The sequence below is a fragment of the Streptomyces sp. NBC_00075 genome (genome assembly GCF_045041225.1).
Taxonomy (GTDB): domain Bacteria; phylum Actinomycetota; class Actinomycetes; order Streptomycetales; family Streptomycetaceae; genus Streptomyces; species Streptomyces adonidis.
Map to the genome: position 1 here is coordinate 7,804,835 of NZ_CP108243.1, position 461,373 is coordinate 8,266,207.

Consider the following 461,373-nt stretch of genomic DNA (forward strand, 5'->3'; position numbering starts at 1 on the left):
CGGCGGAGGCAGCCGGCCGCCGAGCGGCATGCCGCCCAGCGGGCCGCCGCCGAGTGGTTCCCCCAACTGACAACCCTTGTCAACAAGATTCAGCTGTCGCGTTCCTCACAAGGAACATCATCGGATCGGAGTATTAGCTTTCAAATAATTTCGGTAATGATTGGGCCATGAGTGACCGGAAAGCAATTCCCCCCGCCGGTTCCAGACAACCCCTGCAAAGTGCCAAGTTCCAACTGCCCCCACTTTCCGACCTCGTGAGCCTGGTCCGGGCCCCGGCCGCGCTCAGCGTCCCCGGTGACATCCTGGCGGGCGCGACCGCGGCGGGTCGTCCCCTCGGCCCCCGGACGGTCGGCGCGATGGCCTCCTCCGTCTGTCTCTACTGGGCCGGCATGGCCCTCAACGACTACGCCGACGCCGCCGTCGACGCGGTCGAACGGCCCGCCCGTCCGGTGCCCTCCGGCCGGGTGCCGCGCCGCACCGCGCTGGCCGTCGCCACCGGTCTGACCGGCGCCGGCCTCGGCCTCGCGGCGGTGTCGGGCGGCCGGCGCGGACTCGCCGTCGCGCTCCCGCTGACGGCGCTGATATGGGCGTACGACCTGAAACTGAAGTCGACTCCGGCCGGCCCGGCGGCGATGGCGGGCGCCCGTGCGCTCGATGTGCTGGCGGGTGCGGTGGCGGGCGGCGGCAGCCCTCCGTCGTACGGCTCCCGTGGTGGCGGCACGGGCGGCGCGCTCGCTCGCGGCGCCCTTCCCGCCCTGCTCACCGGGGTGCACACGTACACGATCACCGCCCTCAGCCGCCATGAGATCTCCGGTGCGCCGGCCCGGCTGCCCGCCACGACCCTGGCCGTGTCCTCGGCCACGGCACTGTCGACGGTGCTGCCCTCCGTACTCCCGGCGCTGCTGCCGCCCCGGCGCCCGCTGCCCCGCGAGACGCTCGCCCGAACAGCCGTCGCCTCCGCGGGAGTTCTCGCCTACCTGGGGACGTACGGCAAGGCTCAGGCGCAGGCCGTACGCGATCCGGGCGCGAGTTCCGTACGGCGTGCCGTGGGGGCGGGCATCCTCGCCATGGTCCCCCTCCAGGCAGCGCTCACGGCGCGCGCCGGAGCGCCCGTCGCCGCCGCACTCCTGGGTGCCGTGCACCCGGTGGCGCAGCGCCTGGCGAGACGGGTGTCCCCGACATGAGATCCGACATGGGGCCCGGCATGGGGCCCGGCAAGAGACCCGACATGGGAAATGTGACGAAGGGCGGGTCATGGGCCTGAGATTCGGCTACGGCACCAACGGATTCACCCACCACCGTCTCTCCGACGTCCTCGGCATCCTCGCCGACCTGGGCTACGACGGCGTCGCCCTCACCCTCGACCACAACCACCTCGACCCGTACGCCGACGACCTGGACCGCCAAGTCACCCGCGTGCGGGGGCAGTTGGCGCGACTCGGGCTGACGGTCACCGTCGAGACCGGGGCGCCCTACTTCCTCGACCCCTGGGGCAAGCACCAGCCGACCCTGATGTCCGGCGAACCGGACCGCCGGGTCGACCTGGTGCGACGTGCCGTCCGTGTCGCCGCCGAACTGGGCTCGCCCACCGTCCAGTTGTGCAGCGGACCGGCCCCGGACGACATCCCGGAGACGGAGGCATGGCGGCGGCTGGCCGCGGGCGTCGGGGCCGCGCTGGAGACGGCGGAGGCGTACGGGGTCGCGCTGGCCTTCGAACCAGAGCCGCACATGTTCGTCGACACCGTCGCGAAGTGTCTCAGGCTGCGTGAACTGACCGGCGGACACGAGCTGTTGGGCGTCACGCTGGACATCGGACACGCCCACTGCGTGGAGGAGCCGTCGCTGCTCGACTGCGTCGACCTGGCCGCGCCGCACCTGCTGAACGTGCAGATCGAGGACATGGTCCGCGGTGTCCACCGGCACCTGGAGTTCGGCGCGGGCGAGATCGACTTCCCGTCGGTACTGGCGGCGCTGACCGACCTCGGGCACCGCGGTCTGGTGTCCGTCGAGATCCAGGGCGGTGCTCTGGACGCCCCCGACATCGCCCGTAACTCCCTGGAGTTCCTGCGCCGGGCCGAATCCCGGACCCTGCTCGCCTCCTGAGCGCCTGCCCTTTCGCAATTCATTCACGAGTATTTTGCTAACTCTTTTGCTCTGACATTCCCTTGACCCCCCTTTCTTTCTCTTCTCCCACTCCCATTCTGGAACGCCGTCATGCCCCTTTCCGGCCCAGCCCCCCATTCCTCCCTTCCCCTCACCCCCGAAGCCCGCGCCTGGCTCGACACCGCGCTGGCGGATATCGCCGCCGCTCCCACCGCCATCCGCACCCTCTTCCCCGCCGTCCGCCGCCGCTGCGGACGCGCCCCGCTGCCGGACGGCCGGACCGTCGACGAAGCCGTCCGCGCCCTCCTCCTGTCCGCGCTGCCCCTGCGCGACCAGGCCCTCACCGATGAGGTGGGAGCGCTCCACCGCTACGGCGACCCCGCCGAACAACGCGCCGTCCTGCGGGCGTTGCCCCAACTCGACCAGGACGGCACCGGCCGGTTCCTGGACCTCGTACGGCAGACCCTGCGCGGCAACGACAACACGCTGATCGAGGCCGCCCTCGGCCCCTACGCCGCCGCCCACCTCCCGGCGGACGAATACCGCCAGGCCGTCCTGAAGTGCGTCTTCTGTGAGATCCCGCTCGCCCGCGTGGCCGGACTCGACGACCGCGCCGACGCCGAACTCGCCCGCATGCTCGGCGACTTCGCCCGCGAACGGACGGCGGCCGGACGTCCCGTACCCGAGGACGTCACCCCCCTCGTACGCCCCTTCACCACCAGCGGAACCACCGCCAACGGAACAACGACCAGCGCGACCACCACCCACGGAACCGAGTGACCATGCGCATCTTCGACCCCCACATCCACATGACCTCCCGCACCACCGACGACTACGAGGCCATGTACGCGGCCGGAGTCCGGGCCGTCGTCGAGCCCGCCTTCTGGCTCGGCCAGCCCCGCACCTCGCCCGACACCTTCTACGACTACTTCGACTCGCTGCTCGGCTGGGAGCCGTACCGGGCCGCCCAGTTCGGCATCCAGCACTTCTGCACGATCGCCCTCAACCCGAAGGAGGCGAACGACCCGCGCTGCCTCCCCGTCCTCGACGAGCTGCCCCGCTACCTCGCCAAGGACCGGGTCGTCGCCGTCGGCGAGATCGGCTACGACTCGATGACCAAGGAGGAGGACGAGGTCCTCGCCCGCCAGCTCCAACTCGCCGTCGAACACGGCCTGCCCGCCCTCGTCCACACCCCGCACCGCGACAAGGCGGCCGGGACGCGCCGGACCCTGGACGTCGTACGGGAGTCGGGCATCGCCCCCGAACTCGTCGTCCTGGACCACCTGAACGAGCTGACGGTCGGCATGGTCCTCGACAGCGGCTGCTGGGCCGGCTTCTCCGTCTACCCGAAGACGAAGATGAGCGAGGACCGGATGGTCCGCATACTCCGGGAGCACGGCCTCGACCGTGTCATGGTCAACTCGGCGGCGGACTGGGGCAGTTCGGACCCCCTGAAGACGCGCAAGACCGGTATAGCGATGCTCGCCGACGGCTTCTCCGCCGATGACGTCGACCGCGTCCTGTGGCGCAACCCCGTCGCCTTCTACGGCCAGAGCGGACGCCTCGACCTGGACGAGCCGAAGCCCGACGACACCTCGTCGTTCGAGGGCAACTCCATCCGGCGCGGGGGAGAGTGAACCGCCCGTGCGCTTCCGCCACCCCGACGGCACCCCCGTCCACCTCGCGTACTGCAGCAACGTCCACCAGGCCGAGGACCTCGCGGGAGTCGTCGCCCAGCTCGCCGCCTACGCGGAACCCGTACGGGAGCGGCTCGGCGTGGGCCGACTCGGCATCGGCCTCTGGCTGGCCCGCACGGCTGTCACCGAACTGGCAGCCGACGAGGGGGCGTTGAGGACGCTCCGAGCCGAACTGGCGGCGCGCGGACTGGAGACGGTCACCCTCAACGCCTTCCCCTACGAGGGGTTCCACCGCGAGGTCGTCAAGAAGGACGTCTACCTCCCCGACTGGGCCGACCCGGCCCGCCTCGCCTACACCCTCGACTGCGCCCGCGTCCTCGCCGCCCTCCTCCCCGACGACGCCCGACGCGGCAGCGTCTCCACCCTCCCGCTGGCCTGGCGCACCCCGTGGGAGGACGAGCGCGCGGACGGGGCTCGCCGAGCACTGGACCAACTCGCGACAGGACTCAGGGAGTTGGAGTCGGAGACCGGCCGCCGTATCCGGGTCGGCTTCGAACCGGAGCCGGGGTGCGTCGTGGAGACCACCACCCAGGCGGTACGGGAGTTCGCCGACGTCGACCGTGACTATCTCGGCGTCTGCCTGGACGCCTGCCATCTCGCCGTCCAGTTCGAGGAGCCCGGGGAGGCTCTCGGGCGGCTTACCGACGCCGGACTGCCGGTCGTCAAGCTCCAGGCGTCCTGTGCGGTCGAGGCCCCCGACCCGACCGACCCGCAGGCCGTCGCCGCCCTGCGTGAACTGGCCGAACGACGGTTCCTGCACCAGACCCGAACGGTCGCCGAGGGCAAGGTGGTCGGCGTCGACGACCTGCCGGACGCCCTGGACGACGACGGCCTTCCGGCGACCGGCTCCGCCACCCCCTGGCGCACCCACTTCCACGCCCCGCTGCACGCCGAGCCCGCGCCACCTCTCCGGACGACCACCGGCGCGCTCACCGGCGTCCTCGCCGGCCTCCTGGGCGGCCCGACGGCGACCTGCGACCACATCGAGGTCGAGACCTACACCTGGACCGTCCTGCCCGACCCGCACACCGACCTCGCCGCCGGCATCGCCGCCGAACTCGCCTGGGCCCGCGACCGGTTGACCGGCCTGGGCCTCAAAGAGGACCACTCATGACATCCACGAAACCTGTGACACCCGTGCCCGAGACCCCGAACACGAACCGACTCGTCGTCCTGGACATCGTCGGCCTCACGCCCGCCCTCCTCCGCCACATGCCCGCCGTGGCGTCCATCGCCGACCGAGGCTTCAAGGCCCCCCTCGGCACGACACTCCCCGCGGTCACCTGCACCGCCCAGTCCACCTTCCTCACCGGTGAACTCCCGTCCACCCACGGCGCGGTGGCCAACGGCTGGTACTTCCGCGACGTCGGTGACGTCCTGCTCTGGCGGCAGCACAACGCCCTCGTCGGCGGCGAGAAGATCTGGGACGCGGCCCGAAAGCAGGTGCCCGGCTACAAGGTCGCCAACATCTGCTGGTGGTACGCCATGGGCGCCGACGTCGACTGGACGGTGACCCCGCGCCCGGTCTACTACTCCGACGGCCGCAAGGAACCCGACTGCTACACCTGGCCGCCCTCCCTGCACGACGAACTCACCGAACGCCTGGGCCCGTTCCCCCTGTTCACCTACTGGGGCCCCAACGCCGGCATGCCCTCCACCCAGTGGATCCTGGGCGCCGCCCGCCAGGTCTTCGACGAGCACGACCCCGACCTGACCCTGGTCTACATCCCGCAGATGGACTACGAACCCCAGCGATCCGGCCCCCAGTCCGAGGCGTCGATCCGCGCGGCCCGCCAACTCGACGACGCCCTGCGCCCGTTGATCGACCACTTCCTCGCCGCCGGTGCCACGGTGGTGGCGCTCAGCGAGTACGGCATCACCCCGGTCTCCCGCCCCGTGGACATCAACAGGGCCCTGCGCAGTGCCGGGTTGCTGGAGGTGTACACCCAGGACGGCATGGAGTACCTCGACCCCTGGACCTCCCGCGCCTTCGCCGTCGCCGACCACCAGGTGGCGCACGTGTACGTACGGAACCCGGACGACGTACGCGAAGTCGCCAAACTCCTGGGTGAACTCGAAGGCGTGGACCAGGTGTTGGGCCCGGTCGGAAAGGTGACCCACGGCCTGGACCACGAACGCTCCGGAGAGCTGGTCGCGGTGGCGGACGCCGACGCCTGGTTCACGTACTACTACTGGCTGGACGACGACCGCGCTCCCGACTTCGCCCGCCAGGTCGAGATCCACCGCAAGCCCGGCTACGACCCCGCCGAACTCCTGTGGGACAACACGGTCCCCAACGTGAAACTCCGCGCGGCAGGCCAACTGGCCCGCAAAAAACTGGGCTTCCGCTATCGCCTGCAAACGGTCCCCCTGGACCCGGCAGGCGTCCGAGGCAGCCACGGCCGCCTCCCGACCGACCCCGACCACGGCCCCGTACTGGTGTGCTCCACACCGGACCACACCACCGAAACGATCGCGGCGACGGACGTCAAGGCCCTGCTACTGAAGCTGGCGGGCCTGTCGCCGACGCCAGCCACCGCCGAGGCCGCTGCGACTGCTGCGCATCCCCCAGCCACTGCTTCCGGCACGCCCACCGGCGAGGCCGCGCGCACCGCCCAGGCCCCGGGGCCCGCCGATGCCGCAGCCCCCGCTCCCGGCACAGCCACCGGCCAGACCGCGTCCACCGCCGATGCCACGCCCACCGGCAAAGCCGCAGCGCCCGGCAAAGCCGCAGCGACGGATCAAGCCGCAGCCCCCGACCACGCCGCAACCCCCAATCCCGCCGCAACCCCCCACCCCGCCGGAGACACCGACCATGTCTGAGACGACGCTTCCCACCCTGCCCATGCGGCGCACCTCCCTGCTCGACCCGCCCGCCGAATACGCCGTGTTGCGCGAGCAGAGCCTGATCAGCCGTATCGCTCTCTGGGGCGGCAACACGCCCTGGCTGGTGACCCGGCACGAGGATGCTCGTGCCGTTCTGGCCGATGCCCGCTTCAGTTCGTCGAACCGGCGGGAAGGGTTCCCCGGGCTTCAGCCGACCCCGCCGCCTCCCACCCCCGGTCAGCTCTTCGCCATGGACCCGCCCGATCACACGCGGCTGCGTCGCATGCTGATCCCCGACTTCACCTTCCGTCGTGCCGAGGAACTGCGCCCGTCCATCCAGCAGTTGACCGACCGGCTCATCGACGACCTGGTGGCCAAGGGGCCCGACGTCGATCTGGTGGAGCAGTTCACTCTCCCTCTGCCGCTGCTCGTCATCTGCGAACTGCTCGGAGTGCCGTACGCGGACCGGGAGTTCATCCATCGGCACGCCGCCGCGTTCGCCACCGTGACCGACGGGCCCGAGGCGATGCGGGCGGGCTGGGGCGCGCTCTTCGGGTACCTCATGGAACTGCTCGCCGCCAAGACCGCCGACCCCGGCGACGACCTGATCAGTCGGCTCGCGACCGAGCGTGTGGCCACTGGCGAGGCAACTGCCGCCGAGGCGGCCGGACTTGCCGTGATGCTGCTCATCGCGGGTCATGAGACGACGGCGAGCATGCTGTCCCTCGGGGTGGTGACCCTGCTGTCCCACCCTGCCCAACTGGCTGCGCTGCGTGCCGATCCGGAGCTGGTGCCGGGTGCGGTCGAGGAACTCCTGCGCTATCTCACGGTCGTTCACATCGGGATCCGGCGTATCGCCACGGAGGACGTCGAGATCGGCGGCGTCACGGTACGCGCCGGGGAGGGCGTCGTCATCGCGCTCCAGGCCGCCAACCGGGACCCCGACGCCTTCGCCGACCCGGACACCTTCGACATCACCCGGGACACCCAGCACCACCTGACATTCAGCCACGGCCTGCACAACTGCCTCGGCCAGTCCCTCGCCCGCGCCGAACTCCAGATCGCCCTGCCCACCCTCTTCCGCCGCCTCCCGGACCTGCGCCTGACGGCCCCGGCCGAGATGAACGCCCACGAGGGGCGCGCGGTCCACGGCGTACGCACGCTGCCGGTCACCTGGTAGCAGCAGTAACCCGGGTGACGTCAGCCTCGTACGGCAACCTCCAGCCGTACCGCGCACGCCTTGAACTCCGGCATCCGGGAGACCGGGTCGAGGGCCGGATTGGTCAGCGTGTTGGCCCGGCCCTCGCCCGGCCAGTGGAAGGGCATGAAGACGGTGTCGGGGCGGATCGCGGTCGTGATCCGCGCCGGCGCCACCGCCCGCCCGCGCCGCGACACGACGGTGATGGCGTCCCCCTCCGCGGCTCCGAGCCGCGCGGCCAGCCGGGGGTGCAGCTCCACGAACGGCCCGGGCGCGGCGGCGTTCAACTCGTCGACACGCCGCGTCTGGGCCCCGGACTGGTACTGCGCCACGACCCGCCCGGTGGTCAGCAGCACCGGATACTCGGCGTCCGGCTCCTCGGCGATCGGCCGGTACGTGACGGGCACGAACCGGGCCCGCCCGTCCTCGGTCGCGAACCGGTCGAGGAAGAGCCGGGGCGAGCCGGGATGCACCGAGGCCGAAGGCCGGTCGTCGGCGTCCCCCGCGTCCGGGGCGGGTGCGGGGCACGGCCAGAAGACACCGTTCTCCTCGGCGAGCCGCCGGTACGTGATCCCCGAGTAGTCGGCGATCCCGCCCGCGCTGGCCCGGCGCAACTCCTCGAAGACCTCCTCGGGTTCGACCGGGAACCCCTTCTCCACCCCCGCCCGGGCGGCAAGCTGATGCAGGACGTACAGATCGCTCCGCACACCCTCCGGGGGAGTGACGGCCTGCCGGCGCAGCAGCACCCGCCCCTCCAGATTGGTGGTCGTACCGGTCTCCTCGGCCCACTGCGTGACGGGCAGAACGACATCGGCGAGGGCAGCGGTATCCGACAGCACGACATCCGCGACGGCGAGGAAGTCCAGTGATTCCAGGCGCTGTTGGATGTGCCCGGCCCGGGGCGCGGACACCACCGGGTTGGACCCCATCAGCAACAGCGAGCGGATGCTGCTACCGAGCGAGTCGAGGAGTTCGTACGCGCTCAACCCGGGCCCCGGCAACGAGTCCGGGTCGACGCCCCACACGCCGGCCACATGGCGCCGCGCGTCGGGGTCGGTCAGCTTGCGGTAGCCGGGCAGCTGGTCGGCCTTCTGCCCGTGTTCACGCCCGCCCTGCCCGTTGCCCTGCCCGGTCAGACACCCGTATCCGGAGTACGGTCGCCCCGAACGCCCGGTGGCCAGGCACAGGTTGATCCACGCCCCGACGGTGTCCGTCCCCTTGGACTGCTGCTCGGGCCCACGCGCCGTGAGCACCATCGCGGTGGCCGGCTCGCAGAACATCCGTACAGCGTCCCGGAGTTGGGGCACGGGCACCCCGGTGATCCGCTCCACGTACTCGGGCCAGTGGGCCATCGCGGCGGCCCGGGTCTCCTCCCACCCGCTGGTCCGTTCCTCGATGAACGCCTCGTCGGTGCGCCCTTGCGAGACGACGAGATGCAACAGCCCCAGGGCGAGGGCGAGATCGGTGCCGGGGCGCGGTGCGAGATGCAGATCGGCCTGCTCGGCGGTACGGGTCCGACGCGGATCGATGACGATCAACGTCCCCCCGTTCTCCTTGAGTTCGGTGAAGTAGCGGAGGGCGGGCGGCATGGTCTCGGCGAGATTCGACCCGACGAGGATGACGCACCCGGTCTTGGGGATGTCCTCCATGGGGAAGGGCAGCCCCCGGTCGAGCCCAAATGCCTTGTTCCCGGCCGCGGCAGCGGACGACATACAGAAACGCCCGTTGTAGTCGATCTGGGAGGTCCCGAGAACGACCCGGGCGAACTTCCCAAGGGCGTAGGCCTTTTCATTCGTCAGCCCACCCCCGCCGAAGACACCGCACGCGTCCGGGCCATGCTCCGTACGCGTGCGGGTCAGTCCCTCGGCGACGCGGTCCAGCGCGTCTTCCCAGGTCGTGGGTACGAGGACGCCGTCCCGCCGGACGAGCGGCTCGGTCAGCCGCAGCGACGGTGACAGCAGGGCTGGGGCGGTGCGTCCCTTCCCGCACAGTGCGCCACGATTGACGGGGAAGTCGACGCGCTCGGAGACCGTGACGCCCCCGCCTGCTGCCGGCGTGAGGTTCATACCGCACTGCAGGGCGCAGTACGGGCAGTGCGTGGGCGTCACGGAGGTCTCCATACCGCCAGCGTGCGACGCCCGTGTTACACCCCGGAACGCCCCCCGTTACACGCCAGGCACGGGGACCTCCCGGGGCGAGGGCACGGCCGGTGAGGTTTCTTCGCCCCCGCCGCCCCTACCCGTCCCATCCCTGGGGGCTGCCGCCCCCAGACCCCCGCTGTCGGCCTGAACGGCCTCGTCCTCAAACGCCGGACGGGCTGAAATGGCTGGGCTCGCGCTGAAAGATCCAGCCCCGGCCGGCACCATCCAGCCCGTCCGGCGTTTGAGGACAAGGGGGTTCGGGGGCAGTGCCCCCGAGGATGGGACGGGTAGGGGCGGCGGGGGCGAAACAACCCCCACGTTCACCCACCACCCCCCAACGCCCGCTCCACCCCCACCTCCACCGGCCCCAGAAACCGCGGATCAGGCTCGAACACCGCATCCACCGCAGCCTTGCCCGCCGCGAAAATCTCCCGCACCCCGCCGTAGTACCACGTCACATCATGCCGAGCCTCGACCCCGACCCCGTACGACTCCACCCCCGCCGCCTCGCACAACGCCACCGCCCGACGAATGTGAAACCCCTGACTGATCAACACGGCCCGGTCCACCCCGAAGATCTTCTTCGCGCGGACACACGAGTCCCACGTGTCGAACCCGGCATAGTCACTCACGATCCGCCCGTCAGGCACCCCGTGCCGCGTCAGATACCCCCGCATCGCATCCGGCTCGTCATAGTCCTCCCGACTGTTGTCCCCGGTGACGAGCACCACCTTCACCCGCCCCGCCCGATACAGCTCCGCCGCCGCGTCCAACCGGTGCGCGAGATACGGAGACGGCTCCCCGTCCCACAACCCGGCCCCGAAGACGACGGCGACATCGGTACGCGGCGCGTCCGAGACATCACGCAGCCGGTCACCCGTGGCGACGAACATCCACGTGGCCGGCAGCAACGCCACCACGCACCCGAGCATCACGGCCTGCACAAGCCTCCGCTGCCCGGTACGGGTGCGCGGCAGACGGGGTCTGCGGAGTCTCACGGGCGGTCCCTCCAGGTCGGCCTACGACAGTCAGGGACGTGACACGAGGCCCCCCGGTTCACCGCAACGCACGTGACCGGCCTCACTCGCCCGACCGAATACGCAGGTCAAGCCACCTCACAGTGACCCCCAGCCCCACCGTGAACCTGTGGAAAACCACCGATATCTTCGCGCAACGGGGTGGCAACCTCCCCCCGCGACCATCGGTCCATGACGCCGTCGAACCCACCACCCGACGAGTCCACCGCCGCCCCCAGCCCCACAACCGCCCGAAGCCCCAGCCCCGACGCCCACCCGCTCCCGGGGACCCACCTCGACAGTACGGCGCACCTCATGAACCGGATCAGCAGTCAGCTCGCCGGCCAGCTCAGCCTCGTGTCCCTCGACGGCAGGCGGCGCCCCGAGCCGCCCGCGCTCGTCGTCGTGGCCCACGGCAGCCGTGACCCGCGCGCCCTGAGCACCGTACGCACGCTCCTCGACCAGGTCCGCGCCCTGCGCCCCGGCCTGCCGGTCCACCTCGGTCACATCGAGCTGAACGAGCCCCTGCTCCCCGACACGCTCGCCGCCCTCGGCGACCGCGAGGCGATCCTCGTCCCGCTCCTCCTCAGCCGCGGCTACCACGTCAAGCGCGACATCCCCGAGATGGCCGCCGAATCGAGGGTGCACGCGCGCGTGGCCCCCGCCCTGGGCCCGCACCCCCTTCTGGTGGACGCCCTGTACGCCCGCCTGGTCGAGGCGGGCTGGCCCACGCGGACGGACCACGAGACGCGGCGCCAGAGCGCGGTCGTCCTGGCGGCGGCGGGTTCCCGGGATCCCGAGTCCAAGGTCGACACGGGCCGCACGGCCCAGCTCCTCGCCGACCGCCTGGGCGTCCCGGTGGTCCCCGCCTACGCGACGACAGCGGCCCCGACGGTCCCGGACGCCATCAAGGCCCTGGAGGCGAGCGGCCGTACAAGGGTGGCCATCGCCTCCTATTTCACGGCCCCCGGCCGCTTCGCGACAGAGTGCGCGGAAACGGCCCCATGGATCGCCGCGGCCCCCTTGGGCACACACCCCGCGATGGCAAACCTCCTCCTCCACCGCTACGACCAGGCATTGTCAACCCCGCTAAAGGGCGACTCCCCAAGGGGCGCGGGGAACGGCGCGACCAGCCCCCACCGACCCGCACTCGCCGTATAACAGCACCAGGCAGACGAAACGGCGCACCCGGCAGACGAAACGGCGCACCCCCCAGACAGGAACGCGCACCCCGTTTGTCAGTGCCTGCCCGTACTGTCGAGACATGTCGTACGACCTGTCGTCAACCGAACGCTGGGCCCCGGAACCGGACAAGCGCCCCGGCCGAACCGCCTTCCAACGCGACCGCGCCCGAATCCTCCACTCAGCCGCCCTGCGCCGCCTCGCAGGCAAGACCCAGGTCGTCACCCCGGGCACCCGCAGCCACAGCTGGGACGCCAGCCCCCGCACCCGCCTCACCCACTCCCTGGAATGCGCCCAGGTAGGCCGCGAGCTGGGCGCGGCCCTGGGCTGCGACCCAGACCTCGTCGAAGCCGCCTGCCTCGCCCACGACCTGGGTCACCCCCCGTTCGGCCACAACGGGGAACAGGCGCTGAACGAGTTCGCGGAGGACTGCGGCGGCTTCGAGGGCAACGCCCAGTCCCTGAGACTCCTCACCCGCATCGAGCCCAAGCGGTTCACCCCGGAAGGCTCGGTCGGCCTCAACCTCACCCGGGCCGTCCTGGACGCCGCCACCAAGTACCCCTGGCCACGCGGCGCCCACCCCACCGACCCCGGGTCCCCCAAGTTCGGCGTCTACGAGGACGACCGCCCCGTCTTCGACTGGCTCCGCAAGGACGCCCCCGGCACCCGCACCACCTTCGAGGCCCAGGTCATGGACTGGGCCGACGACGTGGCGTACTCGGTGCACGACGTCGAGGACGGCCTGCACGCCGGCCACCTCGACCCGGCCGCCCTGCACGCGGAGCCCGAACGCCGTGCGGTCTTCGAGGTCGCCCTCGGCCGTTACGTGCCCAAGGAAACCGACCCGGCGGAACTGGCGGAAGCCCTCGACCGGCTCCAGAACGAACCGTGGTGGCCGCACGGCTACGACGGCTCGGCCGTCGCCCAGGCCCGTCTGAAGGACGCCACCAGCCAGCTCATCGGCCGCTTCTGCCTCGCCGCCGAGGGCGCCACGCGCGCGGCGTACGGCAGCGGCCCGCTCACCCGGTACACCGCCGAACTCGTCGTACCGCGCGAGACCAGGCTGGAGTGCGCGGTCCTCAAGGCGGTCGCCGACCGGTACGTCATGCAGCGTGCCGAGCAGGAGGTGCTCCGCGCGGACCAGCGGATCGTCGTCGCGGAGCTGGCCGAGGCACTCACCGCCCGCGCCCCGGACGGCCTGGAACCCCAGTTCCGCGCGCTCTTCGACGAGGCCCCCGACGACCGCGCCCGCAAACGCGTGCTCGTCGACCAGATCGCCTCGCTCACGGACGCCGCCGCCCGCTCGCTCAACGAACGCCTGACCGCCTGACACGGCATGCGGGAGAGCGCTCCTCTCCCGCATGCCGTACCGACTACCCGACTACCGAATCACTCCACTACTCCGCCACGACCTCGTCGTGGCCGGGGTGCAGCCCACCGCCGCTGCCGTCGCCGCCCGTGGTGGGCGTGGACACGACCGGCGTGCTCAGCGAGCTGAGGTCATGGGCGTAGGTGCCCACCGCGTTGGCGATGACCCCGATGTTGATGCCGAACGCCTTCATGCTGATGTTGTCCAGGTCGTCGCACGCCGCGTGGTAGCACGCGTCGTACGCCACGCCGGCCGTCCCGCCGAACAGTGCGGCCTGGGCCTCGGTCTTGATGCCCTCGGCGCCGGTGAAGGTGCCGCCCGAGGGGATACCGACCGCGATGAACGGCCCGTAGTCGGAGCGGCCGGAGAAGTCGGTGCCCTGGTGCGGTGTGCGCCTGGAGTCGAGGAACGCGTTGATGTCGCGCTCCAGCTGGGCCGACCCCTCCGGTCCTGGACCCGCGCCCTCGGCGTCCGAGTCGTCGCCGTCGTACACGAACTGGGCGTAGTTCGGCGAGGCGATCATGTCGAAGTTCAGATAGAGCTTGATCTGCGCCCGCTGCTCCTCGGTGAGCCGCGAGACGTACGACTCGGAGCCGACCAGGCCCAGTTCCTCGGCCGACCAGAAGGCGAACTTCACCTTGTTGGGCGGCTGCTTGCCGTACCGCGTGTTCTCGGCGAGTTCCTCGGCGACCTCCAGGATGCCGGCCGAGCCGGAGCCGTTGTCGTTGATGCCGGGGCCCTCGGTGACCGAGTCGAGGTGGGCGCCCAGGAACACCGTGTTGTCCGCGTCGCCGCCGCGGGTCTCCGCGACGACGTTGTTCGTCGTACGGGTCTCGATCAGCTGGCGGACCTCGAAGCCGACCGTGACCTCGCCCGCCGCGACATCGGTGGCGAGTGCCTCGCCCTCGGCCTGGCTGAGGCCGGCGGTCGGGATCCGGCCGCTCGCCGCGTCGCCGAGGGTGCCGGAGAGGACGCCCGCCGTGTTGTTGTAGATGATCGCGCCGACGGCCCCCGCCTCGGAGGCGACGATCTGCTTCTGTGCGAAGGTGCAGCCACCGCGTTTGATCAGCGCGATCTTGCCGGTGAAGGCACCGGCCGCGTAGTCCCCGGCCTCACAGCCGGGAGTGGCGTCCACCGTGGCGGCGGCGAGCGCGGCCGTGATGCCGCCCACCGGCGTCGACTTCGTGTACGTCATCGCCGTGATGCCGAGATCGCGCGGCGCCGGCGAGATCACGGCGGCCTTCTCGGCGAGAGTCTCGATGTAGTCGAAGTCGAAGCTGTCGTACGAGACCTTGTAGCCGGCCTTCTTCAGCACCCGGTAGACGTACTGGGCGGACTTGTCGTGGCCCGGTGTACCGGCCGCGCGGTTGCCGCCGTTGGCGTCGGAGATGGCCTGGAGGGCCTTGAGGTGTTTGTACGCGTCCTTCGCGGACGACTCCTTGACCAGGGTCTTCGCGAGCTTCCTGGCGTCGGCGGCCGGATCGCCGTGGCCGCCGTGGGCGCCGGCCGTTCCGGCGGAGGCGATCAGCAGCGGTGTCGCGAGTGCGGTGGCGGCGATGACCGCCACGGCTCTGCGCGAGTGGGACGATGCCTTGCGTAATACGTTCACAGAGGTCCTTCCCCAGTGGATGTGCGAACGAGGTGGGAGGGACGCTAGCGAGCTACGCGGGTCACGAGAAGGGGTTTTCTGCAACTCGTGTTCGGTTTCGCTGGTTTGGCTCAGTTGTCCCGTGTGCGCGGGACCTCCCGCCCGGCACGCGTGACATGCCCGAATGTGACCCTCCGTGGGTCTGATCGGCCCACTCCCTCTTCCCCCATCACGCTCCGTGCGGGAGGCTCCCATGTGGCGGCATCTTTACGAGGAGGCATCAAGTGGTCGACGCGGATCAGACATTCGTCATCATCGGAGGCGGACTGGCCGGCGCCAAAGCGGCCGAGACGCTCCGGACGGAGGGCTTCACCGGCCGCGTGATACTGATCTGCGACGAACGTGACCACCCGTACGAGCGGCCCCCGCTCTCCAAGGGCTACCTCCTCGGCAAGGAGGAGCGCGACAGCGTCTTCGTCCACGAACCCGCCTGGTACGCGCGCAACGACATCGAACTCCACCTCGGCCAGACCGTCGACGCCATCGACCGTACGGCGAAGACGGTCCGCTTCGGCGACGACGGCACCCTTGTCCACTACGACAAACTGCTCATCGCCACCGGCGCCGAGCCGCGCCGCCTCGACATCCCGGGCACCGGTCTGGCAGGCGTCCACCACCTGCGCCGCCTCGCGCACGCCGAGCGCCTCAAGGGCGTCCTGGCGGCCCTGGGCCGCGACAACGGCCACATCGTGATCGCCGGCGCCGGCTGGATCGGCCTGGAGGTCGCGGCGGCGGCGCGCGAGTACGGCGCCGAGGTGACCGTCGTGGAACCGGAATCGACGCCGCTGCACTCGGTGCTCGGCCCCGAGCTGGGCAACCTCTTCGCCGAGCTGCACCGCGAGCACGGCGTCCGCTTCCACTTCGGCGCCCGGCTCACGGAGATCGTCGGCCAGGACGGCATGGTCCTCGCGGCCCGTACGGACGACGGCGAGGAGCACCCGGCCCACGACGTCCTGGCGGCCATCGGCGCCGCCCCGCGCACGGCACTGGCGGAGGCGGCGGGCCTGACCCTCGCCGAGCGCGCCCACGGCGGCGGCATCGCGGTCGACGAACGCCTGCGCACCTCCGACCCCGACATCTACGCGGCCGGTGACGTGGCCGCCTTCCACCACGCCCTCTTCGACACCAGGCTGCGCGTCGAACACTGGGCCAACGCCCTCAACGGCGGCCCGGCGGCGGCCCGCGCGATGCTGGGCCGCGAGTCGACGTACGACCGCGTGCCGTATTTCTTCTCCGACCAGTACGACATGGGCATGGAGTACTCGGGCTGGGCGCCCCCGGGCTCGTACGACCAGGTGGTGATCCGGGGAGACGCGGGCAAGCGTGAGTTCATCGCCTTCTGGGTGAAGGAGGGCAGGGTGCTGGCCGGGATGAACGTGAACGTGTGGGACGTCACAGAGACCGTCCAGCAGCTCATCCGCTCCCGGTCCCAGGTGGACACGGAGGCCCTCGCGGACCCGCACGTACCGCTGGACAGCCTCGTCCCGTAGCGACGCCGGGGCACGGGACTGTCGGTGGACCCCCGTAGAATCACTGCGTGGCCGGAAGGATCAACGACGAGGACGTGAAGGCGGTTCGGGACGCGGTCCCGATCGACGCCGTGGTGTCCGAGTACCTCCAGCTGCGCAACGCGGGCGGCGGCAACCTCAAGGGCCTGTGCCCCTTCCACGACGAGAAGTCACCGTCCTTCCAGGTCAGCCCGAGCAAGGGACTCTTCCACTGCTTCGGCTGCCAGGAAGGCGGCGACACCATCACGTTCGTGATGAAGGTCGACCACCTCTCCTTCTCCGAGTCGGTCGAGCGACTGGCCGCCCAGGCCGGCATCACCCTGCGCTACGAGGAGGGCGGCTACAACCCGGCCAACCAGCGCGGCGAACGCATCCGGCTGGTGGAGGCCCACAAGATCGCGGCCCAGTGGTACATGGAACAGCTGGCCACGACCTCCGAGGCGGACGCGGGCCGCAAGTTCCTCGCGGAACGCGGCTTCGACCAGTCGGCCGCCGAACACTTCTCCGTCGGCTACAGCCCCCAGGGCTGGGACCACCTCACCCGCTACCTCCGCGGCAAGGGCTTCTCCGACAAGGAACTCGTCCTCTCCGGCCTCTCCCAGGAAGGCCGCCGGGGCCCCATCGACCGCTTCCGGGGCCGTCTGATGTGGCCGATCCGCGACATCGGCGGCGAGGTCGTCGGCTTCGGCGCACGGAAGCTGTACGAGGCGGACACGGGCCCCAAGTACCTGAACACCCCCGACACGGCGATCTACCGCAAGTCCCAGGTCCTGTACGGCATCGACCTCGCCAAGAAGGACATCGCGAAGGCCAGCCGCGCGGTCGTCGTCGAGGGCTACACGGACGTCATGGCCTGCCACCTGGCCGGCGTCACGACGGCGATCGCGACCTGCGGCACGGCCTTCGGCACGGAGCACATCAAGATCCTCCGCAGGCTGTTGATGGACAACGGCTCGGCCCGGGTGATCTTCACCTTCGACGGCGACGCGGCCGGCCAGAAGGCGGCCCTGCGCGCCTTCGAGGACGACCAGAAGTTCGCCGCCGAGACCTACATCGCGATCGCACCCGACGGCATGGACCCCTGCGACCTGCGCCTCGCGAAGGGCGACCAGGCCGTCGCCGACCTCGCCGAACCCCGCACCCCGCTCTTCGAGTTCGCCCTGCGCCAGATCGCCGCCCGCTACGACCTGGAAACCCCGGCGGGCCGCGCGTCGGCGCTGGACGAGGCGGCCCCGATCGTGGCCCGCATCAAGAACAGCGGCGCCCAGCACGAGGTCGCGGTCCAGCTCGCGGGCATGCTCGGCATCCTGGACACCCAGTTCGTGGTCAAGAGGGTGGCGCAGCTGGCCCGTTGGGCCAAGGACCGCGGCGGCAAGGGCCCGGCCCCCGCAGGCGGGCAGCACCAGCAGCAGCCGTACGAGCAGACAACGCGCCCGGGCGGCCCCCCGGGCCCGGCCCTGAACCTCCGCAACCCGGTCTACGCCACGGAACGCGAACTCCTCAAACTGGCCCTCCAGCGCCCGGACCTGGTCTCCCCGGCCTTCGACGCCTACGGCATCGACGAGTTCACGGCCGCCCCCTACGCGGCCGTACGCCAGGCGATCATGGAAGCGGGCGGCGCGGAGTACGGCGTCCAGGACCCCCAGGAGTATCTGGTCCGGGTCCGCGAGGTGGCCCCGGACAACACGGTCCGCTCCATGGTGACGGAGCTGGCGGTGGAGGCGATCATGCGCCGGACGGTCGACGACGTGTACGCCGGCGATGTGCTGGTCACCGTCCGCCGCAGAGCGGTGGGACGCCGTATCCACGAGGTCCAGGGCACCCACGCCCGCCTGACCACCCAGGGGGACCCGGCCCAACTGGCCGCCGTGCAGAACGAGTTGTGGGTGCTCCAGCAGTACGACCTGGCACTCCAGAACCAGGGAGCGGCGGCACTCTGACCGCCACCGCGCCTGCCGTCACTCCCGCCCGTCGAACGTCGGCGTCACCGCCCGTATCAACCGGTCCGTGAACTCCCGCTCCCTGTCCGCGAGTTGCGGGTACTCCATGACGAAGTGATGCCACTCGACGTACCCCACCGCCTCCACCACGTCCGCCAGCCGGATCCGCTCGCAGCCCGGACAGGGCCACTCGCCCGAGATCCGGAACACCTCGTCCAGCAGTTCGTGGGGGAGTGGATACCGCTCGGCCAGGAGCACGGCGTCGTACAGGTCCTTGCCCTGCGCGTACATGTCGTTGATCAGCCACATCAGCTTCCAGGCCAGCGACAGCGCGGGCGTCGCCGCCCACACCGGTGCGCCGCCCGGCAGCTCCACCGGCACCGGCGGCTCGGCGAGCCGCTCGTTGAAGACGAAGTCCAGCTGCACATGGCCGCCGGGCAGCCCCGGCGCGGACCAGGGCAGCACCATACGGCGGCCCGGCACCCGGTCGTAGGTCCAGATGTCCTCGACCACCGCGTCGCGCGCGCAGAACCCCACCTCGCCGTCGCCCCGGGCCTCGGCGGCCGCCGCGATCCCGGCGAGCATCCGCCCCGCACGTGGGTCGTCGATCGACAGGGTGGGCGGTACGACGACGAAGTCCAGGTCACCGGGCTCGCGGGCGGCCTCACCGAACCACGCCGCCATCAGTACGCTCCCGCGCAGCACCAGCGACTCGGCCCACTCGGACCCCGCGACCGCGTCGAGCACCAGCTCCAGCGCCCGGCGCCGCGCGACCCGCCAGTCCTCGCCCCGCGCCGGATCGGCGAAGCCCGGGTCGGCCGCCCGGAAGGCGTTGTCGTGCTGCTTCAGCGCCGGTTCGAAGATCAGCCGCTGCACGACGTCCTCACCCGGCACGGTACGCAGCGTCCGGGGCAGCCCCTGAGCCTCCCGGGTCCTGTCGTCCAGGGTGTCCTTGGGCGCGTCGAGGCCTGCCACGACCCGCCTTCGCCAGGTCCACTTGTTCCTCATCCCCGCACCTCCCGCACCCGCGCCGCAGCCACGACCACGCCTCCGCTGCCCTCGACCCATCCGTCGACCCATCCGTCGATCCATCCGTCGTCGACGGACAGGTCACTGTCGTACAGCACGAACTCCCGCTCCACGCCCACCACTTCCAGCCCACGCAGCTCCGTCAGCAGCTGTTCCAGCACCCGCCCCGCGCCGGCGGCGTCCACTCCCCGGCACCGCTGAGTCACGAACCGCTCGGTCCACCGCCCGCCCCGCGCCACCCGGCGGGCGTTCCACGAAAGATGCGCGCCGTACGGGACGACCCGCGCCGCCAGAGCGTCGAGATCCGCGTCCAAGGGCAGCCGCAGCTTCACGTGATGCTCGAAGTACCGCTCATCCGGGCAGGGTTCACTCGGCACCTCGGGAGCCCACGGCGACGACTCGATCTTGACGCGCACCGGATCGAACCCGCCCGCGCGCAGCCGCGCGGCGACTTCACGCGCCCGCGCCGATTCGTCGGCGTACGACGGGGAACCCGACAGGGTGAGCATCGGCTGGGTCGTCATCCGGCCACGGGCAAGGACGATGTGCGTCAACTTGAGCCCCGCCGCGGTCGCCCAGCGGCCCAGCCGTTCCGCCTCGGCAGCGCTTTCGCAGCGGACGGTGACATGCGTTTCGTAGACGTGAGTCGAGTGGAGTGAACCGGACACGCGCCGATCGTGCCAGGTCGGACCCCGAACAAGCACTCGGATTTGCTGCGACGGTAACCGCGTGGTCACGGACCGGACCCAAAAAGTGGTCGCACGCCCCTCGTGGCGGCGATGTGTCGTACTCCACACTGGGTTCCGGTGCCTGAGTCCTCGGAGCGCGGCCGACCCGTCCACAACGGGTCCGACACCCCCGCGGTTCCGCTCAACGCGTACGGGACGGACAGCGGCGAGGCCGCCCACTCCGCCCCCCGAGTACCGCTGCCGTACGCCTCAGCAGCGATCATCCTGGAGGTCGCCCCCGTGCAGACCCAGACCCTCACCCAGACCGACAGCAGTACCGCGGTCACGGAGCCCGACGCCGAGACCGAGATCGCGGACGTCACCGACGTCATCGCGGCCGTACCTCCGCAGAGCCGTGTCGCGCACCACCCCGAGAGCCCGCCCGAACCGGACGGTCCTTCGGCCGACGCGGTGGACGCGGTCGAGACCGCGGAACCGATCGACCAGATCGAGCCGGCCGAGCAGATCGAGGTGATCGAACCGGTCGAGGTGATCGAGCCGGTTCGTGCCCCCGCCCGCGCCGACACCAGCGGTCCCTCCTCCGACCTGTTCCGCCAGTACCTGCGGGAGATCGGCCGTATCCCGCTGCTCACCGCCGCCGAGGAGGTCGAACTCGCCCGCCGGGTCGAGGCCGGTCTGTTCGCCGAGGAGAAACTGCGTCTCGCCTCCGACCTGGACAGTCAGTTGGCCCTCGACCTGGACAAGCTGGTCGTCATGGGCCGGATGGCCAAGCGCCGGCTGATCGAGGCCAACCTGCGCCTGGTGGTGTCGGTGGCGAAACGGTACGTGGGCCGTGGGCTGACGATGCTCGACCTCGTCCAGGAGGGAAACCTGGGCCTGATCCGCGCGGTCGAGAAGTTCGACTACGCACGCGGCTACAAGTTCTCGACGTACGCGACCTGGTGGATCCGCCAGGCCATGTCCCGCGCCCTCGCCGACCAGGCCCGTACGATCCGTGTCCCCGTACACGTGGTCGAACTGATCAACCGGGTCGTCCGGGTGCAGCGCCGGATGCTCCAGGAGCGAGGCTACGAGCCGACGCCGGAGGAGGTGGCCGCCCACCTGGACCTTCTCCCCGAGCGCGTCAGCGAGGTGCTGCGGCTCGCCCAGGAACCGGTGTCGCTGCACGCACCGGTGGGCGAGGAGGACGACGTCGCGCTGGGCGACCTCATCGAGGACGGCGACGCGGCGTCGCCGGTGGAGTCGGCGGCGTTCCTGCTGCTGCGGGAGCACCTGGAGGCGGTGCTGTCGACGCTGGGGGAGCGGGAGCGAAAGGTCGTTCAGCTCCGGTACGGCCTGGCGGACGGGCGTCCGCGCACGCTGGAGGAGATCGGCCGCATCTTCGGCGTCACACGGGAGCGCATCCGCCAGATCGAGTCCAAGACCCTGAACAAACTGAGGGACCACGCCTTCGCGGACCAACTACGCGGCTACTTGGACTGAGCCCCACTTTCCTCGCCCCCGCCGCCCCTACCCGTTCCCATCCCTCGGGGGCTGCCGCCCCCGAACCCCCGCTACGGCCCTGAAGGGGCCTTGTCCTCAAACGCCGGACGGGCTGGATATCCAGCCCGTCCGGCGTTTGAGGACAAAGGGGGGTCTGGGGGCGCAGCCCCCAGGGATGGGACGGGTAGGGGCGGCGGGGGCGAGAAAACCCCTAATCCACCTCAGCCACCGCCTCCGCGAACTGCGCCTTGTACAGCCGCGCATAAGCCCCGTCCGCCCCCAACAACTCCCCGTGCGCCCCCTGCTCCACGATCGCCCCGTTCTCCATCACCAGAATCGTGTCCGCATCCCGAATCGTCGACAGCCGATGCGCGATCACGAACGACGTCCGCCCATGCGCGAGCTTCGCCATCGCCTTCTGGATCAGCACCTCCGTCCGCGTGTCCACCGAACTCGTCGCCTCGTCCAGCACCAGAATCACCGGATCCGACAGGAACGCCCGCGCGATGGTGATCAACTGCTTCTCACCCGCGCTGACCCCCGTCCCCTCGTCGTCGATCACCGTGTCGTACCCGTCCGGCAACGTCCGGATGAACCGATCCGCGTGCGCCGCCCGCGCCGCCTCCTCGATCTCCCCGCGCGTCACCTCACGCTCCCGCGCGGCCCCGTACGCGATGTTCTCCGCGATGGTCCCGCCGAACAGCCAGGTGTCCTGGAGCACCATCCCTATCCCGGCCCGGAGTTCCTCCCGGGACATGGCCGCGATGTCCACCCCGTCGAGGGTGATCCGGCCGCCGGACACCTCGTAGAACCGCATCAGCAGGTTCACCAGGGTCGTCTTGCCGGCCCCCGTGGGCCCGACGATCGCCACCGTGTGCCCCGGCTCCACCGCCAGCGACAGATCCTCGATCAGCGGCTTCTCCGGGTCGTACCGGAACGACACATGCTCCAGCGCGACCAGCCCCCGCAGCTCCTCCGGCCGCACCCCCGGCACCGGATCGGCCTCCTGCTCCTCCGCGTCCAGCACCTCGAAGACCCGCTCGGCCGAGGCCACCCCGGACTGCACCAGGTTCGCCATCGACGCGACCTGCGTCAGCGGCATCGAGAACTGGCGCGAGTACTGGATGAAAGCCTGCACATCACCGATCGACAACGCGCCCGAAGCGACCCGCAACCCACCCACCACGGCCACCAGCACGTAGTTGAGGTTCGACACGAAGAACATCAGCGGCTGCATGACCCCACTGTTGAACTGGGCCTTGAACCCGGCCTCGTACAACGCGTCGTTCTGCTCCGCGAACTGCTGCGCCGACTCGTCCTGGCGTCCGAACACCTTCACCAGGGTGTGCCCGGTGTACATCTCCTCGATGTGGGCGTTCAGCTTGCCGGTGGTCCGCCACTGCTGCACGAAGTGCGGCTGCGACCGCTTGCCGATGCGCGTGGCGACGTAGAACGACAGCGGTACGGTCACCAGCGCGACCAGTGCCAGCAGCCACGACACCCAGAACATCATCGCCAGTACGCCGACGATCGTCAGCAGCGAGTTGATGAGCTGGCCCAGCGACTGCTGGAGCGTCTGCCCGATGTTGTCGATGTCGTTCGTCGCCCGCGACAGCACCTCGCCGCGCTGGCGCTTGTCGAAGTACGACAGCGGCAGCCGCGACAGCTTCTCCTGGAGGTCCGCGCGCATCCGGGACACGGTCCGGTTGACCGCCCGGTTCACCAGCCGGGTGGCCACCAGCATCAGCAGCCCGGAGAAGAGGAACACCACCAGGGCCAGCCCCAGCACCTCACCCACCGCACCGAAGTCGATGCCCTTGCCCGGGGTGAAGTCCGTACCGGAGAGCATGTCGGCCGCGCCGCCCTCGCCGCGTTCCCGCATCCCGGCGAGAACCTCGGCCTTCGTGCTCCCGCTGTCGAACTGCCGTCCGATGATGCCGGCGAAGACCAGGTCGGTCGCCCGCCCCAGGATCTTCGGGCCCACCACCGACAGGCCCACGCTCACGAACACCGCGAGCAGCATCACGTACATCGTGGCCCGTTCGGGCCTGAACTGGGCGAGGAGTCGTTTGCCCGACTCCTTGAAGTCCAGTGAGTGGTGGTCGGGTCCGGTGCCCGCCATCATGCGCCCCATGGGCCCGGCCATCAGGCGGCCTCCGCTTCCGTGAGCTGGGACAGGACGATCTCGCGGTAGGTCTCGTTGCCCGCCATCAGCTCGTGATGGCGGCCGGTGCCGACGACCCGGCCCTCGTCGAGGACGATGATCCGGTCCGCCTCCCTGATCGTGGACACCCGCTGCGCGACGATCACGACGGTCGCCTCGGCGGTCTCGCGCGCGAGCGCCGTCCGCAGGGCCGCGTCCGTGGCGTAGTCGAGCGCGGAGAACGAGTCGTCGAAGAGGTAGATCTCGGGCCGCTGGACCAGGGTCCGGGCGATGGCGAGCCGTTGTCGCTGGCCGCCCGACACGTTCGTACCGCCCTGCGCGATCGGCGCGTCGAGCCGGCCCTCCAGCCGCTCGACGAACCCCTTGCCCTGCGCCACCTCCAGCGCGCGCCACAGTTCCTCGTCCGTGGCGTCCGGATTTCCGTACCGCAGATTGGTCGCCACGGTCCCCGCGAACAGATACGGCTTCTGCGGCACCAGCCCCACCGTCCGCGCCAGCAGTCTCGGCTCCACGGTCGCCACGTCCACGCCGTCGACGAGCACCTCCCCGTCGGTCGCGTCGAACAGCCGGGGGACCAGCCCCAGCAGCGTCGACTTCCCGCTCCCCGTGGACCCGATCACCGCGGTCACCTCACCGGGCCGCGCCACCAGGTCGACGGCCCGCAGCACCGGCTCCTCGGCGCCCGGATAGCGGAACCCGGCGCCCCGGATCTCCAGATGCCCGTGCCGCCGCAGCTCCACCACCGGGTCGACCGGCGGTACGACACTGGACGACGTACCGAGAACCTCCTGGATGCGCTCGGCGCACACCTCCGCGCGCGGCACCATCATGAACATGAAGGTGGCCATCATCACGGACATGACGATCTGCATCAGATAGGCGAGGAACGCGGTCAGCGCGCCGATCTCCATCCCGCCGCTGTCGATGCGATGCGCGCCGAACCACACCACCGCGATCGACGAGATGTTGACGACGGTCATGACGATCGGGAACATCAGCGCGAGCAGCCGCCCGGTGCCCAGCGACACCTCGGTCAGCTCGTGGTTGGCCTTCCGGAACCGGTCCTTCTCGTACTCGTCCCGTACGAAGGCCCGGATCACCCGGTTGCCGGTGATCTGCTCGCGCAGCACCCGGTTGACGGTGTCGAGCCGCACCTGCATCGACCGGAACATCGGCCGCAGCCGCCGCACGATCAGCGTCACACAGATGCCCAGCACCGGTACGACGGCGATCAGCACGCCCGACAGCGGCACATCCAGGCCCAGCGCGAGCACGATGCCGCCCACGCACATGATCGGCGCCGACGCCATCAGCGTGAACGTCATCAGCACGAGCATCTGCACCTGCTGGACGTCATTGGTCGTACGGGTGATCAGCGAGGGCGCGCCGAACTGTCCGACCTCGCGCGCCGAGAACGACTGCACCCGGTCGAAGACGGCCGTGCGTACGTCCCGGCCGAGCGCCGAGGCCGTACGGGCGCCGTAGTACACGGCACCGATGTTGCAGACGACCTGCACCAGCGAGATGCCGATCATCAGGGAGCCGAGGGCCAGGATGCGGTCCGTGTCGCCCTTGACCACACCGTCGTCGATGATGTCCGCGTTGAGCGTGGGCAGATAGAGGGTGGCGCAGGTCTGAAGGAGCTGGAGCAGCACGAGCAGGCCGATGGGTTTCCTGTACGGCTGTAGGTAAGTGCGGAGAAGTCGTATGAGCACGCTGAATCTCTCGGAGTCGGCGGTTTGTCCGTGACGGACGATGGGGAGTGCCCCACGCCCCCATCGTCGAACACTCCACCCGTGTTACTTCAACCGATTAATCCAACGGCAGGACATTTTTTGGCGGGTCAGCTACGAAACGCCCCGGGATGTGTCTGCTCCCGCACGGACACGTACTGCTGCCGCACCGCCTGCCCCACCGCCAGCTCCTCACCGGGCTCCAGCACCTGCGCGGTGGCCCCCTGCCAGGCCGGCGGGGTACGCGGGTCGAGCGTGCCCTGCGTCACCCCGAGCGCCCAGGCGGCCTGCCGCGCGGCACCGATGGCCGCGTAGTCGGCGGGCTGCGGTACGACGACCTGCGCCCCGAACAGCATCGGCGCCGCGGCCTGTACGGCGGGCAACTCGGCGGCGGACCCGAGCAGGAAGACACGCTGTACGTCCACCCCCCGCCCCCGCAGCACGTCCAAGGCGTCCGCGAGCCCGCACAGCATCCCCTCGAAGGCGGCCCGCGCCAGATGCTCGGCCTTCATGGACTCCCGCCGCAGCCCGGCGAGCGTCCCGGCGGTGTGCGGCAGACTCGGCGTCCGCTCACCCTCCAGATAGGGCAGCATGACCAGCCCATGAGCGCCGGGAGTCGACTTCATCGCAAGATCGGACAGACTCTCCAGATCCCCGAGCCCCAACAACTCGGCGGTCCCGCGCAAGGTCCGTACGGCATTGAGCGTCGTGACGACGGGCAGATGCAGCCCGGTCGCGTCGGCCAGCGAGGTGATCATCCCGGTCGAGTCGAAGAGCGCCTCGGGGTGTACGGCCATCACGGACCCGGAGGCCCCGAGCGACACCACGACATCCCCGAGCCCAAGGCCGAGCCCGAAGGCGGCGGCCATGGTCTCCCCGGTCCCGGCGGAGATGAGCAGCCCCTCGGGCGTCCGGCCGGCGGCGTCGGACGGACCGAGCACCTCGGGCAGCATGGCCTGCCGCCCGAGCGCGAGTTCGACGAGATCACCGCGGTAGGTACCCATGGCGGCGGACCAGTACCCGGTGCCGGAAGCCCCGCCCCGATCGGTGGTCCGGCGCACCGGCCGCCCGAGGAGCTGCCACACCAGCCAGTCATGGGCCTGCATCAGCACGGCGGTCCGCTGGGCGGCCTCCGGCTCGTTGCGGGCCAGCCAGCGCAGCTTGGTCACCGGCTGCGCGGCCTGCGGCACACACCCCACGGCCTGCGCCCACGCCTCCCGCCCACCGAGCGCGTCGATCAGATCGGCCGCCGCGACCTGCGCCCGCTTGTCCCCACCGACCATGGCCGGTCGTACGGTGTTGCCCTGCGCGTCGACCGGCACGAGTGCGTTCTGCTGCGCGGACACCCCGATGCACTCGACGCCTTCGAGCAGCCCCCCGCCGGCGGCCTCACCGAGGGAGAGCAGCCAGGCCTGCGGATCGACATCCGACGGCCGCCCGCCGCCCCCACTCTCGGCGCCTTCCATCGGGTGCGGCGCATAGCCCTGCCGCAGCACGGACCCCGTGTCCGCGTCGCAGACGACGATACGAGTGAAATCGGGCGAACTGTCCAACCCGGCGACTATCCCCATGGCGAAAATTCTGCCGTACGCGGAGAGGTGAACGCGCCGGGTCGCCGTTCCGTTAGGGACAAGCTGTGCGTTGTCGGTGTCCAGGGGGCGTGCGGACGCGCCAGATGTGGCGATGCCGACACTCTGGACCCGGGTGGCTCAGGTGTTACTGGTGCCCCAGTCGTCCTCGCCACCTCCCGTGGCGTTGCGCTCACGCAGGGAGCGCACCCGGTCGGCCACGGAGTCGGGCACCCGGTCGCCGACCTTCTCGCTCACGGTGTGGAACGCCTTGCCGGCGAACTCCCGCCCCTGTAGCGCGGCCGACTCGGCGGTGTTGCGGACGGCCGGGTTCTGGGCGAACTGACGGGCGGATTTCTTCAACTGCTCGTAGCGCTCGCGCCCGGCCCGTGTGCCCAGCACGTAACCCAGGGCCAGTCCGGCGACGAACGTGAGCCGGTAGCGCATGACGGCCACCTTTCCTTGACGAGTGTCGAGTGAGGCGAGTGAGACGAGTGGCTGACGACGGGCGAGGGGTGTGCGCCGCGGGGAACCGATTGGCGGAGCACCCCCCTGCTTGCGCTAATGTATGTGTCGCAGCGAGCACACGCCCCCTGGCGAATACCCAGGGAGGTACGTTCGATGCAACGAGGCAATCCTCCGTAGCTCAATTGGCAGAGCAGCCGGCTGTTAACCGGCAGGTTACTGGTTCGAGTCCAGTCGGGGGAGCTTCGGTCTTCCGTAGCTCAATTGGCAGAGCAGCCGGCTGTTAACCGGCAGGTTACTGGTTCGAGTCCAGTCGGGAGAGCACCTGAACGAGGACCCCGTTGGGGTCCTTTTTCATGTCCGGGGGAACCGCGCGAGCCGCGTCAGGGTCCTCATGGTCATGCGAAGTCGACCATCCGAAGCAGGAGATCGTATGAGCGGCTATGCTGCGGCAGACGGCGCGCACAAATGTGCGCGACGCGCCGTAATGGGGCGGTAGCTCAGCCGGTTAGAGCAGCGGACTCATAATCCGTCGGCCGTGGGTTCGAGTCCCACCCGCCCCACCTCGGTGTCACTGGCGCAGGAACGTTTTCACCTGTGGACGGGTGGTCAGCCCCTCGGGAGACGAGGGGCCTTTTTCGTCTTCGGTGATCGTTGGCCGGCTCCATGGGGTGCGGGTCAGGATGCGCGGGGCGTCGGGGCCGATCGGTTCGACGAGCCCCTGTTCAAGGGCGCCGCTCGGCGGCGCTGACCCGGGCGGCGGCGCCCGTCGCGGCGTCGGTCACGCCGGTGAGGGTGCCGATCGTGGGCATGGGGCATCGGGCATGTTCGAGGGTTTGTCCGGTCTGGTGGTGGTTCGAGGCGTTGCCGCTCGGCAGTCGTGCAGGGCGGTTGTGCGCATCGGGAATGCCGCAACTTCCCGACAGCTGACCGCAATTTTGCGACAGGGTTCCCGCGCAGAAACTGCGTATTGTCTGCGCTGGCCACAGCAAGTGCACAGTCCCGGATCCGGACTTCGCGAACTCGCCTTCTCTCCCCTGGAGTTGGAACGTGTCCAGAATCATGGAGTCCGTCAAAGCCATGAAGAGCGCCACCCGGCGCTCTCTGACGGTCGGCGCGGTTACCGCCGGCGTCGCCGTCACCACCGCGTTGGGTGCCTCCCCCGCCTCCGCCGAGACCTGGCACTACGGGAGCATCACCTGGTACAACCCGAGCGCCGGTGTCGGGGCGTGCGGTCAGTGGCACGGTGACAACGAGCTGGTGGCGGCGGTCTCGCCGCAGATGTACGGCAGCTACCCCAACCCCAACAACTCCCCTGTGTGCGGCAAGTACGTGGTCGTCTACGGTCCGACGGGGAAGGCCACGTGGGCACAGATCGTCGACAGGTGCGCGCAGTGCGCGGCGTACGACGTGGACCTCAGCCCCGCCGCGTTCGGTGTGATCGCCGACCTCGGCGTCGGCAGGTTCAGCACCTACTGGGCCGACTACATCTGATCCATTGATCCATTGAGCCGTTCCATCTTGCAGGCCCGGTCGGGTGACACCCCCCCCCGACCGGGCCTGTCCCGTTGTTCACCCGGGTCCGCGCCGAAGCCGCCGGTAGTCCGTGGGCGTACGACCGACGTACCGGCGGAACACGGTGGTGAAGTGGCTGGCCGTACTGAACCCGCACAACAGTCCGATCCTGCCCACCGGTTCGTCACCGGCTTCCAGCAGCCGGCGCGCGGCCTCGATCCGCAGTCCGGTGAGGAACTGATGGGGTGTCTGCCCGGTCGCCGCGGAGAACAGACGCAGGAAGTGGAACCGGCTCATCGCTACCTCCCGGGCCAGGTCGTCCAGGCCGATACGGTCGTGGAGATGGGCCCGCATGTACGCGGTGACCGTGTCCATCTGCCGGGTACCGAGGGCATGGGGCTCGGCGGGTCCGCTGTGCGGCGGTGCGAGGAGGTGTGCCGCGAGATACTCCGCGGCGGAGTCGGCGTAGAGCTGCCCGGCTCCGGCGTCGCGGGCCCGGAGCAGTGCGGCGGCCATGGAGGTGATCAGCGGATCCTGTTCCGCCAGCCGCTCCAGGGACTGGAGATCGGCGGGCGGGCTGTCGGGCACCTCGGCCGTATGGCGTTCGAAGACGTCCGCTGGCAGGAGGACGTGCACCGTTTCCAGGGGGCCCGGTCCGAGCAGCCGGGAGCGCAGCCTGACGCGGCGTCCGGGAGGAACCAGGCAGGCGTCGCCGGGCGCACACGACGCCGAACGCCACCGGCCGTCACCGGTGTCCGCCTCGAACCGGGCGGTACCCCGCAGATGCGCGACGATCCGGAACCGGTCCGAGGGCGGCTGCTCCCACTCGACGACCCCCGGCGTCACGATCCTCCGGGCCACGCTCAGCGCCCGCCACGGGGCCGGGTGCTCCCGCGCCGGGGGCGGCTCCGAAGGTTCGTCGCGGGCAGGTGTCATCGCGCGCATCTCCTGGGAGTGGGAACTCGCGCACGGCGACACCGGCGCACGACGGGGCCACGGGCAACGGCAGAGCCTCGTCGACAGGCGGCACAGGATCACATGGTGTGGAGTTCGATCAATGAGCGGCACGAAGGCATGGGCCCGGCCGGACGCGGAGTTGCCCGTCCGCGCCAGAGAACATGCCCCACAAGTACGCCCCCTCGGCCACAACCCGTTCGCCTCCTCGCGCGACCGGCAGTCGAGGCTCACGCCCTTGAGGTCGACCCAGCCCGAAGTATCCAGAAAGACCGTCAAATAGCGGAAGCCACAACGGAGTTGGGGCCTGTCCCGCAGGGACGGATGTGGTGCGGCTCATAGCAACCGGTGCGGCGCGAGACGCATGTTAAGGATGAGAAGGGAGTGGCAGCTGCTGTCTCCTGTCCCGTAGCCGTGCGAGGTGGCGGGACGTCAGAGCAGCGTTCGCCACGCCGTGCACGACCCGAAGGGATCAGTCCTTGCGTCACAAGAAGCGCGCCATGACTCGTCGCACCGTCCTCGGAGCGGCCGGTCTCGCAGCCGGCGCGGCAGTCGCAGTACCGGTTCTGGCCTCGGCCGCCCCGACCGAGGCTCCGGCCAAGGCCACGACGCGGCAGGAGCGTGTGCCCCGTACCCGGGCGAAGACGTTCTCGGGCGCGGCGGCCAAGTCCGCGGAGCCGGGCTTCCCCGTCGAATACGTCGGGGTCACCTGGACCGGGGCCCAGCGCGGTGCCGCGATCAGACTGCTCGACCAGGACGGCAAGGCGGGCGCGTGGCAGACGCTGAAGCCGGTCTGCGCCGCGGGAGCGGACGGGGACGCCGGGACACCCGCGAAGAACGCGAGCGTGCTGGTGCCGACCGGCGGGGCCGCCGGTTACGAACTCGCGATGCCGGACGGGGCGACCGACGTCCGCTCCACCGCCATCGACACGGTCAACGGTCCGACCTTCAAGGTCTCCGTGGCCACCGAGACCGCGTCGTTCCAGGGCGTCGAGTTCATCACCCGGGCCGGCTGGGGCGCCGACGAATCCCTCCGCTTCAAGGCGGACGGCACCGAGAACTCGCCGCAGACCTACTACCCGGCCCAGACGCTGACGGTGCATCACACCGCGGGCGCCAACGGCGACCTGGACCCGGCCGCCACCATTCGCGCGTACTACTACCTGCACGCGATCACCAACGACTGGGGTGACATCGGCTACCACTTCCTCATCGACGAGGCGGGCCTCGTCTACGAGGGCCGTTACACGGGCACGGACGGCATCCCGGCCCACAACGCCGAGGGGAAGATGGTGACCGCCTTCCACGCCTCCGGCTTCAACTCCGGAAACCTCGGCATCGCCGTACTCGGCAGCTTCGAGAGCCAGGCCCCGACCGCCGCGGCCCGCGCGTCGCTGACCAAGCTGCTCGCGGCGCTGTCCGACTACCACGACCTGGACCCCGAGGCCGCCGTCACCTTCGTGAACCCTGTCAACGGCGTCAAGAAGGACGTCCAGATGATCAGCGGCCACCGCGACTGGCTGGCCACCGAGTGCCCCGGCACCACGTTCTACGGTGACCTTCCCGCCCTGCGCGAGGACGTCGCGGCAGCGCGTTCCGGCAGCTGACACAGGGCCGGCCCAGTCAGCCGCAGCGCGCGAGAGGGGCGTCCGCCGGAGCGGACGCCCTGCGACGGCCGACTCGGAAGGAGCCGACCGGCAGGTCGACGAGCAGACAAGCCCACAGTCGGCACATACGTACATGGACTACGTACTCCTACCGACGTCTCCCCGACACGTATGCCGTTTTCTTGCATTCATGACGACACCGAGCATGAAAGCGCGGAAAGACTCCGTCGTGCCTGTCGTCGGGGCCCTCGCCGTGGCCGTCCTGTTCACCGGGGGGTGTTCGAGCGCCCACGGCACCTCCCTCTCCGGGGATCCGTCGGAGAGCGCGACGGGGGTGTCCGAGTCGCCGAGCCCTTCGCCGACCCCGTCTCTCACCCCGCCGTATCCGACCGGGGCGTCCGGTTGCCACGACAACACGGGGTGGACGACCGAGGAATCCAGGGACTGGGTTCGGCTCGGCGTCGACACGCCCAAGGAGAACTACGGGGGCGACGGGCTGCGGGTCGTCAGCCTGCCGGGGTACAACGGACCGCTCTGCCGGAAGATCACCGTGCAGGTCGAGTTCTGGAAGCTGGTGTACGGAGTCGCGAACGGCGCCGACGGCGAGCGCCTCTCCAACGGGGCGCGGCCCGCCTACTACTTCGACATCCGCCGGGTGAAACGCGTCGAACTCCATGCGGACGCGAGCGTCGAGCGGAAGATCGCCCTGCCCGCGTCCCTCTACGCGACGGACCGCAGTCCCTGCGAGGGCGCCCTCCTCTCGATCACGGTGGGCAAGCCGCTGACGAGCAAGGAACTGCCCGAGGAGGTCGAGGTCGGCGGCGAAGGGTCCGTCTGGCGTGGCGCCACCGTGGACTTCCGGTCCCAGCGGGTCGCCGACTACGAACTGTCCGAGCCCTCGGCACCGCGGGTGTGCAGCCCGGACGGCAAGCCCACCGCCGACCCGGCCGACGTACCCACACCGGGCTCCCAGCCGACGGACCTCTATCCGACGGATCTCTATCCGACAGACCTCTACCCGAGGCCCGACCACAGCTTCGACATCGACGACGTCCTCCGCTCTCCCACGCCCTGAGCCCGTTTCGCGGGTCCGGGCGTGCACCGACCACTTGACCTCTTCACCTCACCTTGGGGGAATCACATGCGTAAGCGCACCGCGGCCACCGTCCTTTCCGGCGCCCTCGTACTCTCGGCGCTCGTTCTTCCGGGCGCCGCCCAGGGAGCGGAGCGCCCCGAGGCCGCGACGGATCTCAGAGCCCTCGCCTCGCAGAGCGTCCAGCCGAAGGACGCGCTGGGCGGCACCACTTTCAAGAACGGAGTCGTCAACAAGGGCAAGGACATCGTTCTCGGCGTGACGGGCAAGAAGGCCGTTCCCGTCACGTTCACCGCCTTCGACGAGGAAGGCCTGGCCCTCACCATGGCGTTCCTGTGGCAGGGCACCGACAGTTCGAGCACGGACACCATCACCGGCGCCCTGGGGACGGACGACAACCCCGTCTGCACGGAGACGACGGTCGAGGGCGGCTACAGCTACAGCTGCAAGACGGTCTTCAACATCGACCCCGCGGTCGACTTCAAGGACGGCAACGGCATCGCGGGGCCCTGGAAGCTCTTCCTGGGCGCCTACGACCTCTACGCGAACGCCAGTGCCGACGACGACGTCGCCAAGGCCAGCATCAAGCGTGCCGCCAAGCTGACCGTCAACGCCACCCCGGAGCCCGTGAAGAAGGGCAAGACCATCACCGTCACCGGCAAGCTGACCCGCGCCGACTGGTCCACGGGCAAGACCACGGGATACGCGACCCAGCCGGTGAAGCTTCAGTTCCGCAAGAAGGGCGGCAGCGCCTGGACCACCCTCAAGACGATCAAGACCAGCCGCACCGGCGCCCTGAGCACCACCACCAAGGCCGGCTCCGACGGCGACTACCGCTTCGTCTTCGCCGGCACCTTCACGACCGGCTCCGCGACGTCGCCCGGCGACTTCGTGGACGTCAGGTAGGCGGCTTCCCGGCCGGGACCGCGGTGGTCGGTTCGCGGAGGCCGACCGATCACCGCCCCCGAGGGCACCTGGACCGGGCTCAGTCCTGCTCCGCGCGGGCGTCCCCGAAACGGCTCCCGGCGCGTCGGCGGGCCATCAGCGTGGCCAGGGCGGTACGTGAGGACACCCCGGTCTTGCGGAAGGCGCGGGAGACATGGGTGTCGACGGTACGCCGGCTGACGTAGAGCCGGTCCGCGATGGCCTGGCTGGTGAGCCCCTGCGCCACCAGCTCGGCTATCTCCAGCTCCCGCGTGGTCAGGGCGGCCAGCCGCCGGGTGAGTTCGGCGCGGTCCGGGGAACCGTACGGAACCTCGGAGCCGCCACCGGGCGGACGGGTGGCGTCGGCGAGGCCGACCAGCATTCCGCTGCCGCCCGCCTCGGCGAGCCGGCGCCCCCTGAGCCAGGCGCGCGCGCCGCCCCGGCCGTGGCCCGCCGCCGCTTCCAGCGGGGCGCCGAGCAGCAGGGAGTGGGCCTCCCAGAAGACCGCGCCGCAGCGGGCGCTCTCCGCCGCGGCCTCCGCGAACAGGTCCGCCGCCGCTGCCGTGTCCCCCTGCGCCAGCGGCAGATGGGCGGCGCTGCGCAGCGCGGACGCCCGCTGCATCGGCAGCCCCAGTTGCTCCGCCTCCTTGCGCGCCCGCTCTGCCCAGTCGCGGGCCTCCTCGGACCTGCCCGTCACCAGTGCGGACGTGACCAGGATCTCCAGGTAGAGCGGGCGCAGCGAGGGCTGGATCCGCTGAAGTTCGGGGCCGCCCGCCCGGAGCATCGCGTCCCGGGCCCGGACCGGATCGCCGGCCATGAGCGCGGCCCAGCCGAAGATGCACCAGGCCGTGGAGGCCCACCAGTCGACCCCGGTGCCGGCCGCGGCCACCGCCTCCTCGGCGACGGCGAGCGGGCGCGGATCGCCCGGCGGGCAGGCGGCGACGAGGGCCGCGGCCTTGCTCGCCAGGACGAACGCCAGCAACTGGTCGCTGCCGATCCCGCGGGCGATGTCCTCGGCCTGGTCGGCGAGTTCCAGCGCCGAGGAGATCCGGCAGGTCTGGACCCGGATGTGGGACAGACACAGCAGGAGATGGGGCACGACATAGAGCTGGCCGCTGCGGCGGGCGATGTCGAGGCCGCGTTCCGCGTGCCGCTCCGCGTCCGGGTAGTGCTCCAGGAAGGCCTCCGCCCAGCCGAGCCGGGCCAGTGGTTCGCACAGCGCGGTGAGGTCGTTGTCGGGCAGGGAGTCGACCAGGGCGGCGGCCTGCCGGGCGAGTCCGTGCGCCGCCGTCATGTTGCCCTCGTACGCCTCTCCCAGCGCGGCGACGGCGAGGACGCCCGCCTCCTTGACCTCGTCCCCCATGGACCGGGCCGCCGCGAGCGCCGCCTCGACCTCGGTGCGCACCCGGGCGTACGAGGTGTCGCTGTCCTGGGGCGCGGCCGAGCCCAGCTCCAGACCGAGCCGGACGACGTCGGCGGGGGCGGGGTCGCGGGCCAGCTCGCGGCGCAACAGCGCGACCGCCTCGGTGCAGCGCCCCAGATGACGCTCCACCAGCGCGCACAGGACGACCGCGCGCACTCTGAGGCGGTCCTGGTTCTCGCCCGTGGCCGGGTCACCGGGTGACCGCCGTGGCATGCGTGGCGTGGCGATCAGCTCCTGGAGCAGGTCGCGGCTCTCGCGCAGGCCGCCGCACGCGGCCAGGGCGCGGGCCCGCCGCAGGACCAACTCGCGCCGCCGGGCGGTGTGTTCGGGAGTGTGCGGAAGGTGGCGGAGTGCCACGTCGAGCCAGTGGGCGCAGCTCGCCGGGGCCGTTCGGGCGGTTCGTGCGGCGGCCTCTTCGAGTACGGCCACCGCTGCCGGGTCCCAGGCGGTCAGCGACTGTTCGACATGGTGGGCCCGCTCGGCGGCGGAGGCGCCCGCGCGGGCCAGTTCCCGCGCGGCGAGCCGGTGCATCTCGACGCGCCTCAGGAGGGGTGTGCTCTCGTGGACGAGGGTCCGTACGACCGGATGCCGCAGGGTCAGCAGGCCCTGCGGGGCGGAGCGCAGCAGATCGCGTCGGGTGAGGGCGTGGACGTCTGCGGTGAACTCGGTGCCGGAGCGGCCGGTCACCCGGCTCACCATCGCCGGGGTGGCGTGCTCGCCCAGTACCGCCACGGCGTCGACGATGCCGCGTTGGGAGGGGGCGAGCGCGGTCAGTTCGTCCAGCAGCAGGGTGCCGAGCCCGGGCGGCGCCGAGGACTCGGGCGTCGTACCCCCGCGGTGGGCCTGAAGGAGGGTCAGGAAGTAGAACGGGTTGCCCTCGCTCGCGGCGTACAGCGCGGCGGTCTCGGCGGGCGGCAGACCGGGGCCGGCCAGTTCGGCGCAGTCGCGTGCGCTCAGCGGTCTCAGGCCGAGTCTGACGACCGTGCCTGTGTCGAGTTCCCGGGTGAGCCTTGCGGCGAGGGACTCGGGACTCTGGCGGTCACGGCGGGTCACGGCCAGGACGACGGGGGCGTGCACGGGATGGCGTACGAGATGGTCCAGCAGCTCCAGTGACGCCGGGTCCGCCCAGTGCAGGTCGTCGAGGGCCAGCAGCAGTCCGGACGGGGCGGCGAGCCGGGCGAGCAGGGCGGCCGTGGACCGGTGCAGTCCGAAACGGTCGACGGTGCCGCTCCGCTGGAGAAGGGGCGCCACCGCCTCTGTCTCCGTCTCCTCGAAGCCGTCCAGGGCGTGCGGGCCGAGGTGGGCGAGCGCGTCGGTGAACACCTGGAACGGCACCTGCCGCTCGTACTCCGTGGCTCTGCCGCGCAGTACCGTCATTCCGCGTCGGCGCGCCCGCGCGCAGACCTCGCCGAGCAGCCGGCTCTTGCCGATGCCGGCCTCACCGGTGATGTCGACGAGCCGGGAACGGCCGCCGTCCCGGAACTCCTCGCCCCGTGGCGTGCCGCGCGCGCCGTCTGCCGCACGGTCGAGCAGCGCGTCGAACCGGGCCAGTTCGACGGAGCGGCCCAGCAAGGGAGACCCGTTCCCGCTGTCCCCAACTACCCCGTCCGCTCCCACAGTTGCCCCCTGTCTTTACATTCCCCTCACATATCATTCTCTCCTGTTGATCGTCGTAACCGCCGCGTCGGTGAGCCGGGCCGGACGGATCTCGGGGGAGTTACTCGGACTCCTCCCGCGGAACAGCGCGGCTGTTGATCGCGTCGGCGATGGCGTAGGCGGTGCGGACGAAGGACTCTGCTTGCTGCGCCGACAGGTTCCGCGCGGAGGTCTCCTCCAGGGCCCGCCACATGGCTGCCAGGGGCTCGCGCATGGCACGGCCCTTGTCGGTGAGGTGGACGACCATGACGCGCCGGTCGTGTTCGGCCGGCTCGCGGACGAGCAGGCCGGCGTCCTGCATGCGACGTAGGGACTTGGAGACGGTGGAGTGGTCCAGGCCGACGCTTTCGAGCAGCTCGGACTGGGTCTGGCCGTCCCGGTCGAGGAGGTGCATCAGCAGCAGTTCCTGTCCGGGATGCAGATCCATCTCGCGGAGCATGGCGGCTGCGCGGGCGCGGTGGGCACGGGCGAGCTGGAAGATCGCGTAGCTCATGGGCCCCTCACCGGCCGTGGTGGGGGTGCGCGGGGTGGGGTCGGGCATGGTTCGGTTCCTCAGACGGTGTGGGTGGGGTAGTCGGTGTAGCCGGCCACTCCGCCGCCGTAGAAGGTCGCCGGGTCGGGGGTGTTCAGCGGCGCGTCAGAGCGTAGCCGCTCGACCAGGTCCGGGTTGGCGAGCGCGAGGGCGCCGACGGAGACGAGGTCGGCCGTGCCGTTGTCGACGTCCTTGGCGCGGGTGGGCAGGTCGGTGCCGGCCCGGTTGAGGATCAGCGTGGTCGGCCACAGCGCGCGCAGGGTGCCCAGCAGCTCCTCGTCGCCCGCGTGCATCACGTGGAGGTAGGCGAGGCCGAGCGGGCTGAGGGCGCGCAGGAGCGCCGGATACAGCTCGGCGGTGTCGGACTCGGCGATGTCGTTGTACGGGTTGCCGGGGGAGATGCGCAGGCCGGTGCGGTCGGCGCCGATCTCGTCGGCCACGGCAGCGGCCACCTCGGCGGCGAAGCGGATGCGGTTGTCGAGGGAGCCGCCGTAGCGGTCGGTGCGCTGGTTGGTGTTGTCCGACAGGAACTGGTGCACCAGGTAGCCGTTGGCACCGTGGATCTCCACGCCGTCGGCGCCTGCCGCGACGGCGGCCGCCGCGGCGCGGCGGAAGTCCTCGACGGTCGCCGCGACCTCCTGTGTCGACAGAGCGCGGGGTGTCGGCATCTCCTGGGGCCCGGACATGGTGAACATCGCGCCCTGCGGCCGGATCGACGAAGGGGCGACCGGCCGGCGGCCGTGCGGGGTGTTGTCGGGGTGGGCGATACGTCCGGTGTGCATCAGCTGGATGACGATCCGGCCGTCGGCCTCGTGCACGGCGTCGGTGACCTTGCGCCACCCGGCGATCTGCTCGTCATTGTGGATGCCGGGGGTGAGGAGGTAGCCCTGACCGTCGGCGGAGGGCTGGGTTCCCTCGGTGATGATGAGCGCGTGCGAGGCCCGCTGGGCGTAGTACTCGGCGTTCAGGTCGGTCGGTACGCCTTCGGGCGTGGAGCGGTCGCGGGTCATGGGGGCCATGACCAGGCGGTGCGGGAGGGAGATGTCACCGACGGTGGTCGGTGTCCACAGGGCGTTCAGCATGAGGGGTCCTTCGGTGCGGTGGTGATCGAAACAGGGGGACGGCGAGCGTGATCAGTCGACGGTGAGGACGAGCTTGCCCCGGACATGCCCGGCGTCGCTGACCTGCTGGGCCGCAGCGGCCTGGGCGAGCGGATAGGCGGTGACGGTGGTGACGACCTTGCCGGTCGCGGCGTCCTGGGCAAGGGCGGCCAGGCCGGCGGCCGAGCGTTCCGGGGAACCGCTGGAGAAGGTGATGCCGAGCTGGTACGCGCTGAGGTCGGCGATGGTGACGATGCGCTCGGTGCCGCCGCGCAGGGTGATGGAGTCCTCCAGAGCGCCCTTTCCGGCCAGGTCGAACACCGCGTCCACACCGTCGGGGGCGAGCGCCCGGACCCGCTCGACCAGGCCCTCGCCGTAGACGGTCGTGGTGGCGCCGAGCGAGGCGAGGTAGTCCTGGTTGGCAGGGCCGGCGGTGCCGATGACACGCGCTCCGCGGGCCGTGGCGAGCTGGACCGCCAGGGTGCCGACCGCTCCGGCCGCGCCGTGCATCAGAACGGTCTCCCCGGCGACGACACCCAGCAGGTTCAGGACCCGCTCGGCCGTCTCGCCCGCCACCGGCAGCGCGACAGCGTGCTGCCAGTCGAGGCCGGCGGGCTTGGGAGCCACGGTGGTGGCCAGCGCGTACTGGGCGTACGAGCCGGTGTCCGACCAGCCCAGCACCTCATCGCCCACCTTCACGTCCCGCACGCCCTCACCCAGGGCGTCCACCACGCCGGCGAGTTCGCCACCGGGGATGGCGGGCAGCGGCGTGGGGAACCTGGCCTCCAGGGCCCCGGAGCGGATCTTGCCGTCCAGAGCGTTCAGCCCGGCCGCCTTGACGCGGACGCGGATCTGTCCGGGGCCGGGCTGCGGGACCTCGACGTCCGCCTCGTGCAGCACTTCGGTGCCTCCGAAGCGGTCGAACAGGATGGCTTTCACGACGACTCCTCCCGTGTCGCCACCCATTTAGGTGGCTGGACACATAATCAACGTAACAGCAAACGTGTGGCTAGCCAAGTATTTGCTGGGTCAAGGGTCACCTCGGCTGGAAGCCGAGCCCGCGTCTCACGCACCGCCTCCGGCGGCTGCTCCTGGGCGGTGGCGGACCTCAATGTTGGCGATGTATCTTAATGACATACATCGTGGATGCTGGAGGTGTTCGATGTCCGTCACGCAGATCGATCTCGATGACGAGGCGCTTGCCGAGGCGATGCGGCTGATGGGCGCCACGACGAAGAAGGAGACGGTCAACGCGGCCCTGCGGGACTACGTGGCCCGGATCAAGCGCCTCGATGCTGCCGAGAAACTGGCCGCGCGCGGTGCACGTGGCGAGTTCGACCAGGCTGCGGCGGCGCATGACGCGGGCAAGCGTGCCCGACGCGAGGCCTTCGAGTGATCACATACCTGCTCGACACCTCAGCCCTGTGGCACCTGTTCCGCACCCCGGGAGCTCTGGCGCCCTGGGAGGGACACATCGCCGCTGGGGTGTTCCACCTCTGCGAGCCGACACGCGCCGAATTTCTCTACTCGGCAACCAGTCCGTCCCACCGGGACGAGCTCGCGGAGGAGTTGGACGCACTCTGCCTGCTCTCTCCCGTTCCGAAGAATGCCTGGCGTTGGGTCGATACCGCCCAGTACAAGCTGACACAGCAGGGTCGGCATCGTGCGGCAGGAGCGATCGACCTGTTGGTGTGTGCGACCGCGGTCCACCACGGGCACACCGTCCTCCACGTGGACAACGACTTCGCGACGGTCGCCGGAGTGCTCAAGGAACTTCAGCAGCGGGACGTACGAGCCTGATCAGGTGAGTCAGTTCTGTCGTGGGCCGTGGATCGCGGTCCTGCGCTGACGGTGCGGCCGTCGGCCGCCGCGCGGGCGGTCGGGAAGAGCTCGTCGCGCGGGGCGTCCTTGAGCAGTTGACCTGCGTCCGTCTCGATGGTCGGCAGGGTCTCGGAGCCGGAGTCGGCCTCCGGGGAGCCACGCTCTCCTTCCCGCTGAACGTGGTCCTCGGTTCTCTTGGCCGCGCGGTGTGGCAACGCGTCCTCGATTTGGGTCCAGCTCTTCATGGCTGGGGCTCAGCACCGGGCCTCGGCCACACGGCCTTTGCGGGCGCGTTCGGCGCGGTACCCGGCGAACCGCTGGAGTGCGGACGGATTGTCGGTCGAGCCGGCAGCCAGGTCGCCTTCGTCGCCGGTGTCGGCTCCGGAACGGGCCTGGCCACTGCCCGTGCCTTCGCTGAATCCGGGACCGCTGTCGCCCTCCACCGACATCGACGCGAGTGCCGTGGACGCGGCTGCGTCCCGCCGGCCTGACCGCGAGCCCGTCGCAGTCGGAGGGGATCCGATCGCATCCCCGACGGCCGCTTGCTCTGCACCGTGACCGTCCGTGCCCCGTACCCCACGTCGGTGTGCCCGCATCCTGGCGACAACCGCTTCTTCGTCACCACGGCCCGGTACGGGGTGAGGAGTACGCCGTCACTTCCGGCGCGGTGCTCAGTGTCCGCGTACCGGTCAAGGGAGCAGTGGCCCGCTCTCGGCGCGCAGGCCGCCCAAAGAGGTGGCCCACCTGGCCGTTCGGCCGTCAGACATGCTCGTCCGGTTCGTCCACGCGGTTGGTCCGGGCGTCGTTGTCGAGGGCGAGTCGGCCGCACCCCGTGTGGCCGACGCCCGGATCCGAACCGCTCAGCCGGCCATCGCCTCGCGGACGAGGGCGGTGTCGACGAACTGTTCGAAGCGGACGATGAGCCCACCACGCACCACGAAATGGTGGGCGACGCGGACGTCGATCCGCTTGCCGGTGGCCTTGTTGGCCGCGGTGTAGCGGGCGAGGACGACGACGTTCTCGCCGTCGACGACGTAGGTGTCGTCGTGAGCGGTCCAACTGTCCCAGTCCTGGCCGAGTTGCTCCATGACGTTGGCGGTGACGCCGTCGGGGGTGCGGTAGGTGCCGGCGAGGGGGAAGCCGGCCATCTCCGTCCACTCGACGTCGGGGGCGAGGGTGGCCCGAAGGGCCTCCAGGTCACCTGCCGCGGAGGCGAGGTACTGGCGGCGTACGACGTCCGCGGGGGCGGTGGAGGTGGCGAACTCGCTCATGTCAGCCCCACTTCATTTCGCCCTTGGCGACCTTCGCGCCGATCTGGGCGGCGATCAGCATGCCGTTGTCCGGGTAGCGCTTGACGAGGGCGTCGGTCAGCGCGGCGCCGTCGGGCGCCTTGCCGAGCTCCTCCTCGAAGGCGAGGAGATAGTCGCGGGTGGCGGTGATGGCGGTCGTGTCGGCCGGGGTGGCGGGCAGGCGGTGGCCGGGGACGACCAGCTCCGGTTGCAGGGCGGCCATTTCGTCGAGCAGGTCGATCCAGGCGGCACGGTCACCGGGGGTGGGGGTGTCGGCGACCCAGACGTGTTCCTGCTGGAAGAGGAGGACGCCGCCGAGGAGGGCGCGGTGCTCGGCCTGCCACAGGTAGTGGCGGTCGGGCAGTGCGGCCGGGCCGCCCTTGAGCTCGAAGCGGTGGCCCTCCAGGGTGAGGTCGCCGGTCAGCGGGGTGAGGTCGACCAGGCGGGTGGGCAGGTTCGGGCCGAGCGCGGCCCAGGCCTTGAGCTTGCCCTCGTAGGAGTGCTGGATGTGCTCGATGACGAGCGGGGTGGCGACGAACGTCGCGTCGGGGAAGGCGTCGGCGAGGATCTCGGCGCCGAAGTAGAAGTCGGGGTCGGTGTGGCTGACGAAGACGGTCGTGAGCTTCTTGCCCGAGTCGAGGATCTCGGCGGCGAGGCGGTGTCCGTCGGCGCGGGTGAAGGCGGCGTCGACCAGGAGGGCCTCGTGCTCGCCGGTGACGAGGGTGGCGGTCTTGTTCTTGCTGCCGGCCGGGAAGTCCAGGTCGAGGATCTTGAAGGAGAGGGTGCTCATCGATGACTCCTTGCGGGGAGGGGGGTGGGGAGCGGGAGGTTCAGTGGGTGGGGAGCGCCGCGAGCCGCTGGTCGATCTCGTCGGCGGTGCCGTGGCCGTGGGCCACGGCAGTGACGGAGTCGCCGTCGACGGCCAGCAGCGTGGGGAAGCCGGTGACGCCCAGCGAGGCGGACCGGTGGAAGTCGGCGCCCGCCGTCACCCGAACCCCGGATCCCTCGAAGGCGGTGACCACGGCGTCGGCATCCAGTCCGGCCTCCTCGGCGACCTTCCGGTAGGTGGCCGCGTCGGACAGGCTCAGGCCGTCGACGTAGAAGGCCCGTTGCAGGGCGATCGCCAGCTCCACCGCGCGGGCCGGTGCGGCCTGACGCAGGGCGGCGACACCGCGCGCGGCGGCCTCCGAGTCCATCACGAAGGAGCCGTCGGCGATCAGCCGCTCGTACGCCTCGCCGAACTCGGCGCCGGTCAGCTCGGCGATCTTGGCGTTCGCGTTCTCGACATGGCCGAACTCGCGGACGGGTACCCGGCGCGACCCGGTGAACAGGCCGCCGGAGACGACCTCGACCGGCAGTTCGGGGTGACGGGAGGCGACCTCGCTCAGTGTTCCGGAGAACCCGTGCGACCAGCCGCAATAGGCGTCGAAGACGTAGACGAGCTTCATCGAGGACCTCGGCAGGGATGCGCGCCCGCCGGTTGCGAGCGATTCACCTGACAGAACAGTAACTGACGCGTCAGATATTTCATCGTTCGTGTGAGGTGGGGCACATGGGCGTGGCTGACAACGTCACTACACCGACGTTGCCGCCGCTCCGCAGGTCAGGGCAGGCGGGGGAGCAGGTCCCGGGCCGTGTGGCTGAGGATACGGAGATCCTCCGAGAACCTCTTCCGGTCCGCTGCGGGCAGGGGGTCCACGAGGTACCGCTTGATGTTCTCCAGATGGACCCGGGACGCGCGTACGACCGTCTCCTCGCCCAATGCGGTCAGCCGGACCAGTCGCGCGCGCCGGTCGCCTGGATCCGCTGCCCGCTCGACCAGTTCGGCCGCCTCCATCCGGTCCACCAGCCGGGTGGCGCCGCCCGTGGTCAGGACCTGCTCCTGGGCGATGGCCCGCATGGAGAGTCCCGGCTCGCCCGCCCGGCCGAGGATCAGCAGCACTTCGAATATCAGGTGGCTGATGCCGCACTCCACCTCCAGCGCCCGGCCGAGGATGTACTCCAGCCGGTTGGCCGCGCCTTGCAGTCGGCCGAACGCCAGGATCAGCTCGTGGTCCGCGGCCTGTTTCGCCGTCGTGATCTCCGTCTGCTCGCCCACGGTCACGTCGCCCCTCTGATCGTCCCGGTACCACCGTACCGATCATGCCTTGGAGGGTCGGTACGACCATGGACATGAGGCGCTACGCCCCGGGGTGCAGGCCGAGCCGGCCGGGTGTCGGGCCGCCCGTCGGGGGAGTGATGTCGGTGTGGACGGACCAGCCCCACCGCCGCGACTTTCCTGGCGCGATGGCACTACCGGTAAGCCATCGCCGGAACCGCCTTCCAGTTCCTCGGCGGGTTCGACCGCGGCTCCCTCATCAGGCCGCGGAGGTTTGTCGAATTCCAACGGAACGCGGAACTGGGGAGTTTTCCAGCTGTCCGACCCTCGCCTGCGCGTTTTCGGAGGGACACCGCTGCGGGCGCTCGATCCGGACTGGAACGTCCTGATGGCCCATCAGTTGTGGCTGTAGCAGGGAGGCTTCAGCGACTGGCCCCACTGCAATGCCGCCCTGGAGACTTCCTCCGCTCCGCCCGGCCAGGTGTGAGGACGGTGTGTCACTCCGCCTCCGATTGCGCAGGGGCAGGGCGAGCGCCACCGTCGAGCCGCCGTTGTCGCCCGACAAAGGAACCGGTGGGCGGACCGGGGATCCGGTCCGCCCACCGGCCGGGAACGAACGGCGGTGTCAGTACGTCAGTTGAGCGTCCACTTCTGGTTGGTCCCGCCGTTGCACGTCCACAGGTCGATCTTGGTCCCGTTGGCGGTGCCGTTGCTTACGGCGTCGAGGCAGAGCCCGGACTTGTTGTTGGTGATGGTGCCGTTGGAGTTGACGGTCCACTTCTGGTTGGTCCCGCCGGTGCAGTCCCAGATGATGACCTTCGTACCGTTGGTGGTCCCGTTGTTGTCGGCGTCGAGGCACTTGTTGCCGTAGACCTCGAGCTCGCCGCGCGACGTGGACGTGAAGGTCTGGTTGTGTCCGCCGACACAGTCCCAGAGGGCGGCCTGGGTGCCGTTGGTGATGGTGTTCTTGGGGAGGTCGAGGCAGCGGCCGGAGCCGGTCCCGATGATCTCGTTGCCGTTTGTGCCCGCGATGCCCTGAAGGAAGACGGCGTCGAGGTTGGGCGACCAGCCACTGCTGTTGGAGAACTTCATGGTGTTGGTGCCCTTGGCCATACCGACCAGCACGGACACGGTGCCGGGAGTGGTCCAGGAGCCGGTCGGCGGGAACGAGACCACCGTGGGCTGCTGGCCGTTGACCTGGAGCGTCGCCGTACGGGCGGTGGTGTCGCCGTTGACGTAGGCGACGGTGGCGAGCTTCACGCCGGACGTCGAGGCGCTGATGCCGTTGAACGTCAGGGTGTTGGCGGAGCCGTTGCCGACATAGCCGACCAGCGAGCCGCCCGAGCAGTTCGCGCAGGTGGCCGTGGCGGCCGTACCGGCAAGGGTGTTGGACGAGGACTCCGCCTCGTAGGTGGTGCCGGAGGCCTCGGTGCCCGAGACGGTGAGCAGCACCGCTTCGCCGGCCGGGACGCTGGTCGCGTAACTCGTCGCGGAACTGCCCACGTTCGTCGCCGTCCATACGTTGCGCACGGAGGCGGAGGCCGTGGTCAGGCCCAGGTCGGCCCAGCGGGCCGTGATATTGGCGGCGGAGGAGGTGCGGTTGAGCAGCAGCACGGCCCGCTTGCCGGTGCCCGACAGGACCTTGCTGTAGACCTGAAGGCCCTTGGTGTCCTCGGCGACCTTGACGCCCTGGAGGCCGCGGGCGTCCTGGTCGATGGCGATGACCTCGGAGTTCTTGAGGATCGACGCCGTGGTGGAGCTCATGGTGGTGAGGTTGTTGCCGGCCAGCAGCGGGGCGCCGGAGATCGCCCACAGGCCCATGTGCGTGCGGTTCTGGGCGGCGGAGAAGCCGTTCATGCCGACCATCAGCATGTCGGGGTCGTTGTAGTACCCGGTGTGCTGGGACGACGGGTGCAGCGCCTTGTCGAAGTTGGCCAGCATGTTGGCCGTGGACGGGCTGTTGCCCCAGAAGATGATGTCGGTGCTGGTGCGCCACATCGGGGCCAGCCCCGCGCCCCAGTTCCAGGAGTTGCCGGTGCCCCACTCGCAGAACGACAGGACCAGCTTGCGGCCGGTGATCGCGGCCGCGGCGTCGTTGGCGGCGCTGATCGCCCTGTACGTGGTCTCCTGGTCGAGGCCTTCGGCGTTGCCGCCGCACCAGTCGATCTTGACGAAGTCGTAGCCCCACTCCTGGAACGTCTGCATGTCCTGCTGGTAGTGGCCCTCACTCCCGGTGTTGGGCGCCGCGGGCCTGGTCGTGGGGTAGTAGTAGCCGCAGCCCTGCTTGCCCGCATCGGTGTAGATGCCCGCCTTCAGGCCCTTGCCGTGGATGTAGTCGGCCATGGCCTTCATGCCGCCGGGGAACAGGCTCTCGTCGGTGACGATCCTGCCGTTGCCGTCACGGGCGCCCTGCCACCAGCCGTCGTCGATGTTGACGTACGTGTAGCCGGCGGCGGCCATGCCGGACGAGACGAGCGCGTCGGCCTGGGCCTTGATGGTGTTGTGGTCGATGCTGCTGGCGAAGCTGTTCCAGGAGGCCCAGCCCATCGGTGCCGGCGGGACCGCGACCTGGTTGGTGGTCACCGCGACCGGCTCGGTCCGGCCGAGGTCCGCCGACGGTGTCCGGCCGCCGCCCATGGCCACAAGCCCGGCGAGAGCCAGGCCGAGGACCAGCGCCTGGGCGGCGATCCGTCTTGTCCAGTGGGTCACGGCAGTTCTTCCTGATGGCATGAAGTCGACTCTTTCTCAAGCGCAGCCGTGTGTGGCGGGTGCCGCCGTCCTCACGCCCGGTCACGGCGTATGTACGCCGGAAATGTTAACGTTCACATTTTTGGGCTCTGGAGGACACGAAGACAGGCGGTCCGGGGGATACCCATACCCGCTCCTGGCGTTGGGAGTTAACACGTCGGTGACGCAGGAGCAGTGTGAACGGTAACATTTGCTCCTCGCAATACTCTGTGTGGAACTTTCTCTTGGTGTCCCGTTGCGATGTACTCCGGGAGCAAGCGCCAGCACCGACGAGGAGCCGCCCCCACCATGCAGGAAGCGACACCCGAACCCCGCTCCGGCGGCGGGCCCGAGGCTCCGAGGACCGTCAGCATCCGGGACGTCGCCAGGGAGGCGGGCGTGTCCCACCAGACCGTCTCCCGGGTCGTCAACGGCCACCCCAAGGTCAAGGCGTCGACCCGTGCCCGGGTCCTGGACGTCATCGCCGAGCTGGGCTACACGCCGAACCGGATGGCCCGGGCACTGGCCGGCGGTGCGGTGCGCTCGGTGACCGTGCTGACCTCCGACACCTCCTTGTACGGTGCCTCGGCGACCCTGAAGGGCATCGAGGAGGCGGCGAGGGCGGCCGACTTCACGGTCCAGATCAGCGTGCTCGACACCGGCTCGGCCCAGAAGCCCGCGGATGTCGCGGCCCGGGTCAGCAGGCCGGGGGAGGCGGTGCTGGTGATCGCCTTCGACGCACCGGGCGTACGGGCATGGCAGGCACTGCCCGCCGGGTTCCCGGCCGCGGCGGTGGTGGAACGGCCCGAGGACGGCCGCCCCGGCGAGCGGCCCCAGCTCTGGCTGGACGACCGGGCGGCCGCCGCTCAGGCCACCCGGTATCTCCTCGGCCTCGGCCACGAGACGGTGCACTACCTGGCGATCCCGTCCTCCACCACCCACGTCGGCCAGCGCACCGAGGGCTGGCGCGACGGTCTGCGGGCGGCCGGCAAGCCCCTCCCGGAACCGCTCGGCGCCGGCTGGAGTCCTCGCTCCGGCTACCTCGTCGCCCGCTCGCTGCTGGCCGACCCGTCGGTCACGGCCGTGCTCTGCGGCAACGACGACCTGGCACTCGGCGTACTCCGTGCGGCCAGGGAGGCGGGCCGTGACGTGCCGGGCGACCTGAGCGTGGTGGGCTTCGACGACGCCCCCCATTCCGCCTACGCACACCCCGCCCTGACCACCGTCCGCCTCGACTTCGAAGGCCTCGGCCGGGGCTGCTTCGGCCTGCTCCACCGGCTCCTCGAACCCGATACCGCCCCGGCCCTGCCGCTGTGGGCCGAGCCGGAGCTGATCGTGCGGGAGAGCAGCGGCCCGGCCCCGACACGGCGGGATCGGCCCTCGGGCTGAACTGCTCGGCTTGCCGGCAGGCGTCGGGGAAAGGGCGCTGAGGGATCGCTCGGGACCGTCTGCCGCGGACCTGGCGAGGTCGACATCGACCGAGAACCCGGATCCCGGACGGTGGTCTCGTCGACCTCGGTGTCACGTCGTCGATGTGTGGGACCAGGCAGGAGCGCTGCCGGCCCGGTCGGCCCCCACGCTCACCTGATGAGATCGGCTCCCACGCTCACCTGAGGAGAGCGGGAAGACCGCTGCTCGGCCCCGGACGAGTCGTCGGTCAGCACCCAGATGACGACCATGACGATGAAGCCGGCCAGGAGAAGTGCCGGCAGACCCAGGATGAGGGCGACCACCCACCATCTGGTCCGTCCTGGGGGGACCTGGATGTCCTCGTGCTCCGCCGGTCGGTCCTGCGTCGTTCCCATGAGGTCCGTCCTTCGTCCGCTGCTGCCGACCGCATTGTGTCAGCTCCCGTCCAACCAGGATCCGCATGTCTTCCCGCACGCCTCTCTCCGTCAACTCCGCTTGCAGCGTGACGTGCGAACTCGATCTCCGCGGGATCAGCAGACCAAGGACCGGCTCAGCGGGCCCGAGCGCAGGTGCTGGCCCCGGGGTTCGGGGTCTGTCAGGCGGCTGGCCTCGACGACGGGGCGGCCGGCCACCACGACGGTCTCCGGCCAGCCGGTGACCTGCGTGCCTTCGTACGGCGTGTAGTCCGTGGCCATGTGCAGGCCGGTGCTGCGGACGGTCCGGGTGGCGGTGGGATCCCAGATCGCCAGGTCCGCGTCCGAGCCGGGTGCGATGACTCCCTTGCGGGGGTAGAGGCCGTTGAGCCGGGCCGGGTTGGCGCACATCAGCTCGACGAAGCGGCCCGCCGGCAGCCCGCCCTTGACCACCAGCTCGCTGAAGATCACCGGCATCCGGGTCTCCACGCCCGGCAAACCGTTGGGCATCGCCCGTACGTCGTGGCTCACCGACTCCTTCTGGGCCGTGTCGTAGCAGCAGTGGTCGCTGCCGATCGTCGCCACCTGGCCCATCAGTACCCGGGAGCGCAGTCCGGCGACCGTGTCCGCGCCGCGCAGCGGCGGGCAGCACACGAAGCGTTCGGGGTGCGGGCCGTCGTACGCCGTGTCGTCCAGGACAAGATGATGGGCGACCGTCTCGGTGAAGGCACGTACCCCTCGGCCGCGGGCGCGCGCCACCAGGTCTACGGCCTCGGGTGTCGACTGGTGCACGAAGTACACGGGGGCCGAGACCGATTCGGCGATGGCGAGGATCTCGGCGACCGAGGCGTTCTCGGCCAACTCCGGCCTCGTACCGGCGTGATGGCACGCGCTGATCGACCCGGCCGCCTCACCGCGTTCCTGCGTGTCCGCGATGATGTGGTCGGCCTCGCAGTGGATGACCACCATGCCGCCCAGGTCCCGCAGCGTCGTCATCACGTTCAGGATCGTCTTCTCGTCGGCCATGGTCTCGCCGCGGTACGTGGTGAACATCTTGACCGTGACGATGCCGTCGGAGGTCAGCGAGCGCAGCTGCTCCGGCACGGTGTCGTCCCACTCGACCACGCACGCGTGCAGCGCGCTGTCGCACAACCCCTGTGCCGCCTTGGCGCGTTGGGTGGCGGCGACGTCGGCGGGGTTCTCGCCGGGGCGCGGGATGGCGAAGTCCACGATCGTGGTCGTACCGCCGAAGACGGCCGCCGTGGTCGCTTGGCGGTAGTCGTCGAGGGAGGTGAAGTCGCCCGAGGTGAAGCCGACATGGCAGTGCGGATCCACCCCGCCGGGCAGGACGAGGCGTCCGGACGCGTCTATCTCGGTGGTGCCGGGCGGCTGCGCGGCGCGGTACGCGCCCGGCTCCACCACCCCCAGCACCTTTCCGCCGCCTACCAGGACGTCCGCGGTGCCCTGCCAGTCGGCGTTGACCACGGTGCCGCCCCGGACGACGAGGTCGATCGGTTCGGAAGGGGACATGGCGAGCCTCCAGTGAGTCGGTAAGGGGGGTTCAGCGCGTGGCGAGGTAGGCGTGCCAGCCACCGTGGGCGGTGATGTCGACGACGCCGGGGGCCGTCAGCGCGGAGGCGCGCATGCGCATCGAGAAGGAACCCGATCCGTCCTCCAGGGTGATGACGCCCAGTTCGAGTTCCTCGGGCTCCTCGGGGAGCAGCTGCTCGCGCAGCACCTCGTAACTCACCTCGTACACCTCGCCGTTGATCGCCGCGCCGCCCTCCGTGACCGGGTGCAGGCCGGGGAACTCGTCGCGTACGGAGAAGAAGCGGTACGAGGCCGCCGTGCGGGCGGGGCCGAGGAGGCGGGCCTCGCTCAGCGCGTGGTTGAGCGTGCCTCCGGACATCGCCTGGCCGTTGACGAACATCCTCAGAGTGGTGGTCATGGTGCGGTGGCCTTTCGGGGTGCGGGAATGGTGGCGTGGTGCAGCAGGCGGCCGGGGCCCAGGTCGTCCACCGGGTCGGCCGGGGGCTCTCCGGAGATCTGGCGGGTCAGCGTGTCGCCCCACACCGGGGCGAGGGTGAACGCGTAGGTGCCGCCCGCGACGAAGAACCCGGGGTGGCCCGGGACCTCGCCGATCACCGGCATCTCGTCCGGGGTCGCGGCCAGTGGCCCGGCCCACATGCGCAGCAGCCGCAGGTCGCCGAGGAACGGCAGGATCCGTCCGGCCTGGGCGAGGTTGCCGGCCATGCTGGGCAGGCTGACGGTGCTGCGGCCCGCCATGTCGAGCTTCGCCGCGGGCCAGCCGCCGCCGATCAGCAGGTTGCCTGCGCTGACCTGCTTGACCGACATGCCCTCGCCGATGTGCTGGACCAGGTGGTGCATCACCGGCGGCACCCGCACGGTCACGTGCATCTGGATCGCGACCGGGGACATCCGTATCCCCACTCCCGCGAGTGCGGAGATCTCGGTGATCCACGGTCCGGCCACGTTGACGACGACGGGTGCGGTCCAACTCCGGTCGCCCGAGAGCACCTTGTAGTCGTCGCCGACCCGCTGTATGCCGGTCACCGGGGTGAAGGCGTGCAGCCGGGCGCCGAGGCGGCGGGCGGCCGTCAGATAGGCGGGGGTGATCAGGAGCGGGTTGGCGTATCCGTCGAGCGGACACCAACTGGCGGCGCGTACACGGTCGGAGAGAAGTGGCAGCTGCTTGCGGGCCTCGTCGCCGGTCAGTACCTCGGTGGGGATGCCCGCCGTCTGCTCCCACTCGTGCTTCTCTCTCAACTCCTCTTCCTGTACGGCGGTTTCGGCGACCATGAAGCCGCCGCCGCGCCGCAACTCCACGTCCGCGCCGAGCCGTTCCTCGATCTGCGCCCAGTGGTCCGACGCCCTGCGTTGCAGCGGCAGCAGACGGGCGCTGTCGACCGGGACCTCCTGGCCGGGGCGACGGGTGTGGATGGCCTGGATGTGGAGGTTGCCCGCGGTGGTGCCGGAGCCTTCGCGGTTGGGGGCGCCGCGTTCCAACACCACGACGCGGTGACCGCGTTCGGCGAGATGAAAGGCGGCACTGGCGCCGAGAACGCCGGCGCCGATGACGATGACGTCCGGCTGTGCGTCGGTCACCGGTCCGCCACCTCCCGCCCTTCGACCGCCTCGACCGTCGTGGACATCGGTAGCGGTCGCAGTGGCATCCGGGCCGCGAAGCACTCCGGTTCCCGGTCCGGCCCGGCGCCCCGCGCGGCCAGCGCCGCGACGATGTGGCCGCATTCGCGTCCCTGGCAGGGGCCCATGCCGGCGCGGGTGGCGGCCTTGGTGCCGTGCAGGTCGTTCCAGCCGGTGGCGACGGCCTCACGTATCTCACCGGCGGTGACGCCCTCGCAGCGGCAGACCTCGGTGGCGTCGGCGATGTCGGCCGTGGCCGGCAGGGGATAAAGGCGGTCGGCCAGCGCCGCGAAACGGTCCAGGGCGCGGGCCCGGCGGCGCAGGCCGGTCACCCGCACGGGCGCGCGCTCGGGTGCCAGGCGGCGCAGGATCGCGTGGGCGGCGAGCTGTCCTCGTACACCTGCCGCGTGCACGCCCGCGATACCGGCGCAGTCCCCGGCGACGTACAGCCCGTCCACCGAGGTCGCGCCGTCCGCGTCCACGACCGGGAGCCGCTCCGTGCCCGTCGGGTCCGGCTCGGTACGGCAGCCGAGGAGCCGGGGGAGTTCGGTGCTGGGGCGGAAGCCGAAGCCCACGCACAGCGCGTCGGTCTCCACCCGGCGGACGTCGCCGTCCGCGCCGGCGATGTCCACGGCGGTGACCTGGGTGTCGCCGTACGCCGCCAGTACCCGGGAGCCCTGCTCGACGCGGACGCCGTGGCGGGCGAGGGTCAGCAGATAACGGGCGGCCTCGGCGAGCCGGGCGGGTTGCCGCAGCGCGCCGCCGATCGCCGAGACCCCGGGCCGGTACGGGTGGTTCAGCTCGATCACCGCCTCGATTCCTGCGCCCACCTCCAGCAGGGCGCAGGCGACCGGGAGCAGGAAGGGGCCGGTCCCGGCGAGCACCACCCGTCGGCCCACGGGGACCCGGTCCATGGTGGCCAGATGCAGGGCGAACCCGGGGGTGACCACACCCGGCAGCGTCCATCCCGGGAAGGGCAGGGAGCGCTCGTACGCGCCGGTGGCGACGAGCGTGGCACGGGCGCGTACCTGCCCCAGGGCGCCGGTGTGCACATCGGAGGTGAACAGGGTGCGGCCGGCGTCCTCGGCGCCCCAGACCAGGGTGCCGGTACGGCAGACGACGCCGGCGGCCCTTACCCGGCTGATCAGTTCGGTGCCGCGAGGGCGGAAGTCGCCGAAGGCGGCGGTGAGTTGCTCGGCCCGGCGCTTGTAGTACTGGCCGCCGAGGGTGTCGGACTCGTCGAGCAGGACCACGCGCGACCCGCCCCGGGCGAGGACCAGCGCCGCGTGCAGTCCGGCGGGGCCGCCGCCGACGACCGCCACGTCCGTCTCCGACTCCTCGATGACGTCAGCCATCGGTCGCCGTCCGGATGTCCATGCCGTCGGTGACGTGCGCGGTGCAACTGCGGGAACCCGGACGGCCGTTGATGGTCACCTCGCACTCCATGCAGACCCCCATCCCGCAGAACGGGCCGCGCAGCCGGCCGTTGACCGGGTTGCGGCGCAGGGGCCAGATGCCTGCCGTGACCAGGGCGGCGGTCACGGACTGGCCCGCCCAGGCCTGGCCGGGTGTGCCGTCGATGGTCACGGTGACCGTCTGCGGCGGGGAGTCGGTGCTCATGACTGTGCTCACAGGGCTCAGGAGGGGTGGGGGGTTCACAGGATGCGGTCCAGGAACTGGCGGGTGCGTTCGTGCTCCGGCGCGGAGAAGAACAGGTCCGGGGACTTGTCCTCCACCACCAGGCCGTCGGCGATGAACACCACCCGGTCGGCCGCCGCGCGGGCGAAGCCCATCTCATGGCTGACGACGATCATGGTCATGCCCTCCTCGCGGAGCCGGACCATGACGTCGAGGACCTCCCCGACCATCTCCGGGTCGAGCGCCGAGGTCGGTTCGTCGAAGAGCAGCAGTTCGGGGCGCATCGCCAGGGCGCGGGCGATGGCCACCCGCTGCTGCTGGCCGCCGGAGAGCTGCGAGGGGTAGGAACCGGTCTTGTCGGCGAGGCCCACCATGGCCAGCAACTCGCTTGCCGCAGCGCGGGCTTCGGCCTTGGAGACGCCGTTCACATGCACCGGACCGGATGCCACGTTGTCCAGTGCGGTCATGTTCGGGAACAGGTTGAACTGCTGGAACACCATGCCGGTACGCCGCCGTTGGACGGCGATCCGGCGCTCCCGCAGGGCGATGTGACGTCCGCCCCGCTCGCCGTAGCCGATGCGTTCGCCGCAGATGCTGACGGTGCCCGAGTCGGGGGTCTCCAGGTGGTTCAGGGTGCGCAGGAAGGTGCTCTTGCCGCCGCCCGACGGGCCAAGGACGAGGACCACCTCGCCCTGCCGGACGGTCAGGTCGATGCCCTTGAGGACCTCGACTCCGCCGTACGACTTGCGGACCTGGCGCGCTTCGACGACCGTCTCGATGTTCATCGGGTCTCCAGTTCGAGGACCGCGCTCTTCGTGCGGCGGCCACCGGTCGGCCTGTTCTCGTGGCCGCGGCCCACCCGGACCTCCAGCCACCGCTGGACCAGCCCCCACAGGGTGGTCATCGCCAGGTAGTACAGGGCCGCCGCGGTGAGGCCCTCCAGGACACGGAAGTTGGTCTGGACGGCGAACTGGGTGCGGCGCAGCAGCTCTTCGACGGAGATCACCGAGACGAGCGTGGTCGTCTTGAGCAGGCCGTTGAAGCTGTTGCCGAGCGGCGGGACCATCACCCGCAGCGCCTGCGGCATGACCACCACCCGGAACACCTTCCAGGGCGGCATGCCCAGCGCGCGGGCCGCCTCGGACTGGCCGCGCGGGACCGAGAGGACCCCGGCGCGGACGATCTCCGAGAGGTACGCCGCCTCGTTGAGGACCAGACCGGTCAGGGCCGCGCTGATCACGCCGAGCCGTAGGCCCACCTGCGGCAACCCGGTGTAGATGATGACCAGTTGGACCAGGAGAGGTGTGCCGCGCATCAGCCAGACGTAGAAGCCCGTGACCGCCCGGACCGGTGCGAGGCGGGACGCTCTGCCGAGCGCCACGAGCACGGCGAGCGGAAGGGCGAGCACCATGCTGACCGTGGTCAGCCAGATCGTCGTCCAGGCTCCCTGAATGAGCTGGGGATTGCTGAGGAAGGAGAAGAAGGCATCCCAGGACCACATGGCTCTCGCCCTTTCCGTCGTGGGTGGGGGCGGTTACTTGGCGCTGATCTCGCCGGTGGTCACCTTGAGGTCGCCGGTGTAGGCCGTGACGCCGTACTTCTTGAACAGCGTGGCCAGGTAGCCGTTGTCGCGCAGGGTGCCCAGCGCTTCCGCGACCGCGTCGGCGGGCTTCTGCTTGCCGAAGCCGAGGGCGAGCGGGGCCGGGTTCATGCCCTTGACCGCCGTCTCGAAGCGGCCGTCCTTCTGGTAGTAGCTGGTGACCGACTCGACGATGGCCACGCCCTCGACCTGGCCCGCGGACAGTGCCTGGTAGGCGTCGGCGGTGGTCGTGAAGGTGCGGACGGTGATCTGCTTCTTGCCCGCCGCCTTCAGTTCCTTGTTGAGCGCGGTGAGGGTGTCGAACTCGTAGCCCGGGGCCTCCACGGCGATGGTCCTGCCGGACAGGCCGTCCTCGGAGGTGATCTTCTTCGGGTTGTCCTTGGCGACGGAGACGGAGACGCCCTGGATCTCGTACGGGACGAGCTTGATCGTCTTGGCGCGCTCGGGTGTGTAGAACATGCCGGTGTCGATCATGTCCCAGCGTCCGGACTGCACACCGGGGATCTGCGCGTCGAAGGGGATGTTGACGAACTTCGGGGTGAGACAGAGGAGTTTGGCTATCTCGTTGCCGAGGTCCACCCGCATGCCGACGATCTTGTTGGAGGCGTCCAGGTACTGCATGGGCGGCAGGGTCGCGTTGGTCGAGATCGTCAGCGTGCCCGCCTTGACCAGGTCCGCCTTGCCCACCTTGGGCGTACAGCCGGTCGGGGCCGCGGCGGCGGACGACGAGGACGAGTCCTCGCTGCCGCAGGCCGCCACGGTCAGAAGCAGGACGGCGGAGGAGGCCGCGATGAGAAGTCTGCGCACGGTCGGTTCACCTTTTTCCGGTGCTGGTGGAACAGGGGTGCAGCCCGGCCTCGTCGAGCGCCGCCGACAGGGCGGTCAGCACGGACGGGTCCTCCAGGGGGAGCAGCGGGGGGCGTACGTGCCCTCCGGGCTGCCCGAGCAGCCGCATGGCGGCTTTGAGCTGCGAGGTGGGTGAGGCGAACCGTGAGCTGTAGTCGTCGTTGACGAGCAGGTTCACAAGCCGTTCGTAGCGTGCGGACCATTCCCGGGCCCGGTCGAGGTCACCGGCCCAGTAGGCCTCGTAGAAGGGGACGGCGAAGGGGGCGCCGAGGCCGCCGCCGTCGATGTTTCCCGCGCCGCCGAACTCGGCCATGACGGCCATGCCCCGGCGGTGGATGAAGCGGCCGAAGACCTGGACCTTCCCGGCCAGGGCCGCGCAGGTGTCCGCGACCTTCAGCTCGTCGCCGGAGCTGTCCTTGACGGCCACCACGGTGTCCAGTTCGGCCAGCCTGGACAGGGTGTCCACGGTGATGTCGACGGCGGTGCCGCGCGGCCAGTTGTAGACCATGAGCGGCAGGTCGACCGCCCCGGCGAGGGTGGCGTAGAAGGCGTGGATCTCGTCCTGGCTCGGGTGGACGTAGGGCGGCGGGGTGGTGAGGATGCCGTCCGCGCCGATCGAGCGGGCGTGTGCGCCGTACCGGGCGGACTCGGCCGCGGTGTACGCGCCGCAGCCGATCACCACCGGCAGCTGTCCGGAGAGTTCGGTGACCGCGATCTCGGCGACCCGGCGGCGCTCCTCGGGGGTCTGGGTGAACCACTCGCCGGTCGTGCCGTTCACCAGGACCCCGTGGACGCCGTTCTCGGCGTACAGCCGCAGCAGTTCGCGCCAGGCGCTCTCGTCGAGCGAGCCGTCGGCGGAGAAGGGGGTGGGGGCGGCGGGCCAGTAGCCGCGCCAGGGGACGGCACCCGGAGGGGGCGAGGTGGTCGAAGGGGTCACTGCGTACTCCGTGGGATCGACTGTGGGATCGATTGCACAGCACGGTTGCAGCGGATCGGGGTGGAGGTCAATGTCGTTCTGGCCGGAAACTGCTCGTGAAACGCATTGTTTACGCCATCGACTTCACGGGATCTGCCATCATGGCGATCACGACTCGGCGGGCGAGTCGGTTCGTATGGGATCGATTTCATGATCGGGGGTGGGTCGATGGCAGTCACCTTGGACCAGGTTGCCGAGGCGGCGGGGGTCTCCAAGAGCACGGCCTCGCGGGTGCTGAGCGGGTCGAGCCGGGTCAGTGCGCAGACGAAGCGCGCGGTGCAGTCCGCGGCGGAACGCCTCGGCTACCGCCCGAACCGGATCGCCAGCGGACTGCGCACGCGACGCAGCAACCTCATAGGGCTGGTGATCACCAACCTGGTCAACGCCTCCTTCCACACCATCACAGGGGTGCTCCAGCAGCGGCTGGACGAGTGCGGCTACCAGGTGCTGCTGTGCGTCACCGACTCCGACCCGGTGCGCGAACGCCGTTACCTGGACATGCTGTTGGACCACCGCGTCGACGGCCTGATCATCGTGGGCACCGGCGACAACACCGCGACCGTCCGGCAGGTGAGCGAGGCCGGAATCCCGGTCGTCAACCTGATGCGTACACCCGACGGCGCTCCCGGTGACTCCGTGATGGCCGGCGACCGGGAAGGCGCCGAACTGGCCGTCCAGCACCTGCTCGACCTCGGACACCGGCGCATCGCCTTTATCGGCGGCCCGGCGAGCGTCGACTCGGGACGCGACCGTTACGCGGGGTTCGCCGCCGCCCTGGGCGCCGCCGGACTCGAACCCGATCCCGTCCTGTGCGCGCGTGGCCCGTACACGGTGCCGTTCGGCGCGGAGGCGGCCTTGCGGGTGATGGGCGCGGACGACCCGCCCACCGCGTTGTACAGCGCCAACCACGAAGCGACGTTCGGGGCGCTCGGCTCCCTGGTGCAGCTCGGAGTCCGGGTGCCGGAGCAGCTCTCGCTCGTGTGCCACGAGGAGGCGCCCTGGTTCCCGTACTGGCACCCGCCGATCACCGTCGTCGACAACGGCGCCCGCGACCTCGGCGAACTGGCCGCGGAGCAGATCCTGCGCCGCATCGACAGCCGCCCCGACAGCAGCTCCGGCAACGGCTCCGCCAATGGCGACCCCGGCTCGGAGGACGTCGGCCGGCTCATCCGCGTCGGTTCCCGGCTGGTGGTACGCAACTCGACCACGGCTCCGCGTCTGCCCGGATGAGGACCGGCTCTTCGGCCGGCCGGCCTGCGAGGAGCCTCTGCGGGTCGGAAGCGCGATCCGCCGGGAGTGAGTTCGAGTCCGTGGGTGCCTCCCGTACAACGTCTTCCCCTCGGCGTGCGTCTGACGGGGCGGCATGGGTTGGTGGGGCCGTTCCTGACGGTCGTCGCGGCGCGGTGCCGGTGCATTGACCGGGAGGACCGATGGGGGTGGGACGCGTGAGACGCACGACTCTGCGTACGGTGTCGAGGGGGAGACGGACGAGGGGTGGGGTCGTCTCGGGGGCGGTGGTCCTGGCCGTGGTGGCCGGGCTGTTGCAGTTCGCGTCTCCGGTGGCCGTCGCGGCCGACGGTGGGGACATGCCGACCGTCACGCTGACCGGTGCGCACCGGGTGGCGCCCCGGCAGGCGGGGCTGGCCGCGGCGGACGACACCGGCTATCTGTCCGTACGGGACGCGCATGTGTCCGCAACCCCGGCGACGTGGGTCGGGCGCGACGGCTCGACCAGGGAATATCCGCGCCACGCGTATGCGTACGCCTACAACGGCGGCCTCGGGCTGGAGAGGGCCGAGGGGACGACGAACGTGTATCTGATCCGGAACTACGCCACCGGCGCGGCGACGCGGTTCTTCGTGCCGGCCGGTTACCGGGCCACGTCTGTCTTCGCCGAGAACCGTCTGCTGGTCGCCCGTCCGGTCGACGGGAAGTGGACGCTCGTCCTGCTGGAGGTACCGGCGGGCGGCGGGCAGCCGGTCGAGCGGCCGGTGACCGGCGTCGCGGACGACTTCCGCGGGTACGTCCTCTCTCAGGGGTTGGACGCGCGCGGGGCCGCGTTCTGGTACAAGCCCGACAGCGGCGACGGCGGGCGCACCGCGCTGCTCGACTTCGACACCGCCACGTTGACGTATGTGCCGAGCGACGAGTTCCTGTACCTGGAATACCCGCACCTGGCCGGCGACAAGGTGCTCTTCTACGCGCTCGACAAGGACGTCCAGACCGCGCACCTGTACGTCGTCGACCGCGATCGTCCGCAGGACCCCGGGCAGCTCGTCGACCTTCCGCGAGCCGCTCTCCTCGAGGCTCGCGTGATCGGCGACTGGGTGCTGTATCCGGAGACCACCAAGGGGCCGATCCGTGCCGTGCCGGTGACCGGCGGCGCGGCACGGACGCTGCTGACCGCCTCGGCCGGCGACTTCGTCGACGGCGACGACGGCAGTTTCTTCATCGAGGGTGGTACGGACGCCCAGCACTGGGCGGTCCAGCAGCTCACCCTGGGCACCGACGGGGTCCCGGTCTTCACGCCGGTGTCGCCGCTGCCCCCGGTCTCGGTGTACGAGGCCGGTGGCGTCGCGGTCGACCAGGGGCGGGTGCTGCTCGGCACCGAGCAGGCGAACGCGCCCGACCCGGACTCCGGCACCGACCTCACCGCCTCCGCGCTCTCCCTTGCGGCCGACGGCACACTGACCGCCGCACCGCCGCAGAATCTGGGCGACCTCGGGTACGACGTGCCCGACCCCGCGTACACCTACCACGTCGACTGCTACGAGGAGTGCCTGCGGCTCGTCGGCACGGGGGAGGGCGACGTCGCCCGCCCGCAGTACAGGGTGTCGGCGTTCCTGGCCGCGTCCGGTTCGTACACGGTGGTCCGTACGACCGGGGGTACGCAGGAGGTGCGGGACGGGAGCAAGGTGCTGGCCACCGGCTCCTGGCCGGCCGTCGCCCTGTGGGGGAACACCCTGTGGACGACCGGGACCGACGCGAACGGCGCGACCTGGTTCAACAGGTTCTCGCTGCCGTCGATGCGGAAACTGGAGAGCATTCCGCTCGCCGCCTGCCTTCCGACCGATCTTCAGGTGGTGGGCCGGTGGGTCTACTGGTCCTGCGGGCCGGACGGCCGCGCGGGCGTCTACGACCAGGAGAGATACGCGGTGCAGGACGTACCGCAGGGCTACGCGCGGCTGGGCGACGGCTATCTGGTCTCCCAGGACGACGAGGCCGACAAGCTGCTGATCACCTATCTGCGGGGCGCGGTTCCGGCCGACCGGGTCGGTACGGAGGAACTCGGGCCGCTGCCGTCCCCGGCGTACGCGCCCGCCGATCTGCGCGGCCGGTACTGGGACGTGGACCGGTTCGGCGGTCCGGTCGCCTACTCGACGGCGTCGGGTGACGTGACGGTGAAGTGGCCGCAGTTGGCCGCCTCCCCGCTCACGGCGACCGACGCGACCGTCCCCACCTCGGTCGATCTGCGCGAGGGCACCCACTTCCAGGGCGTCTGGCATCTGAACAGGCCGGCCGTGGGCTGGAAGCTGACGGTCGCCACCTCCGCCGGGGCTGTCGTACGGACCGTCACCGGCGGTCCGGTGCGCGGGAAGCTGACCGCGACCTGGGACGGGCGCGCCGAGAACGGGGCGCTGGTCCGCACCGGCACGTACAGGGTGACCCTGACGGCCAGTACCCCGAGTGAGACGTCGGCGGACACGGATACGGCCACGGATACGTGGACGACGATCTACGACAAGTCGCTGTCGGTACGGTCGTTGGAGCGCCATGACTTCGGCCGGGACGGCATCGGCGACCTGGTCACCTTCGACAGCGCGGGCCGGCTGGCGATCCAGCCCGGCACCGGGCGCGGCACCGTCGACAGCGCGCACAAGGCCCTGGCCGGCGGCTGGCCCACCTCGTCGGCCTTCGTGCCGTTCGGTGATCTGAGCGGCGACTCGTGCAACGACCTTCTCGTCCGGGACTCGGGAGGGCGGCTGAGCCGGTACGACGGCACCTGCGGCAGGGCGTTCACGCCGAAGACCCCGCCGCGCCGTGTGATCGGCACCGGGTTCGGCGGGTACGACGTGCTGACCTCCCCGGGGGACATCACCGGGGACGGTCGCGCCGATCTGGTCGCCCGTGACAAGGCGGGTGTGCTGTGGCGGTACGCCGCCGACGGCAAGGGCGGTCTGGCCGCGCGGGTCGAACTGGTCGCGGGCCAGGGCGGCTACACGCGGCTCGTCGGCGCCGGTGACCTGAACGGCGACGCCATCGGTGACCTGGTCGGTCTGGACCGTGCGGGCGTGCTGTGGCGCTGGCTCGGCAACGGCAAGGGCGCCTTCGGTGCCCGGGTCCGGATCGCCGGCGGCATCAGCGTCAACGCCCTGGCCGTACCCGGCGATCTGACCGGCGACGGCCGTCCCGATCTCCTCGGCCGGGACGGCAAGGGCGCCCTGTGGCGCTGGAACGGGACGGGGGCCGCCACCTTCGGCACGAAGGCGCGGATCGCCACCGGCTGGAGCGGCTACACCGGCCTGTACTGAGCCTCTCCGTCTCCCTCCACCGGGCCCGGCCGCGACTCTCCCCGCGGCCGGGCCCGGTCATTGTCGTGCGTTGTGCCGGGGTGATGATGAAGAGATGGCAGACCCCCGCGAGCGCACCGACGACCAGGCTCGCGAACAGTCCGAGGAGAAACGCACGTTGAACACCGGCACCCCGGTCCCCGGCAGCTACTACGAGCGCATCGACGAGCACCGCTACAAGCCGACGGTCCACGCGGGCGGGGCCTGGGCCCCGGACGAGCAGCACTTCAGCCCGCTCGGCGGCCTGGTCGTCCACGCCATCGACCGTCATCTGGCCGCGCGTCCGGACACCGGTCTCGTCATGGCCCGGATCAGCTACGACATCCTGGGCCGGCTCGCCCTCGACGAGTGCGAGATCCGGGTGGAGACCGTCCGGCCCGGCCGCACCATCGAGCTGATCGAAGCCGTGGTGCTCATAGCGGGCCGCCCGGTGGTCCGGGCCCGCGCGTGGCTCCTCGCCGTCCTCGACACCTCCGCCGTCGCCGGCGGCCCCGACGACCGGCTCACCCCGCCCGAGGCGCTCACCCCGTGGCCGATGACGGAGCTGTGGCCCGGCGGATACATCGCCTCGCTGGACTTCCGTACGCTCGCACCGCCCCGGCCGGGCCGGACGGCGGCCTGGGTCTCCACCCGCCTCGCCCTGGTCGACGGCGAGCCCAGCAGCCCGCTCGCGTCCTACGTCTCCCTCGTCGACACCGCCAACGGGATCGCCGTACGGCAGCCGCCCACCGCCTGGATGTTCCCCAACGTCGACCTGACCATCCACCTCCACCGCATGCCCGAAGGCCCCTGGACCGGCCTGGACACCACCGTCACCTTCGGCCCGACCGGCCAGGGCCTCACCAGCAGCGTCCTGCACGACATCCATGGCCCGGTCGGCCAGGCGGAGCAGATCCTTACCGTGCGGCCGATCCCCGGGGCCTGAGCGCCGACCCGCTCGTGGACGCCGATGCCGGATCACCTGAATGGGCCTATCGTGGCTATTAGGGGAGTTTGTGCGGGTGTGGGCTGAGGTGGTGCCGCGGTACGGCACCACCGGGCAGGGCCCTGCCGTACCTTTCCCGATCCTTCCGGCCGTCCACCGGCAGCCGCCGGCGGACCGTGGCGCGTCGGCATCCCCAAGGGAGGAACCACGGACATGACAGGTGATCAGCACACGGCTGTGTCGAACCAGCCCGAAGAACTGTCGGCTCTCGCCGCGGAGCAGCCGGTCTTCCGCAGCCCGTCGGAGGGCGTGGCGGGAACGCCCGCCCCGCCGGGTTCGGTCGACGGTCTGGAGGACGTGGAGGGTTACCGGCGCCCGGAGTACGACGCGCTCTCCGCCGAGGTGTGGACGGCGCCGACCGTCGTCCTGCCCGACATCGGTGAGGCGTCGTTCGGCCCCGCGCACCCGGTGGTCGAGACCGTTCACCCACCGGACGACCGGGTCCAGATCACGAACACGGCGATCTATCCGTGGCGGGCGCACGCGTCGCTGCTCATCACCGCCGCGGACAACTCCCGGTGGATCGGCACCGCGTGGTTCATCGGTCCGCACACGCTCGCGACGGCCGGTCACGTGGTGTACATCAAGAACAGCGGTGTGGCCGAACGCGACGGGTGGGTCAAGAGCATCCAGGTCATGCCAGGCCGCAACGGGACGACACTGCCGTACGGCTCCGTCACCAGCACCAACTTCCGCTCGGTGACGGGCTGGACCCGGTCCGGGGACGAGAACTACGACTACGGCGCCATCATCATCCCCACGGAACTGGGCTCCACCACCGGATGGTTCGGCTTCGGGGCCTGGCCCGACGCGGATCTGCTCAAGTCCGTCGCCAACATCTCCGGGTACCCGGGGGACAAACCCCCTGGGACGCAGTGGTACGACGGCCGTGGCATCAGCTCGGTGAACCCGTTGAAGGTGTACTACGACATCGACACGGCCGGCGGACAGAGCGGCAGCGCGGTGTACCGCATCGTCGACGGCGGTCGCTACGGCATCGCGGTGCACGCCTACGGCGGGGCGACCGCCAACTCCGGTACCAGGATCACCAGGCCTGTCTACGACAACCTGTCGAACTGGACCGCATGACCGACGGGCGGCGCGGTGACGAGCCGGTACGACTGATCACCGGAGTGGTGCGGGACGTGACCGGCAACCCCGTTCCGGACGCCAGCGTGTACCTCACCGGCGGACCGGAGCCGTACCCCGACATCGCCGTGCTGTCCGCCGCCGACGGGAGTTTCACGCTCGCCGTCCGTGCCGACGGCGTCTACACCGTCCAGTGCCGGACACCGGACGGCGGCGTCTCGGAGGCGAGCGTGACCGCACGCGGCGATCGACCGGCCCAGGCACTGCTCCGCGTCTGAGGCCGTGGTGTGGACACGAGGAGGAAGAGATGAGCGACAACGCCTTGCGCAAGCAGCCCGACCCCACCGGCGACTTCGCCATCGAGGCATCGCCACAGCGGACCGACACCGACCTGTGGGCGGCGTTCCACGCGGCTCAGGGCGCCGGGTCCCCGACGGGCACCGGCTCCGCGCCCACGACGGACGAGGTCCTTCCCCCGGGCGACGAGCACCTCGATCCGCGGCCGTTGCGGCAGCGGTTCCAGGCGTCGCGGGAGTCCGACGGGGAACGGCAGACGGACCCGACGTCCGCCTTCGGCGGCGCCCCGGCGACGGCCGCCGCCGATGAGACCCAAGGGACCGACGGGATGTCGGACCACCAACTCCCTCCGGGGGACGGGTCCGTCGACCGGACACCGCTCCGCATCAGGTTCCAGGAAGGAGAACGTTGACCATGGAACTTCGCATCCGCAACCGATACCACCTCACCGTCTCCACCGCCATCCTCTTCTTCAGCCCCGACACCTGCGCCGAATACGGCCGTTGGGGAACGCGCGGCTGGTGGAACATCCCGCCCGGTGGAGAGGCGTACGTCCTCGACACGGACAACACCTGGTCGTACATCTACGGAGAAGCCGCCGACGGCACACTCTGGACCGACGTGAACGGCCCGCAGATCTACGTCCGTCAGCAGGCGTTCCGGTCCTGCCTGCTGATCGGCGACACCCAGAGCAGGTTGGTCGGCACGGTCAAGGTCCGGTCCGGCGTCGTCAACCTCAACCCGCCGACCAGAGCCGTCACGGCACTCCCGGCCGCCGTCTCCGGCGGGCTCGAGGTGTCCGCCTCCGGCCCGGCGGGGCTCGCGGGACGACACTGACCGACACTGACCGATCGGCCACACGGACACGCCCTGAACCGGGGGTGTTCGTGTGGCCGATCGGTCACGGACGCACTGGATGTCTCGGACTCACTGGATGGGGGAGTCGGGCGGGGGGAGGCCGATGGCGCGGTCGCGGTCCACGGATTCGACGCCGTCGACCGCCTTCAGGGCCGAGATCCGGTCCTCGGCGATGGTCCCGGACAGTGTGCCGAGGACCGGCTGCTCGCCCGTGACGGTCAACCCGGCCCCTCGCGCGGCCTCGACGACGTCCGAGAACCGGTCGGGGTCGACCGCGAGGATGACCCCGACCGGTTCGGACCGCGTGGACCCGTTCACGGGGCCTGGAGCAGACCCGCGCCGACGTCCTCGACGGGCTGCGCCAGCGGGAACGCGCCGGAGAGGAGGGCGGCCCTGAGGTCGGCCGCGGTGGCACCGGGATTGGCCTCGGCGAGCAGGGCGACGACACCCGCGACATGCGGTGTGGCCATGCTGGTACCCGACATCGACTGGTACCCGCCACCAGGGGCGGCCGAGTGCACATCCCTGCCCGGTGCGGCGATGTTGATCTCGCCGCCCGCGCCGTTGATGGCGCCGCAGGAGAAGAACGACGTCGTGAGTGCCTTGTCCACCGAGGCCACCGCGAGGATGGACGGGCAGTTGGCGGGTCGGCCGACGGGTTCCGTACGCTGGGGCCGCCGGCTTTCGTTGCCCGCGGCGGCGACGATCAGTGTCCCGCGCTCGAGCGCGCGCTGGGCCAGCTTCTCGTACGTCTGGGGGAAGAGTTCACCGGGCCGGACCGGAGCGCCGAGCGACATGGAGATCACCCGTGCGCCGCGGGCGACGGCCCAGGCCATGCCCGCCAGGATCTGGCCGTCGGAGCCGCTGCCCGCGTTGCTGAGCACCTTCCCGGCAAGGATCCGGGCCTCCGTCGCCACCCCGTAGCGGGGTCCCTGCTGGGGTTTGGCGGGGCCGGCGGCGGTGCCGATGCAGTGCGTGCCGTGGCCGTGGCCGTCCTCGACGCTCTCGCCGGGCACGAAGGAGGCCGTCTCCTCGATGCGCCCGACCAGGTCCGGGTGGTCGGTGTCCACACCGGTGTCGAGGACGGCGATCTTCACGTCGCGTCCCGTCAGAGTGGACAGGCTGGCCCGGATGGCCTGGAGGCCCCAGGTCGACTTCTCCTCGTCGGAGGCCGGCCCCTGCGCGGCGGCCATCTCGGCGTTGGTCTGCCTTGTGACCACTTCCTCGTCGCTGCGGTAGGCCGGGTAGAACTCGGTCGGTGCCCTGTGCGGGGCGGTGATCACCGAGGCATAGACCATGCGCTCGGGCTCGGCCGCCAGGATCGAGGGATCGGCCTCGGCGGTGGTCACCAGCGAGAGGCGCTGATCGGCCCGCACCTCGACGACGGCGGCGCCGAGTTCCTCGAACTGCACCGAGACGCCGGGGTTCTCGAGGAGCGCGGCGACGTTGGCGGTCTCGGTTCCCCGGACGCGCTCCACGGGCGCGATGTCGGCGGCGGAACGCAGTGCGTTGAGCCCGCTCTCCTGGTTGCTCGGGTCGAGCAGGACCACATACCGGCCGGTGTACTCCGAGCCCCGGCCTGATGGGGTGCCGTTGTTACGGTCCGGCTGCTCGCCGAAGGCATGCCTGTCCAAAGGTCCGTTCGCCATGGGATTTCCCGCTCTCTGTGTGCTTCCCCGGGTCGGTGGACGCGCGCCGATGCACACGGCAGCGCCAGGCTCCACGGATCGTGGGGCAGGGGTGGTGGGGGGCGCGGTCCGGCCGCTCGTCGACGGGCGGCCCGTCGCCCACGGGGCTCTGTCCGCCGGGCCGTTGTCCCGGCAGCGCCCTCCTGTCCACCGTCGCACCGGGTGCAGGGGCCCGCAACACGGCGCCGATCCAGCCGTTCCGGAGGCGTCGACTGCCCGTTGTGGCACCGCATTTGACAGCGGACCGACCCCGTCCCAGTATCGAAAGGGGTGGTGTTTTGTCGGATTTGATTGATTTCTATGGGATCTCAGCAGTCCTGGTGACAGACGGACACGCACCGAGGAGACGGACATGAACGAACCGTCCGAACGCCCGCAGCAGAACCCCACCGTGCGTTTCGACGCCACGATCCACCCCAGTCCGACGAACCGTGATCTCCTCGGCGTCGCCGACCTCGATCTGGACCGGATACCCGATCCGGAGGGCGACGTCCGGGTGGTCGTCACCGCGGACGAGTGCAGTCGTCTGCTGGAGAGCGGCTACGAGGTCCGTCTGCACGCCGAGGTGCCCGTGCGGCCTCTCGCCGCCGAACTCGTGGAAGACGACGACTCGGTGAGGGCCTGGCTGGAGGAGCGCGTCCAGGGCATCGAGCGGTCCGGAGGTGTGTGATGTATCGAACGGTCTCCCAACTCGACTCGGTGACCTCGCTGCTCGCCACGTGGTTCCCGCAACTGTGCACGAGGACCCGACTGCCCGAGCGCTCCGTCCAGGGCCGCCCGGTGTTCGCCCTGCGGCTGCGGGCCGGCGAGGGCGGAAACCGGCGTGGTGTCCTGTTCGTGGGCGGCACCCACGCGCGCGAACTGATGAACCCGGACGCCCTGGTGGAGTTCGCCGTCGACCTCGTCGTGAGTTATCTGACGGGTACCGACATCGTGTACGGCGGCCGTACCTGGAAGGCCGAGGACGTCAAGCTCGTCCTGGAGAGCCTCGACCTCCACTTCGTTCCCTGCGCCAACCCCGACGGCCGCACCAAGGTGCTGACCGTCGACAACATGTGGCGCAAGAACCTCCGGGACAACCCGGGGACGCCGTGCGACGGGGTCGACCTCAACCGCAACGCGGACATCCTCTGGGGAGTGACGGAGGGCCAGACCTCGTGCAGCCCCTGCACGGACATCTACGTCGGGGCCGACAGGTTCTCCGAGCCGGAGACCCGTAACGTCAAGCACCTGCTGGACACGGAGACCATCCACACGTTCGCGGACGTGCACTCGTTCTCGGAACTCGTCCTGTATCCGTGGGGCCACGCCCACAACCAGACCACCGATCCGGCACAGCGGTTCACGGGCCTGCCCACCGGAACCTGCGCGCCCATCGGCATTCCGGGCTACGAGGAGTACATCAGCCCCCAGGACCTGCTCCGCTTCACCACGGTCGCGCAACGGCTCGTCGACGCGATCGCCGCGGTACGCGGGAGCGCGTACACGCCGCAGACGGGCCGGGCGCTGTACGCCACCACCGGCACCCAGGGCGACTACGTCTACAGCCGCCACATCGCGGATCCCGAGCTGGGCAAGACCTACGGCTTCACCATCGAGACGGGCCCGCGGGTCGGCAGCGTGGAGGACTCCTTCCACCCGCCGGACCCCACCCTCATCAAGCTCGACGCCAAAGCGGGCCTGCTGGCCCTCGCCCAGCAGAGCATCTGCGCCTTCGACCTGATCGGCCTGAAGCTGCTCACCCGCCGGACCGAGGTGGACGCGCTGCGCCGGGTCCGTGACGACGTGCTCGCGAGCACCGAGGCCGGCCGTGAGTGGATCACCCTCGTCGAACGGGTGGAACTGCCCGTCGCCTCCCTGCTGTTCACCGACGAGGGGCTGGCAGGCCGGGCCGCCACGCTGATCGAACACGCGGGCAAGCTGTTCGAGGACGAGAAGTCCGTCGTCGCTGACGAGGACGTCGACCTGGGACGCGCCCTGCTGACCGAACTCGCCGAGCGGGCCGGAGCCGAGGACGCCCGGGTGCGCGCCGATCTGGAAGCTGTCGGCACGGCTCTGGAGCAGGCGAGAGGGGTGCCGTCGGCCGACGTGCTGAAGCAACTGGTGAGCCGGGGGCCGCTGCGGAACTGAGCAGGTCCTTCCAGTCGTTCGAGCGCGCCGAGGAGGACGGCGCGCTCGAGTGATTTCCGAAACCCCGGCAACCTTTTCGGGCGCGGTGGAGACTATGGGCCGGAAGCTGCCTCGACTGGAGCCTCGCATCGAGCACATGATCTTCGGACCAGGTAAGGACCTCTGCCGTGGCGTCCCGTTCTTCGCGTCGTTCTCCGCGCCCTCCCCTCCATCGGCGGCGGGGCGTTCTCGTCTGTGCCTCCGTGGCGGCTGTCGCGCTCGTCATATCCCTGGTCATGGCTCTGCGGCCGGGCGGTGAGGCCGACGACGGGTACGGGGCGGCCTCGTCCGCCGCCGGTGCCCGGGTGATCGTGCCGCCGACCGCGTCGCCGGAGCCGACGCCGTCCCCGACGCCCTCCGCCACCCGGTCCGCGTCCCCGAAGCCCAAGACGAAGGCCACCCCGGCGGCCACGCGGACCGCCGCCGCGGCCCCGAAGCCGTCGGCCGCCGCCACCCGTGCCGCCGCCGCTCCCAAGCCGGCCTCCGGTGCGGCGCCCCTGGCGGGGCGGATCAAGCCCGGCGTCGACCACACGGGCGTCGCCACCTTCTACGGTGCCGGGAACGGCGACGGCCACGCCTGTTCGTACGGGCCGAGTGCCGACGTCATGACCGCCGCGATGAACACCACCGACTACGAGACGTCCATGGCGTGCGGGGCGTACATCCTCGTCCGTGCGGCGAGCGGCGCGTCCGTCACGGTCCGGATCACCAACGAGTGCCCGGGGGACTGCGCACCCGGCCAGGTCGACCTCAGCGCCCAGGCGTTCGCCAAGATCGCCGACCCCGTGGCCGGCCGGATCCCGATCACCTGGAGCCTGCTGAGCCCCGCGAACGCCGACACCCTCTCCGTCCGCTACAAGACGGGGTCCAGCCAGTACTGGTGCGGTGTCCAGGTCATCGGCCACCGCAATCCGCTGGCGCGCCTCGAAGTCCGTACCAGCGGCGGCAGTTGGGTCCGGCTGGCGCGCACCGAGTACAACTACTTCCTCTCCGAGCAGGGCAGCGGATGCGGCGGCGCGATCAGGATCAGTGACATCTACGGGGAGCAGCTGACGCTCGACGGGATCGCGGTACGGCCCGACGTCGTGCAGCCGACCCGGGTCCAGTTCGCCGCCCACTGAGCCGTCGAGGATCGACTCAGCGGCCCAACGCCCGCAGTACGGAATCCAGTTGGCTCAGCGGTTCCGCGCCGACGATCCGGAGTACGACCGTGTCCGCGCCGGCCGTCGAGAGGGCGCCGATGTCCTCGACGGCCTCCGAGGCGCTGCCGGAGACGGTGAACACCTGGTCCTGCGGGCGGCCCAGCCAGTCGCCGTGGCCCTCGGTGTGCGGGTGCAGGGTGCGTGCCACGTCGTCGGGGTCGTCGCCGACGTGACAGAACGCCAGTACCGTCAGGGTGTGTTCGGGGCCCGCGCCGCCCTTCGCGGTCAGTGCCCGGGTGTTCTCCAGGTCGCTCGGTCCGTGGCCCTCGGCGATCAGGGTGCCGTCCGCGACCCGGCCGGACAGCTCCAGCGAGCGGGGTCGGACCACCCCGGCGACCACCGGGGGCGGTTCGGCGGGCGGGTGCACCAACTGGACGCCGTCCAGGCGTACTTCACGGCCCGTCAGTTCCACGCGCTCCCCGTGCAGCAGGGCGCGTACGGAGGTGATCGTCTCCTCCAGCAGGGCCAGCGGCGAACGGGGTGCGACGCCGACCGAGGTCATCCACTCCCGTACCCCGTGACCGATCCCGGCGACGAGCCGGCCCGGGAACACCCGGGCCAGCGTGGCCAGTTCCATGGCGAGGAGTGCCGGGCTGCGCAGCGGAGCGGGGGCGATACCGATGCCCACCCGCAGCCGCTCCGTCGCGCCGAGCGCCACGGCCGCCGCCGACACACCGCCGTTCCAGCCGAGGTCCTCGACCACCCACAGGTCGTCCACACCGAGGGCCTCGGCCTGCCGCGCGAACCCGGGCAGCCCTTCCGGGGCCCAGTCGCGGTCGTACATCACACCGATCCGGAGGTTCGTCGGGTTCGTCATTTCCCGAACCTATGGTCCCGACCGGTGCTGATCAACGAGGTATTCAGCCCTGGACGGGCTTGCCCCGGCCCCAGCCCCAGGCGAGACGGTCGGCGCCGGACTGGTTGGTGGTGGCCAGCCAGGGGCGGTCGGTGGTACCCGTCAGGGTCTGGATCGAGTACATGTCGTCCGTGCGCAGGCCGGGCCAGTAGACGGAGCCCATCCTCAGCTCGCGGAAGGTGTCGGTGACGGCCTGCATGAAGTTGATGAAGTTGTTGTCGGGGGTCTTCTTGTTGTAGTCGAAGCCCGTGGTCATGAAGGCCCCGAACTCGTCCGCGACCGTCCGGTTCGCGCAGTCGCCGATGCGTTCCTTGAGGTCGGCCACCCACTGGTCGTAGGTCGCGTACTCCTTCCAGAAGCCGTAGTGGTGCAGCGAGAGGTAGGTGCCCTTCAGGCGCGGGTCGGCGCAGACGGACGTGACGTGGTCGTTGTAGCCGGCGCCGCTGACGAACACCTGGCTCCGCGCAACGGACTTGTAGGTCGCGAGCCACTTCGCCGCGATGTCCGCCCACTCGGTGTCGGTGTAGCCGTGCGGCTCGTTCATCGGCTCGAAGTAGACGTGCCTGTCGTTCTTGTACGCCTTGACGACCCTGTCCCACATGGGCCAGTAGGTGGCCGTGTCGTCGATGAAGCCGTCCTTCTGGGCGCCGGTGCCCTCCCAGTAGGACACGATCACCTTGAAACCCTTGTCCGACGCCGCGTCTATGACTCCTCGGTACGACTTCCAGTAGGCGCCGTTGACCGTGTACGGGTTGATCGGCAGCCGCACCGTGTTGGCACCCAGGTTCGCGCGGAACGCCGAGATGATCCGGCTCGACTTGGCGTACGTCCGGGCGTAGGTGTCGGAGGTCGACAGACCCGACAGCTGGAGCAGGTCGTCGGCGAAGTTGTCGCGCGGGTCCGCCCAGTTGACGCCCTTGAACTGGGTCGTGTCTCTGGCCAGGCCGTCGGAGGAGGGGGCGGAGGCGGAGGCTGAGGTCGGGTTCGCGGCGACTGCCGTGCCGCTGGTCGCGGCGATGGCGAGTGCTACGAGTGCGGCGCGCAGTCGGGGGGAGGAGGGGCGGATGCCGCCGAGGATGTTGCGCATCAACTAGCCCTTTCGCATGCCGGTCGGGGGACCGAGGGGGGCGATGTTTACGTAAACATCGCGGCGCCGGAATCGTGGCACCCGGCACAGAGATCGTCAAGGTTTCCGGCGTGTAACGCGTGTGCCGGTACCACCCGTTCGGCTCACCGGTTTTCCGGTCGGCTCAGGGGATGTGGATCAATCTCCTTCCGGAACACGGAAAGAGAGGTGCGGGCGAAGTGCAGGACCTGTTCGACTCCGCTCGGGTGTGTGTCTCGTCGCCGTACTACGCGCTCGACGATCTGCGCGTTCTGGCTCCCGGGTACGCCGAGGCTCTCGTTCCCTGCCGACACCGCACCGGGCAGCAGGAGTTGCCGATCTCCGCCGCTGACGCCGGGCGTCGGCTCGCCGTACTGGGGCTGTGCGCGGCGGAGACGGCGCGGGTGTCGGGGGCATCGGGGGCATCGGGGACATCGGGGGAGGAGGAGGCGCCGTACTACCTCGTGCGTTCCCTGTACGCGGAGTACGCACCCCCCTCCGCTTGGCCGGAGTACGCGATGACCCTGGTCGCCGAGGCCGGCGCGGGCTTCCACGGCTACCGCCACGCCTTTGCCGATGCCCGGCTGACCGGCGAGTTCAGCGACGACACCTATGTGTCCGCGCGGGTCGAGTACGACGTACTGCCCGCCGTGCTCTTCGAGCGGATGGTCCCGACCCAGCCGGTTCCGGCCCCGGCCCCGGTTGCGGGGTCCCGTACACCCGGGCCTCCGTCGCCCGCCCTGGCCGGTGTCTCGTACGACAACTGCCGTGTGTCCGCCGGCATGTTGGTCACCCCTGAGCTGTGCGCGGGTCATTTCGACGGCCGGCCGGTGCTTCCGCTGACCGTGGCCGCGGCGGGGCTGACGGCGCTCGTGGACCATGTCGTCGACGGCATGACCGGGGGGTACGCACAGCGCTGGGCGCCACGGGCGATGTCCGTGCGGGCCGACCGGATGGCGGGGGCGGGGGAGTGGGCGGTGCTCGGCGGCATCGGGGAGTTCCGGGAACACGGGATCAGGTTCAGAGGAGAGGTGCGGGTTCGGGGGGAGGTGGTGAGCACGCTTGTGCTGGACGTGGTGGTGAGCGACGGGTGACAGGGCGCGCGGCAGTTGTCGTACGGGACACCGGCCTCACGCCGACAGCCTTCGGGCCGCGTCTCCGTTCCGGTTCCGCCAGGCCGTGCGGTGGGCGTGGGCCGCTGATTCGGCGTGGTGCAGGGCCGGGGCGGGCACCGGCAGGGCGCACAGGGTGTCCAGGGTGGTCAGCATGTGCGCGGCGAAGCGGTGGCCGAGGGGTGTGAGGCGGCCGGAGGACAGGGTGACGGTGGTCGCCTCGTGGGCGGCCAGGCGCCAGCGGGCGAACTGGGCGTGCGCGGTGGCGCGCAGCGCCGGGTCGGGTTCCGTCTCCCGGCGGCGCTCCCAGAAGAGGGCGACGCCCAGATGCGCGTACGCACCGTGGAACAGGCCGGGCAGGGGGCGCGGGTCGGGGCGCCAGGGGGCGTAGAACCGCTCGGGGCCGCCCGGTTCGAACAGGTCGAAGAGGTGGAGCAGTGCCGCCAGTTTGTTGTGCTGCAACTCGTGCGCGAGCGTCACCGCGAGGCCCGTCGCCGAGGTCGGCGGGGACAGGGCCATGCAGCCGAAGGTCTCGGCACTGCTGCCGCTTCTGTTGCCGTGGCCGGGGCGGGTCAGCGGCACCAACAGGTGTGGTCCGGCGGCCAGTTCGGCGTACACCCCGGGATGGTCCGCCCGGAGGAGCCGGCACGCGTCCTGGGCCTGCGCGGCCCAGCGGCGTGCCTCGGCGGCGCCGAGACCCTCCGGGTGGGGTGCCGAGTGGGGGAAGCAGGGTGGGTCGAGGGTGTCGAGGAGGAGCGGGGCGCCGCCGTCGAGGGTGGTGAGGAGGTGGGGGCGGTGCCAACGGGCGGCGGTGCCGGGGGAGGGGCGGTGGGGTGGGCTGTGCAATGAGCCTTCGGTGTACGGGAGTCCGGGCACCGTCACGGTCGCGGTCGGCGTCGTGACGCGGCAGTGGCCTGCCCCGTCGATATGTACCTCGGCGCGGTCGCCGGGGCGTGCGTCGGGGAAGTGGGCCCGGCCCAGGGACGGCAGGGCCAGCCAGGGGCCGGTGAGGGGGAGTTCGGCTCGGGTCGGTAGGCCCGCACGGGCTGCCGCCGACACGGCGAGGGCGGTGAACCAGTGGACGGGTGGGGGGAGTCGACCGTCCGGGTTGCGAAGGTGGGCCAGCAGGCCGAACAGGGCGGGGCCCGCCGAGGGGTGGGTCAGGGCTGCCGTCGCCGCGTCGGGGGTGGTGCGGGTGGCGTCGGTGAACAGGGTCCAGGCGTGTTCGGCTGCCTCGGCGACCTTGCCGCCGGTGTCCCGTGCCGTCACGGTCACGGCGTATGCGCAGGCGAGGCGTCTGCTGTGTTCGGTGCGGGTCAGTAGGCGCAGGGCTTGTGCGCCGCCGGCGCCTGTGGCGATCGCGTCGAGCAGGGCGGTCGGGATCCGGTGCGGGGGTGGGGTCATCGGGGCGCCATTGAGCTCGGGGGGTTCTGTGCGTTGGCGGGTGCGGGCTCGTCGTGGCTTGTCGCGCAGTTCCCCGCGCCCAAATCCGCGCCCAGGCGGTCTCGGACCCGTCCGATCAGTTCCGTCAGGTCCGCGCAGTACACGCTCGGGTTGGCGAAGCCTGTGGCTGGGGCGTAGCGGGTGGCGTAGTGGCCGCCGCCGCAGACCCGGTGGAGGGGGCAGGTTCGGCAGGTGGTGGGCAGGGCGGCCGCGCCCCATTGGCGGGCCGCTATGCCGGGGTGGAGGAGCAGGGTGTCGAAGGAGTGGTGGTGGATGTCGAGGCCGGTGTGGGCGGCGCCGTCGTACGCGGTGCGCAGGGTGTCGTCCTGGGTGAGGGAGCCGTCCGTGTCCACCACGGCGTAGCGGACCGGGGACAGGCCCAGTGCCTCCGTCTGCGGGGTCGCGCCGAGGAGCAGGGCGAGGAGGTTGTCCAGGAGCCGGACCGATGTCTCCTTGGTCGCTGCGCCGTACCAGCGTTCGAAGACCGCCCACAGCCAGTCCGCGTACGGAGTGCGTCGGCCGGTCGGGTCCAGGCCGGGCGGCGGGGTTCGCCAATTGCCCAGCGGGAGAAGGAAGTCGACCGCCGGGGGGTTGTGCGCCAGCAAGGCCTCGTACGTGCGTATCGGGTCGTTGCGCAGGTCGATCGTGCACAACAGGGCGCCGAACAGGGGGCGGTGGCGCTCGCTCGACAGGCGGCGCAGGGCTGCCTCCACCCGGGCGTGGCTGCCCCGGCCGTCGGCGCTCCGGCGGTGGCGGTCGTGGGCCGCGCGGGTGCCGTCCGTGCTCACGCCGATCCGTACGCCCAACTCGCCCAGCAGGTCCAGGCGTTGCTCGGTCAGGCGGAGGCCGTTGGTCTGAAGGGTCAGGTGCAGGCGTACTCCGTCGCCTGCCGTCGTGCGCAGGGTGCGTACCGTCCGGGTCAGTGCCTCGTCGCCCATCAGGAGCGGTTCGCCGCCGTGCAGGATCACGCCCGCCTCGGTCGTCCCGTGCGTGGACAGGTGCTCCGCGATGCGTTCGGCCGTGCGGGTCAGGGTCGCCGGGGTCATCGTGCGTGGCTGGGAGCGCCAACTCTGGTCGTGCGAGCGGTACATGTAGCAGTAGTCGCAGGCCAGGTCGCAGCGGCTGTGCACCTTGAGGACGAAGGAGTGCAGCGGAGACGGCACCCAGCCCGCCGCCCGGCGCGCCGCCACGTCGGCAGCCCTCGGCCAGGGCGGTTCGGCGCGGTGCGGTGGCGGTCGGCTCATCCGCTTCCCCCGGCGCACTCTGTTCGGCGTTCGACCAGTATTTCGGTCAGTATTCGCGCGGGGAAACTTCAGCGTCAACATCATGAATGAGCCAACCAAGGTCGACTGGAAGGAAGTTGAGGGACGCTCATGGTCTCCGGCGCCTGCCGTAGGGGCAGTTGGCGGCGCTACGCTGGAAGACCGTCCCGAGATCCTCCGACACCCCATGGAGTGACCTGCATGGCAGTCGCCGACGGCACCGCCCCCACCGGGGCGGGTACAGGAGCGGGAGCGGGCGAAAGCCCGGAGTCCGAGGTCGAGTCGGTCGTTCTCGACCTCGCCGCCCTGCCGCCCGAGGACATCGAGGCCCTGCCCGACTCGGTGCTCGGCGCCCTGCTGCGCCGGGTGTACGACAGCTGTGCCGAGGGCAACCCCTTCGTCACCGGGCACAGCGAGAGCGTATGAGACGCGGGGCGCGCGTCGTGGCACGCGGGAGGGGGTCGGACGCCGCCAGTCAGGTGTGCGGAGTCCTATACTGGCGCTCCCTGAATACACCCTTTACCCGCTTTGTTCCGATCATCCCCTTTGATTCCCTTGTTCACCGCCGCGCCGAGCGGAGAAGTGATGCCAGACGCCAACACCCCTGACCGGCCGGGGCCGTTCGCGGTCTTCCTCGCCACCTCCGAGAACCTCGGCCTGAGTACGACCCTGCGCAACGTCGCCGACATCCTCGCCGACACCAACCGCAGCGTCCTCCTCGTCGACGGCCGCCACGGTGAACCCGGCGAGAGCGCGCCCCTGCCCGACCCCGAACCCGGCCGGGTGCACACCGCGAGCGCCCCCGGCGGACCCGGGCTCGCCGACCTCGCCGAGGCCCCCGTCGCCGCCGAGTACGACCATCTCCTCGTCGAGGCCCCGGTACCGGACACCTCCGAGACGACGGAACCGGCGCGTTTCGCCGCGTACGCCGACACGCTCGTCGTCTGCTTCGCGATGACCGCCTGGTCCATCGACGGGGCCGCCGCGCTCGCCGAGGACCTGATGACCCGCCGGGGCGACCGGCCCGTCCGGCTGCTCACCCTCGGCCTGAAGAGCGACGTCGGTGTCCACGACCGGCTGCGCGACGCACGCCAGCGGGTGCGCCGGAAGTTCGCGCCGGTCGCCGCCGCGCTCGGCGCGACCGACATCCCGTTCCTGGAGATCCCGTACAACCCGCTCTACCAGGACAGCCGCAGCCTCGCCGTCGACGCCGAGGACGCCGGCACGATCAGCGGACTGCGCCCCTACTACGAGCAGCTCGCCGACTGGCTGCGCGCCCGCCGCACCGCCCGCCTCACCGACGTCACCGTCGTCCACTCGGCCCGGCACGCCCTGTGGGCCGCCTGGCTGCGCGACCGGCTCGCCGTCAAGGGAGTGCGTACCGAACTGCGCCGCGCCGACACGTACGCCGGTGAACGCCCGGACCCCGGTTCGGCGTTGCTCTTCCTGTCGCCCGACGACGCCGACGACACGCTCCTCGAACAGATCGGCGCCCTCTCCCACACCGACGTCCGCATCCTGCTCGTCGACGAGCCGTTCCCGCACACCCAGGCCGCTCACCACGAACGGATCGACCTGCGCGACACCACCGAGGAAGGGGCCCTGCGGGCCCTCTACACCGGCCTCGGCCTCGGCGCGCCCGAACCCGGCGACAGCGGCGGCGGGGCCGGGTTCCCGCGCCTGCCGGAGACCACCAACGTGGGGCCGCGCAACGCCGCCTTCGTGGACCGCCCAGGACTCCTCGGCACGCTCCACGAGGAGCTGCGCGGCGCCGCCCGCGACGGCGCCTGCCTGGTGCTGCACGGCCCCAGCGGCTGGGGCAAGAGCGACACCGTGCACGAACTGTGCCACCGCGTCGGAGCCTCGTACGACGTCGTGTGGTGGGTGCGCGCCTGGGAGCGCACCCGCGTCGAGCGCGGCCTCGGCCGGCTCGCCGGACGCCTCGGCGCGCCCGAGGACCGCGTCGGCACCGACGAGGACGGCATCTCCCGGCTGCTGTCCCGGCTCTCCCGCACCGACGCCGAGGCCGACAGCTGGCTCATCGTGTACGACGGTGTCACCGACCCCGTCGAACTCCACGGCCTGCTGCCTGTGCCGCACGAGCGCGGGCACGTCCTCGTCACCAGCCGGACCGCACCGCCCGTCGGCGACCCCGCCGACGTCCGGCCGCCGCATCTGCGGGCCCTCGCCGTCGCCCCGATGGACGCCGACGAGAGCCGCGCGCTGCTCGCCGAGAAGGTCCCGGAGATCACCGAGCGGCAGGCCCGGCAGATCGGCAGCGTCGTCGACTCCGTACCGCAGGCCCTGCACATCGCCGGCCACTGCCTGGCCGAACGGACCGCCGCGCACCGCCGCGACGACCACATGAACCAGGACGCCGCCGTCCGCGCCGCCGTCGGCGACCTGCTCGCCGAGTACCGCGCCGGCAAGACCGACCTGCTGCGCACCCGCGACGCGGTGAGCCCCGTCGAGGTGATGGTGCGGGTCGCCCGGCGTGTCGTACGGACCACGCCCGGCGCGCTCGCCTGGAGCGCCGAGAGCCCCGAACGCGACGCCGTGGGCTGGCTGCTGGGCGCCGCCTCCCTGCTCACCGGACGCGGCATGGGCCTGGAGCTGCTGCGTTCGCGCCGCATCCTGTCCGAACTGGCCCACGACGACGAATCGGCGACGCCCGCACCCGCCGGCACCGAGATCCTGCTGCCCGACGAGCACATGGTCAGCGTCGCCCTGTGGGCGCTGGCCCAAGTCGGCCTGCTCGACGTCGACTTCGACCGCACCCGCCAGCCCCTCGTCCAGCACCACGGGCTGCGCGACCTGATCCGCGCCGGCATGGACCCCGACGAACGCGCCCACATCGAGTCCGTGTTGCGCAGCGTCCTGTCCGAACACGCCCCGCAGGGCCCCGACCTGCCCGCCGACTGGGCCCGCGAGGTGTTCTCGCTGCGCCTCTGGGAGGACCCCAGGCCCCGGGTGCGCCGCTCGCTGCTGCGCCACCTCAACGCCCTCGGCCAGCGCGCCGAGGCCGCCGACCTCGACCGCCTCCTCGACATCGCCGGACGCGCCCGGGAGCAGTGGGGCGCCGAGGACGGCGACGAACAGTCCCCGGAATACCTGCGGTTGCTCAACTTCGTCGCCCGCGCCCACCGGCTGCGCGGCGACTACGACCTCTCCCGGCAGATCGCCCAGGACGCGCTGCGCGGCCACCGCAGGCTCCTCGGCATCACCCACCCGCGCACCCTGCTCTCCGCCGACTCCTACGCCGCCACCCTGCGCGCCCTCGGCCGCTTCGACGACGCCCTGCTGCAACTGCGGCCCGTCCTGGACGGCCTCACCCTGCTGCTCGGCCCGCAGCACCCGGCGACCATCCAGGCCGAGCACAACCTCGCCCTCACCGAGGCCCTCACCGGCCGGATCGCCCCCGCCCTGGCCGCGATCCAGGACCGCTTCCGCTACCGGCAGGCCGTCGGCGGCACGGACGACCCCGTCGCCTGGAACGCCGCCGAACTCCTCGCCTACCTGTACCGCGCCGCCGGACGCGACGGCGAGGCCCGCGACCTGCTGCGCCAGAAGCTGCGCCGGCACGGCGACACCTGGGACCTCGTCCGGCTCCGTACCGAGGTCGGCCTCGCGATCAGCGAACGGCGGCTCGCCGACGGTTTCCCCGCCCTCAAGGACCCCCTCTACAGCTACGAACTCGCCCACGAACGCGACCTGCGCGCCCTCGGCCTCTACGTCGACCGGTTCGGCCCCGACCGCTTCGACACCGTGCGCTGCCGGTTCAGCTACGCCGCCGACCTGCACGCCCTCGGCAAGGCCGACGAGGCCGAACACCAGGCCCGGCAGTGTGTGGAGACGCTCGGCCGGTGGTTCGGCGCCGGACACCCCTACACCGGCCTCGGCGAGGTACGGCACGGCGTCTATCTACGGGCCACCGGCGACGTACGGCTGGCCGAGGAGGTCGGCCGGGGCGCGCTCAACCTCCTCACCCACAAGCTGGGCCGCGCCCACCCCTGGGTCGCCGTCGCGGAGAACTCCCTGGCCGCCACGTTCGCCTCGGCGGGCCGCACCGAGGAGGCCGTCGAACTCGCGGGCACCGCCCTGGCCCGCCTCGGCGACCTGGGCATCGCCCACCGCCTCGGCGGCCGCCGGGTCCGCGCCCACCTGGACCACCTCACCGGCACCGACCCCACCAGGCCGGTCCCGCCCTCGGGCTACGACATCGACCTGGAACTGCCCGACGTATAACGGTAATTGACTGTAATCAACTGCAATTGCCCGACGACGTATGACTGATGACGTATAGCGAAAGGCGAGCACCCGTGGCAGCCCCCGCACCGCACGCGAGCACCACGCTGAAGGAGTCGCACTGGACTCCCAAGCGCCACGGCCTGATAACCGCGCTGTGCGAGGAGACCGTCGCACGGACGTCCGCGATCCGCTCCCTGGCCCACTACAGCAACGGCATCCTCGACTTCGCCGTCCTGCGCACCGACCGCGCCCCGCTCTCCAGCCTGATCACCGAGACCGGCGACGACGCGCACAACGAGTCGCTGCCCGGCAGCAGACTCCTGCTGTGCGCCCAGGACCTCGGCGCCGTCCTGCGCCCGCTGAAGACGGGCGAGCTGATGCGCACGGTCCTCGCGGGCGGGCGCGCAGGCCTGTGGGGCGGCCGGGCCCGCCCCGACGAGTTCCTGGCCGCGGTGACGGACGTACCCGGCGGCGTGCCCGAGATGGACGAGGCGATGAACCGGCTCACCGCCCGAATCCGCACCGAAGTGCACGGCCTGCCCGACGAGTTGCTCGGCGGCGACGCACAGGCGAAGGCCCACCTCCAGACCGGCGAAGCACCCGTGGGCCCCCAGGTCGACTTCGGGACGGCCGCCGCCCCCGACACCGTGTACGAGCAGCGGCTGCGCGACCTCTGGCGCACCCACGTGAACACCACGGACCTCCAGTACGCCGGCTACTACCGGGACTGGACGCTGGTCTGCGTCGGCGACGTCTTCGACAGCCAGGAACTGGGCCCCCGCTTCATGGACGTCAGCGTCCGCACCCGCCGCACCGCCTACCGCGACCTGTCCCGCAGCCTCCGCGGTCACCTCGTCCGCCTCAAGGACGCCCTCGACCTGATCGCCCCACCCCCAGGCGGCGGCGCCTCGGTCGACCGCCTGGTCCTGGACGTCCAGGAGGGCGCGGTCTACGTCCACTGGACCTCACCCCGAGCCTTCCTCCTGGGCGTGACCCTGGACCAGAGGCAGGTGGCCAACGCGGAGAAAAGGCTGGCGGCCCTGGCTCAGGTCACAGGCGGGGTCGAGGTTCCAACGCCCCGCTGAGCGCGCCCCAAAGGGGCGCGGGGAACTGCGCGACCAGCCCCCACCGGGCCCGCAGACGAAAACACACCCATCACCACCCTAAGAAACACCCGGCGCACTCAAAGTCCCCCAAACCTCCTCCGCAAGCACCTCCACCGTACGAGCCGGAGTAAGCGGATTCGGATGCTCGGCGCCGCCAAGCAAATGCACCGGCAACACCTCCACCGCGTTCTCGTACTCCCGACAGATCCGCCGAAGCTCCCTCAGCTGAACCTCGGTCGGCACACCCGGCGCGGCCCCCCGGGCCCAAGCCGCCACCGCCCCCCGAAACTCCTCCGTCAACGCCCGCACCAACGTCGCACACCCCAGAACCCGCAACTCCGCCGAACCGGCCGCGGCCCGCCGCGTCACCGACTCCAGCATCGCCAGCGCCTCCCGGAACCGCCGCCACACCGTCCCCGGCAACTCCTCCGGCGGCTCCGGCTCAGGAGCCGCCCGCCCACCCGTCACCGCCGGTAGGGCCGGACGCGCCGCGGCCTCCAGCGTCATCGCGGCCAAGTTGCGCCGCATCTCGTCGAGATGCGCCGTCTGCTGCTCCAGATTCCGCCGCATCCGCTCGCCCAGCTCGGCGAGATCCTCCTCCCGCCCCTCCTCCACGAGCCGCCGCTCCAGTTGCAGCAGCGCCTCGTGGACGCTCTGCGGGAACCGGCCCTGCCGGTACACCAGCGGGCGGGAACCGATCGACCGGCCGATCCGGTCCTGCATCGCGTGCGACACCAGTCCGTTGACCACGAGTAGTGCCTCGAACCGGCCCGGGCGCACCGCACTGCGCAACCCGTTCACCTGGGTGACGATCCGTTCGACGTCGTCGGCGAGGAGCAGCGAACGGGCGTAGATCACCGCGATGTAGGCGTTCGGCGCCGGCGACAGCCAGTACAGGACCTCCTCCCGGCCGCCGGCCGAGCGCGCGAGCCTGGCCGGCACCGGATCACGGGAGGCGATCCGCCACTGGCCCAGGTCGAGGGCGTCGTGCACATCGCCCGACACCCGCTGGTACGACACGCGTTCGTGCAGCGCCCGTACCGCCCGCAGGACCGTCGCGCCGGGCACCCGGCTCACCACACCGTCGCGGTCCTCGCTGAGCTGCCAGGCCTCCCGGCACGTCTTGAGCACCTCGCGCGGCACGCCCTCGGTCAACTCGTGGAGCAGCCGCAGCGCTTCGTCGTCGAAGGGCCCGGTGGAGGCCGGTGCTCCCTCGCCCGAGTCGTCGTCCGCCTCCTCGCCCGAGGCCAGATACCGGGCCACCAACTCCCCCGTACGGTCCTGGTCGAGCCCCGTCGGCCACAGCTGCACCACCCGCTCGTGCACGCTCTGGCGCAGTGCCCGCAGCCCGTCGGGCGAGGAGCAGAACACCAGCAGACCGCCGTGGCTCGTATAGATGTTGATGAGGCGTTCGAAGGCGTCGATGAACGCGCGCCGACTGTCGTCCGGCCAGTCCAGGACCTTCTCCAGCGAGTCGAGGAGCAGGACGTACGGCCGTCCGACCCGGCCGTGCAGAAAGCCCTGCACGGTCAGCGCGTCGAAGACCCGGTCGATGCCGGCCGCGTTGTCGGGGCGCCCCTCCGACGGGCCGATCGCCTCCGTGATGCCGCGTTCGCGCAGCGGTTCGGCGGGCTCCGCGCCGTTCAGCCAGTTCCACACCATCCGGTTGAACGGCGGCTCCAGGAGCAGCGCGAGGGCGCTGGAGAACCTGCGGTGCTCGGTGACCTCGCCCAGGGTGCCGCGCAGATCGGCGTGGATCACCTCGGGGTCGTAGCGCAGCGCCGACACCACCTTGTCCGGGTCGAGCACCCGGTCGCGCAGCCCGGTCGCGATCTCCCGGAGGGTGCCCCGGCGCGGGTCGTCGTCCTCGCCGCCGACCCAGCCGGCCGTCACATAGGCGTAGTAGTCCCGCACCAGCTCCTCGAAGGCCCGCTTGCCCTGCTCGGTGTCGCCGGGCCCGCGCAGCCGGTCGCGGTAGAGCCGCCCCATGTCCTGCGCCGGTTCGTCCACGATCCAGGTCGCCGTCTCGGGGTGCCGGGCCCGGATCGTCTGGTAACTCCGGCGCAGGGCATGGCTCTTGCCCAGGCCGAACTCGCCGACCAGGGCGATCGCCCGGCCGCGCCGGCCACCGGCGGCGGGCGGCGCGAAGTAGTCGTCGACGAGCGACTCGACGTCCTCGATGAGCGGGGTGTCGATGTGGGCGTTGCCCGAGTCGGCCGCCCGGACCCGCGCGTCCCCCAGGTCGGACATGGGTCCCAGGCGCACGACAGGGCTCAGCGGGAAGGGGTTGCGGTGCCAGGTGTGTCCACTGGTCGGCGTCACGATGGCACTCCTCGTGTGTCCGGTGTCGGCCTTGGGAGCGGCGAGCGGGTGCGGCGGGTACTGCCGGTACAGCGAGTCTGGCGAGGACATCTGTTCGGTTCCTGTGTACGGATCCTGGTTCCTGGTTCCTGTGTACGGGTGGAACGGGTGCGTCGGGAACCCCCGGCTAGGCGGGTCTGCGGGGCGCGCGGCCCGCAGGAGGTGTGCGGCCCAGGTCCGCGGGGTCGAGGGTGGGCGCGGCGAGGTCGGCGGCGGTCACCCGCACCCGGCCGCCCGCGAGTCTCTGCCGCTCGGCGACCCGGAAACACTCCCGGCGCAGATGCCGTACGTCGGCGAGGCTCCACGGGTCGGGGGCCGGCTCCGCGCCCTGCCCCTGGCTCGGGATCGCGGCCAGCGGCGGCACGGTGTTCTCGGGGTCGGGATGGCCGCCGCGAGCGGTCTCGGTGAACTTCACGGTGTCCTCCGTGGCGAGCGATCCGAGCGAGAGATGGGTGAGTGCCGTGTTCGGCGGCAGGCCCGCGATCACCTCACCCGCCGTTCGCGGATTCTGGTGACTGATCTCGACGAACAGTACGATCCGGCTCTCCGCGTGGCTCAGCCACGTCTTGAGGAAGTTGGTCCGCACCTCGCCCCCGGCGTCCCGCCAGTCGATGTGCGGGACGATGGCGAACAGCAGACCGTTCTGCTGGGCGAGCAGCTTGCTGATGGCGCTGAACGCCTTGGGTACGTCGTCACCGGTGAACGTCGGGTCGAGCGACACCCCGGGGAACTCCCGCTCCAGTGTCTCGACGATCCGGTCGCGGATCGCCGTGTTGATCTCCGGGGTCTGTGCGAAGTCGCCCCGCCGGTCCCAGCTGACCTTGTCCCCGAGGTTCTCGTACCCCCCGGCCATCGCCACCACCGGCCGCACCAGGCCCTCGATGTACGCCTGCGCCCAGTGCACACACCGGTGGATCAGCGTGGTCTTGCCCATGCCCACCGGCCCGGTCACCACGACCAGATGACCTCGGCGCGCCTCCGGGTCGAGCAGTCCGGGCAACTCCTCCTGGAGGCACTCCTCGAACAGTTGCAGCTGCTCCCGGGCGTGGTCGACGTCCACCCACTGGTGGACATGGCTCTCGTCCTTCCAGGGCACCAGCGGATGGTCGGCCTTCGGCCGGACATGCGTCGCGGGCAGCCGGTCCCGGCTCTCCGGCACATACACGCCGAAGGGGTTCGCGTTCTCCGTCTCGTCGAGCGGCCCGATCATTCGGCGCCCTCCGTCGTCCCGGACTGTGCGGAACCGGGCCGTCGGGTGCGCCAACTCCAGTACAGGAAGGCGCGGTTGAGTTCGGGCAGGGCGCGCAGGCAGCTCGCCACGGACGCGTGTTCCTCGTTCGCGATACGAGTGCGGGTCTCGTCGTCGAGCAGGTAGGTGCCGCTGTTCCTCGGCAACGGCTCGGCCAGCGGCAGCCCGTCGGCGATCCGCTCCGCCGCCGCGAGCCGGGCGGCGGGGCCGGGCACCCGGGAGAGCGCGGCGGTCAACGCCTCCCGCGCGGACCGCACCGGCAAGTGGTCCGCCTGGGCGTAGGACACTCCGTACGCGGCGAGGTAGTCCCGTACGGCATCCCGGTACGCGTTCTCCGTCGTCCTCAACTCCAGGCGCAGCGAACGCCGTTCGGCCGAGCCGCGCTCGTAGGACTGGCCGACCAGGGTGAGCAGCGCACCCAGCAGAAGCAGGGGCAGCTGCTTGAGGGCGGTCATGAGCCAGCCGTCCTCGTCCGCCTCCTTGGCCCGCGCGGCGGTCCCCGGCGAGTCCGACTCGGCGGCCATCAGCGCGGCGCAGGCCCGCCCGAAGTCGTCGTCGTGGTCCTTGGCCCACTGCTCCGGCGTGACCTTCGTGTCGGCCTTCAGCAGCCCCAGCCGGACGGCCGCCGTGAGCAGGTCGGTACGGTGGACCGGCGCGAGGCAGTACACCAACTGGGCATCCCGCTCAGGCGAGTTGGCGTCCCCGGCGGACACGGCGAAGGCCGGCCCGGCACCGGCGGCCAGCAGCAGGAGGGTTGCCCCGGTCACCGCGTGCCGTCGGCGGCCCGGGGGAGCGCAGCCCCGGACACTCCGGTTCAGCGGGCGGGTGCCACCGCGTGGCACCCCTCGCACACCTGATCTCCTCGCCTGCCTCATCTGTGTCTCCCCCGTCCGGTACCGGCACTTCGTACGCCATCAGGTCTCGTACGTCTTGCATTCCCCACGGCCGCTGCCTGTCCCACATTTCCGGCAGCCGAACTCCGGCTACGCGACCGACTGTTCGTCCTCGGGATCCTGCTCGTACGGAGAGTGACGCTCACCCTCGGAGGAGAGTTCCCGCCGGGACGGACGGGCCAGCAGTGCCTGTGAGGTGCCGTGCAGCAGGTTGACGGTGATCACGGCCGGGCCGACGATCGCGGCGGTGCCAGGGAAGTCGCGCTCCAGGGTCAGGGCGATCAGTACGGCCGTGATGCCGTTCTGCTGCCCGAGGCCCAGCGCGATCCGGTCGCCGCGCTCCAACCCCCGTACGAACAACGGCATCACGCCGAACGCCACCACCGCCTGCGCCCCGAACGCCGCCACGCCGAGCACGAACCCCGGCCACAGCTCCACCCCGTGCGAGAGCAGCAGCCCGAGCGTCAGGAACGCGGCGAGGAAGGCGCCGCCGACCGCCCGGCCGACCGCCTTGTCGAGCACTCCGGCGCGCAGGACGAGCCCGGCCAGTGCCACCCCGAGCATCAGCTGGTTCACCGCCGCGAGCACCAGCATCGCCCCGACGAGCAGTACGGCGCCGCCGGCCTTCGTGCGCCGGACCGCGGGCACGTCCGGCAGCCGTGACACCGCCCGCCGCCCGGCCCACCACAACAGCACCACGGCGACCAGGAGTACGGCGTTGAAGAGGAGCCCGGTCGCGTAGTCGCCGCCCGCGCCCCGGCTGATCTCGGGGGCGCCCTCGTGCCCCGCGGCCGTATAGGCGTACCCCGCCAGATACAGGGTCAGCAGGACCGTCATCGGGTCGTCGAACGAGGCCCACGCCGTCAGCAGCGACTGGGCGCGCGGCGACATCCGGCCCCTGCCGGTCAGGGCGGCGACCGACAGCGGGTCGATCTGGGCGACGGCGATGCCCAGCACCAGATACTCCGGCTTCCCGAACACCAGCACCATCGTGCCGGCGATCAGACCGGCCTTGAGGACCACTCCCAGGGTGACCGCGGCGACCACACCACGTAGATCGGCGCGCAGCGCCTTGAGGTCGATCGAGTACGTGCTCCCGTACAGGCCGACCGCGAGCAGCAGCGACGCCCCGAACACATAGGCGCCGGAACCCGTCAGCGCCGAGACGTCCACCGCAAGACCGGCCAGTACTCCCAGGACCAGCAGGCCGGCGCCGCCGAGGACGATGCCGGGGACCACCTCGGGGAGGCGTCGTACCGGCAGCTGTCGTAAACGGGTGCGCAGGGATGCCCGCATGGCCTCTTCCCCCCTCCGCTCCGGCCCCGCCCGGCGTCCGGCACGGCCGGATAGGTTCTCCCGGCGGGGCGTTGTGCGACCGCCGCGGGGCAGGTGAATGGTAGGGGCCACGGTGCCGGGGGAGAAGCCGAAGATCGGCCTTCCGCCGCGCCCGTCGACGACCCCTGGCCGGTACGCGACCCGACCGGCCGGCGACGCTGCCGTCCCGCTCTGTCCTCCTCCCCTTCACGATGCCCGGCCGGGCCCACTCGCGAACCCGCCGCCCCCGCCTGGCCGAAAGCCAACCTTCCTTTCCAGCAGGGTATTTGGCGCCCGTACACTCACCCGGTGACAAAGGTGACACGGGACGACGTCGCCAGACTCGCGGGAACTTCCAGCGCGGTTGTCAGTTACGTCGTCAACAATGGCCCACGGCCCGTATCCGCGGAGAAACGCAGACGCGTTCTCGAAGCGGTCAAAGAGCTGGGATACCGGCCCGACCGGGTGGCCCAGGCCATGGCCAGCCGTCGTACGGACCTCCTGGGACTGATCGTTCCGGACGCCCGTCAGCCATTTTTCGGGGAAATCACCCACGCGCTGGAACGCGCCGCCGCCGACCGGGGGAAAATGGTCCTCGTCGGCAACTCCGATTACCAGGAGGAGCTCGAACTCCGTTACCTCCACTCCTTTTTGGGGATGCGGGTGTCGGCGCTGATCCTGGTCAGTCTCGGACTCGGCGACCGGGCCGCCGCCGAGATCGACACCATGGACACCCGGGTCGTGCTGATGCACGAACGGTCCGCGTCCGTACGGAAGTTCGCCGTGGTCACCGATGACATCGAGGGTGCCAGGATCGCCACCCGGCATCTCCTCCAGCACGGTCACACCGCCGTGGCCTGCCTCGGCGGACCCGAGTCGGCTCCCCGGGCCGGCGATCCCGTCGCCGACCACGTCGAGGGCTGGCGCAAGGCGATGGCCGACGCCGGCCGCTCCACCGAGGGGCTCCTCTTCCGCGCCCCCTACAACCGCTACGGCACCTATGAGATCGCGCTGCGCCTGCTCGCCGCCCCCGGCAGGCCGACCGCCGTGTTCTGCTCGACGGACGACCAGGCGATCGGCCTGCTGCGGGCGGCCCGTGAACTGGGCGTGGACGTACCGGGCGAGCTGGCGGTGGCGGGCTTCGACGACGTCAAGGAGGCGGCGATGACCGACCCGCCGCTGACGACGGTCGCCTCCGACCGCCAGGCGATGGCCCGTACGGCGGTGGACATGGCACTCGACGCGAACCTGGACACGGTCACACCCGGCAGCGGGACGGACCGCACCCGACGCTTCCCGTCCCACCTGGTGGTCCGCACATCCTGCGGCTGCCCGGCCGCCTAGCCGCGGCAGCCGGGCCTCGGTTCCGTCAGGCGTTCGGGTCGAACGAGATGCCCGACGGCAGGGCCTTGGTGAGGTGGGCGGCGAAGTTGGCGTCCTTGAGGCCGAAGTTGGCGCTGCCGAAGTCGTACGCGCTCAGCTTGTCGCGCAGACCGGCCGGGTAGCCGTTCCAGCCGACCAGGTCCGGGTACTGCCAGGTGCCGTAGGCGTTCTCCGGCGGCTCGTCGTTCGAACCGGCGATCCGGAAGGTGTGGGTGCTCACCCCGTCCTTGTGGTAGACGATCTTGGGGTGGTTGCCGTCCCAGCGGACCGCGCTGGCGGCCTGGACCACGAAGTCACCGTGCGCGGACGTGGAGACGTACTTGGCCTGACCGTCCTGCACCCACACCACGACGTGCTCCCAGTCGTGCCGGTGGCCGCCGATCGTCGCCTGGTCCTTCTCGAAGTAGAGGGCGTACATGATCGCGCACCAGCCGTTGTTGCACTTCTCGCGCGAGTAGCCGTTGGTGTTGTCGAGGTCCGAGGTGTCGTGGCACTCCCCGCTGACCGAACCGGACGGGTTGAGACCGCCGTTGACGGTTCCGTCGGGGCCGATGGCCGGCGTGGGGTAGCAGCCGTCGGTGTCGTAGTCGTAGGCCGGCTGCCACGTGTTCTCGAGGGTGTCGGCGTTGGCGGGCAGGGCCGACGGCGGGGCGGCGAAGGCGCTGCCGGGAACGGCGACGACGAGCGCGACGGCGCTGCCGAGGACCAGCGAGGCTCTGCGGACGCGCGAGGTGATCTTCACTGCGTGCTCCTGATGACCGTGGGGGTGGCGGGTGACGGGGGTGGAAGGCAACGGTCCGGTTGGCGTGCCCGGAACAAAGTTGCCCCATCGCCCGACGGTCTGATCGTTGACAGGTGTCACTGTGATGAAAACTCAACCAACAGTGCGGTCGGGGGAGTTGGGGCGGGGTGTTCTGCCACCCTCTTCGTACAATTTGGGGCCGTACAGAACGGAGAACCCCGTGCGCGCCCTCGTCATCCGTCACGACCATCTCTCGCTGTCCGGTCCCGTCGGTGACCGGATCGCCCAACTCGGCTACGACATCGACGAGTTGACCGTCGTACCGGCCGAGCGGCACAACGGCCCCGGCGTGGAGTTCGCGTTCCCCGACCCGGCCGGCTACGACCTGGTCGTGCTGCTCGGGGCACCCTGGTCGGTCTACGACCGGGCCTCGGTCGCGCCCTGGATCGACGGCGAACTGGAGCTGCTGCGCACCGCGTACGCCGCCGAGCTGCCCGTGCTCGGCATCTGCTTCGGGGCGCAGGCGCTCGCCACCGCCCTCGGGGGGAGCGTCGAGGCGGCTCCCCGGCACGAGATCGGCTGGACGGCCGTCGAGTCGGACGTACCGGGGCTGATCCCGGCCGGACCGTGGTTCCAGTGGCACTTCGACCGGTTCACGGTCCCGCCGGGCGCGGTGGAGCTGGCCCGCAGCGCGGTCGGTCCCCAGGCCTTCCGGGCCGGGCGGGCGCTCGGGGTGCAGTTCCATCCCGAACTCGCCGAGGAAACGTTGCTTCAGTGGCTGGACTCCGGCGGCCGGCACGAGGCCGTGGCGCACGGCGAGGACCCGGAGCGGCTGCTCACCGAGACCCGCGCCCGGCACGAGGAGTCACGGCAGCGGGCGTACGACCTCGTGGACGCGTTTCTCGCGCAGATCGCCGGGGTGACGGGGGCGCGCGCCGGTGGCCGGGGGCATGCGGCCTGAGGGCTTCCGCTTCCCGGGCCGTTCCCGGCGGCTCTCGGCTGAACGGTTTCCGGCGGAATCGCGTCGTATACGTAGGGGCAGTCGCTGGTAGCCGGGCGGCAGGCGCGTTCACTCGTACAGGGGGATCACCATGGCTTCGGTCCGGTCGTTGTCGTCCGTCGTGCTGGTCGGGGGGCTGATGTGCGCGGCCGTCGGCTGCGGCGGGGACTCCGGGGCCTCGGTGTCCGCACCGGCGCCGTCGTCCCCGTCGTCCTCGTTCTCGTCGTTCGCGGAGTCCTGGGAGGAACCCGCCGCGTACGCCTACACGTTGACGTCGAGCGAGGGGGAGCGCAGCCTCATCGGCATGTTCCGGGTGACGGTCCGGGACGGGAAGGTGACCAAGGCGGTCGGGCTCGACGACAGCGGGCGGGCTGCCGTACAGCGGGCACCCGAGGAAGTGCCCACCATCGGCGGCCTGTTGGACCGGCTGGCCCGGGCCCACAAGGAAGGCGCGGACACGGCGGAGGCGGCGTACGCCCCCGACGGGCACCCCGAACGCATCACCCTGGACCCGCTGAAGGACGCGATCGACGACGAGGAGTCGTACGTGATCAGCGACTACGAGCCGGCCGGCAACAAGAAGGCATCAGGGACTCCGGAGACCGCGGCGACTCAGCCCTGACCGGCGGTGCTCTCGGGGGTGGGGCCCTGGCTGGCGGCGCCGCCCTGACCGGAGCCGCCCTGGCTGCCCTGCACGCTCAGGTCCTCGATCGTGCCGCCCACCTTCTGGCGCAGCGGCTCCAGGAGCTTCGGGGCCGCGCTGATGACCCACTTGGTGCCGACGAGGTACTTGCCGCCGTACATGGCGGCGCTGTCCAGCCAGGTCAGCTTGTACTTCTCCGCGGGGAACGTGGTGATCAGATAGTCGCCCAGGGCGGTGTGGCAGACGCCCTCGCGCAGTTCGTCCGCGTCGGTACGGATCTTCACCGTGCAGCCCGTCAGCTGGGCGATCACCTCGACCTTGGCGGGCGCGACCACGGCGGCGACGGGGGCGGGAGTCATGGACTCCGACGCCTTCTTGTCCGCCTTGTCAGTCTTGTTCGTCTTGCTCGTGTCCGAGGTGCAGGCCGTGGTCAGAGGGAGGACGACGGCCGTCAGAAGCGCGGCGAGTGCGACGGCCCTGCGGGGGAACGGTCGCCGGGTTTGCTGCTGGGACACTGCGCCTCTCCAGATCGGGTGGTACGGCGGACGTACTACTCGACAGGGGATACGGACGGGCGGTGGGCCGCGTTCACAGCCAGCCGTTGCGTTTGAAGCCGCGGTGGACGAAGAAGCAGGCGGTGGCGATGACGCCGAGGACGAGCGGGTAACCGAAGCGCCAGTGCAGCTCGGGCATGTGCTCGAAGTTCATGCCGTAGACGCCACAGACCATCGTCGGTACGGCGATGATCGCGGCCCAGGCGGTGATCTTCCGCATGTCCTCGTTCTGGCCGACGGTGACCTGGGCGAGGTGGGCCTGGAGGATCGAGTCGAGCAGGGCGTCGAAGGCGTGGATCTGCTCGGTGGCGCGGATGAGGTGGTCGGCGACGTCCCGGAAGTAGGCCTGTATCGCGGGCTCGATGGAGGGCATCGGCTCGGTGGCCAGGGTCTGGAGGGGGCGGGCGAGGGGGACCACCGCCCGCTTCAGTTCGAGGAGTTCGCGCTTGAGCTGGTAGATACGGCCGGCGTCGGCGGTGCGCGGGCTCTGCGGGGAGAAGACGTCCGACTCGACCTGGTCGATGTCGTCCTGGACGGCGTCCGTGACCTGTAGGTAGTCGTCCACGACATGGTCGGCGACGGCGTGCAGCACGGCGGCCGGGCCCTGGCCGAGCTGGTCCGGGTCGGCCTCCAGGTCCTCGCGCAGGGGGCCGAGGGAGCCGTGCCGGCCGTGGCGGACGGTGACGACGAAGTCGGGGCCGGCGAAGACCATGATCTCGCCGGTGGTGACGACCTCGCTGGTCGCGGTGAGTTCCTCGTGCTCGACGTAGCAGACCGTCTTGAACACGGCGAACAGGATGTCGCCGTACCGCTCCACCTTGGGGCGCTGATGGGCCTGGACGGCGTCCTCGACGGCGAGCGGGTGCAGGCCGAACAGTTCGGCGACGCGGGCGAACTCCGTCTCGGAGGGTTCGTGCAGGCCGAGCCAGACGAAGCCGCGGTTGTGCTTGCGGACGCGGGCGACGGACTCCTCGACGGTCGGGGCGGTGTCCTGGCGCACACCGTCCCGGTAGATCACACAGTTGACGACGGCCGAGCCGAGCGGCGAACGGGCGGGATGACTGAGATCCACCCGCCGCCGCGCACGCCGAGCCAGGCGGGCCACTTTACGCAGGCTGCCGACCATCGACATGCGGGTGCTCCTTGGTTGGGTCCGGACAGTGTGCCAGGTGCGGGTAAAGGGGTGGTCAGCACCTCGAAGAAGCAGCCTGGCGGAGAAAGGGCGACGCCAGGACCTGGACCACAGGCATGACGAAGCGCTACTAGGGGCGGCGGAACACCGCGCCTATGGCTGTGCCGCGCTGGTGGATTCTGGCCACCTCCTCCTCGTGCCGGGAGGAGCCGTAGTGGGAGTCTTCCGTGCGCGCGTGTTTCAAGGCTGTGGCGCAGGCACGCTCGAAGGTTGCCAGCCGTCGGGCGATGTCGGCCGGGAGGCGTGCCTCCTCGGGAGGCGGGAGAACCTGCGTCCGTTGGTAGAAGACGTCGTCGACGGGGAGCATGCCGGCGCCATAACGGACACTCGCCAGTTCCAGGCAGGCGACGGAGTGGTGCCAGTTGTAGAGCTCCCAGGGCATGGAGGCCAGGGCGGACGCGTCGTTGTTCATCCGCACACGGGCCAGATGGGCGGCGCTCGCCGGATCGCCCTCGGCAGGGTCGAGCAGGAGCGCGTGGACCGCGTAGAGCGTTGCGTACATGGGGAGATCCGCCTGCTGCGAGGGGACCAGTGCGTCGATCTGCCTGCACGCCGAGCGTGCGGACCGAGCGTCGTTGTCGAAGAACGCCAGGTCGGCTCGGTGTTTCGCTCGGCTCCAGTGATCGTCGAACTGGTCTTCCGAGGCGTCGAGTTGTGTCATCCAGCGCTCTGCGTCCTTCCGGCGGGCGAGGTGCAGGCACACTGCGGAAGCCTGGTACGTGATCGCCGACAGGCGGCCCGTAGGGCCTGCATCGGCCCGGTGGACCCATGCCTGCTCCAGGACATCGAGCGCGGCCTGCCAATGGCCCCTGTCGGACAGCAGTTGGGATCTCCGGTACAGCGTGTTGCTCCCTTCGGCGCCCCAGACGGCAACGGCCAGCGAGGACAGGAGCTCAATCTGATCGTCGATGCTGGTCACGTGGACTCCGTAGTCCAGCGCTTGGGTGACGAACAGGTTCTGCAGCCAGTATCGATGCTCTTCGTCGCCGTGGAACCTGGGTTGGTGCATGGCTTCCAGCAGTAGCGTGAGACCTCGGTCGAACTCCGAAGTCAGTCTCCAGCAAGTCGCTCCACGCTGAAGTGCGTAAAGGGCGTCCTCCTGATATCCGTACTCTGCGGCCAGCTGGTGTGCGCGTTCGTAGAGCAGCGCCGCGGTCCACGCCTCGCCGGCATCAGCTGCCGCGTCCGCCTGATCGAACAGATCGTCGAGTTCGCTTTCGATCACGCCGATACTCCCCGGCGGACCTTCGCCACGATGATCGGGGCGAATTCCTGGTTCCCCTGCCCCAGCAACCTGCCCACCTCATCGGCCTCCGCGGTCAGCCAGTCCTGTGCGGTGGCGTACCGGGCGGCCAGCGCTTCGAGGACCATCGGCTCCAGGACCACCGGGGCGATCAGCTGGGCCAGGCGTTGCCGGGAGATGTAGACGGCGTGGTTGCTGCCTTTGAGGAGTTCTTGAATGTCTGTGGACTTCGACATCTTGGCGCGGAGTTTCTCCACCAGCTCGGCATCGTCCATCGTGTACGAGATGTAGAGCAGTTCCCGGAGGTCGGCGGGCAGGGCGGCCCCGTTCGCGGAGGCCTGTTCCTCGCGCAGGAGGATCACCGGGCGGTCGCGGCGGTCGGTGAAGGCGGCGCCCAGCTCGAACATCACATTAGGGTTGCTGTGGGTGATCTCCGCGATGAATCCGTCCGCGCCGTCCATGAGGATCTGGACGTTCTCGAGGAGACGGTGATGCTCCTGCTGGTCACGGGCGACGACCAGCCGGCATCCCCACCGGTGCTCCACGACCTCACGGACCGCACCGATCAGCGGGTCGTAATGGTCCGCGAACGGCGTGATCATGAAGAAGGTCCGGTAGTCGGCGCGGGCGCCGGAGCCGGACCGGCGGCGGCCCTGGGCGGCCCGGAGCCGGTCGTCCAGTACCTTGCACCGCTCCTCCAGGTCCAGTGCTTCGAGGCTGCGCCCCATCAGCTGCTGCAACTGGTCGTGGAACGTGCTCGCGGAATGGGCGGTGATCAGCTGCCCGTTGGCGAGTACCGCGCTGTGATAGAGCGCCAGCATCAGCTGCTGAACCTCGTGGTTCGTGCTGTCCCGATGCTCGGCCAGGCGTTGGACCAGGGGGTTGCCGGCATTGATGGTGAGCCACTGGCCGGTGCCGCGCGTCAGGCGTTTGACCGATTCCGCCATCTCTCGGATACCGGGCGGGGAGTTGGGGTCGAGCAGTACCTCCTCCGCCTTGGCCTGGGCCGTGGTGCGGGCGTCGGTGCGCAGGACCGCCGCGATCTCCGGCGGCTCGAACACGCGGGCTTCCGTACGGATGCTGTGGTTGTGGGGGGTGCGCAGGACCGCGCTCATCCGGTCGGCGAGCGCTTGGACGGCGGTGGCGTCCCCGCCGACCGGCTGCCGGAAGATGGCGTCCCCGGAAGGGGAGTCCTCGCGGTCGATGTGGACCAGGCGGAGGGAGACGCCGGGCAACTTCGTGTAGGCGTCGAGGAGTTCGGGCTCGAAGACGAAACTGGCGTCCACCACGGTGGTGCCGGCCGCATTGGCGATCTTGAAGTACTGGCGGGCGGCGTCCATCCCGGTGACGCACTGGAGTGTCCTGGGCTGGTCCGGCGTGCCCGGCAGTCGCTCCAGGATCTCCGGGAGGGTGCGCAGGGCCACGCCGGTGCCGATGTCGTCCAGGGGGTCGGGGACGGTGTCGTTCCCGGGCTCCTCCGGGAGCCGGTTCGTCTTCCAGAGCAGTAGGTCGGCGAACTTGGTGAAGAACTCGCTGTAGTAGTAGCTGGCCGAGGCGAAGCTCATCCGGTGGAAGCGGGCGATGCCGGCGAACCTCTCCCGCTGGGTGTCGCGGAGGTGCACCAGGTGTTCGATGACCAGATTGCCGAGGGCGTCCCGCAGGGCCGCCCACATGTCGTCGCGCAGGAAGTTGTCGCGGGCGGCGGTCGGAGTGAGATCCGGGCTGTTGATCACTCCGTTGACGAACCTGGCCCACTGCGGCAAGACGTCCTGCTGGTTCTCGCACAGGAACATGCGCCGGTGGAACAGCCGGATGGTGCGCGGCTGGTTCGTGGTGAACACGCGGTCGCGGTTGATGTAGAGGACGCCTTCCGCGCGAACGGGGCCGCGCAGTTGGACGGGGATGGCTTCGAGCACGCGGTCGTTGAGGGTGCGTTCCACGTAGAAGCGCAGGTCGATGTCGAGCTGCTCGTCAGTGAGGCCGCTCTTCTCCCACGGCAGGTGCATGGTGTTCTCGGGCTCCTGGGAGCCGTTGAGATGGATCGGGGTGGTGAGCATGTCCGCGTAGTGCCGGATCAGCGAGCGGACCTCTCCCTCCTGGATCATCCCGCGGTCCTCGGCGCCGGCCAGCGAGACCGTCACCGTGGTGCCCGGGACGGCGACCTCGCACTCCGTCAGACGGTACTCCTTGCTGCCTTCGTTCTCCCAGAGCCAGCCGGTCTCCTCGCCCAGCTTGCGGGTGGTCACCCGGACCTTGGCGGCCACCACGAACGCGGAGAGGAAGCCGATGCCGAACTGGCCGATGAGGGTGTCGTCGTGCTCCCGTTCCTGCTTCGTCAGGCTCTTGCCGATGTTCGACAGGTAATTGACCAGGTCGTCGCGGTTCATACCGATCCCGGTGTCCCGAACGGTGATCTCCAGATCCTGCGGACGGGTGTCCACGTCGATGCGGCCGACCGACCCGTCCACGAGCGCCCGCCTGCGAGTGCCGTCGTGTGCGTTCTGGATGAGCTCGCGAATGAAGACCTTCTTCTCGCTGTAGAGGTTGTTCGCGATCATCTGGATGAGACCTTCGAAATCGAACGACATCTCAGGCATCCGACGCCTCCCCGTTCTCCCCTGCTTCCCCCTGCGTCACACCTGTCACTGCTTACCCAGCGTGAGATCGGGCCGCACTGCTGGTGACGCACTGTGCTTGCTAGGAGGGTAGCGCCAGGCTCTCCGGCGTGACCCCGATCTGCTTTTCTGCGTGCGAAAGCGCCTCGCTCCCGTAGCGTTTGTCGTATGCGCGTGCTGGTCGTCGAGGACGAGGAGCGGTTCGCGGCCGGGCTCAGGGACGGGCTGGAGGCCGAGGGGTTCGCTGTCGACGTCGCGCTCGACGGGGTGGACGCGTTGTGGCTGGCCAGGGAGAACGCGTACGACGCGATCGTCCTCGACATCATGCTGCCGCGGCTCAACGGCTACCGGGTGTGCCGGGAGCTGCGCGGCTCGGGGAACTGGACGCCGATCCTCATGCTCACCGCCAAGGAGGGCGAGTGGGACGAGGTCGAGGGGCTCGACACCGGCGCCGATGACTATCTGACCAAGCCTGTGTCGTACGCCGTACTCCTGGCCCGGCTGCGGGCGCTGCTGCGCCGAGGCGCCCCGCAGCGGCCCGCCGTGCTCGCCGCCGGTGATCTGCGGCTGGACCCGGCGAGCCGTACGGTGACCCGGGCCGGGCGGGACATCGAGGTGACCGCGCGGGAACTGGCGGTGCTGGAGTTCCTGCTGCGGCGGACCGGCGAGGGGGTGTCCAAGCGGACCATTCTCGATCATGTGTGGGGCGACGACTTCGAGGGTGATCCGAACATCGTCGAGGTGTATGTGCGGCGGTTGCGGAACAAGGTCGACCGGCCTTTCGGGAGGCGGTCGCTGCTGACGGTGCGGGGGCACGGGTATCGGCTGGTGCCCGATGACCGGTGAGACAGCGGGGCAGATGGAGCGGCGGAGGCTGCGGGCCGTGCGCGTGCGGGCCACCGTCGTCGCCGTGCTGGCCGTGGGGCTCGCGCTGGTCGTCGGGGGCGTCATGCTGGTCCTCGTGCTGCGGGCCGAGCTCAGCAATGACGTACGGGACGCCGCCCGGACCCGGGCCACCGAGGTCGCCCGGGTGATCGAGGCCGGCAAGGGGGTGCCCGCGCCCACCGTCACCGACCCCGACGAGGAGTTCCTCCAGGTCGTCGACGCCGAGGGTGCCGTGGTCGCGGCGAGTGCCAACGTCGAGGGGCTGCCCGCGCTCGCCCGGATCGAGGGAGGCGCCACGACCGAGGTCGACACCCCGCTCGACGAGGACCCCTTCCTCGTCGTCGCCGTCGGCGCACGCGACGGCGACCGCGAACTCGTCGTGCTGGACGGCCGTACACCCGCCGCCGTCGCCGAGGCCACCGCCGCGGTCACCCGCCTGCTGCTCATCGGGCTGCCGGTGCTGCTCGTCCTCGCCGCCGCCGCGACCTGGGCCGCCGTCGGGCGCGCACTGGTCCGGGTCGCCCGCGCCCAGGCCGCGCGCCGCCGCTTCGTCTCCGACGCCTCGCACGAACTCCGCTCACCCGTGGCCGCCGTACGGCAGCACGCCGAGGTCGCCCTCGCCCACCCGGACCGCGCGGACACCGGGGCGCTGGCCGGGACGGTGCTGGCGGAGGCCGTACGCATGCAGCGTCTCGTCGACGACCTGCTGCTCCTCGCCCGCGCGGACGAGGACGCGGTCGCGCTGCGCCGCCGGGCGGTGGACCTCGACGACCTGGTGTTCGAAGAGGCACACCGGTTGCGGGAGGCAGAAGGTGAGGGACTTCGGGTGGACAGCAGAGGTGTCTCGGCGGTACGCGTCCTCGGTGACGCGGAGGCGCTCGGGCGCGTCGTCCGCAACCTCGGCGAGAACGCGGCCCGGCACGCCCGTACCCGGGTCGCCTTCACGCTCGGCGGCGCGGAGGGGCGGGTCCGACTGTACGTCGACGACGACGGGCCCGGTGTTCCGGAGGCCGACCGCGCCCATGTCTTCGAACGCTTCGTCCGGCTCGACGAGGCCCGCTCACGCGGGGCCGGCGGCACCGGGCTCGGCCTGGCCATCGTCGCGGAGCTGGTCGCGGCGCACGGGGGCACGGTGACGGTGGGGACGGCCCCCGGGCTGGGCGGGGCGCGGTTCACGGTCATGTTGCCGGAGGCGGAGGCGGAGGCGGAGGCGGAGGCGGAGGCGGAGGCGGACTGAGGGGGCCTGAAACCCCGTTCAGGTCCGTTCAGCGTCTGTTCAGGGCCGGTGGCGCACGCTCGGGGTACGGCACGCTTCCGAGGAGGCCGTCATGAAAACCCAGCAACGCAAGATCCTGCTGCCCGCCAGCGCCAGCGCCAGCGCCGTCACCGCCGCCGTCCTGCTGGCCGGCGCGTGCACGGGGACGGCGAACGGGTCGGGCGGTCCGGCAACGAAGTCGAACATCTGTGTGCACGTCGTCGACGAGAACACCGGCCGTACCAGCTCCGAGTGCCTCCCGCTCGCACCCGCCACCGACCGCGTCGACCTCACCGAGCCCCGCTTCACCCACCCCACCTCCGTCACCAACCCGCTTCACCCCACCAGTGAGGTCGACCAGACGATCTACGGTGGCCAGGTCGACGGCAAGCCCTTCCGCACCGAGGTCAGCCGGCTGCCCGGCACGAAGACGATCACCCTCGCCGACGGTACGGCCGTGAAGGCCCTGATCCAGCAGTACGCCGCCTACTCCGACGGCCGTATCCAGGAGGTCGCCCTCGACTGGTTCGCCCAGGCCGACGACGGCTCCGTCTGGTATCTCGGCGAGGACGTCTTCAACTACGAGGACGGAGTCGTCGCCGACACCGACGGCACCTGGATGGCCGGCCGCGAGGGCGCTCCCGCCGCGATGATCATGCCGGCGCGGCCGGAGAAGGGAGACGTGTACCGGCCCGAGAACCTGCCCGAGGTCGTCTTCGAGGAGGTCACCGTCCGGGCCGTGGACCAGACCGTCGACGGGCCGTACGGGAAGGTCGAGGGCGCGATGACCGTGCGCGAGCTGCACATGGACGGCTCGACGGAGGACAAGGTCTTCGCACCGGGGTACGGCGAGTTCTCCACCGGCGGCACGGCCACCGAGGAGGGCGACCTGGAGGCGGTCTCGCTGGCCGTCCCGACCGACGCGAAGTCCGGGCCGGTCCCGGCCGGGCTCACCGCCCTGGAGCGCGCGGTGCGTGCCGCCCACGCCGACCCGGGCGCCGGTACGGCCCGTGCGGCGCGCGCCGCGTGGACGGCGTACCGCGCCTCGGACGACGTACCGGCCCTGCTGGAGCGGCAGATGAGCCGCGACCTCGACACGCTGGCCAAGACACCGGAGGACCGCTCGGCCGCGCTGCGGGTCGCCCAGAACACGACCGACCTGCGGCTGCGCTACGAGCCGCTGCACACCGTCGACGCGGACCGGTTCGCGCTGTGGGAGCGGCAGTTGGGCATCGATGCCGCGGCCGGGGACGCGGGCGCTGTCGCCGGGGACGTCACCGCCCTCGAACTCGCCTGGGAGCGACTGCGGGAGGGGGTGCCGGCGGCGGCGAACACGCTGACGACCGACCTGCGTGCGGCCCGGGACGCGGCGGACTGCGAGGACGTCACAGGGGCGGGCGAACTGGCACCCCGGTTGCTGGCGGACATCGGGAAGATCGGAGACGGGGAGCGTGTGGCCCAGTGAGTCCCGAGGTGGGAGTCCTGAGGTGGGCACGAGGTGACGTATCGTCAAGTTTGTTGATCTTCAAGGTACTTGACCGTTCCGCTCGTTTCGCCCTCTGGGCATCCGGGCAGGGATCGGGCAGCGTGCGGGAGGGGGACTCGGCGGTGGTGTCTGACCATGTGCGGACCGCGGACGGGCGGCGCTTGCGGATCGAGGTCTCGGGGGATCCACGGGGCCACCCCGTGTTCCTTCTGCACGGCATGCCCGGCAGCCGCGTCGGCCCCAGGCCCCGCTCGATGTTCCTCTACCAGCGCGGCGCCCGCCTGATCAGCTACGACCGCCCCGGATACGGCGGCTCCGACCGCCGCCCCGGCCGTCGCGTCGCGGACGTCGTGAGCGACGTACGCGACGTCGCCGACGCCCTCGGCCTGGACCGTTTCGCCGTGGCCGGCCGTTCCGGCGGCGCCCCGCACGCCCTCGCCTGTGCCGCCCTGCTGCCGGACCGGGTCACCCGCGCCGCCGCGCTGGTCGGCCTCGCGCCGAGGGACGCGGAGGGGCTCGACTGGTTCGCGGGCATGGCCCCCTCCAACGTCAAGGAGTTCCGGACCGCCTCCACCGACCCCGAACGGTTCGCCGCCCGGCTGATCCCGCGCTCGGCGGCCATCCGCAGCGACCCGGCGAAGCTCCTCGAAGAACTCCGCAGCGATCTGACCGACGACGACCGCTCGATCGTCTCGGACACCGCGATGCGCTCGATGATGCTGCGCAACTTCCGCGAGGCGGTGCGCACTTCACCGTACGGCTGGATCGACGACGGCCTCGCCCTGACCGGCCCCTGGGGGTTCGACCCGGCGGACATCCGGGTGCCCGTCCTGCTCTGGCACGGCGGGCAGGACGTCTTCTCGCCGCCCGCCCACGCCTCCTGGCTCGCCGCCCGCATCCCCCGGGCCAGGGCGGTCGTCGAGCCGACGGCGGCCCACTTCGCGGCGGTGCGCGCACTGCCCCGGGTGATCGGCTGGCTGCTCGGGGACAGGCTCACCTGACGGCCGTGGCGAGTCCCCAGGGCCTCACACCGACAGCGGCTCCAAGTCCCGGTATATGCGCTGCTTCTCCGTCGCCAGTCGTGTGATGCCGTTCTCCTCGCCCAGCTGGAGCCGCAGTTCCTTCAGGGCCTCCTCGCGCAGTCGGCGTGCCTCCTCCTTGCGGCCCAGTGCCGTGAGGGTGAGGGAGAGGTTGGTGACGATGCCCAGGGTCTCCGGATGGTGCTGGCCGAGGACCGTGCGCAGGACGGTGACCGCCTTCTCCTCCAGCTCGTGCGCCTCCTCCAACCGCCCTTCGCCCGCGAGGACGTTGGCGTAGTTGATACCGCAGAAGAGGGTGTGCGGATGGTGCTCGCCGAGGACCTCCGCCATGCGCGGCAGCACCTTCTGGAACACCTCCTGCGCGAGTTCGCTGTCGCCGCAGCCCCAGTGGAAGATGCCGAGGTTGTTGAGCGCGGCCTGGGTGTACGGGTGGGCCTCGCCCGGCACCTTCATGTACTCGGTCAGTGTCGCCAGGGCCGCCTCACGGGCCTCCTCGCGCTCGTCGGCCGCGAACAGGTCGGCGGCCAGGTTGAGGTCGCAGGCCAGGGAGTCCGGGGTCGGTTTCGAGTACTGGGCGCGGTACTGGGCCCGGGTCGCCATGGTGAGCCGGCGGGCGTCCTCGAACTGGCCGGCCCGGCGCAACGACACCGCCAGCGACTTGGCGCAGCGAAGCGTGCCCGGGAACTCCTTGCCGAGGATGCGCTTGTGCGCGTCGTACGTCTGGGACAGCCGGGCGACGGACTCCGAGTAGCGGCCGACCTCGCGCAGGTCGCGGCCGAGACGTTCGCCGGAGGCCAGTGTGTAGGGGTGGTCGGGGCCCAGGACCTCCATCCGGCGGTCCAGGGTCTCCTGGTCGATGGCCCGGGCGTCGCTGTAGCGGCCGACCATCCGCAGCGCGAGCGCCAGGTTGTTGGCGGCGCTCAGGGTACGGCGGTGCGACTCGTGGAAGATCTGGCTGAACCCGTCGTGCGCCTCCCGGGCGAGATCCACCGCCGACCGGTACTCGCCGAGCGCGGCGAGGTCGCTGGCCAGGTTGGAGGTGGTGACGTACGTGTGCGGATGGGACGTACCGAGGACCTGGCGCTGGCGGGCCAGCAGCTCGGTGTCTATGTCGCGGGCCTCCACGTAACGCCCCTGGGAGCGCAGCACGCTGGCCAGCTGGCAGCGCAGATAGAGGTACTGGACGTCGTTCTCGCCGAGCAACTCCTTCCAGTGGGTGAGGAGTTCCTCGGCGCGGCGCTGGGCGCCGGGGAAGTCGCCGCGCTTCCAGAGGTAGCGGACGCGGTCGATGAGCAGCCGACGGGTGGCGGGGTCGACGCAGTTGCGGGCGTCGGAGGCGGTGAGGTGCGGCCAGATGACGGCGAAGCGCGGCCAGGTCTCCGGGTCGTCGATCGGCTCGTCACCGTCCGGGCGGGCTCCGGCCAGCACCGTGTGGACGACGTGCCGGGCCTCCCGCTGCTCCTCCTCGGTCAGCTGGGCGCGGATCACCGCCTGCACCAGCCGGTGCACCTGGATGCTGTTGCTGACCTGGTCGACCTTGGCGAGCGCGAACCGGCCGATCTCCCGGATGACCCGCCCGAGCAGCAGACTCTCCTGGAGGGAGGCGTCGTACGGCTTCAGGGCGTCGATCATCTCCTTGCTGTAGAGGAGCTGCGAGGAGATCGGCTCGGCGGCGAGGAAGGCGCACAGCTGGAGCAGCCGTACCGACGCGGGGGAGCGTTCCTTGAGCCGGGCGATGGAGATGTTCCAGGTCGCGGCCACCGAGTGGGAGTACTCGGCGGGCTGGTTGAGGGCCAGTACGTCGGTGGTCTGGTCGGCGAGCTGGCGCAGGTAGTCGTCGATCGGGGTGGCCGTCTCGGCGAGCCAGGCCGCCGTCTGCTCGACCGCGAGCGGCAGGTCGCCCACCGCCTGCGCCACCTGGTCGGCCTCGTCGGTGCTCAGCCCCGAGGCCCGCCGGGTGAGGTGTTCGACGCTCTCCTCGCGCAGGAACACCTCGATCGGCATGGACGCCCCCTGCTGCGCCCAGGCCTGGTTGCGGGAGGTGATGAGGACGTGTCCGCCGCCCTGCGGGATGTAGGGGGCGAGGAACGCCGGGTCGTCGGCGTTGTCGAAGACGAGGATCCACCGTTTCGTGGGCATGCCCCTGGCCAGCATCTCCACGGCTTCCTGGCTCGCCTGTGTCATGTCGTCGCGGCTGGGCGCGCCGATGCGGGCGCCGAGTTCGGCGAGGGAGGCGACCACGTCGTCCTCGTGCTCGGCCGAGGTCCACCACACCAGGTCGTAGTCGGCCATGAACCGGTGCACGTACTCGATGGCGACCTGGGTCTTGCCGACCCCGCCGAGCCCGAACAGCGCGAGCGGCTGCGGCACCACGGCGGTCGTGCCGCTGCCGAGCTGGTCGCGGACCAGGTCGAGGATGACGTTGCGGCCGGTGAAGGTGTTGTTGCGCTGGGGCGCGTTCCAGTGCGCCGGCTTCGAGCCGGGGAAGCGCGGGCCCCCGGACCCGGAGCCGACCGGCTGTCCGTGCAGATCGACGGCGCTGAGCAGCGCGAGGATGCTCTGCGCCTCGTCGAGCCGGTGCAGGTCGGCCGGGTTGTGGTCGAGGTACGCGGTGGGCAGCCGGACGTCGTCGACCCTGAGGGGCACCATCGTGCCGTGCGGGGTGTCGGGGTCGGAGTCGCTCAGCGCGCGCCAGACGGCGTCCGCGTACCGGGACTTCTGGAAGGCGTTGGACAGCAGGACGAGGGTGCGGGTCGAGGCGTCCGGGCGGGCGACCGGGCCGGACGAGATGTCGTGCGGCAGCACATTGCAGCCGGAGCGTTTCAGCAGGGCCTCGATCCACTCCGCCCACATCCGGTTCTCCCCGGCGTACGCGATGACGATGTCCGCCGTGGTGGCCAGCGGCCGGCGTCGCAGGAACGCGTCGCGGCAGCGCAGCCGGACGGGCTCGGGGACCGCGGGCAGCGAGGTGACCGTGCCCTCCGAGATGACCGCGGTGAGCCGTTCGAACGCGGACAGCAGCGAGTTGGCGATACCGCTCTCGTCGCCGACGGTGGCGAGGGTCTCCTCGTAGGCGTAGTAGGGCCGGTAGGGGATCTCGACGTTGCCCCAGTACGCGGTCAGCTCCTCGGGGTTCAGTTCACTGCCGTCGAGATTCGTCGGCAGCCCGTCGAACTTGAGCCGGGCCAGTGCCCGCCCCGCGTCGACCTTCTCCTTCTCGCCCTCGTCGATGCGCATCGGTACGGGCAGTACCCGGATCCGGCGCTGGCGGTAGCCGTCCTGGACACTGCGGGCCACGGCGGCGGCGCCGTCCAGCGACTGGTCGCTGAGGGTGAAGCAGTCCACGAGGACGTCCGGCATCTGGATCGTGCAGATGTCCGCGTTGTCCGACAGCCCGGTCCGGCTGTCGATGAGCACATAGTCGTACGACGCCTTCATGTTGTCGCGCAGCGCGTCCAGGAAGGTCCCGCCGCCCAGCCGCTCGTAGAAGTTGTCCCACTCGAACGACGACACGCTCGCCGAGTACGAGCGGTCCTGGCGGCCCGCGGAGAGGAAGTCGAGCGAGCCGCCGTCCACGAAGCGCAGCCCCAGGCGCTCGGGGGTGAGCGACATGGCGTGCTGTTCGACGTCCGCGAAGTCCAGGTGCCAGGGGCCGGAGCGCTGTGTTCCGGTGGTCGCGGCCCAGGCGTAGTCGTTGATCATGTCGATGACACCGGTGGTCGCGGCCAGCGCGTTGGTGTCCAGGAACGGATGGAAGAAGCGGTGCAGGCCGGGCGCCTCCAGGTCCCAGTCGACGGCCAGGACCCGCTTTCCGTTGGCGGCCAGGATCCACGCGGTGTTGGCCAGGGCCATCGTGCGGCCCGTGCCCCCTTTGTACGAGTAGAAGGTGATGATCCGTCCGTCCTGCACGGTCGTCATGCTTCTCCTCCGTTGTCGTCTCCCGCCTCCGGGTACGGCGGGTGGGTGGGGCCCATCAGACGGGGCCGGGGCACGTGCGGGCCGGCGGGCGGGTGAGCCACCGCGTGCTTGAGGTACTGCCGGGTCGTGTGCGCCACGACGGCCGGCAGGACATCGGTGAAGGCCTTGAGGCTGGGTACGCCGTTGACGGCCATCCGGCAGTCGGTGCGGCGGCCCCGGTCGAGGATCAGCGGCAGCGTGCGCTCCAGCTCGGCCGTCAGCTGCCTGCCCTCCTCGCTGTGGCACTGCACGTCCGACCGGTTCCAGGGGACGATCGCGCTGATCCACGGGCGGGCGCCGAGGTCGAACTTCCGCAGCCGCTCCTGCCGGTCCGCGTCGGTGAGCGCCCACCGGTCGACGAGCAGGATGCCGGGCCGTCCGGGCGGCCCCTTCTCGATGTCGTCACCGGCCACGCCCGCGGACATCTCCGCGTCGCCGTCGTCGGCGCCGTCCTGCCCGCCGGGGTCCTCGTCGTCGAAGGAGGAGATCGTGATCCGGTAGTCCAGCGACCGGATCAGCTCCTCGGCGAGGGCGGGCAGCGGCCGGGTGCTCTCGGAGTGGTACGGGTTCCAGTCCTGCGCGTCCTCGCCGTACGGGCGTTTGTCGCGATGCTCGGGGACACCGTCCCGGGTCGGCGCGGCCACCGTCAGATGGATCCGGCGGGGGCCCTCGCCGCGCGGCTTGAACGCGCTGGGTGTGGATTCGTACGGCCGGGGTCTGCTGGGCGGCAGCGGTGAGTCGTGGGCGACCCGCACGATCCGCTGGGCGAGGTCGAGCACGATCTCCTCGTACTCGTCGCGCAGCCGCTTCAGCTTGATCAGCCCGTAGATCCCGTGGGTCGCGTACCGGTCCCCGTAGGTGGCCTGGTCGAAGTGGATGTGCCGTACGGAATCCGGGAGTTGGCCGTAGTCGACATGCGTCCACATCGCCGGGACGATGGCGGGCACGTCCCCGGCGCCGGTGTTCCGGGCGCGCAGGATGCGTTCGTGGAACGCGAACCACTCCCGCCCGCACATCTCACTCGTGAAGTAGCGCGTCGAGAAGAGCGGTACGAATACCCGGCAGGTGGCGAGGTTCTCGCTGAGTTTCTCCGGCCAGCCGTCCCCGGAACGCATCTCTCGGTCCATGAAACCGGCGGCGCCCGCGGGCAGATCGGTGAGCGCCATGATGTGGTCGCACAGATCGGTGAAGAGCACCCGCACCCAGTGGTCGGGATCGCCTCCGCCCGATCCCCACGCCGGTGTGTGCGCGTAACTCAGAAAGAAGTAGGGCCGGTTGTCCGCCCCGTGTTCCCGTGCGGGTATGTTCACGCGCCCCCCTGCCCGTTGACGATGCCCTCACCCCGCCGACGGCGTCATCTGGCCGGACCAACAATGTGCCCGACGACTCGGCCGTACGTGTCGTTGGTTTCGCGTCATTCAATGGCGATATCCGGACATCCGGTCACGCGCGAAGTCGACGGCGGGCCGCATCTCGACCAAAGTCGCTTTCCGCCCGGCCAGTTCCCCGAACTCGACGAGTTCTCCAGGAAGTTCACCCCCCAGCGCGGCGAAACCGCTGTCGTCCAGCGCGGTGTCCTCGTACGAGATCCAGTGGCCCTTCTCCCCGACCACGCACTCGTACGTCCGCCGGGGCCGGGGCGGATCCGTCCGGTACTCGGCGAGATGGAACGCGCTGCACACCTCGAATCCCACCCGCAGCAGAAGGACTTGGGCCCGCGCCGCATACAGCCGGGCGAGCGGCGAACGCTCCCCGAGCAGACAGTGCGGGTCGTGTCCGTCGAGCAGTTCGGCGGCGCGCGGGCCGATACCGGCCATCGAGGTCTGGGGATGCGCGCTGCGCACGGCACCCGGGCTGGTGCGGACACACTCGGCCAGCACTCCCATGGACGCCCGGCAGGGCGTGGTGAGCGGCTCGAACGGCAGCATCGACGCCTCGAACTCCCTCCGCGCGTCCTCGCTCAGCCCGCTGGTCAGGGCCCGATGGGCGCGCGAGGAACGGGAGTTCTCCTGGGTGAACGCGGGCACGACCAGCGTTCCTTCGGGCCCCAGGGTGTCGAGCAGGGCGTCCCGCACCTCGGTGTCCCGCAGCCCGCTGTCCCGCAGCGAGGCGTGCACCATCAGGACTCCGCCCCGGCGGATCCCCAACGTCCGCAGCAGCAGGGCGAGTTCACCGAGGTCAGCCATGCCCGCCCGTCCTCTCCCGCCACTCGGCCCACAGCAGGCCGGCCAGTGCGGCCCCGGTCCCGGTGAGCTGCCGCTGAGGCAGCGCGTCCAGTTCGGTGAGCGCGCGGTGGGCCTCCTTGAGGGCGACGGCCCGCCCGTCCGTGTCGGGCCCGTGCACGGCGCTCGCTTCGGGGACCGACGCCAGCGCCTCGCTCGCCTCGTCCAGCAGACGATCGGCCCGGCTCCCCGGTACCGCCAGATCCGTCGTCTCCCGCAGCGCGGCGAGCCGAGCCCGCCGCCCGAGCCGGGGCAACTGCCGTACGAACTCCTCCGGTTCGGTGTCGACGGCGACCCCGAGAGCACCGGGCGCGTGCCGGCCCAGCTGGACTCCGGCGCCCTTGGCCAGCGGGGTCACGACTGTGGCGACCAGGACACGAGGATCGTCGTGCCGGCCGGGCAGCCGCTCGTCCAGCAGCGCGTGGCACCGCTGGAGCAGCTCACGGAAGCCGTCCCGCTCACCGAGGTCGAGCGGCTCGGCGACGGGGGAGGAGAAGCAGTCACGGAAGGGATCGGCGTCGTCGATCAGCGGCCCGCCGCCGCTCACGGGAGGAAGCGGAAGGACGTGCAGGGCACGCCAACGGGCGCTCCCGCTCCAGGAGTTGCCATCGCCGTCAAGGAGGACCCGCTCCTCGCTCTCGTCCCCTGTGTGCCGTACGAGGATGCCGTCCGCGTCCGTCGTCACCTCGACCCGGCCGGGGCCGGGCAGTTCCAGGGTGCCCAGGGTCGGCAGATGCAGCCGGGCGGCCGGATGCTCCCACGTCAATGTCACCCCGGCCCTCGCCCGGGCGGCCGAGGCCACCACCAGCGGGGCGAGCAGCGCGGGCTCGGCGGGACCGTCCCAGGCGAGGCGCAGCGCGGTACGGGTGTAGGGGTGCGCGAGCACCGCGTCCACCTCGGTTCCCGTGCGGTCGTCGGCGTCCAGGCGCAGGAGTGCCTGCCAGGCGCCGTCCCAGTCGGAGCCGGGTGCCGTGCCGGGGTCCCCGGCCGCGCGGTCGTTCGTCAGCCGCAGCAGGTCACGTGTCAGCTTGCCCTGCGAGAAGGCGAGTTCACCGGCGTCGTGCAGGGCCGGGGCGAGTGCGCGCTCGGTGATCCGCTCCGCGACGCCCTCGACGAAGGCGCGCAGGTCCGCGCAGAACACGGACGGATTGTCGAAACCCCGCTCGCTGCTGTACCGGTGTGCGTAGAGCCCGCCCCCGCAGGACTCGACGACCGGGCACCGCCGGCAGGTCTCGCTGACCCCCTCGATGCCCAACTGCCGTGCCTGTACGCCGGGATGGCGGGCGTACTCCTCGAAGCCGTGCCGGAACACGTCGTACCCCGTGGCCGGAGCCCCGTCGTAGGCGGCCTTGAGGGAGTCGGCCTGTTCGATCGTGCCGTCGGTCTCGACGACCGCGAGATCGGACGGGGCCAGCCCCATGGCCTCGGTGAGACTGGGGCCGCCGCGCAGGGTGCTGAGCACCGAGTCGAAGGTGCGCACCTTCATCGGGCGGCCCTGCTCCTCCCAGCGGTCGAAGATCCTCAGCAGCCATTCGGCATACGGGGTCGGGGAATCCGTGATTCCGGGGGGAGGCGGGCTGTCCCAGGTCGAATGCGGCAGCAGGTAATCGATCCGGGGCGGGGCGAGAGCGGTGAGCGCGTCATGGACCGCGACCGGATCGTTCTTGATGTCGACCGTGCAGAGCAGGCCCATGTAAAGGTGCCGGTATTCCGGTGCGCGCAGCCGTTCGATGCCGGCCAGAACCTTGTCGTAACTGCTGCGTCCCCGCCGGTCGAGACGATGCCGGTCATTTGCCGCACGATCACCGTCGAGAGAAATTCCGACCTTCACATCGAATTCCCGTAGGACCTCCAATTGGGGCCCGTGCAACAGCATTCCATTCGTGTGCATACGGAGGTCGACGGTGGTGACGGGAGACAGGATGCGGGTGAGTTCCGCGCAGATGTCGCGGAGTCGTCCAGGACCCACAAGAAGGGGTTCTCCGCCATGCAGAATGCACGACACGGAATCGAGTCGATGGGTTTTCGCATAGGACGCGAGACGTTGTGCGACGTGCGCGACCGTGTCCTCGGAGATCACCGTCGGCCGCGATTTCCAGCTCTGGTCGGCCAGCTCGTACATATAGCAGTGATCGCAAGCGATGTTGCATCTGCTGTGGATCTTCAGGACCAGTTCCTGGATTTGAGTCACCCGGCATAGCTTAGGGCTCCGCGAGCGGCTAAGGTGCCATCAACTCCACACCGCACCGGGTAAGTTGGGACGCCCGGGTGTGGGGGGCCAGGGCTCCCGGCAGTGGGATTGCCGGGAAGCCCCAGGTCACCGGGACTGCTGCCGCTCAGATTGCGGCATCAAAGGTGATCGGCTTCTTCGAGGTCCATCCGGCGGCGTCCGTCAAACGTCCGGTCGACTTGATGACGGCGGCCTTGTCGGTGGCGACGGACACCAGCGGGGTGTGCCGTCGGGGTGCCGGACGGAGAAGGGTCGAGGTGCCTGCGGCTGCCGATGCCGACGTGATTGCCGTGACCTCGATGTTCATTTCGTTCATGGCTGTCTCATAGCTCCACTTCGTCGAGGGAACAGGTCCCAGCGCCATCCCGTTCCCGTCGTAAGGTTGGGATGATCACTTAGGACCCGTAGACGTTCTTGGACAGCCTGAGACCTGAGCTGACACTTCTCGCGCGGACGCTATCATGCAGTGCAGTCGAACGCATACCGGGGGGTGTGCAGTTCTCGTGCACTTGAGCGAGAATTTCCATAGGTGTTCGCTTCTAGCCGTACGGGGGGACCATGCGGACTGGAACTCCAGGGCCAAGTGTGACTTTGAGTGACGCTGACCTGCCGCCACTCTTCCGGATTAGTGACCATCGCGCGCTGGCCAGGCAAGGAGAATCGTTTCGCGCGGTCCGTACGCAGCTCGTCACCCTTCTGCTGGCCACCACCACGGCCATGCTCGCGGAACGCCTCGACAGCCATGTCCCGGCGGCCATGGCGGCAGTGCTGTACGCGGCGACCATCGCCGTCGGCCTGCACACCGCCCGCCGCCGGGCCCGGGCCCACTGGCGCGCCCACCGGGACGTCGCCGAGCTGCTGAAATCGCTGGCCTGGCAGTACATGGTGCACGGCGGGCCCTTCCACTCCCAGGTGGCCGACCCCGACGGACTGTTCGCCGAGCGGATGGAGGCGCGGCTCGCGGAACTCCGAAAGGTCGGGTGGGCCGACGACTCCCGCTACGGGACCCGCGCCCGGGGAATCGCGCAGATCACCCCGGCCATGCGGGCCGTGCGGGCCAAGCCGTTCGAGGCGCGGCGGGACATCTACCTCCGCGACCGGCTCCTCGAACAGTTCGTCTGGCACCGCAACAAGGCCGCCCAGACCCACCGCTCCTCCGTCCACTGGTCGTCCGTCACCGCCGTACTGACCCTGCTCGCCCTGCTCTCCGCCGGCCTCAGGGCCCTCGGGGTGATCGACGGCTGGGATCTCACCGGCCTGCTCAGTGCCGCCGCCGCGGCCGGTGTGGCGTGGCAGGAGGTACGCAGGCACCGGCCCCTGGCGTACGCGTACGGCCTCATCAAGCAGGACCTCGACATGGTGCGGATCACGATGACCAAGACGGTGACGGAGGCGGGCTGGGCCGAGGCGGTGGCGGACGCCGAGCGGCTGGTGTCCCCGCAGCACACCGACTGGGTGGTCCGGTTCGGGAGCTGAACCGGTATCCGCACCGCCGATGTCCGCACCGCCGGTATCCGTCTCGCCGGGGAGCCGAGCGAGTTAAGTGAACGCTTAATCAGCCGTTGACACCCTCCCCGGCAAGCGGTGAAGTGCCCCCGGACACCACGTCCGCACGACTGACATGGGGAAGTCAGGGGGGATGCGGTATGCAGGTTCCCGCTCCGTTCGAGTACCGGCGCGTCGGCAGTGTCCCGGAGGCCGTCGCTCTGCTGGACAGGCTGGGCGACACCGCCCGGCTGGTGGCCGGCGGGCACAGCCTGCTGCCGATGATGAAGCTCCGGCTGGCCAACTTCGAGTACCTGATCGACATCAACGACCTGCACGGCGAGCTGGGTTACATCCGCGCCGAGCCCGGACTGATCCGCATCGGCGCGATGACCCGGCACCGCGAACTCCTGGAGTCCGACCGACTCGCCGCCGCCTTCCCGGTGTTCCGGGACGCCGAACGCGTCATCGCCGACCCCGTCGTCCGCAACCGCGGTACGCTCGGCGGCTCGCTCTGCCAGGCCGACCCCTCCGAGGACCTGTCCGCCGTGTGCACGACGCTCGACGCGAGTTGTGTGATCCAGGGCGTGGACGGTCAACGGGTCGTGCCCATGGGCGAGTTCCATCAGGGGCCGTACGAGACGGCCGTCGGCGACGCCGAGATGCTGATCGAGGTGCGCCTCCCGGTCCGGCCGAACGGGTCCAGCGCGTACGAGAAGGTCGAACGGCGGGCCGGGGACTGGGCGGTGGTGTCGGCAGGGGCCGCGGTGTGGCTGGACGGCGACGGACTGATCGCCGACGCCCGGGTCGGACTCGCCGCCGTCGGCCCCAACACTGCCGGGATCGAGGGCGTCGGCGACGCCCTGCGCGGCCGGCCGCCCGGCGAGGAACTGTACGCGCGGGCCGGGGACATCGCCGCCGAGGCCTGCTCGCCCGTCACCGACCGGCGGGGCAGCGCCGAGTACAAGCGGCACCTGGCACGGGAGTTGACCGTGCGCGTGCTGCGCAGGGCCGTGGCCAGGATCCACGGAACCGATGGACAGGGGGTGTGACGCGCATGCAGGTCACCATGACCGTCAACGGGGACGAGGTCACCCGGGAGATCGAGGGGCGGCTGCTCCTCGTCCACTTCCTGCGCGACCATCTCGCCCTGACCGGCACCCACTGGGGCTGCGACACCAGCAACTGCGGTACGTGCGTGGTGTGGTTGGACGGCGAGCCCGTCAAGTCCTGCACCGTACTCGCCGCCATGGCGGGCGGGCACGAGGTGCGGACCGTCGAGGGGCTGGCCGGGGCCGGCGGTCAACTCGACGCCGTGCAGAGGGGGTTCATCGAGTGCCACGGGCTCCAGTGCGGGTTCTGCACGCCCGGCATGATGATGACCGCCCGCGCTCTTCTCGACCGCAACCCCGACCCCTCCGAGCCCGAGATCCGCGAGGCGATCTCCGGGCAGATCTGCCGCTGCACCGGGTACGCCACCATCGTCCGGTCCGTGCGGTGGGCCGCGGCGGAGGAGGCCGGGACCCGGACCGAGCAACCATCGGACGAGTTGGCGAGCGGTCCGGGGGGTGTCTCATGACCACCGTCGCCGGGCGCGACTCAGCCCACAGCCAGGACGGCAGGCCTACCGCCTTCGTCGACAACGACCAGAAGCCCTGCGGCCACGGCCGGATGCTCCGCAAGGAGGACGCCCGTTTCGTGCGCGGCAAGGGGCGTTACGTCGACGACCTCCAGCTCCCCGGCATGCTGCATCTCGCCGTCCTGCGCTCGCCGTTCGCGCACGCCCGGATCGTGTCCGTCGACACCACCCTGGCCGAGGCGCACCCGAAGGTCCGGCTCGTCGTCACCGGCGCCGCGCTCGCCGAACAGGGCCTCGCCTGGATGCCGACCCTCTCCGGCGACGTCCAGGCCGTCCTCGCCACCGACAAGGTCCGCTTCCAGGGCCAGGAGGTCGCCTTCGTCGTCGCCGAGGACCGCTACGCGGCCCGGGACGCCCTGGAGCTGATCGACGTCGAGTACGAGGCACTCGACCCGGTGATCGACGTACGCACCGCGCTCTCGCCCCAAGCCCCCGTCATCCGGGACGACTTGGAGGGCAAGGAGGACAACCACTGCTTCGACTGGGAGACCGGGGACGCCGCCGAGACCGAGGCCGCGTTCGCCCGCGCCGATGTCGTCGTCACCGAGGACATCGTGTACCCGCGGGTGCACCCGGCGCCCATGGAGACCTGCGGCGCGGTCGCCGACTACGACGCCGTCGACGGCCGTCTCACCCTCTGGTCCACCACCCAGGCCCCGCACGCCCACCGCACCCTCTACGCGATCGTCGCCGGACTGCCCGAGCACAAGATCCGGGTCATCTCCCCGGACATCGGAGGCGGCTTCGGCAACAAGGTGCCGATCTACCCCGGTTACGTGTGCGCGATCGTCGGCTCGCTGCTCACCGGGAAGCCCGTGAAGTGGATGGAGGACCGGGCGGAGAACCTCATCAGCACCGGCTTCGCCCGCGACTACGTCATGCGCGGCGAGATCGCCGCGACCCGCGACGGCAGGATCCTCGCCATCCGCACCAACGTCCTCGCCGACCACGGCGCGTTCAACGGCACGGCGGCGCCCGTGAAGTACCCGGCCGGCTTCTTCGGCGTCTTCACCGGCAGCTACGACATCGAGGCCGCCTACTGCAAGATGACGGCCGTCTACACCAACAAGGCCCCGGGCGGCGTGGCTTACGCCTGCTCGTTCCGCATCACCGAGGCGGTCTACCTCGTCGAGCGGATCGTCGACTGCCTGGCCCACGAACTCGGCGTCGATCCCGTCGAGTTGAGGATGAAGAACTTCATCCGCCCCGAACAGTTCCCCTACCGCAGCAAGACCGGCTGGGTGTACGACTCCGGGAACTACGCGCCCACCATGGAACTCGCCAAGCAGCTCGCCGGGTACGACGAACTCCGCGCCGAACAGGCCGAGAAGCGGGCCCGCGGTGAGGTCATGGGCATCGGCGTGGCGTTCTTCACGGAGGCGGTCGGCGCCGGGCCCCGCAAGGACATGGACATCCTCGGGCTCGGCATGGCCGACGGCTGCGAGCTGCGCGTGCATCCGACCGGGAAGGCGGTCGTACGGCTGTCGGTGCAGACCCAGGGGCAGGGCCACGAGACGACGTTCGCGCAGATCGTCGCCGAGGAACTGGGCATCCCGCCGCAGGACATCGACGTCGTGCACGGCGACACCGACCAGACGCCCTTCGGGCTCGGCACCTACGGCAGCCGGTCCACGCCCGTCTCCGGCGCCGCCGCCGCGCTGGTCGCCCGCAAGGTCCGGGACAAGGCGCGGCTCATCGCCTCCTCGATGCTGGAGGTGTCGGTCGCCGACCTGGAGTGGGCGAAGGGCTCCTTCCGGGTCGCCGGCGACCCCGAGGCCTCGGTCACCATCCAGGACATCGCGATGCGCGCACACGGCGCCGGCGACCTGCCCGACGGCGTCGAGGGCGGCCTGGAGGCGCAGATCTGCTACAACCCCGAGAACCTCACCTACCCGCACGGCGCCTACATCTGCGTCGTCGACATCGACCCGGGGACGGCCAAGGTGACCGTACGGCGGTTCGTGGCCGTCGACGACTGCGGGACCCGGATCAACCCGATGATCATCGAGGGGCAGGTGCACGGCGGCCTGACCGACGGGGTCGGGATGGCGCTGATGGAGATGATCTCCTTCGACGAGGACGGCAACTGCCTCAGCGGCTCCCTGATGGACTACCTCATCCCCACCTCCCTCGAAGTCCCCGACTGGGAAACGGGGTTCACCGTCACCCCGTCCCCGCACCACCCCATCGGCGCCAAGGGCGTCGGCGAGTCCGCGACCGTCGGCTCACCGCCCGCCATCGTCAACGCGGTCGTCGACGCGCTGAAGCCGTACGGCATCCGGCACGCGGACATGCCGCTCACGCCCTCACGGGTGTGGGAGGCGATGAACGGGCGCCCGACGCCACCGATCTGACCCGATCCAAGCCGATCTGAGGGATCGTCATGAAAACGGTGAGTGCTCGTGCGCGTGAACTGACCGAAGGACGCGTGCCGTTCGTGCACGCCCGTGTGGTGCGCGCCCAGGCGCCCGCCTCCGCCCGCCCCGGCGACGAGGCCATCGTCTACGGCGACGGCACGATCGACGGCTTCGTGGGCGGCGTGTGCGCGGAGGGCTCGGTGCGTACGGCGGCACTCGACGCCCTGCACGGCGGCGGGCCGCTGCTGCTGCGGGTCCTGCCCGAGGGGGAGCCCGAGTTCCCGCCCGCGCCCGGAGCGCAGGTCGTCGTCAACCACTGTCTGTCGGGCGGCGCGTTGGAGATCTTCCTGGAGCCGGTGCTCCCGCCCCCGCTGATCGAGGTCGTGGGCGGCACCCCGATCGCGGAGGCGTTCATCGCCCTCGCCGACGTACTCGGCTACGCCACCGCACGCTCCCTGCCGGAGGGCCCGCCCGCCGAACAGACGGTGGCGGTGGTCGTGGCCGGGCAGGGGAGAGGGGACGCCGAAGCGCTGCGGGCCGCCCTCGACGCCGACGTCCCGCACATCGCGCTGGTCGCCAGCAGGCGCCGGAGCGCGGCTCTGATCGAGGAACTCGGCCTGGAGGAAGGGGAGTCGGCCCGGATCCACACCCCGGCAGGGCTGGACATCGGCGCGCGCACGGCACCCGAGATCGCGCTGTCGATCCTGGCGGAGGTGGTGTCGGCCGTACGGCGGACAGCGCGGCCCGTGACCGTGCGCAGCGACTGACTGGTGGCCCCGATGCCCGAACCGCCCGCCCGGCCCGTGCCGCCGGCCCTGTTCAAGGACGCCGACGACGTACGCCAACGGCTGGACGACGTCGGTTACTTGGTGGACGAGGGCACGGCGACCGCCCTCTTCCTCGCCACCGTCCTCGGCCGGCCGCTGCTGCTGGAGGGCGAGCCGGGCGTGGGCAAGACCAGCGCGGCGAAGGCACTCGCCGAGGCCCTGGACACCCCGCTGATCCGGTTGCAGTGCTACGAGGGACTGACGGCGGGGGAGGCGCTGTACGAGTGGAACTACCAGCGTCAGCTGCTCGCGGTCCGGCTCACGGAGGCACATGGACAGCCGGGGAAGGATGGCCAACAGCCGCTGACGGAAACGGACTTGTTCACCGAGGAGTTCCTGCTCGACCGGCCGCTGCTGCGCGCGGTACGCCACCGAGGTCCACTGCCGCCCGTCCTCCTCATCGACGAGATCGACCGCGCCGACGACGAGTTCGAGGCGCTGCTCTTCGAGTTCCTCGGCGAATCGGCCATCACCGTCCCGGAGTTGGGCACCTTCGCCGCCGTACGGCCGCCCGTCGCGATCCTCACCTCCAACCGCAGCCGCGAACTCCACGACGCGCTGCGCCGCCGCTGCCTGTACCACTGGATCGACTTCCCGGCCCCCGAGCGCGTGGCGGAGATCCTGCGCCGCTCGGTACCGGCGGCGAACGAGCCGCTGATCGCGTCGGCGACGGAGTTCGTCGGGCGGGTGCGCGGCCTTGACCTGGACAAGGCGCCGGGCATGGCGGAGGCCATCGACTGGGTGTCGGCCCTGGCCGCGCTGCGGGTGGCGCGCCTAGCCCGCGGGGACATCGTCGCCACGCTCAGCGCCGTCGCCAAGAGCCCCGACGACCGTGTCGCCGTCACCGAGGCCCTCGAACAGCTCGGCTACCCCGGACAAGCGAGGAAACCATGAAGATCGACAACGAGTTCGAGGTCGGCGTGCCCGTCGAGCGGGCGTGGCAGGCGCTCACGGATCTGGCGGGCCTCGCCCCGTGCATGCCGGGCGCCCAGCTCACGGGCGTGGAGGACGAGGTCTACCGGGGCCGGGTGAAGGTGAAGGTCGGGCCGGTGATCAGCCAGTTCGCGGGCACGGCACGCTTCGTGGAGAAGGACGAGGCGGCACATCACGCGGTGATCAGCGCCGTGGGCAAGGACACGCGCGGGGCGGGCAACGCGTCGGCGACGATCGACGCCCGGCTGCGGGCGGAGGGCGCGGGGACGGTCGTGACGGTGTCCACCGACCTCAACATCAGCGGAAAACTGGCCCAGTTCGGCAGCGGGATGATCAAGGAGATCTCGGAGAAATTGTTCACCCAGTTCATCGAGAACGTGGAGGCGCAGCTGCTGACGCCGGACGCGGAAGAGGCGGAGGCCCCTGCGCCGGCGGCGGAGCCGAAGCCGCCGGCACAGGCAGAGGTGCAGCCACAGCCACAGCCACAGCCGCAGGCTCCGGTCCCGATGGCCGTGTCGCCGCAGCCCGTGCAGGAACCGCTGGACCTGATGCGGCTGGCCGGAGGGTCCGTCAGCAGACGGCTGATCCCGGTGGCCGTAGCCGCAGTCGTCGTGGCCGTGGTGATCTACCTCCTGGTCCGGTGACGCCAACCGGACCTGTCCTGCGGGCAGTTGACCGGGCCGCGTTCGCCGTCGCGCTCGCGACCCGGCTTCGGGAGCGGGGCGTACCCGTGGGCCTCACCGCCACCCAGGACCTCGTACGGGTGCTGGCCGCCGTTCCACCGGCCTCGCGGACGGCGCTGTACTGGACGGCCCGGGTCACCCTCGTCCGCGAGTACGGCCAACTGGCGGCATTCGAGGAGGTGTTCGCCGGTGTCTTCGGTGAGGCGGTGCTTGCCGTGGACCCGCACGCGCGCCGGAACGGACGTACGCCGACGGGCGAGAAGGGCCCCTCGGCGTCGACCAACTCCATTGCGGCTACCGGCGATTCGGTCCTGCCCTGGGTCACCCTCCCGCCTGCCGTCACCGGGGCGGACCAGCAGGACGACGGCCGAACGCTGACCGCCGTACCGGAACGGCTGCCCAGCGAACTGGCCGCTTCCGTGGACACGCCCTTTGAACAACTATCCCCAAAGGACGCGGAGTTGCTCGGACGGTGGTTGGAGAGGGCGTTGGGGGAGTGGCCGAGGCGTCGGTCGCGGCGGTACGCGGTACGGGTCGGCGGGCCGCGTGTGGCGATCCGGGAGACCGTGGCGCGGGCCCGCCGGACGGGCTGGGAGCCGGTGCGGCTGGTGCGGACGGGGCCGGTGGAACGGCCGCGCCGGGTCGTCGTGCTGTGTGACGTCAGCAGGTCGATGCAGCCGCAGGCGGTCGCGTATCTGCATCTGATGCGGGCACTCACGCTGACGACGGACGCCGAGGTGTTCGCGTTCGGGACGACACTGACCCGCCTCACCACGGTCCTCGGACACCGCTCGGCCGAGGCGGCGGTCGACGAGGCCACCGAGCGGGTCGGCGACCGGTTCGGCGGCACCCGGATCGCGCACTGCCTCGCCACCCTGCTCGCCTCGCACCACGGCGGCACCCTGCGCGGAGCCGTCGTCCTCATCTGCTCGGACGGCTGGGACGGGGACCCGCCCGACCGGCTCGCGGCGGCCATGGCCCGGCTGCGACGCCGCGCCCACACGGTGATCTGGCTGAACCCGAGGGCAGCCGCCCCGGGCTTCGAACCCCGTACGACGACGATGTCCACCGCGCTGCCGTACGTCGACCTGCTCCTCCCGGCGGACAGCTTCGGGGCGCTGCTACGGGTGCCGGGCGAGGTGGCGCGCCTCGGGGCCGCGAACTCCCGCTGAGCACACGGCACTCACCCGACTCCGGCTCAGGAAGCACACAGTTCCCACAAAGTTCCGTCGACGCGGCAACCCCTGGATCACCGGTGGCGACAGACGGGCGTCGGAAACGGAACAGCGCGAACTCCCGAACGAGAGTGACGACGTGGGCAAGAGAGCAGTGGGGCGCGGACCGCGCCGCAGGAGAACGAGCCGTCGCAGGGGCGTACTGATCGGTGCGCTGGTCGCGGCCCTGGGCGGTGGCGCGGTCGTGGGCGGGGTGCTGATGACGGCGTCCGCGTCCAGCCCGGGCGCCGGGACGTATCGCCTGGTGAACGCCGCCGACAGCACCTGTCTGACGGTGGCGACGGCGGCCACCACGAGGGGTGCGCAGTTGGGCACCGCCAAGTGCGCAGACTCGGCCGCCGGGCAGACCTGGCAACTGGCCGACGCCGAGGGCGGGTTCACGGTCAAGGGCGTGGTCGGCGCACTGTGCGCCGGGGTCAAGGACGCGTCGGCCTCCGCGGGCAAGGCGGTGCAGCAGCAGACCTGCGACGGCGGCACGTCCCAGGTGTGGAAGCTGACGGCGGTGGGCGACGCGTACCACCTGGTCAACGCCAAGAGCGCCAAGTGCCTCAACATCAAGGGCGGGTTGGCCCAGCAGAACTCCTGCGACAAGGCGAGCAGCAAGAGTTGGACGCTGCTGGCGGCGGGCGGCGGCTCGTCGGCGACGAAGTCACCGTCGGCCTCGGCCTCGGCTTCGGCGACCAAGTCGGCGTCGGCCTCTCCGTCGGCCTCCAAGTCCGCGTCCCCATCGGCATCTGCCTCTACCTCTGCCTCCGCTTCTTCGACCAAGTCCGCGAGCGCCTCCACCACCCCGGCCTCCGGAACGGACTCCGCCGGCGGCACGACTCTGAGCGCATGGCCCACGGTCGCCGGCGTGCAGGCGGTCACCGCGAGCATCGAGGTCTCGGGTACGTACGACGGCGGCCTCAAGCGCTTCTACGGCTCCGGCGCCCTCGGCAGCGCCGACCAGGACGAGAACCAGGGCCCGATCTTCGAACTCGCCGACGGTGCCGTCCTGAAGAACGTGGTCCTGGGTGCCCCGGCCGCCGACGGCGTTCACTGCCTGGGCAGTTGCACGCTCCAGAACGTGTGGTGGGAGGACGTCGGCGAGGACGCGGCCACGTTCAAGAGCAAGTCGGCCTCGGCGACGTACCTCGTCTCCGGCGGCGGCGCGCGGAACGCGGACGACAAGGTCTTCCAGTTCAACGGCGCAGGCACGCTCACCGTCCAGAACTTCCAGGTCGCCGACTTCGGCAAGCTGGTCCGCTCGTGCGGCAACTGCAAGACGCAGTTCGAGCGCCACATCGTGGTGAAGAACGTCCAGGCGACCAGCCCCGGCAAGGTCCTGGTCGGCATCAACGCCAACTACGGCGACACGGCCACGATCTCGGGAGTCACGGTCGTCGGCGACACCAGCAGGAAGATCGTCGTCTGCGAACGCTTCCAGGGCAACTCCACCGGCGCCGAACCCCCGTCCCTCGGCACCGGCCCGGACACCACGCACTGCCGCTACAACACCTCGGACATCACGTACAAGTGATCCACCGGTGATCCGACCCTGCCTGCGCGCCCCGGACGAGGGCGCGCGACGAGGGTGCTCAGCGCACGGGGTCTGAGCACCCCTCGGCCCTCACCGCCAGGCCGCGGCGGTGGGGGCCGATGTCATGGGCGGCTTTGGAAACGCGGGCGCATGAGCGCGCCCTATAGGGGCGCGGGGAACTGCGCGACCAGCCCCCACAGGCCCGCGGCCAACGAACCACCTGTCCAGGGGAGCCTCAACTCCACAGAGTCACGTGAATCGCCGGCCGAAACCGCCCCACCGTGACCCCCGTGCCACGCAGCATCGCCTGGATGGCACGGGGCGTGGTGACGAACCGCCGAAGCTCCGCGGCCGTCGGCGGCTCCTCGCGGTCGGCGAGGGCGAGGACGTTCCAGGAACCGCGGGCCGGGAGGGCCGGCGCGTCGAGCCGGCAGAGCCCACCCCCGGCGATGTCCTTCGCGACAGCGAACGCCACCGCCAGGGCAACCCCCTTCCCACGCTTGGCCTCCTCCACCGCGGCGGCATGGCTCTGGAAGATGCGCTGGTTGTGCTCGGGGACGCCCAGGCAGCGCAGCACGGACGGCACCATGCCGACCCGGCCGACGGCGGACGGCCCCAACAGCCAGGTCTGCTCGCGGAGTTCGCGTACCCCCGCACCACCGGCGGCCCCCGTGGCGAGCGGATGGTCGGGACCCACGACGGCGATCAGCTGATAGTTGAGGAAGGGGGTGCAGTTCATGGCCATCGCCGCAGGCGCGCTCTCGTCGCCGACGACGGTGGTGGCGGGAGGCGGCCCGATGGCCACATCCACGGCCCGGTTCACCAGCAACGCGCCGAACCGCTGCGGACTGTGCACGCTCAGCTCGACGTCCAGATCGTCCGCGCGCCCCGCGAACAGTTCGATGAGGCCGGGCGCGGCATGCTCCGCGAACAGACTCGACGCGGCCACCCGCAACAGCCGTCGGCCGGAACCGGCCTGCCGGACCTCGAGGATCGTACGGTCCTGGAGCCCGAGCAGCTCAGCCGCCCGGCTGGCGAGCCGCAGCCCGCCCGGTGTGAACGCGAGCCCCTGTGCGGTCCGGGTGAAGAGCTTGTCGCCGAGTTCCCGGCGCAGATGGGCGACGTGCGTCGACACGGCGGCCTCGGTGACGGCGAGATCGGCCGCGGCGGCCTTCACTGAGCCGAGCCGGACGGTCGCGGAGAAGGCCCGCAGCTGTGCCGGGGTCAACAGAACCTCCCCCGCTCACCACGGGTGCCCATTCACCGGTGACCTGCACCACAAATTAGCGCACCAGTTCGCCAAGAGCCATGCATAGGACCGGAGGTACCGAGGTGGGAAGCCGTGGCCGCCCCGAGGTGGGAAGCTGTGGCCGCCCCGATGCCGGAAGCCGCGACCGCCCCCGAGGCCGGAAACCGCGACCGCCCCCGAGGCGGGAATCCGCGACCGCCCCGACGTCAGGACCGCAGCACCCCCGGCCGCCACAGCACCGTCACCGCGACCCCCGTGCGCCGCGCGTACGCCACCACGTCCCCGGTGCCGCCGAGCCCCCGCGCGGGCAGCCCGTCCCACACCGCGACCAGCTGGTCGACGTGGTCGACGATCCAGCGGCCCGCCGCGAAGTAGGCCTCCTCGTGCGTCGCCTCGACGGGCAGATTCACGCGCGTACGGCAGGAGTCGAGCAGTCGGCGGTACGAGGCCCGCGTGTCGGCGTCGCCGAGGTGGGCCTCGTAGTCCATACCGGGAATCACGGCCGTGAGCGGGATACCGCGCTCCAGGGCGATGTCGGCGAACAACTGATCGGCCCCGGCGGCGAGGCTGCTCAGCGCCTCCAACTCCTCGTCGCCCTGGAGCAGTCGGCGGATGCCCGTGCGCACGGACGGCAGGACGGCGGCGGGGATCGAGCGATGCCCGGTCACACCGATGCGCGTACGGACACGCGCCACGACACGCGTACCCCTCCCGGTGTGCCTGCCCGTGTCCCTGCCGGGATCCATTCCCGTGTCGATGCACGTGCCGAAGCGAGTGCCGACGAGCGTGCCGTTACGCGTGTCAATGTCCGTCACCGACTGCCCCTCCGCCGTCTACGTTCCGTCACCTCCCCCAGAGTGCCGTCTTCCAGCGGGGCCTGCCAGAGCGCGGTCGTACCCGAGCCTGCGCCCGATGGGCCGTCGCCGCTGTCGCCATCGTCGTAGACCGTGAGCCGCACCCCGTCCCGCCCGTCCGGCAGGACCGCCGTCGCGTCGACCGTGATCGCGACCCGGGTGACACCGGGACGGCGTACGGCGATGGCGAGCGCGCGGCGCAGGGCGGTGAGGAGCAGGGCGGCGACCGGGGCCGGGACGCGGTGCTCGACGGGTCCGGTGAAGTGGACGGAAGGCCGGCGGCCGAGCGCCGCCGTCACACCGGCCGCCTCCCGAAGTACCTTGCCGCGCAAGGTGGTCGGCGCGTCGGCCGGGGGCTGCTGGAGAGCGAAGATGGTCGTACGGACCTCCTGGACGGTGGCCTGGAGTTCGTCGACCGCCCGCCCGAGGATCTCGCGCACCTTGTCGTCGCCCACCGCCCGCCGCTGTGTGGACTCCAGCATCATGCCGGTGGCGAACAGCCGCTGGACGACGAGATCGTGCAGATCGCGGGCGATCCGGTCGCGGTCCTCGTACACGGCGAGCCGGGCGCGCCGGCGCCGGGCGTCGGCGAGGACGAGCGCGAGGGCGGCCTGCGAGGCGAACTGCGTCGCGAGCAGCTTCTCCGTGTCGGTGTACGGCCGTTCCCCGCGCCGACGCGGCAGCGCGAGCGTCCCGATCAGCCGCCCCTCGGCCTGCAACGGCAGCAGCATGCTCGGCCCGAACCGGTGCCGTACCGGGCTCGTCAGCCGTGGGTCGGTCGCCGAGTCGTCGACGAACACGGGTTCCCCGCCGAGCAGTTGGACGAGAACGGGACTGCCGGGCGCGATGACGGTCCCCACGATGTCGCCGTCACCGGAATCGCCGCCGTCGAGCGTGGCGGCGGTGACGACCTCCATACCGCCCTCGTCCGTCGGCTGAAGGATGACACCGGCCGCGGCGTCGGCGAGGAGCCGGGCGCGGTCCGCGACGGTCAGCAGCGCGTCGTCGTCGGCCCCGCCGGTGAGCAGCGCGGTGGTGACGGCGGCGGCCCCCTCGATCCAGCGCTCGCGCTGCCGGGCGGTCTCGTACAGCCGGGCGTTGCCGATCGCGATCCCGGCCTGCGCGGCGAGAACACTCAGCAACTGCCGGTCGGAGTCGGAGAATTGACTGCCATCGAGCTTCTCCGCGAGATACAGCCGCCCGAACTCCCCGCCCTCCACCAGGATCGGTACGTCGACGACGGCGATGCCCGCCCGCTCGGCGCGCCCCAGATCGGCCTTGCGGATCTCCACGAGACCGTCGTGCCCGGGGTCGGCCATCCCGAGCCCCGCGTACCGGGCACCGGTCAACTCGGCGGCGCCGTCCACGATGTGCTGGAGCGTGGTGCGCAGTTCGAGATCGGTACCGATGCCGAGCACGGCTTCGAGACGGGGCGGGAGAGGGGGAGGCAGCGAGGCGTCGCCCGACATGTGACGGGATGGACTGTCGACTCAGGTGGCCAGCGGATCCAGCACCAGCGGCTCGATCTTGCCCTCCAGCATGTACCCGAGGCCCTGCACCGCGCACACGTCCGGCCGTTCCGCGATGTGCACCGGCATGCCCGTGGCTTGCCGCAGCATCTGGTCGAGGCCGGGGAGCAGCGCGCTGCCGCCGACCATCATGATCCCGCGGTCGGCGAGGTCGGCCACCAGGTCCGGCGGGCAGTCCCGCAGCACCTTGCCGATCCCGTCGAGTACGGCGGTCAGCGGCGTCTGGATGGCGTCGCGCACGGCGGCGGTGTCGACCTGGACGGAACGGGCGAGGCCGGTGGCGACGTCCCGTCCGTGGATCTCGGTGGACTCCGGCCCGTGCGGGGTGAGCCCGTTGCCGGAGAGGGCGAGCTGGAGCGGACGTACCGACTGACTGGGCAGCATCAGCTCGTGCTGATGCCGGAGATGCTGCACGATCGCGTGGTCGACGGCCTCGCCGCCGACCGGGATCCGCTCGGCGGTCACGATCGAGCCGAGGGAGAGCACGGCGAGCTGGGTGGCGGCGGCCCCGCACACCATGACCATGGTCGCCTCGGGCTGCTCGACGGGCAGCCCGCATCCCACACCGGCGGCGATGAGCGTGTCGACGAGTTCGACGCGCCGGGCACCGAGCCCGACGAGCGTCTCGATGGTCGCGCGCTGTGCGAGCGGGTCGGCGTCGTGCGGGTAGCAGGCGGCGGCCCGCAGGAAGGGCTTGCGGCGCAGCGTACGCCGTACCTTGTCGCCGATCAGATGCCTCAGCATGCGCTGCGCCATCTCGATGTCGACGACGGTCCCACCGGACACGGGCCGTACGACGCGGATGTAGTCGGGCGTACGTCCCGTCATCTTCTCGGCGAACTCCCCGACCGCGATCAGCGCGCCGGTCCTGGTGTTCACGGCGGCGACGGACGGCTGGTCGACGACGAGCCCGGCCCCCTTGACGTAGACGCGGGTCCGCGCGGCCCCGAGGTCGACGGCGAAATGGCAGCGGCGCATCTGTTCCAGACTGACGGTCATGGCAGATCCTCCCGAGAGCGCAGACCGTACGGGCCCGCCGGTCGGCGGGCCTCCACTGGCATCGTGCGGGTGGCGGGGGAGGGGGCGCCTGTTGTAGAGGGCCGGGTGGGGTGCTGCCGTATGGGTAATTTATCCCTTATGTCGCAATTATGACCAAGGTCCCGAAGGGGCTGCCGAAGGTCCCGAGGAGACCGCCGAAGGTCCTGAGGAGACGACCGCCGAAGGTCCCGAGAACGTCACCGAATGTCCGGGGCAGGGTCCTGCGGGCCCACGATCCCCCGCACCACCCCCAACTCCACCAGGTCCTGCGGCCGGATCCGGAGCTGATCCGCCGTCGCCTCCACCTCCCCCTCCGAACGCTTGAGGATCGCCGCCGCCAGTTCCGGCGCGATGACGGAGAAGTAGCTGTCCGGCGTGGCCCAGGTGTTGCCGGGAGCCGCGAGGGCCAGGGCGCCGCCCGAGCCGCCCTCGCCGATCAGCAGTGTGGTGACCGGCGTACGGGCGGTGGCGACCGCGCCGAACAGGTCCGCGATCGCGGCGCCCGCGCCCTCGCGTTCTGCGGCCGCGTCGTTGGCGGCGCCCGGGGTGTCCACCAGGGTCAGGACCGGGATGCCGAGCCGGTCCGCGAGCCGGATCAGCCGGGCGGCGGTGCGGTAGCCGGCGGGGCGGGTGGCCGTGCCGAGCTGGGCGGCGTACGCGACGGTCCGCCCGTTCACCGCGCACTCGCCGAACCCGCATGCCATACCGGGGTCGGTGCCGCCGCAGCGGTCACCGCTGATCGCGGTGCGCCGGGTGAAGTACGCGTCCAAGTAGGCGTCGGCGCGGGGGCGTTGAGGCGACCGGGCGCGCCGGACGGCGTCCCAGCCGGTGGCGGGGAGGGTATCGGCGGCGAGGGACGGCGGTGGCGGGGCGGCCTCCGTCGACCTGTCACTCGACCCGTCACCCGATCTGTCACCGACGCTCAGCAGCCAGAGCCAGCGGGCCAGTGTCTCCCGGAGCGCCTCCGGACGTACGACCGCGTCGGCCGCGCCCGCCGCCACCTGCGCCTCCGCCGTGTACGCCGCCGGGTCCGCGTCGGCCGGCCGCACCCGGGAACCCGCGAAGCCCACCTGGGCGCCGGGCAGGGCGAGGACGACGTCGGCGCCCGCGCCCAGGGTCGCCCAGCCGCCGCCGGTCGTCGGATCCCGGAGGACCGCGATCTGCGGGAGGCCCGCCTCGCGGGTCAGCGCCGACTGCCGTGCCACGCGCTGGAGTTGGGTCAGGGCGAGCATGCCCTCCTGCATCCGGCTGCCGCCCGTCGCGACGAGCGCCACGACGGGGAGACGGTGGGTGCGCGCGTGTTCGTACGCCAACTCCAGCCGGTCTCCGGTGCGTTCACCGAGCGAGCCGCCGAGGAAGCCGAACTCGAAGACGATGAGCACGGCCGGGGTGCCGCCGATGCGCGCGGTACCGCAGACGGCGGACTCCTCCTCGCCGGTACGGGCGGTGGCGCGGGCGCGCGAGGCGTCGTAGCCCTGCCAGGAGAGGGGGCCGTCCGCCTTGAACTCCACGATGGGATAAGGGAGTTCGGTGAAGGTGGAGCTGTCGCAGACGAGGGTGATGATCTCGCGGGCGGAACGGCGTTCGGGGCGGGCGTAGGGTGCGGGGTCAGTCACCGGGGAGGGCTCGTTTCATGATCTTCCCCATGTCGTTGCGTGGGAGGGCGTCCAGGTAGCGCACGATCCGGGGGCGTTTGTGCGGGGCGAGGCGGGCGGCGACATGGTTCGCCAACTCGTCGGCGTCCGGCGGGGATTGGGGATCGGCGGGGACGATCCAGGCGACGATCCGCTCGCCCAGGTCGGCGTCGGGCTCCCCGGTCACCGCCGCCTCGCGCACACCCGCGTGTTCAAGGAGCGCGTTCTCGATCTCGCCCGCGCCGATCTTGTAACCGCCGCTCTTGATCAGGTCGGTGGCCTTCCGGCCGACGATACGGACGTAGCCGTCGGGATCACGCACCGCCATGTCACCGGTGCGGAACCAGCCGTCGGCGGTGAACGCGGCGGCGGTGGCGTCGGGCCGGTTGAGGTACTCGGTGAACAGGTTCGGCCCGCGCACCTGGATCTCGCCCACGGTCTCGCCGTCGTACGCCGTGATGGGCGCCCCGTCCTCCTCGACGAGCCGCAGCTCGACACCCGGCAGCGGTACGCCGACCGTGCCCGCGCGGGGCTCGCCGTCAGCGCGGACGCTCGTGTTCATGAGCGTCTCGGTCATGCCGTACCGCTCCACGACCCGCCGCCCGGTCGCGGCCGTGATCCGCTCGTGGTCGTGCACGGGCAGCGCCGCCGAACCGGAGACGAGGAGGCGGGCCCGGCCGAGCGCCCCGGCGAGTTCCGGGTCGCCGGGGAGTGCCTCCGCGATCCGGTGGTACATCGTCGGTACGCCGAACAGCATCGTCGCCCCGTCGTTCAGCTCGCGGGTCACACCCTCGGTCCCGAACCGCCCGAGGTGCCGTACCGAGCCGCCGCGCCGCAGCGGGCCCAGGATGCCGAGAATCAGACCGTGCACATGAAAGAGCGGAAGCCCGTGCACCAGCACGTCCTCGGAGGTCCACTGCCAGGCGTCGGCGAGCGCGTCCAGGGTGGTGGCGATGGCCCGGCGCGGGATGACGGCACCCTTGGGCGGGCCGGTGGTGCCGGAGGTGTAGACGATCAGGGCGGGGATTTCGGGGTCGTGAGTCGCCCGGGGCGCCTCGGCGGACGTGTGACGCCCATCGACATCGACGTCGATACGCTCCAACGAGCCGAAGGCGGCCGGGAGTTGGTCGCCGGGTGCGGTGAGTACGAGCGCGGGCGAGCTGTCCTTCAGGATGTGCCCCAACTCGCTCTCGCCCGACTTCGGGTTGAGCGGCACCGCGGGGATCCCGGCCAGCAGCGCGGCGACGACGCCGACGGCCGTCTCCAGTGTCGGCGTCGCCCAGACGGCGACCCGCCCGGCGCCCGCCCCGGCGATCCGGTCGGCGAGGGCTCCGGCCGAGGCGGCGAGTTCGGCGTACGTCAGCGAGCGCTCGCCGAAACGCAGGGCGGGCCGCCCGCTTGGGGTACCGGTCGGGTCGTCGGTCAGCCCGGGAAAGAGAGAGGACACGCGTCGTACTCCTTCGATCGTCGATCGTCACACCAGTCGAACAGGTGCCGTCGCGACTGTCACCCCCAGCCGGGCACCACCAGCACCAGCCACACCACCGCCGGAACCACAGCCACCACGATCCCTCCGTACATCATCAACTGCCGGAAGAAACGCTCGCGGTCGACATCCGCCGCCGAGGCCAGCACCAGCGCCCCGTTCGTCGAGAACGGACTGACGTCCACCACCGTCGCCGACACCGCGAGCGCCGCCACCATCCCGACCGCTCCGATCTCCCCCTGCGCCAGGAACGGCACCGCCAGCGGAATCAGCGCCCCCATGATGCCGACGGAGGACGCGAACGCCGAGATCACCGCGCCGATGTAGCAGAGGAGCACGGCGGCCAGCAGCGGTACGCCGATGTCACCGACACCCTCGCCGGCCCAGGTGATGGTGCCCATCTCGTCCAGCACGCCGACGTAGGTCAGGACACCGCAGATCACCAGCACGGTCGTCCAGGCGATCTGACCGACGGCCTTGCGACTGTCCTCGGGCCAGCAGGCGGCGAGCAGGACGGCGAGGGTGATGGAGGTGAGCCCGGCGTCGAGATCGAAGGCGAGCACGGCGACGACGAGAAGGACGAGGGAGACGAGGGTGGCGATACGGGCGGGGGTTAGCTGGAGGGTCTCTTCCGTACGGACGGACACCCCGCCGCCATCGTCGGCGGCGGGGTGTCCGATAGCGGCGTCCTCACCCCCTCCTTCGCCCCCTCCACGACTCAGCTTCAGCCCCCCGAACAGCACGAACACCACTGCCGCGATCGCGAGGTTGACGAAGAGGGAGGCGAGGAACAGGGCGATCTCGTTGCCGGGGAGCTTTTCCTTCTCGACGATGCCGTTGACGATCGACCCGTAGATACTGATCGGCGAGAAGCCGCCGCCCTGGGCGCCGTGCACCACCATCGCGCCCATCAGCAGGGGGCTGATGCCGTAGCGTGCGGCGAAACTGAGCGCGATCGGCGCCACGATGGCGACGGCCGCCGGACTGACCGCGCCGATCGCGGTGAGCGCCCCCGTCAGCACGAACATCACCCACGGAATGAGCACGACCCGCCCGCGCACCAGCCGGACCGAGGCGTGCACCAGCCAGTCGGTGGTGCCGTTCGCCCGGGCGATCGCGAACAGATAGGTCACCCCGACCAGCACGACGAACAGCGAACCGGGAAACCCGGCGAAGATCGTGTCGGTGTCGAGGTCGGCCACCAGCTCGCCCACCCCGAAGGCGGCGGCGAACGCGAGCGCGCCCATGTTGATGGAACGGGTCGTGGCGATCACGAACACCACGACAAGCACGAGGATCGAAATCAGTTCGGCGGACATACGGGCTCCCGTCCTTGGGTCCCTTGCTGGCCATGACCAACGACCGATGACCAATGACCGATCCGGATGAGTCTCCCAACAACTCCCGTTACCCGAAACACCTGTTGATGACGTGGGTCACATAGGCCGCACCACATCGGCCACTATGCAACTCACGTTGTCCGGACCGCCGTTGGCGTTCGCAGCCTCGATGAGTGCGGCTGTGGTCGCGTCCGGGTCGGGGATCGTGCTCAGGAGGTGCTGGATCGTGTTCTCCGGTACGGCCCTGGTCAGGCCGTCGGAGCAGAGGAGGTAGCGGTCGTTTGCCTGGGCGTCGTGCAGGCGGAGGTCGGGAGAGGGTGACGGGGACTTCGTCAACGCCTTGCGGAGCAGGGTGCGTTGGGGGTGGGTCGCGGCCTCCTCGGGGGTCAGCCGGCCCTCGTCGATCATCGACTGGACGAGTGTGTGGTCGTGGGTGATCAGGAAGAGTTCGCCGTCGCGCAGGAGGTATGCGCGGCTGTCCCCGATGTGTACGAGGGCCAGGCGTGAGCCCGTCCACACCATCGCGGTGAGGGTCGTGCCGATGTCGTCGGTCACCTCGTCCCCCGTTTTCCCATGTTCGGTCCCGGCGACGTCCCGGACCGCCTGGGCGGCGCCCTGGACCGCGTCCTCCAGGAGGTTCAGGACACTGCCAGCGGTCAGCGGCTCGGCGTCCAGGAACTTCAGGGCCTCGACGGCGGCCGTACTGGCCGGTGCGCCCCCGGGACCGAAGCCGTCGGCGACGGCCAGTACGCGTGAACCGGCGTACGCGGTGTCCTGGTTGGCGGCGCGGACCAGACCGATGTCGGTGCGGGCCGCGTAACGGAGTTCGAGCAGGTCGGTGCCTGTCATGGGATGGGTGTCCTTCCTCGGCGGTGTCGAGAGATGGTCGACGAGGAACGTGGCGAGATCCCGCCGGGCCGCGGTCTCCGCCTCGACCCGGGCCCAGAAGGCCCGGATCTCCTGGGCGGCGGCCGGCGGCTCCATGGCCCCGACCTGCCGGATACGGGCCAGGGGCATCCCCAGCCGGCGTAGCCAGGCCACCAGCCGGGCCTGCTCCAGCTGCTCGGCCGCGTAGTAGCGGTATCCGGTGTCGGGGTCGACGCGGGCCGGACGGAGCAGGTCCAGTTCGTCGTACAGCCGCAGTGCCTTCGGCGACAGCCGGCACGCTCTGGCGAACGCCCCGATCGTCAGCATTTCCGGCTGCGTCATGGAGCACCCCCTTTTCTTCCTGGTTTCCCGCTGCGTTCCTCGTTCCGCCACCGATGCTGCGGCTTCCCCGAAGGTGAAGGTCAAGCAGCGGTTAACCTTCACTCGATATCAGTGGTGTACGGCAGTACACGCCTTACAGAGGGAGTCCCCGTGGTTCGCATCGCGATCGTCACCTACGACCCCCGTCCGGGGACCAGCAAGGACCGCGATCTCCCATTTCTCGTACGGGAGTTGACCGCGGCCGGCGCCGACACGGCCGCCGTGTACTGGGACGACCCCGACATCGACTGGGCGTCCTACGATCTCGCGCTGGTCCGGTCCACCTGGGACTACACCTGGCGTGCGGAGGAGTTCGCGGGCTGGCTGGAGCGGTGCGGGAAGCTCACGCGGGTCGCGAATCCGGTCGGCGTCCTGCGCTGGAACATGGACAAGCGGTACCTCGGCGAGCTGGCCGCGGCCGGTGTCCCCACGGTCCCCACCACCTACCTGGCCCCCGGCGACGCCCCCGACCTCCCCGCCGACCGTGAGTACGTCGTCAAGCCCACCTCCGGCGCCGGCGCCCGATACGCGGCCCGCTACACGCCCGAGGACCGGGAGACGGCCGTACGGCATCTCGCGCGGATGCATGCCGAGGGGTTCACGGCGATGGTGCAGCCGTACGTCGGGAGCATCGACGTCACCGGGGAGCGGGCGCTCCAGTTCTTCGGCGGGCGGCTGCTGCACGCCAGTCGCAAGGGGGCTGTGCTCGCGCCTGGCGCGGCGTACGACGACGACAAGGTCGCGCATCCCGACCTTGAGGTCTGGGGCCCGACCCCGGCGGAAGTTGCCTTGGCGGAGCGGGCGTTGGCTGTCGTGCCGGGTAACTCGTCCCTCCTGTACGCCCGGGTGGATCTCGTCCTCGGTGACGATGGTGAACCCCTGGTCATGGAGCTGGAGTTGATCGAGCCGAATCTGTTTCTCGATCTGCATCCGGGGTCTGTCGCGGGGGTTGTGGAGGCTGTTCTGCGGGCTGCTGTCGACTAAGGGGTCGGGGGGAGAGGTGGTGTGTCGGCTGCTGGGTCGTCGTGGCTGGTCGCGCAGTTCCCCGCGCCCCTTTGGGGCGCGCCCCAAAGGGGCGCGGCCCCTCAGCCCTTCACCCCCACCCGCTGCAACAGCCCCCACGTGAACTCCGCCACGCATTCCCTTCGTGCCCCCGTCCCGTCCGGTGCCGTGAACGCCAGGCCCCAGCGGGTCGGGGCCGTTCCCTCCAGGGGGCGGGCCGGGGCGAAGGCGCGGGCGGCCTCGTCGACCGTGCAGGACCAGGGGCGCAGGTCGTCCAGGGTGCGGAGGTCGGGGGTGGGGGCGCCCGGGGCCCGTACCAGCCACTCGTTCCAGGCCGTGCCGTTGGGGGCGACGAGCACCTCGAAGCGCAGGTCGGGCCAGAGGGGGACCGGCCACAGCCAGGCCTCGCACTCCAGGTCGCCGATCTTGCGCGATGTCACCGACTCGGGGGTGCCGAGGACCGAGCGGTAGCGGGAGGCGGCGGCTCGGGAGCGAGGCGAGCGCACCATCGCCTGCCAGCGCTTGTTGGCCTCCCGCATCTCCGCGAGCGAGACGCCCAGCTCATGGCGGGCGTCCTCCACCAGGTCCGGGTTGTGGTCGGCCATGCGGCGCAGCAGCACCAGCTGGAAATCGAGCAGCATACGAACCATCGTCCCCCACGTCGCACGCCCATTGCCCGCCCGAGCCCTTGTGGTTAGCCTGTGCTCTGTTCGTCATGCCGATCGTCTGTTGAAATCTCGAACGCCGTCATTACTGTCGCCACCGAAAAGCAATAAAAAACAGAGGGGGCCGTCATGGGACGCCTCGTACCTGCCGTGACCCGGGCTCTCGACATTCTTGAGCTCTTCCTGGACGGAGACGGGACGCTCTCCGCCCCGGACATCGTGCGCCGGCTCCAGCTGCCGCGCACCACCGTGCACGAACTGGTGACGACGCTCGCCGCCCGTTCGTACATTGTGCAGGTCCCCGGCCAGCCGGGTCGCTACCGCCTGGGCGTCCGCCCGTACCAGCTCGGCAGCCGTTACGCGGAGCAGCTGGACCTGGCGGCGGAGGGCCAGCAGGTGGCCCGTTCCGTCGCCGAGACCTGTGACGAGACGGTGCACGTCGCGATCCTCGAAGGCACGGACGTCATCTACATCGCCAAGGTGGACTCCACCCACGCGGTCCGGATGGTGTCGGCGGCCGGCCGCCGGCTGCCCGCCCACTGCACCTCCGTCGGCAAGATGCTGCTGGCCTCGCTCCCCGACCACGAGCTGAGCGCACGCGTCCCCGACAACGTCCCGCTGGCCGCGATGACGCCGAACAGCATCACCGACCCGGCGGCCCTGCGCGAGGCCCTCGCGGAGATCCGCCGCCGGGGCGTCGCCGTCGAGAACCGTGAGTCGAATCCGGACGTGAGCTGTGTCGCCGCCCCGGTCCACGACCGTACGGGCCGGGTGGTCGCCGCGCTGTCGATCTCCGTCCCGATGATCCGCTGGAGCGACGACCACCGTTCGGAGCTGGAGCAGCTCGCCGCCAAGGGCGCCGCCGAACTCTCCGAGCGCCTCGGTCACCGGAGCGTGGCATGACGACGACGTACGAGCCCGCCCTCGAAGTGGCCGTCCAGGCGCAGGCGACCCTCGGCGAGGGCCCCACCTGGGACGCGGCGAGGTCCCGGCTGATCTGGATCGACATCCTCGGCTCCCGCGTCAACACGTACGACCCGTCGACGGGCCGCCGTACGGTCATGGCGACAGAACAGCACGTGGGCGCGGCCAAGCCTCGCGCGGGCGGCGGGCTGGTCCTGAACCTGCGCGACGGAGTCGCCCTGTACGACACCGAGGGCACCGCACCCGTCCCCGCGACCGACCCTGTGCCGGCCCTCGCCCCACCCCCGGGCAGCTTCCGCTGGCTGCACCACGAGCCGACCCCCGGCCGCCGGGCGAACGACGCGGCGGTGGCGCCCGACGGCTCCCTGTGGGCGGGCACGATGCGCTACGACGAGGCGCCGGGCGGCGGGACGCTGTCCCGGCTGACGGGCGACGGCGAGGTCACGACCGTCCTGGACGATGTGGCGGTGAGCAACGGCACGGGCTGGAGCCCGGACGGCCGGCTGATGTACTACATCGACTCACCGACCCGCCGCGTGGACGTCTTCGACGTGTCGGCCGACGGCCAAAGCGTCACGGGCCGCCGCCAGTTGGCGCTGATCGAGGAGGGCGCGGGCTTCCCCGACGGCCTGACGGTCGACGCGGACGGCTGTGTCTGGGTCGCCCTGTGGGACGGCGGAGCGGTCCGCCGCTACACCCCGTCCGGCACCCTCGACCGCACGATCACCCTCCCCACGGTCCGCCCCACGGCCTGCGCCTTCGGCGGCCCGAACCTCACGGACCTGTACATCACGACGGCCCGGGTGGGCCTGACCGTCCCCCACCCGATGTCGGGCTCGCTCCTGGTCGTACCGGGGGCGGGCAAGGGGCTCGCCCAGCCGGCGTTCGCGGGCTGAGCGGACCCCACGCGGTCACCGGCCGGCAGGCAACGGGGTTCCCGTGGCCTGGCCGGCCGCCCTTCCCGCACCGCGTCCACGCGGGGTTGCCTCGCGGCGCCCCGCACCGGTCACTCCGCCCTGCCTGTCCTCCTGCTGGAGGTCCGGGGGTCGTCCCCCGGGAAACGCAGCGCCGCCTTCAGCTCCTCCGGCAGCAACGGCGGCCCGCTCAGCGGTGGCTTGAGCGGGCCGATCGCCGCCGCCAGTACGACACTTGGCGTCAGGAGCACCTCCGCGCCGCGTTCCAGGGACGTCACGTCCGTGACCCGGCGTGCGATACGGCCGTTGCCGGTGGCCGTGCGCATCAGGCGGCCCACGTACGCCGCCAGCAGCCGGTCCCGGAGGGTCGGGCCCTTCTCCGTGGCGCCGGGGTAGAAGACGTCCTGGCTGGTCGCCAGGTCCCAGGCCGCCGCGACCGGTTCGGCCACCGCCTTCTGGATACGGCCGGCCAGGCCCGGCGCGCCCCAGCCCTGACGCCGGATCACATCCCGTAGCGCCACGGCACTTTGGGCCGCGACCGACATTCCGTGGCCGTAGATCGGGTTGTACGCGGCCAACGCGTCGCCTATCACCGCGAAGTTGTCCGGCCAGGCGGGCATGCGCTCGTAGTAGTGGCGGCGGTTCGACGTCGTACGGGTGACGGAGACCGCCGTCAGGGGTTCCGCGCCCGCGAGCAGGTCGGCGATCACCGGATGCCGGAGTTCCTCTCGGGCGAAGCGGGTGAACTCCGCGCCGTCGGAGGGGGGTTCACCGCCCCGCGTGCCGGACAGGGAGACCAGCCAGCAGCCGTCCTCGATGGGCATGAGGACACCCGCCCGGCCCGGACCGTCCCCCCTCGGGTCCGCCTGGACGTTGACCACAGGGAAGCCCTGCCACGCCGCTTCGGGCGCCCGGTACATCCGGCTCGCGTACACGAGCCCCGAGTCGACGACACGGCGGGCCGGTTCGGGCAGGCCCAGTTCGCGCAGCCAGTGCGGGGCACGCGAGGCGCGGCCGGTGGCGTCCACGACCAGGTCCGCGTGCAGGGTGCGCCGGCTGCCGTCGGCGCCACGCAACCGCACCCCGGTGACGGCCTCGTCGGTGCCCTCCAGGCCCAACACCTCGGCGTGCTCGACGAGTTTGATCCGGTCGTCGTCCAGGACCTGGGCGCGGACCGTCGCGTCCAGCAGATCCCGGCCGCACAGGAACGCGTGATGCGACTCGGCCCACCGCCGGAACCAGCCCTGCGGCGCCAGCGCGACCATGTCCGTCGTGACCGCCAGCCGGTGAGCACCGGCGTCGAGCAGCAACTCGCCCACGCCCGGCACCAGTTCCTCGACCGCCCGGGAACCGCCGGACCACAGCATGTGCACGTGCCGGGCCTGCGGCAGGTTCCTGCGCGGCTCGGGGCCGTCCGGCAGGACGTCACGCTCGACGACGGTCACACGGTCGGCGAACTCGACCAGGGCACGGGCCGCGAGCAGCCCGGCGAGGGATCCGCCGAGCACGACGGCGGATCTGACAGGGGACGGTTGTTCACTCATATACGTGCAGGCTCTCTGCTGGGGCGGTCGCAAGGGCGCGCACCGCCTCGATCTCATCGGGGTGACTCAGGACCTGGGACACGGCTTCGATGCCCTGGAGCAGCTCCGTGAGTAAGTCCGTGGCCCGGTCCGGGACTTGGGGACAATGAGGAGACTGGGGGGATTGCGGAGAGGAGAGACGGGACGCGGCCCGTGCCTCGATCGCCTCCTGGATCGTCACCGCCGCAGCCAGCGCCCCCGCCCGCCCCGCCCCGCACCCCAGGTCCAGCGCGGCCTCGTACGCCCGTCGCCGCAGCTCCTCGTCGAAGTGCCGGGAGAGCTGGAGCAGGGCGTCGCGGATGAACGTCTCCCGGCGGGTCAGCCGCAGCTCCGGTGTGGCCCGCAGGGAGAAGGGGACGCCCTTGCCGGTGGCGGTGCGCAGCAGGTCGTACAGCGGGCCGAGCCGGAGGTGGCCGCGCCGGATCTGCCAGCGGTCGCGCACGTACTGGCCGGCGTGCGGCAGCACGAACCCCGTCGCGATCAGGACGGCGGCGGCACCCCCGGCGGCCGGGGCCAGTTCGGTGGAGAGCGGGTCCAGGTCGTGGCCCGTCCAGCGGGCGACGACGGCCGTGCCCTTCGCCGCGTCGAACACCAGGTTGGCGGCATAGCCGACGGCCAGCGACTTCAGGCCCCGGCGCAGCCACACGTCGAGTCCGGCGGTGTGGATCCAGTTGCGGATCAGCCGGTACGTCAGGACGCAGGACGTGGTGTGCGCGAGCAGGTAGAGCACGATCAGCTCGCGCATGTAGGGCGTACGGGCGTAGTACGTGTCCAGGTCCCGTCGGCGCTCCACGGACGCGTCCGCGAGCCCGAACAGCGCCCACAGCGCGACGATGACGCCCACGTTGCCGACGGTGACCCACCGCATCGCGCGACGCGCCCTGGCCGATCTCCCCGAGTGGCCGGGGATGCCGCCGCGCCACGCGATCATCAGCAGCAGACTCGCGCCGCAGAACGCGACGAGGAAGCTGTAGACCAGAGGCGCCGCGAAGTTGGGCACGCCGGTGACCCGGTTGGTCCAGGCGATGACCGGCGGCGCCGCGAAGACGAAGATGCCGCAGGCCAGCAGCAGCAGCCCGCCGACCGCGCGCCGCAGCGGGTCGCGCCACAGCCTGACGATGCTGGGCAGCTTGAACGCCAGGGCGGCGGTCAGCACCGCGATCGGTGTCCCGAACACGAGGACGGGGTACGGCTCGCCCAGGAAGCCGGAGGGGTTCATCGCCGCGCGTTTCCGCTTCCCCGGCCGCGATACCCCAGGGATGCCTGCACCGCGCTGCTGCCCGAACTCGCCGTACGGCCGCCCTCCAGGCCCTCCACCCACGGCCGGAAGACGGTGGCGAGGCGATGGCCGAACTCCTCGGCGTCGGCCTCCTCGGTCTCGCGGGAGCCGTTGCGGGCGGCGACGGCGAGCGCCCGGTCCTGCCCCCACTGCTCGTCGGCGAGCACACGGGCGGCGGTCGCACCGACGCTGTGGTGATGACAGTGCCCGGCGTGCAGATGCCACAACTCATGGCCCAGGATGACGAGTTGCTGCACGGCCTCGGCGCGCTCCTCGACGATCACCAGGTCGAAGTCATGGAACTCCACCCACAGACCGGTGACTTCGATCTCGTCGGGGAAGCGCTCGAAACGCAGCTCGACGCGCCGCCCGCGCCGCTCGCTCATCTCCTCGCACAGCGCCCGGCACAACTCCCCCACGCCGGAAGGGCCGTTGTCCTGCTCCCGCTTTCGCAGCGCTGCGGTGAGCGCGCCGGTCAGGTCGCGCATCGCGCCCCGGGTCCGGAACCGGTGCGCGGCCCGGGCGGGCAGCAGAGCCGCCAGCACACCCCTCGTCGCCGCCCTCGTCCCCCGCTTCGACGTCATCGCTCCGTCTCCTCGCCGCCACTCAGCAGCCCTTCGAGCATCACCGCGAGCGCCTCCTGCTTGCGCGGGGTCAGCTGCCGGCCGCGCAGGGCCAGCGTGACGACGCCGTGCCGGGTCGCGAACCGGACCAGCGGGCCCTCCTCGTCGCCGCCGAGTTCCTCCAGCAGCCGGTGGAGTTCACGGTTCAGGACGACGGTGGCGGGGTCGGTGAAGAAGCCGGTGCCCTGCTCGACGCCGAAGTACGCGGCGAGCGCGGTGAGGTCCGGCACGTTCGGCATCTTCTTGCCGAGGAGCAGCTGACGGGCCCACTCGGGGCTGATCGACAGCGCGTCCGCGACCTCCTTGCAGACCTCGGCCCGCTTGCGGCCGCTCGCCGCGAGCCGCGTCTCGTGGAGCGTGTGCACCCGGCGCCGGATCCGGCCCTCGATGTCGTCGGCCGACGGCTCCGCGCCCCCGGCCAGCAGCGCCTGGATCTCGCCCTCGGTGAGAGCGGTACGGGCCGACAGCCTTCGTACGTCGATGACCTCGGCGCGATCGAGACGGGCCTCGGCGATGCGCTCTTCAAGACGCGCGAGGGTGTTCGAGAGGTTCTCACTCACGGGCCGACCCTACGTGCCCGGACCCCTCCGCACCAGGGAAATCCAACGATCGTTGGAGTCGGCGGAACGATCGTTGGGAGGAGACGCCATTGACGTGCGGACACTTCGAAAATTACGGTTTTGTTCGAAGTTGCGAGCGGATGCCGATATACCGAACGCCGCACGTCGAACATCCGAGAGGAACCCATGTCCCGCACGGCCCGCTTCACCCTCGACCCCGCTTTCAAGGTCGGCGAGGTCAACCCCCGGCTCTTCGGCTCCTTCGTCGAACACCTCGGCCGCTGCGTCTACACCGGCATCCACGAACCGGACCACCCCGCCGCCGACGAGGCGGGCCTGCGCACCGACGTCCTGGACCTGGTCCGCGAACTGGGCGTCACCGCGATCCGCTACCCCGGCGGCAACTTCGTCTCCGGCTACAAGTGGGAGGACTCGGTCGGCCCGGTCGAGGACCGCCCCCGCCGCCTCGACCTCGCCTGGCGCTCCACCGAGACGAACCGCTTCGGCCTCTCCGAGTACATCGACTTCCTGAAGAAGATCGGCCCCCAGGCCGAGCCGATGATGGCCCTCAACCTCGGCACCCGTGGCGTCGCCGAGGCCATCGAACTCCAGGAGTACGCCAACCACCCCGCCGGCACGGCGCTGGCGGAGCGGCGGATCGCCCACGGCGACAAGGACCCCTTCGGCATCAAGGTCTGGTGCCTGGGCAACGAGATGGACGGCCCCTGGCAGACCGGCCACAAGACGGCGACGGAGTACGGCCGTGTCGCCGCCGAGACGGCCCGCGCGATGCGCCAGATCGACCCGGGCGTCGAACTCGTCGCCTGCGGCTCCTCCAGCCAGTCCATGCCGACGTTCGCCGAGTGGGAGGCGACGGTTCTGGCGGAGACGTACGACGTCGTCGACTACATCTCCCTGCACGCCTACTACCAGCCCGAGGACGGCGACGTCGACTCCTTCCTGGCCTCGGCCGTCGACATGGAGTCCTTCATCGAGAACGTGGTCGCCACCGCCGACCACGTGGGCGCGAAGCTCAAGTCCAAGAAGAAGATCAACCTCTCCTTCGACGAGTGGAACGTCTGGTACATCTCGAAGTGGCACGAGATCGAGAACTCCGGCGTGCGGGACTGGGAGGAGGCCCCGCGCCTCCTGGAGGACAACTACAGCGTCATGGACGCGGTCGTCTTCGGCTCGCTCCTGATCGCCCTGCTCCGGCACGCGGACCGCGTCACCGTCGCCTGTCTCGCCCAGCTCGTCAACGTCATCGCGCCGATCATGACCGAGCCGGGCGGCCCGGCCTGGCGCCAGACGACGTTCTTCCCGTTCGCGCAGGCCAGCAGGTACGGGCGCGGCGAGGTCCTCGACGTACGGGTGGACTCGCCGACGTACGGGACGAAGAAGTACGGCGAGACGGACCTGCTGCACGCCACCGCCGTACGCGCCGCCGACGGCACGGTCACCGTCTTCGCCGTCAACCGCGACCGCACACAGCCGCTGCCGCTCGAAGTCGCCCTGAACGGTCTGGAGTTGACGTCGGTCGTCGAGCACAGCGCGATCGCCGACGCCGACCAGGACGCCCGCAACACCCTGGACGACCCCGAGCGAGTCACCCCGCACCAGGTCACCGCCACCACCCTCCAGGACGGCACACTGACCGCCGTACTGGAGCCGCTGTCCTGGAACGTGATCCGACTGGCCTAGCCCGTACGGCAGTTCATCGGCCGGGGGAGGGGACGACCGTCACCGGAACTCCCCCGGCCGCACTCCCCAGCAGCGTCAGCCGTACGTCCCCCGGCCCCGAGACCGTCGTGCCGTCCGAAATCACCGCCAGGGCAAGGGTGTTGGCGCCCCGGGTGTGCAGGATGCCGTTCGGGAGGGCGAAGGTGTGCTGGGGGCCGACGTCGTTGATGTACTGGCCCATGTTCCAGCCGTTCAGGAAGATCTGGACGCGGTAGGCGCGCGCCGGATCGTCGGTCAGCTCCAGCCCGATCGACGCGTCGACCCCCGGATCGACCGCGAGCCGGAACCCCGTCCGATACCAGCTCACCCCCTGCCGCCGCCCCTCGGCACGCGGCAGGTCGACCACGTCCCAGCCCTCGTCCGCGTACCCCGGCAGATGCCACCCCTCCCGTTCCCCGTACAGCCCACCGGTGTTGAGGGGCCCGCGCACCGGATCGGCAGCGGCCTCGCCCTGCAACCGCCACTTCAGGGCGGGAGAGGCACCGGTGAAGTTCACGGCCGTCAGCCCGCGTGCGACCTTGTGCGTGTCCAGCGCCTTGCCGTCCATGTCGTGCTGCATCCGCCGCACCAGCACGGACAGCACATGCCGACCGCGCGTACGGGCCTTCTCCGGTACGTCGAAGGTCGCCGTGGCCGCCCAACTCCCCTTCCGTACGGTCTTCTTGTCCGGCACGGGCATCCGGTGCGACCCCAGCGGCACACCGTCGAGCCAGGCCATCAGCAGCCCCTGCGTCCCCGTGCTGTAGGAGAGGGACACGGACTCCGCCCCCGTGGCGTCGGTGAATGAACCCCGGTACCAGACGTCCCCGTAGTGGAAGCCGTAGTCGTCGGCGAACAGCACGGGCTGCCCGTCGGGCACAGCGGTCGTACTGAACGTCGAAGTCCGGTCGGCGACCGTCCACTTGGAGTCGTCGAACCCGGGCGCGGACTCGGGGTTCTCCGTACGCCGACGCCAGCCGCCCAGCGCGGGCAGCGCGACCGCCGGGACCCCCGCCAACAACTGCTCGGCCCGCAGACTCCCGGATTCGGTGGCCACCGCCTTCAACGTCCCCTGGTCCCAGACCACTTCACGTATCCCGCGCGGCGCCCACACCTCCAGCTCGGCGGCCTCGACGGTGTCCCCGGTCAACCGCACGACACCGTCCCGCAGTTCGACGGTCCGCAGCAGCGAAGGCCCGTACACCAGAACCGACCCCGACGGGGTCTCGCGCGGCCACAGCCGTACGGAGGTCTCGTCGTCGGCGAGGAGGAGAAGGAGGGGAGCCGAGGTCCCGCCCCCTTCCACCAATACGCGTGTGAGCCCGCCGAGTTGGCTGGTCACCCGCACCACTCCATCCCCGTACGAGAACTCGGCGGCCCCCGCCAGCACAGTCACCGTCGGTTCGCTCACGCACTCCACCGCCGTCACCGTCGTCTCGCCCGAGCGTCCCGTCAGTACGGCGACGTCCTGGCGCCCCGCCGTCAGCCACAGCATCGGCTGGGCGTTGGAGTACGCCAGCTTCCGGCGCCCCAGGGTGATTCCGGCGGCCAGGAGACGGGCGTCCGACGCGGGGACGGTGACCGGCAGCGAGGCCCCGGCGACCGGGAGCGCCGAGGTGACGGACTCCGGGGAGTCGTTGCGCAGGACGTACACGTGGGCGTGGGTGTCCGGGTTGGTGAGGTGGTAGACCTTGATCCGCGAGTCGCCCGCAGACACCTGCCGGGCCCGGTCCAGCTTGGCCAACTCCGGTACGGACCGCACCAGATGACCGAACTGGTGCATCGGCACGACCTTCGAGGTGGCCCCGCGCCCCTCGTCGAAGGCGGCGCCGTAGTCGTACGACGTGTACACCTGCGGGGCGGGCAGCCAGCCCCAGCTCGTGCCGCCGAAGGTCATGTAGACGTTGTGGACGGTGATGCCGTTGGCGAGGTTGGTGAGGTAGAAGCGCCGCTCGTAGGCCGCGTCCCGGGTCCGCGCCGACCCCGCGTATCCCGCGCCGTCGAACTCGGCCCCGCCCCACGGATCGAACCAGCCGCCCCCGAACTCGGGGATGAACCCCGGGGTCCCCGGACTCGCCGTCGCCCCGCCCTTCTTGCCGCCGATCCCGAAGTGCCCCCAGTCCGGCGGGAGTTGGTCCGGGTCCGGATAGCCGTCGAAGCCGTACAGCCAACGTCCGTGCTCACCGCCGGTGTCGAAGGTGCCGGGGGCCCAGTAGCCGTTCCTGCCCAGGTCGTTGTGGAAGAGGGGGACGTCGACGCCGTCGGCGCGGACCTTGGCGTACAGGTGGGACATGTAGTCGATGCCGGCCCGCTGGGTGACGTACGAACCGTACTCGTTCTCGATCTGGTAGAGCAGGACCGTGCCGTCGCCCCGGGTGTAGAGGTGTCGGGCCACGATCTCGTTGACCGCCGTCAGCCATTCGTCGACGTACCCGAGATAGGTGGGGTCGGATGTCCTGGCCCGGCCCTTCGTCGCGGTCAGCCAGCCGGGGAAGCCGCCCGCGTCGACCTCGGCGTTGATGTACGGGCCGGGGCGCAGGATGACGTACATGCCGGTCTCGGCGGCCTGGCGGAGGAACAGGTCGAGGTCGCGGACGCCCGTGAAGTCGTACCGGCCGGGGGCGGGGGAGTGGTAGTTCCAGGCGACGTAGACGCTGACGGCGTTGTAGCCGTGCGCGCGCATCTTCTGGAGCACGTCCAGCCACAGGCTGGGGCTGGGCAGGCGGAAGGGGTGCAGCTCGCCCGACCACAGGACGAGCCGTCTGCCGTCGACGAGGAGGGAGTAGCGGTCGAAGCCGACGGTGTGCCGGTGGCCGTCCGCCGTGGGCGGGGCGGGCGGCGGGCCGGTGGGAGCCGTCTCCCCGGGGCCGCCCGGGGCGCCGGAGCCCATACCCGCGCTGGCGCCGAGGGAGAGGCCGAGGGCGGCGGTGCCGGCGGCGGCGGTGAAGGTTCGTCTGCTCAGCACCAACGGGATCTCCTCGTACACGTGTCCGGTCATTGTCCACACACCGCGACGACCGACAATGACCCCATGAGGATCTCGGCGCGGGCGGACTACGCGGTGCGAGCGGTGCTGGAGCTGGCCGTACGGCAGGACGAGGGTGCGGTGAAGGCGGAGACCGTCGCCGCCGCCCAGGCCATTCCGCACAAGTTCCTGGAGGGCATCCTCGGCGATCTGCGGCGCGGCGGGATCGTCGACTCCCGGCGCGGCGGCAACGGCGGCTACCGGCTGGCGCGGTCCGCCGACGCGATCACCGTCGCGGATGTCGTCCGGGCCGTCGACGGGCCCATCGTGTCGGTGCGCGGCGAACGCCCGACCGGCCTCGCCTACACCGGTCCCGCCGAACCCCTGCTGCCGCTGTGGGTCGCGCTGCGCGCCAACGTCCGCAAGGTGCTGGAGGGGGTGACCTTCGCCGATCTCGCGGCGGGGGAGCTGCCCGAGCCGGTGCGGGGGCTCGCGGCGGAACCGGCGGCCTGGGAGAACCCGTAGGCCTGTAGGTGCCTGTGGGGCGGTAGATTTCCAAACTTTCCAGTCTTTCAGGGCCGTTTAGTGTGCTCCATCGGAGCGCTCGTAAACCACCGTGAAGGATTAAGTTCAGGGTTGGTCGTTGACGCGCACCACTCTCCCGATACCTTGACCTCTGCATGTGCATGTAACAGGTGGGGTCTAGGTGAAGGGTTGTGCGTACGGGGATGAGATCGCTGAGATCGCGTCGAGGGTGGGGCATCGGGGCCGTCGTGGCCGCCGGAGTGTCCGGGGTTCTGATCGTGCAGGGTGTGAGCGGCGGCGGTGCGGACAGCGCGGCCGACGACGGCAAGCCGTCGTCGGGGCCGATCGCGAGCGAGGAGTACGCGGCGGCGCTGAAGGTCGCCGCCGACGGTGACTCGGCCACCCTGGCCAAGCGGGACACCAAGCCGTTCAGCATGCTCGGCGTCACCTGGTCCGACCCGTCGGCCACCATCGCGGGCAAGGTCGAGGTCCGTACGCGCGACGCGGGCACCGACACCTGGTCGTCCTGGCTGGAGCTGGGCACGGACAGCGGCCCCGGCGACGAGGGCGCGACCCGTGCCGGTACCGAGCCCGTATGGGTCGGCGCGTCCGACGGCGTCGAGGTCCGCGTCGACGGCAAGGCGTCCACCGAGCTGCCCGAGGGTCTGCGCGTCGACATGATCGACCCCGGTACCGGCGGTTCGGTCTCGGACCTGGAGCCCGCCGCCTACGTGGCTGCGGAGAGCGCGACGCCCGACGCGACGACCACGCCGGAGGTGACGGAATCCGCCTCGCCGACGGCGTCGGACTCGGCGTCGGCCTCCGCGTCCGCCTCCGCGAGCGAGTCGACCTCCGCGGCGCCGTCCACCTCCGCCTCGGCGTCCGCGTCCCCGAGTGCCTCGGCTTCCGCGTCGGCCTCGGCCACGCCGTCCGCCTCGACGAGCACCGGCACGACCGCCCCGACGTCCACCGCGGCCAAGCCGCCGATCACCTCACGGGCGGGCTGGGGCGCCGACGAGTCGCTGAGCCCCGAGGCGCCGGACTACCTGGCCAACGGGATCAAGGCGGTGGCCGTCCACCACAGCGCCGGGACCAACGACTACACGTGCGCCGAGTCGGCGTCGATCATCCGGGGCATCTACACGTACCACGTGAAGACGAACGGCTGGAAGGACATCGGCTACAACTTCCTGGTCGACAAGTGCGGCACCATCTTCGAGGGCCGCAAGGGCGGGGTCGACAAGGCGGTGCTGGGTGCGCACACCTACGGCTTCAACACCCAGACCACCGGCGTCTCCGTCCTCGGCGACTACAGCAAGGTCGTCCCGCCGACCGCCGTACTGACCTCGGTGGCCCGCGTCGCGGCCTGGAAGCTCGGCCAGTACGGGGTCAACCCGACCGGCACGACCACGCTCACCGCGGGCGCCGCCGGCACCAGTGAGTACAACACCAGGACGTGGGAGACGGGCGACAAGCTCAGCTTCCCGACCATCTTCGGCCACGGCGACAGCTACGCCACCGAGTGCCCGGGGACCAACCTCCACGCCGCGCTGCCCACCATCCGCGCCTACGCGGCGGGCCCGGTCTCCGGTCTCGCGCTCAAGTCGGTGACGGGAGCGGGTACTTCGGGTACGCGGACGTACACCAAGTCGGCCATAACGGTCGGCTGGTCGGCGACCACGCCCGCCGCGCTGATCAGCAAGTACGAGGTGCTGGTCGACGGCAAGGCCGCCGCCACCAAGGCCGGTTCGGTGACCTCGGCGAGCGTGAACCTGGCGCTCGGCACGCACACCGTGTCCGTCCGGGCCACCCACATCTCCGGCAAGACGACGACCACCGCGGCCGCGACCGTCGTCGCCGAGACGACCGCGCCGACCTTCACCACCGCGCCGAACCTCGCCCTGCGCACCGGCACGGTGAGCACGACGGCCGTCCCGGTCACCCTGAAGTGGAAGGCCACGGACACCGCCGCCCTGAAGGAGGTACGCCTGACGGCTCCGGTCGCCAAGACGTACGGCCCGACGGTCACCAGCGCCGCCCTGACCTCCAAGTCCGGCTCGGCCACGACCTGGTCCATGACCGCGTACGACCAGGCGGGCAACACGAAGGCCGCCTCGGTCGCCGGTACGCCGGTGATTCTCCAGGAGACCTCGGCGACCCGTACCGGCACCTGGGCGACGAAGTCGTCGACCAGCTACCTGGGCGGCAAGTCGTACACCAGCTCCACGAAGAACTCCTCGCTGACCTGGACGTTCACCGGCCGCTCGGCCGCCCTCGCGGTGTCACGGGCCTCGACGTCCGGCCAGATCAACGTCTTCGTGGACGGGGTCAAGGCCGCGACGGTCGACCTGAAGTCGTCGACGACGAAGTACCGCGACGCGATCTGGACGAAGAGCTGGAGCGCGAGCGCCAAGCACACGGTCAAGATCGTGGTGGTCGGCACGACCGGCCGCCCGGCGGTCACGACGGACGGTCTGGTGTACCTGAAGTAGACGGGGTGCGCCGACCCCGGTGAGTGAACAACCTGAGTGCCGTCCTCATACGGCGCTCAGGTTGTTCCCATTTCCGGGGCCTAGCCTCGCGCCCCATGCGCACGCTGATACTCCTCGCCCTCGCCGGCCTCGGTGCCCAGCTCGTCGACGGGAGCCTCGGGATGGCCTACGGCGTGACGTCGACGACCCTGCTCCTCGCCATGGGCACCAATCCGGCCGCCGCCTCCGCGACCGTCCACCTCGCCGAGATCGGTACGACGCTGATGTCGGGCGCCTCGCACTGGCGCTTCGGGAACGTGGACTGGAAGGTCGTCGTGCGGATCGGGGTGCCGGGGGCGGTCGGCTCGTTCCTCGGGGCGACGGTCCTGTCGAACCTCTCCACGGAACTCGCCGAGCCGCTGATGTCCGTGATCCTGCTGGGTCTCGGGGTGTACGTCCTGTCCCGGTTCACCTTGCGCGGTCTGCCGAAGGGACAGCTGGGCAAGCCGCTGCGGAAACGGTTCCTGACTCCGCTCGGGCTGGTCGCCGGGTTCCTGGACGCGACGGGCGGTGGCGGCTGGGGGCCGGTGGGTACGCCCGCGCTGCTGGCCGGCGGGCGGATGGAGCCGCGGAAGGTGATCGGCTCGATCGACACCAGCGAGTTCCTGGTCGCGGTCGCCGCCAGCCTCGGTTTTCTGCTCTCGCTCGGCTCGCAGGGCCTGGACTGGCAGTGGGTGACCGCGTTCCTGCTGGGCGGGTTGGTCGCGGCGCCGATCGCGGCCTGGCTGGTCCGGCTCGTCCCGCCGAGGGTGCTGGGCTCGGCGGTGGGCGGGGTCATCGTGGTCACCAACGTCCGTACGCTGCTGAGGAGTGGCTGGGTGGAGGTGTCGGGCCTGGTCAGTACTTTCGTATACGTACTGCTGTACGGGCTGTGGGCCGCCGCCCTGGCGTACTCGATCCGGGCGCACCGCAGGGACGGGAATGCGGAGCGGGGAGAGCACGCCGAGGAGCGGCGGCCGGTCGTGGCCCAGTAGATCCGTTACGGTCTCGGACCTCCTGGCGGCGGGCCGGATCAGGCGCTGTCGACACCCACGGTGAGGGTGGCCTTGTAGCCGTCGGAGACGCTGGAGCCGAGTGCGGTGAGCGTCAGCAGACCGGAGGCGGCGCCACCGTCGTCGTAGATGCTGTCGTTGGAGAGGGTGGTCTCCGAGGTGGTGTTCTCCGAGTACGGGGAGGTCGCCTGGATCTCCGCGTTGATGTCCTCGTCGAAGAACAGCTGCCCGGTGTGGATGACCTCGCCGCCGGTGTACGAGGTGTCGGTGAGCGTGACGTCGGTGTGGACCCGCATGTGGACGTGGGTGCAGCGGGAGACGTAGTGGCCGGGCCAGATCGAGATCATGCTGGCCTCGCCGTTGGCGTCGGTGAGCACACCGCCGCGCAGGAAGGTGCCGTTGTCCTCCTCGGTGTGGCCGTTGCCGCCGACGAAGCCGGAGTACTCGCCGAGGTGGTCGCAGTGCCAGATCTCGACGAGGGCGCCCTCCAGCGGGGCGCAGTCGTTGGCGACGTCGACGACGGTGAAGGTGTACTGGACCTCGACGCCTTCCTTGTCCTCGCGGATGTCCTCCCGGACGAGGGCGCCGTCGAGGGAGTAAGGGCCTTCGGTGACCTCGGCGTTGAGGACGCAGACGCTGCTCGTGGTGGACGAGGAGCTGTCCTCGGCGGTGGTGGTGGCGGAGTCGGACTCCGTGGTCGTGGTGGTCTCGCTGGCGGAGGCGAAGCCGGCCACCGCGAGTCCGCCGACGACCGCCGCGGTGCCGCCGCCGATCAGGACGCGACGCCGCTTGACGGTCTTGTCGAGCCGGTGCTTGCCCATGGAGGCGGTGGTGTCGGAGGAGGCCTCGGGGGCGCTGTTCTGGGGGTTCGTGTTCTCTGTCATGTTCCGGAAACTTAGGCGGGCATCTGAGGATTACCTTAAATCGCGGCTATGAATGCCCTGGGGACCTACCTCTCAACTCCGTTGGTTTGGGGCAGAGTTGGGGCACACTCCGCGTGGCGTGACGATGGCTGCGGGTTACATGGACGGATGGAACAGGCCGCGTGTGAACGGGGGATTGGCCGGGGATCGACCTGGCTGGTGTCCGCCGGGACACCTATGCTGCGACCGCCCCGCCTTCACAGATTCTTCACTGCTCAACCACAGGTTGGGCGTGGCGATGGGTCTGCTCACGGGTCTGCCCATGTGTCTGCCCATGTGTCTGCATTTGGCATGCCCATGACTACGTGAAGGCTGTGTGCGTGATTCTCACCCCCCACCGCAACAGCACGACGAAAGGGAGAAACATGGCTGCTGGCCTGCTCGTGGGCGGCGCGATAGCCGCTCTGCTCGCCGCCGCGGTACCCGCGCAGGGTGCCGGGTCGTCCTTCGAGGACCCGCCCCCGGACAAGATCGTCATCAAGGTCGCCACGGTGAACGGCTCCGGCTGTCCCGCGGGTACGGCCGCGGTGGCCGTCTCCGGCGACAACACCGCCTTCACCGTCACCTACAGCGACTACCTCGCCCAGGCCGGCGGCAACTCCGACCCGACGGCGTTCCGCAAGAACTGCCAGCTCAACCTGCTGGTGCATGTCCCGGCGGGCTTCACGTACGCCATCGCGAGCGTCGACTACCGCGGCTTCGCAGCCCTTCAGCGCGGCGCGAGTGGCGTCCAGCGGGCCTCGTACTACTTCCAGGGCTCGCCGAGCACGGCGTTCCGCACCCACACGTACAACGGCCCGCTCAACGACAACTGGCAGGCCACCGACACCACCGACTGGGCCCAACTGGTCTGGGCACCCTGTGGAGTTCAGCGCAACTTCAACATCAACACGGAGCTTCGGGCGAACGCGGGCACGTCCACGGGCACCAGCTTCATGGCGATGGACTCGACGGACGGCGACATCGACACGATCTATCACCTGGCATGGCAGCAGTGCCCGGCGAAGTGAGGGTCTGAGCACCAGGCGGGGTGTGGACATCACGGTCGTGTCCACACCCCGCTGTGGTGAGTTACGTCGGCACTACCGGCGTCAGCTGCTTTCGACGCCCACGGTCAGCGTCCCCGCGTACCCCGCCGAGGTCGAACTCCCCAGCGCGGTAAGGGTGAGGAGGCCGGAGGCGGCGCCTCCCTCGTCGTAGATCGAGTCCTGGGCGAGGGTGGTGCGGGTGACCGTGTTGGCCGCGTAGGTCGCGAGCGCCGCCACCCTGGTCGTGATCGTCTCGTCGAAGAACAGCTGGCCGGTGTGGAGTTCCTGGCCGCCCGTGAACGAGCCGTCGGATGTGAGCGTGACGTTCGTGTGCACCTTGAGGTGGATGTGGACGCAGCGGCCCCGGTACCAACCCGGGTACACGCTGGTGATGTTGGCGACGCCGCTGGAGTTCGTCAGCACACCACCGCGCAGGAAGGTGCCGTTGTCCGGTTCGCTGTGGCCGTTGTTGCCGACGAAGCCGGAATACTCACCGAGGGCGTCGCAGTGCCAGATCTCCACGAGCGCGTTGCTGAGGGGTGCGCAGGTGTCGTCGTCGACGACGGTGAGGGCGAGCTTCAGCGGGATGCCGGTCTTGTCCTCGCTGATGTCGGCGCGGACGTACTGGCCGTCGAGGTAGTAGGGGCCTTCGGTCATCTCCTTCGTGAGGGTGCAGACGGCCGCGGCGGCGACCGGAACGGCGGTGTCCGCGGTGGGGGTGGACGTTTCGGGCACGGCGGCGGCCACGGCCAGGGTGGCGGCGGTGGCGCCGGTCGCGATCAGTACGGTGCGGCGCCTGATCGCAGTGGGGGGAGTTTCCGAAATCTCTGTCATGAACACGGCAAGCTAATGGTGGTTTCTGTCGATGAGCTGTCGAGAAGCTGGGGATTGGGCAAAGTGACGACACGTCAAGTCACTTGTGAGACAGGGGGTTTGTCGCCCCTGGTCGGTCGCCCCTACCACCGGGTCGGCAGCGGTCGGCCCATGAACGCGTCCAGGAGGACCCGGCCTCCCATCGGCCGGTCGAGCCGCACGGTCATCTTCTCGCCGCGCAGGTCGGCGGTGCAGATCTCGCCCGTCGTGTTGCCCCCGAGGATCGTCGCCGACAGCACCACGCTGCCCTCCGTCTCCAGGGCGTCCACGGCGGGGCCGTCGTCGCAGGACCCGTGGTACGCCACGACGGTGACGGAACGGCCGTCCTCGGACACCTCGATCAGTCGCCCCATTTCCTGAAGTCCGTCACGCGTCGACCGGCCGCCCGCGGCCTTCCCGATCGGGGGCTTCGGCAGCTTCGACGGTTTGAGGGCGACCCGCTTGAGCGGCTCGTCGTACCCCTTCAGCGTGAAGAACCAGGCCGGCACGGTCGCCGGGCCACGGCTCGTCACCATCGTCATCTCACCCAACTTCGCGCCGGTGACGGTGAGTTGAGGGTCCGTGGGGCTGTCGACGCGGTCCAGGGCGGTGTACGTCTCCCGCGCGTCCAGCAGGGGCAGGGTGAGCGATTCCCCGTCCGCCCACTTCACCTGTCCCTTCTCGGGTGCGGCGGTGGGGAGTTCGCCGCGCAGCAGGTAGTTCTCCAGCATGTGGGCGATCCGGTCGTCCTCGCTGTGGAAGCCGTCGCCGGGCGGCTGCGGGGCCGTGTCGCCCATGGGGTAGAAGCCCTCGCGCCACGCCTTGGCGGCGGCGGAACCGTCCCAGGCGTCGGCGACCTGCTGGGCGCGGCTTGGCGAGGGCGCCGGGCTGCTGCTCTTGGGGGCGGAGGGTTTCGAGGCGTTGCTGTTCTCCGCCTTGTCGCTGCCGCAGGCGGTCAGGGCCAGGGACAGGCTGAGGGCGAGCAGGAGTTGGGCGCTGGTGCGGGTGGTGTGCGTACGCATGGGTCCCCCCGGGGCTGATGCTGTCGTGACTGTGACGCATAGGACCCGGTTTGCGTTCGATGCTGCGGTCTACGGTCTGCGGAGGGTCACCTGGGCGGAGTGCACGGGCTCGGCGCCCGCGCCCGGGGTCGGCTCGTCGAAGCATTCGAGCAGCAAGTCGCCGCGCAGGTCGTCGAGTTCGCTGCGGGCCTCCTCCAGGAAGGCGGTGGCCCACGCCTCCAGGGACGAGTCCCGCAACGCGACGTTCGAGACCTGGCTGAACTCCGGTCCGCCCAGCCCCTGCCAGCCGGCCCACTGCTCGTCGTCGAGACGGACGCGCACGCGGTACCAGTAGGACTGCCAGTAGGGCTTCTTCATCAGACCTTGACGGCGTACGCGACGAAGTCGGCCCAGGGGGTGGGGGAGAGGGCGAGTTGGGGGCCGGTCCTGTCCTTGGAGTCGCGGATGTGGATGGTGCCGGGTGAGGTGGCGACCTCGACGCAGTCGTCGCCGGAGCCGCTACTGTACGTGGACTTGCGCCAGGACAGGGCGACTTCGACGCAGTCGCCGGAACCGCTGCTGCTGTGGCTCGACTTGAACCAGGCCAGTCCACCGGTGCTCATAGTTCCCCTCGCATCCGCTCCAACAGGCTCACGGAGTCTTCAAGCGTGAGAGCCTGTGCACGCATCCTGGCATATCGCTGCTGGAGCACGCTGATCGCTTTGATGTCGGAGATGAGTTGGCCGGTCACGGGGGCCTCGGTGTAGGCGTACCACCGGTGCTCCGGGGTTTCGGCAAGCCGCATGGGCCCGTGCAGTCCGGCGTGCGACTTGCGTACCAGCGGCATGACTTGGATCTCCACGTTCCGCCACTGCGCGATCCGCAGTACGTGATCGATGAGGTCTCGGGTGATGTCCTCGCTGCCCGTGCAACGGCGGAACAGGTGTTCTTCCAGGATGAAGCCGAAGGCGGTGTTCGGACGCTCCCGGAGCAACTCCTGACGCTTGGCGCGTGCGATCCAGTGGGCCTCGATCTGCTCGTTGGTCAGCGGCGGCAACTCGTCGGCGAACAACTGCCGTGCGTACGCCTCCGTTTGCAACAAGCCCGGAAGCATGCGGCACTCGTAGGTGTAGAGGGAGATCGCCTTGGCCTCCAACAGTGCCCAGCGCCGGAACCACGCCGCCAGCCCCGGCTGCCGGTTCAGGAACTCCGCCGCCTTCTTCAGTGCGCCCGTGTTGCCGAGGGCGACATCCGCCCGCTCCACGAACACCGGATCCGGCATCCTCCTCCCCAACTCCACGGAGGCCACCGTGTGTTCGGAGAACTGCACCGCCTGTGCCAGTTCCTTCCTGCTCATCCCCAGGTGTTCGCGCAGGGCCTGGACCACGGCCCCGAACGTCCGCAGACTGTCCGAGGACTCCGGCTCGCCGCCCGTCATCCCCTGCGTGCCCTCAGCCATCGTCGGCCACCTCTCGCGCACTCGCCCCGCTGCACACACCCGATCCGTCCATGGTCACGCCCGGTGATGAGTACTGTCCAGTCCGTAACCGCGTACGCTGCCCCGGCGTACACGGCTCCGACCTGGTGAAGTACTGCTCCCGCCCGGCACATTGGGCTCATGAGCGCACCTTCAGCCCCTCAACACCCGGTTACCGTACGTATGTTCAGGCAGCGGCTCAGCGCCACTCCGCGCGGCGCCCGTCTCGCCCGGCGCCTCGCCGTGGGCCAGCTGAACGCCTGGCGCATCCCGTACGGCTCGGACGTCTCCGAGGTCGTCGCGCTGATCGTCGCCGAGCTGGCCGCGAACGCGGTGACCCACGGACGTGTCCCCGGGCGGGACTTCGAGCTGCGGCTCGGGCTCATGACGGGCAGCGTGCGCGTAGAGGTCACCGACAGCCGCAGCGGGCCACGCCCACCGGGCCCTATGGACGTACGGGCTCCGTCGCCGTTGGCGGAGTCGGGGCGCGGACTGCTCGTCGTGGACGCGGTGGCGGACCGGTGGGAGGTGCTCGACCGGGAGCCGCCCGGGAAGACGGTACGGGCCGAGGTGGACGTACCGGGGCGGCTGCCGCTGGTGAGGCAGATGTAGGGGTGGATCGTCCTCGTCGGCGAGGGGAGGATGGTGATCCGTCGGGGACAGGGGGGAACGCGACATGGGGACACTGGTCGAATTTCTCTTGATCGGGATCGTCGCGTGCGGAGCGGCGGCGGTGGTCCGTTCGACGACCCGTAGACGCGCAGGCAGACGCAGCAGCGAACTGGCCGAATCGAGCGCGGGCAAGCTCCCGTGCCGGGTGTCCTGGCAGGCCGGTACCGGGAGGAAGGGCTTCGTGTACGGCAAGGTGGTGGCCGGGGTCGGCACCGATGGTGAGTTGGCCTTCTCGCGGCGGTGGAAGGACTCGGTGGAGCTGCCTCGAAGCGAGTGGATTCACCGGGAGGAGAGCTGGCGGGCGGGGCTGGTCAACCTGCGCTATACCGCTCCGGGCCGGGGCGAAGTCCGCATCCTGCTCAGCGAACGGGACGCCGACACCCTTGAGGTGCTGCTGCGCGGCGGACGCTGATGCCCGGAGCCGGTGAGGCGAAGGCCGTACGCATGGCCGTGGACGACGCCGTCAAGCGCCGCTCGCGCCAGGAGTTCTTCGACGCCATGGCCTCCGGCGAACTGGACTTCGGCGAAATCATCGAGACCACCGGCCCTCGCAACGCCGACGGCTCCCTCAGGCGCACCGGCGATCAGGTCACTTGACGCAGGGCCGCTGCCGCTGGACGCGTCGACGCCCAGGCCCGGGAGTGAGTCCGGCCTGGGCGTCGGAACACAGCGTCGGTCAGGACTGGAGTGTGGGCAGGACCGCTTTGGCCACCACCCAGCTCGTGCCTGTCGCCGCTGTGGTTTTCACGCCGTTGACATCGATCGGCGGGCGGTTCGGGGAGACGATCCTGGAGGCCGAGCCGTAGTTGCCGTTGTACGCGGTGCACGTGACGTATTCCTCGGTGGGACCGGCCGGGCCGGGCTCCCTGATCCGCACGGTCACGCACACCGGGTCCAGCTTGGCCACGATCGTGTTGTGGGCGTTGACGAGGGTGCCCTTCAGCCCGGCGGTGTCGAAGCCGGCGCGCGCTCGGGCGACCAGCGAGATCGGGCCCACCGCGTCGACGGCGAAGCCGAGTTGGTCCAGTGCCGCCTTGTCGGTGACGGCGCCGAGGAGGCTGTCGATCCGGGTCACACAGCCCGTGGTGTCACGGGCGAACGCCTGAAGCGTGTCCGTCGTGAAGCGCGTGATGTCGGCGAAGTCAATGACGGCCTGCCGGGCACAGGCCCGTGCGTCCGCCGTGGCGACCTGGTCGATGTGCGAGAGGATCTCCGTCTTCGCCGAGTCGATCGCGCTCAGGATCTGCTGTGTCGCCTGCTCCAGGGTCAGAGCCTGACTCGCGGAGTACGCCTGGTAGGCCGCGTACGCCGCCTGCACCACCGCGACGTAGTCGATCGCCAGCGCGGATCGCTGCGAGTGTGCCGTGCCGGCCGATGCGGCCGGTGTGACCGGCGCGGCCTGAACTGCCTGTGTGCCCAAGGGAATCATGGTCGTGGCGGCGAGTATCACGCCCGCCGTTCTGGTCGCCCATAACGCTCTCATCGTGCTCCCCTTATGAAAAGTCGTGGATTCCGTCCGTCGCGGGTACGACTCTTCCAGCGGCCGGGGAGAGGCGTCTTCGTGACATCGGGTGAAATGACTCGCCGCCGACGCCACGCTTTCATCCGATGTCACGAGACGGACGGGCTCGTCGTCCCGACCCCGGCCGGCTTCAGTTTTTCCTCAGCTTCGCCCCCACCGTGTCCCCATGTCGGAACACCGCCCCCGCACCCCCGAAACCGAGCACAGCCGCCGCTGGTTCATGAACAAGGCGCTGCTCACCGGTGGAGTCGCCGCCCTGGCGACCATGACCGGCTGCTCCTCCGGATCCGCGAGTACGAGTGCCTCCTCCTCGTACGGCGGCCCCCCGAACGGTATGCCCTCCGGCGGGCCCGGAGGCGGCGGGGGAGGGATGGGACCCGGGGCCAGTGAGGTCAAGTACGCCGACTTCACCGGTGTCACCACCGATGGGAAGATCGTCGACGACCTCTACTCCATCCACTCCACCGACGTCCCGACCGACTCCATGGTCAAGGCCGCGCAGGCCTTCCTCGACGGGCTCTCCAGCGCCGAGCGGAAGTCCTGCGTCTTCGACGTGGACGACGACGAGTGGCTGAAGTGGAGCAACGTCGACGGGTACGAGCGGCAGGGCGTCCGGATGGGCGACATCACGGAGAAGCAGCGCGACCTCGGGTACGCGCTCCTCGGCGTCGCGCTGTCCGCCGACGGGCTCACCCAGACCCGCAACATCATGACGCTCAACGCGTTCCGAGACACTCTCACCGAAGGTGCCTACTTCTTCACCTTCATGGGGACCGTTCCTAGAGGCTGAGCGGGAGTGAGTCCTGTTGCCAGGTCTCGTGCTCGGCCGAACGCCCCGGACGGTGTTGGGCGTTCTGGTTGTCCGCGTTCGCTCCGCGTCCGGCGTGCACGGATCGTGTCCGTGGTCCGGAGATGCGGGGGCGGGTTCCCTCACGCCCAGGAACACGCCGACCAGCCTGGATGGTCCGATGCCCCTGCTCATCACTCCGGTGAGCAGGGGGCGGTGCCGTCCGTCGCCGGATCGGGTGTCCCTGGGCGCGCCTTCCGATCGCCACGGCAGCAGCATCATGGCGAGTGGTCTTGCGGTTCTTCGTGGTGAGGGGTTTCTGCCAGTGCTGGGCACCCCATTTCGAGGTATAGGCGGGGTCGACGGCGATGACCGCGATGCCTGTTTGGTCGGCCATCGAGGCGAGCCGGGTGCGGAGTTTGCCGGTGGGCATGCCGGAGATCAACTGCCGGAAGCGTTTCCTGCGGCTGTGCTTCTCACGGGTCTTCTCGGCGGCGAAGTCCAGGTCCTCGACCGCGATCGCCTGCACGCCACAGGCTCTGGCCCAGTGCAGCAGGCGGGTCAGGGCGTGACGGACTTGGGCGTCGCGGTGTTGGGCGGTGCCGGTGAGGTCGTAGAAGAAGCGGCGCGGGCTGCCGGTGGGGTTGCCGTGGGTGTCGAGGCGCCAGGCGGCCAGGTGGTCGGCGTTCATGTCGACACCGATCACACCGTGGGCGAGCGCGGCCTCGATCGGGAGGGTGGGGGTGGGCGGGAGCTGCCAGGACGCGGTCAGATACCAGCGGTCCCGGCCCGCATCGAGGTTGATGCGGTAGGCGATCGCCCGGTTGGCAGCGACACGGTCCGCCCACTCCTCGCCCCGGTGCGCGAACGCCACTCGGCACGCCAGCACGTACCGGCCGTGCGGGGCGTTCGCCAGATGTGCGAGCGGTGCGGGCAGTTTGATGCTCGCCTCGCCGTCGGGGCTGATCCGGATGGTCTCGTTGCCGTAGCGCTTGCCGGACTCCCCGTCGGCCTGGCAGAACCAGCGTTCCGCCTCCCAACGCCCTCGCCAGGCGGACTCGGTGTGCTGGGCCGCCTCCAGGTGGTGGCGGGTGCGGGCCAGCCGTTTGCCGCCCCGTACGACGTGGACGAGTCCGGCCTCGCGGTCCGCCCGCGCGGCGGCCAGCCGGTCCTGAAGTACACGCAGCCGCCGCGACTTCGCATGCCACTCCCGCCGCGACCGGTAACCCCCGGGCGCCTTCTTTGTCCCCTTCTGCCCGACCGGCTGGCACAACCGACCCTCAATGGTGCGGATACCGACTTCCAGGCTGCGGATGTGCGCCGACTGGCCACGCCTGGCCAGCGCCCACTGGTCATGCGTGGCTTTGGTGATACTCCCCGCCCACCGCGAGGATGACAGCGGCGTCAGTCCCCGCTTACGCACCGCCCAGGCGTCACCGGAATGCTCCAGGCCGTCCCGGCAACGCGCCTTGAGATCCTTCGAAGCCAGCGACCCCAGATGCGCACCCACCAGACGCAGCACCTTCTCATCCCCCGGCGTCAGCTGCTTGAGGCGGGTCCGGACGGCCACACCGCCCGGACCGGACGCGACGAATGGCGCCGCCACACTCCTCAGCTCACCCACCCCGCCACCCCCGCCCGACGAACCCGTCGCCATGGGAAACGAGCACCGCCCATGAAGGTCACGCATTCGATGAGAGAACGTCAGTTCCCCACCGAAAATCGACCCCACAGCCGAGGTCCGCGACACAGACCACCCCCACTCACTCCCACTCACCAGAACACTCATGTACGCACTCCAGCGACAGCAGTTCTAAAACCTCTTCCACCACCAAGCCCTGGGGTTTCCAGTACGAGGGCCATCACGTCGCCATCAACTACTTCGTCCTCGGTGACCAGGTCGTCATGACCCCGACCTTCATGGGCTCCGAGCCGACCTCGGCCACCTACAAGGGCGAGAAGATCACCACGTTCAAGAAGGAGACCACCGCCGGTCTCGCCGCGCTGCGCGCCCTGACCGACGCCCAGCGCAAGAAGGTGATCTCCTCCGAGACCAAGGCCGGCGACAACCTGAAGGCCGGTGCCGGCCAGGACAACCTCAAGCTGGCCTACCAGGGCCTGGCCGCCGCCGAGTTCAGCGACACCGCGCGGACCAAGCTGCTCGACCTGGTGCGCGTCTACGTCGGCAACATGGCCGACGCGCACGCGGAGGTACGGATGTCCGAGGTGGAGGAGCACCTCGACGACACGTACTTCTACTGGATCGGCGAGACCAAGGACTCCTCCGCCTTCTACTACCGCGTACACAGCCCCGTCGTCCTCATCGAGTACGACGCCCAGTCGCCCCTCGCCTACGGAAACAAGGACAGCAGCGGCAACGGCGGCGGCATGGGCGGGCCCGGCGGCACGCCCACCCAGCAGCACATCCACACCATCATCCGGACGCCCAACGGCGGCGACTACGGCGTCGATCTGCTCAAGCTCCATCTGGAGAACGACCACTGACGGATCGTCAGTGCGGACACCGAAGGGCCGTCACCCGGGCATGGGTGACGGCCCTTCGGCGAACCGATCGGTCGGGTCAGCTCACCTGGCCCATGCCCGCCGCGTTCGGCCAGCTCTGGGCGGCGGGCCAGCCCGTCGCCGGGGCGGGGGCCAGGCCCGGTCCTGTCGTGCCGCGGACCTGGGCGGCCGTGAGGCCGTTGCGGGCCGGGACACCGGACGGGGTGGGCTGCTGCTGGCCCATCGGCATCTGGGGCTGCTGCATCTGCATCTGCGGCTGGGGGACCGGCTGAGGCTGCTGCATGGGCGTCTGCATCTGCATGCCCCCGCCGTAGCTCTGCGCACCGCCGTAGCTCTGCGCGGCCATCGCGGCCGGCATCTGCTGCATGGCGGCGGGCATCGGCATGGCCGGTGCGGGGGACGGCATGCCGCTACCGAGGGCCTGAGCGGCAAGGCCGGGCATACCGCCCCCGTTGGTGGCGCCGACGAGTCGGTCCACCGCCGCCGTGCCCGAGCTGTAGTTGGTCCCTGTACCCAGCTCGGGCACGGCGGCTCCCCTCCTGCTCCCGTAGAGCACCTGTTCCAGGCCGGACACCAGGCGACGCACATCCACCTGGGGGCGCACCACGAGGCGCAGGAAGCGGCTGGACGAGCCGATCTTGTTGCCGCACTCGCGGACCAGGATGCGGTGCTCGGTGAGCAGCCGGTCGCGGACCACGGTGCCCTCGGCGCCGACGGGAAGGCGCACGAAGAGGAAGTTGCCCTGCGACGGGTAGACCGTCAGGCCGGGCAGGGACGAGAGCTGGCTCGCCATGTCGAGACGGTCGCGGCGCACCTGCTGGAGGCTCTGCGCGTACTCCTGGCCGTGCTCCTTGAGCATGAACACCACGTACTCGGCGAAGGCGTTGAGGTTCCACTTCGGCAGCATCGAACGGACGCGGCCCGCGAGCGACGGGTTGGCGACCATGTAGCCGAAGCGGATGCCGTGCAGACCGAAGTTCTTGCCGAGGCTGCGCAGGACGATCACGTTGGGGCGGATCATCGCCTCCTGCACGACGCTCGGTTCGGCCTCCGCGTCGGCGAACTCCAGGAACGACTCGTCGATGATGACGAGGTCGAGGTCGGCCATCGCGTCCATGAACTGCACGAGCGCGTGCTTGTGCAGGAAGCCGCCGTCGGGGTTGTTGGGGTTGCAGATGACGGCGACCCGGGTGCCGCGCGCCCGGATGAACTCGGCGTACTGGGCGAGGTCGAGGTTGAATCCGCTGGACTCCTGGAGCGGGAACATGTCGACCCGCTTGCCGGTCTCCATGGGCTGGTCGGTCCAGCGGCCGAAGGTGGGGACGGGGACGGCGAGGGACTCACGGACCAGCAAGTGGTCGATCCAGGTGATCAGTTCGGTCGAGCCGTTGCCCATCGCCACCGCCTGCGGCGGCAGTTGGAGGAGGTTGCACAGCTCCGCCGTGATCGTGTCGGCGCCGCTCGGGTAGAACGTGATGATGTCCCGCAGGCGCGCCGACATGGTGTCCATCATGGCGGGGGTGGGGAAGTACGGGTTGCAGGGAATGCAGAAGTCGACCGGACCGGTCCCGTCGCTCTCTCGCGCCAGCGCAGCCATCGACGGACTGTGGGCCGCCGTGCTGCGAAAGAGCGAGGTGACGTTGTCGGCCATGGAACCTCCGTATGTGGCGAACCCGTTGGGGAGGACGGGCCCTCCGACTCTTGGGTGGCCCGCGCGGGGGAGCGCGGGCCGCTCTTAGATACGGATGCCTGTGGGGCGCTGTTCAACCGCTGTGGTTTCGATGGGAATTTGTGAAGTACCTGTGAAACCGATCATCACTCTTACCGTTGGTAACGTTTGCTGTCACCATGACTGATGGAGATTACGCGCCGAATGAGTGGATCGTCGTCGTGCGATAAATCCGGTCGGGGCGCAGCACGGTGGAGGGAAAATCCGGCCGGTTCGGGGAGTCCGGGTAGTGCTGTGTCTCCAGGCACAGCGCGTCGCCCTGACGGTGGATCGTGCCGCCGCTGCCGACGAGGGTGCCGTCGAGGAAGTTGCCCGAGTAGAACTGGAGCCCCGGCTCGGTGGTCGCGATCCGCAACGTGCGCCCGGACGCCGGGTCCTTGAGCGTGGCGACGTGCTCCGGCTCCGCCGTGACGCCCTTGTCGAGCACCCAGTTGTGGTCGAACCCCTTGGCGTACAGCAGCTGTTGGTGGGCGGCGCGCAGATCCGCGCCGACCGTCTTGGGCGTACGGAAGTCGAAGGGCGTGCCCGCGACCTCGGCCGGTTCACCGACGGGGATCAGACCGGCGTCGACGGGGGTGTAGCGGGCGCCGGCGATCTCCAGCTCGTGCCCGAGGACCGAGCCGCCGCTCTCGCCGGCCAGGTTCCAGTAGACATGGCTGGTGAGATTGACGACGGTCGCCCTGTCGGTGCTCGCCTCGTAGTCGATCCGCCAGTCGCCGTCCTCGGTGAGGGTGTAGGTGACCTTCGTCGTGAGCGTGCCGGGGAAGCCCATCTCGCCGTCGGCGCTGGTGAGTTGGAGCCGCAGTCCGACGTCCGTGCCCTGCTCGAAGGGCTCGATGTCCCACACCCGCTTGTCGAAGCCCTCGGCTCCGCCGTGCAGGCTGTTCTCGCCGTCGTTGACGGACAGTTGGTACGAGGTGCCGTCCAGGGTGAACCGGCCCGCGCCGATCCGGTTGCCGTACCGGCCGATCAGCGCGCCGAAGTAGGGGCTGGCGGCGACATAGTCCTCGATGGTGTCGAAGCCCAGGGAGACATTGGCGTACCGGCCCTCCCGGTCCGGGATCTCCAGGGACTGCACGATCCCGCCGTACGACAGGACCTTCAGCCGGGTGCCGCCGTTCTCCAGCGACCAGCGGTGGATCTCCGTCCCGTCGGCGAGCTTGCCGAAGAGTTCCTTCATGGTGTTCCTGCCTCCCCACATGCGGAGGGGCCTCGCGGACGGACTGCCCGCGAGGCCCCGGCGAACTACCTGTCTACGAACCGACCTTGCGCTTGTTCCACACGTCGAACCCGACCGCGGCCAGCAGGGCCAGGCCCTTGATGACCTGCTGCCAGTCGGAGCCGACGCTGAGGAGGTTCATGCCGTTGTTCAGCACGCCGAGGACGAGACCGCCGATGATCGCGCCGAGGATGGTGCCGACACCGCCGCTCATGGACGCGCCGCCGATGAACGCCGAGGCGATCGCCTCGAGTTCGTAGTTGAGGCCCGCCTTCGGCGAGGCCGCGTTGAGGCGGGCGGCGATGGCCATACCGGCCAGGGCCGCGAGCGCGCCCATGTTCAGGAAGACCAGGAAGGTGACCTTCTTGTCCCGGACGCCGGACAGCTTCGCCGCCGGAAGGTTGCCGCCGATCGCGTAGATGTGACGGCCGAAGACGGCGTTGCGCATGACGTAGCCGTAGCCGACCACCAGGACACCGAGGATCAGCAGGATGATCGGCGCGCCCTTGTAGCTGGCGAGCAGCATCGTGACGACGAGGATCGCGGCGACGATGGAGACGAGCTTGAGCAGGAAGATGTTCCCGGGCAGCACCTCCAGCGCGAACTCCTGCTGGCGCTTGCGGTCACGGACCTCCTGGAGCACCGCGAAGACGATCAGGGCGAGGCCCAGCAGCAGCGTGAGGTTGTGGTAGTTGGTCTCCGGACCGGTCTCGGGCAGGAAGCCGTTGCCCATCTTCTGAAGACCGTCCGGGAACGGACCGAGGGTCTGGCCCTCCAGCAGGATCTCCGTCAGCCCGCGGAAGATCAGCATGCCGGCGAGGGTGACGATGAACGACGGTATGCCGCCGTACGCGATGAAGAAGCCCTGTACCGCGCCCGCCACCGCGCCCATCAGCAGGCACAGCACCACGGCGACCGGCCACGGCACATCGTGCTGCACCGTCAGTACGGCCGCGAACGCGCCCACGAACGCCGTCAGTGAGCCGACCGACAGGTCGATGTGGCCCGCGATGATCACCAGCATCATGCCGATCGCGAGGATCAGGATGTAGCTGTTCTGGAGGACCAGGTTGGAGACGTTGCGCGGCAGCAGCAGGTCGCCGTCGGTCCAGACCGCGAAGAGGGCGACGATCAGGCCGAGGGCTATCAGCATGCCGTACTGGCGCATGTTGCGGCGCAGGCCGTCCAGCACCAGCTGGAGCAGGCCACCGCCGGTGGCCGAGCCGCCGGACTTCCCGGGCGGCGCCGGGGCCGGGGTCTTGGCGGTCACATCCGTGCTCATCGGGATACCTCTTTGTCCTTCGTCATCTGGCGCATCAGCACTTCCTGCGTGGCCTCGGCCCGCGGGACCTCACCCGTGAGCCGCCCGGCGGCCATGGTGTAGATGCGGTCGCACATACCGAGCAGTTCGGGCAGCTCGGAGGAGATGAAGACGACCGCCTTGCCCTCGGCGGCCAGCTTGTCGATCACCGTGTAGATCTCGAACTTGGCGCCCACGTCGATCCCGCGCGTCGGCTCGTCCAGGATCAGCACCTCGGGCCCCGCGAAGATCCACTTGCTGAGGACGACCTTCTGCTGGTTGCCGCCCGACAGCTTGCCCACCGGCTCGAAGACGGTCGGCGCCTTGATGTTCATGGACTTGCGGAAGCCCTCGGAGACCTGCCGCTCCTCGTGCTCGTCGACGACACCGCGCTTGGAGACCTTGCCCAGGGCACTGAGCGAGATGTTGCGGTTGATGGTGTCGATGAGGTTGAGGCCGTAGTGCTTGCGGTCCTCGGTGACGTACGCGATCCCGTGGCCGACCGCCTCGGACACGGTCTTCGTACGGATCTCCTTGCCGTCCCGCAGGACCGAGCCGCCCGTGTACCGGCCGTAGGTGCGCCCGAAGACACTCATCGCGAGTTCGGTGCGGCCCGCGCCCATCAGGCCCGCGATGCCGACGATCTCACCGCGCTTGACGTTGATCGACACATCGTCGACCACCTTGCGCTGCTGGTCGATCGGGTGGTGCACGGTCCAGTTGCGGACCTCAAGGGCCGGGGCCGCGCCCACCTCCCCCTCGTACGGGGTGCGCTCGGGGAACCGGTGGTCGAGGTCGCGGCCGACCATTCCGCTGATGATCCGGTCCTCGGTGGTCTCCTCCGCCTTCACGTCGAGGGTCTCGATGGACCGCCCGTCGCGCAGGATCGTCACCGAGTCGGCGACCTTGCGGATCTCGTTGAGCTTGTGGGAGATGATGATCGAGGTGATGCCCTGGTTCTTCAACTCCAGGATGAGATCGAGGAGTTTGCCGCTGTCCTCGTCGTTGAGCGCCGCGGTCGGCTCGTCGAGGATGAGCAGTTTCACCTTCTTCGACAGCGCCTTCGCGATCTCCACGAGCTGCTGCTTGCCCACGCCGATGTCGGTGACGCGGGTCTCCGGGTGGTCGTCGAGGCCGACCCGGCGCAGCAGTTGGGACGCGTGCCGCAGGGTCTCGTTCCAGTTGATGAAACCGCGCGTGGCGTGCTCGTTGCCGAGGAAGATGTTCTCCGCGATGGAGAGATACGGCACCAGGGCCAGTTCCTGGTGGATGATCACGATGCCGTGCTGCTCGCTGGCCCTGATGTCCTTGAAGGTGGAGATCTCTCCCTCGAAGAGGATGTCCCCCTCGTAACTCCCGTGCGGGTGGACGCCGGAGAGGACCTTCATCAAGGTCGACTTGCCGGCGCCGTTCTCCCCGCAGATGGCATGGACCTCGCCCTGACGGACGGTCAACGTGACGTCCGACAGCGCCTTGACGCCAGGAAAGGTCTTGATGATCGAGCGCATTTCCAGGACGGGTCCCGCCATGGTCGTGCCTTCCAATCCCTAGAATGCGGCGGTTAGTTGAGGTCGCTCGCCTTGATGTAGCCCGAGTCGACGACGACCTTCTGGTAGTTCGACTTGTCCACGCTCACCGGGGTGAGCAGGTACGCGGGAACGACCTTCGAGCCGTTGTCGTACGTCTTGGTGTCGTTGGTCTCCGGCGTCTTGCCGTTGAGCGCCGCGTCCACCATGTTCGCGGCCACCTTGGCGAGTTCGCGGGTGTCCTTGTAGACGGTCATCGACTGCTCGTCCGCGATGATCGACTTCACCGAGGCGACCTCGGCGTCCTGGCCGGTGACGACCGGCAGCGGCTTGCTCGCGCTGCCGTAGCCGTCCGACTTCAGCGCCGAGATGATGCCGATGGAGATGCCGTCGTACGGCGAGAGCACCGCGTCGACCTTGCCGCTCTTGTAGGAGGCGGTGAGGATGTCGTCCATGCGCCGCTGCGCGGTGGCACCGTCCCAGCGCAGGGTGGTGACCTGCGTCAGCTCGGTCTGGCCGGACTTGACGACAAGCTGCTTCTTGTCGATGTACGGCTGAAGGACCTTCATCGCGCCGCCGAAGAAGTACCGCGTGTTGTTGTCGTCGTTGGAGCCCGCGAACAGCTCGATGTTGAACGGGCCCTTCTTGGAGCCGTCCGCCAGGCCGAGCTTCTCCAGGATGTAGTTGCCCTGGAGCTCGCCGACCTTCTCGTTGTCGAAGGACGCGTAGTAGTCGACGTTCTTCGTGCCGAGGATCAGACGGTCGTAGGAGATGACCGGGATCTTGGCGTCGGCGGCCTGCTGGAGCACGTTGTTCAGCGACTTGTTGTCGATCGCGGCGACGATCAGCGCGTCCACACCCTGCGTGATCATGTTCTCGATCTGCGAGACCTGCTGGTCCGGCTCGTCCTCGCCGAAGACCAGCTTGGTCTTGAAGCCCTTGGCCTCGAGGTTCTTGACGACGTTGGCGCCGTCGGCGATCCAGCGCTCGGAGGACTTGGTCGGCATGGAGATGCCGATGGTCGCGTCCTTGGCGTCGCCGGAGCCCGCCTCGCTGCCACCATCACTGCTCTGACCACAGGCGGTGAGGGAGAGGGCGAGAGCGGCGGAGGAGGCTATGGCGGAAAGTGCGGCTCTGCGAGTACGCATGATCATCATCCTTGATGTCTTGAGGCCTGGAGCGGTCTGGCGGTACGGGCGCCCTGTGGGCTGAGCGAGGGAGAGACCGAGCGGAGTCGTGGAGACGAGTCGTGGTGGAGTCTGTTCGACTGCGTCGTGTTTTGTGAAGGGGCGTTGTCCGGAACGTTATGCAGGCGTTTCGAACCGCTTGAGGGCGCCCGGCAGCCGCGAGCCGAGCGGCGCCATGTCGCCGTCCGCCCCGTGCCGCGCGAGCAGGTCCAGAGCGAGCCGGCCGCGCCGCACCCGTTCCTTGGCCGTGGACAGCGTCAGGTCGCGCATGTGGTTCCCGTAGGGGTAGATCCCCGGCGCCTTCGACAGTCCGAACTTGAGGTAGAGCGGTGCGCCGCGTCTGATCAGCTCGGCGACCTCGTACATCCGCACATAGCCGCCGAGGTCGTCCGGCGCCTCGATGTACATGTCCATCGGAGCGGCCGACACCCGCCGGATCTCGGTGAGATGATCGAGCGTCAGATCGCTGGGCACGTTGATCGAGTCGCCGCCGAGGTTCTCGTACACGGCGTACGCGGTCGGGTTCACCGGACCGATCAGCGCCGACACCTTGAGCGTCGTGTCGGCCGGGATGATTCCGCCAACTCGCGCCCGGTGCAGGGTCCACAGCACGCCCTCGTCGGCGACGAGCAGGCACTTGACGCCCAACTCCGTTGCCCTGATGGCGTCTTCGACGCACCCGGCGACCGCGTCATGGCCCCGGGCGCGCAGCCCGCCGCCCTTGGAGTCGGTACGGGTGGAGCCGCCGATGTCCCAGGTGCCGCGCGGACCGGTGAACAGGCACAGCTCGATGTCACGCTCGGCGGTCGCCTCCACCATCTCGGTGATCTCGGCGTCGGTGAGCATCCAGACACCGCTGCCCTGGCTGACCCGGTGGATCGGCACATCGAGCCGCGAGGATTCCTTGAGGACGACGCCGAGCGCCTCGGGCCCCTCCACGGAGGGCACCTCGGTGCGCCAGCGACCGCCGCCGGGAAAGGCGTGCGGGGAGGCGTCGGAGGGGTGGAGTGCGGGCACGTCCAGGCCGAGCGCGGCGAGCGCCTGCTCTCCGGGGCGGCGGGCTGCGGAGGCGGTGGTGTCGGTCACAATCTGTCCTTCAGGTTCGGCAGGTTCGGTATTTCGGACGAGGTTCGCGGCTCTGGGTGCACAAGGCTTTGGATGTACGCCGGTACGGGGTCGTCAGGTACCCCGTACCGGCGTACGGCTCAGGGGTGTGTCATGGCCGCAGAAGGACCTTGCCCACGGTCGGGTCACCGGACCCCACCAACTCGATGGCCTGCGGGAACTCCTCCAGCGGCAGCTCGTGCGTGACCAGCGGCAGCGGATCGAGGAGCCCGGCCCCGAAGACCCGCACCGTGTGCGCCCACGCGTCCGGCGCGGCACCGAACACGGTGTGCACCTCCAGCTGCCGTACGACGAGATCCGTCGGGTCGAGCCCGTCCGCACCCGGCGCCGGAATGCCCGTGAGCACCAGCCGGCCACCGCGCCGCAGCAGGGCGGCGGCGGTACGCGCCGCGTCCGCGGACCCGGCGGTCTCGATGACGACGTCGAAGTCGTCGGGGAGTTCCTGGTCCTTCGTACGGAAGTCCGTGGCCCCGAACCGCTTCGACAGCTCGGCCCGGTCCGGACGTGTCCCCACGACCAGCAGCTCGGACGGCGAACCCGCCTTCAGGAACTGCACGGCGAACATCCCGAGCGTCCCGGTGCCCACCACGGCGACCCGCTCACCCGGAACGGCGTTCGCCTTGAGCGCGGCGGCCGCGATGCACGCGGCCGGCTCGAGGAGCGCCGCCGCCGTCAGATCCGCGTCCTCCGGCAGCACGTGCAGCAGCCGCGCGGGCAGCGTCAGCGTGGTCGCCATCGCACCGGGCTCGGTGAACCCGGTCTCCTCGTACCCGGCGCTGCACAACGTTGTCTCGCCCGCGTGACAGCGGTCGCACACCTGGCAGTTGCGGAAGCCTTCGCCAACCACCTTGCGGCCCACGAGAGTTGCCGGAACCCCGGCTCCGACCGCCGCCACCGTCCCGGACCACTCGTGGCCGGGGATCAGCGGGTAACGGACGTACCCCTCGGGCCTGTTGCCCTGGTAGACCTCGCGGTCGCTGCCGCAGATCCCGGCCGCGTGGACCCGTACGAGGGCCTCGCCGGCCTCCGGCTGCCGAGGCTCGTGCGGCACCAGACGGTGCTCGCCCGGAGCCTCGATCACCACGGCGCTGCTCACTCGGTCCCCTTGGGCTTGCGCTGCTCCCAGCCCTCGGCCCACAGGTCGAAGCGGGCCTGCTGCTGCGGGAACTCCGCCGCCGCGTCCACGTCCAGCTCGACCCCGAGGCCGGGCTTGTCGGAGAGGTGGAAGTAGCCGTCGACGACCTCCGGGGCACCCGAGACGACCTTCTTGATCTCCGCGTCCGCGAAGTCGTTGAAGTGTTCGAGGATCTTGAAGTTCGGGGAGGTGAACCCGACCTGGAGCGAGGCGGCCGTCAGCACCGGCCCGCCCACGTTGTGCGGCGCGACCAGCACGTAGTGCGTCTCGGCGGTCGCGGCCAGCTTGCGGGTCTCCCAGATGCCGCCGATATGACCGACGTCCGGCTGGATGATGTCCACGGCCTGGCTCTCGAACAGCTCCCGGAACTCGATCCGGTCGTGGATCCGCTCACCCGTGGCCACCGGGATGTCGACCTTCGCGGCGACCTTCTCCAGCGCCTTCAGGTTCTCCGGCGGGCACGGCTCCTCCAGCCACGCGGGCTTGAAGGGCGCCAGGTCCTTGGCGAGACGGACGGCGGTGGCGGGGGAGAAGCGGCCGTGCATCTCCAGCATCAGCTCGGAGTCCGGCCCGATCGCGTCGCGCACGGCCTCGATCAGGGAGACGGCGTACATGCTCTGCTCGTGGTCCAGCTCGAAGTGGCCGGTCCCGAAGGGGTCGATCTTGAGCGCCTTGTACCCGCGCTCCATGACGCCCTGCGCCGCCTTGTGGTACGCCTCGGGCGTGCGCTCCGTGGTGTACCAGCCGTTGGCGTACGCCTTGACCTTGTCGGTGACCTTGCCGCCGAGGAGCTGCCACACCGGTACGCCCAGGGCCTTGCCCTTGATGTCCCAGCAGGCCATCTCGATCACGGCGATGCCGGACATCACGATCTCGCCGGCCCGGCCGTAGTCGCCGTACTTCATGCGCTTGACCAGATCCTCGACAGCGAACGGGTCGGAGCCGAGAATGTGGTTGGTCTTCGCCTCGTGCAGATAGCCGAGCAGCGCGTCGGTGTGGCCCAGCATGCGGGTCTCGCCGACGCCGGTGAGTCCCTCGTCGGTGTGCACCTGGACGTAGGTCAGGTTCCGCCACGGCGTCCCGACCACGTGCGTGCTGATTCCCGTGATGCGCACGGTACTCCCTAAGTCCTTTGGTCTGTTCGAGATATCGTCACTTGTTCGAAATGCTGTCGCGACAGTAAGGACGCATTGGCCGGGGTGTCAATGGGTCGAACGCACATCACTTCGCCGTGTCGTGGACGGCCGTCACCGGCGCCCACATCGCCGCGCCGCACCCCTCCTGCCCGCCGCATGCTGCGTTATCCAACCGTGACGCCTTCCTGATGCAGCCCTCTTGACCGGCATGAATTGTTAGCGCTCACAATGACCTCCGCGTTCACCAGTTGTCGCCCGACGGCATCCAAGGAGGTCCGAGAGTCATGTCGGCAGTGCCCCAAATGGCCTTCCCGCCCGGTGCCTTGGGGCAATCCGGAGCCCCGGCGTGAAGTCGGCGGCGCGGAAACGACCGCCCGCACCACAGGACTTATCCGCAGACGATCGCCAGGGAGGTGCCGTGGGCAACCCGCAGAGCAACGCGCAGCTCCGGCCGCCCACCATGGCCGACGTGGCACGCCAGGCCGGCGTGTCCCACCAGACCGTGTCCCGCGTCCTCGGGGATCACCCCAACGTACGGATCGAGACCCGGGCCAAGGTGCTGCACGCCATCGAGGAGATGGGCTACCGCCGCAACTCCTCCGCCCGGGCCCTGGCGACCCGGCGCACCCTGACCCTGGGTGTGGTCGCCTCCAACACCACGCTCTACGGACCGGCCAGCACGCTCTTCGCGCTGGAGGACGCCGCGCGTGCCGAGGGATATCTCGTCTCGACGGTCAGCCTGCGCGAACTGACGGTCGAGACACTGTCCGAGGCCCTGGACCGGCTCAGCGAAGGCGGGGTGGAGGGGGTGATCGCCCTCGCCCCCCAGCGCTCGGCGGTCGAGGCCCTCACCGAACTCCGCCACCCCTTCCCGGTGGTGGCCGTCGGAACCGGGTCCGGCGTGGAGATCCCCAGCGTCAACGTCGACCAGCGACTCGGCGCCCGGCTGGCCACCGGCCATCTGCTCGCCATGGGCCACCGCACGGTCTGGCATCTCGCCGGTCCCGAGGACTGGCAGGAGGCCGCGGACCGGGCCGACGGCTGGCGGACGACCCTCGAAGCGGCAGGGGTGGAACCGCCCTCGCCGCTGCGCGGGGACTGGAGCCCGCTGTCGGGCTACCGGGCAGGCCAGGAACTGGCGGGCTGGGTGGGCCGCGGGCTGACCGCGGTCTTCGTGGCCAACGACCAGATGGCCCTGGGGGTGCTGCGGGCCCTGCGCGAGGCGGGCGTGCGCACACCCCAGGACGTGGCGGTGGTCGGCTTCGACGACATCCCGGAATCGGAGTTCTTCGCCCCGCCCCTCACCACCGTCCGGCAGGACTTCTCGGCGGTGGGCTCGCGCTCCATCGCCCTGCTGCTGGACCTCATCGAGGGCCGGACGCCCTCAGGGACGTCCCAGGTCGCCATCGAACCCCAACTCCTCGTTCGCGCCAGTACGTTCCCGTACAACCCCTAGCACCGACCCGATCGTCCCCACGACAGCAACGCGGTCGATATCTCGAACAATGATCGACAGGCTGGACGCAGTGTGTGCGTCGGCTCTTCAAAGGAGAAGAACATGCTCAACAGACGGAACTTCCTCACTGCGGCGGTCGGCGTGGCGGCGGCGACGGGCCTGGCGGCCTGCGCCAAGGAGGACGACAGTTCCTCTGGCTCCACCTCCGGTGGCAGCAAGGCACTCGTCCTCGGCTTCTCCCAGGTCGGCTCCGAGAGCGGCTGGCGCAGCGCCAACACCGACTCGGTGAAGGAGGCGGCCAAGACGGCGGGCTACACCCTCAAGTTCTCCGACGCGCAGCAGAAGCAGGAGAACCAGATCTCCGCGATCCGCAGCTACATCACCCAGGGCGTCGACGTCATCGCCTTCTCCCCGGTGGTCGTCACCGGCTGGGACGCGGTGCTCAAGGAGGCCAAGGCCAAGAAGATCCCGGTGGTCCTCACCGACCGCTCCGTCGAGACCTCCGACGAGTCCCTGTACGTCACCCTGGTCGGCTCCGACTTCACGGACGAGGGCCGCCGCGCCGCCAAGATCCTGGAGAAGGTCCTGGCGAAGGCCGGCAAGACGGGCGCCGTGAAGATCGCCCAGCTGGAGGGCACCACCGGTGCCGCCCCCGCGATCGAGCGCGCCAAGGGCTTCAAGGAGGTCATGGACGCCGACCACGCCGACGACTGGAAGATCGTCGTCAGCCAGACCGGCGACTTCACCCGGGCCGGCGGCAAGCAGGTCATGGCCGCCTTCCTTCAGTCCAACCCGGACATCGACGTGCTGTTCGCGCACAACGACGACATGGGCATCGGCGCCATCCAGGCCATCGAGGCGGCCGGCAAGAAGCCCGGCAAGGACATCCTGATCGTCACGGTCGACGGCGTGAAGGACGGCTTCATCGCGATGTCCGAGGGCAAGATCAACGCCATCGTCGAGTGCAACCCGCTGCTCGGCCCCCAGCTGATGGAGGTCGTCCAGAAGGTCAAGAACGGCGAGACGGTCGAGCGCTGGATCAAGACCAAGGAGGGCGACTTCATGCAGGACCAGGCAGCGGCCGCGCTCCCCACCCGCAAGTACTGACCCACCGCACGCATCGGCAGGGAGCCCCCCACCACGAGCCGGGGGCTCCCTGCGGGCCTGAACGCGATTCACGATTCGACGCGATTCACGATTTACGCGATTCAAGATTCAAGAGGAGCGCTGCCATGGCAGAGCCGCGGCCCGTCCTGGAGATGACGGGCATAGTCAAGGAGTTTCCGGGGGTACGGGCTCTGTCGGGTGTCGACTTCCGGCTCTTCCCCGGCGAGATCCACGCCCTGATGGGCGAGAACGGAGCCGGCAAGTCCACCCTCATCAAGGTGCTGACCGGCGTCTACCCGCTGGACGGCGGCAGGATCACCCTCGACGGGCAACCCGTCCGCTTCGACAGCCCGTTGCAGGCGCAGCAGGCCGGCATCAGCACCGTCTACCAGGAGGTGAACCTCTGCCCCAACCTCTCGGTGGCGGAGAACATCTTCATCGGACGTGAACCCACCCGCTACGGCCGCATCCAGTGGAGCCGTATGCGCAAGGAGGCCGCGGAGCTGGTCGACCGGCTCGGCCTCGACATCGACGTCACCGCGCCCCTGTCCTCGTACCCCCTGGCCGTGCAGCAACTGGTCGCGATCGTACGGTCGGTGGGCACCGGGGACAGCGACGGCGCCGGAGCCGGCACCAAGGTGCTGGTCCTCGACGAGCCGACGTCCAGCCTCGACCGCGACGAGGTCCTCGAACTCTTCCGCCTGATGCGGCAGTTGAGGGACGAGGGGGTCGCGATCCTGTTCGTCTCGCACTTCCTCGACCAGATCTACGAGATCTGCGACCGTATGACGGTCCTGCGCAACGGCACCCTCGTGGGCGAGCACATGGTCAGCGAACTCGACCAGGTCGGACTGATCCAGCTGATGATCGGCAAGGCGATGGACCAGCTGGAGGGGCTCCACGAGCACCAGCTGCACGCCGACGTCGGCGAGACCCTGGTCGAGGCGGACGGCCTCGGCCGGACGGGCGGCATCGCCCCCTTCGACCTGGAGATCAAGAAGGGCGAAGTCCTGGGCCTGGCAGGCCTGCTGGGCTCCGGCCGCACCGAACTCGCCCGGCTGCTCTTCGGCGCCGACCAGCCCGACAGCGGCAAGGTCAGCATCGACGGCAAGCAGGTCTCGATGAGCGCCCCGAACGACGCGATCGGCGCGGGCGTCGCCTTCTGCTCGGAGAACCGCAAGACGGAGGGTCTGGTCCCCGACCTGACGGTCCGGGAGAACATCATCCTCGCCCTCCAGGCGGCCCGCGGCTGGACCCGGCCCATCCCGGCCGCCCAACGCGACGAACTGGTCGCCAAGTACATCAAGGCGCTGGACATCCGCCCCGCCAACCCGGAGGCCCGGGTAGGCCAGTTGAGCGGCGGCAACCAGCAAAAGGTGCTGCTCGCCCGCTGGTTGATCACCCAGCCGAAGCTGCTGATCCTGGACGAGCCGACGCGCGGTATCGACGTCGGCGCGAAGGCGGAGATCCAGAAGCTCGTGGTCTCGCTCTCCGAGGAAGGCATGTCCGTGCTGTACATCGCGGCCGAGTTGGAGGAGGTGCTCCGGCTCAGCCACACCATCGGCGTGCTGCGCGACCGCAAGCTGGTCGCCCGCATCGCCAACGGGCCCGAGATCACCCCCACCCGGATCCTGGAGACCATCGCGAGCGGAGAGCACCAGTGACCACCACTCCCCGTTGGCGGACGCTGACCCAGCATCACCTGTTCTGGCCGGTGGCCGTGCTGGTCGTCCTGCTGCTGATCAACGTTCCCTTCACCCCCGACTTCTTCTCGATCAAGATGACGGACGGCCACCTCTACGGCAGCCTCGTCTCGATCGTGCTGTTCGGCTCACCGCTCATCCTGGTGGCGGTCGGCATGACCCTGGTCATCGCGACGGGAGGCATCGACCTCTCCGTAGGCGCGGTCGTCGCCATCACCGGCGCCCTGACCTGCTCGTACATCAGCGACCAGTCCGACCAGGATGCCCTGTCAGGAGTCTTCCTGGCGATGGGTATCGGCCTGGTGGCGGCAGTGGTCTGCGGCCTATGGAACGGCTTCCTGGTCGCCAGGATGGGCATCCAGCCCATCATCGCGACCCTCATCATCATGGTCGCGGGCCGAGGCGTGGCCCAGCTGATCACCGACGGCCAGATCATCACCATCAACAGCGAGCCGTACAAGCTGATCGGCGGCGGCTACTGGCTGACCCTGCCCTTCTCCATCTTCGTGGTCGCGGCGGTCGTAGCCGTCACGGTGGCCCTGACCCGCAAGACGGCCCTAGGCCTGCTGGTCGAGTCGGTCGGCGGCAACGCCGAGGCCAGCCGCCTGGTCGGCATCAGGTCCCGTCGTATCAAGATCATGTGCTACGTGTTCTGCGCGCTGTGCGCCGGTATCGCGGGCCTGATGATCAGCTCCAACACCTCGGCGGCGGACGGCAACAACGCCGGCCTGTGGATCGAGCTGGACGCGATCCTGGCGGTCGTCATCGGCGGCACGTCGCTCCTGGGCGGCCGGTTCTCGATCGGCGGCACGGTGGTGGGAGCCCTGGTCATCCAGACCCTCACGACCACGATCTACACCATCGGCGTACCGACCCAGACCAACCTGGTCTTCAAGGCCGCCGTCGTCATCGTCGTCTGCCTGCTCCAGTCGCCGAAGTTCCGCGCGAAGGTCTTCGGCAACAGGTTCGGCCCCGGGAAGTTCGGCTCCGGGAAGGGCGCGAAGGGCGGCAGCGGCACCTCGGACGCAGCCGCCCCGGCGGACGCCGCCCCGACGACGACCACGGCAGCCCCCAAGATGGAGGTGTCGTGATGAGCACGACCACCCAGACCCCCAAGATCCAGGACAGCCGTCCCGGGACGTCCAAGGCCGCGCGCCTGCTGGGCGACCGGCGCCTGCCCGTCGTAGTGACGGCCACGCTCTTCCTCGTGATGTACATCGTGGGCCTGAGCCGCTACCAGAACTACGGCTTCGGCGAACCGCAGGTGTTCCTCAACCTGTTCATCGACAACGGCTACCTGCTGGTGGCCGCGGTCGGCGCGACCTTCGTGATCCTCTCCGGCGGCATCGACCTCTCGGTCGGCTCGGTGATCGGCTTCACGACGATGCTCACGGCCTGGCTGGTGGAGAAGCAGGGCCTGCCGATCCTCGTCGTCATCCCCATCGCACTGGGCGTAGGAGCCTTCGGCGGCTTCCTGATGGGCTATGTGATCCACAACTTCGAGATCCAGCCCTTCATCGTGACCCTCGCCGGACTCTTCCTCTTCCGGGGCCTGTGCCTGGTCATCAGCAAGGAGTCGATCGCCATCGACGACTCGTCGGTGAGCAGCATGGCGCAGGCGCAGGCCCAACTGGGCGTGGGCTTCCTGTCGATCGGCGCGATAGTCGCGTTGGTCGTCCTTGCGGCGGCCTTCTACATCCTCCACTACACCCGCTTCGGCCGGCGCGTGTACGCCATCGGCGGCAACGAGCAGTCGGCGATGCTGATGGGCCTTCCGCAGGGCGGCACGAAGATCGCGGTCTACACGGTGAGCGGCTTCTGCTCGGCGCTGGCGGGCCTGCTCTTCACGCTCTACATCCAGTCCGGCGACCCCCTGCACGCGACGGGCATGGAACTGGACGCCATCGCGGCGGTCGTCATCGGCGGCACACTGCTGACGGGCGGCTCGGGCTATGTCATCGGCACCCTGTTCGGCGTCCTGGTCCTGGGCCTGATCAAGAGCATCATCCAGTTCGAGGGGACGCTCAGCTCCTGGTGGACGAAGATCGCGACGGGCGTACTGCTCTGCGCGTTCATCCTGATCCAGCGAGCCATGACGGCACGTGGGAAACCCTGAGCCGGGGGACACCCTGTGCGGGCTCGGGGCCGGTCCGGCCCCGAGCCCGTCGACCTGTCAGAAGATGGCGTGGAATGGTCGGGCTTGACCCGAGCCGATCAAACCTGAAACGCCGCTTCCCCACGGAAACTTCACAGTCACCCCTAGGAACGCGCCCTACGGGGAACTTATTCTTCCCGCGTCATGGACTTCTGCCACCAGTGCCAACGGCACCTCAACGGCGCACTCGCCTGCCCGGGGTGCGGCTCATCGACAGCGCCCCTCCACACGCACGTGGAGGAGACCGACGCACGCCCGGAAGAGGGCGGTGCCGATGAGGTACGGCGTCCTGGGCGGGCGGAGACCCGGAGGGCGGGCCGCGGACGCGGCCGTGCTGTAGCAGAGGCCGAGGCGGCGGACCCCGACGAGTACGACGACGAGGACGAGGCCGCCGACCAGCCGGCCGGCAGCCGACGCGACCGCAAGGCCGCGGCGCACCGACGGCGCCGGAAGCGGACGCTGCTCGTCGCCGCGGGGTTCGTCCTCGCGGCGGGCGGACTGAGCCTCGCGGAACTGGGCATAGACGCACCCGGATCCAACCCGAAGCCCGCGGCGGCGGGCAGCGAGTCGGCGGACGGCTCGGCGACGACGGAGGACGGCGACACGGCGGAGCCCCTGTCCGACGAGTCGTCGTCGGCGGACGACGACGCATCCGACTCGGCGTCCCCGTCGGGGTCGCCATCCCCCTCGGCATCGGAAAGCTCGGGCTCCCCGTCCCCGACGGCCTCCCCGAGCAGAAGCAAGGACGCCCAGTCGGCCCCGGTCGGCTCGGCCCCGACCCCGACAAGGGACGACTCCTCGACCCCGACGGACTCGACGACCCCGACATCGGACCCGACCACGGCGGACCCGACCCCGGAACCGTCCCCTTCGGAGACGTGCGAGCAGTTCCTGTGGTGGTGCACCTAGGGCACCGGCCTGGACAGGCCCTGAGCGGACCCGGTGAAGTCGACCGCGGTTCGGCGACGCCGCCGAGGGGCGCGGGGCTGTGTTGAATTTGCGGCTACCGCCGCGTGGGCGCGACCAGCCACGACGGCGCCGCAGCCGAAGGACAACCCGTCCCGGCGCATCCAGCGGAGCGCTCAGCCCTGAACCCCGGCCAGGACCCGGTCCGTCGACGGGGCGTCGGGCGTGAGGTAGCGGGAGTACCAGCGGCGTTCCTCCGGCGAGCTGACGCTGCGGCTGCCGGTGGAGTCGAAGCGGACGTAGCGCGAGCGGACGGTGGCATGCTCCCCGCGATCCGAACGGATGCGGGTGACGAGCGACAGACTGGCCCGTCCGACCTTCTCGGTCTGCAAGGACATCTCGACCTCGTCGAGTGTCCAGGGCAGCGGTGCGGTGAAGCTGGCCTGGACGTTGGCGGTTCCCCAGTAGGTCTGGATGCCGAGTTCGTCCCGAAGGGCCCACACCCATTCGATCGCGGCGTCCTCCGCGTACTGGATGATCGACAGGTTGTGCACGTTGCCGTAGATGTCCGCATCGCTCATCCGGATGCGTCGCCGGGTCGTGAACGTGTCCATGAGTGTCCTGATCCAAAAGGGGTTTGTCCGCGGGGGAACATGACTGGGCCGTGCGGGCGGCATCGTAGGCACCCGCCGGGCCGGCTCCCGAGATCGGGCACGAGAAGCCTTTGGCGATCTTGTCTATCAGAGCGCGCCGATGCCCATGCCCCGTTTCACGCCCTGGAGTTGCACATCCACCGGGAAGGATGAACCTCCGCTCGGACGCATCACTGCACCTGCGCGAGCCCTCGGGCGGCCGTGGGCACGGTGAGCGACGCGACGCCCCATTCCGTGGTGCGCACCACGCCACCGGTGCGACGGAGAATACGGAGCATCGCGGCGTTGTCCGACAGGACGTCCGCGTGCACACAGGGCACGTCGGCGTGCTGTGCCCGGCGCAACAGGCGATCGGTCAGCGCTGTTCCCAGCCCCTGTCGCTGCCAGGCGTCCTCGACCAGCACCGCCAGGTGCACCTCCTGACCACCCTGGTCCGCCGGACCACGGGCCAGTGTCGCCATGGCGACGGTGTGCCCCGAGTCGGACCGGGTGAGCAGAGTGTGGCTGCGGCGGGGATCGAGGAGCTGCTCCAGCACGCTCTTGGGGAGCCGGCGGAACGGGGACAGATACCGCTGGTGGAGCGAGCGCGGCGAGCAGCGGGTGTGCAGTTCCTGGACGGGGCGGCCGTCCTCCGGGGCGGCCGTCCGGATCTGCCAGAGTCGTCCGGCCGCCGCGAGCGGAGTGTCGGGGGCGGGCGGCAACCAGGGATCTTCCAGGCGCTGTCGGCTCATCCCCGTGTCGTACCGCCTGCTTCGCGAACGCGGTGGGCGGCGCGCCGGATCGTCACTCGTGCGAGGTTCCGGCAGAAGAATCCGAAGCGGTCATGGTCGTGGCGCCAAGCCTGACAGAGAAGGAGCTTGGCGCCACGACCGCGGACACCGGGACGGGAAGAACCGGCACCGCGTCTGGGGGGCTACTTGGCCTTGGCCTTGTAGCCCGTCACCTTGGCGATCCACGTGATGAAGTCCGCCGCGTCGTCGTTCGCCCCGTGCCCCGAGTCCCAGTACATCAGCGCGTTCACGTCGTCGCCCAACTGCTCAAGGCTCGCTGCCAGGTTGCCCACCACCGACAGCGACGTGTCGCTGTCCTTCGTGCCGACCCGGATCCACCAGTGCTTCGCCCGCGAAGGATTCCGCTTCGCGATGAACGGCATCGGGTTCATCAGCGTCAGCTTCTCGGGCAGGTCGCTCGCCGGCCGTGCACTGCCGCTGCCCTCGTGCCGCAGGCTGTACAGGGTGAAGTGGCGGGCCTGAGTCGTCCCCGTGCCGAACAGGTTGTTCTCCCCGGCGGACAGATCGAACGCGTCGAACGCCGGTGTGTCCTTCTTCCGCGCCCCCACATGCGTCAGGAAGTCCGCCCAGGTGAACGTCGCCTTCCCGCCGGCCCACGTGATGAAGGTGTTCGCCGCGAGGTACGTCGAACGCGCCGACTCCGAAAGGGAGTCGAGGTACTTGGTCGCGGCCGGCTGGAGGTAGGTCTCCAGCAGGTAGTCGTCCAGGTTGCGTGCCGTCAGCGCCCCGAAACCGCGCGCCCGGAGCTTCAGCGACGCCTGGTACTCCGTGAACGCCGTGCTGAGGTCCTTCGACACCGTCTGGTCCACCAGCGAGCCCGAACTCAGCTTGTTGGCGCCCCAGTTCCACTCGTACGCCATGTCCGCGTGTTCGAGGTCGGTGATCGGGCACCAGTCACCACTGGCGAAGATCGCGTCGCTCGCGTCGGCCGCGCCCAGCTCCGTCAGGTACTCGGCGTACAGCGGGCTGTCGCCCGACGCGCCGAGCAGTGCGGACAGGGCGCCGCCTGCACTCGTACCGGAGGAGACGATCCGGTCGGTGTCACCCGGGATGCGGCCCTTGTTGAAGCGGACGTAGCGGACGGCGGCCTTGAGGTCCACGATCGCCGCCGGCGCCGTGCCGTAGTACGTGCCGGACGAGTCGACCAGCGTACGTCCGCGCGCGCCGGGCTCCACGACCACGTACCCCGCCGCCAGCCCCAGCTCGGCGTTGCTCACCATCTCGCCCTGCTGATCCACCTGGGCGTTGCCGCCGGACGCGACTTCCCCAGAGGCGGAAGCCGATGCCGACGGAGCCGCACCACCCGGTACCCCCGTCATCCCCCCGCCCCCGATCCCCGTGGCGTCCGCCACCGACGACGGCAAGTACCCGCCCACCGAGTTGGCGAACAGGATGGGCGCGCGCGTCGCGTCCACCGCCGTACCGTCGATCTCGACCGGGACGCTGACGTTCAGGCTCTGGTACTTCTCGTCGACCGGGTTCGTGACGTACGTGATCGCCTTGTAGAAGTGGTACGTCACCGACCTGTCGCCGGCGTCCGTGGTGATCGTCGTGGTCAGCTCGGTGTACGCGTCCTTGTCGAAGACGAGCGCGCCGGACGAGGACGCCGAGGACGCAGAACCGGCCATGGCCTCGTTGTTCACGAACGTGGCGATGGCGGGGACGGCCACTGCCGCGCCCAGTCCTCCGATTGCGGTCCTGCGCTTCACGATGTCTCCTCGGTCCGAGAGGGGGTGTCTGCGCATGCGAACGTAATTTGGTGGCGGCAAAATCGTCAACAATTTCGTTGAACTCATCGCCGACGCACAGCGGGCCCTTATGAGCCGGACATCCGTGCCCTACGCCTACGCCTCCGCCATCCGTACCAACAGCCCCCGCAACAGCACCCGCTCCTCGTCCGACAGCCCCGCCAGCGGCTCCCGGGCGAAGTTCAGGGACTCGCGCAGGCTCCGTGCGACCCGGACCCCCTCCTCCGTGCACGCGGCCAGCTTCACCCGGCGGTCCGAGGGGTCGGGGCGGCGCTCGACCAGGGCCCGGGACTCCAGCCGGTCCACGATCCCGGTGACGTTCGACGGCTCGCAGCGCAGCTTCCGGGCCAGTTGCCGCATCGGCAGCGGGCCCAGGGAGAGCAGGCTCAGCAGACGGGCCTGGGCTCCGGTGAGGGAGTGCTGCGTGGCCGCCTCCTCGTACTCCTGGTGGTAGCGGGCCACGACCGCGCCGATGAGGTCGACGACTTCAAGGGTCAGGGGGTCGGGGCGGCGAGTCTTCTCCGGTGTGGCCATGCTCTCCAGGCTACCCCTTTACTTGACACCCTGAAATATTCAGGAGCATTATTGTTTCACGTACTGAAGCATCTGAGTATCTGAAGCATCTGAGCCGCACCGGAAGGCCCCCTCATGTCCGACAGCTCCGCCCCCGCCCCGCTCCCCACCGTCAACCGCGAATGGCACCTCCTCAGCCGTCCGGTCGGCCGGCCCAAGACCGAGGACTTCGCCCTGGTCGAGGCCGCGGTCCCGCAGCCCCGCGAGGGCCAGGTGCTGGTGCGGAACCTGTACGCCTCCGTGGACCCGTACATGCGCGGCCGGATGAGCGACGCCAAGTCCTACGTCGCCCCCTTCGAGCTGGGCAAGGTCATGCAGGGCGGTGCGGTCGGCGAGGTGATCGCCTCCAACGCCGAGGGTCTCTCCGTCGGTGACCACGTCCTGCACTTCCTGGGCTGGCGCGAGTACGCGGCCGTGAACGCGAAGGACGCCGTCAAGGTCGACCCCGAGGCCGCGCCGCTGTCCACGTACCTCGGCGTGCTCGGCATGACCGGCCTCACCGCCTACGCGGGCCTCCTGCGCACCGCCTCCTTCAAGGAGGGCGACACGGTGTTCGTGTCCGGCGCCGCCGGTGCCGTGGGCGGCCAGGTCGGACAGATCGCCAAGCTCAAGGGCGCCGCCCGGGTCATCGGCTCCGCCGGATCGGACGACAAGGTCAAGCTGCTGGTGGAGGAGTACGGCTTCGACGCCGCCTTCAACTACAAGGACGGGTCGGTCAGCGAGCAGCTTCGCAAGGCGGCCCCCGACGGCATCGACGTGTACTTCGACAACGTGGGCGGCGACCACCTGGAGGCGGCCATCGGCTCCCTCAACCTGCGCGGCCGGATCGCCATCTGCGGCATGATCTCCGTCTACAACAACACGGAGCCCGCCCCCGGCCCGAAGAACCTCGCCCGTCTCATCGCGACCCGTGGCCGCATCGAGGGCCTCCTCGTGGGCGACCACTACGACCTCCAGCCGCAGTTCGTCCAGGAGGTCGGCGCCTGGGTCCGCTCCGGTGAACTCAAGTACCGCGAGACGGTCGTCGAGGGCATCGACAACAACCTGGAGGCGTTCTTCGGGGTGCTGCGCGGCGACAACACTGGAAAGATGATCGTCAAGTACTGAACCGACCTTCGTACGGCGGTAGTTGTCGAGTACGACCGAGGCCGCACCCCTGGACGTGGGGTGCGGCCTCTTCCGTGGAGGTGGAACCGGTACGTGGGTCAGTCGCGCAGCGCCGCCGAGTGCACCGCCCGTACGAACCGCTCGTTCTCCGGTGCCGCTCCGCCCGGGAAGGCGAACCGGCGGCGGGTGTAGCCGTAGGCCAGGCCGCTGTGCGGGTCGGCGAAGGCCTGGGAGCCGCCCGCGCCGCTGTGGCCGATCGTGTTGGCACCCAGGAACGGGTAGGCCACGTCCGCGGTCTTCTGGAAGCCCAGGCCGAACGATTTGTGGGCCCGGGCTACCAGGTCGTAGCCGGTCGAGTGGAACTGGCCGAACTCCGCGACCGTGTCCGGCTTCAGCAGCGGCGCGTGCTCCCCGACCTCACTGATCGCCGCCGCGTACAGCCCGGCCAGCCCCCGAGCCGACGCCACCCCGCCGACCGACGCGGGACCCTTGGCTCGGACCACCCGCTGGTTGGGCAGCGATTCGAGGTCGGTGGGCTCGGCCCCGTGGCGGTTGAAGGCGATCGACGCGAGCGTGTGCGGTCCGGAAGGGAGCGAGTCCAGCAACTCCCGCTCCTCCGGGGTCGGTTGCATGGGCTGGACGGTACGGAAGCGGGGTTCCAGCGCCTCCGGCAGGCCCAGATAGAAGTCGAGGCCGTAAGGGACGCGCACCCGCTCCTCGTGGACCTGCTGGAGCGTACGGCCGGTTGCCCGCCGGACGATCTCGCCGGTCAACGCGCCGATGACGAAGGCGTGGTAGCCGAACGCCGTCCCCGGGCGCCAGAACGGGCGCTGGTCCGCGAGGCGTTCGGCGATCACCCGGTCGCAGGCCAGCTCCTCCAGGGTGAACCCGGAGTCGGCGCCGACCAGGCCGGCCCGGTGCGCGAGCAGGTCGCGCAGGGTCAGCGTCGACTTGTCCTCGGCGGCGAACTCCGGCCAGTAGTAGGTGACTTTGCGATTCAGCTCCAGGGTGCCCTCCTGGACCAGCACGGCGACCACGAGATGGGCGGCGCCCTTCGTGGACGAGTACACGCCGTAGAGGTCGTCCGGTCCGGTGTCCGGGCCGGCCCACAGGTCGACGACCCGCCTGCCGTGCACATACGCGCACAACTGGCCCTCGTAGTCGGGCAGTTCACCGGCGACGAAGGTCGCGAACTCCTCCCGCACCGCCTCGAACCCGTCGCCGACAGTGCCGTGGATCTCCTGCGTCATCCGCTCTCCTCACCTATGCAGCTGTGCCGTGCGGGGCGCCACTGTGAACAACGCCCGTGCGACCTGCGCGAACTCCCCCTTGGGATGATCCCGGAAGAGCGGCTCCGTACCGAACAGTACGGCTCCCGGGCCACTGACCACGGACGGCCGTCCGGCTGCGGCCGTGGGCCCGCCCGAGCCGTCCGCCAGTGCCCGCCAGTGCCCGGAGACGAGTGGGTTGCCGCTCGCGTACGACTGCTCGACCCGGACCGCGGGACCGAGATCGGTGAACCAGACGGGCGCGTACACAAAGCCGTGGCCGGGTGCACCGGCAGTCACCGGCCCCGAATTCACCACCCGTACAACGCCGTTGGCGTCCCCGTTCCCCTCGACCGCCTTGGCCGCGAGCACCCCGGCGGCGGAGTTCAGCGCGGCCCCGGTGGCACCCCGGCCGACGAGCCCCCGCGAGTCCAGGAAGGCGTCCAGCGCCGTACGGGCGGCCGTGTTCAGCCCCTCGTACTCCACTCCCTGCGACACGAACAGCACATCCACCCCCGACCAGTCGAAACCGGCGTTGAGGACGTCCGTCGACACCGGCGTCACCTCGAAGTTCATCTCCCGCAGCGCGAACAACTCCCCGGGCGTGACGGCAGCCGCGACCCGCGTGCGACGCAGGGCAGTGGTGCCGGTCACCTTCGTCGCGTCGAAGGCCACGTCGTAGGTACGGGCCACCGCGCCCGCCTTCTTGCGCGCCGAGGCCGGGACGATCGCACTGCCGTCCGCCGCCAGCCGTACCGAAACCCCGTCCCGCAGAAGGGAGTTGAGGGCGGCGATCTCGCGCGGATCGTCGAGCCGCAGCCGCAGATCGCCGTACGGAGCGACATACCCGACCCGCGTGGCGGCGTTCACAGCCCGCACGGGCAAGCCCAACAGGCTGCCGCTGCCCACCGGTTGGACGGTCGCGCCCCACAACCGGCCCAGGCTCCAGCCCGAGATGTCGTACATCACCGACACCTTGTCGCTGATGTCCCGCCCGTCGGCGAGCAGCACATTGGCGAGCCCGCGCTTCGGCTGGCGCATGTCGACGACGTACGAGCCCTTCGCGTACGTCCGTCCGCCGAGCCGGAAGGCGTGGGTCGCGCGGGTCACCTTGACGTCGTTGGCGAGCAGGTGGTCGACCAGCCGGGCGGCGGCGGGCGCGGAGCGCTGGGCCGAGGCGCCCGCCGGGATGACGTACGCCCGGGGGAAGGTGGTCGTGTAGACGTCCTCGGGCCCGATCCCCGGAACCCCCGGGACGGTCTCGGCCGACACCGGCACCTGCGCGGCCCCGGCCGCCCCGCGCCGGAAGACCTCGATCTGGTCGGCGACGAGCGAAGTCCGGTGATCCTGGACGTAGTCGAGGGTCGCGTCGATGGCAGCCCCCGCCACGGCGACATTGATCGCGGAACGGCGCCGCAACTCATCCACCGGGAGAGTGTCGTAGGCGCGGTTGTTGACCGTCAGCGGGATCTCGACGGTGTGCGCGGCGACCGTGCCATGGAAGGCCGCGTACTGCGGGGTGAAGATCGGCGGCCAGTCGTCCCAGCCCTCCTCCTGGTCCCTGAACGGGATCTGGGCGGCCTCGACGCCGTCCTTCTGCGGGGTGTAGCCGAGGCCGTTGACGGCGGCCTCCATCCCGAGCGCGTTGGCGTAGGTGTTCTTCAGGAAGAGGTCGTACTCGTAGTTCTCGCCGTGCGGGGGAGTGGTCGGCTCGATGAGCGTGCCGTTGACGTATCCGTGCAGGTCGAGCATGACCGTCGGCTGCTTGTCGATCTCGATCTGCCGCATCGCCCGCCCCTCGGGCTGCGAGGACGTGACGAAGTCCCGGTTCAGATCGAACCCGTTGGCGTTGGCCCGGGTGCCGGCGATCCGGCCGTCCGGGTTGGCGGTGATGTTGAAGTAGAGCCGGGAGTGGGCGAGCAGGTCCTTCGTCCTGGCGTCGGTGGCGGTCGCGAGCCGCTCGATCAGCTTCAGGGAGGCGTCGGTGCCCTCCCACTCGTTGCCGTGGATGTTGTTGTTGACGAAGACGGGCGCCTTGTAACTCCGTTTGATCGCCTGGCTCTTGGCGGCGACCGCGGGCGCGTTCTCGATCAGCTCACGCATGCCCTCCTGGGCGCGCGTCTGGGCCGCGCTCTCCGGCGCGGTCACCGTGACGAGGTAGAGGCGGTGCCCGCCCGCCGACCGGCCCGCGACCTCGACGCTCACCCGGTCGCCCAGCCGCTGCAAGGCGTTCAGCTTCGGCGCGATGGCGTGGTACGGGACCAGGCCCAGCTTGATGGACTTGTCGGCCGGGTTCTCCGGATCGAGGGACAGGGTCTGTTCACGTGGGTAGCCGCGGCCGGTGCCGGTGAGGGCGGTGACGGGGCTGGTGAGGGCGCGGGTGGCGGCGCCGGCCGGGGCGGTGGCGGCGCGTTCACCGGCCACGGACCGCTCACTCGTGGCCCCCTCCCGGGTCACGGGCTTGCGGTCGGCGGTGGCGATGTGGGGGGTGAGCAACAGCGAGCCTGCCGTGGTGACGGCGAGGGCGGCGAGCAGAACAGGGCTCGGCGGAACGGGTCTTGTGCGACGCACGCGTACGTCCTCCATTGCTTCCTGTGTCCTGTGCTTCCTGAGATCGGTACGGCGAGATGTACCTCCTCGACTCAACGCCAACAAGAGGGCCCCCGCGCCACGGATGCCCCGGATGGCGCATGCCGGAGGGGCCGGAAGGGGCATCCTGAGTGCGAGAGACGAGACGAGGAGAGCCGGCCGATGGCAACGATTCCTTCGCTCCCCAGCAGGGAGGACGTACTGCGCATGGCCCGCAGTACGACCGACATCACCGGCCAACTCCTCGACACGGCGGGGAACATCACCAAGATCGCCGTCAACACCCTCGACCCGAGAGACGGTTCGGGCGCGGAGGCCCTGCGCGTCCTGCGCAAGACCACCGCCGACCTGGCCGAGGCGAGCGCGTCACCGCAGGCCCAGGAGGCCTTCTACCGCATCGTCGACACCCTCACCCGCCTCGGCACGACCGGCGCCCCGCTGGCCGTGCACCCCGTGAGCGAGCCCGCGCAGGCCCTGCTGACCGCCCTCGGCGACAGCCTGCTGCCGGTCCTGGACGCGGTGGAACCGGCCGTGGAGGAGGTGGCGGAGGCGCTCGGCGAGTTCGTCGACGCGCTGTCCCCACTGCTGCCCGCGGCGGCGGGTCTGACCGCCGGAGTCCTGCTCGCCCTGACCCCGCTGATCCGCGCGGCGGCGGAGGTCCTGCGCGACGGCACCCCCGAACTCCGTCGCATCGCCGACGCGTTGACGTCCTCGCTGGCACCCCTGATGCCCCTCCAGGTCGCCCTGGCGGAACGCGCGGCGGCAGCCGGAGCGGGCGTCGTCCGCGCGACCCTGTCTCCCCTCGCCGACCTCACGGAAGCGGCGGCGGCCTCGACGAAGGCGGCCCGGCCGGTACTGATCGCGGGGGAGGAGCTACTGGTCGCGAGTCTGGAACAACTCCAGCCCCTTCTGCTCGCCACGGCCTCCCGCACGGGCCGCGTGGCGAGGGCGGCGGCGGTACGGGTGTCGGCCGCGGTGTCACCGAGGGCGGACGGCCCCCTGGTGGTGGCCACTTCCGCCTAGCCGCACCTACAACCCCACGTTTCGCCCCGGATAGAGTTCCCCCATGAGCGATCTTGCAACGGGTTTCCGCTACCTCCTGAAGGGCCAGCGCTGGGTCGCCCAACACGGCAAGCAGTACGGCTTCGGGCTGCTGCCCGGCCTCCTCACCCTCGTCCTCTACCTCGCCGCCCTGGTCGCTCTCGGCCTCTACGGCACCGACCTCACCACCTGGGCCACCCCCTTCGCCGACGACTGGTCGAGCCCCTGGCTCGGACTCTTCCGCGGCTTCCTCACCGTCCTCCTCTTCGCCCTGGCCCTGCTCCTCTCGGTCCTGACCTTCACCGCGATGACGCTGCTCATCGGCCAGCCCTTCTACGAGAACCTCTCCGAGAAGGTCGACCGTGACGTGTCCCCCGACGGCACGGCCCCCGAGTCGGGCCTGCCGCTGTACAGGGAGCTGTGGATCTCGGCCCGCGACAGCCTCCGGGTCCTCGTACGGGCCCTGTGCTGGGCGCTGCTCGTTTTCGCCCTCGGCTTCGTTCCGTTCCTGGGGCAGACGGTCGTCCCCGTGATCGGCTTCATGGTCACCGGTTTCTTCCTCACCGAGGAGCTGGCCGGTGTCGCCCTTCAGCGACGCCGGGTCGAACTCCGGGACCGGCTCGCCCTGTTGCGCTCCCGCAGGCTGCTGGTGTGGGGCTTCGGCACACCGCTCGCGCTGGCCTTCGTGGTGCCGTTCGTGGCCGTCTTCCTGATGCCGGGCGCGGTCGCGGGCGCCACGATGATGGCCCGCGACCTGCTCGGCGAGGAGACGGTCGGTCAGGATCCGTCGGAGGAAGCGGCAGCCTGACCGGACGAGTCGACAGCGACCGTCAGGATCGACCGCACCTGCGCGATGATGTCCAGCCGGTTCTGCACGAACTCGGCATCGGTGACCGCCCCCGTCGCCGGGTCGGTGTTGCCCGTCCCGAATTGCAGCACCGGCGTGTGCACATGCCCGCCGGGAAGCGTGCCGCCCAGACCGAGCCGGTCGCGCAACAGGGTCGCCCGGTAGGCGATCTCGTTGGAGAGATAGTTCCCGCCGCCCCCGGCCCGTGCCGTCGACCCGGCGGTGGGCCCGTCCGCCCGCACGACGGGAACGGTGCCGCCCGCCGGTATCTCGGTCACGGCGGTGTTGTCGTACACGGGGAACCGCCCGGTGCTCGCGGCCACGATCGCCTTGTACGGCAAGGTCGTCGACGTCCACTGGGGCTGCGAGGCCGGGTCGTCGACCGGGACCGTCTCCGTCCGGCCGATGTTCTCGTTGTCGCCGAAACCACCCCGCCAGGCCCCGTTGGTCCGCTCCACGTCGAACCGCCCGACCCGCCCCTGACTCACGGTCGTGAACAGATCGACCTTCGGCAGGACCGGCCGGAGTGTCCGCTCCACCGTCCCGTCGGCGAAGTCCTGCCAGCGCACCGGGAACACGGCGGTCTCGATCCTGGCCGGCCCCTCCGCCGTCTGGATCACCGTGCCGTCGAGGGCGAGCGCGGTGGCCCCGGACGGGTTGGAGATCCGCACGTCACGGTCGAGCGTGAACGGATCGAACCCGGTCACCAGAACCCGCTTCAACGCCCCACCGCACGGATACCGGATCGACGTCTGCCCGCGCGAGTTCCGCTCCAACTCACCCAGCAGAGCCGCACGTTGTTCGGTGCTCACCTCGAACGACGGCTCCCACAGTCGCAGTTCGCGGATCATCGCGAGCCGCGCCCAGTACAGCGGCCGGTCGTCGTCCCGGCTCAGATCGCCTCCGGCAGGCCCGCGCCCCTGCGCCCGGTCGACGGCCCGCTGCCACAACGCCGACGCCTGCCGTACGACGAGCCCGCGGGCCTGCGCGTACGAGCGCGCGTCGCCGAGCGCCCGCGCGAGCTTCGGCGCCACCGAGTCGAACCCGGAACGCCGGAGGATCTCCTGCGGCGCGGCCTTGTCGAGCCGCTGCTCCTCGACGGTGGGCGCGGCCGGGGCTTCGGCGGCCGAGGCGGTGGCGGGCGCCGAGAGGCCCGCCAGCAGTGCGAGTCCGAGTACGCCGATCCGAACACGTAGGGAATTCAAGGGAGTTCAGGCCTTTCCGTCGCCGTGGGGGAGGACACAACCGTGGGGTGCTGCCGGACGGGCGCAGTATCGCGTGACGGAAGTGGTCTACGCCATAGTGTGAGGCGGAGTGCGGGGCGGGGAGACGTCCATGGACTTCGACGAGGAGGCGCCCACGTGACGGACACATCGCAGGTACCGCAGGCATCGGGGGACAGGGCCCGGGAGGCGGCCGTCGAGGCGGCTCTCGGCAGGCTCGACCTGGACGCCAAGGCCCGGCTCCTGTCCGGGCAGGACAGCTGGTCGCTGCCCGGACTCCCCGAGATCGGGCTGAGGTCCCTCGTCATGTCCGACGGCCCGATCGGTGTCCGCGGCACCCGCTGGACCGCCGACGACCCCTCCGTCGCCCTGCCCTCCCCGACCGCCCTCGCCGCCACCTGGGACCCCGAACTGGCCCGCAGGGCAGGCGTGCTGCTGGCCCAGGAGGCCCGCCGCAAGGGCGTCCACGTCCTCCTCGCGCCCACCGTCAACCTGCACCGCTCCCCGCTGGGCGGCCGGCACTTCGAGGCGTACAGCGAGGACCCGTATCTCACCGGGCGGATCGGAGCCGGCTATGTGAACGGCGTCCAGTCCGGCGGCGTCGGCACCACCGTCAAGCACTTCGTGGCCAACGACGCCGAGACCGACCGCTTCACCGTCGACAACCTGGTCTCCGAACGCGCCCTGCGCGAGCTGTACCTGGCCCCCTTCGAGGCCATCGTCGAGAACGCCCACCCCTGGGGCATCATGACCGCCTACAACACGGTCAACGGCACGACGATGAGCGAGCACCGCTACCTCGTCAACGAGGTCCTGCGCGGCGAATGGGGCTTCGACGGCTACAACGTCTCCGACTGGACGGCAGCCCGCTCCACCACCGGCGCCATCGACGGCGGCCTCGACGTCGCCATGCCCGGCCCGAGGACGGTGTACGGTGCCCCGCTCGCCAAGGCCGTACGGGACGGAGCCGTCGCCGAGACCACCCTCGACGCAGCCGTCCGCAACGTCCTGCGCCTCGCCGCCCGCGTCGGCGTCCTGGAGGGCGCCGAACCCGCCGTCACCGACCTCCCGGCGACCGTCGACGGCAGTGCCCTGGCCCGGGAGATCGCCCACCGCTCCTTCGTCCTCGTCCGCAACGAGGGCTACGCCCTGCCACTGCCCGCCGGACACACCGTCGCCCTCAGCGGAGCCGCCGCCCGCGACGCCCGCGTCCTCGGCGGCGGCTCCGCCACCGTCTTCCCGGCCCGGATCGTCTCCCCGCTCGACGGCCTCACCGCCGCGCTCCCCGAAGGCGCCCTGAGTTACTCCGTCGGCGCCGACCCCAACACCGAACTCGCCGTCGCCGACAAGGGGTTCACCCTGCGAGCAGTCTGCCGCGACGCGGCCGGCACGGTCATCGGCACCGGTTCCGCGCCCAACGGCCAGATCAACTGGATGGGTTCGGACCTCCCCGAGGGCGTCACCCACGACCGACTGCACACCGTCGAACTCACCGGCACCCTCACCCCGCGCCACACCGGCCCGCACACCTTCGGCATCAAGGGTCTCGGCGCCTTCACCCTCACCGTCGACGGCACGACCCACTACGACGACATCCAGACCACCGACAGCGACGACCCGTTCATCGCGTTCTTCGGCGACCCCGTACCCCGGGCCGAGGCCCAACTCACCGCGGACACAGGGGTGGAGGTGTCCCTCACCTACGTAGTCAGCTTCCCCAAGGACACCCCGATGCCGACCGTCGCCTTCAGCCTCTGCCACCAGGAACCCCGCCGCGACCCCGACGAACTGATCGCCGAGGCCGCCGAAGCGGCCCGCACCGCCGACACCGCCGTAGTCGTGGTCGCCACCACCGACCGCGTCGAATCAGAGGGCTTCGACCGCACCGACCTCCGACTCCCCGGCCGCCAGGACGACTTGGTACGCGCCGTCGCCGCCGCCAACCCCCACACCGTCGTGGTCGTCAACTCCGGCTCCCCGGTGGAACTGCCCTGGCGCGACGAGGTCGCCGCCGTACTGCTGACCTGGTTCCCCGGCCAGGAGGGCGGCGCGGCCCTGGCGGACGTCCTCACGGGCATCCGCGAACCCGGCGGCCGGCTCCCCACCACCTGGGGCACGCTGGCCGACGCCCCGGTCACCCAGGTCATCCCGACGAACGGCGAACTCCCGTACACGGAGGGCGTGTTCATCGGCTACCGAGCCTGGGAAAAGGAGGGCAAGGTCCCCTCGTACCCCTTCGGCCACGGCCTCGGCTACACCGACTGGACGTACGAGAGCGCCGAGGCGGAGGGGAGCGGGGCGACCGGGGTGACGGTCACCGTCCGGGTCACCAACTCGGGCACGCGCCCGGGCCGCGAGACCGTCCAGGCGTACCTCGCACCGACGACCCAGGACCCCGACCGCCCGGCCCGCTGGCTCGCCGCCTTCGCCGGGATCGAGGTCGCCCCCGGCGCGACGACCGAGGTGACCCTCGAACTCCCGCGCCGCGCCTTCGAGATCTGGGACGAGTCCGCGAACGCATGGGCCTTTGTGAAAGGTTCGTACGAAATTCAGATCGGTCGCTCGATCACCGACCATCGGCTCACCGCGCCGATTACGGTCTAGCCAAGGGCAGTCCGCCCCACCAGCCGGCCCCGGCCCGGGACCTGACCCCCGGACCGGGGCTCGCCGGCGGCCCGCACACGAACCGCCCGCCCCTCACTCCCGTACGCCGAACCCGTACACGGTCTCCGAGCGGTAGGCGCCGCCAGGCCGCAGCTCCGTGCTCGGGAACTCGGGCCGGTTCGGGGAGTCGGGAAAGTGCTGGGTCTCCAGCGCGATGCCGTGCCCCGGCCCGAACGGCTCGCCCAAGTGGTCGGCGGTGTAGAGCTGAAGCCCGGGCTCGGTCGTCGCCACGGTCACGACACGCCCCGAAGCGGGGTCGTACAACTCGGCGACCTCGACCGCGTCCGCCGTCCGCCCCTTGTCGAGGACGAAGTTGTGGTCGTACCCCGCGCCCACCTTCCGCTCCGTACGGAAGTCGAAGCGGGAGTCCGCCACCGGCTCGACCCCGGTCGGGATCAGATCCGCGTCGACGGGCGTGTACCGCGAGGCGTCGACGCGCAGGGCGTGTCCGCCCGCGCTGCCGGAGGCGGTCCCGGACAGGTTCCAGTACGTATGGTTCGTCAGGTTGATCACCGTCGGCGCGTCCGTGACCGCCTCGTACGCGATCCGCAGCGCCCCGTCCGCGTCCAGCGTGTACGTCGCCGAGACCTCAAGGCGCCCCGGGAACCCCTCCTCGCCGTCCGGGCTCACCCGGGACAGCCGTACCCCGTGCTCGACCGGCTCCGCGTCCCACACCCGCTTGTCGAAGCCGTGGGTGCCGCCGTGCAGGGAGTTGGGCGCGTTGTTCCGCGCCAGTTCGTACGTCCGCCCGTCCAGCGGGAAGGCGCCGCCCGCGATGCGGTTCGCGTACCGGCCCACCAGCGCGCCGAAGTACGGCTCCGGGTGCGCCAGATAACCGGCCACGTCCGGGAACCCCAGCACCACATCTGTCAGCCGCCCGTCCCGGTCCGGGACCTCGGCCGACTGCACGATCCCGCCGTACGTCAGCACACGTACTCGGACCCCGGCCCGCTCCAGGGTCCAGCGGTGGACAGGAGTGCCGTCGGGAAGTGTGCCGAAAAGTTCGTTCATGTGGACCATGCGGAAAACCCTAGGTCACGCCTTCTCGGCGGTGACCTCGCGGTACGCGATCTCGGCGAGCCGTGCCTGGCCGTTGCGGCTCGGATGGAACCAGTCCCAGGGGCTCAGCTGCCGTATCCCGAAGTCGTAGTCGAAGACCGCGCCCCCGTCGAACCGGCACAGCCGATCCGTGGCACACACCTCCTTCAGCACCGAGTTGTACGCCTCCACCCGCGACCGCACCTCGTCCCGCCGCGCGGTCGCCGCCGCGTCCACCGCGTCCGGGTCGGCCAGCATCGACTGGCACAGCCCCAGCTTCCACACCGCCTTGCTCATCCCGTTGGTCCGCCCCTGCGACCAGAGCCGCTTGAGATCCGGCACGCTCGCCACATACACCTGGCTCTTGGGCGCGGCCGTACGCAGAGTCCGCAGCGCCTGAGTGAACGACGCCCGGAAGTCCGCCACCGAGGTCATCTCCGCCACCGACGACCGGCACGCGTCGTTGGCCCCCGCCATCACCGTCACCAGCGCGGGCTTCCGGGCGGCGGCCTTCGTCATCTGGGCGGGCAGATCGTCCATCAGGGACCCGGTGACGGCGTAGTTCCAGCTCCGCGCGGCAGCCCCCGACGCACCCAACAGCCGTACGGCCAGACTGTTCACCTCTTTGTCGCTGCCGGTCGCCCAGGACACCTCGGGACAGTCGGACAGCACCGAGCAGGCGTCGAAGCCACGCGTGATGGAGTCGCCCACGGCCGCCATGGAGGCCGGACTGCTGTCCCACGCGGACGCCGGAGTCGCGGACGGCTTCGCCTTGGCCCGCGTGCCGTCCGGCGCCGGGGACGTGTCACCGCCGCCGCCGCTACACCCGGCGACACCCAGCAGGGCCGCCGACGCGAAGGCGACGACGGCCCGCGAACGGTGACTTCGATTCGGCATCCCCTGGGTCCCCTCGGTCGGCGTGCGGCGCGGTGCGCAATGGGTCTCGCCCATAACAACGCACGGGAGTTCCCGAAACCGAGAACAACTAATGCCCCAAACAGTGCAACGCCGCACACCAGTACAAGCGTCCCCCTGGGTGAATGGCGGGCGTTTCATGGCATCGGGACCGACGGTACGTCACACTCCTCGCGCCGCCGCACGGTAGCCTCGCCATCAACGTGGCTGCCTTGCCACCGCCGCTCGACCAGTTCGAAGATGTCCCGCTCTGTCCGGAGGTCCCAGTGACGACACGTGGAGTTCTGTACGTGCACTCCGCGCCGCGCGCGCTGTGCCCGCACGTCGAGTGGGCTGTCGCCGGAGTGCTCGGCACACGCGTCAGCCTCGACTGGATCCGCCAGCCCGCCGCCCCCGGCACCTGGCGCTCCGAGTTCTCCTGGAAGGGCCAGGTAGGCACGGCCTCCAAGCTCGCCTCCGCCCTGCGCGGCTGGCAGTTGCTCCGCTTCGAGGTCACCGCGGAACCCTGCGCCACCGCCGAGGGCGAGCGCTACAGCTGCACCCCCGACCTGGGCATCTACCACGCCGTCACCGGCATCCACGGCGACATCCTCATCCCCGAGGACCGCCTCCGCGCCGCCCTCACCCGCTCCCAACGAGGAGAGACGGACCTGGAAGCCGAGTTGTCCAAACTCCTGGGCAAGCCCTGGGACGACGAACTCGAACCCTTCAGATACGCGGGCGAAGGCGCGCCAGTGAGATGGCTCCACCAGGTCGTGTAAGAGACGTCCAGCGGGGCTTTCAGGGGCGCGGGGAACTGCGCGACAAGCCCCCACCGGCGGTCAGCCGACACACAACCGAAAGTGGCCCGAACTCCACCAAGGAGTCCGGGCCACACACGTTCAAGCCAGAGATCAAACCGACCTGAACGCCAGCACCACGTTGTGCCCACCGAACCCGAACGAGTCGTTCAGCGCGGCGATCCGCCCGTCCACAGGCAACTTACGAGCCTCACCCCGCACGATGTCCGCATCGACCTCCGGATCAAGGTCCTCGACATTGATCGTCGGAGGAGCAACCCGGTGGTACAGCGCGAGCACGGTCGCCACCGTCTCGACCCCACCCGCACCACCGAGCAGGTGCCCGGTCATCGACTTCGTGGCGGACACCGCCATGTGATCCGCGTCGTCGCCGAACACATTCCGCAGCGCCTTCAGTTCAGCCACATCACCCGCCGGCGTAGACGTCGCGTGCGCGTTCACGTGCACGATCTCCGCCGGATCGAGGTCGGTCGCGGCCAGCAGATTCCGCAGCGCCGCGGAGATACCGCGCCCCTCCGGCTCAGGCTGCACGATGTCGTGACCGTCGGCCGAAATACCCTGGCCGACCGCCTCCGCGTACACCCGCGCACCGCGCGCGGCCGCGTGCTCGGCGGACTCCAGCACGATCACACCGGAGCCCTCGCCCATCACGAAGCCGTCGCGGGCCGTGTCGTACGGACGAGAGGCACCCTCGGGGTTCTCGTTGTTCTTGGACATCGCCATCATGTTGCCGAACGCGGCGATGGGCAGCGGATGGATCGCCGCCTCCGTGCCACCGGCGACGACGATGTCGGCGCGGCCGGTGCGGATCATCTCGATGGCGTAGCCGATGGCCTCGGCGCCCGACGCGCAGGCGGAGACCGGGGTGTGCACACCGGCGCGCGCGCCGACGAGCAGACCCACGTTGGCGGAGGGGCTGTTGGGCATCAGCATCGGCACGGTGTGCGGGGAGACACGGCGTACGCCCTTCTCCTTCATCACGTCGTACTGGTCGAGCAGGGTCGTCACTCCACCGATGCCCGAGGCGATGACCGCACCGAGCCGGTCGGGGTCGACGGCCGGGCTCTCGCCCTCACCGGCGCCCTCGCCCGCCCGGTCGGTGAAGCCCGCGTCGGCCCACGCCTCCTTGGCGGCGATCAGCGCGAACTGCGCCGACCGGTCCAGACGGCGGGCCTGCGGCCGGGGGATGATCTCGGACGGTTCCACGGCGATCTGCGCGGCGATGCGGACGGCCGACTCGGCCGCCCACTCCTGCTCCAGGGCACGGACACCGGACTTGCCGGCGACCAGACCCTCCCAGGTAGAGGCCGCGTCACCACCCAGCGGTGTGGTTGCGCCGATACCGGTGACGACCACGGTGCGATTGGTCGGGCTCACGGGAATTCCTTCTCCAACGGATACGGGAGGACAACCCCCGCGTAGGCGGGGAGAACGGCGCCACCGCCGGGTGGCGGGGCTGACGGGCCGGCCGAGGGCCGGCCCTGCGATCAGTCCTGGTTCTTGAGGATGTACGCGGTCGCGTCGCCGACCGTCTTGAGGTTCTTGACGTCCTCGTCGGGGATCTTGACGTCGAAGCGCTCTTCGGCGGCGACGACGACCTCGACCATGGACAGCGAGTCGACGTCCAGGTCGTCGGTGAAGGACTTGTCCAGCTGGACGTCCTCAACCGGGATGCCGGCGATCTCGTTCACGATGTCGGCGAGACCGGCGACGATCTCTTCCTGAGTGGCGGCCATGGCAGGCGCTCCTTCTTGTGTATCTATCCAGAGAGGGTTGGCGGTTGTCCCCGTGCCGGTTCCGACGATCCGGATCCGGTGCGGGGTGCCTAGGGGAGGGTAACGACCGTCGCGGCGTACACGAGACCCGCCCCGAAGCCGATGACGAGCGCGGTGTCGCCGCTCTTCGCCTCGCCGGTCGCCAGAAGCCGCTCCATCGCGAGCGGGATCGAGGCGGCCGACGTGTTGCCGGTGGTGCGCACGTCGCGTGCGACCGTGACGTGCTCCGGCAGTTTCAGTGTCTTCACCATCGAGTCGATGATCCGCTCGTTGGCCTGGTGGGGAATGAAGACGTCCAGGTCGTCCGGGGTGATCCCGGCCGCGTCCAGCGCCTGCTGGGCGACCTTCGCCATCTCGAACACGGCCCAGCGGAACACCGCCTGGCCCTCCTGCGTGATCGCAGGAAACTTGCCGGAACTGTCGTACTCGTTCCACGGGACGGTCTGCTTGATGGTGTCCGACTTGTCGCCCTCGGAGCCCCACACGGTCGGACCGATGTGCGGTTCCTGGGAGGGGCCCACCACGACCGCGCCCGCGCCGTCACCGAACAGGAAGGCGGTCGCCCGGTCCTCCAGGTCGGTCAGGTCGGACAGCCGCTCGACGCCGATGACGAGGACGTACTCCGCGGAACCGTCGACGATCATGCCCTTGGCCAGGGTCAGGCCGTAGCCGAAGCCCGCGCAGCCCGCCGAGATGTCGAACGCGGCGGCCTTGGCCGTGCCGAGCTTGTCGGCGATCTCGGTGGCCACGGCCGGAGTCTGCTTGAAGTGCGAGACGGTCGCGACGACCACGCCGCCGATCTGCTCGGCGGCGATGCCCGCGTCGGCGATCGCCTTGCCGGACGCCTCCAGGGACATCGCGGCGACGGTCTCCTCGTCGGAGGCCCAGTGCCGGGTCTCGATGCCGGAGCGGGAGCGGATCCATTCGTCGGACGAGTCGATCGTCTCCAGGATCACCTCGTTCGGCACGACCCGGACCGGCCGGTAGCCGCCCACGCCCAGGATGCGCGCGTACGGGGCACCCTTGCTGGGCTTGATCTTCGGCATTGCGCGGGGCTCCTTTCAGGCACCCGCCGCGTCAGCGGCAGAGGTCGGGATCAGCGACTCGGCGATCAGCTCACGAGCTGCGTCGAGATCGGCGGGGGTCTTCAGGGCCAGGGTCTTCACGCCGGGCAGCGCCCGCTTGGCGAGACCGGTGAGGGTGCCGCCCGGGCACACCTCGATGAACGCGGTCGCGCCCAGCGCCTTGAACGTCTCCATGCACAGGTCCCAGCGCACCGGGTTGGCGACCTGCCCGACCAGCCGCGCGAGCACTTCCGACCCGTCCGCGACCGTCTGCCCGTCCTTGTTGGAGACGTACGTGACCTTCGGGTCGCCGGGCGTCAGGGAGGCGGCGGCAGCGGCGAGGGCGTCGACCGCCGGAGCCATGTGGTGCGTGTGGAAGGCACCGGCCACCTGCAACTTGACGACCTTTCGCACACCTTCGGGCTTGTCCTGGAGGAGAGCCTCGATCTGCTCCTCCGTCCCGGCGGCGACGATCTGCCCGGCGCCGTTGACGTTCGCCGGGGTCAGCCCCAGCTTCTCCAGATGAGCCACGCTCACCTCGGGGTCGCCCCCGAGAAGCGCCGCCATCCCGGTCTTCGTGACGGCGGCGGCCTCGGCCATGGCCAGGCCGCGCTTGCGTACGAGGGTCAGGGCGGCCGTGTCGTCGAGTACGCCGGCGAAGGCGGCGGCGGTGATCTCACCGACGCTGTGCCCGGCGACGGCACCCGGTACGAGGCCACCGCCCATGGCACCCAGTGCCGAGGCGGACAGTATCCCGGCCGCGACCAGCAGCGGCTGGGCCACCGCGGTGTCACGGATCGCGTCGGCGTCGGCCTCGGTCCCGTAGTGGACGAGGTCGAGGCCGATGGCGTCGGACCACTCGGCGACGCGCTCGGCGGCACCGGGCAGATCGAGCCAAGGAGTCAGGAAGCCGGGCGTCTGGGCGCCTTGGCCGGGAGCGACGAGTACGAGCACTCTCACACTCTCTCTTGTGGACGGGCGCGGCCGCCCGTGGGGACAGGGACGAAGAACGGCAGGGGGTTTTGTAGGGCCCCGACAAAAGCCTAGGGTTGAAGATCCCCATCGGCCAGGCGCCCGAGAATCAGCGCGATCCGCAATGTGAATGCGGATCGTACATCTGAAGGCGACCAGCCGGTGACGTCAGTCACACGTCGAAGCCGGTAGCGCACGGTGTTGGGATGAACGAAGAGCATTCGTGCCGCACCCTCCAGACTGCTCGCCTGTTCGAGATAGACGGCGAGCGTTTCCAGGAGCGCGGACCCGGCCTCCTCCAGCGGTCTGTAGATCTCCTCCACCAATTGGTCACGCGCACCGGGGTCACCGGCGATGGCGCGCTCCGGCAGCAGATCGTCGGCCAGCACCGGCCGCGGGGCGTCCTGCCAGGCGGAACAGGCCTTGAGCCCCGCGGCGGCGGCCTGCGCGGACCGGGTGGCGGCCAGCAGATCGGGCACGATCGGCCCCGCGACGACGGGCCCGGCGGCATAAGGCCCGATCAGCGACTTGGCAACGGCGAGCGGATTGTCGTTCCCGCCCGCGATAACGACGAGCCGATCCCCAAGAACCCCCGTCAGCACCTGCACCTTGGCGTGCCGGGCGGCCCGCCGAATGGCCTCCACGGTCAACTCACTGTCACCGTCGGGCGCGGTACCGAGCACGACGCACACATGCTCGGGCGAATTCCAGCCAAGGGCGGCGGCCCGAGAAACAGCCCCCTCGTCCGCCTCGCCACTGAGCACGGCATTGACGACGAGCGACTCCAGCCGGGCGTCCCAGGCACCCCGTGCCTCGGCGGCCTGGGCGTACACCTGTGCGGTGGCGAAGGCGATCTCGCGGGCGTACACGAGCAGGGCCTCGCGCAGCACGCCCTCATCGCCGGGAGCGGCGACCTCATCGATCGCACTCTCCATGACCTCGATGGTCGTACGGACCATCTCGACGGTCTGCCGCAGGGTGATGGCCCTGGTCAGCTCGCGAGGAGCGGTACCGAAGACATCGGTGGAGATGGCCTGAGGCGCATCCGGATGCCGAAACCACTCGGTGAAGGCGGCAATACCGGCCTGGGCGACCAGCCCGATCCAGGAACGGTTCTCCGGGGGCATGGCCCGGTACCACGAGAGCGTCTCGTCCATGCGCGTGATCGCCTGCGCGGCGAGACTCCCGGACGACTTCTCCAGCCGCCTCAAGGTCGCCGGGTGCGGGTGCTCGGGACGTGAGGTGGGCTCGGGGCGATGGGATTCGGGTTCGGGCACGGGACAAGACTGCCTTATCAGGACGGGGGCGTGCGGCGTCGGGTCTACGGTGGGTGGGTGATGGACGTACGGCGCGCGGACGCGCGCTATCCAGGGGGTGACCCGGCAGCCGGTATCGAATCCTGGCACGCCTTCTCCTTCGGCCCCCACTACGACCCGGACAACCTGCGCTTCGGCGCGGTGATCGCCTGCAACGAGGAGCGGCTGGCTCCCGGCGCGGGCTTCGACGAACACCCGCACAGCCATACGGAGATCGTGACGTGGGTGACGGAGGGGTCACTCACCCACCGCGACTCGACGGGCCACGAGACGGTGGTGGTGGCGGGGGACGTCCAACGCCTGAGCGCGGCGGCGGGAGTACGCCACGCGGAGCGCAACGAGGGGGAAACCCCCCTGACCTTCATCCAGACCTGGCTGGCCCCTCTCCAGCCCGGCGGCACCCCGTCCTACGAGATAGTCCACGGCATCGCCGACTCCACGCCGTACGCGGCCCCGGAGGCGGGCGCGATGCTGCACGTACGCCGCCTGTCGGCGGGCGAGCGCACGGCGGTCCCGGACGCGGCGTACGTGTACGTCCACGTGGTCAGGGGCGAGGTCCGCCTGGGCCCGGAGAAACTGACCCAGGGCGACGCGGCGCGCCTGACGGGGGAGGAGGGGGTGGAGGCGATCGGGGTGACGGCAACGGAACTGCTGCTGTGGGAAATGTCCACGTGACGACGTTTCTTCGCCCCCGCCGCCCCTACCCGTTCCCATCCCTGGGGGCTGCCGCCCCCAGACCCCCGCTCCGGCCCTGAAGGGGCCTTGTCCTCAAACGCCGGACGGGCTGAGTTGGTCAGCCCGTCCGGCGTTTGAGGACAAAGGGGGTCTGGGGGCGCAGCCCCCAGGGATGGGACGGGTAGGGGCGGCGGGGGCGAGAAACACCCAGCCTCAGCCGCCCCGTACCTCCGCCAGCACCCCATCCGTGAACCCCGGCCACACCTCCACCGCCCACGCCCCGAACGCCCGATCGGTCAGCGCCACACACCCCACCCCAGCCTCCGGGTCGATCCACAGGAACGTCCCCGACTGCCCGAAGTGGCCGAAGGTGCGAGGCGACGACGAACTCCCCGTCCAGTGCGGCGACTTCACCCCCCGGATCTCGAACCCCAGCCCCCAGTCGTTCGGGTTCTGATGCCCGTACCCGGGAAGAACCCCCTTCGTCCCCGGGTACTGCACGGACATCGCCTCAGCCACCGTCCGCGCATCCAGCAACCGAGGCGCCTGCACCTCCGCCACGAACCGCGCCAGATCCCCGACGGTCGAGACACCGTCCTTGGCCGGCGACCCCTCCACCCCCGTCGCCCCCATCCCCAACGGCTCCAGCACCGCCTGCCGCACATACTCCGCGAACGGCATCTCCGCAGCCTTCGCCACATGATCCCCGAGCACCTCGAACCCGGCGTTCGAGTACAGCCGCCGTTCCCCGGGCGGAGCCGTCACGCGGTGCTCGTCGAAGGCGAGCCCCGACGTGTGCGCCAAGAGGTGGCGGACCGTGGACCCGGGCGGCCCGGCCGGCTCGTCGAGTTCGATGGCGCCCTCCTCGTACGCGACAAGGACGGCGTACGCGGCGAGCGGCTTGGTGACCGAGGCGAGCGGGAACCGGTGGTCGAGGGGGCCGTGGGAGCCCAGAACGGCACCGTCCGCCCGTACGACGGCAGCGGCGGCGGTGGGCACGGGCCAGTTCTCGATCGACGCGAGCGACTTCAGCGATTCCAGCGATTCCAGCGATTCCGACGACATACCGCCGAGCTTAGGAGCCTCACAACCGCAGCCGCATGAAGGGGTCCGGTTGGCGGGTGAATCCCAGCGACGCGTACAGCGGCTCCGCATCGGGGGACGCGGTGAGGTCGATCTGCCCGACGCCCTCCTCCCGGAACCACTCCACCAGCGCCTCCATGCACGCCCGCGCATACCCCCGCCGCCGAGCGCCCGGATCGGTGGCGACGCTGAACACGAACCCGACCCGCCCGTGCGGATTGCCCGCACGCCCGATCCGGTATTCGACGGTCCCCACGACCAGCGCGGCCAGCGACCCGGGCCGCTCCGGGCGGTCGACGACGAACGCGGCGAAGCCCCCGTCCGGATCGGCGAGTCTCGCGCTCACGGTGGCCAGGGACTCGGACTGCCAGCCCGCGTCGGTGTTCGCCCCGAGCATCGAGTCGATCATCACCTGGCGCAGTCGCAGCAGCTCTTCGGCATCATCGGGTGTGGCACGACGTACGAGAGTCATGATCCGTACGGTAATGAGCCGGGACCGGCCAAGTCTCCGCAATATCGCGGTATCCGCTTGCTTGGAGTGCACTCCAAGGTTTTAGCGTAGGGGCCATGACGGTGCTGGAGACCACGGAGTCCACAGAGCCCACCACGAACAGGGTGCCCGAGCGGCGCCCGGACGGACAGGACCGCTACACGATCAGCGAGGTCGTCCTCTTCACCGGGCTGACCGCGCACACCCTGCGCTGGTACGAACGCATCGGGCTGATGCCGCACATCGACCGTTCCCATACCGGCCAGCGCCGCTACCGCAACCGCGACCTCGACTGGCTCGACCTGGTCGGCAAGCTCCGGCTGACCGGGATGCCGGTCGCCGACATGGTGCGGTACGCCGAACTGGTGCGCGAGGGCGACCAGACGTACGGCGAACGGTTCGAGCTGCTCGAATCGACCCGCCGGGCCGTCCTGGACCGCATCGCCGAACTCCAGGACACGCTCGCGGTACTGGACCGGAAGATCAGCTTCTACGCGGAGGCGGACCTCGACGCGGGTCTCGCCCGACAGGTGGAGAGTGCCCGATGACGAACGACGACACCACCAAGCTCATCACCGCCCCGCTCGGCACGGACGGCCCCCAGGTCGGCGTCCAGGGCCTCGGCTGTATGGGCATGAGCATCGCGTACGGCCCCACGGACGCCGACGAGGCCCGCGCCACGCTCGAACGCGCTCTCGAACTGGGTGTGACCCTCTACGACACCGCGGACGCCTACGGCGACGGCGAGAACGAACGTTTCCTGTCCCCGTTCTTCAACGCCCACCGTGACGAGGTCGTCGTAGCGACGAAGTTCGCCCTGGCGATGCCGGCCGGCGTCACGGGCCCGCGGATCATCCGCAACGACCCCGCCTACATCCGACAGGCGGTCGAGGCCAGCCTCAAGAACCTCGACCTCGACGTCATCGACCTCTACTACATGCACCGGCGCGATGTGAACATCCCCATCGAGGAGACCGTCGGCGTGATGGCCGACCTGGTCCGCCAGGGCAAGGTCAAGCAGCTGGGCCTGAGCGAGGTCACGGGCGCCGAGCTGCGCGCGGCCCAGTCCGTGCACCCGATCGCCGCCGTCCAGTCGGAGTGGTCCCTGTTCAGCCGGGACATCGAGGCATCGGTCGTCCCGACGGCCCGCGAACTGGGCGTCACCCTGGTCCCGTACTCCCCACTGGGCCGAGGCTTCCTGACCGGCTCCTTCACCAACGCCGACCAGGAACTCACCGAGGGCGACTACCGCCGCACCCAGCCCCGCTTCACGGGCGAGAACGCCACAACGAACGCGGCCCTCCTGACCCCCATCCGAACCGTGGCCGAGTCCCACGGAGCCTCGGTGGGCCAGATCGCCCTGGCCTGGGTCCAACAACAGTCCACGGTCCACAACCTCCCGGTCGTCCCCATCCCGGGCACCCGCAGGAGGACAAGGATCGAGGAGAACGCAGCAGCGACACGGATTGTGCTCGGGGAGCAGGACCTGGCCCTACTGGACCCGATCGCGGCCAAGGTAGCGGGCACCCGCTACCCGGACATGCGCTTCGCGTCAGCAGGCAGGGAGTAGATCCCGGGTTCTCCCCAAGGGACGGCGAGCTGCCCCACCCAAGGGGCGCGGGGAACTGCGCGACAAGCCACACACAACCCGCACCCGCAAAAGCACAGAACCCCCCACCCCCCTAGGCGCTACAACTCCGCCAACAACTCAGCCTTCTTCGAAGAAAACTCCTCATCCGTCACCAACCCGGCCGAGTGCAACTCCCCCAGGTGCCGAATCCGTTCAGCGACATCCCCCGGATCCCGCCGCCCAGAACTCACCTGAACCGCCCCCGCCCCACCCGCGGAGCGAACCCCGGCCAACACCGCCGCCGCAAACGGCAACGACTCATGCACAGGCCCGTACCCCAGCCCGAACACCACCGACGCGGGATCCTGATCGACGGCCGGCGCCACAGCCGACCCGTCACGTCGAAGCAGTCGCAGATATCCCTCGAACACCTCGGGCGACCGCCACTCCACCCCCATCAGGTCGGCGACCGGAAACGTCTGGTCGCCGGCTTTCCACTTCGCCGACGACGCGCCCGTCCAGAACCACCGGAACGACACCGCGCGCCCGTCGAAGGACGCCTTCGCGTCGTACGCCTTGAACGCCCGCGGCACCTCGGGCGCGGCCACCAGGAACCTTTCAGCAGGTTCCTTGTCCGCACCGCCGATCTCGCCCACCCGGGCCCGCAGCTCGTCCGCGTAGTACTCGGCGAGCGTCTCCCGCTCCGCCGGCAGCACCAGCCGGTACGGGTCGCAGCCCTCCTTCAGCTGGCCGTCGGCCGCCTCCATCAACGGGTCGGCGCCCGGCCGGGGCTCGGCGCGCAGAACCACCGTTCCGCGCTTGCCCGGGGTCAGCGTGACACCCGCGATCGCTTCCAGCGGGATACGGCGTTCGCCGAGCGCCTGAAACAGCTTCGGCGTGCGGATGCCCCGTTCGAAGCGGATGAGCACGGAGTCGGACTCGAACTCCCAGGCGGCATGAAATCCGGCCAGTACGTCACCCATGCGGCTCATCGTATGCGGCAAGAGCTTCATAGTCCCCTCCCCGGGCACACCGTGATTTCTGCGTCCTCTACGCGCGTCCGGCCGTCGCCCTGTCGGACAAACCCTTCAGACACACGTCATCCTTGCGGTCCTGCTGATCGTTCTGATCCCGCTGAGCGCACCGCACGGCGCCGAACGCGCCGACGCCGATCTCGGCGAAGTTGTGCAGACTCTCCGTACCCGGCTCGAAATAGCCGCCGTGTCCCTTCGCGCCCCGCGCGGACAGCACCCGTGAGCCGAATCCCGACGACACCGGGTCGGCGCCGTGCCCGAGGCCGCCGACCTCCAGATACGGCACGTCCTGGATCCAGTCGTCGGCGTCCCGCATCGCCCACACCCGGGCCGAGGTGTGCAGCTGAGCCGCGTTCTCGACCCGCATACCGGGGCTGCCGGCCACCGCGATGTCGGTCACCCGGCTCGGCAGCGCGTGCGCGGCGACCCCGCAGACCACCGAGCCGTAGCTGTGGCAGTACAGCGCGACCGGTGCCCGGCCGGGCAGTCCGCGCACCAGGGCGTTCAGCCGCAGCGCCCCGGACTTGGCGCGCATCGCCGTCGCCGCGTCCATGCCGAGCCCGTTGGGCGCGGTGTAGTCGGCCCAGGCGATCACGGCCGTACGCGTCGTGGGACTCGCCTCCCACTCCGCGCGGTACAGCGCCGACGCCATGCCGACGGGCGCCGAGTACCTGCGGTTGGTGCGCTGGAAGGTGAGGAGGTCGGTGTCCACGCCGGGGACCACGACCGAGACGCGCTGTGCCTTGTCGAGGTCGCCGAAGACCTCGGCGACCCGGCCGTTGCCCTCGGGGTCGAAGGCCAGGATCTTGCGGCCCTTCGCCAGCAGGTCGTCGTAGCGGTTCATCCGGCGCCCCGCCTCGTGCTGGCCGACGGCCGAGAGCCGGTTGTCGTGCATGCGCACGCGCTCCGTCTCGCGGGCCGTGTGCAGCGCGATGCGGTTGGCGCGGTAGCGCAGTTCGACGGGCGCGCCGTTCATGTTGCCGACCGCCAGCGGATAGCGGCGGACGAGCCGGTCGCGCTGGTGGGTGGTGAGCGAGGCGAAGAACCGGGCCAGCCGGCCGGGTGTCCCGTCCGGGTCGGGCAGCGCGTGGCCGCCGATCCGTCCGTGCTCCCACGCGGAGAGCGACGCCTGGAGCGGCGAGGGCGTCCGATGGCTGCGGACCGCGGTCCAGCCGGTCGTCGCGAGCATCACGAAGACCACGGCCAGCGCGAGCAGTGCGCGCCAGACGTTCAGTTGCGGGGAGGTGTCGAAGGAAGTCACTGAAAGGACACACTAGGAGAACGAGAGGGTCTCGCGTTAACCGAGTGACGGGGATCACGTTTCGATAACCGTCGGTGGGTATGGCGCTACGCACACGCTTCCGTACGGGGTGTCACGACCCTTCCGTACGCCAGTTCCCCGCCAGTGCGGGACCCATCGCGTCGAGGTAGGTGCTGGTCAGCTCGCGCATCGCCGCCACGCTCATGTCGGAGCCCGCGCCCCACCGCCGTTCCGTCAGCCGCATGAGCCCGCTGAACAGCGCCACCACGACCCGCGGCCGGAGATCGCCGTCCACGTCGACGCCCTCGCGCTCGGCGACCACCCGCGCCACCGCCTCCTCCATCTCGGTGGAGCGGCGCATGTGTGCGGCGAGCAGTACCGGCGTCGACTCGATCACGTAGTACATGCGCATCTGCAACTCCGCCGGTACGACGGACTCCACGGCCTCGTTGATGGTGTGCCAGCCCTCCAGCACGGCCTGCCGCAGGGCCTCCAACGGGGCCTCGTGCGGCGGGCGTTCGCGCACGGCCCGGATGAACTGCTCCTCCGCGATGCGGTGCACGGCGAAGGCGGCGTCCTCCTTGCCGGCGAAGTAGCGGAAGAAGGTGCGCTGCGAGACCTCGACGGCCTCGGCGATCTCGTCGACGGTCGTGTGCTCGTACCCCTTGCTGGTGAACAGGACGAGGGCGGCGCGCACCAGCGCGTCCCGGGTGCGCTGCTTCTTGCGCTCGCGCAGGCCGGGGCCGGACCCCGGACCCGGCTGGGTCTCGGCAGCGCTCATGACGATCAGGCCTCTTCGTTCTACTCGGGGAGCGACGTGTCAGTTACCGACTTGTGAACTCGTTTGTCAATTGTCAGTGGCTGTCATTAGCCTCGATCGCATGACTAGTCAGACCACCATCGAGACGACCGGTCCGGGGGACAAGGCGCCTGTCTCTCCCACGGACCCCACGCCTGCCGAGGGGCTGCGCGGCCATCCGTGGCTGACCCTGATATCCGTGGCCGTCGGGGTCATGATGGTGGCCCTCGACGGCACCATCGTGGCCATCGCCAACCCGGCCATCCAGAAGGACCTGGGCGCGAGTTTCGCGGACGTCCAGTGGATCACCAACGGCTACTTCCTCGCGCTCGCGGTCACGCTGATCACCGCGGGCAAGCTCGGCGACCGCTTCGGGCACCGGCAGACCTTCCTCATCGGCATCGTCGGCTTCGCCGCCTCGTCGGCGGCCATCGGCCTGTCCAGCAGTATCGCCCTGGTGGTCGTCTTCCGGGTGTTCCAGGGGCTGTTCGGCGCGCTGCTGATGCCGGCCGCGCTCGGTCTGCTGCGGGCCACGTTCCCCGCCGAGAAGCTGAACATGGCCATCGGTATCTGGGGCATGGTCATCGGCGCCTCCACCGCGGGCGGCCCGATCCTCGGCGGACTGCTCGTCGAGCACGTCAGCTGGCAGTCGGTGTTCTTCATCAATGTGCCGGTGGGCATCCTGGCCCTCGTCATCGGCCTGGTGATCCTGGTCGACCACCGCGCGGAGAACGCCCCGCGCTCCTTCGACGTCCTCGGTATCGCCCTGCTCTCCGGTGCGATGTTCTGCCTGGTGTGGGCGCTCATCAAGGCTCCGGAGTGGGGCTGGGGCGACGGCAAGACCTGGCTGTTCCTGGTCGCCTCGGTGGCGGGCTTCGGGCTCTTCGCCTTCTGGGAGCAGAAGGTCAAGGAGCCGCTGATCCCGCTCGGCCTGTTCCGCTCGGTCCCGCTGTCGGCGGGCGTGGTGCTGATGGTCCTCATGGCCATCGCCTTCATGGGCGGCCTCTTCTTCGTCACCTTCTACCTTCAGAACGTGCACGGTATGAGCCCGATCGACGCGGGCCTGCATCTGCTCCCGCTCACCGGGATGATGATCGTCGGCTCGCCGCTGGCCGGCGCCATGATCAGCAAGACCGGCCCGCGCATCCCGCTCGCGGGCGGTATGGCGTGCGTCGCGATCGCCATGTTCGGCATGTCGACGCTGGAGACGGACACGGGCAGCGGCGTCATGTCGCTCTGGTTCGCCATGCTCGGCCTCGGCCTCGCCCCGGTCATGGTCGGCGCGACGGAGGTCATCGTCGGCAACGCCCCGATGGAGCTGTCCGGCGTCGCCGGCGGCCTCCAGCAGGCGGCGATGCAGATCGGCGGCAGCCTCGGTACGGCGGTCCTGGGCGCGGTCATGGCCTCCAAGGTCGACAACGACCTCGCGGGCAACTGGACGGCCGCGGGCCTTCCCGAACTCACCCCGGAACAGCAGGCGCAGGCCTCGGAAGCGGTCCAGGTCGGCGTTCCCCCGGTGGCACCGGGCACTCCGGAGACGGTCGCCGCCCAGATCACGAAGGTCGCCCACGACACCTTCATCTCCGGCATGAGCCTGGCCTGTCTGGTCGCGGCCGGCGTGGGAGTCGTGGCGGTACTGGTCGCCCTCCTGACGAAGCGCGGCGAGAACGCGGAGGCCGGCGCGGGCGCGGCGCACATCTGAGGCACATATCTCGCGCATATATCTATGACCTGTGCCGGGGAATTCCCCTATCCGAGTGACTCCCCTAAAGATTCCTCCCCTTCGGTCCTCGGGGCAGGTCACAGTTAGTCAAGTCCTCCGCACGGCATGGTCCGTAAGACATGTACGACACGGAGGACCGCCGGGCCGCGGCGCGCTGCCGGAGGGGGACAGCGCGCCGACGGGCCCGTCGGACAGGGCGGCCACCTCGGCCCGCAGCGCCCGTACTTCCTCGGTCAGCGCCGCGATCGCCGCCGTCTGGCGCCGTTCCTCCACGTCGTCCATCTCGAACCGGGAGATGAACCACGCGGCGATGTTCGCGGTGACCAGACCGAGCAGCGCGATCCCGGACAGCATCAGCCCGACCGCGAGCACGCGGCCCACTCCGGTCGTCGGCGCGTGGTCCCCGTACCCCACGGTCGTCATCGTCGTGAACGACCACCACAGGGCGTCGCCCAGCGTTCGGATGTTCCCGTCCGGCGACTCGCGCTCCACGGACAGCACGGCCAGCGAACCGAACATCAGCAGCCCCACCACGGCCCCGCCGACATACGTCGTCAGCCGCACCTGGGACGCCATCTGGGCCCGCCGGCCCACCAGCAGCAGCGTGGATATGACCCGCAGCAGCCTCAGCGGCTGGAGCAGCGGCAACAGCACGGCGAACAGGTCCAGCCAGTGCCTGCGTACGAAGTCCCGCCGCTGTTCGGCAAGCCCGACCCGCACGAGGTAGTCGACGGCGAACGCACCCCACACCCCCCACTCCACAACCGTGCAGGCGACCGACACGGTCCGCCCGGCAGGACTGTGCACGATCGGCACCGCATAGGCGACAGCGAACAAGACAGCGAGCCCCATCAGAGGCCGCTGAGTCCACCTCTCCCAACGAGCCTGCGCAGACTCTTCCTTCATGCTGCGCATATTAAGGGCCCGGGGATGCCCTGTAGAGCGCCCCGAAGGGGCCGCTCCACAGGGGCGCGGGGAACTGCGCGACCAGCCACAACGGCCCCGCAGACGAACAACCGCCCAACCCGCGGAGCGCTACGCGTCGCCGCCGGCAGCACCGGGGTCAGCCGCCGAAACATCCAGCAACTGATACCGGTCGATCGCCTGCTTCAGCACCGACCGATCGACCTTCCCCTCCCGAGCCAACTCCGTCAGCACCCCCACCACGATCGACTGCGCGTCGATGTGGAAGAACCGCCGAGCCGCCCCACGCGTATCCGCGAACCCGAACCCGTCCGCACCCAGGGACTGGTAAGTCCCCGGCACCCACCGAGAGATCTGGTCCGGAACGGACCGCATCCAGTCGGAAACGGCCACGAACGGACCCTCGGCGCCACTCAGCTTCCGCGTCACATAAGGGACCCGCTGCTCCTCCTCGGGATGCAGCAGATTGTGCTGCTCCACCGCGACCGCCTCGCGCCGCAGCTCGTTCCAGGAGGTCGCCGACCAGACGTCCGCCCGTACGTTCCAGTCCTCCGCGAGGATCCGCTGCGCCTCCAGCGCCCACGGCACCGCGACACCGGACGCGATGACCTGCGCCGGGATGGTGCCCGAAGTCCCCTGGCCCACGCGGTGGATGCCCTTGAGGATGCCGTCGACATCGACGTCCTCGGGCTCGGCCGGGTGCTGGATCGGCTCGTTGTAGACGGTGAGGTAGTAGAAGACGTCCTCGCTGTCCGGCCCGTACATCCGGCGCAGCCCGTCCTGCACGATGTACGCGATCTCGTACGAGTACGCCGGGTCGTACGCCACACAGCCCGGGTTCGTCGAGGCGAGCAGCTGCGAGTGGCCGTCGGCGTGCTGAAGGCCCTCGCCGGTCAGAGTCGTACGCCCGGCGGTCGCGCCGAGGACGAAACCGCGCGCCAACTGGTCGGCCATCTGCCAGAACTGGTCGCCGGTGCGCTGGAAACCGAACATCGAGTAGAAGACGTACACCGGGATGAGCGGCTCGCCGTGCGTCGCGTACGCCGAGCCGGCGGCGATCAGCGAGGCCGTGCAGCCGGCCTCCGAGATGCCGTCGTGCAGCATCTGACCGGTCGGCGACTCCTTGTAGGCGAGGAGCAGCTCGCGGTCCACGGCCTCGTACTGCTGGCCGAGCGGGTTGTAGATCTTCGCGCTCGGGAAGAACGAGTCCATGCCGAACGTGCGGTACTCGTCCGGCGCGATCAGCACGAAACGCTTGCCGATCTCCTTGTCCCGCATGAGGTCCTTGAGCAGCCGGACGAACGCCATGGTCGTGGCGATCGACTGCTGACCCGAACCCTTCTTCACACTCGCGTACGTCTTTTCCGCGGGCAGCGTCAGCGGCTTGGCGCGGACGACGCGGGTCGGGACATAACCGCCGAGCGACTTGCGGCGGTCGTGCATGTACTGGATCTCTTCCGAGTTCCGGCCCGGGTGGAAGTACGGCGGCGCGCCGCCCTCCAGCTCCTTGTCGGAGATCGGCAGGTGCAGCCGGTCGCGGAAGCCCTTGAGGTCGGCCGCGGTCAGCTTCTTCATCTGGTGCGTGGCGTTGCGGCCCTCGAAGTTGGGTCCGAGCGTCCAGCCCTTGACCGTCTTGGCGAGGATGACGGTCGGCTGGCCCTTGTGCGCCTTGGCCGCCGCGAACGCCGCGAAGATCTTCCGGTGGTCGTGGCCACCGCGCCCCAGGTGCAGCACCTGGTCGTCGGTCATGCCCTCGACCATCGCGCGCAGCCGGGTGTCGTCACCGAAGAAGTGGTCGCGGATGTACGCGCCCGTCTCGGTGGCGTACGTCTGGAACTGTCCGTCGGGGGTGGTGTTCATCTTGTTGACGAGCACGCCGTCCCGGTCCTGCGCGAGCAGCGGGTCCCAGCTGCGGTCCCAGACCAGCTTCACGACGTTCCAGCCGGCGCCCCGGAACTGCGACTCCAGCTCCTGGATGATCTTGCCGTTGCCGCGCACCGGGCCGTCGAGCCGCTGGAGGTTGCAGTTGACGACGAAGGTCAGGTTGTCGAGGCCCTCGCGGGCGGCGATGGACAGCTGGCCGAGCGACTCCGGCTCGTCCATCTCGCCGTCGCCGAGGAACGCCCACACATGCGACTTGGAGGTGTCCGCGATGCCGCGCGCCTCCATGTAGCGGTTCATCCGCGCCTGGAAGATCGCGCCGAGCGGGCCGAGGCCCATCGAGACGGTCGGGAACTCCCAGAAGTCCGGCATCAGCCGCGGGTGCGGGTACGAGGACAGGCCGTACGGCGCCTTCGACTTCTCCTGGCGGAACGCGTCGAGCTGCTGCTCGCTGAGCCGGTCGAGCAGGAACGCGCGGGCGTAGATACCGGGGGAGGCGTGCCCCTGGAAGAAGATCTGGTCGCCGCCGTCGCCCTCGTCCTTGCCCCGGAAGAAGTGGTTGAAGCCCACGTCGTAGAGGGAGGCGGAGGAGGCGAAGGTCGCGATGTGGCCGCCGACGCCGATACCGGGCCGCTGGGCGCGCGAGACCATCACGGCCGCGTTCCAGCGGGTCGCGTTGAGGATGCGGCGCTCGATCTCCTCGTTGCCGGGGAAGAAGGGCTCGTCCTTCGTCGCGATCGTGTTGACGTAGTCCGTGCTCCGCATCTCGGGCACGGCCACGCGCTTCTCGCGGGCCCGCTCGATCAGCCGCAGCATCAGATAGCGGGCCCGCTCCCGGCCGCGTTCGTCAACCGCGGCGTCGAGGGAGTCGAGCCACTCCTGGGTTTCTTCGGGATCGAAGTCAGGAACCTGACTCGGAAGGCCGCCAATGATGATCGGGTTGCGATCTGATCCGGAAGCCACGCTGTTCCTTCGCTCTCGGGAGACTTGATCCGGGGCACGCTGTGGGCCTGCCCTGGGGCTGCGAATGCACTGGTCCCCATCGTGTACCCCGAGGCCGGGTACGTCACCTCTACTCAGAGGTAGCCCCGGAGGAGGTGTTCTGGGCCGGGGTGGTCGCAGCCAAATCGCAACGATACGCCCAGTCCGTGACGTGTTCCGTAAAGCGATTCGGATCTCGCACGTATGTGTGAGAGGTTCGGGAGTCACTCGGGAGCAGCAAAACCGCAAAGCGGGCAGAATGGTGTGTTGTGCGTCACTTGTTCCCGGGAACCGCTGTGTGAAGTTGCGGCGACACCGCCAGGATCGTCACCGTTTCGGCGGTCTGAACGGCCGGGTACTTGCGCGATCCGCCCCGCCCGTGTGGACTACGGCCAATGCTTCGCGCACGCGCGTGGCTGGACATTTCTCGAACATGATCAGGAGGCAACCCGTGAGCGCGACCGCGGACCACGCGGAGGAGCGGACTAACCCTGCCGCAAGGCTGGGGTTCCAGCCCGAGCAGGTGGTCCAGGAGATCGGCTACGACGACGACGTCGACCAGGAGCTCCGCGAGGCCATTGAGGAAGTCATCGGCAGCGATCTCGTGGACGAGGAGTACGACGACGTCGCAGATGCCGTGGTGCTGTGGTTCCGCGACGAGGACGGCGACCTGACCGATGCGCTGGTGGACGCCACCACGTACATCGAAGAAGGCGGCGCGATCCTGCTCCTCACGCCCAAGACGGGCCGTGACGGCTACGTGGAGCCGAGCGACATCTCTGAAGCCGCGACGACGGCGGGTCTGTCGGCGACGAAGAGCGTCAGTGTGGGCAAGGACTGGAGTGGGAGTCGTCTGGCGACACCCAAGGCAGCGAAGTCCAAGAAGTAATCCTCAATCGCCGGACGGGCTGGATAACTCCGGCCCGTCCAATGGCTTCAGTGGGTGCTCACTAGGGTGTTCTCACCCGAACAGCCCACCGAAGGGATACGGATCATGGCGATCGAGGTCGGCGACAAGGCCCCGGACTTCGAGCTCAAGGACAATCACGGCGCCACCGTGCGGCTCTCCGACTTCCGTGGCGCGAAGAACGTGGTGCTGCTCTTCTATCCCTTCGCCTTCACCGGCGTCTGCACCGGCGAGCTGTGCGACCTGCGGGACAACCTGCCGAGGTTCTCCGACCGCGACACCCAGGTGCTCGCCGTCTCCAACGACTCCATCCACACCCTGCGCGTCTTCGGCGAGCAGGAGGGCTTCGAATACCCCCTGCTGTCCGACTTCTGGCCGCACGGCAACATTTCGCGTGCGTACGGCGTCTTCGACGAGGACAAGGGTTGCGCGGTGCGCGGGACCTTCATCATCGACAAGGAGGGTGTCGTGCGGTGGACCGTCGTCAACGGCCTGCCCGACGCGCGTGACCTGAACGAGTACGTGAAGGCCCTCGACACCCTGTGATTCTTCGGGTCCAAGCCCTGCGTGGGGCGGGAACCCGTCACTAGGATCTGCACGTTGATCCGATAACGGCGCACGACGGGGCACACCGCCCCCGGCGGCAGACGAGACACCAATGGAGGACTCGTGGGAGTCAGCCTCAGCAAGGGCGGCAACGTATCGCTGACGAAGGAGGCCCCGGGTCTCACCGCGGTCATCGTCGGTCTGGGGTGGGACATCCGTACCACCACCGGCACCGACTTCGACCTCGACGCCAGCGCGATCCTGACGGGCGCGGACGGCAAGGTCAGTTCCGATGCCAACTTCGTGTTCTTCAACAACCTCAAGAGCCCGGACGGCTCGGTCGAGCACACCGGTGACAACACCACCGGTGAGGGCGAGGGCGACGACGAGCAGATCAAGGTCAACCTCGCGACGGTCCCGGCCGACATCGACAAGATCGTGTTCCCGGTCTCGATCTACGACGCCGAGAACCGCCAGCAGTCCTTCGGCCAGGTCCGCAACGCCTTCATTCGCGTCGTGAACCAGGCCGGCGAGGCCGAGCTGGCGCGCTACGACCTCTCCGAGGACGCCTCGACGGAGACCGCCATGGTCTTCGGCGAGCTGTACCGGCACGGCGCGGAGTGGAAGTTCCGCGCCATCGGCCAGGGGTACGCCTCCGGCCTGCGCGGTATCGCGCAGGACTTCGGAGTGAACGTCTGAGCCGGACTCTCTCCGGCTCCGTCGTCCGGCGTCGCATCTCTCGGTGCGGCGCCGGACGTGCTCAGTCCCGCGATCCACGCAGATCGCAAGGCTTCACCTCGGGGAGGACCAGCAGCATGGGCGTCACGCTTGCCAAGGGGGGCAATGTCTCCCTCTCCAAAGCCGCACCGAACCTCACCCAGGTGTTGGTCGGGCTCGGCTGGGACGCGCGTTCCACCACCGGCGCGCCGTTCGACCTGGACGCCAGCGCGCTGCTGTGCGGGAACGGTCGGGTCCTCGGCGACGAGTGGTTCATCTTCTACAACCAGCTCACCAGCCCCGACGGCTCGGTCGAGCACACCGGCGACAACCTCACCGGTGAGGGCGAGGGCGACGACGAGTCGCTGATCGTCGACCTCCCCAAGGTGCCGGCCGCCTGCGACAAGATCATCTTCCCGGTCTCGATCCATGACGCCGACAACCGCGGCCAGACCTTCGGCCAGGTCAGCAACGCCTTCATCCGGGTCGTCAACCAGGCCGACGGCCAGGAACTGGCGCGCTACGACCTGAGCGAGGACGCGTCGACGGAGACCGCCATGATCTTCGGGGAGCTGTACCGCTACCAGGGCGAGTGGAAGTTCCGTGCAGTAGGACAGGGGTACGCGTCGGGTCTGAGGGGCATCGCTCTAGACTTCGGAGTCAACGTTTCGTAAAGCCGAGTACGGCAGCGGGGGAGACCCGTAAACACACGATTGGGTAGCCAGTGATTCTGAAAACCTTCGGCTGGTCGTTCGCGGTCACCGCGCTCGGCCTGGTCGCGGCGGTCTTCTACGGGGGGTGGACCGGCTTCGGGATCGTGGCGATCCTCTCCATCCTCGAAATCTCGCTGTCCTTCGACAACGCGGTGGTCAACGCCGGCATCCTGAAGAAGATGAGTGCCTTCTGGCAGAAGATCTTCCTCACCGTCGGTGTCCTCATCGCCGTCTTCGGTATGCGACTCGTCTTCCCGGTCGTGATCGTCGCCATCAGCGCGAAGATCGGTCCCATAGACGCGGTCGACCTCGCGCTCAACGACAAGGACCACTACCAGGAACTGGTCACCGACGCGCACCCGGCGATCGCCGCCTTCGGTGGCATGTTCCTGTTGATGATCTTCCTCGACTTCATCTTCGAGGACCGTGACATCAAGTGGCTCGGCTGGCTGGAACGCCCGCTGGCCAAGCTCGGCAAGATCGACATGCTGTCGGTCTGCATCGCCCTGATCGTGCTCATGATCTCCGCGATGACCTTCGCGACCAACGCCCACCAGCACGGTGGCGCCCACGTCGACAAGGCGCAGACGGTCCTCATCTCCGGCGTCGCCGGTCTGATCACGTACATGATCGTCGGGGGGCTCTCCGGCTACTTCGAGAACAAGCTGGAGGAAGAGGAGGAACGCGAGCACGAGGAGGAGGAAGAGGCCGAGCGCACCGGCAAGAAGAAGCCGGCGATCGTCCTCGCGGGCCAGGCCGCGTTCTTCATGTTCCTGTACCTCGAAGTCCTCGACGCGTCCTTCTCCTTCGACGGTGTCATCGGCGCCTTCGCCGTCACCAACGACATCGTGCTGATGGCCCTGGGCCTCGGTATCGGCGCGATGTACGTCCGGTCGCTCACGGTCTACCTGGTCCGCCAGGGCACCCTCGACGACTACGTCTACCTGGAGCACGGCGCGCACTACGCGATCGGCGCCCTCGCCGGCATCCTCCTCGTCACCATCCAGTACGAGATCCACGAGGTCATCACCGGCCTGGTGGGCGTCGTCCTGATCGCCTGGTCCTTCTGGTCGTCCGTGCGCCGCAACACCAAGCTGGCAGCGGCCGAGGGAAAAGCGGCGGGCTCGGACGAGAAGACTGAGGTCTCGTCCGGGGTGTGACAACCTCCGGTGTGAGGGAACGCTCTGAGCGGGGCGGCTACGAGGAATCGTCCTCGTCGGCCGCCCCGTGGCATTGACGGGCAGCGGTGCGGTGGTACTGACGGACTTGCGGGGGCTGGACGGGTGGGGGCGGGATGAGTTTCTGGGACGACCTGTGGCGCGGCCGGTCGATGGAGTTCGACGCGGGCAGTGCGGCGAGCAACTCCATCGAGCTGACCAAGCGACACCAGCGGGTCTCGCTCACCAGGCAGGGCGCCGCGACCGGGCATCTGCGCATCAACCTGTCCTGGCGAATGCGTACGTCGGACATCGGCGGCCCCAAGCGGCAGAGCCTGTGGCGGCACCCCTTCCAGGCCCTGAAGCCGGAGGAGGTCCAGGGCCACACCCAGAGCATGGTGAACGTCGACCTGGACCTGGGGATCCTGTACGAGCTGGCCGACGGCACCAAGGGGGTCGTACAGCCCCTGGGGGGCTTCCTCGGTGACACGAACGCGCCGCCGTACGTGAAGCTGAGCGGGGACGACCGGTTCGGGTCGGCGTCGGGGGAGACGGCGTACGTCAATCTTGACCACCGGGACGAGATCAAGAGGTTGCTGGTCTTCGTCTACATCTATGACCAGACGCCGGCGTTCGATCGTACGCACGCGATCGTCACGCTGTATCCGAGCAATGGGCCGCGGATCGAGATAGGCCTTGATGAGCGGCACTCGCAGGCTCGGTCCTGTGCGGTGGTGATGATCGAGAACGTGAAGAACGAGTTGATCGTTCGGCGGGAAGTGAAGTTCGTCTACGGGTTCCAGGCGGAGCTTGATCGGTTGTACGGGTGGGGGTTGCAGTGGGGGCGGGGATACAAGACGAAGGCTGAGCGGTGAACTTCGGGTGCGGGTCCGCTGTGGCTGGTCGCGCAGTTCCCCGCGCCCCTTTGGGGCGCTCCCTTACCGTCCGATGAACTGTGGGCCTTGGGGCGGTAGGTGGAAGTCCGGGGACGGGGAGGTTCCTACCGTTTGGGGGTAGCCGTAGGCCGGTTGGTTGGTGTTCGTGGTGGTGGGCTGGGGGTAGCCGTAGGCCGGCTGGGGCGGGAGTGTGGGGGGTTGCTGGACCGTCGTGGCCGCCGCGGGGTCCGTTGTCGGGGTCGCCTCGGGGAACGGTTCCCCGGTCGCCGGCGGGTCCTCCACCGAGATACCGAAGTCCGTCGCCAGGCCCTCCAGGCCGTTCGAGTAGCCCTCGCCCAGGGCGCGGAACTTCCAGCCCTCGCCGCGGCGGTACAGTTCGCCGCAGATCAGGGCCGTCTCCTCGCCCGTCTCCGGCTTGACGTCGAAGTACGCCAGCGGTTCGCCGTCCGCGACCGTACCGTCGTACAGCAGGATGCGCAGGGAGCGTACGCGGTCGAAGGCGACGCCGTCCGCGGAGGCGACGAGCAGAATCTGTCCGACTCCCGACTCGACACCGGCCAGATCCGTCTGGATCGTGTCGGTCAGGCCCTCGGCCACCCTTTTCTTGCCGAGGCGCCAGACCTTGCCCGAGGGGTGGCGGGGCTGGTTGTAGAAGACGAAGTCCTCGTCGGAGCGCACACGACCGTCGGGGCCGAGGAGCAGCGCCGAAGCATCGACATCCGGAACCCCCGGCCCGGGCGTCCAGCGCAGCACGGCGCGCACCGTCGTGGCTTCGAGCGGGACGTTCGACCCCTTCAGCATCGCGTGCGTCATGCGGTCATCCTGCCCTCTCGGTCCTGGTCACGACAACGCGGGGGCACCGGTTCCGCGGGTCGGGTCGCGAGTGTTCGCCGCCCGGCTGTGCTTGTCCGTGGCTTGCCTGTGTTTGTCTGCGTTACCTGAACTTCATTCTCAGTGGGAACCCCTGACATGGATCCCTACGTACTATTACCGGCCACCCATCAACACCCGATCCACACTCGACCGGCAGTCCAGCCGCCACGGGGGAGTTTCATGCGTCATTTCGGGCACATCGCCCCTGAGGTACGACAGCGTCTGTTCCACCAGGAGCCGTGCGAGTTCACCGCCGACTCCCCGGCCCGGCTGCTCGCCACGGCCCTCGGGGCCACCCTGTACAGCCCGGCCACCCGCCCGCGCCTCGCCGAGGCCGTCGTCAAACAGGTCGCCCGCGGTGTCGTCTCGATGGTGCTGTGCCTGGAGGACTCGATCGACGACTCGGAGGTCGCGGACGCCGAGGAGAACCTCGTGCGGGAACTGGGCCTGCTCGCCGAGCGCCCCGACGCCGCCACCGGGCTGCCGCTGCTGTTCGTCAGGGTCCGTACGCCCGAACAGATCCCCGACCTCGTCCAGCGCCTCGGCCCCGCCGCCCGGCTGCTGTCCGGGTTCGTGATGCCGAAGTTCACCGAGGAACGCGGGATGCCGTTCCTGGAGGCCCTCGCCGACGCCGAGGCCGCCAGCGGCCACCGGCTGTTCGGCATGCCCGTGCTGGAATCCCCCGAGCTGCTGTACCGGGAGACGCGCGTAGAAACCCTGGAGGGCATCTCCCGCGCCGTCGACAAGTACCGCGACCGCGTCCTCGCCCTGCGCCTCGGCGTCACCGACTTCTGCTCCTCGTACGGGCTGCGCAGAGCCCCCGACATGACGGCGTACGACGTCCAGGTCGTCGCCTCCGTCATCGCCGACGTCGTCAACATGCTGGGGCGGGCCGACGGCACCGGGTTCACCGTCACCGGGCCCGTCTGGGAGTACTTCCGGGTCCAGGAGCGCATGTTCAAGCCGCAGCTGCGCCGCAGCCCCTTCCTGGACGGCCAGGCCGAGGAACTCCGCGAGAAGCTCATCGAGCACGCCATGGACGGGCTGCTCCGCGAGATCACCCTCGACCAGGCCAACGGTCTGCTCGGCAAGACCTGCATCCACCCCTCGCACGTACTGCCGGTGCACGCCCTGTCCGTGGTCAGCCACGAGGAGTTCAGCGACGCCCAGGACATCCTGCGGCCCGAGCGCTGCGGCGGAGGTGTGCTGCGGTCGGCGTACACGAACAAGATGAACGAGGTGAAGCCGCACCGCGCCTGGGCCGCGCGGACGCTGCTGCGCGCCGAGGTCTTCGGCGTCGCCAACGAGGACATCGGCTTCGTGGAACTGCTCGCCGCCGGCATCCCCGACTGACCCGTCCGTCTTCCCCCCACCATCCACTAGGGACTCATGAACAACGCAGTGCACAACGGGGTCTGGTCCGGCACCTGGGTCGCCGAGCGGCTCGGTGTCGAGCTGGTCGGCGACGACGGGCTGCGCGAGCTGCTCGGCCTCGCCCTGCGGCGCAACCCCAAGCGGGCGCACCTGCTGGTGTCGAACGTGCTCGGCAAGCACGTCCCGCAGTCCCCGGCCGTCGTCTACGGCCACGGCTTCGCCCTCGGCAGGAGGGTCCGCGAGCTGCTGGGCGCCGACGAGTCCCGGCGCGCGGTCGTCCTCGGGTACGCGGAGACGGCCACCGGGCTCGGCCACTGCGTCGCCGACGGTGTGGGCCTCGCGCCCTACCTCCACTCCACCCGGCGCCCCGTCGACGGCGTCGCCCAGGCGGGCGGCTTCGAGGAGTCCCACTCGCACGCCACCTCCCACCTCCTCCTCCCGGAGAACCCCACCCTGCTGGCCGGCCCCGGCCCCCTGGTCCTCGTCGACGACGAGTTCTCCACCGGCAACACGGTCCTCAACACCGTCCGAGCCCTCCACGAGCGCTACCCACGCGAGCGGTACGTCATAGTCGCCCTGGTCGACATGCGCTCGGCCGCCGACGCCGGTCGCCTGGACGAGTTCGCCGACGAGATCGGCGCCCAAGTCGACCTGGTCAGCGCCGCCAACGGAACGGTTCGCCTGCCGGAGGGTGTGTTGGAAAAGGGCCAAGAACTAGTCGAGCGGTACGAAGACCCCCTAGGGGCGCGGGGAACTGCGCGAACGGCCCCCACCGGCCCGCAGCCGCCCCACAACCTCCTCACCCGAGTCGATCTGCGCTGGCCCGCCCGACTGCCGGACGGCGGACGGCACGGGTTCACGCCGGGCCACCGAATACGCCTGGAGAGCGCGCTGCCGGCGATGGCCGCAAGGCTCGCCGAAACCCTCCCCGCAGACGCCCACCGCATCCTCGTCCTCGGTTTCGAAGAGCTGATGTACGCCCCCCTCCGCCTCGCCCGAGAGCTGGAGCAGGTGATGGAGGGCGTCGAGGTCCGCTACTCGACGACAACCCGCTCACCCGTCCTCGCCGTGGACGACCCGGGCTACGCGATCCGCAGCCGCCTTGTCTTCCCGGCCCACGACGACCCGGCCGACGGCCCCGGCGAGCGCTACGCCTACAACGTGGCCGGCGCCGGCTTCGACGCCGTCGTCGCGGTGGTCGACTCCACCGCCGACACGCCCGAACTCCACGCCTCCGACGGCCTGTTGGCCACGCTCGCCGCGCACACGCCGAACGTCGTGCTCGCCGTCGTCCCCTCGTACGTACCCGCACGCCCGCACGTTTCCGAAAGGCCCGCCATGCTGCCCGAGCCCCTCCGCGGACCCGCGTTCTCCTCGTACCCACCGGACGAGGTCGGCTGGCTGCTACAGGATCTCTCGGACGTCACCCTGGAGGCGCCCGTCGAGGAGCGCGAGGAGGCCATCCAGGCGGGCGGCGCCCACTACGCCGAGTCGCTGCCGGTCGAGTACCAGCCCAGCGACCAGTACCAGGAGCTGTTCCGCGCCGCCCTCGACACCTCCGCCGCCCGTATCGCGCAGGCCGTCGGTGTCGTGACCGAGCTGGTGCTCGCCGAACGGTCGCCGCGCCCGGTCCTGGTGTCGCTGGCCCGCGCGGGCACCCCGGTCGGCGTGCTCATGCGCCGCTGGGCCAAGTACCGGCACGGGCTCGAACTGCCCCACTACGCCGTCTCCATCGTCCGGGGCCGGGGCATCGACGCCAACGCGCTGCGCTGGCTCGCCGCCCACCACGACCCCGCCGACGTCGTGTTCGTCGACGGCTGGACCGGCAAGGGCGCCATCACCCGCGAACTCGCCGACGCCATCAAGGAGTTCGAGGCGAACGGCGGCGCGACCGGCTTCGACCCGGAGATCGCCGTGCTCGCCGACCCGGGCTCCTGCGTACGGACGTACGGCACCCGGGAGGACTTCCTCATCCCCTCCGCATGCCTCAACTCGACCGTCTCCGGCCTGATCTCACGAACCGTGCTGCGCGCGGACCTGGTCGGCCCGAACGACTTCCACGGCGCCAAGTTCTACCGCGAACTCGCCGGTGCGGACGTGTCGGTGGACTTCCTGGACGCCGTCGAGGCCCGCTTCCCGGTGGCCGCCCTGGAGGTCCTCGCCCTCACGAAGAAACTCCTCGACTCGGACCGCACCCCGACCTGGGAGGGCTGGGCGGCAGTTGAGCGGATCAGCGAGGAGTACGAGATCCACGACGTGAACCTCGTCAAGCCCGGCGTCGGCGAGACCACCCGGGTGCTGCTGCGCCGCGTCCCCTGGAAGATCCTGGCCCGGGCCGGAGCGGGCGCCGACCTCGACCATGTACGCCTGCTCGCCGAGCAGCGGGGCGTACCGGTCGAGGAGGTGGCCGAACTCCCGTACACCTGCGTGGGGTTGATCCACCCCAAGTACACGCGCGGCGCGACCGGTGCCAACGGCAGGGCGGTGTCGGTATGAGTCCCGTCCTGGTCGCCAGCGATCTCGACCGTACGCTCATCTACTCCGCCGCGGCCCTCGCGCTGACCATGCCGGACGCTCGCGCGCCCCGGCTGCTCTGCGTCGAGGTGCACGAGGCCCGGCCGCTGTCGTACATGACGGAGACGGCCGCCGGACTGCTCACCGAGCTCGGCGACGCGGCCGTCTTCGTACCGACGACCACGCGGACCCGTAAGCAGTACCAGCGGATCAACCTGCCGGGTCCTGCGCCGAAGTACGCGATCTGTGCGAACGGCGGGCACATCCTTGTCGACGGTGTCGCCGACGAGGAGTGGCATGCCCAGGTACAGGGACGGCTCGCGGACGAGTGCGCGTCCCTGGACGAGGTCCGGGACCATCTCTCCGCCACCGCCGATCCGCTCTGGGTGCGTAAGCACCGCGTCGCGGAGGACTTCTTCGCCTACCTTGTCGTCGAGCGTGAGCTGCTGCCCGAGGAGTGGGTGAAGGAGCTGGCGGTGTGGGCGGAGGTGCGTGGCTGGACGGTCTCCTTGCAGGGCCGCAAGATCTACGCCGTGCCGAAGCCGCTCACGAAGAGCGCGGCTATGCGCGAGGTCGCGCGTCGTTCCGGGGCGCTGCGTTCCCTTGCTGCCGGGGACTCTCTCCTTGACGCCGACTTGCTCCTCGCTGCCGATCAGGGCTGGCGGCCGGGGCATGGTGAGTTGGCGGAGACCGAGTGGAACGCCGATACGGTCATCGCGCTTCCCGAGCGAGGGGTTGCTGCGGGGGAGCGGATTCTTCGGGAGTTTCTGCGCGAGGTGCGCTAGCGCCCCGCTGGGGGTGCCGCGAGGGGTTGTTGGGTTGGTGCGGCGCCGTCGTGGCTGGTCGCGCAGTTCCCCGCGCCCCTTTGGGGCGCCTCCGCACAGCCACGAAGACCAGCACCGCCAGCGCCGCCCCTGCCAGCACCACCTTCGAGTAGGCGGAGACGACGGTCGTCACCTCTGTCCAGTTGTCGCCCAGTAGGTAGCCCGCGCAGACGAAGGCCGTGTTCCACAGGGCGCTGCCCAGGGTGGTGAGGGTGAGGAAGACGGGCAGGGGCATGCGTTCCACGCCTGCCGGTACGGAGATCAGGCTGCGGAAGACCGGGATCATCCGGCCGAAGAACACCGCCTTCGTGCCGTGTCGCAGGAACCACGCCTCGGTCTTCTCGATGTCCGTCACCTTGACCAGCGGCAGCCGGGCGGCGAGGGCGACGGTGCGGTCGCGGCCGAGGAGCGCGCCGACCCCGTAGAGGGCGAGCGCACCGACGACCGAGCCGGCCGTGGTCCAGAGCAGCGCGGCGAGCAGGCTCATCCGGCCCGTGCTCGCCGCGAAGCCGGCCAGCGGCAGGATGACCTCGCTGGGCAGCGGCGGGAAGAGGTTCTCCAGCGCGATGGCGAGGCCCGCGCCGGGGGCGCCCAGCGTGTCCATGAGGTCGGCGACCCATTGGGGTGCGCCCGGCGTGGCTGTCGTCATACGGCCACGCTAGGGAACCCGACCTGAAGGGACCCTGAAGGTCCCCAGGGGGCTCCCTAGGTGGCTGGGGTTCAGTTGCAGCAGCCTCCGCCGCAGCAACCGCCTCCGCCGCCTGCTCGGGGCGCCGACGACGGTGCGGAGGCCGAGCCGCCGACTGCCACCGTCGACAGGAGCTTCACCGTGTCGTCGTGGCCGGAGGGGCAGTCCGCGGGGGCGGCCGACTCGGCCATCGGGCGGCTGAGTTCGAAGGTGTCGCCGCAGGTGCGGCAGCGGTACTCGTAGCGAGGCATGCGGACAGGTTAGTCCCCAATTGCTCGCCGTGCGGAGCCCGGTGGTTCCGATCGTGATCCTTTTTGTTCATTCCCCATGTGGAGAACCTGCGAAGATCGCTGATAATTTGTGTACGCCGCGATGAGCCGTGAGGCCGGGGAATTCGGGGTTTTCGTGGAGTGCGGAGGACTGTGTCGTGACTCAGGAACCGGGTGAATCGGACGTCACTCTGCAATTACGGATATCCGCCCCGGGGAACAGACGGAAAGCCCGATTGGCTCGTAAAGCGGTCCGCAGGTTTTCTCTCCCCTCGCCGAAGTATCCGCGGCCCGGCCGTACCGGCTGGCGGCGCTGGATTCCGTCCTGGCGGCAGTGGCTGGGCGGCGCGGTCGCGTCCGTGGGGCTGAGCGTGCTGCTCCTGGGCATCGCCTACGCGGCCACCGACATTCCCGACAACCTCAACTCGTACGCCACCCAGCAGGACAATGTGTACTTCTGGTCCGATGGGACTCCTATGGCCCGTACCGGCTTCGTGCAGCGGCAGGCGATGCCGTTGAACGAAATACCCGAGGACGTCCGCTGGGCGGTGCTCGCCGCCGAGAACGCGAGTTTTTACAGTGATTCCGGCATTTCCGTCAAGGGCATCAGTCGTGCCCTTTTCCGTACCGTCGGCCAGGGAGACACCCAGGGCGGATCCACGATCACCCAGCAGTACGTCAAGAACGTCTACCTCAGCCAGGAGCAGACGGTCGGCCGGAAGTTCACCGAGGCGATGATCGCCCTCAAGCTCGACAACCGGATGAGCAAGGACGACATCCTGGAGGGCTACCTCAACACCAGCTGGTTCGGCCGCGGCTGCTACGGCATCCAGCGCGCCGCCCAGGCCTACTACGGCAAGGACGTCAGCGAACTCGACGCCGGCGAAGGCGCGTTCCTCGCCTCCCTCCTCAAGGGCGCCGGACTCTACGACCCGACCCTGAGCAGCGCCAACCGTGCCCGAGCCGTCGAGCGCTGGTCCTGGACCCTCGACCGGATGGTCGACATCGGCAGGCTGACGAAGGCCGAGCGGGCCACGTACACGAAGTTCCCCGAGCCGCTGAAGAGCAGCCCGCTCTACGACACCGGTGAGCAGACCGACTACCTGGTGGAAGTGGCCTCGCAGTACGCCAAGAAGGCCGGGGGGATCTCCGACAAGGACTTCGACCTCGGGGGCTTTCAGGTGTACACGACCTTCGACCGCACCCGGGAGCGCAAGCTCGCCGACGCCGTGACCAAGGCCCGCGCGCAGGCCGTCAAGGACGACCCGGACGCGGTGAAGACCGCGCACTACGGGGCCGCCTCGGTGACCGCCGACGGGCGGATCCTCGCGGTCTACGGCGGCCCCGACCACCGTACGCAGGGCTACAACGAGTCCAACTCGACCACCGTGCCCGCCGGTTCGGCCTTCCTGCCGTTCGTGTACGCTGCCGGCCTGGAGCACGGTGTCACCAAGAGCCGGGACGACGAAGCGACACGTGTCACCGGGGAGTCCCTGTACGACGGGAACGACGACGTTCCGGTCACCACCCCCGAAGGGCCCTACTGGGACCGCAGTGGCAGGAAGGTGACCGCCAGCAACGACGGCGACCTGTCCTACGGCCGGATCTCCCTGCACCGGGCGCTGGAGCTGTCCGTGAACACACCGTTCATGCAGCTCGGCATGGACACCGGCCTGGACAACGTGCGCGTGACCGCCGAGGCCGCCGGGCTGCTGCCCTCCAGCATCGGGGCGCAGGTGCCCGCGCTGTCGATGGGCACCTCCACGCCCAGCGCGATCCGGATGGCCGGCGGCTACACGACCTTCGTCGCCGGTGGCCTGCGGACCGAGCCGTACTCGGTCCGCAAGGTCACCCGCAACGGCCTCGGCGTCCCCCTGGACGCCCCCACCCCGACCCGCGCGATCGGCGCCGACGTGGCCGCGGAGGTCACCTCGGCGCTCACCGACGCCTTCCGCACCGCCCATCCCGCTGCCGCCGCGTCGACCGACGCGAAGGTGGCCGGGAAGGCGGGCACCACACCGGACGACACCGCCTCCTGGTACGTCGGCACGCACAAGTTCGTGTCCACGGCCGTCGTCGTCTACCGCATCGACCTGGCCAAGAGCCTCGAACCGCTGCCGTTGGAGGGCCTCGCAGGCACCGCCGACGACAGCGTTCCGTACGACATCTGGTCAGGTGCCATGGGCCCGCTCGGCTGACCACCGGCGGGGCCCCCACCCCCCTCGAAATGAGCAGCACATGAGACAACCGTCGGGCCGCCGTCGCAAGGCCCCGGCAACGCCTCCCCCCACCCCCACCAGCCGCCCGCGCATCGCGGCGTTCCTGACCGTCGCGTCCCTGACGCTCGCGTCACTGACCGCCGCCTATCTGACGCTGGGCCGCACCGACCGCACCGCACCGACTGCCACCGTGGGGCACGGGGGAACCGTGAAAGCCTCCGCGAAGGCGACCGAAGAACCGAAGTGGGACGGCAGGACCCAGGTCCTGGGGGACGGTTCCACCTCGTACACCGGGCCGCAGCAGGGCCGGTTGAAGCCGGTACCGCTCAAGCCCGGTGAGAAACCACCCCAGTTCGTCGTCTTCTCCTGGGACGGCGCCCTCGCGGGCGACGACGAACTCTTCGCCCACTACCTGGAGTTGTCCGAGAAGTACGACGCCCACATGACGTACTTCCTCACGGGCATCTACCTGCTGCCCAAGAGCAGGGCCGACCTCTACCAGCCCCCGCAGCACCCCGAGGGCTCGGCGGCGATCAGTTTCCCCACCGACGACCACATCCGCACCACCCTCGACAAGCTCGCCAAGGCGTGGCAGGCGGGCAACGAGATCGGCACCCACTTCAACGGACACTTCTGCGGCGAGAAGGGCGGCGGCGACTGGAGCGTCGCCGAGTGGAAGAGCGAGATCGACCAGTTCTTCTCCTTCGTGGAGAAGTGGAAGACCAACACCGGCTACACCGACCTCGCCCCGCTGCCGTTCGACGTCAAGGAGGAGGTCACCGGCGGGCGCGCGCCCTGTCTGGAGGGCCAGGCGAACCTGCTGAAGGCCGCCGAGAGCTACGGCTGGCGCTACGACGCCAGTTCCGCCGGTGACTTCCAGATCTGGCCGGCGAAGAAGAACGGCATCTGGGACTTCCCGCTCCAGATGCTCCCGTACGAGGGAGGCAACTACCAGGGCCTGTCCATGGACTTCAACTTCCTCTACAACCAGTCCGACGGCGAGACCGACGGCGCCCCGGCCAACTATCCGCAGTGGCAGCAGGAGACCGTCGACGCCTACATGGCGGGCTTCGACCGGGTGTACTACGGCAGCCGCGCCCCGCTGTTCATCGGCAACCACTTCGAGGAGTGGAACGGCGGGATCTACATGAAGGCCGTCGACGAGGTCATGGCGACCATGTGCACGAAGGCGGACGTCAAGTGCGTCTCCTTCAAGGAACTCGCCGACTGGCTCGACGTCCAGACCCCCGCGACCCTGGAGCGGCTGCGCGGCCTGGACCCGGCGCAGTCGCCGGACTGGTCGACCGTCGTGAAGTGACCGCCCCGACCTGACGACTCGTCAACTCCCTTACGGGCAAAGGGTATCCCCGTTCACGGGACCTTCACAGGGCATGCAAAAATTCCACGACCCGGCATCCCCCATTGCCGGGCAAGAGGGGAAACATTCGTGAACTCAAGGAACATGGGCCGTACGCGCGGTCGCGCCGCGACAGTCGTCGCGGCGGCTGCCTCGGCCGCCGTGGGCGCGGCACTGCTGCCTGCCGGAAGCGCGAGCGCGGCGGACCAGCAGGTGGACCAGCGGACCAGGGCCACCTTCCAGCGCCTGGCCGACGCGGTCCTCACCGACCGTACGGACGCGCTGGTCGACGGCGCGCAGGGCGACCGGAAGGAGCCGCTGACCAACGGCTTCTCCGGTGACGTCCGGCTGTCCGCCGCACTGGCCCGCAGCGAGGGCGCCGCACTGTCCTCGCTGGAGACACGCAAGAACCGCCTCGCCGCACTCGGCGAGAGGTACAGCAAGGCCGACACCGCTGTCACCCTGGACAGCACCCGCCTCCAGGGCGGCAAGGCCGAGGTCGAGGTCACCGAGACCACGACCCTGACCTACGAGAAGGTCCGCGGCGACGAACCGGCGACCACCGGCTTCCGGGCCCACCACCGGCTGACGTTCACCGCCGACGCACGCGGCGACTGGCAGCTGACGGGCATCCGGGGCACGGATGTGGCCGCCGGTGCGGCGGTGAACCAGCCGTCGGTCGCCGCCACCGTCGCCACGGTGGCCGCCGCCGACGACACCATGCCCGACGCCCCCCGCGCGGCCACCACCAGCCCGGCACCGGCCAACGTCAAGAAGCTCACCGGCGGCGCCTACGACTACAAGGCCATGGCCACCTACGCCGAGAAGTACTGGAGCACCTACAACCCCGACTACCCGAACTTCAACGGGCACGGCGCGGGCGGCGACTGCACCAACTTCGTCAGCCAGTCCCTGAAGGCAGGCGGCTGGAAGCACGCCCCCGGCTATGTCTACGACTACACCAAGTGGTTCGGCAACGCCGAGATCCAGTCGGACTCGTTCGTCGGCGTCAACGAGTGGTCCTGGTTCGCCCAGAACTCCAAGCGCACGACCAGCCTCGCGAACGTCTTCCAGATGGACGTCGGTGACGTTCTCCAGATGGACTTCGAGCGGGACGGCTCCAAGGACCACACGATGATCGTCACGTACCGCAACGCCCAGGGCGTGCCGTACCTGACCTACCACTCGGCCAACACCTACCGCAGGTCGCTGACGAGCATCCTCGCGTCGGAACCGAACGCCTGGTACTACGCCTACCGCACCTGACCGACCCGGTCCCGCCGCTCCGGCCCTTCACCGGTCCGGGGCGGCGGGCCCTCCCTGCCTCGCACGCACACTCAGTGGGCGGTGGTCCCGCGTTCCTCCCGGATCCGGGACACCACACCGGCCACCGCCTGCCGCACGGCCTCCGTCTCCGTCAGGAAGTGCCAGTAGTCGGGGTGCCGCCCCTCCAACGAGGCGATCGCCCGTTCCAGCCGGGCCACCGACTCGTCCAGCGGCCGGGCGTCCCGGGGATCCGGCGTGTTGCGCCCCGACATGGCCAGCCGCTGCGCGTCCCGGATCGCGAAGCGCGTACGGTCGATCTCGCCCTGCGGGTCCTTCTGTACGGCGTTCAGCCGCCGCAGCCGCTCCCCGGCCGCCGACACCGCCTCGTCGGTGGTGTTCAGCAGCGCGCGCACCGTCGACAGCAGTGCCGTCGCGTCCGGCCAGCGCTGGGCGTCCCGTGCTGCCTGCGCCTCCTTGAGCTTCGCCTCGGCCTGCCGTACGTGGTCCGTGGCCTGCTCCGGCACGAGCTGGAGGTCCTGCCAGCAGGCCGCCGAGAACCGCCGCCGCAGCTCGCTCAGCACCGGCTGCACCTGCCCCGACCGGGTGGTCAGCGCCTCGGCGCGGGTACGCAGGGACACCAGCCGGTGGTCGATCTCGGCCGCCCGCTCCGGCAGCCGCTCCGCCTCCGCCCGCACCGCCTCCGCCTCACGCGCGACCCGGTCGGCCCGCTCCAGCGTGTCCGGTACGCCGTGCTGCCCCGCGCCCTGGTTCAGCCGCGTCAGCTCGGGCCCGAGGGCGGCGAGCCTGGCGGCCAGGTCGTCCGCCCGCAGCCCCGATCCCCGTACCGCGTCCAGGGCGTTCGACGCGGCCAGCAGCGACTGGCGGGCGCGCTCCACGGAGGGCGCGAGCCGGGCCAGCTGGGTCTCGGCCTTGCCGAGCAGCGGCCCGAGCCCGTCCGCGAAGCGGTCCAGGTCCTGCTTGACCCGCCCCAGCTCCTCCTTGGCCCGGGTCAGCTCGGCACGGGCGTGGGTGGCGGCCGAGGCCTCCAGGTCGTCGCGGTCGAGATCGTGTGCGTCGATGGCGGTGATGTACTGCCCGCTGGCCTCGTCGATCCGCCGCCCGAGCCCCTCGAAGTCGGCGACCGCGCGCCGGGCGGCGGGGGTGTCGTCGACGGCCTTGATGGTCTCTATCGAGATCCGCAGATCCCGCTGGGCGGTGTCCAGTTCGTAGAAGGCAGCGGCGGCGGCGTCCTTCGCGGCCTGCGCCTCGGCACGCTGGCTCTCGGCCCGGCCGCCGAACCACCGCCGCGTACCGCCCCCGGCGAAGGCGGCGGGCACGGCGAGCAGCAACGGCAACGGCAGCAGTACGAGCGTCAGCGCGTCCCGGGCGGCGGCGCGCACGCCGGTGCGGCGGGCCTCGGGCGGGCGGTGCGGTGCGGTGTTCTCCGGGGGAGGGGGCGGCTGGTGCGCGCGTGACGCAAGCGGCGCAATCGGCGTGTACGGCTCAGAAGTGGTCGCCGTCACATCCCTCTCCCGTGCTGTGATCTGCCCTGCCCGGTTCATTCTCCCACCGGTTGAGGACGAACACACGGCCCGGTCGGTTCGCGCTGCGCGTACCAAGTCGCACAACGGGTCGTGTATCGGGTCGCGCAGCGCGACCCGACCGGGCCGCCGGAGAGCCACTCGTGCTTGATCCCGCTACCTGTCCTTGGGGCGCGGACGGTTTCGGACCGCCGACATCCGCCTTGTAAGGGCGGCGCTCCACCGCTGAGCTATGCGCCCGGGACGGGTCGGACGGGTCGCGTATCGGGTCGCGTACCCAGGACGACCCGGACCGCCGCAGGGCTCACTGCGCGGCAGCCCGCACCCGTATGCTCCCGTCCTGCGTCTTCGCGGACACCACATGCGTACTGTGCTTGTCGCGCGGTACGGACACCTTCACGGAGCCGTCGTCGGAGTCCGCCGTCACGCGGTACGTCTCCCGGGGCAGCTCGATCGTGAGCGAGCCGTCGTCGCTGCTCGACTCGACCAGGTCCGGCACGGCGGCCAGTTCGAGCCGCACCGAGCCGTCCTCGGAGTGCGCCCGCACCTGCCGGGAGCGCACATCGACGGCGCGGATCGAACCGTCGTCGGTGTACAGCTTCAGCGGCCCGGTGGAGTCCTTGACGGTGACCGAGCCGTCCTCGGAGCGGATGTCCAGAGCCCGGTCGAAGCCGCGCGCGGTGACGCTCCCGTCCCCGGTCCGCACGACGACGGAGACCCCGCGCGGGACCTCGACCCGGTGCTTGGCGGAGCAGTCGGCGACCACGCCCGAGCACTTCACCCGCAGCTCCAGCCGGTCGTCCTTCATGGACCAGGACACCTTGGGATCCTTGCCGAGGGCGACGGAGCCCTGGAACCAGCGGGTGACCTCTATCCGGCCCGACCTGTTCGCGTCGGCGGCGACGATGTCGAGCGCGGAGTCGTTCGAGTCGACGGTGAGCGTGCGCCCCTCCAGGGCGAAGGAACGCTGCTCCGGATCCTTGTCGTCCCCCGCGGACGCGCAGGCCGACGCGGTGACGACGAGCGCGGCCACGACGCCGGCGATGGCGACGCCCCGGGTGCTGGTGCGGGCACGCGTGCGCTGAACTGCTGATCGGGCCATGGTCCTTCTCCCCCTGAGACGGACGCGGGGCCGGTGATCGGCGATCGGTGGAGCCGGCCCTGCGACACCCTTCGACCGTACGGAGCGGGCGCCCACCGGGGCATCCGGGACGCTCCCCGATGTGTACGGGGGAAAACCCCCGAATCCGAGCCCGGGGATCTCAGGGTCGGTTACGGGTTTGCGAGGCAGTGCCCCGGGCAATGTAGGCTGACGACTCGTCCTGGGCGCGTAGCTCAGTGGTAGAGCGCCGCCCTTACAAGGCGGATGTCGGCGGTTCGAAACCGTCCGCGCCCACCAGGATCAGCAAGAGGCCTCCCGGCGGTTCCGCCGGGGGGCCTTTTCGTATGGCTTCGTATGGCTTCGTGCGGCGAGTGTGGTGAACGCGACCTTCGGATCGGCCCCGTACCCACGCCGGTTATCGTGAGCGGCAGTGCCGGTGGGATCAGAGGGGTTGCCGTGTCGCACGTGTCGGACGAGGGACGGCTCATCGCCGGGCGGTACCGGCTGACCGAGCAGATCGGCCGTGGCGGCATGGGCACGGTCTGGCTGGCCGCCGACGAGATGCTCAACCGCCGGGTCGCGCTCAAGCGGCTGCACGAGGACTCGCGGTTCGCCGACGACGAGCTGGCCCTGATGTACGAGCGCACCCGCCGCGAGGCGCAGAGCGCGGCCCGGATCGCGCACCCGAACGTGGTCGTCGTCCATGACGTCGTCGAGGACGACGGGCTGCCCTGCATCGTGATGGAGTACGTCCCTTCCACCACCCTGGGCGCCCTGCTCAAGAGCGGCGGAACCGTTTCGCCCGAGGAGGCCGCCCGCGTCGGCCGGGGCATGGTCGGCGCGCTGCGGGCCGCTCACGAGGCGGGCGTACTGCACCGTGACGTGAAGCCGGGCAACGTCCTGCTCACCGAGGGCGGCCGGGTCGTTCTCACCGACTTCGGCATCGCCACGGCGACCGGGACCAGCACCCTCACCCGGACCGGCGAGATCGTCGGCTCCATCGACTACATGGCACCGGAGCGCATCCAGGGCGACACCCCCGGCCCCGCCTCCGACCTCTGGGCGCTCGGCGCCACCCTCTACCAGGCGGTGGAGGGACAGCCGCCGTTCCGCAGGCTGACGCCGGTCGAGACGGCGTACTCCATCGTCACCGCCCCCGTGGAGCCGATGAAGCAGGCCGGACCGCTGGAGCCGCTGATCACGGCCCTGCTGGCCAAGGACCCGGCCGAGCGGCCCTCGGCGGAGGAGACGGAACTGGCGCTGCGGGCGGTCACCGAGGACACGGAGCCGCGCGCGTGGACGGCGTCCGGCCCGATGTCGATACCGGGACGGGGCGCGGATCCCGACCGCACCGGCGGCACCCGGAGGCGGACCGGCACCGGAAAGGCGGCTCCCGTACCGCCCCGCAAGGGTCGCGGTCGCCGCACCGTCCTCTGGAGCGCGGTCGCGGTGATCCTGGTCGCCGGGGCCACGGCGGGCGGCCTCCACTACCTGAACTCGCCCGGCGACGACGGCACGCGGAGCGCGGGCTCGGCGCCGAGTCCCACCCCGACGTACGCCCCCTCGCCCGTCCCCGACGGCTACCACCTGGTCACGGAGAAGGCGCTCGGCGTCGCCTTCCCGGTGCCGGACGGCTGGACGCTGAGCAAGCGGACGTCCGGCGACGTCGTCTACGTCGACGAGACCCGGCTGGTCGGCCTCACCATCGGCATCGTCGACCCCGCGGGCGACACCCTGGCGCACTTCAAGGACATCGAGGCGAACACGAAGATCAACTATCCCGGGGGCAAGTACCGCAAGCTCTACATGCAGCGCACCACTTACCGGGGCCAGAAGGGCGCCATCTGGGAGTTCACCTTCCGGGGCCGGGAGCGTGTCTTCCACGCCATCAACCTCGGCTTCGGGCAGGAGGGCGGCCGGGAGTACGACATCTACGTCTCCGCGCCCGAGAAGCAGTGGGACACCTTCCGGCCGGTCTTCGACCGGGTGCGGGAAGGTTTCCGCACCACCTCCTGAGGATCACTCACCTCCTGAGGGTCACTCGCCGCACTCTTCGCGGTCCTCTCTCTCCTTGTGCGCGTGCTTGAGCCGCGTGCGTGCGTCCACCCGGTCCGGTCCCGTGACCTCGGCCCAGAAGCGGTGGCCGCTCACGAACACCGCCAGCTCGTGCTCCCGGCGGCGCAGTTTCTCCACCTCGGCCTGTTCGTCGGCCGTCCAGCCCGGTGACGCGGGGCGCTCCACCTTGCGCCAGCCGCCGGTGTCACTGAAACCGTCCAGCGGCTCGACCGACCAGGGGAGCCGCTTCAGCAGGGTCGACAGCTCGGCCCGGACCTGATGCAGCTCCTCCTGGCCCGCCAGGAGGTCACTCGGGAAGTCATAGGTCGTCGCCACGCGGCAATGGTACGCCTGTTCGATTTTGGGATGCGAGTTCCTTCGGGGACTTCCTCCCGGTCTTCACGCGAACGAGCGAAAGCGGTTCGCCCTCGTCTCGCTTGACGGGTATGCGTCATCTTCAAAATCTGGTAGGAAACTTTCCTAACAGAATGCGCGAACTACCGAACCCCACTCGGAGGCACCGTGCACACCCCCCACGTACACCACCCCTCACGCCGCGCCCTGCTCACTCTGATGGGCGCCTCGCTCGTGGCCGGCCCCCTCGTGGCGGCCCAGTCCGCCACCGCCACCTCCGCAGCCGTCGGTCTCGACGACCCGGCGAAGAAGGAGATCGCCATGCGGCTGGTGTCCAGCGCGGAGAACTCCTCGCTGGACTGGCAGGCGCAGTACCAGTACATCGAGGACATCGGCGACGGCCGCGGCTACACCGCCGGGATCATCGGCTTCTGCTCCGGCACCGGCGACATGCTCGACCTCGTGGAGCTCTACGCCCGGCGCCGGCCCGGCAACGCCCTGGCCGGATACCTGCCCGCGCTGCGCGATGTCAACGGCAGCGACTCGCACCAGGGCCTGGACCCGGGCTTCCCCGACGCCTGGCGGAGCGCGGCCCGGGACAGGGCGTTCCGGCAGGCGCAGAACGACGAACGCGACCGCGTCTACTTCAACCCGGCCGTCCGGCAGGGCAAGGCGGACGGCATCGGCGTCCTGGGCCAGTTCGCGTACTACGACGCCATCGTCATGCACGGCAACGGAGGCGACAGCACCAGCTTCGGCAGCATCCGCGGCCGGGCCCTGGCCAGGGCCAACCCGCCGGCGTGGGGCGGGGACGAGGTCAGGTATCTGAACGCGTTCCTCGACGCCCGGGTCTGGGCGATGAAACAGGAGGAGGCACACTCGGACACGAGCCGCGTCGACACGGCTCAGCGGGTCTTCCTCAGGGCGGGCAACCTGAACCTGGATCCGCCGCTGGACTGGAAGGTCTACGGGGACAGCTACCACATCGGCTGACACCGCCGTCGGGCCACGGGTCACGCGAACCCCGACGGCACAGGGCAACCGTCCTGCGCCGTCGGGGGACGAGGATCAGGGCGAGGGCGAGGAGGGTCAGTCGGTCCCGGCCGCCAGCTCCCGCACCACCCGCGTCGCCACCGGTACGTCCACACCGTGCCGTTCGGCCGCGCGCAGCAGGGCTCCGCCGATCGCGTCCAGCTCCAGCGGGCGGCCCGCCTCGGCGTCGCGCTGCATCGACGACCTGGTGGCCGGGGCGAAGTTGTCGTAGCGGGCCAGGGCCTGGGCGGGGTCCGAGGGCCCGCCGGAGGCCAGGCTCACCGCCGCCGTCTCCTCGACCAGGGCGGCCAGTTCGTCGCGGTGACGGGTGCGGACGTCGCCCAGGGGGAGCCCGTACCGGGTGGTGAGGAGGGCGAAGGGGGCCAGGAACGACATCTTCGCCCAGAGCGCCGCCGTCTCGTCGGACAGGACGCGGGTGACCGGCCCGGCGGCCGTGAAGACGGCGGCCAGTGTGTCGAGGTGCTCGCGTGGTACCGGGTCCCCGGCCAGGTCGATCTCGACGAAGGGGCTCGCGTGTTCGATCACGCCGGGTGCCGTACGGGTCGACTCGACGCGGATCACGGCCGGGGCGACACGGTCGGCACCGTAGCGGGCACGCAGTGCGGCCGGGTGTTCGACGCCGTTGAGGAACGGTACGACCAGAGCGTCGCCCAGCGCCTTCGCCGGGACGCGTTCCAGGGCGGCGTCGAGGTGGGTGTGCTTGACCGTGACGAGGACGGCGTCGACGGGGCCGGACGCCTCCGTCAGCCCGGTCGCCGCGTCCACCTCCGCCGTGAACTCGCCGAACCGGCCGCTGCGGACGTGGATTCCGTCCTCGCGGAGCGTGCGTGCGGTGTCCTCGCCGGACAGGCAGAGCACGCGGTGGCCGGCCCGGGAGAGCAGGGCGGCGAGGAGGCCGCCGACGCCTCCGGGGCCCAGTACGGCGATGGTGAGGGGATGGTCCGGCGTGTGGTCGTTGGAGGTCATGTCCTCCACAATCGGGGCGGTGACCTGCCGTATTCCAGTACCGCTCCAGCATGTGGACTCGGGTGGGCGAGACTGGAGGCATGTGCCGCAGTATCAAGACCCTTCGCCCGCCCGTCATCCCCGAAGAGGCCACCGAGGACGAGATCAGGGCCGCCGCCCTCCAGTACGTCCGCAAGGTCTCCGGCTTCCGCACCCCGGCCGCCCACAACCGCGAGGTCTTCGAACACGCCGTCGACACGATCGCGGCGGCCACGGCCGAACTCCTGGCCGGGATCGAGGTCCGGGGCGGGGGTGGTACGACGACGGCCCGCCGCGCGTCCTGAGGACGCGGCGACGGGCCGTCTTTTAAGGGGCGCGGGGAACTGCGCGACAAGCCCCCACCGGCCCGCGGTCAAAGAACGACCGCACGACCGCACAACCGGGGCGCTAACTCACCGTCCACTTCTGGTTGGCCCCAGTGCCACAGGCCCACAGCACCATCTGCGTACCGTTGGCCGTACCCGCGCCGTACGCGTCCAGGCACAGGCCCGCGTTCACGTTGGTGATCGTGCCGTCGCTGTTGACGTTCCACTTCTGGTTGTTGCCGCCGTGGCAGTCCCAGATGACGACCTTCGTGCCGTTGGTCGTCCCGTTGTTGTAGGCGTCCAGGCACTTGTTGCCGTACACCACGAGTTCCTTGCGTGAGGTGTACGTCCAGGCCTGGTTCCGGCCGCCGTTGCAGTCCCACAGCTCGGCCTGGGTGCCGTTGGTGATCGTGTTGTTGTAGATGTCCAGGCAGCGGCTCGACTGGGTGCCGACGACCAGGTTGCCGTTCGTACCGGGCACCGGCTGGACGGTCAGCGTGCCCAGGGTCGGGCCGTTCGTGACGGCGAGCGTGTTGGCGGCGCCCTTGGAGAGCGAGACCTGGACGGAGATCGTGCCCGGGGTCGAGCCGGTCGGCGGGAAGGACACCGTGGTCGAGGTCTGGCCGTTGACCTTGAGGGTCGCCGTACGGGCCGTGCTCGTGTTGTTCGTGTACGTGAAGTCGGCGACCGCGAGACCGGTGTTCGCCGCGTTCACGGTGGTGTAACTGCCGGCGGAGTTGGGCTCGTACGCGCTGGTCGCCGCCTCCGTGCCGCCGGTGATCGAGAGCAGGACCGAGCCGCCGGCCGGGACACTGGCGGTGTAGCCGGTGGCGTACGAGCCGATGTTCGTACGGCTCCACAGGTCACGGACGGTCGCGGACGCGCTCGTCAGGCCCAGGTCGGCCCAGCGGACGGTGATGTTCTGGGTGGAGGAGGTGCGGTTGAGGAGCACGGCGGCACGCTTGCCGGTGCCGGACAGCACCTTCCCGTACACCTGCGCGCCCGAGACGTCCTCGGCGACCTTGACGCCCTGGAGGCCGCGCGCGTCCTGGTCGACCGCGATGACCTCGGGGTTCTTGAGGATCGCGGCGGACTCGGCGGTCATCGTCGAGAGGTTGTTGCCGGCCAGCAGCGGGGCGCCGGAGATGGCCCACAGCGCCATGTGGGTGCGGTTCTGCGCGGCCGTGAGGCCGGTCATGCCGACCATCAGCATGTCCGGGTCGTTGTAGTAGCCGGTGTGCTGGGCGGTGGGGTGCAGGCCCTGGTCGTAGTTGGACAGCATGTTCGACATCGAGGGGCTGTTGCCCCAGTAGATGATGTCGGTGCTGGTCCGGAACAGGGGCGCGAGGCCCGGGGCCCAGTTCCAGGTGTTCTGGTAGCCCCAGTTGCAGATGGAGAGGGTGAGCGGGCGGCCGGTGGTGGCGGACGCGGTGGCCACCGCGTCGCTGATCGCCTTGTACGTGGTCGCCGCGTCGAGTCCTTCGGCGTCACCGCCGCACCAGTCGACCTTGACGTAGTCGAAGCCCCACTGGGAGAACTGGAGCATGTCCTGGGCGTAGTGGCCCTCGCTGCCGCTGCCCGGGGCGGCGGGGCGGCCCGTCGGGTAGTAGTAGCCGCAGCCGTCCTTGCCGGCGTCCGTGTAGATACCGGCCTTGAGGCCCTTGCTGTGGATGTAGTCGGCGATGGCCTTCATGCCGCCGGGCCACTCGGACTCGTCGATGGTGATGTTGCCGGCACTGTCCCGGGTGCCCTGCCACCAGCCCTCGTCGATGTTGATGTAGTTGTAGCCGGCCGCGGGGAGGCCTGCCGCGACGAACGCGTCGACCTGGCCCTTGATCACGTTGTAGTCGATGACCGCCGCGAAGCTGTTCCAGGAGGCCCAGCCCATGGGGGCGGTGGGGACCGGGATCTGGCGGGTGGAGGCGGCGACGGGGGTGGTGTTGTCGAGGGTGGTGGTCGTGTTCTCGGCCTGCGGCTGGGCGAAGACGAGGGCTGCGGCTGCCGCTGTTGCCAGGGCCAGGGCGCGGATCGCTGTGCGTCTGAAGAAGGATGAGCGCGGCGGGGGGTACATGCGGCTCCCGAGGGGTTTGGTCGGTATTTCGAACTGCGATCGGCGAACCGAACGAGGGGGGCGCGCTGAAATTAGAGCGAGGGGAGGTTGAAGTCAACGGTTGTGACAGAAGGGGTTTTCTCAACCGGGGGAATTCGGACGGGGATTGGGGGGTGAGGGGGTGGGGGGTTCTGTTGTGGGGCGGGCGCGGGCCGCTCGTGGCTGGTTGCGCAGTTCCCCGCGCCCCTTTGGGGCGCGTCTCCTGAACGTCTGACAGTCAGGCGCCCGTTGCCCTCGGGCGGCGCATCAGGAATGCCGCTCCTGCTCCCGCGCCGAACAAGGCCGCCACCGATACGGCCGTTGCCAGCCAGGTCGCGCCCAGCCATTGGCCGCCGAAGTAGCCGAGGGCGACACTGTAGGCGGCCCAGGCGACGCCGGCCACGATGGACCAGGGGAGGAACTCGCCCACTCGGCGGTGGGCGGCGCCGGCGCCGAGGGAGACCACCGAGCGGCCGGCCGGGGCGAAGCGGGCGACGACCACCAGGATGCCGCCGCTGTGGGCGAGGGCCTGGCCGAGACGTTCCTGCGCGCCGGTCAGGCGTCGGGAGCGGGCGATCGCGCGGTCCAGCCGGGCCCCGCCGTGCCAGGCCAGCCGGTACGCCACGAGGTCGCCGAGGACCGATGCCGTGGCCGCGCACAGGGTGAGCGCGAGGATGTCGGGGACCTCCTGCGGCACCTGTCCGGTGGCCGCGCCCGAACCGGCGGCGGCAGCCGTGGCGGCCGTGATGACCAGGACGCCGCTCGGCAGTACCGGCACGAGGACGTCGAACAGGACGGACGCGCCCACCAGGGCGTAGATCCACGGGGTCCCGGTCAGTGACCCCACACTCTCAAGCACCGCAGACTCCCCGTGACTCCCCCGTTCGCCCGATCTCGTGCCGCTACCTCGCGGGGGAGCGGCGGGCGGCGTGTGACAGCCATACAGCGTACGCCTGGGGTCGGACAGGGGATCCACCGGGGGCTCATGTGTTCGCCACACCATGTTCACTCCGACGCACGCGGTGCCCACCCCCTGGATGCGGGGATGGGCACCGGAGCGTGGACCGGGTCGTGTCAGGCCGCTACCGGCGTCTTGTCCCGCGACGTCTTCGTCGCGGACGAGGAGCGCTTCGCGAACAGCCGGTCCACTCCGAAGGCGCCGGAGCCGGTGAAGACCAGCAGGAAGAACGCCCAGCAGAAGGCGGCGGCCAGTTCGCCCTGGTTCTGGATCGGCATGAGGGCGTTGGGCTGGTGGACGTCGAAGTACGCGTACGCCATCGCGCCCGAGGCGATGAACGCGGCGACGCGGGTGCCGAGGCCCAGCAGGACCAGGCTGCCGCCGACCAGTTCGATCACGGCCGCGTACCAGCCGGGCCAGGTGCCGGCCGCGACGGTCTCCTCGCCGCCGAGGACGCCGAAGAGCGAACGGGCGCCGTGGCAGGCGAAGAGCAGGCCGACCACGATCCGGAAGAGGCCGATGGCGTAGGGCTGAGCGTTGTTGAGACGAGCGGACATGTGGGGGATGTCTCCTTCGGTCTGAATCGCTCCGTCCGAGGGACGGGGCGTTCCTGGGGGATGAACCGAGCGGGTAGTCCACCGTAGGGGGGCCTAATCAATGCTTGCAAGTTCAACATTTGGCCACCGCTTTGCCTCCGGGTGGGCCTCCTCCTGTCGTTCCGATTCGTCTGTTTCCGCAGGTGGGAACGCCTGTGAGGTCATACGCAGCACCGCCCGTGCCACCGCGTCCGCGTCCGAGAGCGTGACCGAATCCACGCCTGGGCGGGCCCCGGCAGCGGTCACCCAGTGCACGCCCTCCGTGGGCACCCCGAACGCCAACCTCCGCGCCTGGGGCCGGCCTTGACGGTCCATCAGGAGGTACGGGCGCGGTGTCACGTCCAGTCCGCCCGTTTCGTAGCCGTCGATGACATGAGGCCTCGCTCTGCCCGTCCTCAGGAGCCCGGCGAGCAGGGGGTCGGCCGTGCGGCGCAGGTCGGGCTCCGGCAGCCGTGCCTCGATGAGCGAGGTCACGCGTACGGCCGAGCCCGGCACGTCGGGGGAGTGCGCCACCCAGGCCCCGTCCGCGGCCCGTACGTCGAGGCGGGGACCGAGTATCTCCACCACGCCCGCCGCCACCAGCGCCGTCAGCTCCTCGACGCGTCGCCGGGGCGGACCGATGGACAGGAAGGCGTTGAGCGGGGTGTACCAGCGGTCCAGGTCGTCCCGGCGCGAGTCGCCCGGCAGCCCGCCGTGGTCGACGATCAGCCGCAACTCGTTGCGCACGTCCCGCAGTACGTCCTGGGCGGCCTTCACGGGCCCGTCGACATTGCCCAGCGCGGCCTGGGCGGCGTCCTCGCGCAGATGGGCCAGCAGCCAGCTCCGCCAGGCGGCGGCATCGGGGAAGACCTGTCCGGCGTACGGCCGCGAAATCCGGTCCCAGGACCAGCGGTCGGCCTCCGGAACGCCGAACTCGTCGAGTACGGCGGCCTCTTGGGCGGTGCCGTGCGGGGAGGTGAGGAAGCGGTCCCGGAAGTCGTCGAGCGGGCGGCTCGTGAACTCCCGGGTCCGCAGCAGGGTTTCGTAGTAGACCGTCTCGACCTCCTTCGCCACCAGCGGCCATATCTCCGTGCGGAAGTCGGGTGCCTCGCCGGAGTCGGCGCGTTTGCGGAAGCCGGCTGTCGCCTCGTCGGTGAGGACGAGCGGGGTGTGCCTGCCGTACGGGCCCTTCGCGTTGTCACCGCGCGCCTGGTACGGGATGCCGCGCCGCGAACCGGCGTAGAGGCGGGGTTCGCGTCCGGAGGGCACATAGCGCAGCCCGCCCCCGGGACCCTCGGGCCCGTGCGTGAAACGGCCGCCTCGGCCCGTCGTGAGGAGGGTGAGGTGGTCGAAGAAGTTGAGGCCCAGGCCGCGCAGCAGGACCGGTTCGCCGGGGGCGAGCGGGGAGAGGTCGACGTCGGCCGGGTTGGCGGGCGGGATGTGGCAGAGACCGTGTCCGGTGGCGTACGCGGTGAGGCGCTGCTGTTCCTCGTCCGGGAGGAGGGGGAGGTGGCCCTGGGCGAGGACGACGGCCGAAAGGGCGGACAGGGTACGGCCGTTGGCGAGGGCGAGGGTCTGGCTGCCGTCGGGAGCGTCGTCGAGGCGGATCGCGCGGGTCACGTGGGTCTCGACGCGGACGGCGGGCGGCGCCTCGCGCACGGTCTTCGCGAACACCCACTCCAGGTAACGGCCGTAGTGGGCGCGGGTCGGGTAGTCGTCCGGCCCCAACTCGCCCGTTCCGTCGCCCTCTTCGCGCGCCCACTCGTAGAGGCTGGGGCCCGGACGGACCGGGCCCGAGCAGTCCACGCTGTCGTCGGTGAACAGGGTCACCTGGCAGGCCACGGTGTTCATCAGCAGCCGGGGTGACTGCGAGGTGCGCCAGACCCGGCCCGCGCCCGGCGGGGCCGGGTCGACGACATGGACGGTCAACCGGGCCCCGGGCGCCAGGAGTTCCGGCGCGGAGGCGCAGAGACGCTCCAGCACGCTGGTGCCGCGCGGCCCGGCGCCGACCAGGGCGACGGACACGGAGGGGGGCCGGGGCGTGGCCTCCGGGGCGGTCCTGGACGGCGGCTCGACGGGCGCTGGAGACAAGGGGGGTACTCCCGGGCGTGTGGGGCGCGATGGCAGCAGACCGTCCACTGGAAGCGGACGGTCCGCCTCATCATGCCGCCGGGAGCTGAGAGAGCCGAGCACCGGGGACGGGGATCGCCGCCGGTGTGGGATGCCTCACTGCGGAGGCCTCACCCGCTCAGCTGTGACTCCGTGACCGTCTCCAACTGTGCGCGGCCGCCCTTCTGCTCGCGGACCCGGTCCAGCCGCAGTCGGGCCGAACGGCCGTGCAGGGTCAGGGTCATCAGCATGTTGCCGAACCAGGGGCCGCCCGTCCGGCGCCACTTGACCGGTGGGTGCGGGACCCGGCCGTGCCGGGCGAAGCGGCGGCCCAGGGCGCGGCCAAGACCGCTCCAGCCCAGGCGGAAGCCGACCCTTATGTGGAGGGGGATGGCGTTGTGGACGGGGGAGCAGGTCAGCTGGAGGACGCGCGCGTCCGGGCGGTCGGGCCCGGGCCAGGTGGGCTCGGCCGCGTAGGCGTGGTGGACGTCCCCCGACAGGACCAGGACCGTCGCCGGGGCGTCGGGGCCCGAGCCGGCCTCCGCGATCAGAGCGGCCAGGTCGGCGAACGAGGTGGTGAACGCCGCCCAGTGTTCGAGGTCGGCCGCGCGGCGCAGCTTCTCCCCGAACCGGGCCCAGCGGGCGCCCCGTTCGCCCCGGCACAGGGCCTCGTCCCAGGCCTCGGCGTCGTGCACGAGGTGGGGAAGGAGCCAGGGCAGCGAGGTGCCGATGAGGAGGTGGTCGTACGAGCCGGGGGCGTCCAGCGCCTGCTCCCGCACCCATTCCGCCTCGCCCGGGTCCAGCATCGCGCGGCTGTCCTCGTCGAGCACCCGGGCCGCTCTGCTGTCCACCATCAGCAGGCGTACGCGGCCGAGGTCGCGCCGGTAGCTCCAGCGGACCGAGGCGGCGTCGGCGTCCGCCTTGGCGGCGAAGGCGCGCAGGACGTCCGTACCGTCGGGACTCTCGCGTACGGCCGCGTACAGCGGGTCGGCGGCGAGTTCGGCCGGGGTGAGGTTGCCCAGGTGCTGGTGCACCCAGTAGGACATCAGACCGCTCAGCAGCCGCTCGCGCCACCACGGGGTCTCCCGCATGTCGGCCAGCCAGGCCGCGCTGGTGTTCCAGTCGTCGATGACGTCGTGATCGTCGAAGATCATGCAGGTGGGGACGGTGGACAGCAGCCAGCGGACCTCGGGGTCGAGCCAGGACTCGTAGTAGAGGTGGGTGTACTCCTCGTAGTCCGCGACCTGCGCGCCCGGCGGTTCGGACAGATCGCGGCGGGCGGCCAGCCAGCGGCGGGTGGCGTCGGACACCTCGTCGGCGTACACCTGGTCGCCCAACAGCAGGAGCACGTCCGGGCGTTCGGCCGTGGGGTCGGCGGCCATGCGCGCGGCCAGGGTGTCCAGGGCGTCCGCGCCGACCGGGTCCTTGTCGTCGACGGGCGGCGCGGCCCATCGGCAGGAGCCGAAGGCGACCCGGAACCCGTCGCCCTCCCCCTCGCCCGCTCCGTCCTCGGCGGTGCGGATGACGGAGGGCGGGAAGGGCGAGTCGGGCAGCGGCCACACCCGGACGCCGTCCAGGAACACCTCGTACGGTGTCGTCGTGCCCGGCGCGAGGCCGGTCACCGGGATCAGCGCGTAGTGGTGGCCCGCGACCTGGAAGGTGCGGGCCGTGCCGCCGCCGGCACCCTCTGGACAGCGCGCCTCGGCGACGCACGGGCGGCTTGCCTCGACCCAGATGGTCGCGGCCGAGTCGTCGGCGTACCTCAGCAGCGGTCCCAGGCGAAGTGTCGCCACGTGATCACCCTCCTCCGTCGCACCGTACGGTACGGACGACGGGGGAGGGCGGGGAGGTTCCGTGCATGGTGCATTTGGTTGGCGGGTCGGCCGATGGCCTGTTCAGTGGCCGAACGGCCGACCGCCGCTCAGGAGTTGATCAGCAGCTGGCGAGGTAGCTCGTGAGCGCGCTCTTCTCGGCCGAGTCGACCGAGAGGTCGTAGTAGTACTTCACCTGGACCCAGGCGCGGACGTACGTGCAGGTGTACGCGGTGCGCGAGGGCATCCACTCGGCCGGGTCCTGGTCGCTCTTCTGCTGGTTCACGTTGTCCGTGACCGCGATGAGCTGGGGCCGGGTGAGGTCGTTGGCGAACGCCTGACGCTGGGCGGTGGTCCAGCTGTCGGCGCCCGAGTCCCAGGCCTCGGCGAGCGGTACGAGGTGATCGATGTCGAGGTCGGAGGCGGCGGTCCAGGTGGCGCCGTCGTAGACGGAGTACCACGAGCCGCTGGTGGCGGCGCAGGCGGAGCTGGTGACGACGTTCGTACCGTCCCGCTTCAGGACCGTCTCACGGGTGTTGCAGGTGCCGGAGATGGTGATCCAGTGCGGGAACAGGTCGCGGTCGTAGCCGGTGCGGTCCTCGGTCGCCACGGTGAGCGAGGCGAGGTAGGTACGGGCGGTGGCGGCGCTGACCGGGGTGGGGAGAGCGGCGGAGGCGGTCGGACCGTTGAAAAGTCCGACCGAGGCTATGAGTCCGGTGAGAGCGGCGAGTATGCTGAGCCGTCGACGCGCGTAGAACTTCGGCATGCGAACTCCCTCGGGGGATGGGGATGTTGAACGCGAGCGAGTGAATGGTCGCGTCGCAGTGTTGCCGGGGAATGAGCGTTGGGTAAGAAGTTAGTGACGTGCACATGTCAAGGCAAGGTGTCGGGGGACTGATTTCCTCGGGCACGGGATGGCCGGGGCGGATGATGCGGTTGGTTCCCCTGATCCCGTAACAGGCCTGAATGGTGCGAAAAGTGACGCCGTTTCGGACACCCGGCCCGGACGTGAGGGCTACCGTGAAATCCAGGACCCGCGGGTCACGGGGGCGCGCGGGATCCGCTGGGGGCTGCGATGGATCCGCTGGCGGTAGCGGTGGGAACGGCACTTGTCGGGGCGATGGCCACCGACTCCTGGCAGCAGGCGAAACGGGCGCTCGTCGCACTGTGGCGCCGGGTGCGGCCGGAGGCGGAAGTCGACACGGTGGGCGCGGAGTTCGGGCAGGCGCGTACGCGGTTGCTGGCGGCGCTGGAGGGCGGGGCGGCCCCGGGTGCGGCCCCCGGCGTCGATTCTGGCGTCACCTCCGGTGCGGTGTCCGGCGTGGTGGCCGCGCTGGAGACGGACTGGCAGTTCCGGCTGCATCTGCTGTTGCGTGAACACCCGGACCTCGCCGGGGAGTTGCGGCGCGTACTGGACGCCGAACTGACCCCGCTGCTGCCCGAGGAGGGCGGCACCCGGGGCGGCACGGTGGTGATGAAGGCCCAGGCGTCCGGTTCGGGGCGGGTGTACCAGGCGGGTCGGGATCAGCACATCACGGAGCGGTGAGCGAGGCCCGGCCGGGCCGTACGCCGGATCTGCCCCTGGCGCCTCCCGGCTCCTGTGTCTGACCCGTCGCGTACGATGGACGCCGCAGAAGGGGAGTAGCTCTTCGCCGGACCGTCGACATACTGCTCAGCTCGTCTGAGCCGGCGCCCGGAGGCAGGCCGTGTGTGGCCTGCCAGCGAGACCTTCGGCCAGTAGTGCACTGACTGTGTGCTGCCGTGCCGAGGTGTCGTTCAGCGGTAACACTCTCGGTGGGGCGGCCCCTACCGATTGAGGAACCTTGATCAGCTTCACCGTGACGGCGCTGGTTTTCGGCGTCGTCTTCCTTGCCGAACTGCCGGACAAGACCGCCCTCGCCGGGCTCGTCCTCGGCACCCGTTATCGCGCCTCGTACGTCTTCGCCGGCGTCGCGGCCGCGTTCGCGCTGCATGTCGTGCTCGCCGTCGCGGCGGGCAGCGTGCTCACCCTGCTGCCGCAGCAGCTCGTCCACGCGCTGACCGGTGTGCTCTTCCTGGGCGGGGCGGCCGTGCTGCTCATGAAGAAGGGGGAGGACGAGGCCGAGGTACGGCGGCCCGAGGACCAGTCCTTCTGGAAGGTGTCCGGGGCCGGTTTCATGCTCATCCTCGTCGCCGAGTTCGGCGATCTCACGCAGATCATGACCGCCAACCTCGCCGCCCGCTATGACGACCCGCTCTCCGTCGGGCTCGGTGCGGTGCTCGCGCTGTGGGCGGTGGCCGGGCTCGGGATCGTGGGTGGGCGCGCGCTGATGAAGCGGGTGCCGCTGGAGCTGATCACCAAGATCGCGGCCGTGCTGATGCTGGCGCTCGGGGTGTGGAGTCTTTGGGAGGCGGTGGCTGGGTAGGGAGGGAGGGGGTACGGGGTGTGGGTGGGGGCGCTTCGTAGGTGGCGTGTTGGTGAACTGTTGCCGAAGGCGGTAGCGGGCGGCGTCCTTTCTTTTGTACCGTGTGGGAACAAAGTGGCTCCCGCCCGTTTTCCCTGACCGGCGGGCGGGGCCGCCTTGGTCCCGTACCTGTGCTGTCCTGTGCCGTGCCGTGCCTTGGAGTCTGCCGATGACGGTCCCCGTCGTGCTCACCGCCCGTGCCCTTCTCCTCGACATGGACGGCACCCTCGTCAACTCGGATGCCGTCGTCGAACGCATCTGGCGGCGCTGGGCCGATCGGCACGGGCTGGAGGGCGACGAGGTGATGAAGGTGGCGCATGGGCGGCAGGGGTATGCCTCCATGGCCGTGCTGTTGCCCGATCGGCCTGTGGAGCAGAATCACGCGGACAATGCGCGCATGCTCGCGGAGGAGACCGCGGATCTGGACGGTGTCGTCGCGATACCGGGTGCCGGGGCGTTCCTGGAGTCTTTGCGGGGGCTTCCGCATGCGTTGGTGACCTCGGCCGATGTTGCTCTGTCGACCGCGCGGATGGCTGCGGCGGGGTTGGCGTTGCCGGATGTCCGGGTGACGGCCGAGTCCGTCGGGGCGAGCAAGCCGGATCCTGAGGGGTTTTTGAAGGGGGCGGCTGAATTGGGGGTCGACCCTGGGGATTGTTTGGTGTTCGAGGATTCTGGGGCGGGGATCTCGGCGGGGCGCTCCGCGGGGATGCGGGTGGTGGGGGTTGGGCCTCGGGCCCACTTTCACCGGCCTGATGTGGTGGTGGCGGATCTGAGTGGGGTGCGGGTTGAGAGTGTGGGGGGCGGGGAGTTGCGGGTGTACGTCGGCTGAGTGGTCTGTGGGGGAGGGGTGTGTTGAGGGTGCGGGCCCGGTGGGGGCTGGTCGCGCAGTTCCTCGCGCCCCTTTGGGGCGCGGGTCGAGGCGCGGGTGAACCTCAGGTGTTTCTCCCGTGTCTACCTCGGCCGCGGGTCCGTCGTGGCTGGTCGCGCAGTTCCCCGCGCCCCTGAAAGCCGGGCCGTTTGCGGCTCTGGCGTTAATGGCGCCCCGCACCGCCCCTGAAAGCGGGTCCGGCTGCGGTTCTCGCGTTTTGATGCCCCGCGTCGCCCCTGAAGGCCGGGTCCGTCTACCGCTCTCGCGGGTTTGGTGCCCCGTGCCACCCGTGCCGCCCGCCTCGCCTCACGGTTCCGTTGTTTCTGATTCCAGTCGTTCTCGGGTTGTCCTGTCGTACACGCCCGGTTCTTCCGTGTCGATGTTGCGGGTCGTCTGGTAGGCGGTCACCGCGTTTTCGACGTTGTCGTCGTAGACGCCGTCGAGGTCGTTGACGTAGAGCGCCAACTGGCGGAGTCGCAGCTGGAGTTCCAGGACCTCGTCGCCGTGGTCGCCGGGGCGTAGGACGGGCGCTGTTTCCTTGTCGTCGTTGCCGGGGTCCGGGGTGATCGTGCCGGTGGCCTGGGCCGTTGTGGGGGCCTGGCTCGGGGTGGCCGACCTGGTCGGGGTCGGGGCGGCGGAGGTGAGGGTGGGGGTGGGGGGTGAGGTCTCGCTGGGGGTCGGGGTCGGGGAGGGGGACGCCGACTCCGATGCTGTGGGGCTGCTTGAGGGGGTGGGAGATGCCGCGCTGGTCGTCGCGGCCGGCACGCTCTCCCGTACCTCTTGGGCGGCCGTGTTGTTCCGGGACGGCTTGTCGTACGTGAACATCCCGCCGGCCAGTCCGCCCGCCGCCAGGATCACGATGACCGCTCCGGCGGCGCCCAGGAGGAGGATCCGGGGGCGGTTTCCCGGGCTCTCGGCCTGCTCGTCGTCCTCTGTGGGGGTGTCCGGGGGCAGCGGTAGTGCCGGTACCGCAGGTATCGCCGCCGTCGCCGCCTCGTCCGCCCAGCCGGGGTCCGGGGGCACCGCCGGCAGCGGCATCGTCACGTCCGCCGCCGGGTCGGGCGGTGCTGCGGGGGTCTCCGGGGTCAGTTCCACGTACGGGCGTATGCGCAGGGGATCGAAATCCTCCGCAGCCGCTGCCTCCGCCGTGCGGTTCTCTATGTGGGCGTCGGCCGCGCGTTCGGCGCAGGCGCAGGAGGGCGTGTTGTCGGCTCCCCGGGGTGCGCCGCACTCCGGACACACATGCCCCTTCGGATCGTTCACTGCGCGTCTGTTCCTTCCCCGTACGAACCCCCGTACGAATCCCAGAGATTATCCGGCGCTCCTTCACACCATCTCCCGTAAGCCCCCGGAATCCGGGGTTCCGCAGAATCTCGTGCGGATTCGACAGGCCATAACCGGTCACACCACCCACGATGGGGGTGTAACGAGAGTCACTGGAGGACTTCATGGCCGGGGAAGCGCGCGGTAGGACGGGAGATGTGGCGGACGAAAGGCGGACGGCACCCGGATCCGAACACGTGCCCGGGAACGTTCTCGTCTCCATCGGCGCCCTGCTGCTCGGCATGCTGCTCGCCGCCCTCGACCAGACCATCGTGTCGACCGCGCTGCCGACCATCGTCAGCGACCTCGGCGGCATGGACCACCTGTCGTGGGTGGTCACCGCCTATCTGCTCGCCTCCACCGCCGCGACCCCCCTCTGGGGCAAGCTCGGCGACCAGTACGGCCGGAAACAGTTGTTCCAGGCCGCGATCGTGATCTTTCTCATCGGCTCCGCGCTCTGCGGCATGGCGCAGAACATGCCCCAGCTGATCGGGTTCCGGGCCTTGCAGGGGCTCGGCGGCGGTGGGCTGATGGTGCTGTCGATGGCGATCGTGGGGGATCTGGTCCCGCCGCGCGAACGTGGGCGCTATCAAGGGTTGTTCGGTGCCGTCTTCGGGGCCACCAGCGTGCTGGGGCCGCTGCTCGGCGGGCTCTTCACCGAACACCTCAGCTGGCGCTGGGTGTTCTACGTCAACCTGCCCGTCGGCGCCGTCGCCCTCGCCGTCATCGCGACCGTCCTGCGCATCCCGCGCCGGTCCGAACGGCACGTCATCGACTACCTCGGTACCCTTCTCATCGCCTCCGTCGCCACCTGTCTGATCCTCGTCACCTCGCTCGGCGCCTCCTGGGGGTGGGGATCGGCGCGGATCGTCGGTCTGGCGGTGCTGGGGGTCGTTCTCGCCTTCTGCTTCGTTCTCGCCGAGCGGCGGGCGGCCGAACCCGTCCTCCCGCTCAAGCTGTTCCGGCTGCGCACCTTCACCCTCACCGCCGTCATCAGCTTCATCGTCGGCTTCGCCATGTTCGGCGCGATGACCTATCTGCCGACCTTCCTCCAGGTCGTCCAGGGCGTCTCCCCGACCATGTCCGGCGTGCACATGCTGCCGATGGTGCTCGGGCTGCTCGTCGCCTCCACCGTCTCCGGGCAGATCGTCAGCCGTACGGGCCGCTGGAAGGTGTTCCCCATCGCCGGCACCGGCGTCACCGCCCTCGGCCTCCTCCTGCTCCACCAGCTCGACGAGCACAGCTCCACCGGCGAGATGAGCGCCTACTTCCTCGTCTTCGGCCTGGGCCTCGGCCTGGTCATGCAGGTCCTGGTGCTGATCGTGCAGAACGCGGTCTCGTACGAGGACCTGGGCGTCGCCACCTCCGGCGCCACCTTCTTCCGCTCCATCGGCGCCTCCTTCGGCGTGGCCGTCTTCGGTACGGTCTTCTCCAGCCGCCTCGGCGACAAGCTCACGGACGCCTTCCGGGGCGTCCAACTGCCCACCGGGGTCTCGGTGGACGCCCTGGAGGCCGACCCGCGCGGCATCGCCGCCCTCCCCTCGGCGGTGCGCCCGGCCGCCCTGGAGGCGTACGCGTCCGCCATCACCGACGTCTTCCTGTACGCCGCCCCGGTCGCCGTTCTCGGCTTCGTCCTCGCCTGGTTCCTGCGCGAGGACCGGCTGCGCGGCTCGGTGACCGCCCCCGACGTCACCGAGACCCTCGCCAGCAACCCCGTCCAGCGGTCGTCGTACGACGAGGTGTGCCGTGCGCTGTCCGTGCTCGGCACCCGCGAGGGGCGCCGCGAGATCTACCGGACCATCACCGCGAAGGCCGGCTACGACCTGTACCCGGCGGCGAGCTGGCTGCTGTTGCGCATCCGGCGGTACGGCTGGGCCGAGCCCTCGGTGCTGGCCGAGCGCAGCTCCGTACCGCTGACCGTGATCATCGAGGCCGCCCGGCAGGTCGAGGAACGGCGGCTCGGGGTGCGCGAGGGACTCGACCTGGTTCTCACCGACGAGGGCCGCGTGGTCGCCGAACGGCTCGCGCAGGCCCGTGAGGAGTCCCTGGCCGAGCTGCTGGGCGACTGGTGGGGACCGGACCGGCCCACCGACCTGGTCCAGCTGGTGAAGCTGCTGAACGAGGAGCTGTGCGGCTCGGACGCGGAACAGCCGCACAACGGCTCGGCGGACAGGGCCGGTTGAGGACCGGCCGGAGCTGTCCGCACTCCGCGGTCGTCGGGCTCGTCCGGTCAGGTTCTTTCGGTCAGGCTCTTCCGGAACCAGTGCTCGGCGTACTTGTCGTCGTTGTGGGGCTCGGTCTCCGCATAACCCAGGCGCGTGTACAGGGCGCGTGCCTCGACCAGGTCGGCGCGGGTGTCGAGGACCAGATGCCGGGCGCCGAGGGCCCGTGCCGTGTCCTCCGCCGCCGCCACGAGGAGCGTGGCGGCGCCCTTGCCGCGCATCCCCTCGTACAGGAAGACCCGGGTCAGCTCGGCGGTCGTGGCGTCGAGAAGCCGTACGCCCGCACTGCCGGCCGGCTCACCCCCGTACCGGGCGACGAGCAACTGCCCGCCGGGCGGGGCCAGTTCGGCACCCGAGCAGGCCGCGACCTCCCGTTCCAGCTCACCGGGGTCCGTACGCCTGCCCTCGTGCAGGAGGTACCAGCGGTCGCTGACCTCCGTGTAGTACGCCCGCCAGAGCGCGAGGGCGACGGGGGAGTCGAAGGGCTCCGGGGCAACGGTCCAGGTCATGGGCGGCATTCTCCACCGGGTCGTTTGGGGAGCGGCTTCGGGGCAACCCGGATTCTGACGGGAAGTCGGTAGAGGAGATTCGGAAGGCATCATGTCCACAGGAGTGTTCATCGTTCTGATCGTGATCGTCGTCGTCGCGGCCCTCGCCGTGGGCGCGGTCACCCTGAACCGGCGGGCCGCCGGTACCCACGGCCCACGGAATCTGAAACGGCGCTTCGGGCCCGAGTACGAGCGGGCCGTCTCCCGGCACGACGGGGACACCAAGGCGGCCGACCACGAACTCGCCGAACGCGTCCAACGCCACGGCGACCTGCGGGAACGGCCGCTGGAGCCCGCCGAGCGCGAACGGTTCGCGGCCCGCTGGGCAGCCGCGCAGGAACACTTCGTCGAGTCGCCGCAGCAGGCGGTCGCCGACGCGGACCTGCTCCTCGCCGAGCTGGCCGGCGCCCGTGGCTTCCCCGACGGCGGCCAGTACGAGGACCAGCTCGACGCGCTCTCCGTGCACCACGCCCACCATGTGCACGGCTACCGGCGCGTGCACAGCGCCGCCCACGAGAACCAGCCCGACACGGAGGAGATGCGCACGGCCATGATCGAGGCCCGCGCCTTCTTCGACGACCTGGTCGGCCAGGGGGAGCACCCCCGGCCGAAGTCCAAGTCACGACTCGACAAGCTTCAGTTAAAGGGGAGTTGACCCACATGACGGACATCGAGAACCGGGACGTGAAGCGCCCGGACACGCAGACATCGAAGCCGGACCCGCAGACGGAGAAGCCGGACCTGCGTACGGGTACGGGTCCGGGTACGGGCACCGACAAGGCCGACCCGCGCGCGGAGAAGCCGGCCGGCACCCCCGCCGTACCGCCGCCGTCCGCCCCGCCGGCCCCCGCCCGGCCCCACGAGGCCCGGCCGTCGTCGGACCGGTCCTCCGAGCGGTCCTCCCAAGGGATCGCGCTGCTCGCGCAGGACGAGCGGGACAAGCTCACACTGCGGCTCCAGCACGCCGTCACCGGGTTCGTGGACGGCCCCCAGGACTCCGTCGAGGAGGCCGACCGCGTACTGGCGGAGGTCACCGAGCGGTTCACGGAGGCCGTGGAGCGCACCCGCCGGACCGTACGCGGGTCCTGGCAGTCCGGCGGCGACACCGGTGACACCGAGAAGCTCCGCCTCGCCCTGCGCGACTACCGGGAACTGGCGGAACGCCTGCTCCACAGCTGAGACGGCCGAGCCCCCCGGCTACTTCGCCCGAGCCTCCCGCCACTGCCGTACGACCTCGTCGACGTCGTACGGCTTGAGGCCCAGCGGGGGGCCGGGCGGCGGCTTGAACATCATGTCGCGGATCTTGGCGTTGATCTCCGTCAGGATCCGGCGGACCGCCCCCTCGGAGGGGGCCTTGTGCGCCGCCGCCAGCGCGTCCTCCGCCTCCTTGCGCAGGGCCAGCGTCGGCGGCAGGACCGACAGCCCCTCGCGGGCCATCTTCTGCTTGACCCACCACAGTTCGTCGTACGAGGTGTCAGGACCCTCGGACAGTGGTTTGCCCACTCCGGGAAGCTCGGCGAACTCCCCGCGCGCCTCCGCCTCGCGGATCTGTCTGTCGACCCAGGACTCGAAACTCACACCAGTTGGTTTGCGTTCGGTCATGTGTCCATTGTGCCGGACCTCGCACAACCGGACGATGGGGCGATTTATCATGCGGCGGCGGTACGGCAACATGGCTGCCGTACAGGTATTGCTCATCTGAAGGAGCGCACGTGCTCGAACTCACCATGGCGACCGTCTCCGGGACGGAAGCCGGCGCCACGGCCGGCATGCTCATGGCCGAGGCGCCCAGCGAACCGGGGGCCATCATGCGGGTGGGCCGGGACAAGGCGGTGTGCCGTCTCGTCACCCCCGACGACTGGCTGTTCGTCTCACGGGTCCACCTGGAGTTCCTGTGCGGCCCCGACAACACCTGGCACCTCTCGTGGCTCCAGGGCTCCCAGTCCGACCCGTCCTCCGAAGTCCGGCTGGTGGTCGGCGAGTACGCCCAGACCGTGCCGTACGGCGGGAGCGTGCCGCTGCCCCGGGGCGGTGCCGGCGAGATCATCGTCCAGGACCGCACCGGGCCGCGCAGCGTCAACGTGGGCTTCTACCACGAGGGTTGAGGCCGGGCGGGGCTCCTGGTCAGGCCACGACCCGCGCCAGCGCGAAGCCGTCGTACCCCTTGCTGCCCACCGTCTGGACCGCCGTGCCGCTCAACCTCGGGTGCTCGGCGATGAGTTGGAGGGCGGCGCGGGTGCCGCGCACGCTCGGGTCGGTGGAGTCCGGGTCGGTCACCGCGCCCTCGCGCACCACGTTGTCGACGATGATCAGGCTGCCCGTGGTGGTGAGCCGCAGCGCCCACTCCACGTAGTGCGGGTTGTTGACCTTGTCGGCGTCGATGAAGACCAGGTCGAAGGGCTCGGGGTTCTCGTCGGCCAGCTTGGGCAGCGACTCCAGGGCGGGGCCCGTGCGCACCTCGGCGATGGTGTCGAGGCCCGCCCGGGCGAGGTTGCGGCGGGCCACCTCGGCGTGTTTCCCGTCGTACTCCAGGGTGACCAGCCGGCCGTCGGCCGGGAGCGCGCGGCCCAGCCAGATGGTGCTGTAGCCGCCGAGCGTGCCGATCTCCAGGATGTTGCGGGCGCCCTGGATCTGGGCGAGCAGCTGGAGCAGCTTGCCCTGGTTCGGCGCGACGTTGATGTGCGGCAGCCCCTCGGCGTCGCTGTCGCGCAGGGCCGCCTCCAGGGCGTCGTCGGCCGGGGCCAGGAGGGTGGTGAAGTAGTCGTCGACGTCATCCCAGCGCTGGGAGTCGCTCATGAGAGCCGTACCTTCCGTTCGGGACCGAGGTGCGAAGTGCGAAGTACGAAGTGTGTGCCGAGTTATTTGTAGCCCTCGCGGGCGACCACGTCGGTGATCTGCGCCCCGTCGAGTTCGCTGATCGTCTCGCCCGCACGCGGGTCGCGGGCGTGCAGCGTGTGCAGCAGCGGGCCGTGCGGCGAGCCCAGGTCGACGAGCGTGGCCGAGGCCCCGCGCACCGCCCGTCCCGTGTCCGGCGGACCGGTCAGGTCGATCCGGTTGTACACCCCCGGCGTCACCCACACCGGCACCGCCTCCAGGAACCCCATGAGCTGGACGTGGAAGTGCCCGCACAGGATCAGCCGTACGTCGCTGCCGCGCACGGCGTCGGCCAGGTCCGCCGGGTTGCCCAGCCCCAGCGCCTTCTGGAGCGCGTTGTCGAGGGCGACCGGCGGATGGTGCAGCACGACCGTTGTGCCGTGCCGTGCCGGGGTGCGCAACAGCTCGCGCAGCCAGGCCAGTTGGGCGGCGCCGAGATATCCGTACACCTTGCCGGGGACGAGCGAGTCGAGCGTGACGATCCGGTGGCCGTCGACCGTGCCGGCCGCCGCCAACTCGCCCTCGGGGGAGGAGAACCGGGCGTCGGCCCGGTCCTGTCCCGCCGCATCCAGGTGCCCGCTGCCCAGCGCCTTCGCGAAGGCCGTGCGTTCGTCGTGGTTGCCGGTGGTGCAGAACACCGGGATGCCCCGCTCCCGGGCGAACGCGCCCACGAGGTCCCGTACGACCGCGTACTCCTCGGGAGCCCCGCTGTCCGCGAGATCCCCGCTGACGACGACGGCCCCGAGGCCCGTGAGATGACGTGCGTCGGTCAGCATCCGGTGCAGCGACTCGGTGGTGTCGACGCCGTGCCGGTTGGGTGCGCCGGCGTGGTTGATGTGCGTGTCGGAGAGATGCAGGATCCGCATCCGGTCGACGCTACTCCCGCCCGCGTGCGGGGAGCCGGGAATTCCGGGTGAGGCCGGGCGGGGAGCGGTCGGACGGACCGTGGTCGTCTTCGGGCGGGTGGTGTCCGATCCGGCCTGAAACCGGACGGTTTTCCGTCTCTGTGTGATCTGGGGTGTGACCGGGGGAGGGAACCTGGCCCCGGGCCGACTATCGTCGTCCGGACAAAAGCCAGGGGTCTCTCAGGTAAAGAGGGGGTTGCTCGCGTCTCACATCGGAGGCGGTGCGATTCTCTAGGGATTCGTACAGGATGAGACGCGTGGGACGCATGGTGCCCATGGGGCGTACGGGACGAATGGGCGGGAGGCCTACGGCGCGTGGCAAACGCAGAGCACGGTGGTGGAGCGGGAGGTGCCTTCGGAGTGGGCGCCGCCGGGACGGCGCAGGCACGGCTGAAGGCGGCCCGCGTGGCGCTCTGGCTCTTCGTCGCCGTCCTCGCGGTACGACAGGTGGCCGCCGTCCTCAGTACCCCGAAGGCGGACCGGCTGACGGATCTGGAGACGTGGGTCGGCCCCGACGGCGTCCTGCATGTGAACGGCTCGCTCTACGACTCGACGCAGTTCACGGGCACACCCTTCGGCGGACTCGTCCTCAAGCCGCTCACCCGGGCCGCCGAGCAGGCCCTCGGCTGGGGCTGGACCTTCGGCTCGCTGCTCCTGGTCGTCGCCCTCGGCGCGGTCGCCGCGCGTGCCCTGCCGAAGCCCGTGAGCCGCCGTACCGCGCTGCTCGCCGCGCCCGTCGCGATCAGCCTGCTGATGCTGTCGCTGCCCGTGCGCAACGCCCTCCACCTCGGCCAGACCAGCATCATCCCCGTCCTGCTGGTCCTGCTCGGCTGCTTCGTCGCCCGTGAGGAACGCGCCGCCGGCGCCCTGATCGGCCTCGCGGCGGCCCTCCAGCCGACCGTGCTGCTGTTCGCGCCCCTGCTGTGGTTCACCGGCCGGCGCCGGGCCGCCGCCTCCGCCGGGATCACCTTCGCCGCCTGCACCGCGCTCGCGTGGATCACGATGGCGGACGACTCCTACACCTACTGGGTCCACCACATGGGCGGGGTCGGCCTCGGCGGCGCCGCCGACGACCTCGCCAACCAGTCCCTGCACGGCGCGCTGCTGCGGCTGGGCGTCGAGGGGCCGCTCGAAATCACGCTGTTCCTGATGCTGGGTGCCGGGGTCGCCGCCCTCGGTCTGCGGCGGGCGGTGCGGTACGCGCAGGACGGTCAGCTGCTGCTGGCGGTCGCGATCACCGGCTGCGCCGCCATCGCCGTATCGCCGACCAGCTGGCAGCACCAGCTGCTGTGGGTGCTGCTCGCGGTCGTCGGGCGGGTCGGCAAGCGGGCCTCCGACCGCTACATGTGGCCGGTCGCCGTCGTCATCGTGATGACGCTGCCCGCCAAGATGGTCATCCCGAACATGGGCGCGCTGTACCCGGTCCGCGACAACATCGTGCTGCTGGCCGCGATCGCCGCCGCCACCGTCGTACCGTTCCTGTCCCGGACCTCGGAGTACTACCGCTCGCCGATCCCGACGGACTACGCGGCGCCGGTCCCGGCCCGCTTCAAGAACGTCCCGCTGCTGCCCTTCATGCGCCGGGTGCTCACCCGCCCGAACCTGCTGCTCGAACTGCTGCTGATCCGGGTCACGTACGCCGCCTACCAGAAGGTCCGGCTCGCCGCGACCGGCGGGACGACCACCGGCGGGCGGTCCACCGCCGAGGCCCACGGCCACCAGATCCACGACATCGAGAAGTTCCTGCACATCGACATCGAGCACTGGGTCAACCACACGGTCGTGAAGGTCGACTGGCTGCGGAACTTCTTCGACTTCTACTACACGTCGTTCCACTTCGTGGTGCCGCTGAGCGTGCTCGGCATCCTGTACTGGCGGCGGCCCGTCGACTACCGGTGGGCCCGCGCGTCCCTCGGGTTCGCCACGCTGCTCGCCCTGGTCGGGTTCTGGCTCTACCCGCTGGCGCCGCCGCGACTGATGCCGGGCCTCGGCATCATCGACACCGTGCACGGCGTGCAGGACTTCTCCAAGCCGGACTACGGCACGCTCACCGCCCTGACCAACCAGTACGCCGCGATGCCCTCGCTGCACTTCGGATGGTCGCTGTGGTGCGGGCTCGTCATCGCGATCGTCGCGCCCAAGTGGTGGATGAAGGCGCTGGGCCTGCTGCATCCGTTCTTCACCGTCTCCGCGATCGTCGCCACCGGCAATCACTGGGTGCTGGACGCGGTGGGCGGCGCGGCGGTCGTTCTCGCCGGGTTCGGGCTGTCGTACGTGTTCATGGGGCCGCGCGCCCGTACGGTCCTGGCGGCGGCGGAGAAGGACGACGAGCCGCAGCTCACCTCGGCGGCGCCAAGCCGGAACTGACCGGGGACGGGTACCGGGAGGGTCACTCGGAGCGGGGCAGCGCCAGCCGTTCCTGGAGCCTGGCGTGGCGGAACTGGTACACGGGGCCCGTCGCCCGCAGGAGGTTGCGGCGGCGGGCGTCCTCCAGGAAGGCCATCAGGCGTACGGGGGTGCCCTCGGTGGCGGAGAGCTGTACCGCGGTCATGGCCGTGGCGACTCCCAGATTGGTCACAGGGCCCGATGCGAGGCCCACCCAGAGACCCGCGCCCAGGCCGAACGCGGCGCTGGTCCAGAAACCGCGCTGCCAGAGGGAGACGGGCACGATCAGCAGGGCGACCGAGAGGCCGACCGCCAGACCGAGCAGGAGCCGCAGCCTGATGTGGTGCAGCCACACCTCCCGGGGGCCGACGGACCGGCTGTCCACCACGGGCGGGGCGGTGTGGTCGTGGTCCTGCTTGACATCGTCGAACCAGCGCTTCGCGCCACGGCCGCGGAAGTTCCCGGCGACGAGTTCGATGCCGCGGCCGTAGATCAGGGTCGTGGCGAAGCCGGTCGGAATCGTGGAGAGGAAGCAGAGCCAGGCGGGCAGGCCGGGGTCCATCAGTGGCACGACCCCGAGGCACAGCCAGATGGCGACCGCCGTCACGAGCCACTGGATGACGCCCCGCCGGACGGCCGTACGACCGAATATGTCCCGCCATCCGGCGCTCGGCAACGGCTGCGGATCGCCGCTGCGGAGGCTGAGCAGCCCGCCCGCGCACCCGGACGCGATCGCGGAGGCGGGCCCCATCACGCCCGCCCACACGGGACCCGACAGCCGCAGGGACAGGAAGAAGGTGGCCACGCCGTACAGCAGACCGACGACGGTTCCGACGGCGATCGCCCGGGGGCGGCGGTCCGTCCAGCTGGGGATGTGCCACCAGAGCAGGTCGCGCGTGCCCTGCTCGGTGAGGCGGACGGCCAGATGACGCAGGGCCCGGTCGGCCGCCTCGGGGGAGTGCCGGGGGCGCGGCCGTCCCGGCCGGGCGGTGTACGCGGCGATGACGGCGTGGTCGAGGAGATGGTCCTCGACGGCGCGGGGCGTGGGGAAGCGGGCGGGGTCGAGGAGTTCGTCGACCGGGTCGTCGTCGCCGTAGACGTCACGGAGGAGGCTGATGGCGAGGGGGCTGGAGAGGGCACGGGCGACGGCGCTGCCGGGTGCGGCGAGCAGCGTGTGCGTGAGTGCCGCCCAGGCGGGCGGGGGCGGCTCGGGGAGTGGGCCGAGGAGATGGGCGGCGGCGTCGGCGGGGCGCACGGGAAGGATCTCCAGCGCCACGGCACCGCTCAGCCGGGCGCGCCTGGAGGCGAGCACGGCCTCCTTCGAGCGGGACACGAGGACGAGGCGGAAGTCGGCGGACTCCAGCGCGCTCACCATGGCCGTACGCAGCTTGCCGCCGACCTCGTCCAGGGCGTCCAGGAACAGCGCGACACGGCCGGACTCCAGCAGTTCGCGCGCGCGGACGCGGCCGCCCCGGCCCCGGAACAGGGTGTACTCGCGGGACAGTCGGTCCGCCGCCCAGTCGGCCGGGCTCTCGGTGGCCGGGTCCCAGCCGTGCAGCGACAGCATCACCGGCACGGGGACGAGGCGACGGAGGTCGGGCGAGGCGGTGTTCGCGCGGTACCGGAGCGCGTCGAGGAGCAGGAGCACGGCGGCGGCCGTCTTGCCGGCCGCGGGCGGGCCGACGAGGAGGAGCCGCCCGGAGGCCAACCCGCCGTAGACGGCGTGCAGTTCGCCCGGACCGCCGCCCTCCCGCAGGCCGTCGCGGGTGGCGGGGGCGAGCCCCGGCAGCGGGGCGAAGCGGGCGCGGGCGCCCTCGGCGGTGGCGCCGGTGACCCGGCCGGCCACCTTGCGGTCGCTCACCTGCCAGCGGACGGGCAGCGGAGCGGGTTCGAGAAGCCGGCGGAGTCCGGCCTCCCGCTCCCACTGGCGGCGCACGACGGTGGCCAGTTCGTCGGCCGCCGCGTCGAGGGGAGAGGGAGAGGTGACGTCGTAGCGGACGTTCATGGTGTTGCCGGTGCCGACCTGGAGGGCGGTGGGGCCGTGGAAGGTGTTGCCCTTCAACTCCGTTGGCCCGCCTGGGGTGTTCGGATTGTCCGTCTTTTTCGGCTTGGCGGGTGCTTCGGTCGGTCTGTCCGGGTCGGTGTCGGTCATCCGGTGGATCCGAAGTGGACGTCCTGGTGGTTGTGGTCGCCCACCTGGACCGCCGTGGGGCCGTGGAAGGTGTTGCCGGACACCACACCCCGGCCGGACTGCTCCGGCGTCGACTCCTCGGCCAGCGCCCGGAGTTCGGCGACGAGGCGGTCGCGCTCGGGCTGCTCCAGACTCTCCAGCAGCGACTCGAACCGCCCCTGCCAGAGGCCGACTTGAAGGTCCCGGACCCGCCCGGACTCCTCCTCGCCGGCGGCGTCCAGTACGGCGGCGGTCTGGTCGAGCCGCTCCAGCGCGTCGTTCTCCCGCGCCGGATCCCCACGGCCGATGATCCGGGCGCACCGGTCCCGGAACGCGGTCCACAGGTCCGAACTCGCGCTCTGCACAACCGTCGTGCCCGCCGCGGCGGCCGCCGCGATCATCGCCTCTGCCAGCATCCTCGGTCGCTCCCTTGATCCATACCGATGACGGGACCTTAGTTCACGGTGCCGTGTGGGGGCGTCGGTGTCGCCGCCAGGAGCCGGTACTCGGTGGGCGACAGTCCATAGGCGGTGCGGAAGGCACGGCTGAAGTGGGCGGGGCGGGGCAGGCCCCAGCGGGCGGCGATGGTGTGCACGGGCACGGCGCGCAGGGCCGGGTCCGCCAGGTCGCGGCGGGCGCCTTCCAGTCGCCGGGCGCGGATCCAGGCCGCGACGGTCTCACCCTGCGTCCGGTCCTGCGTCTGGTCCTGGAAGAGGCGGTGCAGATAGCTGACGGAGATGTGATGGGCGGCGGCGATCACGGGCGGGGTGAGTTCCGGGTCGTGGAGGTTCTGCCGGATGAACGCCCGTATGCGTACGGTCAGCGTTCTGTCGCGGATCTCCGGGGGCAGGGTCGCCTCGGCGTCGAGCACATGGGCGAACCAGGCCAGCAGCAGGTCGAGCAGGGCGGTGCCCAGGCGTGGGGCGTCGGAGGGGCGGAGGGAGTCGGCCTGCTGGTTCAGGCCGGTGAGGAAGCCGGTCAGTACGGCGCCCACACCGTCGCGTCCCGACATCCGTCTGCCGAGGAGGTCCCGGACCTGGTCGGGTGACGCGGGCAGCAGTGCTTTGGGGAACTCGACCCCTACGCCTGTGACCATGCGCCGGTCCTGGTCCGCCGGGGGTCGGACGTCGTACGGCCGCGAGGTGTCGATCACGTACAGGTCCTGCGGGCCGTGGGTGTCGGTCCGGCCGGCGTGGTCGACTCCCAGGCCGCCGCCGAGCACCAGGGAGAGGTGGTACAGCTCCGGGTCGGACCGTCGCACCATCCTGGCGTCGCGGTGGAACCGGGTCGGCCGGAACGAGGCCGGCCACACCGTTACCGGGCCCAGCTCCAGCAGGCGCTGTTCCGCCCAGAAGTCGGTGGTGTACTCGCTGCTCATGTCGCTGGGGGCGTGGGTTCGGCCGACCAGCTCCCGCCAGTAGTCGAAGCGGTGCTCCGGGGGTACGTCGTCGCTGCGGAACACTGTCCCGATCATCGTGCGTCACCCCGGTCCCGGTTGCCTTGCTGGCTTGAACTGGTCTGTCCGAGAGCGTAGTTGTTCGTTGGGTGCGGGCCCGGTGGGGGCTGGTCGCGCCCACGCGGCGGAGCCGCAAATTGATACAGCCCCGCGCCCCTGAAGGCGCTCCGCGCCCCTGAAGGCGCTCCGCGCCCCTTAAAGACCCTCCGCGCCCCTCGACAGAAGTGCGGGCAGGTTCAGGGCCCGTCGGTGCGAGCGGGCCAGTATGCGCGCGCACTCGATCGGGTTGTCCCGGACCGGGCCGCGCGTGACCGCTGCCCCCATCGCCTTCGCCCTGCGCAGGCGGTGGTCGTGCAGGAGGATCACGAAGCGGGTCAACGGGCGTTGTTCCTCCGGGAGTTCGGCGATGATCCGCGTCGCCTCGCGGAGTGTCGCGTGGGCCGTCGACGCGGTGGCCGAGAGGAGGGAACGGACGCCTGGGAGGTCCCTGCCCTGCTCCAGGTCCTCTCGTTCGACGCCGTGTTTTTCCAGGTCGTCCGTCGGGAGGTAGAGGCGCCCGTCGCGGAGGTCCTCGGCCAGGTCGGTGAGGAAGTCGGTGCGTTGACAGGCGTCGGCGAGTAGGCGGCAACTGTCCGCGTACGCCTGGCTGCCGCCTCCCGGCATCGACAGGCCCGAGGTGATCATCAGGAACGGCCAGGTGAGCGTTTCTATGTACGCCTGGTAGTCGTCCTCCGTCGTGAAACCGGCGAAGTCCAGGTCGATCTGGGCGCCGACCAGGTACGAGTCCACCCAGGAGCGCGGGAGTTCGCGTTTCTCGGCGGTGTGGAGGAAGGCCCGGAGGAGAGGGTGGCTTGCCCTGCCCGTGTCCAGGGCCGTGCGCACCTGCTCGGCCCAGCCCGCGTAGCGGCGCGTGCGCTCCGGCACCGTGCCCTTGTCGCAGAGGTCGTCAGTGAACGACGCGAACGCGTATCCGGCGAGGATGTGGGGCTGGAGGCGGTCCGGGATCAGCAGCCGTACCGCCAGGTGGCCGGCTGGTTCCCGGCTCAGCATGAACTGCTTGGCCTTCAGGTAGGCGGCGCGGTCGGAGCCGCTGGTCACTCCCGCCGCGTCCAGACAACGTTGCCAGGATCGCACCGGCACGCCTCACCGTCGTAGTTGCAATTGCAGGTGAAGTGTACGGGCGGTGCTGGGCGGAGGCAGGGGCGGGGCGTAGGGGTCAGCCCCTGCCTCACGTCGGGACGGGCCGGCGGCGCCGGGAGGCCGCCGGCCCGAGTCTGGTGGGGCGGGGGTCAGCCGGCGCTCACCTGGAGTTCCTTGATGCCGTTGATCCACGCCGAGCGCAGGCGGCGCGGGTCTCCCGCCAGGGTGAGGCCCGGCATCGCGTCGGCGAGCGCGTTGAAGATCAGGTCGATCTCCAGGGCGGCCAGGGACTTGCCGAGGCAGAAGTGCGGGCCTCCGCCGCCGAAGCCGAGGTGCGGATTGGGGTCGCGGGTGATGTCGAAGACGTCCGGGGAGTCGAAGACCTCGGGGTCACGGTTGGCGGAGGAGTAGAACAGGCCGACCCGGTCGCCCTCCTTGATCTTCTGGCCGCCCAACTCCGTGTCCTGGGTGGCCGTCCGCTGGAAGGAGACGATGGGGCTCGCCCAGCGGACGATCTCCTCGGCGGTGGTGGACGGGCGTTCGCGCTTGTACAGGTCCCACTGGTCGGGGTGGGTGAGGAAGGCGTGCATGCCGTGGGTGATCGCGTTGCGGGTGGTCTCGTTGCCCGCGACGGCCAGCATCAGGACGAAGAAGCCGAACTCGTCCGAGGCGAGGTTGCCCTCGTTCTCGGCGGCCACCAGCGTGGTGACGATGTCCTTCGCCGGGCACTGCTTGCGATCGGCGGACATGTTCATGGCGTACGCGATGAGTTCCATGGCCGACTCCTGGCCGACCTCCTCGGTGATCGCGTACTCCGGATCGTCGTACGAGATCATCTTGTTGGACCACTCGAAGATCCTGAGCCGGTCCTCCTGCGGGATGCCGATCAGCTCGGCGATGGCCTGGAGAGGCAGTTCGCAGGCGACCTCGGTGACGAAGTCGAAGGGGCCGGTGCGGGCGGCGGCGTTCGCGGCGATGGCGAGCGCTCGGTTGCGCAGGTTGTCCTCCAGAGCGCGGATCGCGCGCGGGGTGAAGCCGCGCTGCACGATCTGGCGTACGCGGGTGTGCTCGGGCGGGTCCATGTTGAGCAGGATCAGCCGCTGGGCGTCGATCGCGTCCCGCTCGATGTGCTCGTTGAAGCGGATGATCGCCGTGTTGGTGGTGGACGAGAACAACTCCGGGTGTGTGGACACGTACTTGACGTCCGCGTGCCGGGTCACCGCCCAGTAGCCCTCGTCGGCGAAGCCCGCGACACCGGGGTGCTGGGGCACCCAGTGGACCGGTTCGGTGGCGCGCAGCTCGGCGAACTCCGGGAGGGGCACGCGGTGTTGGAGCACATCGGGGTCGGTGAAGTCGAACCCTGCGGGCATCGCGGGGCAGTGCGCCATCGGAAACTCCCGTCATCTGAACAGTATCTGACGGTCCATCAGGAATAGTGGTGCCGTGAAGGTAGTAACGGGTTCTACAAGAGGCAAGGGGCACGACGAACCCAATTCCGGGCGCCACTTGTGGTATCGGGCGCTGCAAGGGGGTTGCGGTGTCGGACGGCCCGTCAGCAGACTGCAAGCAGAACTAGAACGCGTACTAGTTCTGCGTGGCGGGTGGCCGGGACGCCCGCGCCGCGCGGGTGACCTGAGGAGAGGAACTCCCCATCATGGCCGCGGAACCCGTGATCGTCGAAGCCGTACGCACCCCCATCGGCAGGCGCGGCGGCGCGCTCGCCAACCTGCACCCCGCCTATCTGCTGGGCGAGACCTACCGCGAGATCCTGGGCCGCACCGGCATCCCCGCCGACTGTGTCGAACAGATCGTCGGCGGCGCGGTCACCCAGGCCGGCGAACAGTCCGCCAACCCCACCCGCACGGCCTGGCTGACCATGGGCCTGCCGTACGAGACGGCCGCGACGACGGTCAACGCCCAGTGCGGTTCCTCCCAGCAGGCCTCGCACATGGTCGCCAACATGATCTCCGCGGGCGTCATCGACGTCGGTATCAGCTGCGGGGTCGAGGCCATGTCGCGGGTGCCGCTGGGGTCCGCCTCCAAGCACGGTCCGGGCAAGCCCTTCCCCGACGAGTGGAACGTGGACCTGCCCAACCAGTTCGAGGCGGCGGAGCGGATCGCCCGGCGGCGGGGGCTGACCCGGGAGAACGTGGACGGGCTGGGGCTTCTCTCGCAGGAGCGGGCGGCCGTCGCGTGGGCCGAGGAGCGGTTCAAGCGGGAGACGTTCGCCGTCCAGGTGCCCACCACGGAGGAGGAGCAGGGCGCCGGGCAGGGCATGTGGCGGCTCGTCGACCGAGACGAGGGGCTGCGGGACACCTCCGCGGAGGCGCTGGCCCGGCTCAAGCCGATCATGCCGACCGCCGTGCACACGGCGGGCAACTCCTCCCAGATCAGCGACGGTTCGGCCGCGCTGCTGTGGGCGTCGAAGCGGATGGCCAGGGCGCTGAAGCTGCGGCCGAGGGCACGGATCGTGGCCCAGGCGCTGGTCGGCGCCGACCCGCACTTCCATCTGGACGGTCCCATCGACGCCACGCGCGCGGTGCTCGGCAAGGCGGGCATGACCCTCAAGGACATCGACCTGATCGAGATCAACGAGGCGTTCGCCTCCGTCGTACTGAGCTGGACGCAGGTCTTCGGACAGGACCTGGACAAGGTGAACGTGAACGGCGGGGCCATCGCCCTCGGGCATCCGGTCGGGGCGACCGGCGCCCGGCTGATCGCCACGGCGCTCCATGAACTGGAGCGCGCGGACAAGGAGTTCGCCCTGATCACCATGTGTGCGGGCGGGGCGCTCGCCACGGGGACGATCATCCAGCGGCTGTGACAGCGGCTCCGACAGCGGCTCTGAGATTCTGAGAGAAGGTCACCCTAAGAAGTAGGGATCACCCGCAGAGGGGGGTGTCCTGACGTTTTCCTGTGCCCTGCGCATCCATTGAATTACCGTGCGTGAGACTCCATGGGTGCCGCAGGGAAGGGCGCGATGTCACAGCGACCACAGCGACGTACGGTGACCAGTCGCAGTCAGGAGCCACGGGCCCGGTTCGCCGAGGAGCTGAAGGCGCTGCGGGAGAAGCGCGGGGACAGCCTGCGGCAGCTGGGCGACAAGGTGGGCTGGGACTTCTCGCTCTTCGGGAAGATGGAGCACGGCCACACGCTGGGCAGCGCGGACGTGGTGCTGGCGCTGGACCAGTACTTCGGCGCCGACGGGTTCCTGGTGGCGCTGTGGGAGCTGGCGCTCGGTGACAAGTCCGAGTTCAAGGAGCAGTACCGCGAGTACATGCAGCTGGAGTCCGAGGCGGTGAGCCTGTGGCACTTCGGCGTCACCAGGATTCCGGGCATGCTCCAGACCCGTGGCTACGCGACCGAGGTGCTCGCGGCGGGCGACATCCGGGGCGCGGAACTCGTCCAGCAGGTCGAGGCGAGGCTCGGCCGGGCCGAGCTGCTGACCGGGGAGGGCGGGGGCCCGCACTTCCGCACCATCCTGTACGAGGCCGTCCTGCGCGTGGCGCTGCGTGAACGGGGCGCGTGGCGCGAGCAGTTGGAGTATCTGCTGAAGCTCTCCGAGCTGCCTTACGTCACGATCCAGGTGCTCCCGTTCAGTGCGGGGCCGTGCAGTCTGGACAGCACCGACGTGATGTTCATGAAGCTGCCGGACGGCCGCACGGTCGCCTACGTGGAGACCGCCCACTGGGGTGAACTCGTCCAGGAACACGCCCCGGTCGAACGGTTGCAGCACGCATACGATGCGCTGCGCGACCTGGCTCTGTCCCCTGCCGGGTCGCGCACGTACATCGGGCAGCTGCTGGAGGAAGTGTCGTGCGTTCCATCGACCTGAAGGCCGCGACGTGGCGCAGGAGCAGCTACAGCAACTCCGAGGGCGGCCAGTGTCTCGAAGTCGCCGACGACCTGCCCGTCGTACCGGTCCGTGACTCCAAGAAGCCGGACATTCCCGCCCTGATATTCCGCGCCCCGGCCTGGGCCTCCTTCGTGGCCGCCGTTCGAACCTGATCGAAACCCTGTGCGTACGCACGGGCTGGGCTAGCCTCGTTCTGCCGGCTGGGAAGCCGGGCGAACTGGCTTACGCAGCACATTACTTCGGGGGTTCCGTGACGGACGAAGCTGCCGCACTGCGGCAGACCGGCGCCGCGCCGCTGCGTCCCGCCGACCCCGAACGCATCGGCCCCTACGTCCCGTTGGCCCTGCTCGGCAGCGGTGGCATGGGACGGGTCTATCTCGCCCGCCCCTCGGACGACGGCCCCGGCCTCTTCGCCGTCAAGGTGATCCGCCCCGAGTACGCCGAGGACCCCACCTTCCGGCGCCGCTTCGAACACGAGGCCCTGGTCCACGGCCGGGTCCGTACACCGCGTGCGCCGAGGCTGTGCGGTACGGGGTTCCAGGACGAGCTGCTGTGGATGGCCACGGAGTATCTCCCGGCCCTCGATCTGGCGGACGCCGTCCGGGAGGGCGGTGCCCTGGAACCGGGCGCCGTCTGGCGGCTGGTCGCGGAGCTGGGGCAGGCGCTCGCCGACCTGTCGGCCACGGGGATCGTGCACCGGGACCTGAAGCCGTCCAACGTCCTGCTGTCTGTCAGTGGCGCCCATGTCATCGACTTCGGCATCTCCAAGGCCGCCGACGCGAGTTCGATCACCGGCACCGGCAACCGGGTCGGCACACCCGCCTACATGTCCCCGGAGTATCTGCGCACCGGCCACTGCGACGCGGCCTCCGACGTGTTCTCGCTCGCCGGGACACTGATCTACGCGGCGGCGGGCCGGGCCCCCTTCGGCGACGGCACCGGCGTCGACGTGATGCACCGGGTCGCCTTCGAGGAACCCGCCGCCGAGGTCATCGGCGCGATCACGGCAACCGACCCGGCCCTCGGCGCCCTCCTGTCGGCCTGCCTGGCCAAGGAACCCGAACTACGACCGACGCCTGCGGCGCTGATCGAGGCGGCTACGTCCGCCCGGAGGGCGACCGCTGGCACCCCGGCAGCAGAACAGGCCGACGGGGACAGCTTGCGCGGACCTCGCGAGGCGGACTCGGGCTGGCGTGCCGGTGGGCCGGTGGGTGCGGGCGGGCATGCTGGTGGGTCGGCGGATTCGGGCTGGCGTGCTGGTGGGCAGGCGGACCCGAGTGGGCGTGCTGATGGGCAGGCGGATTCGGGCTGGCGTGCTGGTGCACCGGCGGACCCGGGCGGGGGTACCGGCGGGTCGGCGAGGGCGGGCGGACGTGATGGTGTGCCGCCGGGCTCAGGCGGGCGTGGCGGTGGACCGCTGGGCTCGGGCGGACGTGGCGGTGTGCCGGCGGATTCGGACGGGCGTGGCGGTGTACCGGTGGATTCGGACGGGCGTGCTGGCGCGCCGGCGGGCCCGAGTTGGCGTGCTGGTGTGCCGGTGGACCCGAGCCGGAGTGCCGGTGCGTCGGCAGGGGCACATGGGCGTGCCGGTTCCCCCGTCGTCGCGTCCACGTGGCCGGAGCCCCTCCACGCCAGGGTGGTGGAGCGGCAGCGGGCGTACGACGTGCTGTATCGCGTTCCCGTCGCGCGGGCGGCGGAGTTGCGGTCCCCGGGGCACCGGCCGAGCCCGAATCCGGCGCTGCCGGTGCCGGTTCCGGCAGGGGGTGCGGCCCCCGTCCTTCCCGCGAGCCCGGCGGAACCGGTCGGAGTGGCGTCCGCCGAGACGTCCCCGGGGCAGCGGTGGCCGGCGGGACTGGTCGGCTGGGTCCGCAGAAGACCCGTACCGGCCGGGGCGGTTGCCCTCGCCCTGTGTGCCCTGGCCGCGCTGGCCGTCGTACTCGCCCGCCCGGAGGACCGTGCGGCCGCCGCGCCCCCGGGGACGGTCGCGACGGCGTCCGCCGGCACCGCGGTCGAAGCCGGGGCCTCCTCGCCGACGCGGGAGAACGCGGACGGGAAGTCGGTCCCGACCACGTCCGGCAGCGGTACCGAGACCGCCGACGGGCCGGCCGTGCCCTCACAGATCTCCGGCGCCACCGATGACGACGGCGAGGACGCCCCCACGGAGCCCGGCGTCCCCACGGTCACGGCCACCGGCGCCGCCACCGACGGCGGAACGGACAGCGGCACCGGCGCTACGCCCACCGCCACTCCGTCTCCGGTCGTCTCCTCGACCGAACCCGCCACGGCACCCTGGGTCACCGAGTGCACGTACTACGCGGGCAAGGCCCGCACGGAACTCGGAGACTCGGGGAAACGCGTCGAGCAGGTCCAGTGCATCCTGCTGAAGCGCGGGTACGACATCGGCGGCACCGGTGTGGACGGGGTGTTCGGGGCGGGACTGGAGGCCGCCGTGAGCAGTTTCCAGAGCGACAAGGGCCTGGCCGCCGACGGCATCGTGAAGCGGGCGACCTGGCCGGTGCTGCGGGCGACGAAGTGACTCCGCCCCGGTGACAGGGCGGAGTCACAAGGTCTGACCGAGCGTCAGCAGGTCGACCTGTACACGTACTTGCTCACGTTCGCGTCGCCCAGGTTGTCCGCCGTGATCGACACGAACGACGTGCCGATCGTCTTCGTCACCTTCTTGCCCTGGACCGCGTTCACGGCCTCCCGCACGGCCTGCGCGCCGATCTCCTCCGCCTTCTGGGCGATCAGCGCCTGGACCGTGCCCTTCTTCAGCTGCTCGACCTGTGCGGGGCCCGCGTCGAAGCCGACGACCTTGACCTTGCCGACCTTTCCGGCGTCCTTGATGGCGTTGTTGGCGCCGTCGCTCGCCGGGGTGCTGATGGAGAAGATGCCCGCCAGGTCGGGGTCCTTGGAGAGGGAGGCCGCGGTGAGGCGGGCCGCCTCGACGACTCCGCCGCTGGGTGTCGAGGGCTGGACGCCTACGAACGTGATGTCCGGGTACTTCTTGATCTCGGTCTCGAAGCCCTTGATCCGCTGGTCGGCCGTGGTGACACCTGGCGTGCCGCCGATGATGACGACCTTGCCCTTCTCGCCGACCAGCTTGGCCAGGGTGCGGGCCGCCTCCGCGCCGCCCTCCTCGTTGTTGGAGGACACGGCGGACGAGATGAAGCTCGTGTCGTCGAGGCCCGTGTCGGCCGTCACGATCTTGATGCCGGCCTCGTTGGCCTGCTTCAGCGGCGTACCCAGCGCCTTCGAGTCGGTCGGCGCGATGACGATCGCGTTCGGCTTCTTCGCGACCGTGCTGGTGAGGATCGGGGTCTGCGTCGCCGGGTCGAAGGTCGTCGCGCCCTGGACGTCCACCGTCGCGCCGAGCTTCTTGCCCTCGGCCTTCGCCCCGCAACCCAGCGTGTTGTAGAAGGAGTCGGACGCGGTGCCGAGGATGACGGTCACCTTCGGATTGTCGGTCGAGGAGGAGTCGCCGGACCCGCAGGCGGTGACGCCGAGGAGGAGGACGCTCGCGAGGGCGGCGCCTCTGAGGGGGAGGTGGGCGGTCTTCATGGTGCAACTCCATTGGTGCGACGGGGCGTTGAGCGGGGGGCGTTGAGCGGGGACCAGCAAGGGGGACCAGCAATGGGGGGCTTAACGGAGCGTGCGGCGGCGCCGGTTGACGTGGTCGACGTACACGACCCCCGCCAACACCGCGCCGACCGCCACCTGTTGCCAGAACGGCTGGAGGCCGATGATGACCAGGCCGTTGCTCAGCACGGCCGGGATGAGGGACCCGAAGGCGGTGCCCAGGACGCTGCCCACCCCGCCGAAGAGGCTGGTGCCGCCGAGCACGGTGGCGACGATCGCCTGGAGGTTGTCGCCGGTGTGGCCGCCGACGGTGGTGGTGGAGAAGCGGGCCAGGTTGACGTACGCGGCGATCCCGGCGAGGAGTCCACAGAGCGCGTACACCTTGATGAGATGGCGGTCGACGGCGACTCCCGCGCGACGGGCGGCCTCGACGTTGGAGCCGATCGTGCGGGTGTAGGTGCCGAAGCGGGTGAGGCCCAGGACGATCGCGCCGGCGATGGTGAGCCCGATGGCCAGCCACACCGTGTACGGGATGCCCAGGAAGCGGCCGAAGCCGAGGCCGCTGACCAGGGAGTCGGGGACGCCGCGCAGATCGAGGCCGTTGGTCAGCACGAGGGCGCCGCCGCCCGCCGCCGAGAGGGTCGCCAACGTGGCGATCAGCGGCGGGAGTTTGGCCTTCGTGACCAGGAGGCCGTTGAGAACTCCCCAGGCCAGGCCCGTTGCCATCGTTGTCAGCAGACCGGCGAGGAGGGTCACGGGACCGCCCCCGCCCAGCGCCGACATCACCTTCACGCCCACGACCCCGGAGAAGATCAGCACCGAGCCGACCGACAGGTCGATGCCCCCGGTGGTCATCACGAACGTCATCCCGATGGCCAGGACGCAGTAGGAGGCGGCCTCGATGGCGACGCTGCGCAGGTTGTACGCGGTGAGGAAGTTGTCGGGGTAGGCCGCGCCGAACACCGCGAGCAGCACCAGCAGGACGACCAGCGCCAGACTCCGGGTGCCCTTCATGTTGCGCCAGGCGGCGGCGAGGGCCACCGAACGCAGGGGAGGGGCGGAGTCCTCGTCCGGTCCGGCGGACTTCACCTCGGTGGTGGGGGTCGTCATGACTGGTCCTCGCTGTCTGCCGGATCGAGGGCGGGATCGAGGGCGGGATCGGACGCGTCCTCGAAGGTGAGGGCGCCCGTCATGGCGCCGAGCACGTTCTCGCTGGTGGCCGTCGCACCGGACAGCCGGGCCACCCGCTGTCCGAGCCGCAGCACCTCGATACGGTCCGCGTACTCGAAGACGAACGGCAGGTTGTGACTGATCAGGACCACCGCGACGCCCGAGGCCCGGACCCGCTGGATCAGCTGTCCGACCCGTTCCGTCTGTACGACGCCCAGTGCGGCCGTCGGCTCGTCCATCAGCAGCACCCGGTCCGCCCAGTTGACCGCCCGGCCGACCGCGATGCCCTGCCGCTGGCCGCCGGACATCGTGACGACCTGCGCGGCCGTGTCCTGGATGCCGACGCCGAGCGAGCCGAACGCCTCGTCGGCCTTGGCCCGCATGGCCTTCCGGTCCAGGAAGCCGAGCTTCCCGAGCAGGCCGGGGCGCATGATCTCGCGGCCGAGGAAGAGGTTCTCGGCGGGGTCCAGATCGGGCGCGAGCGCCAGATCCTGGTAGACGGTCTCGATGCCCAGGCGGCGGGCGGCGATCGGGTCCGGGATGGTGACGGGCCTGCCGTCGACCCGTATCTCGCCCGCGTCGGGCTGGATCACCCCGGAGATGACCTTGATGGTGGTGCTCTTGCCGGCGCCGTTGTCACCGACCAGCGCGACCACCTCGCCCGGGTAGACGGTGAGCGCGGCCCCGCGCAGCGCCTGGACCTGGCCGTAGCTCTTGACGATGCCGGACAGTTCGAGGACCGGGGTGGCGAGGGCGGTGGCCCCGTGCGGGGACGGGCCGGCCGGAACCGGACCGGCGGGAGTGGGCGTGCTCATGGCTTCTGCTCTCCGCTTCCACGGGGGATCAGTACGGTGCCGAGCTGGACCCGGCGGGGTGGTCCGCTCTGGCCCGCGATCCGGGCCAGCAGCAGTCGGGTGGCCTCGCGGCCCATCTCGCCGGCGTCCCCGGACACGACGGTCACCGGGGTGGGCAGCAGGTCGGCGAACGGGAAGTCGTCGAAGCCGACCAGTGCCGTGTCCTGCCCCGGGCCCATGGCGCGCAGGGCGCCGTGGGTCAGGAAGTTGGTGGTGGTGAACAGGGCCGTGGGGCGCCGCTCCGGGGGCAGTGCGAGGAGTTGGGCGGCGGCCTGCTCGGCCTCCTCCCGGGTGCCGTGCTCCAGGCGGGCGACCAGGGCCTCGTCGGCCTCGCCGAAGGCGGCGCGCATCGCGTCCAGGTAGCCGTCGAGCCGGCGCCCGGTGGTGTAGTGGCTGGCGGCCACGACGACACCGATCCGCCGGTGACCGGCGGCGATCAGATGCTCGGTGGCCTTGCGGGCGCCCCCGTGGTTGTCCAGCAGCACGGTGTCCGCGTCCAGGCCCAGCGCGGGCCGGTCCACGAAGACGACCGGGGTGCCCTGGGCGACCTCGCGGCCGAGATAGCCGTAGTCCATGGCGCCGGGCACGATCAGCAGCCCGGCGACGCGCTGCCCGAGCAGGTCGTCGATGCCCCGGCGCTCGGCCTCGGGGTCCTCGTCGGAGCTGGCCAGCACGACGTTGTGGCCGTGGGCACGGGCCACGCCCATGACACCGTTGGCGATCGAACCGTAGAACGGGTTGGTCAGATCGCCGACCAGCAGCGCGAGCGTGGTGCTGCGCTGACCGGGGCGCAGACTCCGGGCGAGGTCGTTACGGCGGTAACCGGTCTCGTCTATGGCAGCGCGCACCCGCTCCGCGATCGCGGGGGAGACCGTCTCGTCACCGTTGACGAACCGGGAGACGGTCTTGATCGACACCCCGGCGAGGGCGGCGACCTCCCGCATGGTGGGCGTTCGCATGTCCGGCATCACTCCGAAAAGGCTCGCTTCGCGACAAAGGTCGCTACGCGTCGTTGCGTGCCGCACAGCAAACTCCCGTGAAACAACGTTGTCAATGGATCGGAACAGGGATTTTGCACGCCTTGCGCGGTGCGGGGGTCGGTACGTACGCTCCGACAACGTTGTTCCGAAACAACGTTGTCTCAGTGCGTGACGGAGTACGTGGAGGGTGACCATGCGGGATGCGAACGACCCGGAGGACGGGCTGCCGGAAGGCCTCCGTGCCCTGCGCGCCGACGTCCACCGCGAGCTGCGCGCCCTCGCCCCGCGTGCCGCCGACCGCTTCACCGGGCTGCTCACCGGCACCTGGGGCCGGGCCATGCGCCCGCAGCCCGACGGCGAGGTCTTCGTCCTCACCGGCGACATCCCCGCGATGTGGCTGCGCGACAGCACCGCCCAGGTCCGCCCCTACCTCCTCGCCGCCGACGACCCGGCCGTCGCCGCCGCGCTCACCGGCGTACTGCGCCGCCAACTGCGGTACGTCCTCGCCGACCCGTACGCCAACGCCTTCAACGCCGAACCCGACGGCTCCGGCGCGGGGTACGTCGACGATCCGGTCCCCGACCCGCTGGTGTGGGAGCAGAAGTACGAGATCGACTCGCTGTGCGCCCCGCTCCACCTGGCGTACGGCATCTGGCGGGCCACCGGCAGCCTCGGCCACCTCACCGCCGACGACCGCTTCGTCCGAGCCGCCCGCCGGATCATCGCCCTGTGGCGGGTCGAGCAGGACCACGAGAACAGTTCGCCGTACGAGTTCCGGCGCGAGGGCGACTGGGAGTACGACATCCTGGCCCGCGACGGCCGGGGCGCGCCGACCGCGCCCACCGGGATGACCTGGTCCGGTTTCCGCCCCAGCGACGACCGCTGCCAGTACGGCTATCTGGTCCCGTCCAACGCCATGGCGGCCGTCGCGCTGAGCGGCCTCGCCGAACTCGCGACGGCGATCGGAGACCTCGACCTCGCCGCCGACGCCACGGCCCTCTCGGGTGAGATCGCCACCGGGGTACGTACGCACGGGGTGACCGCAGGGGCAGACCCTGCGGTGTACGCGTACGAAGTCGACGGTCTCGGCGGGCAGTTGCTGATGGACGACGCCAACATCCCGAGCCTGCTCTCGCTGCCCTACCTCGGCTGGTGCGACCCGGGCGACCAGCTCTACCTGCGCACCCGCGAGTTCGTCCTCAGCGACGCCAACCCCTTCCACTACACGGGCAGTTCGGCTTCAGGCATCGGCAGCCCGCACACCCCGCCCGGCCACGTCTGGCCGCTCTCCCTCACCATGCAGGCGCTGACCAGCGACGACGAGGCCGAACGGGTCCGCCTCGCCGAACTGCTGCTGCGCACCGACGCGGGCACCGGCTCCATGCACGAGAGCTTCCACGTCGACGACCCCGCGACCTTCACACGCCCCTGGTTCGGCTGGGGCGACGCCCTCTTCGCCGAGCTGCTGCTCGACCTCACCGGACGGTCCACCGCGCGTCTGCATCCCCGGCTGCCCGTGACCGAACGGCCCGCACGGTAAGGCCACTTACGCCCTGCCCGCGCCCGCGCTCGCTTACGATCGCGGGCGTGTGCGCAAACATTGTGGTCGCCGAAGACGACGCGAAACAGGCCGAACTGGTGCGCCGCTATCTGGAGCACGAGGGTCACACCGTCACGGTCGTCGAGGACGGCCGGACCGCTCTCGACACGGTCCGGCACCAGGAACCCGACCTGGTCGTCCTCGACGTGATGATGCCCAGAGCCGACGGCCTCGACGTCGTACGGATCCTGCGCGCCGAACGCCGCGAGGTCCCGGTGCTGATGCTGACGGCCCGCAGCACCGAGGACGATCTGCTGCTCGGCCTCGACCTCGGCGCCGACGACTACATGACCAAGCCGTTCAGCCCGCGCGAACTGACGGCCCGCGTACGGACGTTGCTGCGCCGCAACCGGCGCGGCACCGACCCGGCCACCGAACCCGTACCCGCGCCCGAGCCCGAAACGGCCCCGGACGAGAAGGTGTTGGCGGTCGGCGCGCTCAAGGTCGATCCGGCCCGGCACGAAGTGTCGGTCGGCGGTACGGCAGTTGAGTGCACGCCCGGTGAGTTCCGTATCCTCGCGGCGATGGCGGCCGAGCCAGGGCGGGTCTTCACCAGGGCGCGGCTCCTGGAGGAACTGCACGGCTTCGACAAGTACATCAGCGGCCGGACCGTCGACGTGCACATCATGAACCTGCGCAAGAAGATCGAGCGCGCCCCGCGCAGGCCGTCCCGGATCATCACCGTCTTCGGCGTCGGCTACAAGCTGACGGACCCCGCGAAGAGCGTGCGCCATGCGTCGTCCTGAGCAGAAGGAGGGCGCGGGGGGTGAGACGAAGGGCCGGTTGCCGCTCCGGAAGAGTCTGGCCGGGCGGCTGTTGACCGTGACCGCGCTGGTCGCCTCGTGCTCGGTCGCCGCCACCGCCTGGCTCGCCGTGCAGACGACCTCCGTCGCGATCCGGCAGGAGCAGGGGCAGAACCTCAAGTCCGACGCGAAGATCTACGACACCCTGCTCGGCTACGCGGCCACCCACCCCGGCTGGGAGGGCGTCGACGCGACCGTGCGCGAACTGGCCCGGCAGTCCGGGCGCCGGATCGTGCTCACCACCGAGGACCGGCGCCCGTTCGCCGACTCCGCGAACTCGGGCTCCAAGGACGGCGGTTCGTCGTCGGCCTCGCTCGCCTCGCAGCCCTCGGCGGTCGTCGACCCGCTCTCCGTCGACACCGTGCTGGTGCCCGACGCCGCCGAGACCGGCGCGGACCGTGTCGACCCACGGGCCGTGGGGCCGTTCCGGCTGCCCGCGAAGGAACGTTCCGCTCTGCGGAAGGCCTCCCAGGGAAGGGTGGCGTGCCTCAGCCAGATGGGGATCGCCGCGGACATCGTCGAGAGCCCCGGCGGACGGCCCCGCGTCCAGTTCGTCAGCAACGAGACCGACAACGCGGCCGAGGACGAGATCGCCCGCTCCATGGAAGCGAAGTGTCTGGACTCCTACCCGGTGTCCCCCACCCCGACCGAGCGGAAGGCCCTGCGCGCCCTCAACCAGCTCGCCGACTCCTGCCTGGAACGCCAGGACCGTACGGGCGTGACCCTGAACCTGGACCTGTCCTGGGACCGGAGCTGGGGATACGGGCAGGACGGCGTGAGCCGCGTCGCCGAGGACGGCACCGACAAGCTGACGGCGGAGGAAGCGGCGGAGGCCGAGATGCTGGCGGCCAAGATCGCGGGGGACGCCAGGGCCGCCAAGGCCTCCGCAGCCGCCGAGGCGGCGGAGGCCGCTGAAGCCGCCAAGCGGAAGGCTGCGGCCGGCGGCGAGGTCTACGACATCCCCGCCGAGGTCCGGGGGAGCGGCTACGACCGGGCCATCGCCGCCTGTGTCGTCAGCGCCCGCCGCGAGCAGCTCACCGCCTATGTCGCCGAGCCCGCACTGCTGTTCATCGACGGCCCCGGCGCCGCCGGCGTGCCCGGCCTCGACCTCTCCCCGGCCAACACCGCCCGGATCGCCGGGGTCACCGCCCTGGTCCTCGCCCTCACCGTCGGCGCCTCGGTGCTCGCGGGAGGCAGGCTCGTACGCCCGTTGCACGCGCTCACCGGCGCCGCGCAGCGGATGCGGGACGGTCTCGACTCGACGCCGGTGCCCGTGCCCGTCGGCTCCGACAACGAGATCGGGCGGCTGACGGCGGCCTTCAACGACATGGCCGCGCACCGGGCCCGCCTGGAGGAGCAGCGGAAGGTGATGGTCAGCGATGTCGCCCATGAGCTGCGTACGCCGCTGAGCAACATCCGGGGCTGGCTGGAGGCCGCTCATGACGGACTGGCCGACCCCGACCCGGCGTTCGTCTCCTCGCTCCTGGAGGAGGCGGTGCAGCTCCAGCACCTCATCAACGACCTCCAGGACCTGGGCGCGGCCGACGCGGGCGCCCTGCGACTGCACCGCAAGCCGGTACGGGTCGACGAGCTGCTCGGCCAGGTCGCCTCCGCACACCAGGGGTTGGCCGAGAAGGCGGGTGTCACTCTCGCCGTCGCGACGGCGCCCGAGGGCGCGCCCGGCCTCCCGCTCCTCGACGCCGACCCCGTACGGCTGCGCCAGGCCGTCAGCAACCTGCTCTCCAACGCGGTACGCCACACACCGTCCGGCGGCACGGTGACCCTGCGCCCGTACGTCACCGGTCCCGGGGACGAGGTCGCCGTGGAGGTGTCCGACACCGGCAGCGGCATCCCGGCGGCCGATCTCCCGTACGTCTTCGACCGGTTCTGGCGGGCGGAGAAGTCCCGCAACCGCAGCACCGGCGGCAGCGGACTCGGCCTGGCGATCGTCCTCAAGCTCGCCGAGGCGCACGGCGGCACGGTCGACGTGGTGAGCGAGGAGGGGAAGGGGGCCACCTTCACCCTGCGGCTGCCGGCAGCGGGTACGAAGGGGACCCCGGCCGACCCTGATGGGATGACCACGGCGATCTGACAGGTTCCTCACAACTGGCCGTCAGGGTGGGGCCATGCCCGGAACCTGGTGCGGATCGAGCACCCAGGTACGACCAAGGCCGGGCTGGAACTGGAGTCTCAAATGTCCCGCCGTCTCACCCTGCGCCCGCTGAGCACCCTTCGTATCGCCGTGCTGACCGGCGTCGCGGCCGGCGCACTGCTCGTCCCGGCCTCCGCGGCCTTCGCCACCGACCCGACCCCGACGCCGGGCGCGACCGATCTGACCCCGGCCGACAAGGAGGCACTGGCGAAGAAGAAGGCCGAGGACGCGAGGGCGCTCAAGGAGGCCGAGGCCCGGAAGGCCCAGGAGGCCAAGAAGCTCGGCAAGGACTATCCGCGGGGCGGTGTCGCCGCGGGTGAGGAGCCGGCCGGTGACAACACCGGCACGCTGATCGGGTCGGCCACGGGGGCGCTGCTTCTCGCTGGCGCCGGCACCTATGTGGTTCGGCGCCGCACCAGCGCGCGTCGCTGAGCACGCCGCTGCGCGGTGCGTCGTTGCTCGTCTGCGGCGCCGTCGTGGCTGGTCGCGCCCCGCGGCGGAGCCGCATATCAACACAGCCCCGCGCCCCTTTGGGGCGCTGCCGAACGCTGATTCGGCAGCACTTCCTCTTGTACGAAACGGTGGCGCCGTCCTTCATCGGGCGGCGCCACGCGTGTTACCGCACTCAGCACCCTCGCTCTGGAGCCCGCGTTGCCCTCTGCACTCCGTCCGGCCCTCGTTCTGCTCATGTTTGTCACCCTGCTCTCCGGCTGTTCGTCCGCGCCCGACCCGGGACTGCGGGTCGCGCCCACCGCCTCGGCGCCCGAACGGGCCGAGGAGTCCCAGGAGTCCGTGACCTCCACGGCGCCCGAGGAGCGTGCCGCTCCGGCCGAGGTCGCCGTTCCCTCCCTCGGGATCGCCAGTTCGCTGATGGAGCTGGGACTGAACACGGACGGGACGGTCGAGGTCCCGCCGGCCGAGAAGGGGATGACCGCCGGCTGGTACACGGGCGGTGCCGTGCCCGGTGAGGTCGGCGCGGCCGTCGTCATCGGCCACAACGACACCCGCTTCGGCAAGGCCGTCTTCCACGACCTCAAGAAGATCACCAAGGGTGCGGACATCACCGTCACCGACGCGAGCGGCGACGCGGCCCACTTCACCGTCACGGACACGGAGAGCGTCGGCAAGAACGCCTTCCCCACGGAGAAGGTCTACGGCCCGACCCAGGACCGTGCCCTGCGGCTCATCACCTGCGACGGCGACTTCGACGCACAGGGCCATCCGGTGAACAACCTCATCGTCTACGCGACGCTCAGCTGAGGGCCGTATGCGGAACATCACATGCCGGATTCGTCCTGACGTCACGAGTAACGTCCAAACGGTCCCTGCCTGAACTCTCAAGTAATGGCCATGACTTGTTCCGATGCGTACTCCAACTGTCCCTTCAGCACCTACTCTCCCCCCAAGTCCATATACGGAGCACAGGGCAACAGGGCAACAGGCGAGCTGAGGACAATGGAGCCACTTCGTCCCACGGATCCGGAGCAACTGGGGCCGTACCGTACTGTCGCGCGACTCGGCGCCGGGGGGATGGGGGAGGTCTTCCTCGCCAAGGACGACCGGCAACAGACCGTGGCCGTCAAGGTCATCCGCCCGGAACTTGCCTCCGGCAAGGCCTTCCGCAACCGCTTCCGCCGCGAGGTCGACGCGGCGCGCGCGGTGAGCGGCACCTATACGGCGTCCGTCGTGGACGCCGACCCGGACGGGCCCGTCCCCTGGCTGGCCACCACGCACATCCTCGGCCCGACGCTCGCCGAGGCGGTCGAGGCGTACGGGCCGCTGCCGCAGCGATCCGTCCTGGCCCTCGGGGCCGGGCTCGCCGAGGCGCTGATCGCCGTACACTCCGCGGGACTTGTGCACCGCGACCTCAAACCGTCCAACGTGCTGCTCTCCGCCGAGGGTCCGCGCGTCATCGACTTCGGTATCGTCCGGGCCACCGACGGTTACGAACTCACCCTGTCCGGCGTGCTGTTGGGCTCCCCGCGGTACATGTGCCCCGAGCACGCCACCGGCGACCCGATGGGCCCGGCGGGGGACGTGTTCTGTCTCGGCTCGGTGCTGGCCTACGCGGCGACCGGGAAGTCGCCCTTCGACGGCTCGTCGGCGGCCACCCTGCTCTACCAGGTGGTGCACGGCACGCCCGATCTGACGAGGGTCCAGGAGCCGCTGGACACGATCATCGGGCTCTGTCTGGAGAAGTCCCCGGGGGCCCGGCCCAGCCCGGACCGGGTGTCGGCGGCGTGCGCGCCCGGCGGCGCCGACGCGCTGGACTGGGACGACTGGCTGCCGGAGGCCGTTCTCGACTCGATCGGACGGCAGGCCGCCGCCCTGATGGACCTGGACCTGGGGGGAGACGGCAGGACGGGCGTCCGTGAGCGGGAGGCAGCCCGCGTCGGTGCCACAGCCACCCCCGGCGGCCCCGGATCCGGCCCCGGGAGCGTCCGAGTGGACCCGCGCCTGGCGGCGGTCCAGCGACTGATCACGGAGCGCCGCCCGAGCGGCCCTCACCCCGTGGTCTTCCCCGATCACCCCGAACACCCGGAACACCCGGAGCACTCCGAGCACGCGGGACATCCCGAGTCCCCGGCACGGCCGAAGCCCGGCCCGACACGCGAGCAGACCCCCGCGCCGTCGCCCGCCCAGTCGCCCGAGCGGGGCACCCATCGCGCCCGGCGCTCCCTGCGGCCCGACCCCTCCCGCCGCAGAATCCTCACGGCCGGCGCGCTCGCCGTGGGCACCGGCTTCGCCGCACTGCTCCACGGCTCGAACGGCCGGTCGGGCGGCGGTGTGGCGGCACCGTCCGGCAGCGCGCCGGAACCGCTGTGGACGTACCGGAGCGACCCGCTCGTCCAGGCACCGGCGGTCTTCTACAACGACACGGCCCTGCTGAAGACACAGTCGGGCACGTTGTTCAGCCTCGGCCTCGCCGACGGCACCAGTCCCCGCTGGATCTACCGGGGCATCAGCCAGTCGCCCACCTCGCCCCTGCTCGTCTCGGACGTCGTCGTCGCCCTCGGCACCGGCGCGACCGTGATCGGCGTCGACCCGGTCACGGGCGCCGAGCGGTACGCGCTGGACTTCGGGACGGACTTCCGCTTCGACGCCCTGCTCGGCGGGGTCGGCGACACCGTCACCATCGTCGGCCTGCGGTTCGACCGCGAGGATACTCCGGACGGGGCGCAGGGGTCGGCCACGTCGACGAACGTCGTCCTCGGTACGAACCTGGGGGCGCGTCTCGCGAGTGTCATCCCGATCAGCGCGCAGGACATCGGCCTCGACCTGAAGCCGCTCATCGACGCCGGTCACTTCGTCTACATCGACGGCCTGCACCGTCTCACGGCCCGGGGCACCGACGGGCGCGGCAGTGTGCTGTGGAGCCAGCCCATGGCGTCCGAGTCGGAGACCCGGTCCGTCCCGGTGGTGCTCGGCAGGACCGTCTTCGCCGCCGACAACGAGCTGATCGCCGTGGACCTGGAGTCCGGTGCGCTGCGCTGGCGGGTGCGGGCGGAGAACGGCGGCTTCGCGTCCGTCGCCGCCGCGGAGGACACGGTGTACTGCACGACGAGGAACCCGCACGGCGTCGAGGCGTTCGACGCCGTGACCGGTGCCCGGCGCTGGTTCCGGGAGACGCCCCGGCTCGACCTGGAGAACCCCCTCGTCGCGGGCGGCAGCGCGGTCTTCGTCACGGCCGCGGCCAACAAGAACGGGTTCTACGCGATCGACGCCCGACGGGGCGAGCTGCTCTGGAACTTCACCGACGGCCGGGACACCGGCATCAACGACTGGCAGCTCTCCTGCGATCCGGGCGTCGGCAGTGACCACCCGCTGATCGCCCAGCACTTCGACAGGGTGTACGCGCTGCCGATGCCTCACAGCTGAAAGGCATCGTCAGCGGCGCTACTCTCCGGCGCCCGGGTCCTCCGCCCAGGCGGCGGAGGGCTCGGGGGTGCCCTCCGCGAAGGCCGGGGCCTGGAAGGGGTTGATCACCGGGGTGGGGGTGTCGGTCCTCTCGTGGACCGGAAGCTGTTCCGGTGCGGAGAAGAGTGAGGTCGTTCCTACGGCTGAGTTCACAGAACGGTCAGCTTGGCGTAGGGGCTGGTGATCCGCTGCTGCATTCCGCCGAAGTCGACGAGCACCGCGATGCCGTCCTCGACAGTGGTCACTCGGCCGAGGCCGAACACATCGTGAGTGACCCGGTCTCCTACCGCGAACCGCTTGGCAGGTGGTGCCACAGGGGCTTTGAAGGGGCTGGTGGGCAGATGGGCCTTTGTCGCCGCTGTTTTAGTCATTGTGACGCCAGTATGCTCCGCTCCGGACCGGCGTGGGCCGTGTGCGCACTACCTGCTCTCGCCGCCCGCACCTCCGTCCGATCCTCGAACGAGGCTGCGAACGGTGCGAGATCCCGCCCGTCGGCGAAGAATACGCAGGTCAGGGTGGCTGCGGCGGGCCAGGGTGAGTTCCCGCACAGGCTGGTCGGGCGGGACGGGCCCGCGCAGAGCAATCATGAAGAGTTATCGTTCGGTAGCCACCCGGGGCCCGGCACTCGGCCCTGGCCGACCCTCAAACGACCCCGGCCGGCCGTCGCACGGCCAGGTTCCCGGCGATCAGAGGCACTTGGCCAAGAGCGGCGACAGGCGGGCAGGTCCGCTCATTCCCGCCCCGACGCGCACACCGCCAGCACCCCCACCACCACGGCCGCGACCAGCAGCGGAATCCCCAGGCCGTGATGGAGGAACAGCCACGCGCCGAGCAGCGCGCCCAGGGCCATCGCGGCCACCGACGCCGAGCGGCGCGGTGAGTGTCTGCCCGTGCCACCGGCCGCGCGGGAGTCGGCGGCGAGGCCGGTGAGGGTCATCGTCAGGACGGTGGTCGTCAGATCGGGGACGCCCAGTCTGCGTACCGTCGCGTTGCGCAGGCCCATCGCGAAGGCGGTGACCGCGATCAGGGTGTAGACGGTGGCGGTCGCGTCCGGCGCGGCGAAGGCGACCGCCGAGGACGCGCCCAGGAACACCGCCTCGACGGCGAGGGTCACCCGGGCCCACCTCCGGCGCGACCCGCCGCCCAGCCGCCCCGCGACCCGCCCGCCGGCCACCGCGCCCACCACGAACGACGCCAGCGACACCAGCGTGTGCGGTACGGAGAAGCCGGGCGCCCCGGCGGCGGCGAAGCCCAGCACGACGACGTTGCCGGTCATGTTCGCCGTGAAGACATGCCCGAGCCCGAGATAACTCACGGCATCGATCAGCCCACTGACCACCGTCAGCACCAGCAGCACGACGACGAGACGCAGCCCGCGCGATTCGGGGTCGTACGACGACGGTGACGGCTGGGACGGCCCGGCGGCCTCGGCACTCATCGGGCCAGTCCACCACGAGGGGCTCTCGACGGGGCTGCGGTGAGCTCTTGAGGGGCGCGGGGCTGTATCGAATTGCGGCTACCGCCGCGCGGGCGCGACCAGCCACGACGGGCCCGCAGGCAGCGGATGCCCGGATGCGACGAAGAAACGACGGCCCCCGACTCAGGAGAGTCGGGGGCCGTCGCCCCAGTCAGGTCAGGCCGGGCCGGCTCAGTACCAGCCGTTGGCCTGCCAGAAGTTCCAGGCCCCGACGGGGCTGCCGTACCGGTCGTTCATGTAGTTCAGGCCCCACTTGATCTGCGTGGCCGCGTTGGTCTTCCAGTCGGAGCCGGCGGAGGCCATCTTCGAGGCGGGCAGGGCCTGGACCAGGCCGTACGCACCGGAGGAGGAGTTGGTCGCGTCGACGTCCCAACCGCTCTCGTGCTCGACGATCTTGCTGAACGCGTTGTACTGGGCGGCGTTCGGGATCATCTTGTGCGCGATCGCCTTGGCATCGGAGGCGGAGGCGGAGGTCGCCGCCTCGGCGGGGGCCGCGGCCAGGACCATACCGGCGGTGGCGGCGGCCACGGCGGCGGTGGTGAGGGCCTTCTTCGGCGAGGCGATGGTGCGGGCGATGCGGGAGACGAACACGGAGAACCTTTTTCTTCGGGGTCAGGGCCGTCGCGGGCAAGTCGGTGCCGGTGGTGCGTACTGCGTGGGTGGCGGTGACATGCGGCGGCGCCGCGACCCGTGAGGGTTCGTCGGCGCCGTGCGACTGCTCCAGAGAAACAGGCTCGACGAGCGTCCGCAATCACCCCTTTTGCTAGTTGTGGTCGTATGTGGGTTTAAGGCGGCATTTGTGACGTGGCTCTCAATGGCCAGGTCAGAGCCGGTTTCTGTGTGGCCATGACACGAACATCGATCTACTACTCCGCTTCGTAAGTGACCTGCGTCCTGTGGGCCGCTTCACGCGCCGGGCGCGTCGAAAGTGACCTGGGTCTCGGCCTTTGGGCGGAGATGGGTTCACCGCATGGGGATGGGGAGCTGACCCGGTACGACCGGATGATGGCCCGCCGCAAACCGAAGAAGGGCCGGCCCGGATCGAAGGGATACTGCGAGGCGAAGAAATGGCGAGCGAAGGCGTACAAGAAGGTCGCGAGGCAGCGTGAGGACACCGGCCGCAAGTGGGCCAGGAAAGCCGTCCGTGACCACGACGCCATCGCCGTCGAGGGCTTCCGCCCGAAGTTCCTGGCGAAGACCACGATGGCCTGCAAGGCCGCTGACGCCGCCATCGGCGCCACCAAGGCCGCCCTGATCGAAATGGGCCGCAAACACGGGCGGGACATCCGCCTCGTCCACCCCGCGCACACCACGATGGACTGCGCGCACTGCGATGCGAGAGCCAAGCATCGCCTGCCGCTGGGTGAGCGCACCTACACCTGCACCGCATGCGGAAACATGTCCCCACGGGACAAGAACTCCGCACACGTCATGCTCGTCCGGGCTGGTCTCAACCCGGCTGGCGCCGATGGCAGAAGACCTCCTGGAGTGCTGCTCCAGGAGGCAGCCTGCGCCAGGAATCCCCTTCCCTTCTGGGAGGGGAGGATTCAAACCGCCACGTACGTGACCGGCTCGCTCCCCGTCACCGCCTCAGCCTGGCCGAGTTTGACCAGCCGGCGGACGTGGGCCTCGGCCTCCGAGACCGCGATGTTCCTCGATCCCGGGGGGATTTCGGCCCAGGGGCGGTTCCACTCCATGCGTTCCGCGAGTTGCCAGGGGGTGAGGGGAGTGGTGAGGAGGGCGCGGAGGCCGGCGAGGCGTTCGTCGTGGTGGTCGAGGAGTTCCCGTACGCGGGTCGTCGCGTCGGGGAAGGCGTGGCGGTGGGCCGGGAGCACCTCCGCAGGGGCGAGGCGGCCGACGCGTTCCAGGGAGTCGAGGTAGTCGCCGAGGGGGTCGGCGACCGTCGTGTCGTCGGGGTCCTCGTACAGGCCGATGTGCGGGGTGATCCGGGGGAGGAGGTGGTCGCCCGAGAACAGGCGCCCGTTGCCGGGGAGCCCGGCCGGGTGGGCCTCCTCCAGGTGGAGGCAGACATGGCCCGGGGTGTGGCCGGGCGTCCAGATCGCGCGGAGCCGGCGGCCGGGGAGGTCGAGGAGTTCGCCGGGGACGATCTCACGGTCGGGGAGGGCGGGGGAGAAGCCGGGCAGGATGCCGACGGGGGTCCTGGTCAGGGTCGCCACGTGCTCGGCGGGGGCTCCGGCCGCCGCCAGCTTCGCCGTCATGTACGAGTACCAGCGCTCGGCCCGGTTCTCCCGCGTCCGCCGGACCAGGGAGATGTCGGCCTCGTGCATCGCGATCCACGCCCCGGACACCTCACGGACCCGGCCCGACAGACCGTGGTGGTCCGGGTGGTGGTGGGTGATCACCATGCCGTGGATCTCGGCGGCCGAGGTGCCGCAGGCGGCCAGGCCCTCGGCGAGGGTGTCCCAGGACAGCGGGTCGTCCCAGCCCGTGTCGACGAGCACCGGTCCGCTGTCGGTGTCCACGACGTACACCAGCGTGTATCCGAGGGGATTGTTCGGGATCGGGACCCGGATGGACCGTACGCCCCCACCGTGATCGGTCACCTGCGTCGTCGACACCTGTGTCATGGGCTCCCCGATTCCCCGATTCCCCCTGCGGCCGGCTGCCCGGCCACTATAACTAGAACCAGTTTCAATGGGAGCCCAAGTCACTTACCTCGTGGTGGTGTGTAGTGGTGTGAGCGCTGTGGACTCCTCGGGAGGGAACTGGTAACTGTCTCCGTATCTATCTGACGAACCGTCAGAGACGGTCCCCGGGGAGGCAGTCGGCCATGACCGAACTCGTGGAACACGGACAGCTGTTCATCGGCGGGGAGTTGACCGATCCCCTCGGCAAGGACGTCATCGAGGTCATCTCCCCGCACACCGAGGAGGTCATCGGCCGTGTGCCGCACGCCTCCACGGCCGACGTCGACCGGGCGGTCGCCGCCGCGCGCACCGCCTTCGACGAGGGACCCTGGCCGCGCATGACCCTCGACGAGCGGCTCGCCGTCGTCACCCGCATCAAGGACGCGATCCTGGTACGGCACGAGGAGATCGCCCGCGTCATCTCCTCCGAGAACGGCTCCCCGTACTCCTGGAGCGTCCTCGCCCAGGCCCTCGGCGCGATGATGGTGTGGGACTCGGCGATCACGGTCGCCCGCGACTTCACGTACGAGGAGTCGCGCGACGGGGTGCTGGGGAAGATCCTCGTCCGGCGCGAGCCGGTCGGGGTCGTCGCGGCCGTAGTCCCTTGGAACGTCCCGCAGTTCGTCGCGGCGGCCAAACTCGCGCCCGCGCTGCTCACCGGCTGCACGGTGGTGCTCAAGCCGTCGCCCGAGTCGCCCCTGGACGCGTACATCCTCGCGGAGATAACGAAGGAGGCCGGTCTCCCCGAGGGTGTGCTGTCGATCCTTCCGGCCGACCGAGAGGTGAGCGAGTACCTCGTCGGGCACCCCGGTATCGACAAGGTCGCCTTCACCGGCTCGGTCGCGGCGGGCAAGCGGGTGATGGAGGTAGCGGCCCGCCAACTCACCCGGGTGACCCTGGAGTTGGGTGGCAAATCGGCGGCGATCGTGCTCCCCGACGCGGACCTCGACACCGCCGTCCCCGGCATCGTCTCCGCCGCCTGGATGAACAACGGCCAGGCGTGCGTGGCCCAGACCCGCATCCTCCTCCCGCGCTCCCGCTACGACGAGTTCGCGGACGCCTTCACCCAGGCCGCGAGCGCGCTGGTGGTCGGCGACCCGCTCGACCCGGCGACCCAGGTCGGCCCGCTCGTCGCGAAGCGCCAGCAGCAGCGCAACCTCGACTACATCCGTATCGGCCAGGAGGAGGGCGCGAAGATCCTCACCGGCGGTGGCCGCCCCGCGGGCCTCGACCGGGGCTGGTACGTCGAACCGACCCTGTTCGGCGACGTCGACAACTCGATGCGCATCGCCCGCGAGGAGATCTTCGGCCCGGTCATCTGTCTGCTCCCGTACGGGGACGAGACCGAGGCGGTGAAGATCGCGAACGACTCCGACTACGGGCTGAGCGGCAGCGTGTGGACCGCCGACGTCGCCCACGGCATCGAGGTGGCGCGGCAGGTCCGTACGGGAACGTACTCCGTCAACACCTTCAGCCTGGACATGCTCGGCCCGTTCGGCGGCTACAAGAACTCGGGGCTGGGGCGGGAGTTCGGCCCGGAAGGGTTCGGCGAGTACCTGGAGCACAAGATGATCCATCTCCCGGCCGGCTGGGAGGGATAGCGGCCATGGGCGACCGCTGGCATGTGGAGGTCGACCGCTCGCTCTGCATCGGCTCGGCCCAGTGCGTCCACCGGGCCCCGGCCGGGTTCCGCCTCGACACCGGGATGCAGTCCCATCCGGTGGAACCGGACACGGACGCGAACGAGAGCGTCTTGGCGGCGGCGGAGAACTGCCCGGTGGAGGCGATCATGATCACGCTGGTGGGGGGCGGGGAGGCGGTGTTTCCACCGGAGGAGTGAGGGGGGCGTCGGCCGGCGCATTTTGTCTCGCCCCCGCCGCCCCTACCCGTCCCATCCTCGGGGGCTCTGCCCCCGAACCCCCTTGTCCTCAAACGCCGGACGGGCTGACTGACTCAGCCCGTCCGGCGTTTGAGGACAAAGGGGGGTCTGGGGGCGCAGCCCCCAGGGATGGGAACGGGTAGGGGCGGCGGGGGCGGAAGAAGCCTCAGGGGCCCTTTTCCGACGGGTCCGTCAGGTCGATGAGTCTGCATACCGTTTCGATGTCGATCTTCACCTGGGCGATCGACGCCCGGCCCGACAGCCATGTGATCAGTGCCGAGTGCCAGGTGTGCTCGATGACCCGGACCGCCGAGAGCTGCTCGGGGGTCGGGTGGCCGGACCCCGGTTCGCCCAGCCCCATCGAGTCCAGGATGATCGCCGTCGTCTGACGCGAGACCTGGTCGACCTCCGGGGAGACACTGCGGTCCGCGAACGTCAGCGCCCGCACCATCGCGTCCGCGAGATGCGGCTCCCGCTGGAGCGCGCGGAACGCCCGCATCAACGTCTCCGCCACCCGCTCCGCCGCCGTCTCCCCCGTCGGCGGCTTCTTCCGCAGCGTCCCGTGCATATGCTCCAACTGATCCTGCATCGTCGCGACCAGCAGATGCACCTTCGACGGGAAGTACCGGTACAGCGTGCCGAGCGCGACCTGTGAGGACTCCGCGACCTCCCGCATCTGCACCGCGTCGAACCCACCCCGCGCGGCCAACTGCGCGCTCGCGTGCAGGATCCGGCGCCTGCGGGCCTCCTGCCGCTCGGTGAGCGGAGCGGAGGGCGGCGGCGAACTCGGTCGCGCCGTACGTGCTTCCACCTTCGCGTCGGCAGGCATGGGTCCCGTTCCGTGACAGTCGGTGATCGCGCGGCGATCGGGCAGTCATCTCTCAGCAAGCAGTCAGCGGTCAGTCAGCGACAAGTCAGTGATCAGTCAGCATGGCACGTCCGCGTCGTGCGTCCGCCGTGGCGCGAATCACCTGATCCACCGCTCACAGCCGAGGTGCCTGCCGGTAGATTCGGAGCCTCCTGAACGATCAAGTCTGAAACTTGTTCTAGATTAGCGTCCCGACGTAGTCTCGCGGGAAAACGCGGGCAGAAGGGGGCCGGGAGTGACCGCTGAGGCCAGCGAGGCGGGCCCTCTGGGGGATCCTGCCGCGGACGGCGAGCGACCGCTCAACATCGCGCTTCTGACGTATAAGGGGAACCCGTTCTGCGGCGGCCAGGGCGTCTACGTACGCCATCTGTCGCGCGAACTGGCCCGGCTCGGCCACCGCGTCGAGGTCATCGGCTCCCAGCCGTACCCCGTACTGGACGTACTCGACGGATCCACAGCCGGTACGGGCCCCGGCCCCAACCCCGATCCCGGCCCGGATCCCGTCCTCACCGAGCTGCCCAGCCTCGACCTCTACCGGCACCCGGACCCCTTCCGCAATCCCGGGCGTGACGAGTACCGCGACTGGATCGACGCCCTCGAAGTCGCCACGATGTGGACCGGCGGCTTCCCGGAGCCGCTCACCTTCTCCCTCCGTGCCCGCCGCCGACTCCGCGCCCGGCGCGGCGAGTTCGACGTCGTGCACGACAACCAGACGCTCGGGTACGGCCTGTTGGGCGACATCGGCGCCCCGCTCGTCACCACGATCCACCACCCCATCACCGTGGACCGCCAGTTGGAGCTGGACGCCGCCGAGGGTCTGCGTCGCCGGATGTCCGTACGCCGCTGGTACGGCTTCACGCGCATGCAGAAGCGCGTCGCGCGCCGCCTGCCCTCGGTGCTCACCGTCTCGGGTACGTCCCGTCAGGAGATCGTCGACCATCTCGGCGTACGGGACGAGCGCATCCACGTCGTGCACATCGGCGCCGACACCGACCTCTTCTCACCCGACCCGGCGGTACGCCAGGTACCGGGCCGCATCGTGACCACGTCCAGCGCGGACGTCCCCCTCAAGGGGCTGGTGTTCCTCGTCGAGGCGCTCGCGAAGGTACGTACGGAACACCCCGCGGCCCACCTCGTGGTCGTCGGCAAGCGTGCCGAGGACGGACCCGTCGCCCAGGTCATTGAGCGGTACGGCCTCGAAGGCGCCGTCGAGTTCGTCAAGGGCATCTCGGACGCCGAACTCGTCGACCTGGTCCGCTCGGCGGAGATCGCCTGCGTACCGTCCCTGTACGAGGGCTTCTCGCTTCCGGCGGCGGAGGCCATGGCCACCGGCACACCCCTGGTCGCCACGACGGGCGGAGCGATCCCGGAGGTGTCAGGGCCGGACGGGGAGACCTGCCTCTCCGTACCCCCCGGCGACCCCGGAGCCCTGGCCACCGCCCTGGCCACGCTCCTCGCCGACCCCGAACTGCGCGCGCGCCTCGGCCGGGCGGGCCGTGAGCGCGTACTGACCCGCTTCACCTGGGCCCGAGCGGCACAGGGCACGGCAGCCCACTACCGCGAGGCAATGGCCCGCTCCGCGGCCCAGAACCCTTCGGCCCGCTCCGCGCCCAGGCCACCCCGCCGCTCCGCGGCACCCCCCACCGTGACCCCCGACCGCGAAAGCAGGACCCCGTGCTGACCGTCGACTTCACCCGGTTCCCGCTCGCCCCGGGCGACCGCGTCCTGGACCTCGGCTGCGGAGCCGGCCGGCACGCGTTCGAGTGCTACCGGCGCGGCGCCCAGGTCGTGGCGCTCGACCAGAACGCGGAGGAAATCCGCGAGGTCGCCAAGTGGTTCGCGGCGATGCAGGAAGCGGGCGAGGCACCCGCCGGGGCCACCGCGACGGCCATGGAGGGCGACGCCCTGGCGCTGCCGTTCCCCGACGAGTCCTTCGACGTCGTGATCATCTCCGAGGTCATGGAGCACATCCCGGACGACAAGGGCGTACTCGCGGAGATGGTCCGGGTGCTGAAGCCCGGCGGCCGGATCGCGATCACCGTGCCGCGCTACGGGCCCGAGAAGGTCTGCTGGTCCCTCTCCGACGCCTACCACGAGGTCGAGGGCGGCCACATCCGCATCTACAAGGCGGACGAACTGCTCACGAAGATCAGGGAAGCCGGGCTGAAGCCGTACGGCACCCATCACGCCCACGCGCTGCACTCGCCGTACTGGTGGCTGAAGTGCGCGTTCGGCGTCGACAACGACAAGGCGCTGCCGGTCCGCGCGTACCACAAGCTGCTGGTCTGGGACATCATGAAGAAACCCCTCGCGACCCGGGTCGCCGAGCAGGCGCTGAACCCGCTGATAGGCAAGAGCTTCGTGGCGTACGCGACCAAGCCGCACCTCCCCCTGGTGGAAGCGAAGACGGAAGCCAAGGCGGAAACCAAGTGACGACGCCCCGGACAGAACACCTCGTCCTGCCCGGGGTCCTCACCGCCGAGCAGGCCGCCGTCACCGTCCGCGGGATCCTCGCGGAGCAGCGGGAGGACGGGGCCATTCCGTGGTTCCGGGGGCACCATCTCGACCCGTGGGACCACACCGAGGCCGCGATGGCCCTGGACGCGGCCGGCGAGCACGAGGCCGCCGAGCGTGCCTACCTGTGGCTGGCCGCCCACCAGACCGAGGACGGCTCCTGGTACGCGGCGTACGCCGACGGGGACGCGGACGCCGTCACCGACCGGGGCCGGGAGACCAACTTCGTCGCCTACATAGCCGTCGGCGTCTGGCACCACTACCTCGCCACCGGCGACGACACCTTCCTGGACCGGATGTGGCCGACGGTCTTCGCCGCCGTCGAGTTCGTGCTCCAGCTCCAGCAGCCCGGCGGTGAGATCGGGTGGAAGCGCGAGGACGACGGCACGGCCCTCAAGGACGCGCTGCTGACCGGGAGTTCGTCCATCCACCACGCGCTGCGCTGCGCGCTCGCCATCGCCGAGGAACGTGAAGAACCGCAGCCCGACTGGGAGTTGGCGGTGGGCGCGCTGCGGCACGCGATCCGCCGGCACCCGGAGCGGTTCCTCGACAAGGACCGCTACTCGATGGACTGGTACTACCCGGTCCTGGGCGGCGCGTTGACGGGTTCGGAGGCCAAGTCCCGTATCGAGGAGGGCTGGGAGCGGTTCGTCGTCCCCCGACTCGGGGTGCGGTGCGTCGTGCCCAACCCGTGGGTGACCGGCGGCGAGTCGGCCGAACTCGCCCTGGCGCTCTGGGCGGTGGGCGAGTCGGACCGGGCGCTGGAGATCCTCCAGTCGATCCAGCATCTGCGGGACAAGGACAGCGGGCTGTACTGGACGGGGTACGTGTTCGACGCCCGGCAGATCTGGCCGCGCGAACTCACCACGTGGACGGCGGGTTCACTGCTGCTCGCTGTCGCGGCGCTGGGCGGTCATGAGGCGACTTGTGCGGTGTTCGGCGGCCAGTTGCTGCCGAGGGGACTGGACCCCGACTGCTGCGGGTGACCGCCCGGCGGGGAGTTGAGTTTGCGGGTGCGGGTGCGTCGTGGCTGGTCGCGCCCACGCGGCGGAGCCGCACATCGACACAGCCCCGCGCCCCTTTGGGGCGCGGCTCGCCCGGACGGGCTCGGTCAGCTACGGCCGACGCGGGCGAGGGCGTGACCGACGAACAGATAGACGACGGCGGCCAGGCCGTAGCCGGCGACAACCCGCGCCCACTGCTCGTCGAAGGTGAAGAGGTCGTAGGACCAGCCCGCCAGCCAGGTGGCCGCGTCGTGGACGAACTCCACGAAGTCGTTGGCGCGGTCGGCGTCCAGGAGGTACATCAGGATCCAGAGCCCAAGAATGAGGGCCATGATGTCAGCGGCGACGGCGAAGATCGCGCCGGCCCGGTTCGCACTGCGGCGAGTTTCAGGGGACATGTCCTTCGGGTGCCCTCGAATCCAGGATGAAACCAGGGCGCCGGGAGGAAGAAGGCGGCCTACGAGTTGAGGTCGGCCAGGACGCGCAGGGTGTGCGGGTCGGGGGAGAGGACGAGGAGGTCGGTCACCGGTCCCTTGCGCCACAACTCCAGCCGCTCCGCGATGCGTTCACGCGGTCCGACGAGCGAGATCTCGTCGGCGAAGGCGTCCGGCACGGCGAGCACGGCCTCCTCGCGCCGCCCGGCGAGGAACAGCTCCTGGATCCGCCGGGCCTCCTCCTCGTACCCCATGCGCGCCATCAGATCGGCGTGGAAGTTACGGGCCGCGTGCCCCATCCCGCCGATGTAGAACCCGAGCATCGTCTTGACGGGCAGCAGCCCTTCGGAGACGTCGGAGCAGACGCGGGCCTGCGCCATCGGCGCGACGAGGAAGCCGTCCGGCGCGCCGCTGAGCGGCTCCTCGTACGCCTCGGCCCGGAGCGGGGACCAGTACAGCGGCAGCCAGCCGTCGGCGATACGGGCGGTCTGCGCGATGTTCTTGGGCCCCTCCGCGCCGAGGAGGACGGGGAGTTGGGCACGCAGGGGGTGGGTGATGGACTTGAGGGCTTTGCCGATGCCGGTGCCGTCCGGCCCGTCGTAGGGGAGGGAGTGGAAGCGCCCGGCCACCTCAACGGGTGCCTCGCGCCTGAGGACTTGGCGTACGACATCCACGTACTCCCGGGTCGCGGTGAGCGGCGACTTCGGGAACGGGCGCCCGTACCAGCCCTCGACGACCTGCGGACCGGACAGCCCCAGCCCGAGGAGGACGCGTCCGCCGGAGAGATGGTCGAGGGTGAGGGCGTGCATCGCGGTGGTCGTCGGCGAGCGGGCCGCCATCTGGGCAACAGCCGTACCCAGCTTGATCCTTGAGGTCTGGGCCGCGATCCAGGTGAGCGGGGTGAACGCGTCCGAACCCCAGGACTCGGCCGTCCACACGGAGTCGTAGCCGAGCCGCTCGGCCTCCTGGGCGAGCGGAACATGGTCCGGGGAGGGGCCGCGCCCCCAGTAGCCGAGCGCGAGACCGAGCCGCATGCCTGCCTCCTGACGGTACGTCAGATACGAGAACGCCGGCGGCGACTGTACGACAACGGCCCCTCGCCCGGAAGGGCAAGGGGCCGAGGCAAGCTCGCGAGGAGTTATCCGCGCTGGATGCCGGAGGTGTCCTGGAGGACGCCACGGCGGCCGTCCTGCGTCTGCGCGATGAGGCCCTGGCCGCGCTGCTCGACGGCCAGGTACCAGGTACCGGGGGCCAGTTCGGCGATCGGCGCCGACGAACCGTCCTCCGCGAACAGCGGACGCGGCACCGGCACGGCGAACCAGAACGGGGAGAAGTCGGCGGCTGGGGGCTGCGCCTGCTGCTGGCCGGCGCCCGCACCCGCTCCGGCGCCGAAGGGCTGACCGGCCTGCGGCTGGCCGCCGTACGGCTGCTGCGGCGCGCCGGCGCCCGGGTAGCCGTAGCCGCCCTGGGGCTGGCCACCGGGGTAGGGCTGGCCGCCGTAGGGCTGCGGGGCGGGCGGCTTGGGGGCGCCGATCAGGGCGCCCTTCAGGGCCGGGACCAGCGGGGTGGCGACGGCGGCGGCCGCCATGACGACCGTGGCGACTAGGGAGAGGATCAGACCGGTACCGGCGTCCGGGCCCGAACTGGCGCTCTCACCGACGTTGTTGGCGCCGCCCGCCGGGTCGAAGACGTTGCCGAGCGCGCTCCAGGCGGCGAAGACGGTGAAGGCGACACCGAACTGGCCGAGGTCGATGCCCGCGACCTTGGGCACCTGCGGCAGACCGTGCGACACCACGACGAGCGCGGCGCCGATGAGACCCGCGAGGACGACGCCCAGCAGGACCGGTCCACTGGCCCAGGCGCTCGGCATGTCGAGGCCCGTGGCACCGTCGACGGAGTAGATGTCGAGGAACGACGCGATGAACAGCAACACCGCTGCTCCGATCACCACGCCGTCGCCTCGAGTGAGGGAGCGGATATTCACTTCAGGTCCTCAGGTCCTTCGTAGGTCGTGTCGTCGTCAATCGATCGTTCGTAGGGGCACGACATTATCGTCCGTCCGAGCGGGCTGTCCGCCGGGATGCACGCGTTGATCACGAACCGCGCAGGAAACTCACGATTCCTTCAGAGATCCCTTGGGCGGCTTTTTCCCGCCAGGTCCCGCTGGTCAGCAGGGCCGCGTCCGCGCTGTCGCGCATGTTGCCGCACTCGATGAACACCTTCGGAACCGTTGACAGATTGAGACCGCCGAGGTCCGTACGGGTGTCCAGACCGGTGCCGTCACCGATGTAGTTGGAGGGCGCGGAGCCGGTCTCGCGGACGAACCCGTCCTTGACGTCCTCCCCGAGAACCTTGGAGGAGGCGACGATCGGCCGGGTGTCGGCGTCCCCCTCGTGCACGGCCCCCGGCAGGATCACATGGAACCCCCGATTGCCGGCCGAACTCCCGTCCGCATGGATGGACACGACGGCGTCGGCGCGCGCGGCGTTCCCGATCCGGGCCCGCTCGTCCACACAGGGCCCGAAGGCCAGGTCGCCGTCCTGCGTGAACTTGACCGTGGCGCCCTGCTGTTCGAGCACCGTCCGCAGCCGCCGCGCGACATCGAGGGTGAACTCGGCCTCCGTGTAACCGCTGTTGGTGGCGGTACCGGTGGTGTCGCACTCCTTGGAGTTCGTACCGATGTCCACCTTGCGGTTGATCTCGGCGGTGTGCTTGAAGTTCCCCGGGTTGTGCCCGGGATCGACGACGACGACCTTGCCCGCGAGAGGAGCGGCGGACTCGCTCTCGCTTCCGCTGGGGACGGAGATACCGGGCGTCCCGATGGGCGAGAGGGGCTCGTAGTCGCCGCTGGACAGGGCATCCCCCTTCCCGCCACCACCGTCATCGGCGACGGCCCCCCAGACGAACCATCCACCCCCGCCCAGCACCAGCACGGCGAGGGCGACGGCCAGGGCACGGCGCACGGAGGAACGAGGGGGCTGGGGCGGCTCGAAGCCGGGGCCTGCGTAGGACACGTCTGCGACTCTAACCGGCGCTCAGACCCCGGCCCCCGTTCGCCGCAGCACGCGCAGCGAGCGGGTCGCGGAGACCTCCGTGAAGGCGCCGGAGGCGAGGGCGCGGAGGTAGACGCGGTAGGGGGCCTGGCCGGTGAACTCGTCCTCGGGGTCGGGGAAGACGTCGTGGATGAGGAGCAGCCCGCCCTCGGCGACATGCGGGGCCCAGCCCTCGTAGTCGGCGGTGGCGTGCTCGTCGGTGTGCCCGCCGTCGACGAAGACGAGCCCGAGCGGGGAGTTCCAGATCCGCGCCACCTGCGGCGAACGCCCGACGACCGCGATCACGTGCTCCTCCAGGTCCGCCTGGTACAGGGCCCGCCGGAAGAGCGGAAGCGTGTCCATGACCTTGAGTTCCGGATCGACGGTGTCAGGGTCGTGGAAGTCCCACCCCGGCTGCTGCTCCTCACTGCCCCGGTGATGATCGACGGTGACCGCGCTGACCCCGGCGGCACGAGCCGCATCGGCGAGCAGGATGGTGGACCGCCCGCAGTACGTCCCGACTTCGAGGAGGGGCAGCCCGAGGGCTCCTGCCTCAACGGCGGCGGCGTACAGCGCGAGCCCCTCGTCCAGGGGCATGAACCCCTTGGCGGCCTCGAACGCGGCCAGGATCTCGGGCTTGGGCGCGGGGGGCATAGGGGGTCCTCTCGATCGTACGGACATGCGGGCGGCCCCATGCTGCCGCAACCCCGGGCCACTGGAAGACAGGGGGTCCGCATCATCCCCACCCCAGGGTCACTGGAAGACAGGGGGTCCGCATCCCAACCTCAGGGGCGCGGGGAACTGCGCGACCGGCCCCCACCGGCCCGCAGCCAACACACAACCCTGCCCCCGTTATCTTCTTCGCGGTCCTGCAAGAGGACCGCTGGCCTCCGGGCCCGGCATGGCTGTTCCCCCCTGTCGAACCGATGACCTGGGGGGTGGTGCCACCGGGCCCGAGAGGCGCCGTTGGAGACGCTGATGAGAGGTCCGACTACCGCCTGGCCTGGTGCAACGCCCGGCCGCTTGCGGGCGGCAGGTCTGCATAACGTGGATGCGCGCATACGACGCCAACGCCCTGGCCAGCACCGCACGAACCCCGTTCAGGAGGATGGGTTGGACGACATCGACGACGTGGGCGTCTTCCTCGGCCTGGACGTCGGCAAGAGCACCCATCACGGGCACGGGCTCACCCCGGCCGGCAAGAAGGTCTTCGACAAACCGCTGCCCAACAGCGAACCGAAACTGCGGGCCGTCTTCGACAAGCTGGCCGCGAAGTTCGGCACCGTCCTGCTGATCGTGGACCAGCCCGCCTCGATCGGCGCCCTGCCACTGACCGTCGCCCGGGACGCGGGCTGCAAGGTCGCCTATCTGCCCGGCTTGTCCATGCGGCGGATCGCCGACCTGTATCCGGGCGAGGCGAAGACCGACGCGAAGGACGCCGCGGTGATCGCGGACGCCGCCCGGACCATGCCGCACACCCTGCGCGCGCTGGCACTGACCGACGAGATCACCGCCGAACTGACCGTTCTCGTGGGCTTCGACCAGGACCTGGCGGCCGAGGCCACCCGCACCAGCAACCGAATACGCGGCCTGCTCACCCAGTTCCACCCCAGCCTGGAACGCGTCCTCGGCCCGCGCCTGGACCACCCCGCCGTGACCTGGCTGCTGGAACGCTACGGATCCCCGGCCAGCTTGCGAAAGGCCGGTCGCCGCAGGCTCGTTGAGGTGATCCGGCCCAAGGCCCCGCGCATGGCTGCCCGGCTGATCGACGAGGTCTTCGACGCCCTCGACGAGCAGACCGTCGTGGTCCCGGGCACCGGCACCCTCGACCTCGTGATCCCCTCGCTGGCCCGCTCGCTCGCGGCCGTCCACGAACAACGACGAGCCCTGGAAGCACAGATCGGACAGCTGCTGGAGGCGCACCCTCTTTCCGCGGTCCTGACCTCGATTCCGGGGGTCGCGGTCAGGACCGCCGCCACCTTGCTGGTCACCGTCGGCGACGGCACCAGCTTCCCCTCCGCCGCCCACCTGGCCTCCTACGCCGGCCTCGCCCCCACGACCAAGTCGTCGGGGACCTCGATCCACGGCGAACACGCACCCAGAGGCGGCAACCGGCAGCTCAAACGCGCGATGTTCCTGTCCGCGTTCGCCGCCCTGCACGATCCCGCCTCCCGCACCTACTACGACAAATGCCGGGCCCGCGGGAAGACCCACACCCAGGCACTTCTCCGCCTGGCCCGCCAGCGGATCAACGTGCTGTTCGCCATGCTCCGCGACGGCACCTTCTACGAACCCAGAACCCCACGCCTCGCTTGACGAAAGACATAGAGGCACCCCCCGCTCGCGCGCGGAGCGCCTACGCGCTGACCGTCTCCCCGGGCAGGGAAAGGTCCAAGTCAACCGCCCCTTCCCCACCCGCATGCGTCGCAGACGAGGCATGCGGCCCATACCCAGAAGCCCGCGCGGCCAGCACATACGCCCCCTCGCCGGGAACGGCGAGCGCGTAACTCCCGTCGGACGCGGAGAGCGTGGCGCCGGCCTGCCGCCCCCGCCGGTCGATCAACGTGACCTTGGCCCGCGAGACCGGAACCCCGTCAGCACCCAGAACCCGCCCGCGGAACCCGGAGCCGACCGAGGCGTCCTCCTTGCTGCTCGCCCGCAGCTGGAGCCCGTTGTCAGGCCGCCGCCCCGGCAGGAACAGCGCCAGCACCAGCCCGACAGCCACGGCCGCCGTGGCGATCAGGAACGACACCCGGAAACCGTGCATGGTCGGGATCGCGACGCCCCCCACATGGTTCGCCGTGTTGGCGAGCACCATGCCGATGACGGCGCTCGACACGGACGTACCGATGGACCGCATGAGGGTGTTGAGCCCGTTCGCCGCGCCGGTCTCGGAGGCCGGGACCGCCCCGACGATCAGGGCGGGAAGGGAGGAGTAGGCGAGCCCGATGCCGGCGCCCAGAACCACCGCGATGACGAGGGACTGCCAGGCCGCGCTCATCAGGCCGAGGCCGGCGCCGTAGCCGATGCCGATGATCAGAAGGCCGAGGATCAGGGTGACCTTGGGCCCGTACTTGGCGGACAGCCGTGCGTAGACCGGGGCCGTGAACATCATCGTCAGGCCGAGCGGCGCCACGATCAGGCCCGCCATGACCATCGACTGGCCGAGGCCGTAGCCGGTGGAGGTGGGGAGCTGGAGGAGCTGGGGCAGGACGAGCGAGACGACGTAGAAGGAGACGCCGACCATGATCGAGGCGAGGTTGGTGAAGAGTACGGCGGGCCGGGCGGTGGTCCGCAGGTCCACCAGCGGGGCCTTCAGGCGCAGCTCCAGTACGCCCCACAGGAGCAGTACGAGGGCGGACGCGCCGAACAGGCCGAGCGTGGTGCCGGAGGTCCAGCCCCAGTCGCTGCCCTTGGTGATGGGGAGGAGGAAGAGGACGAGGCCGGCGGAGAGCCCGATGGCGCCGAGCACGTCGAAGGTGCCCTCCGCGCGCATCCGGGACTCCGGTACGACGAACAGGGTGAGGGCGATGGCGAAGGCACCGAGGCCGGCGGCGCCGTAGAAGAGGGCGTGCCAGTCGGAGTGCTGGGCGATCAGCGCGGCGAGGGGTAGCGCGAGGCCGCCGCCGACGCCGATGGAGGAACTCATCAGGGCCATCGCCGAGGGGAGCTTCTCGCGGGGCAGCATGTCGCGCATCAGACCGATGCCGAGGGGGATGGCACCCATGGCGAAGCCCTGGAGGGTCCGGCCCACGATCATGGTCAGCAGATCGCTGGTGAGCGCGCTGACCAGGGCGCCGACCACCATCACGGAGAGGCTGGCGATCAACAGGCGCCGCTTGCCGTACAGGTCACCGAGCCGGCCCATGATCGGCGTGGCCACGGCTCCGGAGAGGAGCGTCGAGGTCAGCACCCAGGTGGCGTTGCTGGGCGAGGTGCTCAGCAGCTGGGGCAGGTCCTTGATGACGGGAACGAGCAGGGTCTGCATGACCGCGACAACAATGCCCGCGAAGGCGAGCACCGGGACTATGGCCCCGCCCGTTCTGCCGGTGCCCCCGGTATCCCCGGCGGGCCGGTCGGTCGTGGTCGTGTGCGTCATGGGGTGGAGCCTCCAGGCAGGGCGGTGATCGTGGCGTTTCGCCGTGGGGACGGGGTACGTGTGAGATGAACCTGTGTGCCTGGGCAACTATTCCGATGTTTTGGCGTACTAACTAGTTCTTGACCTACTCATGGGTGTCGCCAGGACGTACGGGTCGTCTACAGCCACCCCTGCTGACGCGCCTCCCGTACCGCCTCCATCCGGTTGCGGGTGCCCGTCTTGCCGATCGCGGCCGAGAGGTGGTTGCGGACCGTCGACTCCGAGAGGTGGAGTCTGGCGGCGATGTCGGCGACCGTCGCGCCGTCGACCGCGGCCTTGAGTACGTCGGCCTCGCGGGCCGTGAGCGGGTTCGGGCCGGCGCTGAGCGCGGCGGCCGCGAGGGCGGGGTCGATGACCGTCTCGCCGGTCAGTGCGCGGCGGATCGACGCCGCCAGCTCCTCCACCGGGCCGTCCTTGACGAGGAAACCGGCTGCGCCCGCCTCCATCGCCCGGCGCAGATAGCCGGGGCGGCCGAAGGTGGTCAGGATCAGTACGCGGCAGTCCGGGGCCTCGTCGCGGAGCTGGGCGGCGGCGTCCAGGCCGCTCATGCCGGGGAGTTCGATGTCGAGGAGCGCCACGTCCGGGCGGTGCAGGAGGGCCGCGTCGACGATCGCGTCCCCGGTCCCGACCTGGGCGACGACCTCCATGTCCGGCTCCATCCCGAGCAGCAGGGCGAGAGCGCCCCGCATCATTCCCTGGTCCTCGGCGAGCAGGACTCTGACGGACTTCGCGGGACGGTGGTCCCGGGGCATCTCGTTCACGGGGTAAGGGTAGGGCGGGGGTGGGGGCTGAGCTGGGAGGGAGACGGCTCCCGTATCTCCGAGGGCTGCTCTGCGGGTGCCTACGTGGCCACCTCCGTCGGTAGTTCGGCCGTCACCAGGAAACCGCCCTGGGGCCCCGGGCCCGCCTCCAACGAGCCGCCCGCCGCCGCCAGGCGCTCCTTGAGGCCCTTCAGGCCGGTGCCGCCGACATCCGGTCGCGCGGGCGGCGTGCGCTGTACGCCGGTGCCGTCGCCGTTGTCCGCGATGCTCAGGCGCACCCGTTCCCCCGCGCCCGCCACCGTGATCTCGCAGCGGGCGGCGCCGCTGTGCCGTACGACGTTCGTGACCGCCTCCCGTACCACCCAGCCCAGGAGCGCCTCCGCCGACGCGGGCAGGGGCGGGCCCGAGCGGTGGACAACTGTGGTGATGTCCGCCGCCGTCAGGGCCGAGTCCGCTCGGTCCAGTTCCGTGGCCAGGCTGCCCTGGCGGTAGCCCGTCACCGCCTCGCGGATCTCCGTCAGGGCCTGGCGGCCCACCGACTCGATGTCCGTGATCTGGAGCAGGGCCGCGTCCATGTTCGACGGTGCCAACCGACGCGCCGCCTCCGACTTCACCACGATCACCGACAGGGTGTGGCCCAGCAGATCGTGCAGGTCGCGGGAGAACCGCAGCCGCTCCTCCTCGACCGCGCGGCGCGCCAACTCCTCACGCGCCGCCCGCAGTTCACGTACCGCCTCGGTCAGGGACAGGATCGCCGCCGTCACCATCGTCGACAGGAACGTCCCGTACGCGACGTTCAGCGCGTCCCAGCCGTCCCGCACCGCGGAGACCGCCGCCGCGAGGGCGGTGAGCGCGAGTCCGGCGCGGCCCAGCCACGGGCCCCGCATCACCGCGCCCGTGGCCAGCCCGAGCAGCGGGAAGAAGTACAGCCAGCTGCCGCCGTACACGATCGCCAGCGCGCAGGTCACCACGCCCATCAGGGCGAGCGCGACCCGCGTCGACCTCGCGCGCCGCTTCTCCTTCGCGAACGCGCGGAACGTGACGTAGACGTAGAGCGAGTTGAAGGCGAGCAGGCCCAGGCCGCCGATCCAGGGCTGTGGGGTGCGGCCCTGGAGGAGGTTGGAGAAGGAGCCCAGGCCCATCAGCAGCCAGGGCAGCAGGGCGAAACCGGTGGGCGGCGGGCCCAGGTTCTCCGGCTCCGGCAGCCGGCCGCCCGACTTGCGCGCGGCCCGCCGGGCGGCCTTGTACCGCTCCATGTCCGCCCGCCGGCGCGCCCGCTCCACCCGCCACTGGCCCACCTGGTGGGCGGCCTTTCGCATCCACGACATGGACGACAGCGTACGAAGCGGGCTTCACGCCGGGCAGATGCCGATGTACGGACTCCGGCAGGACAAATGTCCCGGTCCCGTGAATCACGCATACAGCTGACGGGGCGTCAGGAGCCTTCACAACTCGGGACCGCTCGGCTATACAACAGAGGGCGCCGGACTGGAACGCGTTCTAGAACGGCCCGTATCGACCTCGGTGCGGCCGACGGTGCGGACGACCGTACCGAGGTCTCAGTTCTGCCTCAGTTCCGCGAGCTCGCCGTCAGTTCTCTGCCAGTCGATCAGGAGTCCCATGCCCATTGACGCCGCCAAGGCCGTCGCCGCCGAACCCCGGTCCGCAGAGATCGCCTGGGGCCGCAAGGACGTCCAGCTCTACCACCTCGGCATCGGCGCCGGCGTCCCCGCGACCGATCCCGGCGAACTCCGCTACACCCTCGAATCCCGGCTGCACGTCCTGCCCAGCTTCGCCACCGTCGCCGGCAACGACTCCCCGGACGTGATCAGCGGCCTCTCCATGCCCGGCGTCGACGTCGACCTCGCCCACGTCCTGCACGGCGGCCAGAGCATCGCGGTCCACCGCCCGATCCCGGTCGAGGGCAGGGCACGCGCCACCGGGAGCATCGCCGCCGTGTACGACAAGGGCAGCGCCGCGATCCTCGTCATGCGCACCGAAGTCGCCGACGCCGACGGCCCGTTGTGGACCAGCGACGCGCAGATCTTCGTACGGGGGGAGGGCGGCTGGGGCGGCGACCGTGGGCCCTCGACCCGGCTTCCGGCGCCCGACGGCGAGCCCGCGAAGGTCGTCGAGCGGACCGTCCGGGAGGACCAGGCGCTGCTCTACCGGCTCTCCGGCGACTGGAACCCGCTGCACGCCGACCCCGAGTTCGCCGCCCGCGCCGGATTCGAACGGCCCATCCTGCACGGGCTGTGCACGTACGGCATGACGCTCAAGGCGGTCGTCGACACGGTGCTCGGCGGCGACGTCGGCCGGGTCCGCGCCTACCGCACCCGCTTCGCCGGGGTCGTGTTCCCCGGGGAGACCCTGCGCATCCGGATGTGGACGCCCGAACCGGACCGCGTCCAGGTGTCGGTCACCGCCGTCGAGCGGGACGACGCGCCGGTACTGGCCGACACCGTCGTCGAGCACTCCGCATGAACAACCGTACGTCCGTGAGTCGCACGCCCGTGAGCCGTACGCCCGTGGGTTGAGCCGAGCACATTCCTGAGGGGAGCCGCATCATGCGCGCAGCCGTACTGCACGAGATCGGGCAGGACAAGCTCGACGTCCTCGACGACGTCGAGGCCGTGGGCTTCGGCCCCGGCAAGGTGAGGATCCGGGTACGGGCCACCGGGCTGTGCCACTCGGACCTCTCCGCGATGAACGGCGTACTGCCGCAGCCCGCGCCCTTCGTCCCCGGCCACGAGGGCGCCGGCGAGATCCTCGAAGTCGGGGACGGGGTGACCCACTTGAAGGCCGGTGACCGGGTCGTCGTCTGCTGGCTGCCCGCCTGCGGGGCGTGTCCCGCGTGCAGGCGCGGGCAGAGCGAACTGTGCCTCTCCGGGTTCATGAACGCGGGCACCCCCAACTTCCGTCGCCCCGGCGGCGATGTCTTCGGTATGGCAGGTACCGGCACCTTCACCGAGGAGGTCGTCGTCGCGGCGGGCTGTGCCGTGCCCATCCCCGACGACGTGCCCTTCGACATCGCCGCCCTCATCGGCTGCGGTGTGACCACCGGACTCGGCGCCGCCATCAACACCGCGAATGTGCAGGCCGGTTCGTCGGTCGCCGTCATCGGCTGCGGGGGCGTCGGCATCTCCGCGATACAGGGCGCCCGGCTCCAGGGCGCCGCCGAGATCGTCGCCGTCGACCCGGTCGTCTCGCGCCGCGAGTCCGCGCTCAAGTTCGGTGCCACGAAGGCCGTTTCGCCGGACGAGCTGGCCGACGCCAAGCAACAGGTCACCGGCGGCGAGGGGTTCGACTACGTCTTCGAGGTCGTCGGCCGCTCCGCCACCGCCCGCACCGCCTACGACACCACCCGGCGCGGCGGCACCATGGTCGTCGTCGGCGCGGGCGCCATGGACGACAACCTCCAACTCAACATGTTCGAGCTGTTCTTCGACGAGAAGCGCATCCTGCCGTCCATGTACGGCGGCGGCGACGTCCTGCGGTCCTACGAGCGCACGATCGCCCTCTGGCGCGCCGGACGCGTCGACCTCGAGAACCTGATCACCCACCGCGTACCGCTCTCCGGCATCAACGAGGCCCTCGACCAGATGCGCACGGGAACCGCGCTGCGTACGTGCATCGAGATCTGACAGTTCACGGTGAAACGGTGAAGGGCTGAGGATGTCACTGCCACTTGAGGGGCTCGCCGCGATCGTCACGGGTGCGGGGCGCGGTCTCGGCCGGGCCGAGGCGCTGGAACTGGCCCGGCTCGGCGCGGCCGTCGTCGTCAACGACTACGGCCAGCCCGGCCGGGACGGCTCCGGCGAGGCGTCCGCCACCCCCGCCGAGGAGGTCGCCGCCGAGATCCGCGCGGCGGGCGGCACGGCGGTCGCGCACACCGGGGACGTCGCCGATCACCAACAGGCCCGTGAACTCGTCGAGTCGGCGATCACCGAGTTCGGGAAGCTGGACGTCCTCGTCAACAACGCGGGCATTCTGCGCGACCGTATGGTCTTCTCCATGACGGAGGGGGAGTGGGACTCCGTCATACGGGTCCATCTCAAGGGCCACTTCAACACGACCCGCTTCGCCGCCGCGCATTGGCGCGAGCGGTCCAAGGCGAGTGGCGCACCGGTGTACGGGCGGATCGTGAACACGTCCTCGGAAGCGTTTCTCGCCGGTTCGGCGGGACAGCCCAACTACGCCGCCGCGAAAGGCGGAATCGTCGGGCTGACCACCTCCACGGCTCTCGCCCTCGCCAAGTACGGCGTCACGGCGAACGCGATCTGCCCCCGCGCCCGGACCCGGATGACCGAGGACGTCTTCCAGGGCTTCGGCCAACCCGAGTCGGGCCTGGACCCCCTCGCCCCCGAGCATGTCGCCCCGCTCGTCGGCTACTTGGCCTCGCCGGCCGCCGAACACGTCAACGGACAGCTGCTCGTCGTCCACGGCGGGATGGTCGCCGTCGTCGAACGCCCGCGTGTGGCCGCCAAGTTCGACAGCAAGCAGGACACCTTCACCTACGACGAGCTGGACGCGCTCCTCACCCCGCACTACGCGCAGCGGCCCGCGGGGGAGACGTTCGCGGCGGCGGAGGTGCTCGGCCTCAAGCGCGGCTAGCGAAGAGGGAGTCGGGAACGGCTCGGGAAACGGCAACGGCTCCGCCCATACGAAAAGGGCGGAGCCGTATTACAGCCTGTGTACCGTCAGGCCCTGTTCTCGGCCTGCTCGGACGGCTTGCGGTGACGTCCGCTCGGGGTCGCCTCGTCGTTGTGGACCGAGACCGGGCCCCGGTGCTTGCCGTGGCCACCACCGTGACCCGTGCCCTCCTGGGCATCGGCGGACAGCGGCTGCGTGATGCTTGCGTCGTTCATCGGAATGGTTCACCCCGTCAACATGATCTTTTTCTCACAGCCGGACAATCTTAACCAGCACGCATCGGGGTGACACGAGCCGCACACGCCGACCGGAACTACTTCGTTACAAGCGTCGTCACTTCGTTACCGGGCTTCCCGGACTTCGCCACGACCCGTGCCAGCGGCGCCTGTTGCAACGGCACCGGCCGCGCCACGACGGCGGGCGCCGGAGCACTCTCCTCCGGCTCCTCCTCCGCCTCCTCGTCCCGCGCGTCGTCCCGCACCCGGGCCACCCCGCACGGCACCTCCCCCGTCGCGTACGGCAGTTGAAGCTCCCCGTCCCTGCTCCACAGACCGACTCCGCGCAGCCACCCCTCCGGTGCCGGAAAGTGCCGCACCTGTCGCCCGGCGGGCCGCCACACACCCACCCAGCTCCCCGCCGGACCGTCGACCCGCAACGCCACGCCACACCCCTCCGGCGTCAGCACCTGCCCCGGCTGGATCGCGAACGGCGTCAGCGCGCACCCTTCGACGCGCAGGCACTCCGGGAACCGCACCGGCAGGGTGCTGCCGAGCACTCCCCAGCCCAGCCGTTCGGGCCCGCCGGGCGAGGGCGCGTCCGAGCCGATCAGCAGCAGTCCGCTGTCCGCGTCCGCGAGGAGCAGCCGGTCGTCGCTCTCCGCCGAGATCTGGAGCAGCGGCGACACCTCGCCGTCGCGCTCCAGATCGACCACGACCGCCTTCGTGCGCCCCGCGACCTCCCGGTCCAGGGCGAGCAGCCGGCCCGTACGGTCCAGCCAGACCCCGCCCGAGCAGCGCCCCGGGATCTCCGTGACGTACTCGGGCCCGAACGCGCCGCCCGCCACCAGCCACACCGTCGTCGAACGCCGGCCCAGGGCGAGGGCGTACGCGCGGTCGCCGCCCGGTGCCGGGGGCAGCAGCCGCAGCGGGGTGCCGGGGTCGGGGCACTCGACCGCGCCGAGGGGGAGTTCGCCGGTGCCGGGGCCGGTCGGGTAGAGCAGCGCGAAGGTGTGCCGGCCGTCGACGAGACGGTGGATGAGGACCCGCCCGTCGCCCATCGGCAGCACCTGCGTGCCGGGCTCCTCCGGCTGGTTGCCGGGCAGCGGTACGGCGTACGGCTCGGGTCCGTCGAGTGTCCAGCGCTCCGGGAACCAGGAGTCGCCGCTCCGTGCGAGCCGGGCCGCGTAGGCACCGTCCGCGGTGATCACGCACTCCGCCGCCGGGGACAACCCGTCCTCCGTGCTTGGTTCGATCGCACAGGCTGTCATCGATCGGTCACCTCCGGCGACGAAACTAGTTATCGCACGCACGGGCGTGGGACCGGCCAGCGCCCACTTCACACATAAGGGTGGCAAAGTAACGATTCGCCTGAGGAAACGGAGGCACGTGTGCTGGCCGGGACCGGGGACGGCGGTGGGGTGGCAGTGGGGACGGCGGCGGGACGGCGGTCGGGCGGGCGCATCGGTTCAGCCGTACGGACCAGCCAGGTAGCCTTGCGTTCGTGCCCCGTCTGTCCGTACCCCGTCTTTCCGAAGTCATCGCCGCACTCGACGCCCTCTGGCCCCCCGAGCGGGCCGAGTCCTGGGACGCGGTCGGCACCGTCGCGGGCGACCCCGACCAGGAGGTCTCCCGGGTCCTGTTCGCCGTGGACCCCGTCCAGGACATCGTCGACGAGGCCGTGAAGCTGGGCGCCGACCTGCTGGTCACCCACCACCCGCTCTACCTCCGGGGTACGACCACGGTCGCGGCGGACACCTTCAAGGGCCGCGTCGTGCACACCCTCATCAAGCACGACATCGCCCTCCATGTCGCCCACACCAACGCCGACCGCGCCGACCCGGGAGTCAGCGACGCCCTCGCCGGCGCCCTCGACCTGCGGGTCGTACGACCCCTCGTACCGGACCCCTCCGACCCTGCGGGCCGACGCGGCCTCGGCCGGGTCTGCGAGCTGGACCATCCGCTGACCGTCCGCGAGTTCGCGGCCCGCGCCGCCGAGCGGCTCCCCGCGACCGCGCAGGGCATCCGGGTCGCCGGCGACCCCGAGGCGCTCGTCCGCACGGTCGCCGTCAGCGGCGGCTCCGGCGACAGCCTCTTCGACGACGTACGCGCGGCCGGTGTGGACGCCTTCCTCACCGCGGACCTGCGCCACCACCCGGTCTCGGAGGCGCGCGCCCACAGCCCCCTCGCGCTGCTCGACGCCGCGCACTGGGCCACCGAGTGGCCCTGGTGCGAGCTGGCCGCCGCCCAGCTCGACGAGATCTCCGACCGGAACGGATGGGGCCTTCGCGTCCACGTCTCCGCGACGGTCACCGACCCCTGGACCGCCCACGCGGCGTCCACCACCACCTCTGAAGCACTGGGAGCCCCCAACTGAACGCCGCGCCCGCCGACCAGATCCGACTTCTCGACGTCCAGGCCCTCGACGTACGCATCCAGCAGCTCACGCACAAGCGCAAGTCGCTGCCCGAGCACGCCGAGATCGAGTCGCTGACCAAGGACCTCACGCAGCTGCGCGACCTGCTGGTGGCCTCGACGACCGAGGAGAGCGACTGCGCCCGCGAGCAGACCAAGGCCGAGCAGGACGTGGACCAGGTGCGTCAGCGTGCCACCCGCGACCAGCAGCGCCTGGACTCCGGCGCCGTCAGCTCGCCCAAGGACCTGGAGAACCTCCAGCGCGAGATCGCCTCCCTCGCCAAGCGGCAGGGCGACCTGGAGGACGTCGTCCTGGAGATCATGGAGCGCCGTGAGTCCGCGCAGGAGCGCATCGCCGAGCTGACCGAGCGCGTCGGCGCCGTCCAGGGCAAGATCGACGACGCGACCGCCCGGCGCGAGGCCTCGTTCGAGACCCTCGACGGCGAGGTGGGCACGGCGAAGAAGGAGCGCGAGGTCATCGCGGGTTCGGTGCCCGACGACCTCCTCAAGCTGTACGACAAGCTGCGCGCGCAGCAGGGCGGGGTCGGCGCCGCCCGTCTCTACCAGCGCCGCTGCGAGGGCTGCCGCCTGGAGCTGAACATCACCGAGGTCAACGAGGTGAAGGCGGCGGCTCCGGATGCGGTCCTGCGCTGCGAGAACTGCCGCCGCATCCTGGTGCGTACGTCAGAGTCCGGTCTGTAAGTCACCTCTGTAAGTCGGCAAGGAGCTTGTGGCGTGCGGGAGTTCATCGTCGAGGCAGACGGCGGTTCCCGGGGCAACCCGGGGCCCGCGGGCTACGGTTCCGTCGTCATCGACGCGGCCACGGGCGAGACGCTGGCGGAGGCGGCCGAGTACATCGGCATCGCCACCAACAACGTCGCCGAGTACCGGGGCCTGGTGGCCGGCCTGCGCGCGGCCCGCGAGCTGGACCCGACCGCCAGGATCCGCGTCCGCATGGACTCCAAGCTCGTCGTCGAGCAGATGTCGGGCCGCTGGAAGATCAAGCACCCGGACATGAAGCCCCTGGCGGCGGAGGCGGCCCAGGTGTTCCCGACGGCCGGGCAGGTGACGTACGAGTGGATCCCGCGCGAGCAGAACAAGCACGCGGACCGCTTGGCGAACGAGGCGATGGACGCGGGGAAGAGAGGCGAACAATGGTCCGCAGGCTCAGGTCAGACACCTAAGGGGCGCGGGGAACTGCGCGACCAGCCCCCACCGGCCGCAACTGTGACGACGACCGCTGACGCGAAAGCCGAGGCCGACGCCAGCGCCGCCCGCACCGTAGCCACCCCCCGCACAGGCTGGGCCCCCGCAGACATGGGCGCCCCCGCCACCTTCGTCCTCCTCCGCCACGGCGAAACCCCCCTCACCCCCCAGAAACGCTTCTCGGGCAGCGGCGGCACGGACCCGTCCCTCTCGGACGTGGGCCGGGACCAGGCCGAACGCGTGGCGGAGTCCCTGGCCGGGCGAGGCACGATCGAGGCGATCATCGCGTCCCCCCTGACCCGCACCCGTGAGACCGCCGCCGCGGTCGCCGCCCGCCTCGGCCTCGACGTGACGATCGACGACGGCCTGCGCGAGACGGACTTCGGCGCGTGGGAAGGGCTGACCTTCGGCGAGGTGCGCGAGCGCTACCCGGACGACATGAACGCCTGGCTGGCCGACCCGAAGGCCGAACCGACGGGCGGCGGCGAGAGCTTCGCGGCGACCGCGCGCCGGATGGCCATCACCCGCGACAAGCTGATCGCGGCCCACGCGGGCCGTACGGTCCTGCTGGTCACCCACGTGACCCCCATCAAGACCCTCGTCCGCCTCGCCCTGGGCGCCCCGCCGGAGTCCCTGTTCCGCATGGAACTCTCGGCCGCTTCCCTCTCGGCGGTGGCGTACTACGCGGACGGCAACGCGAGCGTACGACTGTTCAACGACACGTCACACCTGCGCTGAGCCCAGCCCTGCGGCCTGCCGGGCGAGCGCCTCGACCCGGTCCCAGTCGCGCGAGGCGATGGCATCGGCGGGAAGCATCCAACTCCCGCCCACACAGGCGACGTTGGGCAACGCGAGATACTCGGGGGCGTTCGCGGGACCGACCCCTCCGGTGGGACAGAACCGGGCCTGGGGAAGCGGCCCGGCGAGAGCCTTCAGATAGGCGGCCCCGCCCGCAGCCTCGGCCGGGAAGAACTTCATCTCCCGCACCCCCCGCTCCAACAGCGCCACAACCTCCGAGGTGGTCGACACCCCCGGCAGGAACGGCACCCCGGACGCCCGCATCGACTCCAGCAGTACGTCGGTCCACCCCGGGCTGACCAGGAAACGCGCCCCGGCGGCCAGCGCGTCGGACACCTGCCCGGGCGAGATGACGGTACCGACACCGACCACCGCGTCCGGAACCCCGTCGGCGATGGCCCGAATGGCATCGAGCGCGACGGGCGTACGCAGGGTCACCTCAATGGCAGGCAACCCCCCGGCGACAAGCGCCCGAGCGAGCGGCACAGCATCGACCAGATCTTCGACGACAACCACGGGTATGACGGGCGCAAGATCAAGAACGGAGGGGGAGGAGGAGACGGGCATGCGCAACATCCTGCCCGCAGTTTGCAGCACGCGCAAAGAACGTTGCACATGCTGCAATAGGGTGCGGTTGCCCGCCTAGGGGCGCGGGGAACTGCGCGACCAGCCACAACGGCGCAGCAGTCAACACACAACCCACCGCTCAGTGAACCTCGTCCACCAACACATCCAGCGCCCACGCAACCCCCGCCCGCGAGGGCACCGCAACCTCCACCACATACCCCAGATCCCGCAACGCCTCCACCAGCTCCCCCGGCCCGGAGGGCACCACCCCCGAACTCACCAGACTCCGCACGATCCGCCCCTTGGTCGCCTTGTTGAAATGGCTGACCACCTTCCGAGTCGGCGCGTGCAACACCCGCACAGTCACCGTCCGCCCAGCAACCTCCCCCTTCGGCTTCCAGGCGGAGCCATACGCGGAGGACCGCAGATCAAGAACCAGCCCACCCCCAGCCACCTCCGGCAGCACCGCGGCCATCGGCGCCCGCCAGTGCGCGGCCAACGCCCCGAGCCCGGGCAGCTTCACCCCCATCGAGCACCTGTACGAGGGGATACGGTCGGTGACCCGAACAGCACCCCACAACCCCGAGAAGACCAGCAGCGACCGCGCCGCCCGCTTCTTCGCGGCGGCGTCGAGCGAGGCGAGGTCGAGGGCGTCGTACAGCACGCCGGTGTAGATCTCCCCGGCGGGCCGCGCCCCGGCGGTCCGCAGCTCCACGTTCTTGGCGACCTCGCCCCGCAGTCCCTCACTGAGCCCGAGCACCTCGCGCGCCTTGTCCTCGTCACCGACGCACAGCTCGACGAGTTCGCCGAGGACGGCCTCGCGGGCGTCGGCGAGGCCGGGCAGGGACAGCGACTCCGGCTTGAGCGGGGCGCCGCGCCCGGAAGAGGCCTTGCCTTCGGAGGGAGGCAGCAGGACAAGCACGGTGAGTTCTCCAAACGGGTACGCGGGCTCGACTCGCGTCAGATTACGTGGCGAGGCGGGTGGGCCGGATTGTGCCTACGCTCGTTTCATGCCCCGCCGCCACATCCGCGTGACCGGCGCCCCCGAAGCCCCCCTCCGGGCCGCCCTCACCGCCCTGCGCACCGAACTCGGCGTCCCCGAGAGCTTCCCGCCCGCCGCACAGGCCGACGCGGAGCGAGGCGCCAAAGCCCCCGTCCTCCCCGCGACGGACGCCACGGACATCCCGTTCCTCACCATCGACCCGCCCACCTCCACCGACCTCGACCAGGCGATGCACCTCGCCCGTCGCCCCGGCGGCGGCTTCCGCGTCCGGTACGCGATAGCGGACGTCGCCGCCTTCGTCGTACCGCACGGCCCCCTGGACACCGAGACGCACCGCCGCGTCACGACCCTCTACTTCCCGGACGGGAAGACCCCGCTGCACCCGCCGACGCTCAGCGAGGACGCGGCCAGCCTCCTCCCGGGCCGGACCCGTCCGGCAGCGCTCTGGACGATCGACCTCGACGCGGACGGCCGTACCGTCGCAGTGGACGTCCACCGGGCCCTGGTCCGCAGCCGCGCCAAACTCGACTACGAGGGCGTGCAGCGACAGCTGGATTCCGGTACGGCGGAGGAGCCACTGGCCCTGCTGAAGGACATCGGCGAGGCCAGGGAACGCCTGGAGGTCGAACGCGGAGGCATCTCCCTCAATGTGCCGGAGCAGGAGATCGTGGAGGTGGAGCGGGACCACGCGTACACACTCACCTACCGCGCACCGCTGCCCGCCGAGGGCTGGAACGCCCAGATCTCCCTCCTGACGGGGATGGCGGCGGCCGAGCTGATGCTGGCGTACGGCACGGGAGTGCTCCGCACCCTTCCCGCGGCTCCGGACGATGGGGGTCCCCCCGGTCGAGCGAAGCCGAGACTGGGGGAGGTCGGCCGGCTGCGCCGTACCGCGCAGGCCCTGCGCATCGACTGGCCGCACCATGTCTCGTACGCGGCCCTGATCCGCTCCTTGGACCCACGCCGCCCGCACCACGCGGCCTTCCTCCAGGAGTGCACGACGCTGCTACGAGGCGCCGGCTACACGGTCTTCCGCGACGGCGACCTCCCGCCGATCACGACCCACTCCGCGGTGGCCGCCCCCTACGCCCACTGCACGGCCCCGCTGCGCCGCCTCGCCGACCGTTACGCCGCGGAGCTCTGCCTAGCCGCTGTCGCCGAACAGCCACCGCCCGACTGGGTGTTGGCGGCCCTGGACGCGCTCCCCAAGGAGATGGCCGAGGGCGGGAGACGGGCGGGCGCGGTGGAACGCGGATGCCTGGACATCGTCGAGGCGGCGCTGCTCAAGGACCGGGTGGGGGAGGTCTTCGAGGGGTGCGTGGTGGACGTGGAGGAACGCAAACCGACTGTCGGGACAGTGCAGTTGGAGTCCCCGGCGGTGGTCGCGCGCATCGAGGACGCCGACGGCACCCCGCTGCCCCTCGGCGAACGGCTGCGGGTACGGCTCACGAGGGCAGACCTTGGTGCGGCGGGGGTGCGGTTCGCTCCGGCATGACGGCCCGTAGCGAGCGTACGAGGGTGTCGGCGTCGTCGGCGTGGAAGCGGACGAGGCGGACGTCCCGTCGGCGGCCGAAGAAGGTGAAGTGGGCTACCGGCTCGATGAGTTCGAGGGTGATGGTGGTCTGGGAGCCGATGGCTAGGGAGAGTTCGCCCTCGGTCCGTTGATGCGTGGTCCGCAGTTCACGACGTACGGTCGAGATCTTCTCCAGCGGGATGCGCAGATCGACGTGGGCGGCGTAACGGACGTGCAGGGAGCGCGAGTTGAGGTCGAGGACGTGCGGGCGGACGACGGAGGCCGCGTGCAGCCCGATGACGAACTCGACCGTGTAGACGTCCAGGACGAACACGATCCAGTGCAGGATCGGCCAGTCGCGCAGCAGCACGAACATCGCGACCGTCTCGACGACACAGACGAAGGCGAACGCGAACATGGTCGCCCCCTGCCCACGGGCGTACCCGAAGGCCTGTCCGCCGTCCCCGGTCCCGTGTCGGCGCCGTGTCAGCCACAGGACCAGGCTCATGAGGAGGCGGCCCTCATGCCGTACCAGGGCGCCCGCGAACCTCATGACTGCCGCCCGGATCGCTGCCCGGTGACGATCCGCAGCGCACCGCGCACGGCGGCGGCCTGCGCGGGCGCGAAGTCGGCGTAGAGGGCGCGCAGGAAACTGTCGTCGTGATCGATGTCGGCCTCCGGGAGCAGTTCGCGGGGAAGACAGTCGGCGAGGGCGCGGGCGGCCTCCGCCACGCGCGGATCGTCGGCCGGGGCGTCGACGAGGGCGTCGAGCAGCACGTACACCTCGTGCGCCCGAGCAGCACCCTCGGGCGTCGCGAAGGCACTGCCCAGCGCGGCCATCAGGCGCTCCCGGTCCGCCGGTGCCGCCGTGGTCTCGATGAGCGCGAGCATCTCGCGGTCCTTGGCGGCCATGGGCGAGTCGGAGAGGGGCGCCAACTCGGCGAACACGGCGGCCAGTTCGGGCGAGACGGGCCCTTCGGCGGGCAGCGCCTCCGCGTCCAGCAGCGCACGCAACCGCACCCGCCGCTCACGAATGGCGACCTCCTGCCGGGCAAGATCCTCGTCCAGCTCACTGAGCACCTCGACGAGATCCCGCCCGGCCTCGTCCGCGAGTACGTCCCGCACCTCGGCGAGCCCGAGGCCCAGCTCGGTCAGCCGTCTGATCCGGGCGAGCACGACGGCGTGCCGCAAGGTGTAGTCCCGATACCCGTTGCCAAGCCGCTCGGGCTCGGGCAACAGCCCCAGGTGGTGATAGTGCCGCACGGTCCGCGTCGTGACGCCGACGGCGGTGGCAAGCTCTCCGATCCGCATGGCACCAGTAGAAACGCTGACGTTGCGGCAGGGTCAAGCGCGAACATCGGCACTCCGTGAGCCACGGTCCGCGAAGTACCGTTGACGCGTGAAGGCAACCGGGGGCACACGAGAACAGGCACTCTGGACCAGAACGAGACTGGGCCGCTGCGGCCCCGCCCTCGACCTGCTCACCGCCTGTTTCGACCGCCACGTCTATGCCCCGCACGCTCACGACGAGTTCACGGTCGGCGTCAGCTCCAGCGGCGTCGAGGTCATCGACTACCGGGGCGGCCGCATCTGCACCGACCCCGGCTCCCTGGTCGTACTGGAGCCCGGAGAGATCCACACCGGAGGCCCCGCCACCTCCGCCGGGTACTCCTACCGGGCCCTGTACGCCGACCCGGCCCTCCTCACCGACGGCACCCTCGACGGCCGGTTCCCGCACTTCCGCGAGCCGCTCGTCGACGACCCCGAACTGGCCGCCGCCTTCCACCTCGCGCACATCGAACTCAGCGCCTGCCCCGACCCGTTGGAGGCCGAGTCCCGGCTGTCCTGGCTCCTGGCGGAACTGGCCCGCCGCCACTCCACGGCCCGCCCGGTGGACGACCGGATCCCCGGCGCGGACCGGATAGCCCATGCCGTACGAACCCGCCTGGCCGACGAGCTGACCACCCCGCCCTCCCTCGCCGGCCTCGCCACCGACCTGGGCCTCTCCCGCTACCAGCTCCTCCGAGCCTTCCGTACGACGGTCGGGATACCCCCGTACGCCTGGCTGGCGCAGTACCGCGTGACCCGGGCCAGGGGTTTGCTGGAGGCCGGACTGCGACCGGCGGAAGTCGCATCGCTGGTCGGCTTCGCGGACCAGGCGCACCTGACCCGCTGGTTCCGGCGGGTCATGGGCGTGACCCCGGCGGCGTACCGCAACAGCGTTCAAGACGGCGACCGGGGAGGCAGCCGACACTTGCCCGCATGACTGCACGCGGCTGGTTGTTGTTCTCCCTGATGGGAGTGGTCTGGGGCATCCCGTATCTGCTGATCAAGGTGGCGGTGGAGGCGGACCTGTCGCCGTCCACGGTGGTGTTCGTACGCTGCACGCTGGGCGCGGCCCTTCTCCTCCCCTTCGCGATCCGCCAGGGCGGCCTGCCGCGCACGATCCGCACGCACTGGCGCCCGATGCTGGCCTTCGCGGTCATCGAGATCATCGGCCCGTGGTGGACCCTGACGGACGCGGAACGCCACCTGTCCAGCTCGACGGCGGGCCTGCTGATCGCGGGCGTACCGATAGTGGGCGTCGCCCTGGCCCGCTTCTTCGGCAGTACGGAGAGACTCGGCACCCGGCGACTCACGGGCCTGACCCTGGGCCTGGCGGGCGTGGCGGTCCTGACGGTCCCGCACCTGACGGGCGGCGACGCCCGCTCACTGGCGGAGGTCCTCCTGACGGTGATCGGCTACGCCACGGCTCCGCTCATAGCGGCCCGCCACCTGAAGGACGTCCCGTCCCTCCACCTGACGGCCCCCTGCCTGGCGCTGGCGGCCCTGGTGTACGCCCCGGCGGCGGTGGTGACCCGCCCGCCGACACTTCCGTCCCCCGACGTCCTGGCAGCCTTGGCCGTCCTCGGCGTGGTCTGCACGGCCCTCGCCTTCGTGGCGTTCCTGGAGCTGATCAAGGAGGTCGGCCCGACGCGGGCCACGGTGTTCACGTACGTCAACCCGGCGGTCGCGGTGGCGGCGGGCGCCCTGTTCCTGGACGAGCCCCTCACGGCCGGCATCCTCGCCGCCTTCGCCCTGATCCTGGCGGGCTCGGTCCTGGCGACGGCCACTGGACCGTGTCAGGGCGGACGCCCGGTAGCATGGTCGACACGGCAGACGAGCCGGGCGGACGGCCGCGTGGACTCCCCTTCGGGGGCGCTCCCCGAGGAACGTCCGGGCTCCACAGGGCAGGGTGATGGCTAACGGCCACCCGGGGTGACCCGCGGGACAGTGCCACAGAAAACAGACCGCCCGGCACTCAGGTGCCGGGTAAGGGTGAAACGGTGGTGTAAGAGACCACCAGTGCCCAGGGCGACCTGGGCAGCTAGGTAAACCCCACCCGGAGCAAGGTCAAAAGGGAACGTCCCCAAGGATTTGGACGGCGTTCCTGCGCGGACGTTCGAGGGCTGCCCGCCCGAGTCCGCGGGTAGACCGCACGAGGCCGGCGGCAACGCCGGCCCTAGATGGATGGCCGTCGCCGAGACGTCCGCGAGGACCCTCGGCACAGAACCCGGCGTACAGCCCGACTCGTCTGCCCTCTCATCTCACGCCGGAAGGCCCCGCCCGAATGTCTCCATTCGGGCGGGGCCTTCCTCGTTTCACGGAAGCCTCACGGGAGCCTCACGGCCGCCCGAGCAGCTCGGCGATCTCCGTTCGGCGCCAGTCCCACTGCGGATGCTTCTCGACCAGATCGACGAACTCGGCGAACTCGACGACGTCGCCGTGGTTCGTGTCGATCAGGCCCGAGAAGCCCCGGAGGACGGAGGACAGGAACACGCGCGCCGCGTCCATGGACTGACAGGACACGTAGATCGCACGGGGTTCCTCCCCGATCCTCTCCCGCGCGTCCTCGATCTCGTCCGGCTCGAAGTCCGTGAGGACGCCGCCCGAGAAGTCCAGAGCGTAGGAGTTCCCGTTCCAGTGCAGGAAGTCTCCGTCACTGAGCGGGTCCTTCTCGACTCCGAGCGACCGCACCTCGGCCTCGATGGCGGCGCACTCGCGTGCGCTCGCCAGCAGGACCACGGAAGGCCAGGACATGGCTACCTCCCCGTTCTCACGGTCATGGGGCGATCACCGCCAGGAGCTCCTCGAGATCGGTCGTGACCATATGGCCCGCCCGTTCCTGACTCTGGACGACCGAACCCCTCAACTTCTTGCTCGGCCAGATGAAACTGATGACCGGGTAGTCGGTCGCCGACTCGTATCGCTCGTGGTCGCCTGCGGAGCCCTTGCCGGTGCCGGTCTTCACCTGGATCACCGCGTTGCGGGTCACGATGTCGAAGTCGGTGATGTCCTTCCCGTCCGCGCCGACGATCTTGATCTCGACCGCCTTGACGTGGCCAGGGTAACGGGCCTCGATCGCGTCGACGAGCTCCGGAACCCCGGGGTCCTTGGGTGTGCCCACGTAGGTCGGCGAGTTGCCGGTGCCGGTCGGGCAGCTGTCGTTGTGGACCAGGACAGGTGCCGCACCCGCCAGCGCGTAGTACGTGTGCAGGTCGCCGACGGTCAGGTTGTGGACCGTGGAGTCCAGCGACGTCCAGCGCTGAACTCCGGTGATCTGGACATGCGTACCGGCGCTGGTCCTGAGCCACTGACCGGGCCTGAGGTCGGTGGCGTCGAGCCACCGGCCCAGCTCGGGGACCCAGAACGGGTGTTCGGCGGTCGCCGTGATCCGGTCCGTCCTCGAACCGGCCCCGCCGTCGGTGTCGACGGTGACCTCGACCAGGTGCTTGAGGCCCTGGCCCTTGATCTCGGCGGTGACCGTCTCGACGCGGGTCTCCCCGGTCCTCGGGTCCGTCGCGACGACCTTGTCGCCGGTCCTGACCTTCTCGATGGCCTTGGTGGAACCGTCGGCCATCAGCACCTTCGTGCCGGGCACGAAGCTGTTGCAGCCGGGCGAGTCGGCCGCCTTGCCCGAGCCTCCGCCGCCGCTGGTGCCGCCGTTGCTCCGGGAGGAACCGCCGGCCTTGCCGCCACCGCCGCCGCCGGAGCCCTTGCCGCTTCCAGCGGGGTGGGAGGAAGCCTTCGGAGCCGCCTTGGCCTGCGCCTGCTTCTGCGCAGGGTTACCCGTCTTCCGTTTCGCGGCGGCAGCCTCGTCGGCCTTTCTCTTGGCCGCCTCGGCCGCCTTCTTCTTGGCTCTCTGCGCGGCCTCTCTCTTCGCCTTCTCGATGGCCGCCTTCTTGGCCCGCAGCGCGGCGGCCTCGGCGGCCTTGGCCGCCTTCAGGACTGCCTCCGCGGCCCTCTTGGCGGCCTTGAAGGCCTGGATGGCGTCGATGGTGCGGTTGACCGCCTTCAGCACCGACGGGATCTTGCCCAGCCTGGTCCAGGGGATCGCACCGATGATCAGGCTGCCGCACGACCACATGTCACCGCCGAAGCAGGCCATGGCGTCGTTGATGCCGATGAAGTCCTTCAGCGTGTCCCAGGCGATCGCGAGGATCACCGAGGACAGCGACTTGCCCATCATGGCCTGTGCCTGCGCGACCTGCGACGGTGACAGACCCGCGCCCGCGAGGGCCGCGCTCTTCTCCGAGGCGGTCAGGCTGATCGACAGACCGCTCGGGTCGGAGTACGTGACCGGGTTGTTCTGCGCGTAGGAGTACCCGTTGGACTGCAGCGGGTCGTTCGGGTCGAGCACCGGGTCGACGGACAGGAAGCGTCCGACCACCGGGTCGTACATACGTGCGCCGAGCGGCTGGAAGCCGGAGGCGTCGTCCCTGGTCTTCCCCAGGAATCCCTTGTGGTTCTGCAAGTTGACACCGGCGGTGCCGCGCTCGTTGCCGAAGGGGTCCTGCTTGCGGATGCGCACCGACATGCCGCCGTTGAGGGCGACCTCCGCGTACGCACTGCCCTGGTGGTCCGACGTCTGGGCGACCAGGGTCTCCGAACCGGTGCCGTAGGCGTAGCGCATGACCGCGCCGCCGGGGGCGGAGTAGGTGCGCTGGGTGTTGACCAGGACACCGCCGCGCTGGACGGTGACCTCGGCCTCGTCCAGGTGCAGCGTGGCCTGCCTGCCCTTGATGGTGAGCAGACGGTTGCTGTCGGCGCCGTAGATGTGACGGGTCTCGTTCTGCGGCTGCCAGATCTGCGCGGACGACGCGCTGTCACAGGTCGCCAGGACGATCGGTGTGGAGTTGGCCGAGTTCGCACCCTGGACGGCCAGGCACAGACCCGAGGCCTTGTGGATGAGCTGCCCGGCCGTGTTGCGCTGCAGCTCCTGCGCGGTCACCTGCGCGGCGGTGGTACCGCACTTCTGGATCTGGACCGCCGACCCGGCCGCGTTCGCGGCGGGCTGGAGGCACCAGGTGTCGTAGAGCGACAGCGTGCCCCGGTCGGGGTCGGTCTGTGTCCCGCCGACCGGAGCCGGCGTCGGCGTGAACCTGAGGTTCTGCGCCACCGTGCCGTTGCAGGGGTAGAGCTGCATCGGCTGACCGGCGGTGGTCGTCCCCGACTTCAGGTCGAGGCACTTGTCGGCCAGGCCCACGTACGGGGTCTTGCCGCCGGTGCCCGCACCGGTGATCCGGTCGACCTTGCCGTCCGGCGTCCAGGTCAGGTCCTGCTTGTCCCCGTTCTGGATCGACGTGACCGACTTGGTCTCGCCGGTCAGCTCGTACAGACGCGTGGCCTCGGCCTTGACCTGCGCACCCGCGGGGGTGGTGTAGGTCTTCGTCACCTTGGTGAGCGTGTGCGGCTGGGTGCCGTCGGCCTTGCCGTACGCGTAGCTGCTGGTGGCGTCCTTGGCGGTGGCGCCGGTGAGGTCCTTCTCGGTCAGCTTGGTGCGGTTGCCGAGCAGGTCGTACTCGTACTCCTGCCAGTAGCCCGAGTTGTCCTTGCCCGCGGCGACGTTGAGCGTGCCGTCGGCGTCCTTCGGGGTGGTGCAGTTCGCCTGGTCGTCGGAGGTCCAGGCCGACTTCAGCTGGCCCATCGGGTCGTAGACGAAGCACTGCCGCTCCTCGATCCCGACGGACTTCTCCGCGACCGAGGTGACGTTGCCCGCCGGGTCGTAGGTGTACGCCCGGTTGGAGACCAGGTTGCCGCCGACGACGGAGGTGTCCGTGCCGGTGCCGGACTTCTCGCGGTAGACCGACTGCTCCTTGAGCTCGCCGGTGCCCTCGTCGTACGACGCCTGGGTCCAGACGCGGTACGGCTGGGCGCCCAGGGTCGAGCGGAGGACCTGGCCGTACGCGTCGTAGGCCGTCTCCGCCCCGTACCAGTCCTTGCCGGAGACGGAGAGCGCCCTGCCGTCCTTGTTGTAGCGGACGACGAGCTTCTCCGCGGCGAACCTGCCCACCGCCGGCAGGGTCTGCTCCTCCAGCATGCCGGTGTCGGAGTACGCGTACTCGTACTTGTAGTCCTTGGCGAAGCCCCACGTGTCGACGATCGACTGCGGCAGCGACACCGTGGTCGAGGTCGGCTGGTAGTCCTTCGTGTAGCCGCCGATCGACTGCGTGTACGCCAGCGTGTCCGTGTAGCGGGTGGCGCCGGCGGGCATGCCCTTGCCGCCCGGGGCGGTGTCGTACGTGAAGTCGGCGAGCACGGTGCCGGTCGAGCCGGACAGGCGCTGCTGCTTCGGGCGCGACAGTTCGTCGTAGCTGTTCCAGACCTTGACGCCACGGGCGTTGGCCGTCGTGAGGACGCGGCCGCGGGCGTCGTACTCCACGCTGGTCGTGCCCGCGTCGGGGTCGGTGGACGTCTCCATCCGGCCGTTGTGGTCGTACGTCCACGACCACGGGTGCGTCGGGTCCGCCGAGGGCGTGGCCTTCGCGACCTGGCCGTGCGCGTTGTACTCGTAGCGCGTCGACGTGAACCCGTTGGGAGCCGCCGGGTTGAAGGTGTCGGTGCGTACGGTCCGGCCCGTCGCGTCGGTGTAGACGCGGTAGGACGAGTCGCCCACGGGCTGGACGACCTTCGACCAGTCCGCGCCGTACTCGTACTTGACGGCCCGGTCCTCGTACGCCTTGGAGAACGACTCCTTGGTGACCGGATCGACCCACTTGAGGTAAGGCGTCTCCTGCGTCACACGGCCGAGACCGTCGTAGGTGTAGCGCGTGATGTTGGGGACGGCCGTGTCGGTGACCGGGGTGAACAGCTCGCCCGGCTCGGCCTCCTGGGTCAGGTAGGCGTTGTTCGTCTGGTAGACCTCACCGGACGTGTTGTACAGCGTGTCGGTGACCAGCCAGCCGGAGTCGTTGTCGGCCTCCTCCTGTGTCTGCCGCTCGCGGCCGAGGCCGTCGTAGAGGGTGACGGAGGTCTCGATCCGGTTCTCGTAGCCCCGCGTGTAGGTGGTGACGTACGGAGGCTTGCGGATCTTGATGTTCGGGTCGTCCGGGTCGGTCTCCTCCGGCGGGATCGTGTAGACCGCGCGGAAGTCCGGTACGCCGCTGCCGGGGGTACGACCCGCGGCCCAGGCCTCGGAGAGCCGGCCCAGCGGGTCGTACTTCGCCTCGCTCACATGCCCGTTGGCGTCCGTGGTCCTGAGCGTGGTCGAGCGGCCCGGCTCCAGCTCCTGGATCTGGCTGTGGCCGAGCAGGTTGGTCGTGGTGACCTTGAAGACCTGCCCCGTGGCCGGTCCCTCGGAGGCGTAGGTGATCGTGGAGGACTTCGACAGCTGCTGGTTCAGCTGCTCAGGGTCGGTCTGCCGGATGACACGGCCGACCGCGTCGAAGCCCCTCGTCCCGTTGGTCTGGAAGCCGGTGCCGGTGCCGTTGAGAGACCAGGTCTCCGTCGCCAGACCACGGGTGTCCGCGGCGAGCGTCGCACCGTAGGACCCACCGTCGTACGCGGTGCGGGTGGCCCCGCTCAGCGTCGTGAGGTCGCTCCAGTTCGCGGCCGCGCAGGTGGTCGGCGAGACAAGGACCTGCTTGCTCAGACCGATCAGGTTCCTGCCGGTCTGGTGCACGTACTCGGACTTGGTGCAGGACTCGTCACCGGACTTCCCGGTGTCGCCCGACGACTCCACCTGCGTCGGCAGCCCGTACGTCCCGTCGTACGACGTCGTCGTCTTCACCGAGCGCACCGTGCGCGTGTCGTCCGAGTTGGTGCCGGACGACTTGGTGTACGCGATCTCCTCGGGCTCCGTGACCCGCCAGGCCCGCAGCGGGGTCAGGCCGTCCTCACGGTCGCGCTTGGCCAGTTCGGTGGCCGCGGGCTTGGTGATCGAGCGGGTCAGCCAGTCGGAGTCGGCCTTCGTGGAGTCGGTGTAGCTCAGCTCCTCCGCTATCCGGCCGGCGAACGGCTCCTCGTCCTTGGCTATCTCGGCGCCCGTGATGTCCTTCACGGACACGGTGTCGCCGAGGCCGCGGAAGTAGCGGGTGACGGCCTTGGAGCGCTGGCCGGCGGTGTCCGCGGTGCCCTCGTCGTTGATCGGCCCCGTCAGGACCGTGGTCTGCTCGACGCCCGCGAACTGCGAGTAGGTGCGCTGGGACTTCTTGGTGAACTCGGCCTCGGCGAGCTTCCAGGCCGGGTTCTTGTACTTGTACTCGGTCCTGGTGGTGAAGTTGCCGTCGATGTTCGGGAGTTCCTCGACGGTGTCCACGACGTACTTGTGGAACCAGTCGATGTCCTCGACCTCGGGGTCGGGGTTCCAGAAGGACGGGTAGCAGAGGCGGTTGTTGCCCTTCAGCTGGCCCTGCAACCGGGCCATGGCCTGGGCGCGGGTCTCGCCGGACTGCTGGTCGAGCAGCGGCAGGTCGCCGGTGAGGCAGTCGCCCTCGATCGGCTTGTAGCGGACGATGGTCTCGCCGCCGTACTCGTTGATCACACGGGTGATACGGAGCCGGGAGAAGCCGGGACGGTGCGCGTTGACCGCCTTGACGCGGTTGGGCATGTCCTCCGCGTTGGACTCGAACCGCACCGAGTTGAGGGTGACCTTCGCGTCGGTGGTGCCGTTGCGGCCGTAGCCGGTGCGCTGCACGGACTCCAGCCACAGGGCGGTGTTCGGGCCCGTCTTCAGCTTGGCGAAGCTCTGCTTCAGCTGGTACTCGTCGACGACCTGGCGGGCGGCCGTGTCGGTACGACGCTGGGCCGAGGTCGTGATCTTGTCGAGGCGCTTACGGGTCCAGAAGGTCGGGCCCGCGTTCCAGCACTTCTTGCCGGACGCGCAGCGCAGGTCGGCCGGGGTGTCGAACCAGGGCCGGTAGTTGCGCGGGTCCTTCGACGTGAAGTTGGCCTCGGAGCAGGTGACGTCGTCGACGGTGTAGCAGCGCTCCTCCACCGAGAAGCCGACCCGGGCCGGGGCGGTCTCCGTGTAGAGGGTGTTGCTGCGCTGGCCGTAGTCGATGTGGTCGAGCCAGCCGTCGCGGTCGTAGACGACCGGATCCTTGAAGTTGAAGTTCCGGGCGTAGTAGTTCTGGTCCTTCTTCCACCACAGCGACATCGCGTTGCCGTGGACGTCCTCGACGTAGTCGAGACCCCAGCGCCAGCCCTGTGTGCAGTAGGAGTTGGTCCAGTCGGTGGTCGTCGGGCCCTTGTAGCAGTCCTCGTCGGAGTGGTTGCCGTAGACCGGGACCGTCAGCACCGAGTTGGTGGTCGGGTCGTCGGCGGCGGTGCCGCGGTCGGACCAGCCCGGGAGCTTGTTCTTGCCGAAGTGGTACTTGATGCCGTCCTTGGTGGTGACGACCCAGTACTCGCCGTCCCGGGCGCCGTTGCCGGTGGCCTCGCCCTTGACCAGCTCGACGGTGGAGCCGTCGCCGTTGGCCGTGAACCACTTGCTCTTGGTCTCGTCCCACACCAGCTCGGTGGTCATGCCGCCGAGGGAGAGGGTGGCGTTCTCCGAGCCCCAGCAGAGGTCCGCGGTGCGGTGCGTGGAGTTGTTCGAGCCCGCCTTCTTGGAGTCCTGACGGCAGTTGGCGTACGTACGGGTGATGGAACCCGCGTTGTAGTCCCAGCCGTCACCGATCCACGAGGCCTGGTTGTTCGACGAGGACGTACGGCCGTCCACGGACTGCGAGGAGTACGCCAGGTTGACCTTCGGCATCAGACCGCCGGCGGTCTCCGGGACCTGCGCCTGGTACGAGTACGTGAAGGCACCCGAGGACGAGCCGGACGACCACGAGCCGGAGGACAGCAGCGGCGAGGCCGTGAAGTCGCCGGACACCGACGAGCCGGTGTCGAGACCGCCGACGGTGCCGCCGCCGTTCGCGGAGACCGCGGGCTGGACGCCGTCCTGGAAGGAGGCCTGCGACGCCTTCGTCGTCTTCGAGGAGACGAAGCCCTCGCCGACGAGGCCGGCGACCGGGATGTTGCCGCCGAGGATCTTGCGGGTCTTGGCGTTCCTGGCCGTCGTGGTGTTGGTGGGCGCGTCCTTGGCCGCCACGGTCCGCACCGTGCTGCGCAGCCGCTGGAAGTTCTCCTTGCCGTTCCTGACGTCCTTGTCCCCCTGGGGGAGGGACATCGTGGTCACACCGCCGGCGTCGGCGCAGTCGCCCTCGTTGGGCGAGGAGTAGACGCAGTCGGGCAGCAGCATCAGACCGAAGCGGTCGGCGGCCTGCGGTCCGTAGAGGTCGGCGAAGCCCGTGGTGTCGATGCTGATCGCCACTTCGGCGGCCGGGTCGACGGTGGCCGGCGGGGTGAGCTTCATGACGATGCCGGAGACGCCCGCGTCCTGCGAGGTCGTCTGCGGGGCCACGCCCACGGTCCAGTTGCCGGCCAGGTCGGCGGGGTCGCCGCCCGCCGGAACGCCGATGGCGACCGGCAGGTTGTTGCTGACCGGCTTGGTGGTGCCGGGCGCGTCGGCCGCGGAGAGGGTCGCGCTGCCGGTGCCGGAGGTCCACGGCGCGATGGCGTCGGGGGTGTACGGGACGACCGGGTTCTGCGGAGCCAGGGTGAGGGTCTTGTCCGCGGCCTCGTCGCCGTCGACCTCGGTGGCCTCCGGCAGGTCCGGGAGGTCGACCTCGGCGATCGACTTCTCACGGCTCATGTCGGGGCCGGGGACGGCGAGTGCCTCGCCGCCCAGGCTGGTCACCGTAAGAACCGAGGACAACAGAAGAACGGTCGCCGTGCGGTTTCGCCGCCGACGCCGTCTCTGTGAGTCTGTCAGGACTGGGCGTATCGGCCCCAGCCATGACAGGCGACCTGAAGCACGCATCCGCGTCGACCCCCACCTGGTAATTCACCAAAAACACACGTCCGGCTCAGACGCGTGCGTGCGCACTCTGTGTCATGTCCGCCGCACAATTCAAGATCGGCCAATGGGCCGAAAAGCCTTGTTGGGTGATCTGGGTCACGGGGTGAAACGCATCAGACCGTCCTGTCGGTGACTCATGGGGTGGAGCGGGTGAATCGCCTGATCGGCATCAATGCGGCACCCAAAGAGCCCTGAACCGGGCACAACTGCCACACCGCCACATCGGCTTAGTATTTTCATAACAAATCCTTAACTAATTAAAATGTGGACGTGCTATGGCGAGTGTGTGATCGTGTGCCCGCCTCCTGCCCCGCGGCCTGCCGAACGGGGCTGCTTGTGCTGTCCTCAATCCGCTTGGTTCCCACGGGAGTAGACCGCCGTGACCGCGCCGCCCCGATTTCTCAGCCCCTTCGTGCGCACACGCACACGGCTGTCCCTGACCCTCGGCCTAGTGCTGGCCGCCCTGACCGCTGCCCTGCTGCCGTGGTGGCAGCCGGACGACGGCACCCCGCCGACCGGTGCCGGAGGCACCACCACCGACGTCACCCGCGCCTCGACCGGCCCGCGTGACGAGGTCACCGCGATGGCCCAGGCCAGGCGCACCGGCAAGCAGGTGCTCGTCGACACGGCGACCACGGCCACCGCGCTGACCTGGGCACTGCCCGACGGACAGTTCAAGACCCGGATCACGGCAGCGCCGACCCGGGCGAAGAACGCCGAGGGCAAGTGGGCCCCCGTCGACAACAAGCTCAAGCGGAGCGCCGAGGCCCCACGCGGACTCGGCGTCGCCCCCGCGAACCCCGTCGTCCCGGTCCGCTTCGCGAGCGGCACCGCCCGAAAGGCGCGCGCCGACCGCTCGTTCGCCCGGGACGGAATGCTGGGGCGGACACCCGGCGAGACGATCCTCGCCGAGGTGGAGCTGGGCGAGCACACCGTCGCGTACACCTGGCCGGGCGCCCTGCCCGAGCCGGTGCTGGACGGACCGCGCGCCCTCTACTCCGAGGTGCTGCCCGGCGTGGACCTGCTGCTGGTGGCCCGCGAAGAGGGCGGCATGGCACAGGTCCTCATCGTCAAGACCCCCGAGGCCGCACGGCAGGAGGCGCTGAAGACCGTCACGTACGGGCTGAGCTCCGACACCGCCGTGTTCCAGCAGGACCGCAAGGCGACCCGGGTCCGAGTCCTGGACAAGACGGGCAAGGAGGTCGGCTCGATCCCCACGCCGTTCGCGTGGGACTCCAGCGGCCGTGACCCCGAACTGCCCCCGGGCACCGCGAACCGAACGTCGGTAGCCACCCCGGCCGATGTGCTGAAGCTGTCGGGCCTGACCGGTATCGAGCCCGGCGCCAACTCGGCACCGCTGCCGATCACCCTGGACGGCGAGAACACGGGTGCCGCCGGTCTGAAGCTCGGCTTCGCCGCCACAGGACTGGCCGACCGCAAGGGCGTCACGTACCCCCTGTACGTCGACCCGCCCCTGAACCCCGGCTGGGACGCGTGGACGGTGGCCTACAAGCCGTACCCGAGCACCAGCTTCTTCAACGGCACCAACTTCTCCTCCGGCACCTCCGACGCCCGCGTCGGCCACGAGGACGACACCGGCGGCACCGCCCGCTCCTTCTGGCGCATGGACTGGTCCAGCAGCATCAAGGGCGCGGAGATCACCAGCGCCACCTTCAAGGTGCTCAACAACCACTCGTGGTCGTGCACCAACCGCGAGTTCCAGATCTGGCGCACCGGCTCGATCTCGTCGGGCACGACCTGGAACGCGCAGCCGAGCTGGTCCGACGAACTCCAGCGCAGGTCCTTCGCCCACGGCTGGTCGGCGTCGTCCTGCCCGGACGACTACGAGGCCTTCAACGTGAAGGACGCCGCCCAGTACGCCACGGACAAGGGCCACTCGACCGTCACCCTCGGCATGCGGGCCACCAGCGAGTCGGACACCCAGACCTGGCGCAAGTTCAGGGCGACCTCGGCGACCATCGAGGCCGTCTACAACCGCCCGCCGTCCGAGCCCACCAAGGGCACCTCGAAGCCCGGTGGCGCCTGCACACCCGGACCGGGCGCGGGCATAACCGTCGGCAAGACCAACATCACGCTGTCGGTGACCGCCAAGGACCCCGACAACAACATGAGCAAGGTCCGCTTCCGCTTCTGGAAGACCGGCGGCACGGTCCCGGCGGGCACCTACGTCACCATCGGCGCGTCAGGCGGCACCTCGTCGCTGACCATCCCGGTCACCGACGCCCGCCTGAAGGACATCACCACCAACACGACGTTCTCCTGGGACGCCCTGGGCGAGGACCTGGCGGGCGCGACGTCCACCAACTACCCGCCGGGCACGGAGCCCTGCCGTATCACGGTGGACCCGAGCGGTCCGTCGCAGCCCGAGGTCACGAGTGACGTGTTCCTGGAGGCGACTTCGAGCGGCACCACCTGGGCGAAGGTCAACTTCGGCACGACCGGCCCGATCACGTTCGAGTCACCGGGCGCTGTGCGATTCCAGTACGCGTGGGGCGGGGTCAGCCCGAAGTCGGTCAACGCCGACGCGAACGGGCTCGCCACGGTCCCGGACCTGCAACCGCTGAACGCCGGCCCGAACACCCTCCAGGTGTACGCCTACGACAGCCTGGGCAACCCGAGCGTGCGCACGGACTACACGACGTACGTCCCCCCGAAGGAGAACGCCGACACCCCCGGCGACACGGGCGGCGACGGCACCCCCGACCTGATGGTCATCGACGCGGCGGGCGCCCTGCGGACCTACGCGGGCCAGAAGCCGGACGGCGAGCTGTACGGCTCGCTGATCTCGTCGTACGCGAAGGCCGCCGACGGCACGGTGACCCTGAACCCGCCGGGCCACTGGTACGACGCGGCGTCGACGCTGGGCAACAAGGCGGCGCTGATCGCGCATTACCAGGACACGTACCCGGGGGACGGCACGACGGACCTGTTCGCGCGGACTCCGGACGGCGGCTTCTGGCTGTACCCGGGCGACGGCTACGGCTCGTTCGATGTGGGGCAGCGGATGAAGGTTCGTTTGCCGTCGAATGCTCCGGCGCCTTCTACATGGACGCAGTTGAAGGCGTTGGGCGACATCACGGGCGACAAGCTGCCCGACCTGGTGCTGCGTACGGCTGCGGGGTTCTGGGTGCTGTCCGGATACACGGGCGGCAGTGTCCAGACGGCGACGTTGATGAACGCGGATGCGTGGGCGCGACGGGACGTGGTCAACCTCGCGGACATGAACAAGGACGGGATCGCGGACCTGCTGTGGCGGAACCTGGACAACGGGAGCATGTATCTGCGGCGGGGGAAGGTGGGGGCCGCGGGGGCGGGGAGCGTTGATCTCAACTCGTTGATGCTTGCGGCTAACGCCGTTAACGGGGATGAGGCGTTCGGGACCAGCTGGACTGAGGCCAATGTGAATTCGGCTGTTGGGGTTCCGGATATCAACGGGGATGGGGTGCCGGATATTTGGGCTCGGTTTGCTTCTGACGGGCACATGTCCGTTTATCACCCGTCTACTACGAATACCAACGCTCCGGTGAAGACGGTTATTGGGTCTGGGTGGAACGACAAGTTGGCGTTTGGGTGAGGTGATCGGCCTTCGGGCCTGAAGGGGGAAGGGGAGCTTCCGGCATCGCATGATGCCGGAAGCTCCCCTTCCCATATGTGCTACTTGAACTTGAACAACCTGATTGTGGAGCGCTGTTCACGTCACTTGTTGTCGAGCCCTGGTAGCGCTGGGGTGGCGAGAAGTTGGTCTGCCAGCGGCCAGATATTCACGGCCAGCGATGCGAGATGGGCGCCCCGTGCGTGGATGCGATGCTCGTTCCAGGCGGAGGCCCAGCCGTTGATCTCGGCGGACGGCGGCGGATTGAGCAGTGTGCCGTGGGTGAGCCGAAGGAGGCTGTGCTTGCTGAGCCACTGCCGTTTGTCGTCCCAGGCCATGTTGCCGAGCGCGGGGTTCAGGCGGGCTGTGACCAGGGTCAGGTTGCCGAGCGTGTGAACCAGTTCGTCGCGGTCGGCGCCCTCGGAGGCGTCGTCGTCGAGGGGAGGCCAGTTGTCGCGCCAACTCTGCGGCATGACGTGTTCGATGGTCAGCTTCGCTCCGAGGTGCTCGCCGACAGGGACGGTGAGCTGCTCGGTGTGGTCCGTGCGCAGTTCGTCCTCCAGCGCTTCGAGGAGGATGCGGACGCGGTGGCGATAGAGGCGGGTGTAGAGGGGGTCTTGTTCCAGAGCGGTGCGGAACTCGGTGTCGGTGGGCCACTGGCGGTGATGGCCCTGCATGGCTGAGAGCGCTTTGATGATCACTTCGTCCGCGCGCTCGGGCTGCCGAGACGCGGCTGTGACGAGATCCCGGAAGACGTTGTTGTAGTCGCGGCTGCTCAGGTTGAGGATCGCCCGGCGGACGAGGTAGCTGTCGATCGCCCGGATGGCACGGTGTCGCCGCTCCGTTGGCAGTACGGCGTTCTCGAGGCCGTAGAGGAAGAGGAGCAGGGGCATCGGGGTGGAGGTCTGCATGACCTTCATCCGGTAGAGGAAACGGCCCTCGACGCCGTGCAGCGGGTGCTGGTCTATCCGGTCGTAGATCTCGGCGTACCGTGCGAGTTCGGCGAAGACGTCCTCGCCGGGGGAGTCGGCCGAGTTCAGCCAGTGCTCGAACTCCTTGAACAAGGAGGAAGCGGTGAACTCGCGCCCTGTGCGCATCGTGAGCCAGTAGGTCAGGAAGACGTCGAGGCGGCTGCGGGTGATGCGACCGGTCGTCTGCTCGGTGCGCCACTCGTCCTGGTCGAAGGGAGCCCAGTACGCCTTGTAGAGCCGGTCGACGTCCGCTCCGGAGTGTTCGGCGTTGCGAAAGAGCAGGTTCTTGATCAGATCCGCGTGTTCCAGAGGCGTACCGCGGCTGTTGAGCGTCTCGAAGACGACCTGCGCGTCGTCGTGCTCCTCCAGGTCGATGATGACCAGACGCAGCTGTTCCCGCATCGTCTGTACGAGTGCTCCGAGGCGTTCGTCCGGCTCAGTGCATTCCGCCAGCCACGCGTCGATCTCCTGCTGGAAGTAGGCGACAGCCTCAGCGAGACGGCCGTTTCCTCCGTCTCCGAGCATCACGGAGCGGAACTCGTCGCGGTCGGCGTTGGTGGGCCAGACCTTGTAGCGGTGGTCCGGATGCTGGCCGCTGTCGAACAAGTCCTCGTCGTTCTCCAGGAACTTGCTCAGCAGCCGCACCGACCTCTCGTGGTCGAGCGTCGTCGCCGACAGTCGGGCCGCGAAGAGAAATAACTGAAGTGTCGTCAGCCGTTGCTGACCGTCGATGACCTGCCGGGTCTCCAGACTCGACGAAAGGTAGGGCGTCTCGTCGAAGACCACCGCACCAAGGAAATGCGGCGCCACCGTGTCCCCGGTCTGCGCGGCCCGTTCGACCCGCTCGACGGTGCGCCGAATGTCCTCCCACAGGGCCGCCCAGTTGTCGTCCCTGGTCCACACATACGGCCGCTGGAACAAGGGCACCGTGTACCGGATGTCCCTGCCGAAGATGCGTCGCAGATCGACGGTGTCCGCTCTCATGGCCCCCCACATCACTGGCGTTTCGCACCACGGTATCGATCTCTGGGTCCTGTCTCAGGCCGATCGGCGAACCCGCCGTCCGGCGGGCGGAGATGGCCAAGACCCAACGTCAGTGGGCACGTACGGATTGCCTTGTGATGTCTCTCCGTGGCTTGTCACCGCTATGCGGCTTCGTCTGCGGGTGTATCGCCCCCGACACTCGCCGGAGCGAAGGGAAACACTGCGGCCCACGCTAGGACCTCGACCAGGTGCTCGGCCAGCAACCCGACGTGGGGGTCAGGCTGAACCAGTGCGGTCGCCTGGCCGCGTGTGGTGCGTTCTGCGGCCCATTCGTGGTCGAGGTGGGTGAAGTCGTCGTCGATCCAGATGACAGGTGCGTCGCTGAGCCAAGTGTCGACGTGGTCGCGTTTCCAGAGGTAGCCGTTGGGGTGGCTGGTGGTGATCTGCGGGCGTGGGAGGTCGATGTGCGGCAGGTCGGGGAGGCCGAGGAGCGGGCCGATCAGCTTGGTGGCGTCCTGGCGCCAGCTGGTGCACCAGACGGGAGTGACCAGGCCGGTTCGGATCACGTGCATGAGCAGGGGGCCGTGTGCGGGGTTGAGCCAGATGCTGACCGGGTTGTCGGCGCTCCGGTCAGCGGGCACGACGGTGTGCCGGGTGTGAGTCGCTGGGCTGCCGCCTTCTGCGTCGGGGAAGGGGATGAGGACGCCATCGGCGTCGAGGAGCAGGTACGGCGGGCGCATCGAGTCTCCCGAGGTAGCCGGGTGGAGGTCAGGGTTTGCGCGCGGTGATCAGCAGGGTGGTGGGCCAGCGCCCCTGGTGTGCGTCGTGGAACTCCCGGGTCGAGGTGAGCCAGAGGCCTGCTCGGGCAAGGTGTTTCTCCCAGCGGTCGGCGTCGAAGTCCCAGCGGGCGATGGGGAGTCGGGCTCCGTCGGGGAGGGTGACGTGATCCCGGCTTGGACGGCCGCTGGTTGAGGGGGGTCTGCCGCCGCGTTGGGGGTGGGGGACGGAGAAGGCGAGGGTGCCGTCGGGCTTGAGGTGCTGGGCGACGGCTGGGAGCAAGAGTTCGGGAGCTACGAGGCCGATGGCTCCGAAGACGGAGTAGATCGCGTCGAAGTGTTCGTCGGAGGCTTGCAGGTAGTGGAGGGCGTGGCCGGCGACGAAGGTGAGGTTGTTCAGCCGTCCGTAGTGTGAGCGGGCTCGGCGGACCTGGAGGCCGACGAGGTCGATGCCGGTGACGTGGGCGCCGTAGCGGGTGGCGAGGTGGGCGGCGTTGTGGCCGGGGCCGCAGCCGAGTTCCAGCAGTCGCTTGCGGTGCAGGTCCGGGGCGAGGATCTCGGCGCCTGGGCCGCCGCCTGGCCGGGTTGTCCATTCCATCCGGGCGGGTACGGTCAGCGCCTCGGCGGGGCCGGCAGTGGTGCGCTGGAGGGCGTGGACGTACCAGGGGGACGCCTGGGCGAGCACGTCAGACCTCCAGGAGGTGGAGTACGTCGGTGAGGTGGCGGCGTACGGCCTTGATGTAGGCGGGGTCGGTGGCAGGGTCGTTGATCCAGCGGATGGACTGCTCCATGAACCACTCGACGGCCCACATGCGATGCCAGCCCAGCGCCCACTTTTCGGCGGGCAGCCCGCCGCGTTCGGCGAGAGCGTCAGGGGTGCCACCCTCGGTGACGTAGGTGTCCAGGAAGACGCGCAGGCGTGCGGGGTCGGGGGTGTCGAGGGTGCCGTACCAACTGGCGAGGTCGAGCAGACCGGGGCCGGTGAAGGCGCGGGCGAAGTCCAGCAGCCGCCAGCCGTGCCGGCCGATGTGGAGGCTGGTGGGGTGGAACTCGGAGTGCACCCAGCCGAAGGGAGCCGTCGTCGTACCGGCCGAACGTGCTTCGGCTGCCTGGGTGATCCGGTCGAGGGCGTCTTCGACGTCGTCCGCGTTCTGCCACCGCTCGGCCTTGTGGAGTCGGCCGAGATGCTCCAGCGCCCGGCTCGGAAGCCGGCGCAGCCGTTCCCGATCGAGTACCGGCAGTGCGGCGGCGATGCGGGTGCGGTGCAGGACGACGGCCGCGGCGGCGCCGTAGAGGTCGTCGGCCTCGCGAATCGGAACGCCGAGGTCGTCCAGCAGCATCCCGAGCCAGCCGTCCACGACTGCGGAGGCGCGAACGGCAGGCACCGGGACACCGAGGGTGTGTGCCAGCCGGAGAGCCTGGTCCTCGCTGTCGAAGGGCCTCTTGGCGTACTTGAAGATGGCGGTGGTGTTGTCGGGGAAGGTCAGTCGCTCGACGCCGGACATGGACCACACGCGCACCTCCTCGCGAACGGCGGTGGTGTGGCTGGCCAGGGTGAGCAGGTTGTCGAGGAGTTCGGTGCTGGGGTTCGCGGTCACGTGGGGGCTCCAGGGAGTTGGTGGCGTCCGGGGCGGGTGAGAGGTGCCGGCCCGCCCCGGAGCCGGGACGGTGGTGCTACGCGGACGGGTCCACGCGGCAGGCGTAGACCTGCTCGATCCAGCCGGACTTGAACGCGGCGAGGTCGTCGCGGAAGGCGGTCATCGAGGCACCGTAGGGCGCCACGACCCCACCGGACTGATCGGGCACGGACTGGCAGCCGTGCACGAGCCGTCCGCCGAGGGCGGCGTGGGCCTTGATGGACTCGATGCGACGGTGCTCGTTGAACCAGCCGCCGTGGTAGACCTCGTCGAGCATGCCGCCCATCTCGTCGTCCAGGTCGAAGACGACGGAGGTGGCGGCGGGGAAGAACCAGCACGGGCCGACGTTGGAGATGTGCCCGTCCAGCTCGACCTTGTTGAGCGCCATCAGCGTGGCCGCCTGGCGCAGCATCCGCAGGTGGTCGGCGGTGATCTGCGGCAGGCCGAGGCCGGCGAGATGCTCGTCGCGGAAGAGGTGCGCGTACACCTCGTAGGCGGTGGTGAGGACCCGGGCGGCGTCCGAGGTGGACTCGGCGTGGGTCTTGATGAACTCCAGCGCGAGCTGCTCGACCGCGCTCTCGGTCGTCTCCTCCACGTCCAGGAGCTGGGACTTGACCAGCTCCCAGTCGGCGACGAGCCAGGTGCTGGACTCGAAGCGGAAGAAGTACTCGGCCGGGTCGATGGTGATGCGCCGGCCGTCGACCTGGATGCCGGGCAGGCGGCTCCAGCGCTCGTCGAACGCCTCTGGCAGTACGACTGTGATGGCCGCGGTGTCGATGGTGGTCACCGTGTCTCCGTCTCTGATCGACCGGGACCGGGCACAGGAATGCCCGAACCCGGTGTGGACGTACGGAACTTCGGGGGCCGCCCGGCCGAAGGGGGGAGCCTGGTCGCTGTGTCGGACCGGGGCCGGGCGGCTGATGATTAGTGAACACTCCGTCACGCACAGTGGGTACGGTGAGAGGCGGCCGAAGCGGTATACGCGGTTTACAGCCCCGGACGGGAGGCGAGTGTGGCAGCACAGAAAGCCCCCAACTCCCGCCTGCGCGACACCATCGACGCAACCGGCTGCACGTACGAAGCCCTGGCCAAGGACGTCCGGCGCATCGCGGCCGAGAACGGCGAGATCCTCCAGACCAACAAGTCGGCCGTCTCGCACTGGGCGAACGGCACCCGTCAGCCCGCTGGCCGGACCGGCCAGTACCTTGCCGAAGCCCTGTCCCGTCGGGCGGGCCGCACCATCACCCAGACCGAGATCGGCCTACGCGCGCCGGACGCTGAAGGGTCGGACGAGCCGGATCCCGTCCTGGCTGCAACTGACTTGGGTCGCGCCGATGTCGAGCGCCGCCGGTTCCTCGCGGTGGCCGCATTCACCACGGCCGGGGTCGCCATGCCTCTCGCCCACGACCAAGAGACCACCGCCCGCATGCTCCGCGCCCGCACCGGCACCTCTGTGATCGGAGCCGAGGACGTGGACGTCGTCCGCCACATCACCGCAGCCTTCAGCGCCGCCGACGAACGCCTCGGCGGAGGCCACGGCCTGACCACGGTCACCGCCTACCTCGCCGACACAGCCGCCCCCATGCTCCGAGGCCGCTTCCCGACCGAAGCCTTACGCCGTGGAGCCTTCGGCGCCGTGGCCGAACTCGCCTACCTGGCAGGCTGGAAGCACCACGACCTCGGCCACGAAGGCGCCGCCCAGCGCTACTACCAGGTCGGTTACCAACTCGCCTGCGAAGCCGACCCGCACGGCCACGCCGCCTGGATGATGCGAGCCCTCGCCCACCAGGCCCTCAGCCTCAAGCAGCCCCACCACTGCGTCGACCTCGTCGAAGGCGCCCTACGGCGGGGCCTCGGCCACGTCGACGGGCAGACCGAAGCGCTGCTCCACATCACCCACGCCCGCGCCTACGCCGCCACCGGCGAGAAGCCCTCTGCGGCCCGTGCCCTGCTCGCAGCCGGGGATGCCCTCCGGCGCGACGACAACCCGCAACCCAGCTACTCCCGGGTCACCGGCCCTGCCGCCGGCACCGTTGCCAGCCACACCGCGCGCACGCTCACCGACCTTGCCGACCACGTTGGCACCGAGCAACAGCACCGCGATGCCTTGATCCGTTGGGATCGCGAGAAGTACAAGCGCGTCCACGCCCTGACGTATGCCGATCTCGGCGACAGCCTCGCCGCCCAGGCCCGTGCAGACGAGGCCGTCGCGGCCTGGTCCCAGGCCCTGACCTTGATGGAGGGCATGACCTCCGACCGCACCCGCAAGGCCATCTCCTCGCTCCGATCAACCGTCGCCGTCTACCAGCGTCGCAAAGTGCCCGGAGCCGCCGAACTCGCCCGCCGTGCACGGGAAGCGCTGGCTTAGGCTGACAACCAACCGGCCGATGAAGGGACACCAGCCGTGGCTCAGCGGACAACCGACGACCAGCCCAAAGCCCTCAAGCCCGCCCTCGAATCCATGACCCTGCTGGTCGCCGCCGTCATCGTCCACGACAAGGCGACCAACCGGGTTGTGCTTCTCCAGCGCAGCGAGAACGCCAAGTTCGCCCAGGGCATGTGGGACCTCCCCGTCGGCAAGAGTGAACCCGGCGAACCTGTCACCGAGACCGCAGTGCGCGAGCTGTACGAAGAGACCGGCCTGACCGTGAAGCCCGAGTCGCTGAAGGTCGCCCACATCATCCACAGTGCCTGGGGTGTCGAAGCCCCTAACGGCTTCCTCACTGTTGTCTTCGTTGCCCACGAGTGGTCCGGCGAACTTGAGAACCGAGAGCCCCGCAAGCACTCCCAGGTGTGCTGGGTCAACGCTGATTCCATCCCCGACGAGTTCGTGGACACTACTGCCAGCGCCCTCCAGAGGCACCTCTCTGGCGGACCCCAAGTGTCGCTGGACGGCTTCAAGTAGGACCCGCTCCCAGAGCCGTGACTCGCACGCCTTGACACTGAACAGTCCGTCGACTCCACCCAACTCGGGACAGTCCGGGGGCTCCAGGAAACAGGGTGCAACTCACCGGTCGGGGCGGCGAGAACTGGGGACCTGTAAGGCGGAAGCTGGAGCTGTCGCGCTACCATTCCCCTGAGCCTGGCTCGGTGTGGTGGCAGGCGGCTCGGGGGAGTGGATGACATTCGCACAACCACGGCGGGCGCAGTTCTCGTCTTCGGCACGATCACCGAGGCTGGCGATTTTAAGCCCTGACCATGGCTTTCTTCGTCTGCTCGCTGGCGACCTCACCAAGGAGAGGTCCTACTCCCAACCATGTCGTGACTGGCCCGAGGTCAAGTCGCACCTTGCGATCCTGCTCGCTCCTCCCGACGAGCAGAGCGATGGACACGACCGGGAGCCGCAGGAGCGGATCTGGGGGCTGGGCATCGTGCGCCCTGCTCGTGAGACCGACCGGGACCGGAAGGTTATCGTCACTCGTGCTCGAAGGCTTCGAGACTGGGCGCCTGTCTCAGGGCTGTGGTGTGCCGACGGCGAGCGAGACACCGCACTCTCCAAGTCATTACCGGAAAGCGGTCCCGTCACGGTCGGCGCAGACACCGTGTTCGCCAATCTCCGGCGGATCTCCCCTGAGGTCGAAGCCGAAGTCCGGAGGCTGATGCCCCTCCTCGACGATGCCGAGGGCTGGAGCGAGGGAGAGATCCGCTGGCGTGATGAGCGTGACGCTCTGCTGCTCTTCGGCAAGGTTGCCGGGTTGGCCCCGAGGGACTTCGAGAAGGTACGTCCCTGGGACGGGACAGCCGCCCGGGCGGCCTTCATCAGCGGGCTTACCGGGACTGCGGCTCAGCCGATGCTCGACGACATCCGCGGGCGGGCAGCGAAGACGTTCAGCGGCATCGGCGAGACCGCCGTCCGAGCGTTCGTGAGTCGCGGAGGTAGCCGAAGTAGTTATGACATCGAGGCCACGTCGATAACCGATCAGCGGGTGGTCGACGGTGGTGAGGGCTCCCTCGACGCCTACTACTACCATGCCGACACCGGGACACTCGTCGTGCTGCGCTACGTGCGTCCTGGCCCGAACGGGCTCTTCGCGTCTGACGCCTGGCACGGTCTGGACGAGTTCCGCAGTCGTGTTCACCGCCTGCCGAGACGCGGCCGGCGGAGCGCCGAAGATTACCGCTTGCTGGGCGACCCTCTCTTTCTCCGCATTCACGAGGAGGAGCCCTTCACCGCCGTTCTGCACCAGACGAGCTCTGGTGCGATCTACCCCTACGACCAGGTCGCCGCAGTGATCTCGGCAGCGGCGGAGACCGGCTTCCTGGGCTCTTCCTTGGGCACGCTCACCCGCCACCTGATACCGACCCACTTCAGCCTGCTGGTACGCGACGGTTGGTTCGGCGCGGTCGGTGTGCCCTTCGAGGCGGTCTTGGACTGCGTGGAGGCCACGATCGACACGGCTGGTGTTGCTCTGGTGGTCGTGGACTTCAGCCTCCGGCAGCGTGGCAACGGCTCAGGGATCAAGACGCGGGCCTAGGCAATCAACAAGACACCACCAGTGGGAAGGCAACCATTCATGGCCACCTCGGGGGCGGACACACCTCGCCAGGTCACGCAGGTCCGCGAGCAGCTGCACGAGACATTCGACCGGGTGATAGACGACAGCGACATCGCCCACTTCCGAGGCGACAACTACGAACAGCGTTTTCTCTCCCGCGCCCTTGCAGCCCTCGCGGTACGACGCGTGGCCAAGTGCAGTGTGGCCGAGGCGGCCCGGTTCGTCACGGACGGCATCGCAGACCAGGGAATGGACGCCATCGCTCCCCTGCCGGACAGCGGGCGGGCTCTGCTCGTCCAGGCGAAGTGGAGCGACAAGGGCACGGCGACCTTCGACGTGGGCGCCGCCAAGGCGATGGTGGACGGCCTGAACCGTATCGAGAACGAGTTGTACGACCAGTTCAACCAGCGTGCCGGCGCGCTCGCCCTGGAGGCCCGGCCGTTCATCATCAACGAGCGAGCCACTCTGGTCATCGCGCTGATGGGCACTGTGGAGCCCTCTCCACCCGCGCGCGAGGTTCTCGACAACGCTCTCGCCGAGTTCAACAAGCATGGCGCCCGCATGAGCGTCGAGGTGCTGTACGCCGCAGACTTCCATGACCAGGTTCATGCCGATCTTCGGCCGGAGCCGATCCGTCTGGACGTACGCCTTGACGACTGGTATCAGCAGAAGGGACCACTCGAGGCCTATCAGGGCACGGTCTCTGCCGAGAGCGTCGCCGAGTGGTACGAGACGCACGGTACCGGCCTGTTCGAGCAGAATCTCCGGGCTCCGCTCGGGACCACCGTCACCAATGCGGAGATCGGTCTGACCCTTACCTCCGATCCCACCAGGTTCTGGCACCTGAACAACGGCATCACCATGATCTGCGACTCGCTCACGGCGAAGAACGACAGCGCCAAGGCACCGCAGAGCAGGCCGACCACTCTCACCGTGACGGGGGCGAGCATTGTCAACGGCGCTCAGACAGTACGGGCTGTCGCCAGGGCCATGCACGACGACGGTGAGGCCGCAGCCAACGCCACCCTGAGCATCAAGGTCATCAACACGCATGAGGACCGGAAATTCGGCGTACAGGTCTCGCAGGCGGCGAACCGGCAGAACGCCATCGAGCAGCGCGATCACATCGCGCTGGAACCGGTGCACCAGGCGATCAAGGCCAACCTGCGCGCCGAACTGCGCAAGCAGTACGTGATCAAGCGCGGCGAGCCGGTCGCAGCGCCCGAGACCGGTTGTTCACTGGACGAACTCGCTCTCGCACTCGCGTGCCTGCACTCGGATGCGGAACAGGCCGCCCGGGCCGCCAGTTCGACGGAGAATCTCTGGGAGCAGGGACCCACGGGCAGCCACACCCTGCTGTTCAAACGCGAACCCTCGCCGCAGAAGGTGTGGCGCTCCGTGCTCACGATGCGCGCGGCACGGAGCGCGGTCTACGAACTGGGCAGCGGTCAGAACAGCCGTGAGGCCGCGACCACCGAGCACGGTGGCTTTCTTGTCACCCACCTGCTCTTCCAGCATCTCGGCGCCACGACTATCGATGACCCCGACTTCGACTGGGAAAGCGAGGTTCTGGAGAAGATTCCTGCCCTCGTATCGGATCTGGTGCGTCGGCTGACCCATCAGATCGTGACTCTTTACGGGCCGCGTCCCCAGATCAGGACCGCCTTCCAGAGCGCCGAGACATGCCGGGAGCTCGCGAAGCAGGTCCTCGCCGACCTGGCCGATGGCGTCGCCGTTCCCACACCTCCTGCGAAGGAGCGCAAGCCGCGGCGCCCGAACACCGTCCCGCTCCTGGTCGACCGTCGTGTCATCAAGGACGGAGCGCCTCTCCGGTACGTGGCTCTGAACGAGCCCGAGCGCGAAGCCATGGAGGAGTGGCTTGTCCAGGACGAACGGCGACGCCAGGCAACCTGGGTCAATCACCGGACCAAGTCGATTCTGTGGGCGTACGACGAGAAGCAGTACTCGCCGTCCGGACTGGTGTCGAAGATGTGGGCGGACGCCGACTGGGACGACCGACCCGTGGCCAATCAGGGAACGGCTCGCTGGTTTCAGTCGGAGGGCCTGAGCCTGTGGGTTCTGGCTCAGCGCATCCACAGCGAAGATGCCGAGGGCGAGGACGAGGCCTGACGACGTGGACACCACACCGGCAGGCCGTCAGTAGTCAGTAAGCGTGTGGCCCCTCCGGGCCGCGCAGTCGGGCGAGGAGATCGGCGATCTCGCGGGTCTCCTCGTGGTCCTCGCCGAGGAGTACGCACATGTCCTCGTGGAGGGCGTCGAGGACGCCTTCGGCCTCGGTGCGGCGGCCCTCGGAGAAGAGGAGGAGGCCGATGCTTCGGCGCAGGTCGAGAGCGGTCTCGGAGGCGTCACCGGCAGCGTCGGACACGACGTCCAGGACCTCCTGGAACTCCCGCAGGGCGACGGTGGCCTGACCCAGGTTGGCTCGGCAGTAGGCGGCGTGCCGACGGCACTCCAGCGTGCTTTCGTCGGCCGGTCCCGCCGTACGGGCGTAGACGGCGGCCAGCGCGTCGAACTCCGGCAGGGCGCGTCGGAAGTCCTCGCCGGCCATGAGGACCGCCGCGCGCTGCCGTCGCAGGCCGAGTACACGGGGGTTGTGCGCGCCGAGAGCTGTGGCCGCTGTTGCGATCACCACCTTGAGGACGTCCGCGGCCTGGGCGAACCGTCCGCTTTCGGCGAGGTCCGCAGACCGGGCGTAGGCGTCCCGGATCGCGTCCCGCAGCGCGGTGTCCACGCGCGCCGGGACCGGAACCGGAGCCGTCGGCTCGGGTGCGGGCGCGGGCGTCGTGGTCCGCCGCAGGGGTGCGTTCGGCTGCCGGTAGACCAGCGTTGGGTCGGGAACTTCGGATGGAGAGCCGTCGTGGGCGAGGGCCACGGGTTCGGCTGCCGATCCCGGTTGCGGCAGGTGCGGCGACAGGCGCTCGTACACCGCGTACGCGTCGGCGGGACGCTGCTCGGGCACCTTGGCCAGCAGGTCCAGGGCCAGCACCTCCAGGTCCTCCGGCACCTCGGGTCGCAGGGTGCGCAACGGCTTCGGCGGCACGTCCATGTGCTGGTGCAGGAGCTGGTACTCGTTGTCGCCGCTGAACACAGGCTCTCCGGCGAGGAGTTCATGCAGCACGCAGCCGAGCGCGTAGAGGTCGCTCAGCGGTGTGATCTGCGCGCCGTCGATCTGCTCGGGCGGCATGTACCGGCTGGTGCCGATCCGGTTGCCGGTGGCCGTGAGCCGGGTGACGTCCGTGTGCAGCAGCTTCGCGATGCCGAAGTCCAGCACCTTGACCGTGCCGTCCGAGGCGATCAGGACGTTGTCCGGCTTCAGGTCGCGATGTACGACAGGGATGGCGTGCGCGTACGACAGTACGGTGCAGATCTGCGCGGCGATCGACGCGGCCCAGCTCACCGGGAGCCGGGCCGCCGCTCCGTCCTCCGCGCTTGCCAGCATCCTGCGCAGGGAGATCCCGCGCACGTACTCCATCACCAGGTACAGCCGGTCGTACGATGCCTCGTCGAGCACCGCGTCGAACACCTGCGGTACACCGTGATGCCCGATGCGTGCGGTGACGCGCGCCTCGCGTTCGAAGCGGCGGGCGAACTCCTCTGCCTGCGCGGGCGATGCGACGACGTCGGGCCGGATGAGCTTGACCGCGATCTCCCGGTCGAGAACGGCGTCGTAGCCGCGCCAGACCGTGCCCATGCCGCCGGACTCGATCTCCTCGATCAGCTCGTAGCGGCCCTGCTCGCCGATTCGCCTCGCTTGCGACACGCGTTGCGCCCCCGTCGTCCTGATGCCACGTCAGTCGATCGCTGTACACGGTACCTATTGGCGGGGCGCGTGGCAGGGGTTACAGCAGGTGGTCGGCCTTACCGGCTTTGATGTCGGTGATGAGGGTGCGCAGGGCTTCGAGGGAGTCGGTGAGGTATCGGTCTTCTTGGCCGTTGACGGCTATGTAGCTGTTGCCGTCGGCGTCGGTGCCGAGTCGGAAGCAGTTGCTCGCATCCTGGCAGAAGGGTGCTTCCCAGCTGATGTCGGGCATGGCCAACTCTCCTAAAGGCTCTGGGAAATGGTGTGCATGAGATCGAGGGTCTCCTCAGGCTTGAGTGCGATCCTCTGCATCTCGTCGAGTTGCAGACGGTACTTGCACAAATGGGCGCCTGAATAAAGGAATTCTCCTGCCGTGGTGCGATCCAGTTGCACGGTGTCGAGCGGGGGCATCTGGCCGAGGGCGTACAGGATCGCCTGGCCCGAACCGGGGAACGCCCCCGCGGAGAAGGGGATGGCCTGGATCGTGACGTTGTCGCGGTCTGTGGCTGCCATGAGGTGACCAAGCTGGTTTCGTAGCACCGTGCGTCCACCTACTTCGATCCGTAGGGCGGCTTCGTGGATGATCAGCATGTAGTCCGGAGCCCCTGGTCGGTCGATGACCTGGTGCCTTTGCACGCGGTGGGCGACTCTGGCCTCGAACTCCTCGGCGGGCAGCGGCGGGATGGCAGCTTGGAAGAGAGCGTGTGCGTATGCCTCGGTCTGCAACTGGCCCGGCATGTGCGTCATCGTGCTGACACGCAAGCCCTGGGCGTGCCACTCCAACTCGGCGATGTCCAGGAATGTCGCGGGCAGGAGGTCGCGATACTCCTCCCACCAGCCGGTCGTGCGGTCGCCGCACATGGCGACCAGTGCACCCACCAGGGCCTGGTCGGTGCACTCGTACCGGAAGGCAATGCGCCGGACGCGCTCCGGGCTGACGCCGTGGCGTCCCGCCTCGGTGCTGGTGATTACGGTCCGTTTCGTGTCCAGCAGTACGGCGGCCTGTTCGGTGGACAGTCCCGCCCCTTCCCGTAGCTTGCGCAGCTCTGCGCCCAGACGCTGCTGGCGTGCGGTCGGATTGCTCCTCGGCGGCATGCGTTCCCTCTCGTCGCGTGCGGCTCAGTTTGCCGCGTAGCGAAGTTCGCTCCAACGGGCTTTCGGGACTTGGTAGCACATGTATCCCCGTTGCCCTACTGTGAGTATCGCGCACGCTACACACCGCAATGCCGGAAGCGCACCGCGCGAGCATGCCCGTCCGCCCTGGGGCGGGTGTGCCCGCGACCAGGGCGGTAGGCCACCGGCGACCCCAAACCCCTCACAGAGTCGTGGAGTTCGCCATGCCCGAGATCCCCCTCGTCCCCGCCCACTGGCGCTTCCCCGCCCATCCCGCCTCCGTACGGCAGGCCCGGCATGCCGTCACCCAGTCCTTGCCGGACGTCCTCCGCCGACAACTCGGCTACGACCTGGGCCTGTTGACCTCGGAGCTGCTCACCAACGCGATCCGTCACGGTGCCTGTGGGGAGGACGGGGACCTTGTCGAACTCGTCCTCTGGCCCGCCGACGGACACTACTGGCTGGCCGTCTCCGACCCGGGTACCGGCAAACCCGAACTGGCCCACCCGGGCGCCGACTCCGAGAGCGGTCGGGGCCTGATCCTCGTCGAGGGCCTCGCCACCGCCTGGACCGTCCGGCCCCGCCCCACGCGCGGAACGTCCGTGATCGCAGGGCTCTCGTTCGACCAGGGAAGCTGACCAGGGGAGTGGTCGGCAGGGAGGGGACAGAAGACCGGGCGAGTCAGGCCGCCTCGTCGTCGATGTTCTCCTCCCGGCGGATCATCCGCCAGGCTGCCCGGCGCGCGCTCTGGTTGAGCGACTGCTTGAAACTGTCGTCATGGCTGAAGTACTGCCGTCCCATGTCGGCGATGGTGTCGATGTGTTCGGCCATCTTGTCCTCGAAGACCTCGTCGAAGACGAGACCGAAGTTCTCCTCGTCGTTGACGGCGGCGGCGCGCACCTTCGGGTCCGCCTTCGCCTCCGAGAACGGCGTGATCACGTCCTGGTCAGTGAAGCTGGTGCCGTACTTGTCGTTGAACTTCTCGATCAGCTCCGACAGCAGCGACTTCTCCGGCTCCTTGGCCCCGCCCCCACCTTCGCCGAAGCCGCGCAGCTCCGCCGCTCCCTCGGCGGTCAGCGCGAGGTCGTGCTCGCCGGTCTTCTGGATACGCAGGTGACTGAGGTCGACGTCCCCTATGTCGACGCCGCCGTCGCCGCGCCGTGGCAGGCGGTTGAGCAGGTGGCGGCCGTAGAGGTAGAGGCATTCGAGGTCGGCGTCGCGGTAGGGCACGATCTGCGAGAGGAAGCCGTACTTCCGCACGTAGTCGTTGAGATCCGCGCGGAACTCCTCGGCGGCCTCGGCGGCTTCCTCGTCGGGGTCGCCCGCCTCGTCCTTGCGGTCCAGCAGCTCGGTGAACCGCCCGACGGCGGGGGCGAGTTGCCGGTACAGCTCGGCGTGCAGCTTCTCCCAACGGGCTACCGAGCCCGCCGCCTTCTCCTCGGCCGCCAGATAGGCGTCCGCGAACTCCCGCATCTCCTCCTCGACGAGGATGTCGGGCCGCATGACCTGGCTCTGCGCGGTGTAGAGGAGGTTGGGGTCGGAGGGAAGGGTGTTCGCTTCCTCGAAATACGGGCGGAAGGACTCCTTGATGTCCTCGGCGTCGTTGACGAAGTCCAGTACGGCAAGGTCCGCCTGCGACTTGCGGTCGGCGGTGCGGTTCAGCCGGGAGAGGGTCTGGACGGCGTTGATGCCCGCGAGCTTCTTGTTCACGTACATCGTGGTGAGCAGCGGCTGGTCGAAGCCGGTCTGGTACTTCTCGGCGACGACCAGGATGCGGTACTCGCGCTGCGTCGCCCTCCCGCCGGTGCGTACGGCCTTGTCGTCCTTGCGCGTGTACGCGAACGCCTTCGGCAGCGCGGACTCGGCGAGGCCGCCGTTCTCCTTCGGCTCGGTGGTCTCCTCGCCGTCGTACGTCAGGCTGCCGGAGAACGCGACCAGGACGCCGGGGTCGGCGTACGCGTTGTCACCGACGTACTTCCTGATCGCACGGGCCATCTGCACGGCGCTGTGCCGGGAGGCCGTCACCACCATGGCCTTGGCCCGCCCGCCGAGCCGGCCGGCGGTGTGCGTGCGGAAGTGCTCGACGATCACCTGCGCCTGCTGCGCCACGGTGGAGTCGTGCGTGAGCGCGTACCGGGCGAGCAACGGATTCGCTTTGGACGCGTCCACCTCGCGCTCGTCCGGGTTCTTGTTCACCAGCTTCCAGTACGTGTCGTACGTGACGTAGGTGCGCAGGGGATCGAGGATGAACCCTTCCTCGATGGCCTGGCGCATCGAGTACGTGTGGAAGGGGACGTACGCCGGCTTGCCGTTGACGGTGTCCAGGGTGCCGAAGAGTTCGAGCGTCTTGGCCTTGGGCGTGGCCGTGAACGCGAAGTAGGAGAGGTTGGAGGCCTTGCTGCGCTGGGTGGCCTTGCGGACGAGCTTGGCGTCGGTGGTGTCTGCCTCTGCTTCCAGCTCGGTCGCCCCGGCGTCGTCGGAGTCCGAGTCCAGTCCCAGGTCACGCAGTGCCGCGCGTACGGCCGTTGCCGCGTCGCCGGACTGCGAGGAGTGCGCCTCGTCCACGATGATCGCGAAGTTGCGGCCCTGTATCTCGGTCGGACTGCGGCGCAGGTAGTCGATGAGGGCGGGGAAGGTGTGCAGGGTGACCGTGATGATCTTCCCGGTCTCGCGGGACAGCGCCTTGGCGAGCTGTTCCGACTTCGCGCCGTGCTTCTCGTCGATCTTCACCACCAGACCGGCGTTCTTTTCGAAACTGCCGACGGTTTCGCGGAGTTGGGCGTCGAGATTGCGGCGGTCGGTGATGATCACGACTTTGTCGAAGACGGGCGCACCGGGTTTGAGGCCATCGGCCAGGGCGTCGGGGTCGATCTCGGTGGGGTCAGTGGGCGTGTGCAGCGACGACAGACGGTGCGCCAGCCATCCGATGGTGTTCGACTTGCCCGACCCGGCGGAGGCCATCCCCAGGTAGTTGTGACCGGCGCCGTGACGGGCCGCGTGGCCGGCGAGCTTCTTGACGATGTCCCACTGGTGGTAGCGCGGGAAGATCAGCTTCTTCCGCGTCCGCCCGTCCGGGCCTTTCTCCTTGCTGAGGTGCACGAACCGCTCGATCAGGTCCAGCCAGGTGTCCCGCTCCCAGATCTGTTCCCAGAGGTAGGAGGTCGCGTACGTCCCGGGGACGGTGGGCGCCGGATTTCCCGCGCCGCCGGGCTTCCCCGGGCCCTCCGACCCGGTGTTGAACGGCAGGAACCGCGTGAGTTTGCCGCGCAGTTCGGGCGCGACGTAGACCACGTCGGTGTCGATGGCGAAGTTCGCGATGACGCGGCGCGCGAAGATCAGCTCAGTGGGGTCCCGTTTGAGGCGGTACTGCTCCTTGGCGTGCTCCGCCCCCTGCCGTGTGAGGGCGTTCTTCAACTCGGCGGTCGCCAGCGGGATTCCGTTGAGGAACAAGGTGAGGTCCAGTTCGTTGCCCTTGTCCGCCTGCTTCGCCGCGTACTGCAACTCCTTGACGAAAGTCAGCCGGTTCGCCCGGTAGTCGTCCAGGACCGCGTCCGAGGCGACGAGCGACGGCTTGAAGTACGCGAGCCTGATCAGGACTCCGTGGTCCTTCACGCCCTTGCGGAGTACGTCCAGCACACCGTCGGTTCCGATCGCCTGGTCCACGCGCTTGGCGAACCCGGCCTGGGCGGCGTTGGCGTCGTCGCCGTAGAGGGCGATCAGTTCGGCCCAGTCGTCGGCCTGGGTTTTGCCGATGAACTCGGTGAGCTGGGCGGTGTCCAGGCCGAGTTGGGGTTGGTAGTCGTGCTTGTTTCCCTCAGTCCAACCGCGTTCCAGCAAGGCGGCGACTATGGCGTTTCCGAAGGCTGCTTCGTCGTGGACGGACATGAGCGGCTATTCCCCCCGCTTTCCGGTGATCAGGTACGTGATGTCGCGGCAGAACTTGTCGAAGGACGGTGAGTTGGCGCGGGCAAGGTCGAGGTTGATGGCGTGGGCCAGTGCTGCCTGGTCCACGCGGGGCCGATATCGCACTCTGTCGCGCCGGTGGTGGGTCAGCCAGCCCTTGCAGTCGCGTCGCGTCTCGCTGTCGGCCGGGACTTCCAGGTGCTCGGCGAGGCCCGCTCGGCCGCTGAGAGAGGGCGCGGACGCGAGGAACCACGCCTCGAACTCCCGGTTAGCCAGGACGACGGCCGTGCGGCGGTCCCGACGGGTGGCTTCGGCCCTGGCCAGCAGCGAAGGGCCGAGGCTGGCCGGGCAGTCGTCGTCGGCGTCGATCACGACCAGGACGCCGCCCCGGTGGTCGGCGGGTACGCGTCGGGCCTGGATCTCTACGGCGTTTTCCACGCCGCCCCGCCTGACGAGTTTGCCCCGGTCGACCAGGAAGGGTTTCAGGATGTCCGCGTCCCAGATCTCCACCTCGTACATCAGCCGCCGGAGGAGTACGGGCAGCGCGCTGATCTCTCCCTCGCCCTCCACGACGGAGGCGATCGTGACTCTCGGGTTGTTCACTCCTCGCCCTCCGGCTGCTCGTCCGGATGGGCCGGGGGTTTGACGACTGGGCGCAACTGGTCGGAGCGCAGCAGTTCGGCGGTGGTGGCCAGGCCGTCGGCCACGATCGACCGGCTCACCGGGTCGACTTCGCCGATCACCGTGACCCCGTGCTCGGCGGCGACCACGCGGATGGCCGACAGGTCGGCCTCTTTACGGTCGAACAACTCCGCGCTCTGTGTTGTGGCGAGAACCTGTACGTGCTCACTGGCTTCCGTGAGTGCGTCGTAGAGAGCTCCGGCCGCGAGAGGATGCAAGGCGAGTTCGGGTTCCTCCACGGCGATGAGAGGAATCCAGCCGTCGCGGGCGTCGTGCTGGAAGAGTGCGGTCAGTAGGCCGATGGCTCGGACGGTTCCTTCCGACATGGACTCGGCCCGGAAGATATGCGGTTCGGTGCCGCCGTCAGCGGCGAAGCTGATCCGCGCTGCGATGTAGTCGGCGGAGGGGTCTGTGGGGCCGACCCCTATGACTCCGGGCACGATCGCCCCGATGTACTGCGAGATGCGCTCCCGCTGCCGCTCCCCGAGCGCGGCCAGCGCCGGGCCGAGGCCGCTGCCGTCCTCCTTCAGCATCCCGGCGGTTGGCGTGTTGGGGCGGGCCGCACGGAGGCTGGACAAGTCAGGGCTGTAGAAGAACATATCCGCGAGAGTCCCGTGAAGTTTGAAGAACGGCTCTGTGTCAGCCATTCGTGCAAGCTCCAGCCGACTCTTGCGATGTCCCGTTTCCGGGCGGTCTCGCACGTCGAATCGCCCGGGGCCAGTCCCGCTCTGCTCGCCAGGTCGGCGCATTTCGCAGAACTCACGCTGGATACGGAAACCAGCCCCTGTGTCACGGCCCGGCCTGGTGGCAGCTGTCGGCGCGAGGGTGATCTCGTACGACCCCACCCATGGCTTCCTGTCGTGGGGAGGGAACGCTGGCAGGTAAAACTCCAGACCGATCGTGCAGGAGGTTGCTGGCTCAGGGACTCGGCGCACAACCTCATCCCACCCGCCACGCGCCGCCACGGCCTCGGCCGGACCGTCCAACAGTGCGTCGCGGACGAAGCGCAGGGCGTCCAGGAAGTTCGACTTGCCTGCGGCGTTCAGTCCGAACAGCACAGTGAACGGGCCGAGAGTCACGTCGCAATGGGCGATGGACTTGTAGTTGTCGACGCGGACACGGGTGATGAGCGGCATCGGGAGGTGAGGCGGAGCGGGACTCATGGCGCGATCATTCCTCGATCCCTCGTCCACTGGCGGTGGACACGTCGATCTGGCCGGTGACGGCGGCGGTGATCAGGGCTTGGCGCCGTTCGGTAAGGAGCGAGCTCTGAATCCGAACCGCGTCTGAAAGGCGGTCGATCCCTGCGTTCTGCTTCCTGATCCGCTTGACGATTTCCCGTTGGTCGTCCAGTGACGGGAGGGGAATTCGCAGCATCTGCAAGTCGGGCACGTAGATCGTCTTATGCGTGGATCCCATGGCCAAGCGGCCAAGCAGGTCAGCACGCATCGCGCGCAAGCACCACAGCAAGTAGTAGGGGTCGAGTTGCGGTCCGCACGTCCACGTCACGAAGTCCTGGCTCGTGGCCATAGCGGTTCCCATGACAGCCGAGTACCCGGCAGAGGCTGTTCGGCAGAGGACGACAGTGCCAGCAGGATGAATTTCTGCGGCCGAGTTTGCCAGGCCAATCTCGCTGATCTTTTCCCTCGTCTCGAACAGGTCTTCACGTCGATCGTCGCGCACCTGTTTCACTTCTCCCGTGGTAATCCACGGGATGCTGCACTTGGTCCACCACTCCGGGTGGGAGCGGCTCGGGGTGTGGCCACTTCCCATACGAGCCAGCAGACCTACTCTTACTTCCTGCCAATCTACTGGAAGCGTTTCCAGCCAAGTGAGGGTTGAGCTCCGGCGGTTATTTCTTTCGGTATCCGCTACCGCTGAAGTAACACCCGCCGTTCGACGCTCGGAAAGTCTTTCTTGAAGACTTTTTTGCGCATTGAGTATTCCGTCGATTCGGGCAGTCTCGGCATCGAGGAAGTCGGCGATGCGGTGCTGTTCTTCTACAGGTGGGACAGGAAGACGGATCTCGCGCGCCACCTCAAGGTTGATCCGAGACCGCGTCGACCCTCGGGTCGAGGCTGAAACTTGGTCCGAGACCGTTGAAGAACCAAGCGCCCATGCGGCGAACCGATGCGTGAGTCGGTTCTCATCCAGTCGAACTCTGTAGCAGTCCGCCTTAACGATGGCAGGACCTAGTTGGTCTGGTGCAATGCAGGCGCGCCCCACGGGATGTCGATCATCGCCGAGCCCTGCAATGAGCAAATCCCCTGCCTTAACCTCATGGCGTCGCAATTCTCGAAAATAAGACACCGGGATGAATGCTGCATCGGCGTCCTTGAAGCGAGCTGACCCAATATTTCCGAGGCGAATGACCCGTGCGCCTTCATCGGAATAATGACTACTCGTCAGAGAGCTTCCGAAGGGTCCATCGGTCATCTCGTGGACGAAACGCCGAAGTGGAAACTGTGGGTACGTGTAAGGTGTCCCGTTGCTCATTCCGTCACCTCCCCCAGCAGCGCCTGAATCTCAGCCTCAAGCCCCTTCAACTCCGCGTCGATCTCCGCCAACGGCCGCGGCGGCTTGTACACGTAGAAATGCCGCGTGAACGGGATCTCGTACCCCACCTTCGTCTTGCTGTGGTCGATCCACGCGTCCGGGACATGTGGCAGCACCTCCCGCCGCAAGTACTCCTCCACGTCCTCCTCCAGCGGTACGTTCTCGTAGTCCCGCAGCTCCGGATCCGGCTCAGGATCGCCCTTGACGCGCTGGACCTCGCCCTCCGGGTCGCGGACGCCGACCGCTTCCCGTAGCGCCTTGCTGAATGGCGCGCCCGTCGGCCACAACCGGCCGGCCGCGACGACCGCGTCCTTGAGGTCGATCCACGCGTCGGACTTCGTCGCCCACGACTTGCCGACCAGTGGGCGCAGCGCCTCCGCGAACGCCTCCGCGTCCGTGGCCCGTGTGATCGGCTTCGACTCGGTGAGGGCCGCCAGCGTCTCCTCCGTCACCTCGAAGCGGAGCTTCAGCGGCCGTTCGACGGTGATCCGGTGATACCCGAAGTCCTTGTTGCGGAAGACCTTGATCTTCCCGGCCCGGTCGGCCAGGTCGTGCCCGCCCCCCTTCTCCGCCGCGTCGACGACTGCCAGCGCCTCCGTGTAGAGCCTTGTGATCTCGGAGATGTGCTGCTCGCCCAGTTCCTTGCGTTTGTCGCCGAGCGACTTGCGCATCTTGCGCCAGTAGTCGCGCGCGTCCAGCAGGACGACCTTGCCGCGCCGGTCCCTGGCCTTGCGGTTGCTGAGCACCCAGAAGTACGTGGAGATACCGGTGTTGTAGAAGAGCTGGTCGGGCAGGGCGACGATGCCCTCCAGCCAGTCGTTCTCCAGGATCCACTGCCGGATCTTGGACTCGCCCGACTCCGCCGCCCCCGTGAACAGCGGGGAGCCGTTGAAGACGATCGCGATCCGGCTGCCGCCCGCCCCCGACGCGTCCACCGGCTTCATCTTCGAGATCATGTGCTGGAGGAAGAGCAGCGACCCGTCGTTGATGCGCGGCAGGCCGGCCCCGAACCGCCCGCTCTCACCGAGGCGTTCGTGTTCGTCCTCGACGGCGTCCTTGACCTTCTTCCACTCCACGCCGAACGGCGGGTTGGCCAGCAGGTAGTCGAAGGTGGCTCCGGCGTGGCCGTCGTCGCTGAAGGAGTTGCCGAACTTGATGTTCTCCGGGTCCTGGCCCTTGATCATCATGTCCGACCGGCAGATGGCCCAGGACTCGGGGTTGAGTTCCTGTCCGAAGACCTTGACCGTGGCGTCCCGGTTGTGGGCGGTGATGTGTTCCTCGGCCGCGCTGAGCATGCCGCCGGTGCCGCATGCCGGGTCCATGACCGTGCGGACGGTGCCCGGCAGGGCGAGGGCATCGCTGTCCGGTGCGACGAGCAGGTTGACCATCAGCCGGATGACTTCCCGGGGCGTGAAGTGCTCACCGGCCGTCTCGTTGGACTGCTCGGCGAAGCGCCGGATCAGCTCCTCGAAGGTGTAGCCCATCTGATGGTTGGTGACGATCTCGACCGGCTTGCCATCCTTGTCGAGCACGACATTGCCGTCCGCGTCCCTCTCCACCGGCCGCAGGTCGAGGTCGGCGAACCGTCCGACCACCTGGTACAGCAGGTCCGCCTGGTCCAGCCGCTTGATCTGCTGGGCGAAGTCGTACCGCTCCAGGACCTCCCGCGCGTTGGGGGAGAAAGCGCCGTAGTACTGGTTGAGGTACTTCGCCGCGTGCGAGGCGTCGCCCGCGATGGCTTTCAGCGTGTAGGTGCTGGTGTTGTAGAAGCTGTGGCCGGACGCCTTGCGCAGGAAGCGGTCGGGGTTGATGTCCTGGCCGTCGTAGCGGGCGGCGACCTCAAGGACCTTGTCCTTGGTCGGGGCGAGGACGCACTCCAGGCGCCGCAGCACGGTGAATGGCAGGATCACCTTGCCGTAGTCGGACTGCTTGTAGTCGCCGCGCAGGAGGTCGGCTACCGACCACGCGTGGTTCGCCAGTTCCGTGTGCTTACTGCTGTTCAACACTGTCCTTCCGGAGTTTCGCCGTCCCCGAGGGACGGAGGGGTCAAGTCTGGCTGTTCGTGGTGCCGGGCCGAAGGTTTCACGCCGATCCGTGACCGTCCGGCAACAGCGCGCCGCCTGTGAGTCCGGTGCTGAGAAGACGTGTGACGTCCTCGGCGGCCTGGTCGGCACGGCGGGCGGCGGTACGCAGCTCGTGCAGGCGGCGGAACGCCGCGCCGTAGCGCTGCTGTTCGGCGAGTGGGAGCAAGGGGACGCGGAGTCGTCGTGGGTCCACTCGAACGATGGATGTGCCGGTGGCCGCAGCGTTGACGTTCTGTTCCGCTGCGAGGAACCCGGCCAGGAACCAGGGGTCGAGCCGACGTTGATCCGGGCGGAAGAGCAGCAGCTGGGGCCCTAGGAAGCAGCCTGTCTCGCCCGGCTCGACGACCCGCGTCACGGCGCTGCTCCCCACGCGGAGCGTTTCTGTGAGCAGCACGTCACTTTCCTGGACCAAGGGGAGGGGAGCGTCGGTAGGAAGGTCCGCTTTCGTTCCGGAGGCGGGTCGGTTCTGCATGACGTCGGCTGCCGTGAGTATCGGACGTTCGCCGAGTTCTGGTTCGGGTTGCGGCAGCGGTTCGCCGCTGCGAGTCCGGCGGCCCGGGGGCGCGGTACGAAGCAGACTGAGAGCGCCGCCGCGCAGCAGATCCGCGACCGTCGCAGTGCGCCAGTCGCGGAGGCGGTCGTCGGCCGGTGGCCAGTCGCTTTCGGTGCTGAGGTCGGTCAGGTCCTTCGTGGCTTGCCGGAGTTGGCCGTACAAGTCCGATGCCTGGCCGGCCAGCAGGGCGGGGCGCAGAGCCTGCCGGGAAGCCGTTCGGATGTGGCGGGCCGGAGTCAGGTCCACGGCCTCGGTGAGGAGGTCCGTGATCGGCACGGCGCCTGTGATGCCCGGGACGCCTGTGAAGCCGTCCCGGTCGGCGAGGTAAGGCCGCCACGCTGAGAGCACGGTGTTGTGGATGGCCGTCCAGTCGAGGTCCCGGTTCTCGGCAGCGGCGGCGTCGACGAGTAGAACCGTCCCCGGAGGTTCGGCCTGCGGATCCGGCCGTTCGAGCACCCACAGGTGCAGGCCGATGTGGAGCGGGGTGGCCGCGCCTTGGGGAAGTGAGACGACCGCGCGGAGGGCTCCGTCGCGTACGAGCTGCGCCCGGATACGCCGACCGGCGGTGCGTTCCGCGGCGGCGGGCGGCATGAGGAGCACGGCACGGCCGCCGGGTGCGAGGTGGGCCAGGGAGTGCTGGACCCAGGCGAGTTCGGGCTCGCCCTTGGGTGGTACGCCGTAGGCCCAGCGTTGGTCGTACGCCAGATCCTCGTGCCCCCAGTCACGGACGCCGTACGGCGGATTGCACAGGACGGCGACTGTGGTGAGGCTCTTGAAGGCGTCGGAGCGCAGGCTGTCCCCGGTACGTACGGAGATCACCGCCTCAGGGGCGCTCAGCCGGAGCCGCGCGGCGGCCTGGGCGGCCTGGGCGGCCAGGATGTCCTGGCCGTGCAGCTCGGTCGCCCCGGCGGATGCAGCCGCGGCGAGCAGCGAGCCGGTGCCGCACGCGGGGTCGAGAACGCTCGCGGGGAAGTCGTCGCCCGTGCTGTCGGTCAGAAGCCGGGCCATGAGGTCGGCCAGGGGGCGCGGTGTGCGGTAGGTGCCTGTGCCCCCGGCGTCCTCAAGCAGGCGTTCGGCAAGGACGTCCGTCGCGGCCTCGGCACCCTCCACGGCGACGCTTCGCAGCAAAGCCCTGAGCGGCCCGGCTGCGTCGGCGCTGTATGTGAAGCCTTCGAATCCGGGAAGGTCATCCGCCTTGTCGGCCGTCACCGCTCGGACCCAGTGCAGCAGCGCGTCGTCACCCAGTTCGGGGAGGGCCTCGCGCATCCTCCGGTCCAGTTGGGCGGCTGCGAGCACCGCAGGGAGCAGGTGCAGGGCGAGGTCCGCGTCGCCGGAGTGGGTGCGCAGCGCGGTGCGGAGTTCGTCCGTCGGCGTGTCCTCGGGGAGCTGGCCACGGGCCGAGAGCCAGGCGCGTACGGCGTCGACGTCGTAGGTGGGGCTGGTGTCCGTGCCTCCGGCCGGGGCGGGAAAGTCCGGGTGTCGACGGCGCCAGTTGCTCACCGTGGCGCGGGTGACCCCGGCCAGCCGGGAGATGTCGGCGGCGGTCACGAGGGAGCTGGCCTGCTGGTTCATGGGCTCCTGCCGGTGACGTAGGGGCGGGCGGGCTGGACGGTCCCACTCTATACCAGCGCCTCACTGGCGTGAAGTGTTTGACAGTGCTTTCAGTTGGAGATGTACTGGGAGTGCTTTCACCCGGCCTCCCCGCTTCCCCGGGACTCCCGGGCATCCCTCTGCCCACAACACCTCCGAACGGAGCACCACCATGGCAACCAGGACCTCCAGTCCCTCCAACACCTCCAAGCGCACCCTCTACCGGCTCACCGGCGTCACTCCCACGGTCGACGCGATGTTCGACGTTCTTGACCCCGAGCAGCTCGAAGCCGTCGACGCGGACTTTCAGTTCCCGGAGGAGCACCTGGGGGTTCCGGCACTGCTGGTCTCGGGCAGCTTCGAGCAGTCCGAGGCGAGTTGGTGCGACGAGATCAACCGCACGACCGGGTGCGAGGTGTCGCGGCCGGTGAACCGGTCGGCCGGGCTGCTGATGCTCGCGGTCGACGGCGAGGTGTACGCCATCGGCTACGACCAGGGGTTCCGCCTGGTGCCCGACCGTGTCAAGGACCGGCGGTTCGGACTGAGCTTCGTGATCCGCAGAGTGGACCCCGCCCAGATCCGCGACCTGGTCGCCCATACGCCGGGCGGCGGCCGGACCGACATCACCCTCGTGCCGGGCGGCACTCCGGTCTGGAGCCTGGGTGTCCAGGAGCACGCGCAGATCGTGCGTCGGCTGGGCGGTCGGCTGGAGCGGATGCAGCTCACGATCGGTCGGGACAACCGTACGAAGGTCTCCAGCGTCGAGGGCGGCACCGGGCTGCGGATGCGGCTCGGCGTCGACCCCGCGGACCTGGTCGCGGACATCAGGGCCATCGCCCGTGTTCTCCGGGAAGAGGACCCGAGTCAGGCACTGGAATTCGTCGAGCACATCGTCCCGGTCAAGGACGGCGACCTCGTCACGCGGCTGGAGGAGCGGCTCGACGACATGCTGGGCGAGCCGCCTGACGGACGTATCGCCGTCGCCGTCCCGTCCGACCACTGGGACGACTACGCCGCCGCCCAGGCGTTCGCCACCAAGGTGCACAGCCCGGAGGCGTACCTCACCGACGACTTCAGCCTGGAGTACGTCCTCAACCGGGCCCGCGTGCAGCGACCCGGAACGCGCTTCGCCGCGCTCCGGGACGGCACGGTCACCCTCCACTCGCACACCCGGGCGGAGAAGGGCGACGCCATCCGGACGTCGCACGTGCTGCGCTGGATCGAAGTGGAGGTGGCGCTCGGCGACCGCCGGTTCTTCCTGCTGGACGGCCAGTGGTACGAGATCGGCGAGGCGTACCTGGCGGCGATCCGTTCGCAGGTCGAGCGGCTCATCACCGACTCGCCCTCGGTCGACCTGCCGGCCTGGGTGCTCGGGGACAAGGAGCGGGACTACAACGAGTCGGTGCCCGACCTGCGGCCCGGGTACGTCTGCTTCGACCGCGACAACGTCCGGACGGCGCTGCACCGGGGCAACGGCGTGGAGATCTGCGACCTCCTGAGCCCGGACAACGTCCTCGTCATGGTGAAGCGGGCCAAGGGGTCCGACGCGCTGAGCCATCTGTTCGGCCAGGCCGTGGTCGCCGTGCAGACTCTGCTGCACTCGCCGGAGGCCATGGACGGGTTCGCTCGCAAGGTGGCTGCGGCCCGGCCCGGCAGGGGGCTGGCGGAAGGTTTCCGGCCTTCGAAGGTCACTTTCGCGATCCTGCTGAAGAACGGAACCGACCTCACCGCCGACACGCTCTTCCCGTTTTCGCAGGTCACCCTTGCGCAGACGGCCAAGCTCCTTGAGGCGTGGGGCGTCGCGGTCGAGGTCACCGGGATCCAGGCCGTGACGGCGGTTCCGAGCCGGGCGGGAATCCGCCGCCTGGCCGCGTAATGGGCGCGTCTGACACGCCCATGGTGATAGCCAGCTGACGAACTCGCGCATGGTCGGCGGTGGTGCGTCGACCTGCCGAGGAACGGAGCTGAGCCGGGAGAGGGTGGCGCCCCGCCCCCGCCCTCACACCGGATAAGCCGTATGAATGTCCCCGTCCCGAATGACAACCTCCACCACACTCGTCTCCCGTCCGCTTCCGTTGATGCCCACCGGGCTGCCATGGTCGAAGCGGTGCAGGTGGGTGTTCTGGCCGGCTCGGGCCCGGGGGTTGGGGATGGCCGGGGTTCCGTCGACGCCATCCATGAGGCGTCGGCCCAGGACGAAGTCTTCGCCGTCCCAGAGGAAGTCGTCGTAGAACTCGCCCGGCAGTGAGGGTTCCGGGCCGGTCGGGTCGGCTGTCTCCCGTACCCGGTCCTGGGCGCCGGGGCCGTGCTGGCCCTCGATGTGGTTCTCGCGGGCCGTGCTGATTCCGTGGTTGCTGCCCTCACAGCTCACCAGGCCCCAGGGGTCGGTGAAGCGGAGGGGGTTGATCACGTACACGTGATGGTTCGGGGCCGGGGCCAAGCCCAGCGGGTCCGCGCTGATGTAGCGGGCGTTCTCGGGGTCGTAGTAGCGCCGGAAGTTGTAGCGCAGGCCGGTCTCGTTGTCGTGGTACTGGCCTGGGAAGCGGAGAGGGCAGTCGACCGGGGTGTCCGGATCGCTCGTCCCGTCGGCGAACGGCGTGCCCCACAACGTCGTGCGGGCGCGCCACGCTACCCGGCCCTCCTCGTTCACCAACTCCGTGGGAGTGCCCACCAGGTCGGTGACGATGGCGTAGAAACGGCGGTCTACCTCGTCCTCGTCGAGTTGCAGCAACGCGCGATTCGTACCGGGAGCCCATTCCCAGCTGCTCCTCCGGCCGCCGCCCGTCCCGTCGCTCTGCTCCGCCAAGTGTGAGCCGTCCCAGGTGAAGACGGTCTCCTCGATCACACGGCTGCCGTCGTCGGACAGCAGGCGTTTGGCGACGCGGCGGCCCAGGCCGTCGTAGACGTACGACCAGCGGCGCCCGTCCGGGGTGGTGACCTGGGTGAGGCGGTCCTCTGCGTCCCAGGTGTACGTCCACTCCCGCGCGCCGCCGGACAGCAGTCTGCGTGACTGTCGGACCAGGCGGCCCTGGGCGTCATGGACGTAGGTGATGTGGCCGGCCCGGCGTACGAGCGTGCCGTCGTGGGTGCGTTCTGCCTGCGGGCCCTCGGGGGTGTCGGCGCGGCTGACGTTGCCCGCCGCGTCGTAGGTGTAGCGCTCCGACCATCCGGTGGCGGAGACCGCCTCCACTCGGCCCAGACGGTCGTGGGTGAAGCGGCGCGTGCCGTGGGTCTCGTCCTCGATGGCCGTGAGGTCGCCGTCCTGGCCGTATGCGTATGAGCGGTACAGCAGCCGTTCCGACTGTTCGCCGGACGACAGGCCCGCGCCCCGCGTGACCGTCTGGCCCGTCAGGCGGTGGCCCGCGTCCCACTCCTGGGACAGTACGGCCGTCCCGCCGAGCCGCCGCTCGGTCTCGTGCCCCGAGGCGCCGTAGTCGAACGACAGTGCGTTGCCCGCGAGTTGGACCTGTGTGGGGCGGTTGTTCGCATCCCACTCCCACCGGCTGACGGTGCCCGACGGCGTGCGCCGCTCCACGCGTCGGCCGAGGAGGTCGTACGCCGTGTGCAGAGCGCGGCCGTTGCACTCCTCGGTGACGACTCGGCCGACCGCGTCCCGGGTGAGGGTGAGGACTGTGTCCGGGGTGGTGGCCCCGATCAGCAGGCCTGCGGCGTCGTGGGTGAACGTCGTGACCGTGGTACCGGAGTGTCGTTCTACGACTCGGTCGCAGGCGTCGCGTACGTAGGTGGTGGTCTCGCCGGCGCCGTTGGTGCGGCTGGTCAGGCGGCCCGCCGCGTCGTAGGAGTAGGCGATCGTACGGCCGTTGAAGTCGGTCTCGGCCACGAGTCGGCCCGCTGGGTCGTACGTGTACGACCACACCGCGCCCGACGCGCTCGTCACGGAGGTGAGGCGGAGTTCGGTGTCGTACGTGAAGTGGACTGTCGAGCCGTCCGCCTCCGTGCGGGTGACGGGGCGGTCGAAGTGAGTGAAGGTGTGAGTGACGCCGCGGCCGTCGGGGGCGGTGTAGAGGACCGTGTTGCCCTCGCCGTCGTACGACCAGCTTTCGCTTCGTCCGTCGGGCATGGTTCGTTCGGCGGGGCGGCCTTCGACCGTCCACCGCGTGCGCGTCCTTGCGCCGGTGGGGTCGACCGACTCGGTGATGCGCCCGAAGGCGTCGCGGACGACGTGTGTGGTCCCGCCCAGCGGCGCCGTCGTGGAGGCGGGCAGGCCCAGTGGGTCCGGCTCGACCTGGTGGGTCGCTCCCAGGGCGTTGGTGACGGAGAGGAGGCCGCCGGACGTGTCGTAGGCGAACCTCGTGGCCGCGCCGTCGGGGTTCGTCGTCGCCGTAGGGCGGCCTTGCTCGTCGTACGCGTACCCACGCGTGCCGCCGGTCGGCAGAGTGATCGTCAGTGGGCGGTCGGAGGCGTCGTACTCGGCGGTGGTGGCCGTGCCGTCGGGCCGGACCACCGAGGTGAGGTTGCCGCGCTCGTCGTAGGTGAAGCGGGACGTGTGGCCGAGCGGGTCCGTCCGGGAGAGCAGCCGGTTGTACGGGTCCCACTCGGCGTACGTGGTGTTGCCGAGGGGGTCGGTCTGGGCGACCAGTTGGCGGCGTTCGTTGTGCCGGTAGGTCGTGGTGTGGCCCAGGGAGTCGGTGTAGCGCGTCTCTCGGGTCTCCGCGTCGTAGGCGATGGCGCAGGAAAGGTAGCCGTCGGCGCCCTCGCCTCGTATGCAGCGGTCCTGGTCGTCGTACGTGAAGCGGTACCAGGAACCGTTGCGGTCGGTCCAGGACGTGATGCGTGCGCGGTCGTCGTAGGTGAGCCTGAGCGGAAGGCCGCTGGAGTTGTGGATCTCGGTGAGGTGGCCGTCGGTGTCGTATCCGTAGCGGAGAAGTGGCGTGCCGTGGGGGCCCTCCTCCTCGTCGCGCAGCCGCAGCCCGACTACACGGTCGCCCTCGGTGTCGATGTGCAGGTGGCGGCCGGCGGAGTCGCGGACGGCGATGGGGGAGCCGTTCTCGTCCCGGTCGAAGTCGATGCGGCGTCCGCTGCGGTCGGTCACCGCGGCCAGCGGGAGGACGAACGTGTCGTGGGCGGCTGTGACGCTGCCGAGCGGGGCGAAGTGGCGGGTGTGGCCCGTGGCGGGATCGGTGATGCGGATGGGGGCGCCGGGTGTGCCGTCCCAGTCGAGCGGCCAGCGTGGGCCTTCCAGCGGCATGACCGAGGTGCCGGGTGCGGGGACGGGATAGATGAGGATCATGCCGTCGTCGGCCGCGAACACGGCGCCGTCGCTGTCCAGTTCGAGACGCTCGTCGAGCGTGGACGCCCAGGACGGGCCGAACCAGTGGCCCCACCGGTAGGTCGAGAGGTGTGTGCGCCGCAGGACGAGCGGGAGGAGACCGGGAAGCTCGACGTCGGTCTCCTCCATGAGCATCTCGCCGGAGACCATGTCGACCGGGTCACCGTTCTTGCAGCGCGTCTTGGCGGGCTTGCTCGCGCCCACCGCGTCGTCCGCTCCCCGGCGCAGCCCGCCTCTCAACCCCTTGGCCATGCCCTTGAGCCCTGTCTTGCCGAGGCCCTTCATGCCTTTGGCGAGTTTGCCGAGGGACGTGATGCCCTTGCCGCCGGGTATGCAGTCGAGGGCGGCGAAGCCCACGTCCCACAGGGAGGCCTGGCCTTTCGCGTATTTGTTGAGGGTGTCGGCGAGAACGACGAGCGCGGCGATCAGGACGATCGCGCCGAGGATCGGGCCACCGATGATCATCGCGACGACGCCGACGACGGTGACGACGATCTTGCACACCGCGACGATGGAGTCCCAGTTGTCGGAGACCCAGTCGCCGATCTCCTCGTACCAACTGCGGTTCTGGATACCGGCGTCAGAGGCCTCGTCCAGTTTCCGCTTGGCGTCCCTGGCGGCCTCCTCGCGCATCTGCCGGGCGTCCTCGGCCATCTTCTTCGCCGCGTCCAGAGCACTGGAGGCCGACGTGACGTCCGACTGGGCCGAGGTCCGCGCGGACTCGGCGCTGTGCGCGTCCCGGGTGGCCGCCCGCACCTTCGCCTCGTCGGGCTTGTCGACTCCCTTGCCGCCGGTCGGGTCATCCTTGTACTTGTCGGCCTCCTTGGTCGCCCGGCCCACCCACGAATCGGCCGACGACAGACGGGACTTGGCCGACGAGAGATCGGCCTGCGCCTCCCGCCCCTTGGCGAGCGCCTTGTCCGCGAGCGTCTGGGCGCGTTCGAGCTCCGGCCAGTACGCCGCGAGCGCGTCCCCGGCCAGGTCGTAGGACTTCTTGAGCTTCTGAAGGTTCTTCGGAACGCTGGAGAACTCGTCGCGGAAGACGTCGGCGGTCTTGCCCACCGACGTCAGGATGGCGTCTTCCCCCGCCATCCCCTTCACCAGCCGCAGCGCTTCCGAGACGTCGTCGGCGAAGTCGTGCAGGGTCCTCGCCAGCGAGCGCACCCGGGTCGGGTCGCCCGGCGTCGGGTCCTTGTCCAGATCAAGAACGTGCCAGTCCGTCGGCCGATGTCCCACGTTCGTCCCCCGTCGCACTGCTTCACTCAAGGTCAGTCAAGTTCACTCAAGGCGCGTATGCCTCAGCAAAGTTACTCGATCCCTGCTCGTAGACTTCGGGCGTGAACGACAACGACGTGACGCCCGGCGACGCTGCTTCCCGCCGGACCCGCTGGGAGCGGTCCAGCCCGGCGGAGCTGAAGCAGCTGGCCGAGTCACGCCCGCAGGAACTGTACGAAGCGGCGGAGCAGTTGGGCCGCACGGCGCTCGGTGCAGGACCCGAGGAGCCCGAGGGACCCGAGGGGCTCTCCGTGGCGCGCACCGTCCGACGGATCGCCGATGCCCTCGCCGAGACGCGCTCCCGGGAGTGCGCGAGGTTCGCCGTGGACATCGTGGGGCTGCTGCCGCTCGGGACCGTCGGCCGGGAGGAAGGCGACCGGGTGCGGCGTTCCGTGGCCGAGAAGCTGGTCAAGGCTCAGCAACCGCGTGATCTGGAAGCCCTGTTCGGGGAGCTGCCGGAGCGGGTCGACGACCCCGCGGTGGAGGTACGGGCCTGCATCCTCGGCGAGCTGGCCCTGATCGGCGCGGGGCGCGGTCGGCCCGCCCTGGACGCTTACGCGGAGCGGCTGCGCGAGTTGGGGCATCCGCTGGCCCGGCTGCCGAGGACTCGCCTGGACGTCGAGTATCGGTTCGGGGTTCGTGTGCGGGGCCTCGGGTCCGTGAAAACCCCGGACCAGCTGCGGTCCCGCTTCCCGGAGATTCCCCCCACCGGCAGTGGAACGGCAGCCGGGCGTACGGCTGTTGAGAGCCCCGACGCCGGGCGCGCGGCGACGGTCGCCGAGCCCTTCACCGTCAGCGGCTGGTCCCGCGAGCCCGAGGCGCGGTTCTTCACGTTGCCGGGAACGCTCGAACCGGACGACTTCAACATCGCGTTCATCAAGGAACTGCCCCTGGATTGCCTGGCAGGTGAGGGGACGCGCCGGGGCGGTGCTCTCACCTGTCACACCACGGCCGACGACGTGATCAACGAACTGTTCGCGGCAGCGCACACCGGCGGGGTGAACGGTCAGGGGCAGGGGGCCGCGTACGCCCGACTGCATGCCTGGAACAGCTTGTACGCGTTGATGGGGCTACCCGGCGACATCCCGTTCCCGGAAGCGGTGCGGCTCGCCGCCGACCATCGGTGGGTGCGGTTCATGGCGTTCACGGACTGGTTCCACCATGACACGGCGGACGTGGCCTTTGCCGTGCTCGATCCCAGCGGTACCCGGATCGCGGTGCTGGCGGCGACCGACACCGACGCCTACTGAACGGCCTTGGGCACCCCGGCGTTTACGGAACGCCGGGGCACCCAAGGCCGTTCAGGCCACGCCCGTCTCACATGTGCACCACCGGAGCCCCGCTTGGGTCCGCAGCCGGTGCGCCCCGTCGGTATAGGACCGCGCTGATCACCAAGCCGACCCCAAAGAACGCCGCCGACCACCAATAAGCCGTCGAGTACCCCTCCAAGCCCGCCTGCGCGACCACCCCCGGATCCTTCGGGTTCCTCCCCTCCAGGTAGTTCGCAACCGCGCTCGTCGACAGCGTGTTCAGCAGCGCTGTCCCCAGCGACCCCCCGACCTGCTGCATCGTGTTCACGGCCGCCGAGGCAACCCCCGTGTCCTCCGCCCGTACCCCCTCCGTGGCCAGTGCCATCGCCGGAGCCATCACCAGCCCCAACCCCAGCCCCGCCACCACCAGTGGCGGCATGATGTCGGCGGCGTAGCCGCTGTTCAGGTCCAGGCCTGTCAGCCAGACCATGCCGGCCGCCGCGAGGCCCATGCCCAGCGGGACTATCGGCTTCGGGCCGATGCGGGGGACCAGTACCGTCGTCGCGATCGTCGAGGCGATCATCAGTGCGGCGATCATCGGGAGGAAGGCCAGGCCCGTTTCGATGGGCGTGTAGCCGAGAGTTTGCTGGAGGTAGTACGTCAGGAAGAGGAAGACGCCGAACATGCCCGCGCCCAGCAGCAGGACCGAGATGAACGACGCCCCGCGGTTGCGGTCCAGCAGCACGCGCAGGGGGAGGAGGGGGTGCGGGGAGCGGGTCTGCCACCAGGTGAACGCCGCCAGCAGCGCCGCGCCTGCCGCCAGGAAGCCCCATGTCGCCGCGGAGCTCCAGTCGTGTGTCTCCGCGTTCGAGAAGCCGTAGACCAGGCAGAACAGGCCCGCCGAGACCAGGATCGCGCCCGGGACGTCGATCTTCGCCGTCTTGTCGCGGGTGCTGCGCCGGAGCAGGACCGCGCCGCCTGCGAACGCGACCGCCGCGAAGGCGATGTTGACGTACAGGGTCCAGCGCCAGTCCAGGTGTTCGGTCAGTACGCCGCCCAGGAGCAGGCCGATCGCGCCGCCCGCGCCCGCGATCGCGCCGTACACGCCGAACGCCTTGGCTCGTTCCTTCGCGTCGGTGAAGGTTGTCGTGAGGAGAGAAAGGGCCGCCGGGGCCAGGAGCGCGCCGAACAGGCCCTGTACGGCCCGTGCGCCCACCAGCATTTCGAAGCTGCCCGCCGCTCCTCCGACCGCCGAGGCGCCGGCGAAGCCGACCAGGCCCACCAGGAACGTCATCTTGCGGCCGAACAGGTCGGCTATCCGGCCGCCGAGCAGGAGCAGGCTGCCGAAGGCCAGGGCGTAGGCGGTGACGATCCACTGGCGGTCGCCGTCCGAGAAGCCCAGGTCCTGCTGGGCCGAGGGGAGCGCGATGTTCACGATCGTCGAGTCCAGAACCACCATCAGCTGGGCCACCCCGATGACGGCGAGGATCCACCAGCGATGGCGGGGAGGTCCCTCGGAGGGAGGTCCCTCCGAGAGAGGTAGGGACGACACGGTTGCCCCAGCAACAGAATTAGCGGCGGTGGATTTTGGCATGGCGAGGCTCCAGACGAAGGGCAGGAGGGCAGGAGGGAGGGAGGCAGGGAGAGAGGGCGAGAGGGCAGGTCAGGGGGCCGCCCGGGGCCTGGAGGCGGCCTTCAAGCCCCGCGATCCAGCCCGTCTGACAGTTGTCAGATTACCCGTAATCTGACACCCGTCAAGTAAGCTGGTCCCGAGTTCAATCAGCCAGGAAGGTCATCACGTGGGACCAGCAGCCGAATCCCCGTTCGCCCGGCGTCCCGGCCGCCCCGGCGCCGACACCCGTGCCCTGCCCGACGAGGACAGCATCCTCAAGCGTGGCCTCGAAGCCTTCGCCGAGCTGGGGTACGACCGGGCCTCCGCCCGTGAGCTGGCCCGGCGGCTCGGCGTCAGTCATAACTTCATCAATGACCGGTACGGGTCGAAGGCGGCCTTCTGGCGTGCCGTCGTCGACTTCGCGCTGGGGGCGCAGCTCGCCCTGCTGCCGATCGAGGACCCCTCGGGCGACGCGCCCGACGACGCCGAGCGGCTTCGGCGTATCGTCACCGCGCTCTATCTGACCTCGGTCGACACCCCGCAGCTCGGGCGGCTCTTCGTCGACGAGCTGTCGCGGGACACCGAGCGCCTCGACTATCTGTACGACCACTACATCGGGCCCACCCTCCAGACCCTGGTGCCCAGCATCGACCGGCTGGTGGCCGCCGGGCGCATGGCGCCCACCCCGATGGACGTCCTGTTCTTCGCGATCCTCCCGCCCATCTCCGGGATGATCGACCTTCCGCTGGCCCGGCGGCTGGGTCGGGCCCACCCCGCCACACCCGAGCAACTCGCCGCCACCGCCGAGTCGTTGGCGACCCTGGTCATCAACGGGCTGCTCTCCACGGGGGCCGGCAGCCGCTGAACCTCAGGCGTGGCTGCCGGGGGCGCGGTCCAGCGCCGCCATCAGTTCCGCCCTTCTGCGGATGCCCAACTTCCGGTACGCGCTGGTCAGATGGGTCTCCACCGTGCGGCGGGCCACGTGCAGCAGCTCCGCTATCTCCGTGTTCGTGCGGCCGTTCGTCGCCAGTTCCGCTATTCGGCGTTCGCTTGCTGTGAGCGCCGTCGCCGTGCGGCGGGCGCCGCCCTCGCGCAGGGCATCGTCCGCGGCCGAACGCAGGCGTACGGCGCCCAGGCGTTCGGCTCGTTCGGCCGCCTCGCGCAGCGACTTGCGGGCTCGGGCGCGTTCGCCGGCGGCGATCAGCTGGCGGCCCCGGGCGATCAGGGTCGGGATCAGTTCCGTTTCGACGGAGGCCTCGCGCAGGACTCGTACCGCCTCGTCCGTCAGGTCCAGGCCGTGGCGTCCGCCCGTCGCCGTACCCAGGACCCGCAGTGAACGGCCCACCAGGCGTGGGGTGTTCCACACCCGGGCCAGACGTAGCTCCTCCTCCGCGAGGGCGAGCGCCTCCTGGGGGCGGCCCAGTGCCAGCCTGCACTGCGCGGCAGCCGCCCGCCACGGTGTGACCACCGGGCTCAGTACGTCCCGTGCCGACTGGCGGCGTCCGCACTCCAGGAAGTCCCCGAGCGCGCCTGCCGCATCACCGGAGGTGGCGCGCACCACGCCCCGGGCGTACAGGAAACGGTTCAACTCCCAGGAGTCGTACGCCTCCCGCAGGTCGAACGCGTCGGCGAGCTGCCAGGCCTCGTCGAGGCGGCCCGTCTCGACGAGTGCCAGGAGTACGTGTGCCTCCACGTTCGTCGGCGCGGTTTCGGTTCCACCGTCCGACTCGGCCGTCCCGGCCTTGCTCCCGCTACCCGCTTCGCTCCACGGCCCCTCCTCACCCCCCGTCGCCCACTCCAGCCCGAATCTGAAGCTCGACCCGGAGGCCTCGTGCGTCCCCGCGGCCTCCCCCTTCCACGACTCCGGTCCGCTCAGCAGCTGGGCGTAGTCTCCGCGGGCGGCGGCTATGTCCGCGCGTACGTTCAGCAGGGCCTCGTACATGGGGTGGAGCAGGGTCGGGCGTTGGCCGGTGAGGCCTCGGTCAGTCAGGCGTTCGGCTTCGTCCAGTTCGTCGGCCCATTGGGCCACCGCTGCCGCCGTGCCCAGGAGGAACGGCTCCGCCAAAGGGTCGGCCGGTTCCGCCAACAGGGCGCGTACCTGCTTCATGGCGGCTTCCGCCGAGGTCAGGCCCGCTGTCGCCTCGTACCGTACGAGGAGGGCCTGGCCGGCGGGGCCCAGTGCCCCCGGGGAGTGTTCGGCGGTGTCGCGCAGCCAGCGGTACATCTCCTTGCGGATCGTCTGGTCGTGGTCGCCCAGGAGTGCCGAGGCCGTCTGGACCGTGCGCAGCAGGTCCGGGTGGTTCGTCAGCTGGCCGTCCAGATCGCGGAGCAGGGTCACCGCCGCGCGCGTCTCACCGCGTCTGGCCAGCGCCGTGCCCAGGGCCACCGCCGCCTGGACGCGGTACTGCGGCAGGCCCGGCAGGCGCATCGCCTCGGTCAGACGGGGGATGCCCGCCGAGGAACGGACCGAGGCGAACTCCAGCGAGCCCAGCTCGGTCAGCACCTCGGCCCGGCGGCCGTCCGACATCGGCTCGTCCAGCGCCCGGCGCAGCAGGACCACCGCGTCCTCGGTACGGTCGTCGCGGACGGCGCCGGCCGCCGCGTCCAGCAGGGCGTCCGTCGCCCACACCTCGCCCATCGTGCCCGAGCGCAGCAGCAGTTCGGCGACCGTCGCCGTCGGGACGCCGCGCTGAAGCATCGCCTGGGCCGCCGCCCCGTGCGCGGCCTGCCGGTCGGCGGCGCACCAGCCGGCGAGCACCGCGTCCCGCAGCAGCGGGTGGGCATAGCGGGGCAGGCCGCCGTCGTCGTCGCGGCGCAGCATGCCGAGCCGGGGCATGGCGGTCAGCCAGCCCCGTACCCGGGCCGGGTCGGCTCCGAGGGTCTCCACGGTCTCGGTGAACAGGTCGATGTCGGCGCCCTCCGGCACCTCGTCCAGCGCGGCGAGCACCCGCGCCGCCTCGGCCGTCGCCGCCCCGGCGCACTCCAGCCACCACGACACCGCCGCCGGGAACGCCCCCGGATACAGCGCCGCGCACGTCTCCGGGAGCGCGGCCGGCGCGGCGGCGGCGCTCACGTCCTCCAGGAGGGCACGCAGGAGCAGCGGGTTGCCCGCGCTCGCCCGTACGTAGTCCGCCACCCACTTCTTCGGCGCGTCACCGACCGCCGAACGCACCAGGTCCGTCGCCGCGTCCAGGCTCAGCGGGGCGAGGGTGTGGGTCCGTACAAGGGCGGGGGAGAGGGTGTGGACCAGACCGGCGGACGGCGGGTCCACGTCGTACTGGCTGCGCTCCGTCACCAGCAGCAGTACCGGTAATCGGTCCACTCTGCGCGCCGCCTCGATCAGCCAGCACCGCGAGTTCTCGTCCGCGAGGTGTACGTCGTCCACGGCGACCAGCACCGGGCCCTCGGCCGCGTACGCGCGCAGCATCCGCCACAGCCGGGCGGCGGCCGGCTGCGGTTCTTCGGCCGTGGGGGCCGACTCGCACAACTCCTGTATGGGGGACAGGAGTTGTTCTACGACCGGGAGGTCGGCGCCGGTCGTACTGCCCTGCGGGGAGCAGCGGACGCGCAGGACGCGCATGCCGTGCGTCTCCGCGTGCTCGGTGGCGGCCTCCAGGAGTGCGGTGCGGCCGGTGCCGGTGGCTCCGCGCAGCAGGACCAGGCGGCCCGATCCGGCGCGGGCGCGTGCGGCCTCGTCGGCCACCAGTGCCAGGGCCTCCCGGCGCTCATACAGCGAGGAGTGCGGTGAAAGCGGTGAGAGCGGTGAGAAGGGTGCGGATGAGGGCTGCATGCCTGCCTCCTGTCGTGGGTAGTCCTGTCGCGGGTGGGAACTGGCCAGTTTCTTGGGGTTCTCGGGTCTCTCGGTTCTTTCGGGTCTCTTGCTTCTCTTGGTCTAGAAGGCCTGACCGGCCGAAAAGGTTGAAGCGCCGGCCGATCTCGTGGTGTGTCTCGTGGTGGTCCACGATTGTGCGCGCCCCGTGTGCAACAGAAGTGTTGGCTGTGCACGTCTGCCACCGACCGCTCACAGGTGGCGGCACCTGACCCTGGGGGCAGTTCTTGCGCACCACACTCCGCACCACGGGCCCCGGCACCGGGGCCGGTACAAGGGCCGCCGGAACGGGACCCGTCACGAGGGCCGCCGGTACCGGACCCGCCGAACCCGGGCGCCGCGTACCCGTCGCGGTGCACGCGTCCGACCCGATCTCCCGCGCCGGCGCGGTCAGCCAGCTGCGGCAGCACCCGGTCGTCGACCTCCGCGACGAGACCGACACCGGACCCGGCATCGTCGCCCTGCTGGTCAGCGAGAGTCTCGACGAGACAACGCTGTCGCGGCTGCGCCGACTCGTCCGCAGCGAGGGGGCCAAGGCCGTTCTCGTGGTGGGCATGCTGCGCGAGAACGAACTCCTCGACGTCATCGAGTGCGGCGTCGGAGCCATCGTCTGGCGCCACGAGGCCACCGGACACCGGCTGGCGCAGGCTGTGCTCGCCGCCGCCCGGGGCGACGGCGATCTGCCGTCCGACCTGCTCGGCCGGCTCATCAGCCAGGTGGGCACACTGCATCGCTCGGCGGCCGGCCAGCCCGGTGCCCCCACTTCGGGCCTCGCGCCGCGCGAGGTCGATGTCCTGCGCCTCGTCGCCGAGGGACTCGACACCGGAGAGATCGCCAGCAAGCTGTCCTACTCCGAGCGCACGGTCAAGAACGTGATGCATGGACTCACCACCCGGCTGCATCTGCGCAACCGGGCGCACGCCGTGGCCTATGCCCTGCGCGAAGGCTACATCTGACCGAACGGGCAATCGAACACGGCGCGCGGACACCAACTTATGCCCGTCGTACGTCCCTTGCGTGCCTGCACGGACGGTCGCCCCGGACGGCACGATGACTTTGAGACATGTGCGGCACGCGGGGGTACGGCACACGGGGGTACGACGGGCAGGGCGGCGGGAGCGCGACAGTGATCCACGAGGTGGACGAGGTCCTCAAGGGGCTGCTCGGCGGTGGTGCCCTGGCCGGATCCGGCATCGACGTCTTCTTCGACGCCCCGACCCGTGACTGGGCCGCTCGGCGCAACGGCCCCGCGATCAACGCCTACTTGTACGACATCCGCGAGGACGTCGCGCGTCGCCAGCGCGGCACCGTCTCCGTCCGCGACGAACGCGACGTGATCGTCCGGCGCCGTCAACCGCCCCGCTGGTTCCGGCTGTCGTATCTCGTCACCGCCTGGACCAAGCAGCCTCAGGACGAACACCGGCTGCTGTCCGCCGTGTTGACCAACCTGCTGCCCCGCGAGCTGCTTCCGGCCAGTGAACTGCCCGGTGCGCTCGGTGAGTTGGGTCTGTCCGTGCCGCTCACCGTGTCCGGGACCCAGACGGAGTCCCGGTCCCTGGCCGAGATCTGGTCCGCCCTCGGCGGCGAACTCAAGCCGTCCCTCGACCTCGTGGTCACGGCCCCCTTCCCAGGCTTCCCCGAGTACGACGCCGGACCCCCGGTCACGGAGGGCGCCGCCGTCCGTGTCCGCGCGATCGACGGCTCCCTGGAGGACTCGCCCGAACGCACCCACCAGCCACGGCACTTGGAGAAGGCACGCACCGAGCGGGCGGAGACCCGTACTCCGTGACGGTCGGCGCCCCCACCCTCGTACCCGCCGCAGGGCTGCTCGCCCGCCTCTCCCAACTGCGCGCCCAGGCCGCCCAGTTGGTCGAGCAGCGCAGCGCCGACGACCCGACGGCCGGTGATCCGCTGCGCGGGCTGTATCTGTCGGAGGAGGCGATACGACACCTGCTGAGGCGGCCCGCCGCTCAGGCACCCGGGACCCTGCCGACGACCGACGGCGACGACCCCCTCGCGCAGCTCGCCGCCCGCCTCGGCCTCGTGGCCCTGGACGTCCACATCCTCCTCGCCGCCCTCGCTCCCGAACTCGACCGTTCCTTCGAGCCGCTGTACGGCTATCTGAACGACGACGTGGGCCGCCGCCGGGCCACCACCGGGCTCGCCCTCGACCTGTGCGGACTCCCCGTGCACGAACCGGCCGCCAGGGCCCGCTTCCACCCCTCGGCGCCCCTGACCGCGCTCGGCCTCCTGGTCGTCGAGGAACCCGAACGCCCCTTCCCCAGCCGTTCGTTGCGCGTCCCCGACCGGGTCGCCGCCCATCTCCTCGGCGACGACACCCTGGACGCGGCCCTCACCGGCCATGTACGCCCCCTCGCCCCGAACGCCTCGTACGCGACCGACTTCACGGACAAGCTGGCCGCACTGCTGACCGCGAAGGCGTCCCCCGCCCCGCCGCCCACGGTCTACCTGCGCGAACACCGCGAGGGCGACGGCCTGGCCTGCGTCACGGCGGCCCTGCGCACCGCCGGACTCGACGCGCTGCACTTCTCCGGCCCCGACGAACGCATCCCCGACCTCCTCCGCGAGGCCCGGCTCAGCGAGCGGGTCGTCGTCGTGTCACCCCTGTCGGACCAACCCACAGCTCTCGTACGGGCGTTGACCGGTCCGGACGTGTCGGACGTACCCGTACTCCTCACCGGCTCCCGCCCGTACGACCCCCAGTGGTCCGAGGACGACCCACTGGTCCTGGAGGCACCGAGGCAGCGCGCCGGGCAGGTGAACACGTGGGGGGACGCGCTGAGTCGGCACACGGGCCCCGCTGACCTGGTTCGTGATGAACCAGCGGACCTCGGCTTCGACCTGGCCGCCACCGTCGCCCCCTACCGCCTGGGTGTCGACCACATCGCCCGGGCCGCCCGCGCCGCGCAGCGGCTCGCCGGGTTCGACGGGACGCCGGTCACCGCCGCGCATCTGCGGCTGGCCGCCCGGCAGCAGTCGGCGTCCGGGCTTGAGCGGCATGCCCGGCGTATCCGGCCCGAGGTCGGGTGGGAGGATCTCGTTCTTCCCGGCAAACCGCTTGCCCAGCTGCGTGAACTCGCCCTGCGGGCCCGCCATCGCGACCAGGTGCTCGGCGACTGGCGGCTCAGTGCGGGCGGCGGGCGGGGCAGGGGTGTGCTCGGGCTGTTCGCGGGGGAGTCCGGGACCGGGAAGACGCTGTCCGCCGAGGTCGTCGCCGCCGAACTGGGGCTGGATCTCTATGTGGTTCAGCTGTCGTCGATCGTCGACAAGTACGTCGGTGAGACCGAGAAGAACCTGGAACGGATCTTCACCGAGGCCGACCGTACCGACGCCGTGCTCCTCTTCGACGAGGCCGACGCCGTCTTCGGGAAGCGTTCCGAGGTCAAGGACGCGCACGACAAGTACGCCAACATGGAGAGCGCGTATCTGCTCCAGCGGCTGGAGTCCTTCGACGGGATCGCGCTGCTCACCACCAACCTGCGCGCCAACATCGACGAGGCCTTCACCCGCCGCCTCGACCTCGTCGTCGACTTCCCCTTCCCGGACCCCGGCCAGCGTCTCGCCCTGTGGCGGCACAGCCTCGCCCGGGTGCCCTGCGCCCCCGGCACCGACCCCGCACGGGTCGCCGGCGCCTTCGAACTGGCCGGCGGCTCGATCCGCAGCGCCGTCGTCACCGCCGCCTACTCCGCCGCCGGACGCGGTGAACCGGTCACGACGGCGGACCTGGTGGAGGGCGCGGAACGGGAGTACCGGAAGGCCGGGCGGCTGGTGCCGGGCGAGGGGTCCTGGTAGTCCCCTCACCCGCACCGAAAAGGCCCGACTACCCCTACTCCACCCGCCACTTCTGGTTCGGCGTGCCCGTGCACGTCCACAGCTGAAGCTTGGTCCCGTCGGCGGTGCCCTTGTCCTTGGCGTCCACGCATTTGTCGGCCTGCGGATTCACCAGGTCGCCCGCCGTGCTCAGCACGAACTGCTGGGCCGGGTTGCCGCTGCACCGCGCGAGCTGGATCGCCGCCCCGTCGTCCCGCGAACCGAACGCGACGTCCATGCACATGCCGAGCGAGCGGACCGTACCGTCGGACCGGAAGTCCCACTTCTGGTTGGCCGTGCTCGCGCACTCCCACAGCTGAAGTCCGGTGCCGTCCTTGCCCTTGCCGTTCTGCGCGTCGGTGACGTCGACACAGCGGTTCGAGGCCTGGCCGATGATCAGGGACCCCACGACAACGGCGGCCGTCTCCTTGGGAGTTGCCTGGGTGTCCGGCTTCGTGGTCGTGCCCGACCCCGACGACCCGGATCCGGAGCCCGACCCGGAGCCGCTCCCGCTTCCGCTCCCCGATCCCTGCTCCTGTCCTTGCCCCTGCCCGGGCACCGCCACCTCGGGCAGCGGCGCGGCCGACACGGTCGACTGCACCGACGGCGCGACCGGAGCGGACGCACTGGCACTGGGCGGCGGGAGCGTGTTGGCGGAGCCGGTCTCCGTCAACTCCGTTGCCCTGGTGGAGACCTGGGGTTTGTAGGAGATCCAGAGCATCACGAAGGTGATCGAGAGGGCGACGGCGACACCGAGGAAGGTGGCCAACCAGCGGGGCAGGAAGCCGCGTTGTACGTACGTCCCGTCGACCTCGATCGGGACCGCTCCGGAGCGTTGCACAGCCAGCTTGTACGGCCGGTCTTCCTTGCTGCCGAACCAGATGATCTGGCGGGGCTTCAAGCGTGTGTCGACGAACACCGCTCGTCCCGGCTCGATTTGGACGCTGCCGGGGTGGATGTCGTACGAGAGGTTGTCGCCGTTGTCGCTGCCGCTGATCGACGCGGTGAGCTTCGTGTTGCCGAGGTTGTCGACGGCCAGCTTCGGGCGGCCCCGGAAACGGCCCTTGACGGTCGGCGGGACGAGTTCGGCCCGGATCTCGCTGAACGGCGTGATCGTGAGGTTGCCCTCGGGGACGGTCGTCGCCTCCGGGTTCGTGGTGGGCGTGATGCGGATCGCGTACGGGTTCGGGCCCGCCGTCGCGTCCGGGGTGCGCGGGGGCGCGAAGGTCAGGTCGACCGTGCCCGTCGTCCCCGGATACAGCCGTAGCGTCTGTGGTTCGACCGTCGTCCAGGGGGCGATGTCGCCCACCGGTTCGAAGCGGTATTCGTCGACGACGTCACCGGTGTTGCGCAGGCGTAAGCGCACCGTGGTGCGGTCACCCGGGTCCACGGTCGCGGAGGCGGGTTCGAGAGAGGTCCACAGCATCACCCACCGAGCCTAGGATCCCGGCCACCAGGACGTCAGGAAGCCTTCGGGCACGATCGCTGCCCGAATGACCCCCTGACGAGACCCTGATGACTCCCCGTCGTGCCCCTGAGAGGCACGGCCCGGCTCACACGGTGAAGCGGACCGCCTCCAGCTGCTTGTGCTGCTCCATGTTGCTCCCGATGTACTTCCAGTCGCCGGGGTCGGTGCACACCACACCCAGCCAACCGCCGTCCTGCACATGGGGGTTGCCGCAGACGCTGCCGTCGAAGACCTGGATGGTGAAGCCCTGAAGGGGCTCGTCCGCCTCCTTGGTGCTGCCGATGTAGTTGTCGATCCCGTCAACCGCCTTCGTCCACTTGGTGCCCTCCCAGTTCTTGTACTGCCAGGCACCGCTGCCGGCCGTCCCCTTGGTGCCGGACACGGCGATGTTGAGGGCCTTGATCGGCAGGTCCTTGCCCGTGGTGCCGGCCTCGGCACCGTCGCACACCGGCTCCTGCCAGCCCTGGTCGGCGACATACGCGCGGTAGCAGATGTGCCGGCCCGCACTGCGCGCGGCCAGCTGGGTCACCGCCGTGGCGGCGGTCACCTCCGGCGCCTTCGTCTCCTTCGGCGCGTCACCGCCACCGCCCCCGCCGTCGCCGCTCCCGTCCCCGGCGGCCGGGGTCTCCGACGCCTGCGGGGGCGCGCTCACGACGGGGTTTTCGGCGGCCTCCTGGCTGGGCGCCACGGGCGGCGCCGTGGCCACGGCCGTGGGACTGGGCGGCGGGAGCGTGTTGACGGAGCCTGCTTCCGTCAACTCCGTTGCCTTGGTGGTGAATTGGGGTTTGTAGGAGATCCAGAGCATCACGAAGGTGATGGCGAGCGCGAGGAAGACGCCGAGGAAGGTGGCCAACCAGCGGGGGAGGAAGCCGCGTTGTACGTACGTTCCGTCGACGTCGATGGGGACGGCGCCGGAGCGTTGTACGGCGAGCTTGTACGGTCGGTCTTCCTTGCTGCCGAACCAGATGATCTGGCGGGGCTTGAGGCGTGTGTCGACGAACACGGCGCGCCCCGGCTCGATTTGGACGCTGCCGGGGTGGATGTCGTACGAGAGGTTGTCGCCGTTGTCGCTGCCGCTGATCGACGCGGTGAGCTTGGTGTTGCCCAGGTTGTCGACGGCCAGCTTGGGGCGGCCCCGGAAACGGCCCTTGACCGTGGGCGGGACGAGTTCGGCCCGTACCTCCGTGAAGGGGGTGATCGTCAGATTGCCCTCGGGGACAGTCGTCGCCTCCGGGTGTTCGGTGGGGGTGATCCGGATGGCGTACGGGTTCGGGCCCGCCGTTGCGTCCGGCGTACGGGGCGGGGCGAAGGTGAGGTCCACCGTGCCCGTCGTACCGGGGAAGAGGCGGAGCGTCTGCGGCTCCACCCTCGTCCAGGGGGCGATGTCGCCCACCGGTTCGAAGCGGTACTCGTCGACGACGTCGCCGGTGTTGCGCAGGCGCAGCCGGACGGTCGTACTGCCGCCGGGGTCGACGGTCGTGGAGGAGGGCTCCAGGGAAGTCCAAAGGCTCACTGGGTTGTTCACGTCCCGGTTTTGTAGGTGATCTTTGCCGCCGAGAGGTCGACCGTGTTGGGGATCATCGCCTGGGGCCGCAGCAGGGCATGGAAGAGGAAGTCCATGAGGTCGGCACCGTCCATGCCCTTCATACGGGTCGCCAGGGGCGGGTTGGACACCTCGAAGCGCATGATCTCGACCACCGCCCGGTCCACCAGACCGGGGATGATGTCGGCGCCCGCGAGGATGTTCTTGTGGAGGAGTTCGGGGTGCTTCACGACCTTCTCCGGGCCGTAGACCATCTGGTTGGCCGAGTCCGTGACCGCGAGCCGCCGGGCCAGCGCGTGCGCCTGCCGTGACTCGGTGTCCTGGATGCCCTCAAAGGCCTCCACCGAGTTCATGAACTCCTTGTCGGTGGGCTGGGCCCTCTTGAACGCGCGCACCGGCACGTGCTTGTCGGTGGCGTCCTTCGAGGTGGCGCTGATGGGCAGATGCGGCGTCCCGGGGTCCGCGACCAGCTCGGGGTAGTCGCGCTGGACGAAGTCGCTCAGCATGAGCCAGCCCCGGCTCAGCAGCCCGGACTCCTCCAGGCCCAGCTCGATCCGGGCCTCGTCCTTGCCCTCGCCCTCCTGCCCCTCGGCGAAGCGGGACTTGCGGCCCGTGGTCCCCGGGTGCTCGATGTAGAAGAAGACGAAGCCGTCGTTGCCGAGCATCAACTTGTCGACGTTCATGGTGTTGTGCTGCTTGAGCGGCTCCAGCCCCTGGCGGGCCCGCTCCTCGTCGAGCGTGGTCCTGGACTTGAGACGGTTGTCGTCGGAGTTGGTGACCGAGTCGATCCGCGCCTTGGGGGAGTAGTGGGCGACCACCGACTGCCGCAACTGGGCCTCCAGCTTGGCCGATACGTCCCGTACCCAGGCCCGGCTCCGGTCTCCGATCTCCTTCGACAGGTCCCCGCGGTTCAGTTCGGACATCTCGCGGACGTAACTGAAGCCCTCCGTGGCGAAGTTGACCGTCGACTCCGGGAACTGCGCGTCCTTCCACAGGGTTCCGCGATCGGTCATGTCCTTGTAGGGGAAGCCGGGGGCGCCGATCATTTCCGCGTCGCGGGAGACCTGTCCGCCGACGACCGCCAACTCTGCCCTGACGGCCTCGAGTACGTCCTCCAGGTAAGCGGTGTCCACGGGCCGCGCCTCTTCGCGCTGCTCCAGGGCCAGGACCTGGATCTCCCCCAGCTTCCCCATGCACCACTCCGGGCCGCGGCGGCTGGAGTTGTCGTACTCCGCGACGAGCGCCCGCACCGGCGCCGTCACCGGGTTGACGGGCGGGGGCGCCTTCTTCATCCAGGAGGTGAGCTTCCCGCCGACCGACTGCTCCGGCGCGGGCTCCGCGGTGGTGACCCGACCGCCCACCTTCTCCTGCCCCTTGCGCTGCACCGCGAGGCCCGGTGCCGAGGCCGCGGCGCCCGAGTCGGGGGCCGTTGTCCGCTGGACCGGAGCCGGCCCGCTCATCACCTTCCGCGCCGTGTCCTCCGCCTGCCGTTCCGCCCAGTCCCCGGGGTCGGAGACACGCAGTCCGGAGCCGTCGTCCGTGCCGGGGACGGCACCCCGGCTCTGCTGCACCACGTGCTGCAACTCATGGGCCAGGGTGTGCTTGTCCTGGCCGTCCCACACCACATGGGACCCGGAGGTGTAGGCCTTGGCCCCGATCTCCGCCGCCGACCGCTGGGCCACGGCGTCGGTGTGCACCCGAACCCCGCTGAAGTCCTCCCCGCCGTACCGGCCCTCCATCTCGGCCCGCAGCGACGTGTCCAGCGGACGGCCCGCGGAGCGCAACACCTCGTGCACGGCCGACCGTTGGACGCCCTGCCGGGAATCGGGCGAGCGCTGTACGTCCGTCCCGTGGCCGCAGTTGCCGTCGTGCTCGTGGCGTTCCTCGGCGACGGCCCGCGCCACGGCCGCGTTGCCCGCCAGGCGCTGGAGCGTCAGCAGCCGCTGGGCCGCGGAGCCCCCGGCCGACAGGTGTGCCGGACTGTTCCGGGCCGACAGGTGCGCGGGAGTCGGCTGGGCCGCCCGTCGGGCCCTCTCGGGGCCGGCGCCACCGCCGGCCCGCGTGTCCTGTGCGCGCACGCTGCTCCTCTTCCCCGCTCCCCGACACTCCACGACCGGTGGATCTCCCAGCCTTACCGGCGAGGACAGGTCGGCGGGAGAGTCGCAGGGGCAAACGTAGGGGCAGGGTGCACGGAGCCCGGGAGCCAAAGGGCGCGCGAGCTGCCCTTGTGGGCAAGGGAGTTGCCCCGTGGCAGGTACCGCAGGCCGTTCCGGTGGACGGATCGCGCGCGTGAAGCTGGCAGACGTCCTGTCTCGTACCCCGAGGAGATCAGAGCATGCCGTCCTACCTGTCGCCCGGCGTATACGTCGAGGAGGTGGCCAGCGGCTCGCGTCCGATCGAGGGAGTGGGCACCTCGGTCGCCGCCTTTGTCGGACTCGCGCCGACCGGCCCGCTGAACGAGCCGACGCTGGTGACCAACTGGACGCAGTATGTCGCTGCCTTCGGTGACTTCACCGACGGCTACTACCTCGCCCACAGCGTCTACGGCTTCTTCAACAACGGCGGCTCGGCCGCGTACGTCGTCCGGGTCGGGGGTGCGCCCGGCGGCTCGGCCGGCGGCTCCACGCCCGCCAAGTCCCTTGCGGGCGCGGCCGACCGGGCCGCGCTGCCGGCCGGTGAGCCGAAGCAGCTCGGCACCTTCAGTGTCACCGCGATCGCGGGCGGCTCGCTGAGCGTCGAGGTCGCCGACCCGGAGGGCGAGGGCCCCGCCGAGCGGTTCAAGCTGATCGTCAAGGACGGCGACAAGCCCGTCGAGACGTTCGACGTGACCGCCAAGAAGGGCGGCCGCAACTACGTCGTCACCCAGGTGAAGGAGCGCTCCAAGCTCATCACCGTGCAGGAGTCGGCGCCCGCCGCGCAGCTCGTCCGCCCCGACAACCAGACCGTGGCGCTCGCCGCCCCGGCCGCCCCCGCCCCGGTCGTCCCGGCGGCGGCCGAGGACGACGGCGCGCACGCCGGCCCCGCCGAGTACCTCGGCGACTCCGCCGACCGCACCGGCTTCGGCGGCCTGGAGGCCGTCGACGAGATCTCGATGGTCGCGGTGCCCGACCTCATGGCGGCCTACCAGCGCGGCGCGATCGACCTGGAGGCGGTGAAGGCCGTACAGCTCGGTCTGATCGCACACTGCGAGCTGATGGGCGACCGCGTCGCCGTCATCGACCCGCCGCCTGGTCTGAACGCCCGTCAGATCCGGGTCTGGCGCCAGGAGACGGCCGGTTACGACTCCAAGTACGCGGCCCTGTACTACCCCTGGATCAAGGCCTTCGACCCGGCCACCGGCCAGGCCCGCATGATCCCGCCGAGCGGCCACATCGCCGGCATCTGGGCCCGCAGCGACTCCGAGCGCGGTGTGCACAAGGCGCCGGCCAACGAGGTCGTCCGCGGCGCGGTGGACCTGGAGATCCAGATCACCCGGGGCGAGCAGGACCTCCTGAACCCCATCGGCGTCAACTGCATCCGTGCCTTCCCGGGCCGCGGCATCCGCGTCTGGGGCGCCCGCACGATGTCCTCCGACCCGGCCTGGCGCTACCTCAACGTGCGGCGCTACTTCAACTACCTGGAGGAGTCGATCCTGATCGGCACCCAGTGGGTGGTCTTCGAGCCGAACGACCACCAGCTGTGGGCCCGGATCCGGCGCAACGTCTCCGCGTTCCTCGTCAACGAGTGGCGCAGCGGCGCGCTCTTCGGCCAGCGGCCGGAGGAGGCGTACTACGTCAAGTGTGACGAGGAGACCAACCCGCCGGAGTCGGTCGACCTCGGTCGCGTCATCTGCGAGATCGGCATCGCGCCGGTCAAGCCCGCCGAGTTCGTGATCTTCCGGCTGGCCCAGTTCTCGGGCGGCAGCGGGGAGTTGGAGGAGTAGGCCCCCCTCTGGCTTTGCGCGTGACTGTCGTGATCGTCAAGTACCCCAGACCTACCGAGAATCAAGAGAGTTAAGAGAGCCAGATGAGTCTCCAGCCGGGTGACGCCCTCACCTCACACAATTTCGGCCTTCAGATCGACGGCGTGATGGTCGAGTACCTCGCCGAGGTCAGCGGCCTCAGCATCGAGCAGGACGTCATCGAGTACCAGCAGGTCTCCGCCCAGGGCAAGCCCGTCACGAAGAAGATGCCGGGCGTGAAGAAGGCGGGCACCTGCACGGTCGTCCGCGGTATGACCCAGTCCTCGGCCTTCAACCAGTGGATCACCGAGTCGGTCGCCGGTCAGATGGGCTCGGCCCGCAAGAACGCCACGATCATGGTGATGGACTACCAGAACAACCCGGTCAAGCGGTACAACATGCGCAACGCCTGGTGCAGCAAGATCGACACCAGCACGGTGAAGGCCGGCGAGGCGTCCGCGCTTCAGGAGACGGTCACGATCACGTTCGAAGAACTGGTCATCGAGTAATGCGTCGTACGGCACCCAGGCCGGCCGGGGCGGCGCTCGCCGACCCCGGTCCGGCCTCCCTCGGGGCGGAGGCGGCACCGGCGACCGAACAGGTCGCCGCCGCCACCCCCCAACGGCTGCGCACCGAGTTCGAGTTCGAGCTGCCGCGCGGATACGTCGACGAGGCCGGCACGGTGCACCGCGACGGTGTGATGCGGCTGGCCACGGCCCGGGACGAACTGATCCCCCTGCGGGACATGCGCGTCCAGGAGAACCCGGCGTATCTGTCGGTGGTCCTGCTCGGCCGGGTCATCACCCGGCTCGGTTCGCTGCCGCTCGTCCACGACGGCGTGGTGGAGAACATGTTCGCCTCCGACCTCGCCTTCCTCCAGGACTTCTACCGGCAGATCAACGCCGAGGGACACACCCGCGCCGGGGTGACCTGCCCGCACTGCGAGCAGCCCTTCGAGGTCGAACTCGGCGGGAGCCGCCTGGGGGAATCGTGACGTACGCGACCGACCGGCTGTACGAGGAGATCGCGTACGTCGCCTACCACTTCCACTGGAGCATGGACGAGATCCTCGACCTCGAACACCGCGACCGGCGCCGTTACACGGACCAGATCGCGGCCCTCGTCACGCGCGCCGCGGGCGAGGGGTGAGGCGTGGGCATCGTCGGGCGGTTGAGGTCACGTCGGCGGGGGGTCGCAAGTTCCCTCCCTGATAAGGCAGTTGACGGGGGAGTTGACGGCGGGAGCGAGGTCGGGGCCGAGGGCGTTTCGTCCAGTTCCGGGGCCCGTGTTCCGTCGGCCGGGTGGTCCGCGCTGCCGCCGATCCAGCGCGCGACCACCGTCGGCCGCCCGGGGGTCGCCGACGCGGGGTTCGCCGCCCGGCTCACGACCTGGCAGAACCCCTCCTTCACCGGAACCCTCTCCCACGCCGTCCTCGACGACGCGCCGAGCGGCCTGGTGAAGGGGGCGCTCGTCGAGTCGCGCGGTCCGGGGACGGGGCTTGAACTGCCTTCACTGTCACTGCCGTTGGCGATGCCGGAGGAGGAGACGGCTGTTGCCTCCGACGTGGCTTCCGTTCAGCGCGTGAGGTTTCCGGCGGCGGTCGCTCGGGCGTCGGGGCCTCGGGTTGTGCCGGTGGTGGGGCGTTCGGGGGGTGGGCCATCGTCCTCCGGCGCGGGCTCGGCTGCCGCTGTGGGGGAGGTGCCGGTTGCCGGTCAACGGCCCGTTGCGCGGGCTGTGCCGGTTGTCCAGCGGCGTGCGGCTGCCGGGGCGGTGCCTGTCGCCGGTGGGGCTTCTTCTGCGGGTGCAGGTGCGGGTGCAGGTGCGTCCGGTTCCGGAGTCTCCTCCGCCGCCGTGTCCTCGTCCGTGGCCGGTGCTGTGCCGCTGACCAGGGTCTCCGGTGCGCCGGTGGTGCAGCGGCGGAGCCTGCCGGTGGCGAGTACGAAGGCTGCGGGGAGTTCCGGGGGCGGTACGGGGGCTGGTGCTCCGGAGGTTCCGGCTGCCGTTCCCGTTCCCGTGTCTGCCGGCGTCTCGACCTCTGTGGACTCGGGTGCACTTCCGGCGGGGCCGGATGTCACCTCGACGGTGGCGGACGCTTCTCCCGTACGTCCGACTGCGGCTTCCCCGGGTTCCGGTGCCGCGTCGGTCGGGGCTTCGGCCGCGGTGCAGAGGTCTGTTGCTTCGGCGAGGTCAACTGCTGTTCCGGTACGGCCTGTTGCCGCGCCGTCCAGTTCCGTTTCTCCGGGGTCGGCGGCCACTGCTGCGGGGCGTTCCGCAGCCACGGTGCAGAGGGCTGCCGATCCAGTGGGGCCAACCGCCGCTCCGGTACGCCCGGTTGCCGTGCCGCCAAGCCCCGGCTCCGCCCCTGCGGGACCGTCGACGACTCCTGCCGTCGCGCGGGGCATCGAGCCGGCACGTCCCGTCGTCGGCCCGTCGTCGAGCCCAAGTGCCGTACGTCCGGGACCGGTTGGGCCCTCGCCGGCATCTGACTCGGCCCCTGTGCAACGAGCCGCCGCCTCGACGGGGTCGGCGAGCACCTCTGCGACCCCGGTCACCGCTCCCGCGCCCCCGGCAGCCGGCACCCCGGCCCGACAGACGCCCTCTGCCGATGTTGGGACGCGAACCGCCACCCCCGCCTCCCCGCTGTCGGTCACGTCCCAGGCGCCCCCGGCGTCCGGCACCCCGGTCCGGCAGGCGCCCCCTGTCAGCACCCCGCGACCCGCCAACTCGCCCTCCCCGGCGCGGACTTCCGCAGCCCAGGCAACAGACCCCACGACACCCAGTGCCCAGCGCGTCGCCGTGCCCGGCACCACCCCCAGCGCGCCCCCGGCTTCATCGCACTCCCAGGTACCGCACCCCACCGCCCCCACGCCCCCGGCGGCGACCTCCACCCCCGCACCGCACCCCCAGACCAAGCCCTTGGCCGGACTGGCTGCCCCGATCCAGCGAACCCCCGCTGCCGAGACCCGAAGCGCGGCCCAGCCCACGCCCACCACCCCGGCACCGCCCGCACCCCGCCGCCGTACCTCCCTGGGAGCACCGCTCACCGCACCGCCCGCAGACGCGACCCCCTTGGCGAGGCGTGTCCAACCGACGGCCCCCGGCATCCCCGGATCCAGCGCAGGCGCTCCCGCGATACCGATACCGATACGGACACTGACGCCGGCCCCGATGCCGGCCCTCGGAACGCCCGTTCAGCGTGCTGTCGCGACACCTCCGGCGCCCTCGATCCCGGCACCGGCCAGGCCGGTTGAAGCGCCCGGCACCAACAACGCGCCCACGTCGGCCCCGATGCCGGCACTCGGAACGCCCGTTCAGCGCGCTGTCACCACACCTCCGGCACCCTCGACCCCCGCACCGACCAAGGCAGTTGAAGCGCCCGGCACCAGCAAGGCACCTACCCCGGCCCCGATGCCCGCCCCCGGAGCGCCCGTTCAGCGTGCCGTCACCACACCTCCGGCACCCTCGATACCTCCGGCGCCCTCAATCCCCGTACCGGCCAAGTCGGTTGAAGCACCCGGCGCCAACAAGGCACCCACGCCGGCCGCGATGCCCGCCCCGAACGAAACCCCCGCACATCCCGTACCGCCAGCACCCCCGGCACCCCCGGCAGCCCCCGCCCGCCCCGCCGCCGTACGCCCAGTACGCCCCGCCCCGCCCCGGATCCAGCGCGCCCTCTCCTCCGCCCACCCCCTGACCACGACGGTCCCCGTGCCTTCCCCCGTCGCGACAGGAACCCCGCAGGCCCTCCCCGTCGCCCCCAAACCCGTACTCCTGAGGCGCCCCGCAGCCACCACCGCACCCACCTCCTCCGGGCATCCGACCGCCACCCCCGTCGCGACAGGCACCCCCCGGGCCCCCGTCGCTCCCAAGGCCGTACTCCTGAGGCGCCCCGCACCCACCACTGCACCCACCCCCTCCGGGCATCCGACAGCCGCCGCCCCCCTCGGACACGCCCCCGTGCCCCTGCCGCCTCCGGCCGCGTACGGCACCGCCGGCGGCAGTACCCCCGTACAGCGCACGCACCCCACGCCCCCGGCCCCGCCGCGCCCGCCGAGCACCAGCAGCGCGCCCGCACCGGCCCCCGTACCCGCAGCCGTCCGCATCCAGCGCATGGCCGCACCCAGGAACACCCCCAAGACACCACCGCCGCCCCCACCACCCACAGCCCGAACCCAGGCCCAGGCCCAGTCCCAACCCCCGTCGGGGACCAAGCCCCCGCCCCCCTTCGACGCCAAGAACCTGGACGACCACCAGCTCGACGAACTCACCCACCGGCTGATCGACAGGGTCACCCGCAAGGTCCGTACCGAACTGCGTCTCGACCGTGAGCGCATCGGGAAGCTGCGCGACCCCCGTCACTGACTGACCCGCACCTCACTGACCCGCACCTCCCTCAACTCCCGCCGACGACAAGCCCGTTGAAAGGCCCCCATGTCCACCGATACCGACCCGGGCTCCACGATCTTCTTCACCCTCACCATCGACGGCGAGAGCCTCGGTTACTTCAACGGGTGCGAGGGCCTGTCGTCCGCGGTGGAGATCGAGCACCACCAGGAGGGCGGCAACAACGGGTTCGTGTGGGCGCTTCCGTCGCGGGTGACGTTCTCGAACATCCGGCTGACCCGGCCGCTGACGCCGGACACCTCCAAGGTCGCCGCCTGGATCTCCAGTGTGACCACGGGAGTCACCCGGCCCACCGCCCAGATCGCCGCGCTGCGCGCCGACGGTTCGGAGGTGGCGCGCTGGGGGCTGATCGACGTACTGCCCGTGAGCTGGCAGGGCCCCTCCCTGGACCCCGCCAACCCGAGCGTGGCCACGGAGGTCCTGGAGATCACCCACCACGGCTTCACGGACTGAGAAGGGCGGCGAGAAACATGGCAAAGGGAAGCAAGGGCGCCGGGAAGAGCCTGGTGCGGGCCACGTTGGCCATTCACGAGCCGCCGATCGGCTACAGCACCACACCCGGCGGGCTCATCAAGAACTTCAGTTTCGACTTCAACCCCTCCCAGCTGTCGCTCAGTCGGCGTGCTCAGTGGAAGACCACTCCGACCGCGGCCGTCCGGGACGGTTCGCTGCCGGAGTTCCTGGGGCCGTTGCCGCGTGAGATGACCGTCGAGATCTTCCTCGACTCCTCCGACGAGCCGAGCAGCAACAGCGTGCTGAAGAAGGTCGAGGCGCTGTTCTCCTGCTGTGAGACGACCGCGAAGAGCATCGCCGCGAATCAGTCGTCGACGCCCTGGGTCGTGTTCGAGTGGGGGTCGTTCTCCACCGCCCGGTTCACCGCGTACGTCAGTTCCGTGGACGCCACCTACACCCTCTTCGGGACCACCGGTGTGCCCATCCGGGCCACCTGCCAGGTGCATCTGCACGAGATCCCCAGCCAGACCAAGGGGCAGAACCCGACCTCGGGCGCGCTCACCGCGCAGCGCGTGCACCGGGTCGTCGCCGGGGACTCCTTGCAGTCGCTGGCCTGGCGGGAGTACGGAGACGCGAGCGCCTGGCGGGCCATCGCCCAGCTGAACGGCATCGACGACCCGAACCGGCTGCCGAACGGCCTCGAACTGATCCTGCCGGCCGCCGAGGAGGTGGGCGCCTGATGGTCCAGATCGCCTTCTCCAGCCTCATGAGCGTCAAGATCGGCGGCGCCAAACTGCCCGACGATCTCGCCTCTCTCCTCGTCGGTGGGTGGGTCGACCTCGGCGCCGGGGTGCCCGGGGCCTTCCGGCTCACCTTCCGCGACCCCTACCACCTCGTCCTCGGCAAGCTCGGCGTCGACTTCGGAACTCCCGTCGTCCTGGCGCCCGTTGCCGCCGGGAAGGGGGCCGCCGACCCGTTGATCACGGGCGAGGTCACCGGTATGGAGACCGACTACGACGGCACCGGCACCTTCACCGTCATCCGTGGCTACGACCCCGGGCACCGGCTGATGCGGCAGCGCAGAGTGGCCGCCTACCGCAACCAGACCGCCTCCGACATCGCCCGAAAGGTCGTCGCCACGGCGGGAGTTCAGGTCGGGAAGATCCAGGCCACCAAGACCGTCTACGAGTTCATCAGTCAGGCCAACATCACCGACTGGGACTTCCTCGCGCGGCTCGCCGACGAGAACGAGATGGTCATGTCCCTTGACGAGAAAGGGAAGTTCCAGTTCCTTACGCCCGATCCGGCGTCCGGCGCGCCGCCGGTCAGCACCCCGGGTGAGAAGAGCCCGTTCGTCCTGGAGGCCGGCACCGACGTCCTGCGCTGCCGGGCCGCCGTCACCTCCGCCGACCAGATCGCCAAGGTCGAGGCGCGCGGCTGGGACGTGACGACGAAGAAGAAGCTCACCGCGACCTCGCCCGCCGCCACCACCCCGCTGATCGGCATCGGCACCACTCCGAAGAAGGCCTCCGCGCCCTTCAAGGCGGGCGTGCTCGTCGAGACGGACACGCCCTACGACCGTCAGTCCGAGGTCAAGTTCGCGGCCGGCGCCCTCGCCGACGACGTCACCTCCTCCTTCGCCGAACTGGAGGTCACCGTGCGGGGGAACCCGAAACTGCGCCCCGGGGTTCCGGTGACCCTGGCCGACGTCGGCAAGCCCTTCGAGGGCAAGTACACCTGCACCTCCGTACGGCACGTCTTCGGCGACGGCGACCACTACGAGACCCTCGTGACGGTCAGCGGACGCCAGTGGCGCTCCCTGTTCGGCCTCGCCTCCGGCGGCGCCGCGACCACCGCACCCCGGCTGCCCGGCGTGGCCAACGCGCTGGTCACGGACGTACAGGACCCCCTGAAACAAGGGCGGGTGAAGCTTCAGTTCCCGTGGCTGGACGACGCGTACGTGAGTGACTGGACGCGGGTCGTGCAGCTGGGCGGGAAGGGCGGGGGCGGGATCTTTCCGCTCGATGTCGGTGACGAGGTGCTGGTCGCCTTCGACCGAGGGGCACTCGACCATCCCTTCGTCGTCGGCGGGCTCTACAACGGGCGGGACAAGCCGACCGTCGTCAAGGACGTGTGGCTGCACGACCCGCTCAAGAAGAAGGCCATCCGGCACACCCTGTCCGACCGGGAGGGCAACCGGGTCGACCTGCTCAGCCAGCAGACCGGCGCCCGTAAGCAGGGTGTGCGCATCGCCAGTGGCAACGACCGGCTGACCATCAACCTCGACCGCACCAAGACCGAGATCACCGTGGACAGCAAGGGAGCCGTCAGCATCAGCGGCGGCACCTCGGTGTCCGTGGATGCCGGTACCGATCTGACGCTGAGTGCCCGCCGGGCCATCAACATCAGGAGCGGCGGCATCCTCAACCTCCAGGGCAGCGGCATCGTCAGTCTCAAGTCGCTCGCCGGCGCGGTCAACGTGGACGCCCTCGGCGCCCTCAGCCTCAAGGCGGCCGGCGCCGCGACCATCAGTACGGCCGGCACGGTCCAGATCAACTCCGTTGCCAACGTGGGCATTCGGGCCGTCTCCCTCATGCTCAACGGCCTGGTGATGGTCAACAACAAGCCGTATCCGATCCCGTAAGGGCCCCGACCGATCCAGTGAGGCAGGTGGGCCGAAAATGGCCGAGCAGTTCGTCGGTTCCGGGTGGGCGTTCCCGTTGCGCATCGGGCCCACCGGGGGCATCGCCCTCGTCAGCGGGGAGCGGGAGGTCGAGGAGGCCATCCGGCTCGTCCTCGCGACCGCGCCCGGGGAACGCCCGATGCGGCCCGAATTCGGCTGCGCCATCCACGACCTGGTGTTCGCGCCGGTCAACGAGGCGACCGCCGGGCGCATCCAGCACGAGGTGTACTCCAGCCTCGACCGCTGGGAGCCACGCATCGAGGTCGACGACGTCGAGGTGACCGCCGGTGCCGAACAGGGCGTGCTGTTCATCGACGTCCGCTACTCGATCCGGGGCACCAACAACCCGCGCAGCCTTGTCTTCCCCTTCTACGTCATCCCCTCCCACGAGGAGCCCGACGCGTCCGGTGACTCAGGTGGCCCCGGTGGCTTCGGTGGCTCCGGCGAACTGGGCAACTCCTTTGAAAGCGACCGCTGATCACCGATGGCCCTGCCTTCCCCGAACCTTGACGACCGCCGCTTCCAGCAGTTCGTCGACGACGCCAAGCGTTACATCCAGCAGCGCGCCCCGGAGTGGACCGACCACAACGTCTCCGACCCCGGCGTCACCCTCGTGGAGACGGTCGCGCACATGGCGGACCAGATCGTCTACCGCCTCAACCGCGTCCCGGAGAAGAACCACCTGGCCTTCCTCGACCTCGTCGGCATCACCCTCTTCCCGCCCTCGGCGGCCCGCACCGATGTGACGTTCTGGCTGTCGGCGCCCCAGGAGGAGACCGTGCTGCTGCCGTCCGGCACCGAGGCGGCCACGCTCCGCACCGAGAGCGAGGAGGCCGTCGTCTTCGCCACGGAACGCGAACTCGCCATCGTGCCCTGCGAGTTGGGTCACCTGGTCGTGCAGAACAACGGCGTGCCCGTCGCCGACCGGACCGCCGACCTCACCGAGGGCAAGGACGTGCTGTGCTTCGCCGAGGCCCCGAGCCCCGGCGACTGCATGCTCTTCGGGCTCAGTGCGGCCGTACCGCACTGCGCGATCGCCCTCGACCTCGACAGCCGCGTCGACGGCGTCGGCGTCGACCCGCGCCAGCCGCCGCTGGTGTGGGAGGCGTGGACCGAGGACGGCTGGGTGGCCTGCGAGGTCGACCGCGACGGCACCGGCGGCCTCAACCGCCCCGGCGAGGTCATCCTGCACATCCCCGGCGGCCACACCCTCTCCCGCACCGGCGGCCGGGAGGCCGGCTGGCTGCGCTGCCGGGTCACCGAGCCCCTCAAGAACCAGCCCTTCTACACCACTTCACCGACCATCCGGTCCGCCGAGGCCTTCACGATGGGCGGCACCACCCGCGCCATCCACGCCGACACCGTGTACGACGAGGCCCTCGGCGAGTCCACAGGGCTGCCCGGCCAGCGCCTCCGCCTGGCCAACGCGCCGGTCGTCGGTGACGACCCGCCCCTGCTCCTCCAGTCCGCAGCAGGACCGGAAGGCTGGACGGACTGGCAGGTCGTCCCGCACTTCTCCGCCTCCGCCCCCGACGACCGCCATCTCACCCTCGACGCCGCGACCGGCGAGATCGCCTTCGGCCCCGCCGTCCGCGAACCCGACGGCACCCTGCGCCAGTACGGAGCCGTCCCGCCCAAGGGCGCGGTGCTCCGCGCCCGCCGCTACCGCACCGGCGGGGGCCGGGCAGGCAACGTCGCCCGGGGCGCGGTACAGGTGCTGCGCAGCTCGATCCCGTACGTCTCCGAGGTGAACAACCGGGAGGCCGCGCGGGGTGGGGTCGACGGCGAGACCGTCGAGGAGGCGAAGGTCCGGGCGCCGATCACCCTGCGCGCCCAGGAACGCGCGGTCACCCTCCGGGACTACGAGGAGCTGGCCCGCCGAGCCGCCCCCGAGACCGCCCGCATCACCTGCCTGGAAGGGGAGGAGGGCGAGCACGGGGCGTACGCGGTACGGGTGTTGGTGGTACCGCAGGCCGTCCCGGACCCCGGCGGACGCCTGCGCTTCGAGCAACTCGTGCCCGGTGACGCCCTGTTGCAGCGCATCACCCGCCACCTCGACGAACGACGCCTGATCGGGACGCGGTTGGCGGTCGGCCCGCCCTTCTACCAGGGCGTCACGGTGGTCGCGACCGTGCACGCCTTCCGGGGCGTCGACACGGACCGGGTACGGCGGCAGGCGCACGACGCCCTCTACCGCCACCTCGACCCGCTCACCGGCGGCACCGACGGCAAGGGCTGGCCCTTCGGACGTCCCGTGCAGTCCGGCGAGGTCTTCGCGGTGCTTCAGCGCGTACCCGGGGTCGAGCTGGTCGACGAGGTGCAGCTGCACCCGGCCGACCCGCTCACCGGCAAGCGCGGCGAGGCGACGAACCGGATCGATCTCGCCCCGCCGTCCCTGGTGTTCTCCTTCGACCACCGGGTGCGTGTGATCGGGGACGGCGCATGAGCACAGCCAACCAGCACTCGGGGAGGGCCAGTTGAGAGGCTCCATCGACGGACTCGGCTCCTCGGCGCCCATCGGCGCGATGCTCCCGGCGGTCTTCGCCGACGACGACCTGGCACAACGCTTCGTCGGCGGCCTGGACGACGTCATCGCCCCGATCCACAACGCCCTGGACTGCATGGACTCCTACTTCACGCCGTCCCTGGCCCCGCTCGACTTCACCACCTGGCTCGGCGGCTGGGTCGGCGCCGAGATCGACGGCACCGAACCGGAGGACCGGCTGCGCGCTGCCGTCGCCGCCGCCGCGTATCTGCACCGGATACGCGGCACCGTACGAGGCCTGTCCGAGGCCGTACGGCTCGCCTTCGGCGTGACCCCGGAGATCACCGAGAGCGGCGCCGCCACCTGGCACGCCCGCCCCCTCGGCCCCGTCCCCGGCGACCCCCGCCCCCATCTGCGGGTCACCCTGCGGCTGCCCGACCCGACACCCGCGGACGAACACCGGCTCGACAGCCTCGTGGCCGCGGCCCGACCCGCCCACATGCCCTACACGGTCAAGGTGACCGCCGCCGAAAGGACCCCGGAAAGATGACCAGCCAGAGCTGCGCCGAATGCGGAACACGGGCGGAGCCCGGCCAGTCCTTCTGCGACGCCTGCGGGGCGGTGCTGAGCTGGTCGGAGCGGGAGAGCGCGCCCCGGGGTGGCGCCGCCGATCCGGTAGCCGTGCCGGCGGGGGAGTCCGCGGGCGCGGTGGGTACGGCGGGTACGGCGGGAACGCGTCGCGAGGAGCCCCGGCCGGTGAGCAGCGGGGCGTCCACGGCCCCCGCACCCGGTCGGGAGGCGTTCTTCAGCCCGAGGCCCGGGGACGCCGGGGCACCTCGTAGGGAGCCGGCCCGGACGGAGGAAGAGCCGGAGGGGTCGGACGAACGGCTGGAGCGGTTGGGCGAACGGTTGGAGCGACTGGACGAACGGCTGGATCAGCGGTTGGACCAGCGGCTCGGTGAACGCCCGGACGAACGCCTGGACGAGGCTCCGGAGGGCGCCGATGACGACACCCTGCCTCAGCCTGCGGTGCCCGCTGCGCCCCCTGTGCCCGCTGGGGACCCCGCCCCCGCGCCGGACTCTCCGGACGACACCGCCGCCCGCGTCAGGTCCCTCCTCGTGCCGGTGTCCGACCCCGAACCCCGGGCCGCCCCGGAGCCGTCCGTCGCGCCGGTGCTGCCCGGTCGTCCGGTCGCCGACCGGCCGCAGGTCCGGGCCCCGGGCCGGGATCCCGGCGTGCAGGGCGGCCTGCCGTGCCCCTGGTGCGCCACGCCGAACATGCCCGACCGGCACTTCTGCGTGCGCTGTGCCATGCCCATGTCGGGCCATGGCCCCGACCAGCCCGCTCTGCGGCGGCCGTGGTGGCGTCGGCTGCTCGACCTGCGCAACGGTGAGAGGCCGTGGGCGGGGGACCGTCCGCGACTGCGCCGGGGCTTCGGGCGCGTCCTGAACTGGGTGGTCGGCGCGCTGGTGCTGACCCTGGTGATCGTGGCGGTCATGAACGTCGGTGACGCGGTGAACGGCGTACGCGACCACTTCGCCAAGCGGGCGCCGGTGGACCCGGACAAGGTGACCGCCTCGCGCTCGTACCCGGGGCACAAGCCCGAGCTGCTCTTCGACAAGCGGAGCAACACCTGGTGGGGGCCCGGGGTCGCCCAGTCGGGCGAGGGGGAGTGGATCGAGGTGCGCTTCACCGAGCCGACGCGGCTGCTGGACGTCATGATCACTCCGGGTGTCTCGGCGCGGGCCGAGACGATCACCGAGTCGGCGCTGCCGAAGCGGATCGATGCCGAGATCACCATGGCCGACGGGACGAAGACGACGCGTGTCCTGACGCTGGACCAGGGCGCGGGGCCGCAGAGCCGGGCGTTTCGTGTCGGGTCGGTGAGTGCGGTGCGGTTCGTACTCCGTTCCGCGCATGCGGCGTCCGCCGAGAAGCAGGTGGCCATCGCGGAGATCGAGTTCTTCGGGCGCTCCAACGCGAGCGGGTCGTAGGCGGCCGGCGAAACGCAGATTCTCGCCCCCGCCGCCCCTACCCGTCCCATCCTCGGGGGCTCCGCCCCCGAATCCCCGCTCCTCAAACTCCCCCAGAGGGGGGACCCCAAGGGGCTAGGTTTTTCAGCCCGTCCGGCGTTTGAGGACAAAGGGGGGTCTGGGGGCGCAGCCCCCAGGGATGGGACGGGTAGGGGCGGCGGGGGCGAACAACCCTTCGGGTGGCGGGCGCCCGGGTGCGGTGCCAGTCTGGCCCGCATGACGATTCAGACCGCCAAGCTCAGCGACCCGGCCGTCCGGGCCTTCGTCAGCGCCGTGAACGCCCACGACCGCGAGGCCTTCCAGGCCGTCCTGGCCCCGGACGCGACCATGTCCGACGACGGCTCGGACCGCGACCTCGCCGACTGGACCGAGCGCGAGATCTTCTCCTCCCACGGCCACATGGACGTGGCCAACGAGTCCAGGGGAGGCCGCGTCCTCGTCGCCAACTACAGCAACGACACCTGGGGCGAGATGCGCACCAAGTGGACCTTCACGGTCGACGACGGCCGCATCCTGCGCTTCGAGACGGGCCAGGCCTGACACCCGTACGTACGCCCGCCCCCTTGCGCTGAAGTGGACTCCAACTCCTAACGTCTCCCGTTATGGAGATCACGGAGACCACTGCGACCACGGAGACCTTCGCGCACCCCCGCACCCTTGGCCGCACCGGCATAGAGGTCAGCCCCCTCGGCTTCGGCTGCTGGGCCATCGGAGGCGAGTGGGCCGCACCCGACGGACAGCCTCTCGGCTGGGGCAAGGTCGACGACGACGAGTCCGTACGGGCGGTCCGCCGCGCCCTCGACCTGGGTGTCACCTTCTTCGACACGGCCGACGTCTACGGCACCGGCCACAGCGAGCGCGTCCTCGGCAGGGCTCTCGGCAAGCACCGTACGGACGTCGTGGTCGCCACCAAGTGGGGCAACCTCTTCGACGAGCGGACGCGCATCGCCGACGGCCAGGACGACAGCCCCGAGTACGTCCGCCGCGCCCTCACCGCCTCCCTCGCCCGCCTCGGCACCGACTACGTCGACCTGTACCAACTGCACCTGTCCGAGGGCGACTTGGACGCGGCGGCCCAACTCCTGGACGTCTGCGAGGAGTTGGTGGCCGAAGGGCTCATCCGCGCCTACGCCTGGAGCACCGACGACCCGGCCCGTGCGGCCCTCTTCGCCCAGGGCCCGCACTGCGCCGCCGTACAGCACTGCCTCAACGTCATGCAGGACGCCCCCGAAATCATCGCGCTCTGCGAGGAGTTGGGGCTCGCCAGCATCAACCGCAGCCCGCTGGCCATGGGGTTGCTGACGGGCAAGCGGACCGCCGGGCAGGCCCTGGAAGCCGGGGACATCCGCAACGCACCGCCCGCCTGGCTCCCCGGCTTCACCCCCGGCACAGGCGCCGACCCGGACTGGCTGGCCCAGGTCGACGGACTCCGCTCGATCCTCACCAGCAACGACCGCACCCTCGCCCAGGGCGCCCTCGCCTGGCTCTGGGCCCGCAGCCCCCACACCATCCCCATCCCCGGCTTCCGCTCAGTGGCACAGGCCGAGGAAAACGCCGGCGCAATAAAGAAAGGGCCGCTCACCGCAGCCCAGTTGACAGAGATCAACCAACTGCTCGGGCGATGAGCGACCCAACCCGTTTTAGGGGCGCGGGGAACTGCGCGACCGGCCCCCACCGGCCCGCAGCCAAAAAACCACCTAACCGACGTACTGATCCTGCTCAGTAACAGTCAACTGACCCGCCTTGATAGTCGCCACGCGAGGCGCGCGCCGAGCGATCGACGAGTCATGCGTAACCATGATGAACGTCAACCCATGCTCCCGCCACAACCCTTCCAGCAACGCCATGATGTCGTCCCGCGTCCCCTCGTCGAGGTTGCCGGTGGGCTCGTCCGCGAGCAACACCTTCGGCTTCTTCACCAACGCCCGCGCGATGGCGACGCGCTGCTGCTGACCACCGGACAGCTCGGTCGGCGCGTGGGACAGCCGGTCGCCGAGACCGACCGAACCCAGCGCCTCGGCCGCCCGCTCGCGCCGCTCGGCGGGCTTCACGCCGAGCGGTACGAGCGCCGTCTCGACGTTCTCCTGCGCGGTGAGCGTCGGGATGAGGTTGAACGCCTGGAAGATGATGCCGATCTTCTCGGCGCGCAGCCGGGTCAGCTTGGCCTCGCTGATCGAGCCGAGGTCGACACCGTCCAGCTCGACACTGCCCTCGGTCGGCCGGTCCAGGCCGCCGATCATCTGAAGGAGGGTGGACTTGCCGCCGCCGGTGGGACCCTGGATGACGAGCTGGTCGCCCTCCTCGATGACGAGGTCGATGCCGCGCAGCGCCTCCACCGTCTCCTTGCCCCGCGTGTATCTCTTGGTGACACCGGTGAGCTTGTACATGAACGACTCCGTGACGTACGGGAATGGGGGGAGGGGAACCGGGAGAACCGGTGAACCGGTGAACCGGGGGAATTGCAGGGAGGTTTACGACACGCTGCGCAGCGCGTCCGCCGGCCGCATCCGGGATGCCCGCCAGCCGCCCATCGCCCCGGCGATCAGACCGCCGGTGATGGCGAGGCCCGCCGCGAGCGCGATCGTGGTGAGGGAGACCGGTGCCGAGAGGGCGATCTCCATCGTGTTGGCCGCGGACTGCTGACCCGGGCCGCCACCGCCACCGGGGCCGCCACCCATGCCGCCCCCGCCACCGCCGCCGGTGTTGCCGAGCTGCGCGGTCAGCTTCGGGCTGACCGCGGTCACCGCGTACGCCGCCGCGAGGCCGAGGCCGATGCCGAGCGCGCCGCCGATCAGACCGTTCACGACGGACTCGCCGACGACCTGCCGGGTCACCTTGCGCGAGGGCCAGCCCAGCGCCTTCAGCGTGCCGAACTCACGTACCCGGCGGGACACGGCCGAGGAGGTGAGCAGCGCGGCCACCAGGAACGCCGCCGCGAGGACCGCGATGGACAGCCACTTGCCGACGCTGGTCGCGAGGTTGGAGGCCGTGGAGAGGGAGCCGGAGACGGTCTCCGCGAGGTCGGCGGAGGTCGTGACGGTCGTACCCGAGATGTTCTTCTGGATCGTCGACTTGACGGTGTCGATCTGCTTCGAGTCGGTCGCCTGGACGTAGATCGTGCTGACGAGGTTCGCGGAGTCGCCGAGGGTCTGCGCCTGCTTGAGCGGCAGGTAGACGTCGGTCGTGGACTCGCTGCTCTCGGGCGTCGCGATACCGATGACCTTGTACTTCGTACCGGAGATCGTGATGGTCTTGCCGACCGTGTACTTGTTCTCCTTGGCGTACGACTTGCTGAGCACCGCGACCTTCGCGTTGGCCTGCGCCGTCGTGAACGTCTTGCCGCTGGTGATCGTCGTGGTGGCCAGCGGGCCCAGCTCCTGGTTCGTCACGTCGATGCCCATGACGGAGTAGGAGTTGACGTCGAACGAGGCGCCGCCGCCCTGCACCTGCGGCGGAGCGGTGCTGCCGGAGCTGCCGCCCTGGCCGCCGCCGGGGCCGCCCTGCTGACCGGAGGACGAGGACGACGACGAGGTGTCGGTCTGCGCCTTGCCCTGGGTGAAGGAGCCGTCGACCTTGGTGACGTTGAGGCTCAGCGCGCCCACCGCCGCCGACACGCCCTTCTGGTCGGCGACCTTGGTGACCAGCGCCGACTTCAGGGTCTGTCCGCCCTGAGTCGTCACACGGTCGCTGCTCTGGGTGTCGTCGGAGTCGTTCGAGCTGGCGTCGAACTCGAAGTTCGGTCTGTCCGACTGGCTGTTGCCGGTCGGCGCCGTCCTGGCCTTGGTGACCGTCATGTCGGTGCCGAGGCCGTAGAGCGACTGGAGGACCTTTTCCTGTGCCTGCTGCATGCCGGCCGACACCGAGTTGACGGTGATGACCAGCGCGATACCGAGCGCCAGACCCATGGCGATGACCAGAGCCGCCTTCTTGCGCCGGCTCAGCTCCCGCTTGAGATAGATGCCAAACATCCCGTTCCTCAAAGGTTCTTGGCGCCCCATGTGGGCGCTGCCACAAGCTAGGGAGGAACCTTTGTGGGGAACTGGGTAAACGGTGTGCGGGGACTGAGAAATCGGGGCCGAAACACTCACGAACAATTAAGGCGCGCGGCCCGTTTTCCCTGGTGTTCATGTGCCCGAGCACACGACAGCCGCTCCATGACCCGGTGCGTACCCCGCGGTCCCACGCGAGGTCCACCCCCACCCGGATGCGCCATGGAGCGGCTGTCGCCTTCCCCCCTCGGTGTGGTCCGTTTCGTACCGCGTCGTACTGTGCGTACTACCGGAACCTCGGAGCATCAAGTGTGAAGCTCTGATGGAGAAGGCGTGTCGAGCATATGCCTGCGACCGGCTCGAACGCTACGGAGCAATCAATTCCACTTGTGCAGGTTGATACTTCGAACATGTGCGTGGGTGTCGCTCAGCCGCGCCCCGCATACGGCATCGTCGTCGCCAGAACCGTGGCGAACTGCACATTTGCCTCCAACGGCAGCTCTGCCATGTGCCGTACGGTGCGCGCCACGTCGGCCACGTCCATGACGGGCTCGGGCGCCACCTCACCGTTCGCCTGGAGAGCGCCCGTTTGCATTCGCGCGGTCATGTCCGTCGCCGCGTTCCCGATGTCGATCTGCGAGACCGCGATCCGGTACGGCCGTCCGTCCAGCGCCAACGCCTTGGTCAGGCCGGTCAGCGCGTGCTTGGTCGCGGTGTACGGCGCCGAGTGCGGCCGGGGTGTGTGGGCGGAGATGGACCCGTTGTTGATGATCCGGCCGCCCTGTGGATCCTGCTCCTTCAGCTGCCGGTACGCCGCCTGCGCACACAGGAACGCCCCGTTGAGGTTGGTGTCGACGACGTGCCGCCACGCCTCGTACTCCAGGTCCTCGAACGCCACCCCGCCGGGACCGAAAGTCCCCGCGTTGTTGAACAGCAGATCGAGCCGCCCGAACCGCTCCCGCACGGCCGCGAACAGGGCGGCCACGTCGTCGGGTCGGGCCACATCGGCGCGTACGACGAGGGAGTCACCGTCCGGCGCGAGCGCCGCCGTCTCCTCCAGCCGCTCGGTACGGCGTCCCGTGAGCGCCACCGACCAGCCGGCGCCGAGCAGTTCGAGGGCGACTGCGCGCCCGATGCCGGAACCGGCGCCGGTGACGACCGCGATCCTCCCCGCACTCATCAGCGGGCCTCGCCGGGGTAGCGGACGCCGATCTGCTCCCGGATCGTGTCCATCGTCCGCATGACGGCGAGGGTGCCGGCGAGCGGGACGAGCGGGGACTCGGTCTCGCCGGCCCGCAGAGCACGCATCACCTCGGCGGCCTCGTGCCGGAAGCTGTTGCGGGCGCCGTGGTCAGGGGCGGCGACGAACTCCTCGGGGTCACGGCCGTCGCGGTGCAGGACGAACCGGTCCGCGAAGAAGAACCCGTCGGGTACGTCGATGCGGCCCTTCGAACCGGTGACCGACGCGCTGATGGACGTACCGCCGACGATGGAGCAGTGCACCGAAGCGAGAGCGCCGCTCTCCCAGGAGAGCAGTGCTCCCGTCTGGAGATCGACGCTCTCCGCCGAGAGCACTGCTCTCGCCGAGATCCCGTCCGGCTCCCCGAGCAGCAGCTGAGCGAACGACACCGGGTAGACCCCCAGGTCGAGCAGCGCCCCGCCGCCCTGCGCCGGGTCCCGCAGCCGGTGCGAGGGCGGGAAAGGGCCCTCAAGCCCGAAGTCGGCCTGAACGGTCCGCACCTCACCGATGGCACCGTCGTCGACCAGCGCCTTCAGTCGCCGTATGACCGGGTTGCAGTAGGTCCACATGCCCTCCATCAGGAAGGCGCCGCGCTCCTTCGCCAGCGCGACCAGTTCCTCCGCCTCCCGCACGTTCAGCGTGAACGCCTTCTCGCACAGCACGTTCCGCCCGGCCTCCAGACACAGGCCGGCGGCGGCCCGGTGCGCCGAGTGCGGAGTGGCGACGTACACCACGTCCACGTCGGTGTCCTCGGCCAGCGAAGCCCAGTCGCCGTAGGCCCGGGGGATCCCGAACCGTTCCGCGAACGCCTTCGCGGAGGCCTCCGACCGGGAGGCGACCGCCACGAGTTCCGCGTCGGGCAGGTCCACCAGATCCGCGGCCATCGCCGCCGCGATCCCTCCCGTAGCCAGAATTCCCCACCGCACGCGCTCAGCCGACATGCCAGCCCCTAGTCCCGTGATCTCCATGAACCCTCTATGAACCCACTACGGCCTCTGTGACCTCGAACACGCTGTACGAACAGCCTGTTACGAGCTGAGAGCATAGGTGGCGGATTACTCGAAAAGGGAGGGGCGCATGCCCGAGCGTGGCCGAACCGCGCGGGACGAGAAGAGTTCCCAGGGAGGGACACGGGGAGAGATACCCGCACCCGTCCCCCTGCCGAAGGCCCCCGCCCGCTCCCTCCGCCGCACCGGCATCCTCGTCACGTTCGTCCTCGGCGGGCTGACGGCGACGCCCCCGCTGGCGATGGACATGTACCTCCCGTCCCTCCCCGAGGTCACGACCTCGCTGAACGCGCCCGCCGCGAGCGTCCAGCTGACCCTCACCGCGTGCCTGGCGGGCATGGCCCTCGGCCAGCTGCTGATCGGCCCGATGAGCGACCGCTGGGGCCGCAGGCGCCCCCTCCTGGCGGGCCTGGTGGTGTACGTGGTCGCCACCGTCCTGTGCGGGATCGCCCCCAGCCTGGAGTTCCTGGTCGCCTTCCGGCTGGTCCAGGGCCTTGCGGGCTCGGCCGGGATAGTGATCGCGCGGGCGGTCGTACGGGACCTGTACGACGGCGACGCCATGGCCCGCTTCTTCTCCACCCTCATGCTGATCTCGGGGGTGGCCCCGGTCGTCGCGCCGCTCATCGGCGGCCAGATCCTGCGGGTGACGGACTGGCGGGGTGTGTTCGCCGTCCTCACGGTGGTCGGGATCGCGCTGGCGGTACTGGTCTGGTTCCGCCTCCCCGAGACCCTCGACCCGCCGGACCGGCACAGCGGCGGGGTCGGCGAGGCCCTGCGCTCGATGCGCACCCTCCTCGCGGACCGCGTCTTCACCGGCTACGTCCTGGCGGGCGGCTTCGCCTTCGCGGCCCTGTTCGCGTACATCGCCGCGTCCCCCTTCGTCATCCAGGAGATCTACGGCGCCTCCCCGCAGACGTTCAGCCTGCTGTTCGGCGTGAACTCGATCGGGCTGGTGATCGTCGGCCAGATCAACGGCAAGGTGCTGGTCGGCCGGGTGTCGATGGACAAGGTGCTGGCGGTGGGCCTGGCCGTCATCACCCTCTCGGCTACGGCGCTCCTGCTGATGGCGACGGGCGTGTTCGGCGAGGTGGGCCTGCTCCCGGTGTCGGTGGCGCTCTTCGTCCTGATGTCGGCGATGGGTCTGGCGATGCCCAACACCCAGACGCTGGCCCTGCTGCGAACACGTCACTCGGCAGGCGCCGCATCGGCCCTCCTGGGCACCACCTCCTTCCTGATCGGCGCGGTCGCCTCCCCGCTGGTGGGCATCGCGGGCGAGGACACCGCCGTCCCGATGGCCGTCGTCCAACTGGCGGCAGCACTGGTGGCGGTCGGCTGCTTCGTGGGAATGTGCCGTCCTTGGAACGGACGTACGACCCTGGAGGGAGCGGAGAGCTGAGCGCCGCACCGAGACTGCGCGTCGACACCCCGGAACGGGCTGGCCTCGACCCCGAGGAGATGCGTCACCTCGTACGAGAGGTACGCGCCCTCACGACAGGCGAGCGCCCATGGGCCCCGGCCGCGGTGGTGATCGTCGGCCGCGGCCCGGTGATCGCGGTGCGGGAGGCGGCGGGCTGGGCGGTGCGGTACGCGTCGTACGACGAGCGCACGGACACGGGAGTGGAACTCCCGCCGGAGGCCAGGACCCCGGCAACGATGTCGACCCCCTTCGACCTGGCCTCCCTGACGAAGCTCTTCACGGCGGTGGCGGCGGTGCAGCAGCTGGAGCGCGGCACGCTGGGCATGGACGCGAGGGTGGCCGCGTATCTGCCGGACTTCACGGCGGCGGCCGAACACGACATCACGGTCCGCCAGCTGCTGACCCACACCTCGGGCCTGCGCCCCGAACTCCCGCTGTACGACTGCCCGGACGACGCGGCGCGCAAGGCACTGCTGAGAGCGGAGGCCCCGTCGTCGAGACCGGGTGTGTACGCGTACTCCGACCTGAACATGCTCCTCCTCCAGTACGTCCTGGAGCGCATCACGGGCCGCACGCTGGACGTCCTGATCCACGAGGGCATCACCCGCCCCCTCGGCATGACGGCGACCGACTTCGGCCCCTGCCCCGACGCGGCGGCGACCGAGGACCAGCGCCGACCCTGGGCCAAGGCGGAACGGGGGATGGTGCGGGGCGAGGTCCACGACGAGAACGCGTGGGCGCTGGGCGGCGTGGCGGGCCACGCGGGCCTGTTCTCCACGGCCCACGACCTGGCGGTCTTCAGCCGCTGCCTGTTGGCCGGCGGCGCCTACGGCCCGGCGCGCATCCTGGGCCCGGACTACGTGGAGCTGCTGCTGACGCCGCCGGGCCTGGGCTTCGCGGTCGACCAGCCGTGGTTCATGGGGGAGTTGGCGGGGCGAGGAGCGGCGGGCCATACGGGCTTCACGGGCACGTCCCTGGTCCTGGACCGGGCCACGGACACGTTCGTGGTGCTGCTCGCCAACACCGTGCATCCGAAGCGGAGTTGGGGGCGGGTGGGGAACGGGCCGAGGGCGGGGTTGGGGGATCGGGTGGCTCGGGCGGTACGGGGGAGATGAGGGCGTGTGCGGCTACGGCCGCCGTGCGAGGAACACGAACTCCCGTCCTGGACGGTCGGGTGCGTCGCGTACGCCTCTCACCTCGTAACCCTGGGCGAGCAACTCCGCCTCGATCTCGGCCCGTTCACGGAAACGCAGCGTGGAGTCGGAGGTCAGTACCTCCCCGTCCTCGGCGAACACGAAGGTCCAACGGAAGCTGACGAGCGGCCCGTTGAGGCCGGTCAGCTCGACCCAGCTCTCGACGGCGCCCACGCCGGGTATGTCGGTCACCCGGTACGAGGATTCACGGTTCCACTGCTCCCACGCGCGCTTCGCCGGATCCCGGCTCTCGAAGACGAGGTGCCCGCCGGGACGGAGGGCGGCGTGGGCGCCGCGCAGGGTGCGCTGCCAGGTGGACGGATCGGTGAGCTCCTGGGCCGCGTTCGCGGTCATCGTCGCGAGGTCCGCCTGGAGGGACGGCAGGGCTGTCGCGTCGCCGTGGATCCAACGGACGTGCTCGGCGCCGGGCTTGGCACGGGCGACGTCGAGGGAGGCGAGGGCGGGGTCGACGCCGATGACGTCGATCCCGCGGGCGGCGAGGAGGAGGGCGAACACGCCGGTGCCGCAGCCGATGTCGAGGACGCGGTGCGCTGCGAACTCGGCGGCGATGTCGACGTAGGCGTCGAGGTCGGAGCGGTCGGGGTCGAGGGGGTCGTAGACGGCGGCCAGGCGGGGGTGCTGGAAGACCTCGTTGGGCATGGGGTGACGGTAGCGGGGGCAGGGGCGTGCGGGCACGGCCTCAGTCGCCGCCCTCCGGCCGCTGTGCCGCCCGCTCGGCGTCAGCGGTGGCGCGGCCGGTGGCGGCGAGGAGGGCGACCAGTGCGAGAACGACGAGCAGGATGACGACCAGCAGCAGGATGGTCAGGGCTGTCGGGTGGTTCCACAGCGCGAAGATCAGGCACACGATCAGCAGGGCGGCCACGGCGATCCACCGGCGGTGGGTCTGGGTCCAGGTCCCCACCCGGCCGGTGCGGACCTCGTGGCCGTAGGCCCACTGCGCCGCGGAGCCGGCGGCGCGCTCGGACCTGCCTCGGACGGCGCGCGGCAGCCGTCCGGGGCCGATCAGGTAGGCGCCGAGCGCGATGACCACACCGAGGACGATCGCCGTGCGCAGGCTGACGCGCAGGAAGTGCAGCAGGGTGTCGAAGACGGCTGCCGCGGCGGCCTCCGACTGGACCTGGGCCGGGAGATGGTCCAGGTAGTAGCGGCGTACGACGACCAGGACGACGGCCACGACCAGGCAGGCGAAGGCCGAGCCCAGAGCCGTACGGGCCAGCGCGCGGCGGCGCCGGTGGGCCAGCAGCACGCCGGCCGCGCCGATCACCACGACGATGACGGGGAACCAGCGCCCGATCACGTCCAGCAGATGAGCGCCCTTGCGGATCTTCTTCAACTCGTCGGACTGGAAGAGGACCATCTGCTTGTCGACGTCGGGGATCTTGGCGGCCGGGGACACCCCGGCGTCCACGAGCGCCTGCTTGACCTGGTCGACGGCTTCCCCGACGTCGAGGGTGACCGTCCCGCTCTCCACACCCACGGCGCCACGGCCCTCGCCGGTGAGCGCGTGCGCGACGGTGTTGTGGGCGGCCCGGTTGGCGTTCGTCCAGATCCGCTCGAAGCGGTCGCTCTCCACGAAGCGGGTGGCCACCTTCTCGACCGTGCCGTTGACCGCGCTGTCGAGCTGTGGGCCCAGTCCCTTCACCGCCTGCGCGGCGCGGGGCGGCAACCCCTGCGTCTGTAGCCACGCGGAGATGTCCGCGGCGGCCCGGCTGCCGTCCACCCGTACATCCGCGGCCTCGGTGATGCGCTTGACCGCCGCGGCCTCGATCGCCGGATCCGAGGCCAGCGGGGAGACCGTGTCCACGTAGCGGTCGGTGTCCAGAGCGATGTCGTGCACCCACACCGTGAGAAGTGCGACCGGCACGAGAATGCAGGTGAGCACGATCAGCACCGCCGAGACGGTCTTCCGTGCGATCCGCGCGGGCGCCGAGCCGTGCTTGGTCCCGCTCCCCGACGCGTCACCCCCGCCGGTCTCCGGGACGGCAGCAGGCTCGGACGGCTCGTGGGGGCTGGTCATGGCTGCTCCGGGGTTCCTGGGGAACTGGTCTGCCTCCATCTCCACCGCTCTACGGCGAGACGGCCCGCCCAGGAGGGCCGTACGGGCGAAGCACCGTCACCCGCCGGGAGTGGCAGCCCCGGCTCGGCTCAGCGGGGTTTCGTGGCGGACCGCTTCGTGGCCTTGCTCCTGCCGGTGCCCGTGCCGCTGCGAGCAGGCTTGGCGGTCTTTCGCTTCGTGGCCGGCCACTTGAACTCGACCTCCAGCTCGATCTCGCCGTCACCGATCTCGACCTCTATCTCGCCGCGAAGCTCGTCGGGGATCCGCAGGCTCAGCGTTCCGAAGCCGAGTTCCACCTCGGCTTCCCCGCCCTCCCGCAACGCGGCTGCGAGTGCCGTGAGCTGGTCGGCCGCCTCAAGGCGTGACAACGAGCGCTTCTGTTCGAACTTGAGGTCCTTCATGAAAGCCTCCGATCGGATGAAAAGGGTACATAGCACTCATTGTCATGGCATGTGCGTATTTGGACACTCCAGGCGTCTCCAGGCCTCTCCATGCGCGATAGCCGGAGGAGATCTAGGGTTGAAGGGAACCCCAGAGCCTCTCACCAGGAGGGCATGCGACATGTCCACTGCATCCGAAACCCCTGTCCTGGACACCCTCGCCGCCATGACGGTCGACTCGTTGGAGCGCTGCGGCCTGCCCCCGGACACGCTCATCCTCACGCGTATCGCGGCGCTCGCCGCCTCGGACGCCCCGCCCATCTCCTATGTGGCCCATATCGACCCCGGCCTCAGGGCCGGTCTCACCGCCGAACAGTTGCAGGACGTCCTGGTCGCCATCGCGCCCATCGTGGGCACCGCCCGCGTCATGACGGCAGCGGGCAACATCGCCACGGCACTCGGCATCGCCATCGCCGTCGCCGATGCCGAGATCGGGACCCAGGGCTGAGAGCGGACGCCCACCCCTGTTTCAGGAGGGCCTTCGATGTCCCAGAACGCGACCACGGCGATGCGCGCCGTGCCTCACGCCACGCCCGAGGAACGCGCGGCTCTCGGCAAGGGGGCGCGCCGTCGCTCACCGCGGTCGGGCCACGCCGTGTACAAGCCGTCCGCCGACCGGCCGGACCCGTTGTCGATCCTGGAGGCGCAGTCCGCGGCGAGGGTGCCCGAGCTCGTCCCGATCCGCTACGGCCGGATGACGGAGTCCCCGTTCCGCCACGAGCGACATCTTCCTCGGCTGGGAACGGGTGGACGGGATCGACGGCAGGCAGCGCGACTTCTACGTCCGTCAACCGCGCGACTGGAAGGGCATCGCCCTGCCGGAGAGGATGCGGCCGAAGACCATGCGGGCGTTCGGTGAACTGTGCGGGGTCACCCTGGCTCGTGCGCACGCACGGTCGGGCGACCGGGTCGCGATCGCCGCGTACCTGGGCGGCGGCGACTCGTCCGACAGGGCACTCGCCACCTTCGCGGAGTCGTACGCCGACCAGAACGAGCGTGACCACCAGGCCCTGGTCGACGCGGTACGCGCGGGCCGGCTGCCCGCGGAGGAACTGGCGGCGGCCTGACGGGGGAAGAGACCGGTTCCGCCCATGACGTGGCCGACGGACAGGGTGGTGAACGCCGTGGCCGAGGTTGACGAGGACGCACGAGGACCGGCCGTTCCATGTGCCGATCCCCTGGGAGACCCGTTTCTGCGCACCAGGTTCGCCCTCCCCGCCAGGCCCGCCACGTTCCTGCGGCGGCAGCGGCTCGTCGACCACCTCGACCTCGCTCTCGGGACACCGTTGACGCTCCTCAACGGCGCGGCCGGGGCCGGCAAGACCCTGCTGGCCGCCGACTGGGCCGACGGACTGCGGTCGCCGGTCGCCTGGCTCACCGTCGAAGCGGGGGACCGGCGTCCCGGGGTGTTCTGGGCGTACGTCGTCAAGGCCCTGCGGGCCTGCGGTGCGCTGCCGCCCGGCCCGGTGGGGTTCCCGGCGGACGCGTCCCGGGTGGACGACAGGCTTCTGGCGGCGCTCGCCGCCGAGCTGAACGATCGCGGACGGCCCGTGGTCCTCGTGCTCGACGAGTACGACCGTGTGACCGCTCCGGAGGTCGCGGAGCAGCTGGAGTTCGTCCTGCACCACGCCGGGCGGGGGCTGCGCCTCGTCATCGTCAGCCGCACCGAACCGCTGCTTCCGCTGCACCGCTACCGGGCGGCGGGCGAGCTGACGGAGATCCGCGCCGCCGAGCTGGCCTTCACCTCCGAGGAGGCGGTCGCACTGCTGGAGCTGCACGGTCTGAGTCTCCCGGTGCACGCCGCGCGCGCCCTGGTGGAGCGCACGCGGGGCTGGGCCGCAGGTCTGCGCCTGTCGGCCCTCGCCGCTCGGGAGAGCGCCGACCCGGAGGTCTACCTCAAGGAGTTCGAGGCCGACCGGAGTGCGATCGCGGACTTCCTGCTGGCCGAGGTCCTCCGTGGGCAGCCGGAGGAGACGCAGGACCTCCTGTTGCGGGTCAGCGTTCTCGAACGTTTCTCTCCCGAGCTGGCCGACGCGCTGACCGGCCGCACCGATGCCGAGCCCCTGCTCGTCGGGCTGCACCGCGCGAACGCGTTCGTCGAGTACCTCGGGCACTCGTGGTACCGCCTCCACCCGCTGTTCGGGGAGATACTCCGGGCCCATCTCCGCGTGCGCCTGCCCGGCCTGGAGCCGGAACTCCACCGGCGGGCCGCGCGGTGGCTGCGGCATTCCGGATTCCTGCCGGAGACACTCGCCCATGGCACCGCCGCGGGCGACTGGGACTTCGCCGCCGGTGTCCTCGTCGACGAACTGGCGATCGGCCGGCTCTTCACCGGCCTGCGCGAGGGCGACCTGGCCCAGGTCTTCTCCGACATGGGGCCCGAGGCCGGCAGCCCGGCCACGGACCTCGTACGTGCGGCCCGCGACCTGGCCCGGTGCGACGTGGACCGCGGTCTGGCCCACCTGCGCCACGCCGAGGAGCGGCTGGCCCCCGAGGAGTCCGGACCGGCGCCCGACGTGACGCACGACCGGGCGGCCGCCCAGCTGAGCTGCGCGCTGCTGGAGGCCCTGGCCGCCCGGCTGACCGGTAGTTCCCAACGGGCCGAGAAGGCCGCCGAGGCGGCCGACGGACTGTGGCGGGAAGTCCCGGCGCGGCTCCTGGACGAGCATCCCGAAATGCGCGCTCTGCTGCTGACCCATGTGGGATCGGCGTGTCTGTGGGCGGGGCGGTACGAGGAGGCGCGCGCCGCTCTGACCACCGTGGCCGGCATGCGCGGCAGCGCCTCCACCCTGCTGCCCCGGGAGGAGTCGATGGGACACCTGGCCCTGCTCGACTATCTGAACGGCTGGCTCGGCCGGGCGGAGCGCAAGGCCCTGGCGGCGGTGTCCGAGACGGAGCGGGTCGGCCTGCCCCAGCCGTCCGGCTCCGGCCTCGGACAGCTGGTCCTCGCCGCCGTGGCCGTCGACCGCCATGAGCTGGACCGGGCCCAGGCCCTCCTCGACGAGACGGCCCGGCTCCCCGCCGGCGCGCGGGATCCGGTGCCGACGGCGGGGCGAGCCCTCGCCACCGCCCGCCTCCTGCTGGTCAGGGGCAAGGCACGGGCCGCCGTCGAGGCGGCGGACCCGGTCGTCTCCGCCGCCGTGGCCTCCCCCTGGGCGGCAGGCCACGAGGCGCTCGTCGCCTCCGCCGCCCACCTGGCCGAAGGACGGCCGGACGAGGCCGCCGAGCTGCTCCAGGACATGTCCGGCGACCAGCCGGCGTGCGCGGTGGAGGCCGCGGCGATCCAGATCGCCGCAGGGCGTCCCGAGGCGGCCCTGAACCTGCTCGACAGCATCCGCACCCACGGCCGGACGGGTCCGGCGGTGACCGTGCGGGCGGCGCTGGTCAGGGCTCAGGCCGCGGAGCGGGCGGGAGACACCGCCACCGCCCGCGGACTCCTGGCGCAGGCACTCCTCGACGCCCGGCGCGAGCGGCTGCGGCGTCCGTTCCTCGACGCCGGACCATGGATCCGGCCTCTCCTGGCCACGGCTGGGCTGCGTGAACTGGCAGCGGGCTGGCTCAGGCCCGGCCCGGAGACCCCGCCCTCGCTGCCCGTCGTGGTGGAGCTCAGCGGACGCGAGCGCGACGTCCTCGAGCGGCTGGCCCGGATGATGTCGACGGAGGAGGTCGCCGCAGACCTCTACGTGTCGGTGAACACGGTGAAGACGCACCTCAAGAGCGTGTACCGGAAGCTGGCGGTGAACCGGCGGAACGACGCGGTGCGCCGCGCGCGCGACCTCGGACTGCTGTGAACGCACGCCGGTGAGTGCGGCCGGCCCCCCTCGGCAGGACCTCGCGGGACCCGGGCTTCCCCCGTGACGGGTGAGGCGGGGGGCGCGTCCTTCGGATGCGATGAAGGGGCGGGACATGCGTCGGCGGACGGCCTGAAGGCGGCGATCCTCGCCACCGGCGGCATCACCCTCACCGGTGGCAAGGGTCACGCGGCCCCTGCCGACCGCACAGCGAGACCGTCCGCCCCGGCCGGACGCCGAAGCCCCGGCCGGAGCGACCGGACCGACGCGCCGAGTTCCGAGGGAGCCGCCTGTGTCCAGGACCAGAGCCATGACCGGCCCGGCCACGGCCCGCGGTACGCGCCGTGCCGAACGCCGGGCACGCACGGACTACACGGGCGGCGTCTACGGATCCATGCTCGCCGCCTCCGTGGTGATCGGCGCGGGCTCCCTCGGCTCGTTCCCCCGAACCGAGCTGGTGCTGCTGCTGGTGCTCACCGGAGTGGTGTTCTGGGTCGCGCACGTGCATGCCCACCTGTTCGGGGCGCACCTGGCACGGCAGGCTCTGGACCGCCGGGCCGTGCTGCGGGTGTGCCGTGCCGAGTGGCCGATCGCCAAGGCCGCCGTCCCGCCGGCCGCCGCGGTGGCTGTCAGCCCGCTCCTGGGGCTGGACGTGCGAGGTGCCCTCTGGCTGGCTCTCTGCGTCGCTGTGGCCGGCCAGGTGGGCTGGTCCGTGGCCGCGGCGAGCCGCGCCGGTGCTTCGCCGCGGCTCATGGCCGCCACCGCGTCGGTCAACCTGCTGCTCGGCCTGCTGATCATCTTCGTCAAGATCGTTCTGACCCATTGACCCCGGGTGCCGTCCGCCTGTCCGAGGCAGTCCACGGAAGGACAGCTCGTGCGCTACGAATTCCGAGTCGAGGGACACCTGTCGGAAACGCTGGCCAAGGCGTTTCCGGAGCTGGGCCACGTGGTGATGTCCGGCCAGACCATCCTGTTCGGCCCCGTCGTGGACGAAGCGCACCTCTACGGACTGCTGGCCCGGTGCCAGTCACTGGGACTGCGGGTCCTGGAGATGCGCCAGCTGCCGGAGTGACGGGCCGGGCGCTGCGGTGAACCCGCGGCGCGCACACTCACCCGCGCCGGGTGAGGCGCCCGGCACCTGGCGTGGGCACGCTGAATACGTCACAGCACTGCGGCCGGGCGAACGCCCGAGACGGAGGACGGACATGAGCGCGCAGACCTACCTGGCGTACGACTTCCCACTGCTGAGCGCCTTCTGGACCATGCTCTGGTTCTTCCTGTGGATCATGTGGTTCGTCCTGCTCTTCCGGATCATCACCGACATCTTCCGCGACGACACCATGAACGGCTGGGCGAAGGCCGGCTGGCTGGTGTTCTGCGTACTCCTGCCGTTCCTCGGCGTGTTCGTCTACGTGATCGCCCGAGGCAAGAACATGGGCCGCCGCGAGATCAAGCAGGCGCGTGCGCAGCAGGAGGAGTTCAACGCCTACATCAGGCAGACCGCGGCCGGCGGCCGGACCAGCAGCGTCGACGAACTCGCCAGGCTGTCGGAGATCCGCGCCCACGGCGACATCACGGACGACGAGTTCCGCAGGGCGAAGGAGCTGGTCCTGACCGGACACGGTCCGGCGGAGTCCCCGGGCGCCACCCCGCACGCCTCCGGTCGCTGAGTATCCGGACCACACGAATCGAGGCACAAGATGACTGCGACACACACCAGCCCGGCAAGCACGGCGAAGCAGGAATGGGCGAGCGGCCTGACGGCCTTCGCGGCCGTGATGCTCTTCCTCGTCGGCCTGCTCGACCTCTTCCGGGGCATCATGGCCATCGCCGAGGACGACATCTTCCTCACGACGCGCAACTACGTGTTCGAGTTCGACCTGACCGGCTGGGGCTGGGTCCACCTGGCCCTCGGCGTGGTCGCCATGATCGTCAGCTTCGGACTGCTCCGGACCGCGACCTGGGCGCGCGTCGCCGGCGTGGCCATCGCCGGACTCGTCATCATCGCCAACTTCCTCTCCCTGCCGTACTACCCGGTGTGGTCGGTCGTGATGATCACCATCTCGGGCTTCATCATCTGGGCCCTGTGCGTGGTCCGGCGCGGCAGCCTCTACGACGCGTCCGAGCAGCGCCCGACGTACGAGGAGCGCCCGTCGCACAGGGTGTGAGGCGGAAGAGAAGAGAAGAAGGGGCCGACAGGTGAGATCCCACGGCGGCGGCACGAGGGGATCGAGGACGGCAGGATCCCCGGCCGTACTCGGGGGCCATGCCGGACGGGCCCGTCTCGCGGTGCTCGCCCTGCTGGGAAGCATCCTGGTGCCGCTCGTCGCCGCCGGTCTGCGGAGCGTGCTGTGGGCGCTGGTCGGCATCGCCGGACTGGCGCTCGCCGCCGTCGGGGTGTGGTGGACCCTGGCGCACACCGGTGCGCTGCGTGTCCTCGGGGCAGCCCTGTCGGTGGCCGCGCCGGTCACCGTTCTCGCCCTGTACGCCGCGTACGACCTGCTGTGGCCGGCCCTGCTGTCCCTGGCCCTGTGGATGCTGTCCGTGACGGTGGCCCGTACGGCCCTGAGCCCCGGGCCCACCGCCTCCGCACAGGCCGAACAGGCTGTCGCCGAGGCGCCCCACAGCCCCTGGATCCTCATGAATCCGCGCTCCGGCGGCGGCAAGGTGGGCCGATTCCACCTGGTGGAGAAGGCCAGGGCGGCCGGCTGCCGGGTGGTCCTGCTCGAAGGGGGCCACCAGGACGTCGCCGAACTGGCCCGGCAGGCCGTCACCGAGGGGGCCGACCTGCTGGCGGTCGCGGGCGGCGACGGCACCCAGGCGCTCGTGGCCGAGGTCGCGGCACGCCATGACGTGCCGTTCCTGGTGATTCCCGCCGGTACCCGCAACCACTTCGCCCTCGACCTCGGCCTCGACCGCGACGATCCGGCGGCGGCCCTGGAAGCCCTGACCGACGGCGTCGAACTCCGTATCGACCTCGGATACGCCGCGGACCGGGTCTTCGTCAACAACGCCTCGTTCGGCACGTACGCGTCCGTCGTCACCGACCCCGCGTACCGGGACGCCAAGGCCCGCACCACGCTGCGCACCCTCCCCGGCCTCCTCACCGGCGAGGGTGCGTCCGGACTGCGGGCGCGGGCCGACGGAGAGCCCGTCGACGATCTTCAGGCCCTCCTCATCAGCAACAATCCCTACGGACGCGCTGTCGACGCGGCCCGTCCGGGGCGCCGGAAACGACTGGACTCGGGCCTGCTCGGCGTGGTGTGCGTGCGGGTCGGCAACACCGCTCAGGCGGCCCGCCTGGTGCGCGGCGCGCGCTCCGGGGGACTCATCAGGCTGAGCGCCGGGGAAGTGACGGTCGAAGCCGACACGGACACCCTCCCGGTCGGCATCGACGGGGAGCACGTCGTTCTGCCGTCACCTGTCGTGTGCCGCAGCGACCCCGGGGCACTCCGGGTGCGCGTGCCACGCCGTCGCCCGGGTACGTCACGGGCGGGCGCGGCGACGGCCGACTGGCCGCGCGTGGCACGGCTGGCTCTGGGCTCTCCGCCCCTGTTCCCAGGCCGGGGACAGCACGAGCCCTCCGGCCCGGGGCGGGTTCGTGGCGGCGGCCGCGACAGCTGAGACCTCGTCAGGCATGGGGCGTAGGGGATCGGGGGTTCGGGGAAACAGCCCCCGTATTACTCTGATCACCTTCAACGAACGGCTTTCGAAGCCTGGCACACGGGAAAGGTGACCGGTGATGTCGCTGAGCCCCGGCGATCCGGACTCCATCGGCGGCTACACGCTGGTCGACCGGCTCGGTAGCGGCGGCATGGGTGTCGTGTACCTGGGCCACTCGGAATCGGGACGGCGGGTCGCCGTCAAGGTCGTGCACGCGCAGTACGCGCTGGACGAGGAGTTCCGGACGCGCTTCAGGCAGGAGGTCGCGGCGGTCCGCCGGGTGAGCGGGGCGTTCACGGCCCCGGTGGTGGACGCCGATCCCGACGCCCAGCAGCCGTGGATGGCGACCCTGTACGTGCCGGGCCGCACGCTGTCGGACATCGTGGCCAAGGACGGCCCGTTGCGCGGACGCGAGTTGCGCGTCCTCGCGCTGGGCCTGGTCGAGGCGCTGCGGGACATCCACCGGGCGGGTGTGGTGCACCGCGACCTGAAGCCGAGCAACGTCCTGATGGCCGACGACGGGCCGCGCGTCATCGACTTCGGCATCTCCCACGCCGTGGACAACGAGGCCCTCACGGTGACCGGGCGGCTGATCGGCACCCCGCCCTTCATGTCCCCGGAGCAGTTCGCCGCGCCGCGTGACGTCACCGCGGCCTCGGACGTCTTCTCACTCGGATCCCTCCTGGTGTACGCGTCCACCGGCAACCGTCCGTTCGACGGCAGCAGCCCTTACCTGACCGGCTATCAGGTGATGTACGAGGCCCCGCACCTGGACGGAGTCGCCGAACCGCTCCGGAGCATCGCCGAACGCTGCCTGGACAAGGACCCGGGCGCCCGGCCGGAACTGGCCGAACTGCACGGACTGCTCCGGGAGTTGGGGGATTCGGCCGCTCCGGAAGCACCGCCGAGAGCGGCCGACGCGGCGGAGACCGACCCCGGGGTCTCCCGCACCCCCTCCGGCCCGGGAGAACCGGCCACCGCGCAGGGAGCGGGCGGAACGAGGAGGGCAGCCCGCACCGGAAACAGACGCCGAGGGCGGGGCATCGCTGTCGGCCTCGCCGCAGGGGTGGTGGTCACCGGGTTGAGCATCACGGCCGTGCACATCGGATCGGACAAGGACGGCGACTCCAAGCCACCCACTGCCTCCACATCCGCCTCCACATCCGCCTCCGCTTCCACCTCCCCCTCTGCCACCCCCTCCGCCCGTGCGTCCGCGACAGCCGTGACCCTGCCGCCGAAGCATGTGCCGTGGGACTACCAGATCGGCGGCGCGTACCCCCTGCCGACCGGCGTGACGGTGGTCAGCCGCAGCTATGAGGACGCGCCCGCGCAGGGTGCGTACAACATCTGCAACATCAACGCCTTCCAGGTGGAGAAGGGCGCGGAGGGCGACTGGAACCCCGACCTGCTGCTGCACGACGCGGACGGGGACGTCGTCTACGACCAGGACTGGGGCGAAGCGGTCCTGGACATCCGTACGGACGCCAAGCGGAAGCGCATCGCGGCCGAGCTGGACACCTGGATCGACGAGTGCGCGGCGGGCGGGTACAAGGCCGTCGAGCCTGACAACTACGACTCCTTCACCCGCTTCCCGGAGTACCTGACGGCCGACCAGGCCAAGGCGCTCATGAAGCTTCTGGTGGCACACGCCCACGGGAAGGGCCTGGCCGTCGCGCAGAAGAACACCGCCGAACTCCTGCGCGACCGGGCGTCGGTGGGCCTGGACTTCGCCATCGCGGAGGAGTGCGGGCAGTGGGACGAGTGCGGGGAGTTCGCGGACGCGTTCGACAACAACGTGCTCGTGGTCGAGTACACGGCGCAGGGCATGACCAAGGCGTGCTCCAGTTGGAGCGGGCAGCTGAGCATCGTCCGCCGCGACGCGGAGGTCGAGCCCAAGGGTGCGAGCGACTACCTGCGCGATACCTGCTGACCTGCGGAAGACGGTCCGGCGTCCCCGGCCGGTCACCGCTCACCCCCACCTCTAGAATCACCCCGTGAACAACCCCGCCTCCCCAGCTGACGCCCTACGCGCCGCCCTGGCCGGTCTCCTCGACGGACTGCCGCCGAAGGTGGCCGCGCAGGCGGTCGAGCGGCTGATCGCCAACTATCGGGGGCGGACGCCGACCGACGCGCCCGTGCTGCGGGACCGTTCCGACGTGGCCGCGTACGCCGCGTACCGGATGCCGGCGACCTTCGGGGCGGTGTGCTCGGCGCTGGACGCCTTCGCGGAGGCGGCTCCCGGCTGGGCACCCGGCAGCCATGTCGACGTCGGGGGCGGGACCGGGGCCGCGACCTGGGCGGTGAACGCGGTCTGGGAGGGCGTACGGCCGGTCACTGTCCTCGACTGGGCCGAGCCCGCGCTCGCCCTCGGTCGGGAGATCGCCGCCGCCAACCCGGAGCTGAAGGGGGTGGAGTGGCAGCGCTCTCGGATCGGAGCGGCGCTCAGAATCGAGAGCACTGATCTCGTCACGATCTCCTACGTCCTGGGTGAACTGACGGCGACCGACCGCACCTCCGTGGTCGAGGCGGCGGCCGGCGCCGCCCAGGCGGTGGTCGTCATCGAACCCGGCACCCCCGACGGCTACCTCCGCGTCATCGAGGCCCGCGACCGACTCGTACAGGCCGGCTTCCACATCGCCGCCCCCTGCCCGCACAGCGCGGCCTGTCCGATCGTCCCCGGTGAGGACTGGTGCCACTTCTCGGCCCGGGTCAGCCGCTCCTCCCTCCACCGCAAGGTGAAGGGCGGCTCCCTGCCGTACGAGGACGAGAAGTTCAGCTACGTCGCCGCGACCCGCTTCCCGGTGACCCCGGCACCCTCCCGTGTCGTACGCAGGCCCCAGATCCGAAAGGGCCAGGTCCTGCTCGACCTGTGCGAGACGGAGCCTGCGCTGCGCCGGACCACGGTGACGAAGCGGCATGGGGTGCTTTATCGGGCCGCGCGTGATGTGGACTGGGGGGACGCCTGGCCGCCGGTGGGGGAGGACGGGGACTAGCTCTGTCCCTGAGCTCTGTCCCGGGGCGTCGGCATGAAGCGAGTAAAAGAAAATTCTCCGTTTCCCCCTGCCCGCTCGACGAAGGGCCGGTATTTTTCTTTTTCTTGTCGATCCCTTGGGCCCCTGAGCCGTCAGGGGTAATCCTCTTTGGGATTCTTTTGCGTTTCTATGCCCTCCCCATCGCGCATCCTGCTCCTTCCTCTTACCCACCCGATGTGACATGTGGGTGGAGTTGTTCAATTTCGCGCCGCAGGGTGTGGTTGACGTGAGATGACCCCCTGAGCTTTGATCACCCGGCTGTGAGGAACCTGTAAAGCAAGACGGGGGTTATGCGGCTGAGGTTCCTGGATCCGCCGTGGCGGATGAATGCTGGTGCGCCGAATGATTGGAGGTGGGTGTTTTGGACAGGGAACTATTGGCTGGTCTCCTTGAAGGCGATGGCGAGGCGTTTCTGCTCTGTCGATCCGCCTTGATCGCTGGAGCAGAGTTCAAGGTGTGGAGTGAGGGCACCTCAAGTGCGAGCCTGGTGTCTATCTATTCTCGCCGAATGCGGACCATTGATAGAACGGGACAGCCTTCGGTCGGTGTGGATGGTGCCGTGGCCGACCTTAGGGTGTGCGCAGAGACGGAACTCGCTATCGGATATGTCGATGATCGACCCGCAGGTGGCTATTATTTCCAGATTTTTCTAACTCCTGGCCTGGAAAAGGTTGTTACGTGTCTCGGTGTTCGATCTTCCAGGGATCAGGGTGTTATGTGATTCAGGACTACGACGAGGATGTCCTGCTCTCCGAGCTTCAAGTTCTCACTTCCATGCAGTGAAGGGCGTTTGCCGCAGCCTGTGCCGAGGTGCTCCTGCTGACATTCGGCTCGCACTCGGGTGGGCAATCCGTTTCGGTGGAGTGCAGACGAGCAGTCGAAACCTGTTGGAGCTCCGTCGAGCAGGGGTCCGCGGACTCGGATTCCGTGGGCCCGCTCCTCGCGGCCCTGGAGGAAGCCCTCGGTCTGGACGACGAGAGCGCACTCGGTGTCGTGGAGCATGTGATTGCCGGAGCTTTTTATGCGCTCGAATGCTCCAGATCGGCTGACGCGGGTCAGGCGGAGTTGGTTCAGGAAATTCTCTCAAGCATTGCTTGGATTCTTGCCTTCGTAACCGCGAACCTGTTTCAGGGCGACGGAATCTCTGACGAACTGGCGCAGTTGCGTGCATTCATTGAGCGAGGGGTGGGTGAATGAACGACGTAGCTGCGGTCAACCGGGAGGGTGTGGAGGGAGTTCCCTCCATGGTTGCCAGAGCGATCGGGCGGGAGTGGTACCGGGAGCAGTTGGCCGGTATGGATCCGCTGCGGGGGACCCGGCCTGCGGGGGCTTCGGTGGAGTACGTCAGTGACGTGGCCGCTGGCGCAGCCGCGACTGGCAGTCCCGTGCTGGTGCTGGCTCCAACGGGCGTCGGATCGCGGACCGCCTCGTGGACACGGTGATCGCTTCGGTGTTCGCCTGCCTCGGGTTCATGGCTGCGGCGGCGTCGAGTGACGGTGCCGCGCTGATCGTCTTCGTGCCCTTGGGGTTCGCGGCGGGCGGGTTGGTGTACTTCCTGCCGCTGGTGCACTGGTGGGGTGCGACCGTCGGGAAGCGGATCTTCGGGCTGCGAGTGGTCCGGCTGTGGTCGGACGGGACCCTTCCGCCGTCATGGAAGGACACCTTCGTCAGGGAGTTCGACCGCGCTGCGCGCACCGTTGTGGTGAGGTGGCCGGCGGCGGAGAGGAATCGGGGCTAGTCAGGCTTCGGGGGCTTCTCTGGCGGAAGCTTCTCGCTAGGTGGGGCCTGCCCGGCCCGGGTCTTGCCGGACAGGCCCCTGGTTCTGGGAGGGTTCAGCGCTTCAGCGTGAAGGTGAAGTCGCCCGAGAGTTTGCCGCTCAGCCGGACTGCCGAGACCAACCTCCCCTCCGTGATCAGTCTCTCGACCTCGGCCCGTGACAGACCGCAGCCTTCCGCGATCAGCCGTACCGGCCGGACGGGAATCCGCGCCGCGAAGCGGACCGATACATCGATCACGTCGGTCAGATCGGTCACCTCGATCCCCTCGCGGTGCAGGCGATCCGGTCCGCCGGTGTCGAGGCGCCAGGCGTTGTCCCAGTCGAGGGCGATGCGATTGCGGCGCCGTACGACCGGATCCTGGAGCAACTCGGCTGCCAGGCCAGGGTCGTTGGCGTGCAGTCGGTCCAGTAGCTCGGGGTGTATGGAGCGTACGTTCAGGCGCTCCAGGACCGTGAGCTTCGTGGTCTCCCCGCAGGTTGTGCAGAGCGCGAGGAGCCAGACGTCGAGGAGCTTGTGGTTGGCGTTGACGCGGAATTTGCCGCTTGTCCGGAAGGTGTCGGACGCGCACGCGTGGCAACGGCGGCGAACGAGCGGCAGGCGGGTGGGCATGACAACCCAGTTTTCGAGCACAGAAGTACACCGGTTTCAGTGTGAGAAGTCCGCAGCAAAAAGCAGCACGGCACACATGCCTGGATGTGCGACGCGCGACAGATCAGCACTCGGGGGGTCTCACACGGTGTACAACGGGACGTCCTTGCCTAGACGACTCTGGTCTGGCAGCACGGTAATGGCGCACGGCGGCGCCGTTCCACTGGTTTTCGAGCAGGGGGTCTCAGTGCCCGCCCATGGACGCCCGCCACTCCCCGCGCCACAGGTGGCACACGCCGTCAGGTGTGATGCGGACCCGGGCGCCGAGCAACGGCAACGAGCCTTCCGCGTTCAGGTGTTCGCGGATGCGGTCCAGGGCGTGCCACAGGCGTTGGGGGCCGCCCTCGTGCACCTCCGGAGGGGCCGTTCCTTCGGCCGAGGCGCGGGCCCATGAACCGTCCGGGTGTGCCAGGTACGCGGTTCGAGTTCGGTCGCTGCTCTCGTAGGCGAGTTCGACTCCAGGTGTCGTGACCTCCAGCATCGAGTGGAGTTCCCGCGCGTTCGCCACGTCCAGTACCGGATAGCGGCCCGTGGTCGTCGTCTCCCCCTTCGATGCGCGGGCGTGGGCGAGCAACTCGGTGAGCGGGGGCGGGTAGTTGTCCCCGGAGCGCGTGAGCATGAAGCCGGCGGTGTCGTGTTCCACCCTGCCCACCACCTCGCCGTTCGGTTGCTTCCAGCCCGTGATGACGAGAGACGTCCGCGCGAGCGTCGTCGCGATACGGCCGCCCGGTGCCAGAGCGGCCAGCACCGGGCGGAGTCCCGGGCCCGTGGGCAGGCCGACCGTCGAGACGATCCGGTCGTACGTGCCCGGTACGCGTTCCGTCGCGTCCCCGGTGATGAACTTGGGGTGCAGGCCCAGGGCGGCCAGGCGGGAGGCCGCCGCTGTGGTCAGGTAGGCGTCCACGTCCAGGCTCGTCACGTAGCGCTCTCCGATACGGCAACACGCGTACGCCGCCAGGCCGCCGGCTCCGGTGCCCAGGTCCAGGAGTGACAGTCCCGTTCCGAGTCGTCCGTGCCGGAGCATCCGGACGACCAGGCTCGGCTGCGTCGCGGATGATGTGGGCAGGCCGTTCGGGCGGTCGTCGGGACTCGCGTGGTCGGCGTGGAGCCCGCCGACCCTGGTTACCAACGACCGGTCCGCGTACGCGGCTTCCGCCCAGGTGGCCGGGTCGTTTCCGCCCTCGCGTAGATTCCATCCGCCCGCGTCGTCCAACTCCCACCAGTGCGGGACCAGTTCGTGCCGGGGGACGGCCGCCACCAACGGGCGCCACCGGGAGTCCGGGTCGGTCACCTGGTCGGCGAGTGCGCCGGCCCTCTTCTCCCAGTTCACGACTGAGTTCACGACCGCGTTCACGTCTGCTCCCCGTGCTCGGCGGCAAGGTGCCGCGCACGCAGCACACGACAGTCGGTCACCTTGCTCGCGTCCCATTCCGTTCTGGCGACGGCTTCCGTCTGGTCGAGTTCCTGGCAGACCGGGCAACCAACGGGCTTGGTGGGCGTGTTGGGGTCGGTGTCGGTGTTGTGGGTCATGCCACCTCACCTCTGCTCCTCGCGTTCTCGCGCGCCGTTCTGGCACTGAGACGTTCGGCGGGTGTGGCCAGGCGGACGTGCTCCGGAACCGCGTCCCACTCCGTTCCGCCGCAGACCGGACGCAGGGACCAGTACGGGCCGGTCGTACCCCGGAACTCCCCGACTCGGCCTTCACGACTGGTGTCCACGACGAGTGTGCCGGGCGGCGGTACGTACACGGCCATCACTCCTCTCCGTAGTCGCTTCATTACTAAGGTGTTTCAGCGTGGCCCACGGGAGGGAACCGTTCAACTTGGCAGTCGAGCAAGAAAGGTTGATGAGGAAACTTTGAACCGCAAGGAGTTGGACCCGGACAGTTCGCCCCAGGCGGCCTTCGGGGCACGCTTACGCACTGCACGGGAAGAGCGTGGCTGGACCCAGGAAGAGCTGGCGGAGCGGATGGGGTACTCCAGTACGCACCTCTCGTCCGTCGAAACCGGTCGTAAACTTCCAACCTTGCGTCTCGCGCGAAGTGCGGACGCGGCGTTCGGGACGGGCGACATGTTCGAACGCGCGTACAGGAAGGTGCGCAACGCGGGGCTGCTGGAGGGGTTCCCGCAGATGGTTGACCATGAGGCGAAAGCTGCGGAGATCAGGCTGTACGAAGTGGGCGTCATGCCCGGCCTGTTGCAGACACCGGAGTACGCGGCGACCATCGCGCGGAGCGAGGTGAAGCGGGGAGCGATCACCGACGCCCAGGCCGACGAGCGGATCGCGCTCCTCGCGGAGCGTCAGGCCACGCTCGTGCGGACACCGCCGCCGATGATCTTCGTGGTGCTGGACGAGAGCTGCATCCGTCGGCCCATCGGTCAACCAGCCGTCATAGGCGGCCAGTTGGCGCGGCTGCTGGAGTTCGCCGAACTGCCGAACACCGTCCTCCAGATCGCCCCGTTCGACATGGGGGAGCGGCGCCCGTTCAACTTGCCGATCACGGTGCTGACCTTGCCGGACCGCTCGCTCATCTCGTATGCGGAGTCCGCCCAGCGGGGCCACCTCGAACGTGAAAGTCCGTTCGTATTGCCCGTGTTGACGGCCTACCATCAGCTACAGGCCGAAGCGCTCTCGCAGGCGGCATCCGTGGCCATGATCGAGCAGTTACGAAAGGGCACCCCGTGACGACCGAATCCCCGCGTTGGTTCACGTCCTCGTACAGCGCCAATGGCGGCCAGTGCATCGAGGTCGCCGCAAACCTCGCCGCCTCCCGTGGCGTGGTCCCCGTCCGTGACTCCAAGCACCCGAGCGGTCCGGTCCTCGGCCTCCGCGTCGACGCGTTCTCGTCCTTCGTCGAGGGCGTCAAGGGCGGCGAGTTCGGCGCCGTCTGACCGACAGGCTCCGTAGACACTGCCCAGCGGCGAAAGCTCCGCAGGGCGGTGTCGTCACGTCGGCCGTGTTCCGCTGTGGGCCCCGGCCGTGGGACGGGGCGGCTCGTCGTCCGGTCGGCGTCCTTCCAGCAGGGCCTGGCCGAGCGGGGTCAGGGTGTGCCACACGGTGTTCTTCACCCGCTGGCTGATGATCAGGTTCGCGTCCCGCATGGTCGCGGTGTGTTCGCTCGCCGAGGCGGTCGAGATGCTCAGCCGCCGGGCCAGCTCCCCTCCTGTGGTGCCGTCGGACGCCGCGATCTCCTCCAGGACCGCCGCGCGAGTACGGCCTAAGAGGCGTCCCAGAGCGGCCGGCCGCGGTGTCCCGGAGTCGTCCGTGAGCAGTTGGAGGCTCCGGTTGGCGGGGTACACCAGGACCGGGTTCAGCTCACCGTCCCGAAGCGTGATGGGGCGGCCCCAGCAGAAGTACGAGGGGATCAGGAGCAGTCCCCGGCCGTTCAGGACCAGATCCTGACGTACCGGGTAGTCCACCCTGAGCACCGGCGGCTCCCAGCGGGCCAGCGGATGGATGCTGCCCAGCAGCCGTTCGACGCCGCCGTCCAGGAGGTCGCGTGCCCGCAGGGCCCGTTCGCCCTCGATCACCGTGCGGATGCGGTGCCAGGGGCGGCCGAGTACCCGCTGGTGGTAGCGGCGTACGGCGCCGCCGAGCCCGCGCATCGTCTCCGGCTCGCCCTGGGCCAGCCGGCGTATCCATGGGGTTGCCTGGCGCCGGGCGGGCAGCAGGGCCAGTTCGCTGCGCAGCCGGGTGCGGTCGACGCTCGTGATGGCGTCGACGGCGGACTCCAGGGTGGTGCCCGCGCCCGGCGTCAGGAAGTCGGGCGAGTAGCCACGCGGTGGCGCGAGCCGGCGCAGCAGGGAGATCGACGGGTCGAGCGGGTCGGCGACCGTGGCCCGCCAGGGCCCGAACACGATGTGGTCCGGTGAGCCGCCGAGCGCGTGCAGGCTCAGCAGCATCTCCCAGGCCGGATCCGGCGCCGGGGCAAGGCGGACCCGCCCCAGATCCTCAGCAGAGAAGTGGATGTTCAGCACAGGCAGAGCCCCCCGAGGCGACTGGTTGTGTGCCGTAAGAGTGCGGCGCGGGCGTGAACAGTTGCACCGTCGCGTTCACAAGGGTCCAGTGGGCCCGGTCTTTCGGCTGAGCCCGAAAGTGAATGCGCCGCGAGAGCCCCCCCGGACAGCCTGAAGGCGACCGATCGACGTACGGGTAGGGGGGAGACCTGGTGCGCGGATCCGCCGTGCTGTCACTGATGCCACTGCTGCTGCTCGCGACGCTCACCGCCTGTGGACCGGGTGACGCGACCGAGCCGTCCGAACTCGCCGCACCTGACGCGGCGTTCCCGCGGGAGGCGACCACCGGTGAGCTGGTGACGCTGAGCCTGGCCGAGGACATCCTGGAGCGGCGTTGCATGGCCCGCGCCGGGTTCCACCTGCCGACGGCACCCGAGCCGGCCCGGACCGGTATCGAGCCGCCACCGATGGCGCTCGTCCTCGCCGACGTGCCGTGGGCCCGCCAGCACGGCTACGGCTCCCGCGTCCGTACTCCCGGGGAGACCGCCCGACTGCGGGCGAACGACCCGGTCGGCGACTACCTGCGCGCGCTGACGCCGCAGCGGCGCGCCGAGGCACTGCGCGCCTGGCAGGGCGGCGGCGTGGACACCATCGAGGTCACCCTGCCGGGCGGCGCCACGACGGGGCGCAGCACCCGGGGGTGCACCAGCGAGGCTCGCGGAGAGCTGTACGGCGACTTCCGCACCTGGTTCGGCGCGGACGCCGTGGACCGCGATGTCACGGCGCTGGCCATGAGCCGGGCGCAGACGGACCCGGCGTACACGAAGGCGCTGCGCCGCTGGGCGGACTGTGTGGCCGGGCGCGGGCTGCCCCACGAGTCGCCGGGTGCCCTGCGGGCCGCGCTGGGCGACTCGGCGCCCGTCGCCAAGGAGGTCGAGTACGCCGTCGCGGAGGCGTCCTGCGCGGTGGGCTCCGGCCTGGCGGCGGTCGCTGGGGACGTCGAGGAACGGCATCTCGCCGAGGTGCGCGAGCGGTATCGCGCCGATGTGACCAACGCCCGGCGCATGCGGCTCGCCGCACTGCCGAAGGCGGAGCAGATCGTCCGCGATGAAGACCCGTCGCGGCACAACACCCAGAAGAACAACACCCAGAAGAACAACACCCAGGGGAACAACACCCAGAAGAGAGGCACGACATGAAGCGGTACGTACGAAGCATTCTGGCGACGGCGGCGGTGATCGGGCTGGTCGCCGGAGCGGCTCCCGCCATGGCCGCCACGGACGCGGGCCCGTCGGCGACGGCGGCCAGTGCCCCGACCCCGGTACGGCCCGGCGCCGACCTCAGCCGACTGGCCGCGGCCGACAGCGCCGACGGCTACCTCTACGCATGGGACCTGCCCAACTTCCAGGGGGACTGGTGCAATTGGGACCGGGACGACGAGTGGTGGGGAGACGCGTGCGGCGGCTTCAACGACCGCGCCACGTCCCTGTGGAACAACGGGTTCCCCGGCAACTTCAGCGAGGTCGCGCTGCGCCGGGACGTGAGCCCGAGCACCAACCAGTCGTCGTTCTGCATCGAGGCGGGCAACTACTACGCCGATCTGTCGCTGGGCTACGAGAGATTCCTCGACGGCGGCTGGGCGGACAACGCGATCAGCGGGCACCGGTGGTTCACCGATGACGCGGACTACGCCCACGACCCGCACTACGCGTGCTGACCGGAGGGAGGAACCATGGCCATCACCATCAATCTGCGCGACACCTGGGGGCAGTACGCCCCCAGTGACCTGCGGGCGCACGCCTCCGGGCGCCCCGTGCCCAACACGAACCCGGGCGAGTTCTGGTTCGGGCACATGGGCGTGTTCCTGCACCACCTCGGCGGCGGCAGCACGAGCCATCTACGGACGGAGGAGAACTGCCGCCAAGAGATCGCCGACGTCTACGAGGCCCACAAGACCGGCGGCGAGTACAACGGGGACATCGCCTACAACTATCTCGTCTGCCCGCACGGCAACGTCTACGAAGGGCGCGGAAAGGAACGCGGTGAGGCGAACGCCGGCACCGCCGACCCCATCGAGGGCGTGGGGCGCAACGAGGGGTTCTACTCCATCGTCGGCATGATCCGCTCCGACGACGTCGCGAGCGAGGCCATGCTGCGTGCGATGAGGGACCTGATCCACTATCTGCGCACCGACCTCACCCGGGCCACCGGCAACAGGATCTTCCCGCACTCCTACGGCTACGACACCGACTGCCCCGGCAATCTGCACATGTACGCGCGGCAGGGGTCGACGATCGATCCGTCCGCGCCGTGGCGGCCACCCGCCGACATCTACGTGTACCGGACGCAGAGGTGGGTGAACGCCACCTACCAGTCGGCACCCGGTTACGTGCCCTGCGCCGAAACCGGCTACACCGGCTGGAACACCGTCCTCGCCCTCACTCAGGGACTCCAGCACGAACACGGCATATCTCCCACCGTCCAGGCTTTCGGACCCGGCACGTTCAACGCGGTGAAGAACCACGAGATCACGCCGGAGTTCGAGCGGAACGCGAATCTGCTGCGCCTGTACAACGGGGCACTGTGGTGCAAGGGCTACTGGGCCTCCCAGTCCCTCGGCGGATGGCCCGAGGAGTCCGAGTCCTCCCTCCGGCAGCTCTACGCCGACATCGGCCTCGACCAGGGCAACGCCGGGCAGCGGCTGGCCATGTGGCCGCACGTGCTGAAGTCCCTGCTGCGCATGGACCAGTTCCGCCTCGTGCCCGGCGGCGACCCCCACGTCCGGGCGATCCAGCAGCGGCTCAACTCCCGCTATGTCGCGGGCATCGGCATTCCCGCGATGAGTCTGGTGCCCTGCGACGGGATCTACTCCCGCGATGTCCAGCAGGGGCTCATGATGGCCATCCAGTACGAGATCGGGATCGCCCTGGGCTCGATCAACGGATACTTCGGGCCCGGGACACAGGCCGCCCTCAAGGGAAGGGGATCGGCGGCTCTCTCGGGTGACCTGCGGTACCTCTTCCGTGCCGCGTGCTACTTCAACTCACCGACGTACACGGCGAACGGACAGGCGCGCTACCTGGCGGCGGACATCGGCACCGATGCCCAGACCGGCACACACCTGGGCTGGCTCCAGTCCTTCCAGAGGTTCTCGCAGATTCCCGTCACGGGCCACAACGACTACACGACGTGGGCGCAGCTCCTCGTGTCGTCCGGGGACACCTCCCGCGACGCCACCGGCTGCGACTGCATCACGGAGATCACCGCGCAGCGGGGGCAGTTGCTCAAGGCCAACGGCTACTCGATCGTCGGGCGCTATCTGGACGAGCACCTCGCCCCGGGTGACGACGGCTACCTCGGCAAGGCCCTCAAGCCGGGCGAGCCGCAGACCATCCTGAACGCCGGGCTGAGGTTCTTCCCGATCTTCCAGTACAACGGCACGCAACTCGGCAACTTCACCTACGACAAGGGCTACGACCAGGGCAGGAAGGCCCACCAGAAGGCCGTGCAGCACGGGATCGGTACCGGCACCTGCATCTACTTCGGGGTCGACTACGACGCGACCGACGAGGAGATCACCAGCCACGTGGTGCCGTACTTCAACGGCGTCAGGGCCGGGCTCGCCGAACTGGGCGGCCGCTACACGTTCGGCGTCTACGGGTCCCGCAATGTGTGCGTCCGGGTGTCGAAGGACGCCGGGGCCCGCTGGTCGTTCGTCTCCGGGATGTCCTGGGGATTCTCCGGGAACCTCGGCTTCCCGCTGCCGGAGAACTGGTCGTTCAACCAGATCCACGAGTACGAGTTCCAGGCGGGCTGGGGCCTGGACCACAACATCTGGCGCGACGGCAGCGACCCCGGTGTCTCCGCCGTCGGCCAGGGCGAATGAGGAGGAAGCCGATGATCTCCAGACGCGGTCTGCTGCGTGTCGCCGCCGGCACCGGTGTGCTCGCCGTGGTGTCGGGCACGTCGATCACCTCCGCCTCGGCCGTCGAGCCGTCCACCGGGCAGTGGCCCGGCGAGGTGTCCGCCAACGGCTGGCGGATCGACCCCGCCTCCGTCACGGTCCACCACATCCAGGGGTCCGCCGCCTCCCTCGGGCTGCGGCGCGGTGCCGCCGGGGCGGTGCTGCTGCACGTCGCGCGCCGGTGGCACTACGAGATCGCCGCACTCGACACGGGCGAGGGCGGTGGCGTCACCGGCCACACCACGCGGCGCACGGTGGGGGCCGACTTCGAGTCGAACCACCTCTCCGGGACCGCTGTCGCCCTTCACCCCACCGCCTATCCGCTGAACGGAAGCGAGGGACTCTGGCCGTATCAGGAGACGATCGTGCGGGACATCCTCGCGGACTGCGACGGCACGGTCGTCTGGGGCGGTGACCTGACCCCGGTGAAGGTCTCGCACTTCCACATCGCCGCCCGCCCCGGCGACAGGGCCCTGGCGCGTGTCGCGGCCCGGCTGGACCCCGGCCGGTCCGATGCGCCCCGCGCCCAGACAGCGGGCACGGTCGCCGACCCGGCCGCCCCGTTCCGCAGAACCATGGCACGCCGCCTGCAACGGGCTCAGGGCGACTGAGCCGGAGAGAAAAAGGCACCGGAGAGGAAGGAGAGCGGGAGGAAGGAGAGCGGGAGCCAGGGCCTCGGCCGGCCCGTGGCTCCGGCTTGTCGCTCAGGGAACCGGCGTCGCTTCGGACCCCCTGGACGCCGACGCGTCGTCGCTACTCGGCGTCCAGTTGGTGGTCCGCCCAGACGTACGTCTCGGGGAGCAACTCGCTGATCGGGACCGCTCGGAAGGCGTCCGCCTTCCCGACGACGACCTTGAGCGTCGGGAAGTAGTCCAGGAGCACCTGGCGGCATCGGCCGCACGGCGGGACGACCCCTCGCTCGCGGTCGCCCACCGCGACGATCGTGTCCAGGTCGTACGCGCCCTGGGCCGCCGCCGTGCCGATGACGACCAACTCGGCGCAGGGGCCGCCGGTGAAGTGGTAGGCGTTCACCGCCGTGATGATCCGGCCGTCCCGGGCGCGGGCCGCTGCCGCCATGGTGTGGTTGTCGCCCCGACAGCGCGTGCGGGCGATGTGTGCCGCCGCCTCGATGAGTTCGTGGTCCACGGGGTGGTGGTGGGTGGTCATCTCTTCCGTTTCTCCTTCTCCTTGGCCACGGCAGCCGAGAACACGAGTGTGGCCGCCGCAAGGCTGCCCCACAGAGCCGTCGCCCCGTGCGGTGCCAGAGCCGTGATCACCGCCGGGGACACCGCCAGGCCGAACCCCGTGGAGAGTTCGAACCGGGCGAGGGTACGGCCCATGACCTGGGCCGGAGCCATGGCTGTGACGAGCGCGGTCGCGCTGCCCGCGTAGATGATCTCCCCGATCGTGCAGAGCACGGAAACGACGGCGACCGCCGGGGCCGCCCACCCGTGCCCCGGTGAAGTGGCCGCGAGGAAGCCGACGTACGACACCGCGAGCACCACGCCGGAGCCGGCCAGCAGCACGGTGACCGGGACCTGGAGGGTGACCACCAGCGCGCGCATACGGGTGCGGGACCGTCGGCTGATCTCGCCCCCGCCGCCCCTACCCGTTCCCATCACCGGGGGGCTGCGCCCCCAGACCCCCCTTTGTCCTCAATCGCCGGACGGGCTGAAAGATCCAGCCCCTTGGGGGTCCCCCCTCTGGGGGAGTTTGAGGAGCGGGGGTTCGGGGGCGGAGCCCCCGAGGATGGGACGGGTAGGGGCGGCGGGGGCGAAAAACGCACCCGGCCGACCGCCTCAGCGTTCCGTCAACCCCGCCACCAGCTCGTCCGCCGCCACGACCGTGCTGCGCGCACCCCGGTCCAGCCAACGGCCCACCAGGGGCATGCACAGCAGACCCGCCACGATCCCGGCCGTCATGGCGATGCCGGTGGCCGGCGTGGACAGCCCCAGCACTGTCACCCCGTACAGGAGGAGGAACGAGGGCGACGGCGTAGCGGGGGCCTCCGGAGGCGCGGACGGGGGCGCGGGGATCGGCTTCGGTCGTGGTTGTCGGCATGGCGTCAACGGTGCGTACGGCCGTCCGGTCGGCCATGTCGGTTGACGGACAGCGTCAACCGATGCCGTCCTCGCCCCTCCGGCCAGCGATGATGAATGGATGACGTTGCGCATCGACATCAGCGGAATCAGCGGACCGCCGTCCGAGCGACTGCGGTTCGCCGCCTCCCCGCTGGCCGAGCTGACCGCGATGCTCCACGTGCTCGCCGAGCCCGGGCATCATCCGCAGCTCGCCGGGTGGGCCGGGGAGGTCTGGGTCGGGCTGCGGCCCGAACTGGCCGAGCGGCTGCGGGAGGCGGACTTCCTCTGGCGTTCCTCGCAGGCCGACTTCCTGATCCCCGCCCGCCCCCGGCCGACCCTCGCCGAGGAACTGGACGACGTGGACCGACTCGACGACGAGATGTACGTGACAGCCGCGCTCGTCACCACGTGCGGCAGCAGCCGGGTCCACTTCGGCTCGCCGTCGCCGCTCAGCGACAGGACGGCGCGCGAGTGGGCCCTGGACCTCGCCCAGGCCCGTGGCGCACGCCAGGAGGCCTTCGCGGAACGGCTCCTCGCGGACCCGGCCGCCGTACGGACCTGGGTGCGCGACACCCTCGAACAGTGCGCCGACGCGTTCTTCGACGCCGCCTGGACGGGCGTCGCCGTACGGCTCGCCACCGACCTGCGTCTCAAGAACGACCTGCTGAAGCGCCAGGGCATCGGCGCGGCACTCGCGTCGGTCTCCGGCGCCGTCGCCCTCGCCCCCGACGGCGACTGCATCATCGTGGACAAGCTCCAGGACAAGACGACCGCCGCCCACGGCACCGGGGTCACCTTCATCCCCAGCGTCTTCGGCCGCCCGCACCTGGTGGCGGTCCAGGCGCCCGGCTGGCATCCGGTGGTGCAGTACCCGGTGGCCGAGCCGAGCCCGTCGGCGGAGCCGGTACCGCTGGAAACGGTCACCCTCCGGCTGGAGGCCCTCGCCCACCCCGTACGGCTGCGACTGCTGCGCACCCTGGCCCGCGGCCCGCACACCACCGGCGAGCTGGCCCACGTCTGGGACCTCACGCCCCCGGAGGTCTCCCGCCACCTCGCCGTCCTGCGCCGCGCGGGCCTGCTCACGGCCCGGCGGCACGGCCGCTACGTCCGGCACACCCTCAACCTGCCCGACCTGACGGCACTGGGGACCGACCTGCTGGCGGCCGTGCTGCGCTGAGTGTCTCGTCACTGGTCCTGCTGTGTGCTCTCCTCCTCCGCGCGCTTCTCCTGGAGCTTGCGCAGCAGCTCCCGTTTCTGGGCCTGCGGGTCCGTACCGCCGCCCACCTTCTTGCCCCGGCCGCCGCCCCGCAGGGCGCCACGTCCCAGGTTGCTGCGGGTGCCGCCGACTCCGAGCATGTTTCCGCCGCCTCGTGCCATGGTGTGCCCCTCCTATTGTGACGATACGTATCGTCTCGACTTGTTCGGATCCAGCCTCCGGCGAGACGTTCCGTCTTGTCAACCTGATAAATTGCCCACATGGTCCAGAAACCCGCCCCCGACTCCACCCGCCGCAGCGAGAAGTCCCGCCGAGCCATCTACGACGCGGCCCTCGCTCTCATCGGTGAGGTCGGTTACCAGAAGACGACCATCGAGGGCATCGCCGCCCGCGCCGGCGTCGGGAAGCAGACCATCTACCGGTGGTGGTCCTCCAAGGGGGACGTCCTCATGGAGGCCTTCGTCGATCTGAGCGAGCAGGCCTCCGGAGCCGCCCAGCCCGGGGGAGACTACGTCATCCCCGACACCGGTGATCTCGCCGCCGACCTCAAGGCCGTCCTGCGCCTCACTGTCGACCAGCTGCTCGACCCCGCGTTCGCGGTACCGTCCCGCGCCCTGGCCGCCGAAGGCTTCGTCAACGAGGAACTCGGCCGCAGATACGTCGCCAAGCTGCTCGAACCCTCGCTCCAGCTCTATGTGCAGCGCCTGCGCTCCGCCCAGGAAGCCGGGCAGGTGCGGGCGGGCATCGACCCCCGTATCGCCCTGGAACTCTTCGTCTCCCCGCTCGCCCAGCGCTGGCTCCAGTACACCGGACCGATCTCGTACGAGTACACGGACACCCTCGTCGACTACGCCCTCCACGGGATCGCCTCGCCCGGCAGGTCTTCCGGCAACAAGGAAGCCCAAGACGGCTGAAACTGGTGGATGACAAATACTGCCAATCGACCGGAAAGCGGCCGATCCAACCCCTCGTACGCCTCGTCCCACCCACCCCGGATGTCGGCTCCGGCCTCCCGCAGCGCAGGATGGTGGGACCATGGAGCAGGCTGTCCGCACAACAGCGAGGCGAGGCGATACATGAGCGCGGAGTTCGGCGGTCGTACGACGGGCCGGCAGGGCAGGATCTCCCAGTGGCTGCGTGGACGCCGAGTGGATGCCCACGAGGCCGCCGCCGGCGCCGAGCGCGGGCGCCGTGAGGAGCTGCTGCTCGCCGCCGCCCGTGCGGGACTGCCCCTCGCGCCCGCAGCGCACCCCTCCGCCTACCGATGTTCCTGTGACCGCGTCGGCTGTCCCACGCCCGCCCGGCACCCGATCTCCTTCGCCTGGCAGACGCAGTCCACCACCGACCGCGCCCAGATCGAGCGCTGGGCCAGGCATCAGCCGCAGGCCAACTTCATCACCGCGACCGGCATAGTCCACGACGTGCTCGACGTGCCCCTCGAAGCGGGGCGCGAGGCGCTGGAACGGCTCCTTGGGGCCGGTATCGAGGTCGGGCCCGTCGCCGAGAGCGACGACGGACGGCTGCTGTTCTTCACCCTCACCCGTGGCACCCCGGACGACGAGGACGAGTGGTGGCCCTGCGAACTGGACTGCCACCCCGAGACCGCGGACGAGCATCCGGGCCTGCGCTGGCACTGCCGGGGCTCCTATGTCCTCGTACCGCCCGCCCGGTTGCCCGGTGAGCAGGGCGTGTACTGGGTACGCGGACCGGAGTTCGCCCTGCCCGACCCGCTGAGCCTCCTCGAAGTCCTCACCGACGCCTGCGCCCGGTACGCCGGCGAGGAGCCCGACCACGACCACGCCGCCACGGCCTGGCCCTCCCGAGGCTGAACTCCCGCCACGACGACCGGAGTCACCGGAGTTACTCTCCCTGCGCCGCCGTCAGACCCTGGATGCGGCTCAGGAACTCCACACCCTGGCCCGCGGCACCCCTGCCCGGGTCGAGGACCGCCTGGTTCGAGACGAACTCCAGGGTCAGCGACTGCTTGATCTCACCCGTCGTCAGCGCCAGCACACTGTCGCTCGGCTCCGGGATGGACGTACCGAGCGCGGCCGTCTGCTTCTCGTAGTGGTGCGTGGCGAAGAAGACCAGCGCGCCGCCGTCCGCCGTCCGCAGACCCAGCGGGGCGAAGTCGTCCTTGCCGAGCGGCTCGTCGATGTACTGCGTGACGAGCCCGGGCTTGATCGCGCTCTTCTTGCGCTGCTCCACCCAGCCGCTCGTGTGCACCCCGGGCGCGAAGACGTCGCCGGTGCCGTCCTTCAGGTAGGTCGCGTAGTCCGCGCTCAAGTCCTTGGGCGCGACGGCCAGTTCGGCCGAGTTCGCCGTCACCGGCTCCGCGAGACCGTCCTTGTCCGTCTTGAACGCCGGTACGTCGTCCGGGGCGACCAGCGTCAGATACGCCACCGCCCACGGCTCGGCCACGTTGCTGCGCGTGAACACCAGCAGCCAGCGCGAGTCGTTGCCCTTGTTGGCGTCGGCGTCCGCGACGAACCAGCGCGGCCAGCCCGCCTTCTTCGGGATCGCGAACCTGGTGTCCGTGAACTCCAGCGGTACGTGCGACGGGTTGCCGGCCGGGCTGTTCTCGCGCCCCGCGTTCAGCCGGGCCGCGTCGATCGCGCCCAGGGCGCCGGTGACGTAGTCGGCGTCCAGGGAACGGTCGTACGCCTTGTCCGCCTTGTTGTACGCGGCCGTGAAGTCCTTCAGCGCCTCGGCCGCCTCCGCCCGGGTCGCCGCCGGGACCACCTCGCGCTCGCCGTGCACCACGACACAGCCGCTCGCGGCCAGCGACAACACGGTCACCGAGGCCGCTACGAGGGCACTTCGGTCAAGACGACTTCGTGGTGTCCTTCGTGGTGTCCGAGGGCTGCGACCCCTGCTCAACCTGCTCATCAGCTGGCTTCACCTTCCCCTTCCCGGAGGCGAACCCTACCGGGGCGAGGAACAGCGCGAGCGTCGGGATCAGGTACAGCGCCCACACCGTGACCTGGAGGACGGTCGGGTCCGGCTGGAAGTTGAGGACGCCCTTGAGGAGCGTGCCGTACCAGCTGTCCGGCGGGATCGTGTCGCTGATGTCGAACGCCTTGTTGTTCAGGCCCGGCAGCCAGTCGGCCTCCTGGAGGTCGTGGAAGCCGTACGCCAGGACGCCCGCCGCGACCACGACCAGCATGCCGCCGGTCCACGTGAAGAACTTCGACAGGTTGATGCGCAGGGCGCCCCGGTAGAAGAGGTAGCCGAGCACGACCGCCGACGCGATGCCCAACAGCACGCCGATCAGGGGCCCTTCGGTGCCGTCGCTGGACGCCCGCACCGACGCCCACACGAACAGCGCGGTCTCCAGGCCCTCCCGGCCCACCGCCAGGAACGCGGTCGCGACCAGCGCGCCCGTGCCCATCTGGAGGGCCGCGTCCAGCTTGCCGTGCAGATCGGCCTTGAGGTGACGGGCCGTACGCCGCATCCAGAAGACCATCCACGTCACCAGACACACGGCGACGATCGACAGCGAGCCGCCGAGCGCCTCCTGCGCCTCGAACGTCAGCTCCTGGGAGCCGAATTCGAGCGCGCAGCCGAAGGCGAGGGCCAGCGTGATGGCGACCCCGATGCCGATCCAGATCGGCTTCAGGGCGTCCCGGCGGTCCGTCTTCACCAGATAGGCGATGAGGATGCAGACGACGAGACTGGCTTCCAGCCCCTCGCGCAGACCGATCAGATAGTTCGCGAACACGGGCTAGGCCCCCTCAGTGAACAGTGCGCGGCCCCACCAGTCGTCCTTGTCCCGGACGCCCGGGGGGATCGCGAAGACCGCCGAACCCACGTGCTGGATGTACTCGTTGAGCGCGTCGGTCGCGAGATTGCGCTGCACGGGGATGAACCCCTTGCGGACGTCCCGCTGGTACGCGAGGAAGAACAGGCCCGCCTCAAGGCGGCCGAGGCCGTCTGTGCCGTCCGTGAAGGAGTAGCCGCGGCGCAGCAGGGTCGCCCCGTGGTTGGAGTCGGGGTGCGCGAGGCGGACGTGCGCGTCGGGCAGCATCGCCTTGAGGAACGGCTCGTCGCGCTCCTTGGCCTTGCCGACCGGGGCGCCCTCGCCCTTGTCGCGCCCGATGATGTCCTCCTGCTCCTGGAGGGAGGTGCGGTCCCAGGGCTCGATGTGCATCCGGATGCGCCGGGCGACGAGATACGAACCCCCGTCCATCCAGGCCGAGTCGGCGTCGACGTCCGTACCGTCCACCCACACGAACTTCTTCAGCCGGGCCGTCTCGGTGCCCGCGATGTTGCGCGTGCCGTCCTTGAAGCCGAGCAGGTTGCGCGGGGTCTGCGCCTCGGGGGTCGTCGACGAGGTCTTGCCGAAGCCGAGCTGCGACCAGCGCACCGAGACCTTGCCGAAGCCGATCCGGGCCAGGTTGCGGATCGCGTGCACGGCGACCTGCGGATCGTCCGAGCAGGCCTGCACGCACACATCGCCGCCGCTGCGGTTCTTGTCCAGGTTGTCGCCGGGGAACTGCGGCAGGTCGACGAGCGCGGCGGGCCGCCGCTCGGCCAGCCCGAACCTCTCGAACAGGCCGGGCCCGAACCCGACCGTCAGCGTCAGCCGCGACGGCTTCAGCCCCAGCGCCTCACCGGTGTCGTCCGGCGGAGCCACAGCCAGCCCGCCGTACGCGCCCTCGCCGACCGTCTGCCCGGCGGTCATCCGCCGGGCGGCGGCCGTCCAGTCCTTGAGCATCTGGACGAACTCGGCGCGGTCGTCGGTCTCCACGTCGAACGCGGCGAAGTGCAGCCGGTCCTGCACCGGCGTCGCGATCCCCGCCTGGTGGCCGCCGTGGAACTCGATCGCGCCGCCCGTCTCGGCCGCGACCGTCTGCACGTCGTCGCCGCCACGGGTCACCGCCACGGCCCCGCCGACCGCGGCGGCCCCGAGCGCGAGCCCGGCCCCGCCCCAGCCGATCAGCGCCCGCCGGGAGGTACTGCCCGCAGGGGTTTCGGGTGTCTCCGTCATGTCGTCTGTCATGTCGTCCGCCATGTCGATGGACTCCTCTTGCTTCTTCTACTTCACGACGGCGGCGGCGAGCTTCGACAGCGGCTCGGCGAGCGCGTTCACCGCGTCGGAGAGCTCCTTGCGCTGGGCGTCGGTGACCTTGTCGTACGAGGTGAAGTCGTACGAGGTCTTGTCCGCGCGGTACTTGTCGAGCAGCGTGTTCAGGGCGGCGAACTGCTTGTCCAGCTCCGTGACCAGCGCCGCGTCGTTCTCCTTCGCGACGGGCTTCAGCAGCTCGTACGCGTCCTGGGCGCCCTCGACGTTGGCCTTGAAGTCGACGAGGTCGGTGTGCGAGTAGCGCTCCTCCTCGCCGGTGACCTTGCCGGTGGCGACCTCGTCGAGGAGTTCCTTGGCGCCGTTGGCCATGGAGGTCGGGGTGATCTCCGCCTTGCCGACCCGCTTCTGCCAGTCGGTGAGGTCGGTGATCAGCTGGTCGGCGAGGGTCTTGTCCGCGTCGGTGATCTTCTTGTCCTGCCAGAGGGACTTCTCCAGCCGGTGCCAGCCCGTGAACTCCTGCCCGGCCTCCAGACCGTCGGCGCGGACGTCGACCTTGGGGTCGATGTCACCGAAGGACTCGGCGACCGGCTCGGTGCGCTCCCAGCCGATGCGCGAGGGCGCGTACGCCTTCTTCGCGGCCTCTATGTCGCCGGCCTTGACCGCCTTGGCGAAGACCTCGGCGAGCGGCACCGTGGCGTCGGCCTGCTCCTGCGCGTACTTGCGGTAGGCGGCGACGGCCGCGTCCAGCCGGGGGTCGCGCTTGGCGACCGTACCGCCGGTGGCCTTGACCGCCTGGCGGATGCCGTCGCCCTTCATACCGGGCTTGCAGGCGATCGTGTAGTCGCCGGCCTTCACCTCGGCGGTGACCTTCTGCTTGGTACCGGGCCCGATGTTCTCCCGCTCGGTGACGATCCGGTCGTCCGGGAACAGAACATAGACCTCGGTGACCTTGGAGCCCTTGTTCGCGATGTCCAGCTCGATGTGCCCGGCCGGGAACTCCTTCTTCGACACCTCGCACTTGTCGTCCGTCGCGGTGACGCTGATGACCCGGTCGCCGTCGCTCCCGGAGCTGCCCTTCTCCGTGCAGCCGGTGACGGCGGCCAGCGCAGCCGCGGTGGCGGCTGCGGTGACGACGGAGAGTCTGACGGCACGCATACGGGCTCCTGGGTGAAGGTGAGTGGCGAGAAATCGACGTGTCCGGGCTCACAGAAGTTTGGTGAGGCGGCCCTAACTTACCTAAGGCTTGCCTCAGTGATACCCGGACATTCGGTGATTCAGCTCTCACGGACGCCGTAAGGGCACGCTCCGATCACGGCAACTCAATCGCTCACTAAAGGGGACGTAAAGAGAGCACCATTCACAGGCAATGCACAGGTCAAGAATCCCGGACCGGCGAGATCAGGACAGCTCCGGTACGCGGATGCGGAAACACCTCGATGGCCTGCCGGTACACGTCCGACAGCAGCCGTTCCTCGAAGACCTCCTCGGGCGTCCCGTCGGCCACCACCCGCCCGGCGCTCAGGATCGCCACCCGGTGCGCGTAGGCCGCCGCGAGTCCCAGATCGTGCAGTACGACCACCACGGCGTCCCCGGCCCGCGCCCGCTCCCGGCACACCCGCAGCACCAGCTCCTGGTGCCGCAGGTCCAGCGCGGCGGTCGGCTCGTCGAGCAGCAGCAGCGGCGCCCGCTGGGCGAGCACCCGGGCCAGCGCGACCCGGGCCCGCTCACCCCCGCTCAGCGCGGAGAACGGCCGCACGGCGAACCCGGCCACCTCGGCGGCCCCCATCGCCTCACCCACGGCCACATCGTCCTCGTCCTCCCGCTCGGTCCCGGCCCAGGGCGCCCGCCCCATCCGAACGACCTCCTCAACGCTGAACGGAAAGGAGAGCGAGGCGGCTTGCGGCAACACGGCCCGCCGCAGCGCGAGTTCAGCGGCCGGCCACTCACCGGCGTCCCACCCATGAATCCGCACAACCCCGGCGGCGGCCGGCAGATCGCCGGCAATCGCCCCCAACAGCGTCGACTTCCCGGCCCCATTGGGCCCGACGAGCGCCAACACCTCACCGGCCCGGGCGATCACGTCGACACCCGAGAGAACCTCCCGCGAACCAAGGCGAACATGCAGCCCTTCGACTTCGGCGAGAACGTCCCCCGGCTCGGCGGGGGGCGGGGGAGTCGGGCGGGAGCGCAGGAGTCTCACGGCAAGCTTCCTAGAGATCGAGTTGGAAAGGGGCGGTACGGATCCCCACCTAGGGGCGCGGGGCTGTATCGATCTGCGTCCGCACGGACCCACCTAGGGGCGCGGGGCTGTATCGATGTGCGTCCGCACAGACCTACCTAGGGGCGCGGGGAACTGCGCGACAAGCCCCCACCGGCCGTCGGCCGACGAACAACCCCTCACGCCCACCCCCCTTGCCGCCGCCGAGTCCTCCGAAGCAACCAGAAGAAAAACGGACTACCAAGCAGCGCAGTCAACACACCCAGCGGCAACTCCGCCGGTGCAGCAACCGTCCGCGCCACCAGATCCGCGGCAAGCAGAACCACCGCCCCCGCCAGCGCAGCGCCCGGCACAAGAAACCGATGCCCAGGCCCCGCAGCCATCCGCAGCAAATGCGGAATCACCAGCCCGACAAACCCGATGATCCCCGAGACCCCCACCGCCGCCGCCGTCAACAACGCGATCACCAGGATCAGAACAACCCGCATCCGCTCCACATCCACCCCCAGATGCCGAGCAGGCCGCTCCCCAAGGGCCAGAAGATCCAGTCGACGCGTATAAAGAGGCGCGATCACCAGACCCACAACCGCGAACGGCAGCACCGCCAGCACCTTCGACCAGGTCGCCTGCGCAAGCGACCCCAGCTGCCAGAACGTGATCTGGTTGACCGCAGCCGTGTCCGCGAAGAACAGGAACAACCCGATCAACGCCCCCGCGAACGCGTTCACGGCGATCCCGGTGAGGATCAGCGTCACGACCTCCGTACGCCCCCCGGCGCGAGACATCGAATACACCAGCAACACCGTGCCGAGCCCCGTCGCGAACGCGACAGTCGGAATCGTCACCGTGCCAAGGAAGTTGAGGCCGAGCGAGATCGCCCCCACCGCACCGACCGCCGCCCCCGACGAGACGCCGATGATGCTCGGCTCGGCAAGCGGATTGCTGAACATCCCCTGCATCAACGCCCCCGCACACCCCAACGAGGCCCCCACGAGCAGCGCGAGCACGATACGAGGGAAACGGACGTTCCACAGAACAGACTCGGGGACACGCTCCAACTCGGCCCCACCGAGCCCGACTTTGTGCAGCACCGAGCCCAGCACATCACCCGTGGGGATCGGATACGCCCCGAGCCCGGCGGCGACCGGAACGAGCACGAGCAGCGCGACGACCAGCCCGACGGTCAGCAGCCAGGTGCCGCCCCGCACCCGACGTACGGGCGAGGCCTCCTCGGCGGCCTCGACCACCTTGTCCAGCAAGGTCATTGCGCATCTCCGTCGTTGTCGGCGTACAGCTGGGCCACGATCGACCTCAGCACCTGGTCCGTACGCGGCCCGTAGTTGAGGAGCACGCCGTCCTCGATCGACACGACCCGGCGCTCCATCCCGGCCGGGGTCTGCGCGACACCAGGGATCTCGATCATCCCGTCGATCCCGCCGACGGACTCAAGTCCCTTGGTCATGACGAGGATCGCGTCCGGCGCGGCCTGCGCCAGCGCCTCTGTCGTAATGGCCGTGAAGTCCTTCTCGAGCCCCGAGTCCGCGCCCGCGTCGATCGCCCCGGCGGCCTCAAGGAGCGAGGTCGCCCCGGAGTCCTTGCCGCCGATGAGATAGACGGAGGCGGAGCCACGCAGATAGAGGAAGGCGACGCGAGGCTTTTCGTCACCCTCCGCCGACTGCGGAATCCCCTTGCGTACGGCGGCGATCCGGTCCTCGGAGCGCTTCGTCAGCTCCTTCCCGGCGGTCGGTACGCCGAGCGCGTCGGCGATCGCCTGGATGCGCGGGCCGACATCGCCGAGGCCCTTCGCCGGGTCGATGACGAGGACCGGGACACCGGCGTCGCGGATCTGGCCGATCGCCTCCTCGGGGCCGGTGGTCGTCTCGGCGAGGACCAGGTCGGGCTTGAGGGAGAGCACGCTCTCGGCTGAGACGTCGTGGTTGCGGGTGACGATCGGCAGCTTCTCCGCCTGGGCGAAGGTGGCGGTGATGTCCCGGGCGACGACCCGGTCGCCGAGCCCGAGCGTGAACACGATCTCGCTGAGGCTGCCGGAGAGGGGCACGATCCGCTCGGCGGCCTCGACGGTCACCTTCGTCCCGTCGGACGACCGTACGGTCACGGGGAGTTGAGGTTCGGAAGGGTTCGTGAGGGGTTCCAGACGATCCGCGGCGGCGGCACTCGCGGCGGCCTCGGCCGTGCCGCCCCGTGGACTGTCCTGCCCCGAGCCCTGGGCGCCGGCGCAGCCGGTCGCCGTGAGGGCGAGCGCGGACAGTAGTGCTCCCGCCAATCGCGTGCGCAAGCGTCCCACGGTGCCATCCGTTTCTCTCGGATCGTCTCGGATCGTCTTGGATTCTCTCGGCCCTCTTACGTTTCCGCTGGCCAAAGCTTAGGTTAGCCTTACCTTCGCTCGCTACTGGCAGTCGAATCCCGTCGGATACCGGAGGACACCCCATGCCCGCGCGCCTACGTGCCCTGGTGACCGTGTTGTGCGCGGCCGTCCTGGGGGCCCTCCTCCCGGCCGGTGCCGCGCATGCCGCGAGCCGTACCGTGCAGGGCGGCAGGCTCGACTGGGGCATCAAGTCGTCCTTCCAGAGCTATGTCACCGGCCCGATAGCGAAGGGGAGTTTCTCCCTCACGGGCGGCGCGGCCACGGTCGGCGGCAGCCAGTTCCGCTTCCACTCGGCCACGGGTTCGTACGACGGCGACACGGGCGCCTTCCGTGCCGGCTTCTCCGGCGGGGTCCACTTCGTCGGCCACAAGAAGGCCGACGGGACCTACCAGCTCGACCTCACGATCAGCCGCCCCACCGTCCGGATCTCCGGCGGCTCCGGCACCCTCTACGTCGACGTCACCAGCAAGGCGAAGGACACCGGGACGGTCACGACGTCCTCGCAGGTGCCCTTCGCCTCCCTCTCCCTGGGCGGGATCGACATGCGGGGCGGCGGCAACGCGGTCACCCTCAACAACCTCCCCGCCAGCCTCACCGCCGAGGGCGCCAAGTCCTTCGCCGGGTACTACACGGCGGGCACCGCACTCGACCCGGTGAGCCTCTCGGCGGACGTCCGGGCGGCGGCCACCAAGCAGCCGACGGCGACTCCGACGACCAAGGCCCCCACCGCCACCCCCTCCAGGTCCACGGCCCCGAAGGCGACTTCGGGCGCGATCAAGGACGGGGCGGTCGACTGGGGGGTGCGCCGCACCTTCCGCGAGTACGTCACCGGCGACATCGCCAAGGGCAGGTGGACGCTGTCCTCCGGGGCCCAGGACGGCGGCGCGCTCTTCCGCTTCCCGAGCGGCAAGGGCACGTACAAGGACGGCGAACTGACCGCGACCTTCACCGGCGCGGTGCGCTTCACCGGCGAGAACGGCCTCGACCTGGCGCTGAGCGGACTGCGTACGGCGGTCGGCGCGAACGGCACGGGCGCGCTGTACGCGGACGTGGCGAGCCCGGACTTCAAGGGCGCCGACGTCCCGCTGATCACCTTCACCGCCGCCAAGCCGACGGCCAAGAACGGCCTGGTCGCTCTGACCGAGGCGCCCGCGAAGCTCACCGAGCGCGGTGCGAAGGCCTTCGGCGGGATGTACAAGGCGGGCACGGAGATGGACCCCGTCTCGCTCGCCGTCACCCTCACCGACGACGCCGAACTTCCCGCCCTGCCCGACCTGGGCAGCGCGGGCACCGGGACGGAGACGTCCGCGACACCGGAGGCGGCGGCCAAGTCCGCCGCACCGGACACGGAGAACGCCGCGAGCGACTCCGGCGCCGACTCCGGCGCCGACGATGGACCACCGCTCCTGCCCGTCGGCCTGGCGGCCGGCGCCCTGCTGCTGGCGGCCGTGGCCTTCGCGGTCGTCGTCCGCAGACGCAAGGCCCGCACGGCCACCGCCACCGCCGCCGACGCGCATGACGGGGCCTGAACCCCCTTACACCGTCCGCCGGTTGGCGGACCGTCCGCCTAGGAGAACCACCACCATGTCCGCCACCTCCTCCAGACGCCCCCTCGCTCTCGCCGCCGCCGTGGCCACGGCCGTCGCGCTCGGTGCCACCGCGCTCGCCACGACGGTCGCCTCCACCGCCTCGGCCGCCGAAGTCCCGCTCAGCGGCTACGAGTTGACCTGGGGCATCAAGCAGTCGTACCGCACCTACGTGACCGGAATGGCGGCCGGCACCTTCACCCCGGCGGACGGCGCCTCGCAGGCCGCGAACAACGGGGCCTTCACCTTCGCGGAGGGCACGGGGACCTACGACTCCACCGCCCACACCGTGAACCTCGGCTTCAAGGGCAGCCTGAAGATCGCCTCCACGCTGCACGGCTTCGAACTCACCCTGTCCGACGTCAAGTTCGACAGCAAGGCGGCGAAGATCACCGCCGACGTCACGAGGAGCGGCACCACCCAGGACGACGTCCCGCTCGCCGACGTCACGGTCACCCAGGCGATGACCGAGATGGCGACCAAGCTGACGGCGGAGGCGGCGACCGTCCTCGGCAGCTCCAGCTACAGCGGGGCGGCGGGCGACCCGCTGACGGTCGTACAGGGGACGCCGGAGTCCCCGAGCCCGTCGGCGTCCACGTCCCCGACCACGTCGACCTCGCCGTCCCCGACCCCGACTCCGTCGGGATCGACCTCTGCCTCTGCCTCGACCTCGGCATCCCCGTCGCCGTCGCAGAGCGAGTCGGAGTCCGCCTCGCCGTCGGCGTCCCCGTCGGACACCGACACCGCAGCCCCGGTGAGCGGTGACATCACCGACGGCACGCTGGGCTGGGGTGTGAAGCAGTCCTTCCGTACGTACGTCGTGGACGGCGTAGCCAAGGGTGCGATCACGACGTCCGACGGTGCGACCCAGGCCGCCGACAACGGTGTGTTCACGTTCGTCGACGGCTCGGGCGAGTACGACACCGACGCCGAGACCCTCTCCGCCGCCTTCGCGGGCGCCGTGAACTTCAAGGGCCACGAGGACAACGGCACGTACGGCCTCGACCTCACCCTCAGCGACCTCAGGGCGACGGTCGACAACGGCGCCGGCGAACTCACCGCCGACGTGGAGAGCCTCGGCGAGACCTCCGACGACGTGGTCCTGGCCGACCTGACGACGGACGCGACCGACCTCACGGCTGTGAACGATGTCATCACCCTGTCCGACGTGACAGCGAAGCTCACAGCGGCTGGTGCGAAGGCCTTCGGCGACTTCTACGAGACGGGCACGGAACTCGACCCGGTCGACCTGTCCGTGGCGGTCGCCGAGGGCGCCGAACTCCCGGGCGGCGACGGCGGATCGGACTCCACGGGCGGTACCTCTGGCTCGTCCGGCTCCACGGGCGGTTCCTCCGGTACGACGGGCTCGACAACCGGAGGTGTGACGGGCGGCGGCCTGGCGTCCACCGGCGCGGGTGTTCCGGTCGGTGCGCTGGGCACGGCCGCCGCGGTGACGGTGGCGGCGGGCGCGGGTGTGGTGCTTGCGGTGAGGCGTCGCCGTACGGAGGCGTGAGGACGTACGGGGGGCGCGTAGTTGGTGACTGCCGCCACCTGGGTGTTTGAATGCGCGCGTGACTGATTACGACGTACTCCGCGTCTTCTGCTCGCCCACCGGCGGATACGGCAACGAACTGGGCGTGGTCCGTGAGGGCTCCGTCATGCCGGAGCGGGACGAACGGCAGGCGTTCGCGGCGAAACTCGGGTTCAGCGAGACCGTGTTCGTCGATGACCCCGAGCGCGGGGTCATCGACATCTACACACCGACCCTGCGCCTGCCGTTCGCCGGTCACCCCTGCGTCGGTTCGGCCTGGCTGCTCGACGTGCCCGAACTGGTCACACCGGCCGGGCTGGTGGGGGCGCGGCTGGACGGGGAGTTCAGCTGGATCGAGGCGCGGGCGGAGTGGGTACCGGCGCGGACGCTGCGGCGGTACGGGTCGGCGGCGGAGGTGGACGCGCTGGCGGTGCCGCCGGTGGGGGAGTGGATCTACGCGTGGGCCTGGGAGGACGAGGCGGCGGGCCGGGTGCGGGCCCGTGGCTTCCCCGGCCGGGACGACGGGATCGAGGAGGACGAGGCGACGGGGGCGGCGGCGCTGCTCCTGACCCACGAACTGGGCCGGGCCCTGAACATCACCCAGGGCAAGGGCTCACAGATACTCACGGCACCCCAGCCGATGGGGTGGGTGGAGATCGGGGGACGGGTGTTCCTGGAGCGCTGATTTTTCCTCGCCCCCGCCGCCCCTACCCGTCCCATCCTTCTGGGGGCTGCGCCCCCAGACCCCCCTTTCGGCCTGAACGGCCTCGTCCTCAAACGCCGGACGGGCTGGAGGGCGGTGGCGGTAGTCGGGTGGGTGGGATGTCGCGCTGAACGCGCTCGTCCTCAATCGCCGGACGGGCTGGAGGGCGGTGGCGGTAGTCGGGTGGGTGGGATGTCGCGCTGAACGCGCTCGTCCTCAATCGCCGGACGGGCTGGAGGGTGCCGGCCGGCGCTTGATCTTTTCAGCCCGTCCGGCGTTTGAGGACAAAGAGGGGTCTGGGGGCGCAGCCCCCAGGGATGGGTATGGGTAGGGGCGGCGGGGGCGAAAACATCCTGGGGTGAGGGTCACGCGGACATGGGGAACTCTTCGCCCAACGCCCGGAAGACGCCCGTGTTCAGGGCGAATGCCTTCTTGCACTCCGCCACCATCCGCTGCCGCTCCAGCTCGTCCACCGTCGCACCCGCCCCGTCCAGCAGCTCGCGATACCCCCGCTTGAACGCCGCCGGATTCGCGATCTCCTCGAAGACGTAGAAGCGGACACCGTCCCCCTTGCGGGCGAAGCCCCACGTCTTCTCGGCCCGGTCGCGGATGATCTGGCCGCCGGAGAGGTCTCCGAGGTACCGGGTGTAGTGGTGGGCGATGTATCCGGCCGGCCACTCCCGGGCGCACTCGGCGACACGGTCCGCGTACGCCCGGGTCGCGGGCAGCGCGGTGAGCGTCGCACGCCAGTCGGGCCCGCGGAGGTGCGCGAGGTCCTTCTCCAGTGCCGGCAGCCGCATCAGCTCGGGCTGGATGAAGGGGCCCGCCACCGGATCGGACGCCAGCCGTCCGGCAGCCGCCTCCAGGGCCTCGTACACGAACCACAACTGCTCGGTGTAGCGCGCGTACGCGTCCACGCCGAGCCTGCCGCCGAGCATGTCGCTCATGAACGTCGAGGTCTCCGCCTCCACATGCTGCTCGTGCGACGCGGTGCGGATGACTGTCGAAAAGGAGTCCATGAGGCCTATCCTCTGAGGTAAGGCTAACCTAAGTCAATACCTTTACCGACTGGCTGTCGGTAAAAGCGTACCCAGAAAACCGGCCAGCCCGCCCTCAAGGAGAAGGCGGGCTGTTTGTCCGGTATGTCGACGGTGTGCGGGTCAGGGCAGCGTGAGGATCTCCGCACCCGAGTCCGTCACCACGAGCGTGTGCTCGAACTGGGCCGTGCGCTTGCGGTCCTTGGTGACGACCGTCCAGCCGTCGTCCCACATGTCGTAGTCGTGCGTCCCCAGCGTCAGCATCGGCTCGATGGTGAAGGTCATCCCGGGCTGGATGAGGGTCGTGGCGTGGGGGCTGTCGTAGTGGGGGACGATCAGACCGGAGTGGAACGAGGAATTGATGCCGTGGCCTGTGAAGTCCCGGACGACTCCGTAGCCGAAACGCTTGGCGTACGACTCGATGACCCGGCCGATGATGTTGATCTGCCGGCCCGGCCTGACCGCCTTGATCGCCCGGTCCAGGGACTCCCGGGTGCGCTCGACGAGCAGCCTGCTCTCCTCGTCCACGTCCCCGACCAGGTACGTCGCGTTGTTGTCGCCGTGCACCCCGCCGATGTACGCCGTCACGTCGAGGTTGACGATGTCGCCGTCCCGCAGCACCGTCGAGTCCGGGATGCCGTGGCAGATGACCTCGTTGACGGACGTGCACAGCGACTTGGGGAAGCCGCGGTAGCCGAGGGTGGACGGGTAGGCCCCGTGGTCGCACATGTAGTCGTGCGCCACCCGGTCCAGCTCGTCGGTGGTCACCCCGGGCGCGATGAGCTTCGCGGCCTCCGCCATCGCCCGCGCGGCGATCCGCCCGGCGATCCGCATCGCCTCGATCGTCTCGGGCGTCTGCACCTCCGCCCCGGTGTACGGGGTCGGCGCGGGCTTCCCGACGTACTCGGGACGACGGATGTTTCCGGGCACGGAACGGATGGGGGACAGGTCCCCTGGTACGAGCAGCGACTGGCCAGACATGACAGTGAGTTTAACGAGCCCGGGTGGGGGACGATGAACGTGGCGAAAGGAGCCGGAATCATGGCCCTGTTCAAGAAGCGCACGGTCGGTAAACCGGGCGAGTGGTACTACTGCCTGGAGCACAAGAAGGTCGAAGAGGGGCCGGACTGTCCGGGCAAGGACCGGTTCGGGCCTTACGCCACTCGTGCGGAGGCCGAGCACGCGATGGAGACCGCTCGCGAGCGGAATCTTGAGTGGGAGAACGATCCCAAGTGGCACGATGCGGCGGCGCGCGGCGGGGACGAGGACTGAGGGCGGTTGTTGTCTGCGGGTGCGTTGTGGCTGGTCGCGCAGTTCCCCGCGCCCCTAGGGGGTTGCGCCCAGGCGTGTTGTCTTCTCCCGCTGCTCCCGCAGGCGTATCGCGTGTTCGTTCGTGCGGACGTCGTAGCGCATCAGGGCCGGTAGGCACAGGGCCAGTGCGCCCACGCCCGCCGCGCAGGCCAGGCCGCCCGACCACACCGACGCGCGCACCCCGCGCCAGGCGGCCACGCTGCCTGCCCTGACCTGGCCCAGCTGGGGGCCGACCGAGTAGGAGAGCAGTTCGATGCCGGCGAGGCGGCCGCGCAGCTCGTCCGGGATGGTCTGGTTCCACATCGCGCCTCGGAAGATCCCGCTGATCATGTCGAAGCAGCCGGCCAGGAGGAGGAACAGCAGCACCACCCATACGTTGGCGACGGTCCCGGACGCGGCGATCGCCAGGCCCCAGCCCGCCGCCCCGAGCACCACCATCCGCCCGTGCCGGTGCACCCGCGAGGTCCAGCCGCTGGTGACGCTCACCAGCAGGGAACCGGCCGGGATCGCCGCGTACATCAGGCCCAGCGACCACTCGGCGTTCAACTCGTCCGCCAGGAACGGGAGGACGGCGAGCGGCATCGCCAGGAACATCGCGGCCAGGTCGATGGCGTACGTCCCGAGGAGTTCCTTGCGGTTCCACGCGTAGCGGGCGCCCTCCGCGATCGACCGGAGGGAGGGTTTCGCGGCCTCGTGCGAGGCGGGGGAGGCGGCCAGCCCCACGACGAACAGCAGGGACACGGCGAAGGTCACGACATCGACGGCGTACGCCCAGCCGAGCCCCGCGTACGCCACGACCACGCCCGCGAGCGCCGGGCCCGCGACCCCGCCGACCGTCCAGCGGAGGGAGTTGAGCGCCGCCGCGGCCGGCAGCTGCTCATGGGCCACGATCCTCGGCATGAGTGAATCCAGCGCGGGCCGCTGCACCGAACCGAGCGCCGAGGTGAGCGCCGCGACGACGTACAGCGGCCAGATGAGGGGGTCGGGCAGTAGTGCGTTGACGAGCAGTACGGCGCACAGCAGGCCCTGACCCGCCTCCGTCCACAGGATCAGCTTCCGTTTGTCCGCCGCGTCGGCCAGCGCCCCGCCGTACAGCCCGAACACGATCAGCGGGATCAGCTCCACGGCCCCGATCGCCCCGACCGCGGCGGCCGACCCGGTCAGCTCCTTCATCTGCACCGGCAGCGCGACGAAGGTCAGAAAGCTCCCGAAGTTGGTGATCAGCCCCGACAGCCAGAGCTTCCGGAAGTCGGGGGAGGCCCGCCAGGGGGAGAGGTCGGGGAGGAGGGCACGGAGCGCTGAGGTCACGTGGGGTCATGCTGTGGGGTGGGGGAGGGAGGGGCAACAGGTTTATTCGGGAAGGGTTTCTCCGATCTTCGGGAAGAGTGTCTCTACCAGCGGTTCTCTACCAGCGGTGTCCCTACCAGCGGGACGGTGGCGGTGCCGTCAGGACGTCCGCCAGCCTCGACAGCCGGTCACGGAACCGGCGCCGCCCTCGGACCACCGGCACCGAGTTCTCCCCGACCGCCGCGCTGACCAGGTGCTGCACCGTGTCCAGGTCCAGTTCCAGCCCCTCCGGCACCGCCAGCGACTCATGCGCCAGGGACACCAGCTCCCCCTCGCCCGACCCCAGCACCAGCACCTTCACACCACTGCGCCGAGCGTCGAGAACCCGCTCCAGCAGGCCGCCGTCCACCCCCTCCGGCGCCACCATCAGCAATGTCTCACCCCGGCGGGCCGCCTCGATCCGCCCGAGCCCGTCCGACCGTACGAGCGTCGGGGCCAGCTCGGGCGTCCCCGACCACGCGGCCTCGTCCACGAGATGGGCCGCCAGGTGCCACGGCTCGTACGCCGGCGTGCCCGCCAACAGCAGTCCGCCCCCGTACGACACCACGGACCCCCGTAACGCCCCCGAGAACCTCCGCGTGGCCCCCAACCACTCGGTTCCCGCGAGCACTTCGCGCAGCAGCGCGACCCGTACGGCGTCCATGACCGCGCATCCTGCCGCAACGGACAAGTCGGGACGCTCAATTCACAGTCTTTTCGCCCAACCTGGGTAAGGACACGAATCACTGCCCTCACCACGCACTCATCTACCACGTAGGCACCTGCTTACCGACTCACCGCCCCACCGAGGAGCCGCACATGACCGTCGAGACGAGCATCCCCTTCTGGTCCGGCCAGGAGGGCTACGCCAGTTACCGCATCCCGGCCGTCGTCGTCACCCACTCCGGCACCGTGCTCGCCTTCTGCGAGGGCCGGGTCGACTCCGCGTCGGACCACGGTCACATCGACATCGTGCTGAAGCGGTCCACGGACGGCGGCCGCACCTGGGGCCCGCTCACGGTCGCCGCCAACAACGGCGTCCATCTCGCGGGCAACCCCGCCCCCGTCGTCCTCGACACCGGCCGCATCCTCCTCGTGTACGTCCGCGCCTCGGGCACGGTCACCGAGAAGGACATCCTGCTCGGCAACGTCTCGGCCGCCGACGGCCGCCGTATCTGGGTCCGCCACAGCGACGACGACGGCGTCAGCTGGTCCTCCTCCGTGGAGATCACCGACCAGGTCAAGCACGCGGACTGGCGCTGGTACGCCACCACCCCCGGCCACGCCATCCAGCTGAGCAGCGGCCGGGTCGTCGTCGCCGCCAACCACACGGTTCCGCCCACCGGCGACGACCTGGGCAACGAGGCCAAGTACAACAGCGGCCACTGTCTGCTCAGCGACGACCGCGGCGCGACCTGGTCCATCGGGTACCTCGACGAGAACACCAACGGGTACATCAACGTCAACGAGACCACCGCCGCCGAACTCCCGGACGGCCGCGTCTACTTCAACACCCGCAACGACTCCCCGTCGCCCGGCAACCGCGCCGACGCGCACTCCACGGACGGCGGCCGGACCCTCGTCAAGCCCTTCCGTCCGCAGGCCGGCCTGTCCGCCCCCGTCTGCCAGGGCAGCGTGCTCCAGTTCCGCGACCCCGACCTGCTCCTCTTCTCCGGGCCCGCCGATCCCGCCGCCCGCGCCCTGATGACCATCCGCGTCTCCACCGACGGCGGCACCACCTGGCGCCCGGTGCACACGGTGAACGGCCTGCCTGCCGCCTACTCCGACCTCGTCCGGATCGACGCCGACACCGTCGGGCTCCTCTTCGAGACCGGCGACTTCGGCCCGTACGAGAGGATCCCCTTCCGGCGGGTGCCCGTGACCCAGCTCACCTGACCCCATGGGCGCCCGGGCACGGACGTAAAGTCGGCCCATGACCTCTACCGACAGTGCACAGACCCCTGCCCAGGCCCCCGCGAAGGCTCCTGCCAAGGACCCCTGGGACCTTCCCGACGTATCCGGGCTCGTCGTCGGCGTGCTCGGCGGGACCGGGCCGCAGGGCAAGGGCCTCGCCTACCGGCTCGCCAGGGCCGGCCAGAAGGTGATCATCGGGTCGCGCGCCGCCGACCGTGCCCAGGCCGCCGCCGACGAACTCGGCCACGGGGTCGAGGGCGCCGACAACGCCGAGACCGCGCGCCGCAGCGACATCGTGATCGTCGCCGTGCCCTGGGACGGACACGGCAAGACCCTCGAATCGTTGCGCGAGGAACTGGCCGGCAAGCTCGTCGTGGACTGTGTGAACCCGCTCGGCTTCGACAAGAAGGGCGCGTACGCGCTGAAGCCGGAGGAGGGCAGCGCCGCCGAACAGGCCGCCGCCCTGCTGCCGGACTCCCGGGTCACGGCCGCCTTCCACCACCTGTCGGCCGTACTGCTCCAGGACCCGGAGATCGCGGAGATCGACACCGATGTGATGGTCCTCGGCGAGGAGCGCGCGGACGTGGAGATCGTGCAGGCGCTCGCCGGCCGTATCCCCGGCATGCGCGGGGTCTTCTCGGGCCGACTGCGCAACGCCCACCAGGTCGAGTCGCTGGTCGCCAACCTGATCTCGGTGAACCGCCGCTACAAGGCCCACGCGGGCCTGCGCGTCACCGACATCTGAGCGGATGGGGGACACTGGACGGGTTTCCGTTTCCGGCAGTGTCCCCCCGACCGGTGTCCCCGACAGGAGAGCAGTCCACATGCCCCGCCTCGCCCTCTACGCCCTGGCCGTCTGCCTGCTCGCCGTGGCCGCCGCCGTCGTGTCCTTCGTCCAGGGCAACCTGCTGGGGATCGTGTGGGTACTGCTGGCCGGCCTGTCGTCCAACATGTGCTGGTACTACGTCCGGCGCGGCAAACAGACCCACGGATAAACCGAAGCCGGAGGAGTTTCACCGCTTCGGAGGAAGCTGCCGGGCTTTCCATGGAGATGCCGGTCGGCCGGTCATACCGTCCTTCGGGTAGACGGATCGCCGCGATCCTCACCGTGTCCGGCAAGGAGTACCGCACACCGATGACCGTGGACAGCAGCCCGGAAGTCCAGGCCGTACCGGCAGTGCCGCAGCAGGCCCTCGGCACCGCAGCCGCCCGCAACCTCGCCACCACCACCAAGTCCGCCCCGCAGATGCAGGAGATCACCTCCCGCTGGTTGCTGCGGATGCTCCCCTGGGTCGAGACCAAGGGCGGCGCCTACCGGGTCAACCGGCGGCTCAGGCACACCGTCGGCGACGGGCGCATCGAGTTCGTCCAGGACGGCGCCACGGTCCGGGTGATCCCCCGCGAACTCGGTGAACTGGCCCTGCTGCGGGGCTTCGACGACGTGGACGTCCTGACCGTCCTCGCCGAACGCTGTGTGCAGCGCGACTTCACCGCCGGTGAGATCCTTGTCGAGCGCGGCAGCCCGGCGGACCGGATCCACCTGATCGCCCACGGCCGCGTCAGCCAGTCCGGCGAGGGCCCGTACGGTGGGGCGATCGCCATCGCGGTACTCGCGGACGGCGACCGCTTCGGCGAGAACGCCCTGCTGGACCCCGACGCCCGCCACGACTGCACGGTCACCGCCGAGACCTCCGGCACCCTCCTCACGCTCTCCCGCGCCGACTTCGCCGCCGTACGGGAGACCGCGCCCGGCCTTCACGCCCACATCGAGGCGTTCGGCTCCGCCGCACGGCAGCCGCAGAACAAACACGGCGAGGCCGCGATCGCCCTGTCGGCCGGTCACACCGGCGAGGTCGACCTGCCGGCCACCTTCGTCGACTACGAGCTGAAGCCGCGCGAGTACGAACTCTCCGTCGCCCAGACCGTCCTGAGGATCCACACGCGGGTCGCCGACCTCTACAACGGGCCGATGAACCAGTCCGAGGAGCAACTCCGGCTCACCATCGAGGCGTTGCGTGAGCGGCAGGAACACGAGCTGATCAACAACCCCGAGTTCGGGCTGCTCCACAACGCCGACTTCAAGCAGCGCATCCAGACGCACTCCGGCCCGCCGACCCCGGACGACATGGACGACCTGCTCTGCCGCCGCCGCGGCACCAAGCTCTTCCTCGCCCACCCGAGGACGATCGCCGCGATCGGACGCGGCTTCAACGCCTACGGCCTCTACCCGGACCACGTCGACCTCGGCGGGCAGTCGGTCCCGGCCTGGCGCGGGGTCCCGATCCTGCCCTGCAACAAGATCCCGATCAGCAGGGAACAGACCAGCTCCATCATCGCGATGCGCACGGGCGAGGAGAACCAGGGCGTCATCGGCCTGCGGCAGACAGACCTGCCGGACGAGGTCGAGCCGGGCCTCTCCGCGCGATTCATGGGCATCAACGAGCAGGCCGTCGTCTCCTATCTCGTCAGTACGTACTACTCCGCCGCGGTCCTCCTGCCCGACGCGCTCGGAGTGCTGGAGAACGTGCAGATCGCCCGCACGCGGGACTGACGGCGCGCCGCGTCGCACAGGTCGACGCCCCCGCTCGTCCCACCACAGCAAGGAGCAACAGATGCCCGACACCGGGCCCCTCGGACGACCCATGCCCGAGCGGCGGCCGGGGCCGTCCACCACCACGCCGGTCCTGCCCGCCAAGCCTCCCGAACCCGTCGTCCCCCCGGTCCTGGGCGGGCCGACCGGTCTGGGGACGGCCTCGCTGTCCCTGGCCCGTGCACCGCGTCCACCGGCCGCACCTCCACCTCCCGCACTTTCACCTCCCGTACCTCCACCTCCCGTACCCGTCGTCGAGCGGCGGGTCCTGGGCGGGCCGACCGGTCTGGGGACGGCCTCCCTGTCCCTGGCCCGCACACCCGACCCGGTGCTCCCCGCTCCCGCGCCACCCGCCGAGGGCAAGGCCGTGCCCGGCCTGTACCACCACTCCGTCCCCGAGCCCGACCCGGTGCGCGTCGAGGAGGTGAGCCGCCGGATCAAACGCTGGGCCGAGGACGAGGTCCAGCTCTACCCCGAGGAGTGGGAAGGCCAGTTCGACGGCTTCTCCGTCGGGCGGTACATGGTCGGCTGCCACCCCGACGCCCCCACCGTGGATCATCTGATGATCGCCACCCGGCTGATGGTCGCGGAGAACGCCGTCGACGACTGCTACTGCGAGGACCACGGCGGTTCACCCGTCGGTCTCGGCGGCCGTCTCCTGCTCGCGCACACCGCGCTCGACCCGCTCCACACCACCCCGGAGTACGCGCCGGAGTGGCAGACGTCGCTCGGCTCGGATCCGCCGCGGCGCGCCTATCGCAGCGCCATGGACCACTTCGTCCGCGCGGCCACACCCTCCCAGGCCGACCGCTTCCGGCACGACATGGCCCGGCTGCACATGGGGTATCTCGCCGAGGCGGCCTGGGCCGAGACCGACTATGTCCCGGAGGTGTGGGAGTACCTGGCGATGCGCCAGTTCAACAACTTCCGCCCCTGCCCCACCATCACCGACACCGTCGGAGGCTACGAACTCCCGGCGGACCTGCACGCACAGCCGGAGACGCAGCGGGTCATCGCGCTGGCCGGCAACGCGACCACCATCGTCAACGACCTGTACTCCTACACCAAGGAACTGGCCAGTCCCGGCCGGCACCTGAACCTGCCCGTGGTGATCGCGGAACGCGAACGGCTCTCCGAGCGCGACGCGTATCTCAAGGCGGTCGAGGTCCACAACGACCTGATGCACGCCTTCGAGGCGGCAGCGGCCGACCTCGCCGCGACCTGCCCCCTGCCCGTCATGGCGCGCTTTCTCAAGGGTGTGGCCGCCTGGGTCGACGGCAACCACGACTGGCACCGCACCAACACCTACCGCTACACCCTGCCCGACTTCTGGTAATCGAACGGACGAACGGAAGCCTCTGTGACCACGGATATCACCCCTGCCCTCTCCACGATGATCCCGGCCCCGGCGACCCCCTATCAGGGGGACATCGCCCGGTACTGGAACAGCGAGGCGAGGCCGGTGAACCTGCGCCTCGGTGACGTGGACGGTCTCTACCACCATCACTACGGCATCGGCGCCGTCGACCACACCGCGCTCGGCGACCCGGAGGACAGTGAGTACGAGAAGAGGCTGATCGCCGAGCTGCACCGGCTGGAGTCCGCCCAGGCCGAGGTTCTCCTGGACCACCTGGGCCCCGTCACGGCCGACGACACCCTCGTCGACGCCGGGTGCGGTCGCGGCGGCTCCATGGTCATGGCCCACCAGCGCTTCGGCTGCAAGGTCGAGGGTGTCACGCTCTCCGCCACACAGGCCGAGTTCGGCAACGGGCGGGCACGGGAGCTGCGGATCCAGGACCACGTCCGCTCGCGCGTGTGCAACATGCTCGACACGCCCTTCGAGAAGGGTGCCGTCACCGCCTCGTGGAACAACGAGTCGACCATGTACGTCGACCTGCACGACCTGTTCGCCGAGCACTCCCGCTTCCTCAAGGTGGGCGGCCGGTACGTGACCATCACCGGCTGCTGGAACCCCCGTTACGGCCAGCCGTCGAAGTGGGTCTCGCAGATCAACGCCCACTTCGAGTGCAACATCCACTCCCGTCGTGAGTACCTGCGGGCCATGGCCGACAACCGGCTCGTGCCGCAGACCGTGATCGACCTGACTCCCGACACCCTGCCGTACTGGGAACTGCGGGCCACGTCCTCGCTGGTCACCGGGATCGAGGAGGCGTTCATCGAGTCCTACCGGGACGGTTCCTTCCAGTACGTGCTGATCGCGGCCGACCGCGTCTGAACGGACACTCGCGGACGCCTGGGGACGAAGCCCCGTCCACCCCGAGGGGAGTGGCCGGGGCTTCGACGTTTCCGCAGATCTCCGCAGGTCAGGGCGTGCAGCCGATGTTCGTGCCATTGTCCCGGAGGAAGCTGAACACAGAGTTGTACAAGTACTGACCGCAGTACGTGTCGAACTGGTCGATCCCCAGACCGCGCAGCACCGAGTCGATCACGTCGAAGAACACGCTGTTCACCTCCGGGACCCACAGCACCGCGAACACGAACAGCAGCCCGAACGGCGCGAACGGCTCCACCTGGCGCTTGACCTTGTACGACAGCCAGGGCTCGATGACCCCGTAGCCGTCGAGCCCTGGTACGGGAAGGAAGTTCAGGATCGCGGCGGTCACCTGGAGGAGAGCCAGGAAGGCGAGCGCGAACCGGAACTCCGCCGGCACCCCGTCCAGCGCGTCCAGCCAGAACGGCGCCGTGCACACCACCGCGAACAGAACGTTGGTCAGCGGCCCCGCGGCCGAGATCAGACTGTGCTTCCACCGGCCGTGAATGCGCCCGCGCTCGATGAAGACGGCGCCACCGGGCAGCCCGATCCCGCCCATGATCACGAAGATCACCGGCAGGACGATGCTGAGCAGGGCGTGCGTGTACTTGAGCGGGTTGAGGGTGAGGTAGCCCTTCTCGCCGACCGAGATGTCACCGCTGTGCAGGGCGGTGCGCGCGTGTGCGTACTCGTGCAGACAGAGCGAGACGATCCACGCGGCCGTCACGAACAGGAACACGGCGACACCGGGCTGCTCGGCGAACCCGGTCCAGGTCGCCCAGCCCGTGACCGCCGTGACGGCCAGAATCCCGACGAAGACCGGGCTGATCCGCCGGTCGCTGCTGCGGGTGGTGGCGGTGGTCATGGGGCGGGGCTCCTGGGTGACGTGGTGGAAGCAACGGGTTGTCCGGCCGGGACGACGGTACCGGTGGTCTGGGAGGAACGTCCCACCGAGGGCCGGAGGTTCCTGCGTGAGCAGGAGGTTCCTGGAGGTTCCCGGAGATCCTGGACTTGTCCCTGTTCATGGCCCCGTAAACCCGGGCGCGCCGGGCGACTGTCCCCGGTGACAATGGACCCGTGCGCTACCGCATCCTCGGCACCACCCAGGCACTCCGTCCCGACGGCACCTCCGTCCCGGTCGGCGGAGCACGGCTGCGCGCCCTGCTGACCGTGTTCGCGCTGCGGCCCGGCCGGACCGTGGCCGCGGGGGTCCTGGTGGAGGAGGTCTGGAACGGGGACGCGCCCGCCGACGCGCCGGGTGCGCTCCAGGCACTGGTCGGCCGGCTGCGCCGTGTGCTCGGCCCGGACGCGATCGCCTCCGCCGAGGGCGGCTACCGGCTGTGCGCCGCGCCGGACGACGTCGACCTGCACCGGTTCGGGCGGCTGGCCGACGAGGGCAAGCGCGCGCTGGCCGACGGCGACCCCGCCAAGGCCGCCGTCGTCCTCGACGACGCCCTCGCCCTGTGGCACGGCCCCGCCCTCGCCGACCTCCCCGACCGCACCGCCGAGGCCGCCCGCTGGGAGACCCGCCGTCTGGACACCCGCCGCGCCCGCCTCACCGCCGCCCTGGCCCTGGGCGCCGCGGAACAGTCCCTCCCCGAACTGACCGCCCTGTGCGACAGCCACCCCTTGGACGAGCCCCTCCAGGCCCTCCGCCTACGCGCCCTCCGAGACACCGGCCGCCCAGCCCAGGCCCTGGCCGCCTACGAGGACGTACGCACCCTCCTGGCAGACCGCCTCGGCGCAGACCCGGGCCCCGAACTGCGGTCCCTGCATGCAGAGTTGCTGAGACCGGACGACATATCGCGCGGCCCCGGTGCGCGTGGCGCGGCTGGCCTTGACATGCATGGCCCGGCTGGCCCTGGCAAGCACGGTTCGCGTGGCGCGGGCGGTCCATCCGGCGCTGGTACGCGTGGCCCGGCCGGCTCCGGTGTGGATCGCTCGGGGGGTCCCGGGGGGCATCGCTCGGCCGGCCCCGGCCCTGACGGCACAGGCGAGGCCTCCGCCTCATCCGACGCCTCTGGCTCGGGTGCGGGCTCCCCGCCGGGCGGCTCCGGCGGGGGCACCGTGTACATCGGTGACGACGGGGTCTCCGCCCCGTTCAGCCCGGGCACGCCCCCTGCGCCGGGTGGGTCGGAGGCGCACGCTTTCTCCGCCGGACCGGGGGCTCCGGCCCGCCAGGGAGAGGACTCCGTACCGGGCGGCCCGCGCCACCCGGACCACACTGCCGCCGGGGCCGCCGGGCCGGTGGTGGCCTCCGGCACGGCGGACCGTGTCGAGGCTCAGGCCGCGTCGGCCCCGCAGCCCTGGCCCGCCACCCCTCAACCCTTGCCCCCGGGCAACCTCCGGGCCCGCCTCACCTCCTTCGTCGGGCGGGAGGCCGACATCGAGGCCATCCGGGGTGACCTCGCCGCCGCCCGGCTCGTGACGCTGCTCGGGCCCGGCGGGGCGGGCAAGACGCGGTTGTCGCAGGAGGCCGCCGAGGCCGTGCGGGACGCGGCACGGGACGGTGGGCGGGCTCGGGCCGCGGACGGGGTGTGGCTGGCCGAACTCGCTCCCGTCGTCGACCCGGACGCCGTACCGGAGGCCGTGCTCACCGCCGTCGGCGCACGCGAGACCGTCCTGCGCGGGGCCGGCGCCGAGGAGTTGCGCGTCGCCTCCGCGGACCGGCACGACGACCCCCTCGTACGGCTCGTCGAGCACTGTGCGAACCGGCGCATGCTGATCCTCCTCGACAACTGCGAGCACGTCGTCGACGCCGCCGCGCGGCTCGTCGCGGAGCTGCTGGTGCGCTGCCCGGGAGTCACCGTGCTCGCCACCAGTCGTGAACCCCTGGGCGTACCTGGGGAGTTGGTACGTCCCGTCGAACCGCTGCCCGAGCCCGTCGCCCTACGGCTGCTCGCCGACCGAGGGGCCGCCGCCCGGCCCGGGTTCCGCGTCGAGGACGATCCGGAGGCCGCCGCCGAGATCTGCCGGCGGCTCGACGGGCTGCCGCTCGCCATCGAACTGGCCGCTGCCCGGCTGCGGATGCTGTCGCTGCGGCAGATCGCCGACCGCCTCGACGACCGGTTCCGGCTGCTGATCTCCGGCAGCCGTACCGTCCTGCCCCGCCAGCAGACCCTGCGGGCCGTCGTCGACTGGTCCTGGGACCTGCTCGACGAGGACGAACGGGACGTCCTGCGGCGGCTGTCCGTCTTCGCGGGCGGCTGCGACCTCGCCGCCGCCGAGGCCGTGTGCGGTCCCGTCGCCCTCGAAGCGCTCGGCTCGCTCGTCGACAAGTCCCTTGTCGTGGCCGCCCCTTCGGGCGAGAGCGGCGCGATGCGGTATCGGCTCCTGGAGACCGTCGCGGAGTACGCCGGTACGCGCCTCGACGAGTCCGGCGACCGGCCCGAGGTCGAGCGCGCGCACCTCACGTACTACCGCGAACTCGCCCGCACCACCGACTCGTTGCTGCGCGGCTCCGGCCAGCGCGCCGCCCTCGACGTGTTCCAGGAGGAGAGCGAGAACATCCGCGCCGCCCTCCGGCACGCCGTCGTCACCCGCGACGAACAGGAGGCGCTCTGCCTCGTCCTGTCGATCGCCTGGTACTGGCAGATGCGCGATCTGCGGCTGGCCGCCCGCAACTGGTCCCGCGAGGTCATGAACCTCGGCCCCGACCCCTTCGCCCTCCCGGTCCGCCCGGCACCGCCCCTCCAGGAGCGCTGCACGGACACCCCGCCCCCCTGGCGCGACGACGTGCTCGAAGAAGCCCGGCGCGGCGTCCACCTCGTCCATCTCGCCTGTATGGACATGGAGTTGGATGCCTGGCAGACACCCGAGGCCAAACAGAAACTGGACGCCATCACCCGCGTCTACGAACCCGGCGCCCCCCAGACCTGCCGCTACCCCGGCCTCCTCTGGTTCTACGCGGTCATGCTCACCCGCGACATGGAGCGGCTGCGGGTCATCGTCGACGAGTCCGTGCGCACCTGCCGCGACGCGGCACCCGGATTCGAGTGGGAACTCGCCGCCTGTCTCCAGATGCGCGCCAACATCCTCGCCAACCGCAGCGACTGGGCCGGCGACGCCACCCGTGACGCCGACGAGGCCCTGGAGATCTTCCGCCGCCTCGGCGACGACTGGGGCGCCGCCGAGGCGCTCTCCGCGCGCGGTGAGGCCCACGAGAAGAAGGCCGCGTACGACAGCGCCGCCACCGACTTCGCCGACGCGATGGAACTGGCCGAACAACTAGGCGCCCGCTCCCAGAGGACCGTGCTCGCCGCCCGTCTCGGCAACGTGTTCCTGGAGGCCGGCCGGACCGACGAGGGCGAACGACTGCTGCGCCAGGTGATCAAGGAAGCGGAGGGGATGGTCAACGAGGCCCTGCCCGCCGCCCGGCTCTTCCTCACGGCGCTGCTCGGCATCACCGACCGGGTCCCCGAGGCACGTGAGCAGATCCGGCTGCTGCGCCAGGAGTTCAGAGCCGCCTCGTTCGTCATCTTCGACGCGTTCATCCTCGGCTCGGAGGCCTGGCTCGACGTGGTGGAGGGACGGCACGAGGAGTCCCTCGCCAAGACGAGGGAGGCGCTGGCCCGGGCCGACGACGCGCTGTCCCGCAACATCGCCCCCCAGCTCCAGACCTCCTTCCTGACCACCGGCGCCGTGGCCCTCGCCGGTCTCGACGGAGGCAGCCACGCCCGCGACGCCGCCCGCTGCCTGGGCGCCGCCGACGCCCTGCTGCCGCCCGGCCACCTCCCCGGGCACATGGAGCGCGAGGTCCGCGCCCGCGCCGTCCGCGCGGTCCGCGACCTGCTCACCGACGAGGAGTACGAGGCCGCGTACGAGGAGGGCGGCCGACTCTCCGCGGAGGAGGCGACCGCCCTCGTCTGACACCGGCTCCCTCAGCTCTTCGTACGGAACTTGTGGATCGCGACCGGTGCCATCACCGCCGTGATCGCCACCGACCAGCCGATCGTCACCCACAGGTCGTGCGCCACCGGGCCGCCCACCATCAGTCCGCGCGCCGCGTCCGCGAGCGTGGACAGCGGGTTGTAGTCGGTGAACGCCTGGAGCCAGCCCGGCATCGACTGCGTCGGCGCGAAGATCGACGAACCGAACTGCAACGGGAACAGCACCAGGAACCCCATCGCCTGCACGGACTGCGCGTTCTTGAGGACCACGCCCAGGGTGAGGAACACCCACATGATCGACGAGGCGAACAGCGTGGACAGACCCACGGCCGCGAACAGTCCAGGCCAGTGATTGATGTCGAAGCCGACCAGGACCGCCACGATCATCAGCACGGTGGTCGCGAACAACATCCGGATCAGCTCGACCGAGATCTTCGCGAACAGCACCGAGCCGCGCCCGATCGGCAGGGACCGGAAGCGGTCCATGACACCGGAGTTGAAGTCCTGGCTGAACCCGGTTCCGACGCCCTGGGACAGCGTCATGCTCATCATCGCGATCATGCCGGGGATCACGTACTGCACATACCCGTCCTGCCCGCCGCCCGTGGCCTGCCCGATCGAGCCGCCGAAGACGAACACGAACAGCAGGGTGAAGACGATCGGCATCAGCAGCGCGTCGAACATGGACTCCGGGTCCTGCCGTATCCACAGCAGGTTGCGGCGGACGAGGGCGCCGGTGTGCCGCAGATGGGCGCGCAGCGGAATACGCCCGTCGGCCTTGATGCGGCTGTCCAGGTCTATCTCATTGACGGTCGCGGTCGCGGCGCTCATACGGCGACCTCCTCTCGGGTGTCGGCAGGCGCGGCGTCGTCGTCCAGCGGGGCACCGGCACGGTGGCCGGTGAGGGACAGGAACACCTCGTCCAGGCTGGGCAGTTCGGTGCTGATCGAGGAGATGGTGATACCGCGTGCGACGACCGCGCCGGTGATGGCGGTCAGCTGCTCGTCGCTCAGGATCGGCACCAGGACGCTGCCGCTCGCGCTGTCCACGGCGGTGGTGGCGAGGCCGGTGATGCCGAGGTCGTCGAGGTCGCGGGCGAGCGGGCGCAGTTGCAGCGGATCGGCGGGCCGGATCCGCAGGGTACGGCCGCCGACCTTCGCCTTCAGCTCGTCGATGGCACCGCCGGCGACGACCTTCCCCCGGTCGATGACGGCCAGCTCGGAGGCGAGCTGCTCGGCCTCCTCCATGTACTGGGTGGTGAGCAGTACGGTCACCCCGTCGCCGACCATGCGCTTGACCTCGGCCCAGACCTCGTTGCGGGTCCGGGGGTCGAGCCCGGTGGTGGGTTCGTCGAGGAACAGGACGACAGGCCGGCCGATCATGGAGGCGGCGAGATCGAGCCGCCGCCGCATACCGCCGGAATAGGTGCTCGCGGGCCGCTTGGCGGCATCGGTGAGCGAGAACCGCTCCAGCAGTTCGTCGGCCCGGGTACGGGCGTCCTTGCGGGACAAGTCGAGCAGCCGCCCGATCATGTACAGGTTCTCCCAGCCCGGGAGCTTCTCGTCCACGGAGGCGTACTGGCCGGTGAGTCCGATGACCCGCCGCAGCTGCCGGGGCTGGCGCAGGACGTCGTACCCGGCGACGGTGGCGTGGCCCGAGGTCGGCTGTAGCAGGGTGGACAGAATTCGTACGAGGGTGGTCTTGCCGGCGCCGTTGGGCCCGAGCACACCGAGCACGGTGCCTTCCCGGACGTCCAGGTCGACGCCGTCCAGCGCCTTGGTCTCGCCGTAGTGCTTGACCAGCCCCCGCACGGAAACGGCACGTTCGGCCCCGTCGGCGGGGTGATTGTCGATTCGCGTCATGCCCTCAACCTGACACCCCCCACCGACAAACCACCTACAGACCACCGACAAGCGAATCTCGCCCCCGCCGCCCCTACCCGTTCCCATCCGCGGGGGCTCCGCCCCCGAACCCCCGCTCCTCAAACGCCGGAGGGGCTGACTAGTAGCCCGTCCGGCGTTTGAGGACAAAGGGGGGTCTGGGGGCGCAGCCCCCAGGGATGGGACGGGTAGGGGCGGCGGGGGCGAGAAAACAAAAGCCGCAGCCCGCCGATGGGGGAAGTCGGCGGGCTGCATTCGTACCGCAGTGGCTCTGTCGGATCAGTGCACGGAGTGCTCCTCCAACGGGAACGTTCCGCCCGTCACGTCTTCAGCGAACGCCTTCGCCGCGTTCCCCATCACCTCACGCAGATTCGCGTACTGCTTGACGAACTTCGGCACCCGCCCCCCGGTCAACCCGAGCATGTCCGTCCACACCAACACCTGCGCGTCCGTCTCGGCCCCCGCCCCGATCCCGACCGTAGGGATGTGCAGAGTCCGCGTGACCTCCGCGGCCAACTCCGCCGGCACCAGCTCAAGGACCACCGCGAACGCCCCCGCGTCCTGGATCGCCTTCGCGTCCCGCAGCAACTGCTGGGCCGCCTCCTCACCACGCCCCTGGACGCGGTACCCCATGGAGTTCACGGACTGGGGCGTCAGCCCGATGTGGGCCATCACCGGGATACCGGACTCGACCAGCAGCTCGATCTGGCGGTGCGAGCGCTCGCCGCCCTCCAGCTTGACGGCCCCGACCCCCGCCTCCTTCACCAGCCGGGTCGCCGAGCGCAGCGCCTGCACCGGCCCCTCCTGGTAGGACCCGAAGGGCAGGTCGCCGACGATCAGGGCGCGGCTCGTGCCCCGTACGACGGCGGCGGACAGCATGGTCATCTCGTCCAGCGTGACGGGCACGGTCGTCTCGTACCCGAGGTGACAGTTGCCCGCCGAGTCGCCGACCAGCATGACCGGGATCCCGGCCTCGTCGAAGACGGACGCGGTCATCGCGTCGTACGCGGTGAGCATGGGCCACTTCTCGCCGCGCTCCTTGGCGGCGCTGATGTCGCGGACCGTGATGCGGCGTGTGCCCTTGCCTCCGTACAGCGCGTTGGTGCTGCCGGCGGAGGTCTGGTGGGCAGCCTGAAGCTGCGTCATGGCAACGGCTCCTTCAATCATCTCGAGGCGCCCTGACGGCGTCCCCGGATCACCACCCATGGTGGCACCTCGCGTCCGGGATCGGCTAGTGGTCGCCGACAGGGCCCCCTGTGCTGAACATCTCGCGTTGCACAGGGACCCCACCTTGCTTAAGGTCTCGGTAAAGACTTTCGATACGAGACGGTCTCGTATCGAAATGAGCTTAGGGTGGCAGCCATGACGACTTCTGCCGGCCCGTCCGCCCCCGGCCCACGGATCCCCGAGACCGTGCACCGCAGACGCTGGGTCATCCTCGGCGTGCTCATGCTCAGCCTGTTGATCGTGGTCCTCGACAACTCCATCCTCAACGTCGCGATCAAGACCATCTCCACCCCCGCCCCGACCGGCCTGGGCGCCACCCAGAGCGAGCTGGAGTGGGCGATCAACGCCTACACCCTCGTCTTCGCGGGGCTCCTCTTCTCCGCCGGCATCCTTGGCGACCGTCTCGGCCGCAAGAAGGTGCTCCTCGGCGGACTCACCGTCTTCGGCCTCGGCTCCGCCCTCGCCGCCTTCGCGGGCTCGCCCACCGAACTCATCCTCTTCCGGGCCGTGATGGGCCTCGGCGCCGCCTTCGTGATGCCCGCCACCCTCGCCGTCCTCATGAACGTCTTCGAGCGCGAGGAGCAGCCCAAGGCCATCGGCATCTGGGCCGGTGGTGTCGGACTCGCCATCGCCATAGGGCCGATCACCGGAGGCGTCCTCCTCGACCACTTCTGGTGGGGATCCGTCTTCCTCATCAACGTACCGATCGTGATCATCGCCGTCGTGCTGATGACGGTCCTGGTGCCCGACTCCCGAGACCCGAAGCCGGGCCGGATCGACCCCGTAGGGGTCCTGCTCTCGGTCGTCGGTCTCGTACTGCTCGTCTACGGCATCATCAAGGGCGGTCAGCTCGCCGACTTCACCGACCCGCAGGTGCTGGCGACCATCGGCGCCGGTCTCGCCGTACTCGTCGGCTTCGTGCTGTTCGAGAAGCGCAGCGACCATCCGTCGATCGACGTGACGTACTTCCGCGACAAGACCTTCTCGGCCGCGATGTCCGTCATCGCGCTCGTCTTCTTCGCGCTGATGGGCGTGACCTTCTTCTCGGTCTTCTACACCCAGAGCGTGCGCGGCTACTCGCCCCTCCAGACCGGCCTGCTGATGCTGCCGCTGGCCGCCGCCCAGCTGATCTTCGCGCCGCGCGCCCGGCTCGCCGTCGACCGCTTCGGCAACCGGGCCACGACCACCGCCGCGATGCTGCTGATCGCCGCGACCCTGGCCGCGTTCGCCTCGTTCGAGGCCGACACCCCGATCTGGGTCCTCGAGGTCGTCTTCTTCCTCATGGGCACCGGCATGGCGCACATCATGACGCCGACCAGCGTCGTCATCATGCAGTCCCTGCCCCGCGAGAAGGCCGGCTCCGCCTCCGCGCTCAGCAACACCTTCCGCCAGGTCGGCGGCGCGCTCGGGATCGCCGTACTGGGTTCCGTCCTTTCGGCGGCCTACCGCAGCGGCATCGAGGACAAGCTCGGCGCGCTGCCCGCCGGCGTACGGCACACCGCGGGCGAGTCCATCGAGGCCACCCTCGGCGTCGCCGCGAAGCTCGGCCCGAAGGGCGAGGCGCTCGTCGGCCCCGCCAACGACGCGTTCCTGCACGCGATGCACATCACCGCGCTGTGCGGCGCGGGCGTCGCCGTCCTGGGCGCCCTGGTCGTCGCCCTGTGCCTGCCGGGCCGCCCGGCCGCGCCCCAAGAGGGCGAGGAGAAGGCGCAGTTGGTGTCCACGGATCACTGAAACGCCGATCACCGGAGAGAATCGAACGCAGGACGTACGACGCACGACGAGGAAGGGAAGAGGGCGCGTGAACCTCGCGGACGGCTCGGCCGACCGACCCCCCACGGGCAGTTCCCCTGCCGGGGGGACCCCTGCGGGCAGTTCTCCTGCCGGGGGGACCCCTGCGGGTAGCTCTCCTGCCGGGAGGGCCCCTGCGGGCAGTTCCCCTGCCGACCGACCTCCCACGGGCAGTTCTCCTGCCGGGGGGACCCCTGCGGGTAGCTCTCCTGTCGGGAGGGTCCCTGCGGGCAGTTCCCCTGCCGACCGACCTCCCACGGGCAGTTCCCCTGCCGGGAGGGCCCCTGCGGGCAGTTCCCCTGCCGGGAGGGCCCCTACGGGCAGCCTCCCCACCGGGAGGCCCCCCACGGGTACGCCCCCCACGGGTGGCACCCCCGCCGGCCGCCCCCCGACGGGCGGAACCACCCCCCGCCCCACCGCCGGAGGCACCCGTGGCCGCCCCCGCAGCGAAGCCGTGGAACGCTCCATCATCGAGGGCGTGATGCAGCTCCTGGAGGAGGGCGTGCCGCTCGCCGACATCTCCATCGAGCGGGTGGCCCGTACCGCCGGTGTCGGCAAGGCCACCATCTACCGCCGCTGGCCGGGCAAGGAGGAGCTGTTCGTCGACGTCATGCGCGTCATGGAACCCGCGGACCCGGAGCTGCCCGGCACCTCGATGCGCGACGACCTGGTCGTCCTGCTGGAGGCGCTGCGCCGGCGCGGACTGGCCAACCGGTCCTCGGCGTTCCTGCACAACGTCCAGGCCCAGATGAAGAGCAGCCCCAAACTCTGGGCCGCGTACCACGCCACCGTCGTCGAACCGCGCCGGCTGCTCGGCCTCGAACTCCTGCGCCGCGGTCAGCGCAACGGCGAGTTGCGCACGGACGTCGACGTCACCCTGATGAACGACCTCTTCGTCGGCCCGATGCTCCTGCGCGCCGTACTACGCCCCGACGCGGACCTGCCGGAGGGTCTCGCGGAGCAGATAGTCGACACGCTGCTGGAAGGTCTGCGGCCGGCCGCCCCGTAACCGGGAATTCGTACGTCTGTCGGGGTGCCCGGCGGACGACTGTGCGTGTTTCGTCACAGAGAGCGCTATCCGGCACAGCGGCCGGAACTGGTCGCGCCGACTTGTTCGTCATCGTCCCCGTACGGCCGTCATGGGACGGCGAGAACGGAACCGATCATCCCCTAGGGTCTTAGTCGCGGGGACGGACGGGATGCACGGCAGGTTGTGAGGCGACGGTATGGCCCAGCAGGCGTACATGACGGAGACGGACAACGGAGGCTCGGGACCCGAGCGCCGGGGACCCCGGCTTCGGCGCCTGATGAGCCGTCTGACGGCCGGCTGGCGGGGCGATCCGAGAATCTGGCGCCGGGGCATCGTCACGGCCGTGGTGGCCCTGCTGCTGGCCCTCGTGATGGTGCTGCACGCGCAGATCCCCAACAGGATCGGCAACCTGGGCAGCCTCTCCGAGACGTTCCTGCCGTGGTTCGGCATCGTCCTCGTACCGCTGCTGCTGATCGTCGGGCTGATCCGGCGCTCGGCGACCGCGCTGATCGCGGTGCTGGTGCCGACGGCGGTCTGGTTCAACCTCTTCGGCGGGCTGCTCGGCAGCAACGCCGGTACGGGCGGCAATCTGACGGTGGCCACCCACAACGTCAACGCGGAGAACCCGGACCCGTCCGGCACGGCCCGCGAGGTGGCGGGCTCGGGCGCCGACGTCCTCGCCCTGGAGGAACTGACGGAGACGGCGGTCCCGACGTACGAGAAGGCCCTCGCGTCGACGTACAAGTACCACTCGGTGCAGGGCACGGTCGGCCTGTGGAGCAAGTACCCGATCAGCGCCTCCCGGCCGGTGGACATCAAGCTGGGCTGGACGCGTGCGATGCGCGCCACCGTGGCGACGCCGGAGGGCCCGGTCGCGGTGTACGTCGCCCATCTCCCGTCGGTACGCGTGAAGATGGAGGCCGGCTTCACGGCCCGCCAGCGCGACCGGAGCGCGGACGCGCTGGGCGAGGCGCTCTACGACGAGAAGCTGACCCGCAAGATCCTGCTCGGTGACCTCAACGGCACGATGAACGACCGCGCGCTGAACGCCGTCACGGCGCAGATGCGCTCGACGCAGGGCGCGTCGGGCAGCGGCTTCGGGTTCAGCTGGCCGGCGTCGTTCCCGATGGCACGGATCGACCAGATCATGGTGCAGGGCGTGGAACCGGTCAGCTCCTGGTCGTTGCCGCGCACGGCGAGCGACCATCTGCCGATCGCGGCGCGGGTGAAGATCCCGGCATCGTAAACGGGCTCGGCAACGGGTTCGTAACCAGGGAGAACCCCGCTGTTCCCCCAGGGGAATACTGGGCGTGGCAGCCTTTGTTCCGTACTTGAACATAAGATGTACGGACCGATGCCTCGCCGCACCCCCCGAAAGGCTGCCTTCCCTATGCTGTCCCGGCGCACGCCGACCCTGGCCCTGCTAGCCCTCGCCGTAGGTGCGTTCGGCATCGGTACGACCGAGTTCGTGATGATGGGCCTGCTGCCCGACGTCGCCGACGACCTGGGCATCTCGATCCCGTCCGCCGGACACCTGGTCTCGGCGTACGCGCTGGGGGTGGTGATAGGCGCCCCGCTGCTGGCGGCGGTGACGGCCCGCATGTCCCGCCGCAAGCTCCTGATAGGCCTGATGGCGCTGTTCGTAGCGGGCAACGCGCTGTCGGCGTTCGCCCCGACCTACGACTACCTGCTGGCGGCCCGCTTCCTGAGCGGACTGCCGCACGGCGCGTTCTTCGGCGTGGGCGCGGTGGTGGCCACGACGATGGTCGCCCCCGAACGCAAGGCCCGCTCGGTCTCCCTGATGTTCCTGGGCCTGACGGTCGCGAACGTGGTCGGCGTCCCCGTGGCGACGGCGATGGGCCAGCAGCTGGGCTGGCGGGCGACCTTCCTCGGCGTGAGCGTGATCGGCGTGGCGGCGATCGGAGCCCTGGCGCTGCTGATCCCGCAGACCCGCACGGAAGCACCGGTGGCGGGCCTGCGCGGCGAACTGGCCGCGCTGCGATCGCTCCCGGTGTGGCTGGCCCTGGGCACGACGGTGGCGGGCTTCGGCGCACTGTTCTCGGCGTACAGCTACATCACGCCGATGCTGACGGACTCCGCGGGCTACAAGGACTCCAGCGTGACGGTGCTGCTGGCCCTCTTCGGGGTCGGCGCGACGATAGGCAACCTGCTCGGCGGCCGCCTGGCGGACCACGCGATGCGCCGCACCCTCTTCGGCGGCCTGGTCTCCCTGATCGCGGTCCTGGCCGCGTTCCCCCTCCTGATGACCACGACATGGACCGCGGCCCTGGCGGTCGTCCTGCTGGGAGCGGCGGCATTCGTCACGGGCACACCCCTCAACCTGATGGTGATGGAGCGGGCCTCGACGGCCCCGTCCCTGGCCTCCTCGGCGAACCAGGCGGCGTTCAACCTGGCGAACGCGGGCGGGGCGTGGGTCGGGGGCTTGGCGCTCGCGGCGGGCTTCGGCGTGACGTCGCCGGCGCTGGTCGGTGCGGGTCTGGCTCTGCTGGGCCTGGGAGTGGCGGGGGTGGCGTACGTGGTGGATCGGCGCGGGATGACTCCGTCGGTAGGGCGGGAGCGGCTGGTGGCGTCGCATGTGCCGCAGCGGGCGGAGAAGGTGCACCACTGAGGGGGCTTTCCCGCCCACCCGCCCACCCGCCCACCCGTTTCCAGTCCGCTTGCCGGGCGCCGTCGAACTCCTCGGCGCCGCCCGGCATTTCGGAGCACCGCGCGGACCAGCCGAACTCACCGCGCTGCCCGTTGAGACGAGGACCCACCACTCATCGCCGCCGAGTCCTGGACCGCGGCCGATGAGTTTCACCGCGCCCCGGAGTCAATGAGGGTAGAACCGAACCGGCTGAGAACCAGCCGCGGGAAAACCCCCGAGACACACCCAGGAGACCCGAGATGCGCACCCTGATCAGCACCGCTTTCGTCTCGCTCGACGGCGTCGTGGAGGCCCCGGGCGGCGAGCCCGGTTACCGGAACTCGGGTTGGACCTTCAAGGACATCGAGTTCCTGCCGGAGGCGTACGAACTCAAGGGCCGGGAGCAGAAGGAAGCCGCCGCGATGATGCTGGGCCGGACCAGCTACCAGGCGTTCAGCCCGGTCTGGCCGGCTATGGAGGACTTCCGCTGATCACCCGCTCGGAAGAGCCTCTGGAACTGCGCGTCATCATGGACGAGGCAGCGGTCCGACGGATGGTGGGCGGCCCTGAGGTGATGCGGGCCCAGTTCGAGGAGATCGTGAAACTGGGCGAGTTGGAGAACGTGACCGTCCAGATCCTGCCGCACGACGTCGTGACGTACCGCACGGAATCGAACTTCATTCTGCTGGACTTCTCCGAGACACTCGACCCTGTAGTGGAGGTCGACATGTGGAACACGATCAGTGTCTCCGACGAGCGGCGGGAAGTTCAGAGGAACATCCGCCGCTTCGATGCCATGCGCGACAGCGCCCTGCCCCCGGCTCGCACGGCCGGCTTCCTGGAAGCACTGGCACGAGAGTGGACATAGCCATCATCACCAAGACCACGGCACTTGAAGTGGCCGACGAATCCGCCTGGTTCAAGTCCTCGTACAGCAACGACTCGGGTGGCGCCTGCGTCGAGATAGCGGCGTGCACCGACCACGTCGGCATCCGCGACTCCAAGGACAGAACCGGCCCCGCACTCCTCGTGCCGACTGCGGCCTGGTCCTCGTTCGTCGGCCTCGTGTGCACCGGAGACGTCGACTTCGGCACGTACGAATGATGAAAATGGACTCGACCTTCCTCGGCCGGCGCCCGGGCAATCGGACCTTTCCGTAGAGCCGCACCAGTGGTCTGGCGGGTTCGCCAGCCTTGGTGGGCAGCGGGGAAGCAATGCGGTTCCTCGAAGTTGAGCGATGCGGCCCTCTGGGTGTCGGCCCGTCCTGGAGGGCTTGTCGAAGCGTGACGAAGGGGCGCCCGGCCCGGCCTCGGCCGACCAGGCGCCCTTTTCGTGCAGTTGTTCAGGATTGATCCGGTTCTTCTTTTACGTCTTCGGAAAATATTTGGCCGGACAGCGAGACCCCTTCACCGTCCATGCCGTCACTCGCACACCGGCAGAATCGGGCAAAAGTCCCGACCGGGCGTCCGTCGGATTGAAGTCCAGAGTGTCGCTCTTTATCGCGTCTTGGTGATTTCCGGGTTTGTCATGGGACTTCCCTGACGCTTCAACAACGTGCTCCGCGCGCCCCTTGTTAGATTCTGCGCCGCCCGTCATCAGAGTGCCTCCATGGATGGCACACACGGTTGACGGCGCAAGGAGGGGGACAGAACCGATGAAGTGCATACGCCCGCGCGGGAGAGTCTTCGCGGCGGTGCTGGCCGCCACGGTGACGGCACTGCTCGCCACCGCCGCGCCCGCCTACGCCGGAACGTTCAAAGTCACGTCCAACTGCGATGTCCCGTGGGTCAGTTGCTCCGACGAGCCTGAGCTCTGGGAGATGTACAACTCGAAGGCCTACTCGTTGTCGGGCGACAGCTACGTCACGAGCTGGGCCGAGTTCTGGGGAGACGTCTACGACTACGACGGCACCAGCGAGTACCAGGGTTCGACCCTGGAGACCTACCGGTACGTCTTCAACGGCAACGGCAACGGCTCCGGACAGTACGTCAAGAACAACGCCGGATCGATACAGAACTGCTCGGAGGTGAACAACTACCGGGTCTACTTCAACTCCGACTACGCCGGGCACTCCCAGTACATTCCGCATCGCGACGCGTACGCCGACTGCGTCTGGTACGACCTCGATTCCACCCTGAAGAACAACGAGGCCTCCCAGCACTTCGCCTGAATTCGTCGAAGCCGAAAGGTGCGCGTCCGATGACCGTCCGTAGGACCGCCGTGTCCATAACCGTCGCAGCCGCCATCACCGTGCTGCTCACGTCCTGTTCCACCGGGGGAACCGATTCCACCGGGCGAACCAATTCCGCGGGCGCCGGTCCGCACACGAAACCGGTCGCCAACGCCTCCTCCAGCGTGAACAAGAGCACATGGCCGCAGGCCACTCCCACCGCCGGGCTCGCCAAGGGGCTCTCGC

The 461,373-nt window shown here is 70.2% G+C and carries 394 protein-coding genes, 5 tRNA genes, 1 other RNA gene and 7 pseudogenes (2 of these 407 only partly in view); 202 read left to right on the forward strand and 205 right to left on the reverse strand.

All coding sequences use genetic code 11. The annotated features are described in order from the left end of the window. The 8 genes and pseudogenes from OG787_RS34190 to OG787_RS34225 all read left to right on the forward strand — a co-directional run. A protein-coding gene (locus tag OG787_RS34190; RefSeq protein ID WP_405537792.1) for an intradiol ring-cleavage dioxygenase crosses the window boundary here: on the forward strand, window positions 1–70 show its final stretch. It extends 851 nt beyond the left edge of the window; the window shows 70 of its 921 coding nt (coding positions 852–921); the start codon falls outside the window, past its left edge; its stop codon occupies window positions 68–70. 184 nt (window positions 71–254) lie between these two features. Continuing rightward, a complete protein-coding gene (locus tag OG787_RS34195; protein ID WP_405537793.1) occupies window positions 255–1,184 on the forward strand; it encodes an SCO3242 family prenyltransferase in 930 nt (309 codons plus the stop codon). Between the two features lie 70 nt (window positions 1,185–1,254). After that, window positions 1,255–2,103, forward strand: coding sequence for a sugar phosphate isomerase/epimerase family protein (locus OG787_RS34200; protein WP_405537794.1), 849 nt, complete (start codon window positions 1,255–1,257; stop codon window positions 2,101–2,103). A gap of 111 nt (window positions 2,104–2,214) precedes the next feature. Continuing rightward, the gene (locus tag OG787_RS34205; RefSeq protein WP_369034117.1) at window positions 2,215–2,883 is read left to right on the forward strand and encodes an EboA domain-containing protein; all 669 of its coding nucleotides are present in this window, start codon (window positions 2,215–2,217) and stop codon (window positions 2,881–2,883) included. Between the two features lie 2 nt (window positions 2,884–2,885). Beyond that, on the forward strand, window positions 2,886–3,740 hold the full coding sequence (locus OG787_RS34210) for a TatD family hydrolase (protein WP_369034116.1): 855 nt from the start codon (window positions 2,886–2,888) through the stop codon (window positions 3,738–3,740). Between the two features lie 7 nt (window positions 3,741–3,747). Next, window positions 3,748–4,914: a metabolite traffic protein EboE gene (gene eboE, locus OG787_RS34215; RefSeq protein ID WP_405537795.1), complete on the forward strand. Its 1,167-nt coding sequence runs from the start codon at window positions 3,748–3,750 to the stop codon at window positions 4,912–4,914. Beyond that, window positions 4,911–6,323, forward strand: a pseudogene (locus OG787_RS34220) (alkaline phosphatase family protein); the annotation flags it as partial. The gene eboE and the pseudogene OG787_RS34220, both read left to right, overlap by 4 nt. A gap of 292 nt (window positions 6,324–6,615) precedes the next feature. Further along, window positions 6,616–7,806 (forward strand): cytochrome P450, encoded by a 1,191-nt coding sequence (locus OG787_RS34225; protein WP_405537797.1) that lies wholly within the window; start codon window positions 6,616–6,618, stop codon window positions 7,804–7,806. 20 nt (window positions 7,807–7,826) lie between these two features. On the opposite strand, the gene OG787_RS34230 is transcribed toward OG787_RS34225, so the two are convergent. Both OG787_RS34230 and OG787_RS34235 read right to left on the reverse strand, forming a co-directional pair. Beyond that, window positions 7,827–9,944, reverse strand: coding sequence for a molybdopterin oxidoreductase family protein (locus OG787_RS34230; RefSeq protein ID WP_405537798.1), 2,118 nt, complete (start codon window positions 9,942–9,944; stop codon window positions 7,827–7,829). Between the two features lie 341 nt (window positions 9,945–10,285). Beyond that, complete coding sequence (locus tag OG787_RS34235) at window positions 10,286–10,897, reverse strand: vancomycin high temperature exclusion protein (protein ID WP_405540672.1); 612 nt, start codon at window positions 10,895–10,897, stop codon at window positions 10,286–10,288. Between the two features lie 399 nt (window positions 10,898–11,296). Here OG787_RS34235 and OG787_RS34240 point away from each other — a divergent pair, with 399 nt between their 5' ends. After that, the gene (locus OG787_RS34240; protein ID WP_369034833.1) at window positions 11,297–12,142 is read left to right on the forward strand and encodes a sirohydrochlorin chelatase; all 846 of its coding nucleotides are present in this window, start codon (window positions 11,297–11,299) and stop codon (window positions 12,140–12,142) included. A 103-nt stretch (window positions 12,143–12,245) separates the two neighbouring features. Beyond that, window positions 12,246–13,493 (forward strand): deoxyguanosinetriphosphate triphosphohydrolase, encoded by a 1,248-nt coding sequence (locus tag OG787_RS34245; protein WP_369034764.1) that lies wholly within the window; start codon window positions 12,246–12,248, stop codon window positions 13,491–13,493. Between the two features lie 67 nt (window positions 13,494–13,560). Here OG787_RS34245 and OG787_RS34250 read toward each other — a convergent pair whose 3' ends face one another. Further along, entirely contained in the window at window positions 13,561–15,141 is a 1,581-nt protein-coding gene (locus OG787_RS34250) for a M28 family metallopeptidase (protein ID WP_405537800.1), read from the reverse strand. Between the two features lie 263 nt (window positions 15,142–15,404). Between OG787_RS34250 and OG787_RS34255 the strand changes: the two genes are divergently transcribed. Together OG787_RS34255 and dnaG are read left to right on the forward strand one after the other, a co-directional pair. Continuing rightward, a complete protein-coding gene (locus tag OG787_RS34255; RefSeq protein WP_405537802.1) occupies window positions 15,405–16,670 on the forward strand; it encodes an NAD(P)/FAD-dependent oxidoreductase in 1,266 nt (421 codons plus the stop codon). A 47-nt stretch (window positions 16,671–16,717) separates the two neighbouring features. Then, entirely contained in the window at window positions 16,718–18,628 is a 1,911-nt protein-coding gene (gene dnaG / locus OG787_RS34260) for a DNA primase (protein WP_369034767.1), read from the forward strand. Between the two features lie 18 nt (window positions 18,629–18,646). On the opposite strand, the gene OG787_RS34265 is transcribed toward dnaG, so the two are convergent. Further along, window positions 18,647–19,636, reverse strand: a complete 990-nt coding sequence (locus tag OG787_RS34265; RefSeq protein WP_369034768.1) for a nucleotidyl transferase AbiEii/AbiGii toxin family protein — start codon at window positions 19,634–19,636, stop codon at window positions 18,647–18,649. Further along, window positions 19,633–20,325 (reverse strand): hypothetical protein, encoded by a 693-nt coding sequence (locus tag OG787_RS34270; RefSeq protein WP_405537803.1) that lies wholly within the window; start codon window positions 20,323–20,325, stop codon window positions 19,633–19,635. Before OG787_RS34270 ends, OG787_RS34265 begins: the two co-directional genes overlap by 4 nt. A 138-nt stretch (window positions 20,326–20,463) precedes the next feature. Here OG787_RS34270 and OG787_RS34275 point away from each other — a divergent pair, with 138 nt between their 5' ends. After that, complete coding sequence (locus OG787_RS34275; RefSeq protein ID WP_369034770.1) at window positions 20,464–21,828, forward strand: RNA polymerase sigma factor; 1,365 nt, start codon at window positions 20,464–20,466, stop codon at window positions 21,826–21,828. Between the two features lie 211 nt (window positions 21,829–22,039). On the opposite strand, the gene OG787_RS34280 is transcribed toward OG787_RS34275, so the two are convergent. The 4 genes from OG787_RS34280 to OG787_RS34295 all read right to left on the reverse strand — a co-directional run bounded on the left by OG787_RS34280 (window position 22,040) and on the right by OG787_RS34295 (window position 27,740). Then, a complete protein-coding gene (locus tag OG787_RS34280) occupies window positions 22,040–23,974 on the reverse strand; it encodes an ABC transporter ATP-binding protein (RefSeq protein WP_369034771.1) in 1,935 nt (644 codons plus the stop codon). Next, complete coding sequence (locus tag OG787_RS34285; protein WP_369034772.1) at window positions 23,974–25,707, reverse strand: ABC transporter ATP-binding protein; 1,734 nt, start codon at window positions 25,705–25,707, stop codon at window positions 23,974–23,976. The genes OG787_RS34280 and OG787_RS34285 overlap by 1 nt, the downstream gene beginning before the upstream one ends. 128 nt (window positions 25,708–25,835) lie before the next feature. After that, the gene (locus OG787_RS34290; protein WP_369034773.1) at window positions 25,836–27,296 is read right to left on the reverse strand and encodes an FGGY family carbohydrate kinase; all 1,461 of its coding nucleotides are present in this window, start codon (window positions 27,294–27,296) and stop codon (window positions 25,836–25,838) included. A gap of 138 nt (window positions 27,297–27,434) precedes the next feature. After that, entirely contained in the window at window positions 27,435–27,740 is a 306-nt protein-coding gene (locus OG787_RS34295) for a YtxH domain-containing protein (RefSeq protein WP_369034774.1), read from the reverse strand. A gap of 188 nt (window positions 27,741–27,928) precedes the next feature. Here OG787_RS34295 and OG787_RS34300 point away from each other — a divergent pair. The 3 genes from OG787_RS34300 (at window position 27,929) to OG787_RS34310 (ending at window position 28,321) form a co-directional block, all read left to right on the forward strand. Next, window positions 27,929–28,001, forward strand: a tRNA-Asn gene (locus OG787_RS34300). Between the two features lie 6 nt (window positions 28,002–28,007). Then, window positions 28,008–28,080, forward strand: a tRNA-Asn gene (locus tag OG787_RS34305). A gap of 167 nt (window positions 28,081–28,247) precedes the next feature. Continuing rightward, window positions 28,248–28,321, forward strand: a tRNA-Ile gene (locus tag OG787_RS34310). A gap of 162 nt (window positions 28,322–28,483) precedes the next feature. Here OG787_RS34310 and OG787_RS34315 read toward each other — a convergent pair. Next, complete coding sequence (locus tag OG787_RS34315) at window positions 28,484–28,852, reverse strand: hypothetical protein (protein ID WP_369034775.1); 369 nt, start codon at window positions 28,850–28,852, stop codon at window positions 28,484–28,486. Here OG787_RS34315 and OG787_RS34320 point away from each other — a divergent pair. Further along, window positions 28,839–29,252, forward strand: a complete 414-nt coding sequence (locus tag OG787_RS34320; RefSeq protein ID WP_369034776.1) for an RlpA-like double-psi beta-barrel domain-containing protein — start codon at window positions 28,839–28,841, stop codon at window positions 29,250–29,252. The genes OG787_RS34315 and OG787_RS34320 overlap by 14 nt on opposite strands. A gap of 78 nt (window positions 29,253–29,330) precedes the next feature. On the opposite strand, the gene OG787_RS34325 is transcribed toward OG787_RS34320, so the two are convergent. Beyond that, on the reverse strand, window positions 29,331–30,209 hold the full coding sequence (locus OG787_RS34325) for a helix-turn-helix domain-containing protein (RefSeq protein ID WP_369034777.1): 879 nt from the start codon (window positions 30,207–30,209) through the stop codon (window positions 29,331–29,333). A gap of 518 nt (window positions 30,210–30,727) precedes the next feature. Here OG787_RS34325 and OG787_RS34330 point away from each other — a divergent pair. From OG787_RS34330 to OG787_RS34340, 3 genes are all read left to right on the forward strand, one after another. Continuing rightward, window positions 30,728–31,834, forward strand: coding sequence for a peptidoglycan recognition family protein (locus OG787_RS34330; protein WP_369034778.1), 1,107 nt, complete (start codon window positions 30,728–30,730; stop codon window positions 31,832–31,834). A gap of 205 nt (window positions 31,835–32,039) precedes the next feature. Beyond that, complete coding sequence (locus OG787_RS34335; RefSeq protein WP_405537804.1) at window positions 32,040–32,909, forward strand: hypothetical protein; 870 nt, start codon at window positions 32,040–32,042, stop codon at window positions 32,907–32,909. A gap of 66 nt (window positions 32,910–32,975) precedes the next feature. After that, complete coding sequence (locus tag OG787_RS34340; RefSeq protein ID WP_405537805.1) at window positions 32,976–33,833, forward strand: hypothetical protein; 858 nt, start codon at window positions 32,976–32,978, stop codon at window positions 33,831–33,833. Window positions 33,834–33,912: 79 nt separating this feature from the next. On the opposite strand, the gene OG787_RS34345 is transcribed toward OG787_RS34340, so the two are convergent. The 4 genes from OG787_RS34345 to OG787_RS34360 all read right to left on the reverse strand — a co-directional run bounded on the left by OG787_RS34345 (window position 33,913) and on the right by OG787_RS34360 (window position 39,501). Continuing rightward, window positions 33,913–36,846, reverse strand: a complete 2,934-nt coding sequence (locus OG787_RS34345; protein WP_405537806.1) for an AAA family ATPase — start codon at window positions 36,844–36,846, stop codon at window positions 33,913–33,915. 145 nt (window positions 36,847–36,991) lie between these two features. Then, on the reverse strand, window positions 36,992–37,471 hold the full coding sequence (locus OG787_RS34350; RefSeq protein WP_369034782.1) for a MarR family winged helix-turn-helix transcriptional regulator: 480 nt from the start codon (window positions 37,469–37,471) through the stop codon (window positions 36,992–36,994). 11 nt (window positions 37,472–37,482) lie between these two features. Next, window positions 37,483–38,544, reverse strand: a complete 1,062-nt coding sequence (locus OG787_RS34355; protein ID WP_369034783.1) for an alkene reductase — start codon at window positions 38,542–38,544, stop codon at window positions 37,483–37,485. A gap of 51 nt (window positions 38,545–38,595) precedes the next feature. Further along, window positions 38,596–39,501 carry an NADP-dependent oxidoreductase gene (locus OG787_RS34360; protein WP_405537808.1) on the reverse strand — a complete coding sequence of 302 codons (906 nt, stop codon included), beginning with the start codon at window positions 39,499–39,501 and terminating at the stop codon, window positions 38,596–38,598. 223 nt (window positions 39,502–39,724) lie between these two features. Here OG787_RS34360 and OG787_RS34365 point away from each other — a divergent pair, with 223 nt between their 5' ends. Together OG787_RS34365 and OG787_RS34370 are read left to right on the forward strand one after the other, a co-directional pair. Further along, complete coding sequence (locus OG787_RS34365; protein ID WP_369034785.1) at window positions 39,725–39,958, forward strand: type II toxin-antitoxin system VapB family antitoxin; 234 nt, start codon at window positions 39,725–39,727, stop codon at window positions 39,956–39,958. After that, window positions 39,955–40,362 carry a PIN domain nuclease gene (locus tag OG787_RS34370; RefSeq protein ID WP_405537809.1) on the forward strand — a complete coding sequence of 136 codons (408 nt, stop codon included), beginning with the start codon at window positions 39,955–39,957 and terminating at the stop codon, window positions 40,360–40,362. Before OG787_RS34365 ends, OG787_RS34370 begins: the two co-directional genes overlap by 4 nt. Window positions 40,363–40,409: 47 nt before the next feature. On the opposite strand, the pseudogene OG787_RS34375 reads toward OG787_RS34370, so the two are convergent. From OG787_RS34375 to OG787_RS34405, 7 genes and pseudogenes are all read right to left on the reverse strand, one after another. After that, window positions 40,410–40,526: pseudogene (locus OG787_RS34375) on the reverse strand (DNA-binding response regulator); the annotation flags it as partial. Window positions 40,527–40,637: 111 nt separating this feature from the next. Further along, window positions 40,638–40,832: a hypothetical protein gene (locus OG787_RS34380; protein ID WP_369034787.1), complete on the reverse strand. Its 195-nt coding sequence runs from the start codon at window positions 40,830–40,832 to the stop codon at window positions 40,638–40,640. Between the two features lie 411 nt (window positions 40,833–41,243). Continuing rightward, a complete protein-coding gene (locus OG787_RS34385) occupies window positions 41,244–41,654 on the reverse strand; it encodes a nuclear transport factor 2 family protein (RefSeq protein ID WP_369034788.1) in 411 nt (136 codons plus the stop codon). 1 nt (window position 41,655) lies between these two features. Continuing rightward, complete coding sequence (locus OG787_RS34390; protein ID WP_405537810.1) at window positions 41,656–42,462, reverse strand: MBL fold metallo-hydrolase; 807 nt, start codon at window positions 42,460–42,462, stop codon at window positions 41,656–41,658. Between the two features lie 40 nt (window positions 42,463–42,502). Further along, the gene (locus tag OG787_RS34395; protein ID WP_405537811.1) at window positions 42,503–43,120 is read right to left on the reverse strand and encodes a DsbA family protein; all 618 of its coding nucleotides are present in this window, start codon (window positions 43,118–43,120) and stop codon (window positions 42,503–42,505) included. Window positions 43,121–43,275: 155 nt separating this feature from the next. Beyond that, window positions 43,276–43,770 carry a MarR family winged helix-turn-helix transcriptional regulator gene (locus OG787_RS34400; protein WP_369034791.1) on the reverse strand — a complete coding sequence of 165 codons (495 nt, stop codon included), beginning with the start codon at window positions 43,768–43,770 and terminating at the stop codon, window positions 43,276–43,278. Between the two features lie 633 nt (window positions 43,771–44,403). Next, window positions 44,404–46,500: a ricin-type beta-trefoil lectin domain protein gene (locus tag OG787_RS34405; RefSeq protein WP_405537813.1), complete on the reverse strand. Its 2,097-nt coding sequence runs from the start codon at window positions 46,498–46,500 to the stop codon at window positions 44,404–44,406. 306 nt (window positions 46,501–46,806) lie between these two features. Between OG787_RS34405 and OG787_RS34410 the strand changes: the two genes are divergently transcribed. Further along, window positions 46,807–47,886 (forward strand): LacI family DNA-binding transcriptional regulator, encoded by a 1,080-nt coding sequence (locus tag OG787_RS34410; RefSeq protein WP_405537815.1) that lies wholly within the window; start codon window positions 46,807–46,809, stop codon window positions 47,884–47,886. 191 nt (window positions 47,887–48,077) lie between these two features. Here OG787_RS34410 and OG787_RS34415 read toward each other — a convergent pair whose 3' ends face one another. The 10 genes from OG787_RS34415 to OG787_RS34460 form a co-directional block, all read right to left on the reverse strand. Further along, the gene (locus OG787_RS34415) at window positions 48,078–48,302 is read right to left on the reverse strand and encodes a hypothetical protein (protein WP_405537816.1); all 225 of its coding nucleotides are present in this window, start codon (window positions 48,300–48,302) and stop codon (window positions 48,078–48,080) included. 135 nt (window positions 48,303–48,437) lie between these two features. Next, entirely contained in the window at window positions 48,438–49,850 is a 1,413-nt protein-coding gene (gene hydA / locus OG787_RS34420) for a dihydropyrimidinase (protein WP_405537817.1), read from the reverse strand. Window positions 49,851–49,881: 31 nt separating this feature from the next. Further along, on the reverse strand, window positions 49,882–50,268 hold the full coding sequence (locus OG787_RS34425) for a gamma-glutamylcyclotransferase (protein WP_369034796.1): 387 nt from the start codon (window positions 50,266–50,268) through the stop codon (window positions 49,882–49,884). Beyond that, on the reverse strand, window positions 50,265–51,446 hold the full coding sequence (locus OG787_RS34430) for an NAD(P)/FAD-dependent oxidoreductase (protein WP_405537818.1): 1,182 nt from the start codon (window positions 51,444–51,446) through the stop codon (window positions 50,265–50,267). Before OG787_RS34430 ends, OG787_RS34425 begins: the two co-directional genes overlap by 4 nt. After that, window positions 51,443–52,840 (reverse strand): FAD-dependent oxidoreductase, encoded by a 1,398-nt coding sequence (locus OG787_RS34435; protein WP_405537819.1) that lies wholly within the window; start codon window positions 52,838–52,840, stop codon window positions 51,443–51,445. Before OG787_RS34435 ends, OG787_RS34430 begins: the two co-directional genes overlap by 4 nt. Beyond that, the gene (locus tag OG787_RS34440; RefSeq protein WP_369034799.1) at window positions 52,833–53,105 is read right to left on the reverse strand and encodes a (2Fe-2S)-binding protein; all 273 of its coding nucleotides are present in this window, start codon (window positions 53,103–53,105) and stop codon (window positions 52,833–52,835) included. Before OG787_RS34440 ends, OG787_RS34435 begins: the two co-directional genes overlap by 8 nt. A 35-nt stretch (window positions 53,106–53,140) precedes the next feature. Continuing rightward, complete coding sequence (locus tag OG787_RS34445) at window positions 53,141–53,908, reverse strand: amino acid ABC transporter ATP-binding protein (RefSeq protein WP_369034800.1); 768 nt, start codon at window positions 53,906–53,908, stop codon at window positions 53,141–53,143. After that, window positions 53,905–54,624 carry an amino acid ABC transporter permease gene (locus OG787_RS34450; protein ID WP_405537821.1) on the reverse strand — a complete coding sequence of 240 codons (720 nt, stop codon included), beginning with the start codon at window positions 54,622–54,624 and terminating at the stop codon, window positions 53,905–53,907. The genes OG787_RS34445 and OG787_RS34450 overlap by 4 nt, the downstream gene beginning before the upstream one ends. A 33-nt stretch (window positions 54,625–54,657) precedes the next feature. Continuing rightward, a complete protein-coding gene (locus OG787_RS34455; RefSeq protein ID WP_369034802.1) occupies window positions 54,658–55,530 on the reverse strand; it encodes an ABC transporter substrate-binding protein in 873 nt (290 codons plus the stop codon). Window positions 55,531–55,537: 7 nt separating this feature from the next. Then, the gene (locus tag OG787_RS34460; protein ID WP_405537822.1) at window positions 55,538–56,506 is read right to left on the reverse strand and encodes a dihydrodipicolinate synthase family protein; all 969 of its coding nucleotides are present in this window, start codon (window positions 56,504–56,506) and stop codon (window positions 55,538–55,540) included. A 207-nt stretch (window positions 56,507–56,713) separates the two neighbouring features. Here OG787_RS34460 and OG787_RS34465 point away from each other — a divergent pair, with 207 nt between their 5' ends. From OG787_RS34465 to OG787_RS34495, 7 genes are all read left to right on the forward strand, one after another. Further along, on the forward strand, window positions 56,714–57,775 hold the full coding sequence (locus OG787_RS34465) for a LacI family DNA-binding transcriptional regulator (protein WP_405537823.1): 1,062 nt from the start codon (window positions 56,714–56,716) through the stop codon (window positions 57,773–57,775). Window positions 57,776–57,990: 215 nt separating this feature from the next. Continuing rightward, entirely contained in the window at window positions 57,991–61,077 is a 3,087-nt protein-coding gene (locus OG787_RS34470; protein WP_405537824.1) for an FG-GAP-like repeat-containing protein, read from the forward strand. Between the two features lie 157 nt (window positions 61,078–61,234). Continuing rightward, window positions 61,235–62,041 (forward strand): thioesterase family protein, encoded by an 807-nt coding sequence (locus tag OG787_RS34475; protein WP_369034834.1) that lies wholly within the window; start codon window positions 61,235–61,237, stop codon window positions 62,039–62,041. Window positions 62,042–62,254: 213 nt separating this feature from the next. Next, window positions 62,255–63,190, forward strand: coding sequence for a serine protease (locus tag OG787_RS34480; RefSeq protein WP_369034806.1), 936 nt, complete (start codon window positions 62,255–62,257; stop codon window positions 63,188–63,190). Further along, window positions 63,187–63,468, forward strand: a complete 282-nt coding sequence (locus OG787_RS34485) for a carboxypeptidase-like regulatory domain-containing protein (protein WP_369034807.1) — start codon at window positions 63,187–63,189, stop codon at window positions 63,466–63,468. The genes OG787_RS34480 and OG787_RS34485 overlap by 4 nt, the downstream gene beginning before the upstream one ends. 29 nt (window positions 63,469–63,497) lie before the next feature. After that, window positions 63,498–63,899, forward strand: coding sequence for a hypothetical protein (locus OG787_RS34490; RefSeq protein ID WP_369034808.1), 402 nt, complete (start codon window positions 63,498–63,500; stop codon window positions 63,897–63,899). 2 nt (window positions 63,900–63,901) lie between these two features. After that, window positions 63,902–64,324, forward strand: coding sequence for a DUF1036 domain-containing protein (locus OG787_RS34495; RefSeq protein WP_369034809.1), 423 nt, complete (start codon window positions 63,902–63,904; stop codon window positions 64,322–64,324). 90 nt (window positions 64,325–64,414) lie between these two features. Here OG787_RS34495 and OG787_RS34500 read toward each other — a convergent pair whose 3' ends face one another. Then, a complete protein-coding gene (locus OG787_RS34500) occupies window positions 64,415–64,663 on the reverse strand; it encodes a hypothetical protein (RefSeq protein WP_369034810.1) in 249 nt (82 codons plus the stop codon). After that, window positions 64,660–65,994 carry a S8 family serine peptidase gene (locus OG787_RS34505; protein ID WP_369034811.1) on the reverse strand — a complete coding sequence of 445 codons (1,335 nt, stop codon included), beginning with the start codon at window positions 65,992–65,994 and terminating at the stop codon, window positions 64,660–64,662. Before OG787_RS34505 ends, OG787_RS34500 begins: the two co-directional genes overlap by 4 nt. A 391-nt stretch (window positions 65,995–66,385) precedes the next feature. Between OG787_RS34505 and OG787_RS34510 the strand changes: the two genes are divergently transcribed. From OG787_RS34510 to OG787_RS34520, 3 genes are all read left to right on the forward strand, one after another. Next, the gene (locus OG787_RS34510; RefSeq protein WP_369034812.1) at window positions 66,386–66,703 is read left to right on the forward strand and encodes a hypothetical protein; all 318 of its coding nucleotides are present in this window, start codon (window positions 66,386–66,388) and stop codon (window positions 66,701–66,703) included. Then, window positions 66,703–68,163 carry a M14 family zinc carboxypeptidase gene (locus tag OG787_RS34515; protein ID WP_369034813.1) on the forward strand — a complete coding sequence of 487 codons (1,461 nt, stop codon included), beginning with the start codon at window positions 66,703–66,705 and terminating at the stop codon, window positions 68,161–68,163. The genes OG787_RS34510 and OG787_RS34515 overlap by 1 nt, the downstream gene beginning before the upstream one ends. A gap of 167 nt (window positions 68,164–68,330) precedes the next feature. After that, complete coding sequence (locus OG787_RS34520) at window positions 68,331–69,323, forward strand: expansin EXLX1 family cellulose-binding protein (protein ID WP_405537826.1); 993 nt, start codon at window positions 68,331–68,333, stop codon at window positions 69,321–69,323. 16 nt (window positions 69,324–69,339) lie between these two features. On the opposite strand, the gene OG787_RS34525 is transcribed toward OG787_RS34520, so the two are convergent. Continuing rightward, on the reverse strand, window positions 69,340–70,221 hold the full coding sequence (locus tag OG787_RS34525) for an LLM class flavin-dependent oxidoreductase (protein ID WP_405537827.1): 882 nt from the start codon (window positions 70,219–70,221) through the stop codon (window positions 69,340–69,342). Window positions 70,222–70,264: 43 nt separating this feature from the next. Then, window positions 70,265–71,347 (reverse strand): glycoside hydrolase family 5 protein, encoded by a 1,083-nt coding sequence (locus OG787_RS34530; RefSeq protein WP_369034816.1) that lies wholly within the window; start codon window positions 71,345–71,347, stop codon window positions 70,265–70,267. Between the two features lie 218 nt (window positions 71,348–71,565). On the opposite strand from OG787_RS34530, the gene OG787_RS34535 reads away from it, so the two are divergent. Beyond that, window positions 71,566–72,459, forward strand: a complete 894-nt coding sequence (locus OG787_RS34535; protein WP_405537828.1) for a hypothetical protein — start codon at window positions 71,566–71,568, stop codon at window positions 72,457–72,459. Window positions 72,460–72,495: 36 nt separating this feature from the next. Here the strand turns inward: OG787_RS34535 and OG787_RS34540 are convergent, their stop codons facing one another. Together OG787_RS34540 and OG787_RS34545 are read right to left on the reverse strand one after the other, a co-directional pair. Further along, complete coding sequence (locus OG787_RS34540) at window positions 72,496–73,881, reverse strand: HEXXH motif domain-containing protein (RefSeq protein WP_405537829.1); 1,386 nt, start codon at window positions 73,879–73,881, stop codon at window positions 72,496–72,498. Next, entirely contained in the window at window positions 73,878–75,164 is a 1,287-nt protein-coding gene (locus OG787_RS34545; protein WP_405537830.1) for an FxsB family cyclophane-forming radical SAM/SPASM peptide maturase, read from the reverse strand. The genes OG787_RS34540 and OG787_RS34545 overlap by 4 nt, the downstream gene beginning before the upstream one ends. 219 nt (window positions 75,165–75,383) lie before the next feature. Between OG787_RS34545 and fxsA the strand changes: the two genes are divergently transcribed. The 3 genes from fxsA (at window position 75,384) to OG787_RS34560 (ending at window position 80,515) form a co-directional block, all read left to right on the forward strand. After that, window positions 75,384–75,608, forward strand: coding sequence for an FxSxx-COOH cyclophane-containing RiPP peptide (gene fxsA / locus OG787_RS34550; RefSeq protein ID WP_369034820.1), 225 nt, complete (start codon window positions 75,384–75,386; stop codon window positions 75,606–75,608). 159 nt (window positions 75,609–75,767) lie between these two features. Further along, window positions 75,768–79,427: an FxSxx-COOH system tetratricopeptide repeat protein gene (gene fxsT / locus OG787_RS34555; RefSeq protein ID WP_405537831.1), complete on the forward strand. Its 3,660-nt coding sequence runs from the start codon at window positions 75,768–75,770 to the stop codon at window positions 79,425–79,427. A 74-nt stretch (window positions 79,428–79,501) separates the two neighbouring features. Further along, complete coding sequence (locus OG787_RS34560; protein WP_405537833.1) at window positions 79,502–80,515, forward strand: hypothetical protein; 1,014 nt, start codon at window positions 79,502–79,504, stop codon at window positions 80,513–80,515. Between the two features lie 78 nt (window positions 80,516–80,593). On the opposite strand, the gene OG787_RS34565 is transcribed toward OG787_RS34560, so the two are convergent. The 4 genes from OG787_RS34565 to OG787_RS34580 form a co-directional block, all read right to left on the reverse strand. Next, complete coding sequence (locus OG787_RS34565) at window positions 80,594–82,948, reverse strand: hypothetical protein (protein ID WP_405537834.1); 2,355 nt, start codon at window positions 82,946–82,948, stop codon at window positions 80,594–80,596. Window positions 82,949–83,024: 76 nt separating this feature from the next. Then, complete coding sequence (locus OG787_RS34570; RefSeq protein WP_369034824.1) at window positions 83,025–84,107, reverse strand: hypothetical protein; 1,083 nt, start codon at window positions 84,105–84,107, stop codon at window positions 83,025–83,027. Continuing rightward, complete coding sequence (locus tag OG787_RS34575) at window positions 84,104–84,997, reverse strand: hypothetical protein (protein ID WP_405537835.1); 894 nt, start codon at window positions 84,995–84,997, stop codon at window positions 84,104–84,106. Before OG787_RS34575 ends, OG787_RS34570 begins: the two co-directional genes overlap by 4 nt. Window positions 84,998–85,129: 132 nt before the next feature. Next, window positions 85,130–86,335 (reverse strand): hypothetical protein, encoded by a 1,206-nt coding sequence (locus OG787_RS34580; protein WP_405537836.1) that lies wholly within the window; start codon window positions 86,333–86,335, stop codon window positions 85,130–85,132. Between the two features lie 327 nt (window positions 86,336–86,662). On the opposite strand from OG787_RS34580, the gene OG787_RS34585 reads away from it, so the two are divergent. Next, the gene (locus OG787_RS34585) at window positions 86,663–87,697 is read left to right on the forward strand and encodes a LacI family DNA-binding transcriptional regulator (protein WP_369034827.1); all 1,035 of its coding nucleotides are present in this window, start codon (window positions 86,663–86,665) and stop codon (window positions 87,695–87,697) included. 25 nt (window positions 87,698–87,722) lie between these two features. Here the strand turns inward: OG787_RS34585 and OG787_RS34590 are convergent, their stop codons facing one another. Then, on the reverse strand, window positions 87,723–88,478 hold the full coding sequence (locus OG787_RS34590) for an NPP1 family protein (RefSeq protein WP_369034828.1): 756 nt from the start codon (window positions 88,476–88,478) through the stop codon (window positions 87,723–87,725). A 220-nt stretch (window positions 88,479–88,698) separates the two neighbouring features. Here OG787_RS34590 and OG787_RS34595 point away from each other — a divergent pair, with 220 nt between their 5' ends. Then, window positions 88,699–89,439: a type 1 glutamine amidotransferase gene (locus tag OG787_RS34595; protein ID WP_405537837.1), complete on the forward strand. Its 741-nt coding sequence runs from the start codon at window positions 88,699–88,701 to the stop codon at window positions 89,437–89,439. A gap of 130 nt (window positions 89,440–89,569) precedes the next feature. Beyond that, window positions 89,570–90,100: a DUF6174 domain-containing protein gene (locus OG787_RS34600; RefSeq protein WP_369034830.1), complete on the forward strand. Its 531-nt coding sequence runs from the start codon at window positions 89,570–89,572 to the stop codon at window positions 90,098–90,100. Here OG787_RS34600 and OG787_RS34605 read toward each other — a convergent pair. The 4 genes from OG787_RS34605 to OG787_RS34620 form a co-directional block, all read right to left on the reverse strand. Next, on the reverse strand, window positions 90,091–90,636 hold the full coding sequence (locus OG787_RS34605) for a hypothetical protein (protein WP_369034831.1): 546 nt from the start codon (window positions 90,634–90,636) through the stop codon (window positions 90,091–90,093). The two genes, OG787_RS34600 and OG787_RS34605, sit on opposite strands and share 10 nt — an antisense overlap. A gap of 73 nt (window positions 90,637–90,709) precedes the next feature. Continuing rightward, window positions 90,710–91,807 (reverse strand): magnesium and cobalt transport protein CorA, encoded by a 1,098-nt coding sequence (locus tag OG787_RS34610; protein ID WP_405537838.1) that lies wholly within the window; start codon window positions 91,805–91,807, stop codon window positions 90,710–90,712. A 130-nt stretch (window positions 91,808–91,937) separates the two neighbouring features. Further along, window positions 91,938–93,092: a hypothetical protein gene (locus OG787_RS34615; RefSeq protein ID WP_405537840.1), complete on the reverse strand. Its 1,155-nt coding sequence runs from the start codon at window positions 93,090–93,092 to the stop codon at window positions 91,938–91,940. Beyond that, complete coding sequence (locus OG787_RS34620) at window positions 93,089–95,707, reverse strand: ATP-binding protein (RefSeq protein ID WP_405537841.1); 2,619 nt, start codon at window positions 95,705–95,707, stop codon at window positions 93,089–93,091. The genes OG787_RS34615 and OG787_RS34620 overlap by 4 nt, the downstream gene beginning before the upstream one ends. 186 nt (window positions 95,708–95,893) lie before the next feature. Here OG787_RS34620 and OG787_RS34625 point away from each other — a divergent pair, with 186 nt between their 5' ends. The 4 genes from OG787_RS34625 (at window position 95,894) to OG787_RS34640 (ending at window position 100,352) form a co-directional block, all read left to right on the forward strand. Beyond that, window positions 95,894–96,571, forward strand: a complete 678-nt coding sequence (locus OG787_RS34625) for a response regulator transcription factor (RefSeq protein ID WP_405537842.1) — start codon at window positions 95,894–95,896, stop codon at window positions 96,569–96,571. Further along, window positions 96,561–97,847, forward strand: coding sequence for a sensor histidine kinase (locus OG787_RS34630; RefSeq protein ID WP_405537843.1), 1,287 nt, complete (start codon window positions 96,561–96,563; stop codon window positions 97,845–97,847). Before OG787_RS34625 ends, OG787_RS34630 begins: the two co-directional genes overlap by 11 nt. Before the next feature lie 91 nt (window positions 97,848–97,938). After that, window positions 97,939–99,330, forward strand: coding sequence for a hypothetical protein (locus OG787_RS34635; protein WP_405537844.1), 1,392 nt, complete (start codon window positions 97,939–97,941; stop codon window positions 99,328–99,330). A gap of 146 nt (window positions 99,331–99,476) precedes the next feature. Continuing rightward, the gene (locus OG787_RS34640) at window positions 99,477–100,352 is read left to right on the forward strand and encodes an alpha/beta fold hydrolase (protein WP_369035721.1); all 876 of its coding nucleotides are present in this window, start codon (window positions 99,477–99,479) and stop codon (window positions 100,350–100,352) included. Window positions 100,353–100,376: 24 nt separating this feature from the next. On the opposite strand, the gene fxsT (OG787_RS34645) is transcribed toward OG787_RS34640, so the two are convergent. From fxsT (OG787_RS34645) to OG787_RS34665, 5 genes are all read right to left on the reverse strand, one after another. Continuing rightward, window positions 100,377–104,309, reverse strand: coding sequence for an FxSxx-COOH system tetratricopeptide repeat protein (gene fxsT, locus OG787_RS34645; protein WP_369035722.1), 3,933 nt, complete (start codon window positions 104,307–104,309; stop codon window positions 100,377–100,379). Then, window positions 104,306–105,658 (reverse strand): TIR-like protein FxsC, encoded by a 1,353-nt coding sequence (locus tag OG787_RS34650; protein ID WP_369035723.1) that lies wholly within the window; start codon window positions 105,656–105,658, stop codon window positions 104,306–104,308. The genes fxsT (OG787_RS34645) and OG787_RS34650 overlap by 4 nt, the downstream gene beginning before the upstream one ends. Before the next feature lie 108 nt (window positions 105,659–105,766). Continuing rightward, window positions 105,767–106,534, reverse strand: coding sequence for an aminoglycoside N(3)-acetyltransferase (locus OG787_RS34655; protein ID WP_405537845.1), 768 nt, complete (start codon window positions 106,532–106,534; stop codon window positions 105,767–105,769). Continuing rightward, window positions 106,527–108,761, reverse strand: coding sequence for a radical SAM/SPASM protein FxsBH, inactivated beta-hydroxylase extension form (fxsBH, locus tag OG787_RS34660; protein WP_405537846.1), 2,235 nt, complete (start codon window positions 108,759–108,761; stop codon window positions 106,527–106,529). Before fxsBH ends, OG787_RS34655 begins: the two co-directional genes overlap by 8 nt. Before the next feature lie 145 nt (window positions 108,762–108,906). Next, window positions 108,907–109,116 (reverse strand): hypothetical protein, encoded by a 210-nt coding sequence (locus OG787_RS34665; RefSeq protein ID WP_369035726.1) that lies wholly within the window; start codon window positions 109,114–109,116, stop codon window positions 108,907–108,909. 242 nt (window positions 109,117–109,358) lie between these two features. Here OG787_RS34665 and OG787_RS34670 point away from each other — a divergent pair, with 242 nt between their 5' ends. The 10 genes and pseudogenes from OG787_RS34670 (at window position 109,359) to OG787_RS34715 (ending at window position 119,478) form a co-directional block, all read left to right on the forward strand. Then, window positions 109,359–110,276: a DUF4231 domain-containing protein gene (locus OG787_RS34670; protein ID WP_369035727.1), complete on the forward strand. Its 918-nt coding sequence runs from the start codon at window positions 109,359–109,361 to the stop codon at window positions 110,274–110,276. 170 nt (window positions 110,277–110,446) lie between these two features. Then, complete coding sequence (locus tag OG787_RS34675; RefSeq protein ID WP_369035728.1) at window positions 110,447–111,337, forward strand: xanthine dehydrogenase family protein subunit M; 891 nt, start codon at window positions 110,447–110,449, stop codon at window positions 111,335–111,337. Between the two features lie 5 nt (window positions 111,338–111,342). Then, the gene (locus OG787_RS34680; RefSeq protein WP_369035767.1) at window positions 111,343–111,864 is read left to right on the forward strand and encodes a (2Fe-2S)-binding protein; all 522 of its coding nucleotides are present in this window, start codon (window positions 111,343–111,345) and stop codon (window positions 111,862–111,864) included. Next, the gene (locus OG787_RS34685; protein WP_405537847.1) at window positions 111,861–114,278 is read left to right on the forward strand and encodes an aerobic carbon-monoxide dehydrogenase large subunit; all 2,418 of its coding nucleotides are present in this window, start codon (window positions 111,861–111,863) and stop codon (window positions 114,276–114,278) included. The genes OG787_RS34680 and OG787_RS34685 overlap by 4 nt, the downstream gene beginning before the upstream one ends. Before the next feature lie 29 nt (window positions 114,279–114,307). Beyond that, window positions 114,308–115,048 (forward strand): XdhC family protein, encoded by a 741-nt coding sequence (locus OG787_RS34690; protein WP_405537848.1) that lies wholly within the window; start codon window positions 114,308–114,310, stop codon window positions 115,046–115,048. A gap of 12 nt (window positions 115,049–115,060) precedes the next feature. Next, window positions 115,061–116,002: an AAA family ATPase gene (locus OG787_RS34695; protein ID WP_369035731.1), complete on the forward strand. Its 942-nt coding sequence runs from the start codon at window positions 115,061–115,063 to the stop codon at window positions 116,000–116,002. Next, a complete protein-coding gene (locus OG787_RS34700; protein ID WP_405537849.1) occupies window positions 115,999–116,685 on the forward strand; it encodes an SRPBCC family protein in 687 nt (228 codons plus the stop codon). Before OG787_RS34695 ends, OG787_RS34700 begins: the two co-directional genes overlap by 4 nt. Then, window positions 116,682–117,896 (forward strand): vWA domain-containing protein, encoded by a 1,215-nt coding sequence (locus OG787_RS34705; protein ID WP_405537850.1) that lies wholly within the window; start codon window positions 116,682–116,684, stop codon window positions 117,894–117,896. Before OG787_RS34700 ends, OG787_RS34705 begins: the two co-directional genes overlap by 4 nt. A gap of 262 nt (window positions 117,897–118,158) precedes the next feature. Next, window positions 118,159–118,548 (forward strand): annotated as a pseudogene (locus OG787_RS34710) (RICIN domain-containing protein); the annotation flags it as partial. A gap of 27 nt (window positions 118,549–118,575) precedes the next feature. After that, on the forward strand, window positions 118,576–119,478 hold the full coding sequence (locus OG787_RS34715; protein ID WP_405540674.1) for a pectate lyase: 903 nt from the start codon (window positions 118,576–118,578) through the stop codon (window positions 119,476–119,478). Between the two features lie 235 nt (window positions 119,479–119,713). Here the strand turns inward: OG787_RS34715 and OG787_RS34720 are convergent, their stop codons facing one another. The 8 genes from OG787_RS34720 to OG787_RS34755 form a co-directional block, all read right to left on the reverse strand. Continuing rightward, window positions 119,714–120,706, reverse strand: coding sequence for a LysR family transcriptional regulator (locus OG787_RS34720; protein ID WP_369035734.1), 993 nt, complete (start codon window positions 120,704–120,706; stop codon window positions 119,714–119,716). 227 nt (window positions 120,707–120,933) lie between these two features. Further along, on the reverse strand, window positions 120,934–121,473 hold the full coding sequence (locus tag OG787_RS34725) for a hypothetical protein (RefSeq protein WP_405540676.1): 540 nt from the start codon (window positions 121,471–121,473) through the stop codon (window positions 120,934–120,936). A gap of 65 nt (window positions 121,474–121,538) precedes the next feature. After that, window positions 121,539–123,050, reverse strand: a complete 1,512-nt coding sequence (locus OG787_RS34730) for a GAF domain-containing protein (protein WP_405537851.1) — start codon at window positions 123,048–123,050, stop codon at window positions 121,539–121,541. A 21-nt stretch (window positions 123,051–123,071) separates the two neighbouring features. Continuing rightward, window positions 123,072–124,109 (reverse strand): rod shape-determining protein, encoded by a 1,038-nt coding sequence (locus OG787_RS34735; protein ID WP_235479382.1) that lies wholly within the window; start codon window positions 124,107–124,109, stop codon window positions 123,072–123,074. Between the two features lie 236 nt (window positions 124,110–124,345). Further along, a complete protein-coding gene (locus OG787_RS34740) occupies window positions 124,346–125,764 on the reverse strand; it encodes a carboxyl transferase domain-containing protein (protein WP_369035736.1) in 1,419 nt (472 codons plus the stop codon). After that, a complete protein-coding gene (locus OG787_RS34745; protein WP_405537852.1) occupies window positions 125,757–127,229 on the reverse strand; it encodes an acyl-CoA synthetase in 1,473 nt (490 codons plus the stop codon). Before OG787_RS34745 ends, OG787_RS34740 begins: the two co-directional genes overlap by 8 nt. A gap of 59 nt (window positions 127,230–127,288) precedes the next feature. Continuing rightward, entirely contained in the window at window positions 127,289–128,587 is a 1,299-nt protein-coding gene (locus tag OG787_RS34750; RefSeq protein WP_369035738.1) for an SLC13 family permease, read from the reverse strand. A gap of 117 nt (window positions 128,588–128,704) precedes the next feature. Beyond that, window positions 128,705–129,817 carry a MerR family transcriptional regulator gene (locus OG787_RS34755; RefSeq protein WP_405537854.1) on the reverse strand — a complete coding sequence of 371 codons (1,113 nt, stop codon included), beginning with the start codon at window positions 129,815–129,817 and terminating at the stop codon, window positions 128,705–128,707. 150 nt (window positions 129,818–129,967) lie between these two features. Here OG787_RS34755 and OG787_RS34760 point away from each other — a divergent pair, with 150 nt between their 5' ends. Further along, entirely contained in the window at window positions 129,968–130,840 is an 873-nt protein-coding gene (locus OG787_RS34760) for a RimK family alpha-L-glutamate ligase (RefSeq protein ID WP_405537855.1), read from the forward strand. 101 nt (window positions 130,841–130,941) lie between these two features. On the opposite strand, the gene OG787_RS34765 is transcribed toward OG787_RS34760, so the two are convergent. Beyond that, window positions 130,942–131,508, reverse strand: coding sequence for a hypothetical protein (locus OG787_RS34765; protein WP_405537856.1), 567 nt, complete (start codon window positions 131,506–131,508; stop codon window positions 130,942–130,944). 144 nt (window positions 131,509–131,652) lie between these two features. Here OG787_RS34765 and OG787_RS34770 point away from each other — a divergent pair, with 144 nt between their 5' ends. Then, on the forward strand, window positions 131,653–132,426 hold the full coding sequence (locus OG787_RS34770) for an IclR family transcriptional regulator (protein WP_235479394.1): 774 nt from the start codon (window positions 131,653–131,655) through the stop codon (window positions 132,424–132,426). Continuing rightward, on the forward strand, window positions 132,423–133,343 hold the full coding sequence (locus OG787_RS34775) for an SMP-30/gluconolactonase/LRE family protein (protein ID WP_369035745.1): 921 nt from the start codon (window positions 132,423–132,425) through the stop codon (window positions 133,341–133,343). Before OG787_RS34770 ends, OG787_RS34775 begins: the two co-directional genes overlap by 4 nt. Before the next feature lie 110 nt (window positions 133,344–133,453). Here OG787_RS34775 and OG787_RS34780 read toward each other — a convergent pair whose 3' ends face one another. From OG787_RS34780 to OG787_RS34795, 4 genes are read right to left on the reverse strand one after another with little or no spacing between them, the layout of a single operon-like run. Beyond that, the gene (locus OG787_RS34780) at window positions 133,454–134,905 is read right to left on the reverse strand and encodes an FAD-dependent monooxygenase (RefSeq protein ID WP_405537857.1); all 1,452 of its coding nucleotides are present in this window, start codon (window positions 134,903–134,905) and stop codon (window positions 133,454–133,456) included. After that, a complete protein-coding gene (locus tag OG787_RS34785) occupies window positions 134,898–136,163 on the reverse strand; it encodes an MAB_1171c family putative transporter (RefSeq protein ID WP_369035747.1) in 1,266 nt (421 codons plus the stop codon). The genes OG787_RS34780 and OG787_RS34785 overlap by 8 nt, the downstream gene beginning before the upstream one ends. Continuing rightward, complete coding sequence (locus OG787_RS34790) at window positions 136,160–136,807, reverse strand: toxin-antitoxin system, toxin component family protein (protein WP_405537858.1); 648 nt, start codon at window positions 136,805–136,807, stop codon at window positions 136,160–136,162. The genes OG787_RS34785 and OG787_RS34790 overlap by 4 nt, the downstream gene beginning before the upstream one ends. Then, complete coding sequence (locus OG787_RS34795; protein WP_369035749.1) at window positions 136,804–137,406, reverse strand: transcriptional regulator; 603 nt, start codon at window positions 137,404–137,406, stop codon at window positions 136,804–136,806. Before OG787_RS34795 ends, OG787_RS34790 begins: the two co-directional genes overlap by 4 nt. 186 nt (window positions 137,407–137,592) lie before the next feature. On the opposite strand from OG787_RS34795, the gene OG787_RS34800 reads away from it, so the two are divergent. Continuing rightward, window positions 137,593–139,107 (forward strand): alpha-N-arabinofuranosidase, encoded by a 1,515-nt coding sequence (locus OG787_RS34800; protein ID WP_369035750.1) that lies wholly within the window; start codon window positions 137,593–137,595, stop codon window positions 139,105–139,107. A 13-nt stretch (window positions 139,108–139,120) separates the two neighbouring features. Here the strand turns inward: OG787_RS34800 and OG787_RS34805 are convergent, their stop codons facing one another. Then, window positions 139,121–142,093, reverse strand: coding sequence for a beta-galactosidase (locus tag OG787_RS34805; protein WP_405540677.1), 2,973 nt, complete (start codon window positions 142,091–142,093; stop codon window positions 139,121–139,123). Window positions 142,094–142,156: 63 nt separating this feature from the next. On the opposite strand from OG787_RS34805, the gene OG787_RS34810 reads away from it, so the two are divergent. The 3 genes from OG787_RS34810 (at window position 142,157) to OG787_RS34820 (ending at window position 146,120) form a co-directional block, all read left to right on the forward strand. Beyond that, window positions 142,157–142,615, forward strand: coding sequence for an Rrf2 family transcriptional regulator (locus OG787_RS34810; RefSeq protein ID WP_369035751.1), 459 nt, complete (start codon window positions 142,157–142,159; stop codon window positions 142,613–142,615). Window positions 142,616–142,818: 203 nt separating this feature from the next. Continuing rightward, window positions 142,819–145,107, forward strand: coding sequence for a peptidoglycan recognition protein (locus tag OG787_RS34815; protein WP_369035752.1), 2,289 nt, complete (start codon window positions 142,819–142,821; stop codon window positions 145,105–145,107). A gap of 95 nt (window positions 145,108–145,202) precedes the next feature. Further along, the gene (locus OG787_RS34820; protein WP_405537861.1) at window positions 145,203–146,120 is read left to right on the forward strand and encodes a sulfite exporter TauE/SafE family protein; all 918 of its coding nucleotides are present in this window, start codon (window positions 145,203–145,205) and stop codon (window positions 146,118–146,120) included. A 38-nt stretch (window positions 146,121–146,158) separates the two neighbouring features. Here OG787_RS34820 and OG787_RS34825 read toward each other — a convergent pair whose 3' ends face one another. Then, entirely contained in the window at window positions 146,159–147,022 is an 864-nt protein-coding gene (locus OG787_RS34825; RefSeq protein ID WP_369035754.1) for an intradiol ring-cleavage dioxygenase, read from the reverse strand. 404 nt (window positions 147,023–147,426) lie between these two features. Here OG787_RS34825 and OG787_RS34830 point away from each other — a divergent pair, with 404 nt between their 5' ends. Continuing rightward, entirely contained in the window at window positions 147,427–148,071 is a 645-nt protein-coding gene (locus OG787_RS34830) for a DUF4360 domain-containing protein (RefSeq protein WP_405537862.1), read from the forward strand. An 81-nt stretch (window positions 148,072–148,152) separates the two neighbouring features. Here the strand turns inward: OG787_RS34830 and OG787_RS34835 are convergent, their stop codons facing one another. The 5 genes from OG787_RS34835 to OG787_RS34855 form a co-directional block, all read right to left on the reverse strand. Next, window positions 148,153–148,923 carry an intradiol ring-cleavage dioxygenase gene (locus tag OG787_RS34835; protein ID WP_369035756.1) on the reverse strand — a complete coding sequence of 257 codons (771 nt, stop codon included), beginning with the start codon at window positions 148,921–148,923 and terminating at the stop codon, window positions 148,153–148,155. 122 nt (window positions 148,924–149,045) lie between these two features. Next, window positions 149,046–149,963: a hypothetical protein gene (locus OG787_RS34840; RefSeq protein WP_405537863.1), complete on the reverse strand. Its 918-nt coding sequence runs from the start codon at window positions 149,961–149,963 to the stop codon at window positions 149,046–149,048. A 69-nt stretch (window positions 149,964–150,032) separates the two neighbouring features. Further along, window positions 150,033–150,320 carry a hypothetical protein gene (locus tag OG787_RS34845; RefSeq protein WP_405537864.1) on the reverse strand — a complete coding sequence of 96 codons (288 nt, stop codon included), beginning with the start codon at window positions 150,318–150,320 and terminating at the stop codon, window positions 150,033–150,035. Beyond that, entirely contained in the window at window positions 150,320–150,565 is a 246-nt protein-coding gene (locus OG787_RS34850) for a DUF397 domain-containing protein (RefSeq protein WP_405537866.1), read from the reverse strand. Before OG787_RS34850 ends, OG787_RS34845 begins: the two co-directional genes overlap by 1 nt. Continuing rightward, entirely contained in the window at window positions 150,562–151,401 is an 840-nt protein-coding gene (locus OG787_RS34855; protein WP_405537867.1) for a Scr1 family TA system antitoxin-like transcriptional regulator, read from the reverse strand. The genes OG787_RS34850 and OG787_RS34855 overlap by 4 nt, the downstream gene beginning before the upstream one ends. A 201-nt stretch (window positions 151,402–151,602) precedes the next feature. On the opposite strand from OG787_RS34855, the gene OG787_RS34860 reads away from it, so the two are divergent. From OG787_RS34860 to OG787_RS34870, 3 genes are all read left to right on the forward strand, one after another. Further along, window positions 151,603–152,031 carry an ATP-binding protein gene (locus tag OG787_RS34860; protein WP_405537868.1) on the forward strand — a complete coding sequence of 143 codons (429 nt, stop codon included), beginning with the start codon at window positions 151,603–151,605 and terminating at the stop codon, window positions 152,029–152,031. Window positions 152,032–152,095: 64 nt separating this feature from the next. Continuing rightward, the gene (locus tag OG787_RS34865; protein ID WP_369035762.1) at window positions 152,096–152,503 is read left to right on the forward strand and encodes a hypothetical protein; all 408 of its coding nucleotides are present in this window, start codon (window positions 152,096–152,098) and stop codon (window positions 152,501–152,503) included. Continuing rightward, window positions 152,503–152,688, forward strand: a complete 186-nt coding sequence (locus OG787_RS34870; RefSeq protein ID WP_369035763.1) for a hypothetical protein — start codon at window positions 152,503–152,505, stop codon at window positions 152,686–152,688. Before OG787_RS34865 ends, OG787_RS34870 begins: the two co-directional genes overlap by 1 nt. A 79-nt stretch (window positions 152,689–152,767) precedes the next feature. Here OG787_RS34870 and OG787_RS34875 read toward each other — a convergent pair whose 3' ends face one another. Next, window positions 152,768–153,511 (reverse strand): hypothetical protein, encoded by a 744-nt coding sequence (locus OG787_RS34875; protein WP_405537870.1) that lies wholly within the window; start codon window positions 153,509–153,511, stop codon window positions 152,768–152,770. 268 nt (window positions 153,512–153,779) lie between these two features. Here OG787_RS34875 and OG787_RS34880 point away from each other — a divergent pair, with 268 nt between their 5' ends. Further along, a complete protein-coding gene (locus tag OG787_RS34880; protein WP_405537872.1) occupies window positions 153,780–154,403 on the forward strand; it encodes a DUF3500 domain-containing protein in 624 nt (207 codons plus the stop codon). Here OG787_RS34880 and OG787_RS34885 read toward each other — a convergent pair. Then, the gene (locus OG787_RS34885; protein WP_405537873.1) at window positions 154,393–156,006 is read right to left on the reverse strand and encodes an IS200/IS605 family accessory protein TnpB-related protein; all 1,614 of its coding nucleotides are present in this window, start codon (window positions 156,004–156,006) and stop codon (window positions 154,393–154,395) included. The genes OG787_RS34880 and OG787_RS34885 overlap by 11 nt on opposite strands. Here OG787_RS34885 and OG787_RS34890 point away from each other — a divergent pair. Then, window positions 155,994–156,905 (forward strand): DUF3500 domain-containing protein, encoded by a 912-nt coding sequence (locus tag OG787_RS34890; RefSeq protein ID WP_405537874.1) that lies wholly within the window; start codon window positions 155,994–155,996, stop codon window positions 156,903–156,905. The two genes, OG787_RS34885 and OG787_RS34890, sit on opposite strands and share 13 nt — an antisense overlap. A 76-nt stretch (window positions 156,906–156,981) precedes the next feature. Here OG787_RS34890 and OG787_RS34895 read toward each other — a convergent pair whose 3' ends face one another. From OG787_RS34895 to OG787_RS34930, 8 genes are all read right to left on the reverse strand, one after another. After that, window positions 156,982–158,574 (reverse strand): pyridoxal phosphate-dependent aminotransferase, encoded by a 1,593-nt coding sequence (locus OG787_RS34895; protein WP_405537875.1) that lies wholly within the window; start codon window positions 158,572–158,574, stop codon window positions 156,982–156,984. Window positions 158,575–158,785: 211 nt separating this feature from the next. Continuing rightward, entirely contained in the window at window positions 158,786–159,853 is a 1,068-nt protein-coding gene (locus tag OG787_RS34900) for an aldose epimerase family protein (RefSeq protein WP_405537876.1), read from the reverse strand. Window positions 159,854–159,905: 52 nt separating this feature from the next. After that, the gene (mmsB, locus tag OG787_RS34905) at window positions 159,906–161,153 is read right to left on the reverse strand and encodes a multiple monosaccharide ABC transporter permease (RefSeq protein ID WP_405537878.1); all 1,248 of its coding nucleotides are present in this window, start codon (window positions 161,151–161,153) and stop codon (window positions 159,906–159,908) included. Beyond that, on the reverse strand, window positions 161,150–162,700 hold the full coding sequence (gene mmsA, locus OG787_RS34910; RefSeq protein WP_405537880.1) for a multiple monosaccharide ABC transporter ATP-binding protein: 1,551 nt from the start codon (window positions 162,698–162,700) through the stop codon (window positions 161,150–161,152). Before mmsA ends, mmsB begins: the two co-directional genes overlap by 4 nt. A 32-nt stretch (window positions 162,701–162,732) precedes the next feature. Continuing rightward, entirely contained in the window at window positions 162,733–163,845 is a 1,113-nt protein-coding gene (gene chvE / locus OG787_RS34915; RefSeq protein WP_405537882.1) for a multiple monosaccharide ABC transporter substrate-binding protein, read from the reverse strand. A 156-nt stretch (window positions 163,846–164,001) separates the two neighbouring features. Further along, the gene (locus OG787_RS34920; RefSeq protein ID WP_369036735.1) at window positions 164,002–164,970 is read right to left on the reverse strand and encodes a hypothetical protein; all 969 of its coding nucleotides are present in this window, start codon (window positions 164,968–164,970) and stop codon (window positions 164,002–164,004) included. Window positions 164,971–165,100: 130 nt separating this feature from the next. After that, window positions 165,101–166,105 carry a zinc-binding dehydrogenase gene (locus tag OG787_RS34925; RefSeq protein ID WP_369036734.1) on the reverse strand — a complete coding sequence of 335 codons (1,005 nt, stop codon included), beginning with the start codon at window positions 166,103–166,105 and terminating at the stop codon, window positions 165,101–165,103. Further along, the gene (locus OG787_RS34930; protein WP_235479423.1) at window positions 166,102–167,259 is read right to left on the reverse strand and encodes a mandelate racemase/muconate lactonizing enzyme family protein; all 1,158 of its coding nucleotides are present in this window, start codon (window positions 167,257–167,259) and stop codon (window positions 166,102–166,104) included. Before OG787_RS34930 ends, OG787_RS34925 begins: the two co-directional genes overlap by 4 nt. A gap of 481 nt (window positions 167,260–167,740) precedes the next feature. On the opposite strand from OG787_RS34930, the gene OG787_RS34935 reads away from it, so the two are divergent. From OG787_RS34935 to OG787_RS34960, 6 genes are all read left to right on the forward strand, one after another. Next, the gene (locus tag OG787_RS34935) at window positions 167,741–168,736 is read left to right on the forward strand and encodes a LacI family DNA-binding transcriptional regulator (RefSeq protein WP_369036743.1); all 996 of its coding nucleotides are present in this window, start codon (window positions 167,741–167,743) and stop codon (window positions 168,734–168,736) included. Window positions 168,737–168,838: 102 nt separating this feature from the next. Further along, complete coding sequence (locus tag OG787_RS34940; RefSeq protein WP_369036733.1) at window positions 168,839–169,843, forward strand: ABC transporter substrate-binding protein; 1,005 nt, start codon at window positions 168,839–168,841, stop codon at window positions 169,841–169,843. 125 nt (window positions 169,844–169,968) lie between these two features. Next, complete coding sequence (locus tag OG787_RS34945; protein WP_369036732.1) at window positions 169,969–171,507, forward strand: sugar ABC transporter ATP-binding protein; 1,539 nt, start codon at window positions 169,969–169,971, stop codon at window positions 171,505–171,507. Then, entirely contained in the window at window positions 171,504–172,637 is a 1,134-nt protein-coding gene (locus OG787_RS34950; protein WP_369036731.1) for an ABC transporter permease, read from the forward strand. The genes OG787_RS34945 and OG787_RS34950 overlap by 4 nt, the downstream gene beginning before the upstream one ends. Next, a complete protein-coding gene (yjfF, locus tag OG787_RS34955; protein WP_405537884.1) occupies window positions 172,637–173,662 on the forward strand; it encodes a galactofuranose ABC transporter, permease protein YjfF in 1,026 nt (341 codons plus the stop codon). Before OG787_RS34950 ends, yjfF begins: the two co-directional genes overlap by 1 nt. Before the next feature lie 183 nt (window positions 173,663–173,845). Then, the gene (locus tag OG787_RS34960) at window positions 173,846–174,610 is read left to right on the forward strand and encodes a hypothetical protein (RefSeq protein WP_405537885.1); all 765 of its coding nucleotides are present in this window, start codon (window positions 173,846–173,848) and stop codon (window positions 174,608–174,610) included. Between the two features lie 173 nt (window positions 174,611–174,783). On the opposite strand, the gene OG787_RS34965 is transcribed toward OG787_RS34960, so the two are convergent. The 4 genes from OG787_RS34965 to OG787_RS34980 form a co-directional block, all read right to left on the reverse strand. Then, window positions 174,784–175,221, reverse strand: coding sequence for an acyl-CoA thioesterase (locus OG787_RS34965; protein WP_369036728.1), 438 nt, complete (start codon window positions 175,219–175,221; stop codon window positions 174,784–174,786). Window positions 175,222–175,430: 209 nt separating this feature from the next. Beyond that, window positions 175,431–175,991 (reverse strand): GNAT family N-acetyltransferase, encoded by a 561-nt coding sequence (locus OG787_RS34970; protein WP_405537887.1) that lies wholly within the window; start codon window positions 175,989–175,991, stop codon window positions 175,431–175,433. A 182-nt stretch (window positions 175,992–176,173) separates the two neighbouring features. Next, entirely contained in the window at window positions 176,174–177,760 is a 1,587-nt protein-coding gene (locus OG787_RS34975; protein ID WP_405537888.1) for a subtype B tannase, read from the reverse strand. Between the two features lie 135 nt (window positions 177,761–177,895). Further along, entirely contained in the window at window positions 177,896–178,333 is a 438-nt protein-coding gene (locus OG787_RS34980) for a MarR family winged helix-turn-helix transcriptional regulator (protein ID WP_369036725.1), read from the reverse strand. 114 nt (window positions 178,334–178,447) lie between these two features. On the opposite strand from OG787_RS34980, the gene OG787_RS34985 reads away from it, so the two are divergent. After that, window positions 178,448–179,479 (forward strand): NADP-dependent oxidoreductase, encoded by a 1,032-nt coding sequence (locus tag OG787_RS34985; RefSeq protein ID WP_369036724.1) that lies wholly within the window; start codon window positions 178,448–178,450, stop codon window positions 179,477–179,479. Between the two features lie 98 nt (window positions 179,480–179,577). Here OG787_RS34985 and OG787_RS34990 read toward each other — a convergent pair whose 3' ends face one another. Together OG787_RS34990 and OG787_RS34995 are read right to left on the reverse strand one after the other, a co-directional pair. Next, complete coding sequence (locus OG787_RS34990; RefSeq protein ID WP_405537889.1) at window positions 179,578–180,729, reverse strand: serine hydrolase domain-containing protein; 1,152 nt, start codon at window positions 180,727–180,729, stop codon at window positions 179,578–179,580. A 9-nt stretch (window positions 180,730–180,738) separates the two neighbouring features. Then, complete coding sequence (locus OG787_RS34995; RefSeq protein WP_405537890.1) at window positions 180,739–183,318, reverse strand: M14 family zinc carboxypeptidase; 2,580 nt, start codon at window positions 183,316–183,318, stop codon at window positions 180,739–180,741. A gap of 180 nt (window positions 183,319–183,498) precedes the next feature. Here OG787_RS34995 and OG787_RS35000 point away from each other — a divergent pair, with 180 nt between their 5' ends. Then, window positions 183,499–184,359, forward strand: coding sequence for a hypothetical protein (locus tag OG787_RS35000; RefSeq protein ID WP_369036721.1), 861 nt, complete (start codon window positions 183,499–183,501; stop codon window positions 184,357–184,359). 43 nt (window positions 184,360–184,402) lie between these two features. Then, window positions 184,403–185,185, forward strand: a complete 783-nt coding sequence (locus OG787_RS35005) for an EI24 domain-containing protein (RefSeq protein ID WP_369036720.1) — start codon at window positions 184,403–184,405, stop codon at window positions 185,183–185,185. Here OG787_RS35005 and OG787_RS35010 read toward each other — a convergent pair. Beyond that, the gene (locus OG787_RS35010) at window positions 185,155–186,429 is read right to left on the reverse strand and encodes a pyroglutamyl peptidase (RefSeq protein WP_405537892.1); all 1,275 of its coding nucleotides are present in this window, start codon (window positions 186,427–186,429) and stop codon (window positions 185,155–185,157) included. The genes OG787_RS35005 and OG787_RS35010 overlap by 31 nt on opposite strands. A 156-nt stretch (window positions 186,430–186,585) precedes the next feature. On the opposite strand from OG787_RS35010, the gene OG787_RS35015 reads away from it, so the two are divergent. Further along, the gene (locus OG787_RS35015) at window positions 186,586–189,051 is read left to right on the forward strand and encodes a beta-glucosidase (RefSeq protein WP_405537893.1); all 2,466 of its coding nucleotides are present in this window, start codon (window positions 186,586–186,588) and stop codon (window positions 189,049–189,051) included. A 93-nt stretch (window positions 189,052–189,144) separates the two neighbouring features. Here OG787_RS35015 and OG787_RS35020 read toward each other — a convergent pair whose 3' ends face one another. Both OG787_RS35020 and OG787_RS35025 read right to left on the reverse strand, forming a co-directional pair. Continuing rightward, entirely contained in the window at window positions 189,145–190,122 is a 978-nt protein-coding gene (locus OG787_RS35020; RefSeq protein ID WP_369036742.1) for an aldose epimerase family protein, read from the reverse strand. Between the two features lie 24 nt (window positions 190,123–190,146). Then, window positions 190,147–191,046 (reverse strand): SGNH/GDSL hydrolase family protein, encoded by a 900-nt coding sequence (locus OG787_RS35025; RefSeq protein WP_405537895.1) that lies wholly within the window; start codon window positions 191,044–191,046, stop codon window positions 190,147–190,149. A gap of 284 nt (window positions 191,047–191,330) precedes the next feature. Here OG787_RS35025 and OG787_RS35030 point away from each other — a divergent pair, with 284 nt between their 5' ends. After that, the gene (locus OG787_RS35030) at window positions 191,331–191,825 is read left to right on the forward strand and encodes a DUF3145 domain-containing protein (RefSeq protein ID WP_235479438.1); all 495 of its coding nucleotides are present in this window, start codon (window positions 191,331–191,333) and stop codon (window positions 191,823–191,825) included. A gap of 132 nt (window positions 191,826–191,957) precedes the next feature. Here OG787_RS35030 and OG787_RS35035 read toward each other — a convergent pair whose 3' ends face one another. The 5 genes from OG787_RS35035 to OG787_RS35055 form a co-directional block, all read right to left on the reverse strand. Further along, window positions 191,958–193,241, reverse strand: a complete 1,284-nt coding sequence (locus tag OG787_RS35035) for a beta-ketoacyl synthase (RefSeq protein WP_369036716.1) — start codon at window positions 193,239–193,241, stop codon at window positions 191,958–191,960. A gap of 110 nt (window positions 193,242–193,351) precedes the next feature. After that, entirely contained in the window at window positions 193,352–193,600 is a 249-nt protein-coding gene (locus OG787_RS35040; RefSeq protein WP_105971431.1) for an acyl carrier protein, read from the reverse strand. 89 nt (window positions 193,601–193,689) lie between these two features. Further along, window positions 193,690–194,685: a ketoacyl-ACP synthase III gene (locus OG787_RS35045; protein ID WP_389350978.1), complete on the reverse strand. Its 996-nt coding sequence runs from the start codon at window positions 194,683–194,685 to the stop codon at window positions 193,690–193,692. A 15-nt stretch (window positions 194,686–194,700) separates the two neighbouring features. Next, window positions 194,701–195,657 carry an ACP S-malonyltransferase gene (locus tag OG787_RS35050; RefSeq protein ID WP_405537896.1) on the reverse strand — a complete coding sequence of 319 codons (957 nt, stop codon included), beginning with the start codon at window positions 195,655–195,657 and terminating at the stop codon, window positions 194,701–194,703. Window positions 195,658–195,746: 89 nt separating this feature from the next. After that, entirely contained in the window at window positions 195,747–196,952 is a 1,206-nt protein-coding gene (locus OG787_RS35055) for a PucR family transcriptional regulator (protein ID WP_369036713.1), read from the reverse strand. A 60-nt stretch (window positions 196,953–197,012) separates the two neighbouring features. On the opposite strand from OG787_RS35055, the gene OG787_RS35060 reads away from it, so the two are divergent. Then, window positions 197,013–197,666 carry a pirin family protein gene (locus tag OG787_RS35060; protein WP_405540678.1) on the forward strand — a complete coding sequence of 218 codons (654 nt, stop codon included), beginning with the start codon at window positions 197,013–197,015 and terminating at the stop codon, window positions 197,664–197,666. Between the two features lie 213 nt (window positions 197,667–197,879). Here OG787_RS35060 and OG787_RS35065 read toward each other — a convergent pair whose 3' ends face one another. Both OG787_RS35065 and OG787_RS35070 read right to left on the reverse strand, forming a co-directional pair. Next, entirely contained in the window at window positions 197,880–198,731 is an 852-nt protein-coding gene (locus OG787_RS35065) for a serine hydrolase domain-containing protein (protein WP_405537897.1), read from the reverse strand. A gap of 19 nt (window positions 198,732–198,750) precedes the next feature. Then, window positions 198,751–199,221 (reverse strand): N-acetyltransferase family protein, encoded by a 471-nt coding sequence (locus OG787_RS35070; RefSeq protein ID WP_369034555.1) that lies wholly within the window; start codon window positions 199,219–199,221, stop codon window positions 198,751–198,753. A gap of 95 nt (window positions 199,222–199,316) precedes the next feature. Between OG787_RS35070 and OG787_RS35075 the strand changes: the two genes are divergently transcribed. Continuing rightward, window positions 199,317–199,787 (forward strand): MerR family transcriptional regulator, encoded by a 471-nt coding sequence (locus OG787_RS35075; RefSeq protein WP_369034554.1) that lies wholly within the window; start codon window positions 199,317–199,319, stop codon window positions 199,785–199,787. Continuing rightward, complete coding sequence (locus OG787_RS35080) at window positions 199,784–200,809, forward strand: aldo/keto reductase (RefSeq protein ID WP_369034553.1); 1,026 nt, start codon at window positions 199,784–199,786, stop codon at window positions 200,807–200,809. The genes OG787_RS35075 and OG787_RS35080 overlap by 4 nt, the downstream gene beginning before the upstream one ends. Before the next feature lie 119 nt (window positions 200,810–200,928). On the opposite strand, the gene OG787_RS35085 is transcribed toward OG787_RS35080, so the two are convergent. The 3 genes from OG787_RS35085 to OG787_RS35095 form a co-directional block, all read right to left on the reverse strand. Beyond that, entirely contained in the window at window positions 200,929–201,801 is an 873-nt protein-coding gene (locus OG787_RS35085; RefSeq protein ID WP_369034552.1) for a DUF4429 domain-containing protein, read from the reverse strand. A gap of 58 nt (window positions 201,802–201,859) precedes the next feature. Further along, window positions 201,860–203,104, reverse strand: coding sequence for an alpha/beta hydrolase (locus OG787_RS35090; RefSeq protein WP_405537898.1), 1,245 nt, complete (start codon window positions 203,102–203,104; stop codon window positions 201,860–201,862). Between the two features lie 112 nt (window positions 203,105–203,216). Beyond that, window positions 203,217–203,885, reverse strand: coding sequence for a TetR family transcriptional regulator (locus tag OG787_RS35095; RefSeq protein WP_369034550.1), 669 nt, complete (start codon window positions 203,883–203,885; stop codon window positions 203,217–203,219). Between the two features lie 100 nt (window positions 203,886–203,985). On the opposite strand from OG787_RS35095, the gene OG787_RS35100 reads away from it, so the two are divergent. Then, window positions 203,986–205,605: an MFS transporter gene (locus tag OG787_RS35100; protein WP_369034549.1), complete on the forward strand. Its 1,620-nt coding sequence runs from the start codon at window positions 203,986–203,988 to the stop codon at window positions 205,603–205,605. Window positions 205,606–205,713: 108 nt separating this feature from the next. Here the strand turns inward: OG787_RS35100 and OG787_RS35105 are convergent, their stop codons facing one another. Together OG787_RS35105 and aceE are read right to left on the reverse strand one after the other, a co-directional pair. After that, the gene (locus tag OG787_RS35105) at window positions 205,714–206,532 is read right to left on the reverse strand and encodes a potassium channel family protein (protein WP_369034548.1); all 819 of its coding nucleotides are present in this window, start codon (window positions 206,530–206,532) and stop codon (window positions 205,714–205,716) included. Between the two features lie 129 nt (window positions 206,533–206,661). Beyond that, the gene (gene aceE, locus OG787_RS35110) at window positions 206,662–209,394 is read right to left on the reverse strand and encodes a pyruvate dehydrogenase (acetyl-transferring), homodimeric type (protein WP_369034547.1); all 2,733 of its coding nucleotides are present in this window, start codon (window positions 209,392–209,394) and stop codon (window positions 206,662–206,664) included. Between the two features lie 469 nt (window positions 209,395–209,863). Between aceE and OG787_RS35115 the strand changes: the two genes are divergently transcribed. The 6 genes from OG787_RS35115 to OG787_RS35140 all read left to right on the forward strand — a co-directional run bounded on the left by OG787_RS35115 (window position 209,864) and on the right by OG787_RS35140 (window position 214,327). Further along, complete coding sequence (locus tag OG787_RS35115) at window positions 209,864–210,301, forward strand: DUF3052 domain-containing protein (RefSeq protein WP_235479451.1); 438 nt, start codon at window positions 209,864–209,866, stop codon at window positions 210,299–210,301. A gap of 105 nt (window positions 210,302–210,406) precedes the next feature. Then, window positions 210,407–210,865: a peroxiredoxin gene (locus tag OG787_RS35120; RefSeq protein ID WP_006382618.1), complete on the forward strand. Its 459-nt coding sequence runs from the start codon at window positions 210,407–210,409 to the stop codon at window positions 210,863–210,865. 123 nt (window positions 210,866–210,988) lie between these two features. After that, window positions 210,989–211,564, forward strand: coding sequence for a TerD family protein (locus tag OG787_RS35125; protein ID WP_235479452.1), 576 nt, complete (start codon window positions 210,989–210,991; stop codon window positions 211,562–211,564). Window positions 211,565–211,680: 116 nt separating this feature from the next. Then, window positions 211,681–212,256 (forward strand): TerD family protein, encoded by a 576-nt coding sequence (locus OG787_RS35130; RefSeq protein WP_235479453.1) that lies wholly within the window; start codon window positions 211,681–211,683, stop codon window positions 212,254–212,256. 50 nt (window positions 212,257–212,306) lie between these two features. Beyond that, window positions 212,307–213,455 carry a DUF475 domain-containing protein gene (locus OG787_RS35135; protein WP_369034546.1) on the forward strand — a complete coding sequence of 383 codons (1,149 nt, stop codon included), beginning with the start codon at window positions 212,307–212,309 and terminating at the stop codon, window positions 213,453–213,455. Window positions 213,456–213,589: 134 nt separating this feature from the next. Next, window positions 213,590–214,327 (forward strand): Tellurium resistance, encoded by a 738-nt coding sequence (locus OG787_RS35140; protein WP_235479455.1) that lies wholly within the window; start codon window positions 213,590–213,592, stop codon window positions 214,325–214,327. Window positions 214,328–214,390: 63 nt separating this feature from the next. Here OG787_RS35140 and OG787_RS35145 read toward each other — a convergent pair whose 3' ends face one another. Continuing rightward, window positions 214,391–215,161 (reverse strand): TerD family protein, encoded by a 771-nt coding sequence (locus tag OG787_RS35145; RefSeq protein ID WP_369034545.1) that lies wholly within the window; start codon window positions 215,159–215,161, stop codon window positions 214,391–214,393. 240 nt (window positions 215,162–215,401) lie between these two features. On the opposite strand from OG787_RS35145, the gene OG787_RS35150 reads away from it, so the two are divergent. Genes OG787_RS35150 through OG787_RS35160 form a run of 3 tightly spaced genes read left to right on the forward strand, consistent with a single transcriptional unit; the run spans window position 215,402 to window position 219,894 of the window. Next, a complete protein-coding gene (locus OG787_RS35150; protein ID WP_369034544.1) occupies window positions 215,402–216,574 on the forward strand; it encodes an HpcH/HpaI aldolase/citrate lyase family protein in 1,173 nt (390 codons plus the stop codon). 36 nt (window positions 216,575–216,610) lie between these two features. Beyond that, window positions 216,611–219,091: a phosphoribosyltransferase gene (locus OG787_RS35155; RefSeq protein ID WP_369034543.1), complete on the forward strand. Its 2,481-nt coding sequence runs from the start codon at window positions 216,611–216,613 to the stop codon at window positions 219,089–219,091. Next, window positions 219,088–219,894 carry an HAD family hydrolase gene (locus OG787_RS35160; protein WP_405537901.1) on the forward strand — a complete coding sequence of 269 codons (807 nt, stop codon included), beginning with the start codon at window positions 219,088–219,090 and terminating at the stop codon, window positions 219,892–219,894. Before OG787_RS35155 ends, OG787_RS35160 begins: the two co-directional genes overlap by 4 nt. Here OG787_RS35160 and OG787_RS35165 read toward each other — a convergent pair. Further along, window positions 219,821–220,582: a DedA family protein gene (locus tag OG787_RS35165; protein WP_405537902.1), complete on the reverse strand. Its 762-nt coding sequence runs from the start codon at window positions 220,580–220,582 to the stop codon at window positions 219,821–219,823. The genes OG787_RS35160 and OG787_RS35165 overlap by 74 nt on opposite strands. Window positions 220,583–220,653: 71 nt before the next feature. Beyond that, window positions 220,654–220,872 carry a zinc ribbon domain-containing protein gene (locus tag OG787_RS35170; RefSeq protein WP_405537903.1) on the reverse strand — a complete coding sequence of 73 codons (219 nt, stop codon included), beginning with the start codon at window positions 220,870–220,872 and terminating at the stop codon, window positions 220,654–220,656. Window positions 220,873–221,126: 254 nt separating this feature from the next. On the opposite strand from OG787_RS35170, the gene OG787_RS35175 reads away from it, so the two are divergent. From OG787_RS35175 to OG787_RS35185, 3 genes are all read left to right on the forward strand, one after another. Next, entirely contained in the window at window positions 221,127–223,088 is a 1,962-nt protein-coding gene (locus OG787_RS35175; RefSeq protein WP_405537904.1) for a transglycosylase domain-containing protein, read from the forward strand. 40 nt (window positions 223,089–223,128) lie between these two features. Continuing rightward, a complete protein-coding gene (locus OG787_RS35180) occupies window positions 223,129–224,427 on the forward strand; it encodes a hypothetical protein (RefSeq protein WP_369034538.1) in 1,299 nt (432 codons plus the stop codon). A 129-nt stretch (window positions 224,428–224,556) separates the two neighbouring features. After that, on the forward strand, window positions 224,557–225,732 hold the full coding sequence (locus OG787_RS35185; RefSeq protein ID WP_405537905.1) for an amidase domain-containing protein: 1,176 nt from the start codon (window positions 224,557–224,559) through the stop codon (window positions 225,730–225,732). Between the two features lie 71 nt (window positions 225,733–225,803). Here OG787_RS35185 and OG787_RS35190 read toward each other — a convergent pair whose 3' ends face one another. The 3 genes from OG787_RS35190 to OG787_RS35200 all read right to left on the reverse strand — a co-directional run bounded on the left by OG787_RS35190 (window position 225,804) and on the right by OG787_RS35200 (window position 228,375). After that, window positions 225,804–227,255 (reverse strand): hypothetical protein, encoded by a 1,452-nt coding sequence (locus OG787_RS35190; protein WP_369034536.1) that lies wholly within the window; start codon window positions 227,253–227,255, stop codon window positions 225,804–225,806. Between the two features lie 186 nt (window positions 227,256–227,441). Then, a tRNA-Val gene (locus OG787_RS35195) sits at window positions 227,442–227,513 on the reverse strand. A 64-nt stretch (window positions 227,514–227,577) separates the two neighbouring features. After that, complete coding sequence (locus OG787_RS35200; protein ID WP_405537908.1) at window positions 227,578–228,375, reverse strand: DUF4097 family beta strand repeat-containing protein; 798 nt, start codon at window positions 228,373–228,375, stop codon at window positions 227,578–227,580. A 222-nt stretch (window positions 228,376–228,597) separates the two neighbouring features. Between OG787_RS35200 and OG787_RS35205 the strand changes: the two genes are divergently transcribed. Together OG787_RS35205 and OG787_RS35210 are read left to right on the forward strand one after the other, a co-directional pair. After that, window positions 228,598–228,672: transfer RNA gene (locus tag OG787_RS35205), tRNA-Val, on the forward strand. A 168-nt stretch (window positions 228,673–228,840) separates the two neighbouring features. Then, entirely contained in the window at window positions 228,841–230,391 is a 1,551-nt protein-coding gene (locus OG787_RS35210) for a serine/threonine-protein kinase (RefSeq protein ID WP_405540680.1), read from the forward strand. A gap of 21 nt (window positions 230,392–230,412) precedes the next feature. Here the strand turns inward: OG787_RS35210 and OG787_RS35215 are convergent, their stop codons facing one another. Continuing rightward, window positions 230,413–230,766, reverse strand: coding sequence for a hypothetical protein (locus OG787_RS35215; RefSeq protein WP_405537909.1), 354 nt, complete (start codon window positions 230,764–230,766; stop codon window positions 230,413–230,415). Between the two features lie 237 nt (window positions 230,767–231,003). Between OG787_RS35215 and OG787_RS35220 the strand changes: the two genes are divergently transcribed. Next, window positions 231,004–231,777, forward strand: a complete 774-nt coding sequence (locus OG787_RS35220; RefSeq protein WP_405540682.1) for a chitosanase — start codon at window positions 231,004–231,006, stop codon at window positions 231,775–231,777. A 96-nt stretch (window positions 231,778–231,873) separates the two neighbouring features. Here OG787_RS35220 and OG787_RS35225 read toward each other — a convergent pair whose 3' ends face one another. After that, window positions 231,874–232,803 (reverse strand): ketopantoate reductase family protein, encoded by a 930-nt coding sequence (locus OG787_RS35225; protein ID WP_405537910.1) that lies wholly within the window; start codon window positions 232,801–232,803, stop codon window positions 231,874–231,876. 80 nt (window positions 232,804–232,883) lie between these two features. On the opposite strand from OG787_RS35225, the gene OG787_RS35230 reads away from it, so the two are divergent. Next, entirely contained in the window at window positions 232,884–233,126 is a 243-nt protein-coding gene (locus OG787_RS35230) for a DUF2277 domain-containing protein (protein WP_405537911.1), read from the forward strand. A gap of 103 nt (window positions 233,127–233,229) precedes the next feature. Here the strand turns inward: OG787_RS35230 and OG787_RS35235 are convergent, their stop codons facing one another. The 6 genes from OG787_RS35235 to OG787_RS35260 all read right to left on the reverse strand — a co-directional run bounded on the left by OG787_RS35235 (window position 233,230) and on the right by OG787_RS35260 (window position 241,455). Then, entirely contained in the window at window positions 233,230–235,218 is a 1,989-nt protein-coding gene (locus OG787_RS35235) for an RICIN domain-containing protein (protein ID WP_405537912.1), read from the reverse strand. Window positions 235,219–235,474: 256 nt separating this feature from the next. Further along, a complete protein-coding gene (locus tag OG787_RS35240; RefSeq protein ID WP_405537913.1) occupies window positions 235,475–236,095 on the reverse strand; it encodes a DedA family protein in 621 nt (206 codons plus the stop codon). Window positions 236,096–236,310: 215 nt separating this feature from the next. Continuing rightward, the gene (locus OG787_RS35245) at window positions 236,311–236,751 is read right to left on the reverse strand and encodes a DoxX family protein (protein ID WP_405537915.1); all 441 of its coding nucleotides are present in this window, start codon (window positions 236,749–236,751) and stop codon (window positions 236,311–236,313) included. Between the two features lie 93 nt (window positions 236,752–236,844). Then, on the reverse strand, window positions 236,845–238,794 hold the full coding sequence (locus OG787_RS35250) for an FAD/NAD(P)-binding protein (protein ID WP_405540683.1): 1,950 nt from the start codon (window positions 238,792–238,794) through the stop codon (window positions 236,845–236,847). Window positions 238,795–239,009: 215 nt separating this feature from the next. Next, on the reverse strand, window positions 239,010–240,671 hold the full coding sequence (locus OG787_RS35255; RefSeq protein WP_369034528.1) for an alkaline phosphatase D family protein: 1,662 nt from the start codon (window positions 240,669–240,671) through the stop codon (window positions 239,010–239,012). Between the two features lie 139 nt (window positions 240,672–240,810). Further along, a complete protein-coding gene (locus tag OG787_RS35260) occupies window positions 240,811–241,455 on the reverse strand; it encodes an HNH endonuclease family protein (RefSeq protein ID WP_369034527.1) in 645 nt (214 codons plus the stop codon). A 309-nt stretch (window positions 241,456–241,764) separates the two neighbouring features. Here OG787_RS35260 and OG787_RS35265 point away from each other — a divergent pair, with 309 nt between their 5' ends. The 3 genes from OG787_RS35265 (at window position 241,765) to OG787_RS35275 (ending at window position 243,962) form a co-directional block, all read left to right on the forward strand. Beyond that, complete coding sequence (locus tag OG787_RS35265; protein WP_405537917.1) at window positions 241,765–242,235, forward strand: hypothetical protein; 471 nt, start codon at window positions 241,765–241,767, stop codon at window positions 242,233–242,235. A gap of 277 nt (window positions 242,236–242,512) precedes the next feature. After that, window positions 242,513–243,094 (forward strand): TMEM165/GDT1 family protein, encoded by a 582-nt coding sequence (locus OG787_RS35270; RefSeq protein ID WP_235479473.1) that lies wholly within the window; start codon window positions 242,513–242,515, stop codon window positions 243,092–243,094. Between the two features lie 208 nt (window positions 243,095–243,302). Next, a complete protein-coding gene (locus OG787_RS35275; RefSeq protein WP_405537918.1) occupies window positions 243,303–243,962 on the forward strand; it encodes an HAD family hydrolase in 660 nt (219 codons plus the stop codon). Window positions 243,963–244,307: 345 nt separating this feature from the next. Here the strand turns inward: OG787_RS35275 and OG787_RS35280 are convergent, their stop codons facing one another. Further along, on the reverse strand, window positions 244,308–245,264 hold the full coding sequence (locus OG787_RS35280; protein ID WP_369034525.1) for a peptidoglycan-binding protein: 957 nt from the start codon (window positions 245,262–245,264) through the stop codon (window positions 244,308–244,310). A 185-nt stretch (window positions 245,265–245,449) separates the two neighbouring features. On the opposite strand from OG787_RS35280, the gene OG787_RS35285 reads away from it, so the two are divergent. After that, window positions 245,450–247,507 carry a DHA2 family efflux MFS transporter permease subunit gene (locus tag OG787_RS35285; protein WP_369034524.1) on the forward strand — a complete coding sequence of 686 codons (2,058 nt, stop codon included), beginning with the start codon at window positions 245,450–245,452 and terminating at the stop codon, window positions 247,505–247,507. 47 nt (window positions 247,508–247,554) lie between these two features. Here the strand turns inward: OG787_RS35285 and OG787_RS35290 are convergent, their stop codons facing one another. After that, window positions 247,555–248,064 carry a GNAT family N-acetyltransferase gene (locus OG787_RS35290; RefSeq protein ID WP_405537919.1) on the reverse strand — a complete coding sequence of 170 codons (510 nt, stop codon included), beginning with the start codon at window positions 248,062–248,064 and terminating at the stop codon, window positions 247,555–247,557. Window positions 248,065–248,146: 82 nt separating this feature from the next. Here OG787_RS35290 and OG787_RS35295 point away from each other — a divergent pair, with 82 nt between their 5' ends. Together OG787_RS35295 and OG787_RS35300 are read left to right on the forward strand one after the other, a co-directional pair. Continuing rightward, window positions 248,147–248,749 carry a hypothetical protein gene (locus OG787_RS35295; protein WP_369034522.1) on the forward strand — a complete coding sequence of 201 codons (603 nt, stop codon included), beginning with the start codon at window positions 248,147–248,149 and terminating at the stop codon, window positions 248,747–248,749. A 5-nt stretch (window positions 248,750–248,754) separates the two neighbouring features. Beyond that, complete coding sequence (locus OG787_RS35300) at window positions 248,755–249,273, forward strand: hypothetical protein (RefSeq protein WP_405537920.1); 519 nt, start codon at window positions 248,755–248,757, stop codon at window positions 249,271–249,273. An 18-nt stretch (window positions 249,274–249,291) separates the two neighbouring features. Here the strand turns inward: OG787_RS35300 and OG787_RS35305 are convergent, their stop codons facing one another. Beyond that, a complete protein-coding gene (locus tag OG787_RS35305) occupies window positions 249,292–249,696 on the reverse strand; it encodes a DUF1992 domain-containing protein (RefSeq protein ID WP_405537921.1) in 405 nt (134 codons plus the stop codon). 110 nt (window positions 249,697–249,806) lie between these two features. On the opposite strand from OG787_RS35305, the gene OG787_RS35310 reads away from it, so the two are divergent. Beyond that, complete coding sequence (locus OG787_RS35310) at window positions 249,807–250,199, forward strand: hypothetical protein (RefSeq protein ID WP_235479480.1); 393 nt, start codon at window positions 249,807–249,809, stop codon at window positions 250,197–250,199. 19 nt (window positions 250,200–250,218) lie between these two features. Here the strand turns inward: OG787_RS35310 and OG787_RS35315 are convergent, their stop codons facing one another. After that, a complete protein-coding gene (locus OG787_RS35315) occupies window positions 250,219–250,890 on the reverse strand; it encodes an O-methyltransferase (protein WP_369034520.1) in 672 nt (223 codons plus the stop codon). Between the two features lie 62 nt (window positions 250,891–250,952). Then, on the reverse strand, window positions 250,953–251,834 hold the full coding sequence (locus tag OG787_RS35320; protein ID WP_405537922.1) for a metallophosphoesterase family protein: 882 nt from the start codon (window positions 251,832–251,834) through the stop codon (window positions 250,953–250,955). 354 nt (window positions 251,835–252,188) lie between these two features. On the opposite strand from OG787_RS35320, the gene OG787_RS35325 reads away from it, so the two are divergent. Further along, entirely contained in the window at window positions 252,189–254,240 is a 2,052-nt protein-coding gene (locus OG787_RS35325; RefSeq protein ID WP_405537923.1) for a bifunctional glycosyltransferase 87/phosphatase PAP2 family protein, read from the forward strand. Between the two features lie 22 nt (window positions 254,241–254,262). Here the strand turns inward: OG787_RS35325 and OG787_RS35330 are convergent, their stop codons facing one another. The 5 genes from OG787_RS35330 to OG787_RS35350 all read right to left on the reverse strand — a co-directional run bounded on the left by OG787_RS35330 (window position 254,263) and on the right by OG787_RS35350 (window position 260,412). Then, window positions 254,263–256,410, reverse strand: a complete 2,148-nt coding sequence (locus tag OG787_RS35330; protein WP_405537924.1) for a hypothetical protein — start codon at window positions 256,408–256,410, stop codon at window positions 254,263–254,265. Continuing rightward, entirely contained in the window at window positions 256,407–256,844 is a 438-nt protein-coding gene (locus OG787_RS35335) for a hypothetical protein (protein ID WP_405537925.1), read from the reverse strand. Before OG787_RS35335 ends, OG787_RS35330 begins: the two co-directional genes overlap by 4 nt. A gap of 38 nt (window positions 256,845–256,882) precedes the next feature. Continuing rightward, entirely contained in the window at window positions 256,883–257,902 is a 1,020-nt protein-coding gene (locus tag OG787_RS35340; protein ID WP_405537926.1) for an AraC family transcriptional regulator, read from the reverse strand. Window positions 257,903–258,079: 177 nt separating this feature from the next. Beyond that, complete coding sequence (locus tag OG787_RS35345; protein ID WP_405537927.1) at window positions 258,080–259,018, reverse strand: phytoene/squalene synthase family protein; 939 nt, start codon at window positions 259,016–259,018, stop codon at window positions 258,080–258,082. 155 nt (window positions 259,019–259,173) lie between these two features. Then, entirely contained in the window at window positions 259,174–260,412 is a 1,239-nt protein-coding gene (locus tag OG787_RS35350; protein ID WP_405537928.1) for a cytochrome P450, read from the reverse strand. Window positions 260,413–260,678: 266 nt separating this feature from the next. Here OG787_RS35350 and OG787_RS35355 point away from each other — a divergent pair, with 266 nt between their 5' ends. The 4 genes from OG787_RS35355 to OG787_RS35370 all read left to right on the forward strand — a co-directional run bounded on the left by OG787_RS35355 (window position 260,679) and on the right by OG787_RS35370 (window position 265,416). Then, entirely contained in the window at window positions 260,679–261,848 is a 1,170-nt protein-coding gene (locus OG787_RS35355; protein WP_369034512.1) for a steroid 3-ketoacyl-CoA thiolase, read from the forward strand. 156 nt (window positions 261,849–262,004) lie between these two features. Next, window positions 262,005–262,859 (forward strand): helix-turn-helix domain-containing protein, encoded by an 855-nt coding sequence (locus OG787_RS35360; protein ID WP_405537929.1) that lies wholly within the window; start codon window positions 262,005–262,007, stop codon window positions 262,857–262,859. Continuing rightward, window positions 262,841–263,032, forward strand: coding sequence for a DUF397 domain-containing protein (locus tag OG787_RS35365; RefSeq protein ID WP_369034510.1), 192 nt, complete (start codon window positions 262,841–262,843; stop codon window positions 263,030–263,032). Before OG787_RS35360 ends, OG787_RS35365 begins: the two co-directional genes overlap by 19 nt. Window positions 263,033–263,130: 98 nt before the next feature. Continuing rightward, a complete protein-coding gene (locus tag OG787_RS35370) occupies window positions 263,131–265,416 on the forward strand; it encodes a protein kinase domain-containing protein (protein ID WP_405537930.1) in 2,286 nt (761 codons plus the stop codon). Window positions 265,417–265,460: 44 nt separating this feature from the next. On the opposite strand, the gene OG787_RS35375 is transcribed toward OG787_RS35370, so the two are convergent. The 4 genes from OG787_RS35375 to OG787_RS35390 all read right to left on the reverse strand — a co-directional run bounded on the left by OG787_RS35375 (window position 265,461) and on the right by OG787_RS35390 (window position 269,442). Further along, window positions 265,461–266,441 (reverse strand): ABC transporter substrate-binding protein, encoded by a 981-nt coding sequence (locus OG787_RS35375; RefSeq protein WP_369034509.1) that lies wholly within the window; start codon window positions 266,439–266,441, stop codon window positions 265,461–265,463. 81 nt (window positions 266,442–266,522) lie between these two features. Beyond that, window positions 266,523–267,569, reverse strand: a complete 1,047-nt coding sequence (locus OG787_RS35380; RefSeq protein WP_369034508.1) for an ABC transporter permease — start codon at window positions 267,567–267,569, stop codon at window positions 266,523–266,525. Beyond that, entirely contained in the window at window positions 267,566–268,444 is an 879-nt protein-coding gene (locus OG787_RS35385) for an ATP-binding cassette domain-containing protein (protein ID WP_405537932.1), read from the reverse strand. Before OG787_RS35385 ends, OG787_RS35380 begins: the two co-directional genes overlap by 4 nt. Continuing rightward, complete coding sequence (locus tag OG787_RS35390; protein ID WP_405537933.1) at window positions 268,441–269,442, reverse strand: LacI family DNA-binding transcriptional regulator; 1,002 nt, start codon at window positions 269,440–269,442, stop codon at window positions 268,441–268,443. The genes OG787_RS35385 and OG787_RS35390 overlap by 4 nt, the downstream gene beginning before the upstream one ends. 214 nt (window positions 269,443–269,656) lie before the next feature. On the opposite strand from OG787_RS35390, the gene OG787_RS35395 reads away from it, so the two are divergent. The 6 genes from OG787_RS35395 (at window position 269,657) to OG787_RS35420 (ending at window position 277,897) form a co-directional block, all read left to right on the forward strand. Next, on the forward strand, window positions 269,657–271,003 hold the full coding sequence (locus tag OG787_RS35395) for a glycoside hydrolase family 125 protein (protein WP_369034505.1): 1,347 nt from the start codon (window positions 269,657–269,659) through the stop codon (window positions 271,001–271,003). A 47-nt stretch (window positions 271,004–271,050) separates the two neighbouring features. Then, window positions 271,051–271,809 carry a response regulator transcription factor gene (locus OG787_RS35400; RefSeq protein WP_405537934.1) on the forward strand — a complete coding sequence of 253 codons (759 nt, stop codon included), beginning with the start codon at window positions 271,051–271,053 and terminating at the stop codon, window positions 271,807–271,809. After that, complete coding sequence (locus tag OG787_RS35405) at window positions 271,796–273,958, forward strand: sensor histidine kinase (RefSeq protein WP_405537935.1); 2,163 nt, start codon at window positions 271,796–271,798, stop codon at window positions 273,956–273,958. The genes OG787_RS35400 and OG787_RS35405 overlap by 14 nt, the downstream gene beginning before the upstream one ends. Before the next feature lie 102 nt (window positions 273,959–274,060). Beyond that, complete coding sequence (locus tag OG787_RS35410) at window positions 274,061–274,450, forward strand: sortase-dependent protein (protein ID WP_369034502.1); 390 nt, start codon at window positions 274,061–274,063, stop codon at window positions 274,448–274,450. Between the two features lie 255 nt (window positions 274,451–274,705). Then, window positions 274,706–275,278: a class F sortase gene (locus tag OG787_RS35415; protein ID WP_369034501.1), complete on the forward strand. Its 573-nt coding sequence runs from the start codon at window positions 274,706–274,708 to the stop codon at window positions 275,276–275,278. Window positions 275,279–275,548: 270 nt separating this feature from the next. Continuing rightward, entirely contained in the window at window positions 275,549–277,897 is a 2,349-nt protein-coding gene (locus tag OG787_RS35420; protein WP_405537936.1) for a protein kinase domain-containing protein, read from the forward strand. 18 nt (window positions 277,898–277,915) lie between these two features. Here the strand turns inward: OG787_RS35420 and OG787_RS35425 are convergent, their stop codons facing one another. From OG787_RS35425 to OG787_RS35440, 4 genes are all read right to left on the reverse strand, one after another. Beyond that, the gene (locus OG787_RS35425) at window positions 277,916–278,089 is read right to left on the reverse strand and encodes a hypothetical protein (RefSeq protein ID WP_369034499.1); all 174 of its coding nucleotides are present in this window, start codon (window positions 278,087–278,089) and stop codon (window positions 277,916–277,918) included. Then, on the reverse strand, window positions 278,086–278,307 hold the full coding sequence (locus tag OG787_RS35430; protein ID WP_235479498.1) for a hypothetical protein: 222 nt from the start codon (window positions 278,305–278,307) through the stop codon (window positions 278,086–278,088). The genes OG787_RS35425 and OG787_RS35430 overlap by 4 nt, the downstream gene beginning before the upstream one ends. Before the next feature lie 359 nt (window positions 278,308–278,666). Then, window positions 278,667–279,374 (reverse strand): YoaK family protein, encoded by a 708-nt coding sequence (locus OG787_RS35435; protein ID WP_369034498.1) that lies wholly within the window; start codon window positions 279,372–279,374, stop codon window positions 278,667–278,669. Window positions 279,375–279,584: 210 nt separating this feature from the next. After that, window positions 279,585–280,004: a transglycosylase SLT domain-containing protein gene (locus OG787_RS35440; protein ID WP_369034497.1), complete on the reverse strand. Its 420-nt coding sequence runs from the start codon at window positions 280,002–280,004 to the stop codon at window positions 279,585–279,587. 390 nt (window positions 280,005–280,394) lie between these two features. On the opposite strand from OG787_RS35440, the pseudogene OG787_RS35445 reads away from it, so the two are divergent. Continuing rightward, window positions 280,395–280,922, forward strand: a pseudogene (locus OG787_RS35445) (zinc ribbon domain-containing protein); the annotation flags it as partial. A gap of 38 nt (window positions 280,923–280,960) precedes the next feature. Here OG787_RS35445 and OG787_RS35450 read toward each other — a convergent pair. Beyond that, window positions 280,961–282,001 carry an MBL fold metallo-hydrolase gene (locus OG787_RS35450; RefSeq protein ID WP_369034496.1) on the reverse strand — a complete coding sequence of 347 codons (1,041 nt, stop codon included), beginning with the start codon at window positions 281,999–282,001 and terminating at the stop codon, window positions 280,961–280,963. A 203-nt stretch (window positions 282,002–282,204) separates the two neighbouring features. Here OG787_RS35450 and OG787_RS35455 point away from each other — a divergent pair, with 203 nt between their 5' ends. Both OG787_RS35455 and OG787_RS35460 read left to right on the forward strand, forming a co-directional pair. Beyond that, the gene (locus OG787_RS35455; RefSeq protein WP_405537938.1) at window positions 282,205–283,662 is read left to right on the forward strand and encodes an aldehyde dehydrogenase; all 1,458 of its coding nucleotides are present in this window, start codon (window positions 282,205–282,207) and stop codon (window positions 283,660–283,662) included. Between the two features lie 5 nt (window positions 283,663–283,667). Beyond that, on the forward strand, window positions 283,668–283,901 hold the full coding sequence (locus tag OG787_RS35460) for a ferredoxin (protein ID WP_369034494.1): 234 nt from the start codon (window positions 283,668–283,670) through the stop codon (window positions 283,899–283,901). A gap of 205 nt (window positions 283,902–284,106) precedes the next feature. Here OG787_RS35460 and OG787_RS35465 read toward each other — a convergent pair whose 3' ends face one another. Continuing rightward, entirely contained in the window at window positions 284,107–284,769 is a 663-nt protein-coding gene (locus tag OG787_RS35465; RefSeq protein ID WP_369030705.1) for a TetR family transcriptional regulator, read from the reverse strand. Between the two features lie 274 nt (window positions 284,770–285,043). On the opposite strand from OG787_RS35465, the gene OG787_RS35470 reads away from it, so the two are divergent. The 3 genes from OG787_RS35470 to OG787_RS35480 are packed head-to-tail and all read left to right on the forward strand — an operon-like array spanning window position 285,044 to window position 288,308. After that, window positions 285,044–286,489 (forward strand): glycosyltransferase family 4 protein, encoded by a 1,446-nt coding sequence (locus OG787_RS35470; RefSeq protein ID WP_369030707.1) that lies wholly within the window; start codon window positions 285,044–285,046, stop codon window positions 286,487–286,489. Continuing rightward, window positions 286,483–287,241: a class I SAM-dependent methyltransferase gene (locus tag OG787_RS35475; RefSeq protein ID WP_369030708.1), complete on the forward strand. Its 759-nt coding sequence runs from the start codon at window positions 286,483–286,485 to the stop codon at window positions 287,239–287,241. Before OG787_RS35470 ends, OG787_RS35475 begins: the two co-directional genes overlap by 7 nt. Beyond that, window positions 287,238–288,308 carry a prenyltransferase gene (locus OG787_RS35480; RefSeq protein WP_369030709.1) on the forward strand — a complete coding sequence of 357 codons (1,071 nt, stop codon included), beginning with the start codon at window positions 287,238–287,240 and terminating at the stop codon, window positions 288,306–288,308. The genes OG787_RS35475 and OG787_RS35480 overlap by 4 nt, the downstream gene beginning before the upstream one ends. Before the next feature lie 125 nt (window positions 288,309–288,433). On the opposite strand, the gene OG787_RS35485 is transcribed toward OG787_RS35480, so the two are convergent. The 5 genes from OG787_RS35485 to OG787_RS35505 all read right to left on the reverse strand — a co-directional run bounded on the left by OG787_RS35485 (window position 288,434) and on the right by OG787_RS35505 (window position 292,446). Continuing rightward, window positions 288,434–288,724: a hypothetical protein gene (locus OG787_RS35485; protein WP_405537941.1), complete on the reverse strand. Its 291-nt coding sequence runs from the start codon at window positions 288,722–288,724 to the stop codon at window positions 288,434–288,436. Window positions 288,725–288,783: 59 nt separating this feature from the next. Beyond that, window positions 288,784–289,794: an LLM class F420-dependent oxidoreductase gene (locus OG787_RS35490; protein WP_405537942.1), complete on the reverse strand. Its 1,011-nt coding sequence runs from the start codon at window positions 289,792–289,794 to the stop codon at window positions 288,784–288,786. Between the two features lie 104 nt (window positions 289,795–289,898). Further along, complete coding sequence (locus tag OG787_RS35495; RefSeq protein ID WP_369030712.1) at window positions 289,899–290,744, reverse strand: hypothetical protein; 846 nt, start codon at window positions 290,742–290,744, stop codon at window positions 289,899–289,901. A 109-nt stretch (window positions 290,745–290,853) separates the two neighbouring features. Continuing rightward, the gene (locus tag OG787_RS35500; protein ID WP_405537943.1) at window positions 290,854–291,774 is read right to left on the reverse strand and encodes an N-acetylmuramoyl-L-alanine amidase; all 921 of its coding nucleotides are present in this window, start codon (window positions 291,772–291,774) and stop codon (window positions 290,854–290,856) included. A 21-nt stretch (window positions 291,775–291,795) separates the two neighbouring features. Then, window positions 291,796–292,446, reverse strand: a complete 651-nt coding sequence (locus tag OG787_RS35505; protein WP_405537944.1) for a class I SAM-dependent methyltransferase — start codon at window positions 292,444–292,446, stop codon at window positions 291,796–291,798. 459 nt (window positions 292,447–292,905) lie between these two features. Between OG787_RS35505 and OG787_RS35510 the strand changes: the two genes are divergently transcribed. After that, window positions 292,906–294,108, forward strand: coding sequence for an IS110 family transposase (locus OG787_RS35510; RefSeq protein ID WP_405534951.1), 1,203 nt, complete (start codon window positions 292,906–292,908; stop codon window positions 294,106–294,108). A 40-nt stretch (window positions 294,109–294,148) separates the two neighbouring features. On the opposite strand, the gene OG787_RS35515 is transcribed toward OG787_RS35510, so the two are convergent. The 3 genes from OG787_RS35515 to OG787_RS35525 form a co-directional block, all read right to left on the reverse strand. Next, window positions 294,149–295,891 carry an MFS transporter gene (locus OG787_RS35515; RefSeq protein ID WP_405537945.1) on the reverse strand — a complete coding sequence of 581 codons (1,743 nt, stop codon included), beginning with the start codon at window positions 295,889–295,891 and terminating at the stop codon, window positions 294,149–294,151. A 158-nt stretch (window positions 295,892–296,049) separates the two neighbouring features. After that, window positions 296,050–296,682 carry a response regulator gene (locus OG787_RS35520; RefSeq protein ID WP_405540684.1) on the reverse strand — a complete coding sequence of 211 codons (633 nt, stop codon included), beginning with the start codon at window positions 296,680–296,682 and terminating at the stop codon, window positions 296,050–296,052. Window positions 296,683–296,771: 89 nt separating this feature from the next. Next, on the reverse strand, window positions 296,772–298,019 hold the full coding sequence (locus OG787_RS35525; protein ID WP_405537946.1) for a sensor histidine kinase: 1,248 nt from the start codon (window positions 298,017–298,019) through the stop codon (window positions 296,772–296,774). A 292-nt stretch (window positions 298,020–298,311) separates the two neighbouring features. Here OG787_RS35525 and OG787_RS35530 point away from each other — a divergent pair, with 292 nt between their 5' ends. From OG787_RS35530 to OG787_RS35540, 3 genes are all read left to right on the forward strand, one after another. Further along, window positions 298,312–299,175, forward strand: a complete 864-nt coding sequence (locus OG787_RS35530) for a MaoC/PaaZ C-terminal domain-containing protein (protein WP_405537948.1) — start codon at window positions 298,312–298,314, stop codon at window positions 299,173–299,175. Window positions 299,176–299,258: 83 nt separating this feature from the next. Continuing rightward, window positions 299,259–300,335, forward strand: a complete 1,077-nt coding sequence (locus tag OG787_RS35535; RefSeq protein ID WP_405537950.1) for a Zn-dependent alcohol dehydrogenase — start codon at window positions 299,259–299,261, stop codon at window positions 300,333–300,335. 31 nt (window positions 300,336–300,366) lie between these two features. Further along, a complete protein-coding gene (locus OG787_RS35540) occupies window positions 300,367–301,305 on the forward strand; it encodes a 3-oxoacyl-ACP reductase (protein WP_369030720.1) in 939 nt (312 codons plus the stop codon). 86 nt (window positions 301,306–301,391) lie between these two features. On the opposite strand, the gene OG787_RS35545 is transcribed toward OG787_RS35540, so the two are convergent. Continuing rightward, a complete protein-coding gene (locus OG787_RS35545) occupies window positions 301,392–301,559 on the reverse strand; it encodes a hypothetical protein (protein ID WP_369030721.1) in 168 nt (55 codons plus the stop codon). A 98-nt stretch (window positions 301,560–301,657) separates the two neighbouring features. Further along, window positions 301,658–302,830 carry a hypothetical protein gene (locus OG787_RS35550; protein WP_405537952.1) on the reverse strand — a complete coding sequence of 391 codons (1,173 nt, stop codon included), beginning with the start codon at window positions 302,828–302,830 and terminating at the stop codon, window positions 301,658–301,660. Window positions 302,831–303,063: 233 nt separating this feature from the next. Between OG787_RS35550 and OG787_RS35555 the strand changes: the two genes are divergently transcribed. From OG787_RS35555 to OG787_RS35565, 3 genes are read left to right on the forward strand one after another with little or no spacing between them, the layout of a single operon-like run. Then, window positions 303,064–303,936, forward strand: a complete 873-nt coding sequence (locus OG787_RS35555; protein WP_369030723.1) for a Nif3-like dinuclear metal center hexameric protein — start codon at window positions 303,064–303,066, stop codon at window positions 303,934–303,936. After that, entirely contained in the window at window positions 303,933–304,676 is a 744-nt protein-coding gene (locus tag OG787_RS35560; RefSeq protein WP_369030875.1) for a zinc ribbon domain-containing protein, read from the forward strand. Before OG787_RS35555 ends, OG787_RS35560 begins: the two co-directional genes overlap by 4 nt. 33 nt (window positions 304,677–304,709) lie before the next feature. Next, entirely contained in the window at window positions 304,710–305,918 is a 1,209-nt protein-coding gene (locus OG787_RS35565) for a bifunctional RNase H/acid phosphatase (protein ID WP_405537954.1), read from the forward strand. Here OG787_RS35565 and OG787_RS35570 read toward each other — a convergent pair. Next, on the reverse strand, window positions 305,904–306,545 hold the full coding sequence (locus tag OG787_RS35570) for a bifunctional 4-hydroxy-2-oxoglutarate aldolase/2-dehydro-3-deoxy-phosphogluconate aldolase (protein WP_369030725.1): 642 nt from the start codon (window positions 306,543–306,545) through the stop codon (window positions 305,904–305,906). The two genes, OG787_RS35565 and OG787_RS35570, sit on opposite strands and share 15 nt — an antisense overlap. 139 nt (window positions 306,546–306,684) lie before the next feature. Beyond that, the gene (gene yaaA, locus OG787_RS35575) at window positions 306,685–307,467 is read right to left on the reverse strand and encodes a peroxide stress protein YaaA (protein ID WP_405537955.1); all 783 of its coding nucleotides are present in this window, start codon (window positions 307,465–307,467) and stop codon (window positions 306,685–306,687) included. Window positions 307,468–307,555: 88 nt separating this feature from the next. Between yaaA and OG787_RS35580 the strand changes: the two genes are divergently transcribed. Continuing rightward, a complete protein-coding gene (locus OG787_RS35580; RefSeq protein ID WP_405537957.1) occupies window positions 307,556–309,043 on the forward strand; it encodes an RNB domain-containing ribonuclease in 1,488 nt (495 codons plus the stop codon). Here the strand turns inward: OG787_RS35580 and OG787_RS35585 are convergent. Next, a complete protein-coding gene (locus OG787_RS35585) occupies window positions 308,994–309,614 on the reverse strand; it encodes a hypothetical protein (RefSeq protein WP_405537958.1) in 621 nt (206 codons plus the stop codon). The genes OG787_RS35580 and OG787_RS35585 overlap by 50 nt on opposite strands. Then, entirely contained in the window at window positions 309,611–310,372 is a 762-nt protein-coding gene (locus OG787_RS35590; RefSeq protein WP_405537960.1) for a MerR family transcriptional regulator, read from the reverse strand. The genes OG787_RS35585 and OG787_RS35590 overlap by 4 nt, the downstream gene beginning before the upstream one ends. Window positions 310,373–310,460: 88 nt before the next feature. Here OG787_RS35590 and OG787_RS35595 point away from each other — a divergent pair, with 88 nt between their 5' ends. From OG787_RS35595 to rnpB, 3 genes and pseudogenes are all read left to right on the forward strand, one after another. Next, window positions 310,461–311,327, forward strand: a complete 867-nt coding sequence (locus tag OG787_RS35595) for an AraC family transcriptional regulator (protein ID WP_405537961.1) — start codon at window positions 310,461–310,463, stop codon at window positions 311,325–311,327. Further along, window positions 311,324–312,154 (forward strand): annotated as a pseudogene (locus OG787_RS35600) (DMT family transporter); the annotation flags it as partial. The gene OG787_RS35595 and the pseudogene OG787_RS35600, both read left to right, overlap by 4 nt. A gap of 67 nt (window positions 312,155–312,221) precedes the next feature. Further along, an RNA gene (gene rnpB / locus OG787_RS35605) (RNase P RNA component class A) lies at window positions 312,222–312,638 on the forward strand. A gap of 86 nt (window positions 312,639–312,724) precedes the next feature. Here the strand turns inward: rnpB and OG787_RS35610 are convergent. Next, the gene (locus OG787_RS35610) at window positions 312,725–313,141 is read right to left on the reverse strand and encodes a hypothetical protein (RefSeq protein WP_405537962.1); all 417 of its coding nucleotides are present in this window, start codon (window positions 313,139–313,141) and stop codon (window positions 312,725–312,727) included. Window positions 313,142–313,163: 22 nt separating this feature from the next. Then, window positions 313,164–321,020 (reverse strand): ricin-type beta-trefoil lectin domain protein, encoded by a 7,857-nt coding sequence (locus OG787_RS35615; protein ID WP_405540686.1) that lies wholly within the window; start codon window positions 321,018–321,020, stop codon window positions 313,164–313,166. Between the two features lie 586 nt (window positions 321,021–321,606). Between OG787_RS35615 and OG787_RS35620 the strand changes: the two genes are divergently transcribed. After that, a complete protein-coding gene (locus tag OG787_RS35620; RefSeq protein ID WP_405537964.1) occupies window positions 321,607–324,822 on the forward strand; it encodes a DNRLRE domain-containing protein in 3,216 nt (1,071 codons plus the stop codon). 122 nt (window positions 324,823–324,944) lie between these two features. Here OG787_RS35620 and OG787_RS35625 read toward each other — a convergent pair whose 3' ends face one another. From OG787_RS35625 to OG787_RS35645, 5 genes are all read right to left on the reverse strand, one after another. Beyond that, window positions 324,945–326,795, reverse strand: a complete 1,851-nt coding sequence (locus OG787_RS35625; protein WP_405537966.1) for a DUF262 domain-containing protein — start codon at window positions 326,793–326,795, stop codon at window positions 324,945–324,947. Between the two features lie 161 nt (window positions 326,796–326,956). Further along, window positions 326,957–327,535 carry an HAD domain-containing protein gene (locus tag OG787_RS35630; protein WP_369030733.1) on the reverse strand — a complete coding sequence of 193 codons (579 nt, stop codon included), beginning with the start codon at window positions 327,533–327,535 and terminating at the stop codon, window positions 326,957–326,959. Between the two features lie 28 nt (window positions 327,536–327,563). Next, window positions 327,564–328,256: a class I SAM-dependent methyltransferase gene (locus OG787_RS35635; RefSeq protein ID WP_405537968.1), complete on the reverse strand. Its 693-nt coding sequence runs from the start codon at window positions 328,254–328,256 to the stop codon at window positions 327,564–327,566. 1 nt (window position 328,257) lies between these two features. Beyond that, window positions 328,258–329,169, reverse strand: coding sequence for a phosphotransferase family protein (locus OG787_RS35640; protein ID WP_369030735.1), 912 nt, complete (start codon window positions 329,167–329,169; stop codon window positions 328,258–328,260). Between the two features lie 76 nt (window positions 329,170–329,245). After that, on the reverse strand, window positions 329,246–329,995 hold the full coding sequence (locus OG787_RS35645) for a hypothetical protein (protein ID WP_369030736.1): 750 nt from the start codon (window positions 329,993–329,995) through the stop codon (window positions 329,246–329,248). 225 nt (window positions 329,996–330,220) lie between these two features. Between OG787_RS35645 and OG787_RS35650 the strand changes: the two genes are divergently transcribed. From OG787_RS35650 to OG787_RS35665, 4 genes are all read left to right on the forward strand, one after another. Continuing rightward, window positions 330,221–331,576, forward strand: coding sequence for a tetratricopeptide repeat protein (locus OG787_RS35650; protein ID WP_405537970.1), 1,356 nt, complete (start codon window positions 330,221–330,223; stop codon window positions 331,574–331,576). 36 nt (window positions 331,577–331,612) lie between these two features. Continuing rightward, on the forward strand, window positions 331,613–332,113 hold the full coding sequence (locus OG787_RS35655) for an NUDIX domain-containing protein (RefSeq protein WP_405537971.1): 501 nt from the start codon (window positions 331,613–331,615) through the stop codon (window positions 332,111–332,113). A 214-nt stretch (window positions 332,114–332,327) separates the two neighbouring features. After that, window positions 332,328–333,683, forward strand: a complete 1,356-nt coding sequence (locus OG787_RS35660; RefSeq protein ID WP_405537972.1) for a hypothetical protein — start codon at window positions 332,328–332,330, stop codon at window positions 333,681–333,683. Window positions 333,684–333,905: 222 nt separating this feature from the next. Then, window positions 333,906–335,834, forward strand: coding sequence for an AIPR family protein (locus OG787_RS35665; RefSeq protein ID WP_405537973.1), 1,929 nt, complete (start codon window positions 333,906–333,908; stop codon window positions 335,832–335,834). Between the two features lie 34 nt (window positions 335,835–335,868). On the opposite strand, the gene OG787_RS35670 is transcribed toward OG787_RS35665, so the two are convergent. The 3 genes from OG787_RS35670 to OG787_RS35680 form a co-directional block, all read right to left on the reverse strand. After that, on the reverse strand, window positions 335,869–337,485 hold the full coding sequence (locus OG787_RS35670) for a protein kinase domain-containing protein (protein ID WP_405537975.1): 1,617 nt from the start codon (window positions 337,483–337,485) through the stop codon (window positions 335,869–335,871). Window positions 337,486–337,564: 79 nt separating this feature from the next. Next, window positions 337,565–337,756 (reverse strand): hypothetical protein, encoded by a 192-nt coding sequence (locus OG787_RS35675; protein WP_405537977.1) that lies wholly within the window; start codon window positions 337,754–337,756, stop codon window positions 337,565–337,567. Between the two features lie 11 nt (window positions 337,757–337,767). Beyond that, the gene (locus OG787_RS35680; RefSeq protein ID WP_405537978.1) at window positions 337,768–338,619 is read right to left on the reverse strand and encodes a helix-turn-helix domain-containing protein; all 852 of its coding nucleotides are present in this window, start codon (window positions 338,617–338,619) and stop codon (window positions 337,768–337,770) included. A gap of 242 nt (window positions 338,620–338,861) precedes the next feature. Between OG787_RS35680 and OG787_RS35685 the strand changes: the two genes are divergently transcribed. Continuing rightward, window positions 338,862–339,275 carry an ATP-binding protein gene (locus tag OG787_RS35685; RefSeq protein ID WP_405537979.1) on the forward strand — a complete coding sequence of 138 codons (414 nt, stop codon included), beginning with the start codon at window positions 338,862–338,864 and terminating at the stop codon, window positions 339,273–339,275. A 43-nt stretch (window positions 339,276–339,318) separates the two neighbouring features. Here OG787_RS35685 and OG787_RS35690 read toward each other — a convergent pair whose 3' ends face one another. The 6 genes from OG787_RS35690 to OG787_RS35715 form a co-directional block, all read right to left on the reverse strand. Further along, window positions 339,319–342,522 (reverse strand): type I restriction endonuclease subunit R, encoded by a 3,204-nt coding sequence (locus tag OG787_RS35690; protein WP_405537981.1) that lies wholly within the window; start codon window positions 342,520–342,522, stop codon window positions 339,319–339,321. Between the two features lie 6 nt (window positions 342,523–342,528). Further along, window positions 342,529–343,143 carry a DUF4276 family protein gene (locus OG787_RS35695; RefSeq protein WP_405537982.1) on the reverse strand — a complete coding sequence of 205 codons (615 nt, stop codon included), beginning with the start codon at window positions 343,141–343,143 and terminating at the stop codon, window positions 342,529–342,531. Continuing rightward, a complete protein-coding gene (locus OG787_RS35700) occupies window positions 343,140–344,357 on the reverse strand; it encodes an AAA family ATPase (RefSeq protein ID WP_405537984.1) in 1,218 nt (405 codons plus the stop codon). Before OG787_RS35700 ends, OG787_RS35695 begins: the two co-directional genes overlap by 4 nt. 34 nt (window positions 344,358–344,391) lie before the next feature. Then, window positions 344,392–345,717 (reverse strand): restriction endonuclease subunit S, encoded by a 1,326-nt coding sequence (locus tag OG787_RS35705; protein WP_405537985.1) that lies wholly within the window; start codon window positions 345,715–345,717, stop codon window positions 344,392–344,394. Beyond that, the gene (locus OG787_RS35710) at window positions 345,714–347,780 is read right to left on the reverse strand and encodes an N-6 DNA methylase (RefSeq protein WP_405537987.1); all 2,067 of its coding nucleotides are present in this window, start codon (window positions 347,778–347,780) and stop codon (window positions 345,714–345,716) included. Before OG787_RS35710 ends, OG787_RS35705 begins: the two co-directional genes overlap by 4 nt. A 79-nt stretch (window positions 347,781–347,859) precedes the next feature. Next, window positions 347,860–349,986 carry an N-6 DNA methylase gene (locus tag OG787_RS35715; RefSeq protein WP_405537989.1) on the reverse strand — a complete coding sequence of 709 codons (2,127 nt, stop codon included), beginning with the start codon at window positions 349,984–349,986 and terminating at the stop codon, window positions 347,860–347,862. 190 nt (window positions 349,987–350,176) lie between these two features. Here OG787_RS35715 and OG787_RS35720 point away from each other — a divergent pair, with 190 nt between their 5' ends. Further along, window positions 350,177–351,880, forward strand: a complete 1,704-nt coding sequence (locus OG787_RS35720; protein WP_405537992.1) for a TIGR04141 family sporadically distributed protein — start codon at window positions 350,177–350,179, stop codon at window positions 351,878–351,880. A 123-nt stretch (window positions 351,881–352,003) separates the two neighbouring features. On the opposite strand, the gene OG787_RS35725 is transcribed toward OG787_RS35720, so the two are convergent. Next, window positions 352,004–356,530, reverse strand: a complete 4,527-nt coding sequence (locus OG787_RS35725; RefSeq protein ID WP_405537994.1) for a DUF6531 domain-containing protein — start codon at window positions 356,528–356,530, stop codon at window positions 352,004–352,006. A 101-nt stretch (window positions 356,531–356,631) separates the two neighbouring features. Between OG787_RS35725 and OG787_RS35730 the strand changes: the two genes are divergently transcribed. Continuing rightward, window positions 356,632–357,819 carry a DUF6183 family protein gene (locus OG787_RS35730; protein WP_405537996.1) on the forward strand — a complete coding sequence of 396 codons (1,188 nt, stop codon included), beginning with the start codon at window positions 356,632–356,634 and terminating at the stop codon, window positions 357,817–357,819. A gap of 67 nt (window positions 357,820–357,886) precedes the next feature. Here the strand turns inward: OG787_RS35730 and OG787_RS35735 are convergent, their stop codons facing one another. Further along, window positions 357,887–359,413 (reverse strand): MFS transporter, encoded by a 1,527-nt coding sequence (locus OG787_RS35735; protein ID WP_405537997.1) that lies wholly within the window; start codon window positions 359,411–359,413, stop codon window positions 357,887–357,889. A gap of 205 nt (window positions 359,414–359,618) precedes the next feature. On the opposite strand from OG787_RS35735, the gene OG787_RS35740 reads away from it, so the two are divergent. Continuing rightward, window positions 359,619–360,296 (forward strand): TetR/AcrR family transcriptional regulator, encoded by a 678-nt coding sequence (locus OG787_RS35740; protein WP_405537999.1) that lies wholly within the window; start codon window positions 359,619–359,621, stop codon window positions 360,294–360,296. Between the two features lie 3 nt (window positions 360,297–360,299). Here the strand turns inward: OG787_RS35740 and OG787_RS35745 are convergent, their stop codons facing one another. Further along, window positions 360,300–363,221: an AAA family ATPase gene (locus tag OG787_RS35745; RefSeq protein ID WP_405538000.1), complete on the reverse strand. Its 2,922-nt coding sequence runs from the start codon at window positions 363,219–363,221 to the stop codon at window positions 360,300–360,302. A 266-nt stretch (window positions 363,222–363,487) separates the two neighbouring features. Between OG787_RS35745 and OG787_RS35750 the strand changes: the two genes are divergently transcribed. From OG787_RS35750 to OG787_RS35760, 3 genes are all read left to right on the forward strand, one after another. Then, window positions 363,488–364,216, forward strand: a complete 729-nt coding sequence (locus OG787_RS35750; RefSeq protein ID WP_389351169.1) for a LuxR C-terminal-related transcriptional regulator — start codon at window positions 363,488–363,490, stop codon at window positions 364,214–364,216. 170 nt (window positions 364,217–364,386) lie between these two features. Further along, complete coding sequence (locus tag OG787_RS35755; RefSeq protein WP_369030879.1) at window positions 364,387–365,049, forward strand: DUF4255 domain-containing protein; 663 nt, start codon at window positions 364,387–364,389, stop codon at window positions 365,047–365,049. Then, entirely contained in the window at window positions 365,046–367,073 is a 2,028-nt protein-coding gene (locus OG787_RS35760; RefSeq protein WP_405538002.1) for an ATP-binding protein, read from the forward strand. The genes OG787_RS35755 and OG787_RS35760 overlap by 4 nt, the downstream gene beginning before the upstream one ends. Window positions 367,074–367,107: 34 nt before the next feature. Here the strand turns inward: OG787_RS35760 and OG787_RS35765 are convergent, their stop codons facing one another. The 3 genes from OG787_RS35765 to OG787_RS35775 all read right to left on the reverse strand — a co-directional run bounded on the left by OG787_RS35765 (window position 367,108) and on the right by OG787_RS35775 (window position 372,180). Further along, the gene (locus tag OG787_RS35765; protein ID WP_405538004.1) at window positions 367,108–368,520 is read right to left on the reverse strand and encodes a ricin-type beta-trefoil lectin domain protein; all 1,413 of its coding nucleotides are present in this window, start codon (window positions 368,518–368,520) and stop codon (window positions 367,108–367,110) included. Between the two features lie 124 nt (window positions 368,521–368,644). Continuing rightward, the gene (locus tag OG787_RS35770) at window positions 368,645–370,072 is read right to left on the reverse strand and encodes a hydrolase (RefSeq protein ID WP_405540687.1); all 1,428 of its coding nucleotides are present in this window, start codon (window positions 370,070–370,072) and stop codon (window positions 368,645–368,647) included. A gap of 8 nt (window positions 370,073–370,080) precedes the next feature. Further along, on the reverse strand, window positions 370,081–372,180 hold the full coding sequence (locus tag OG787_RS35775; protein WP_405538005.1) for a DUF4157 domain-containing protein: 2,100 nt from the start codon (window positions 372,178–372,180) through the stop codon (window positions 370,081–370,083). Between the two features lie 257 nt (window positions 372,181–372,437). Between OG787_RS35775 and OG787_RS35780 the strand changes: the two genes are divergently transcribed. From OG787_RS35780 to OG787_RS35795, 4 genes are all read left to right on the forward strand, one after another. Then, a complete protein-coding gene (locus OG787_RS35780) occupies window positions 372,438–374,024 on the forward strand; it encodes a phage tail sheath subtilisin-like domain-containing protein (RefSeq protein WP_369030760.1) in 1,587 nt (528 codons plus the stop codon). A gap of 83 nt (window positions 374,025–374,107) precedes the next feature. Continuing rightward, window positions 374,108–374,551 (forward strand): phage tail protein, encoded by a 444-nt coding sequence (locus OG787_RS35785; protein WP_369030761.1) that lies wholly within the window; start codon window positions 374,108–374,110, stop codon window positions 374,549–374,551. Further along, window positions 374,551–375,036, forward strand: coding sequence for a hypothetical protein (locus OG787_RS35790; protein WP_405538007.1), 486 nt, complete (start codon window positions 374,551–374,553; stop codon window positions 375,034–375,036). Before OG787_RS35785 ends, OG787_RS35790 begins: the two co-directional genes overlap by 1 nt. Continuing rightward, window positions 375,033–375,191 (forward strand): DUF6760 family protein, encoded by a 159-nt coding sequence (locus OG787_RS35795; protein WP_235479579.1) that lies wholly within the window; start codon window positions 375,033–375,035, stop codon window positions 375,189–375,191. The genes OG787_RS35790 and OG787_RS35795 overlap by 4 nt, the downstream gene beginning before the upstream one ends. 563 nt (window positions 375,192–375,754) lie before the next feature. On the opposite strand, the gene OG787_RS35800 is transcribed toward OG787_RS35795, so the two are convergent. Continuing rightward, on the reverse strand, window positions 375,755–377,086 hold the full coding sequence (locus OG787_RS35800) for a hypothetical protein (RefSeq protein ID WP_405538010.1): 1,332 nt from the start codon (window positions 377,084–377,086) through the stop codon (window positions 375,755–375,757). Window positions 377,087–377,588: 502 nt separating this feature from the next. Between OG787_RS35800 and OG787_RS35805 the strand changes: the two genes are divergently transcribed. From OG787_RS35805 to OG787_RS35850, 10 genes are all read left to right on the forward strand, one after another. Further along, window positions 377,589–378,404 (forward strand): hypothetical protein, encoded by an 816-nt coding sequence (locus OG787_RS35805; protein ID WP_405538012.1) that lies wholly within the window; start codon window positions 377,589–377,591, stop codon window positions 378,402–378,404. A gap of 69 nt (window positions 378,405–378,473) precedes the next feature. Beyond that, on the forward strand, window positions 378,474–378,899 hold the full coding sequence (locus OG787_RS35810) for a phage tail protein (protein ID WP_235479583.1): 426 nt from the start codon (window positions 378,474–378,476) through the stop codon (window positions 378,897–378,899). 17 nt (window positions 378,900–378,916) lie between these two features. Continuing rightward, a complete protein-coding gene (locus tag OG787_RS35815) occupies window positions 378,917–379,639 on the forward strand; it encodes a LysM peptidoglycan-binding domain-containing protein (RefSeq protein ID WP_369030765.1) in 723 nt (240 codons plus the stop codon). Next, window positions 379,639–381,543 (forward strand): VgrG-related protein, encoded by a 1,905-nt coding sequence (locus tag OG787_RS35820; protein WP_369030766.1) that lies wholly within the window; start codon window positions 379,639–379,641, stop codon window positions 381,541–381,543. The genes OG787_RS35815 and OG787_RS35820 overlap by 1 nt, the downstream gene beginning before the upstream one ends. A gap of 37 nt (window positions 381,544–381,580) precedes the next feature. Continuing rightward, on the forward strand, window positions 381,581–382,060 hold the full coding sequence (locus OG787_RS35825; protein WP_369030767.1) for a GPW/gp25 family protein: 480 nt from the start codon (window positions 381,581–381,583) through the stop codon (window positions 382,058–382,060). A gap of 6 nt (window positions 382,061–382,066) precedes the next feature. Further along, a complete protein-coding gene (locus OG787_RS35830; RefSeq protein WP_369030768.1) occupies window positions 382,067–384,028 on the forward strand; it encodes a putative baseplate assembly protein in 1,962 nt (653 codons plus the stop codon). A 31-nt stretch (window positions 384,029–384,059) separates the two neighbouring features. Further along, on the forward strand, window positions 384,060–384,617 hold the full coding sequence (locus tag OG787_RS35835) for a phage tail protein (protein WP_235479588.1): 558 nt from the start codon (window positions 384,060–384,062) through the stop codon (window positions 384,615–384,617). Beyond that, window positions 384,614–386,062 (forward strand): NADase-type glycan-binding domain-containing protein, encoded by a 1,449-nt coding sequence (locus OG787_RS35840; protein WP_405538014.1) that lies wholly within the window; start codon window positions 384,614–384,616, stop codon window positions 386,060–386,062. The genes OG787_RS35835 and OG787_RS35840 overlap by 4 nt, the downstream gene beginning before the upstream one ends. Window positions 386,063–386,317: 255 nt before the next feature. After that, complete coding sequence (locus OG787_RS35845) at window positions 386,318–386,641, forward strand: nuclear transport factor 2 family protein (protein WP_235479590.1); 324 nt, start codon at window positions 386,318–386,320, stop codon at window positions 386,639–386,641. A 62-nt stretch (window positions 386,642–386,703) separates the two neighbouring features. Then, on the forward strand, window positions 386,704–387,726 hold the full coding sequence (locus tag OG787_RS35850) for an aldo/keto reductase (protein ID WP_405538016.1): 1,023 nt from the start codon (window positions 386,704–386,706) through the stop codon (window positions 387,724–387,726). 72 nt (window positions 387,727–387,798) lie between these two features. Here the strand turns inward: OG787_RS35850 and OG787_RS35855 are convergent, their stop codons facing one another. The 4 genes from OG787_RS35855 to OG787_RS35870 all read right to left on the reverse strand — a co-directional run bounded on the left by OG787_RS35855 (window position 387,799) and on the right by OG787_RS35870 (window position 392,271). After that, on the reverse strand, window positions 387,799–388,488 hold the full coding sequence (locus tag OG787_RS35855; RefSeq protein ID WP_405538017.1) for an ABC transporter ATP-binding protein: 690 nt from the start codon (window positions 388,486–388,488) through the stop codon (window positions 387,799–387,801). A gap of 84 nt (window positions 388,489–388,572) precedes the next feature. Further along, the gene (locus OG787_RS35860) at window positions 388,573–390,069 is read right to left on the reverse strand and encodes an ABC transporter permease (RefSeq protein ID WP_369030773.1); all 1,497 of its coding nucleotides are present in this window, start codon (window positions 390,067–390,069) and stop codon (window positions 388,573–388,575) included. Between the two features lie 448 nt (window positions 390,070–390,517). Continuing rightward, complete coding sequence (locus tag OG787_RS35865; RefSeq protein WP_369030774.1) at window positions 390,518–391,270, reverse strand: SDR family oxidoreductase; 753 nt, start codon at window positions 391,268–391,270, stop codon at window positions 390,518–390,520. Then, window positions 391,270–392,271, reverse strand: a complete 1,002-nt coding sequence (locus tag OG787_RS35870) for a Gfo/Idh/MocA family protein (protein ID WP_369030775.1) — start codon at window positions 392,269–392,271, stop codon at window positions 391,270–391,272. The genes OG787_RS35865 and OG787_RS35870 overlap by 1 nt, the downstream gene beginning before the upstream one ends. A gap of 136 nt (window positions 392,272–392,407) precedes the next feature. Between OG787_RS35870 and OG787_RS35875 the strand changes: the two genes are divergently transcribed. Together OG787_RS35875 and OG787_RS35880 are read left to right on the forward strand one after the other, a co-directional pair. After that, complete coding sequence (locus OG787_RS35875; protein ID WP_405538018.1) at window positions 392,408–393,733, forward strand: multidrug effflux MFS transporter; 1,326 nt, start codon at window positions 392,408–392,410, stop codon at window positions 393,731–393,733. Further along, complete coding sequence (locus tag OG787_RS35880) at window positions 393,685–394,869, forward strand: serine hydrolase domain-containing protein (RefSeq protein ID WP_405538019.1); 1,185 nt, start codon at window positions 393,685–393,687, stop codon at window positions 394,867–394,869. The genes OG787_RS35875 and OG787_RS35880 overlap by 49 nt, the downstream gene beginning before the upstream one ends. Before the next feature lie 12 nt (window positions 394,870–394,881). On the opposite strand, the gene OG787_RS35885 is transcribed toward OG787_RS35880, so the two are convergent. From OG787_RS35885 to OG787_RS35895, 3 genes are all read right to left on the reverse strand, one after another. After that, complete coding sequence (locus OG787_RS35885) at window positions 394,882–395,607, reverse strand: class I SAM-dependent methyltransferase (protein WP_405538020.1); 726 nt, start codon at window positions 395,605–395,607, stop codon at window positions 394,882–394,884. A gap of 40 nt (window positions 395,608–395,647) precedes the next feature. Then, window positions 395,648–396,985 (reverse strand): hypothetical protein, encoded by a 1,338-nt coding sequence (locus OG787_RS35890; RefSeq protein WP_405538021.1) that lies wholly within the window; start codon window positions 396,983–396,985, stop codon window positions 395,648–395,650. 128 nt (window positions 396,986–397,113) lie between these two features. After that, on the reverse strand, window positions 397,114–397,425 hold the full coding sequence (locus tag OG787_RS35895; RefSeq protein ID WP_369030780.1) for an amphi-Trp domain-containing protein: 312 nt from the start codon (window positions 397,423–397,425) through the stop codon (window positions 397,114–397,116). Between the two features lie 160 nt (window positions 397,426–397,585). On the opposite strand from OG787_RS35895, the gene OG787_RS35900 reads away from it, so the two are divergent. The 12 genes and pseudogenes from OG787_RS35900 to OG787_RS35955 all read left to right on the forward strand — a co-directional run bounded on the left by OG787_RS35900 (window position 397,586) and on the right by OG787_RS35955 (window position 409,688). Beyond that, window positions 397,586–397,912, forward strand: a complete 327-nt coding sequence (locus OG787_RS35900; protein WP_369030781.1) for a carboxymuconolactone decarboxylase family protein — start codon at window positions 397,586–397,588, stop codon at window positions 397,910–397,912. 265 nt (window positions 397,913–398,177) lie between these two features. Beyond that, window positions 398,178–398,531, forward strand: a pseudogene (locus OG787_RS35905) (DUF2252 family protein); the annotation flags it as partial. A 24-nt stretch (window positions 398,532–398,555) separates the two neighbouring features. Beyond that, window positions 398,556–401,255 carry a LuxR C-terminal-related transcriptional regulator gene (locus OG787_RS35910; RefSeq protein WP_405538022.1) on the forward strand — a complete coding sequence of 900 codons (2,700 nt, stop codon included), beginning with the start codon at window positions 398,556–398,558 and terminating at the stop codon, window positions 401,253–401,255. Window positions 401,256–401,565: 310 nt separating this feature from the next. Continuing rightward, window positions 401,566–402,081, forward strand: a complete 516-nt coding sequence (locus tag OG787_RS35915; protein ID WP_405540688.1) for a hypothetical protein — start codon at window positions 401,566–401,568, stop codon at window positions 402,079–402,081. A gap of 48 nt (window positions 402,082–402,129) precedes the next feature. Further along, a complete protein-coding gene (locus OG787_RS35920) occupies window positions 402,130–402,327 on the forward strand; it encodes a hypothetical protein (RefSeq protein WP_235479603.1) in 198 nt (65 codons plus the stop codon). Window positions 402,328–402,460: 133 nt separating this feature from the next. Further along, complete coding sequence (locus OG787_RS35925) at window positions 402,461–402,925, forward strand: SHOCT domain-containing protein (protein ID WP_369030783.1); 465 nt, start codon at window positions 402,461–402,463, stop codon at window positions 402,923–402,925. A gap of 30 nt (window positions 402,926–402,955) precedes the next feature. After that, complete coding sequence (locus tag OG787_RS35930; RefSeq protein WP_405538024.1) at window positions 402,956–403,423, forward strand: hypothetical protein; 468 nt, start codon at window positions 402,956–402,958, stop codon at window positions 403,421–403,423. A gap of 31 nt (window positions 403,424–403,454) precedes the next feature. Then, window positions 403,455–404,879 (forward strand): diacylglycerol/lipid kinase family protein, encoded by a 1,425-nt coding sequence (locus OG787_RS35935; protein ID WP_405538025.1) that lies wholly within the window; start codon window positions 403,455–403,457, stop codon window positions 404,877–404,879. 118 nt (window positions 404,880–404,997) lie between these two features. Beyond that, window positions 404,998–406,848, forward strand: coding sequence for an endo alpha-1,4 polygalactosaminidase (locus OG787_RS35940; protein WP_405538027.1), 1,851 nt, complete (start codon window positions 404,998–405,000; stop codon window positions 406,846–406,848). Between the two features lie 64 nt (window positions 406,849–406,912). Further along, window positions 406,913–407,911, forward strand: coding sequence for a small ribosomal subunit Rsm22 family protein (locus OG787_RS35945; protein ID WP_369030786.1), 999 nt, complete (start codon window positions 406,913–406,915; stop codon window positions 407,909–407,911). Window positions 407,912–408,877: 966 nt separating this feature from the next. After that, on the forward strand, window positions 408,878–409,147 hold the full coding sequence (locus OG787_RS35950; protein ID WP_369030787.1) for a hypothetical protein: 270 nt from the start codon (window positions 408,878–408,880) through the stop codon (window positions 409,145–409,147). Window positions 409,148–409,364: 217 nt separating this feature from the next. Then, window positions 409,365–409,688, forward strand: coding sequence for an RDD family protein (locus tag OG787_RS35955; protein WP_369030883.1), 324 nt, complete (start codon window positions 409,365–409,367; stop codon window positions 409,686–409,688). A 94-nt stretch (window positions 409,689–409,782) separates the two neighbouring features. On the opposite strand, the gene OG787_RS35960 is transcribed toward OG787_RS35955, so the two are convergent. From OG787_RS35960 to OG787_RS35975, 4 genes are all read right to left on the reverse strand, one after another. Continuing rightward, complete coding sequence (locus OG787_RS35960) at window positions 409,783–410,358, reverse strand: DUF1062 domain-containing protein (protein ID WP_369030788.1); 576 nt, start codon at window positions 410,356–410,358, stop codon at window positions 409,783–409,785. Window positions 410,359–410,560: 202 nt separating this feature from the next. Next, on the reverse strand, window positions 410,561–411,706 hold the full coding sequence (locus OG787_RS35965; RefSeq protein WP_369030884.1) for a methyltransferase domain-containing protein: 1,146 nt from the start codon (window positions 411,704–411,706) through the stop codon (window positions 410,561–410,563). Between the two features lie 20 nt (window positions 411,707–411,726). Beyond that, window positions 411,727–411,906 (reverse strand): hypothetical protein, encoded by a 180-nt coding sequence (locus OG787_RS35970; protein ID WP_369030789.1) that lies wholly within the window; start codon window positions 411,904–411,906, stop codon window positions 411,727–411,729. After that, window positions 411,903–412,130 (reverse strand): hypothetical protein, encoded by a 228-nt coding sequence (locus tag OG787_RS35975; RefSeq protein ID WP_369030790.1) that lies wholly within the window; start codon window positions 412,128–412,130, stop codon window positions 411,903–411,905. The genes OG787_RS35970 and OG787_RS35975 overlap by 4 nt, the downstream gene beginning before the upstream one ends. Window positions 412,131–412,233: 103 nt before the next feature. Between OG787_RS35975 and OG787_RS35980 the strand changes: the two genes are divergently transcribed. Both OG787_RS35980 and OG787_RS35985 read left to right on the forward strand, forming a co-directional pair. Continuing rightward, window positions 412,234–413,061: a Scr1 family TA system antitoxin-like transcriptional regulator gene (locus OG787_RS35980; RefSeq protein WP_369030791.1), complete on the forward strand. Its 828-nt coding sequence runs from the start codon at window positions 412,234–412,236 to the stop codon at window positions 413,059–413,061. Next, the gene (locus OG787_RS35985; protein WP_369030792.1) at window positions 413,058–413,267 is read left to right on the forward strand and encodes a DUF397 domain-containing protein; all 210 of its coding nucleotides are present in this window, start codon (window positions 413,058–413,060) and stop codon (window positions 413,265–413,267) included. Before OG787_RS35980 ends, OG787_RS35985 begins: the two co-directional genes overlap by 4 nt. Before the next feature lie 54 nt (window positions 413,268–413,321). On the opposite strand, the gene OG787_RS35990 is transcribed toward OG787_RS35985, so the two are convergent. Further along, the gene (locus OG787_RS35990) at window positions 413,322–414,353 is read right to left on the reverse strand and encodes an ArsR/SmtB family transcription factor (protein ID WP_369030793.1); all 1,032 of its coding nucleotides are present in this window, start codon (window positions 414,351–414,353) and stop codon (window positions 413,322–413,324) included. Window positions 414,354–414,544: 191 nt separating this feature from the next. Between OG787_RS35990 and OG787_RS35995 the strand changes: the two genes are divergently transcribed. Genes OG787_RS35995 through OG787_RS36010 form a run of 4 tightly spaced genes read left to right on the forward strand, consistent with a single transcriptional unit; the run spans window position 414,545 to window position 418,907 of the window. Beyond that, window positions 414,545–415,531 (forward strand): hypothetical protein, encoded by a 987-nt coding sequence (locus tag OG787_RS35995; RefSeq protein ID WP_405538030.1) that lies wholly within the window; start codon window positions 414,545–414,547, stop codon window positions 415,529–415,531. Continuing rightward, entirely contained in the window at window positions 415,528–416,049 is a 522-nt protein-coding gene (locus tag OG787_RS36000) for a hypothetical protein (protein WP_369030795.1), read from the forward strand. Before OG787_RS35995 ends, OG787_RS36000 begins: the two co-directional genes overlap by 4 nt. A 15-nt stretch (window positions 416,050–416,064) precedes the next feature. Further along, a complete protein-coding gene (locus OG787_RS36005) occupies window positions 416,065–418,218 on the forward strand; it encodes a glycoside hydrolase domain-containing protein (protein ID WP_405538033.1) in 2,154 nt (717 codons plus the stop codon). Between the two features lie 11 nt (window positions 418,219–418,229). Then, window positions 418,230–418,907, forward strand: coding sequence for a hypothetical protein (locus tag OG787_RS36010; protein ID WP_405538034.1), 678 nt, complete (start codon window positions 418,230–418,232; stop codon window positions 418,905–418,907). Between the two features lie 142 nt (window positions 418,908–419,049). Here the strand turns inward: OG787_RS36010 and OG787_RS36015 are convergent, their stop codons facing one another. The 3 genes from OG787_RS36015 to OG787_RS36025 form a co-directional block, all read right to left on the reverse strand. Next, window positions 419,050–419,463 carry a cytidine deaminase gene (locus tag OG787_RS36015; RefSeq protein WP_405538035.1) on the reverse strand — a complete coding sequence of 138 codons (414 nt, stop codon included), beginning with the start codon at window positions 419,461–419,463 and terminating at the stop codon, window positions 419,050–419,052. Beyond that, window positions 419,460–419,915, reverse strand: a complete 456-nt coding sequence (locus tag OG787_RS36020) for a hypothetical protein (RefSeq protein WP_405538036.1) — start codon at window positions 419,913–419,915, stop codon at window positions 419,460–419,462. The genes OG787_RS36015 and OG787_RS36020 overlap by 4 nt, the downstream gene beginning before the upstream one ends. A 180-nt stretch (window positions 419,916–420,095) precedes the next feature. Further along, entirely contained in the window at window positions 420,096–420,260 is a 165-nt protein-coding gene (locus tag OG787_RS36025) for a hypothetical protein (protein WP_405538037.1), read from the reverse strand. Window positions 420,261–420,456: 196 nt separating this feature from the next. On the opposite strand from OG787_RS36025, the gene OG787_RS36030 reads away from it, so the two are divergent. Continuing rightward, window positions 420,457–421,554: a DUF5937 family protein gene (locus OG787_RS36030; protein ID WP_405538038.1), complete on the forward strand. Its 1,098-nt coding sequence runs from the start codon at window positions 420,457–420,459 to the stop codon at window positions 421,552–421,554. A gap of 8 nt (window positions 421,555–421,562) precedes the next feature. On the opposite strand, the gene OG787_RS36035 is transcribed toward OG787_RS36030, so the two are convergent. After that, window positions 421,563–421,754: a DUF6243 family protein gene (locus OG787_RS36035; protein ID WP_369030800.1), complete on the reverse strand. Its 192-nt coding sequence runs from the start codon at window positions 421,752–421,754 to the stop codon at window positions 421,563–421,565. A gap of 99 nt (window positions 421,755–421,853) precedes the next feature. Here OG787_RS36035 and OG787_RS36040 point away from each other — a divergent pair, with 99 nt between their 5' ends. Next, a complete protein-coding gene (locus OG787_RS36040; RefSeq protein WP_405538039.1) occupies window positions 421,854–422,507 on the forward strand; it encodes a TetR/AcrR family transcriptional regulator in 654 nt (217 codons plus the stop codon). 162 nt (window positions 422,508–422,669) lie between these two features. Next, a complete protein-coding gene (locus OG787_RS36045) occupies window positions 422,670–423,422 on the forward strand; it encodes a bifunctional DNA primase/polymerase (protein WP_405538040.1) in 753 nt (250 codons plus the stop codon). 31 nt (window positions 423,423–423,453) lie between these two features. On the opposite strand, the gene OG787_RS36050 is transcribed toward OG787_RS36045, so the two are convergent. From OG787_RS36050 to OG787_RS36080, 7 genes are all read right to left on the reverse strand, one after another. Continuing rightward, complete coding sequence (locus OG787_RS36050; protein ID WP_405540689.1) at window positions 423,454–424,473, reverse strand: hypothetical protein; 1,020 nt, start codon at window positions 424,471–424,473, stop codon at window positions 423,454–423,456. Further along, window positions 424,418–425,314 carry an iron uptake transporter permease EfeU gene (efeU, locus tag OG787_RS36055; RefSeq protein ID WP_369030804.1) on the reverse strand — a complete coding sequence of 299 codons (897 nt, stop codon included), beginning with the start codon at window positions 425,312–425,314 and terminating at the stop codon, window positions 424,418–424,420. Before efeU ends, OG787_RS36050 begins: the two co-directional genes overlap by 56 nt. A 3-nt stretch (window positions 425,315–425,317) precedes the next feature. Next, complete coding sequence (gene efeB / locus OG787_RS36060; RefSeq protein ID WP_405540690.1) at window positions 425,318–426,583, reverse strand: iron uptake transporter deferrochelatase/peroxidase subunit; 1,266 nt, start codon at window positions 426,581–426,583, stop codon at window positions 425,318–425,320. 48 nt (window positions 426,584–426,631) lie between these two features. After that, complete coding sequence (gene efeO / locus OG787_RS36065) at window positions 426,632–427,774, reverse strand: iron uptake system protein EfeO (protein WP_369030805.1); 1,143 nt, start codon at window positions 427,772–427,774, stop codon at window positions 426,632–426,634. A 220-nt stretch (window positions 427,775–427,994) separates the two neighbouring features. Then, a complete protein-coding gene (locus tag OG787_RS36070; protein ID WP_405538041.1) occupies window positions 427,995–428,819 on the reverse strand; it encodes a heme ABC transporter ATP-binding protein in 825 nt (274 codons plus the stop codon). 197 nt (window positions 428,820–429,016) lie between these two features. Then, window positions 429,017–430,102, reverse strand: a complete 1,086-nt coding sequence (locus OG787_RS36075; RefSeq protein WP_405538042.1) for a FecCD family ABC transporter permease — start codon at window positions 430,100–430,102, stop codon at window positions 429,017–429,019. Beyond that, a complete protein-coding gene (locus tag OG787_RS36080; RefSeq protein ID WP_405538043.1) occupies window positions 430,099–431,142 on the reverse strand; it encodes a hemin ABC transporter substrate-binding protein in 1,044 nt (347 codons plus the stop codon). Before OG787_RS36080 ends, OG787_RS36075 begins: the two co-directional genes overlap by 4 nt. A gap of 143 nt (window positions 431,143–431,285) precedes the next feature. On the opposite strand from OG787_RS36080, the gene OG787_RS36085 reads away from it, so the two are divergent. From OG787_RS36085 to OG787_RS36095, 3 genes are read left to right on the forward strand one after another with little or no spacing between them, the layout of a single operon-like run. Then, window positions 431,286–432,752 carry an HtaA domain-containing protein gene (locus OG787_RS36085; RefSeq protein ID WP_405538044.1) on the forward strand — a complete coding sequence of 489 codons (1,467 nt, stop codon included), beginning with the start codon at window positions 431,286–431,288 and terminating at the stop codon, window positions 432,750–432,752. Window positions 432,753–432,807: 55 nt separating this feature from the next. After that, window positions 432,808–434,322 (forward strand): HtaA domain-containing protein, encoded by a 1,515-nt coding sequence (locus OG787_RS36090; protein WP_369030810.1) that lies wholly within the window; start codon window positions 432,808–432,810, stop codon window positions 434,320–434,322. Between the two features lie 58 nt (window positions 434,323–434,380). Next, window positions 434,381–435,025 (forward strand): PhzF family phenazine biosynthesis protein, encoded by a 645-nt coding sequence (locus tag OG787_RS36095; RefSeq protein ID WP_369030811.1) that lies wholly within the window; start codon window positions 434,381–434,383, stop codon window positions 435,023–435,025. Window positions 435,026–435,408: 383 nt separating this feature from the next. On the opposite strand, the gene OG787_RS36100 is transcribed toward OG787_RS36095, so the two are convergent. Beyond that, window positions 435,409–436,062: a heme oxygenase (biliverdin-producing) gene (locus OG787_RS36100; protein ID WP_369030812.1), complete on the reverse strand. Its 654-nt coding sequence runs from the start codon at window positions 436,060–436,062 to the stop codon at window positions 435,409–435,411. 141 nt (window positions 436,063–436,203) lie between these two features. After that, the gene (gene map, locus OG787_RS36105; RefSeq protein ID WP_369030813.1) at window positions 436,204–437,061 is read right to left on the reverse strand and encodes a type I methionyl aminopeptidase; all 858 of its coding nucleotides are present in this window, start codon (window positions 437,059–437,061) and stop codon (window positions 436,204–436,206) included. Window positions 437,062–437,121: 60 nt separating this feature from the next. Between map and OG787_RS36110 the strand changes: the two genes are divergently transcribed. Further along, the gene (locus OG787_RS36110) at window positions 437,122–437,352 is read left to right on the forward strand and encodes a hypothetical protein (protein WP_369030814.1); all 231 of its coding nucleotides are present in this window, start codon (window positions 437,122–437,124) and stop codon (window positions 437,350–437,352) included. 54 nt (window positions 437,353–437,406) lie between these two features. Here the strand turns inward: OG787_RS36110 and OG787_RS36115 are convergent, their stop codons facing one another. After that, complete coding sequence (locus OG787_RS36115) at window positions 437,407–438,699, reverse strand: MFS transporter (protein WP_369030815.1); 1,293 nt, start codon at window positions 438,697–438,699, stop codon at window positions 437,407–437,409. Between the two features lie 112 nt (window positions 438,700–438,811). After that, entirely contained in the window at window positions 438,812–439,381 is a 570-nt protein-coding gene (locus OG787_RS36120) for a hypothetical protein (protein WP_405538047.1), read from the reverse strand. Window positions 439,382–439,536: 155 nt separating this feature from the next. Between OG787_RS36120 and OG787_RS36125 the strand changes: the two genes are divergently transcribed. From OG787_RS36125 to OG787_RS36150, 6 genes are all read left to right on the forward strand, one after another. Further along, window positions 439,537–440,613 carry an exo-alpha-sialidase gene (locus OG787_RS36125; RefSeq protein WP_405538049.1) on the forward strand — a complete coding sequence of 359 codons (1,077 nt, stop codon included), beginning with the start codon at window positions 439,537–439,539 and terminating at the stop codon, window positions 440,611–440,613. A 37-nt stretch (window positions 440,614–440,650) separates the two neighbouring features. Then, window positions 440,651–441,376: an NADPH-dependent F420 reductase gene (gene npdG, locus OG787_RS36130; protein WP_405538051.1), complete on the forward strand. Its 726-nt coding sequence runs from the start codon at window positions 440,651–440,653 to the stop codon at window positions 441,374–441,376. A 4-nt stretch (window positions 441,377–441,380) separates the two neighbouring features. Further along, on the forward strand, window positions 441,381–441,626 hold the full coding sequence (locus OG787_RS36135) for a hypothetical protein (protein WP_235479640.1): 246 nt from the start codon (window positions 441,381–441,383) through the stop codon (window positions 441,624–441,626). Window positions 441,627–441,766: 140 nt separating this feature from the next. After that, complete coding sequence (locus OG787_RS36140) at window positions 441,767–443,182, forward strand: family 2B encapsulin nanocompartment shell protein (protein ID WP_369030819.1); 1,416 nt, start codon at window positions 441,767–441,769, stop codon at window positions 443,180–443,182. A 61-nt stretch (window positions 443,183–443,243) separates the two neighbouring features. After that, window positions 443,244–444,557 carry a family 2 encapsulin nanocompartment cargo protein terpene cyclase gene (locus tag OG787_RS36145; RefSeq protein ID WP_405538052.1) on the forward strand — a complete coding sequence of 438 codons (1,314 nt, stop codon included), beginning with the start codon at window positions 443,244–443,246 and terminating at the stop codon, window positions 444,555–444,557. Between the two features lie 57 nt (window positions 444,558–444,614). Next, entirely contained in the window at window positions 444,615–445,457 is an 843-nt protein-coding gene (locus tag OG787_RS36150; RefSeq protein ID WP_405540691.1) for a geranyl diphosphate 2-C-methyltransferase, read from the forward strand. 88 nt (window positions 445,458–445,545) lie between these two features. Here the strand turns inward: OG787_RS36150 and OG787_RS36155 are convergent, their stop codons facing one another. Further along, window positions 445,546–446,358, reverse strand: a complete 813-nt coding sequence (locus OG787_RS36155) for a site-2 protease family protein (RefSeq protein WP_369030822.1) — start codon at window positions 446,356–446,358, stop codon at window positions 445,546–445,548. 212 nt (window positions 446,359–446,570) lie between these two features. Between OG787_RS36155 and OG787_RS36160 the strand changes: the two genes are divergently transcribed. Continuing rightward, the gene (locus OG787_RS36160) at window positions 446,571–450,362 is read left to right on the forward strand and encodes an AfsR/SARP family transcriptional regulator (protein ID WP_405538055.1); all 3,792 of its coding nucleotides are present in this window, start codon (window positions 446,571–446,573) and stop codon (window positions 450,360–450,362) included. Window positions 450,363–450,373: 11 nt separating this feature from the next. Here OG787_RS36160 and OG787_RS36165 read toward each other — a convergent pair whose 3' ends face one another. The 3 genes from OG787_RS36165 to panB form a co-directional block, all read right to left on the reverse strand. Then, window positions 450,374–451,213: an ABC transporter permease gene (locus tag OG787_RS36165; protein ID WP_369030824.1), complete on the reverse strand. Its 840-nt coding sequence runs from the start codon at window positions 451,211–451,213 to the stop codon at window positions 450,374–450,376. Continuing rightward, a complete protein-coding gene (locus OG787_RS36170) occupies window positions 451,210–452,244 on the reverse strand; it encodes an ATP-binding cassette domain-containing protein (protein ID WP_369030825.1) in 1,035 nt (344 codons plus the stop codon). The genes OG787_RS36165 and OG787_RS36170 overlap by 4 nt, the downstream gene beginning before the upstream one ends. 297 nt (window positions 452,245–452,541) lie before the next feature. Next, a complete protein-coding gene (panB, locus tag OG787_RS36175; RefSeq protein ID WP_369030826.1) occupies window positions 452,542–453,408 on the reverse strand; it encodes a 3-methyl-2-oxobutanoate hydroxymethyltransferase in 867 nt (288 codons plus the stop codon). A gap of 216 nt (window positions 453,409–453,624) precedes the next feature. On the opposite strand from panB, the gene OG787_RS36180 reads away from it, so the two are divergent. The 9 genes and pseudogenes from OG787_RS36180 to OG787_RS36220 all read left to right on the forward strand — a co-directional run. Further along, window positions 453,625–455,223: an MFS transporter gene (locus tag OG787_RS36180; protein ID WP_369030827.1), complete on the forward strand. Its 1,599-nt coding sequence runs from the start codon at window positions 453,625–453,627 to the stop codon at window positions 455,221–455,223. 511 nt (window positions 455,224–455,734) lie between these two features. After that, window positions 455,735–456,289 (forward strand): TetR/AcrR family transcriptional regulator, encoded by a 555-nt coding sequence (locus OG787_RS36185; RefSeq protein ID WP_369030828.1) that lies wholly within the window; start codon window positions 455,735–455,737, stop codon window positions 456,287–456,289. Window positions 456,290–456,587: 298 nt separating this feature from the next. Next, window positions 456,588–457,556: an endonuclease/exonuclease/phosphatase family protein gene (locus OG787_RS36190; RefSeq protein WP_405540692.1), complete on the forward strand. Its 969-nt coding sequence runs from the start codon at window positions 456,588–456,590 to the stop codon at window positions 457,554–457,556. Between the two features lie 144 nt (window positions 457,557–457,700). After that, complete coding sequence (locus OG787_RS36195) at window positions 457,701–458,939, forward strand: MFS transporter (RefSeq protein ID WP_369030830.1); 1,239 nt, start codon at window positions 457,701–457,703, stop codon at window positions 458,937–458,939. A 278-nt stretch (window positions 458,940–459,217) separates the two neighbouring features. Continuing rightward, window positions 459,218–459,442 (forward strand): annotated as a pseudogene (locus OG787_RS36200) (dihydrofolate reductase family protein); the annotation flags it as partial. A 5-nt stretch (window positions 459,443–459,447) separates the two neighbouring features. After that, complete coding sequence (locus OG787_RS36205) at window positions 459,448–459,825, forward strand: DUF5753 domain-containing protein (protein WP_405540693.1); 378 nt, start codon at window positions 459,448–459,450, stop codon at window positions 459,823–459,825. After that, complete coding sequence (locus tag OG787_RS36210; protein WP_405538058.1) at window positions 459,816–460,061, forward strand: DUF397 domain-containing protein; 246 nt, start codon at window positions 459,816–459,818, stop codon at window positions 460,059–460,061. The genes OG787_RS36205 and OG787_RS36210 overlap by 10 nt, the downstream gene beginning before the upstream one ends. A 550-nt stretch (window positions 460,062–460,611) precedes the next feature. Further along, entirely contained in the window at window positions 460,612–461,127 is a 516-nt protein-coding gene (locus OG787_RS36215; protein ID WP_405538059.1) for a hypothetical protein, read from the forward strand. 29 nt (window positions 461,128–461,156) lie between these two features. Next, window positions 461,157–461,373, forward strand: partial view of a hypothetical protein gene (locus tag OG787_RS36220; protein ID WP_369030833.1) — the beginning only. The gene runs 782 nt beyond the window's last position; 217 of the gene's 999 nt are visible here — the first part of the coding sequence; its start codon is at window positions 461,157–461,159; its stop codon lies beyond the right edge, outside the window.

Coding starts and splice junctions, on each gene's coding strand:
- OG787_RS35105 (WP_369034548.1), bottom strand. CDS start 206,532: ATGAAGGAAGAGTCTGCGCAGGCTCGTTGGGAGAGGTGGACTCAGCGG.
- OG787_RS34600 (WP_369034830.1), top strand. CDS start 89,570: ATGGCTTCGGTCCGGTCGTTGTCGTCCGTCGTGCTGGTCGGGGGGCTG.
- efeB (WP_405540690.1), bottom strand. CDS start 426,583: ATGACGGAGACACCCGAAACCCCTGCGGGCAGTACCTCCCGGCGGGCG.
- OG787_RS35085 (WP_369034552.1), bottom strand. CDS start 201,801: ATGAGCCGCATGGGTGACGTACTGGCCGGATTTCATGCCGCCTGGGAG.
- OG787_RS35845 (WP_235479590.1), top strand. CDS start 386,318: ATGACGATTCAGACCGCCAAGCTCAGCGACCCGGCCGTCCGGGCCTTC.
- OG787_RS34765 (WP_405537856.1), bottom strand. CDS start 131,508: ATGGTTCGTATGCTGCTCGATTTCCAGCTGGTGCTGCTGCGCCGCATG.
- OG787_RS35930 (WP_405538024.1), top strand. CDS start 402,956: ATGACTGCGACACACACCAGCCCGGCAAGCACGGCGAAGCAGGAATGG.
- OG787_RS34355 (WP_369034783.1), bottom strand. CDS start 38,544: ATGCTGAACGCCCTGTGGACACCGACCACCGTCGGTGACATCTCCCTC.
- OG787_RS36090 (WP_369030810.1), top strand. CDS start 432,808: ATGTCCGCCACCTCCTCCAGACGCCCCCTCGCTCTCGCCGCCGCCGTG.
- OG787_RS35350 (WP_405537928.1), bottom strand. CDS start 260,412: ATGGCGCACTGCCCCGCGATGCCCGCAGGGTTCGACTTCACCGACCCC.
- OG787_RS35130 (WP_235479453.1), top strand. CDS start 211,681: ATGGGCGTCACGCTTGCCAAGGGGGGCAATGTCTCCCTCTCCAAAGCC.
- fxsT (WP_369035722.1), bottom strand. CDS start 104,309: ATGACGACCGTGCAGGACGGACGGATCATCACCTTCTACTCGTACAAA.
- OG787_RS34265 (WP_369034768.1), bottom strand. CDS start 19,636: ATGAGGAACAAGTGGACCTGGCGAAGGCGGGTCGTGGCAGGCCTCGAC.
- OG787_RS35895 (WP_369030780.1), bottom strand. CDS start 397,425: ATGAAGGACCTCAAGTTCGAACAGAAGCGCTCGTTGTCACGCCTTGAG.
- OG787_RS34940 (WP_369036733.1), top strand. CDS start 168,839: ATGCTCAACAGACGGAACTTCCTCACTGCGGCGGTCGGCGTGGCGGCG.
- OG787_RS35020 (WP_369036742.1), bottom strand. CDS start 190,122: ATGAACGAACTTTTCGGCACACTTCCCGACGGCACTCCTGTCCACCGC.
- npdG (WP_405538051.1), top strand. CDS start 440,651: ATGACCTCTACCGACAGTGCACAGACCCCTGCCCAGGCCCCCGCGAAG.
- OG787_RS35100 (WP_369034549.1), top strand. CDS start 203,986: ATGACTAGTCAGACCACCATCGAGACGACCGGTCCGGGGGACAAGGCG.
- OG787_RS34245 (WP_369034764.1), top strand. CDS start 12,246: ATGTCGTACGACCTGTCGTCAACCGAACGCTGGGCCCCGGAACCGGAC.
- OG787_RS34235 (WP_405540672.1), bottom strand. CDS start 10,897: ATGCTCGGGTGCGTGGTGGCGTTGCTGCCGGCCACGTGGATGTTCGTC.
- OG787_RS35045 (WP_389350978.1), bottom strand. CDS start 194,685: ATGCCGAAGATCAAGCCCAGCAAGGGTGCCCCGTACGCGCGCATCCTG.
- OG787_RS35975 (WP_369030790.1), bottom strand. CDS start 412,130: ATGGCCGTGTACGTACCGCCGCCCGGCACACTCGTCGTGGACACCAGT.
- OG787_RS34675 (WP_369035728.1), top strand. CDS start 110,447: ATGCAGGTTCCCGCTCCGTTCGAGTACCGGCGCGTCGGCAGTGTCCCG.
- OG787_RS35180 (WP_369034538.1), top strand. CDS start 223,129: ATGAGACAACCGTCGGGCCGCCGTCGCAAGGCCCCGGCAACGCCTCCC.
- OG787_RS35630 (WP_369030733.1), bottom strand. CDS start 327,535: ATGCGCCCGCCGTACCTGCTCCTCGACGCCGATGGCGTCCTCATCCCC.
- OG787_RS35460 (WP_369034494.1), top strand. CDS start 283,668: ATGGGCGACCGCTGGCATGTGGAGGTCGACCGCTCGCTCTGCATCGGC.
- OG787_RS35320 (WP_405537922.1), bottom strand. CDS start 251,834: ATGCGGATCCTGCATCTCTCCGACACGCACATCAACCACGCCGGCGCA.
- OG787_RS34775 (WP_369035745.1), top strand. CDS start 132,423: ATGACGACGACGTACGAGCCCGCCCTCGAAGTGGCCGTCCAGGCGCAG.
- OG787_RS34670 (WP_369035727.1), top strand. CDS start 109,359: ATGCGGACTGGAACTCCAGGGCCAAGTGTGACTTTGAGTGACGCTGAC.
- OG787_RS35735 (WP_405537997.1), bottom strand. CDS start 359,413: ATGCCAAAATCCACCGCCGCTAATTCTGTTGCTGGGGCAACCGTGTCG.
- OG787_RS34665 (WP_369035726.1), bottom strand. CDS start 109,116: ATGAACGAAATGAACATCGAGGTCACGGCAATCACGTCGGCATCGGCA.
- OG787_RS35165 (WP_405537902.1), bottom strand. CDS start 220,582: ATGACGACAGCCACGCCGGGCGCACCCCAATGGGTCGCCGACCTCATG.
- OG787_RS34405 (WP_405537813.1), bottom strand. CDS start 46,500: ATGCCATCAGGAAGAACTGCCGTGACCCACTGGACAAGACGGATCGCC.
- OG787_RS36035 (WP_369030800.1), bottom strand. CDS start 421,754: ATGGCACGAGGCGGCGGAAACATGCTCGGAGTCGGCGGCACCCGCAGC.
- OG787_RS34970 (WP_405537887.1), bottom strand. CDS start 175,991: ATGAGCCGACAGCGCCTGGAAGATCCCTGGTTGCCGCCCGCCCCCGAC.
- OG787_RS35745 (WP_405538000.1), bottom strand. CDS start 363,221: ATGCAGCCCTCATCCGCACCCTTCTCACCGCTCTCACCGCTTTCACCG.
- OG787_RS34685 (WP_405537847.1), top strand. CDS start 111,861: ATGACCACCGTCGCCGGGCGCGACTCAGCCCACAGCCAGGACGGCAGG.
- OG787_RS35515 (WP_405537945.1), bottom strand. CDS start 295,891: ATGACGCACACGACCACGACCGACCGGCCCGCCGGGGATACCGGGGGC.
- OG787_RS34890 (WP_405537874.1), top strand. CDS start 155,994: ATGGCGCCGCCACACTCCTCAGCTCACCCACCCCGCCACCCCCGCCCG.
- OG787_RS35375 (WP_369034509.1), bottom strand. CDS start 266,441: ATGAAGACCGCCCACCTCCCCCTCAGAGGCGCCGCCCTCGCGAGCGTC.
- OG787_RS35155 (WP_369034543.1), top strand. CDS start 216,611: ATGAACAACGCAGTGCACAACGGGGTCTGGTCCGGCACCTGGGTCGCC.
- OG787_RS35410 (WP_369034502.1), top strand. CDS start 274,061: ATGTCCCGCCGTCTCACCCTGCGCCCGCTGAGCACCCTTCGTATCGCC.
- OG787_RS34625 (WP_405537842.1), top strand. CDS start 95,894: ATGCGCGTGCTGGTCGTCGAGGACGAGGAGCGGTTCGCGGCCGGGCTC.
- OG787_RS35855 (WP_405538017.1), bottom strand. CDS start 388,488: ATGTACAAGCTCACCGGTGTCACCAAGAGATACACGCGGGGCAAGGAG.
- OG787_RS36165 (WP_369030824.1), bottom strand. CDS start 451,213: ATGAGCGCCGCGACCGCGACCGTCAATGAGATAGACCTGGACAGCCGC.
- OG787_RS35830 (WP_369030768.1), top strand. CDS start 382,067: ATGGCCCTGCCTTCCCCGAACCTTGACGACCGCCGCTTCCAGCAGTTC.
- OG787_RS36135 (WP_235479640.1), top strand. CDS start 441,381: ATGGGGGACACTGGACGGGTTTCCGTTTCCGGCAGTGTCCCCCCGACC.
- OG787_RS35315 (WP_369034520.1), bottom strand. CDS start 250,890: ATGAGCGACTCCCAGCGCTGGGATGACGTCGACGACTACTTCACCACC.
- OG787_RS34570 (WP_369034824.1), bottom strand. CDS start 84,107: ATGATCGGGCCGCTCGACGAGACGGAGAACGCGAACCCCTTCGGCGTG.
- OG787_RS34325 (WP_369034777.1), bottom strand. CDS start 30,209: ATGACACCTGCCCGCGACGAACCTTCGGAGCCGCCCCCGGCGCGGGAG.
- OG787_RS35355 (WP_369034512.1), top strand. CDS start 260,679: ATGGCCGCGGAACCCGTGATCGTCGAAGCCGTACGCACCCCCATCGGC.
- OG787_RS35815 (WP_369030765.1), top strand. CDS start 378,917: ATGGCAAAGGGAAGCAAGGGCGCCGGGAAGAGCCTGGTGCGGGCCACG.
- OG787_RS34290 (WP_369034773.1), bottom strand. CDS start 27,296: ATGGGGATAGTCGCCGGGTTGGACAGTTCGCCCGATTTCACTCGTATC.
- OG787_RS35420 (WP_405537936.1), top strand. CDS start 275,549: ATGGGGGAGGTCTTCCTCGCCAAGGACGACCGGCAACAGACCGTGGCC.
- OG787_RS35140 (WP_235479455.1), top strand. CDS start 213,590: ATGAGTTTCTGGGACGACCTGTGGCGCGGCCGGTCGATGGAGTTCGAC.
- OG787_RS35530 (WP_405537948.1), top strand. CDS start 298,312: ATGCCCATTGACGCCGCCAAGGCCGTCGCCGCCGAACCCCGGTCCGCA.
- OG787_RS34945 (WP_369036732.1), top strand. CDS start 169,969: ATGGCAGAGCCGCGGCCCGTCCTGGAGATGACGGGCATAGTCAAGGAG.
- OG787_RS35505 (WP_405537944.1), bottom strand. CDS start 292,446: ATGCCCCCCGCGCCCAAGCCCGAGATCCTGGCCGCGTTCGAGGCCGCC.
- OG787_RS34680 (WP_369035767.1), top strand. CDS start 111,343: ATGCAGGTCACCATGACCGTCAACGGGGACGAGGTCACCCGGGAGATC.
- OG787_RS34335 (WP_405537804.1), top strand. CDS start 32,040: ATGAAAGCGCGGAAAGACTCCGTCGTGCCTGTCGTCGGGGCCCTCGCC.
- OG787_RS34880 (WP_405537872.1), top strand. CDS start 153,780: ATGTCGGAACACCGCCCCCGCACCCCCGAAACCGAGCACAGCCGCCGC.
- OG787_RS34785 (WP_369035747.1), bottom strand. CDS start 136,163: ATGAACCCCTCCGGCTTCCTGGGCGAGCCGTACCCCGTCCTCGTGTTC.
- OG787_RS35000 (WP_369036721.1), top strand. CDS start 183,499: ATGGCAACGATTCCTTCGCTCCCCAGCAGGGAGGACGTACTGCGCATG.
- OG787_RS35335 (WP_405537925.1), bottom strand. CDS start 256,844: ATGCTGGCAGAGGCGATGATCGCGGCGGCCGCCGCGGCGGGCACGACG.
- OG787_RS34230 (WP_405537798.1), bottom strand. CDS start 9,944: ATGGAGACCTCCGTGACGCCCACGCACTGCCCGTACTGCGCCCTGCAG.
- OG787_RS35080 (WP_369034553.1), top strand. CDS start 199,784: ATGACGAACGACGACACCACCAAGCTCATCACCGCCCCGCTCGGCACG.
- OG787_RS34900 (WP_405537876.1), bottom strand. CDS start 159,853: ATGTGGGGAGGCAGGAACACCATGAAGGAACTCTTCGGCAAGCTCGCC.
- OG787_RS35520 (WP_405540684.1), bottom strand. CDS start 296,682: ATGCCCCGGGACCACCGTCCCGCGAAGTCCGTCAGAGTCCTGCTCGCC.
- OG787_RS35395 (WP_369034505.1), top strand. CDS start 269,657: ATGCGGGATGCGAACGACCCGGAGGACGGGCTGCCGGAAGGCCTCCGT.
- OG787_RS34365 (WP_369034785.1), top strand. CDS start 39,725: ATGTCCGTCACGCAGATCGATCTCGATGACGAGGCGCTTGCCGAGGCG.
- OG787_RS34565 (WP_405537834.1), bottom strand. CDS start 82,948: ATGTCCTCGCCAGACTCGCTGTACCGGCAGTACCCGCCGCACCCGCTC.
- OG787_RS34835 (WP_369035756.1), bottom strand. CDS start 148,923: ATGACAGAGATTTCGGAAACTCCCCCCACTGCGATCAGGCGCCGCACC.
- OG787_RS35065 (WP_405537897.1), bottom strand. CDS start 198,731: ATGTCGTCGGAATCGCTGGAATCGCTGGAATCGCTGAAGTCGCTCGCG.
- OG787_RS34465 (WP_405537823.1), top strand. CDS start 56,714: ATGGCAGTCACCTTGGACCAGGTTGCCGAGGCGGCGGGGGTCTCCAAG.
- panB (WP_369030826.1), bottom strand. CDS start 453,408: ATGACGCAGCTTCAGGCTGCCCACCAGACCTCCGCCGGCAGCACCAAC.
- OG787_RS35885 (WP_405538020.1), bottom strand. CDS start 395,607: ATGCCCAACGAGGTCTTCCAGCACCCCCGCCTGGCCGCCGTCTACGAC.
- OG787_RS34780 (WP_405537857.1), bottom strand. CDS start 134,905: ATGAGTGAACAACCGTCCCCTGTCAGATCCGCCGTCGTGCTCGGCGGA.
- OG787_RS34210 (WP_369034116.1), top strand. CDS start 2,886: ATGCGCATCTTCGACCCCCACATCCACATGACCTCCCGCACCACCGAC.
- OG787_RS34490 (WP_369034808.1), top strand. CDS start 63,498: ATGAGCGACAACGCCTTGCGCAAGCAGCCCGACCCCACCGGCGACTTC.
- OG787_RS35340 (WP_405537926.1), bottom strand. CDS start 257,902: ATGATCGGGACAGTGTTCCGCAGCGACGACGTACCCCCGGAGCACCGC.
- OG787_RS35025 (WP_405537895.1), bottom strand. CDS start 191,046: ATGCCGAATCGAAGTCACCGTTCGCGGGCCGTCGTCGCCTTCGCGTCG.
- OG787_RS35680 (WP_405537978.1), bottom strand. CDS start 338,619: ATGCCGCCGAGGAGCAATCCGACCGCACGCCAGCAGCGTCTGGGCGCA.
- OG787_RS36155 (WP_369030822.1), bottom strand. CDS start 446,358: ATGACCACCGCCACCACCCGCAGCAGCGACCGGCGGATCAGCCCGGTC.
- OG787_RS34390 (WP_405537810.1), bottom strand. CDS start 42,462: ATGAGCACCCTCTCCTTCAAGATCCTCGACCTGGACTTCCCGGCCGGC.
- OG787_RS34850 (WP_405537866.1), bottom strand. CDS start 150,565: ATGAGCACCGGTGGACTGGCCTGGTTCAAGTCGAGCCACAGCAGCAGC.
- OG787_RS35075 (WP_369034554.1), top strand. CDS start 199,317: ATGACGGTGCTGGAGACCACGGAGTCCACAGAGCCCACCACGAACAGG.
- OG787_RS35170 (WP_405537903.1), bottom strand. CDS start 220,872: ATGCCTCGCTACGAGTACCGCTGCCGCACCTGCGGCGACACCTTCGAA.
- OG787_RS35260 (WP_369034527.1), bottom strand. CDS start 241,455: ATGCCGAAGTTCTACGCGCGTCGACGGCTCAGCATACTCGCCGCTCTC.
- OG787_RS34385 (WP_369034788.1), bottom strand. CDS start 41,654: ATGAGCGAGTTCGCCACCTCCACCGCCCCCGCGGACGTCGTACGCCGC.
- OG787_RS34965 (WP_369036728.1), bottom strand. CDS start 175,221: ATGGACACGTTCACGACCCGGCGACGCATCCGGATGAGCGATGCGGAC.
- OG787_RS34510 (WP_369034812.1), top strand. CDS start 66,386: ATGAACGAACCGTCCGAACGCCCGCAGCAGAACCCCACCGTGCGTTTC.
- OG787_RS34980 (WP_369036725.1), bottom strand. CDS start 178,333: ATGGCCACACCGGAGAAGACTCGCCGCCCCGACCCCCTGACCCTTGAA.
- OG787_RS36180 (WP_369030827.1), top strand. CDS start 453,625: ATGACGACTTCTGCCGGCCCGTCCGCCCCCGGCCCACGGATCCCCGAG.
- OG787_RS35585 (WP_405537958.1), bottom strand. CDS start 309,614: ATGAGGTTCGCGGGCGCCCTGGTACGGCATGAGGGCCGCCTCCTCATG.
- OG787_RS34960 (WP_405537885.1), top strand. CDS start 173,846: ATGGACTTCTGCCACCAGTGCCAACGGCACCTCAACGGCGCACTCGCC.
- OG787_RS36150 (WP_405540691.1), top strand. CDS start 444,615: ATGATCCCGGCCCCGGCGACCCCCTATCAGGGGGACATCGCCCGGTAC.
- OG787_RS34695 (WP_369035731.1), top strand. CDS start 115,061: ATGCCCGAACCGCCCGCCCGGCCCGTGCCGCCGGCCCTGTTCAAGGAC.
- OG787_RS34755 (WP_405537854.1), bottom strand. CDS start 129,817: ATGACGCAGCCGGAAATGCTGACGATCGGGGCGTTCGCCAGAGCGTGC.
- OG787_RS35870 (WP_369030775.1), bottom strand. CDS start 392,271: ATGTCGGCTGAGCGCGTGCGGTGGGGAATTCTGGCTACGGGAGGGATC.
- OG787_RS35415 (WP_369034501.1), top strand. CDS start 274,706: ATGTTTGTCACCCTGCTCTCCGGCTGTTCGTCCGCGCCCGACCCGGGA.
- OG787_RS34635 (WP_405537844.1), top strand. CDS start 97,939: ATGAAAACCCAGCAACGCAAGATCCTGCTGCCCGCCAGCGCCAGCGCC.
- OG787_RS35790 (WP_405538007.1), top strand. CDS start 374,551: ATGCGTCGTACGGCACCCAGGCCGGCCGGGGCGGCGCTCGCCGACCCC.
- OG787_RS34690 (WP_405537848.1), top strand. CDS start 114,308: ATGAAAACGGTGAGTGCTCGTGCGCGTGAACTGACCGAAGGACGCGTG.
- OG787_RS35060 (WP_405540678.1), top strand. CDS start 197,013: ATGGACGTACGGCGCGCGGACGCGCGCTATCCAGGGGGTGACCCGGCA.
- OG787_RS34825 (WP_369035754.1), bottom strand. CDS start 147,022: ATGACAGAGAACACGAACCCCCAGAACAGCGCCCCCGAGGCCTCCTCC.
- OG787_RS36000 (WP_369030795.1), top strand. CDS start 415,528: ATGAAGCGGTACGTACGAAGCATTCTGGCGACGGCGGCGGTGATCGGG.
- OG787_RS35380 (WP_369034508.1), bottom strand. CDS start 267,569: ATGACGACCCCCACCACCGAGGTGAAGTCCGCCGGACCGGACGAGGAC.
- OG787_RS35535 (WP_405537950.1), top strand. CDS start 299,259: ATGCGCGCAGCCGTACTGCACGAGATCGGGCAGGACAAGCTCGACGTC.
- OG787_RS34810 (WP_369035751.1), top strand. CDS start 142,157: ATGAGGATCTCGGCGCGGGCGGACTACGCGGTGCGAGCGGTGCTGGAG.
- OG787_RS35235 (WP_405537912.1), bottom strand. CDS start 235,218: ATGTACCCCCCGCCGCGCTCATCCTTCTTCAGACGCACAGCGATCCGC.
- OG787_RS34425 (WP_369034796.1), bottom strand. CDS start 50,268: ATGACCACCACTCTGAGGATGTTCGTCAACGGCCAGGCGATGTCCGGA.
- mmsA (WP_405537880.1), bottom strand. CDS start 162,700: ATGGCGGGACCCGTCCTGGAAATGCGCTCGATCATCAAGACCTTTCCT.
- OG787_RS34610 (WP_405537838.1), bottom strand. CDS start 91,807: ATGTCGATGGTCGGCAGCCTGCGTAAAGTGGCCCGCCTGGCTCGGCGT.
- OG787_RS35780 (WP_369030760.1), top strand. CDS start 372,438: ATGCCGTCCTACCTGTCGCCCGGCGTATACGTCGAGGAGGTGGCCAGC.
- OG787_RS35005 (WP_369036720.1), top strand. CDS start 184,403: ATGAGCGATCTTGCAACGGGTTTCCGCTACCTCCTGAAGGGCCAGCGC.
- OG787_RS34985 (WP_369036724.1), top strand. CDS start 178,448: ATGTCCGACAGCTCCGCCCCCGCCCCGCTCCCCACCGTCAACCGCGAA.
- OG787_RS35545 (WP_369030721.1), bottom strand. CDS start 301,559: ATGAACGACGCAAGCATCACGCAGCCGCTGTCCGCCGATGCCCAGGAG.
- OG787_RS34935 (WP_369036743.1), top strand. CDS start 167,741: ATGGCCGACGTGGCACGCCAGGCCGGCGTGTCCCACCAGACCGTGTCC.
- OG787_RS36190 (WP_405540692.1), top strand. CDS start 456,588: ATGAGCCGTCTGACGGCCGGCTGGCGGGGCGATCCGAGAATCTGGCGC.
- OG787_RS35615 (WP_405540686.1), bottom strand. CDS start 321,020: ATGAGCCGTGAGAAGTCGATCGCCGAGGTCGACCTCCCGGACCTGCCG.
- OG787_RS35705 (WP_405537985.1), bottom strand. CDS start 345,717: ATGAGCAACGGGACACCTTACACGTACCCACAGTTTCCACTTCGGCGT.
- OG787_RS35245 (WP_405537915.1), bottom strand. CDS start 236,751: ATGTCCGCTCGTCTCAACAACGCTCAGCCCTACGCCATCGGCCTCTTC.
- OG787_RS35720 (WP_405537992.1), top strand. CDS start 350,177: ATGGCAACCAGGACCTCCAGTCCCTCCAACACCTCCAAGCGCACCCTC.
- OG787_RS34700 (WP_405537849.1), top strand. CDS start 115,999: ATGAAGATCGACAACGAGTTCGAGGTCGGCGTGCCCGTCGAGCGGGCG.
- OG787_RS34295 (WP_369034774.1), bottom strand. CDS start 27,740: ATGCGCTACCGGCTCACGTTCGTCGCCGGACTGGCCCTGGGTTACGTG.
- OG787_RS35715 (WP_405537989.1), bottom strand. CDS start 349,986: ATGAACCAGCAGGCCAGCTCCCTCGTGACCGCCGCCGACATCTCCCGG.
- OG787_RS34205 (WP_369034117.1), top strand. CDS start 2,215: ATGCCCCTTTCCGGCCCAGCCCCCCATTCCTCCCTTCCCCTCACCCCC.
- OG787_RS34450 (WP_405537821.1), bottom strand. CDS start 54,624: ATGTGGTCCTGGGATGCCTTCTTCTCCTTCCTCAGCAATCCCCAGCTC.
- OG787_RS34280 (WP_369034771.1), bottom strand. CDS start 23,974: ATGGCCGGGCCCATGGGGCGCATGATGGCGGGCACCGGACCCGACCAC.
- OG787_RS34820 (WP_405537861.1), top strand. CDS start 145,203: ATGCGCACGCTGATACTCCTCGCCCTCGCCGGCCTCGGTGCCCAGCTC.
- OG787_RS36020 (WP_405538036.1), bottom strand. CDS start 419,915: ATGGGAACGGGTAGGGGCGGCGGGGGCGAGATCAGCCGACGGTCCCGC.
- OG787_RS34855 (WP_405537867.1), bottom strand. CDS start 151,401: ATGGCTGAGGGCACGCAGGGGATGACGGGCGGCGAGCCGGAGTCCTCG.
- OG787_RS35865 (WP_369030774.1), bottom strand. CDS start 391,270: ATGAGTGCGGGGAGGATCGCGGTCGTCACCGGCGCCGGTTCCGGCATC.
- OG787_RS34540 (WP_405537829.1), bottom strand. CDS start 73,881: ATGACCCCACCCCCGCACCGGATCCCGACCGCCCTGCTCGACGCGATC.
- OG787_RS34750 (WP_369035738.1), bottom strand. CDS start 128,587: ATGTCCGCCGAACTGATTTCGATCCTCGTGCTTGTCGTGGTGTTCGTG.
- OG787_RS34340 (WP_405537805.1), top strand. CDS start 32,976: ATGCGTAAGCGCACCGCGGCCACCGTCCTTTCCGGCGCCCTCGTACTC.
- OG787_RS35940 (WP_405538027.1), top strand. CDS start 404,998: ATGTCGCTGAGCCCCGGCGATCCGGACTCCATCGGCGGCTACACGCTG.
- OG787_RS34505 (WP_369034811.1), bottom strand. CDS start 65,994: ATGGCGAACGGACCTTTGGACAGGCATGCCTTCGGCGAGCAGCCGGAC.
- map (WP_369030813.1), bottom strand. CDS start 437,061: ATGTCTGGCCAGTCGCTGCTCGTACCAGGGGACCTGTCCCCCATCCGT.
- OG787_RS35690 (WP_405537981.1), bottom strand. CDS start 342,522: ATGTCCGTCCACGACGAAGCAGCCTTCGGAAACGCCATAGTCGCCGCC.
- OG787_RS35805 (WP_405538012.1), top strand. CDS start 377,589: ATGCCCGCCCCGAACGAAACCCCCGCACATCCCGTACCGCCAGCACCC.
- OG787_RS34730 (WP_405537851.1), bottom strand. CDS start 123,050: ATGTCGGGCGACGCCTCGCTGCCTCCCCCTCTCCCGCCCCGTCTCGAA.
- OG787_RS35120 (WP_006382618.1), top strand. CDS start 210,407: ATGGCGATCGAGGTCGGCGACAAGGCCCCGGACTTCGAGCTCAAGGAC.
- OG787_RS36215 (WP_405538059.1), top strand. CDS start 460,612: ATGAAGTGCATACGCCCGCGCGGGAGAGTCTTCGCGGCGGTGCTGGCC.
- OG787_RS34225 (WP_405537797.1), top strand. CDS start 6,616: ATGTCTGAGACGACGCTTCCCACCCTGCCCATGCGGCGCACCTCCCTG.
- OG787_RS35360 (WP_405537929.1), top strand. CDS start 262,005: ATGTCACAGCGACCACAGCGACGTACGGTGACCAGTCGCAGTCAGGAG.
- OG787_RS34330 (WP_369034778.1), top strand. CDS start 30,728: ATGACTCGTCGCACCGTCCTCGGAGCGGCCGGTCTCGCAGCCGGCGCG.
- OG787_RS35610 (WP_405537962.1), bottom strand. CDS start 313,141: ATGTCCTGGCCTTCCGTGGTCCTGCTGGCGAGCGCACGCGAGTGCGCC.
- OG787_RS34845 (WP_405537864.1), bottom strand. CDS start 150,320: ATGAAGAAGCCCTACTGGCAGTCCTACTGGTACCGCGTGCGCGTCCGT.
- OG787_RS36110 (WP_369030814.1), top strand. CDS start 437,122: ATGGCCCTGTTCAAGAAGCGCACGGTCGGTAAACCGGGCGAGTGGTAC.
- OG787_RS35145 (WP_369034545.1), bottom strand. CDS start 215,161: ATGACGCACGCGATGCTGAAGGGGTCGAACGTCCCGCTCGAAGCCACG.
- OG787_RS35265 (WP_405537917.1), top strand. CDS start 241,765: ATGGATCCGCTGGCGGTAGCGGTGGGAACGGCACTTGTCGGGGCGATG.
- OG787_RS35230 (WP_405537911.1), top strand. CDS start 232,884: ATGTGCCGCAGTATCAAGACCCTTCGCCCGCCCGTCATCCCCGAAGAG.
- OG787_RS35390 (WP_405537933.1), bottom strand. CDS start 269,442: ATGCGAACGCCCACCATGCGGGAGGTCGCCGCCCTCGCCGGGGTGTCG.
- OG787_RS35405 (WP_405537935.1), top strand. CDS start 271,796: ATGCGTCGTCCTGAGCAGAAGGAGGGCGCGGGGGGTGAGACGAAGGGC.
- OG787_RS35900 (WP_369030781.1), top strand. CDS start 397,586: ATGTCCACTGCATCCGAAACCCCTGTCCTGGACACCCTCGCCGCCATG.
- yjfF (WP_405537884.1), top strand. CDS start 172,637: ATGAGCACGACCACCCAGACCCCCAAGATCCAGGACAGCCGTCCCGGG.
- OG787_RS34320 (WP_369034776.1), top strand. CDS start 28,839: ATGAAGAGCGCCACCCGGCGCTCTCTGACGGTCGGCGCGGTTACCGCC.
- OG787_RS35455 (WP_405537938.1), top strand. CDS start 282,205: ATGACCGAACTCGTGGAACACGGACAGCTGTTCATCGGCGGGGAGTTG.
- OG787_RS35825 (WP_369030767.1), top strand. CDS start 381,581: ATGGCCGAGCAGTTCGTCGGTTCCGGGTGGGCGTTCCCGTTGCGCATC.
- OG787_RS34800 (WP_369035750.1), top strand. CDS start 137,593: ATGTCCCGCACGGCCCGCTTCACCCTCGACCCCGCTTTCAAGGTCGGC.
- OG787_RS36045 (WP_405538040.1), top strand. CDS start 422,670: ATGAGCGCGGAGTTCGGCGGTCGTACGACGGGCCGGCAGGGCAGGATC.
- OG787_RS36195 (WP_369030830.1), top strand. CDS start 457,701: ATGCTGTCCCGGCGCACGCCGACCCTGGCCCTGCTAGCCCTCGCCGTA.
- OG787_RS34485 (WP_369034807.1), top strand. CDS start 63,187: ATGACCGACGGGCGGCGCGGTGACGAGCCGGTACGACTGATCACCGGA.
- chvE (WP_405537882.1), bottom strand. CDS start 163,845: ATGCGTACTCGCAGAGCCGCACTTTCCGCCATAGCCTCCTCCGCCGCT.
- OG787_RS34415 (WP_405537816.1), bottom strand. CDS start 48,302: ATGGGAACGACGCAGGACCGACCGGCGGAGCACGAGGACATCCAGGTC.
- OG787_RS34240 (WP_369034833.1), top strand. CDS start 11,297: ATGAACCGGATCAGCAGTCAGCTCGCCGGCCAGCTCAGCCTCGTGTCC.
- OG787_RS36005 (WP_405538033.1), top strand. CDS start 416,065: ATGGCCATCACCATCAATCTGCGCGACACCTGGGGGCAGTACGCCCCC.
- OG787_RS35850 (WP_405538016.1), top strand. CDS start 386,704: ATGGAGATCACGGAGACCACTGCGACCACGGAGACCTTCGCGCACCCC.
- OG787_RS35300 (WP_405537920.1), top strand. CDS start 248,755: ATGACGGACATCGAGAACCGGGACGTGAAGCGCCCGGACACGCAGACA.
- OG787_RS34435 (WP_405537819.1), bottom strand. CDS start 52,840: ATGGCTGACGTCATCGAGGAGTCGGAGACGGACGTGGCGGTCGTCGGC.
- OG787_RS34865 (WP_369035762.1), top strand. CDS start 152,096: ATGGGGACACTGGTCGAATTTCTCTTGATCGGGATCGTCGCGTGCGGA.
- OG787_RS35910 (WP_405538022.1), top strand. CDS start 398,556: ATGACGTGGCCGACGGACAGGGTGGTGAACGCCGTGGCCGAGGTTGAC.
- OG787_RS35590 (WP_405537960.1), bottom strand. CDS start 310,372: ATGCGGATCGGAGAGCTTGCCACCGCCGTCGGCGTCACGACGCGGACC.
- OG787_RS34380 (WP_369034787.1), bottom strand. CDS start 40,832: ATGTCGGTGGAGGGCGACAGCGGTCCCGGATTCAGCGAAGGCACGGGC.
- OG787_RS35200 (WP_405537908.1), bottom strand. CDS start 228,375: ATGGCCCGATCAGCAGTTCAGCGCACGCGTGCCCGCACCAGCACCCGG.
- OG787_RS35450 (WP_369034496.1), bottom strand. CDS start 282,001: ATGACACAGGTGTCGACGACGCAGGTGACCGATCACGGTGGGGGCGTA.
- OG787_RS34200 (WP_405537794.1), top strand. CDS start 1,255: ATGGGCCTGAGATTCGGCTACGGCACCAACGGATTCACCCACCACCGT.
- OG787_RS36030 (WP_405538038.1), top strand. CDS start 420,457: ATGACGTTGCGCATCGACATCAGCGGAATCAGCGGACCGCCGTCCGAG.
- OG787_RS34480 (WP_369034806.1), top strand. CDS start 62,255: ATGACAGGTGATCAGCACACGGCTGTGTCGAACCAGCCCGAAGAACTG.
- OG787_RS34620 (WP_405537841.1), bottom strand. CDS start 95,707: ATGCCTGAGATGTCGTTCGATTTCGAAGGTCTCATCCAGATGATCGCG.
- OG787_RS34790 (WP_405537858.1), bottom strand. CDS start 136,807: ATGACGTCGAAGCGGGGGACGAGGGCGGCGACGAGGGGTGTGCTGGCG.
- OG787_RS35970 (WP_369030789.1), bottom strand. CDS start 411,906: ATGACCCACAACACCGACACCGACCCCAACACGCCCACCAAGCCCGTT.
- mmsB (WP_405537878.1), bottom strand. CDS start 161,153: ATGAGCACGGATGTGACCGCCAAGACCCCGGCCCCGGCGCCGCCCGGG.
- OG787_RS35660 (WP_405537972.1), top strand. CDS start 332,328: ATGACATTCGCACAACCACGGCGGGCGCAGTTCTCGTCTTCGGCACGA.
- OG787_RS35485 (WP_405537941.1), bottom strand. CDS start 288,724: ATGTCCCCTGAAACTCGCCGCAGTGCGAACCGGGCCGGCGCGATCTTC.
- OG787_RS35275 (WP_405537918.1), top strand. CDS start 243,303: ATGACGGTCCCCGTCGTGCTCACCGCCCGTGCCCTTCTCCTCGACATG.
- OG787_RS34630 (WP_405537843.1), top strand. CDS start 96,561: ATGACCGGTGAGACAGCGGGGCAGATGGAGCGGCGGAGGCTGCGGGCC.
- OG787_RS35490 (WP_405537942.1), bottom strand. CDS start 289,794: ATGCGGCTCGGTCTCGCGCTCGGCTACTGGGGGCGCGGCCCCTCCCCG.
- OG787_RS34495 (WP_369034809.1), top strand. CDS start 63,902: ATGGAACTTCGCATCCGCAACCGATACCACCTCACCGTCTCCACCGCC.
- OG787_RS34655 (WP_405537845.1), bottom strand. CDS start 106,534: ATGGCTGACCTCGGTGAACTCGCCCTGCTGCTGCGGACGTTGGGGATC.
- OG787_RS34990 (WP_405537889.1), bottom strand. CDS start 180,729: ATGACGCAGGAGATCCACGGCACTGTCGGCGACGGGTTCGAGGCGGTG.
- OG787_RS35305 (WP_405537921.1), bottom strand. CDS start 249,696: ATGACCGAACGCAAACCAACTGGTGTGAGTTTCGAGTCCTGGGTCGAC.
- OG787_RS36075 (WP_405538042.1), bottom strand. CDS start 430,102: ATGACCTTGCTGGACAAGGTGGTCGAGGCCGCCGAGGAGGCCTCGCCC.
- OG787_RS35840 (WP_405538014.1), top strand. CDS start 384,614: ATGACCAGCCAGAGCTGCGCCGAATGCGGAACACGGGCGGAGCCCGGC.
- OG787_RS35095 (WP_369034550.1), bottom strand. CDS start 203,885: ATGAGCGCTGCCGAGACCCAGCCGGGTCCGGGGTCCGGCCCCGGCCTG.
- OG787_RS36010 (WP_405538034.1), top strand. CDS start 418,230: ATGATCTCCAGACGCGGTCTGCTGCGTGTCGCCGCCGGCACCGGTGTG.
- efeO (WP_369030805.1), bottom strand. CDS start 427,774: ATGCGTGCCGTCAGACTCTCCGTCGTCACCGCAGCCGCCACCGCGGCT.
- OG787_RS36125 (WP_405538049.1), top strand. CDS start 439,537: ATGACCGTCGAGACGAGCATCCCCTTCTGGTCCGGCCAGGAGGGCTAC.
- fxsT (WP_405537831.1), top strand. CDS start 75,768: ATGCCAGACGCCAACACCCCTGACCGGCCGGGGCCGTTCGCGGTCTTC.
- OG787_RS35070 (WP_369034555.1), bottom strand. CDS start 199,221: ATGACTCTCGTACGTCGTGCCACACCCGATGATGCCGAAGAGCTGCTG.
- OG787_RS35330 (WP_405537924.1), bottom strand. CDS start 256,410: ATGACCGACACCGACCCGGACAGACCGACCGAAGCACCCGCCAAGCCG.
- OG787_RS35385 (WP_405537932.1), bottom strand. CDS start 268,444: ATGAGCACGCCCACTCCCGCCGGTCCGGTTCCGGCCGGCCCGTCCCCG.
- OG787_RS34525 (WP_405537827.1), bottom strand. CDS start 70,221: ATGACGAACCCGACGAACCTCCGGATCGGTGTGATGTACGACCGCGAC.
- OG787_RS34410 (WP_405537815.1), top strand. CDS start 46,807: ATGCAGGAAGCGACACCCGAACCCCGCTCCGGCGGCGGGCCCGAGGCT.
- OG787_RS34530 (WP_369034816.1), bottom strand. CDS start 71,347: ATGCGCAACATCCTCGGCGGCATCCGCCCCTCCTCCCCCCGACTGCGC.
- OG787_RS34445 (WP_369034800.1), bottom strand. CDS start 53,908: ATGAACATCGAGACGGTCGTCGAAGCGCGCCAGGTCCGCAAGTCGTAC.
- OG787_RS34580 (WP_405537836.1), bottom strand. CDS start 86,335: ATGCGGGCATCCCTGCGCACCCGTTTACGACAGCTGCCGGTACGACGC.
- OG787_RS35700 (WP_405537984.1), bottom strand. CDS start 344,357: ATGCCGCTCATCACCCGTGTCCGCGTCGACAACTACAAGTCCATCGCC.
- OG787_RS34515 (WP_369034813.1), top strand. CDS start 66,703: ATGTATCGAACGGTCTCCCAACTCGACTCGGTGACCTCGCTGCTCGCC.
- OG787_RS34770 (WP_235479394.1), top strand. CDS start 131,653: ATGGGACGCCTCGTACCTGCCGTGACCCGGGCTCTCGACATTCTTGAG.
- OG787_RS35160 (WP_405537901.1), top strand. CDS start 219,088: ATGAGTCCCGTCCTGGTCGCCAGCGATCTCGACCGTACGCTCATCTAC.
- OG787_RS35685 (WP_405537979.1), top strand. CDS start 338,862: ATGCCCGAGATCCCCCTCGTCCCCGCCCACTGGCGCTTCCCCGCCCAT.
- OG787_RS34735 (WP_235479382.1), bottom strand. CDS start 124,109: ATGACCGTCAGTCTGGAACAGATGCGCCGCTGCCATTTCGCCGTCGAC.
- OG787_RS35150 (WP_369034544.1), top strand. CDS start 215,402: ATGCGTCATTTCGGGCACATCGCCCCTGAGGTACGACAGCGTCTGTTC.
- OG787_RS35040 (WP_105971431.1), bottom strand. CDS start 193,600: ATGGCCGCCACTCAGGAAGAGATCGTCGCCGGTCTCGCCGACATCGTG.
- OG787_RS36015 (WP_405538035.1), bottom strand. CDS start 419,463: ATGACCACCCACCACCACCCCGTGGACCACGAACTCATCGAGGCGGCG.
- OG787_RS34815 (WP_369035752.1), top strand. CDS start 142,819: ATGAGATCGCTGAGATCGCGTCGAGGGTGGGGCATCGGGGCCGTCGTG.
- OG787_RS35875 (WP_405538018.1), top strand. CDS start 392,408: ATGCCCGAGCGTGGCCGAACCGCGCGGGACGAGAAGAGTTCCCAGGGA.
- OG787_RS35890 (WP_405538021.1), bottom strand. CDS start 396,985: ATGACCAGCCCCCACGAGCCGTCCGAGCCTGCTGCCGTCCCGGAGACC.
- OG787_RS35225 (WP_405537910.1), bottom strand. CDS start 232,803: ATGACCTCCAACGACCACACGCCGGACCATCCCCTCACCATCGCCGTA.
- OG787_RS35570 (WP_369030725.1), bottom strand. CDS start 306,545: ATGCCCGTCTCCTCCTCCCCCTCCGTTCTTGATCTTGCGCCCGTCATA.
- OG787_RS34830 (WP_405537862.1), top strand. CDS start 147,427: ATGGCTGCTGGCCTGCTCGTGGGCGGCGCGATAGCCGCTCTGCTCGCC.
- OG787_RS34870 (WP_369035763.1), top strand. CDS start 152,503: ATGCCCGGAGCCGGTGAGGCGAAGGCCGTACGCATGGCCGTGGACGAC.
- OG787_RS35625 (WP_405537966.1), bottom strand. CDS start 326,795: ATGAGAGCGGACACCGTCGATCTGCGACGCATCTTCGGCAGGGACATC.
- OG787_RS35820 (WP_369030766.1), top strand. CDS start 379,639: ATGGTCCAGATCGCCTTCTCCAGCCTCATGAGCGTCAAGATCGGCGGC.
- OG787_RS35785 (WP_369030761.1), top strand. CDS start 374,108: ATGAGTCTCCAGCCGGGTGACGCCCTCACCTCACACAATTTCGGCCTT.
- OG787_RS36100 (WP_369030812.1), bottom strand. CDS start 436,062: ATGGACTCCTTTTCGACAGTCATCCGCACCGCGTCGCACGAGCAGCAT.
- OG787_RS36140 (WP_369030819.1), top strand. CDS start 441,767: ATGACCGTGGACAGCAGCCCGGAAGTCCAGGCCGTACCGGCAGTGCCG.
- OG787_RS34860 (WP_405537868.1), top strand. CDS start 151,603: ATGTTCAGGCAGCGGCTCAGCGCCACTCCGCGCGGCGCCCGTCTCGCC.
- OG787_RS36170 (WP_369030825.1), bottom strand. CDS start 452,244: ATGACGCGAATCGACAATCACCCCGCCGACGGGGCCGAACGTGCCGTT.
- OG787_RS35925 (WP_369030783.1), top strand. CDS start 402,461: ATGAGCGCGCAGACCTACCTGGCGTACGACTTCCCACTGCTGAGCGCC.
- OG787_RS35580 (WP_405537957.1), top strand. CDS start 307,556: ATGCCCCGCCGCCACATCCGCGTGACCGGCGCCCCCGAAGCCCCCCTC.
- OG787_RS34545 (WP_405537830.1), bottom strand. CDS start 75,164: ATGAGCCGACCGCCACCGCACCGCGCCGAACCGCCCTGGCCGAGGGCT.
- OG787_RS34395 (WP_405537811.1), bottom strand. CDS start 43,120: ATGAAGCTCGTCTACGTCTTCGACGCCTATTGCGGCTGGTCGCACGGG.
- OG787_RS34440 (WP_369034799.1), bottom strand. CDS start 53,105: ATGAGCACCGACTCCCCGCCGCAGACGGTCACCGTGACCATCGACGGC.
- OG787_RS35290 (WP_405537919.1), bottom strand. CDS start 248,064: ATGCCGCCCATGACCTGGACCGTTGCCCCGGAGCCCTTCGACTCCCCC.
- OG787_RS35295 (WP_369034522.1), top strand. CDS start 248,147: ATGTCCACAGGAGTGTTCATCGTTCTGATCGTGATCGTCGTCGTCGCG.
- OG787_RS35810 (WP_235479583.1), top strand. CDS start 378,474: ATGTCCACCGATACCGACCCGGGCTCCACGATCTTCTTCACCCTCACC.
- OG787_RS35465 (WP_369030705.1), bottom strand. CDS start 284,769: ATGCCTGCCGACGCGAAGGTGGAAGCACGTACGGCGCGACCGAGTTCG.
- fxsA (WP_369034820.1), top strand. CDS start 75,384: ATGGCAGTCGCCGACGGCACCGCCCCCACCGGGGCGGGTACAGGAGCG.
- OG787_RS34350 (WP_369034782.1), bottom strand. CDS start 37,471: ATGCCCGACCCCACCCCGCGCACCCCCACCACGGCCGGTGAGGGGCCC.
- OG787_RS35550 (WP_405537952.1), bottom strand. CDS start 302,830: ATGACAGCCTGTGCGATCGAACCAAGCACGGAGGACGGGTTGTCCCCG.
- OG787_RS35915 (WP_405540688.1), top strand. CDS start 401,566: ATGACCGGCCCGGCCACGGCCCGCGGTACGCGCCGTGCCGAACGCCGG.
- OG787_RS35675 (WP_405537977.1), bottom strand. CDS start 337,756: ATGCCCGACATCAGCTGGGAAGCACCCTTCTGCCAGGATGCGAGCAAC.
- OG787_RS35430 (WP_235479498.1), bottom strand. CDS start 278,307: ATGACTAAAACAGCGGCGACAAAGGCCCATCTGCCCACCAGCCCCTTC.
- OG787_RS34840 (WP_405537863.1), bottom strand. CDS start 149,963: ATGCGTACGCACACCACCCGCACCAGCGCCCAACTCCTGCTCGCCCTC.
- OG787_RS36085 (WP_405538044.1), top strand. CDS start 431,286: ATGCCCGCGCGCCTACGTGCCCTGGTGACCGTGTTGTGCGCGGCCGTC.
- OG787_RS35435 (WP_369034498.1), bottom strand. CDS start 279,374: ATGAGTGCCGAGGCCGCCGGGCCGTCCCAGCCGTCACCGTCGTCGTAC.
- OG787_RS36120 (WP_405538047.1), bottom strand. CDS start 439,381: ATGGACGCCGTACGGGTCGCGCTGCTGCGCGAAGTGCTCGCGGGAACC.
- OG787_RS35525 (WP_405537946.1), bottom strand. CDS start 298,019: ATGTCGTGGATGCGAAAGGCCGCCCACCAGGTGGGCCAGTGGCGGGTG.
- OG787_RS35285 (WP_369034524.1), top strand. CDS start 245,450: ATGGCCGGGGAAGCGCGCGGTAGGACGGGAGATGTGGCGGACGAAAGG.
- OG787_RS35220 (WP_405540682.1), top strand. CDS start 231,004: ATGGGCGCCTCGCTCGTGGCCGGCCCCCTCGTGGCGGCCCAGTCCGCC.
- OG787_RS34725 (WP_405540676.1), bottom strand. CDS start 121,473: ATGGATCCCGGCAGGGACACGGGCAGGCACACCGGGAGGGGTACGCGT.
- hydA (WP_405537817.1), bottom strand. CDS start 49,850: ATGTCCCCTTCCGAACCGATCGACCTCGTCGTCCGGGGCGGCACCGTG.
- OG787_RS35860 (WP_369030773.1), bottom strand. CDS start 390,069: ATGTTTGGCATCTATCTCAAGCGGGAGCTGAGCCGGCGCAAGAAGGCG.
- OG787_RS36040 (WP_405538039.1), top strand. CDS start 421,854: ATGGTCCAGAAACCCGCCCCCGACTCCACCCGCCGCAGCGAGAAGTCC.
- OG787_RS36145 (WP_405538052.1), top strand. CDS start 443,244: ATGCCCGACACCGGGCCCCTCGGACGACCCATGCCCGAGCGGCGGCCG.
- OG787_RS35540 (WP_369030720.1), top strand. CDS start 300,367: ATGTCACTGCCACTTGAGGGGCTCGCCGCGATCGTCACGGGTGCGGGG.
- OG787_RS34895 (WP_405537875.1), bottom strand. CDS start 158,574: ATGGCCGACAACGTCACCTCGCTCTTTCGCAGCACGGCGGCCCACAGT.